The organism is Massilia sp. Dwa41.01b (genome assembly GCF_014171775.1).
Taxonomy (GTDB): Bacteria; Pseudomonadota; Gammaproteobacteria; order Burkholderiales; family Burkholderiaceae_D; genus Telluria.
The window spans coordinates 2,445,664-2,901,853 of record NZ_CP050454.1; the positions used below are offsets into that span (position 1 = coordinate 2,445,664).

The 456,190-nt window shown below is 67.0% G+C and carries 390 protein-coding genes, 4 tRNA genes, 69 pseudogenes and 1 riboswitch (1 of these 464 cut by a window edge); of the genes and pseudogenes, 228 read left to right on the plus strand and 235 right to left on the minus strand.

The window, feature by feature from the left end; translation table 11 throughout:
• The 8 genes from G4G28_RS11215 to G4G28_RS11245 form a co-directional block, all read right to left on the minus strand.
• Positions 1-223: the 5' end (the start) of a PEP-CTERM sorting domain-containing protein gene (locus G4G28_RS11215; RefSeq protein WP_182988327.1), read on the minus strand. It extends 539 nt beyond the left edge of the window; the window shows 223 of its 762 coding nt (coding positions 1-223); it begins with the start codon at positions 221-223; the stop codon falls past the left edge of the window.
• Between the two features lie 382 nt (positions 224-605).
• Complete coding sequence (locus tag G4G28_RS11220; RefSeq protein ID WP_182988328.1) at positions 606-2,399, minus strand: S8 family serine peptidase; 1,794 nt, start codon at positions 2,397-2,399, stop codon at positions 606-608.
• Between the two features lie 85 nt (positions 2,400-2,484).
• Positions 2,485-2,573, minus strand: a riboswitch (cyclic di-GMP riboswitch).
• A gap of 315 nt (positions 2,574-2,888) precedes the next feature.
• Entirely contained in the window at positions 2,889-3,755 is an 867-nt protein-coding gene (gene pepA / locus G4G28_RS11225) for a flocculation-associated PEP-CTERM protein PepA (protein ID WP_182988329.1), read from the minus strand.
• Between the two features lie 309 nt (positions 3,756-4,064).
• A complete protein-coding gene (gene pepA, locus G4G28_RS11230) occupies positions 4,065-4,919 on the minus strand; it encodes a flocculation-associated PEP-CTERM protein PepA (RefSeq protein ID WP_182988330.1) in 855 nt (284 codons plus the stop codon).
• A 358-nt stretch (positions 4,920-5,277) separates the two neighbouring features.
• Positions 5,278-6,126 carry a phosphoserine phosphatase SerB gene (serB, locus tag G4G28_RS11235; protein ID WP_229508029.1) on the minus strand — a complete coding sequence of 283 codons (849 nt, stop codon included), beginning with the start codon at positions 6,124-6,126 and terminating at the stop codon, positions 5,278-5,280.
• Positions 6,127-6,129: 3 nt separating this feature from the next.
• Positions 6,130-9,576, minus strand: coding sequence for a transcription-repair coupling factor (gene mfd, locus G4G28_RS11240; protein WP_182988331.1), 3,447 nt, complete (start codon positions 9,574-9,576; stop codon positions 6,130-6,132).
• A gap of 92 nt (positions 9,577-9,668) precedes the next feature.
• On the minus strand, positions 9,669-9,875 hold the full coding sequence (locus G4G28_RS25930) for an EamA family transporter (RefSeq protein WP_308602263.1): 207 nt from the start codon (positions 9,873-9,875) through the stop codon (positions 9,669-9,671).
• On the minus strand, positions 9,791-10,603 hold the full coding sequence (locus G4G28_RS11245; protein ID WP_229508031.1) for a DMT family transporter: 813 nt from the start codon (positions 10,601-10,603) through the stop codon (positions 9,791-9,793). Before G4G28_RS11245 ends, G4G28_RS25930 begins: the two co-directional genes overlap by 85 nt.
• 231 nt (positions 10,604-10,834) lie before the next feature.
• On the opposite strand from G4G28_RS11245, the gene G4G28_RS11250 reads away from it, so the two are divergent.
• Positions 10,835-11,302: an Lrp/AsnC family transcriptional regulator gene (locus tag G4G28_RS11250; RefSeq protein WP_182988332.1), complete on the plus strand. Its 468-nt coding sequence runs from the start codon at positions 10,835-10,837 to the stop codon at positions 11,300-11,302.
• A 15-nt stretch (positions 11,303-11,317) separates the two neighbouring features.
• Here G4G28_RS11250 and G4G28_RS11255 read toward each other — a convergent pair whose 3' ends face one another.
• Entirely contained in the window at positions 11,318-11,899 is a 582-nt protein-coding gene (locus G4G28_RS11255; protein ID WP_183108377.1) for a DUF4124 domain-containing protein, read from the minus strand.
• Between the two features lie 325 nt (positions 11,900-12,224).
• Between G4G28_RS11255 and G4G28_RS25935 the strand changes: the two are divergent.
• Together G4G28_RS25935 and G4G28_RS11260 are read left to right on the plus strand one after the other, a co-directional pair.
• A pseudogene (locus tag G4G28_RS25935) lies at positions 12,225-12,332 on the plus strand (patatin-like phospholipase family protein); the annotation flags it as partial.
• A 140-nt stretch (positions 12,333-12,472) separates the two neighbouring features.
• A complete protein-coding gene (locus G4G28_RS11260; protein ID WP_229508141.1) occupies positions 12,473-13,258 on the plus strand; it encodes a patatin-like phospholipase family protein in 786 nt (261 codons plus the stop codon).
• Here G4G28_RS11260 and G4G28_RS11265 read toward each other — a convergent pair.
• The 9 genes from G4G28_RS11265 to G4G28_RS11295 form a co-directional block, all read right to left on the minus strand.
• Entirely contained in the window at positions 13,255-14,220 is a 966-nt protein-coding gene (locus G4G28_RS11265) for a 5'-nucleotidase (RefSeq protein WP_182988334.1), read from the minus strand. The genes G4G28_RS11260 and G4G28_RS11265 overlap by 4 nt on opposite strands.
• A gap of 204 nt (positions 14,221-14,424) precedes the next feature.
• Positions 14,425-14,760 carry a hypothetical protein gene (locus G4G28_RS11270; RefSeq protein ID WP_183108378.1) on the minus strand — a complete coding sequence of 112 codons (336 nt, stop codon included), beginning with the start codon at positions 14,758-14,760 and terminating at the stop codon, positions 14,425-14,427.
• Positions 14,761-14,893: 133 nt separating this feature from the next.
• Positions 14,894-15,094, minus strand: a complete 201-nt coding sequence (locus G4G28_RS11275) for a hypothetical protein (protein ID WP_183108379.1) — start codon at positions 15,092-15,094, stop codon at positions 14,894-14,896.
• Positions 15,091-15,240 carry a hypothetical protein gene (locus tag G4G28_RS11280; protein WP_183108380.1) on the minus strand — a complete coding sequence of 50 codons (150 nt, stop codon included), beginning with the start codon at positions 15,238-15,240 and terminating at the stop codon, positions 15,091-15,093. Before G4G28_RS11280 ends, G4G28_RS11275 begins: the two co-directional genes overlap by 4 nt.
• 57 nt (positions 15,241-15,297) lie before the next feature.
• Positions 15,298-17,121 carry a bifunctional diguanylate cyclase/phosphodiesterase gene (locus tag G4G28_RS11285; protein WP_229508032.1) on the minus strand — a complete coding sequence of 608 codons (1,824 nt, stop codon included), beginning with the start codon at positions 17,119-17,121 and terminating at the stop codon, positions 15,298-15,300.
• Complete coding sequence (locus G4G28_RS25940; RefSeq protein ID WP_229508033.1) at positions 17,084-17,635, minus strand: GGDEF domain-containing protein; 552 nt, start codon at positions 17,633-17,635, stop codon at positions 17,084-17,086. Before G4G28_RS25940 ends, G4G28_RS11285 begins: the two co-directional genes overlap by 38 nt.
• A gap of 68 nt (positions 17,636-17,703) precedes the next feature.
• A complete protein-coding gene (locus G4G28_RS25945; protein WP_229508034.1) occupies positions 17,704-18,234 on the minus strand; it encodes a PAS domain S-box protein in 531 nt (176 codons plus the stop codon).
• On the minus strand, positions 18,120-18,482 hold the full coding sequence (locus G4G28_RS25950) for a hypothetical protein (protein WP_229508035.1): 363 nt from the start codon (positions 18,480-18,482) through the stop codon (positions 18,120-18,122). The genes G4G28_RS25945 and G4G28_RS25950 overlap by 115 nt, the downstream gene beginning before the upstream one ends.
• A gap of 5 nt (positions 18,483-18,487) precedes the next feature.
• A complete protein-coding gene (locus tag G4G28_RS11295; RefSeq protein WP_182988337.1) occupies positions 18,488-18,868 on the minus strand; it encodes a phosphonate transporter in 381 nt (126 codons plus the stop codon).
• Between the two features lie 414 nt (positions 18,869-19,282).
• On the opposite strand from G4G28_RS11295, the gene G4G28_RS11300 reads away from it, so the two are divergent.
• Together G4G28_RS11300 and G4G28_RS24745 are read left to right on the plus strand one after the other, a co-directional pair.
• Positions 19,283-20,095: an AMP-binding protein gene (locus G4G28_RS11300; protein WP_202033886.1), complete on the plus strand. Its 813-nt coding sequence runs from the start codon at positions 19,283-19,285 to the stop codon at positions 20,093-20,095.
• Positions 20,068-20,274 (plus strand): hypothetical protein, encoded by a 207-nt coding sequence (locus G4G28_RS24745; RefSeq protein WP_229508036.1) that lies wholly within the window; start codon positions 20,068-20,070, stop codon positions 20,272-20,274. The genes G4G28_RS11300 and G4G28_RS24745 overlap by 28 nt, the downstream gene beginning before the upstream one ends.
• A 2-nt stretch (positions 20,275-20,276) precedes the next feature.
• On the opposite strand, the gene G4G28_RS11305 is transcribed toward G4G28_RS24745, so the two are convergent.
• Positions 20,277-22,652, minus strand: a complete 2,376-nt coding sequence (locus tag G4G28_RS11305; RefSeq protein ID WP_183108381.1) for a penicillin-binding protein 1A — start codon at positions 22,650-22,652, stop codon at positions 20,277-20,279.
• A 209-nt stretch (positions 22,653-22,861) separates the two neighbouring features.
• Here G4G28_RS11305 and G4G28_RS11310 point away from each other — a divergent pair, with 209 nt between their 5' ends.
• Positions 22,862-25,135 carry an OPT family oligopeptide transporter gene (locus tag G4G28_RS11310; RefSeq protein ID WP_182988339.1) on the plus strand — a complete coding sequence of 758 codons (2,274 nt, stop codon included), beginning with the start codon at positions 22,862-22,864 and terminating at the stop codon, positions 25,133-25,135.
• 176 nt (positions 25,136-25,311) lie between these two features.
• Here G4G28_RS11310 and G4G28_RS25955 read toward each other — a convergent pair whose 3' ends face one another.
• On the minus strand, positions 25,312-25,587 hold the full coding sequence (locus G4G28_RS25955; RefSeq protein WP_229508037.1) for a hypothetical protein: 276 nt from the start codon (positions 25,585-25,587) through the stop codon (positions 25,312-25,314).
• Positions 25,557-26,234 (minus strand): NAD-dependent epimerase/dehydratase family protein, encoded by a 678-nt coding sequence (locus tag G4G28_RS11315; protein ID WP_229508038.1) that lies wholly within the window; start codon positions 26,232-26,234, stop codon positions 25,557-25,559. The genes G4G28_RS25955 and G4G28_RS11315 overlap by 31 nt, the downstream gene beginning before the upstream one ends.
• Positions 26,235-26,339: 105 nt before the next feature.
• On the opposite strand from G4G28_RS11315, the gene G4G28_RS11320 reads away from it, so the two are divergent.
• Positions 26,340-27,269, plus strand: a complete 930-nt coding sequence (locus tag G4G28_RS11320) for a LysR substrate-binding domain-containing protein (protein ID WP_182988340.1) — start codon at positions 26,340-26,342, stop codon at positions 27,267-27,269.
• Positions 27,270-27,312: 43 nt separating this feature from the next.
• Here G4G28_RS11320 and G4G28_RS11325 read toward each other — a convergent pair whose 3' ends face one another.
• Both G4G28_RS11325 and G4G28_RS11330 read right to left on the minus strand, forming a co-directional pair.
• Positions 27,313-27,711, minus strand: a complete 399-nt coding sequence (locus tag G4G28_RS11325) for a VOC family protein (protein WP_182988341.1) — start codon at positions 27,709-27,711, stop codon at positions 27,313-27,315.
• A 129-nt stretch (positions 27,712-27,840) separates the two neighbouring features.
• Entirely contained in the window at positions 27,841-29,343 is a 1,503-nt protein-coding gene (locus tag G4G28_RS11330; protein WP_182988342.1) for a peptide MFS transporter, read from the minus strand.
• 268 nt (positions 29,344-29,611) lie between these two features.
• Between G4G28_RS11330 and ppnN the strand changes: the two genes are divergently transcribed.
• A complete protein-coding gene (gene ppnN, locus G4G28_RS11335) occupies positions 29,612-30,982 on the plus strand; it encodes a nucleotide 5'-monophosphate nucleosidase PpnN (RefSeq protein ID WP_182988343.1) in 1,371 nt (456 codons plus the stop codon).
• Between the two features lie 367 nt (positions 30,983-31,349).
• Here ppnN and lysS read toward each other — a convergent pair whose 3' ends face one another.
• From lysS to prfB, 3 genes are all read right to left on the minus strand, one after another.
• Positions 31,350-32,897: a lysine--tRNA ligase gene (lysS, locus tag G4G28_RS11340; RefSeq protein WP_182988344.1), complete on the minus strand. Its 1,548-nt coding sequence runs from the start codon at positions 32,895-32,897 to the stop codon at positions 31,350-31,352.
• A gap of 41 nt (positions 32,898-32,938) precedes the next feature.
• Positions 32,939-33,601, minus strand: a complete 663-nt coding sequence (locus G4G28_RS11345) for an HAD family phosphatase (RefSeq protein ID WP_182988345.1) — start codon at positions 33,599-33,601, stop codon at positions 32,939-32,941.
• Positions 33,601-34,705, minus strand: a protein-coding gene (gene prfB / locus G4G28_RS11350) for a peptide chain release factor 2 (RefSeq protein ID WP_182988346.1) whose coding sequence is annotated in 2 segments (ribosomal slippage) — positions 33,601-34,623 and positions 34,625-34,705 — 1,104 coding nt in all. Because the reading frame shifts where the segments join, the coding sequence is not laid out codon by codon here. Before prfB ends, G4G28_RS11345 begins: the two co-directional genes overlap by 1 nt.
• 163 nt (positions 34,706-34,868) lie before the next feature.
• On the opposite strand from prfB, the gene G4G28_RS11355 reads away from it, so the two are divergent.
• Both G4G28_RS11355 and G4G28_RS11360 read left to right on the plus strand, forming a co-directional pair.
• The gene (locus tag G4G28_RS11355; RefSeq protein WP_182988347.1) at positions 34,869-36,884 is read left to right on the plus strand and encodes a bifunctional 2',3'-cyclic-nucleotide 2'-phosphodiesterase/3'-nucleotidase; all 2,016 of its coding nucleotides are present in this window, start codon (positions 34,869-34,871) and stop codon (positions 36,882-36,884) included.
• Positions 36,881-37,417 (plus strand): tetratricopeptide repeat protein, encoded by a 537-nt coding sequence (locus G4G28_RS11360; protein WP_183108382.1) that lies wholly within the window; start codon positions 36,881-36,883, stop codon positions 37,415-37,417. Before G4G28_RS11355 ends, G4G28_RS11360 begins: the two co-directional genes overlap by 4 nt.
• Before the next feature lie 237 nt (positions 37,418-37,654).
• Here the strand turns inward: G4G28_RS11360 and G4G28_RS11365 are convergent, their stop codons facing one another.
• Positions 37,655-38,401 carry a GAF domain-containing protein gene (locus G4G28_RS11365; RefSeq protein ID WP_182988350.1) on the minus strand — a complete coding sequence of 249 codons (747 nt, stop codon included), beginning with the start codon at positions 38,399-38,401 and terminating at the stop codon, positions 37,655-37,657.
• A 195-nt stretch (positions 38,402-38,596) separates the two neighbouring features.
• Between G4G28_RS11365 and G4G28_RS11370 the strand changes: the two genes are divergently transcribed.
• Entirely contained in the window at positions 38,597-39,724 is a 1,128-nt protein-coding gene (locus G4G28_RS11370) for a hypothetical protein (protein ID WP_308602603.1), read from the plus strand.
• Positions 39,694-40,203, plus strand: a complete 510-nt coding sequence (locus G4G28_RS28230; RefSeq protein ID WP_308602479.1) for a methyl-accepting chemotaxis protein — start codon at positions 39,694-39,696, stop codon at positions 40,201-40,203. The genes G4G28_RS11370 and G4G28_RS28230 overlap by 31 nt, the downstream gene beginning before the upstream one ends.
• A gap of 65 nt (positions 40,204-40,268) precedes the next feature.
• On the opposite strand, the gene G4G28_RS11375 is transcribed toward G4G28_RS28230, so the two are convergent.
• The 3 genes from G4G28_RS11375 to G4G28_RS11385 are packed head-to-tail and all read right to left on the minus strand — an operon-like array spanning position 40,269 to position 41,742.
• A complete protein-coding gene (locus tag G4G28_RS11375; protein WP_182988351.1) occupies positions 40,269-40,589 on the minus strand; it encodes a DUF2288 domain-containing protein in 321 nt (106 codons plus the stop codon).
• Between the two features lie 23 nt (positions 40,590-40,612).
• Complete coding sequence (locus tag G4G28_RS11380) at positions 40,613-41,296, minus strand: RES family NAD+ phosphorylase (RefSeq protein ID WP_374011241.1); 684 nt, start codon at positions 41,294-41,296, stop codon at positions 40,613-40,615.
• A gap of 2 nt (positions 41,297-41,298) precedes the next feature.
• Entirely contained in the window at positions 41,299-41,742 is a 444-nt protein-coding gene (locus G4G28_RS11385) for an antitoxin Xre-like helix-turn-helix domain-containing protein (RefSeq protein ID WP_182988352.1), read from the minus strand.
• A 119-nt stretch (positions 41,743-41,861) separates the two neighbouring features.
• On the opposite strand from G4G28_RS11385, the gene G4G28_RS11390 reads away from it, so the two are divergent.
• On the plus strand, positions 41,862-42,320 hold the full coding sequence (locus G4G28_RS11390; protein WP_183108383.1) for a DUF4440 domain-containing protein: 459 nt from the start codon (positions 41,862-41,864) through the stop codon (positions 42,318-42,320).
• 121 nt (positions 42,321-42,441) lie between these two features.
• On the opposite strand, the pseudogene recJ reads toward G4G28_RS11390, so the two are convergent.
• Positions 42,442-44,091: pseudogene (gene recJ, locus G4G28_RS11395) on the minus strand (single-stranded-DNA-specific exonuclease RecJ).
• An 87-nt stretch (positions 44,092-44,178) separates the two neighbouring features.
• On the opposite strand from recJ, the gene G4G28_RS11400 reads away from it, so the two are divergent.
• The 16 genes and pseudogenes from G4G28_RS11400 (at position 44,179) to G4G28_RS11465 (ending at position 62,218) form a co-directional block, all read left to right on the plus strand.
• On the plus strand, positions 44,179-45,225 hold the full coding sequence (locus G4G28_RS11400; protein ID WP_183108523.1) for a hypothetical protein: 1,047 nt from the start codon (positions 44,179-44,181) through the stop codon (positions 45,223-45,225).
• A gap of 161 nt (positions 45,226-45,386) precedes the next feature.
• Positions 45,387-46,661: a lipoprotein-releasing ABC transporter permease subunit gene (locus G4G28_RS11405; RefSeq protein WP_182988353.1), complete on the plus strand. Its 1,275-nt coding sequence runs from the start codon at positions 45,387-45,389 to the stop codon at positions 46,659-46,661.
• A 37-nt stretch (positions 46,662-46,698) separates the two neighbouring features.
• Positions 46,699-47,979: a lipoprotein-releasing ABC transporter permease subunit gene (locus G4G28_RS11410; protein WP_183108384.1), complete on the plus strand. Its 1,281-nt coding sequence runs from the start codon at positions 46,699-46,701 to the stop codon at positions 47,977-47,979.
• Positions 47,972-48,670: a lipoprotein-releasing ABC transporter ATP-binding protein LolD gene (lolD, locus tag G4G28_RS11415; protein WP_182988354.1), complete on the plus strand. Its 699-nt coding sequence runs from the start codon at positions 47,972-47,974 to the stop codon at positions 48,668-48,670. The genes G4G28_RS11410 and lolD overlap by 8 nt, the downstream gene beginning before the upstream one ends.
• Before the next feature lie 8 nt (positions 48,671-48,678).
• A pseudogene (locus G4G28_RS11420) lies at positions 48,679-49,490 on the plus strand (TatD family hydrolase).
• Between the two features lie 187 nt (positions 49,491-49,677).
• Positions 49,678-51,606 (plus strand): annotated as a pseudogene (locus G4G28_RS11425) (type VI secretion system Vgr family protein); the annotation flags it as partial.
• A 51-nt stretch (positions 51,607-51,657) separates the two neighbouring features.
• Positions 51,658-52,452, plus strand: coding sequence for a DUF2345 domain-containing protein (locus G4G28_RS25960; RefSeq protein ID WP_229508078.1), 795 nt, complete (start codon positions 51,658-51,660; stop codon positions 52,450-52,452).
• Between the two features lie 106 nt (positions 52,453-52,558).
• On the plus strand, positions 52,559-53,593 hold the full coding sequence (locus G4G28_RS11430) for a T6SS immunity protein Tli4 family protein (RefSeq protein WP_182988355.1): 1,035 nt from the start codon (positions 52,559-52,561) through the stop codon (positions 53,591-53,593).
• Positions 53,586-55,385: a triacylglycerol lipase gene (locus G4G28_RS11435; protein ID WP_182988356.1), complete on the plus strand. Its 1,800-nt coding sequence runs from the start codon at positions 53,586-53,588 to the stop codon at positions 55,383-55,385. The genes G4G28_RS11430 and G4G28_RS11435 overlap by 8 nt, the downstream gene beginning before the upstream one ends.
• A complete protein-coding gene (locus G4G28_RS11440; protein WP_183108385.1) occupies positions 55,382-57,130 on the plus strand; it encodes a T6SS immunity protein Tli4 family protein in 1,749 nt (582 codons plus the stop codon). The genes G4G28_RS11435 and G4G28_RS11440 overlap by 4 nt, the downstream gene beginning before the upstream one ends.
• Before the next feature lie 108 nt (positions 57,131-57,238).
• Positions 57,239-58,066: pseudogene (locus G4G28_RS28235) on the plus strand (ComEC/Rec2 family competence protein); the annotation flags it as partial.
• A 61-nt stretch (positions 58,067-58,127) separates the two neighbouring features.
• The gene (locus tag G4G28_RS28240) at positions 58,128-59,468 is read left to right on the plus strand and encodes a ComEC/Rec2 family competence protein (RefSeq protein WP_308602284.1); all 1,341 of its coding nucleotides are present in this window, start codon (positions 58,128-58,130) and stop codon (positions 59,466-59,468) included.
• Positions 59,469-59,619: 151 nt separating this feature from the next.
• Positions 59,620-60,453, plus strand: coding sequence for an alpha/beta fold hydrolase (locus G4G28_RS11450; RefSeq protein ID WP_182988358.1), 834 nt, complete (start codon positions 59,620-59,622; stop codon positions 60,451-60,453).
• Positions 60,454-60,532: 79 nt separating this feature from the next.
• A complete protein-coding gene (gene dcd, locus G4G28_RS11455; protein ID WP_182988359.1) occupies positions 60,533-61,099 on the plus strand; it encodes a dCTP deaminase in 567 nt (188 codons plus the stop codon).
• Positions 61,100-61,153: 54 nt separating this feature from the next.
• Positions 61,154-61,813 (plus strand): cation transporter, encoded by a 660-nt coding sequence (locus tag G4G28_RS11460; protein ID WP_182988360.1) that lies wholly within the window; start codon positions 61,154-61,156, stop codon positions 61,811-61,813.
• 132 nt (positions 61,814-61,945) lie between these two features.
• Positions 61,946-62,218: a hypothetical protein gene (locus G4G28_RS11465; RefSeq protein WP_182988361.1), complete on the plus strand. Its 273-nt coding sequence runs from the start codon at positions 61,946-61,948 to the stop codon at positions 62,216-62,218.
• 75 nt (positions 62,219-62,293) lie between these two features.
• Here G4G28_RS11465 and G4G28_RS11470 read toward each other — a convergent pair whose 3' ends face one another.
• Together G4G28_RS11470 and G4G28_RS11475 are read right to left on the minus strand one after the other, a co-directional pair.
• Positions 62,294-64,549, minus strand: a complete 2,256-nt coding sequence (locus G4G28_RS11470) for an arginine/lysine/ornithine decarboxylase (protein WP_182988362.1) — start codon at positions 64,547-64,549, stop codon at positions 62,294-62,296.
• Between the two features lie 223 nt (positions 64,550-64,772).
• Positions 64,773-65,258, minus strand: coding sequence for a dihydrofolate reductase (locus G4G28_RS11475; RefSeq protein WP_182988363.1), 486 nt, complete (start codon positions 65,256-65,258; stop codon positions 64,773-64,775).
• 228 nt (positions 65,259-65,486) lie between these two features.
• Here G4G28_RS11475 and G4G28_RS11480 point away from each other — a divergent pair, with 228 nt between their 5' ends.
• Positions 65,487-66,143 (plus strand): hypothetical protein, encoded by a 657-nt coding sequence (locus G4G28_RS11480; RefSeq protein WP_182988364.1) that lies wholly within the window; start codon positions 65,487-65,489, stop codon positions 66,141-66,143.
• On the opposite strand, the gene G4G28_RS11485 is transcribed toward G4G28_RS11480, so the two are convergent.
• The 11 genes and pseudogenes from G4G28_RS11485 to wrbA (G4G28_RS11535) form a co-directional block, all read right to left on the minus strand.
• Entirely contained in the window at positions 66,140-66,805 is a 666-nt protein-coding gene (locus tag G4G28_RS11485; RefSeq protein WP_229425015.1) for an MOSC domain-containing protein, read from the minus strand. The genes G4G28_RS11480 and G4G28_RS11485 overlap by 4 nt on opposite strands.
• 14 nt (positions 66,806-66,819) lie before the next feature.
• A complete protein-coding gene (locus G4G28_RS11490) occupies positions 66,820-67,323 on the minus strand; it encodes a DUF695 domain-containing protein (RefSeq protein WP_182988365.1) in 504 nt (167 codons plus the stop codon).
• Positions 67,320-68,114 carry a thymidylate synthase gene (gene thyA / locus G4G28_RS11495; protein ID WP_182988366.1) on the minus strand — a complete coding sequence of 265 codons (795 nt, stop codon included), beginning with the start codon at positions 68,112-68,114 and terminating at the stop codon, positions 67,320-67,322. The genes G4G28_RS11490 and thyA overlap by 4 nt, the downstream gene beginning before the upstream one ends.
• Before the next feature lie 10 nt (positions 68,115-68,124).
• Positions 68,125-69,231, minus strand: a complete 1,107-nt coding sequence (locus G4G28_RS11500; protein ID WP_182988367.1) for a low specificity L-threonine aldolase — start codon at positions 69,229-69,231, stop codon at positions 68,125-68,127.
• A gap of 319 nt (positions 69,232-69,550) precedes the next feature.
• A pseudogene (locus G4G28_RS11505) lies at positions 69,551-71,313 on the minus strand (ABC transporter transmembrane domain-containing protein).
• Positions 71,314-71,505: 192 nt separating this feature from the next.
• On the minus strand, positions 71,506-72,570 hold the full coding sequence (locus G4G28_RS11510) for a lipocalin-like domain-containing protein (RefSeq protein ID WP_183108386.1): 1,065 nt from the start codon (positions 72,568-72,570) through the stop codon (positions 71,506-71,508).
• Positions 72,570-75,123 (minus strand): annotated as a pseudogene (locus tag G4G28_RS29070) (FtsX-like permease family protein). The gene G4G28_RS11510 and the pseudogene G4G28_RS29070 overlap by 1 nt, the downstream one beginning before the upstream one ends.
• A 303-nt stretch (positions 75,124-75,426) precedes the next feature.
• Positions 75,427-75,546: pseudogene (locus G4G28_RS29075) on the minus strand (DUF4124 domain-containing protein); the annotation flags it as partial.
• A gap of 16 nt (positions 75,547-75,562) precedes the next feature.
• On the minus strand, positions 75,563-76,972 hold the full coding sequence (locus G4G28_RS11525; RefSeq protein WP_183108387.1) for an FAD-binding oxidoreductase: 1,410 nt from the start codon (positions 76,970-76,972) through the stop codon (positions 75,563-75,565).
• A 6-nt stretch (positions 76,973-76,978) separates the two neighbouring features.
• The gene (locus tag G4G28_RS11530) at positions 76,979-77,377 is read right to left on the minus strand and encodes a DUF2069 domain-containing protein (protein WP_182988371.1); all 399 of its coding nucleotides are present in this window, start codon (positions 77,375-77,377) and stop codon (positions 76,979-76,981) included.
• Positions 77,377-78,011 (minus strand): annotated as a pseudogene (gene wrbA / locus G4G28_RS11535) (NAD(P)H:quinone oxidoreductase). The gene G4G28_RS11530 and the pseudogene wrbA (G4G28_RS11535) overlap by 1 nt, the downstream one beginning before the upstream one ends.
• Positions 78,012-78,224: 213 nt before the next feature.
• Here wrbA (G4G28_RS11535) and G4G28_RS11540 point away from each other — a divergent pair.
• On the plus strand, positions 78,225-79,694 hold the full coding sequence (locus G4G28_RS11540) for a YihY family inner membrane protein (RefSeq protein ID WP_229508041.1): 1,470 nt from the start codon (positions 78,225-78,227) through the stop codon (positions 79,692-79,694).
• 128 nt (positions 79,695-79,822) lie between these two features.
• Here the strand turns inward: G4G28_RS11540 and G4G28_RS11545 are convergent, their stop codons facing one another.
• The 3 genes from G4G28_RS11545 to G4G28_RS11555 are packed head-to-tail and all read right to left on the minus strand — an operon-like array spanning position 79,823 to position 82,247.
• Complete coding sequence (locus G4G28_RS11545; RefSeq protein WP_182988374.1) at positions 79,823-80,113, minus strand: DUF962 domain-containing protein; 291 nt, start codon at positions 80,111-80,113, stop codon at positions 79,823-79,825.
• Positions 80,110-80,934, minus strand: coding sequence for an alpha/beta fold hydrolase (locus G4G28_RS11550; RefSeq protein WP_182988375.1), 825 nt, complete (start codon positions 80,932-80,934; stop codon positions 80,110-80,112). The genes G4G28_RS11545 and G4G28_RS11550 overlap by 4 nt, the downstream gene beginning before the upstream one ends.
• A 2-nt stretch (positions 80,935-80,936) precedes the next feature.
• Positions 80,937-82,247, minus strand: a complete 1,311-nt coding sequence (locus G4G28_RS11555; protein ID WP_182988376.1) for an O-acetylhomoserine aminocarboxypropyltransferase — start codon at positions 82,245-82,247, stop codon at positions 80,937-80,939.
• Positions 82,248-82,463: 216 nt separating this feature from the next.
• On the opposite strand from G4G28_RS11555, the gene G4G28_RS11560 reads away from it, so the two are divergent.
• Positions 82,464-82,916 carry a CBS domain-containing protein gene (locus G4G28_RS11560; RefSeq protein ID WP_182988377.1) on the plus strand — a complete coding sequence of 151 codons (453 nt, stop codon included), beginning with the start codon at positions 82,464-82,466 and terminating at the stop codon, positions 82,914-82,916.
• Between the two features lie 113 nt (positions 82,917-83,029).
• Here G4G28_RS11560 and G4G28_RS27475 read toward each other — a convergent pair whose 3' ends face one another.
• Positions 83,030-84,469 (minus strand): EAL domain-containing protein, encoded by a 1,440-nt coding sequence (locus G4G28_RS27475; protein ID WP_267875278.1) that lies wholly within the window; start codon positions 84,467-84,469, stop codon positions 83,030-83,032.
• Positions 84,470-84,596: 127 nt separating this feature from the next.
• A pseudogene (locus tag G4G28_RS28250) lies at positions 84,597-85,529 on the minus strand (DUF3369 domain-containing protein); the annotation flags it as partial.
• Between G4G28_RS28250 and aroC the strand changes: the two are divergent.
• Positions 85,473-86,578, plus strand: a pseudogene (gene aroC, locus G4G28_RS11570) (chorismate synthase). The pseudogenes G4G28_RS28250 and aroC overlap by 57 nt on opposite strands.
• Positions 86,579-86,605: 27 nt before the next feature.
• Here aroC and G4G28_RS28255 read toward each other — a convergent pair.
• The 3 genes from G4G28_RS28255 to G4G28_RS11580 are packed head-to-tail and all read right to left on the minus strand — an operon-like array spanning position 86,606 to position 89,757.
• On the minus strand, positions 86,606-87,166 hold the full coding sequence (locus G4G28_RS28255) for a hypothetical protein (RefSeq protein WP_308602296.1): 561 nt from the start codon (positions 87,164-87,166) through the stop codon (positions 86,606-86,608).
• Positions 87,167-87,214: 48 nt separating this feature from the next.
• Positions 87,215-88,093 (minus strand): HDOD domain-containing protein, encoded by an 879-nt coding sequence (locus G4G28_RS28260; protein ID WP_308602298.1) that lies wholly within the window; start codon positions 88,091-88,093, stop codon positions 87,215-87,217.
• Positions 88,090-89,757: a bifunctional diguanylate cyclase/phosphodiesterase gene (locus tag G4G28_RS11580; RefSeq protein ID WP_183108464.1), complete on the minus strand. Its 1,668-nt coding sequence runs from the start codon at positions 89,755-89,757 to the stop codon at positions 88,090-88,092. Before G4G28_RS11580 ends, G4G28_RS28260 begins: the two co-directional genes overlap by 4 nt.
• Before the next feature lie 411 nt (positions 89,758-90,168).
• Here G4G28_RS11580 and G4G28_RS11585 point away from each other — a divergent pair.
• From G4G28_RS11585 to G4G28_RS11600, 4 genes and pseudogenes are all read left to right on the plus strand, one after another.
• Positions 90,169-91,860 (plus strand): annotated as a pseudogene (locus G4G28_RS11585) (isovaleryl-CoA dehydrogenase).
• A gap of 195 nt (positions 91,861-92,055) precedes the next feature.
• Complete coding sequence (gene upp, locus G4G28_RS11590; protein WP_182988378.1) at positions 92,056-92,706, plus strand: uracil phosphoribosyltransferase; 651 nt, start codon at positions 92,056-92,058, stop codon at positions 92,704-92,706.
• A 15-nt stretch (positions 92,707-92,721) separates the two neighbouring features.
• Positions 92,722-93,060: an Hpt domain-containing protein gene (locus G4G28_RS11595; protein ID WP_183108388.1), complete on the plus strand. Its 339-nt coding sequence runs from the start codon at positions 92,722-92,724 to the stop codon at positions 93,058-93,060.
• 389 nt (positions 93,061-93,449) lie between these two features.
• On the plus strand, positions 93,450-93,653 hold the full coding sequence (locus G4G28_RS11600) for a cold-shock protein (protein WP_182988379.1): 204 nt from the start codon (positions 93,450-93,452) through the stop codon (positions 93,651-93,653).
• A gap of 83 nt (positions 93,654-93,736) precedes the next feature.
• Here G4G28_RS11600 and G4G28_RS11605 read toward each other — a convergent pair whose 3' ends face one another.
• Positions 93,737-94,669 carry a LysR family transcriptional regulator gene (locus G4G28_RS11605; RefSeq protein ID WP_182988380.1) on the minus strand — a complete coding sequence of 311 codons (933 nt, stop codon included), beginning with the start codon at positions 94,667-94,669 and terminating at the stop codon, positions 93,737-93,739.
• A gap of 159 nt (positions 94,670-94,828) precedes the next feature.
• Between G4G28_RS11605 and aceB the strand changes: the two genes are divergently transcribed.
• Positions 94,829-96,418, plus strand: a complete 1,590-nt coding sequence (gene aceB, locus G4G28_RS11610; RefSeq protein WP_182988381.1) for a malate synthase A — start codon at positions 94,829-94,831, stop codon at positions 96,416-96,418.
• A gap of 232 nt (positions 96,419-96,650) precedes the next feature.
• Here aceB and gloB read toward each other — a convergent pair whose 3' ends face one another.
• Complete coding sequence (gene gloB / locus G4G28_RS11615) at positions 96,651-97,490, minus strand: hydroxyacylglutathione hydrolase (protein WP_182988382.1); 840 nt, start codon at positions 97,488-97,490, stop codon at positions 96,651-96,653.
• 23 nt (positions 97,491-97,513) lie between these two features.
• On the opposite strand from gloB, the gene G4G28_RS11620 reads away from it, so the two are divergent.
• From G4G28_RS11620 to G4G28_RS11635, 4 genes are all read left to right on the plus strand, one after another.
• Positions 97,514-98,296: a class I SAM-dependent methyltransferase gene (locus G4G28_RS11620; RefSeq protein ID WP_182988383.1), complete on the plus strand. Its 783-nt coding sequence runs from the start codon at positions 97,514-97,516 to the stop codon at positions 98,294-98,296.
• 24 nt (positions 98,297-98,320) lie between these two features.
• Positions 98,321-98,758 (plus strand): ribonuclease HI, encoded by a 438-nt coding sequence (gene rnhA / locus G4G28_RS11625; RefSeq protein WP_056336018.1) that lies wholly within the window; start codon positions 98,321-98,323, stop codon positions 98,756-98,758.
• 76 nt (positions 98,759-98,834) lie between these two features.
• Positions 98,835-99,542 (plus strand): DNA polymerase III subunit epsilon, encoded by a 708-nt coding sequence (gene dnaQ, locus G4G28_RS11630; protein WP_182988384.1) that lies wholly within the window; start codon positions 98,835-98,837, stop codon positions 99,540-99,542.
• 39 nt (positions 99,543-99,581) lie between these two features.
• Positions 99,582-99,656, plus strand: a tRNA-Val gene (locus G4G28_RS11635).
• Between the two features lie 446 nt (positions 99,657-100,102).
• On the opposite strand, the gene G4G28_RS11640 is transcribed toward G4G28_RS11635, so the two are convergent.
• The 4 genes from G4G28_RS11640 to G4G28_RS11655 form a co-directional block, all read right to left on the minus strand.
• Positions 100,103-100,678 carry a TadE/TadG family type IV pilus assembly protein gene (locus tag G4G28_RS11640; protein WP_183108389.1) on the minus strand — a complete coding sequence of 192 codons (576 nt, stop codon included), beginning with the start codon at positions 100,676-100,678 and terminating at the stop codon, positions 100,103-100,105.
• 16 nt (positions 100,679-100,694) lie between these two features.
• Entirely contained in the window at positions 100,695-101,183 is a 489-nt protein-coding gene (locus G4G28_RS11645) for a TadE family protein (protein WP_182988386.1), read from the minus strand.
• Positions 101,180-102,586 (minus strand): pilus assembly protein TadE, encoded by a 1,407-nt coding sequence (locus G4G28_RS11650; protein ID WP_182988387.1) that lies wholly within the window; start codon positions 102,584-102,586, stop codon positions 101,180-101,182. The genes G4G28_RS11645 and G4G28_RS11650 overlap by 4 nt, the downstream gene beginning before the upstream one ends.
• 379 nt (positions 102,587-102,965) lie before the next feature.
• Positions 102,966-103,280 (minus strand): EthD family reductase, encoded by a 315-nt coding sequence (locus G4G28_RS11655; protein ID WP_182988388.1) that lies wholly within the window; start codon positions 103,278-103,280, stop codon positions 102,966-102,968.
• Positions 103,281-103,516: 236 nt separating this feature from the next.
• Here G4G28_RS11655 and wrbA (G4G28_RS11660) point away from each other — a divergent pair, with 236 nt between their 5' ends.
• Positions 103,517-104,116, plus strand: a complete 600-nt coding sequence (wrbA, locus tag G4G28_RS11660) for an NAD(P)H:quinone oxidoreductase (RefSeq protein ID WP_182988389.1) — start codon at positions 103,517-103,519, stop codon at positions 104,114-104,116.
• A gap of 134 nt (positions 104,117-104,250) precedes the next feature.
• On the opposite strand, the gene G4G28_RS11665 is transcribed toward wrbA (G4G28_RS11660), so the two are convergent.
• Complete coding sequence (locus G4G28_RS11665; RefSeq protein WP_182988390.1) at positions 104,251-104,436, minus strand: hypothetical protein; 186 nt, start codon at positions 104,434-104,436, stop codon at positions 104,251-104,253.
• Positions 104,437-104,509: 73 nt separating this feature from the next.
• Here G4G28_RS11665 and paoA point away from each other — a divergent pair.
• The 4 pseudogenes from paoA (at position 104,510) to G4G28_RS11685 (ending at position 110,003) form a co-directional block, all read left to right on the plus strand.
• A pseudogene (gene paoA, locus G4G28_RS11670) lies at positions 104,510-105,171 on the plus strand (aldehyde dehydrogenase iron-sulfur subunit PaoA).
• A pseudogene (locus G4G28_RS11675) lies at positions 105,168-106,109 on the plus strand (xanthine dehydrogenase family protein subunit M); the annotation flags it as partial. The pseudogenes paoA and G4G28_RS11675, both read left to right, overlap by 4 nt.
• A 15-nt stretch (positions 106,110-106,124) precedes the next feature.
• Positions 106,125-108,326: pseudogene (gene paoC, locus G4G28_RS11680) on the plus strand (aldehyde oxidoreductase molybdenum-binding subunit PaoC).
• A gap of 117 nt (positions 108,327-108,443) precedes the next feature.
• Positions 108,444-110,003 (plus strand): annotated as a pseudogene (locus G4G28_RS11685) (TerC family protein).
• A gap of 74 nt (positions 110,004-110,077) precedes the next feature.
• Here the strand turns inward: G4G28_RS11685 and G4G28_RS11690 are convergent.
• Positions 110,078-110,356 carry a hypothetical protein gene (locus tag G4G28_RS11690; protein WP_182988393.1) on the minus strand — a complete coding sequence of 93 codons (279 nt, stop codon included), beginning with the start codon at positions 110,354-110,356 and terminating at the stop codon, positions 110,078-110,080.
• A 344-nt stretch (positions 110,357-110,700) separates the two neighbouring features.
• Here G4G28_RS11690 and G4G28_RS11695 point away from each other — a divergent pair, with 344 nt between their 5' ends.
• Positions 110,701-110,859 carry a hypothetical protein gene (locus G4G28_RS11695; RefSeq protein ID WP_182988394.1) on the plus strand — a complete coding sequence of 53 codons (159 nt, stop codon included), beginning with the start codon at positions 110,701-110,703 and terminating at the stop codon, positions 110,857-110,859.
• A gap of 24 nt (positions 110,860-110,883) precedes the next feature.
• Here G4G28_RS11695 and G4G28_RS11700 read toward each other — a convergent pair whose 3' ends face one another.
• The 3 genes and pseudogenes from G4G28_RS11700 to G4G28_RS27490 all read right to left on the minus strand — a co-directional run bounded on the left by G4G28_RS11700 (position 110,884) and on the right by G4G28_RS27490 (position 112,548).
• Positions 110,884-111,300, minus strand: coding sequence for a hypothetical protein (locus tag G4G28_RS11700; RefSeq protein WP_182988395.1), 417 nt, complete (start codon positions 111,298-111,300; stop codon positions 110,884-110,886).
• On the minus strand, positions 111,207-111,656 hold the full coding sequence (locus G4G28_RS27485) for an FAD-dependent monooxygenase (protein WP_202033888.1): 450 nt from the start codon (positions 111,654-111,656) through the stop codon (positions 111,207-111,209). The genes G4G28_RS11700 and G4G28_RS27485 overlap by 94 nt, the downstream gene beginning before the upstream one ends.
• A pseudogene (locus G4G28_RS27490) lies at positions 111,653-112,548 on the minus strand (FAD-dependent monooxygenase). The gene G4G28_RS27485 and the pseudogene G4G28_RS27490 overlap by 4 nt, the downstream one beginning before the upstream one ends.
• Positions 112,549-112,737: 189 nt before the next feature.
• On the opposite strand from G4G28_RS27490, the gene G4G28_RS11710 reads away from it, so the two are divergent.
• The 5 genes and pseudogenes from G4G28_RS11710 to G4G28_RS26000 all read left to right on the plus strand — a co-directional run bounded on the left by G4G28_RS11710 (position 112,738) and on the right by G4G28_RS26000 (position 118,519).
• A complete protein-coding gene (locus G4G28_RS11710; protein WP_183108390.1) occupies positions 112,738-113,868 on the plus strand; it encodes a 6-phosphofructokinase in 1,131 nt (376 codons plus the stop codon).
• Positions 113,869-114,202: 334 nt separating this feature from the next.
• Positions 114,203-115,228 carry an iron-containing redox enzyme family protein gene (locus G4G28_RS11715; RefSeq protein ID WP_308602313.1) on the plus strand — a complete coding sequence of 342 codons (1,026 nt, stop codon included), beginning with the start codon at positions 114,203-114,205 and terminating at the stop codon, positions 115,226-115,228.
• On the plus strand, positions 115,158-115,499 hold the full coding sequence (locus G4G28_RS28265; RefSeq protein WP_183108392.1) for a hypothetical protein: 342 nt from the start codon (positions 115,158-115,160) through the stop codon (positions 115,497-115,499). Before G4G28_RS11715 ends, G4G28_RS28265 begins: the two co-directional genes overlap by 71 nt.
• 174 nt (positions 115,500-115,673) lie before the next feature.
• Positions 115,674-116,493 (plus strand): annotated as a pseudogene (locus tag G4G28_RS25995) (cyanophycin synthetase); the annotation flags it as partial.
• Between the two features lie 340 nt (positions 116,494-116,833).
• Positions 116,834-118,519 carry a Mur ligase family protein gene (locus G4G28_RS26000; protein ID WP_229508042.1) on the plus strand — a complete coding sequence of 562 codons (1,686 nt, stop codon included), beginning with the start codon at positions 116,834-116,836 and terminating at the stop codon, positions 118,517-118,519.
• Between the two features lie 169 nt (positions 118,520-118,688).
• Here G4G28_RS26000 and G4G28_RS27495 read toward each other — a convergent pair whose 3' ends face one another.
• The 6 genes from G4G28_RS27495 to G4G28_RS11745 form a co-directional block, all read right to left on the minus strand.
• Positions 118,689-119,678, minus strand: coding sequence for a glutamate ligase domain-containing protein (locus tag G4G28_RS27495; protein WP_267875279.1), 990 nt, complete (start codon positions 119,676-119,678; stop codon positions 118,689-118,691).
• 150 nt (positions 119,679-119,828) lie between these two features.
• The gene (locus tag G4G28_RS26015) at positions 119,829-120,932 is read right to left on the minus strand and encodes an ATP-grasp domain-containing protein (protein ID WP_229508043.1); all 1,104 of its coding nucleotides are present in this window, start codon (positions 120,930-120,932) and stop codon (positions 119,829-119,831) included.
• A complete protein-coding gene (locus tag G4G28_RS26020) occupies positions 120,929-121,129 on the minus strand; it encodes a hypothetical protein (protein WP_229508044.1) in 201 nt (66 codons plus the stop codon). The genes G4G28_RS26015 and G4G28_RS26020 overlap by 4 nt, the downstream gene beginning before the upstream one ends.
• Positions 121,130-121,274: 145 nt before the next feature.
• Positions 121,275-122,159, minus strand: coding sequence for a cyanophycinase (locus G4G28_RS11735; RefSeq protein ID WP_183108393.1), 885 nt, complete (start codon positions 122,157-122,159; stop codon positions 121,275-121,277).
• Positions 122,156-123,067 (minus strand): isoaspartyl peptidase/L-asparaginase, encoded by a 912-nt coding sequence (locus tag G4G28_RS11740; RefSeq protein ID WP_183108394.1) that lies wholly within the window; start codon positions 123,065-123,067, stop codon positions 122,156-122,158. The genes G4G28_RS11735 and G4G28_RS11740 overlap by 4 nt, the downstream gene beginning before the upstream one ends.
• A gap of 146 nt (positions 123,068-123,213) precedes the next feature.
• Complete coding sequence (locus G4G28_RS11745; RefSeq protein WP_182988399.1) at positions 123,214-123,672, minus strand: DUF2244 domain-containing protein; 459 nt, start codon at positions 123,670-123,672, stop codon at positions 123,214-123,216.
• A 187-nt stretch (positions 123,673-123,859) separates the two neighbouring features.
• On the opposite strand from G4G28_RS11745, the gene G4G28_RS11750 reads away from it, so the two are divergent.
• The 9 genes and pseudogenes from G4G28_RS11750 (at position 123,860) to G4G28_RS11785 (ending at position 133,265) form a co-directional block, all read left to right on the plus strand.
• Complete coding sequence (locus tag G4G28_RS11750; RefSeq protein ID WP_183108395.1) at positions 123,860-125,128, plus strand: Hsp70 family protein; 1,269 nt, start codon at positions 123,860-123,862, stop codon at positions 125,126-125,128.
• 38 nt (positions 125,129-125,166) lie between these two features.
• Positions 125,167-125,819, plus strand: a pseudogene (locus tag G4G28_RS11755) (PolC-type DNA polymerase III).
• Positions 125,820-125,841: 22 nt separating this feature from the next.
• Entirely contained in the window at positions 125,842-126,189 is a 348-nt protein-coding gene (locus G4G28_RS11760) for a hypothetical protein (RefSeq protein ID WP_182988401.1), read from the plus strand.
• A gap of 76 nt (positions 126,190-126,265) precedes the next feature.
• Positions 126,266-127,699, plus strand: coding sequence for a hypothetical protein (locus G4G28_RS11765; RefSeq protein WP_182988402.1), 1,434 nt, complete (start codon positions 126,266-126,268; stop codon positions 127,697-127,699).
• Between the two features lie 10 nt (positions 127,700-127,709).
• On the plus strand, positions 127,710-128,138 hold the full coding sequence (locus G4G28_RS27500; RefSeq protein WP_374039784.1) for a metal ABC transporter substrate-binding protein: 429 nt from the start codon (positions 127,710-127,712) through the stop codon (positions 128,136-128,138).
• A complete protein-coding gene (locus G4G28_RS11775; protein WP_374039785.1) occupies positions 128,135-129,388 on the plus strand; it encodes a metal ABC transporter solute-binding protein, Zn/Mn family in 1,254 nt (417 codons plus the stop codon). The genes G4G28_RS27500 and G4G28_RS11775 overlap by 4 nt, the downstream gene beginning before the upstream one ends.
• A 238-nt stretch (positions 129,389-129,626) precedes the next feature.
• A pseudogene (locus tag G4G28_RS26025) lies at positions 129,627-130,085 on the plus strand (tetratricopeptide repeat protein); the annotation flags it as partial.
• A 76-nt stretch (positions 130,086-130,161) separates the two neighbouring features.
• Entirely contained in the window at positions 130,162-131,016 is an 855-nt protein-coding gene (locus G4G28_RS26030; RefSeq protein WP_229508083.1) for a tetratricopeptide repeat protein, read from the plus strand.
• Positions 131,017-131,129: 113 nt separating this feature from the next.
• Positions 131,130-133,265, plus strand: a complete 2,136-nt coding sequence (locus tag G4G28_RS11785; protein ID WP_182988405.1) for a prolyl oligopeptidase family protein — start codon at positions 131,130-131,132, stop codon at positions 133,263-133,265.
• Positions 133,266-133,607: 342 nt separating this feature from the next.
• On the opposite strand, the gene G4G28_RS11790 is transcribed toward G4G28_RS11785, so the two are convergent.
• Complete coding sequence (locus tag G4G28_RS11790; RefSeq protein WP_182988406.1) at positions 133,608-134,186, minus strand: helix-turn-helix domain-containing protein; 579 nt, start codon at positions 134,184-134,186, stop codon at positions 133,608-133,610.
• Between the two features lie 214 nt (positions 134,187-134,400).
• Between G4G28_RS11790 and kbl the strand changes: the two genes are divergently transcribed.
• The 6 genes and pseudogenes from kbl (at position 134,401) to moaD (ending at position 141,229) form a co-directional block, all read left to right on the plus strand.
• A complete protein-coding gene (gene kbl / locus G4G28_RS11795) occupies positions 134,401-135,615 on the plus strand; it encodes a glycine C-acetyltransferase (protein ID WP_182988407.1) in 1,215 nt (404 codons plus the stop codon).
• A gap of 28 nt (positions 135,616-135,643) precedes the next feature.
• On the plus strand, positions 135,644-136,600 hold the full coding sequence (locus G4G28_RS11800; RefSeq protein WP_182988408.1) for an NAD-dependent epimerase/dehydratase family protein: 957 nt from the start codon (positions 135,644-135,646) through the stop codon (positions 136,598-136,600).
• Positions 136,601-136,652: 52 nt separating this feature from the next.
• Positions 136,653-138,050, plus strand: coding sequence for an L-serine ammonia-lyase (locus G4G28_RS11805; RefSeq protein ID WP_182988409.1), 1,398 nt, complete (start codon positions 136,653-136,655; stop codon positions 138,048-138,050).
• A gap of 165 nt (positions 138,051-138,215) precedes the next feature.
• Positions 138,216-139,691 (plus strand): threonine synthase, encoded by a 1,476-nt coding sequence (gene thrC / locus G4G28_RS11810; RefSeq protein WP_182988410.1) that lies wholly within the window; start codon positions 138,216-138,218, stop codon positions 139,689-139,691.
• 46 nt (positions 139,692-139,737) lie between these two features.
• A pseudogene (glp, locus tag G4G28_RS11815) lies at positions 139,738-140,963 on the plus strand (gephyrin-like molybdotransferase Glp).
• A 10-nt stretch (positions 140,964-140,973) separates the two neighbouring features.
• Positions 140,974-141,229, plus strand: a pseudogene (moaD, locus tag G4G28_RS11820) (molybdopterin converting factor subunit 1).
• Positions 141,230-141,398: 169 nt separating this feature from the next.
• Here moaD and dctP read toward each other — a convergent pair.
• The 5 genes and pseudogenes from dctP to G4G28_RS11845 all read right to left on the minus strand — a co-directional run bounded on the left by dctP (position 141,399) and on the right by G4G28_RS11845 (position 144,457).
• A pseudogene (dctP, locus tag G4G28_RS11825) lies at positions 141,399-142,440 on the minus strand (TRAP transporter substrate-binding protein DctP).
• Positions 142,441-142,682: 242 nt separating this feature from the next.
• Positions 142,683-142,907, minus strand: coding sequence for a hypothetical protein (locus G4G28_RS11830; protein ID WP_182988412.1), 225 nt, complete (start codon positions 142,905-142,907; stop codon positions 142,683-142,685).
• 11 nt (positions 142,908-142,918) lie between these two features.
• Entirely contained in the window at positions 142,919-143,560 is a 642-nt protein-coding gene (locus G4G28_RS11835) for an alpha/beta fold hydrolase (protein WP_229508045.1), read from the minus strand.
• A 310-nt stretch (positions 143,561-143,870) separates the two neighbouring features.
• A complete protein-coding gene (locus tag G4G28_RS11840; protein ID WP_183108397.1) occupies positions 143,871-144,074 on the minus strand; it encodes a helix-turn-helix transcriptional regulator in 204 nt (67 codons plus the stop codon).
• A complete protein-coding gene (locus G4G28_RS11845) occupies positions 144,071-144,457 on the minus strand; it encodes a hypothetical protein (protein ID WP_182988413.1) in 387 nt (128 codons plus the stop codon). Before G4G28_RS11845 ends, G4G28_RS11840 begins: the two co-directional genes overlap by 4 nt.
• A gap of 133 nt (positions 144,458-144,590) precedes the next feature.
• Between G4G28_RS11845 and G4G28_RS11850 the strand changes: the two are divergent.
• Positions 144,591-145,828 (plus strand): annotated as a pseudogene (locus G4G28_RS11850) (TIGR03862 family flavoprotein).
• A gap of 16 nt (positions 145,829-145,844) precedes the next feature.
• Here the strand turns inward: G4G28_RS11850 and G4G28_RS11855 are convergent.
• The 7 genes and pseudogenes from G4G28_RS11855 to hpnC form a co-directional block, all read right to left on the minus strand.
• The gene (locus G4G28_RS11855) at positions 145,845-146,648 is read right to left on the minus strand and encodes a head GIN domain-containing protein (RefSeq protein ID WP_183108398.1); all 804 of its coding nucleotides are present in this window, start codon (positions 146,646-146,648) and stop codon (positions 145,845-145,847) included.
• A 9-nt stretch (positions 146,649-146,657) separates the two neighbouring features.
• Positions 146,658-146,942 (minus strand): hypothetical protein, encoded by a 285-nt coding sequence (locus G4G28_RS26035; protein ID WP_229425024.1) that lies wholly within the window; start codon positions 146,940-146,942, stop codon positions 146,658-146,660.
• Positions 146,939-147,403 carry a DUF1700 domain-containing protein gene (locus G4G28_RS26040; protein WP_229425025.1) on the minus strand — a complete coding sequence of 155 codons (465 nt, stop codon included), beginning with the start codon at positions 147,401-147,403 and terminating at the stop codon, positions 146,939-146,941. Before G4G28_RS26040 ends, G4G28_RS26035 begins: the two co-directional genes overlap by 4 nt.
• A 16-nt stretch (positions 147,404-147,419) precedes the next feature.
• Complete coding sequence (locus G4G28_RS11865) at positions 147,420-147,581, minus strand: hypothetical protein (RefSeq protein WP_183108399.1); 162 nt, start codon at positions 147,579-147,581, stop codon at positions 147,420-147,422.
• Positions 147,582-147,637: 56 nt separating this feature from the next.
• A pseudogene (gene hpnE, locus G4G28_RS11870) lies at positions 147,638-149,058 on the minus strand (hydroxysqualene dehydroxylase HpnE).
• Entirely contained in the window at positions 149,045-149,878 is an 834-nt protein-coding gene (gene hpnD / locus G4G28_RS11875; RefSeq protein ID WP_182988414.1) for a presqualene diphosphate synthase HpnD, read from the minus strand. The pseudogene hpnE and the gene hpnD overlap by 14 nt, the downstream one beginning before the upstream one ends.
• Positions 149,879-149,968: 90 nt before the next feature.
• Positions 149,969-150,781, minus strand: a complete 813-nt coding sequence (gene hpnC, locus G4G28_RS11880; RefSeq protein ID WP_183108400.1) for a squalene synthase HpnC — start codon at positions 150,779-150,781, stop codon at positions 149,969-149,971.
• 249 nt (positions 150,782-151,030) lie between these two features.
• On the opposite strand from hpnC, the gene G4G28_RS11885 reads away from it, so the two are divergent.
• The 12 genes from G4G28_RS11885 (at position 151,031) to G4G28_RS11935 (ending at position 165,013) form a co-directional block, all read left to right on the plus strand.
• On the plus strand, positions 151,031-151,864 hold the full coding sequence (locus tag G4G28_RS11885) for an efflux RND transporter periplasmic adaptor subunit (RefSeq protein ID WP_229508046.1): 834 nt from the start codon (positions 151,031-151,033) through the stop codon (positions 151,862-151,864).
• Between the two features lie 38 nt (positions 151,865-151,902).
• Positions 151,903-152,145: a hypothetical protein gene (locus G4G28_RS26045; RefSeq protein ID WP_229508047.1), complete on the plus strand. Its 243-nt coding sequence runs from the start codon at positions 151,903-151,905 to the stop codon at positions 152,143-152,145.
• Positions 152,142-155,228: an efflux RND transporter permease subunit gene (locus tag G4G28_RS11890; RefSeq protein WP_183108401.1), complete on the plus strand. Its 3,087-nt coding sequence runs from the start codon at positions 152,142-152,144 to the stop codon at positions 155,226-155,228. Before G4G28_RS26045 ends, G4G28_RS11890 begins: the two co-directional genes overlap by 4 nt.
• A 409-nt stretch (positions 155,229-155,637) precedes the next feature.
• Positions 155,638-155,724: transfer RNA gene (locus G4G28_RS11895), tRNA-Leu, on the plus strand.
• 31 nt (positions 155,725-155,755) lie between these two features.
• Complete coding sequence (tig, locus tag G4G28_RS11900) at positions 155,756-157,096, plus strand: trigger factor (RefSeq protein WP_182988416.1); 1,341 nt, start codon at positions 155,756-155,758, stop codon at positions 157,094-157,096.
• A gap of 87 nt (positions 157,097-157,183) precedes the next feature.
• Positions 157,184-157,801 carry an ATP-dependent Clp endopeptidase proteolytic subunit ClpP gene (gene clpP / locus G4G28_RS11905; RefSeq protein ID WP_182988417.1) on the plus strand — a complete coding sequence of 206 codons (618 nt, stop codon included), beginning with the start codon at positions 157,184-157,186 and terminating at the stop codon, positions 157,799-157,801.
• A 179-nt stretch (positions 157,802-157,980) separates the two neighbouring features.
• Positions 157,981-159,249 carry an ATP-dependent Clp protease ATP-binding subunit ClpX gene (clpX, locus tag G4G28_RS11910; protein WP_182988418.1) on the plus strand — a complete coding sequence of 423 codons (1,269 nt, stop codon included), beginning with the start codon at positions 157,981-157,983 and terminating at the stop codon, positions 159,247-159,249.
• A 269-nt stretch (positions 159,250-159,518) separates the two neighbouring features.
• Positions 159,519-161,924: an endopeptidase La gene (lon, locus tag G4G28_RS11915; protein ID WP_182988419.1), complete on the plus strand. Its 2,406-nt coding sequence runs from the start codon at positions 159,519-159,521 to the stop codon at positions 161,922-161,924.
• Between the two features lie 421 nt (positions 161,925-162,345).
• Positions 162,346-162,618: an HU family DNA-binding protein gene (locus G4G28_RS11920; protein WP_182988420.1), complete on the plus strand. Its 273-nt coding sequence runs from the start codon at positions 162,346-162,348 to the stop codon at positions 162,616-162,618.
• 78 nt (positions 162,619-162,696) lie between these two features.
• Positions 162,697-162,773 (plus strand) — tRNA-Asp (locus tag G4G28_RS11925).
• Between the two features lie 69 nt (positions 162,774-162,842).
• Positions 162,843-162,919 (plus strand) — tRNA-Asp (locus G4G28_RS11930).
• 201 nt (positions 162,920-163,120) lie between these two features.
• Positions 163,121-165,013: a SurA N-terminal domain-containing protein gene (locus G4G28_RS11935; RefSeq protein ID WP_308602328.1), complete on the plus strand. Its 1,893-nt coding sequence runs from the start codon at positions 163,121-163,123 to the stop codon at positions 165,011-165,013.
• A gap of 334 nt (positions 165,014-165,347) precedes the next feature.
• On the opposite strand, the gene mnmH is transcribed toward G4G28_RS11935, so the two are convergent.
• A complete protein-coding gene (gene mnmH / locus G4G28_RS11940) occupies positions 165,348-166,403 on the minus strand; it encodes a tRNA 2-selenouridine(34) synthase MnmH (RefSeq protein WP_183108402.1) in 1,056 nt (351 codons plus the stop codon).
• The gene (locus G4G28_RS11945; protein WP_182988423.1) at positions 166,400-167,026 is read right to left on the minus strand and encodes an arylesterase; all 627 of its coding nucleotides are present in this window, start codon (positions 167,024-167,026) and stop codon (positions 166,400-166,402) included. Before G4G28_RS11945 ends, mnmH begins: the two co-directional genes overlap by 4 nt.
• Here G4G28_RS11945 and G4G28_RS11950 point away from each other — a divergent pair.
• Positions 167,025-167,741, plus strand: coding sequence for an ABC transporter ATP-binding protein (locus G4G28_RS11950; protein ID WP_183108403.1), 717 nt, complete (start codon positions 167,025-167,027; stop codon positions 167,739-167,741). The genes G4G28_RS11945 and G4G28_RS11950 overlap by 2 nt on opposite strands.
• 122 nt (positions 167,742-167,863) lie before the next feature.
• On the opposite strand, the gene G4G28_RS28270 is transcribed toward G4G28_RS11950, so the two are convergent.
• Together G4G28_RS28270 and G4G28_RS28275 are read right to left on the minus strand one after the other, a co-directional pair.
• A complete protein-coding gene (locus tag G4G28_RS28270) occupies positions 167,864-168,625 on the minus strand; it encodes an NAD(P)H-hydrate dehydratase (protein ID WP_308602331.1) in 762 nt (253 codons plus the stop codon).
• A gap of 190 nt (positions 168,626-168,815) precedes the next feature.
• Positions 168,816-169,382 (minus strand): annotated as a pseudogene (locus G4G28_RS28275) (NAD(P)H-hydrate epimerase); the annotation flags it as partial.
• Positions 169,383-169,542: 160 nt separating this feature from the next.
• Here G4G28_RS28275 and G4G28_RS11960 point away from each other — a divergent pair.
• Positions 169,543-173,146 (plus strand): annotated as a pseudogene (locus tag G4G28_RS11960) (hydantoinase B/oxoprolinase family protein).
• Between the two features lie 85 nt (positions 173,147-173,231).
• Here G4G28_RS11960 and G4G28_RS11965 read toward each other — a convergent pair.
• The 7 genes from G4G28_RS11965 to G4G28_RS29085 all read right to left on the minus strand — a co-directional run bounded on the left by G4G28_RS11965 (position 173,232) and on the right by G4G28_RS29085 (position 179,260).
• Complete coding sequence (locus G4G28_RS11965; protein ID WP_183108404.1) at positions 173,232-174,110, minus strand: glycoside hydrolase family 9 protein; 879 nt, start codon at positions 174,108-174,110, stop codon at positions 173,232-173,234.
• Positions 174,111-174,213: 103 nt separating this feature from the next.
• Entirely contained in the window at positions 174,214-174,453 is a 240-nt protein-coding gene (locus G4G28_RS11970) for a hypothetical protein (RefSeq protein WP_183108405.1), read from the minus strand.
• A 163-nt stretch (positions 174,454-174,616) separates the two neighbouring features.
• Positions 174,617-175,318, minus strand: coding sequence for a hypothetical protein (locus G4G28_RS11975; RefSeq protein ID WP_183108406.1), 702 nt, complete (start codon positions 175,316-175,318; stop codon positions 174,617-174,619).
• On the minus strand, positions 175,291-175,464 hold the full coding sequence (locus tag G4G28_RS11980; protein ID WP_183108407.1) for a hypothetical protein: 174 nt from the start codon (positions 175,462-175,464) through the stop codon (positions 175,291-175,293). Before G4G28_RS11980 ends, G4G28_RS11975 begins: the two co-directional genes overlap by 28 nt.
• Positions 175,465-176,094: 630 nt before the next feature.
• On the minus strand, positions 176,095-176,616 hold the full coding sequence (locus G4G28_RS11985; RefSeq protein WP_183108408.1) for a response regulator: 522 nt from the start codon (positions 176,614-176,616) through the stop codon (positions 176,095-176,097).
• Entirely contained in the window at positions 176,570-178,456 is a 1,887-nt protein-coding gene (locus G4G28_RS29080) for a hypothetical protein (RefSeq protein WP_374039786.1), read from the minus strand. The genes G4G28_RS11985 and G4G28_RS29080 overlap by 47 nt, the downstream gene beginning before the upstream one ends.
• A gap of 177 nt (positions 178,457-178,633) precedes the next feature.
• Positions 178,634-179,260, minus strand: coding sequence for a hypothetical protein (locus G4G28_RS29085; protein WP_374039787.1), 627 nt, complete (start codon positions 179,258-179,260; stop codon positions 178,634-178,636).
• Positions 179,261-179,556: 296 nt separating this feature from the next.
• Here G4G28_RS29085 and G4G28_RS29090 point away from each other — a divergent pair, with 296 nt between their 5' ends.
• Positions 179,557-179,967: a BTAD domain-containing putative transcriptional regulator gene (locus tag G4G28_RS29090; protein WP_374039788.1), complete on the plus strand. Its 411-nt coding sequence runs from the start codon at positions 179,557-179,559 to the stop codon at positions 179,965-179,967.
• Positions 179,968-179,989: 22 nt separating this feature from the next.
• Here the strand turns inward: G4G28_RS29090 and G4G28_RS26050 are convergent, their stop codons facing one another.
• Both G4G28_RS26050 and G4G28_RS11995 read right to left on the minus strand, forming a co-directional pair.
• Positions 179,990-180,292, minus strand: a complete 303-nt coding sequence (locus G4G28_RS26050; RefSeq protein WP_182988432.1) for a putative quinol monooxygenase — start codon at positions 180,290-180,292, stop codon at positions 179,990-179,992.
• Positions 180,293-180,461: 169 nt separating this feature from the next.
• A complete protein-coding gene (locus G4G28_RS11995; protein WP_182988433.1) occupies positions 180,462-181,862 on the minus strand; it encodes a hypothetical protein in 1,401 nt (466 codons plus the stop codon).
• A gap of 263 nt (positions 181,863-182,125) precedes the next feature.
• Between G4G28_RS11995 and G4G28_RS12000 the strand changes: the two genes are divergently transcribed.
• From G4G28_RS12000 to G4G28_RS29110, 6 genes and pseudogenes are all read left to right on the plus strand, one after another.
• Positions 182,126-183,046, plus strand: a complete 921-nt coding sequence (locus tag G4G28_RS12000; protein WP_183108409.1) for a two-component regulator propeller domain-containing protein — start codon at positions 182,126-182,128, stop codon at positions 183,044-183,046.
• Positions 182,992-183,438 (plus strand): annotated as a pseudogene (locus tag G4G28_RS29095) (two-component regulator propeller domain-containing protein); the annotation flags it as partial. The gene G4G28_RS12000 and the pseudogene G4G28_RS29095, both read left to right, overlap by 55 nt.
• A gap of 257 nt (positions 183,439-183,695) precedes the next feature.
• Positions 183,696-183,848: pseudogene (locus tag G4G28_RS29100) on the plus strand (two-component regulator propeller domain-containing protein); the annotation flags it as partial.
• Between the two features lie 66 nt (positions 183,849-183,914).
• Entirely contained in the window at positions 183,915-184,220 is a 306-nt protein-coding gene (locus G4G28_RS26060) for a two-component regulator propeller domain-containing protein (protein ID WP_229508048.1), read from the plus strand.
• An 8-nt stretch (positions 184,221-184,228) separates the two neighbouring features.
• A pseudogene (locus G4G28_RS29105) lies at positions 184,229-184,495 on the plus strand (triple tyrosine motif-containing protein); the annotation flags it as partial.
• 656 nt (positions 184,496-185,151) lie between these two features.
• Complete coding sequence (locus tag G4G28_RS29110) at positions 185,152-185,550, plus strand: sensor histidine kinase (protein ID WP_374011317.1); 399 nt, start codon at positions 185,152-185,154, stop codon at positions 185,548-185,550.
• Positions 185,551-185,565: 15 nt separating this feature from the next.
• Here G4G28_RS29110 and G4G28_RS12020 read toward each other — a convergent pair whose 3' ends face one another.
• The 3 genes from G4G28_RS12020 to G4G28_RS28280 all read right to left on the minus strand — a co-directional run bounded on the left by G4G28_RS12020 (position 185,566) and on the right by G4G28_RS28280 (position 188,793).
• Positions 185,566-186,780, minus strand: coding sequence for a DUF3103 family protein (locus G4G28_RS12020; RefSeq protein ID WP_182988436.1), 1,215 nt, complete (start codon positions 186,778-186,780; stop codon positions 185,566-185,568).
• A gap of 469 nt (positions 186,781-187,249) precedes the next feature.
• Positions 187,250-188,380 carry a hypothetical protein gene (locus G4G28_RS12025; protein ID WP_308602339.1) on the minus strand — a complete coding sequence of 377 codons (1,131 nt, stop codon included), beginning with the start codon at positions 188,378-188,380 and terminating at the stop codon, positions 187,250-187,252.
• The gene (locus G4G28_RS28280; RefSeq protein WP_308602342.1) at positions 188,353-188,793 is read right to left on the minus strand and encodes a response regulator; all 441 of its coding nucleotides are present in this window, start codon (positions 188,791-188,793) and stop codon (positions 188,353-188,355) included. The genes G4G28_RS12025 and G4G28_RS28280 overlap by 28 nt, the downstream gene beginning before the upstream one ends.
• A gap of 171 nt (positions 188,794-188,964) precedes the next feature.
• Between G4G28_RS28280 and purL the strand changes: the two are divergent.
• A pseudogene (gene purL / locus G4G28_RS12030) lies at positions 188,965-192,990 on the plus strand (phosphoribosylformylglycinamidine synthase).
• A 396-nt stretch (positions 192,991-193,386) separates the two neighbouring features.
• Here the strand turns inward: purL and G4G28_RS12035 are convergent.
• From G4G28_RS12035 to G4G28_RS12060, 6 genes are all read right to left on the minus strand, one after another.
• Complete coding sequence (locus tag G4G28_RS12035; protein ID WP_182988438.1) at positions 193,387-194,181, minus strand: peptidyl-prolyl cis-trans isomerase; 795 nt, start codon at positions 194,179-194,181, stop codon at positions 193,387-193,389.
• 79 nt (positions 194,182-194,260) lie between these two features.
• Positions 194,261-195,043 (minus strand): peptidyl-prolyl cis-trans isomerase, encoded by a 783-nt coding sequence (locus G4G28_RS12040; RefSeq protein WP_182988439.1) that lies wholly within the window; start codon positions 195,041-195,043, stop codon positions 194,261-194,263.
• A 175-nt stretch (positions 195,044-195,218) separates the two neighbouring features.
• The gene (locus tag G4G28_RS12045) at positions 195,219-195,509 is read right to left on the minus strand and encodes a BolA family transcriptional regulator (protein WP_182988440.1); all 291 of its coding nucleotides are present in this window, start codon (positions 195,507-195,509) and stop codon (positions 195,219-195,221) included.
• Positions 195,506-196,138: a septation protein A gene (locus G4G28_RS12050; RefSeq protein ID WP_182988441.1), complete on the minus strand. Its 633-nt coding sequence runs from the start codon at positions 196,136-196,138 to the stop codon at positions 195,506-195,508. Before G4G28_RS12050 ends, G4G28_RS12045 begins: the two co-directional genes overlap by 4 nt.
• A gap of 33 nt (positions 196,139-196,171) precedes the next feature.
• Positions 196,172-196,567 carry a peptide-methionine (R)-S-oxide reductase MsrB gene (msrB, locus tag G4G28_RS12055; RefSeq protein ID WP_182988442.1) on the minus strand — a complete coding sequence of 132 codons (396 nt, stop codon included), beginning with the start codon at positions 196,565-196,567 and terminating at the stop codon, positions 196,172-196,174.
• A 54-nt stretch (positions 196,568-196,621) separates the two neighbouring features.
• Positions 196,622-198,028 carry a YdiU family protein gene (locus G4G28_RS12060; protein WP_374011246.1) on the minus strand — a complete coding sequence of 469 codons (1,407 nt, stop codon included), beginning with the start codon at positions 198,026-198,028 and terminating at the stop codon, positions 196,622-196,624.
• A gap of 284 nt (positions 198,029-198,312) precedes the next feature.
• On the opposite strand from G4G28_RS12060, the gene G4G28_RS12065 reads away from it, so the two are divergent.
• Entirely contained in the window at positions 198,313-199,965 is a 1,653-nt protein-coding gene (locus G4G28_RS12065) for a 3-(methylthio)propionyl-CoA ligase (protein WP_182988444.1), read from the plus strand.
• 56 nt (positions 199,966-200,021) lie between these two features.
• Here G4G28_RS12065 and G4G28_RS12070 read toward each other — a convergent pair whose 3' ends face one another.
• Entirely contained in the window at positions 200,022-200,807 is a 786-nt protein-coding gene (locus tag G4G28_RS12070; RefSeq protein ID WP_229508049.1) for a hypothetical protein, read from the minus strand.
• Between the two features lie 220 nt (positions 200,808-201,027).
• Here G4G28_RS12070 and G4G28_RS12075 point away from each other — a divergent pair, with 220 nt between their 5' ends.
• The 5 genes from G4G28_RS12075 (at position 201,028) to G4G28_RS12095 (ending at position 206,575) form a co-directional block, all read left to right on the plus strand.
• Positions 201,028-203,115: a 3-hydroxyacyl-CoA dehydrogenase NAD-binding domain-containing protein gene (locus tag G4G28_RS12075; protein WP_183108412.1), complete on the plus strand. Its 2,088-nt coding sequence runs from the start codon at positions 201,028-201,030 to the stop codon at positions 203,113-203,115.
• Positions 203,116-203,398: 283 nt separating this feature from the next.
• Entirely contained in the window at positions 203,399-203,890 is a 492-nt protein-coding gene (locus G4G28_RS28285) for a hypothetical protein (RefSeq protein WP_308602351.1), read from the plus strand.
• 2 nt (positions 203,891-203,892) lie between these two features.
• Positions 203,893-204,636, plus strand: a complete 744-nt coding sequence (locus G4G28_RS28290) for an MFS transporter (protein WP_308602353.1) — start codon at positions 203,893-203,895, stop codon at positions 204,634-204,636.
• Positions 204,633-205,970 (plus strand): PAS domain-containing protein, encoded by a 1,338-nt coding sequence (locus G4G28_RS28295; RefSeq protein ID WP_308602357.1) that lies wholly within the window; start codon positions 204,633-204,635, stop codon positions 205,968-205,970. Before G4G28_RS28290 ends, G4G28_RS28295 begins: the two co-directional genes overlap by 4 nt.
• Entirely contained in the window at positions 205,883-206,575 is a 693-nt protein-coding gene (locus tag G4G28_RS12095; protein WP_183108414.1) for a sensor histidine kinase KdpD, read from the plus strand. Before G4G28_RS28295 ends, G4G28_RS12095 begins: the two co-directional genes overlap by 88 nt.
• Here the strand turns inward: G4G28_RS12095 and G4G28_RS12100 are convergent.
• On the minus strand, positions 206,560-208,260 hold the full coding sequence (locus G4G28_RS12100; protein WP_229425033.1) for an MFS transporter: 1,701 nt from the start codon (positions 208,258-208,260) through the stop codon (positions 206,560-206,562). The two genes, G4G28_RS12095 and G4G28_RS12100, sit on opposite strands and share 16 nt — an antisense overlap.
• Positions 208,261-208,573: 313 nt before the next feature.
• Here G4G28_RS12100 and G4G28_RS12105 point away from each other — a divergent pair.
• The 4 genes and pseudogenes from G4G28_RS12105 (at position 208,574) to G4G28_RS12120 (ending at position 211,832) form a co-directional block, all read left to right on the plus strand.
• Positions 208,574-209,755 (plus strand): annotated as a pseudogene (locus G4G28_RS12105) (acetyl-CoA C-acyltransferase).
• A gap of 43 nt (positions 209,756-209,798) precedes the next feature.
• Positions 209,799-210,101 (plus strand): Dabb family protein, encoded by a 303-nt coding sequence (locus tag G4G28_RS12110; RefSeq protein WP_182988448.1) that lies wholly within the window; start codon positions 209,799-209,801, stop codon positions 210,099-210,101.
• A 38-nt stretch (positions 210,102-210,139) separates the two neighbouring features.
• Positions 210,140-210,922 (plus strand): SDR family oxidoreductase, encoded by a 783-nt coding sequence (locus G4G28_RS12115; RefSeq protein WP_182988449.1) that lies wholly within the window; start codon positions 210,140-210,142, stop codon positions 210,920-210,922.
• Between the two features lie 13 nt (positions 210,923-210,935).
• Positions 210,936-211,832, plus strand: coding sequence for an SDR family oxidoreductase (locus tag G4G28_RS12120; protein ID WP_182988450.1), 897 nt, complete (start codon positions 210,936-210,938; stop codon positions 211,830-211,832).
• A 5-nt stretch (positions 211,833-211,837) separates the two neighbouring features.
• Here the strand turns inward: G4G28_RS12120 and G4G28_RS12125 are convergent, their stop codons facing one another.
• The 4 genes and pseudogenes from G4G28_RS12125 to G4G28_RS12140 all read right to left on the minus strand — a co-directional run bounded on the left by G4G28_RS12125 (position 211,838) and on the right by G4G28_RS12140 (position 214,363).
• Positions 211,838-211,981: a hypothetical protein gene (locus tag G4G28_RS12125; RefSeq protein WP_183108415.1), complete on the minus strand. Its 144-nt coding sequence runs from the start codon at positions 211,979-211,981 to the stop codon at positions 211,838-211,840.
• Positions 211,982-212,284: 303 nt separating this feature from the next.
• Positions 212,285-213,026: pseudogene (locus tag G4G28_RS12130) on the minus strand (NRDE family protein).
• Complete coding sequence (locus tag G4G28_RS12135) at positions 213,017-213,304, minus strand: DUF4936 family protein (protein ID WP_183108416.1); 288 nt, start codon at positions 213,302-213,304, stop codon at positions 213,017-213,019. The pseudogene G4G28_RS12130 and the gene G4G28_RS12135 overlap by 10 nt, the downstream one beginning before the upstream one ends.
• Positions 213,304-214,363, minus strand: a pseudogene (locus G4G28_RS12140) (folate-binding protein YgfZ). The gene G4G28_RS12135 and the pseudogene G4G28_RS12140 overlap by 1 nt, the downstream one beginning before the upstream one ends.
• A 157-nt stretch (positions 214,364-214,520) precedes the next feature.
• Between G4G28_RS12140 and mltG the strand changes: the two are divergent.
• The 11 genes from mltG to lpxO all read left to right on the plus strand — a co-directional run bounded on the left by mltG (position 214,521) and on the right by lpxO (position 222,635).
• Positions 214,521-215,534, plus strand: a complete 1,014-nt coding sequence (gene mltG, locus G4G28_RS12145; RefSeq protein WP_182988453.1) for an endolytic transglycosylase MltG — start codon at positions 214,521-214,523, stop codon at positions 215,532-215,534.
• The gene (tmk, locus tag G4G28_RS12150; RefSeq protein ID WP_182988454.1) at positions 215,531-216,145 is read left to right on the plus strand and encodes a dTMP kinase; all 615 of its coding nucleotides are present in this window, start codon (positions 215,531-215,533) and stop codon (positions 216,143-216,145) included. The genes mltG and tmk overlap by 4 nt, the downstream gene beginning before the upstream one ends.
• Before the next feature lie 44 nt (positions 216,146-216,189).
• Positions 216,190-217,164 carry a DNA polymerase III subunit delta' gene (gene holB / locus G4G28_RS12155; RefSeq protein ID WP_229508085.1) on the plus strand — a complete coding sequence of 325 codons (975 nt, stop codon included), beginning with the start codon at positions 216,190-216,192 and terminating at the stop codon, positions 217,162-217,164.
• A gap of 10 nt (positions 217,165-217,174) precedes the next feature.
• On the plus strand, positions 217,175-217,552 hold the full coding sequence (locus tag G4G28_RS12160; RefSeq protein WP_182988456.1) for a PilZ domain-containing protein: 378 nt from the start codon (positions 217,175-217,177) through the stop codon (positions 217,550-217,552).
• A gap of 25 nt (positions 217,553-217,577) precedes the next feature.
• Positions 217,578-218,099: a GNAT family N-acetyltransferase gene (locus tag G4G28_RS12165; protein WP_182988457.1), complete on the plus strand. Its 522-nt coding sequence runs from the start codon at positions 217,578-217,580 to the stop codon at positions 218,097-218,099.
• A 176-nt stretch (positions 218,100-218,275) separates the two neighbouring features.
• Positions 218,276-219,058, plus strand: coding sequence for a TatD family hydrolase (locus G4G28_RS12170; RefSeq protein WP_182988458.1), 783 nt, complete (start codon positions 218,276-218,278; stop codon positions 219,056-219,058).
• A 1-nt stretch (position 219,059) separates the two neighbouring features.
• A complete protein-coding gene (locus G4G28_RS12175; RefSeq protein ID WP_182988459.1) occupies positions 219,060-219,749 on the plus strand; it encodes an ankyrin repeat domain-containing protein in 690 nt (229 codons plus the stop codon).
• Between the two features lie 183 nt (positions 219,750-219,932).
• On the plus strand, positions 219,933-220,874 hold the full coding sequence (locus tag G4G28_RS12180; RefSeq protein WP_182988460.1) for a methyltransferase domain-containing protein: 942 nt from the start codon (positions 219,933-219,935) through the stop codon (positions 220,872-220,874).
• Between the two features lie 163 nt (positions 220,875-221,037).
• On the plus strand, positions 221,038-221,205 hold the full coding sequence (locus tag G4G28_RS12185; protein ID WP_229425034.1) for a hypothetical protein: 168 nt from the start codon (positions 221,038-221,040) through the stop codon (positions 221,203-221,205).
• 124 nt (positions 221,206-221,329) lie between these two features.
• Complete coding sequence (locus tag G4G28_RS12190; protein ID WP_182988461.1) at positions 221,330-221,554, plus strand: DUF6139 family protein; 225 nt, start codon at positions 221,330-221,332, stop codon at positions 221,552-221,554.
• A gap of 181 nt (positions 221,555-221,735) precedes the next feature.
• Entirely contained in the window at positions 221,736-222,635 is a 900-nt protein-coding gene (lpxO, locus tag G4G28_RS12195) for a lipid A hydroxylase LpxO (RefSeq protein ID WP_182988462.1), read from the plus strand.
• Here lpxO and G4G28_RS12200 read toward each other — a convergent pair.
• Positions 222,619-223,668, minus strand: coding sequence for a site-specific integrase (locus G4G28_RS12200; RefSeq protein WP_183108418.1), 1,050 nt, complete (start codon positions 223,666-223,668; stop codon positions 222,619-222,621). The two genes, lpxO and G4G28_RS12200, sit on opposite strands and share 17 nt — an antisense overlap.
• A gap of 422 nt (positions 223,669-224,090) precedes the next feature.
• Positions 224,091-224,528, minus strand: a complete 438-nt coding sequence (locus tag G4G28_RS12205; protein WP_182988464.1) for a universal stress protein — start codon at positions 224,526-224,528, stop codon at positions 224,091-224,093.
• Between the two features lie 219 nt (positions 224,529-224,747).
• Here G4G28_RS12205 and G4G28_RS12210 point away from each other — a divergent pair, with 219 nt between their 5' ends.
• The gene (locus G4G28_RS12210; protein WP_182988465.1) at positions 224,748-225,905 is read left to right on the plus strand and encodes a hypothetical protein; all 1,158 of its coding nucleotides are present in this window, start codon (positions 224,748-224,750) and stop codon (positions 225,903-225,905) included.
• Between the two features lie 1,356 nt (positions 225,906-227,261).
• Here the strand turns inward: G4G28_RS12210 and G4G28_RS12215 are convergent.
• On the minus strand, positions 227,262-228,272 hold the full coding sequence (locus tag G4G28_RS12215; RefSeq protein WP_182988466.1) for a LacI family DNA-binding transcriptional regulator: 1,011 nt from the start codon (positions 228,270-228,272) through the stop codon (positions 227,262-227,264).
• Positions 228,273-228,579: 307 nt separating this feature from the next.
• Between G4G28_RS12215 and G4G28_RS12220 the strand changes: the two genes are divergently transcribed.
• The 7 genes and pseudogenes from G4G28_RS12220 to G4G28_RS12245 all read left to right on the plus strand — a co-directional run bounded on the left by G4G28_RS12220 (position 228,580) and on the right by G4G28_RS12245 (position 237,930).
• The gene (locus tag G4G28_RS12220) at positions 228,580-231,018 is read left to right on the plus strand and encodes a TonB-dependent receptor (RefSeq protein ID WP_182988467.1); all 2,439 of its coding nucleotides are present in this window, start codon (positions 228,580-228,582) and stop codon (positions 231,016-231,018) included.
• Between the two features lie 93 nt (positions 231,019-231,111).
• The gene (locus G4G28_RS12225; protein ID WP_182988468.1) at positions 231,112-232,455 is read left to right on the plus strand and encodes a GH1 family beta-glucosidase; all 1,344 of its coding nucleotides are present in this window, start codon (positions 231,112-231,114) and stop codon (positions 232,453-232,455) included.
• A gap of 25 nt (positions 232,456-232,480) precedes the next feature.
• Positions 232,481-233,500 (plus strand): annotated as a pseudogene (locus G4G28_RS12230) (glucokinase).
• The gene (locus G4G28_RS12235; RefSeq protein WP_182988469.1) at positions 233,490-234,824 is read left to right on the plus strand and encodes an MFS transporter; all 1,335 of its coding nucleotides are present in this window, start codon (positions 233,490-233,492) and stop codon (positions 234,822-234,824) included. Before G4G28_RS12230 ends, G4G28_RS12235 begins: the two are co-directional and overlap by 11 nt.
• Positions 234,821-235,258 carry a cellulase N-terminal Ig-like domain-containing protein gene (locus tag G4G28_RS26065; RefSeq protein ID WP_229507595.1) on the plus strand — a complete coding sequence of 146 codons (438 nt, stop codon included), beginning with the start codon at positions 234,821-234,823 and terminating at the stop codon, positions 235,256-235,258. Before G4G28_RS12235 ends, G4G28_RS26065 begins: the two co-directional genes overlap by 4 nt.
• Complete coding sequence (locus tag G4G28_RS12240; RefSeq protein WP_229507596.1) at positions 235,224-237,008, plus strand: heme-degrading domain-containing protein; 1,785 nt, start codon at positions 235,224-235,226, stop codon at positions 237,006-237,008. The genes G4G28_RS26065 and G4G28_RS12240 overlap by 35 nt, the downstream gene beginning before the upstream one ends.
• Positions 237,009-237,018: 10 nt before the next feature.
• Positions 237,019-237,930 carry a Gfo/Idh/MocA family oxidoreductase gene (locus G4G28_RS12245; RefSeq protein WP_308600478.1) on the plus strand — a complete coding sequence of 304 codons (912 nt, stop codon included), beginning with the start codon at positions 237,019-237,021 and terminating at the stop codon, positions 237,928-237,930.
• A 189-nt stretch (positions 237,931-238,119) separates the two neighbouring features.
• Here the strand turns inward: G4G28_RS12245 and G4G28_RS12250 are convergent, their stop codons facing one another.
• Positions 238,120-238,614: a hypothetical protein gene (locus G4G28_RS12250; protein WP_182988470.1), complete on the minus strand. Its 495-nt coding sequence runs from the start codon at positions 238,612-238,614 to the stop codon at positions 238,120-238,122.
• Between the two features lie 356 nt (positions 238,615-238,970).
• Here G4G28_RS12250 and G4G28_RS12255 point away from each other — a divergent pair, with 356 nt between their 5' ends.
• Positions 238,971-239,276: a hypothetical protein gene (locus tag G4G28_RS12255; RefSeq protein WP_182988471.1), complete on the plus strand. Its 306-nt coding sequence runs from the start codon at positions 238,971-238,973 to the stop codon at positions 239,274-239,276.
• 141 nt (positions 239,277-239,417) lie between these two features.
• Positions 239,418-240,441, plus strand: a pseudogene (locus G4G28_RS12260) (IS110 family transposase).
• A 341-nt stretch (positions 240,442-240,782) separates the two neighbouring features.
• Here the strand turns inward: G4G28_RS12260 and G4G28_RS26070 are convergent.
• Both G4G28_RS26070 and G4G28_RS12265 read right to left on the minus strand, forming a co-directional pair.
• Positions 240,783-241,019, minus strand: a complete 237-nt coding sequence (locus tag G4G28_RS26070) for a tyrosine-type recombinase/integrase (RefSeq protein ID WP_229507597.1) — start codon at positions 241,017-241,019, stop codon at positions 240,783-240,785.
• A gap of 54 nt (positions 241,020-241,073) precedes the next feature.
• Positions 241,074-241,949 carry a hypothetical protein gene (locus tag G4G28_RS12265; protein WP_229507598.1) on the minus strand — a complete coding sequence of 292 codons (876 nt, stop codon included), beginning with the start codon at positions 241,947-241,949 and terminating at the stop codon, positions 241,074-241,076.
• Between the two features lie 119 nt (positions 241,950-242,068).
• Here G4G28_RS12265 and G4G28_RS12270 point away from each other — a divergent pair, with 119 nt between their 5' ends.
• The gene (locus tag G4G28_RS12270; RefSeq protein ID WP_182988474.1) at positions 242,069-242,671 is read left to right on the plus strand and encodes a nicotinamidase; all 603 of its coding nucleotides are present in this window, start codon (positions 242,069-242,071) and stop codon (positions 242,669-242,671) included.
• A 99-nt stretch (positions 242,672-242,770) separates the two neighbouring features.
• Here G4G28_RS12270 and G4G28_RS12275 read toward each other — a convergent pair whose 3' ends face one another.
• From G4G28_RS12275 to G4G28_RS12285, 4 genes and pseudogenes are all read right to left on the minus strand, one after another.
• Complete coding sequence (locus tag G4G28_RS12275) at positions 242,771-244,171, minus strand: amino acid permease (protein ID WP_275944325.1); 1,401 nt, start codon at positions 244,169-244,171, stop codon at positions 242,771-242,773.
• A gap of 430 nt (positions 244,172-244,601) precedes the next feature.
• Positions 244,602-244,841: a DUF2784 domain-containing protein gene (locus tag G4G28_RS28300; RefSeq protein ID WP_308600480.1), complete on the minus strand. Its 240-nt coding sequence runs from the start codon at positions 244,839-244,841 to the stop codon at positions 244,602-244,604.
• The gene (locus G4G28_RS28305; protein ID WP_308600481.1) at positions 244,795-244,974 is read right to left on the minus strand and encodes a hypothetical protein; all 180 of its coding nucleotides are present in this window, start codon (positions 244,972-244,974) and stop codon (positions 244,795-244,797) included. The genes G4G28_RS28300 and G4G28_RS28305 overlap by 47 nt, the downstream gene beginning before the upstream one ends.
• A pseudogene (locus tag G4G28_RS12285) lies at positions 244,971-247,474 on the minus strand (alpha/beta hydrolase fold domain-containing protein). Before G4G28_RS12285 ends, G4G28_RS28305 begins: the two are co-directional and overlap by 4 nt.
• Before the next feature lie 235 nt (positions 247,475-247,709).
• Here G4G28_RS12285 and G4G28_RS12290 point away from each other — a divergent pair.
• Together G4G28_RS12290 and G4G28_RS12295 are read left to right on the plus strand one after the other, a co-directional pair.
• The gene (locus tag G4G28_RS12290) at positions 247,710-248,147 is read left to right on the plus strand and encodes a DUF411 domain-containing protein (RefSeq protein WP_182988476.1); all 438 of its coding nucleotides are present in this window, start codon (positions 247,710-247,712) and stop codon (positions 248,145-248,147) included.
• Between the two features lie 114 nt (positions 248,148-248,261).
• Complete coding sequence (locus G4G28_RS12295; protein ID WP_182988477.1) at positions 248,262-248,621, plus strand: hypothetical protein; 360 nt, start codon at positions 248,262-248,264, stop codon at positions 248,619-248,621.
• A gap of 22 nt (positions 248,622-248,643) precedes the next feature.
• On the opposite strand, the gene G4G28_RS12300 is transcribed toward G4G28_RS12295, so the two are convergent.
• The 5 genes from G4G28_RS12300 to G4G28_RS12320 all read right to left on the minus strand — a co-directional run bounded on the left by G4G28_RS12300 (position 248,644) and on the right by G4G28_RS12320 (position 251,688).
• Complete coding sequence (locus tag G4G28_RS12300; protein ID WP_182988478.1) at positions 248,644-249,174, minus strand: pyridoxamine 5'-phosphate oxidase family protein; 531 nt, start codon at positions 249,172-249,174, stop codon at positions 248,644-248,646.
• Between the two features lie 98 nt (positions 249,175-249,272).
• Positions 249,273-249,737 carry a hypothetical protein gene (locus tag G4G28_RS12305; protein ID WP_183107378.1) on the minus strand — a complete coding sequence of 155 codons (465 nt, stop codon included), beginning with the start codon at positions 249,735-249,737 and terminating at the stop codon, positions 249,273-249,275.
• Positions 249,738-249,770: 33 nt separating this feature from the next.
• Positions 249,771-250,916 (minus strand): FAD-binding oxidoreductase, encoded by a 1,146-nt coding sequence (locus tag G4G28_RS12310; RefSeq protein WP_183107379.1) that lies wholly within the window; start codon positions 250,914-250,916, stop codon positions 249,771-249,773.
• Positions 250,913-251,392 carry a hypothetical protein gene (locus tag G4G28_RS12315; RefSeq protein ID WP_183107380.1) on the minus strand — a complete coding sequence of 160 codons (480 nt, stop codon included), beginning with the start codon at positions 251,390-251,392 and terminating at the stop codon, positions 250,913-250,915. The genes G4G28_RS12310 and G4G28_RS12315 overlap by 4 nt, the downstream gene beginning before the upstream one ends.
• On the minus strand, positions 251,389-251,688 hold the full coding sequence (locus G4G28_RS12320) for a hypothetical protein (RefSeq protein ID WP_210283257.1): 300 nt from the start codon (positions 251,686-251,688) through the stop codon (positions 251,389-251,391). Before G4G28_RS12320 ends, G4G28_RS12315 begins: the two co-directional genes overlap by 4 nt.
• Positions 251,689-252,431: 743 nt before the next feature.
• On the opposite strand from G4G28_RS12320, the gene G4G28_RS12325 reads away from it, so the two are divergent.
• Entirely contained in the window at positions 252,432-253,406 is a 975-nt protein-coding gene (locus G4G28_RS12325) for a glycosyltransferase (RefSeq protein ID WP_183107382.1), read from the plus strand.
• A 150-nt stretch (positions 253,407-253,556) separates the two neighbouring features.
• Here G4G28_RS12325 and G4G28_RS29115 read toward each other — a convergent pair.
• The 4 genes and pseudogenes from G4G28_RS29115 to G4G28_RS12350 all read right to left on the minus strand — a co-directional run.
• Positions 253,557-254,762: pseudogene (locus G4G28_RS29115) on the minus strand (asparagine synthase-related protein); the annotation flags it as partial.
• A 182-nt stretch (positions 254,763-254,944) separates the two neighbouring features.
• Positions 254,945-255,148 (minus strand): annotated as a pseudogene (locus tag G4G28_RS29120) (hypothetical protein); the annotation flags it as partial.
• Positions 255,078-256,112, minus strand: coding sequence for an AMP-binding protein (locus G4G28_RS12345; RefSeq protein WP_183107383.1), 1,035 nt, complete (start codon positions 256,110-256,112; stop codon positions 255,078-255,080). The gene G4G28_RS12345 and the pseudogene G4G28_RS29120, both read right to left, overlap by 71 nt.
• Positions 256,113-256,302: 190 nt before the next feature.
• Positions 256,303-256,842 (minus strand): AMP-binding protein, encoded by a 540-nt coding sequence (locus G4G28_RS12350; protein ID WP_183107384.1) that lies wholly within the window; start codon positions 256,840-256,842, stop codon positions 256,303-256,305.
• Positions 256,843-257,189: 347 nt separating this feature from the next.
• Between G4G28_RS12350 and G4G28_RS12355 the strand changes: the two genes are divergently transcribed.
• The 9 genes and pseudogenes from G4G28_RS12355 to G4G28_RS12390 all read left to right on the plus strand — a co-directional run bounded on the left by G4G28_RS12355 (position 257,190) and on the right by G4G28_RS12390 (position 265,541).
• Complete coding sequence (locus tag G4G28_RS12355) at positions 257,190-258,077, plus strand: hydrolase 2, exosortase A system-associated (protein WP_183107385.1); 888 nt, start codon at positions 257,190-257,192, stop codon at positions 258,075-258,077.
• 14 nt (positions 258,078-258,091) lie between these two features.
• Positions 258,092-258,304: a hypothetical protein gene (locus tag G4G28_RS12360; RefSeq protein ID WP_183107386.1), complete on the plus strand. Its 213-nt coding sequence runs from the start codon at positions 258,092-258,094 to the stop codon at positions 258,302-258,304.
• A gap of 26 nt (positions 258,305-258,330) precedes the next feature.
• A complete protein-coding gene (locus G4G28_RS12365) occupies positions 258,331-258,768 on the plus strand; it encodes a hypothetical protein (RefSeq protein WP_183107387.1) in 438 nt (145 codons plus the stop codon).
• 207 nt (positions 258,769-258,975) lie between these two features.
• Positions 258,976-260,605 (plus strand): annotated as a pseudogene (gene nadB, locus G4G28_RS12370) (L-aspartate oxidase).
• Between the two features lie 91 nt (positions 260,606-260,696).
• Positions 260,697-261,593 carry a DMT family transporter gene (locus G4G28_RS12375; RefSeq protein WP_183107388.1) on the plus strand — a complete coding sequence of 299 codons (897 nt, stop codon included), beginning with the start codon at positions 260,697-260,699 and terminating at the stop codon, positions 261,591-261,593.
• 225 nt (positions 261,594-261,818) lie between these two features.
• On the plus strand, positions 261,819-263,414 hold the full coding sequence (locus G4G28_RS12380) for a hypothetical protein (protein WP_183107389.1): 1,596 nt from the start codon (positions 261,819-261,821) through the stop codon (positions 263,412-263,414).
• Between the two features lie 180 nt (positions 263,415-263,594).
• Positions 263,595-264,486: pseudogene (locus G4G28_RS12385) on the plus strand (NAD-dependent protein deacetylase).
• A 33-nt stretch (positions 264,487-264,519) separates the two neighbouring features.
• Positions 264,520-264,765 carry a hypothetical protein gene (locus tag G4G28_RS26080; protein WP_229507600.1) on the plus strand — a complete coding sequence of 82 codons (246 nt, stop codon included), beginning with the start codon at positions 264,520-264,522 and terminating at the stop codon, positions 264,763-264,765.
• A complete protein-coding gene (locus G4G28_RS12390) occupies positions 264,699-265,541 on the plus strand; it encodes an alpha/beta fold hydrolase (RefSeq protein WP_229507601.1) in 843 nt (280 codons plus the stop codon). The genes G4G28_RS26080 and G4G28_RS12390 overlap by 67 nt, the downstream gene beginning before the upstream one ends.
• Positions 265,542-265,658: 117 nt before the next feature.
• Here G4G28_RS12390 and nadC read toward each other — a convergent pair whose 3' ends face one another.
• The 3 genes from nadC to G4G28_RS12405 all read right to left on the minus strand — a co-directional run bounded on the left by nadC (position 265,659) and on the right by G4G28_RS12405 (position 269,408).
• Entirely contained in the window at positions 265,659-266,537 is an 879-nt protein-coding gene (nadC, locus tag G4G28_RS12395) for a carboxylating nicotinate-nucleotide diphosphorylase (protein WP_182988487.1), read from the minus strand.
• The gene (gene nadA, locus G4G28_RS12400; RefSeq protein ID WP_182988488.1) at positions 266,534-267,667 is read right to left on the minus strand and encodes a quinolinate synthase NadA; all 1,134 of its coding nucleotides are present in this window, start codon (positions 267,665-267,667) and stop codon (positions 266,534-266,536) included. The genes nadC and nadA overlap by 4 nt, the downstream gene beginning before the upstream one ends.
• Positions 267,668-267,806: 139 nt before the next feature.
• A complete protein-coding gene (locus G4G28_RS12405; RefSeq protein WP_182988489.1) occupies positions 267,807-269,408 on the minus strand; it encodes an ABC-F family ATPase in 1,602 nt (533 codons plus the stop codon).
• Positions 269,409-269,626: 218 nt separating this feature from the next.
• On the opposite strand from G4G28_RS12405, the gene G4G28_RS12410 reads away from it, so the two are divergent.
• Positions 269,627-270,607, plus strand: coding sequence for an acyltransferase (locus G4G28_RS12410; protein ID WP_183107390.1), 981 nt, complete (start codon positions 269,627-269,629; stop codon positions 270,605-270,607).
• Positions 270,608-270,737: 130 nt separating this feature from the next.
• Here the strand turns inward: G4G28_RS12410 and G4G28_RS28310 are convergent, their stop codons facing one another.
• The 7 genes and pseudogenes from G4G28_RS28310 to G4G28_RS12440 form a co-directional block, all read right to left on the minus strand.
• Entirely contained in the window at positions 270,738-271,163 is a 426-nt protein-coding gene (locus G4G28_RS28310; RefSeq protein ID WP_308600494.1) for a hypothetical protein, read from the minus strand.
• Positions 271,164-271,341: 178 nt separating this feature from the next.
• Positions 271,342-271,656: pseudogene (locus G4G28_RS28315) on the minus strand (LD-carboxypeptidase); the annotation flags it as partial.
• Positions 271,657-271,695: 39 nt separating this feature from the next.
• Positions 271,696-272,577 (minus strand): alpha/beta fold hydrolase, encoded by an 882-nt coding sequence (locus G4G28_RS12420; RefSeq protein ID WP_229507602.1) that lies wholly within the window; start codon positions 272,575-272,577, stop codon positions 271,696-271,698.
• 128 nt (positions 272,578-272,705) lie between these two features.
• Positions 272,706-273,211, minus strand: a pseudogene (gene tadA / locus G4G28_RS12425) (tRNA adenosine(34) deaminase TadA).
• A 46-nt stretch (positions 273,212-273,257) separates the two neighbouring features.
• A complete protein-coding gene (queD, locus tag G4G28_RS12430) occupies positions 273,258-273,704 on the minus strand; it encodes a 6-carboxytetrahydropterin synthase QueD (RefSeq protein WP_182988492.1) in 447 nt (148 codons plus the stop codon).
• Positions 273,705-273,726: 22 nt separating this feature from the next.
• Positions 273,727-274,362: a 7-carboxy-7-deazaguanine synthase gene (gene queE / locus G4G28_RS12435; RefSeq protein WP_182988493.1), complete on the minus strand. Its 636-nt coding sequence runs from the start codon at positions 274,360-274,362 to the stop codon at positions 273,727-273,729.
• 360 nt (positions 274,363-274,722) lie between these two features.
• Positions 274,723-274,902, minus strand: coding sequence for a hypothetical protein (locus G4G28_RS12440; protein ID WP_183107391.1), 180 nt, complete (start codon positions 274,900-274,902; stop codon positions 274,723-274,725).
• A 7-nt stretch (positions 274,903-274,909) separates the two neighbouring features.
• Here G4G28_RS12440 and G4G28_RS12445 point away from each other — a divergent pair, with 7 nt between their 5' ends.
• The 3 genes from G4G28_RS12445 (at position 274,910) to G4G28_RS12455 (ending at position 279,658) form a co-directional block, all read left to right on the plus strand.
• Complete coding sequence (locus tag G4G28_RS12445; protein ID WP_183107392.1) at positions 274,910-275,503, plus strand: sensor histidine kinase; 594 nt, start codon at positions 274,910-274,912, stop codon at positions 275,501-275,503.
• 263 nt (positions 275,504-275,766) lie between these two features.
• On the plus strand, positions 275,767-276,681 hold the full coding sequence (locus G4G28_RS12450) for a sensor domain-containing diguanylate cyclase (RefSeq protein WP_182991809.1): 915 nt from the start codon (positions 275,767-275,769) through the stop codon (positions 276,679-276,681).
• A 115-nt stretch (positions 276,682-276,796) separates the two neighbouring features.
• A complete protein-coding gene (locus G4G28_RS12455) occupies positions 276,797-279,658 on the plus strand; it encodes a pitrilysin family protein (RefSeq protein WP_183107393.1) in 2,862 nt (953 codons plus the stop codon).
• A 145-nt stretch (positions 279,659-279,803) separates the two neighbouring features.
• Here the strand turns inward: G4G28_RS12455 and G4G28_RS12460 are convergent, their stop codons facing one another.
• The 4 genes from G4G28_RS12460 to G4G28_RS12475 form a co-directional block, all read right to left on the minus strand.
• The gene (locus tag G4G28_RS12460) at positions 279,804-281,258 is read right to left on the minus strand and encodes a YsnF/AvaK domain-containing protein (protein WP_182988496.1); all 1,455 of its coding nucleotides are present in this window, start codon (positions 281,256-281,258) and stop codon (positions 279,804-279,806) included.
• Between the two features lie 23 nt (positions 281,259-281,281).
• Positions 281,282-281,719: a YsnF/AvaK domain-containing protein gene (locus tag G4G28_RS12465; RefSeq protein ID WP_229425041.1), complete on the minus strand. Its 438-nt coding sequence runs from the start codon at positions 281,717-281,719 to the stop codon at positions 281,282-281,284.
• A 201-nt stretch (positions 281,720-281,920) separates the two neighbouring features.
• Positions 281,921-282,181, minus strand: coding sequence for a hypothetical protein (locus G4G28_RS12470; RefSeq protein WP_182988497.1), 261 nt, complete (start codon positions 282,179-282,181; stop codon positions 281,921-281,923).
• 33 nt (positions 282,182-282,214) lie between these two features.
• Positions 282,215-282,997 (minus strand): DNA/RNA non-specific endonuclease, encoded by a 783-nt coding sequence (locus G4G28_RS12475; protein WP_182988498.1) that lies wholly within the window; start codon positions 282,995-282,997, stop codon positions 282,215-282,217.
• Between the two features lie 180 nt (positions 282,998-283,177).
• Here G4G28_RS12475 and G4G28_RS12480 point away from each other — a divergent pair, with 180 nt between their 5' ends.
• From G4G28_RS12480 to G4G28_RS12495, 4 genes are all read left to right on the plus strand, one after another.
• Positions 283,178-283,570, plus strand: coding sequence for a hypothetical protein (locus G4G28_RS12480; RefSeq protein WP_182988499.1), 393 nt, complete (start codon positions 283,178-283,180; stop codon positions 283,568-283,570).
• Positions 283,571-283,828, plus strand: a complete 258-nt coding sequence (locus G4G28_RS12485; RefSeq protein ID WP_182988500.1) for a DUF5985 family protein — start codon at positions 283,571-283,573, stop codon at positions 283,826-283,828. It abuts the gene before it with no gap.
• Between the two features lie 2 nt (positions 283,829-283,830).
• Positions 283,831-284,100, plus strand: a complete 270-nt coding sequence (locus tag G4G28_RS12490) for a DUF5985 family protein (RefSeq protein ID WP_182988501.1) — start codon at positions 283,831-283,833, stop codon at positions 284,098-284,100.
• A gap of 66 nt (positions 284,101-284,166) precedes the next feature.
• A complete protein-coding gene (locus tag G4G28_RS12495) occupies positions 284,167-284,430 on the plus strand; it encodes a hypothetical protein (RefSeq protein WP_182988502.1) in 264 nt (87 codons plus the stop codon).
• Between the two features lie 96 nt (positions 284,431-284,526).
• Here the strand turns inward: G4G28_RS12495 and G4G28_RS12500 are convergent, their stop codons facing one another.
• The 8 genes and pseudogenes from G4G28_RS12500 to G4G28_RS12525 all read right to left on the minus strand — a co-directional run bounded on the left by G4G28_RS12500 (position 284,527) and on the right by G4G28_RS12525 (position 290,056).
• Entirely contained in the window at positions 284,527-285,363 is an 837-nt protein-coding gene (locus G4G28_RS12500) for a phytanoyl-CoA dioxygenase family protein (protein WP_182988503.1), read from the minus strand.
• Between the two features lie 137 nt (positions 285,364-285,500).
• Positions 285,501-285,926 carry an NUDIX hydrolase gene (locus G4G28_RS12505; protein WP_182988504.1) on the minus strand — a complete coding sequence of 142 codons (426 nt, stop codon included), beginning with the start codon at positions 285,924-285,926 and terminating at the stop codon, positions 285,501-285,503.
• A 48-nt stretch (positions 285,927-285,974) separates the two neighbouring features.
• Positions 285,975-286,430: a response regulator gene (locus G4G28_RS29125; RefSeq protein ID WP_182988505.1), complete on the minus strand. Its 456-nt coding sequence runs from the start codon at positions 286,428-286,430 to the stop codon at positions 285,975-285,977.
• A 148-nt stretch (positions 286,431-286,578) separates the two neighbouring features.
• Positions 286,579-287,574, minus strand: a pseudogene (locus tag G4G28_RS29130) (ATP-binding protein); the annotation flags it as partial.
• The gene (locus tag G4G28_RS26085; RefSeq protein ID WP_229507603.1) at positions 287,493-287,987 is read right to left on the minus strand and encodes a PAS domain S-box protein; all 495 of its coding nucleotides are present in this window, start codon (positions 287,985-287,987) and stop codon (positions 287,493-287,495) included. The gene G4G28_RS26085 and the pseudogene G4G28_RS29130, both read right to left, overlap by 82 nt.
• Positions 287,954-288,580, minus strand: a complete 627-nt coding sequence (locus tag G4G28_RS26090; RefSeq protein WP_229507604.1) for a hypothetical protein — start codon at positions 288,578-288,580, stop codon at positions 287,954-287,956. The genes G4G28_RS26085 and G4G28_RS26090 overlap by 34 nt, the downstream gene beginning before the upstream one ends.
• Before the next feature lie 322 nt (positions 288,581-288,902).
• Positions 288,903-289,211: pseudogene (locus tag G4G28_RS29135) on the minus strand (PAS domain S-box protein); the annotation flags it as partial.
• Entirely contained in the window at positions 289,118-290,056 is a 939-nt protein-coding gene (locus G4G28_RS12525) for a response regulator (RefSeq protein ID WP_210283258.1), read from the minus strand. The gene G4G28_RS12525 and the pseudogene G4G28_RS29135, both read right to left, overlap by 94 nt.
• Before the next feature lie 152 nt (positions 290,057-290,208).
• On the opposite strand from G4G28_RS12525, the gene G4G28_RS12530 reads away from it, so the two are divergent.
• Entirely contained in the window at positions 290,209-291,303 is a 1,095-nt protein-coding gene (locus G4G28_RS12530; protein WP_182988509.1) for a mechanosensitive ion channel family protein, read from the plus strand.
• Positions 291,304-291,511: 208 nt separating this feature from the next.
• Here G4G28_RS12530 and G4G28_RS12535 read toward each other — a convergent pair whose 3' ends face one another.
• The 5 genes from G4G28_RS12535 to G4G28_RS12555 all read right to left on the minus strand — a co-directional run bounded on the left by G4G28_RS12535 (position 291,512) and on the right by G4G28_RS12555 (position 296,757).
• Positions 291,512-292,705: a glycosyltransferase family 1 protein gene (locus tag G4G28_RS12535; protein WP_182988510.1), complete on the minus strand. Its 1,194-nt coding sequence runs from the start codon at positions 292,703-292,705 to the stop codon at positions 291,512-291,514.
• A gap of 481 nt (positions 292,706-293,186) precedes the next feature.
• Entirely contained in the window at positions 293,187-294,392 is a 1,206-nt protein-coding gene (locus G4G28_RS12540; RefSeq protein WP_183107396.1) for a hypothetical protein, read from the minus strand.
• Positions 294,393-294,488: 96 nt separating this feature from the next.
• Entirely contained in the window at positions 294,489-294,887 is a 399-nt protein-coding gene (locus G4G28_RS12545; RefSeq protein WP_183107397.1) for a response regulator, read from the minus strand.
• Complete coding sequence (locus G4G28_RS12550) at positions 294,866-295,600, minus strand: sensor histidine kinase KdpD (RefSeq protein ID WP_183107398.1); 735 nt, start codon at positions 295,598-295,600, stop codon at positions 294,866-294,868. The genes G4G28_RS12545 and G4G28_RS12550 overlap by 22 nt, the downstream gene beginning before the upstream one ends.
• Positions 295,540-296,757, minus strand: coding sequence for a cache domain-containing protein (locus tag G4G28_RS12555; RefSeq protein ID WP_183107399.1), 1,218 nt, complete (start codon positions 296,755-296,757; stop codon positions 295,540-295,542). The genes G4G28_RS12550 and G4G28_RS12555 overlap by 61 nt, the downstream gene beginning before the upstream one ends.
• Before the next feature lie 254 nt (positions 296,758-297,011).
• On the opposite strand from G4G28_RS12555, the gene G4G28_RS12560 reads away from it, so the two are divergent.
• From G4G28_RS12560 to G4G28_RS12570, 3 genes are all read left to right on the plus strand, one after another.
• On the plus strand, positions 297,012-298,304 hold the full coding sequence (locus G4G28_RS12560) for an NCS2 family permease (RefSeq protein ID WP_183107400.1): 1,293 nt from the start codon (positions 297,012-297,014) through the stop codon (positions 298,302-298,304).
• A gap of 260 nt (positions 298,305-298,564) precedes the next feature.
• Positions 298,565-299,380 (plus strand): YdiY family protein, encoded by an 816-nt coding sequence (locus G4G28_RS12565; protein WP_182988515.1) that lies wholly within the window; start codon positions 298,565-298,567, stop codon positions 299,378-299,380.
• Between the two features lie 56 nt (positions 299,381-299,436).
• Positions 299,437-299,613 carry a hypothetical protein gene (locus tag G4G28_RS12570; RefSeq protein ID WP_183107401.1) on the plus strand — a complete coding sequence of 59 codons (177 nt, stop codon included), beginning with the start codon at positions 299,437-299,439 and terminating at the stop codon, positions 299,611-299,613.
• A gap of 117 nt (positions 299,614-299,730) precedes the next feature.
• Here G4G28_RS12570 and G4G28_RS12575 read toward each other — a convergent pair whose 3' ends face one another.
• Together G4G28_RS12575 and G4G28_RS12580 are read right to left on the minus strand one after the other, a co-directional pair.
• On the minus strand, positions 299,731-299,946 hold the full coding sequence (locus G4G28_RS12575) for a hypothetical protein (protein WP_182988516.1): 216 nt from the start codon (positions 299,944-299,946) through the stop codon (positions 299,731-299,733).
• Positions 299,947-300,137: 191 nt separating this feature from the next.
• Entirely contained in the window at positions 300,138-301,235 is a 1,098-nt protein-coding gene (locus G4G28_RS12580; protein WP_229507605.1) for an endonuclease/exonuclease/phosphatase family protein, read from the minus strand.
• 292 nt (positions 301,236-301,527) lie between these two features.
• Between G4G28_RS12580 and G4G28_RS12585 the strand changes: the two genes are divergently transcribed.
• The gene (locus tag G4G28_RS12585; protein WP_183107402.1) at positions 301,528-302,961 is read left to right on the plus strand and encodes an App1 family protein; all 1,434 of its coding nucleotides are present in this window, start codon (positions 301,528-301,530) and stop codon (positions 302,959-302,961) included.
• Positions 302,962-302,979: 18 nt separating this feature from the next.
• Here the strand turns inward: G4G28_RS12585 and G4G28_RS12590 are convergent, their stop codons facing one another.
• The 7 genes from G4G28_RS12590 to G4G28_RS26095 form a co-directional block, all read right to left on the minus strand.
• On the minus strand, positions 302,980-304,281 hold the full coding sequence (locus G4G28_RS12590) for an MFS transporter (RefSeq protein ID WP_182988520.1): 1,302 nt from the start codon (positions 304,279-304,281) through the stop codon (positions 302,980-302,982).
• Positions 304,278-304,610, minus strand: a complete 333-nt coding sequence (locus G4G28_RS12595; protein ID WP_182988521.1) for a thioredoxin family protein — start codon at positions 304,608-304,610, stop codon at positions 304,278-304,280. Before G4G28_RS12595 ends, G4G28_RS12590 begins: the two co-directional genes overlap by 4 nt.
• Positions 304,611-304,682: 72 nt before the next feature.
• On the minus strand, positions 304,683-305,249 hold the full coding sequence (locus tag G4G28_RS12600; protein ID WP_183107403.1) for an amidohydrolase family protein: 567 nt from the start codon (positions 305,247-305,249) through the stop codon (positions 304,683-304,685).
• 50 nt (positions 305,250-305,299) lie between these two features.
• A complete protein-coding gene (locus tag G4G28_RS12605; protein WP_183107404.1) occupies positions 305,300-306,223 on the minus strand; it encodes a hypothetical protein in 924 nt (307 codons plus the stop codon).
• The gene (locus tag G4G28_RS12610) at positions 306,202-306,840 is read right to left on the minus strand and encodes an LpqB family beta-propeller domain-containing protein (protein ID WP_183107405.1); all 639 of its coding nucleotides are present in this window, start codon (positions 306,838-306,840) and stop codon (positions 306,202-306,204) included. Before G4G28_RS12610 ends, G4G28_RS12605 begins: the two co-directional genes overlap by 22 nt.
• Complete coding sequence (locus G4G28_RS12615) at positions 306,777-307,334, minus strand: hypothetical protein (RefSeq protein ID WP_229507606.1); 558 nt, start codon at positions 307,332-307,334, stop codon at positions 306,777-306,779. The genes G4G28_RS12610 and G4G28_RS12615 overlap by 64 nt, the downstream gene beginning before the upstream one ends.
• Complete coding sequence (locus tag G4G28_RS26095; protein WP_229507607.1) at positions 307,256-307,798, minus strand: hypothetical protein; 543 nt, start codon at positions 307,796-307,798, stop codon at positions 307,256-307,258. Before G4G28_RS26095 ends, G4G28_RS12615 begins: the two co-directional genes overlap by 79 nt.
• Positions 307,799-308,082: 284 nt before the next feature.
• Between G4G28_RS26095 and G4G28_RS12625 the strand changes: the two genes are divergently transcribed.
• From G4G28_RS12625 to G4G28_RS12635, 3 genes and pseudogenes are all read left to right on the plus strand, one after another.
• Positions 308,083-308,262 (plus strand): DUF3606 domain-containing protein, encoded by a 180-nt coding sequence (locus G4G28_RS12625; RefSeq protein WP_182988524.1) that lies wholly within the window; start codon positions 308,083-308,085, stop codon positions 308,260-308,262.
• Between the two features lie 296 nt (positions 308,263-308,558).
• Entirely contained in the window at positions 308,559-309,707 is a 1,149-nt protein-coding gene (locus G4G28_RS12630; protein WP_182988525.1) for a mechanosensitive ion channel family protein, read from the plus strand.
• Positions 309,708-309,759: 52 nt separating this feature from the next.
• Positions 309,760-310,598 (plus strand): annotated as a pseudogene (locus G4G28_RS12635) (glucose 1-dehydrogenase).
• Between the two features lie 274 nt (positions 310,599-310,872).
• On the opposite strand, the gene G4G28_RS26100 reads toward G4G28_RS12635, so the two are convergent.
• The 4 genes from G4G28_RS26100 to G4G28_RS29145 all read right to left on the minus strand — a co-directional run bounded on the left by G4G28_RS26100 (position 310,873) and on the right by G4G28_RS29145 (position 314,465).
• Positions 310,873-311,439 (minus strand): diguanylate cyclase, encoded by a 567-nt coding sequence (locus tag G4G28_RS26100; RefSeq protein WP_229425043.1) that lies wholly within the window; start codon positions 311,437-311,439, stop codon positions 310,873-310,875.
• Positions 311,373-311,840, minus strand: a complete 468-nt coding sequence (locus G4G28_RS26105; RefSeq protein ID WP_229507608.1) for a PAS domain-containing protein — start codon at positions 311,838-311,840, stop codon at positions 311,373-311,375. The genes G4G28_RS26100 and G4G28_RS26105 overlap by 67 nt, the downstream gene beginning before the upstream one ends.
• Positions 311,841-312,039: 199 nt before the next feature.
• Positions 312,040-313,101: a penicillin-binding transpeptidase domain-containing protein gene (locus G4G28_RS29140; RefSeq protein ID WP_374039797.1), complete on the minus strand. Its 1,062-nt coding sequence runs from the start codon at positions 313,099-313,101 to the stop codon at positions 312,040-312,042.
• Positions 313,098-314,465: a transglycosylase domain-containing protein gene (locus G4G28_RS29145; RefSeq protein ID WP_374039727.1), complete on the minus strand. Its 1,368-nt coding sequence runs from the start codon at positions 314,463-314,465 to the stop codon at positions 313,098-313,100. The genes G4G28_RS29140 and G4G28_RS29145 overlap by 4 nt, the downstream gene beginning before the upstream one ends.
• 199 nt (positions 314,466-314,664) lie before the next feature.
• On the opposite strand from G4G28_RS29145, the gene G4G28_RS12650 reads away from it, so the two are divergent.
• A complete protein-coding gene (locus G4G28_RS12650; RefSeq protein ID WP_229507609.1) occupies positions 314,665-315,105 on the plus strand; it encodes a MarR family winged helix-turn-helix transcriptional regulator in 441 nt (146 codons plus the stop codon).
• Positions 315,106-315,118: 13 nt separating this feature from the next.
• Here the strand turns inward: G4G28_RS12650 and G4G28_RS12655 are convergent, their stop codons facing one another.
• The 4 genes from G4G28_RS12655 to G4G28_RS12665 form a co-directional block, all read right to left on the minus strand.
• Positions 315,119-316,246, minus strand: coding sequence for a YbdK family carboxylate-amine ligase (locus G4G28_RS12655; RefSeq protein ID WP_182988527.1), 1,128 nt, complete (start codon positions 316,244-316,246; stop codon positions 315,119-315,121).
• A gap of 2 nt (positions 316,247-316,248) precedes the next feature.
• Entirely contained in the window at positions 316,249-316,746 is a 498-nt protein-coding gene (locus tag G4G28_RS28320) for a hypothetical protein (protein WP_308600515.1), read from the minus strand.
• A 44-nt stretch (positions 316,747-316,790) separates the two neighbouring features.
• The gene (locus G4G28_RS28325; protein WP_308600517.1) at positions 316,791-317,432 is read right to left on the minus strand and encodes a cation:proton antiporter; all 642 of its coding nucleotides are present in this window, start codon (positions 317,430-317,432) and stop codon (positions 316,791-316,793) included.
• Between the two features lie 424 nt (positions 317,433-317,856).
• Positions 317,857-318,786: a metallophosphoesterase gene (locus tag G4G28_RS12665; protein ID WP_229508086.1), complete on the minus strand. Its 930-nt coding sequence runs from the start codon at positions 318,784-318,786 to the stop codon at positions 317,857-317,859.
• Positions 318,787-319,266: 480 nt separating this feature from the next.
• On the opposite strand from G4G28_RS12665, the gene G4G28_RS12670 reads away from it, so the two are divergent.
• Complete coding sequence (locus G4G28_RS12670; protein ID WP_183107408.1) at positions 319,267-320,025, plus strand: ZIP family metal transporter; 759 nt, start codon at positions 319,267-319,269, stop codon at positions 320,023-320,025.
• Between the two features lie 20 nt (positions 320,026-320,045).
• Here G4G28_RS12670 and G4G28_RS12675 read toward each other — a convergent pair whose 3' ends face one another.
• On the minus strand, positions 320,046-320,600 hold the full coding sequence (locus tag G4G28_RS12675) for a hypothetical protein (protein ID WP_182988530.1): 555 nt from the start codon (positions 320,598-320,600) through the stop codon (positions 320,046-320,048).
• Positions 320,601-320,773: 173 nt separating this feature from the next.
• Entirely contained in the window at positions 320,774-321,241 is a 468-nt protein-coding gene (locus G4G28_RS24765) for a hypothetical protein (RefSeq protein WP_202033842.1), read from the minus strand.
• 19 nt (positions 321,242-321,260) lie between these two features.
• Between G4G28_RS24765 and G4G28_RS26115 the strand changes: the two are divergent.
• Positions 321,261-321,416, plus strand: a pseudogene (locus G4G28_RS26115) (Gfo/Idh/MocA family oxidoreductase); the annotation flags it as partial.
• 108 nt (positions 321,417-321,524) lie between these two features.
• The gene (locus tag G4G28_RS12680; RefSeq protein WP_229508087.1) at positions 321,525-322,436 is read left to right on the plus strand and encodes a Gfo/Idh/MocA family oxidoreductase; all 912 of its coding nucleotides are present in this window, start codon (positions 321,525-321,527) and stop codon (positions 322,434-322,436) included.
• Here the strand turns inward: G4G28_RS12680 and G4G28_RS12685 are convergent.
• The gene (locus G4G28_RS12685; protein WP_182988532.1) at positions 322,423-323,283 is read right to left on the minus strand and encodes an HNH endonuclease; all 861 of its coding nucleotides are present in this window, start codon (positions 323,281-323,283) and stop codon (positions 322,423-322,425) included. The genes G4G28_RS12680 and G4G28_RS12685 overlap by 14 nt on opposite strands.
• Positions 323,284-323,393: 110 nt before the next feature.
• On the opposite strand from G4G28_RS12685, the gene G4G28_RS12690 reads away from it, so the two are divergent.
• Complete coding sequence (locus G4G28_RS12690; RefSeq protein WP_182988533.1) at positions 323,394-323,729, plus strand: DUF5710 domain-containing protein; 336 nt, start codon at positions 323,394-323,396, stop codon at positions 323,727-323,729.
• Between the two features lie 17 nt (positions 323,730-323,746).
• On the opposite strand, the gene G4G28_RS12695 is transcribed toward G4G28_RS12690, so the two are convergent.
• The 8 genes and pseudogenes from G4G28_RS12695 to cyoA all read right to left on the minus strand — a co-directional run bounded on the left by G4G28_RS12695 (position 323,747) and on the right by cyoA (position 330,529).
• Positions 323,747-324,322: a response regulator transcription factor gene (locus G4G28_RS12695; protein ID WP_182988534.1), complete on the minus strand. Its 576-nt coding sequence runs from the start codon at positions 324,320-324,322 to the stop codon at positions 323,747-323,749.
• Positions 324,315-325,656: pseudogene (locus G4G28_RS12700) on the minus strand (ATP-binding protein). Before G4G28_RS12700 ends, G4G28_RS12695 begins: the two are co-directional and overlap by 8 nt.
• On the minus strand, positions 325,640-325,783 hold the full coding sequence (locus G4G28_RS29150; protein ID WP_374039728.1) for a hypothetical protein: 144 nt from the start codon (positions 325,781-325,783) through the stop codon (positions 325,640-325,642). Before G4G28_RS29150 ends, G4G28_RS12700 begins: the two are co-directional and overlap by 17 nt.
• A 2-nt stretch (positions 325,784-325,785) precedes the next feature.
• On the minus strand, positions 325,786-326,454 hold the full coding sequence (locus tag G4G28_RS12705; protein WP_229507610.1) for an SURF1 family protein: 669 nt from the start codon (positions 326,452-326,454) through the stop codon (positions 325,786-325,788).
• Positions 326,451-326,876, minus strand: a complete 426-nt coding sequence (cyoD, locus tag G4G28_RS12710; RefSeq protein WP_182988537.1) for a cytochrome o ubiquinol oxidase subunit IV — start codon at positions 326,874-326,876, stop codon at positions 326,451-326,453. The genes G4G28_RS12705 and cyoD overlap by 4 nt, the downstream gene beginning before the upstream one ends.
• Entirely contained in the window at positions 326,873-327,508 is a 636-nt protein-coding gene (gene cyoC / locus G4G28_RS12715; protein ID WP_182988538.1) for a cytochrome o ubiquinol oxidase subunit III, read from the minus strand. The genes cyoD and cyoC overlap by 4 nt, the downstream gene beginning before the upstream one ends.
• Positions 327,509-327,512: 4 nt before the next feature.
• Positions 327,513-329,516, minus strand: a complete 2,004-nt coding sequence (gene cyoB, locus G4G28_RS12720; protein ID WP_182988539.1) for a cytochrome o ubiquinol oxidase subunit I — start codon at positions 329,514-329,516, stop codon at positions 327,513-327,515.
• A gap of 2 nt (positions 329,517-329,518) precedes the next feature.
• On the minus strand, positions 329,519-330,529 hold the full coding sequence (gene cyoA, locus G4G28_RS12725) for a ubiquinol oxidase subunit II (RefSeq protein ID WP_182988540.1): 1,011 nt from the start codon (positions 330,527-330,529) through the stop codon (positions 329,519-329,521).
• A 144-nt stretch (positions 330,530-330,673) separates the two neighbouring features.
• Here cyoA and G4G28_RS12730 point away from each other — a divergent pair, with 144 nt between their 5' ends.
• Both G4G28_RS12730 and G4G28_RS12735 read left to right on the plus strand, forming a co-directional pair.
• On the plus strand, positions 330,674-332,017 hold the full coding sequence (locus G4G28_RS12730) for an MFS transporter (protein WP_182988541.1): 1,344 nt from the start codon (positions 330,674-330,676) through the stop codon (positions 332,015-332,017).
• Between the two features lie 207 nt (positions 332,018-332,224).
• Positions 332,225-332,856 (plus strand): annotated as a pseudogene (locus G4G28_RS12735) (dienelactone hydrolase family protein).
• Between the two features lie 160 nt (positions 332,857-333,016).
• Here the strand turns inward: G4G28_RS12735 and G4G28_RS12740 are convergent.
• Together G4G28_RS12740 and G4G28_RS12745 are read right to left on the minus strand one after the other, a co-directional pair.
• On the minus strand, positions 333,017-333,925 hold the full coding sequence (locus tag G4G28_RS12740) for a ZIP family metal transporter (protein WP_183107409.1): 909 nt from the start codon (positions 333,923-333,925) through the stop codon (positions 333,017-333,019).
• Between the two features lie 149 nt (positions 333,926-334,074).
• Entirely contained in the window at positions 334,075-334,983 is a 909-nt protein-coding gene (locus G4G28_RS12745; RefSeq protein ID WP_182988543.1) for a manganese catalase family protein, read from the minus strand.
• 412 nt (positions 334,984-335,395) lie between these two features.
• Between G4G28_RS12745 and G4G28_RS12750 the strand changes: the two genes are divergently transcribed.
• The gene (locus G4G28_RS12750) at positions 335,396-336,031 is read left to right on the plus strand and encodes a hemerythrin domain-containing protein (protein WP_182988544.1); all 636 of its coding nucleotides are present in this window, start codon (positions 335,396-335,398) and stop codon (positions 336,029-336,031) included.
• A 116-nt stretch (positions 336,032-336,147) separates the two neighbouring features.
• Here G4G28_RS12750 and G4G28_RS12755 read toward each other — a convergent pair whose 3' ends face one another.
• The 7 genes from G4G28_RS12755 to G4G28_RS12785 form a co-directional block, all read right to left on the minus strand.
• Positions 336,148-336,885 carry an LrgB family protein gene (locus tag G4G28_RS12755; protein ID WP_183107410.1) on the minus strand — a complete coding sequence of 246 codons (738 nt, stop codon included), beginning with the start codon at positions 336,883-336,885 and terminating at the stop codon, positions 336,148-336,150.
• Entirely contained in the window at positions 336,878-337,240 is a 363-nt protein-coding gene (locus tag G4G28_RS12760) for a CidA/LrgA family protein (RefSeq protein ID WP_182988545.1), read from the minus strand. The genes G4G28_RS12755 and G4G28_RS12760 overlap by 8 nt, the downstream gene beginning before the upstream one ends.
• A gap of 358 nt (positions 337,241-337,598) precedes the next feature.
• Positions 337,599-338,687 carry a 4-hydroxyphenylpyruvate dioxygenase gene (gene hppD, locus G4G28_RS12765; protein WP_182988546.1) on the minus strand — a complete coding sequence of 363 codons (1,089 nt, stop codon included), beginning with the start codon at positions 338,685-338,687 and terminating at the stop codon, positions 337,599-337,601.
• Between the two features lie 287 nt (positions 338,688-338,974).
• Positions 338,975-339,715: an SCO family protein gene (locus G4G28_RS12770; protein ID WP_229507611.1), complete on the minus strand. Its 741-nt coding sequence runs from the start codon at positions 339,713-339,715 to the stop codon at positions 338,975-338,977.
• Positions 339,712-341,049, minus strand: a complete 1,338-nt coding sequence (locus G4G28_RS12775) for a selenium-binding protein SBP56-related protein (RefSeq protein ID WP_182988548.1) — start codon at positions 341,047-341,049, stop codon at positions 339,712-339,714. The genes G4G28_RS12770 and G4G28_RS12775 overlap by 4 nt, the downstream gene beginning before the upstream one ends.
• Before the next feature lie 286 nt (positions 341,050-341,335).
• A complete protein-coding gene (locus G4G28_RS12780) occupies positions 341,336-341,629 on the minus strand; it encodes a hypothetical protein (protein WP_182988549.1) in 294 nt (97 codons plus the stop codon).
• Positions 341,630-341,742: 113 nt separating this feature from the next.
• A complete protein-coding gene (locus G4G28_RS12785) occupies positions 341,743-342,648 on the minus strand; it encodes a LysR family transcriptional regulator (protein WP_182988550.1) in 906 nt (301 codons plus the stop codon).
• 123 nt (positions 342,649-342,771) lie between these two features.
• Here G4G28_RS12785 and hmgA point away from each other — a divergent pair, with 123 nt between their 5' ends.
• Together hmgA and G4G28_RS12795 are read left to right on the plus strand one after the other, a co-directional pair.
• On the plus strand, positions 342,772-344,058 hold the full coding sequence (hmgA, locus tag G4G28_RS12790) for a homogentisate 1,2-dioxygenase (RefSeq protein WP_229425051.1): 1,287 nt from the start codon (positions 342,772-342,774) through the stop codon (positions 344,056-344,058).
• 7 nt (positions 344,059-344,065) lie between these two features.
• A complete protein-coding gene (locus tag G4G28_RS12795; RefSeq protein WP_182988551.1) occupies positions 344,066-344,479 on the plus strand; it encodes a secondary thiamine-phosphate synthase enzyme YjbQ in 414 nt (137 codons plus the stop codon).
• Positions 344,480-344,506: 27 nt separating this feature from the next.
• Here G4G28_RS12795 and G4G28_RS12800 read toward each other — a convergent pair whose 3' ends face one another.
• Both G4G28_RS12800 and G4G28_RS12805 read right to left on the minus strand, forming a co-directional pair.
• Positions 344,507-345,508 carry an amidohydrolase family protein gene (locus G4G28_RS12800; protein ID WP_182988552.1) on the minus strand — a complete coding sequence of 334 codons (1,002 nt, stop codon included), beginning with the start codon at positions 345,506-345,508 and terminating at the stop codon, positions 344,507-344,509.
• 72 nt (positions 345,509-345,580) lie between these two features.
• On the minus strand, positions 345,581-345,817 hold the full coding sequence (locus tag G4G28_RS12805; RefSeq protein ID WP_183107411.1) for a hypothetical protein: 237 nt from the start codon (positions 345,815-345,817) through the stop codon (positions 345,581-345,583).
• 839 nt (positions 345,818-346,656) lie between these two features.
• Between G4G28_RS12805 and G4G28_RS26120 the strand changes: the two are divergent.
• A pseudogene (locus tag G4G28_RS26120) lies at positions 346,657-347,175 on the plus strand (alpha/beta hydrolase fold domain-containing protein); the annotation flags it as partial.
• A gap of 200 nt (positions 347,176-347,375) precedes the next feature.
• On the opposite strand, the gene G4G28_RS12815 reads toward G4G28_RS26120, so the two are convergent.
• Positions 347,376-348,113: a DNA-binding protein gene (locus G4G28_RS12815; protein ID WP_308602487.1), complete on the minus strand. Its 738-nt coding sequence runs from the start codon at positions 348,111-348,113 to the stop codon at positions 347,376-347,378.
• Between the two features lie 113 nt (positions 348,114-348,226).
• Here G4G28_RS12815 and G4G28_RS12820 point away from each other — a divergent pair, with 113 nt between their 5' ends.
• Positions 348,227-348,619, plus strand: a complete 393-nt coding sequence (locus tag G4G28_RS12820; RefSeq protein ID WP_183107412.1) for a VOC family protein — start codon at positions 348,227-348,229, stop codon at positions 348,617-348,619.
• 20 nt (positions 348,620-348,639) lie between these two features.
• Here G4G28_RS12820 and G4G28_RS12825 read toward each other — a convergent pair whose 3' ends face one another.
• The 3 genes from G4G28_RS12825 to G4G28_RS12835 form a co-directional block, all read right to left on the minus strand.
• The gene (locus G4G28_RS12825) at positions 348,640-348,888 is read right to left on the minus strand and encodes a hypothetical protein (RefSeq protein WP_182988556.1); all 249 of its coding nucleotides are present in this window, start codon (positions 348,886-348,888) and stop codon (positions 348,640-348,642) included.
• 130 nt (positions 348,889-349,018) lie between these two features.
• On the minus strand, positions 349,019-350,743 hold the full coding sequence (locus G4G28_RS12830) for a glycoside hydrolase family 16 protein (protein ID WP_229425053.1): 1,725 nt from the start codon (positions 350,741-350,743) through the stop codon (positions 349,019-349,021).
• A gap of 71 nt (positions 350,744-350,814) precedes the next feature.
• Positions 350,815-352,035, minus strand: coding sequence for an HDOD domain-containing protein (locus G4G28_RS12835; RefSeq protein ID WP_183107413.1), 1,221 nt, complete (start codon positions 352,033-352,035; stop codon positions 350,815-350,817).
• Between the two features lie 394 nt (positions 352,036-352,429).
• On the opposite strand from G4G28_RS12835, the gene G4G28_RS12840 reads away from it, so the two are divergent.
• The 19 genes and pseudogenes from G4G28_RS12840 (at position 352,430) to kefC (ending at position 373,910) form a co-directional block, all read left to right on the plus strand.
• Complete coding sequence (locus G4G28_RS12840) at positions 352,430-353,779, plus strand: hemolysin family protein (RefSeq protein ID WP_182988559.1); 1,350 nt, start codon at positions 352,430-352,432, stop codon at positions 353,777-353,779.
• A 244-nt stretch (positions 353,780-354,023) separates the two neighbouring features.
• The gene (locus tag G4G28_RS12845) at positions 354,024-354,656 is read left to right on the plus strand and encodes a hypothetical protein (protein ID WP_182988560.1); all 633 of its coding nucleotides are present in this window, start codon (positions 354,024-354,026) and stop codon (positions 354,654-354,656) included.
• Positions 354,653-355,576 (plus strand): hypothetical protein, encoded by a 924-nt coding sequence (locus G4G28_RS12850; protein ID WP_183107414.1) that lies wholly within the window; start codon positions 354,653-354,655, stop codon positions 355,574-355,576. Before G4G28_RS12845 ends, G4G28_RS12850 begins: the two co-directional genes overlap by 4 nt.
• Positions 355,573-356,334 (plus strand): serine protease, encoded by a 762-nt coding sequence (locus tag G4G28_RS12855; RefSeq protein ID WP_183107415.1) that lies wholly within the window; start codon positions 355,573-355,575, stop codon positions 356,332-356,334. Before G4G28_RS12850 ends, G4G28_RS12855 begins: the two co-directional genes overlap by 4 nt.
• A gap of 126 nt (positions 356,335-356,460) precedes the next feature.
• The gene (locus G4G28_RS12860) at positions 356,461-357,858 is read left to right on the plus strand and encodes an amino acid permease (protein WP_182988562.1); all 1,398 of its coding nucleotides are present in this window, start codon (positions 356,461-356,463) and stop codon (positions 357,856-357,858) included.
• 482 nt (positions 357,859-358,340) lie between these two features.
• Positions 358,341-358,883 carry a TetR/AcrR family transcriptional regulator gene (locus tag G4G28_RS12865; RefSeq protein WP_183107416.1) on the plus strand — a complete coding sequence of 181 codons (543 nt, stop codon included), beginning with the start codon at positions 358,341-358,343 and terminating at the stop codon, positions 358,881-358,883.
• A 73-nt stretch (positions 358,884-358,956) separates the two neighbouring features.
• On the plus strand, positions 358,957-360,561 hold the full coding sequence (locus tag G4G28_RS12870; protein ID WP_202033843.1) for an MFS transporter: 1,605 nt from the start codon (positions 358,957-358,959) through the stop codon (positions 360,559-360,561).
• A gap of 123 nt (positions 360,562-360,684) precedes the next feature.
• Positions 360,685-361,850: pseudogene (locus G4G28_RS12875) on the plus strand (HlyD family secretion protein).
• Positions 361,847-362,530, plus strand: a pseudogene (locus tag G4G28_RS26125) (TolC family protein); the annotation flags it as partial. The pseudogenes G4G28_RS12875 and G4G28_RS26125, both read left to right, overlap by 4 nt.
• Positions 362,531-362,649: 119 nt before the next feature.
• Entirely contained in the window at positions 362,650-363,228 is a 579-nt protein-coding gene (locus G4G28_RS26130) for a TolC family protein (protein ID WP_229507612.1), read from the plus strand.
• 384 nt (positions 363,229-363,612) lie between these two features.
• The gene (locus G4G28_RS12885) at positions 363,613-364,845 is read left to right on the plus strand and encodes a 3-methyl-2-oxobutanoate dehydrogenase (2-methylpropanoyl-transferring) subunit alpha (protein WP_182988566.1); all 1,233 of its coding nucleotides are present in this window, start codon (positions 363,613-363,615) and stop codon (positions 364,843-364,845) included.
• A 2-nt stretch (positions 364,846-364,847) separates the two neighbouring features.
• Positions 364,848-365,888 (plus strand): alpha-ketoacid dehydrogenase subunit beta, encoded by a 1,041-nt coding sequence (locus G4G28_RS12890; protein WP_202033627.1) that lies wholly within the window; start codon positions 364,848-364,850, stop codon positions 365,886-365,888.
• Positions 365,889-367,296 (plus strand): annotated as a pseudogene (locus G4G28_RS26135) (dihydrolipoamide acetyltransferase family protein).
• Positions 367,297-367,300: 4 nt separating this feature from the next.
• The gene (gene lpdA, locus G4G28_RS12910; protein ID WP_183107420.1) at positions 367,301-368,698 is read left to right on the plus strand and encodes a dihydrolipoyl dehydrogenase; all 1,398 of its coding nucleotides are present in this window, start codon (positions 367,301-367,303) and stop codon (positions 368,696-368,698) included.
• Between the two features lie 340 nt (positions 368,699-369,038).
• Positions 369,039-369,584: an outer membrane beta-barrel protein gene (locus tag G4G28_RS12915; RefSeq protein WP_182988568.1), complete on the plus strand. Its 546-nt coding sequence runs from the start codon at positions 369,039-369,041 to the stop codon at positions 369,582-369,584.
• 425 nt (positions 369,585-370,009) lie between these two features.
• Entirely contained in the window at positions 370,010-370,561 is a 552-nt protein-coding gene (locus tag G4G28_RS12920; RefSeq protein WP_182988569.1) for an outer membrane beta-barrel protein, read from the plus strand.
• A gap of 302 nt (positions 370,562-370,863) precedes the next feature.
• A complete protein-coding gene (locus G4G28_RS12925; RefSeq protein WP_182988570.1) occupies positions 370,864-371,412 on the plus strand; it encodes an outer membrane beta-barrel protein in 549 nt (182 codons plus the stop codon).
• 144 nt (positions 371,413-371,556) lie between these two features.
• Positions 371,557-372,126, plus strand: coding sequence for an NAD(P)H-dependent oxidoreductase (locus G4G28_RS12930; RefSeq protein WP_182988571.1), 570 nt, complete (start codon positions 371,557-371,559; stop codon positions 372,124-372,126).
• Positions 372,116-373,910: pseudogene (gene kefC, locus G4G28_RS12935) on the plus strand (glutathione-regulated potassium-efflux system protein KefC). The gene G4G28_RS12930 and the pseudogene kefC overlap by 11 nt, the downstream one beginning before the upstream one ends.
• 169 nt (positions 373,911-374,079) lie before the next feature.
• Here kefC and G4G28_RS12940 read toward each other — a convergent pair.
• On the minus strand, positions 374,080-374,568 hold the full coding sequence (locus G4G28_RS12940; RefSeq protein WP_182988572.1) for a hypothetical protein: 489 nt from the start codon (positions 374,566-374,568) through the stop codon (positions 374,080-374,082).
• Between the two features lie 593 nt (positions 374,569-375,161).
• On the opposite strand from G4G28_RS12940, the pseudogene G4G28_RS29155 reads away from it, so the two are divergent.
• The 8 genes and pseudogenes from G4G28_RS29155 to G4G28_RS29170 form a co-directional block, all read left to right on the plus strand.
• Positions 375,162-375,350: pseudogene (locus G4G28_RS29155) on the plus strand (hybrid sensor histidine kinase/response regulator); the annotation flags it as partial.
• A 562-nt stretch (positions 375,351-375,912) separates the two neighbouring features.
• Positions 375,913-376,809, plus strand: a pseudogene (locus G4G28_RS26140) (PAS domain S-box protein); the annotation flags it as partial.
• Between the two features lie 365 nt (positions 376,810-377,174).
• Positions 377,175-377,852, plus strand: coding sequence for a response regulator (locus G4G28_RS12960; RefSeq protein WP_183107421.1), 678 nt, complete (start codon positions 377,175-377,177; stop codon positions 377,850-377,852).
• The gene (locus G4G28_RS26145; protein WP_229507613.1) at positions 377,839-378,168 is read left to right on the plus strand and encodes a helix-turn-helix domain-containing protein; all 330 of its coding nucleotides are present in this window, start codon (positions 377,839-377,841) and stop codon (positions 378,166-378,168) included. The genes G4G28_RS12960 and G4G28_RS26145 overlap by 14 nt, the downstream gene beginning before the upstream one ends.
• Positions 378,120-378,467 carry a response regulator gene (locus G4G28_RS26150; RefSeq protein WP_229507614.1) on the plus strand — a complete coding sequence of 116 codons (348 nt, stop codon included), beginning with the start codon at positions 378,120-378,122 and terminating at the stop codon, positions 378,465-378,467. Before G4G28_RS26145 ends, G4G28_RS26150 begins: the two co-directional genes overlap by 49 nt.
• 20 nt (positions 378,468-378,487) lie before the next feature.
• A pseudogene (locus G4G28_RS29160) lies at positions 378,488-379,342 on the plus strand (histidine kinase dimerization/phospho-acceptor domain-containing protein); the annotation flags it as partial.
• Positions 379,343-379,437: 95 nt separating this feature from the next.
• The gene (locus G4G28_RS29165; RefSeq protein ID WP_183108469.1) at positions 379,438-379,560 is read left to right on the plus strand and encodes an ATP-binding protein; all 123 of its coding nucleotides are present in this window, start codon (positions 379,438-379,440) and stop codon (positions 379,558-379,560) included.
• Between the two features lie 64 nt (positions 379,561-379,624).
• Positions 379,625-380,074 (plus strand): annotated as a pseudogene (locus G4G28_RS29170) (PleD family two-component system response regulator); the annotation flags it as partial.
• Here the strand turns inward: G4G28_RS29170 and G4G28_RS12990 are convergent.
• From G4G28_RS12990 to G4G28_RS28335, 5 genes and pseudogenes are all read right to left on the minus strand, one after another.
• Positions 380,071-380,410 (minus strand): annotated as a pseudogene (locus G4G28_RS12990) (sensor histidine kinase). The pseudogenes G4G28_RS29170 and G4G28_RS12990 sit on opposite strands and share 4 nt — an antisense overlap.
• Positions 380,411-380,460: 50 nt before the next feature.
• A complete protein-coding gene (locus G4G28_RS12995; RefSeq protein ID WP_183107423.1) occupies positions 380,461-381,324 on the minus strand; it encodes a cell wall metabolism sensor histidine kinase WalK in 864 nt (287 codons plus the stop codon).
• Entirely contained in the window at positions 381,321-382,331 is a 1,011-nt protein-coding gene (locus tag G4G28_RS13000; RefSeq protein WP_183107424.1) for a cache domain-containing protein, read from the minus strand. Before G4G28_RS13000 ends, G4G28_RS12995 begins: the two co-directional genes overlap by 4 nt.
• Positions 382,332-382,518: 187 nt before the next feature.
• Positions 382,519-382,647 carry a hypothetical protein gene (locus G4G28_RS28330; protein ID WP_308600540.1) on the minus strand — a complete coding sequence of 43 codons (129 nt, stop codon included), beginning with the start codon at positions 382,645-382,647 and terminating at the stop codon, positions 382,519-382,521.
• 156 nt (positions 382,648-382,803) lie between these two features.
• Complete coding sequence (locus tag G4G28_RS28335; RefSeq protein WP_308600541.1) at positions 382,804-383,088, minus strand: TetR family transcriptional regulator; 285 nt, start codon at positions 383,086-383,088, stop codon at positions 382,804-382,806.
• A gap of 181 nt (positions 383,089-383,269) precedes the next feature.
• Between G4G28_RS28335 and G4G28_RS13010 the strand changes: the two are divergent.
• From G4G28_RS13010 to G4G28_RS26170, 7 genes and pseudogenes are all read left to right on the plus strand, one after another.
• Positions 383,270-384,780 (plus strand): annotated as a pseudogene (locus tag G4G28_RS13010) (flavin-containing monooxygenase).
• Entirely contained in the window at positions 384,777-385,586 is an 810-nt protein-coding gene (locus G4G28_RS13015) for an SDR family oxidoreductase (protein ID WP_229507616.1), read from the plus strand. Before G4G28_RS13010 ends, G4G28_RS13015 begins: the two are co-directional and overlap by 4 nt.
• Entirely contained in the window at positions 385,583-386,551 is a 969-nt protein-coding gene (locus tag G4G28_RS13020) for an alpha/beta fold hydrolase (RefSeq protein WP_183107425.1), read from the plus strand. The genes G4G28_RS13015 and G4G28_RS13020 overlap by 4 nt, the downstream gene beginning before the upstream one ends.
• 110 nt (positions 386,552-386,661) lie before the next feature.
• Positions 386,662-387,639, plus strand: a complete 978-nt coding sequence (locus G4G28_RS13025) for an MYG1 family protein (RefSeq protein ID WP_183107426.1) — start codon at positions 386,662-386,664, stop codon at positions 387,637-387,639.
• A 194-nt stretch (positions 387,640-387,833) separates the two neighbouring features.
• Positions 387,834-388,040 carry a hypothetical protein gene (locus tag G4G28_RS26160; protein WP_229425056.1) on the plus strand — a complete coding sequence of 69 codons (207 nt, stop codon included), beginning with the start codon at positions 387,834-387,836 and terminating at the stop codon, positions 388,038-388,040.
• A gap of 23 nt (positions 388,041-388,063) precedes the next feature.
• Complete coding sequence (locus G4G28_RS26165) at positions 388,064-388,465, plus strand: hypothetical protein (protein WP_229507617.1); 402 nt, start codon at positions 388,064-388,066, stop codon at positions 388,463-388,465.
• Positions 388,363-388,965, plus strand: a complete 603-nt coding sequence (locus tag G4G28_RS26170; protein WP_229508088.1) for a metallophosphoesterase — start codon at positions 388,363-388,365, stop codon at positions 388,963-388,965. The genes G4G28_RS26165 and G4G28_RS26170 overlap by 103 nt, the downstream gene beginning before the upstream one ends.
• 80 nt (positions 388,966-389,045) lie before the next feature.
• On the opposite strand, the gene G4G28_RS13035 is transcribed toward G4G28_RS26170, so the two are convergent.
• On the minus strand, positions 389,046-389,432 hold the full coding sequence (locus G4G28_RS13035; RefSeq protein ID WP_182988582.1) for a hypothetical protein: 387 nt from the start codon (positions 389,430-389,432) through the stop codon (positions 389,046-389,048).
• A gap of 158 nt (positions 389,433-389,590) precedes the next feature.
• On the minus strand, positions 389,591-390,103 hold the full coding sequence (locus G4G28_RS13040) for a hypothetical protein (protein ID WP_182988583.1): 513 nt from the start codon (positions 390,101-390,103) through the stop codon (positions 389,591-389,593).
• Positions 390,104-390,313: 210 nt separating this feature from the next.
• Between G4G28_RS13040 and xth the strand changes: the two genes are divergently transcribed.
• Positions 390,314-391,087: an exodeoxyribonuclease III gene (gene xth / locus G4G28_RS13045; protein WP_183107427.1), complete on the plus strand. Its 774-nt coding sequence runs from the start codon at positions 390,314-390,316 to the stop codon at positions 391,085-391,087.
• Positions 391,088-391,293: 206 nt separating this feature from the next.
• On the opposite strand, the pseudogene G4G28_RS13050 reads toward xth, so the two are convergent.
• The 4 genes and pseudogenes from G4G28_RS13050 to G4G28_RS13065 form a co-directional block, all read right to left on the minus strand.
• Positions 391,294-391,848, minus strand: a pseudogene (locus tag G4G28_RS13050) (ATP-binding cassette domain-containing protein).
• 2 nt (positions 391,849-391,850) lie between these two features.
• Positions 391,851-392,546, minus strand: a complete 696-nt coding sequence (locus tag G4G28_RS13055) for an amino acid ABC transporter permease (RefSeq protein ID WP_182988586.1) — start codon at positions 392,544-392,546, stop codon at positions 391,851-391,853.
• 2 nt (positions 392,547-392,548) lie between these two features.
• Positions 392,549-393,244: an amino acid ABC transporter permease gene (locus G4G28_RS13060; RefSeq protein ID WP_183107428.1), complete on the minus strand. Its 696-nt coding sequence runs from the start codon at positions 393,242-393,244 to the stop codon at positions 392,549-392,551.
• Positions 393,245-393,274: 30 nt separating this feature from the next.
• A complete protein-coding gene (locus G4G28_RS13065; RefSeq protein ID WP_182988587.1) occupies positions 393,275-394,108 on the minus strand; it encodes an ABC transporter substrate-binding protein in 834 nt (277 codons plus the stop codon).
• Between the two features lie 252 nt (positions 394,109-394,360).
• Here G4G28_RS13065 and zwf point away from each other — a divergent pair, with 252 nt between their 5' ends.
• A complete protein-coding gene (zwf, locus tag G4G28_RS13070; protein ID WP_182991814.1) occupies positions 394,361-395,809 on the plus strand; it encodes a glucose-6-phosphate dehydrogenase in 1,449 nt (482 codons plus the stop codon).
• A 121-nt stretch (positions 395,810-395,930) separates the two neighbouring features.
• On the opposite strand, the gene G4G28_RS27510 is transcribed toward zwf, so the two are convergent.
• Entirely contained in the window at positions 395,931-397,079 is a 1,149-nt protein-coding gene (locus G4G28_RS27510) for a hypothetical protein (RefSeq protein ID WP_182988588.1), read from the minus strand.
• A 77-nt stretch (positions 397,080-397,156) separates the two neighbouring features.
• Positions 397,157-398,344, minus strand: coding sequence for a S8 family serine peptidase (locus tag G4G28_RS13080; RefSeq protein WP_229507618.1), 1,188 nt, complete (start codon positions 398,342-398,344; stop codon positions 397,157-397,159).
• Between the two features lie 273 nt (positions 398,345-398,617).
• On the opposite strand from G4G28_RS13080, the gene G4G28_RS13085 reads away from it, so the two are divergent.
• Both G4G28_RS13085 and G4G28_RS13090 read left to right on the plus strand, forming a co-directional pair.
• Positions 398,618-399,106, plus strand: coding sequence for an RNA polymerase sigma factor (locus G4G28_RS13085; protein WP_182988590.1), 489 nt, complete (start codon positions 398,618-398,620; stop codon positions 399,104-399,106).
• Positions 399,103-399,909, plus strand: coding sequence for a hypothetical protein (locus G4G28_RS13090; RefSeq protein WP_183107429.1), 807 nt, complete (start codon positions 399,103-399,105; stop codon positions 399,907-399,909). Before G4G28_RS13085 ends, G4G28_RS13090 begins: the two co-directional genes overlap by 4 nt.
• Positions 399,910-400,028: 119 nt before the next feature.
• On the opposite strand, the gene G4G28_RS13095 is transcribed toward G4G28_RS13090, so the two are convergent.
• From G4G28_RS13095 to G4G28_RS13115, 5 genes and pseudogenes are all read right to left on the minus strand, one after another.
• The gene (locus G4G28_RS13095; RefSeq protein WP_182988592.1) at positions 400,029-400,418 is read right to left on the minus strand and encodes a hypothetical protein; all 390 of its coding nucleotides are present in this window, start codon (positions 400,416-400,418) and stop codon (positions 400,029-400,031) included.
• 251 nt (positions 400,419-400,669) lie between these two features.
• Positions 400,670-401,969 (minus strand): annotated as a pseudogene (locus G4G28_RS13100) (RNA polymerase sigma factor).
• A gap of 51 nt (positions 401,970-402,020) precedes the next feature.
• Positions 402,021-402,392: pseudogene (locus G4G28_RS13105) on the minus strand (VOC family protein); the annotation flags it as partial.
• Positions 402,393-402,396: 4 nt separating this feature from the next.
• On the minus strand, positions 402,397-402,819 hold the full coding sequence (locus G4G28_RS13110) for a YciI family protein (RefSeq protein ID WP_182988594.1): 423 nt from the start codon (positions 402,817-402,819) through the stop codon (positions 402,397-402,399).
• Between the two features lie 136 nt (positions 402,820-402,955).
• A pseudogene (locus G4G28_RS13115) lies at positions 402,956-403,313 on the minus strand (YciI family protein).
• Between the two features lie 218 nt (positions 403,314-403,531).
• On the opposite strand from G4G28_RS13115, the gene G4G28_RS13120 reads away from it, so the two are divergent.
• From G4G28_RS13120 to G4G28_RS13130, 3 genes and pseudogenes are all read left to right on the plus strand, one after another.
• Positions 403,532-403,876 carry a hypothetical protein gene (locus G4G28_RS13120; RefSeq protein ID WP_183107430.1) on the plus strand — a complete coding sequence of 115 codons (345 nt, stop codon included), beginning with the start codon at positions 403,532-403,534 and terminating at the stop codon, positions 403,874-403,876.
• A gap of 283 nt (positions 403,877-404,159) precedes the next feature.
• Positions 404,160-404,486 (plus strand): annotated as a pseudogene (locus G4G28_RS13125) (M23 family metallopeptidase); the annotation flags it as partial.
• A gap of 321 nt (positions 404,487-404,807) precedes the next feature.
• Entirely contained in the window at positions 404,808-405,362 is a 555-nt protein-coding gene (locus tag G4G28_RS13130) for an ankyrin repeat domain-containing protein (RefSeq protein ID WP_202033628.1), read from the plus strand.
• 20 nt (positions 405,363-405,382) lie between these two features.
• Here the strand turns inward: G4G28_RS13130 and G4G28_RS13135 are convergent, their stop codons facing one another.
• Entirely contained in the window at positions 405,383-407,368 is a 1,986-nt protein-coding gene (locus tag G4G28_RS13135; RefSeq protein ID WP_183107431.1) for a bifunctional diguanylate cyclase/phosphodiesterase, read from the minus strand.
• Between the two features lie 297 nt (positions 407,369-407,665).
• A complete protein-coding gene (locus tag G4G28_RS13140; RefSeq protein ID WP_182988599.1) occupies positions 407,666-408,814 on the minus strand; it encodes a branched-chain amino acid ABC transporter substrate-binding protein in 1,149 nt (382 codons plus the stop codon).
• 338 nt (positions 408,815-409,152) lie between these two features.
• Between G4G28_RS13140 and G4G28_RS13145 the strand changes: the two genes are divergently transcribed.
• The 3 genes from G4G28_RS13145 (at position 409,153) to G4G28_RS13155 (ending at position 412,136) form a co-directional block, all read left to right on the plus strand.
• Complete coding sequence (locus tag G4G28_RS13145; protein WP_182988600.1) at positions 409,153-409,494, plus strand: hypothetical protein; 342 nt, start codon at positions 409,153-409,155, stop codon at positions 409,492-409,494.
• Positions 409,495-409,938: 444 nt separating this feature from the next.
• On the plus strand, positions 409,939-411,642 hold the full coding sequence (gene leuA, locus G4G28_RS13150) for a 2-isopropylmalate synthase (protein ID WP_183108470.1): 1,704 nt from the start codon (positions 409,939-409,941) through the stop codon (positions 411,640-411,642).
• An 83-nt stretch (positions 411,643-411,725) separates the two neighbouring features.
• On the plus strand, positions 411,726-412,136 hold the full coding sequence (locus G4G28_RS13155) for a cytochrome c family protein (RefSeq protein ID WP_183107432.1): 411 nt from the start codon (positions 411,726-411,728) through the stop codon (positions 412,134-412,136).
• 45 nt (positions 412,137-412,181) lie between these two features.
• Here G4G28_RS13155 and G4G28_RS13160 read toward each other — a convergent pair whose 3' ends face one another.
• From G4G28_RS13160 to G4G28_RS13170, 3 genes are all read right to left on the minus strand, one after another.
• Positions 412,182-412,328, minus strand: coding sequence for a LiaI-LiaF-like domain-containing protein (locus G4G28_RS13160; protein ID WP_183107433.1), 147 nt, complete (start codon positions 412,326-412,328; stop codon positions 412,182-412,184).
• A gap of 224 nt (positions 412,329-412,552) precedes the next feature.
• Complete coding sequence (locus tag G4G28_RS13165) at positions 412,553-413,029, minus strand: acyl-CoA thioesterase (protein WP_182988602.1); 477 nt, start codon at positions 413,027-413,029, stop codon at positions 412,553-412,555.
• Between the two features lie 64 nt (positions 413,030-413,093).
• The gene (locus tag G4G28_RS13170; RefSeq protein ID WP_183107434.1) at positions 413,094-413,828 is read right to left on the minus strand and encodes a MaoC/PaaZ C-terminal domain-containing protein; all 735 of its coding nucleotides are present in this window, start codon (positions 413,826-413,828) and stop codon (positions 413,094-413,096) included.
• Positions 413,829-414,084: 256 nt separating this feature from the next.
• Here G4G28_RS13170 and G4G28_RS13175 point away from each other — a divergent pair, with 256 nt between their 5' ends.
• From G4G28_RS13175 to G4G28_RS13185, 3 genes are all read left to right on the plus strand, one after another.
• A complete protein-coding gene (locus tag G4G28_RS13175) occupies positions 414,085-415,182 on the plus strand; it encodes a branched-chain amino acid aminotransferase (protein ID WP_183107435.1) in 1,098 nt (365 codons plus the stop codon).
• A 577-nt stretch (positions 415,183-415,759) separates the two neighbouring features.
• Complete coding sequence (locus G4G28_RS13180) at positions 415,760-416,353, plus strand: outer membrane beta-barrel protein (protein WP_182988604.1); 594 nt, start codon at positions 415,760-415,762, stop codon at positions 416,351-416,353.
• Positions 416,354-416,490: 137 nt separating this feature from the next.
• On the plus strand, positions 416,491-417,414 hold the full coding sequence (locus G4G28_RS13185; RefSeq protein ID WP_229507619.1) for a LysR family transcriptional regulator: 924 nt from the start codon (positions 416,491-416,493) through the stop codon (positions 417,412-417,414).
• A gap of 59 nt (positions 417,415-417,473) precedes the next feature.
• Here the strand turns inward: G4G28_RS13185 and G4G28_RS13190 are convergent, their stop codons facing one another.
• The 3 genes and pseudogenes from G4G28_RS13190 to G4G28_RS13200 form a co-directional block, all read right to left on the minus strand.
• A complete protein-coding gene (locus G4G28_RS13190) occupies positions 417,474-418,175 on the minus strand; it encodes a pirin family protein (RefSeq protein WP_182988605.1) in 702 nt (233 codons plus the stop codon).
• 193 nt (positions 418,176-418,368) lie between these two features.
• Positions 418,369-418,951: pseudogene (locus G4G28_RS13195) on the minus strand (flavin reductase family protein).
• Between the two features lie 106 nt (positions 418,952-419,057).
• Positions 419,058-419,861 (minus strand): ferritin-like domain-containing protein, encoded by an 804-nt coding sequence (locus G4G28_RS13200; protein WP_182988607.1) that lies wholly within the window; start codon positions 419,859-419,861, stop codon positions 419,058-419,060.
• 710 nt (positions 419,862-420,571) lie between these two features.
• Between G4G28_RS13200 and G4G28_RS13205 the strand changes: the two are divergent.
• The 3 genes and pseudogenes from G4G28_RS13205 (at position 420,572) to G4G28_RS13215 (ending at position 426,615) form a co-directional block, all read left to right on the plus strand.
• Positions 420,572-424,898 (plus strand): annotated as a pseudogene (locus G4G28_RS13205) (DEAD/DEAH box helicase).
• 114 nt (positions 424,899-425,012) lie between these two features.
• Positions 425,013-425,768, plus strand: coding sequence for a FadR/GntR family transcriptional regulator (locus G4G28_RS13210; protein WP_202033845.1), 756 nt, complete (start codon positions 425,013-425,015; stop codon positions 425,766-425,768).
• Between the two features lie 148 nt (positions 425,769-425,916).
• The gene (locus tag G4G28_RS13215; RefSeq protein ID WP_182988609.1) at positions 425,917-426,615 is read left to right on the plus strand and encodes a FadR/GntR family transcriptional regulator; all 699 of its coding nucleotides are present in this window, start codon (positions 425,917-425,919) and stop codon (positions 426,613-426,615) included.
• A 108-nt stretch (positions 426,616-426,723) separates the two neighbouring features.
• Here G4G28_RS13215 and G4G28_RS13220 read toward each other — a convergent pair whose 3' ends face one another.
• The gene (locus tag G4G28_RS13220; RefSeq protein ID WP_182988610.1) at positions 426,724-427,578 is read right to left on the minus strand and encodes a hypothetical protein; all 855 of its coding nucleotides are present in this window, start codon (positions 427,576-427,578) and stop codon (positions 426,724-426,726) included.
• A gap of 479 nt (positions 427,579-428,057) precedes the next feature.
• Between G4G28_RS13220 and G4G28_RS13225 the strand changes: the two genes are divergently transcribed.
• From G4G28_RS13225 to G4G28_RS29175, 4 genes are all read left to right on the plus strand, one after another.
• Complete coding sequence (locus tag G4G28_RS13225) at positions 428,058-430,892, plus strand: TonB-dependent receptor (RefSeq protein ID WP_182988611.1); 2,835 nt, start codon at positions 428,058-428,060, stop codon at positions 430,890-430,892.
• Between the two features lie 60 nt (positions 430,893-430,952).
• Positions 430,953-431,756 carry a rhamnogalacturonan acetylesterase gene (locus G4G28_RS13230; protein ID WP_183107436.1) on the plus strand — a complete coding sequence of 268 codons (804 nt, stop codon included), beginning with the start codon at positions 430,953-430,955 and terminating at the stop codon, positions 431,754-431,756.
• Positions 431,757-431,933: 177 nt separating this feature from the next.
• On the plus strand, positions 431,934-432,938 hold the full coding sequence (locus G4G28_RS26180; protein WP_229507620.1) for a polysaccharide lyase family 1 protein: 1,005 nt from the start codon (positions 431,934-431,936) through the stop codon (positions 432,936-432,938).
• Between the two features lie 1,379 nt (positions 432,939-434,317).
• The gene (locus G4G28_RS29175) at positions 434,318-435,277 is read left to right on the plus strand and encodes a pectinesterase family protein (protein ID WP_374039798.1); all 960 of its coding nucleotides are present in this window, start codon (positions 434,318-434,320) and stop codon (positions 435,275-435,277) included.
• Positions 435,278-435,491: 214 nt separating this feature from the next.
• On the opposite strand, the gene G4G28_RS13240 is transcribed toward G4G28_RS29175, so the two are convergent.
• Genes G4G28_RS13240 through G4G28_RS13250 form a run of 3 tightly spaced genes read right to left on the minus strand, consistent with a single transcriptional unit; the run spans position 435,492 to position 438,213 of the window.
• Positions 435,492-436,478, minus strand: a complete 987-nt coding sequence (locus G4G28_RS13240; RefSeq protein WP_183107438.1) for an alpha/beta hydrolase — start codon at positions 436,476-436,478, stop codon at positions 435,492-435,494.
• A complete protein-coding gene (locus G4G28_RS13245; protein WP_182988614.1) occupies positions 436,475-437,392 on the minus strand; it encodes an aldose 1-epimerase in 918 nt (305 codons plus the stop codon). Before G4G28_RS13245 ends, G4G28_RS13240 begins: the two co-directional genes overlap by 4 nt.
• Entirely contained in the window at positions 437,392-438,213 is an 822-nt protein-coding gene (locus tag G4G28_RS13250) for an NAD(P)-dependent oxidoreductase (protein WP_182988615.1), read from the minus strand. Before G4G28_RS13250 ends, G4G28_RS13245 begins: the two co-directional genes overlap by 1 nt.
• 189 nt (positions 438,214-438,402) lie before the next feature.
• On the opposite strand from G4G28_RS13250, the gene G4G28_RS13255 reads away from it, so the two are divergent.
• The 3 genes from G4G28_RS13255 (at position 438,403) to G4G28_RS13265 (ending at position 441,946) form a co-directional block, all read left to right on the plus strand.
• Positions 438,403-439,803 (plus strand): glycoside hydrolase family 105 protein, encoded by a 1,401-nt coding sequence (locus tag G4G28_RS13255; protein WP_182988616.1) that lies wholly within the window; start codon positions 438,403-438,405, stop codon positions 439,801-439,803.
• A gap of 16 nt (positions 439,804-439,819) precedes the next feature.
• Positions 439,820-441,043, plus strand: coding sequence for a DUF4861 family protein (locus G4G28_RS13260; RefSeq protein ID WP_229425059.1), 1,224 nt, complete (start codon positions 439,820-439,822; stop codon positions 441,041-441,043).
• Between the two features lie 126 nt (positions 441,044-441,169).
• On the plus strand, positions 441,170-441,946 hold the full coding sequence (locus G4G28_RS13265) for a tetratricopeptide repeat protein (protein ID WP_182988617.1): 777 nt from the start codon (positions 441,170-441,172) through the stop codon (positions 441,944-441,946).
• Positions 441,947-442,050: 104 nt separating this feature from the next.
• Here the strand turns inward: G4G28_RS13265 and G4G28_RS13270 are convergent, their stop codons facing one another.
• Positions 442,051-442,479, minus strand: a complete 429-nt coding sequence (locus G4G28_RS13270) for a hypothetical protein (RefSeq protein WP_183107439.1) — start codon at positions 442,477-442,479, stop codon at positions 442,051-442,053.
• A 298-nt stretch (positions 442,480-442,777) separates the two neighbouring features.
• On the opposite strand from G4G28_RS13270, the gene G4G28_RS13275 reads away from it, so the two are divergent.
• Both G4G28_RS13275 and G4G28_RS29180 read left to right on the plus strand, forming a co-directional pair.
• Positions 442,778-443,263: a hypothetical protein gene (locus G4G28_RS13275; protein WP_182988619.1), complete on the plus strand. Its 486-nt coding sequence runs from the start codon at positions 442,778-442,780 to the stop codon at positions 443,261-443,263.
• 93 nt (positions 443,264-443,356) lie between these two features.
• Entirely contained in the window at positions 443,357-443,755 is a 399-nt protein-coding gene (locus G4G28_RS29180; protein ID WP_182988620.1) for an energy transducer TonB, read from the plus strand.
• Between the two features lie 145 nt (positions 443,756-443,900).
• Here the strand turns inward: G4G28_RS29180 and G4G28_RS13285 are convergent, their stop codons facing one another.
• Complete coding sequence (locus tag G4G28_RS13285) at positions 443,901-444,797, minus strand: LysR family transcriptional regulator ArgP (protein ID WP_183107440.1); 897 nt, start codon at positions 444,795-444,797, stop codon at positions 443,901-443,903.
• A 74-nt stretch (positions 444,798-444,871) separates the two neighbouring features.
• On the opposite strand from G4G28_RS13285, the gene G4G28_RS13290 reads away from it, so the two are divergent.
• Both G4G28_RS13290 and G4G28_RS13295 read left to right on the plus strand, forming a co-directional pair.
• Positions 444,872-445,519 (plus strand): LysE/ArgO family amino acid transporter, encoded by a 648-nt coding sequence (locus G4G28_RS13290; RefSeq protein ID WP_182988621.1) that lies wholly within the window; start codon positions 444,872-444,874, stop codon positions 445,517-445,519.
• A gap of 8 nt (positions 445,520-445,527) precedes the next feature.
• Positions 445,528-446,172: an FMN-binding negative transcriptional regulator gene (locus G4G28_RS13295; RefSeq protein WP_183107441.1), complete on the plus strand. Its 645-nt coding sequence runs from the start codon at positions 445,528-445,530 to the stop codon at positions 446,170-446,172.
• 114 nt (positions 446,173-446,286) lie between these two features.
• On the opposite strand, the gene G4G28_RS13300 is transcribed toward G4G28_RS13295, so the two are convergent.
• From G4G28_RS13300 to garD, 3 genes and pseudogenes are all read right to left on the minus strand, one after another.
• Positions 446,287-447,171 (minus strand): SMP-30/gluconolactonase/LRE family protein, encoded by an 885-nt coding sequence (locus tag G4G28_RS13300; protein ID WP_182988622.1) that lies wholly within the window; start codon positions 447,169-447,171, stop codon positions 446,287-446,289.
• Complete coding sequence (locus tag G4G28_RS13305) at positions 447,168-448,619, minus strand: MFS transporter (protein ID WP_183107442.1); 1,452 nt, start codon at positions 448,617-448,619, stop codon at positions 447,168-447,170. The genes G4G28_RS13300 and G4G28_RS13305 overlap by 4 nt, the downstream gene beginning before the upstream one ends.
• 177 nt (positions 448,620-448,796) lie before the next feature.
• A pseudogene (garD, locus tag G4G28_RS13310) lies at positions 448,797-450,317 on the minus strand (galactarate dehydratase).
• 294 nt (positions 450,318-450,611) lie between these two features.
• Here garD and G4G28_RS27515 point away from each other — a divergent pair.
• The 4 genes and pseudogenes from G4G28_RS27515 to G4G28_RS13325 form a co-directional block, all read left to right on the plus strand.
• A pseudogene (locus G4G28_RS27515) lies at positions 450,612-451,094 on the plus strand (FadR/GntR family transcriptional regulator); the annotation flags it as partial.
• A gap of 20 nt (positions 451,095-451,114) precedes the next feature.
• Complete coding sequence (locus tag G4G28_RS27520) at positions 451,115-451,300, plus strand: FCD domain-containing protein (RefSeq protein ID WP_267875285.1); 186 nt, start codon at positions 451,115-451,117, stop codon at positions 451,298-451,300.
• Between the two features lie 238 nt (positions 451,301-451,538).
• Positions 451,539-454,241 carry a TonB-dependent siderophore receptor gene (locus G4G28_RS13320; protein WP_183107443.1) on the plus strand — a complete coding sequence of 901 codons (2,703 nt, stop codon included), beginning with the start codon at positions 451,539-451,541 and terminating at the stop codon, positions 454,239-454,241.
• 65 nt (positions 454,242-454,306) lie between these two features.
• Positions 454,307-456,145 carry a glycoside hydrolase family 28 protein gene (locus tag G4G28_RS13325; RefSeq protein WP_183107444.1) on the plus strand — a complete coding sequence of 613 codons (1,839 nt, stop codon included), beginning with the start codon at positions 454,307-454,309 and terminating at the stop codon, positions 456,143-456,145.
• The last annotated feature ends 45 nt before the right edge of the window (positions 456,146-456,190 follow it).

Sequence of the window (456,190 nt, forward strand, 5' to 3'; positions counted from 1 at the left end):
GCGTTGCAGGATTGCCGCCGAAGGTATGGGTGACGCAACCGGACTCGGTGCCGTTCCGTCGGCGGCCGTTGCCGTTGTCCTGGACGGTGACGACCGTCGAGACATTGCCCAGGCCGGTACCCGTGTTCTGGGTTCCATTGACGTAGACGAGATTGGCGAATGCAGGTGAAGCACCAGTCAGGACTGCCGCGCCGAGCGCGAGTTTCAGGATGGTTCGTTTCATCGCTAGCTCCCTTGTTGAACTTTCGTTCTTATGCGCCTTGGGTTAAGGCGTGACCGAGTTCAAGCAAGTAACAAGCCAGTGTCAATACATTGAGGGATATCAGCTACTTATGGTAAACAAGCAGGCGCCCTCGGCTGGAGGTGTAAAGTTTCTCGACTGCGTGGAAGATGCCAGAAGATAGCGTATGGATGAGCGCATGTTCTCATCAGTTAGGTGCGGATCTCGGCAGTCCTTGCCATCCGCCAGCGCCCGGCACGGAAGACGCGTGACGGCAGCCGCATCCAGGATGACCAATAGTGGCTGCCCATGAAAAGGCGCCAGCTGCTCAAGGCAAGCTGGCGCCCAGGCCGGCCGCGCAGGCGGTCGGCAGCCCGATACGGGATCAGCGCACGCTTACGCTGACGCTACGCGTGCTGGTGTTGCCGGCCGCGTCGCGCGCGGTGGCGCTGATCGTATGCGTCCCTTTGGCGATCTTGCGCGTGTTCCAGCTGTACGACAGCGCGCTGCCGCTACCGCTGGCAACGACGGCGCCGTCGATCGCCAGGCTGTGGCGAATGCCGGCTGCGCCGCTGTTGTCCGATGCGCTGACGGACACCGAGACCGTTCCCGCGACCGTGCCGGTGGTGGGGTTGTCCACGCTCAGCGCAGGTGCCGTCGTATCCTGGGCGACAACGGTCGTGCCGTTGGCAACGTTGACGGACACCGCCGCCGAGCTCCCGGCATTACCGGCGGCGTCGTAGGCGACGGCAACGAGCGAGGCCATGCCATTGGCGACCCCGGCCGAATTCCAGCTGAAGCTGTACGGGGCGGCGGAGTCGGTAGCGACGACGGTACCGTTCACTTTCAGGTCGACCCGGGCCACGCCGACATTGTCGGAAGCATTGACGCTGACGGGAACCAGACCGCTGACCGAACTGCTGTCAAGCGGTGCGCTGATCGCGGCCACTGGAAGCGTCGCGTCGACGGCGCTGGCATAGGCGCGTGCGGCGCTGACGGCGGCGGCTGCATTGACACGGCCATGGCCGAACACGGGATCGCGGCCGGCCGCCCCCAGGTCGACAGCTGTCTTGAACAGCAGGGCTTCGATCTGCTCGCCGCTCAGGTCGGGGCGGGCAGCCATCATCAGCGCGGCAACGCCTGCGCTCACCGGGCTGGAAAAGGAAGTGCCGTTCCACGACGAGTAGCCGAGAGAATTGTTTGTGGTCCAGATGCCGCTGCCGGGCGCTGCCAGGGACACGAAGCTGCCCCAGCTCGAGAAGCTGGACTTGGTATCGCTGCTCGTCGTCGAGGAGACGATGATGTAGGCCGTGTCGGGCGTCACGTTCTCGTTGACGTTGGCGTTGCCGGCGGAAATGAATACCAGGCCGCCCTTGCTCTTCATGTAACGGGCCGCGCTTTTTACGGACGAGCTGGCTGCAATACCCGTATAGCTGACGTTCGCCACGCGTGCGCCGTGGTCGGCAGCGTAGGTGATGCCGTTGGCGATCGTGCTGAAGTAGGCCGGGCAGCCGGTACCGTCCTTGTAGGCAATCCTCACCGGCATGATTCTGGCGGAGCCGGCGACGCCCGCGACGCCAATGGCGTTGTTGGTGCTTGCTGCCGCCGTACCCGCGACGGCGGTGCCGTGGCCGCACAGGTCGCTCGTATCGGTGTTGTTGTTGTACACGTTATAGCCCGGAACGAGGCGCTCCTTCAGGTCCGGGTGCGAGGCGTTGACGCCGGTATCGAGCACGGCGATCGTGACGCCGCCGCCCTGGGTGCTGTCCCATGCCGTCGGCGCGCCGATCTTGTTGATGTGCCAGGCGCTGCCGATATACGGGTCGTTCACCGCCATCGCGAGCTCGACCTTGCGATCCAGTTCCGCGAACTTCAGCTCCGGACGGCGCGACAGCCTGGCGACCGCTTCCTCTTCGGACAGGCCGGGCGGCAGGTCGACGATGTGCATGCGGCTCTGGCCGAGCTTGCGACGCTTGCCGCCATGGGCCTTGATGAGCTGATCGAGGTCGGCGTCGGACAGGCCGGCGCGGGCTTCGATCAGGATGCGGCCGCGAGCGAACTCGCCGGCCGGTTCGGCACTGGCGGCGGCACTGAACGACAGGCTCAGTGCGGCAGCGGCCAATGCGGCGGAGGTTTTACGGAAGGTAAGAGCGGAGAATGCATGCGAAGCGATGTTCATGAGAGCGAGTCCTGCGTAGGGGTAGAGAGCACAGGACTGCCGGCGAGCAGGGACACGCGAAGGCGTGCTCGCAGCTCAGTGGATGTTTGGCAGTCCTGCCGTCATCGAGCCGGGTGGCTCATTAGACCGTTGACTTTGCGTCCTCCGCTTTCGCGAAGTTTGCCCTGTTCAATATCTGAGCCCAGTGTAGAACGTGAATTTCCCCATGGCAACCAAAGCCCGCCAAAAAAACAGGCATTTGTCTCGTTTACGGGAAACTTTGACACAAAGCAAAGACTCGTTTGTTTAGCGTCCGGCAACGCGGCAGGGCTCGAACCGGGGGTGGCGCGTCAATGCGCCGACGGGCGGATCAGGCGGGAAAGCCGACGCAGCGGCGTCGGATTCGCGGTCTGGAGCGGGAAGAATGGGGCGGGAGGAAGAGCTGGTGAAGCGCAAAGGACAAACAAAAAAGGCGGGCAAGCCCGCCTTTGTCGATTTCTGCCGAACCGATCAGCGGCCGTTGCGGCGGCGGGCGGCGAAGCCTGCGCCCAGCATGGCGATTCCGAAGAGCGCCAGCGAACCCGGCTCGGGCACTTCGCTATCAACGGTGCCCAGCTTGATCTGGCCGTTGCCGGAAATGAAGAAGTACTCGCCGGGGGCGTTGGCGTAAGCAGTGCCGTTGCAGCCCGCACCCGTGAAGCCGGCGTACTGGCAGGCGACTTCATCGACGAGCGTCGCGCTTGGGCGGCCCACGGTATTCGCGTTGGTAAAGGCGAAGCCCATGATGGACTCCATCGACAGGTCGTTGCCCTCGCTGTCGAAGAAGTAGCCCGAGGCCAATGCGCCGGCATCGGCGCGGGCGAACACGCTCACTTCGCCATTCCTGATCGGGCTGCCATTCGAGTCGACCTGTCCGCCGCCGCCCGCCAGCACGTCGAACGAAGCGATCAGGTTGCCCAGGTTGGCGCCATAGATGCCGTCCGTGGAGCCGTATTGGCCGTTCGTCGGATTCTGGTACATCCGGATCGTGCCGCCTGCAAAGGTGAACTCACCGCCGAAAGTACCGGTGCCGTTCGCCTCGAACACGGCGGTGATATTGCCCCCAGGGTATTTCACCGGGAAGAGCTGCCCATTCGAGTCCGCCTGGGTGATGTTGAACACCGCGTTCTCGGTAAACGTGAAGCTGCCGTCGCCCGTCGGATTGAGCTTGATGAAGGCGTTCCCGTTCACATCCAGGTATTCGCCGATGGTCTGGCCACCCTCGAAGCCGCCACCTGTCGGGTTGAATACCCAGTCATTCAGGATCGGCTCGGCTTGGGCAAGGCCCATGGCCATGGCAACAGCGCTGGCAACAGCAAATTTCTTCAAAACATTCATGATCATTTTCCTTATTGGCGGTTGATCGGATTGGATACGACCTCCGCATAGTGAGCAAGGTGCGTGCCAGTGCCGCCGATCCTCGTAAAATCAAGGACTTGCATTTTTTTGTTAACTCAGCAGTAAGGAAAATGTAAAGATTGGCGACGCGCGGATCGCTCGGGCGCCTACTTGAAGTTGCAGGGAATCATGCTGCGGACGAGCAAAAGGCCGGCCGGACGGCCCGGAGTCCGGCGGCACGACTGCCGTCGCGCGCCGGATTAGGCAGGCAACAGAGCGGGCAAGCCCGCTCTGTTCCTGACGCGGCGATCAGCGTCCGTTGCGGCGACGGGTCACGAGTCCGGCACCGAGCATCGCGATGCCAAACAGCGCCAGGGACCCGGGCTCGGGCACTTCGCCCAGCTTCAGCTGCCCGTTGTTGGACACGAAGAAGTACTGGCCCGGTTGATTGGTATAGGCGCTGCCGTTGCAGCCTGGACCGGTGAACCCGGCGTATTCGCAGGCCACTTCGTCGACCAGCGTGCTGCCCGGCCTGCCGACGGTATTGGCATTCGTGAAGGCAAAGGCCAGGATCGACTCCATCGACAGGTCATCGCCATTGCCTCGATAGAAATAGCCCGGTGCCAGGTCGCCTTCGCCGGCGCGCGCGAAGACGCTGATCTCGCCGTTTCTCAGCGGGCTACCGTTGGCATCGACCTCGCCGCCGCCGCCGGCGAGCACGTCGAAGGTGGCGATCAGGTTACCCAGGTTGGCGCCATACACCCCGTTAGTGCCGCCGTACTGGCCGTCGGTCGGGTTCTGGTACATCCGGATCGTCCCGCCGCTGAAGGTGAAGTTGCCGCTGAACTGGCCTGTGCCGCTGGCCTCGAAGACGGCCGTGATATTACCGCCGTTGTAATTTATCGGGAACAATTTCCCATTCGAGTCCGCTTGCGAGATGTTAAATACCGCGTGCTCGACGAACGAGAAGCTATTGCCACCCGTCGGCGTCAGCTGAATGAAGGAATTCCCATTCACATCCAGATATTCACCGATCTCCTGACCCGCTTCAAAGCCTCCTCCATTAGGATTGAACACCCAGTCATTCAGGATCGCAGCAGCTTGGACACTGCCCACGGACATTGCGACAGCCGCAGCACAGGCTAGTTTCTTGACTAGTTTCATGATTCTCATCCCCTCGTGTGGTGGTGAATCGATAGGTACAGCGCTGCAAAGCTAAGCAAACTGCATACCAGCGTATTTACACGACTGGTAAACAAGCACTTGTGACTTATCGTTTCCTCAGCAGTCGTGCGAAGTGTAAGTAATCCCGACAGCGAAAACCGTGACTGGAGAGTGAGCGGGAGCGAACTGGCGTGCTGCCGGGGCAGCCCGAGTGTTGCATGTCCTTGAAATTGCTGGGGTTTAGCGTTGCAGGGCGCCGACATGCGCGCCCTTCGGGTGAATACTGCTGAGCGGAAGATTTCTCGACAAACGTCTTGCACTGGCGGCGCGGGCAGGCGGGTACGACCGTCGAGCTGCCTTATGCCAATACCGACAAGATGCCATCCAAGCCACTGAAATTGAGCGCCACATCGGCCCTGGCCTGTACCACCGGCTTGGCACGGAAGGCCACCGACAGTCCGGCGATGCTCATCATCTTCAGGTCGTTGGCGCCGTCGCCCATGACGATCGCCTGGGCGGGATCGCAACCCAGATCCTGGCATACGCGCGCGACCGTACGCATCTTTTCCTCGGCGTCGACGATGCCCCCGACGACGCGTCCGGTCAGCCGGCCTTCCACGACTTCGAGCACGTTGGCGTGGGCGACGTCCAGCCCCAGGCGCGCCTGCAGGCGCTCGGTGAAGAAGGTGAAGCCGCCCGACACCAGCAGCGTCCTCAGCCCGGCGGCCTTGACCGCGGCCAGCATCGCCTCGGCACCCGGCGACAGGCGCAGCCGTTCCTCGTACACGCGCGCGAGCGCCGCCGCATCCAGCCCGGCCAGCAGCGCCACGCGGCGCGTGAGGCTTTCGGAAAATTCCAGCTCGCCGCGCATGGCCGCTTCGGTGATCTCCGCCACCTGGGGTTTCAGGCCCTGCATGTCGGCGATTTCGTCGATGCACTCGATGGTGATCAGGGTCGAGTCCATGTCCATCGCCACCAGGCGGAAGTCGGCCAGACTGCGGCCTGCCGCGATGAAGGTCGCGTCGACGCCGGCCTCGAACGCGGCAGCGGCGACGGCCGCGCGCACGTCCGCCGTGGCGCCGACGTCCTCGCAGCGCAGCGCATGCGCGGACAGCCGGTGCACGCGCGCGGGCTTGGCCAGCGCGCCGATTGCGCCGAGTCGTTCGGGCGAGGCGCCGGGCCCCTGCAGTACCAGGTTCATCGTCATCGTTCAGGCCAGCAGTTGTTTGATGGTTTGCTTCACCTGCAGCACGCGGCTGGCGAGGTCCGGCATGCTGGCCGTAAGGCGCAGCTTGTCCTGGCCGGCCAGCTTCACGTGGCGGTTCTTCTGGATCAGCGTGATGATCCTGATCGGGTCGATCGGCGGTTTTTCCATGAACTGCAGGCTGGCCGCTTCGCTGTGGGCGTCGATCTTGACGATGCCGACCTGTTTCGCCGCGATGCGCAGGCGGTGCGTCTCGACCAGGGCCTTCACCTGCTCGGGCAGCTTGCCGAAGCGGTCGATCAGTTCTTCCTGCATGTCGTCGATCTTGTCCTGGCTTTCGCAATTGGCCAGGCGCTTGTAGATCGACAGGCGCTCGTTGACGTCGCCGCAGAAGTCGACCGGCAGCAGTGCCGGAACGTGCAGGTTGATTTCGGTGGTGCTCGACAGCGGGGCCGCCAGGTCCGGCTCCTTGCCGGCCTTGAGCGAGCGGACCGCTTCGCTCAGCATGTCCGAATACAGCTGGAAGCCGATTTCGAGCATCTCGCCGGACTGGTTCTCGCCCAGCACTTCGCCGGCGCCGCGGATTTCCAGGTCGTGCATGGCGAGATAGAAGCCGCTGCCCAGTTCTTCCATCGCCTGGATCGCGTCCAGCCGGCGCTGCGCCTGCTTGGTCAGGTTCTGCACGTCGGAGACCAGCAGGTAGGCATAGGCCTGGTGGTGCGAGCGGCCGACCCGCCCGCGCAGCTGGTGCAGCTGGGCCAGGCCGAATTTGTCCGCCCGGTGCATGATGATCGTGTTCGCGGTCGGCACGTCGATGCCGGTCTCGATGATGGTCGTGCAGAGCAGGATGTTGAAGCGCTGCGCGACGAAATCGCGCATCACCTTTTCCAGGTCGCGCTCGTGCATCTGGCCGTGGGCGACGCCAATGCGCGCCTCGGGTAGCAGCTCCCGCAGCATGGCCAGGCGGTTCTCGATGGTGTCGACCTCGTTGTGCAGGAAGTAGATCTGGCCGCCGCGTTTCAGTTCGCGCAGGCAGGCTTCGCGGATAATCGAGCCGTCTTCGCTGCGGACAAAGGTCTTGATCGCCAGGCGCTTCTGCGGCGCGGTGGCGATGATCGAAAAGTCGCGCAGGCCTTCGAGCGCCATGCCCAGCGTGCGCGGGATCGGCGTGGCGGTGAGCGTGAGCACGTCGACTTCGGCGCGCAGGGCTTTGAGCGCTTCCTTCTGGCGCACGCCGAAACGGTGTTCCTCGTCGATGATGACGAGCCCCAGGCGCGTGAACTTCACGTCCGGCGAGAGCAGTTTATGGGTGCCGATCACGATGTCGAGCGTGCCGTCGGCCATGCCCTTGATCGCGTTGTTGATCTCCTTGCCGGTACGGAAACGCGAGAGCTCGGCGATTTTCACCGGCCAGTCGGCGAAGCGGTCGGCGAAGGTTTGCGCGTGCTGTTCGGCCAGCAGCGTGGTGGGCGCGAGGATCGCCACCTGCTTGCCGCCCATGACGGCGATGAAAGCCGCGCGCAGGGCCACTTCGGTCTTGCCGAAGCCGACGTCGCCGCAGACCAGGCGGTCCATCGGCCGGCCCGAGGTCATGTCCTTGATGACGTTATGGATTGCCTCGGCCTGGTCGGGCGTCTCGTCGAAGCCGAAGCTCTGGGCGAAGTTCTCGTAGTCGATGCTGGAGTATTCGAAGGCGTGGCCCTGGCGCGCGGCGCGGCGCGCGTACAGGTTCAGGAGTTCGGCGGCGGTGTCGCGCACCTGTTCGGCGGCTTTTCGCTTGGCCTTGTCCCACTGGCCGGAGCCAAGCGAGTGCAGCGGCGCATCCTCGGGCGAGGTGCCGGAATAACGCGAAATGACATGTAACTGGGATACGGGAACGTAGAGTTTGGTGTCCTTGGCGTACTCGAGGTGCAGGAACTCGGTCTCGCCTTCGCCCAGGTCCATCGAGATCAAGCCCATGTAGCGGCCGATGCCGTGGTTGATGTGCACCACCGGGTCGCCGATCTTCAGCTCCGACAGGTCGCGCACCATCGATTCGACCTGGCTGGTCGCTTCCTGCTTTTTCTTGCCCGCGCGCCTGCCGGAACCGGCATACAGCTCGGTTTCAGTGATAAAGGCAATGCAGCCGCTGGCTTCCTCGTAGAGCTCGAAGCCCGCCTGCAGCGGCGCCACGCCCAGCGCAAGCCTGGCGCTGCTCGTGCGCATGCCCTCGAAGCCTTCGACCGGCGTCACCGCAAGCCCGTATTCGTTGAAGTACTGCTGCAGGGTTTCGCGGCGGCCGTTCGAGTCGGCGCAGATCATCACGCGGCAAGCGGTCTTCGCGATGAAGGCGCGCAGGTGGGCCAGCGGGTCTTCCAGGCGGCGGTTGACGGCAACGTCGGGGATCGGGCCGGAGAGTTCCGAGGTCGGTGCCTGGGCGTCGCGCGCGATGTTCCAGCGTCCGTGCGGCTTGGCGCAGGTGAAGAATTGTTCGCTCGAGAGGAAGAGTTCGCGCGGCTCCAGCAAGGGGCGCTCGCGGTCGCTCTTGAGGAAGCGGTAGCGCGATTCGGTGTCCATCCAGAAGCGCTGCACGGCCGCCTCGATGTCGCCCACCAGGGCCAGCGGGCCCTCTTTCGGCAGGTAGTCGAACAGCGTCGCCGTCTCGTCGAAAAAGAGCGGCAGGTAGTATTCGATGCCGGCCGAGGCGATGCCGTTGCCGATGTCTTTATACACTGGAGACCTCGACGGGTCACCTTCGAATCTTTCGCGCCAGCGGCGGCGAAAACTCGTCCGGGCCGCCTCGTCCATCGGGAATTCGCGTCCCGGCAGCAGGCGCACTTCCCGGACCGGATACAGCGAGCGCTGGGTGTCGGCGTCGAAGGTGCGGATGGTGTCGATCTCGTCGCCGAACAAGTCCAGGCGGTAGGGCAGTGCGGAACCCATCGGGAACAAATCGATCAGGCCGCCGCGCACCGAGTATTCGCCAGGGGACATCACCTGCGAGACGTGGGTATAACCCGCGAGGGTCAGCTGGGCCTTGAGTTTGGCTTCGTCGAGCTTTTCGCCCTGGCGGAAGAAGAAGGTGTAGGCCGCCAGGAAAGAGGGCGGCGCCAGGCGCACCAGGGCCGTGGTCGCGGGCACCACCAGCACGTCGCACTGGCCATTCTGGATTTCATGCAGGGTCGCCAGGCGTTCGGACACCAGGTCCTGGTGCGGCGAAAACGCGTCGTAGGGCAGGGTTTCCCAGTCGGGCAGCAGGTGGCAGGACAAGGTGCCGCCGGCGAACCAGGCGATTTCGTCGAGCAGGCGCTGGCCATCGCTGGCATTGGCAACGACGACGGTGAGCATTTGCTTGCCGGCCTTGAAGGCAAGGCCGGCAACGGCCAGCGCATAGGCGTCGGAAGAGCCGGCAAGCGCAGGCAGGACGAAGCGTTGGCCGGGTTTGGGGAGGTGCTTGTTGAGATCGAAAGGCATGCAGGCGTGCGTTCGGTGTCTGGCCAAAAGGGTTGTTCATTATAGACGAACGGTCCCTTCCACGCCCCGACGCCACGCGCCCGCGGCCGCTCTCAGCGCCGGCGCATCGAAGAGACGGCCACGCCGGCCAGGATGACGCCGAAGCCGGCCGCATGGTACAGGTGCGGCGCTTCGCCAAGCAGCGGCCAGGCGGCCAGCGTGGCGAACAGCGGAATCAGGTACAGCGACATGCTGGCGCGCGAGGGACCGGCCAGGGCCACCAGGCGGTCGAAGCAGAAGTAGGCGCCCAGGCTGGGCACGACTGCCAGAAACCGAGGGCCAGGTAGAGCCGGCCGTCGGCGAAATTGGCCACGCTGCCGCCCACCGCTTCCAGGGCGGCGAAGGGCGCCAGCACCAGCGCGCCGCCGCCGCACAGCGCGGCCAGCTTGACCGTGCCGGGCAGTGGCGGCAAGGGCAGGCGCCGTCCCGCCACCGTGTAGAGCACCCAGCCGCAGGCGGCCAGCAGTACCCACAGGTCACCGGTGCCGAAATGCAGCTGGCCCAGTGCCGTGACCTCGCCTTTCGACAGCACGACCAGCACGCCGAGGATGGCCAGCAGCATGCCGCCGGCCTGGCGGCGCGACAGCGGCACTTTCCAGACGACGGTCTCGAGCAGCGTGACCAGTGCCGGGCAGGCGGCGAAGATGATGGCGATGTTGGCCGCGCCCGTTTCGCGCGCGCCGATGTATTGCGGTCCGACGGCCAGGCCCATGCCCAGGCCGGCGAGCAGCAGGATGCGCGGCCAGGCGGCAAGCAGGACCTGGCGCCGTACCCACAGGCGCGGGCCGACGGCGGGCAGCAGCAGGAGGAAGGCCAGCAGCCAGCGTCCAAAAGCAAGGAAGAGCGGGGGAATGGCTGCGCTCTCGGCCCAGCGCGCCACGACCAGGTTGGCGGCGAACAGCAGGGGGGCGATGACCATGAGGGGCAGTTCGGCTTCCAGCGGCGCTGCGCGGTAGCCAAGTCCTGCCCGTGAAACTGCTTCTGACACGGGAACTCCGGATAAGACAATGAAAGATTGCGGATGAAACGGGGTGCGGTTCAGTGAACGCTGCACCGCGCCGCTGTGCTGGGAGGCGCCCAAAGATTTTAATGCGCTGCACAAAAAATATTCTTTCGTTATCGCGAGCGCATAACTGATATTCACGAAGGAATCTCTGTATTTCGATTAAAATGAAGAAGAAATATCTACGCGCACCAATTATGGGAGGAGAAGCACCAAATGAGGGATGGCGAACTGGACGAGATCGATCGCAGGATCCTGCGCACGCTCAGCCGCGACGGCAGGATCAGCAACCAGAAACTGGCCGAGACGGTGAACCTGTCGCCCACGCCATGCTGGAACCGGGTGCGCGCGCTGGAGGAATCGGGCCACATCAGCGGCTACGCGGCCGTGCTCGACCAGCGCACGCTCGGCGTGCCCGACACCGTGATCATCGAGGTGACGGTCGACCGTCACGACGACGATATTTTCCAGCGTTTTTCGGATGCCCTGGCGGAGTTGCCCGAGGTGATGGAGGCCTACCTGCTGTCGGGGGAATACGACTACCTGATCAAGGTGGCGGTGGCCGGCACCGAAGGGTACGAGCGTTTCCTGCGCCAGAAGTTGTACCGGCTGCCCGGCGTGCGCCATACGCGCTCGACCTTCACGCTGCGCTGCCTGAAGCGCATGCCCTCGGTCAGCCTGTAGCGCGGGCGAAGGGGATCAGTTGGACTGGAGCAGGCGGCCGACGCCGGGCTGCTTCGCCAGGTCCATGCCGCCGCCGCCGATCTCGCCGGCCGTGGCCTCGCACCAGGCGCTCTGGCGCGCCGGCGTGGCCGTGCGTACCTGCTGCAGCAGCTGGCGCGCATCGTTGATGGCGCCGTTCCTGATCTGGGCGCGCGCATCGTGGGTCACGCTCGCGGCCAGCACCTGCTCGGCGCGCTCGGTCACTTCGCGGTTGCGCGACTTCCAGCCGTCGAGCGTGTCGCCATAGCGCCGCATCGAGGCCGGCAGGACCTGCATGCACAGGTGCAGCCCCTCGAGCGCGAGCGCATTGTTGTTGAGTACATTGCGCACGGTCGGCAACAGTGGCGCGTTGGCCCGCCGTGCGGCGTCGGCACCCCCGTCGCCGGCCGCCGGCCTGCCGCGGCCGTGCTTGAACAGCTGGACATTGGGCGTGGTGACGCTGGGCGGCTGGTCGGTATAGCTGACCCTGCCACCAGGGCCGATGACCTTGTAGATCTCGGCGCTGGCGGCATGGGCTAGCAATAACAACAGCAGGGCGGCAATCGAACGCGGGTGCATTTCAGGTATTTCTGGTTAGAAATTATCATCATCTTAGCGCAATATATTGACGGGGTCACGTGCCTTTTGCGACCGGCTGTCGCTAAAAGTGCGCGGCTGTGGTAGTCGGGTGATCCGTCCTCACCCCGGGCAAGCGGCTGGGCAGGCGCCGCCAGCGGGCGCTTTGCAGAAGATTCTGCGCCGCGTCACTACAGCGGGCAGGCCCGCAGCGTGTTGCCGGGATTCTATGCTGCGCCGCACCATATCCGATCCCGCTAGACTGCCATTTTGGCGTGCCGACCATGGCGCGCAGTCAATGGAGGTTCAATTGGATATCAGGACGATCATGACACCGAAACCTGTCAGCCTCGGGCTGCAAGGTGGCGGCACCTATGGCGCCTTCACCTGGGGCGTACTCGACCGCTTGCTCGACGAGGAAGCCTTCCGCTTCGACAGCCTCTCCGGCAGCAGCTCGGGCGCCGTCAATGCGGTGGTACTGGCCGACGGCTATGCCGAGGGCGGTGACGGCGCGGCGCCCAGGCCGCGCTGCGGCGCTTCTGGACCACGCTCGGCACCCTGGCCAGCGTCAGCCCGATGCAGCGCACGCCGCTCGACCGGCTGGCCGGCAACTGGACGATGGAACACTCGCCCGCCTACCAGATGCTCGAGATGCTCGGCGCCCTGGCTGGTCCCGTCATGGAAACGGCGCTTTCCCTTAACCCGCTGCGCAATCTGCTCTCCAGCCTGGTCAACTTCGAACGGGTGCGCCATTGCGAGGAGCTGGAACTGTTCGTCGCCGCCACCAATGTGCGCACCGGCACCGGCAGGATCTTCCGCCGCGCCGAACTCGACGTGCAGAAAGTGCTGGCGTCGGCCTGCCTGCCGACCGTCTTCGCCGCCGTCGAGGTCGAGGGCGAGAGCTACTGGGACGGCAGCTATGTCGCCAACCCGCCGCTCGCGCCACTGGTGGAACGGCCGCCGCGCGACCTGATCGTGGTACAGAACAACCCGGTCGCACGCGCCCGCATGCCCCGCAGCATGGCCGACATCAGCAACCGCTCCAACGAGATCGCCTTCAACATCAGCTTCGTGCGCGAGATCAGCACCCTGCAGTATGTGAACGGCTTGCCGGACGAAAGCCGTGGCGCGCAGATGGCCTTCGCGCCGATGCGCCTGCACCTGATCAGCGGCACGGACACGCTGGGGAGCTACGACATCTCCAGCAAGTTCAACCCCGAACTGGCCTTCCTGAACCACCTGCACGACTGCGGCGTCGCCGCCGCGGAAAGCTGGCTGCGCGAACACGGCAGCAGCGTCGGCGTGCGGTCCACGATGGACACGACGCCCGTCTTTTTCGCCGACCAGGCGCTGCGCGCCTAGGCGGCCGCGCTGTCAGGTGCCGGCGCGGGCACCCTGCGGTTAGCCACCCCGAAGGGCACATGCACCATCGGAATCGTTCCGCCGGGTGTGCTGCGCAGGTGCGACATCTGGTCGTCGAAGAAGATGTGCGGCTTGAACACGGACAGCACGCGCGACTTCTCCATGCCGCCCAGGAAGAAGGTTTCGTCGGCCGAGACGCCCCAGCTTTTCAGGGTGGTCACCACGCGCTCGTGCGACGGCGCGCTGCGGGCGGTGATGATGGCGATGCGCACGATGCGGCGATACTGGGGATCGCGCCGCTGGGCGGCTTCCTCCAGGCGCTGCATCATCGCCAGTTGCTGGAACAGCTTCGCCAGCGGGCCCGGGCTGTGTGGCCGGTCCATGTGCAGGGTCTCGTGGGCGTGGAATTCGTCCAGGTCGTTATTGCGCTTGAAGACGGTTTCCGACTCGTCGTCGGCCAGCACGCCGTCGAAGTCGAAGGCCACGCGCAGCTCGAGGTCGTCGTCCTCGTCGGAGATCCGCGAGGGCAGCACCAGGCCGGCGGGGTAATCGATGGCAATCGCGCTGCTGACGTCTTCCGCGTTGGCGCTCAGGAACAGCGACGCGTTGAAGGCCGGCAGATACGGGTAGGGCGGCTTGCCGGCCATGAAGGCGGCGCGCGAGATATCCAGGCCATAGTGGGCGATCGAGCGCAGCACGCGCAGTCCCGTTTCCGGCGAATTGCGTGAAAACAGCACCACTTCGACCGGCGACTGCTCGGGGAAGCACTTGTTGATGTTGAGGAAGCGCCGGATGAAGGGGAAGGCGACGCCCTTGCCGAGCAGGGTATCGAGGTGCTGCTCCTGGTAGGCGCGGTATTCTTCCGGGCCGCGCTCGAGATAGACCTGGTGCGATTCGGACAGGTCGAACAGGGCGCTCGACGCGACGCCGATTACCAGCTTTTGTTCAATCGGAAATGGCATGGGTCTCCTGGCGATGCGTTGGCGCCACGAGCCCGGTGGGCGCGCGTGGCTGTTCGGTTCAATTCTACCGGACAACAATGCAGGAGAGGAAGCAGGGCGGGGGAGCGCGGCTCGGGCGGGAACAGCAGATGCAGGAAAAGGAAGGCCGGGAAAAATCCCGGCCCCTGCGGCACGCCGGGGCGTGCCGCGCAATGGGTGGCTGGCTTAGCGGCCGGTACCGCCGGTGGTGCCGGTGGTGGTGCCGGTTGCGGTGCCCGAGGTGCCGGTCGTGCCGGTCGTGCCCGTGGTGCCGGTCGTGCCCGTCGTACCGGTGGTGCCGGTGGTGCCGGTCGCGCCCGAGGTGCCCGAGGTGCCCGTGCCCCAGCTGCCCGAGGTGCCGCCGGTGGTGCCCGAGGTACCCGAAGCGGCGCCGCTGGTGCCCGTGGAGCCCGATGCGCTCGAACCGGTCGACGAGTCGGTGCTGGTGCCGGTCGAGCTGCATGCTGCCAGGCCCAAGCCCATCACGCCGGCCAGGATAATGCTCAGAGTGGTGCGTTTCATGTTTTTCCTCCTTGGTTTGTAAAGGCCTTCATGATGCGAGCGCTCTCTTCAGTCCACCATAGGAAGGACGCGATAGCGCGTGTAGGACTAACCGGACAGTTAATGAAGAGTTAAGCCGGCGCGGCCGTGAAAATCAGCGCTGGTCGCCACGGGTCGCGGTGCTTGCGCCCTCGGCCGGGCCGCTCGCGCTATCGACCGCACCGGTGGTGCCGGAGGTGGCGGTGGCGCCGGCCGATCCGGTGCTGCCGCTCGTCATCGAGCCGCTGCGCGCGCCGGAAACGCTGGCATCGACGGGGGTGCTGGTGCCGGTATTGTCGCCCGCGTTGCCGCTCATGCCGGCGCAGGCAGCCAGGCCCGGGCGGCGGTGGCGCCGACCAGCAGGTTCGAAAGAGTGCGCTTCATGGTCAACCTCGCAAAGTGATGGGAGGTTTCCATGATGTGGCGGCGGCGGGCGCCGCGCCATAGGAAGGCCACCAGCATGGCTGTAGGACATGCCGGACAGCGGCCGTGCGCCGCTTGCAGGCCGCGCCTGGCAGCTCAGCCCGCGCGCACCTGCTCGAGCCAGTCGACCAGCGCGCTCGACACCAGCGGCCGGCTGTAGAAATACCCCTGCCCCTTGGCGCAGCGCAGCGCGCGCACGGCCTCGGCCTGGCCCGCCGTCTCGATGCCTTCGGCCACGGTGTTCATCCCGAGGCTCTGCGCCACCTTGACCGTCGCTTCGATCAGCACGCGGTGGTGGTGGCTGGTGTCGGCCTGGCAGACGAAGGAGCGGTCGATCTTGACCGTGTCCACCGGCAGCAGGTGCAGGCTCGACAGCGACGAGTAACCGGTGCCGAAGTCGTCGAGGGCGAGCTTGATGCCCAGCGCCTTCAGTTCGTGCAGGCGCGTCTGGATCTGTTCGTCCTGGGCCGCCAGGCTTTCCGTCACTTCCAGCTGCAGGCTGGCCGCCGGCATGCCGGTGCGCTCGAGGATGGCGGCCACCTTCGCCGTCCAGTCGGCCTGGGCCAGCTGGGCGCGCGACAGGTTCACCGCGATCAGGCGCGGGGCTGACACTCCCAGCTGGCCGCGCCAGGCCATGAAGTCGCGGCAGGCGCGTTCGAGCACGAAGTCGCCGATCTGGTCGATCAGGCCGCATTCCTCGGCCACGCCGATGAAGTCGAATGGCGGCACCAGGCCGCGCGTCGGATGCTGCCAGCGCACCAGTGCCTCGACACCGGCCGCGTGGTCAGTCGTGCCGGCCGGATCCAGGCCCACGACCGGCTGGTACATCACGAACAGCTGCTCTTCGCGCAGCGCCAGGCGCAACTGCGCTTCGATGTCGGCACGCCGCGCGGCCCGTTCGCGCATCGCCGCCTCGAACAGCACATGGCGGGCGCCGCCGGCGCGCTTGGCTTCGAGCATGGCGATACCGGCGTCGCGGATGGCTTCGTCGGCGTCGACGGCCGCTGCACTGCCGGCCGTGGCGCCGCTCCAGAACACCCCGATACTGGCGCGGCAGGCGAGCTGGTGGCCGTCGACATCGTGCGGCCGCGCGAGCGCGTCGAGCAGGCGCAGCGCCAGGCGTTCGGCTTCTTCGGGGTGGCGCAGGCCGCCCAGCAGGACGATGAATTCGTCGCCGCCGACGCGTGCCACCAGGCCGGCGCCGCCCACACCCGGATCGACCCGGCCGCCCACGGGCAGGCCGCCGGCGCGCATGCGGTCGGCGAGCGCCTCCAGCAGGCGCTCGCCGACCGAAGTAAGCAGACGGTCGCCGGCCGCCTGGCCGAGCGTGTCGTTCACCTGGCGGAAGCGGTCGCAGTTCAGGAACAGCAGGGCGAGACCATGTCCGCGCGCGCTGTCCTGGGCGGCACGGTCGAGCAGCAGTTGCACCTGCTCGCGCGCGGCGCCGCGGTTCGGCAGGCGCGTGAGGGCGTCGGTGCGGGCCGCGCTGCGCAGGCGGCGGCGCAGGGTTTCCTGCTCGCGCTCGATTTCGAGGGTGGCGTCGGTAATGGCTACCATCAAGCGCTGCTGGTCGAGCTTCAGGAGGCTGATCGACAGCACTTGCGGCGCACCCGGCGCCCGGGTGCTGCCTACCGGGACGCGCAGCGCCTCGCAGACCACGCCGGAGGGCGCATCGAAGCCGGCGGCCAGCTGGCGTAACTGGGGCGCGTTCGGCTCGAGCAGGGCGAACAGGTTGTCGAGGTCGCCGTTCGGCGCGAGCGGCATCAGCAGGTTCGAGGCCATCGGGTTGAGCATTTCCACCACCCCGTCCAGGCCCGTCTGGACGAGCCCGATCGGCGCCCGGTACAGGAACTGGACGAGCGTTTCGTAGGCATCGATATGGTCAACCTGCATGGCGGCTTCGCTGTGGCGTGTTTTCATGGAAGGTCAGGTCGGCGTGCCAGGCGGCGACGCGGTTGCGTCCGCCGGACTTGGCGTGATACAGGGCCTGGTCGGCCCGCTTGAGGAGGGCGTCGATGCTGCGGGCATCGCTGGCCGCGGCGCCGACAGGGACGGCGTCGAGGACGGCCACGCCGGCGCTGACCGTGTAGGCGATCTCGACGCCGTCGGCCAGTACCAGGCGCGTCGCCACGGCCGCGCGCAGACGCTCGGCAATCGCCAGCGCCTGGGCCAGGCCGGTCGAGGGCAGCAGCACCGCGAACTCTTCGCCGCCCAGGCGCGCCACGGTGTCGACCGCGCGGAAGGTCTCGCGCAGGGCACCCGCCAGGTCGCACAGGACGCGGTCGCCGGCCGGGTGGCCGTAGCGGTCGTTGATCTGCTTGAAGTGGTCGGCATCGAAGACCACCGGGGCCAGCGAACGCGGAGTGTGCGTCGCCCGTTCCACTTCGAGCTCGGCGGCTTCGAAGAAGGCACGGCGGTTCGCCAGGCTGGTCAAGTGGTCGCAATAGGCGGCCTGGCGCCGCTTCTCGCTGGCCGCGCGCTTGTCGCTGATGTCGCGCAGGATCAGGCAGTAGGCGGGCGCGGATGGCAGGCCCGCGCCTCGGCGTCTTCACCGCCGGCGAAGTCCTCGCGCTCCGGCAGCGGCGCAATCAGGGCGCTGCACCAGAACTGGCTGCCGTCGGCGCGCAGGCGCAGGCCTTCGTCCATGCTCCAGCCATTGGCGTCGGCTTCGCGCAGGCGGTCGCGCAGGTGTTCGGCGGTCATGGCGTCGGGCGGATAGAAAATCGAGTAGGGCGCGCCGACCACGTGCTCGCCGAAGCCGGTGACGCGGGCGATGCTGTCGTTCCAGTCGCACAGGCGGCCGTCGCGGTCGAGGGCGGCCAGCGCGTAGTCGCTGATGCGGGAGAGGATGGCATTCAGCCAGGCGTCGCTCTGGCGCAGCTGGCGTTCGCGCCGCACTTCGGCGGTCACGTCCCGGATCACGGCCATGAAGCGCGCGGCGTCGAGCTTGAGCAGGGTGAAGGCGAGGATCTGGGGCGCGCCGCGCTTGCCCCGGGCCGCACGCAGGTGGATGTGCAGGCCCTCGAAGACCATGCCCGGCGCTCGGGGAAGGCCGCGCACTGGGCGCGCAGGCCGGGCGCCACGCCGTCCAGGACGTCGAACAGGTTGGCCAGGTCACCGTCGGGCGACAGCGGCATCAGGAGCTGGGCCGCGATCGGGTTGATGATGGCGATCTCGCCCTCGGTCCCGGCCTGTACCAGCCCCACCGGGGCCAGGTACAGGAACTGCATCAGGGCCTCGTGTTCGGCACGCAGCTCGTCCACGCCCAAGCCATCCGCCATTGCCGTCACCGCCGCTGCACCAGCACGTAGCGGGTGGCGCTGGCGGTGCTGGCCAGCAGGCGCAGCTTGACTTTCACGGGGCGCATGCGCAGGGTCAGGACGTAGTCGATCGTGTCGTCCAGTTCGCTGGCGTCGTCCGCGGCATCCTCGAAGCGCTGGGCCACCATGAAGTTGTTCAGGCAGGGTGCGACATTGGTGAACAGCGGCTCGCCCAGCACCCGCTGAGGGGACAGTCCGGCGGCCTGCGACTCGAAGGCGTTGTAGCGCTGGACGATGGCGTCGGCATCGAAGCCGATCACGCCGAAGTCGAGCGCATCGAGCTGCTCCTGGCTGCTCGCTTCGAGGGTGGAGGCCAGATCGCGGTCGTCAAAGGATGGGGTGGTCATAAGGGAAAGCCTCCAAACGAAGGACTTGCAATAAAAATTTACACAAAGAAACAAATGGTGGCAGGTGCTGGCGCCGAAGTCAATTGTGAGCAGGGTTTTGCCGGCCATTACGTTACAAATTCTACCGTCTGGTTGACAATCGTGGCCCACGGCTGGCACCATCGCCCGCCTCGATTGCCAAAACTGAAATAATGGACCCAGTTGCGCCTTCTCCGTGGTGGCAGGACGCGCCGGCGCTGGCCCGCGTGGTGCGCGACCTGCTCGCGGCCGAGCTGTCGCTGGCCCGACCCGGGCGGGTGCTGCCGCCCGCGCCCTGGCCGGGCTCGATCGACCTCGGCGCCGATCTCGGCGCCGATTCGCTCGACCTGATGGCGGCTGCCACGGCGCTGGGCGATTTGTTCGGGATGACGAACGATGCCGGCGGAGGGTCTGCTGGCCGCGCGCACGCTCGACGGCTGGATCGCCGCCGCGCGCGCCGCCCTGTCCGGGGACGATACCCGGCTGACCTTCCGTACCTCGGGCAGCAGCGGCACGCCCAAGCGCTGCACGCACCGTCTGGCCGCACTATGGGAAGAGGTGAACGAACTGGCGCTGCTCGTCCCGGGGCGGCGGCGCGTCCTGTCCGCGGTCCCGGCACACCATGTCTACGGCTTCCTGTTCACGGTGCTGCTGCCCCGGGCGGGTGCCGCCCTGCCCGTGACCGACCTGCGCGCCGCGGCGCCCGGTGCGGTCGTGGCGCAACTGCTGCCGGGCGACCTGATGGTGGCGCACCCCGACTTCTGGGACCTGGCGGCGTCAAGCGAACCGCGCTTCCCCGCGGACGTCGTCGGCATCAGTTCGACCGCGCCGCTGCGCGATGCGAGCGCACGCGCGCTGGCATCGGGCGGCCTGCGGCTGCTGCAGGTGTATGGCAGTTCGGAGACGGCCGGCGTTGGGTGGCGCGACACGGCCGACGCTCCCTATCGCCTGTTCTCGTACTGGCGCCGTGGGGAGGAAGAGGGAACGATCGAGCGCGAGACCGGTGGCGAAGGCGAGCGCTTTGCCTTGCAGGACCGGCTGTCCCGAGCGGGCCTGACACCTTCCTCCCGGAGGGCCGCATCGACGCGGCGGTACAGGTGGGCGGCACGAATGTGTTCCCGGCTTATGTGGCCGAGGTACTGGCACTGCACCCGCAGGTGGCGCAGTGCGCGGTGCGGCCGATGCGGCTCGACGAGGGCAGGCGCCTGAAGGCTTTCGTGGTGCCGCACCCCGGGAACGATCCGGCAGCGCTGCGGGCCGGCCTGTCGACGTGGATCGGCGCGCGCCTGACGCCTGCCGAATGCCCGGCCGCGTATTCCTTCGGCCCCGACCTGCCGCGCCAGCCGAACGGCAAGCCGGCGGACTGGATCATCGACGCCCGGGATTGAGCCTACTGCTTCGGCACGAACACCGGCGCACCCTCGGGCGTGACCACCGTGTCGGCGCGCGGATGCGCGTCGCCCTCGGGTTCGTCGTCGGTGATCGGCTCGGCGTCGAGCGTCGGCTCGGCACCCGTGCCGCCCAGCGTGGCCGGATCGATGTCGATCGCGCGCAGCTGCGGCATTTCCGCGAACTCCGTGTAGACCCAGTCGTCGTTCTCGCGCAGGATGCCTTCCGGTTCGGGGCGCTCCACCACCGGGCGCCTGGCCAGGGCCACGTCCATGTAGTCGAGCCAGATCGGCAGCGCCAGGGTGGCGCCGAATTCCTTGCCGCCGAGCGAGCGCGGATCATCATAGCCCATCCAGGCCACCGCCACCAGGCCGCCGCCATAGCCGGCGAACCAGCCATCGAAGGCATCGCTGGTGGTGCCGGTCTTGCCGGCGATGTCGGCCCGGCCGAGGCGCTTCGATGCGGCGGCGCCGGTGCCGTAGCGGGTCACGTCGCGCAGCATGCTGTCGCTGACCCAGGCGTTGCGGGCGTCGAGCACGCGGGCGCTTTCCTGGTTGGCCGCCGGCGCTTTTTCCTCGAACAGGGCGCTGCCGTTGCCGTCTTCGATCTTTGAAATCAAATAGGGCTTGACCGCATAGCCGCCGTTGGCGAACACGGCATAGGCGCCGGCCATCTGCAGGGGCGTGACGGCACCGGTGCCGAGGGCCAGCGTCAGGTTCTGCGGGTGGCGCGCCAGGTCGAAACCGAACTTGCCGAGGTAGTCGCGGGTATAGCCCACTTCCAGCGCGCGCAGCAGGCGCACGGTCGGCACGTTCTTCGAGTGCGCCAGCGAATAGCGCATGGTGATGGGGCCGTCGAATTTGCCGTCGTCGTTCTGCGGCGACCAGGTCGCGCCCGCGTTCTCGCCCGGCATGTCGAGGGGCTCGTCGAGGATCAGGGTGCCCGGCGAATAGCCCCTGGCCAGCGCGGCCGAGTACACGAAGGGCTTGATCGCCGAGCCGGGCTGGCGCCAGGCTTGCGTGACGTGGTTGAACTTCTGCAGGTTGTAGTCGAAGCCGCCGACCAGGGCCTGGTAGGCGCCGGTGTTGGCGTCCAGCGCGACAAAGGCGGCAGCCACCTGCGGCACCTGGCTGATGCTCCATGTATCCTTGCCCAGCCTGGTGATGCGGACGACTGCGCCCGGGCGGATGCGCTGCGTCTCTTTCGCCTTGTCCGACAGTCCCGCCGCGGCGAACTTCAGGCCGGCGCCGCTGATGGTGATGGTGTCGCCGTCGATGGTCTCGACCTTCACCGATTTGCCGGAGGCGGACAGCACGACCGCCGGCTCGAGGCCGTCGCTCGACGGCCGCTTCTGCAGGGCTTCGACGATGGCTTCCTCGCGTTCCTCGTCGTTCTCGGGCAGCTCGATGCGCGCTTCCGGGCCGCGGTAGCCGTGACGGCTGTCGTAGGCCAGCACGTTGCGGCGCACCGAGGCATAGGCCGCTTCCTGGGCCTTCGAATCGATGGTGGTGTAGACGCGGATGCCGCGCGTGTACGACTCCTCGGCGTACTGGGCGAACACGACCTGGCGGGCCAGTTCGGCCACGTACTGGGCATGGGCGCCGAATTCCTGTGGGCGCGCATGCACGCGCATCGGTTCGGCAACGGCCTGTGCGTACTGGGCTTCGCTGATGTGGCCCAGGTCGCGCAGGCGCCGCAGCACCTGTTCCTGGCGCAGCTTGGCGCGTTTCGGGTTCACCGCCGGGTTGTGGCGCGCGGGGTTTTGCGGCAGGCCGGCCAGCATCGCCGTCTCGGCAATCGTCAGCTGGTCGAGCTTCTTGCCGAAGTAGCTGCGCGCGGCGCTGGCAAAGCCGTAGGAGCGCTGGCCCAGATAGATCTGGTTCATGTACAGCTCGAGGATCTGGTCCTTGGTCAATGCGTCCTCGATTTTCTTGGCAAGCATGACTTCGTTGAGCTTCCTCGACAGGACCTTCTCGCGCGACAGGAAGAAGTTGCGCGCCACCTGCATCGTGATGGTGGACGCGCCGCCCGAGCCGAAGCCGCCGCGCACGTTCGACAGGAGTGCGCGCGCCGCGCCCGTCCAGTCGATGCCCTTGTGTTCGTAAAAGCGCGCGTCCTCGATGGCCAGCACCGCCTGTTTCATCATCGGCGGAATCTGGGCAATCGGCACGAAGTCGCGGTGTTCCTCGCCGAATTCGCCGATCAGGACTTTATCGGCCGTGTAGATCCGCAGCGGGATCTTCGGCTTGTAGTCGGTAACGGCGTCGATCGAAGGCACCTTGGGCACGATCGCCATCAGGAACCATGCGGCCACGCCGGCGATGACGAGGACGATGGCGGCGAGGATGAAGAAGATGAAACCTTGCTGCTTCTTCATGAGACGGCGGGGCGGCGGCGAGGCGTGGCAGGACGTGTTCAACGGGTGTTCTCCAGCTGGGGGCCGCGCAAAAGGCAGGCCCGGGCGGGGCATTATAATCCTCTTTCATTCCCTGAAAGCATGTGCGATAGTCACGCTTTCAGCCCCTCTTGAGTGAGTATCGCCACCTTGCCCTGCCAAGGGCGCCAGGCAGTACCGAAAGAATCCCTATGCCTTACGATCCGCATCCAGCCGGCGTCAAGCCGTATATCCCGGCGTCGAGCCAGCTCCCAGAAATGACCATCCGCGCCCTCGTCATGGGCGTGGTGCTCGGCATGATCTTCGGCGCCTCCTCGCTCTACCTCGTGCTCAAGGTCGGCCTGACGGTGAGCGCCTCGATTCCGGTGGCGGTGATCGCCATCACCCTGTTCGGCATGTTCAAGAAGATGGGCGGGCGCGAATCGACCATCCTCGAAAACAGCATCACCCAAACGGCCGGTTCGGCGGGCGAGTCGCTCGCCTTCGGCCTGGGCGTGACGATGCCGGCCATCATGATCCTCGGCTTCGACCTGGAGATCTCGCGCTTGATGCTGGTGGGCGTGCTCGGCGGCCTGCTCGGCATCCTGATGATGATCCCGATGCGCCGCACCATGATCGTCGACGCCCACCGCGAACTGAAGTACCCGGAAGGCACGGCCTGCGCCGAGGTACTGAAAGCGGCCGCCACCGAAACCTCGCGCGAAGCGGCCGGCGAGGAGCGCATGCCCGGTTCGGATGCGGCGCGGGATGCCAAGCGCCGCGCGGCCATCATCTTCGGCGGCTTCGGCCTGGGCCTCCTGTACAAGGTGGCGAACGTGTCGCTCAAGGGCTGGAAGGACGTGGCCAACTTCGAATTCGGCGCGCCGTTAAAGGCGGGTTCCGCCGGTGCCGAGATTTCGCCGGAACTGGTCGGCGTCGGCTACATCATCGGCCCGCGCATCGCCTTCACGATGGCGGCCGGCGGCGTGCTGTCCTATCTGCTCCTGATCCCGATGATCAAGTTCTTCGGCGAGCTGCTAACGGTTCCGGTGTCCCCGGGCACGATGCTGATCAAGGATATGTCCCCCGACGACATCCGCGACGCCTATGTGCTCTACATCGGCGCCGGCGCCGTCGCCGCGGGCGGCCTGATTTCGCTGGTGCGCTCGCTGCCGTCGATCTGGCGTGGCCTGAAGGGCGGCCTGGCCGGCATGGGCGCGGCACGTGCTGCCAAAGGTGGCGCGCCAGGCGCGGCGCCGTTGCGCACCGACCAGGACATCCCCTTCAAATGGGTGGCGATCGGCTGCCTGGCCATCATCGCCATCATCACCTTCGCCACGCCCCTGCACATGAACCTGCTGGGTGCGCTGCTGATCCTGGTCTTTGGCTTCCTGTTCGCCACCGTGTCGTCGCGCCTGACGGGCGAAGTGGGTTCCTCGTCGAACCCGATCTCGGGCATGGCGGTGGCCACGCTGCTCTTCACCTGCCTGATCTTCCTCGTGATGGGCTGGACCGGCGGGCGCTACTACGTCACCGCGCTGTCGGTCGGGGCGATTGTCTGCATCGCGGCCAGCAATGCAGGCACCACCTCGCAGGATTTGAAGACGGGCTTCCTGGTCGGTTCGACCCCGCGCCTGCAGCAGTACGCCATCCTGTGCGGCGCCTTTGCCTCGGCGCTCATCCTCGGGCCGATTTTGCTGAAACTGAACGACGCCGGCACCGTGTACGTGCCTGCCGCCCAGGTCGCGCCCGGCATCACGGTCGATGCCGCGACATTGACGGAGACCGCCCAGCTGCAGGGCCCGCAAGCGGCGGGCGACAGCAAGACCTATAAAGTCTGGCGCAAGGTCGGTACCGCCGGCGGCCCGGAAGGCAAGTACCTGGTGGGCGAGGACGGCAAGCTGGCCTACCTGGTCGACCCGGGCATCAACGGCCACTACCACCAGCGTCCGGACGGCACCGAGGTCAAGAAATACGACGCGCCGAAGGCCGTGCTGATGTCCTACATCATCAAGGGCATCCTCGACCAGCAACTGCCGTGGACACTGGTGCTGTTCGGCGTGATGATTTCGGTGGTGCTGGAAATGGCCGGCATCCAGGCGCTGGCCTTCTCGGTGGGCGTCTACCTGCCGCTGGTGTCGACGCTGCCGATCGCGGTGGGCGGCGCGGTGCGCTGGCTGGTCGACCGCCGCAACAACAAGCTGCCGCAGTATGCCTCGCTTAACGAGGAAGAGAAGGTGGCCGCGGGCGACCGCAGCTCGGGCACCTTGCTGGCTTCGGGCTATATCGCCGGCGGCGCGCTGGCCGGCATCGTGATCGCCATCACGGCGGGCGTGATGACCAATTTCGACAGCATGATGGCGAAGTGGGCAGAGACGTCGAATCCGTTCTTTGCGGGGCCGGATGCGGATCTGCTGTCCTTGATACCGTATGCGGCGATCATCCTGCTGCTGTATTGGGTGGCGCGCGAAAAAGCGCAGCAGTAGAAGGAACGGGCGCATTGGGCGCCCGTTTTTTTGCACGCGGCGCATGCTCATCGACTGTGATACAGCGTGGGCTCGAGAGCCCACCCTACGTGTGCGGACGTTCGTAGGGTGGGCACTTGTGCCCACGCGGTTTCACCGTTTGCACGGACGCGGCGGCAAAATCCAGCCGGTTGCCCTCACACAAACGCCAGATCATGCTGGCGTATCACATCGTCGAGCCACTCGTCCGAATGGCTGAACCGATACCCCAGCCCCGCCGCGCGTCCCGTGTCCAGCACCATCGGCTCCGCAAAATCGAAAGGCGACAATACCCCCGGCGCGGCCTGTTCGGTCACGCGGCGGGTCGGCGCAGGCGCGCCCAGTACGCCCGCCACCCGCTGATACAGCCCATGCGCCGACAGCGCACCGCCTGACGCCGCATTCACCGGCCCGGTAAAGTCCTGCGCGCCCACCCAGTCGAGAAAGGCCGCGGCCTCCTGCGTGCCGATGAACGACAGCTTCGCCGCGGCATCGGTATAGGGCAGCGCGCGGCCCTGGCGCAGCAGCTCGACATACCAGGCCAGGCGCCCGGTGAATTCCTCAGGGCCGCCCAGCACGTGCGCCAGGCGCACCGCGACCAGGGGCAGGGAGCCGTCGCGGCCGAAATAGGCTTCCGCCTGCAGCTTGCCGGCGACATAGCTCTCGACCGCGCGCGCCGGGTCATGCCGGGGTAGCCGGTGTCGATGCGCTGGGCCAGCACCGGCAGGTCGGTTTCGCGCACCGCGGGGCCGCTGGCATGGATCCCGCGGTAGACGTCGATCGTCGAAGTCAGCACATAGCGCGCCACCTTGCCGGCGAAGGTGCGCACGGCGATCGCCGCATCAAGCGGGCTGTAGCACATCTGGTCGAAGACGAGGTCGTAGCGCGCGCCAAGGAAGGCCGCGCGCATCGCCGTCTCGTTGCGGCGGTCGACGCGGATGCGTTCGATGCGCGGCCCGAAGGGATCGGGCGCGTAGCCGCGGGTGGCGATCGTCACGCGGTGTCCCGCGCGCACCAGGCGCTGCACCAGCAGCTTGCCGAAATAACGGGTACCGCCTATCACCAAAATATTCTTGTGCATGGCTTCTCCTTGACGAATCGCGTATATTTTCTGCTCAGCTGTGCAAACGCACAAACGAGAAAAAACAGGCACTATGAACAAGAAAAACTTAAGCATGGTGAGGCCATGAAACCCCTGCGCAGCCTGTCCGGGCTGATCGACTTCGACTGCGCCGCGCGCTGGGGCAGCTTCAAGCTGGCCGCGCGCGAACTGCACAAGACGCCGGCGGCGGTGAGCCTGCAGGTCAAGCAGCTCGAGGAAACGATCGGCTTTCCGCTGTTCGTGCGCCACCCGCGCCATATCGCGCTCACCGAAAAGGGTGAGGAACTCGCCATTGCCATCGGCCGCATGCTGGGCGACCTGCGCGCGAAAGTGGCGGCGCTGCAGCGCGGCGACGAGGAATCGGTGCTGCGCATCTCGACGACCCATTCGTTTGCCATCAAGTGGCTGGTGCCGCGCATGCACCGGTTTACGAAGCTGTACCCGGAACTGGATATCCGCATCGATTCGAACGACGCGCCGGTCGACCTGGAAGCGGACAGCACGGACGTGGCCATCCGCTACGGCCCGGTGCGCGAGGGCGACCCGTCGACCCTGCTGCGCGAGCGCCTGGTGCCGGTCTACAGTCCCGAGCTGCTGGCCCCCGGCCAGGCCGAGCTGACCCTGGCCGACCTGGCCAGCCAGCCGCTCCTGTGCGAGAAGTCGCCCGAGAGCTGGCTGCAGCTGCTCAACGAGAACCGCGCCCTCAAGGGCAGGCATGCCCACCCCTACGATTTCTCGCGCGGCTACAGCCACTGGGGCGTGCTGGTCCAGGCGGCGGTAGCAGGGCAGGGCGTGGCCCTGGTGCCCTACGGGATTGCCTGCCAGGACATCGCCTCCGGGTCCTTGCTCCGCATTCCCTGCCGCAGCGCCCGGTTCGACAACGGCTACCGCTTCCTCGCCAACCCGCACAAGGAACACATGGGCAAGATACAGCGTTTCCGCGCCTGGATGGACGCCGAGATGGAGGCAATGCGGCGCGAGATCGACGACATCGCCGAACCCGACGCCGCGTGAGTCCGCAGGCCGGGGATGGACATAGCCACCGCCGCCGCGACGATCACGCCTGCGGTGCCATCCAGACCAGGTTCCACAGGTGCCCGTCCAGGTCCTCGAAACCCTGGTCGGCCATGAAACCGTGGTCCTCCAGGGGATGCGGGGTGCGTCCGCCGGCGGCGACGGCTTTCTCGATCAGCCCAAGCAGCTCTTCGCGGCTGTCGCAGTTCAGGCAAACGATGACTTCGTTGGCCTCGCGGGCGCGCACGACGGGCTTGTCGATCAGCGAGGCGAAGAAGGGCTCGCTCGTCAGCATGACGCGGACCGTGCCGTCGGCGATCAGCATGCAGGCGGCGTGCTCGTTGCCGAAAGCGGAATCGAAGCGCATGCCGAGCGCGGAAAAGAAGCCGCGCGAGCGCTCCAGGTCCTTGACCGGCAGGTTGATGAAGATCTCGTTTTTCATGTTGTCCTCGTAGATGCATGGAGAGGTGGATCGGGTCCTGCCTCCCACGACGAAGGGCGCGCCGGAAATTCGACAGCAGGGCGAAAAAAAACGGCAGCCGCGGCTGCCGTTTTCATGAGCGTGTGCGAATTACTTCACGCCGTGCATCAGTTTCTGGATGAGCGGTGCCAGCAGGAACAGGATGCCGCCGCCGATGACCAGGATCCAGAAGCCCGAGGTGTAGCCGGACAGGGCCGAACCGACCGACATGCCGGTGTCGCCCGAGACGTGCGAGGCGAAGATGCCCGACAGGTTGTTGCCGATACCGGTGGACAGGAACCAGCCGCCCATGCCCAGGCCGACCAGGCGGGTCGGTGCCAGCTTGGTCACCATCGACAGGCCGATCGGCGACAGGCACAGCTCGCCGATCGACTGGATCGTGTACACGGCCAGCAGGGTCCAGGCCGGGATGTGGTTCTGGTCGTCCAGCAGCTGCGACAGCGCGTACATCAGGAGGCCGAATGCCAGGCCGTTGAAGATGATGCCCAGGCCAAACTTGCGCGGGATTGACGGGTTGACGTTGCGCTTGCCCATGGCCACCCAGACGGCGGCGATGATCGGTGCGAAGACGATGATGGCCACCGAGTTCACCGACTGGAAGTAGGCCACCGGCATGTCCCAGCCGCCGATGTTGCGGTTCACGATCTCGGACGCGAGGAAGGTGAAGGAGCTGCCGGCCTGCTCGAAGAAGCACCAGAACAGGATGTTGAATGCGAAGATGATCATCATGGCGATGGTCTTGTCGCGCGAGACTTTACCTTCGCGCACGCCTTCGACGATCAGCATCAGCGCCAGGATCACGAACAGGATCGACAGCACGATCTGCAGGTTGCCGGCGCCGGCGGCGAGCAGCAGGTAGAAGACCGGAATCACGACCAGCGAGCCGACGATCACGCCGAGGAGGCGCTTCGGGCTGGCCAGCTCGCCGATAGGCGCGCCGATGCCCTTCAACTGCTTGCGGCCGATGAAGAACCAGACCAGGGCGACCAGCATGCCGATGGCGGCGGCGATGAACACCACCTTGTAGGCCGGGGTGCTGCCGTCGCCGTAAAGCTGGGCGAGCCAGGTCGTCACGATCGGCGCGAAGAAGGCGCCGGCGTTGATGCCCATGTAGAAGATGGTGAAGCCGGAATCGCGGCGGGTGTCATGGATGCTGTACAGCTGGCCGACCATGGCCGAGATGTTCGGCTTGAACATGCCGTTGCCGACGATGATGGTTGCCAGGCCGAGCTTGAAGATGTCCGGGTCGGGCAGGGTGATCATGAACAGGCCTGCCGCCATGAAGACGGCCCCGACAAGGATCGAGCGCTGGTAGCCGATGACGCGGTCGGCCACGTAGCCGCCGAAGACCGCGGCGGCATACACCAGCGCGAGATAGGAGCCATAGGTCAGGTTGGCATCGGCCTGGCCGGCGGCGTTACCCTCGTGGAACTGGGCAACGATGTAGAGCACGAGGGCCCAACGAATGCCGTAGAAAGCGAAACGTTCCCAGAATTCGGTCATGAACAGCATCCACAGCGGTGCTGGGTGGCCCATGATCTGTTTGAATTCCGGTGGTGTCCCCTTGTCGGTTGTAGTAGCTGCACCGCTCATGCGGTTCCTCCCGAAGTATTTTAGAAAAAAGCTGTTTTGTTGGAAGCTTGGGTCGTGCCCGAATTTCCAGTTGCGACGCATTTTAGTGGAAATTGCTGAGCGCAAGAAATTTATTTGCCAATGTGGTAAATAGCCGCGCCGGTCGCACTTGCAGCCGTGCCGGCGCTTCCGGGCACGCATGTCCTCGCCAGTTGTCGTATATTGGCGAAACAGCCAGTCATATTACCGGGAGGTTCCATCCCGGCGTACTTAGAAAAGGACATCCTGCATGAACTACGAAGTCGTCGATACGCTCATTTCTCCAGAAGGCCGGCTGGAAGTCCTGTCCAAGGCCGAGGTGGCCAAGCTGCTCGACACCAGCCAGGGCGGCCTCTACAACATATTCCGCAAGTGCGCGCTCGCGGTCCTGAACTGCGGCAGCTCCATCGACGATGGCAAGGAACTGCTCGAGCGCTACAGCAGCTTCGACATCAAGGTGATCCAGCGCGAACGCGGGATCAAGCTTGACATCCGCGGCGCACCGGCCATCGCCTTTGTCGACGGCAAGATGATCAAGGGCATCCACGAGCACCTGTTTGCCGTGCTGCGCGACATCGTCTACGTCCACTTCGAAGTCACCGACAACCCGCGTTTCGACCTGTTGCGCCCGGAAGGCATCACCGACGCGGTGTTCCACATCCTGCGCAATGCCAACGTGCTGCAGCCTCAGCGCAACCCGAACCTGGTGGTCTGCTGGGGCGGCCACTCGATCAACCGCGTCGAGTACAACTACTCGAAAGAGGTCGGCTACGCGCTCGGCCTGCGCGAACTCGACATCTGCACCGGCTGCGGCCCGGGCGCGATGAAGGGCCCGATGAAGGGCGCGGCCATCGGTCACTCGAAGCAGCGCCTGCACGGCGGGCGCTACCTCGGCATTTCCGAACCCGGCATCATCGCCGCCGAGTCGCCCAATCCGATCGTCAACGACCTGGTCATCATGCCGGACATCGAAAAGCGCCTGGAAGCGTTCGTGCGTACCGGTCACGGCATCTGCGTGTTCCCGGGCGGTGCCGGTACCGCCGAGGAGATCCTGTACATCCTCGGCATCCTGCTGCACCCGGACAATGCCGAGATGCCGTTCCCGCTCGTGTTCACGGGGCCGGCGACGGCGCGCGAATACTTCGAGCAGATCGACGGCTTCATCGCCCAGACGCTCGGGCCGCAGGCGCAGGCGCGCTACAAGATCATCATCGACGACCCGGACGCGGTGGCACGCGAGATGCAGGAAGGGATCAGGAAGGTGCGCGAGTTCCGCAAGGCCAGGAGCGACGCCTATTACTTCAACTGGCTGCTCAAGATCGACCAGGAATTCCAGAAGCCCTTCAAGCCGACCCACGAGAACGTGCGCAACCTGAAGCTGCACAAGAACCAGGAAACCCACCTGCTGGCGGCCAATTTGCGCCGCGCCTTCTCGGCGGTGGTGGCCGGGAACGTCAAGGAAGAGGGTATCCGCGCGATCGAGGAGCACGGCAAGTACGAGATCCATGGCGAGAGCACGATCATGGAGCCGATGGACGCTTTGCTCGCCTCGTTCGTCGAGCAGAGCCGCATGAAGTTGCCGGGCAAGGCGTACACGCCGTGCTATACGGTGGTGCTGTAGGGTAGGCGGGTTCCCCGCCTACGCGTCCAACCGGCGTTGGCACAGGACCTAGGGTGGGCTCCTGAGCCCACGCGGTAGGGCGCCTGCGTGTCGAAACGCTGATGCGGCCGTGCTGCATGACGGTTCCGAACGCTGTCAGGCGGCCTGGGTACGCCGCGGCCGTACCGCGTGGGCACGAGTGCCCACCCTACGCCTGCATGACGGTTCCGGACGCCGTCTGGCGGCCTGGGCGCGCCCCGGCCGTACTACGCGGTATGCGAAGGCAGGACCGCGTGGAGTCGGGACTCCACCCTACGCCACTTCCGAAGCCAACAACGAAAAACGGGGCGCATCGAGCGCCCCGTTTTCCATTCGACCAAGCGAAGGATCAATCTTCCTTGCGCAGGTGCGGGAACAGCAGCACGTCGCGGATGTTCGGCGAGTCGGTCAGGATCATGATCAGGCGGTCGATGCCGATCCCGCAGCCGCCGGCCGGCGGCATGCCGTATTCGAGCGCGCGGATGTAGTCGGCGTCGTAGTACATCGCCTCTTCGTCACCCGCATCCTTGGCTTCCACCTGCGCCAGGAAACGCGCTGCCTGGTCTTCCGGATCGTTCAGCTCCGAAAAACCGTTGGCGATCTCGCGGCCGACCATGAACAGCTCGAAACGCTCGGTGATGCCCGGACGGGTGTCCGAGGCACGTGCCAGCGGCGACACTTCGACCGGATAGTCGATGATGTAGGTCGGCTCCCAGAGCTGGGCTTCGGCCGTTTCTTCGAACAGGGCCAGCTGCAGCGCGCCCAGGCCCGCGTTGGCGAAGGGCTTGACGCCGAACTTCTTCAACTCAAGCTTGATGAATTCCGCGTCCGCCAGCTGCTCGGCAGTGTACTCGGGCGCGAACTTGTTGATGGCCTGGACGATGGTCAGGCGGTGGAAGGGCTTCGACAGGTCCAGCTCGCGCCCGCCGTAGGACAGCACGGCCGTGCCTTGCGCGTCGATCGCAGCCTGGCGGATGACGGCTTCGGTGAAGTCCATCAGCCAGGTGTAGTCGGTATAGGCCGCGTAGAACTCCATCATCGTGAACTCGGGGTTGTGACGGATCGACACGCCCTCGTTACGGAAGTTGCGGTTCACTTCGAACACGCGGTCGAAGCCGCCCACGACCAAACGCTTCAAATACAGCTCGGGCGCGATACGCAGGAACATCTGCATGTCGAGCGCGTTGTGGTGGGTGATGAAGGGTTTCGCCGCCGCGCCGCCCGGGATCGGGTGCAGCATCGGCGTCTCGACTTCCATGAAGCCGTTCTTTTCCATGAAGCGGCGCATCGACGACAGCGCGGCGGTACGCGCCTTGAAGGTGCGGCGCGTCTCTTCGTTCATGATCAGGTCGACGTAGCGCTGGCGGTACCTGGTTTCCTGGTCCGCCAGGCCATGGAACTTGTCCGGCAGCGGGCGCAGCGACTTGGTCACCAGGCGCAGTTTGCTCACCTTGATGGTCAGCTCGTCGACCTTGGTCTTGAAGAGCGTGCCCTCGACACCCAGGATGTCGCCCAGGTCATAGGTACGGAAGGCTTCCATTGCCGCTTCGCCGGTCGCGTCCAGGGTCACGTAGATCTGGATGCGGCCGTCGGCGCGTGGGCCCGAGGCATCCTGCAGGGTCGCGAACGCAGCCTTCTTGCCGGCTTCGCGCTTGAGCATCATGCGGCCGGCCAGCACCACGGGAATCGCTTTCTCTTCCAGCTCTTCACGGGTCAGGCTGCCGTATTGCTCGATGAGCTCGGCAGCCTTGTGCTCCGGCTTGAAATCGTTCGGGAAGGCGACGCCCCCTTCGCGGATCGCAGCCAGCTTGGCGCGGCGCTCGGTCATGATCTTGTTCTCGTCGGCGGCGGGCGCTCCCTGTGCCGGGGCGTTGTTCTCTTGGTTTTCCGTAGTCATGGTTGGTACTCGTTTGATTATTCAGTAGGGCTGCGCAGCGTTCAGGCGAACAGTTCGTCGACCGTCAGTTCGGAGAAATCGGACACGATCTTGACGACGTTGTCGAATTCGGCAAACGCGTCGGCCGGCAGGGTAGTGGTGATCACCACGCAGCGCATGCCGGCGCGGCGGGCCGCTTCCACGCCCAGCGGCGCATCTTCGAAGACGATGCAGTTCGACGGCTCGGCGCCGCAGCGCCTGGCCGCTTCCAGGAAGACGTCCGGATGCGGCTTGCCACGGGCAACATCGGTGGCACCGACGACGGTGTCGAAATGGCGGCGCAGGTCCAGGCCGTCCAGGGTGAACTCGACGTTCGCCGGCGGCGCGGCGGTGCCGACGGCCAGCGCGATGTCCTGCGATTGCGCGTCCGCGATCAGGTCTTCGAAGCCTGCCACCGCTTTCAGGTGCGGCGCATACAGTTCGCGGTAGACCGATTCCTTTTCGCGGTTGAGCGTGGCGACTTCCTCGTCGGCCAGGTGCTCGCCCATATGGGAACGGATGATCTCCTTGCCCTGGCGGCCCGCCGTCGTGCGGAAGAACTCGTCCGCATCGATGTCGCGCCCGCGGCGGGCGAAGAAGGTGATCCACGACCGGGTATGGAAGCCCATGTTGTCGACGATGGTGCCGTCCATGTCGAAGATGAAAGCGCGTTTCGGCAAGCCCATTACACGCCCTGTTTCAGCGAAGCGGAGATGAATTCGTCCAGGTCGCCGTCCAGCACGTTCTTGGTGTTGCCGGTCTCGAAACCGGTACGCAGGTCCTTGATGCGCGACTGGTCGAGCACGTAGGAACGGATCTGGTGGCCCCAGCCGACATCGGTCTTCGAGTCTTCCAGCTTCTGCTGCTCGGCCATGCGTTTGCGCATCTCGAGCTCGAACAGCTTCGCGCGCAGCATGTCGAAGGCCTCGGCCTTGTTGCGGTGCTGGGAACGGTCGTTCTGGCACTGCACGACGATGCCCGACGGGCCGTGCGTCAGGCGCACCGCGGAGTCGGTCTTGTTGATGTGCTGCCCGCCCGCGCCCGATGCGCGATAGGTATCGATGCGCACGTCGGCCGGGTTGATCTCGATTTCGAAGGATTCGTCCACTTCCGGGTACACGAACAGCGAGGTGAACGAGGTGTGGCGGCCATTGGCCGAGTCGAACGGCGACTTGCGCACCAGGCGGTGCACGCCCGTTTCAGTCCGGAGGTGGCCATAGGCGTACTCGCCCTCGACCTTGATGGTCGCGGTCTTGATGCCGGCGACCTCGCCGTCGGACTGTTCCAGGATCTCGGCCTTGAAACCCTTGCGTTCGCAATAGCGCAGGTACTGGCGCAGCAGCATCGAGGCCCAGTCCTGGGCTTCGGTGCCGCCGGCGCCGGCCTGGATGTCGATGAAGCAGCTCGCATGGTCCATCGGGTTGCTGAACATGCGGCGAAATTCCATGCCCTCGATGACGGTCTTGATGCCATCGAGGTCGGCACTGACCGCCTCGATGGTGTCGTCGTCGCCTTCTTCGCGGCCCATCTCGAACAGATCGGCGCAGTCGGCGAGATCCGCTTTCGCTTTCTCGAGCGTCAGCACGACGCCTTCGAGCGCTTTTTTCTCTTTACCGAGGTCGAGCGCCCGCTTCTGGTCGTTCCAGACGGTCGGGTCTTCCAGTTCTTCGTTGACCTGCTCTAGTTTCTCTGCCTTCCGATCGAAGTCAAAGATACCTCCGAAGTTCGGCTTCACGGCTGGTCAGGTCGTTCAGCAGGGCGGAGATGGCGTTGATGCGTTCAGCTTCCATGGTCGTGGCGTCGTGTTTGAGTTGAATCGAACCTTCGATTATACCCCAGTCAGCCTTCCAGGCGGCGCCGATCGCGTACCCGCGGGGGGCGCTCGGCGGTGCGTGGTTGCGGTGCGTCGCGCCACTGCCGTATTATCCCCCGGTTCCCATCCGAAGACTTCCCATGCGCCATTCGATCCCTTGCCAAATCGGCATCGTCCTTCTTCCCGCCGTGCTGGCCGCGCCCGCGCTTGCCGCCAGGCCTGCCGCCCCGAAGGGCGCCAGCACCACCCTTGCCGTGCTCGAGACCACCGACCTGCATTCGAACGTGGTCGGCTACGACTATTTCAAGCTGGCGCCCGAGCCTTCGATTGGCCTGGACCGTACCGCCACCCTGATCGCCCAGGCGCGCGCCGAGTTTCCCAATACCGTCCTGCTCGACAACGGCGACACCATCCAGGGCAACGCGCTGGCCGATTACCAGGCGCTGGTGAACCCCGTGCGCTGCGACCAGACCCTGAGCATCTACAAGGTCATGAACGCACTGAAGGTGGACGGCGCGGCAATCGGCAACCATGAATTCAACTATGGCCTGGGCTTCCTTGGCCAGGTCACCGGCCAGCGCTTCAAGGTGGCGGGCGTCGACCAGCCGAAGCGCTGCGCCGGCCCGGCCTTCCCGCAGGTGCTGGCCAATGTCTACAGCGTCCGGACGAAACAGCCCCTGTTCGCGCCCTGGCGCATCATCGAGAAGCGCGTGCAGGCGCAGGACGCGCGCGGCCGCGCCATCACGGCCGTCGTCAAGGTCGGCATCATCGGCTTCACGCCCCCGGCCATCATGTCCTGGGACAAGCGCTGGCTCGAGGGCAAGGTCTACACGACAGGCGTGGTGGAAGCCGCCGAAAAGTACATCCCCGAGATGCGCCGCAAGGGGGCCGATATCGTGGTGGCCATTTCGCACGGCGGCCTGGACGACAGCCCGTATTCGCCGGCGATGGAAAACGCCAACTGGTACCTGGCGCGTGTGCCGGGTGTGGACGCGATGCTGCTCGGGCACTCGCACCAGCTCTTCCCGAACGCGGCCAGCACGGCGCCCCAGTTCAACCTGGCGGGCGTGGACAAGGCCAGGGGCACGGTGCATGGCGTGCCGACGGTAATGGCCAACCTGTGGGGCAAGCACCTGGGCGTGGTCCAGCTGCACCTGCGTGCCGACGGCAAGCGCTGGACGGTCGAGAAGGACAAGACCGTGGTCGAGGCGCGCGCGGCGCAGGCGGCCGACAAATCGTTTGTGGCAGCCGACCTGCAGGTCCTGGCGCTGATCCGCGCCGAGCACGAGGCGACGATTGCCTATGTGAAGACGCCGGTCGGCAGCACCGAATTTCGCATGGCGACCTATTTTGCCGATGTCGGCGACACCTCGGCGATCGCGGTGGTCAACGCGGCGCAGACGGCCTATGTGAAGAAGTATGTCGCAGCCAACCTGCCGCAGTATGCGAAGCTGCCGGTGCTGTCGATGTCGGCCCCCTTCAAGAGCGGCAACGCCGGCGCCTTCGACTACACCGACGTGGCCGCCGGTGCGCTGGCGCTGAACAACGCGGCGGACCTGTATCTCTACCCGAACGCGCTGTATGCGGTGAAGGTGGACGGCGCCGGGCTGAAGGCCTGGCTGGAGACGGCGGCGCGCCGCTTCAACACGATCGACCCGAAGCAGACGGCCCCGCAGGAACTGGTCGACGCGAGCTTCCCCAGCTATAACTTCGATACGCCGACCTCGCTTGACATCAGCTACGAGATCGACCTGACCCGCGCGCCGGGCGAGCGCATCGTCAACCTGCGCCTGCGCGGCGAGCCGGTGAATGCGCAGCAGGAGTTCATCGTGGCGACGAACAACTACCGCGCCAGCGGCGGCGGCAATTTCCCTGGCCTCGACGGCAGCAAGACCGTGCTGGCTTCGCCCGACACCAGCCGCGACGTGCTGATCGCCCACATCCGCGCGACGAAACAGCTCACGCGCGCCGAACATGGCAGCGTGCGCAGCTGGCGCTTCGCGCGCGTGGCAACGGCGGGACCGGTGGTCTTCCATTCCGCGCCCGGCATGCTGAAGCTGGCGCGCGAGGCGGGGCTGGACAATGTCAGCCTGCTGCGCGAGGACGACGGGGCGGGCAAGGGCTTCGCGCTGTACGCGCTGGACCTGGCGAAATGAAGACCATCGCGCTCGCACTGGCGTGGCTGCTCGGTGCGGGCAGCCACCTGGCGCATGCGCAGGCCGGGATGCCGACGCAGGCGACCGACCAGTCACGGATGGACAACGCGCGTGCGGCCTGGCGCCTGGGGCTTGCCCTCAGGAATGGCGAAGGGATGGCGCGCGATCCGGCGCGTGCGGCGGCCTTGATCAGGCAGGCGGCCGAGGGCGGCGTGCCGGCGGCGATGTTCGTGCTGGCGAACATGCTGGCGGCGGGCGAGGGCACATCGCGCGACGAGGCCGCATCGCGGCGCTGGCTGGAAGCGGCCGCGGCGCGCGATTATCCGGAGGCGCTGCAGGGCTTGGCCATGCTGGAACCGGATCCGCGCAAGGCGGAGCTCCTGATGCGGCAGGCGGCGCATGCGATGACACATCGGGGGCGGATTGACCGTCTTGAGGCGCGTGGTTGCCGGCGTGGTTTGAACGCGTGGGCGGCGCCGGAGCCGCGTTGGTACAGACGGTCGGGTGGAGCCGCTCACCCTACGTTACTGTGACGCTGTGGCTGGGCCGGGCGTGGTTTGAACGCGTGCGCGGCGACGGTGCGGGCGGTCGGGTGAAGCCGACCACCCCGCATCCGTCATCCTTAGGGTGGACGGCTCCACCCGAAACGGTGCGTCATCGAGGCGTGTGCGCCGCTGAGCGTTCGCCGGGCATTCAGCCCGGCTCACTCCACGCGTCCAGGCGCAGAGTGCGCGTCCGGCGGCGGGCCGGAGACGCGCTGGCGCTCCGCTTCAGCCTTCGTTCTTCGCGATCTCTTCCGCCGCAATCGCCGCCAGGTCGGTCAAGGCCTGCAGTTCCGACGAGCGCAGCTTGCGCGGCTCGCGGTCGATCACGCACAGCGTGCCCATTGCCTGGCCGGCGCGGTCGCGCAGCGGTACGCCGGCATAGAAACGGATGTGCGGGTCGGCCAGCACCAGCGGGTTGTTGGCGAAGCGCTCGTCGCTCATCGCATCTTCCACGACAAAAGGACCGTCCTGGAGGATCGCGTGGCTGCAGAATGCCCATTCGCGCGGCGTCTGCTGCGGCTGCAGGCCGACGCGGGCCTTGAACCACTGGCGCTTGGCAGTCAGGATCGAGATCAGGGCGATCGGCGACTCGGTCACTTTCGAGGCCAGGCGCACGATGCGGTCATAGCGCTCTTCGGCAGGCGTGTCGACCAGGTGCGCCGCTGCGACCGCCGCCAGGCGCTGGCCTTCGTCGGCCGGCACCGGGAAACGCGCATCGGGATCGGGCAGGTATTCGGGATCGGTCGGCGTCGGCGGAACGCGGCGCTCTTCGAAGCCGGCCTGGCCGGAGACCTTGTTCATCAGGGCCCGGATATGGCTCTCGCGCGTGCGGCGGTGGCCTCCGGGCGTTTTCCACGATTCGATCGCGCCACTTTCCATCCAGAGCTGGACGGTGCTAGTGGCGACGCCGAGCAGCCGGGCGGCCGCGCTCGTGGTCAGGATTGGATCCTCTTCCATCAGATTGCTGTTCATCAATATTCCTACTGTTTAACGAAGTATAGCCGATTTGATGAATCTAGCTAAGCACTGGACTTTCGAAACAAGGAGTTACAGCAAACCGACAGTTCAGGCAAATTGTATTGCCTGTCAGAAAGTTTTAGTGCACAATGCCGTCGATTTCATCAATATGTCACCTTTTGTGTAACTATCTCTTCGATCAGGACCGTCATGCCGCTTTCATCAGTCAGTCTCGCAGCCCGTCTGGGCGCCGCCTTTGCGCTCGTTCTCCTCGTGACCCTGACCCTGGCCATGTTCGCAGTGACGCGTGTCGACAGCATCGAGGCCAGCTTACGTAATGCCGAGCAATTTCGCTCCGGCCAGCTCGAGCCTCTGTACGCGGCACGCGAGGCGCTGGCCCAGACCGGTATCGCAGCGCGCAATGCCTACATTTTCCAGGACGCCACCGCGGCGAGCCGCGAGCTCGACCTGGTCGACGCACGCAAGGCCGAGTACCTGGCGGCACTCGGCCGCCTCGATCCGCTGCTGCGCGGCGACCCCCATTACGACCGCGTCCGCGCGGGAATGGACAGCATGGCGACCGAACTCGAACGCCCGCGGCGTTTTCGCGCGGCGGGCGAAATGGACGCCTTCGGTCGCTTCCTGGTCGAGGAGTGCAGCCCCCTGCGACGCCGTATCGTTGCCGACATCGACGTGCTGTTGACGGAGCTGCAGGCGCGCAGTACCCGCGCGGGCGCTGCAGCCGCCGCCGAGGCAACCGGCGCGCGCTGGTGGATCAGCGGCCTCGCCGCGCTGTCCGCCCTGCTGTGCGCCGTCATCGGCCTGGCGATCGTGCGCAGCCTGACTGGCCAGCTCGGCGGCGAACCGGCCTATGCCACCGCCGTCGCCCAAGCGATCGCCAGGGGCGAACTGCAGCACCGGGTCGAGATCGGCCGCGCCCGCCCGGCCAGCCTGTTGCATGCGATGAGCACGATGCGCGACAGCCTCGGCGGCATCGTCGCCCGCGTGCGCGGCGGCACCGACGCGATCGCCGCAGCGTCGGCCGAGATCGCTACCGGCAATCTCGATCTTTCGCGGCGCACGGAGACCCAGGCGGCTGCGCTGGCGCAGGTCGCCGGCTCGATGAAGGACCTGATCGGCTCGGTACGCGAAAACGCCGGCTACGCCGCCCAGGCCAGCACGCTGGCCGAGGATGCTGCGCGGATTTCGGTGCAGGGTGGCGCCGCCGTCGACGGCGTGGTCGCGACCATGAACCTGATCCAGATTCCTCGCGCCGCATCGAGGAAATCATCGGCGTCATCGACGGCATCGCCTTCCAGACCAATATCCTGGCCCTGAATGCCGCCGTCGAGGCGGCGCGCGCCGGCGAGCAGGGGCGCGGTTTCGCGGTCGTGGCCAGCGAAGTGCGCAACCTGGCGCACCGCTCGGCTGCGGCGGCGAAAGAAATCAAGCTGCTGATCGAGGACTCGGTCGGGAAAGTGGACGCTGGCACCGCGCTCGTCGGTGAAGCCGGCGACACGATGCGCCGCGTCGTCGACGGCGTCGGCCGGGTGTCGGCAATCATGGGCAGCATTTCCGCCGCCACCCGCGGCCAGGGCGAAGGCATCGAGCGGGTCGATGCGGCGATCGTGCGCCTGGACGAGATGACCCTGCAGAATGCCGCCCTGGTCGAGGAAGCCTCGGCCGCGGCGCAGTCGCTGCGCCTGCAGGCGGACGAGCTGGCGGCCGTCGTTGGCACCTTCCAGCTGGAAGAAACGGGTGGCGCACGCCGGCCGGCTGCACGGCCCGTCGCGTCGGCGCAGCGCCTGGCCGCCTGATCCGGCACGAAGGGAGGCCAGGTCCGTGGCTGGAGTGGATTGCCGGCCAGGGCCGGCGCGAACCCTCAGTGCAGGGCTTTTTTCTCCGGCTGCACCAGGATGAAGGGGTGCACCACCGAGGCCCAGAGGGCGGCGTCGGCGGCGGTCCAGGTACTTGCCTGCAGGTCCGACACCTTGGCCACCTTGCCCTCGGCCATCCAGCGCGAAATGCTGTCCTTGTCGTCGTGCGAGACGCGCAGGGCGACCTCGATCAGGTCGAGTTCTTCGCTGACGTAGATCACGTTGCCCTGGGCGAAATGGCGCTCCAGCTCGCTCCACTGGATGCGGCCGGTCTCGCGGTTGATCTTGTCATGCAGTTCGGTATCGTTCTCGGGCTTGGTTTTCATGTGTGGCTCGTGTGCTGCAATGTTCAGATGATCTCGACCGTGGGAAGCGGCGAACCCGCCCATGTTAACCGATAGGCCTGCGCCTTGCGTACATTGCCGACCAGCGCGGGCCGGAAGCAGGCGAGGTTGGTGCCGCTGGATGCGCGCACGCTCGGGTAGATGATGCCCATGGAGCCGGCCTCCAGCAGCTCGGCCGCCAGCGCCTGGGAAGCCACGTAGCTTTGCGGGTCGAGGCAGGCGGCCAGGCTGCGTACGCCGCGAATGTCGTGGAAGCTGCCGGAAAAATCGGCCAGCATCGCCTGGTAGGTGACGCTGTCGTCGAAGCGCTTGATTTCCTGGTATTCGACGGCCTTGTGGAAGCTGACCTCGGCCAGGGCCGTCTCTGCCTCGAAGGCGCAGTACCACGCGCCGCGGCTGCCATCGTTGAAACGGCTGCCTTCCGGGCGCGCGTAGGTATAGGCGGCGTTGATGATGCGGAACTGCGGCACGCCGAACACCAGCTCGTCGACGCCGATACCTGGCAGCAGGCCGCTCTCGCCGCGCAGGCGCTCGTTGGTGGCGTTGTCGAGATCGAAGAGGTCGCGCAGGGTGGCGTCGTCGTCGGCCAGCGGCGCCAGCACCGAATCCTCGACGTCGGCAAAGCGCGACGGGATCAGGCGGCAGGTGTCGAACTGGCGCAGGCTCGTCAGTTTGGGAACGACGGCCAAGGTCAGAGGCCTCCGCGGCGCGCGTCGAGTAGCTGGCGCACCGTCTGCATGGCCAGCAGGCCGCCGCCCAGCATGTGGGCCAGCGGGGTGCGACCGCCGAAAATCATGTTGCTGTTCGGGAGCATTACCCACTCGTCGGCGAGCTTGTCGCCATACAGGATGTGCAGGGCCTTGTAGATGCCGAGCAGGTAGGAGATGCGCGTGATGCGGTCGACCTCCAGCACGCGGTCGCTGTTCTTCTTCCAGTCGTAGAAGCTTGATCCGGACAAGCCGCCGAGGAGTTCGCGCGCATCGTCGTCGCGCAGCTGCCAGGCGGCGGCCAGCTTGAAGAAGCCCGTCAGGGCGGATTTCGACAGGCGCTCGCGCTCGGCGCGGGAATTCAGGTCGATCAGCACCGCCGGTTCGAAGCGGCTCCTGGGATAAGAGTAGGCGTGGGCGGGTTTCATCAGGTTCCTCCGATAATGGAGTCGTTATACTCCGTTTTCGTACCTGATGCAACTGATAGTTGTCAAGCCGGCAGCGCCGTGACAGAATCGCTGTCGACTTGTCAATAGGAAATTATTCTATGCGTTGGCGTTCGGCGGGGCTTCTTCTGGTGGCAGCGGTCGTGATAGCGGTGGCCGCGGCGGGCTTGGCACGTGGTTCGCGGGTGCCCGCGGACGCGCTCAGGCAGCAGGTCTTCCAGGCCGAGCGCGGCTTTGCCGCAACGATGAAGGCGCGCGATTTCGACGCCTTCACCGGCTACCTGTCGCGCGAGGCCGTGTTCATGAGCCCCGCGGGGCCGCAGCGCGGCAAGGAAGCCGTCGCCGTCGCCTGGCGGCCGTATTTCGACAAGCCGGATGCGCCGTTCTCGTGGGAGCCGGACCAGGTCGAGGTGCTCGATTCGGGCACGCTCGCTTTCAGCAGCGGTCCGGTGCGCGATCCGTCGGGCAAGCAGGTCGGGCGCTTCAATTCCGTCTGGCGGCTGGAAGGGCCGGGAACCTGGCGGGTGGTGTTCGATCGCGGGTGCGATTGCGGGCGCTAGCGGGGGCAGCGAAACGAGGCGCACGGCGAGCAGACGCGTGGTTTCCGCTGCCGGTTGGACGCGTGGGCGGCGCGAGCGTCGCGTGGACGTCGCGGTCGCGGTGGAGCCGACCACCCTACGGTTATGCCGGTTCGGCGTGCTCCACCAGCAGCTGCACTTTAGTGACCCCGTTGTACTCGTTGGCGTCCAGCCTGAACGCCACGCGCGCACGGTCTCCCAGCCCCTCGGTGCGGCCGAACCAGATGGCGTCGTAGCGGCGGCCATTCTTCTCCAGCAGCAGTTTCAGGTGCTTTTCCTTCAGGATGCGCTGGCTCAGCACGCGGAATTCGTCGCAGAACACGGGCGGCGCAAAGCCCTGGCCCCAGACCTGGCCATCGCACAGCTCGATGAAGGCGGTGGAGTAGAACTCGTCCTCGAGCGGGCCGTCGGTCTCGACCACGCGCTCGAGCTGGGCTTCGGTCAGCCAGGCGCGGCCCACGGCCTCGAAGGCCTGGCAGAAGGTGTCGAAGGATTCGTGGCGGATGGTGAGGCCGGCCGCCATCGCGTGGCCGCCGAACTTGTCGATCAGGCCTGGCACGCGTTTGGATACCAGGTCGAGCGCGTCGCGCATGTGAAAGCCGGGGATCGAGCGGCCCGAACCCTTGATGAGGCCCGCGCCGCCCGGCGCGAAGGTGATCGTCGGCCGGAAGAACTTTTCCTTCAGGCGCGAGGCGACGATGCCGATCACGCCCTGGTGCCAGCCTTCGTCGAACACGGCAATCGTGCTGCTGTCCTGGGGCGCGAAGCTGTCCAGGTGCAGCAGGGCGGTATCCTGCATCTCGGCTTCGATTTCGCGGCGCTTGAGGTTGATTTCGTTGAGCTGCTGGGCGATCGCCCAGGCGCGGCCCTCGTCGTCGGTGGTGAGGCACTCGATCCCGAGCGACATGTCTTCCAGCCTTCCGGCGGCGTTCAGGCGCGGACCGAGCGCAAAACCCAGGTCGAACGGCGAGGCGCAGCGCGCTTCGCGGCCTGCGACCCGGAACAGCGCCGCGACGCCCGCATGCATGCGCCCGGCGCGCATGCGTTTGATGCCCGGGCGACCAGGATGCGGTTGTTGGCGTCCAGGCGCACCACGTCGGCCACCGTGCCCAGCGCGACCAGGTCGAGCAGGTTGTCCAGCTTCGGCTGGTTCTGCGCATCGAACACGCCGCGCCGGCGCAGTTCCGCGCGCAGGGCCAGCAGCACGTAGAAGACGACGCCGACGCCGGCCAGGTGCTTGCTCGGAAAGCCGCACTCGGGCTGGTTCGGGTTGACGATCACGCGCGCCGGCGGCAAGGCGTCGCCCGGCAGGTGGTGGTCGGTGACGACGACTTCGATGCCGCGCCGGTTCGCCTCCAGCACGCCCTCGATGCTGGCGATGCCGTTGTCGACCGTGATGATGATGTCCGGGGACTTTTCGCGCGCGGTCAGTTCGACGATCTCGGGCGTGAGGCCATAGCCGTACTCGAAGCGGTTCGGCACGATGTAGTCGACCTGCGCGCCCATCGCGCGCAGCCCGCGCAGGGCCACGGCGCAGGCGGTGGCGCCGTCGCAGTCGTAGTCGGCGACGATGGTCATCTTCTTGCCGGCGCCAATCGAGTCGGCCAGGAACACGGCCGCGGCATCGATATGGCGCAGCGCGTTCGGCGGCACCAGGGGCCGCCAGTTCGCTCGCCAGTTCGCGCGGGTCGGTCAGGCCGCGCGCGGCGTAGATGCGCGCCAGCACGGGGTGCACGCCGCCCTGGCGCAGCATTTCGGAATGGCGCACGGGGCAGGGGCGGGTGGAGAGTCGGGTTTTCACAGCAGTCGGTCCAGGGGTGGGGCGGCGCCAGAACTTGCGTTGCGCCAGGGCGTTGGTGGTGAATTCGGCCAGGGCCTCGCGGTGCCCGAGCACGAGCGACACGCCGCGCAGGCGTCCCTTCATCAAGGCTGCCAGGATGGGTGCGAACAGCCCGGCTTCAAGCATCTGCATCTGCGCGACCCAGCCGCCCCAGTCGGCGGCGCGGGCATAGGGCGCCACGCTGCCGCACACAAGCACGGTGTCGGTTGCGAAGCCGGTCGACAGCGCGGCGATGAGCGCGGCGGGATCGTCGATGCGGACGTCGCTGAGTGCGGCCAGCCATGGCGGCGTGTCGAGCGCTGCCAGGCGCAGGCCAGGTGCGCGCTGGCGCGTGGCCTCGGCGCCGCCCCAGAGCCAGAAGCCGTTCACGGCCGGCAGCCGGCGCGCTTCGCGGGCAGCGTTGACCGGGTGCGCATGCCATTCGATCTGCACCTCGTTCTGCAGGCGCCTGAAGGCGGCAGCCTGGGCGCCTATCGGCATCCAGTCGGTCAGGTCCATGCCCGGGGCCGCGTCGACGGTCGCCGTGTCGAGTTCGCCCCAGCCGTCGGCACGCATGAACCAGGTGGCCGCGTCGCCATACACCAGCGCATGGCCGCGCTCCTCGAACAGGGGGCGTGCGGCGTCGAACAGGGCGCGGCTCTCAGGCTCGGCCAGGCCAAGGGCGCCGGGGTCGCCCATCATCAGGTGGGTGCGGGCAATCTCGATGTGCACCGGCTGCACGACGAACCAGGTGCCTGCTGCCTGCTCCACCCCGTAGGCGCGCATCGCCGCTGCCGCGACCGCCGGGCGTCCAGCATCCTGCAGGCCGAGGAAGCGCGCCAGCCATGTTTCGTGCGGCAGGGCGCGTACCGCGTCGTCGCCCGGCAGGCGCGCATGGTGCGCGGTCTTCGAGGTCAAGGCGGCGAGGGCGGGAGCCTGCAGGGCACGCACCAGGTCGGGCGCGAATTCGGTGACGGGGAGGGCGTACGGAAGGACGATCGTGAGCTGGGACATCCCATGATTGTAAGTCAAAAGCGCGGCTGGAGCCCGGGCAATGGGCGGTGTTGACGCGTTGGCAAGCGGCCGGGCGTGCGTTCGCTTGCGCGTTTCGCAAGGGCGGCAAACGGTCGCCACGAGTCTGGCTTCCCGGCACGAATGGCGGCGCGCCCTGTCATGGATGAGCTTTGTGTGGCAAACTGCGGGGTCAAAGTTGTCAAACACTAAAATACATGAGCATCATCCACAAGCTGCCGTACGAATGGCTGGTCGGCCTGCGCTACACGCGCGCCGGCAAGCGCAGCGGCCGTAACCGGTTCATTTCCTTCATTTCGCTCATTTCCGTGGCCGGCATCGCCCTCGGCGTGGCCGCGCTGATCGTGGTGCTGTCGGTCATGAACGGCTTCCAGAAGGAAGTCACCGACCGCATGCTGTCGGTGCTGGCCCATGTCGAGATCTACGACCTGCGCGGCGCCATGCCGAACTGGCAGCAAGTCGAGCGTGACGCCCGCCGCAATCCGCAGGTGGCCGCGGCCGCACCCTTTGTCGAGCTCCAGGGCATGCTGCTGCGCGACGGCGTGATGAAGCCGGTGCTGATGCGTGGGGTGCTGCCTTCGGCCGAAGTCACCGTCTCCGACGTCGCGAAGCAGATGCGCCAGGGTAGCCTGGCCAGCCTGCGGCCCGGTTCCATGAATGTTGTGCTGGGCAGTGCGCTGGCGAAGAACCTGGGCGTGCAGCCGGGCGAGCGCATCACGATGCTGCTCGCGAGCGGTTCCGGCAGCGGCGGAGGGACGCAGAACGCGCTGCCGCGTACCCGGACCTTCGTCGTTTCCGGCATCTTCGAGGCCGGCCACTACGAATTCGATTCCGCGCTCGCGTTTGCCCACCTCGACGACGCCGCCATGGCCGCCCAGGTGAATGGCCCGTCCGGCCTGCGCCTGCGCCTGCACGACATGCACCAGGCGCCCCGCGTGGCGGCCGAGCTGCGCCGCAGCATGGGGGGCGAACTGGTGATGCGCGACTGGTCGCAGGTAAACAGCATCTGGTTTGCCGCGGTCGGCTCGCAAAAGCGCATGATGTTCATCATCCTGGCGATGATCATCGCCGTGGCCGCCTTCAACCTCGTGTCGACGCTGGTGATGACAGTAAAGGACAAGCAGGCCGACATCGCCATCCTGCGCACGCTGGGCGCCTCGCCGCGCTCGATCATGAAGATCTTTGTCGTGCAGGGGACGCTGGTGGGCATCCTTGGCGCCGCTCTCGGCGTGGCGATGGGCGTGCTGGTGGCGCTGAACGTCGACGTCATCGTTCCCCTCATCGAACGCGTGCTCGGGGTGCAGTTCCTGTCGAAAGAGATCTACCTGATCAGCGAAATTCCTTCCGATCTGCGCTGGCCCGACGTGCTCGCCATCGGCGGCTTCGCGGTACTGCTGGCCTTCCTGGCGACGCTCTACCCCAGCTGGGCTGCCGCACGCGTCAAGCCGGCCGAAGCGCTGCGCTACGAATGAGCCGCGATCACGAACCTGTTGCAAGAATCGACGAACCATGAGCTTCATCCAGAAACTTCCCTCGCATTTGCCCTATGAGTGGCTGGTCGGCCTGCGCTACACGCGTGCCGGCAGGGGCGCCGCCAACAACGGCTTCATCTCCTTCATCTCGCTGATCTCGGTGGCCGGCATCGCGCTCGGCGTGGCGGCCCTCATCATCGTGCTGTCGGTGATGAACGGCTTCCAGAAGCAGGTGACCGACCGCATGCTGCAGGTGCTGGCCCATATCGAGGTGTTCGACCCGCGCGGCGACATGCCGCAGTGGCGCGAGGCCGAAACCCAGGCACTGCGCCATCCTTCCGTGCGCGCCGCCGCGCCCTTCGTCGAGTCGCAAGGCCTGCTGCAGCAGGGCAGCGTAATGCGCCCGGCCAGCATTCGCGGGGTACTGCCCGAGGCCGAGCGCAAGGTGTCGGATGTGGCAAACACCATGCGCCAGGGCCGTTTCGAGTCGCTCACGCCCGGCAGCTTCCACATCGTGCTCGGCTACGCGCTGGCGGGCGGGCTGGGTGTGCAGACGGGCGACAAGGTCACCATGCTGCTGGCCCAGGCGCAGCAGACGACGCCCGCCGGCATGCTGCCGCGCATGCGCACCTTCACCGTCTCGGGCATTTTCGAATCCGGCCACGCCGAGTTCGACGCCAGCCTGGCCTTCATCAACATCGAGGATGCCGAGCGCATGGAGCGCCTGTCGGCACCGGCCGGCCTGCGCCTGCGCATCGCCGACATGCGCCAGGCGCCGCAGGTGGCGGCTGAACTGGAAAAATCGATGCCGGGCGACCTGGTCATGCGCGACTGGTCGGCGCTCAACGCGGTCTGGTTCGGCGCCGTACAGACCGAAAAAAAGATGATGTTCATTATCCTCACCCTGATCATCACGGTGGCTGTCTTCAACCTGGTCTCGACCCTGGTGATGACGGTCACCGACAAGCAGGCCGACATCGCCATCCTGCGCACGCTCGGTGCGTCGCCAGGCTCGATCATGAAGATCTTCATGGTGCAGGGGGCGCTGGTCGGCCTGCTCGGCACCGCGCTGGGCGTGGGCGGCGGCGTGCTCGTCGCCCTGAACATCGATGTCATCGTTCCATTCATTGAACATTTGTTGGGAGTGCAGTTCTTGTCGAAGGATATCTATCAATACAGCGCCGTCCCCTCGGACATGCAGTGGCCGGACGTCGTCACCATCGGCCTGGTCGCCGTCGTGCTGGCCTTCCTGGCCACGCTCTACCCGAGCTGGTCGGCCTCGCGCGTGAAACCCGCGGAGGCGCTGCGCTATGAGTGACGCAATGAATACCCCGGTGCTGGCCTGCCGCGGCCTGGGCAAGACCTTCAGGCAGGGCGACTACGAAGTGCAGGTGCTCGATGCGATCGACTTCGCGGTCCACCGCGGCGAGCGCGTGGCCATCGTCGGCGCCTCCGGCTCGGGCAAGTCGACGCTGCTGCACCTGCTGGGCGGCCTGGACACCCCGACCACGGGCTCGGTCACGCTGATGGGCGAGGACTTCGCCACCCTGTCCGAAGCGCGCCGGGGCGACCTGCGCAACTCGCGCCTCGGCTTCGTCTACCAGTTCCATCACCTGCTGCCCGAGTTCTCGGCGCTCGACAACGTGGCCATGCCGCTGATGATCCGGCGCGAGAAGCGCGCGGTAGCGAAGCAAAAGGCGCAGGCCATCCTCGAACGCGTGGGGCTGGGCAAGCGCGTCGTGCACCGTCCGGGCGAACTGTCGGGCGGCGAGCGCCAGCGCGTGGCGCTGGCGCGTGCACTCGTCACCGGCCCCGCCTGCGTACTGGCCGACGAGCCGACCGGTAACCTCGACCAGAGCACGGCCCACAATGTGTTCGACCTGATGCTGGAACTGTCGCGCACCCTCGGCACCGCGTTCGTGATCGTCACGCACGACATGGAACTGGCACGCCGCTGCGACCGCGCGCTGCGCATGACGGAACACGGGCTGCAGCCGCTGGAGGCTTGAGGGCCCCCATGTGGATCGACACCCACTGCCACCTGGACGCACGCGAATTCGGCACCGAGGCCCCCGCGGTGGCCGCGCGTGCGGCGGCGGGCGGTGGCGATGATCGTGCTGCCCGCTGTCGAACGCGGCAACTTCGCCGCGGTGGCGCAGCTGGCCCACACCCAGCCGAACGCCTGCTATGCGCTGGGCATCCACCCGATCTGCGTGCCCCAGGCGCTTGACGAAGACCTGGATGCCTTGCGCGCGGCGGTACAGGGGGCGATGGGCGATCCGCGCTTCGTGGCGATCGGCGAGATCGGTCTCGATTTCTTCATCCCGCACCTGTGCGAGCCGGCCATGCGCGAGAAGCAGGAGCGCTTCCTGCGCGCCCAGCTGCGTATCGCGCGCGACTTCGGCCTGCCGGTGCTGACCCACGTGCGCCGCTCGCAGGACCAGGTGCTGAAACACCTGCGCCAGATCACGCCGCCGTCCGGCATCGCCCATGCATTCAACGGCTCCTTCCAGCAGGCCGGGAGCTTCATCAAACTGGGCATGCACCTCGGCTTTGGCGGCGCCATGACCTTTACGCGCGCTGCAGATCCGGCGCCTGGCGGCCGAGCTGCCGCTCGCTTCCATCGTGCTCGAGACCGACGCGCCCGACATTGCCCCGACCTGGGTGCACCCGGGCCGCAACAGTCCGGAACAGCTGCCGGCCATCGGTGCCGCACTGGCTGCCATTCGCGGCATCCCGGTCGACGAGTTGCGGCCGGCGGCATGGGAGGCCTCGCTGACCGCGATCCCGCGCCTGGCGCCACTGCTGGCGGCTGCGGCGGCTTCCTGAATCGAGGGCAGGCGGGTAGCCGGGCTCTACTGGTCATACATACAGTCGACGCGGTCCTGCGTGCGAAGTTCGCGACAAGCGGCCTGAGCCCGATGACACGGCGCAACTGTGTAATGTCGGGTTCGTGCGACCATGGCGTTTTGGGGTCGGGGAGACGGCATTGGACAGCGCGAGCGCATTCCTGCGGGTGCTACAGCACGAGAAATCGCTCACTACCGCGCACCGCGTCCTGCGCCTGCGCCTGGCCCGGGGCGAAGCCGCCAGCGACGCCGCGGCCGACCGGCTCGACGACATCCTGCTACCGCAGCGCATCGCCGGCAGCGAGTCGATTTGCGGCGGCATCGAGTATCGCGTCTCCTGCGTCGCCAGCGACGCGTCGCTGCCGCTGAAGGAACTGATCGCGCTGCCGGCCGAAATCCAGGTCGTCACCGATCGCGGCGGCCTGCGCAGCATCTGTGGCATCGTCACCGAAGCCCGTTCGGGCGACAGCGACGGCAGCCTGGCCACCTATCAGCTGGTGCTGCGCGACGCGCTCGCCGTGATGGAAAAGCGCGTCAACAGCCGCATCTTCCGCAACCTGAACGAACTGCAGATCGTCCAAGTGCTGTTCGACGAGTGGCGCCATGCCAACGCGGTGCTGGCGGGCGCTTTTGAATACGAGTTTGACGCGCTGCTCGACCTGCGCCAGTATCCCGCGCGCGAGCAGACCATGCAGTACAACGAATCGGACGCCGCTTTCGTGCGTCGCCTGCTGCGCCGGCGCGGCATCTGCTGGTGCGTGCGTCCTGGCCGCGCACGCACCAGCAGCGTGGAGCCGGATCGCGACGCGGTGCCGGCGCACACCGGTGCTGTTTGCCGATGCCAGCCACCTGCCGCAGAGCGCGGCCGGCAGCCTGCGCTATCACCGCGATGACGCGACCGGCGAGCGCGATGTCGTCACCACCGGGGCGGCGCGCGCCGCCTGAGCGCGGGCAGCGCCGGCCGCCATAGCTGGGATTACAAGGGCGCCGGTGGCGGCGCCTTCATGGCCAGCACCGCCCGCAGCGCAGTCGACCAGGGCAATCACGGCAATGCCCTGGCCGCCACGCTCGACGACTACCAGGTCGAGGCACCGCACACCGGCAACGACAGCGACGACCACTGGCGGCTTGGCGAACTGCGCATGCGGCGCCACGAGTTCGAATCGAAGTGCTTCCATGGCGAGGGCACGGTGCGCGACCTGCGCGCCGGCGAATACTTCGCGCTGGAAGACCATCCCGAGATCGACACCCATGCGCCCAGCGAACGCGAGTTCGTCGTCACCGAACTGCGGGCGCAGGTGCGCAACAACCTGCCGGGCGAGCTGTCGGCGCGCGTCGAGCGACTGCTGGCGCGGAGCAGCTGGGCCGAGGCCGGCGACGACGATGCCAATGTCCGTATCGGCTTCACCGCGGTGCGCCGCGGCGTGCCGGTGGTGCCGGCTTTCGACGCGCGCACCGACCTGCCGCATCCGCCGCTGCAAAGCGCACTCGTGGTCGGCCCCGAGCACGAAGAGGTGCATTGCGATGCGCTCGGTCGCGTCAAGATCCGCTTTCCCGGCATGCGCAGCGGCGACCACGAACACGCGGGCGGCGCTGGTGCCTCGGATTCCGCGCGCGATTCGGCCTGGGTGCGCGTCGCCTCGAACTGGGCCGGCAACGGTCCCGGCGCCCAGCAGTGCGGCGCACTGTCGCTGCCGCGCGTCGGCAGCGAGGTCCTGGTGGCCTTCCTCGGGGGCGATCCCGACAAGCCGGTCGTGCTCTCGCAGCTGTTCAACGGCCGCGCGGTGCCGCCTGCGCTCAGCGCGAACGGCGCGCTGCCGGGCAACCGCTACCTGTCCGGCCTGCGCAGCCGCGAGATCGGCGGACGGCGCGGCAGCCAGCTGCGTTTCGACGACACCCGCGGCCAGATCAGCGCCCAGCTGGCGAGCGACCACGCCGGCACCGAGCTCAATCTCGGCTGGCTGACGCGCGCGCGCCGACGGCGAGGGCGAGCCCGGGGGCGAGGGCGCCGAGCTGCGCACCGACAAGGCCGTCGCCGTGCGCGGGGGCAGGGCGTGCTGATCAGCGCAGAAGCGGGCGAGGGCGGCCAGCTGGAACGCGAGGCCCTGGTTGGCCTGGCCGAGGTCATGCAGGGCGTGCTCGACGAAATGGCGCGCCAGGCGATCGACCACAACGAGGACGAGGAAGCGAAACCGCGCCTGGCCGAACTGGTTGAAAAACTGAAGCGCTGGCATGAAGGCTCGAACCTCGCCGAAGGCAAGGGCGGCGCGCCCATCGTCGCCGCCAGCGGCCCGGCCGGGGTACTCGTCGCCAGCGAAGACAATGTCGCCATCGGCGCCCAGTCGAAGATCGACCTGGTGTCGGCGGCCGACACCGAGCTCTCTGCCGGCCGCAATATTTTTGTGCGCGCCGCCCGCAGCCTCAGCCTGTTCGCCTATTCGCTCGGCATGAAGCTCGTCGCCGGCCGCGGCAACCTGGTCCTGCAGACGCATGAAGGACATATCGAGATCAAATCGTCCGGCCGCATCAGCCTGATCGCCGCCGAAGGCATCGACCTGCAGGCGCCGCATGTGAAGGTGGTGTCCGAGGGTGCGCAGACGGAGTGGCGCGGCGGTGTGATTACCCAGCAAAGCAGCGGCGAGCAGGTGGTCAAGGCAACGCGAGTCGTGCACGGCGGCCCGGGCGGCGCCACGCCGACAGGCCTCGACCTGGCCAATGGCGACCTCGTCGCCGACGAGCGCTTCCTCGTGATCGACCGCCAGACCGGCAAGCCCGCCAAGGGCCAGCGCTACGTCGCCCGGCACCAGGACGGCACCACCATCGAAGGCGTGACGGACGATGAAGGCTTTACGGCGGTGTTGCAGACCTACGCCCTGGGGGATGCGGAGATCCGGTTGCTGGCCGATGAGGATGAGGCGTCGGCTAGCGCGGGCGCGGCATGAGGGCGGCCCGCGTGACAACGGACCTCGGTTATGGTGGCGGCAAACCGCGCGATGCAGTTCGTGTAATCATTTTTTGCGCAGGTGAACATTGATGCTTCGAGTTCGCATGATCGCACCGTGGCTGCTTGCACTTGTTGTGACCGCAAGTGTACTTACGGTAGCCGCCAGGACGTCCCGGACCGCCGAAGACGTGGCGGAGGTATCGGCGCTGACCCGACAGACCAAAACAGTCTGCGTTGGCCGGTTCCTGATCGACGTGCCGGAGCAGGCGCAGGTACGCATCGAACCGGCGATGGTGAGTGGTTTCGACATCACTCGCTCGAATGAAGTAGCGCGGAGTTTCGCTGCCAATCTAGCTGACAGAGAGCAGGTGTTGGCGGCAAAACCCAATATGCTGGGCAAACGGAACATCGAATCCGTGACCGATGTACGTGGCGGCGAATTCACTGGCAAGGTATTTGTTCACAGCCGCTACCGCAGCTACAGTATCGAGAGCGAAAAGCGTGTCTACAGCGACAGCGTTTCTGTGGAAGGGCATGTCCACAAGGACGGCGTGACGCTCAGCTTTGCAGCTGACACTTTCGATCCGGCGCAGACAGACCTCTTACCCCAACTGCTTGCCCGGCTTGTCAGCCGCGGCGACGAGGAAAACCCGGACGCTCGCGGATTTTGTATCAGCGGTGCATTTATCCAGGACAGTAATAAAGAAAGCCGTTCCGAAAGCATATCGATGTCTGCAAGGCTGTCTGGCCATCCCGATGTCGACATGGTTTTGTGGACGAATGCAGCCAGCATAAAAGGACCGATGCTGCTTGCGCGAAATGCTGCGGCAATGGACTTGCTAACGCGGGCACGCTCGCGCACTTTGCGTGAGGGTAGCCGCGTGATCCATCGCATGGCCGGTGAGGAGGTCGCGCTGAAAGTGGCTGAAATGAACCTCGCCACGGTGTACGGCTTCGCGTGGGAGACCCGAGGGACAGATGACAACGTCGCCGTTCCGCATCTGTCATTTGAAATGGATTCTGGTGTCAATCCGCGCGCGGGCGGCAAACCGGTGTCGTCCAGCTTGAGCGAAGATGCCATGCTCATGCTTTGGGGCGCGATTTCATCCAGCATCCGCCCGCGAGCGCAACATGACTGAGCCGACGCGACCGATTCGCCAACCGACAGTCGACGCCGACGGGAGCCTGGTTGCCCGTAGTGTCGTCACGCCCAAGGCCTTTAAGGTTCGCGCGAAGGTGACGGTAGGCTCGCGCAGGGTCATCCCGGTCATCTTCGTTCCCGGAATCATGGGTAGCAATCTACGCGTGCGCGTGGACGCTGATGCAAAGCGCGACGATTCCCGCACGGAGCTGCCGTCAACCGGCCGACCGGGCAAAGGAGCTGCAGACCGAGCGAACAACGACTACGCAAAGGATAAGACGGATCTAACCCAGCCAGGCGCGCCTGCCTGGCGTCCCCCTAACGGTTACATCGACGGTTTATTCGAAGCGTTCGCGTGGAAGCAGCGCAAACCCGACCTGCGTCAGAAGATTCTCCATCCGTCGTCACTCGAGGTCGATGACGATGGCGAGCTCGGCGACGCGCCGCCCGGATTGAGCCAGGAAGAGATGCGCGCGCGCGGCTGGGGTGAAGTGCACCAGGATTCATACGGCGCGGTCCTGATCGAACTGCAGAAGTATTTGGATACTACCTTTCGCCTGAATGTGCGCCGGGAGCGCGAAATCCGGGACCATTGGAAGCGGGTAATGCAATGCGACCCGGCACGCTGGGGCGTGCGCAAGATAGCGCGCATTACCGAGTCCGAACTCGAACACTACGCCGCTTTCCAGTATCCCGTCTACGCCGTCGGCTACAACTGGCTCGAATCATGTGCGGCCTCGGCACAACGCTTAAGCCAACGGATTGACGAGATCAAGCATTTCTGGAATTCACGCAAACATGAGTGCGAACGAGTCATTATTGTTACGCATTCCATGGGTGGCCTGGTCGCACGTGCTTGTGCGCGCAGTCGCGCAAAAGATCGGGATGACCCAGCGGATATCGCCGGCATAATCCACGGCGTGATGCCGGCCTTGGGCGCTCCGGTCGCTTATCGGCGAATTGCAGGCGGCACTGAAGGCGAACGCTACAGCAATGGCTTTATCGATAACCTCAAAGCCAACAGGTTCGTTGATATTGCCGGTACAACGCCAGAGCAGACGACTGCGGTCATGGCGACGTCGCCCGGCGTGCTCGAATTGCTTCCGAACCACCTCTACCCGAGGCCCTGGCTGCTGGTGAAAACCCTCAGTCGTGTAAATAACGAAGATAAAGAGCAACAAGTTTTGGCTTTACCAGCCGGCGACCCGTATGAGATGTATCGCGATACCGAATCTTGGTACCGCGTGATCAATCCCCATTTGGCTGATCCCGCAGGACTTTTCAAGAACCAGCCGGGCGGGGTAGCGGGTGTCATTCGTAAGGCAATCGATGCTGCAGAGCACATGCATCGTGAAATCCTGACCGTCGCCGAAAGTGAAGAGAAAGGCACGGCCGGGTCGCCCTATTACCACCCTAATACCTATGCGTTTTATGGCTCCGATGCCGATCGGCGCGCATACGGCACGGTGTCATGGGCGGCTCGGGTGCCCCCGGCAAACGGAACGGCACTGACGTCTGCCAACACCGCCAACGCGCGCCCGGCCGGATACACACCCAAGGGGGGGCGCGAGGTCGTGATCGAAGGACGGACAAAACTGCGATTCCACATGTGGGGGCAGGATGCGCCCGGTGACGATACAGTGCCACGGCAGTCCGCTTCCGGCGTCGACCAGCACGTGCGCGCCACATTTGCCGCGACTGGATTCGGTCACCAGGAGTGTTTCACAAATGGCGCAATGCTACTGCTTACGCGCCACTTGATCGTCAAGATTGTTCAAGGCATCAAATGATGCGGATCGTCCGGCGTTGTACGAAATGGCTGCTCGCGCTGGCGGTCGTGGCTATTGGCGGGTTAGCCGGCATTCGGGCAGTACACAGCGGTGAAGACATGAAGAAGGTGGCAACCATGACAGAGCGCATGAAAACCGTGTGCGTAGGGCGATTTCTCGTCGATGTTCCGGAGGATGCGCAGGTATCGCTAAAGCCCGCGCGAGTGGGTGGGTTCGACATCACGCGTAACGAAGAGTCAGTGGATCAGTTCACAAACTGGCTGTCCACCCGTGAGGCAAAACTTGTCTCAGCTGCGAATATGCTTGGCCGGAAAAATGTCGAGTCCAGTAAGGAAATCCGCGGCGAGGGCTTCGTCGGAAAAATTCTGGTTCATAGCCGGTACCGCAGCTACAGTGTGGAAAAAGCTGAGCGCAAATATTATGAAACCGTTTCAATAGAGGGCCATGTAAACAAGGGCGGGGCGACATTTAGTTTCAACAGCGAGGGCGACGATCCTTCGCGTGTTCCAGTCGTCGCTGCGCTGATGACCCAGTTGCTCAGTCGAGCCAATGATGAAATTCCAGCCACGCCGGGATTTTGCATTAACCGAGCAGTGCTTGCCGACCCCTCTCAAAAAGAGTTAATTGAAAGCGTACCGATGTTTGCGAGCTTTCCTGGGCATCCTGACCTAGTAATGGCGTTCTGGTCGAATTCAGGTGCGAGTCCCGGCCCGGGTCTATTGGAACGTAGTGCCGCCGCACTCGACGACACGCCGTTCATGCGTGCGCGTTCACGGATATTGCGTGAAAAGGGGCGGATCATTAACGGGCTAGCGGGCGAAGAATTTGCCGTCAAAGGGACGGAATTGAATTTTGCAACGGGCTACAGCTTTAACTGGGAAATGGCTGGAAAAGAAGGTGATCCATACCTGCCGTCCCTGTCGCTTGAATTACGTGCCGGCGTAAACCCCCGCGCCGGCGGCAAACCCGTCCAGTCCAGCCTGAGCGAAGACGCCATGCTCAAGCTCTGGGACAAGATCTCCTCCAGTATCCGCCTGCGCCCGACCAGCGTCGAAAAAGTCGCGAAGGCCGAAGCGCCAGCGATGCCGCTGGGTGCCTATGCCGAAGCAGGGGAACGCTGCCCGCAAAGCGGGTGGTGGTTGTGCACCGATGCCGGCAGGGACGTCGGGGTACTGGGCGGCCAGCGCCAGTACCTGCGCGCCGGCCAGAAGATGCCGCAGGCGCTGTTGCTGCCGCCGCAGACCCTGTGGCAGAAGGTGCGCGGGCTGCAGCCGAGTTACGAAAGCCGCACCCGCACCGCCTGGAAGCTGGTCGACAAGCGCGAGCGCGCACGGGTCGATCCCGTGGTGCCGCTGGCGCAGGCGACGCTGGCGGCGCAGGTCGATGCAGGCAATGCCATCGGCAGCCCGTTTTCGCTGGCGCAGCCGGGTGCGCCCATTGGCTGCTGCGCCAAGACCGGCATGCAGTGCCCGGCGAGCGGCTGGTGGCGCTGCGAGGAATCGAGTGCGCTCGACGGCACGCGCTGGTTCGCCGCCGGCAGCCTGCTGCCTGCGGCAACCTTCACGCTGCCGTCCAGTGGCTTCGGACGCGGGTTCGGCAAGCCCGAGTCGATCCAGCGCCGCAGCCTCTGGCAGCTGGTGCGGCACGCCACGCAGCCGGGGTACGACACCGGCGATCCCGAGCCGGACAGCGAATTCCCGGACAGCGGGTTGCCCGACGCCGGCGACGCGCCCGGCAACGCCTGACGCCAGCAGCGGACAGGCTGACAGCGCGCGATGCGTTCGGCGATCCTCGGCTTCGTCGCCGGCGTGGCGGTCCTGCAAACGCGCGCAAACCTGCCCGAGCTTCCGACGATGCTCGGCTGTGCCGCCGCAGCGCTCCTTCTGCTGTTCGCCGCCCGTGGACGCCTGCGCATCGCCGGCGCGGCCTGCGCAGGCGCGCTGTTCGGCTTTTGCTGGGCGGCGCTGCTTGCCCACCATGCGCTACGACCCAGCCTCGACCGGGCTGACGAAGGTCGCGACATCGCACTGGTCGGCACGGTCGAAGCGCTGCCCCACGATTTCGGCCAGGGCGTGCGCTTCCATTTCGCCGTCGAGAAGCTGTTGACCACCACCGCCCGGGTGCCGCCGCTGCTGGCCCTGTCCTGGTACCGCGCGGAAGGAAGCGAGGTGGCACTGCGCCCCGGCGAGCGCTGGCGGCTCAACGTACGGCTGCAGCGCCCGCATGGCAACGCCAATCCGCACGGCTTCGACTACGAAGCCTGGCTGCTGGGGCAGGGCGTGCGCGCCACCGGTTACGTACGCGCAGGCGGCAATCGCCGCCTCGACGACTTCGTCGCCACCCCAGGCCATATCGTCGAGCGCTGCCGCGACGCGCTGCGCAGCCGCATCCTCGCCAGCCTGGACGGGGCGCCCTATGCCGGCGTCATCGTCGCCCCGGTGGTGGGCGACCAGCGCGGCATCGGCCAGCCCGAATGGGATGTGTTCAACCGCACGGGCGTAAGCCACCTGGTGGCCATCTCGGGCCTGCACATTACGATGATCGCCGGCCTGGCGGCGCTTGGCGCCTCCTTCCTGTGGCGCCGCTCCTTCTTCAGCCGGGCGCAGTTGCCGCTGCTGCTGGCCGCGCCCAAGGTGGCGGCACTAAGCGGTGCGGGCGCGGCGCTGCTGTACGTGGTACTGGCCGGCTTCGGCGTACCGGCGCAGCGCACCCTCTACATGCTGGCCGTCGTCGCCTGGGTCCATGTGGACGGGGCGGCTGGCAAGCGTCTTCACCGTGCTGTGCCTGGCCCTCGGCCTGGTGGTGCTGCTCGACCCCTGGGCCGTGCTGTGGCCGGGCTTCTGGCTGTCCTTCGTGGCGGTGGCATCCATCCTGTATGCCGGTGTCGGCCGGGCCGGACGCGAGCCGCATGGCTGGCGCGGCGCCTTGCGCACGGCGGCGCGCACCCAATATGCGGTGACGCTGGCGCTCGTGCCCTTCACGCTGCTGCTGTTCGCCCAGGTATCGCTCGCCAGCCCCCTGGCCAACGCCATCGCCATACCCGTGGTGAGCTTCATCGTGACGCCGCTTGCGCTCGCCGGCAGCCTGCTGCCGGCGCCACTCTGCACGCCGGTGCTGGAACTGGCCCACCTGGCGCTGGCCACGCTGGCGCGCGGGCTCGACTGGCTGGCGGCCACGCCGATCGCCGTCTGGAGCGTGCCGATGCCGCCGCCCGCGCTGTTCCTGCTTGCTTGCCCGGGAACGGCCTGGATGCTCGCACCGCGCGGCTGGCCGCATCGCTGGGCGGGCGCGGCGCCCTGGCTGCCCCTGTTCACGCTGCTGCCCACCCATCCCGAGCAGGGAGACCTGCGCGTCACCGCCTTCGACGTCGGCCAGGGCATGGCGCTGCTGGTGGAAACGGCCAACCACCGGCTGCTGTACGACACCGGCCCGCAATATGCGCCGGGCCAGGATGCCGGCAGCCGCGTCCTGCTGCCGTACTTCCGCGCGCGCGGGATCAAAACCCTGGACGGCCTGGTCGTCAGCCACAGCGACCTCGATCACGTCGGCGGCGCGCAAACCCTGATGCGCTCGCTGCAGGTCGGCTGGGTCGCCAGTTCGCTCGGCCTCGGCCATCCGGTGGTGCGCGCCGCCAAACGCCACACGCGCTGCAGCGCCGGCCAGGCCTGGGACTGGGACGGCGTGCACTTCGAGATGCTGCAGCCGGCGCCGGCCAGCTATGCCGACATGGGCATGAAGTCCAACGCACGCAGCTGCACGCTGCGCATTTCCGCGCGCGCCATGCGATCCTGCTCGCTGCCGACATCGAAGCGGTCCAGGAAGCGCAGCTGGTGCTGGCCGATGCCGGCAAGCTGCGCGCCGATGTGCTGCTGGCGCCCCACCACGGCAGCGGCACCTCGTCCACGCCGGCTTTTCTCGCCGCGGTGGCGCCCTCGATCGGCGTCTTCCAGGTCGGTTATCGCAACCGCTATCGCCACCCCAAGCGCGAGGTCTTCGAGCGCTACGGCGCGCTCGGCATCGCGCGCCTGCGCACCGACGAATCGGGCGCGATCGAGTTTGCGTTCGGCAGCACGATCGGGGTGAGCGAATACCGGCGCACGCATATGCGCTACTGGTACGACCGGTAGCGGGCGTACCGCGCGGCCCGCGGCAATAGGGGTTTCCCTCTAAAGAAGGAACGGACGCGGGCATGTGACATTACAATCGGAGTCCCTTGTCGATGCCCGCGCGCCGTATGACCAAGCCACTCCTGCACTTCTGCCACGGTAACAGTTTCCCGTCCGGTACCTATCGCCAGCTGCTCGACGCCCTCGGCGCGCACTACGAGGTGCGCAGTACCGACATGGTGGGGCATGACCCGCGCTTCCCGGTAGGCGACGGCTGGAGCGGCCTGGTCGACGAGTTGATCAGCGAGCTCGAAGGCTACGGGCGGCCCGTGATCCTGGTCGGCCACTCGCTCGGCGGCATGCTCAGCACGATGGCGGCCGAGCGCCGTCCCGAGCTGGCGCGCTGCGTGGTGATGCTCGATTCACCGGTAGTGGCCGGCTGGCGTGCCCTGGCGTGGCGCCTGATCAAATTGCTGGGCAAGGGCTCGCGCTTTTCGCCGGCGCGCTTTTCCGAGCGCCGCCGCAACGTCTGGCCCGACCGCGAGACCGCCTATCGTCACTTCATGTCGAAGGACATCTTCGCCGCCTGGGCGCCGGGCGTGCTCGACGACTACCTCGACGTCGGCCTGAAGCCGCATCCGAACGGCGTCCAGCTGCGCTTCGACCGCGCGGTCGAGACCACCATCTACAACTCGTTGCCGCACCACATGGGCGAGGTGATCCGGCGCGACTTTCCGGTGCCCGTCGGCTTCATCGGGGCGACGAATTCCGAAGAGCTGCGCCAGGCTGGCCTGGCATCGACGAGAAAGCTCGTCGGCGAGAACTTCGTGATGACGGAAGGCGGCCATTTGTACCCAATGGAGGACCCGGCCCGGGCCGCGCAACTGACCCACGCGATGATCCAGCGTTTGCTCGGCAGCACTGTCAATAGCGGCGAAACGCTGACGGAAGGACAAGTTTGACGGCGACCGGCGCCGCCTTTTCGCGTAAAATCGCGGGAATTTGCAGACTCCCTGACAGCATTCCCTGAAAGAACTCAGCATGGCAATCAAAAGCGATAAATGGATCCGCCGCATGGCGCAGGAAACCGGCATGATCGAACCCTTCGCGCCGGGACAGGTCCGCGAGGCCGACGGCCGCCGCATCATTTCCTACGGCACTTCTTCGTACGGCTACGACATCCGCTGCGCCGACGAGTTCAAGGTGTTCACCAACATCAACAGCACGATCGTCGACCCGAAGAACTTCGACGAGAAGTCCTTTGTCGATATCAAGAGCGATGTCTGCATCATTCCGCCGAATTCCTTCGCGCTGGCACGCACCCTCGAATACTTCCGCATTCCGCGCAATGTGCTCACCGTCTGCCTGGGCAAGTCGACCTATGCACGCTGCGGCATCATCGTCAACGTCACGCCCTTCGAGCCCGAGTGGGAAGGCTATGTGACGCTGGAATTTTCGAACACGACGCCGCTGCCGGCCAAGATCTACGCGGGCGAGGGTTGCGCACAGGTGCTCTTCTTCGAATCCGACGAGGTCTGCGAAACGTCCTACAAGGACCGCGGCGGCAAATACCAGGGCCAGCATGGCGTGACGTTGCCGAAGACCTGATACGGTTTTCGGCACCTGCCCCTGTAATTCGTATCATGTTAGGCGAGGCCAGGCATGGCAGATTGTTGCAGCGGCGGCTGTTCCGCCAATAAGCCACCCGTCGATCCCGCCTACCGCCGGGTGCTCTGGATTGCGCTCGTCGTCAACGCCGCCATGTTCGGCGTCGAACTCGCCGGCGGCTGGGCGGCGGGCTCGGTCTCGCTGCTGGCCGACGCGGTCGACTTCTTCGGCGACGCCGCCAACTACGGCATCTCGCTGTTCGTGCTGGGCCTGGCGCCCCTGTGGCGCTCGCGTACCGCGCTGGTGAAAGGCGCGACCATGGGCGCCTATGGCGTCTTCGTGATCGCATCCGCCCTGTGGCACCTGGCCGCCGGCGTCGTGCCGGTGGCGCAGACCATGGGCACGATCGGTTTCGCGGCGCTTGCCGCCAACCTGCTGGTGGCCGCGCTGCTGTTCGCATTCCGCAACGGCGACGCCAACATGCGCTCGGTCTGGCTGTGCACGCGCAACGACGCAATCGGCAATGTCGCCGTGCTGCTGGCCGCCTTCGGGGTCTGGCAGTCCGGCAGCGGCTTGCCCGACCTGTTCGTGGCTGGCGTGATGGGCCTGCTGGGCCTGAGTGCCGCGCGCAGCGTCATCCTGCAGGCGCGCGCCGAAATGAACGCCGCTCCGCCCACCGTCCCGGCGCCCACCATCGAGTTGAAGCGCAGGTGAAACCCCGCGCGGCGCTCCTCCTCTTCGCGCTGCTCGCAGGCGCCCCGATGCTTCTCGCTGCCGAGCGCGAACGGACGCAGACCGGAGCGCGGCCTGGCACGTCCATCTCGGGTTCGGCGCGCCTGCGGGCCCATGACGAAGACGCGGGCTTATCGCGAGGCGCATGGCGTCGTGTCCGGCGCGGTGAACGAGCTCCGGCTGGGCGGCGTGCTGTTTCGCTTTCCGCCCGACTCCACCCCGGAACCGTACAGCGCCGGCCCCATCGTCCGTGGCGAGGCCGACAGCGTGCACACCCACCTGGACCTGAGCGGGTGGATCGCACCGCGGCCGCGGATCAGGTCCGAGGCGAACGGCATGGCGGCGGGTGGATGCGTTGATCGTGAAATAAGCCGTAGCGCATCCTGAACTGGATGCAACCGATCGGTCAGCACAAAAAAAGAGGAGCCGGCGGCTCCTCTCTTCACATTGGCGCGGCGCCGATCAGTCCTGGCGCACGCAGTCCACGAAGTAATCGCGCCGGCCATTGACTTCGCGCTTGACCAGGCCGTGCACGTCCGTCTCGAAGCCGGGGAAGCGCTCGTTGAAGTCGCGTGCAAAGCGCAGGTAGTCGACGATGGTCTTGTTGAAGCGCTCGCCCGGGATCAGGAGCGGAATGCCCGGCGGGTAAGGCGTCAGCAGGATCGCCGTGGTGCGGCCTTCCAGGTCCTCGATGGCCACGCGCTCGATGGCGCGGCGCGCCATCTTGGCAAAGGCGTCAGACGGCTTCATCGCAGGCACCATGTCCGACAGGTACATCTCGGTCGTCAGGCGCGCCACGTCGTACTGCTTGTAGAAGTCGTGGATCGAGTTGCACAGGTCGCGCAGGCCGCGGTTTTCGTAGCGCGGATTGGCCGCGGCGAACTGCGGCATCACCTGCCACATCTGCTTGTTGCGGTCGTAGTCGTCCTTGAACTGCTGCAGCGCCGTCACCAGCGTATTCCAGCGGCCCTTGGTGATACCGATGGTGAACATGATGAAGAAGGAGTACAGGCCGCACTTCTCGATGATGACGCCGTGTTCGGCCAGGTACTTGGTGACGATCGAGGCCGGGATGCCGGTTTCGCCGAACTTGCCGTCCAGGGACAGGCCCGGCGTGACGATGGTCGACTTGATCGGGTCGAGCATGTTGAAGCCTTCGGCCAGGTTGCCGAAGCCGTGCCAGTCGTCCTCGGCGCGGATCATCCAGTCCTTCTGCTCGCCGATGCCTTCCTCGCCTTCGACGTCCGGGCCCCAGACCTTGAACCACCAGTCTTCGCCGAACTCGAGGTCCACCTTCTTCATGGCGCGGCGGAAGTCCAGCGCTTCCAGGATCGATTCTTCCACCAGGGCGGTGCCGCCCGGCGCTTCCATCATGGCCGCGGCCACGTCGCAGGAGGCGATGATCGAGTATTGCGGCGAGGTCGAGGTATGCATCAGGAAGGCTTCGTTGAAGGCGTCCTGGTCGAGCTGCACCGATTCCGATTCGCGTACCAGCACCTGCGAGGCCTGCGACAGGCCGGCCAGCAGCTTGTGGGTCGACTGGGTCGAGAAGATCATCGACTGCTTGGCGCGCGGGCGGTCGCGGCCGATCGCGTGCATGTTCTTGTAGAAATCGTGGAAGGTGGCGTGCGGCAGCCAGGCTTCGTCGAAGTGCAGGGTGTCGATCTTCCCGTCCAGCATTTCGCGCAGGACTTCCACGTTATAGACGACGCCGTCGTAGGTCGACTGGGTGATCGTCAGGATGCGCGGCTTCTTGTCCTTGGCTTCACGGGCGAAGGGGTTGGCTTCGATCTTGCGCGCGATCGATTCTTCCGTGAATTCCTCGAGCGGGATCGGACCGATGATGCCGAGGTTGTTCCGGGTCGGCATCAGGAACACGGGGATCGCGCCGCACATGATGATCGAGTGCAGGATGGACTTGTGGCAGTTGCGGTCGACGACGACGATATCGCCCGGCGCGACCGTGCTGTGCCAGACCATCTTGTTCGAGGTCGAGGTGCCGTTGGTGACGAAATAGCAGTGGTCGGCGCCGTAGATGCGCGCGGCGTTGCGCTCGGACTTGGCGACCGGACCGGTGTGATCTAACAGCTGGCCGAGTTCCTCGACCGCGTTGCAGACGTCGGCGCGCAGCATGTTCTCGCCGAAGAACTGGTGGAACATCTGGCCGACGGGGCTCTTCAGGAAGGCGACGCCGCCCGAGTGGCCCGGGCAGTGCCAGGAATAGGAGCCATCGTAGGCATAGTTCACCAGCGCGCGGAAGAAGGGTGGCGCCAGCGAATCGAGGTAGGCCTTGGCTTCACGGATGATGTGGCGCGCGACGAATTCCGGCGTGTCCTCGAACATGTGAATGAAGCCGTGCAGCTCCTTGAGGATATCGTTCGGGATATGGCGGCTGGTGCGCGTCTCGCCGTAAATATAGATCGGTATGTTCGAATTCTTGTGGCGGATCTCCTGCACGAAGGCGCGCAGGCGGGTCAGCGCATGGTCGGTCTCTTCGATCGAGCCGCCGCCGAATTCCTCATCGTCGATCGACAGCACGAAGGCCGAAGCGCGCGACTGCTGCTGCGCGAACTGCGACAGGTCGCCATAGCTGGTCAGGCCCAGCACCTCCATGCCTTCCTTTTCCATTGCGGCGGCCAGGGCGCGGATACCGAGGCCCGAGGTGTTCTCGGAACGGAAGTCCTCGTCAATAATGATGATGGGGAAACGAAATTTCATTGACAGCTCCAATGCGAAGCGCCGTGGGGGCCAGCCGCATCCTGTTGGGGAAGGGCTGGCCTCGCACGGCACCGAAAAATAAGAAGCGGATTTTCGCAGAAATTCCGCTGCCCGGTGAACATTTTTTTATTAGGGTAACGAGTTGGGCACGGGAGCGGCGCGCCGTAGGGTAGGCGGCAGGGCCCGGGCGGCAGAGCGACCCGCGGCAGGCGCGCCGTCCACCCTACGGTTTGCGCAGGTAGGTCACGTAGGCGTAATCGAAGCCATTCGTCTCCGAACGATGCTGCTCGCGCGCCAATTCCGTCCACACGGCCGGGTCGATCGCCGGGAAGAAGGTATCGCAGGCGAAGGTGTGCGCGATCTCGGTAACGATCATGCGGTCGGCCAGGCTTATTGCCGCCTCGAAGATCTGCGCGCCGCCGATGATGCTGGCCGGCTCTTCGCCCACGAGCCCGATCGCCGCTTCCAGCGAGCTCACGGCATCCACACCATCATGGCGCCAGTCGCCGTTGCGGGTGACGACGATATTGCGCCGTCCCGGCAAGGGCCGCCCGATCGACTCGAAGGTCTTGCGGCCCATGATGATCGGCTGGCCCATCGTCACGCGTTTGAAGTGCGCCAGGTCTTCCGGCAGGTGCCAGGGAAGCTGGTTGTCGATGCCGATGCCGCGTTGCGCGTCGATGGCGACCACGAGCGTCAGCCGGGTCATGGCGTCACCACGCGCAAGAGAAGGGTAGAGCAGGGAAGAGCGCGCATGTCGTGGTCCTTGTCACTTGGATAATCGTAAGCCGCGATGGTGTCGCCAGTGAATCTTCCTGTCAAGCCTGCGGGATGAGCAGCCTTCGCTCCTGTGTTATCTCAGCACGCCCGATGGGGCTCCGTGGAAAGCTTACTGCCGGGCTGGCGGCGGTGCCGGCTGGCGCAAAACGGAGGCATGATGGAATCGACGGAAAAGGCGCTGAGCTTTACGAGTGTGCATGAAGAGCACGCGCTATTGCTCGCGGCGGGTGGTCAGCTGCTCTTCGCTGTTCTGGTGGACTGGGAATGGATATCGCTCGAGTCAGCGTTCGCTCCGGTGCTGCCGGCGATTTTTGCGACGCTGATCGTGCGCGAGCTGGTGAAGACCTTGCAGCGGGTGCAGTTCAATGGCAGCACGGTGCGGGTACTCGACGTGACGAGCTGGTATCGCTGGCGCGGTTTCGATCTGGCCGAGGTACAAAGGATCGAGTATTGCCAGGCTCCGTCGGATAAGGGCGGCGCCTACCTGAAGCTGTGCTTGAAGCCGAGCAGCCACCGCCGCTGGGATACGGTCCGTCTTGTCCGCGTCGGCTTGAGCGGCGATGGCCGGCTGCTCGCCGCCCTCAGGGCGCGCCTCCAGGCGCTGCGGCCGGATCTGGAGGTGCACAAGCTGCCGTCGCACTATCGCGACGGGCCCGGGCCGGCGAGTAAACCTGCGAAAGCGGCGAGGAAATCCGCCAGGCGTCGCAAGCCTCCGAAAGCGGGCCGGGCGACGAGGCCCGAGGCTGCTGCAACGACCTGCAACGAGGCGGAGATTGAGTCCTTCTTTGACAGCAGATCGGATGATGACGATTAGGCCTGGTCGAATAATCCACGGCCATCCCATCTTTCCATGACGCTGGCTGACTGCGCGGTGACTGCCTTGCCCGCATACGCTGGCCCCAGTTTCTCCAGCAGCCGCGGGAACGCGCGGCAGTAGCTGGACTGGATACCGGCCAGGCGCGCCAGCTGCGCATACCCGACGACGGCATCGGGCGGCACCGCGCCCAGCACGCGCCGCACCCGCTCACGCCAGTCGTCCGGCCACGTTGGCTGCAGTATGCCGAGGTCCTGTACGGCGTCGCCGCGGCGCAGGAGTCCACCCGACAGTACGCGCGCCAGCACACCACGCCGGGCCCCGATCCTGCGCGCAAGGCCCGGCTGCATGAGGTCGAGCTGGCCGCAGGCTTCGCACTGGAACATCAGGCGCAGGCGCACGTCCGCGCCGACCTGCAGCACGGTGCCGGACGCGAGCGACGCGATGTCGACCAGCAGGTTTTCGCGCAGCGCGTGCGGCGGCAGGGCATAGTCTGCGTAGACGGCGGCATCGGCCAGCAGCAGCTGGCGCGGAGAGTGGACATCCGCGTGGACGTCGCCCTCCAGCCCGAACCCGGCGATCGCATGTGCGCTGTCAGCCTGCTGGGGCGCGCGCTTGCGCGTCGGCCGCAGCGAAATCGCCTGGAGGGTGCCGATGCGCATCCGGACAGGCGGAATCAGGACGCCAGGCCGTCGATGGCGGGAAAGACCTGGAATACATGGCCGGCCTTCTCCCAGGCCGCGTCGCCTTCCATGCGGAAGCTCCACTCGCGCTCCCAGGCGCGGCTGTCGATCAGCGACTGCAGCGCGGCGTGGGCCAGCTCCGGATCGTGCACATAGTAGATCAGTTCACGCTGGCCATTCCAGGTGCTGCGTGCCAGGAACAGCACGTTGGGCGCGTCGTTGTTGGTGCGCGCCGCATGCAGGGCCGCATCGATCTCGTCGCCAATCTCGAACAGCAGCGCGCTGTCGGCCGGACTGGGCATGCCACTGTCGATCAGGTCGACAGCATCCAGCGTCACCACAAGGTGCCAGCAGAATACCTCGGTATGGGGGAAGGCGAGCAGCGCCTTGTTGATCACGATGATCTCCGGCAGGCCACTCCTGGTTGCGTGCACCAGGACCTCCCGCGGCTCGGGGATATCGATCGTGATATCGGCGCCGGCTTCTGGCGCGGTCATACCGCCACCGGCGCCTTGATCCCTGCATGCGACACGTAGTCGACGACCTCGAAATCCTCGAAACGGTAGTCGAACAGCGAATCGGGCTTGCGCCGGATAGCGAGTTTCGGCAGCGGGTGCGGTTCGCGCGACAGCTGCAGCTCCGCCTGTTCGAGATGGTTCGAATACAGGTGGCAGTCGCCCCCGGTCCAGACGAAGTCGCCCACCTCCAGGCCTGCCTGCTGCGCCATCATGTGGGTCAGCAGCGCATACGACGCGATGTTGAAGGGCACGCCGAGGAAGATGTCGGCGCTGCGCTGGTAGAGCTGGCAGGACAGCTTGCCGTCGGCCACATAGAACTGGAAGAAGGCGTGGCAGGGCGGCAGCTTCATCTGCGGGATGTCGGCCACGTTCCAGCTTGACACAATCATGCGGCGCGAGTCCGGGGTGCCGCGGATCTGTTCGAGCACCTGGCTGATCTGGTCGATGTGGCCACCGTCCGGGGTCGGCCAGTTGCGCCACTGGTAGCCGTAGATCGGGCCGAGGTCGCCGTTGGCGTCGGCCCATTCGTCCCAGATCGAAACGCCGTTTTCCTTCAGGTAGGCGATGTTGGTCGAGCCTTGCAGGAACCAGATCAGTTCATGGATGATGGACTTCAGGTGCACCTTCTTGGTGGTCACCAGCGGAAAGCCCTGCTGCAGGTCGAAGCGCATCTGGTGCCCGAACACGGACAGCGTGCCGGTGCCGGTGCGGTCGGTCTTGAGTGTGCCGTGCTCTTTCACATGGCGCATGAAGTCGAGGTATTGGCGCATCGCGAGCCCTTCAGGATAAACGCGCCATTGTAGCCGATGTCAGGGCACCGGCGAATGTCGCGAGGGCCTCGACCAGCCGCGCCTCGGGCATGTCCAGCAGGTTGTCGCCGACGTACAGCTCGAAGTAACTCGTGTCCGGCAGCACGCCGTGACTGACGCGGTTGAACATCCAGATGCCGTGGCGTTCGGCGAGTTCCGCACGGATCGCCAGCGCGCGCTCGCGCGAGACAGGCAGGTGCAGGTGGAGCATGTTGGCGGCAGGCAGAGCCGGGTTGACGCGGATGACCGGATGCGCGCGCAGCGCCTCGTACAGGAACTGGGTGCGGCGGAAGTAGTCGGGCATTGCCGCCAGGCGCGCGTCGAACTGCATCGCGGCGGCAACGACGTAGGGCGAGCGGTGGATCACGTTGCCACCCTGGCGCCGGAACCACTCGGCCGATCGATCGACGAACTCGCGGCTGCCGGCGAGCATGGCGCCACCCAAGCCGCCAATGCCCTTGTAGAGCGACACATACACCGAGTCGAAACCGGCGGCGATCTCCTGCACGCTCTTGCCATAGCCGGCGGCTGCTTCCCAGAGGCGCGCACCGTCCATGTGCAGGTGGGCGCCGCGTGCCCTGACATGGGCCTTGATCGCTTCCAGTTCAATCCAGGGCGTCACCTGGCCGCCGATTTCCCGCATCGGAATCTCGATGCCCACGGCCCCCAGCCGGTCCGGCACGGCTGCGAGGTCGGCGACCATCCATGGCCGCGTGCGCTCGCCCACCTGCAGCGCGTCGAAGTGGCCGAGCAGCTGGTAGTTGGAACGTTCGTGGACGAAGATGTGCGAGGTCGGATGCAGCGCCGCCGGGGCGTTTGCGCGGTCCTGGCAGGCCAGGCGCAGGGCCGTCACCTGCGCCATGGTGCCGCTGACGCAGAACACGGCCGCCTCCATGCCGAGCAGCGCGGCGACCTTGTCCTCGAAGGACTCGATCAGCGCGCCGCTGCCGTAGACGTCGTGCTCGACGCCGTGGCGTTCGCACCAGTCGGCCATGGCGGCGAAGGTCTCGGCGGGGGTGCGGGCGCGATGGCCGGGGAAGACGGTGTGGCAGCGGCGGATCAGTTCAGCATCAAGCAAGATGGGCTCCTCGTGAGGGCTGCAACTCTACACCGAACGCATCGTCTTTGGAATGGTGTGGCATGTGGCATTCGTATGGCCCGGCACGGTTGCATCCGAACGGCCCGCGGCGTGGCGTAGGGTGGGCACCCGTGCCCACGCGGTATCACCGGCCGATCTGCCAATGCCATCGTTGCGGGCCTTGCACCAGGCATGCGCACGACCGCGTGGGCACGAGTGCCGCCGCGGGTTGTGCGAGCAAGGCGGGCGCCGGCCCGGATGTGCGAGGCGCAGCACGCGTGGAGTCAGGACTCCACCCTTCGGTGCGCGATCGATTCTCCTAGTGCTCCACGTGCACGTTATGGAACTGCAGCGCCGCCAGGTTGGCATAGATGCCGCCCTGCGCCACCAGCGATGCATGCGTACCCGTCTCGACCACGCGGCCGTCTTCCATGACGACGATGCGGTCGGCGCGCTGCACGGTCGCCAGGCGGTGCGCGATGATGACGGTGGTGCGCCCCAGCATGGCCGCTTCCAGCGCGCCCTGCACCAGGCGTTCGGACTCGGCATCGAGCGCGCTGGTCGCTTCGTCCAGCAGCAGCAGCGGCGGGTTCTTCAGCAGCGCCCGCGCGATCGCGATGCGCTGGCGCTGGCCGCCCGACAGGCGCACGCCGCGCTCGCCCAGGAAGGAGCGGTAGCCCTGGGGCAGGCGTTCGATGAATTCGTGGGCGGCGGCCATGCGTGCCGCCGCAATCACTTCCTCGTCGCTCGCTTCCGGCCGGCCGTAGCGGATGTTTTCCATCGCGTCGTTTGAAAAGATCACCGTGTCCCGGGGACGATGCCGATCGCGCCGCGCAGCGTGTGCAGGTCGAGGTCGCGCACGTCGACGCCATCGAGCAGGATGGCGCCCGCCTGCGGGTCGTAGTAGCGCAGCAGCAGCTGGAACAGGGTCGTCTTGCCGGCGCCGGACGGGCCGACGACGGCCACGGTCTCGCCTGGGCTGATATCGAGCGACACGTGCGACAGCGCGGCCGTGTCCTGGCGCGAGGGGTAAGCGAAGGTGACGTCGTTCAGCGCGAGTGCCGCGCCGTTCGACGAACGTGCCGGCAGCGGGCGCGGGTGCGCAGGGTTGCGAATGTCGGAGCGTGCGGCCAGCAGTTCCAGCAGGCGCTCGGTGGCGCCGGCGGCGCGTTGCGCTTCGCCCAGCACCTCGGAGAGGGCGCCGATCGAACCGGTCACGATCGAGGCATACAGGATGAACTGGCCCAGGTCGCCGGTGGTCATGCTGCCGCGCAGGACCGCGTGCGCGCCCAGCCACAGCACGAAGACGATGCTGCCGAAGACCAGCACGATGGCGATCATGGTCAGCAGCGAGCGCGCGCGGATGCGCTGCATGGCGGCGCTGAACGCGCGCTTCGACGGAATGGCCGAAGCGTTGCGCCTCGATGCCCTCGTGGGTATAGGCCTGCACGGTCGGCATGGCGTTCAGGATTTCGCCGGCGAGCGCCGAGGCGTCGGCGATGCGGTCCTGCGAATCGCGCGAGAGTTTGCGTACGCGGCGGCCGAACAGCACGATCGGCACGATCACGCCGACCAGGAGGCCCAGGATGATGGCGGTCAGCTTGGCGCTGGTCACGAACAGCATCGCCAGGCCGCCGACGAACAGCAGCGTATTGCGCAGGGCCAGCGAGATGCTGGTGCCGACCACGGTCTGGATCAGCGTCGTGTCGGTGGTCAGGCGCGAGAGCACTTCGCCCGTTTGCGTGGTCTCGAAAAAGGCGGGGCTCTGGTGCACCACGTGGCGGTAGACGGCGCTGCGGATGTCGGCGGTGACGCGCTCGCCCAGCCACGACACCATGTAGAAGCGCGCGGCCGTGGCCACGCCCAGCACCGCGGCCACGGCGAACAGGCCCGGAAGGCGGCGTCGATATGGTGGATGCCGCTACCGGTGGCGGCCCCGCCGAAGCCGAGGTCGATCATGCGCTTGAAGGCGGCCGGAATGGCGAGGGTGGCGCCGGCCGCGAACAGCAGGGCGATCCCGGCCAGGATGAATTGGCGGCGGTAGGGAAGCAGGAAGGGCAGGAGCCCCTTGAAGGCAGCCAGGCTGCCCTTTTCCGGGCGGTTCTGGCGGGAGCCTTGCTGCCGCCGGCGGCATGTGCCGCTGTGCTGGCAGCCGGGCTTGCTGGAATGGTGGTGCTGTCGGAACGCTTGTTCATCGTGTCGCTGGTTGTCGCGCGCTTGTCGTGTTGCAGTGATATTCGCGTCGCTTGCTTGTTAGTGTTTCAGTCGCTCGGTTCAAAGTTTCATCGGCCGCACATAGCCCGTCATCTCGAGGTAGCCGCGGCCGGCCGGTACGCCCTCGCGCCGCACCGCCACGGCGCCTTCCCAGTAGACGGCGCCGGTCGAGCGGCGCGAGTCGAGTTCCTGGTCCGGCTGCAGCGGGTCGATCTGCCAGCGCGTGCCGCCGAGGGTAATCGTCGTCGCCACCGGATACTCGGCATTGGTGCGCGGGGAGCGCCAGAGTGTGCGTGGCGCGAAGCGCACCGCCTCCGGCGCGTAGCGCGTCACCTTGCCGCCCTTCGTGCGCAGCATGCCCCGGGCCCATAGTTTAGCACCGTCCCTGGCGCGGACCTGGAAAGCCATCAGCGCCGAGCCGTCGTCCAGGTTCGCCCCGATCCAGTCCCAGCCGCTGGCTTCGGGCTGCAGCGCTTCGCTCGACCATTCGTGGTCGAACCAGGCGCTGCCCGTCACGTCCTGTACCTTGCCCGCGCGCCCGGCCTTGCCGCTGACACGCAGCTGCGGCAGGCTGTAATAGTAACTGGCATGCTGCGCGGCCGGCCCCTTGCGCGAGTAGCCGCCTTCGCCCTGTGCCAGCGGCGGCTGGGTCGGCGCCAGCGTGAGTTCCAGCGTCAGTTCCGCCGAGCCCACGCTGACGCGGTAGTTGCCGTCGGCGCCGCGCAGCATGCGCCAGTCGTCCAGCTTCACATCGAGGTCGCCCGGTTTGGCCCAGGCGAGGTTGAAGCCGGCGCGGGCGCTGCGCTGGTCGTGCACGAGGTGCCCCAGCGCGGGGTCGGAAATGGCCGCGTGGCCGATCACCAGCTGGTGCGGCGCAAACGCACTCGGATTGGCCGGGTCGTGTTCGGTGCGGCTGCGGAAGAAGGTCACCTGGAAGCCGAGTGGCTTGCCGCTGGCGGTGGTGAGCCAGCCGGTGACGTACCACCACTCGGTACGAAAGTCCGGATGGGCGCCGAAGTCGCGCGGATAGGCCAGCGCGACACCCGGCTTGACCGGAGCGAAGACCGGCGGCGCGGCCAGGCAGGCTTGCGCCAGCAGGAGCAGCAAAACGAGAACGAAGCGCATCACCAATCCTCCCTGACGGCGCGCACCGGCCCGCCGGACAATGCATAGCGCCCGGAGACGAGCGCAGTCGCCACCGAGGCCCCGACCAATATCGCCGCCACGGTGCCGAGCAGGCCCCGGGGCAGGTGCAGGCTCATGGTCCAGTGGAAGGACTGCGGGTTGACGACGAAGACGAGGATCAGGCTGATGACCAGGCCCAGCGCGAAGCCGCAGGCCACGCCCAGGCTGGTGAGCAGGCCGCCCTCGCAGGCAAGGATGCCCAGCACCTGGCCGCGGGTGACGCCCACGTGGCGCAGCATGCCGAATTCGCGTGCGCGGGCCAGCGTTTGCGCCGAGAAGGTCGCGGCCACGCCCGACAGGCCGATGACGATGGCGATCGCTTCCAGCAGGTAAGTGACGGCAAAGCTGCGGTCGAAGATCTGCAGGCTGGCGGCGCGGATTTCGCCGGGGCGCGCCAGCTGCAGCGCCGGGCCGAACGGCAGGCGGCGCAGCTCGCGCTCGATGCGCGCCAGCGCCGCGTCATTCTCCGCATGGATGGCGGCGTCCGTGACTTCCTGGGCGCCGGTGACGGCGCGGTAGTCCGACAGGCGCACCACGATCGATCCGGTCTGGTTGGCGTAGTCGCGCCAGACGCCGGCGACAAGGAAGGGCGTGGGCTTCCCGCCCAGCGGCACCGTCAGCGGCTGGCCGACGCGCACGCCATACAGGTCGAGCATCGCCTCCGAGACCCAGGCCGGGCGCGCCCCAGGCGGCACCGGCTGCGATTCGCCGACCAGGTAGAGCAGCTTGCCGGGGTCCGTCGCATCGATGTCGCGAGCGATCAGGACCACGTCGGGCCGGTCCGCCGCCAGCGAGACCGGCCGCGTGCGCAGGAACTGCACCGCGCCGCCCCCGGCCACGCGCCGGATCGCTTCCTGTTCGGCGCTGCCGAGGAAACCGGAGCTGCCCGCGGCGGCCGTGCGCACATACAGGTCGGCCGGCAGGATGTGGCGGATCCAATCGTCCACCGACACGCGGAAGCTGGCGACCATGATCCCCATCGCGACCATCAGGCTGAAGCTGGCCAGCACGCCGCCGAGCGCGATCGAGGCCTGGCCAGGAGCATTCGCCAGGCGCGCCAGCGTCAGGGCCAGCACCGGCGAGATGCGCCGGCCCGGTCGCAGGAACAGGCGCTCGAGCAGGCGGAAGCTGCTGCCGGCCAGGCGCGGCATGAGGCCGATGCCACCGATCAGGAGCAGGCCGATGGCGAAGTAGCCAAACAGGGGCAGCTCGAATACCGGCGGCGCGAAGGCGCAGGCGGCAGCGGCCAGCAGGCACACCACCGAGGGCCAGGCCCGCGCCAGGCGCGCCAGCGCCACCTCGTCGTTGCCCGACTTGAGGGCGACGGCGGGGCGGGCGCGGGCAGCCTCCAGGGCCGGCACCAGGCAGCCCAGCAGCGCGACACCCAGTCCCAGGCCGAAGAACACGCAGGCGGCCAGCGGCGTGAACACCACCTGCGGCTTGATGCCCGGGAAGTAGCCGGCCCCGAGGTCGCCGCCGAAAAAGCGCAGGGCCAGCGCGCCGCCAGCGCATAGCCGCCCGCGACGCCGAGGAGTGCGCCGATGATGCCCAGGCTGGCGCCTTCCAGCAGCACCTGGCGCAGCAGGCCGCCGCGTTCGACGCCGAGCACGCGCAGGAGCGCGAACTGGCTGCGGCGGCGCATCACCGACAGCGCCTGGGTCGAAAACACGAGGAAGGCGCCGGTGAACAGGGCCACCGGGGCCAGCACGGTGAGGTTGACGCGGTAGGCGCGGCTCAGGTTGTTGTTGCGGCTTTGCTGTTCGCTGTCGTTCGGCTGGCCGACGCGGAAGCGCCCGGGAAAATCCCGCTCCAGGTCGGCGGCCAGGCGGGCCTGGAACTGCCCGCGGTTCACGCCCGGTCGTAGTTTGAGGTCCACGCGCGAGAGCTTGCCCAGCTGGCCGAAGCGCCATTGGAGGCGCCGATGTCCATCACGCCGAAACGCTGCCCTGGCCGGGCGCGCTGCACGGGGCCGGCCACGCGCAGGGCGAAGTCGCGGTGCCGGCACGCAGCACCAGCTCGCCCCGGAGCGGGTGCCGAGCCAGGCCTGGGCGGCCGGCGACAGGAAGACGCTGCGGTCGTCCAGCAAATCGCCGGCGCGCCCGTCGCTCGGTACGCCCAGCAGGTCCGGCGCAATGTAGGGGGTGCGCGCAGGGCGTCGATGCCGACCAGGCGCAGCGCACCCCGGGCTTTCGGCACCGCCGCCTGCAGTTCGAGCACGGGCGAGGCGATCGCCACGCCCTCGTATCGGGCCAGGCGCGGATAGACGGTTTCGTCGAACAGGGCTTCGCGTCCATGCACCTGGACGTCGGCCTGGCCCGACAGGCTCTTGATCGCGCTGGAGAATTCGTTGAAGGCGGCGGCATTGATCAGGTGGATGGCAAAGCCCATCGCCACGCCGACGGCGATGGCGACCACGGCCAGCAGCGCGCGCACCGGATGCGCACGCCACTCGCCGAGCAGCAGCCAGCGTGAGAGCGGATTCAGCCCGGACATTCCACCGCCAGTGCTTCGGCCTGCCGCCGTGCTTTCAGGCTGAGGACCTGGCCGGCCTGGCCGCCCGTCCGGGCCTGGTCTTCGCGGGCCCAGCGCTGCTTCAGGCGCAGGTGTTCGCACTTCTTGCGCCGCCGCATCGGCACGCTGCATCTTCAGGCGCTCGCGCATCTCCTTCTCGAGGCGCACCAGCCGCACCTGTTCCTGCTTGTCGACCTCTTCCAGTACGGCCTTCTGGCGTGCAAGGCGTGCCGCCGCCGCGGCCGGGTCGCCGGGCGTTGGCGACGGCACGACTGCCGTCGTGCCGGCGGCGCAGGGCCGTTCGCCGTAGCTGACCTTGCCGTCAGAGGTGCACTTGTACACCGTCTGCGCCGCCGCGCCGCTACCGAACGCGCACAAAACCAATACCGTCATGAAATTCTTCATCAATGTTCTCCCGGGTTCAAAGGATTTTGCCGGGGTTCATGATGCCGAGCGGGTCGAGCGCGGCTTTGATGGCACGCATCATCTCCAGTTCGACCGGGTCCTTGTAGCGCTTCAGGTCTTCGCGCTTGAGCGCGCCGATCCCGTGCTCGGCCGAAATCGAGCCGCCGAAGGCAACCACGCTGTCGTGGACGATGCGGTTGATATCTGACTGATGGGCAAGAAAAGCGTCGTGCGCCACGCCCTCGCCCGGGGCGACGTTGTAATGCAGGTTGCCGTCGCCGAGGTGGCCGAAGCAGACCACCTGGCAACCGGGAAAGGCGTCCGCGAGTTTTGCATCGGTGGTCGCGATGAATTCGGCGATGCGCGAGATCGGCAGCGACACGTCGTGCTTGATGTTCTTGCCGGCACTGGCCTGGGCCAGCGGAATGTGTTCGCGCAGCTGCCAGAGGCCGCCCGACTGCGCCATCGAGGTGGCCACCACCGCGTCGCCGGCAATCGCGGTCTCGAGCGCCGCTTCGATCGCGTTTTCCAGCATTCCGACCGCATGGCTTTCCGATTCGCTGCTCGACACTTCCAGCAGGGCGTATTGCGGATGGCGCCCGTCGAAGGGGCGCGGCAGGTGGGGAAAGTGGGTGGCGACCAGGTGCAGGCAGAAGTCCGACATCAGTTCGAAACCCGTCAGGCTGGAAGCGCAGCGCTCCTGCATCAGCGACAGCAGGGCCAGCGCATCCTCGGCCGATTCCAGTGCCACCAGGGCGACGGTCGAGGCCTTCGGTTGCGGATGCAGCTTCAGGACGGCGCCGGTGATGATGCCGAGCGTGCCTTCGGCGCCGATGAAGAGTTCGCGCAGCGCGTAGCCGGTATTGTCCTTGCGCAGGCCGCGCAGGCCGTCCCAGACCTCGCCTTTCGGCGTGACGACTTCCAGGCCCAGGCAGAGTTCGCGCGTATTGCCGTAGCGGAGCACCGCGGTGCCGCCGGCATTCGTCGACAGATTGCCGCCGATGGTGCAGCTGCCTTCGGCCGCCAGCGACAGCGGGAACAGCATGCCGGCGGCGGCCGCGGCGTCCCGGATGCTTTGCAGGATGGCGCCGGCTTCGACGGTGATGGTGCGGTTGGTGGCGTCCACGGCCCGCACCCGGTTCAAGCGCCGCAGCGACAGCACCACGGCCGCGCCGCTGGCATCTGGCACGCTGCCCAGCACCAGGCCGGTGCGCCCGCCCCGGGGCACGATGGGCACGCGATGTTCCGCGCAGGCGCGCACCAGTTGCGCGACCTCGGCGGTGTTCGATGGCAGCAGGACGGCCCGCGCGCGGCCGGTGAAGCGGCCGCGCCAGTCGGTGAGGTAGGGCGCCATCGCCGCCTCGTCGGCCAGCACCCAGGACGCGCCGACGATGTCGCGGCAGCGCTTGAGCAATTCATCCGTCATGCGTCCTCAGTCATGCGGTACTTTCACCTTGTCGAGCAACTCCTTGGCCAGCTTTTGCGCCGCCTTCTTGTAGGGGCGCAGGTAGAGCAGGGCGCAGGCGAAATAGATGCAGACCAGCGCCACCTCGCCCATCGCCATCATGCGCGAGAGCTCGGTCCTGTCGCTCCAGGCGCGGACGGCGCCTTCCGCGAAATACAGGAGGATGACCATCGACGACCATTGCAGCGTGTAGAGGTCGCGCTTGAAGACACCGCGCAGGGGAACGAGCAGCGGCAAGGCCTTCAGTGCCAGCAGCGAGCCGCCCGGATGCAGCGGGGCGACCCACATTTCCCAGGCCACCAGCCAGCCGATCAGCCAGAGCAGGCTGGCAATGGCACCACCAAGGAAGATCTTCGGGGTTTGCATCAGCGTGGTCCGTGGGGTTGTGGTTGCGATGCGCCTTGCAGGCGCGCGGCGGCGTCGGCCAGGCGGCGTCCAAGCGCGATCGCCAGGCGCTTCTCGTCTTCCGTGACCGGCTTGTCGCCATCGATGCCGGCCCAGTGGGTGGCGCCGTAGGGACTGCCGCCGCTGGAAGTATTCATCAGTTCCGGATGGGTGTAGGGCAGGCCCATCACCATCATGCCGTGGTGTAGCAGCGGAATCATCATCGACAGCAGGGTGGCTTCCTGGCCGCCGTGCAGGCTGCCCGTGGAGGCGAACACGACCGCCGGTTTGCCCGACAGGGTGCCGGCCAGCCATTCGGCCGCGGTACCGTCGAGGAAGTATTTCATGGCCGCCGCCATGTTGCCGAAGCGCGTGGGCGAACCCAGGGCCAGTCCGGCGCATTCGGCCAGGTCGGACAGTTCGACATAGGGGCGCCGCCGTCGGGAATGCTCGGGGCGGTCGCCTCGGTCACGGTCGAGACCGCGGGCACGGTGCGCAGGCGCGCTTCCGCGCCGGGCACGCTTTCGATGCCCTGCGCGACCAGTTCGGCCAGCTTGCGGGTAGCGCCGTGGCGCGAGTAGTACAACACGAGGATGGTCAGGGTAGTCGGGTTCATCGTTGATATTATAGAATGCTTTGCTTGATGAATCAGGGTGCGCGCCTTGGGTCCAGCGTCGGGGCACGATCAGGCCATCGACGGATCGAACGCGCGGCACTCGCCAAGCTGTATCCGTAAGCCGCATGCACAAGCGGCACGCATAAGCGACCCTGCCGAGGCACATGCTGGAGCACCCCCCGGACACGGGCCCGCACGAATCCTGAAAACGACATGCTTTCCAAAACCGTCAACGCGATATCCCGTTCCACAGCCGGCCTCTTCAAGGGCGTGGATGCCAGCAGCGTCGAGCGCGTACGCGGCCTGAGCGCTCACGAGGCACTCGACCTGGTCCGCTTCGCCCGGCGCCGCCTGCGCGAAGAAATGCTGCCGCAAGTGGCTGGCAGCCTGACCTTTACCACCACCCTTGCGCTGGTCCCGCTGCTGACGATCGTACTGGCCATTTTTACCACGTTTCCGATTTTCGGTCAGCTCCGCACGGCCCTGGAGACGTATTTCGCCCAGGCCCTGATTCCGAAGGCGATCTCGAGCACGATCATCTCGAATTTGACCCAGTTCGCCAGCAAGGCCAAGGGCCTCTCGCTGCTCGGCGCCATCGTCCTGCTGTTCACCACGACGACGATGATGGGCATGATCGAACGGGTGTTCAACCGCATCTGGCGCGTGCGCCGCCCCCGTCCGCTGACCCAGCGCGTGCTGGTGTACTGGGCCCTGATCACGCTGGGGCCGCTGCTGTTCGGCCTGTCGATCACCCTTACCGCCCAGCTGTTCACGGCCACCGACGGCATCACGCGCGCCGCGCCGATGGTTGGCGCCTTCTTCTCGATGCTCGCTTCGGTGGCGCTCACCACGGGCGCCTACACGCTGCTGTACGTGACGGTGCCGAACCGACGCGTGGGTTGGCGCGACGCGCTGTGCGGCGCGCTGGCTGCGGCACTTGCGTTTGAACTGGCCAAGCGCCTCTTCGCGCTCTTCATCCGCCAGTTCCCCACCTACGCCATCATCTACGGCGCGCTGGCGGCGCTGCCGCTGTTCCTGGTGTGGATGTACCTCTCCTGGCTGATCACGCTGGTGGGCGCCGTGCTGGCGGCGGCCCTGCCGATCGTCAAGTACGAGCGCTGGTGGCACGTGCCGGCGCCGGGCGGCGAATTCATCGACGCAATGGCGGTGCTCAAGGTGCTGCATGGCGGCGCGCATGCGACCGGCTCCGCGCTGGTCACGAGCAGCGCCTTGCGCGCGCATACGCGGATCGGCTACGACGAGCTGAGCCTGCTGCTGGAGCAGATGGTTGGTGCAGGCTGGGTCGGCCGGGTGCAGGTCGAGGCGTCCAGCCAGGGCATCTGGCGCGCGACCGCCCGCAGCGGGCAGGATGCCTGGGTGCTGCTGGCCGATCCGGAAAAATTGCGTGTGGCCGAGGTGTCGCCTGTTCGTGTTCGGTGGGGCGGAAGCAGCGCTGTCGCCGGCGGCCCGGCCGGTGGCGGGTTCGAACCTGTCGCTCGATACGGCGGCGCTGGCACGCCAGGTGGAAACCGCAGTGGAGGAGGGGCTGGAGGAGCCGATTGCCGCCTATTTCGCCCGTGCTTGATGCATGGCCCGGATGATTGTTCGAAACGCCTGATGGTAAGCGCAGGGCCCGACGTTCGTAGGGTGGGCACTTGTGCCCACGCGGGATGGCACGGGTGAGCAATCGAACGGCCCGATCCCGGTCGCGATGCACCCCGACGTCGCTCGCGGCCCGAATTCTCATCGGTACCATGCCGCGTGGGCACGAGTGCCCACCCTACGGTGAACCAGATCGCCGCAAGCCACCCCTACCAGCTCAACTTCCCCGTCAGCATCTCCCAATACATCACCCAATCCGCCTTGAACGACAACCACGGCTGCGCAAACGTCGCGGGCCGGTTGTGCTCGTAGAAGAAATGGCCGACCCAGGCGCCGCCATAGCCGAAGACGAGCGCAGCCAGGATCCACCAGGCGTTGCCGCTCACAGCGGCCGTGACCAGCGCCACCAAGGCGCTGGTGGTGCCGATGAAGTGGGCGCGGCGGCAGCGGCGGTCGGCATGCTGGGTCAGGTAGTAGGGATAGAACTCGGCGAAATTCATGCTGTCGTCTCCTGGGGGCGTGTCGTCGCAAATGCGGCCAGTGCGTCGAGCACGGCATCGGGCTGCTCGCTCATCAACGAGTGGCCGGCGTCGACCTGCACGATGGTGCCACGGGCGACGGCACCCGTGAGCAGCCTGGTCGAGCGGGCCGGGGTCATCATGTCCTTGCGTCCGAAGATGAACAGGACCGGGCAGGCCAGGGCGCGCGCCGCCGCTTCGCCGTTGGCATAGCTGTTGCAGGCGGCAAAGTCGGTATGGAACAGGCCCTCGGGATTGAGCGCCGACATGCGCTGCATCAGCCGGCGCGCGCCGCCCAGCACTGAAAAGCCCGGAGCCGGGCTCGACGGCTTGTGCGCGATGCTCGAGTGCGACCAGATGTTGACCATGTCGATCGCCGCCGGCTCGTCGTCGCGGGCGGTGGCGAGCAGGGCGTCGGACACCTTCATCGGGTAGGTCGTGCCGAGCATGGCCAGGGCCGATGCGCGCGCCGGCTGGCGATGCGCGGCCTCCAGCGCGATGAGCGAGCCCATGCTGTGGCCGACGAGGAGGGCACGCGCCACGCCCGCCGCGTCGAGAAGCGCCAGCAGCCAGTCCGCCATCTCCTCGACGCTGCCAAGTGCCGGCCCGGCACTGCGTCCGTGCCCCGGCAGGTCGACGGCCAGCACGCCATGGCCGTGGTGTGCGAACCAGCGCGATTGCAGGCCCCAGACCGAGTGGTCGTTCTGGGCGCCGTGGATGAAGACGACGGTCGGCAGCGCCGCGTCGAAGGCCCTGCCGCCCGTGTAGCAATAGGCGGCCTTGCCATGGATGTCGAGGATCATGCTCAAGCTCCTTTCTGCGCCGCCTTGAGCGCGCGTGCCAGGTCGTCGATCAGGTCGTCCGCATCTTCCAGTCCGACCGAGAGGCGCATCGTGCCCTCCGTGACGCCGCTCGCGGCCAGCTGGTCAGAGGGGACGCGGAAGTGGGTCGTCGAGGCAGGGTGGATCACGAGCGACTTGGCATCGCCCACGTTGGCCAGGTGCGAGAACACCTGGAGGCTGTCGACGAAACGGCGGCCCGCGGCGCGGTCGCCCTTCAGGTTGAAGGTAAAGACGGCGCCGCAACCCTTGGGCAGCAGTGTCTTTGCCAGCGCGTGGTCCGGGTGGCTGCCTAGCTCCGGGTAGGAGACCGAGTCGACCATCGGGTGGCTCAGCAGGAACTCGACGATGCGGCGCGTGTTGGCGACGTGGCGCTCCATACGCAGGCCCAGCGTCTCGATGCCCTGCAGGATGGCAAACGCATTATGCGGGCTCATGGTTGCGCCGAAGTCGCGCAGGCCCTCGCGGCGCGCGCGCAGGGCGAAGGCGCCGACCGTGGATTCTTCCGTGAACACCATGCCGTGGAAGCCCTCGTAGGGCGCGCACAGTTCGGCGAAGCGCCCGCTGCGTTCGAACGCGCGTTGCCAGTCGAAGGTGCCGCCGTCGACCAGCAGGCCGCCGATCGCGGTACCGTGCCCGCACAGGAACTTGGTAGCCGAGTGGAAGACCAGGTCGGCGCCGAGATCGAAGGGCTTCATCAGCCAGGGCGTGGTGAAGGTGGCGTCGACCATCAGCGGCAGGTCGTGTTCATGGGCGAGCGCGCCGATGCGCGGGATGTCGAGCACGTCCAGGCCGGGGTTGCCGAGCGTTTCGCCAAACAGGACTTTCGTCTCCGGCCGGATCGCCGCGCGCCAGGCATCGATGTCGCGCGGGTCGACAAAGGTCGTTTCGATGCCGAAGCGTTTCAGGGTATAGGCCAGCAGGTTGTGCGAGCCGCCGTACAGGGCTTTCGAGGCGACGATGTGCGAGCCGGCTCCGGCGATCGTGCACAAGCCCAGGTGCATCGCCGCCTGGCCGCTGGCCGTGGCGATGCCGGCGACACCGCCTTCGAGCGCGGCGATGCGTTCCTCGAGCACGGCATTGGTCGGGTTCGAGATGCGCGAGTAGACGTGGCCGCTGCGTTCCATGTTGAACAGGGAAGCGGCATGGTCGGAATCGCGGAAAGCGAACGAGGAGGTGAAGTGGATCGGGGTGGCGCGCGCGCCGGTTGCCGGATCGGGCGAGGCGCCTGCGTGCAGCGACAGCGTATCGAAGCCGGGATATCGTGGACCGCTCATGGATGGCTCATCTAGGCAATAATGATGGCCGGCATCGTAGCATTCTTTCATCTGGCGGCGACAGCTCGCGCTATCCCGGCGCAGGCTGTTCCCTCGCAAACCTGGATTTTCTGCTAGGCTTAGGCTACATTCGTGTTATGCCTTAGACAAAAGTAGATAGAACAACTTACAGTGAATATTCCAACAGAAATGCCAACTGACGCCGGGGTGGCCAATATGAAAGTTTCAGAGATCCTGCAGGTGAAGGGCAACATCCTTTACACGGTGACGCCCGAGACGCTCCTGGCCGATGCCGTGAACACGATGTCCGAGAAGGACATCGGTTCCCTGGTGGTGATGGAGTATGGCGACCTGGTCGGGATGCTGACCTTCCGCGAAGTCATCAAGGTGCTGCACGCGAATGGCGGCGCCCTCGGTGCCGGCACGGTGCGCAAGCACATGGACGACAGCCCGATCACCGTCACGCCCGACACCGAAGTGAACGAAGTGCGGCGCATGATGCTGGAAAAGCATGCGCGCTACCTGCCGGTAATGAATGCCAAGACCCTGCTGGGCGTGATCTCGTTCTACGACGTCGCACGTGCGGTGCTGGAAGCGCAAAGCTTCGAGAACCGCATGCTCAAGGCCTATATCCGCGACTGGCCGGCCGAGCAGGCTGCCGAAGACTGAGGCAAGCCAGGGTGGGCTGCTCGTCAATCAGGCCCGCGCCTGGTTGACTCGACGCGGTCGAACGCCGTTTGCCTCGCCGCGGCTCGCATGCGCGCCGCGGCCACCCGTCCCCATCAAGCCGCGCGCTCCACAGGCTGCTGTCCCAGCCACGCCAGCAAGTCCTGCGGCGCCAGCGGCCGCGCGAACAGGTAGCCCTGCGCCAGCGGGCAGCCCAGCGCATGCAGGATCTGCGCCTGGCGCTCGTCCTCGACCCCTTCGGCAACGATCGACAAGCCCAGGTTGCGGCCCAGCTGGATCACCATCTCGGCAATGCTGCTGCCGCGTGCCGAGCCCGTGATTTCGGTGACAAAAGCGCGGTCGATCTTCAGGCGGTCGACCTGCAGGCGCTGCAGGTGCGACAGCGACGAGAAGCCCGTGCCGAAATCGTCGATCGCGATCGACACGCCGGTGCGCTTGACCTGGGCGAGCAGGTCGGCGAGCTGCTGCGGCTCTTCCATCGCCATCGATTCCGTGATCTCGAGCTCGACGTATTCCGGCGGCGCGCCGGTCTCGTCGAGGGCGCGGCGCAGCACCTCGACGAAGTGCGGATGGCGGAACTGCACCTGCGAGACGTTGATCGACATCGTGAACGCCTCATGGCCTGCCTGGTGCAGGCGCACCAGTTCGGCGCAGGCTTCGCGCAGCACCCAGGCGCCGATCTCGACGATCATGCCGGAGTACTCGGCAATCGGAATGAAACGGTCGGGCGGAATCATCCGGCCGTCGGCCGTGCGCCAGCGCAGCAGCGCCTCGGCGCCGAAAGGACGATGGGTGGCCAGGTCCACCTGGGGCTGGTAAGCCAGGTAGAGCTCGCCGCCCTTGAAGCCGCTGCGCAGCGCATGCATCAGGCGCACGCGTTCGCGGATCTCCACGCCCATGCCGCGCGAAAAATAGAAGTGGCCGCCGCGCTGCTGGGTCTTGGCACGCTTGAGCGCAATATCGGCGTCCTTCAGGGCGTCGGCGCCGCTGCCGTCATGTTCAGCCAGGCGCACCAGGCCGAAGGTGCCCGAGACCTGGACGTCCTGGCCGTCGATCGAGAAGGGGACAGCGAACAGGGCGTCCAGCGCTTCCGGGGTGTTGAGGGCGCTGTCGCCGAGCACGGCGAAGATGTCGCCGCCGATGCGCGCCACCGTCAGGCGAGGGTCGAGCTGCTGCTGCAGGCGCTGGGCCACCGCCACCAGCAGCAGGTCGCCGAAGCCATGGCCGAGGGCGTCGTTGGTTTCGGCGAAATGGTCGAGGTCGACCAGGTCCAGCGTGGCGTCGTGTTCGCCCGCGGCGGCGACGGCGGCGTCGAGCGCCTCGACCAGGCGCGTGCGGTTCGGCAGGCGCGTCAAAGGGTCGGTAAAGGCGGCCGCGTTCAGGCGGCCCACCAGTTCGACGTTGTCCAGGCCCACCGAGACGACGCTGGCAAACACGTTCAGGAGGCGCCTGGCGCCTTCGCTTGCCGGTGCGGCGAGGTCGACGGCGGCAACGAACTCGCGTCCCGACTTGCCGGCGAAGTAGAGTGCCAGCAATCCGGCGCGAAGCGAGCCTTGCGCGCCGCCAGCGCTTGCTGCGCAAGCGCGGCCAGGCGGGGTGGGCGTGGGCCGCGAGCGTCGTTCCTTCCAGCGAACGGGCCTCGCCCGCCGCGCCGATCACGCGCAGCTGGCCGGCGTCGTCGAAGCACAGCACGCCACCGGGCTCCTGGCCGAGCAGGGCCGCGGCCTGGGCCAGCACCGAGCGCGCCACGTCGCGGGCGCCGTGCAGCGTCATCAGCTCGGCCCCGGCATGGACGATGCGTTCGAGCCCGGCACGGCCATAGCCGAGCGCCTGCAGTTGCTGGTAGCAGCGCACGGCCGCGGCCACGGTCGTATAGAGCTTGGTGCGGGTGAGTTCGGACTTGGTGCGGTAGTCGTTGATGTCGAGGTCGCGGATCGCGTCCATCTCCGGCGCGTACCCGGGTTGCCCGGTGCGCAGGATGATGCGCACGTCGGCGAGGCCCGTGGCTTGGCGCACGTGACGGACCAGGTGCAGGCCGGCGTCGGGCTGTTCCATCACGACGTCGAGCAGGATCACCGCGATGTCGGACTCGCGTTCGAGCAGGGAGCGCGCCGCGCGGGCCGAATAGGCGTGCAGGAATTCGAGCGTGCGGCCCTGTACCTCCAGGCCCGCGAGGGCGAAGGTGGTGGTCGAGTGCACGTCGGCGTCGTCGTCGACGATCAGGATGCGCCATGCCGGCCGTTTGCCGGCCACGGGCATGCCTTCTTGTGGCTCGTCCAGGAATACCAGGTGGTCGTGCGCGGCGGCGTCACCCGGCGGTATCGATGCGGGCATTGTTCTTGCGTCTCCAGGATGGGCTCGACATACTTTACTGATCCAGTATAGCCGGAATTGCCGAGTTGATAGGTCGAATATTGCGCTACGGCAAAAATATGCCGGATTTCGGCAACAGCCCCGCTTGCCAGCCCGGCGAGCGGCCCCCATACCAAGCCCCGCGCCGGCTGGTAAAATGGATTTTTTCACCCTACTGCGCCTACCATGTCCGGCAATACTTTCGGCAAGCTGTTTTCCGTTACCACCTTCGGCGAATCGCATGGTCCCGCGATCGGCTGCGTCATCGACGGCTGCCCGCCGGGCCTGGCCCTGTCCGAGGCGGACATCCAGCCGGAGCTCGACCGCCGCAAGCCCGGTACCTCGCGCCACGTGACCCAGCGCCGGGAAGCGGACCGGGTGCAGATCCTGTCGGGTGTCTACGAAGGCGTCACCACGGGCACCCCGATCGCGCTCCTGATTGCCAACGAAGACCAGCGCAGCAAGGACTACGGCAACATCGTCGAGACCTTCCGTCCCGGCCACGCCGACTACACCTACTGGCACAAGTACGGCGTGCGTGACCCGCGCGGCGGCGGCCGTTCGTCGGCGCGCCTGACGGCACCGGTCGTCGGCGCCGGCGCGGTGGCCAGGAAATGGCTGCGCGAGCGCCATGGCGTCGCCTTCATGGGCTGCATGCGCCAGCTCGGCGAGATCGAGGTGCCCTTTCGCGGGTGGGAGCACGTGGCCCATAACCCGTTCTTCGCCGCGACGGACGACGCGGCGCTGCTGGCGCGGATGGAAGCCTATATGGATGACCTGCGCCGCGCCGGCGACTCGATCGGCGCGCGCATCGACGTCGTGGCATCGAACCTGCCGGTGGGCTGGGGTCAGCCGATCTACGACAAGCTCGATGCCGACATCGCCTACGCGATGATGGGGATCAATGCGGTCAAGGGCGTCGAGATCGGCGCCGGCTTCGCCTCGGTCGCGCAAAAGGGTTCCGAGCATGGCGACGAACTCACGCCCGAAGGCTTTGTCGGCAACCATGCCGGCGGCGTGCTGGGCGGGATCTCGACCGGCCAGGACATCACGGTCTCGCTGGCGATCAAGCCGACCTCCTCGATCCGGGTGCCGCGCCGCTCGATCGACAAGGCCGGCGTGCCAGGCCTGGTGGAAACCTTCGGCCGCCACGACCCTTGCGTGGGCATTCGCGCCACGCCGATTGCCGAGGCCATGCTGGCCCGGTGCTGATCGACCACGCGCTGATGCATCGCGCCCAGTGCGGGGACGTGGTGGTGGACACGCCGCGCATCGGGCCGCACGGCGCCTGATCCGACAAGGAAGCGGCGCGGGTCCTGTCAGGGCTTGAGCGCCGCGACCTCGACCTGGGTACGGCGCTCGACCGCGCGCACCACCAGTGCACGCAGGTCGTTCAGCAGCGAGAACTCGGCCTGGCTCAGGCTGACCGACGGGAAGCTGTCGTCCCAGTCGCCATAGATGAAGCCGACCGGCTGGCCACCCATGCACAAGGGGATGACGACGAAGCAGCGCGCGCCCGTCAGACCGGTCTTCCACCACGCCGGCAGCTTGGCGGCGAATGTGGGATCGCGCGCGTTCTCGATGAAGATCACGCGGTCGCTGGCAAGGGCCGCGTGGAAGACGTCGGCCGCATAGCCGTCCGCGAAACCGAGTTGCGGCATCAATGCCCGTGCGCCTTCGCCGAAACCCATCTTGGCCAGATACTTGCCCTCGCGGCGGTTGCGCAGGAAGGCAAAGGCACGCGTGAACGACAGGCCCCGGTAGATCGTCTCCAGCGCCATCGATGTCATCTGGCCGGGCGTGACGTCGATGCCGGCGTCGCGCATGTCGGCCACGCCGCTCATCAGGATGCGGTTGCCCGCTTCGCGCTTGCGCGTCACGGCCTCGGCCTGCGCGCTTCACGGAAGGCCTGGCCAGCGGCGCGATCGTCAGGTCGGCGGCCGCCTCGGTCTTGGCCTGGTTGACCGCGTCGAGGATGGCGTCAAGCTCCACGCCCAGCATCGGCGCGAATGCGCTTGCCAGGTCGCGCACGCGCGCGGCGCCAGGCGCGTCGTCGTGCCACAGCGAGTCGGCGCAGCGCGTGGACATCGTTCCCAGCGCCGCCAGCCAGTCGTCGTGGCGGAATGCGGCATTGCGCTCGCCGGGTTCGAGCGTGCGCATGCTCGCGACCAGGTTGCGCGGCAGCCCCAGTGTTCGGCGGCGGCCCGTCCCAGCTCCTCCAGGCTCAGGCCCAGCACGCTGCGTTCGCCGCCCCCAGCGCCGGGCGCCTGCAGGCGCGCCCACGCTTCCGGCAGGTAGAAGGTCACCATCATGCGTCCCAGGGAATGCAGGATGGAGCAGACCACGGCTTCCTCGGGGTCGCGGGTGGCCGCGCGCGCCGCCACCTGGTGTGCCACCATTCCGGCCAGCACGGCTTTTTCCATCTCGACGTGGGCCGGCGCGGAGTCCGGCCTGTTCCTGGACAGTTCCTCGATCAGCTTCAGGCCCAGCGCGAGGTGGCCGATGGCCTCGGTACCCAGCACCAGCACCGCCTTCGAGACGGTATTGACCCGCTGGCCGAAGGCCGAGTACATGCCGCTGTTGGCAAGGCGCAGCACCTTCTGGGTGAGCACCGGGTCCGACAGCACGGTCTGGGCCATCGAGAATTCCTGCTCGTCCTCGCCGCGCATCGACGCCAGGATGGCATTGATCGCACGCGCAAAGCCCGGCATGTCGCCCTGGCGGCGGGTGCGCTCCCACAGCAGGGCGAGGGTGGCGTCGGCCGTGGCCGGACGGTCGGTGGAGGGCGAGATGCCTGGTTGCGTCATGGTGTGCTTGCCCGTGGTTCGGACGGCGGCAATGCCGTGTAATGCTTGTCTTCGAGGGCCGCGAGCGCGACATCCGCCGGCATCGGCTTCCCGGTGAGGTAGCCCTGCACGTAGCGGCAGTCGCGGCCCTGCAACCAGGCCAGCTGCTCCTCGGTCTCCACGCCTTCCGCGACGACCGCGAGGTCGAGGTGGCGCGCCATGTCGAGCACGGCGCTGCAGATGGCCGCTTCCTTGTGCGCGCCCGGCAGGTCCTTGACGAAAGCGCGGTCCACTTTCAGCACCGAGATCGGGAAGCGCTTGAGGTAGGCCAGCGAAGAATAGCCGGTGCCGAAATCGTCGATCGCGATGCGCGCGCCGCGCGCGGCCATGCGTTCGAGGATGGTCTCGGCATGCACCGGGTCGACCATCAGGGTGCCCTCGGTGATCTCGAGCACGAGGCGGTCACCCGGCAACTCCGAGAAGGCCAGCGCCTCGTCGAGCACGTCGAGGAATTTGTCGTTGCGGAACTGGCGCGGGCTGATGTTGACCGAGATGTAGAGCGGCCGCCCCGCCGCTTCCTCGAACTGGCGGATCTGGGTGCAGGCCGCCTTCAGGGCCCAGGCTCCCAGCAGGGTGATCAGGCCGTTGGTCTCGGCGATCGGGATGAAGCGCACCGGCGGCACCATGCCCAGGGTCGGGTGCTTCCAGCGCATCAGCGTCTCGAAGCCCTCGATCAGGCGTGTGCGCGCGTCGACGATGGGCTGGTAGTAAAGCAGGAATTCCCCTTCGCGCACGGCGCTGAACATGGCCGCCTCGAGCGAGATGTCGTGCTGGGGCGCGCCGCCTTCGCGCGCGCTGTAGACGAGGGCGCGGCCCTTGCCGGTTTCCTTGGCGCGGGCCAGCGCCGCACCGGTCAGGGCCAGCAGGGTGTTGTCGTCCTCGGCATGCCCGGGACAGAGCGCGATGCCGATCGAGGCGCCCAGATGGATCGTATGGCCGTCGACCTCGAAGGGCGTTTGCAGGGCCGCGAGCAGGCGTCCGGTCACGAGCTTGATCTGCGCCTGGCTGACCGTGCCGGGCAGGATGGCGACGAACTCGTCGCCGCCCAGGCGCCCCAGGGTATCGCTGTCGCGCAGGGTCTTGCGCAGGCGCGCCGCGGCCTGGCGCAGCACGGCGTCGCCCACCGGATGGCCGGCGCCGTCGTTGACTTTCCTGAAGCCGTCCAGGCCGACGGTGGCGAGCGCGAAACCCTGGCCGGAACGGCGCGCGTTGGCAACGACCACGCGGATGCGGTCGCCCAGCAGCAGCCTGTTCGGCAAATCGGTGAGCGCGTCGTGGGTCGCCATGTGGCGCAGGCGCTCTTCGGTGGCGAACTGCGCACTCATGTCGCGCCCGACGACGAGCAGGCTGGCGTCAAGCTCGCCGGTCGCCGCGATGCGCAGCTCGAAAGGTAATTCGCGCCCCGGGCAGCGCAGGCGTACGCGCAGCTGCACCGGTTCAGAAGTGGCGCAGGCGTCGACGATGGCGGTGCGCAGCGCCGCGCTGTCGGTCTCGGCGACCAGGCTGGCAAGCGGCAGGTCTTGGAGCCTGCCTTCCAGCCCCAAGAGGCGGGCAGCGCGGCGGCTGGCCGTGCGGATCTGGCCCGAGGGCGCGAGACGAAAGACGGCGTCGCCCGCCGCTTCCATCAGGCCGTCCAGGCAGGTGGCGCCGTGCGCCTGGGCTGGCAGAGCGGACGGCAGGGCGGTAGGGGAACGCATTGTCGAATATCTGCCTTCTTGCTGGCTTGGGAGCGAAAACCGCGCGACTTGTGCAAGCGCAGGGAACTGTATCACCGAAAAATTCTGAAGGGCATTGCAACGCGCCCCGCGTGGACATCGTTTGCGCTAGCGCAGGGTTGCCTTGCTTGACGCCGCGCTTTGCGCTAGCCTGTTGCCGAAACGAGTTGTCGATCGATCAACTGCGCTGCGTCTGGTTGCCCATCAGCATTGTCGCCGATGGAAGCGAGTGGAACCAGCCGCTTGGCTCGTTTTCGATGCTTTTGCGCAACATAATCACGAAATATCACATCTGGAGCGCCGCGTGCGCGAGGAACCGCGATGAATCCCTTCGACACCCATGAAGTCCTGAACCAGGCGCCGCCCTTTGGCGACATCAACCTGTTCCGCTGCGACCCGGCCCTGCAGGAAGCCCTGGCGCGCGAGGGTGCAGGCTGGGCGCTCGACGCCCTGGCTTCGCTGGGCGAGCGGCTCGGACGCGCCGAGGTGCTCGACCTGGTCCGGCTGGCCAATGCGAACGGCCCGCGCCTGGTCAGTTTCGACCGCAGCGGACGCCGTGTCGACGAGGTGGAGTTCCATCCGGCCTGGCACAACCTGATGAGCCTGATGATCGGGGCCGGCGCGCACTCGGCGCCCTGGCGCGACCCACGTCCCGGTGCCCAGGTCGCGCGCGCCGGCGCCTACCTGCTGTTCGGCCAGGTCGAGAACGGAGCGCAGTGTCCGGTGACGATGACCTATGCCTCGGTGCCCGCCCTGCGCCGCGCCGGCCGCCTGGGCGAGCGCTGGCTGCCGAAGATCCTGTCGAACGAATACGACCCGCGCTCGCTGCCGGTCGAGCAGAAGCGCGGGGCCCTGATCGGCATGGGCATGACCGAAAAGCAGGGCGGCACCGACGTGCGCGCCAACACGACGCGGGCGCGGGAGATCGCCCCGGTGACGCGCGGGCGCGCTTCGGCGAAGAAGGCGAGGGCGCCTGGCAGATCGTCGGCCACAAGTGGTTCTTTCGGCGCCGCAGTCGGACGCCCACCTGATCCTGGCGCAAACCGGCGAGGGCGGCAGCGCCGACGGGTCGCCGCCCGGACTCTCATGCTTCTTCGTGCCGCGCTACCTGCCGGACGGCAGCCGCAACGCCATCCGCGTGCAGCGTTTGAAGGACAAGCTCGGCAACCGTTCGAACGCCTCCTCGGAAGTCGAGTTCTGCGACGCGGTCGGCTGGCTGGTGGGGCCCGTCGGGCGCGGCATCCCGACCATTCTCGAGATGGGCGGCTACACGCGCCTGGACTGCGTGGTCGGCACGGCCGGCATCATGCGCGCGGCGCTCTGCCACGCGCTGCACCACGCGCGCGGGCGCAGCGCCTTCGGCAGGCCGCTGGCGCAGCAGCCCCTCATGCAGAACGTGCTGGCCGACCTTGCCCTCGAATCGGAGGCGGCCACCGCTTTCGCGCTGCGCCTGGCGCGCTGCTTCGACAGCCTGGACGATCCGATGGAAGCGGCGCTGGCCCGCATCCTGACTCCGGCCGGCAAGTACTGGCTGTGCAAGCGCGGCCCGGCTTTTGGGGCCGAGGCGATGGAGGTCATGGGCGGCAACGGCTATGTCGAGGACGGGCCGCTGGCGCGCCTGTACCGCGAGTTCCCCGTCAACTCGATCTGGGAAGGCTCGGGCAACGTGATGTGCCCGGATGTGCTGCGCGCGCTGGCCAAGTCGCCGGAGAGTGCGCGCGCCGCGCTGGAGGCGGAACTGGCCCCGGCCGCCGCGCTCGACCCGCGTTTTGGCGCCTACGTGGCGCGCGCCTCGGCCAGGACATGGCCCGGGCTGGCGAACTCGACGGTCGGCGCCTCGCCGAGCGCCTGGTCATCGCGGTCCAGGGCGCCTGCCTGCTACGCCATGCGCCGGCGTTTGTCGCCGAGGCCTTCGTCGCATCGCGCATCGCGCAAGACGTCGGCGGCGCCTTTGGCCGGCTGCCGGCAGGGCTCGACCTGGACGCCATCCTGGGGCGGGCTTTGGCGGTTTAGGGTGAAATTTCTACAGCGGGGCGCGACAAACCTGCGCGCTACTGGGATAATGGCGGGTTACGATCCACAGGCAGCCTGGCAACAGTCCATCGTAGCGGTGCATGCGCCGTCCCGTACCCGCGTACGGCACGGCGAGGCACCGGCGATGCGGCCGCAGTCCGGCGCTCCACACACCAGAACAATTCCATGTCGATAATGAAACAAGACCCGCGCTTTCCCAGCCTCTTCATCCTGAATCACCCGCTGATCCAGCACAAGCTGTCGCACATGCGCGAGCACGACACCTCGACCCGCACCTTCCGCGAACTGCTCAAGGAAATCACGCTGCTGATGGGCTACGAGATCACGCGCGACCTGCCGCTGACGACGCGCCCGGTCCAGACCCCGCTGGTCACGATCGACGCACCCGTCATCGCCGGCAAGAAGCTGGCGATCGTGCCGATCCTGCGCGCCGGCATCGGCATGAGCGACGGCCTGCTGGAACTGGTGCCCTCGGCACGTGTGGGCCACATCGGCGTATTCCGCGACCCCGAGACCCACGAGCCGGTCGAGTACCTGGTGCGCCTGCCCGACACCACCGACCGTACCTTCATCCTCTGCGATCCGATGGTCGCTACCGGCAACTCGGCGGTGCACGCGATCGACGTGCTGAAAAAGCGCGGCGTGCCGGACGAGCAGATCCTGTTCCTGGCCCTGGTTGCCGCGCCCGAGGGCGTGAAGGTCTTCCATGACGCCCACCCGAACGTGAAGCTGTATGTGGCCTCGCTCGATTCGCACCTGGACGCGCACGCCTACATCGTCCCTGGCCTGGGCGACGCCGGCGACCGCATCTTCGGCACCAAGTAAGCGGTGGCGGGAGCGATGCAAGCGGGCTTCTTTGCCCGCCTGATGCAGGCGAACGAGACGTTCCGCGCCGGCCTGCCGGGCACGTTGCGCAGGCTGCAGGACGTGCGGGCCGGTCTCGATCCGGCGGCGCCCGCGGCCGACCTGGTGGCCGAGCTGGGTGCGCTGCTGCACACGCTTGCCGGCGCGGCCGCGACCTTCGGTTTTCGCGAGATGGGGCAGGGTGCGCGCAGCCTGGAGCAGCGCCTGCGCGTGCTCACCGCATTCGATCACGTCGGTGCAGGCGACTGGTCGGCCTGGCTGGCGGGCGTGGAGCAATTCGCACAGGCGGGCCTGGCAGGCTCGCGCTCTGCGTAGCACGGCCCGCCTCCGGGCGTGTTGCCTTGAGCAAAAAATCTTGCATGAAGCCGTTTGATCCACCGCAAACTTGCCACCCTTCGATCGCCTATATTCTCCTTACTGCCGACGTAAAACCGTTAGCGTGAAAGTTGGCTAGCAGAAGCACCTTATACCGGGTCAATACTGCCTTCAAGCAATGTTATTCGACATCCTCAGGTACTGCTTTCCAGCAATGTAACGCGCCTTGTTTTTTTATTTTGCGAAAATTGGGTGCACGCGGTTTTATTCGGTATAATACGGGATCGTTGGGTTCGAGCTAGTAGTGCAGTCTGTCTGTCATTTCTTTCTTGCTACTTCAAACGATCATAAACGGGCGTAAGCCCACTTAACTGAAATAGGAAATTGTAATGGCAACTGGCATCGTTAAATGGTTCAATGACTCCAAGGGTTTCGGCTTCATCACCCCTGATGAAGGCGGCGAAGATCTGTTCGCGCACTTCTCGGCTATCCAGAGCCAAGGCTTCAAGTCCCTGCAAGAGAACCAGCGCGTCTCGTTCGACGTGACCTCGGGTCCTAAGGGCAAACAAGCATCGAACATTCAGCCGATCTAATCGTCGCTGAGTTACGATGAAAAATCCTCGGCACTGCCGGGGATTTTTTTCGTCTGTTGGTTTCAAAAGATTGTTGACGGAAGTTAATAAGCTGGGCCGCCCTGCTGTTTAATTTCCGTTCGCCAATAATCAGGCTGGGCATAGGCCCGCCGGAGAAAGTCGACGAAGGCGCGGATACGCAGCGGCAGGTGGCGCCGCTGGGCAAATACGGCATGGATGTCGTTGCCTGGCGCCGCGTATCCGTCGAGCACCGTCACCAGTTCGCCCGACTCGATTTGCGCGGCGACTTCCCACATCGAACGCCATGCCAGGCCGCGGCCCCTCAAAGCCCATTCGTGCAGCACGGCGCCGTCGTTGCACACCATATTGCCGGCCACCCGCAGCGTCACCGTCTTGTTATTCTCGCGAAAGGTCCAGCCGCGCTGGCTGCCTTCGCTGCTGATCGCCAGGCAATTGTGGCGCGCCAGGTCGGCCAGCGTGACGGGCGTGCCATGACGCTTCAGGTAGCCCGGCGCTGCCACCACCACCCGCGCATTGTCGGCGAGCTTGACGCCGACCAGGTTCGAGTCGCCCAGGCTGGCGATGCGAATCGCCACATCGATGCCTTCACCGACGACGTCGACGACGCGGTCGTTCAGGTTGAGGTTGACGGTCACGTCGCGATGTTCGGCAAGGAAGGAGGGCAGCAGGGGTGCCACATGCTGGCGCCCGAACCCGGCCGGAGCCGATACGAGCAGGTGGCCACGTGCATGGGCGCTGCGTTCCGACACTGCGGTTTCGGCGTCTTCCAGTTCGCCCAGGATGCGCTGGCAATCCTCGAGAAAGGCCGCGCCTTCATCGGTCAGTACCAGGCGCCGGGTCGTTCGCTGCAGCAGCTTGACGCCGAGCCTGCTCTCGAGGGAGTCGAGGCGCCGGCCGATCATTGCCGGGGCGATGCCTTCAGCCCGTGCCGCGGCCGACAAGCTGCCGCGCGCCGCCACCTCGACGAAGGTGGAGATCTCCTTGAACTTGCCCATGGTCTTGCCTCATCTGTGACAAATACGCACAGATGATGTGCATAAATGTATCGTTTAGCTACTTTCTGTTGACTATACTTGATGATATGACAAACGCCAAGCTTGCCTCTGCCCGGCGTTCGCGACACGATTTTTGACATCACAGCAAGGAGTTTCACCATGACCATCGCTCTCCCACCAGGACTCGACATCCGCGCCGAGATCAAGCCAGGCTACGAACAGATCCTCACGCCCGAAGCGCTCGCGCTTGTCGCCAGCCTGACGCGCCAGTTCGAGCCTCGCCGCCAGGAACTGCTCGCCGCCCGCGTCGAACGCGCGCGCCGGCTCGATGCCGGTGAGCGTCCGGATTTTCTGCCGGAAACCGCGCACATCCGCGCCGGCGACTGGACCATCGCGCCCATCCCGCAGGCACTGGAATGCCGCCGCGTCGAGATTACCGGACCGGTCGAGCGCAAGATGGTCATCAATGCGCTGAACTCCGGTGCCGACAGCTACATGACGGACTTCGAGGATTCGAATTCGCCCAACTGGGACAACCAGATCACGGGCCAGATCAACATGGTCGATGCCGTGCGCCGCACGATTTCGCTCGAGCAGAACGGCAAGACCTACAAGCTGGGCGACAAGGTCGCGACACTGGTCGTGCGTCCGCGCGGCTGGCACCTGGACGAAAAGCACGTGCTGGTCGACGGCAAGCGCGTCTCGGGCGGCATCTTCGACTTCGCGCTGTTCATGTTCCATAACGCAAAGGAACAGCTGGCGCGGGGCGCCGGGCCATACTTCTACCTGCCGAAGATGGAATCGCACCTGGAAGCGCGCCTGTGGAACGACATCTTCATCGCCACCCAGGAAGCGCTCGGCCTGCCGCGCGGAACGATCAAGGCAACGGTGCTGATCGAAACCATCCTGGCCGCCTTCGAGATGGACGAGATCCTGTACGAGCTGCGTGAACACAGCGCTGGCCTGAACGCGGGCCGCTGGGATTACATCTTCTCGTGCATCAAGAAGTTCAAGCTGGACAAGGACTTCTGCCTGGCCGACCGCCCGAAGGTGACGATGACCTCGCCCTTCATGCGCGCCTACGCCCTGTTGCTGCTCAAGACATGCCACAAGCGCGGTGCGCCGGCCATCGGCGGCATGTCGGCCCTGATTCCGATCAAGAACGATCCGGAGAAAAATGAGGTCGCGATGGGTGGCGTGCGTAACGACAAGGCGCGTGACGCCAGCGACGGTTACGACGGCGGCTGGGTTGCGCATCCCGGCCTGGTCGAACTGGCGATGACGGAATTCAAGAAGGTGCTGGGCGACAAGCCGAACCAGATCGAGAAACAGCGTCCGGACGTGGAGGTGACTGCCGAGCAGCTGCTCGACTTCAAGCCGGAGACGCCGATCACCGAAGCGGGACTGCGCTACAACATTAACGTCGGCATCCATTACCTTGGCGCCTGGCTGGCAGGCAATGGCTGCGTGCCGATCCACAACCTGATGGAAGACGCGGCGACCGCGGAGATCAGCCGCTCCCAGGTCTGGCAATGGATCCGCTCGCCGAAGGGCGTGCTCGAGGACGGCCGCAAGGTCACGGCCGAGATGGTGCGGGCGATGATCGGGGAAGAGCTGGTCAAGGTGAAGGGGGACGCGCCGAACGGCGACAACCCGAGCTACGCGCGCGCGGCCGTCATCTTCGAGGAAATGTCGACGTCCGAGCAGTTTGCCGAGTTCCTGACGCTGCCGCTGTACGAAGAAATCTGAGTCGCCCCCTTGGCGCGAAATGACGCCGTCCTCCGGGCGGCGTTTTTTTTGCTGCGCCATTGGGCTCGACCAGCCTGCTGCGCCCGGGCGCCAGGATACCCGGCAGTTCCGTAAAAACGTAACTAACCAACGGGAAGCGCACTGCGACAAGCAATGCGCGGCTGCGCACGCGCCAGGGCGAGGCCAGCAAAATGGGGGGGCAGGGTATTCGCGCGAGCCTGGCGCTGCTGGTTCAGAACACGTTTTTCCACTCGCGCAGGACGGCAAACGCCTCTACCGGCGCGGCGCCTTCGCCTAGCTTGCCGGCCGCCACCAGCGATGCCACGATCGCAGGATCGCGGTAGCGCAGGAAGGGATTCGTGCTGCGTTCCAGGCCGATGCTCGAGGGCACCGTCGGCAGGCCTGCCGCACGTTTCGCGCTCTCGTCGCGCATGCGTAGCGCCAGCGCCGCGTTGTCCGGATCCACGGCCTGGGCAAATCGCAGGTTGGACAAGGTGTATTCGTGTGCGCAGTAGACTTCAGTATCGCCGGGCAGGCGTGCGAGCTTGTCCAGCGACGCCGCCATCTGCGCCGGCGTGCCTTCGAACAGGCGGCCGCAGCCGCCGGCGAACAGCGTATCCCCGCAGAACAGCCAATGCAGCCCTGGCGTGCGCCGCACATAGGCGATATGGCCCAGGGTATGTCCAGGCACCTCGAGCACTTCCAGTTCCAGGTCCAGCCCCGGCACGACCACGCGGTCGCCTTCGCCCAGCGGGTGCTTCACTTCGTCGATGCCATCGTTGCGGGGGCCGTACACCGGAACCGGAAAGCGCGCCAGCAGATCGCGCACGCCCCCGATATGGTCAGCATGATGATGGGTGAGTAGAATGGCGGTGAGGCGCAGGCCGTGGTCGGCGAGGCTGGCAAGGATGGGGCCGCTGTCGCCGGGGTCGACCGCCGCGGCATGCACGCCGTCGTGGATCAGCCAAAGGTAATTATCCTTGAACGCAGGTACGGTCAGGACAGTCAAATCGTTACGACTGCCGGCAGGGAGGGCGTCGCGTCCAGCTGCGTTGCCTGGGGGAGGGGTCATGGGTTCCACGCAAAAGGAGTGTGATGGATAGCGCTGCATCGGAAAAATCCATTATAGCGCTCGACGAATGGCTGCTTTCGCCGGCGGGTGCCTACGTGCGCGCTTTCGAACAAGCCTGCCTCGACGAGCTGACGGCCGACATCTTCGGCTTCAATGCCGTGCAAATCGGCGTGCCGCAAATCGATGCGCTTGCCGCCAACCGCATGCCCAACAAATGGCAGGCGGCCACGCGCACGTCCACCTTCGACGAACTCGAATTTGCCGCCAGCGGCAAGCAGATCGCGGTCGCACTGGATTTCTCGGAATTGCCATTTGCCTCGCAAAGCCTGGATTTGGTGGTGCTGCCGCACGTCCTGGAATTTGCGGCCGAGCCCCACCAGGTACTGCGCGAGGTCGAACGCGTGCTCATCCCCGAAGGGCAAGTCATCATTTGCGGCTTCAATCCGGCCAGCCTGTGGGGCATGCGCCAGGGGCTGGGCAAGGTAACGCGCAGCGGCTACCTGCCGTCGGCGGGCGAATTCATCTCTATGCCGCGCATGAAAGACTGGTTAAAATTGTTGAATCTTGGCGTAACGCGCAGCCATTTCGGCTGCTACGCGCCACCGTTTCGCACGGCACAGTGGCTCAACCGTTTCACCATGATGGAAGGGGCGGGTCAACGCTGGTGGCCCTATCTCGGTGCCGTCTACATCGTGCACGCGATCAAGCGCGTGAAAGGCATGCACCTGATCGGGCCGGCGTGGAACAAGAAAACAAGCCGGGCGCCGCAGGCGGTGCCGGCGACGAATCGGCATCATCGAAAATAATTGGAACAGGAAAGACCAGGCGGCATGACGAAAGTGGAAATTTTTACCGATGGCGCTTGCAAGGGCAATCCCGGCGCCGGCGGTTGGGGCGCGCTGCTGGTCGCTGATGGACACGAGAAAGAAATTTTTGGTGGGGAACCGAACACCACCAATAACCGCATGGAACTGAAGGCCGTGATCGAGGCTCTTGGCGTGCTGAACCGTCCGTGCGAAGTCGTACTGCACACCGACAGCCAGTATGTGCAGAAGGGGATCTCGGAATGGATCCACGGCTGGAAGGCGCGCGGCTGGAAGACGGCCGCCAAGGAACCGGTCAAGAACGACGACCTGTGGAAGGCGCTCGACCTGGCCCAGCAGCAGCACGCGGTCGAATGGCGCTGGGTGCGCGGCCACAACGGCCACCCCGGCAACGAGCGCGCCGACGTCCTGGCGAACCGGGGTGTGGCGACCTTGCGTCGTTGATTGTCGCATGCATGCGCTATACTGCTGACTTGCCGCGATTCAATAATTTCGCTCAACTCAGACCACAGTAGACCCCATGCGCCAGATTGTCCTCGATACCGAAACCACCGGCCTGAACCCACGAACCGGCGACCGCGTCATCGAAATCGGCTGCGTCGAGCTGGTCAATCGCACGCTGACCGGCAATAATTTTCACCGCTACATCAATCCCGAGCGCGACTCTGACGAGGCCGCGCTCGCGGTCCACGGCCTGACCACAGAATTCCTGAGCGACAAGCCGAAGTTCCACGAAATCGTCGAGGAACTACGCGAGTACATTCAGGGCGCAGAAGTCATCATCCACAACGCGCCCTTCGACCTGGGCTTCCTGAACCACGAGTTCCAGCGCCTCGGCCTGCCGCCTTTTGTCGAGCATTGCAGCGGTGTGATCGACACCCTGGTCAACGCCAAGGAAATGCACCCAGGTAAGCGTAACTCGCTGGACGCGCTGTGCGACCGTTACGGCGTCTCGAACGCCCACCGCAAGCTGCACGGCGCGCTGCTCGACTCCGAGCTGCTGGCGGATGTGTACCTCGCGATGACGCGCGGCCAGAACTCGCTGTCGATGGATGTCGAAGTGGAAGTCAGCGATGGCGGTGTGCTGCTCGATGCCGTGCCGCTGGGTGATATCCTTGTCCTGCCTGCCGGCCCTGATGAACTGGCGGCGCACGACGAGGTGCTGGCTGGGCTCGACAAGGGTGTCAAAGGACAGTGTGTTTGGAGAAATTATTCTCTTCAGGGGTGACGGTAGAGAAATCTTGTGGCATAATACGCCTCGTTGTCAGGGAGGTTAGCTCAGGGGTAGAGCACTGCATTCACACTGCAGGGGTCGCAAGTTCGAAACTTGCACTTCCCACCAGAATTGAGTTTTTCTACACAAGCGCATGCGCGCACCAGATCACCGCGGCAAAAAGCTCGCAGGGATGGGGAAAGAAAAGCGAACACAAGAGGCCAGCTGGCAAAGCTGGCCTTTTTTGTTTTCGTCGCCATAAAAAATGGAACCGGTCGCTCGAGCCCCATGTCCACGCTTGCGAATCGTCAATGGCCCGCCGCGTCACGACCAGCTCCGCCACTACTGTTCGCAGCAAGGCTCTGGCGTCACATAAACCTCATCCAGACGTGGTCGAGAGACCTTCCAGAGCCCGGAGACACCGCCACAGAGGAGGGCAGCTGCGGCGAGATGCCCGACGGCAGGGACGAGGGCACTGGCCATTGCCGAGCAGACGCGGGGGGAATCGCGATTGTCCGACAGGGCGAGATGCCCTGTCGTTGACGATTAGCCGGCCAAATCTTTCAGGACACCGGTTACGGCGCTTCTCCAGGCATATATCCGAGCGACTCTGCGGTCGTCGTGGTTCTTGCGCGCGGCAGGGGCAGCTTGACGCTGATCAGTGGGAACATCATCTGGTACTCAACCGGTTCGCACGCGATCGCGGTTCCCGGATTGCAAACCTGTGCCCGGACCAGTCTGATACACGTCGACGCATTCGGGTTTGCATCGCAGGTATGGCGGTTTGCCGCGGGATCCGCCGGCAGGAGGCCGGGTTCGATTCTCGTCTCCGTCAGGCTTCCGTCGGCATTGCGTACGAGCGCGAGGTAATCGATCCGTACATGCAGGTCGGTAATCGGCGCACCCAGCGGCAGCTCGCCAGGCGCATTACGAAGTACCGAAAAGTAGCGTAGGCGATCGAGCTCTGCCGGGTCGCGGAAGTTTGTCGATGCTGCCGCGGTCGCCGCCCGCCGTGTTACCTCCTGGAGCGTGTTGTAGAGATACATGATGCGGGCGAGCTCGATAATGCCGAACACGAAGGCAAGGAACACGATGACGAGAAGCGCGAATTCAACGGCGGCGACACCGCGCTGGCGCTTCGGCGACGGCATTGTGCCGAAAGAGCGCTTAGTTACTGACATAGGGCACCGTGGCGACTGCAGAAACAGACCAGCCATATCGGCCGGTGTCGACAAATCCGAACAGCTGGTCTTTCAGGCGGAATTGAATGCCGACATCGACGGACTCGGGCAGCGGACCGTCTTCGACGCCGGTGCAGAGGTTGATCATGCCGGTCCCTGAGGTACCACAATGCAAAATCACCGTGATGCTGCCTTGATCGGGAATGAGTTCGACGAGCTCCCCCCTGATGATTTCCCGGGCGGTGTTTGCGGCCGCTAGCGCCAGGGCTGGGTCACGCATTTCCTGTTCGGACACGGTCGACAGGTAGCGTGCGCCGTCCTGTGCGGCTTTCTGGACCACCGTGTAGTGCCAAAAAAAGATGGCAAAGAATAGCGGGGCCGTAAAAAAGACGACCAGGATCGGCAGCACAAGGGCAAGCTCGACCGCAGCGGCACCATGTTGCCGGTGCGATGGCTTGTTGAGGTATCCGCTCATAGGAAGAGCTCCACTTTGCCGACCAGTGCCGACTCGGGAACCACGCCCGCGAATTCCGCACTGATCTTCGTATTGGTGGCCGGTACGGTCATGAAGAAACGCCCTATGCCCAGGACCGTGGCGGTCACATCGGTTCCCGCCGGAACAGGACAGGCGAGCAAGGGGATGTTCAGGACGCGGCGTCCCGTTTGCGATATCGCCAGGTGGGCGGAAGACGGAGCGCTGTAGTTGCTGCCGCCCGTTGCCTGGTAAGGGGTCGCCGATCCGCCCGGATAGCTGGAAACACCCGGCTTTGGCTTGTACAAGCTTGCCCAGTCGCCGGTGCCGAATGTGGCGTAGCCCTCCTTCGGTTCCCTGGCGCCGGGCGCGTAAGCGTCATACCTCGCGGCCTTGGCGTACGACCACAACACGCCGTAATTGTCGGCGGTCGTGCCGCTAGGCGCCGTGAGCGGATCGGCCACCGTTTCCGCGCGCCCTGCGTCGGTATAGGGCTTGGCCGTCTGTTCGCCGGTATGGCCCATCCAGGCAACGGTGGCCCGGGCGAAGGACTTGACGTTGTAGTCAGGGGGTGCCCCGTTTGCGTTGCAGTTGCCTGTTGTGTAGTCATCGAAACGCGAGTTCAGATGATTGAAGAGGGACGCAAGCGGGAATGGCCGGGAAACATGGATCGGCGCGCCCATGACGCCCGGCGCCCAGATTTTTCCTGCGCACACTGAAGGGCCCACTTTCGAGACGGTCGTGTTCGCGCTCGAGTAGGGCTTTCCAGGCAAGGTGAAGGGGTCGACAACAAAGGTTTCGCCAGCTGTGCCGTTCGGGTTCAGTGCCATCAGGTCATAGCTGACACCGCGGCGGAATCCGAATTCGACCAGTTCGGCTACCGCGGGGGGACCTGGATTCGTCCGCAGCGCGCCGGCCGCCGGCGACATCGCGCAAATGGCCAGCGGCGTAAGCTTCAGATTTGCGCGTCCTGCTATTGCACGGTCGGCGATGGTGAAGGACGCAAGCGCAGGGGAAATCACCCCGGCCATGAAGGTGGTACCGCTCCCTGAGCCGTCCTCGAGGCGGGTCGTGTCGACTTCGACGTAGTAAACACCTGCGGGCTGGGCTTTTGCGCCTTCGGCGCTGGTCCAGTCGCTGGCGAGAGCCGGCGATTTGCTGAACCGAATCGCCGAGTTCGACCATGTGTACGAACGGCCGTAGGTGTGACGATAGGTATTTGCGATTGCGGCAGCCTTCGCCATCGCATTGGTCACCCCCGCAGCGGTCCCATCAAGTTGGCCAGCGGCCGCCAGCGCCACCGCTTTCGCCATGCCATGCAGTTCGGCCTTTCGGTTATACATTTGCCCAAGGTCGATGGCGACAGCGCACATACCGAGCATCACGACCAGGGCACCGCCACACATGATGGCGAAGGCGCCATCCTGCCGGCGTGGGGGCAGCCGAAGTGAACCCGGGTGCCACCGCCCGGCGCTGTCGATATGACTAGGTCTTGCCCTTGCCTGCCCACGCGTGAACATATGCCTGCCTCTCGGTCGCACAACTGGAGCGTCGTCTTGACCGATTTTAGGGGCATCAACTGCTGTGGGATTGATCATGAGCAACGACATCGCGTAAGGCGGGCGTTGGCCGATTCAAATTGGCGGGAATTGCTACCGCCAGGATGAACGAGCAACCGCAGCCTCGCCGGAGCGGTGGCCGCCACCGCAATGGTGTCGTCATTGACGCCGTGTTGTTGCATACTGAAATGCATACGACACGGCGCCGAGCCGATGCCTCCAGTGCTTACCCGACCATCACCTCGCTGATCTGCATGACCGGCGTCTGGTTCGTGTAGTTGGGGATGTCGGCCATGATGGCCTTCGAGTGCGGACCAAAGCCAGCCTGGAACGCATCGAGCGAATCGCAGTACAGGTGGCCCATGGCTATGTAGGGCGTGTTCGCGCCCGGCGCGCCGCCCGGGAGCGCCCTGTCAACCGTGTAGAACTTGCAAGAGTCGCCCATCAATTCCTTCACCATCGGCATGTGCCGGTCCCGGTAATAGGTGTCGTCGAAGCGGGCGTCCGGGCCGTTCGGGTACATCACGCTTACTTTGATCATCGATTGTCTCCCTGTCCTGGTTGGCGCGAGAATGCAGCCTCATCCTGCGCCGGGGGACGGCGCTTTGCAAGTCGGCGTGGGTAAGTCGAAGATGCCTGCGCATGCGCCGGCTGAGCCGTGGCGCGAGCCGCGCGAGCACCGATGGGCGATCGGCGTAGCATGGGCGCGACCCGCCGCGCAGCAGGCGCGGCGGCGCATCCCCTACCGCTTCCACCCCATTGTCAAAGGAGAATCGCATGGCGAAAGTACTGGTTCTGTATTACTCCACCTACGGTCACATCGAACAGATGGCGAACGCCATTGCAGAAGGCGCCCGGAGCGGCGGTGCCGAGGTGGTGATCAAGCGCGTGCCGGAGACGGTGCCCGAGGAGGTGGCACGCAACGCCCACTTCAAGCTGGACCAGGGGGCGCCCATCGCCACCGTCGACGAACTGCCCGGCTACGACGCCATCGTCATCGGTGCGCCCACCCGCTACGGCCGCATGCCTTCGCAGATGGCGGCCTTTCTCGACCAGACGGGCGGCCTCTGGGCGCGCGGCGCCCTGCACGGCAAGGTCGGCGCGGCGTTCACCTCGACGGCGACCCAGCATGGCGGCCAGGAGACGACGCTGTTCTCGATCATCACCAACCTGTTGCACTTCGGCATGGTCGTGGTCGGCCTGCCGTACAGCTTCGCGGGGCAGATGACGCTCGATGAGATCACCGGCGCCAGCCCCTACGGCGCCAGCACCATCGCCGGTGGCCAGGGGCAACGCCAGCCCAGCCAGAACGAACTGGAGGGCGCGCGCCACCAGGGCGAGCTGGTGGCAAGGACAGCGGCCAAGCTGTTCGGCTGAGTTGTCCGGGTCCCAGGCCCCGAACCCCGACCCGTCCACCATGGGAGCCGTCAGGAGCTTGACGGGATTGAGGATGGTCCAGTAACTGCTGCCGACGCCGCGGGTCGAAGGCTTGTCGGTGACGTGGAAGCCCGTCATTCCAGATGCTGCACCCACGCGTCCATACGGTAGCAGTACCCGGCAATACCGGCCACGCGCTTGCGGAACTGTTGCGGGAGTGTCGCGGCAACCATGGCGGGCGTCTTCGCATCCGGCGAACGGCTTCCCGGCAGGCAGCGCCGGTCAACCGTGCCACCCTCGGCCGGGAATATCTCTATCATCGAGCGGACCCCGGCCCGGCCGGACTCTTCCCTGGGCCGCCGATGCGGCCGGTTTTGCAGAAGGCTTGACGATATGGACGACCTGAGCGACCTGAAACTATCGCGGCGCGACCTGTTGAAGAGCGGTGCCGCCGCCGCGACCAGCGTCGCGCTCCCCGGCACGGCCGCCGGGACTGCGGCCGACGCCGCGGACGCAGTCCCGGCGGCCAGCACGCCGCCGCCCCAGCATGCCAGTGCACGCTGCGGGTCAACGGCCGCACCCACGCGCTGACCCTCGACACCCGCACCACGCTGCTCGACGCACTGCGCGAACACCTGCAGATGACCGGCACCAAGAAGGGCTGCGACCAGGGGCAGTGCGGGGCCTGCACCGTGATCGTGGCGGGGCGGCGCATCAATTCCTGCCTGAGCCTGGCGGTCATGCACGACGGGGACGAGATCACCACCATCGAAGGCCTCGGCAGGCCGGGCAAGCTGCACCCGATGCAGGCCGCTTTCGTCAAGCACGACGGCTACCAGTGCGGCTACTGCACCCCGGGCCAGGTCTGCTCGGCCGTGTCGGTGCTCGAGGAAATACGCCAGGGCATCCCCAGCCACGTCAGCGCCGACCTGAACGTGCGCCCGCTGCTCAGTGCCGAGGAGATCCGCGAACGCATGAGCGGCAACCTCTGCCGCTGCGGCGCCTACTCGAACATCCTCGACGCCATCGTCGAGGTCGCCGGAGGCAAGGCATGAAGGCATTCACCTACCAGCGCGCCCGTACGCCCGCCGAAGCGGCCGCAGCGGCAGTCAGCCACCCGGGCGCACGCTTCGTTGCCGGCGGCACCAACCTGCTCGACCTGATGAAGCTGGAGATCGAAACGCCGCCGCACCTGATCGACATCAACCACCTTGGCCTGGACCGCATCGAGGCCGCGCCAGGCGGCGGCCTGCGCATCGGCGCCCTCGTGCGCAATGTCGACCTCGCGGCGAACATGGCAGTGCGGCGCGACTATCCGGTGCTGGCCAGGGCATTGCTCGCGGGCGCCTCGGCCCAACTGCGCAACAAGGCCACCACCGCCGGCAACCTGCTGCAGCGCACCCGCTGCCCCTATTTCTATGACCCCGACCAGCCCTGCAACAAGCGGGTGCCAGGCAGCGGCTGTTCGGCCATCGGCGGCTACAACCGCAACCACGCCATCGTCGGCACAAGCGAGGCCTGCATCGCCACCCACCCGAGCGACATGGCCGTGGCGATGCAATTGCTCGACGCCGGCGTTGAAACCGTGCGCGCAGACGGTGCCACCCGCGTCATCCCGATCGCCGACTTCTACCGCCTGCCGGGCAAGACGCCCCACATCGAGCATGCGCTGCACAGCGGTGAACTGATCACGGCGGTAACGCTGCCGCCGCCGCTGGGCGGCTACCAGACCTACCGCAAGGTGCGCGACCGCGCCTCCTATGCGTTCGCCCTGGTGTCCGTGGCGGCGGTGGTGCAGCGCGACGGCAGCGGCCGCGTGGCCCTCGGCGGGGTCGCCCACAAGCCCTGGCGCACGGCTGCGGCCGACGCCGCCTTGCCGCGCGGCGCACGCGCTGCAGTCGACAGCCTGCTGGCGGGCGCCACGCCGACGCAGCAGAACGCTTTCAAGATTCCGCTGGTCCAGCGTACGTTGGAAGCGGTACTGGCCGACGCCGAGGAAAGGCCAGGCATGAAATTCACTACACCCGCCACCACCAACCCGATCGACCAGGGCAAAATCGTCGGACGGCCGCACGACCGCATCGACGGCCCGTTCAAGACGACCGGCACCGCCACCTATGCCTACGAGCAGCACGCGGCCGCGCCGAACGCGGCCTACGGCTATGTCGTCGGAGCGGCAATTGCCAAGGGACGCATCGCCGCCATCGACCTGGCCGCTGCCAAGCGCGCCCCGGCGTGATCGCCATCGTCACCGCCGATAACGCCGGCAAGCTCACCAAGGGCAAGTTCAACACGGCACGCCTGCTGGCCGGTCCCGAGGTGCAGCACTACCACCAGGCCGTGGCAGTGGTCGTGGCCGAGACCTTCGAGCAGGCGCGCGCCGCGGCGCGCCTGGTGCGCGTCGACTATGTCAAGGCGCAGGGCCAGTACGACCTGATGCAGGCCAAGAACACGGCCCAGGTGCCGAAGAAGGAAGAAAAGCCGGAAACGCGCGCGGGCGACTTCGACAAGGCTTTCGCCGGGGCGCCGGTCAAGCTGGACGCCACCTACACCACGCCCGACCAGTCGCACGCGATGATGGAACCGCATGCCTCGGTGGCGGCCTGGGAAGGCGGCAAGCTGACGCTCTGGACCTCGAACCAGATGATCAACTGGGGCCGCGAGGACATGGCGCGCACCCTCGGCATCCCGAAGGAAAACGTGCGCCTGGTGTCGCCCTACATCGGCGGCGGCTTCGGCGGCAAGCTGTTCCTGCGTTCGGAGGCATTGCTGGCGGCGCTGGGCGCACGCGCGGCCGGACGTCCTGTGAAGGTGGCGCTGCAGCGGGCCCTGATGTTCAACAACACCACGCACCGCCCGGCCACGATCCAGCACATCCGCATCGGCGCCACGCGCGAAGGGCGCATCACGGCCATTTCCCACGTCAGCACATCCGGCGACCTGCCGGGCGGCCAGCCGGAGACGGCGGTACAGCAGACCCGTCTGCTGTACGCGGGAGCGAACCGCTTCACCCAGCTGCGCCTGGCCACCCTCGACCTGCCCGAGGCGAACGCGATGCGCGCGCCCGGCGAGGCGCCCGGCATGATGGCGCTCGAGATCGCGATCGACGAGCTGGCGGAAAAAGCTGAAGATGGACCCGGTCACCTTCCGCATCGTCAACGACACGACAGTCGACCCGGAGAACCGCACGCGGCCGTTCTCGCAGCGGCGCTTCGTGGAATGCATGCGCCAGGGCGCCGAGCGCTTCGGCTGGAAGGGTCGCAAGGCCCAGCCGGGAAGCGTGCGCGAGGGGCGCTGGCTGGTCGGCATGGGTGTGGCCTCGGCCTTCCGCAACAACATGCTGATGAAGTCGGCGGCGCGCGCGCGCCTGGAAACCGATGGCACGGTGACGATCGAAACGGACATGACCGACATCGGCACCGGCAGCTATACCATCATCGCCCAGACCGCGGCTGAGATGATGGGCTTGCCGATCGAACGGATCGCCGTGCGCCTGGGCGACTCCCGCTTCCCCGCCTCGAGCGGATCCGGTGGGCAGTGGGGCGGCAACAGTTCCACGGCCGGCGTGTATGCCGCCTGCGTCAAGCTGCGCGAGAGCGTCGCGACCAGGCTCGGGCTGGACGCGGCCAGCGCCGAGTTCAGCGACGGCCAGGTGCGTGCAGGCGGACGGGCGCTGCCGCTGGTCCAGGTCGCGGCGGGCGGCGCGATCGAGGTCGAGGACATCATGGAATACGGCGACCTGGAAAAGAAATACCAGCAGTCGACCTTCGGCGCGCATTTCGTGGAAGTGGGCGTCGACGCCGCCACCGGCGAGACCCGCGTGCGGCGCATGCTGGCCGTGTGCGCGGCAGGGCGCATCCTCAACCCGAAAACGGCGCGCAGCCAGGTGATCGGGGCGATGACGATGGGGGTGGGCGCGGCGCTGATGGAAGACCTGGTGGTCGACAAGCGGCGCGGTTTCTTCGTGAACCACGACCTGGCCGGCTACGAGGTGCCGACCCATGCCGACATCCCGCACCAGGAAGTGGTGTTCCTCGACGAACTCGACCCGATGTCGTCGCCGATGAAGGCCAAGGGTGTGGGCGAGCTGGGCATTTGCGGGGTGGCGGCCGCGGTGGCCAATGCCATCTACAACGCGACGGGCGTGCGCGTGCGCGACTATCCGGTCACGCTCGACAAGCTGTTGCCGGGCATGCCGCCCCTCGTTTGACCCGGACAGGCGTGCCGGGAGCCCGGCGCGCCACCGCGCCGGCTGGCACCCGTGCGCCGCGCAAGTGCGCGCGGCCTTATCTTGTCGATAACAATTAGCTCTACTCGAGGCACGACAATGGAATGGTTATCCGATCCGGGCATCTGGATAGGCTTCTTCACGCTGGTCGTGCTGGAGATCGTTCTCGGCATCGATAACCTGATCTTCATCGCCATCCTGGCCGAAAAGCTGCCGCCCGAGCAGCGCGACCGCGCGCGCCTGCTCGGCCTGTCGCTGGCGATGCTGATGCGCATCGGCCTCTTGACGATGATCGCCTGGATCGTCTCCCTGACCGAGCCCCTGTTTTCGATCGGCAGCCTGTCCCTGTCCGGGCGCGACCTGATCCTGCTGCTGGGCGGCCTGTTCCTGCTCTTCAAGGCGACGATGGAACTGCACGAGCGGGTCGAAGGCGCCACCCACACGGGGGGCGGGCAGGTGGCCTACGCGGGTTTCGGCGTCGTCGTGGCCCAGATCATCGCGCTTGACGCCGTGTTTTCGCTCGATTCCGTCATCACGGCGGTCGGCATGGTCGACGAACTGGGCGTCATGATGGCGGCCGTGGTCGTCTCGATGGGCGTGATGCTGTTCGCTTCGAAGTCGCTCACCCGCTTCGTGAACGCCCACCCGACCGTGGTGGTGCTGTGCCTGGGCTTCCTCCTGATGATCGGCCTGTCGCTGATTGCCGAGGCCTTCGGCTTTCATATTCCGAAGAGCTACCTGTACGCGGCGATCGGCTTCTCGGTGATCATCGAAGCCCTGAACCAGCTGGCCAGGCGCAACCTGGCGCGCGAGGAGGCGCTGGTGCCCCTGCGCGAACGCACTGCCGACGCGGTGCTGCGCATGCTCGGCGCCAAGGGGCGAGCGAGGGCGCGGTGCTTGCGCCCAGTTCGTCGCGCCAGCCTCCCGAGCCGGCCTTCGATCCGGCCGAGCGCAATATGGTCAGCGGCGTACTGAGCCTGTCGCAGCGCTCGATCCGCTCGATCATGACCAACCGCTCGGACATTTCATGGATCGACATCGACGCCGACGCCGACACCATCCGCGGCCAGATCATGGAAACCCCGCACAGCTTCTTCCCCGTGTGCAAAGGGCAGCTTGACGAAATCCTCGGCGTGGTGCGGGCGCGCGACCTGATGGCCGACCTGGCCCTGGGCGGGCGCATCGACCCGGCCCACCTGCGCAGTCCCATCATCCTGCCCGAGTCGGGCGACGTATTGAAGGTCATGGAAACGCTGAAGCGCTCGCATGGCCAGCTGGTGATGATCGCCGACGAATACGGCACCCTGCAGGCCTGGTCACGCCGATCGACATCCCTGGAAGCCATTGCCGGCGACTTCCCCGACGAGGACGAGCAGCCGGCCGTGGTGCAGGAAGGCCCGGGCCGCTGGCGCATCGACGGCGGCGCCGACCTGCATTACCTCGAGCAGGTGCTGGAAACGGATGCCCGTGAGCGAAAGCGACGACTACACCTCGCTGGCCGGCTTCATGCTCGAGCGCTTCGGCACGCTGCCGGCCGCCGGGCAGGCTGTCGAGCTCGACGGCCTGCGCTTCGAGGTGCTGCGGGTGGCGGACCGGCGCATCGCCGAGGTGCTGGTGACGCGCGCCGCATCCGGCAGCGCGCGCGCCCGCAGCGCCTGAATGTCGCCCGCGGCAAATGCGCCAGGCCGCGACCCTGCGCCAGCGTGCCGCCCGGTGCCGCTGGCGGCCGCTTCTCAGACCGGGATCGACGAATTGCCGCCCGCGGAGGAACCGTAGTTCTGCAGCTCGCCGAAGGGCAGGCGGCGGTCGTTCAGGGCCGCGAGGATGGCCTGCAACTGCGCTTCGTCCGGATGGATGTAGACCATGACCTGTTCCACCTGGTTCTCGAAGTAGGGGGTGTAGGGCACGTCGGTCTCGGGCATGACCTTGGCCGCGAAGCTGCCGTCCTGCAGTTCGCCGAAGAGGGTGACGATGGTGGCTGGTGGTGCGCTGTTCTTGACTGTCAGTTCCATGATGCTCCGATGGTGAGATGGATGAGCGCGCGCCCGGTGCGCGCGGTTCGGGAACATGATCGCGCGAAATCGGCTGAGGCGGCGCAGCCTTGCGGTGCGCGAGTGCGCGAGTACGCGGCAAGGACTGCGCGATCCGTGCGGGGCGCCTCGCGCGCCCGCCGGCATGCTTGCGCACTAGCGCGCGCCGCCCTCCGGCACTGCAATGTTAGCTTGATCGCCACGCGAGCCCGTCGTTGGGCTCCGGCGCGCCGCGCTCCAAGGCCGCGCTGTTCGAGCAGGGCTCACGCCCCGCATGCCCGTCCACGCGGGCCGGGGCTGCACATTCCACCACACAGGAGGTCATCATGCCGCAGGGAGACAAGTCGTCGTATACCGACAAGCAGAAGCGCCAGGCCAAGCATATCGAGCAAAGCTACGAGAAGCGCGGCACGCCGCCGGCGGAAGCGAAACGGCGCGCCTGGGCCACCGAGAACAAGGTGTCCGGCGGGGGCAAGAAGCATTGAACGGCCCGCTAGCGGCGCGCCGTCTCAAGGCTGGAGCGTCAGCCCGTTGAGCCGCAGGTAGTCGTCGAGCAGGGCCGCGCTCGGCGTGCCTGCCGCCAGGCCGACATAGGTGTCCGGTCGCAGCAGGTAGAGGGCGTCGCGCGCCAGGCCGGCACCCAGGCAGGCTTCGCTCCAGTCGAAGCGGCGCAGCGGCACGCCGTGCAGCGCGCACCAGGTGGCCAGTTCCGCGCCGGGCGTGCCATACACGTGCGCCTGCCAGCCCGGCCTGGGCAGCGGTGCGTAGTTGTCCGCGCCCCGTCCGTTGCCCGTGTCCGCCGTGGCCGCTGACCCGCTGGCAATCACGCTGGCTACCGCATCGTCGGCGGCGCGGACCGCCGCCTCCTCGTGTCGCTCGCTGCGCTTGCCGGCGCGCCGCCCGGGAACCTCGACACCGCTACCCATGGCCACCCAGGGTAGCCGGTCTCCCCATGCACCTTGCCCGCGCTGCCCATGTTGAGGGGTGCATGGCGGTAGCGCAGCGCCGTCTGCGACACGACGCGGAAAAATCCCCGGCGCGCACGCGGAAAGCGTGCCAGCAGCGGCAGCACGCGCGGCACCAGGCCGGTGCGCACGACCTCGGCCAAGGGGCCATCGGCCGTGATCACGCTGAAGGCGCGGTCGGTGGTATCGACCAGGCGCCGGGCGAAGGGCAGGCGCTCGGCCTCGTAGCTGTCGAGCAAGGCCTCGCCCGCCTGCCGCCGCAGCACGGCCGCCAGCTTCCAGGCCAGGTTGAAGGCGTCGCCGATGCCGGTGTTCATGCCCGGCCGCCGGCCGGGCTGTGGATATGCCCGGCGTCGCCGACGAGGAAGGCGCGCCCGCGGCGGAAACGGCTGGCTACCCGGTGGTGCACGTGGTAGGTCGAGAACCAGTTGAGGCGGCGCACGTTGATCAGGAGGTTGTCGATGGCGCGCTGGCTCACGTCCGCGAAACCCAGCGTGTCGGCGCGCCCGGCCCGTTCGTCGCGCACGGTGCCCACCAGGCGCGCGGCGCCGCTCGGCCCCAGCGCGAACACGGCCAGGATGTCGGACTCGTCGAGGTCGATGTGCAGCTCGCCGTTCAGGGCCGGGCTGTCGCCCTCGATGTCGGCCACGTAGAACACCTGGCGATAGGTCCCGCCCGGAAAGCCGGCGTCGATCAGGTGGCGCACCACGGAGCGCGCGCCGTCGCAGCCGGCCAGCCAGAGCGCGCCGCAGGTTTCGGTTTCGCCCGATGCCCGGCGCAGGCGGGCCAGCACCTCGCCGCCGTGCTCCTCGAAGCCGAGCAGGGTGCAGTTGCGTTCTACCTCGATGCCGGCTTCGCGCAGGCGCTCGACCAGCATCGCTTCATGGCGGTCCTGGGGGTAGACGTGGACGAAGGGGTAGGGCGTGAGGCCGCCTCCGAGCGCGCCAAGTTCCACGCGGGCCCGGTGTTCGCCCTCGGCCCAGAGATTCAGGGCCAGGATGGGATGGCCGGCGTCCAGCACCTGCCGGTCCAGCCCAAGGGTGCGGTAGAGTTCGAGCGTGCGGGCCTGCACCACCAGCGCGCGCGGGTGGTACCGGGCCCGCTTGCCGCGTCGACGATGCGCACGGCCACGCCCAGCCGGTGCAGGCACAGGGCCAGCACCAGGCCACTGGGGCCAGCGCCGACGATCAGTACCTCGGTTTGCGCCATCGGTCACTCCGGCTCGTCATGCGTCAGCCCCCATCCTACGCCAGTCTGGCGCCCGACCGCCAGCGGTCAATCGTGTCGCCGCCAGCGGCGCGCCCAGGCCGCGAGAAGCTGTGGCGGCGCCGACATTCGTGCGCCGTGCACGCCCCCGCGCTTGCATCATGAGAGAACAGGCGAACAGGGAGGACGGCCATGGAGACTAGCGGCACGGACGCGCCAATCCGGCGCATCGGCATCCTGACCGGCGGGGGCGACGCGCCCGGCCTGAACGCGGTCATCCGCTCCTGCGTCCTCGCGGCGAATGGCCTCGGCTGGGAGTGCCACGGTATCCGCGACGGTTTCGATGGCCTGCTTGCGCCTGAACGCTGCGCCGGCGAGCCGGTCTGGCGCCTGGAGAGCGAGGACGTTCAGTCCATCGGCCACCTGGGCGGCACCATTCTCGGCAGCACCAACCGCGGCAATCCGCTGCATTACCCGGTGCGCCTGGCCGATGGCAGCATCGGCGAACGCGACCGGATCGGCGAGGTGGTCAGCCTGTGCCGGGAGCGCGGGTTCGACGCCCTCGTCATCGTCGGCGGCGACGGCTCGATGGGCATTGCCCAGGCCCTGCATCTGGCGGGGCTGCGCGTGGTCGGGGTGCCGAAGACCATCGACAACGACCTGGCGCATACCTTTTCCACCTTCGGTTTCGATAGCGCCGTCGGCTTTGCGACCGAGTGCATCGACCGCCTGCACACGACGGCGCACAGCCAGCACCGGGTGATGGTGGTCGAGGTGATGGGGCGCTACGCCGGCTGGATCGCGCTCCATGCCGGTATCGCGGGCGGCGCCCACGCGATCCTGCTGCCGGAAATCCCATACCGGCTGGAAGCGGTGGCGGCAGCGATCGCCCGGCGCGACGCCGCCGGCCACCACCATTCGGTGCTGGTCGCGACCGAAGGCGCGGCGCCGCTGGCGGGCAGCTTGGCGTTGCGCGCAGGGGCCGAGCCGGGCCGCGCCGAACGCCTGGGCGGCATCGGCGCGCGCCTGGAGCACGAACTGGCGGCGCTCACGGGCAAGGAATGCCGCGCGGTGGTCCTGGGCCACCTGCTGCGCGGCGGCAGCCCGTCGGCCTTCGACCGTGTCTGCGCCTCGCGCTTCGGCGCGGCCGCCGCGGTGCGCGCCCTGGCCGGCGGACGCGCCGGCGTGATGGTTGCGCTCGGCTGGCAGGCGATCGAACTCGTGCCGCTGGACCAGATCGCCGGTCGCACCAGGAGCGTGCCCGTCGATGGCGACACGGTGGCGACGGCGCGCGAACTGGGCATCTGCCTCGGCGACAGCTGAGCATGGGCATCGCGTCCCCGATGCGCCCGTCAATAACAGTGCATTTTTGTAATCCCTGTCCGACATGCTGTGAGGGTGCGTGCCGATGGGCGCGGCTGTGCCCAGGTTGGATAATTCTGGTAATCAATCAACAATAAACCGACACGTTCATGACGCCACCGCTCGTTACCGCTGTTCCCGCAGTCGCCCAGGCAGAAGTTGCCGGGGTGCCGCGGCCACACGCCCTTCCGCCCCGCCTCCCGCGCCCGCCCGCAACCTGTACTTCGCGCTGTACGCCGACCCGCTGGGCAATGCCAGAGCCGGCGAGGAATTCCTGCGCCAGCAAATCGCCGCCGTGCAGGGCATCCCGGCCGACCTGCCGCCCACGCTTGCGCAGCTGGAGGACTGGATGGAAGCGCGCACCGACGCGGTCGGCGCCGAGTACCGCGATTACCTGGCCGCGCGCAAGAGCGGTGCGCCGCGCCGCTATTTCCAGAACCAGGCGCATGCGCTGTATTTCCTCAAGGCCGCCGCGCCCACCAAGCTGGTCGACGGCGCCTGGCTCTACGGCATGCTCAAGCACTGGGACAGCCCGGATTTCCACCCGCTGATCAAGACCTACCTCGAAGAGCTGGGTGGGGGCGCACCAAGCAAGAACCACGTGACGATCTACCGCAAGCTGCTTGCCACCCATGGCGTCGAGGGCTGGGAGAGCCTGAGCGACGACCATTACCTGCAGGGCGCGATCCAGCTGGCGCTTGGCCACAATGCCGAACGCTTCCTGCCGGAGATCATCGGCTACAACCTTGGCTACGAGCAGCTGCCTCTGCACCTCCTGATCACGTCGTATGAACTGAACGAGTTCGGCATCGATCCGTATTATTTCACGCTGCACGTCACGGTCGACAACGCCGCCAGCGGCCATGCGCGCAAGGCCGTGCAGGCCCTGCGCGACCTGATGCCGCGCGTGGGCGACCGCGCCGCCTTCTACCGCCGCGTGCTCGACGGCTACAAGCTGAACGAACTGGGCGCGAGCACCAATTCCGTGATCGCCGAATTCGACCTCGAGACCGAACTGGTCGACATCCTTGCCCGGAAGAGCGGCGTCGGCAAGAACATGCACTCGGATTACTGCCGCGTGGCGGGGCGCTCCGTCAACGACTGGCTGGGCGACCCGGCGCAGATTCCGGGCTTCCTCGGCGCGCTGGAAAGCGCGGGCTGGATCAAACGCGGCGAAGATGTCGAGCACAGCCGTTTTTGGCGCCTGATCCACGGAGAGCGTGCCGAGATGTTCGGCGTCTTCTCGGCCTATGAGCAGCAGGTGCTGCGCGACTGGATCCTGCACCCGCCGGGGCACCCGCGCGCCAGGAACGGGTGCTGACCCACCGCGCGCGCGCCAGCGCACGCTCGACAACCCGGGCCAGCATGCGGACCGCAGCAGCAGCTTCCCGGAGCGGGGCCTGATTCGCCGCCGCGCCGCCCGCGACACCGAGAACGACAACGAACTTGGCCTGCTGGAGCGCCGTGTCGCAGCGGCGGCCGGCAAGCCGGACGCGATGGCGCTGCTGGCCGAACTGATGGGACCCGGCGGCCACCACAGCGCGACAGGCCTGATGGCCACCCGCATGTACACGCAACTACTGGATATCTGAACGCGTTGGAATCAGGGCAAGCTTCGGCGGCGCCTGCCGCTGTCGCCGTTTGCCGTTCCGAGCACGACCAGCCAGACCATACCAATTCCAACGATAGGGACTTCTGTGTATATCCTCGAACAACGTTTTTTGCGCGGCCCGAACATCCACGCCGACACGCCCTGCATCCTGAGCGTGATCGACCTGGAAGACCTCTACGGCATCTCCTCGAAAGACTTGCCCGGCTTTAACGACGCCCTGCTGGCGGCGCTGCCATCCCTGCAACAGCAACTGCTGCCGACCGGGCAGCCCGGCGGCTTCGCCCAGCGCCTGCGCGCCGGCACCTATCTCGCGCGTGGTCGAACACGTGACGCTGGCGCTGCAGTCGCTAGCCGGTCCCACCGTCGGCTATGGCCGCACCCGCCCGGCCACGGGCCGGCCCGGGGAGTACCGCATCGTCTGCCAGTACGCCATCGAAAAGCTGGCCGAACCGGCATTCCGGATGGCGGTGGACCTGGTCACCGCGCTTGCCCATGGCGAAGAATTCGACGTCGACGCGCGCCTGGAGGAACTCCGTTCGCTGGGGCACCGCTATGCCATCGGCACCAGCACCGCCGCCGTGCTGGCCGCCGCCCACGAGCGCGGCATCCCGAGCATGCGCATCACCGAAGAAGCGAACCTGTTCCAGCTGGGCTGGGGCTCGAAGCAGAAGCGCCTGCAGGCCACGACCACGGGCGACACCAGCTATGTCGCGGTGAAGATCGCCAGCGACAAGCAGCTGACCAAGGCGCTGCTGCAGGAAGCGGGCGTGCCCGTGCCCGAAGGCGGCACCGTCACGACAAGCGAGGAAGCCCAGCGCGTCGCGCGGCGCCTGCGCGTGCCCGTCACCGTCAAGCCGCTCGACGGCAACCAGGGCAAGGGTGTCACCACCCGCTGCAGCACGCCCGAGGAAGTCGCGCGCGCCTTCGAGTTCGCGCGCGAGTACGGTCGCCGCATCATCGTCGAGCGTTTCGTGGAAGGGCGCGACTACCGCGTGCTGGTGGCCGGCGGCCGCGTGGCGGCGGCCTCGTTCCGCCGTCCCGCGCACGTGATCGGCGACGGCGTCAGCACGATTGCCGAACTGGTCGAACGCGAAAACGGCAACCCGGCGCGCGGCAGCGGCCACACCAACATCCTGACGCGCATCGCGCTCGACGCCCATGCCGAAGACATGCTGCGCCGCCAGGGCTACATGCCCGACTCGGTCCCCGCCGCCGGCGTCGCCATCGAGTTGCGCAGCAATGCCAACCTGTCCACCGGCGGCACCGCCGAGGACGTGACGGACCTGCCTGCCCGAGACCACGCGCGCCCTGTGCGTGCGCGCGGTCAGCAAGATCGGCCTGGACGTGGCGGGCATCGACATCGTCTGCCAGGACATTGCGGTGCCGCTGATCGAGCAGGGCGGTGCCGTCATCGAAGTCAACGCCGCGCCGGGCATCCGCATGCACCAGCATCCAAGCAAGGGCGAAGCGCGCGACGCGGGCGAAGCCATCATCGACGGCCTGATGGGGTCTTCGAACGGCCGCATTCCGGTCGTTGCCGTTACCGGCACCAACGGCAAGACCACCACCACCCTGATGATCGGGCATACGGCGCGCGTCGCCGGACTGGGCACTGGCGTCACCACCACCGAGGGCGTCTTCGTCGACGGCCGCCGCCTGGTGCAGGGCGACTGCACCGGCTACTGGTCGGCGCGCACGGTGCTCACCGCGCCGGACGTCGACTTCGCGGTGCTGGAAACGGCGCGCGGCGGCATCCTGAAGCGCGGCCTCGCCTTCGACTACTGCGACGTCGGCGTCGTGCTGAACGTCTCGCCCGACCACCTGGGCCTCGATGGCATCGACACCATCGAGGACCTCGCCCAGGTCAAGGCCGTGGTGGCCCAGTCGGCCGCCCGTGCGGTGGTCCTGAACGCCGAGGATGCGCTGTGCGTCTCGATGGTGCGCCGTGCCAAGCCGGGCGCGGAAGTCATCTTCTTCTCGATGAACCCGGACAACCCGATCCTGCTCAAGCACCTGGAGGACGGCGGCCGCGGCACCTATGTGCAGGACAACGCGATCGTGATCGCCGACGGCACGCGCCAGCAGGAACTGATGCGGGTCGAAGCCATGCCGGCTTCGTACAACGGGCTGGCGCGCTACAACATCGCCAACGCCCTGGCCGCGGCGGCCGCGCTGATGGCTGCGGGTTTTTCGAATGTCCAGATCGCGGACGGGCTGTCGACCTTTGTCTCCGACAGCAAGACCAATCCGCTGCGCACGAATGTTTTCGACGTGCGCGGCGTGACCGTCATCGTCGACTACGCCCACAACCCGGCGGCCTATGCGGCCCTGGCGGAGATGGCGCGCGCTGCTGCCGGGTCAACTGGTCGGCATCGTCACCGCGCCTGGCGACCGCCGCGACAGCGATTTGATCCAGGTGGGCGAAATCTGCGGCGAGCGCTTCGACGAGCTGGTGGTCTACGAGTCGCAGAGCCGTGGCCGGCCGACGGGCGGCGCGGTCGACCTGATCCTGGAAGGGGCGGAGAACGTCGTCGGACCGTCGGATACGCTGCACCGCGAGATCGAGGTCGACAAGGCAATCCGCCTCGGCCTGTCGCTGTGCAGCCCGGGCGACGTGCTGGTATTTGCATGCGGTACCTCGCTGCAAACCTTCATCGACGCGCTGCGCGTGGACGATCCGGAGAGCGCGGCGAAGATCGAGGCGCAGACGGCGTAAGCCAATCGCACTTCGAGATACAGCCCCGCCAGGTGCGGGGCTTTTTGTTTCTGGTAGGGTGGGCGCCCCGTGCCCACGCGGTGACAGGTTCCGCACCGCCTCATGGCTCGGTCCCGCGTCGCACGGGCGCCCACCCTACGGTTGCCCGCGCCGATGCGCACACCGCGGGACCGCGTGGAGTCGGGACTCCACCCTACCGTTGCGGTGCGGATGCTCACATGGTGATCCCGCGTGGGGTCAAGACCCCACCCTGCGGTGCGCCGCCGCTGCTGGCCCGTGCATGAGGATCGGCCAGCTGCCCCAACCGGCCGCATGGCCTCGGCGGCCCCGATGTATCGCAGGGTGGGCACCTGTGCCCACGCGGACTCGCCATTGGTTCATATGCACCGCTATCGCAAGCCCGAAAAGCAAAGCGGCCCCGCAGGGCCGCTCGCGAACACACGACGCGAAAACTTACGCCGCTTCCATCTCGATCCGCTGCGCGATCTCCGGCTTGGTCGGACGCAGCGCCTCGGTCAGTTCCGAAATCGACGAACCGCAGCCGAACACCAGCACGTCGCCGGGCTGGCAGAGCGCGAGGCCGGCGCGGATCGCGCTGTGCACGTCCAGCTCGGTCTGCAGGTGCTCGCCCGGGAAGCGGCCCAGGCGCGCGCCTTGCACCAGCAGGGCGGCGACGCTGCCGGACACGCGGCCGCGGTTCTCGGTCTCGTAGACCACCAGGTCGTCGAAACCGGCGGCGCAGGTGCGGCCGATGTCGACCAGGTCGGCGTCGCGGCGGTCGCCCGGCGCGGCCACCACGCCGACCACGCGTCCCGGCGTCATCGCGCGCGCCGTTTCTGCCAGGGCCGCATAGGCGGCGCAGTTGTGGGCATAGTCGACGATCACCGTCACGCCTTCGACGTCGAACACGTTCGAGCGCAGCGGGTTGTGCTTGCTGTCGGAAACGAAGCTGCGCAGGCCGGCGCCGATCTCGTCGTTGCCGAAGCCGCTCGCGGCCAGGGCCGCGGCCGCCGCCAGCGCGTTGGCGATGTTGTAGCGCGCGCAGCCGCCGAGCGACACCGGCATCTGGCGCACGTCCAGCAGCGCTTCATGGCGGGCGCCCGTGGCCAGCACCAGGGTGTTGTCCTGCAGGTAGGCACCTCGCCCGCCCCGTTCCAGGTGGCGCAGCAGGACGGGGTTGTCGGCATCGAGGGCGAAGTACAGCACTTCGACGGTGTCCTGCAAATCCTTCGCCATCGCCACGCAGTAGTCGTCCTCGGCGTTGAGCACCACGGCGCGCGAGGCACGCTGGGCCACCACCGCCTTGACCTTCGCCAGTTCCTCGACGGTTTCGATGCCGTCCAGGCCCAGGTGGTCGGAGGACACGTTCAGCACCACCGACACGTCGCAGCGGTCGTAGGCCAGGCCGCGCTTGAGGATGCCGCCGCGGGCCGTTTCCAGCACGGCGAAGTCGACTTCCGGCGAGGTGAGGAGGGGTGCGCGCCGAGCGGTAGCCGGTGCAGTCGCCTTCCATCACGCGCTGCCCGTTCATGTAGACGCCCTCGGTGGTGGTCACGCCCGTGCGCAGGCCGGTCTGGCGGACCGCGTGCTCGATCAGCAGCGAAGTCGTGGTCTTGCCGTTCGTTCCCGTGATCGCCACCGTCGGGATGCGGCCATCGTCCTGGCCGAACAAGGCCTCGACAATGGCGGCGCCGGCGTCGCGCGGGTGCCGCGGCTTGGATACTGGTGCATGCGGATGCCCGGCGCGGCATTGACCTCGATGATGCCGCCGCCCTGTTCGCGCAATGGCTGCGCGATGTCCTCGCAGATCACGTCGATGCCGGCCACGTCCAGGCCGATCGTGCGCGCGGCGCGGATGCAGATGGCGCGGGTTTCCTCGGGCAGCAGGTCAGTGACGTCTTCCGCGGTGCCGCCGGTGGACAGGTTGGCGTTGCCGCGCAGGTCGACACTGACGCCGGCCGGCAGCACGGAGTCGAAGCCGTAGCCCTGTTTCGCCAGGACGTCTTCGGCGATCGCATCCATCGGGATCCTGGTCAGGATATTGGTGTGGCCGTCGCCGCGCGCCGGGTTGCGGTTCTCGATCTCGACCAGCTCGCGCACGGTCGACCTGCCATCGCCCGTGACGCAGGGCGGACGTCGCCAGGAGGCGGCGGCGATCTTGCTGCCGGTGACGAGCACGCGGTAGTCGCGCCCGCGCAGGTATTCCTCGACGATCACGTGGCGGCCGTACTTGCGCGCGTGGTTGAACGCGGCTTCGACTTCCTCCGGCGTGGTGCAGACCGTGGTCACGCCCTTGCCCTGGTTGGCGTCGAGCGGCTTGATGGTCGCCGGGCCTTTCAGGCGGCGTGCCACGCGCTGCGCGTCTTCGAGCTTGCTGACGGTGGCGCCGCCCGGCACCGGCACGCCGGCCTGCTCGAGCAGGGTCTTGGTCAGCTGCTTGTCGCTGGCGATGCCCACCGCGATCGAATTGGTCGCGCCGGTAATGGTCGCCTGCAGGCGTTTCTGGCGGCTGCCCCAGCCCAGCTGGAACAGGTTCGCCTCGTCGGTGATGCGCAGCGCCGGGATGCCGCGGCGCAGGGCCGCGTTCACCACGGCGCCGGTGCTGGTGCCGATCGCATAGTCTTCCGCCGTCTCGTGCAGGGCCGCCACCGCGGCATCGAGGTCGAAGGCGTCGCCGCGGCCGAGCGCGGCGATCATCTCGAGGGCGACGTCCAGGCCTGTCCCGCCACCTGTTCGGTGCGGTAGCCGCACACGGCACGGCGCGCGTGTGGCTTGCGCGGAATGTCGATCGTCGTGCTGAAGTCGCCGGCGGCACCCGCCAGGCGCTGCAGCTCCATCACGACCGGTTCGACGGCGTCAACGGCGCAGGCCAGGTTGGCCAGCCGCGCGGACACCTGCGGCGCCAGGCCGGGCAGCAGGGCGACCAGGCGCGAGCCCAGTGCGGCGCCACGGCCACGCCTTCGGTATCGATGACTGCCATCAGGCAGGGGGCTGCGCTGTAGAGGTTGGGGCCGCGCAGGAAGCGTTTTTCGATGGTTCTCATGAGATCGGGTTCCGTTTCGTTACATTTTCCAAAAATTCGCGCAGCGAGGAAGACATCGCTTTTGCATTCGGGTCCTCGTCGGTCGGCAGGTACCAGCGGCTGCCGGCCGGCAGCAGGTGCAGGCGCACGTCGATCAGTTCGGGAGTGGCGCGCTCGCGGATGTCGGCCATGTTGGTGTCCATCGTGCGGCCATCGACCACGGTGACCGAGCCTTCGCCCAGCACCTCGATGCCGCGCCCGCGCTCCACCACCGGGGCCGTGTCCTCGTCGATGCCGATGCCCATCAGGTAGGGGTTCTGCGCCACCACCGAGAGCAGCCGCGCCAGGCGCTGGCGCTCGGAGAAGTGCTGGTCGATCACGACCTTGTGCAGGAAGCCGAGGCCCGCGCCCAGGCTGACCGCGCCCTTTTTCGGCAGCAGGTCGGTCTTGCCACAGGCCAGCATGTGCCCCGACATGGCCGAGGCGCCGGCGCTGGTGCCGCCGATGCAGGCGCCGCGCACCTTGAGCGCCGTGTGCATCTCGGCGTCGAGCGCCGTACCGCCGATGATGGCCAGCAGGCGCTTCTGGTCGCCGCCGGTCATGAAGATGCCGTCGGCCTCGGACACCATGCGCAGCTTTTCTTCGTCGTTGGCGTCCTGGCGGCTCTCCAGGCGCAGGTGGGCGCGCTGTTTCACACCCAGGTCCCCGAAGGCCTTGTCGTAGACTTCCCACATTTCGTCGGCGATCTGGCTGGCGGCCGTGATGACGACGATGCGGGCATGCGCGCCGCCGGCAAGTTCCACGAAACGGGTCAGGATGGCCTTGTCGTGCTTGCGGTCTTCGCCTCCGCCGATGATGACGAGGTGGCCGTGCGATGCGGTCCGGTGCGGTTCGGTTTTCATTTTTCTTCGATGGTTGCAGTTGGCATCTGGGTATTGCTGCACGAGGCAGCTTCGGTTTTGGTGACGGCAATGAGGCCCGTGTCCACGTCCTTGTCGATCAGGTCGATGCCGCGCTGCAGCGCGGCCGAGAGCGGCATGCCCTGTTCGAGATAGCCATAGACGGTGCGCGCCAGCATGGTGCGCACGATGTGCTCGCCGACGCCGGTAGCGGCGATCGCGCCCAGCGGTCCGGCATAGAAGCCGCTGCCCATGACGGCGGTGTCGCCCACGCGCCCCAGCAGCGAGGGTGCCGAGCCGCCGGTGGAGCCAGCCACGGCAAAGTGGCCGTCCGGGCCGCGCACGACGGCGCCGACGGTGTCGTGGGCGGCGTTCGGCGGCAGTTGCAAGGGCGTCTTGTAGTTCCAGAAGCGTTCGAACATGCGGTTGTCGATACCGGGCATGGCGGGCACCGAGCCGGCCAGCTGCTTGAGCAGCTTCTCGTGCTTCTCGCGCTGGCTGGGCAGGATGGGTTTTGCCGGTTCCAGGCCGAGGGCGCGCGCCAGGCGGTCGGCGCCTTCGCCGGCGATGAACACGTGCGGGGTGTCGGCAATGGCGCGTGCCAGCAGGATCGGGTTGCGCACGTCGCGTACGCCCGCAACGGCGCCGAGGCGTCCGCGCGTATCCATGACCGAGGCGTCCATTTCGATCGTGGCGCCGTCCAGGCACAGGACCGAGCCGGTGCCGGCGTTGAAGCGTTCGTCTTCTTCGAACACCATGACGGCGGCGATGGCGGCATCGAGGGCGTCGCCTGTTTCGAGCATGTGCTCGCGGCCGCGGCGGGCGGCGGCTTCGCAACCGTCGGTGTAGTCCAGCGGTTCGCCGGCACCACCATGGGTGACAATCGCAAAACCTTTTAACGTGTTACTCAAAGCAATTCCCCTCGAAATGTTCTTGCCATCGCGCTCGTGACGTGTGGCATATCTGATAGAGGATTATGCAAAATGAGATAGAGAACACCTATCGGTACAGCCGCTGTGCCAATGTAAGAAGAAACTTACATCGGAGACAACTTTTCTTAAGGCAGCAGTTTGGCTGGATGATGGCGAATGGCGCGCAGCAGTTCCTGCGCTACCTGCAGGCGGATGGGTTCCGAGACATAGCTGCCGATGTCGACCGTGCGGTCCGGCGCTTCCAGCCGGATCAGCTTGCGTTCGCGCGGGCGCGGCGGCAGCACGCGCGTGCGTACCGGGTCGAGCCGGATCTGTTCGCGCCGCCCGCAATCGATGCGCTCGACCAGCAGCCAGCGTTCGGTCAGCGCGATGTGTTCCACGTCGAGCGCATGGCGGGCGTAGTGCAGCAGCGCCCAGCCCACAGCGGTCATTTCGAGCAGGGCGAATGCGAGCACGATCCAGATACCCTGCAGCAGGAAGACAAGGGCGATGCCGAAGGAGCCGCAGCACAGCAGCGCATAGACGAGCAGCGACTGGCGCGGCGTCAGCGAGCAGTTGCGCTTCAGTGTCCAGGTGCGTGGCATCGTGCGGCCGTGGGGGAAAGGGCAGAACCCGATGGATGCATTATAGATAAGAGCACGCCCAGGGCCCGCGCGGGTTCGCGCACTCCTGTCGGGCAGCGGACGTGACTGCCATGCAACGCTGCGGCGGCAGGGATCGCCTGCCTGAGGGGATTCTGGTACTATTTCGCCCCTTCAACGAAAGGCTCACATGACGAAGGCTTGCGGCGTCGACTTCGGTACGTCAAATTCAACGGTCGGCTGGCTGGGACAATCCGCCGGCGGGGGCGGGGCGGCGCACAGCCTGCTGGCCCTGGAGGATGGCAAGGCAACGCTGCCTTCGGTCGTCTTCTTCAATGCCGACGACGACGAGGTGCGCTATGGCCGCGCCGCGCTGGCCGACTACCTGGCCGGCTACGAGGGCCGCCTGATGCGCTCCCTCAAAAGCCTGCTCGGCACCAGCCTGATGGACGGCCAGACGGAAGTCGCGGGGCGGTCATTGCCGTTCCGGCTGCTGCTGGCCCAGTTCATCGGCGAACTCAAGCGTCGCGCCGAAAGCCAGGCAGGGCGCCGCTTCGAGCACGCTGTCTTCGGCCGTCCGGTCTTCTTCATCGACGACAACCCCCAGGCCGACCGCCTGGCCGAGGATACCCTCGCCGAAGTGGCGCGCAGCGTGGGTTTCCGCGAAGTCGCCTTCCAGTACGAACCGATCGCCGCCGCCTTCGATTATGAATCGACCATCGCCCGCGAGGAACTGGTCCTCATCGTCGACATCGGCGGCGGTACCTCGGACTTCTCGCTGGTGCGCCTCGGTCCCGAGCGCGCCGGCAAGCCCGAGCGCCGCGATGACATCCTGGCAACCGGTGGCGTGCACATCGGCGGTACCGACTTCGACAAATACCTGAGCCTGGCCGCAGCCATGCCGCTGCTCGGCTACCGCGGCCTGTTGCGCTCCGGTGCCGAGATCCCGTCGAGCTATTACTTCAACCTGGCGACCTGGCATACCATCAACCAGGCCTATACCCGCAAGAGCATCGCCCAGCTGGAAGACCTGGTGCGCGACGCCAGCGAGCCGGGGCCGCTGAGGCGCCTGCAGGGCCTGATCGACGAACGCGCCGGCCACTGGCTGGCAATGCAGGTCGAGGGCGCGAAGATCGGGCTCTCGTCGGAGGAAACGGTGGTGCTCGACCTCGACCGCCTGCGCCCGCCCGAGAAGCTCGTCGTGACGCGCCCGCGCTTCGAGGAAGCGATCGGGCCGCTCCCGGACAGCATCGACGCCACCGTGCTACGGTTGCTGGCGGACGCCGGCGTGACGGCGAGCGCTGTCGATACCGTCTTCTTCACCGGCGGCTCGAGCGGCGTGGGCCTGCTGCGGGCACGCGTCGGCGCCCTGGTGCCGGATGCGCGCAAGGTCGAGGGCGACCTCTTCGGCAGCATCGGCGCCGGCCTGGCGCTCGACGCCCGGCGCAAATTCGGCTGACCCGGTCGGCACACCCCAGTTTCCACACCAGGACCGCCATGTTCGAACGCCCCATCGTGATGCTCGACTTCGAGACCACCGGCCTGTCGCCCGACATGGGCGACCGCATTACCGAAGTCGCCGCCCTGCGCATCGAGGACGGGCGCGTGACCGAGCGCTATGTCTCGCTGGTCAACTGCGGCGCCCGCATCCCGGCCTTCATCACCGGCCTGACCGGCATCACCCGGACATGGTCGACAGCGCGCCGCCGGCCCGTCAGGTGGTGCCGGAGCTGCTCGACTTCATCGGCGCCGATACCCTGTCGGCCCACAACGCCAGCTTCGACGAGAAATTCCTGGCGGCCGAGAGTGCGCGCCTGGGGCAGCAATGCCGCCACGTGGGCCTGGTCTGTTCGCTCAAGCTGTCGCGCCGCGTGTTTCCCGGCATGGCCAGCTACAAGCTCGGGCAGCTCTCGCGCCAGCTCGGCATTGCCTTTCGCAGCGCCGCGCACCGCGCCGAGGCCGACGCCGAAGTGGCCGCCGAGGTGCTGATCCACATCGGCCGCCACCTGGGACGCTCCTACGACCTCAAGTTCATGACGCCCGAACTGCTGGTGGCGATCAACAAGCTGGCCGCGGCCAAGGTACCGGGCTGGTTAAGCAAGAACGCCAACCAATTCTCAACGGAAAAAGGTGCGACAGCCCTGCCTTGAAAAGCATTACAATGCCGCCATCATGATGCGTCGTTGTATTGTCCACGTCCTGCTGTCGCTGCTTCTGCTGGTCTCCCAGCAGATGGCGCTCGTGCATGCGATGTCGCACTGGACCGGCAAGCTGGGCGCAGGCAACCCGGCGGCGCAGCAACTGGAACGCGACGCCGACCTGTCGAGTGCCGTCGCCCAGGACCAGAGCTGCAGCCAGTGCCTGGCGTTCGCCCAGATGGCCGGCGCCATCGGCAGCAGCACCCGCAGTTTCGTCCCCCTCGACCTGCGCACCGAGCGCGTCACCGCGTTCGCCTTCGTCGAAGCTTCCCCCAGCACTGTTCCCGTCTTCCATTCGCGCGCACCGCCGCGCTTCGTCTAGGTCCACGTCGTCCGCCATGGCCTGCCGTCCCCGACGGCAGCTGCCCTGTATTCCCTATTCGAACTGGAAGAACACGATGTCGAAACACACCGTCCTGGCCGCGGCGATTGCCGCCGCCTTTGCTTTGCCCCTGTCCGCCCACGCGGCCACCAACACCGCGACTCCGGCCGAACTGGATGCCATCCGCGCCCAGATCGCCGAGATGAAGCAGTCCTACGAAGCGCGCCTGCAGGCGCTCGAACAACGCCTGCAGGATGCCCAGGCCGCCGTGGCCGAGGCCCAGAACGCGGCGGCCGCCGCCCAGCAGGCCTCGAGCCAGCCGGCACCAGGCCCGGCCGCCGTCCCGGCGCCGGATGCCCAGGCTGCACCAGGCGCCCGCGCCGCAGGCGACAACAGCTTCAACCCGAGCATCTCGCTGGTCCTCGGCGGCACTTTCAGCAAGCTGTCGCAGGATCCCGAGACTTACCGCTTCGGTGGCTTCATGCCGCCAGGCGGCGAAGTCGGCCCCGGCAGCCGCAGCTTCAACCTGGGCGAGTCGGAACTGACGATGTCGGCCAATATCGACCCCCTGTTTGCCGGCCAGCTGACCTTTGCCCTCAGCGGCGAGAACGAAGCCGAGGTCGAGGAAGCTTTCGTGCGTACCCGCGAACTGGGCGGCGGCTGGAACCTCAAGGCAGGGCGCTTCCTCTCAAGCGTCGGTTACCTGAATGGCCAGCACAGCCACACCTGGGACTTCGTCGACGCGCCGCTGGCCTATGGCGCCTTCCTCGGCGGCCAATACAAGCCGGACGGCGTCCAGGCGCGCTGGCTGGCGCCGCTCAACACCTTCCTGGAAGTGGGCGCGGAACTGGGCAGCGGGCGCAGCTTCCCGGGCAGCGACCGCAACAAGAACGGCTTCAACGCCACCAGCGTGTTCGCCCACCTGGGCGACGACATCGGCGATTCGGGCAGCTGGCGTGCCGGCCTGTCCTGGCTGCGTACGGGTGCGGCCGGCCGCGCGTACGAGGACATGGAAAGCGGCATCCCGACCGCGTTTGGCGGCCGTTCGACGCTGTGGATCGCGGACGCCGTCTACAAATGGGCGCCGAACGGCAATCCGACGCGGCAGAATGTCAAGCTGCAGGGCGAGTACTTCCGCCGCAAGGAGAGCGGCAGCCTGTCGGTCGAGGACCTGTCCGACCGCTATGCGAGTTCGCAGTCGGGCTGGTACCTGCAGGGCGTCTACCAGTTCATGCCGAACTGGCGCGCGGGCCTGCGCTACGATCGCCTGGCGTCGGGCACGCCATCCATCGGCCTGGTCGACGACGGCGCTTTCGGATCGGACGCGTTCCCGGCCCTGGCACGCTACAACCCGAAGCGCGCGAGCGTGATGCTCGACTGGAGCCCGTCCGAATTCTCGCGCCTGCGCCTGCAGTTCGCGCGCGACGAGGCCCGTCCCGGCGCGCTTGATAACCAGCTCTTCCTGCAATACATCATGAGCCTCGGCGCCCACGCCGGCCACACGTTCTAAGGAGTACGACATGACACCCATCTCTACCAGACTGCTCGCCCTCTGCACGCTGGCCCTCGGCATGCTCGCCCTGCCTGCGCAGGCTGCGCTGAACGTGCTCGCCTGCGAGCCCGAATGGGCCGCGCTCACACAGGAAATCGGCGGCGACAAGGTCAGCGTCTCGAGCGCGACGAATGCGCTGCAGGACCCGCACCGCGTCGAAGCCCGCCCCGACCTGATCGCCCGCACCCGCAATGCCGACCTGCTGGTCTGCACGGGCCTGGACCTGGAAGCGGGCTGGCTGCCGCTGCTGGTCCAGCAATCGGGCAATGCGAAGATTGCCAAGGGCCAGCCGGGCTATTTCGAAGCGGGCAGTTTCGTGCCGCGCCTGGAGGTGCCGGCGAAACTCGACCGCGCCGAGGGGACGTGCATGCCTTCGGCAATCCGCACGTGCACTTGAACCCGCACAACATCGCCCTGGTCGGCAGCCAGCTGGCCAGGCGCCTGGCCAGCATCGACCCGGCGAACGCCGCGCTGTACGCATCGCGCCAGGCTGACTTCAGCGCGCGCTGGGCCCAGGCCATGCGCAAGTGGGAAGCCCAGGCGGCGCCCCTGCGTGGCCTGACGGTGGTCGAGCATCATCGCAACATGGAATACCTGCTGGCCTGGCTGGGCATGCGCCAGGTCGGCACGCTGGAACCGAAGCCGGGGATCGAACCCTCCGCCGCCCAGCTGGGGCAATTGCTGGCAGGGCTCGAGCGCCAGCCGGCGAAGATGGTGCTGCGCGCGGCCTACCAGGGACGAACGCGCCTCGCAGTGGCTGTCGCAGCGCGCACGCATCCCCGCGGTGGTGATTCCCTTCACCGTGGGAGCGGACGCCCGGAGCGGCAACCTGTTCGCCCTGTTCGACACGACCGTGCAACGCCTGGCGGAAGCGGCCAAGTGAACACCGAGACCTTCGACTTCCTGATCGTCCTCCCGGCCTTCGTTGCCGGCCTGCTGGTACTGGCGACCCACATTCCCCTCGGCGCCCAGGTACTGCGCCGCGGGATCGTCTTCATCGACCTGGCGATCGCCCAGATCGCCGCGCTGGGGGTGATCCTGGCCAGCACCGTCGACCTCGACCCGCATGGCTGGACCATCCAGCTGGCGGCCGGCGGCGCCGCGGTGCTGGGCGCCTTGCTGCTGACCTGGACCGAGAAGCGCTGGCCGGACGTGCAGGAAGCGCAGATCGGCGTGCTGTTCGTGCTGGCTGCCACCGCCGGCCTGCTGCTGGTTGCCCACAACCCGCACGGCGGCGAGCACCTGCAGGACCTGCTGGCCGGCCAGATTCTCTGGGTCAGCTACGACCAGCTGGTCATCCCCGCGCTGGGCACGGTGCTGATCCTGGGGCTGTTGGCAGCCTTCCGCAACCGCTTGCGGCGCCTGGGCTTCTACCTGGTGTTCGCGCTGGCGGTGACGGCCTCGGTGCAGCTGGTCGGCGTCTACCTGGTCTTTGCCAGCCTGATCGTGCCGAGCCTGGCGGTGCGCCATTATCCCGAGTCGCGCAAGCTGCCGGTGGCCTACCTGGTCGGCGTGGCCGGCTACGCGGTCGGCCTGGTGCTGTCGGTGGTGCTCGACCTGCCGTCCGGCGCGCTCATCGTCTGGTGCCTCGCGCTGCTGGCGATGCTGGTGTACGCGCTCGGACCGAAACGGGCCATGCAGGCCTGAACCGCCGAACAGCACGCGCGGTCCGGCCGCACCAACCACCCGCCCGGCAGCGCCGCGGCGGGTTTTTTCATGCCCGCGCCACCGGCACGATTGTGCCCAGTCAAACGGATGCAGACTCAATTCATTAAAATTTTGTTAATACTTATGAGGCCGCTTGTCCGCCTTATTCATGATCGCCGGCGCTGCGGAGCTGCGGCCCATCCTTGAGAGCATCCGCGCGCCTACACGGGGGAACAGCATGAACCGGCAGAAGCTCGGGCAGGAAAACCAGCAAACCTACCTGTGGTTCCGCGAAGCCGCTGAACGCGGCAATGCCTACGCCCAGTTCAACCTCGCATTGCTCTACAAAAAGGGTGAAGGCGTCCCCCGCGACGACACGCGTGCCGTGGCCTGGCTGCGCCTGGCCGCCATGCAGGGCCTGGCTTTTGCCCAGAACCACCTGGGCGCGATGTATTACCACGGGCGCGGCGTGGCACGCTGCGATACCGAAGCCGCGCGCTGGTTTCGCCGCGCCGCCGAGCAGGGCGATGCGTCGGCCCAGCAGAACCTCGGCCACATGTGCCGCCAGGGCCGCGGCGTCGCCCACGATCCCGAACGGGCCCTGTCCTGGTATTACCGGGCGGCCGAGCAGGGCATGCCGGGCGCCCAGAACCAGCTCGGCGAATGCTACCTGGAAGGCATCGGCACCGCCGTCAACCATCCGCTGGCAATGGCCTGGTTCCGCAAGGCGGCACTGCAGGGCGATGCCCCCGCGCAGCTGAACCTGGGGCCTGATGTACCAGCGCGGCCAGGGCGTGGACGCGAACGACAAGCAGGCCCTGTACTGGTTCCGCAAAGCCGCAGCCGCCGGCGAGCGCGGCGCCCAGCGCCAGCTCGGCATCGCCTACGCGGAGGGGCGCGGCGTGCGCGCCGACCCGCGCCGCGCCTGCGCCTGGTTGACGCGCGCGGCCGACCATGGCGACCGCGAAGCCCAGTTCCTGCTCGGGAACATGTACGCCAGCGGCGCGGGCATCGAAACCGACGAGCGGCGTGCGCTCGACTTGTACACCAGGGCGGCGCGCCTGGGCCACGTGGCGGCCCAGTACAACCTGGCCAACATGCATGCCCACGACCGCGGCACCGAGCGCGACCCGAAGCAGGCCTTCGAGTGGTACCGGCGCGCCGCCGAGCAGGGCGCGGCGAATGCGCAGTTCAACCTGGGCGTGAGCTTTGCCAACGGCCAGGGCGTCGAACGCGACGAGGCGCGCGCCGCGCACTGGTACCGGCTGGCGGCCGAGCAGGGCGATGCCAGCGCCCAGAACAACCTGGGCGTCATGTACGCCAGCGGCCAGGGCCTGCCGCACGACGACCGCCTGGCCGTGTACTGGTACGAGCAGGCGGCCGAGCAGGGCCATGCGCTGGCCCAGTACAACCTGGGCGGCATGATCGGCAGCGGGCTGGGAGTTGCGCGCGATCCGGTGCGTGCCTACATGTGGATGCTGCTGGCGGCCGAGGGCGGAGACGCCACCGCCAACGTCAACAAGTCCATCGTCGCGCGGCGCCTGTCTCCCTCCGAGATCGGGCGCGCGCTCGACCTGTCGCACAAGTGGCAGCTGAGCCACCGCGAAGGGCGCAACCGGCAGGAGTGACCGGTGTATTGCCCCGTATTGACGCGCGCACCGATGTCGCTTACGGCCGGGTTTCGCGTTATGATGCCTTTCGGCACATTTCGCCTACCACGACTTTTCGTCCCGAGAACAATATGCACATGAGACACGCAACACTGGTCGCCGTCCTGGCGACGCTGTTCGGCGCCGCCCACGCCGCCCCACCGGCAAGCTGCCCGGCCGGCACCCCGACCTATCCGCTCACCCAGAAGGTCGACCAGGTCGACAATTACCACGGCACCACGGTCGCCGACCCCTACCGCTGGCTGGAAGACGCCAACAGCGCCGACACCAAAGCCTGGGTCGATGCCCAGAATGTCGTCACGCAAGCTTACCTGGGCCAGATCCCCCAGCGCGAGGCGATCCGCCAGCGCCTGACGAAACTCTGGAACTACGAGCGCTACTCGGTGCCTTCAAAAGACGGCGGCCGCTACTTCTACACCCGTAACGACGGCTTGCAGAACCAGTCGGTGCTGTTCACGATGAAACAGCTCGGCGACGCGCCGCGCATGCTGCTCGACCCGAACACCCTGGCCGCCGACGGTACCGTCGCCCTGGCAGGCGCGGAGGTCAGCCCGGACGGCAAGCTGTTGGCCTACAGCACGGCCGCGTCCGGTTCGGACTGGAACGAGATCCGCGTGCGCGACATCGACACCGGCAAGGACCTCGACGACCACGTCAAGTTCGTCAAGTTCTCGAACACGTCCTGGACGAAGGATGGCAAGGGCTTCTTCTACAGCCGCTACGACGAGCCCAAGGAAGCGACCAGGCTGGCCGACGTCAACTACTTCCAGAAGCTGTACTACCACCGCATCGGCACCCCGCAAAGTGCGGACACCCTGGTCTACGACCGTCCCGACCAGAAGGAATGGGGCTTCGGTGGCCAGACCACCGACGACGGCCGCTACCTGGTCATCACGACGACCAAGGGCACGGCGCCCAAGTACCGCGTGTCGTACAAGGACCTGTCGACACCCGATTCCAAGGTCGTCGACCTGATCGACAACTTCGACGCCGGCTACACCTTCATCGACAATGTCGGCAGCGTCTTCTACTTCAGCACCGACCGCAACGCGCCGAAGAAACGCATCGTCGCCATCGACGTCAGTAAACCAGGCGAGTCGAACTGGAAGGAAATCGTCGCCGAGGGCGCCGACACCCTGGCCGGCGCCGACATCATCAACAACCAGCTGGTGCTGGAATACCTGAAGGATGCGAAGAGCGTCGTGCGCGTGCATGACCTGAAGGGCAAACCCGTGCGCGAGATCGCCTTGCCGGGCATCGGCACCGTGGGCGGCCTGTCGGGCAAGCGCGGCGAAACCGAGACCTTCTATTCGTTCACCGGCTTCACCACGCCGACCACGATCTACCGCCTCGACATGAAGACGGGCAAGAGCAGCGTGTTCCGCCAGCCGAAGGTCGATTTCGACCCGAACGCCTATGAAACGCGCCAGCAGTTCTTCACCAGCCGCGACGGTACCAAGGTGCCGATGTTCATCGTCTCGAAAAAGGGCCTGAAACTGGACGGCAGCAACCCGACCTACCTGTACGGCTACGGCGGCTTCAACATCTCGATGACCCCGGGCTTCTCGCCGGCCAACCTGGCCTGGATGGAGATGGGCGGCGTGTATGTGGTGGCCAACCTGCGCGGCGGTGGCGAGTACGGCGAAGCCTGGCACCAGGCCGGCACCAAGCTGCAGAAGCAGAACGTGTTCGACGACTTCATCGGCGCCGCCGAATGGCTGGTCGCGAACAAGGTGACCTCCCCAAGCAAGCTGGCGATCGGCGGCGGCAGCAACGGCGGCCTGCTGGTGGGCGCGGCGATGACCCAGCGTCCGGACCTGTTCGGCGCCGCCATCCCGATGGTCGGCGTGCTCGACATGCTGCGCTTCCACAAGTTCACCATCGGCTGGGCATGGACCTCGGACTACGGTTCGGCCGACAACGCGGACGAGTTCAAGGCGCTGGTGAAGTATTCGCCGCTGCATAACCTGAAAGCGGGCACGCAGTATCCGGCGACGATGGTCACCACCGCCGACCACGATGACCGCGTGGTGCCGGCGCACAGCTTCAAGTTCGCCGCCGCGGCGCAGGTCGCGCAGGCGGGCTGCGCACCCGTCATCATCCGCATCGACACCAAGGCCGGCCACGGTGCCGGCAAGCCGACCGCGAAGCAGATCGAGGAGGTGGCGGATCGCTGGGGCTTCCTGGCGAAGGCGCTGAAGATGTAAGGGAAGGGCGGGCGGACTCCGCCCGCGTTGCACGGACGTCGGGCCAGCGAATCAATCGATTCGGCTGGCCCGATTTGTTTTCAATGCCAGTTGTTCGGCGCCGCGCATGAGTTCCACGCCGCCGCTGCACATGTTCTCTACCGCGTGGAGTCAGGACTCCACCCTACGAACCGCGGCTCACGTAGGGTGGAGTCCTGACTCCACGCGGTACGGCGCCTCCATGCCGAGGCGTAGCGTGGGCACCCCATGCCCACGCGGAAGTCAGCGCCGTGTTTGCAGATCAGATCGTGACCCGTTTGCTCATCGTTCCGCGCGGGCGCGGGGTGCCTCGGCGGCCCGCCCCTACCGATGCACGACAACGAGCAAGGCCTTCGCCTCGGTCTTGCCCAGATTGCGAATCACGTGATCCTGGTCCGCCGGATACCGCGCCGTCCCGCCCGCCTTCACCTTGCGCTTTTCCAGCCCGACCTCCACTTCCAGCGTCCCATTAATCACCGTCATGTGCTCCTTGGTGCCCGGATCATGCGCCTGCGAAGCGAGCGCGCCGCCCGGCGCGAGCGTCAGCTCATACCATTCATACTGCCCGGCCAGCTCCATCGGGCCCAGGATGCGCAGGATATAGCCGGCATGGTTGCCCGGCAGGGTAGGCGTCTCGTGGGCGTCGACGACGCGGATCGCTTCGACATCCCGGGTTTCGGAAGCCAGCAGTTCGCCGATCTGCACGCCGAGCGCGTTGGCGAGGCGCCAGGTGATGGCGATGGTAGGATTGGCCTTTTCGCGCTCGATCTGCGACAGCATCGATTTCGAGACCCCCGCGATACGCGACAGGTCCTCCAGCGTCAGGCCGCGCGCCAGGCGCAGGCGCTGCAGGGTGGCGCCGACTTCGGGCGGGGCATTGTTGGTCATGACCGGGGTTTTCATCTCGATAAAGGCAGCACTGGTGTTGGAGTCGGCCGCAGCTTGCCAAGTTCGACAGGTGGGCGTAATATTCATTATATTGAATTTTAGTTCGAGATAGCGAAAAAGCAGCAGGGCACTGAAATCGAACGGGTTCGGAACAACGGTACAGCATAGTCCGGCGGACGGTCAAGCCGCCGCCAGTCATTCGCACAGACAGCACAGACAGGGAAATCACATGAGCGATCAAGGGAAAAACGCGTTTTACACGGGGCTGCAGCAGAATTTGTCGACGCTGCGCGAACAGGGCCTGTTCAAGCCCGAGCGCGTACTGGCCTCGCGCCAGGGCGCGCAAGTGCAGTCCGATGACGGCCGCACCCTGATCAACATGTGCGCGAACAACTACCTGGGCCTGTCGGGCGACCCCGAGACGCAAAAAGCGGCGGAAAGCGCGCTGGCGAAATATGGCTACGGGCTGTCCTCGGTGCGCTTCATCTGCGGCACCCAAACCGTGCACAAGGAGCTCGAACAAGCCCTGTCGACCTTCCTCGGTACCGAAGACACCATCCTGTATGCCGCGGCGTTCGACGCCAACGGCGGCGTGTTCGAGCCGCTGTTCGACGAGAACGACGCCATCATCTCGGACGCCCTGAACCACGCGTCGATCATCGACGGCATTCGCCTGTGCAAGGCGGCGCGCTACCGTTATGCCAATAACGACATGGCGGACCTGGAAAAGCAGCTGATCGCCGCCACTGAAGCCGGCAAGCGCCACAAGGTCATCGTCACCGACGGCGTGTTCTCGATGGACGGCACGATCGCCCAGCTCGATAAAATCGTCGCGCTGGCCGAAAAGTACGGCGCGCTCACGCTCATCGACGAATCGCATGCCTCGGGTTTCATGGGCGCGACCGGCCGCGGCACCCACGAGCACTGTGGTGTCATCGGCAAGATCGACATCATCACCGGCACCCTGGGCAAGGCCCTGGGCGGCGCGATGGGCGGCTTCACTTCCGGCCGCAAGGAAGTCATCGAGACCCTGCGCCAGAAGTCGCGTCCTTACCTGTTCTCGAACACCCTGGCGCCGATGATCGCCGGCGCGTCGCTGTCGGTGCTGGAACGGATCAGCAAATCGACCGAACTGCGCGACCGCCTGCATGAAAATACCGCCTACTTCCGCAAGGAGATCGAGCGCATCGGCTTCACCATCAAGCCGGGCACCCACCCGGTGGTGCCGGTGATGCTGTTCGACGCCCCGGTGGCGCAGAAATTCGCCGCGCGCATGTTCGAACTGGGCGTGCTGCTGTCGGGCTTCTTCTATCCGGTCGTGCCGATGGGGCAGGCGCGCGTGCGCGTCCAGATATCGAGCGCGCACACCCGCGAGCAGCTCGACACCGTGCTGAAGGCCTTCGAGCAGGCCGGGCGCGAGCTGGGCATCATCAAGAATAACTAATCAGGCATTACGACAGGAATACAAGAATATGGAACGCATCCTCATCATCGGCGCCAACGGCCAGATCGGCAGTGAACTGGTCTCCGCACTGGCGCAGCAGCACGGCGCGGACAACGTGCTCGCCACCGACATCGGCGCCACCAACGTGTACGGCGCGGCGCGCTACGCCCAGCTCGACGTGCTCGACAAGGCGCGCCTGGCGGCCGTGATTGCCGACGAGGGTGTGACCCAGGTCTACCAGCTGGCCGCGCTGCTGTCGGCCACGGGCGAAAAGGCGCCACTGAAGGCCTGGACGCTGAACATGGATGGTTTGCTCAACATCCTGGAAGTCGCCCGCGAACGCCTGGAAGCGGGCAAACCGCTGAAGGTGTTCTGGCCTTCGTCGATCGCCGCATTCGGCCCGAACACGCCGAGCGAGAACACGCCCCAGTACACGGTCATGGACCCGACCACGATCTACGGCATCAGCAAACTGGCCGGCGAGCGCCTGTGCGAGTACTACCACAGCAAGTACGGCGTGGACGTGCGCTCGATCCGCTACCCGGGCATCATCAGCTTCAAGTCGCCTCCGGGCGGCGGCACGACCGATTACGCGATCGCCATCTTCCACGCGGCGCTCAAGGGCGAGACCTACGAGTGCTTCCTCGGCCCGGAAACGACGCTGCCGATGATCTACATGCCCGATGCCATTCGCGCAACGATCGAATTAATGGACGCGCCGAGCGAGAAAGTGGCGATCCGTTCGTCGTACAATGTGGCGGGCGTCTCGTTCAACCCGCGCGAACTGGCCAGCGCCATCAAGCGCGCCGTGCCGCATTTCGAGATCGCCTACAAGCCCGACAGCCGCCAGGCGATTGCGGACAGCTGGCCGAAGAGCCTGGACGACAGCCGCGCCAGCGCCGACTGGGGCTGGAAAGCCAGCATCGGCATCGAGGAAATGGTGGCGAGCATGCTCGAGAATATCGACATCAAGGCCGCTGCCTGATCCGACCCTTTTATCACCATAATAATAAAAACGCGCAGAGAGACAAATCCAGATGGACATGAGTGTTTTCGATCTGTTCAAGATCGGTATCGGGCCATCGAGCTCGCATACGGTGGGCCCGATGGTGGCGGCACGCCGCTTCCTGCTCGAATGCGGTTCGCTCGAGGAAGCGGTCGGCGTCGAAGCCCACCTGTACGGGTCGCTGGCCCTGACCGGCGTCGGCCACGCGACCGACAAGGCCGTCATTCTCGGCCTGATGGGCGAGACCCCGCAGGACATCGCTCCTGATACGGTCGAGGACAAGCTCGCGGAAGCGGAACTGGACGGCGTGCTGCGCCTGCTGGGGACAAAAGAAGTGCCGTTTTCCGCCAAGACGGGCCTGGCCTGGCACATGGCCTCCACGCTGCCGGAACACCCGAACGGCATGCGCTTCGTGTTGAAACTGCGTGACGGCAGCCATATCGAACGCATCTATTATTCGGTCGGCGGCGGCTTCATCACCGCGGCCGGCGAAGCCCAGGTGCGCGCGTCCGAGCCTCCTGGCACCCAGGCCGTGTCCGTGCCGTTCCCCTTCGACACCATGGTGCAGTTGCTCGAGCAGGGCAAGCGCCACGGCCTGTCGATCCCGCACATGCTGCGCGCGAACGAACTGGTGCGCATGACCGAGGCCGAGCTGGACGCTGGCCTGGACCGGATCTGGAACGTGATGCACGACTGTATCGCGCACGGCCTGGTCACCGAAGGCCAGCTGCCCGGCGGCCTGAACGTCAAGCGGCGCGCGGCCAAGCTGTGGAAGCAGGCGCATTGCGTCGAAGGCAAGCGCGTCAACGAATTGCCCCACGATTCGACCCACCACGTCACCTTGTACGCGATGGCCGTGAACGAGGAAAACGCGGCCGGCGGACGCGTCGTCACGGCGCCGACGAATGGCGCGGCCGGTATCATCCCGGCGGTGCTGCGCTACTACGCCGAGGACTGCCGCCCGAGCAACGCCGCGCGCGGCATCCGCGATTTCCTGCTGACCTCCAGCGCGATCGGCATGCTGTGCAAGAAGAATGCCTCGATTTCCGGTGCCGAAGTCGGCTGCCGGGGCGAGGTCGGCGTCGCTTGCGCGATGGCGGCGGCCGGCCTGGTGGCGGCGCTCGGCGGCAGCAACGAACAGATCGAGAACGCCGCCGAAATCGGCATCGAGCACCACCTCGGCATGACCTGCGACCCGATCGGCGGGCTGGTGCAGATCCCCTGTATCGAGCGCAACGGCATGGGCGCGATCAAGGCCATCACTGCCGCTTCGCTGGCACTCAAGGGCGACGGTACCCACTTCGTCAGCCTCGACAACGTCATCGAGACGATGCGCCAGACCGGGGCGGACATGCAGGCGAAGTACAAGGAGACCTCGCTTGGCGGGCTGGCGGTGCACGTGGTAACGGTGAATCACGCGGCTTGCTGAGCTAAATATCGTCGCTTTCAGGGTGGGCGGGGCCGCCGAGGCGCCCCGTGCCACGCGGTGGGGACATGCCATCCCCGCTGCACCAATCTCGACCGCATCCGCAGGATTCCCCGGCCCGCACTATAATAAAAGAATCAACGCGAGCCCAACCGGATCATCCTACGTATGCACTATGTCTCCACCCGCGCGACGAGCGCGTCCGCTTCCCGCAATCCGGAAACCTTCTCGACCATCCTGCTGGGCGGCCTGGCCCCTGACGGCGGCCTGTACATGCCGGCCGAGTACCCGCGTGTGACAAGCGAGGAGCTCGACGCCTGGCGCCGCCTTTCCTACGCCGAGCTGGCCTTCGAGGTGCTGCGCAAATTCGCCACCGACATCCCTGACGACGACCTGCGCGCGCTCACCCGCAAAACCTATACGCCCGAGGTTTACCGCAACGCTAGAAACGACGAGTCCGCGGAAGACATCACGCCCCTGCGCACGCTGGAGGACGAGGGCGGGCGCAAGCTGATGTTGCAATCGCTGTCGAACGGCCCGACCCTGGCCTTCAAGGACATGGCGATGCAGTTGCTGGGCAACCTGTTCGAGTATGCACTGGCGAAGAATGGCGATGAGCTCAACATCTTCGGGGCCACCTCGGGCGACACCGGCAGCGCCGCCGAATACGCGATGCGCGGCAAGCGCGGCGTCAAGGTGTTCATGCTCTCGCCGAGCGGGAAGATGAGCGCCTTCCAGACCGCGCAGATGTTCAGCCTGCAGGACCCGAACATCTTCAACATCGCCGTCGACGGCGTGTTCGACGACTGCCAGGACCTCGTGAAAGCCGTGTCGAACGACCTGGCCTTCAAGGCGCGCCACAAGATCGGCACCGTCAATTCGATCAACTGGGCGCGCGTGGTGGCCCAGGTTGTCTACTACTTCCGCGGCTATCTCGCGGCCACGGCGAACAACGAGCAGAAGGTCTCGTTCACGGTCCCCTCGGGGAACTTCGGGAATGTCTGCGCCGGCCATATCGCGCGCATGATGGGCCTGCCCATCGACCGACTGGTGGTGGCCACCAACGAGAACGACGTGCTCGACGAGTTCTTCCGCACCGGCGTCTACCGCGTGCGCAAAAGCGCGGAGACTCTCCACACCAGCAGCCCGTCGATGGACATCTCCAAGGCGTCGAACTTCGAGCGCTTTGTCTACGACCTGGTCGGGCGCGACAGCGAGCGTACCCACGCCCTGTTCCGCAAGGTCGACACCCACGGCGGCTTCGACCTGTCGGGCAGGCCCGGCGCGGACGGCGACGAGTTCGCGCGCGTGGGCGAGTACGGCTTCGCTTCCGGCAAGTCGACCCATGCCGACCGCCTGGAGACGATCCGCATGGCTTTTGATGACTACGGCATCGTGGTCGACACCCACACCGCCGACGGCATCAAGGTCGCGCGCGAGCACCTCGAACCGGGCGTGCCGATGATCGTGCTGGAAACCGCGCTCGCGGCCAAGTTCAACGAGACCATCCTCGACGCATTGGGCGAGGACGCCCCGCGTCCCGCCGGCTTCGAGGACATCGAGTCGCTGCCGCAGAAGTTCGTGCTGATGCGCCCGAACGTCGACGAGATGAAGACCTTCATCGCCGCGCATACCGGACTATGAGGGGACTGTGAACATGGGTCCGAACGACAAAGCCGCAGCGCGGCCGATGCTGAGCGTGCGCGAAGCCCTCGATACGCTGCTGGCCGCGGCGCGTCCGGTAGCGGAGGTGGAACAGGTGCCGACATTGGCGGCGAACGGCCGCGTGCTGGCGCAGGACGCCGCATCGACCATCGCGGTGCCGTCCGCCGATAACACCCAGATGGATGGCTACGCCGTGCGCGCGGCCGACTGCATCGATGGCGCCGCCACCCTGAAGGTAAGCCAGCGCATCCCCGCCGGCACCGTCGGCGAGCCGCTCGAACCCGGTACGGCAGCGCGCATCTTCACCGGCGCCCTGATTCCGCCGGGTGCCGATGCGGTAGTGATGCAGGAGCAGTGCGAAGCCGCCGGCGACATGGTGACGATCCGCCATGCGCCAAAGGCCGGCGAATGGATCCGCCGCGCCGGCGAAGACATCCGCGCCGGTGCGACCATCCTGTCGGCGGGCACGCGCCTGCGCAGCCGTGGAGCTGGGCCTGGCCGCATCGGTTGGACTGGCGACGCTGCCCGTGCACAGGCGCCTGCGCGTGGCGGTCTTCTTCACTGGCGACGAACTGACCATGCCGGGCGAAGCACCCGGCGGGCAGCTGCCGCCGGGCGCGATCTACAACTCGAACCGCTTCACCCTGCGCGGCCCTGCTGGAGAACTTCGGTTGCGAGATCGCGGACCTCGGCATCGTGCCCGACACGCTGGACGCCACCCGCGCGGCGCTGCGCGAAGCGGCGCGCACGAACGACCTGATCATCACCTCGGGCGGCGTGTCCGTCGGCGAGGAAGACCACATCAAGCCTGCAGTGGAAGCGGAAGGGTCGCTGAACATGTGGCAGATCGCCGTCAAGCCGGGCAAGCCGCTCGCGTTCGGCGAGGTGCGCAAGGAAGGCGGCGATACCGCGTTCTTCCTCGGCCTGCCGGGCAATCCCGTCTCGAGCTTCGTCACCTTCCTGCTGTTCGTGCGTCCCTTCCTGCTGCGCCTGCAGGGCGTGAGCGGGCCGGTCGAGCCGCGCGCCTGGATGGTGCGCGCAGACTTCAACCTGCCCAGGGCCGATCGCCGCAACGAATTCCTGCGCGCGCGCATCAATGCCGGAGGAGGCCTGGACCTGTTCCCGAATCAGGGCTCGGGGGTACTGAGCTCGACCGTCTGGGGCGATGGCCTGGTCGACAATCCGGCCGGACGCACTATTCAAGAGGGCGACATGGTGCGCTTCATTCCCTTCAGCGAACTGCAGCACTAAGAGCGAGAGCATGGACATCGAATTGCGGTTTTTCGCCTCCGTGCGCGAGGCGCTCGGCACCAGCAACGAAAAGGTGGCGCTGCCGGAAGGCGTGGAGACGGTGGGCGCCGTGCGCGCACCTGGTCGAGCGTGGCGGCGCCTGGGCGGCGGCGCTCGGGCCGGAGCGCGCACTGCGCATGGCCTTCAATCATGTGATGTGCGGGCCGGAGACGGTAATCGAGGAGGGCGGGGAAGTGGCCTTCTTCCCGCCTGTGACCGGGGGGTAGACCCGACGCCGCTTGCGGACAGGGTTTGATCCCGCAGGGTGGACGGCTCGCCATTCAGGCCCACGGCCTGAATGGCTCCACGCGGTCAACGCACGGGTGCAGGCCGACATCCGAGGGGAAGCGCGATGCGTACGCGTGGACGGGAAACCCGTCCACGCTACGGCCATGCCTACAGCGCTGCGATCGACTTTTCGGCCAGCGCCAGCAGTTTGGCGCAATTGTCGCTGCGCGCACCGAAGTCGCGCCAGGCCGTCGTGCGCGCCATCTCCTGCCACTTCTTCAGCGTTTCAAGGTCCATGTCGACCACGCGCGCCCCGACGCGCGAGTAGACGCTGGCGACCGCCGCATCGTCGGCCTGCGCCATGCGCAGCGCGAACTTTTCCAGGTCCGCACCCACCTTCAGGATGGCCGCCTGCTGGTCCTTGTGGAGGCGGTCGAACACCGTCTTCGACATCAGGAGCGGCTCGAGCATGAACCAGTAGCCGCCGCCGCGCGGCGTGGTCAGCGCGCCCGACACGTCCTGCAGGCGGAACGAGATCAGCGAGGTCGAGGACGTGAAGGCGGCGTCGAGCGCGCCGCTTTTCATGGCGTTGTGGATTTCGTTGGACGGCACGTTGACCACCACGCCGCCGGCTTCCTGCAGGACCAGGTCCATCTCGCGCGAGCCGCCGCGCACCTTCAGGCCGCGCACGTCTTCCGGTGCCGGGATGGGCGCGCCGCGACGACGCGACGCCGCCGGTCTGCCAGATCCAGCTGACGATGACGAGGCCCTGGTCGGCCAGGATGCGGGTCAGCTCGCGCCCGACCTCGGCGTTCTTCCAGCCATAGCCCTGGGAGTACGAGGTGACCAGGCCCGGCATCAGGCCGATGTTCGCTTCCGGCGCCTCGGCGGCGGCATATGACAGCGGCACCAGGGCCAGGTCGAGGCCGCCCTTGCGCAGTGCGCTGAACTGGCTGTTGGCCGGCATCAGGGCAGAATTCGGATAAATGGAAAACTTCAGGCCGCCGCGGGTGTGCTTCTCGACCTCGGTGGCGAACATGCGGCAGAGGCGGTCGCGGAAGTCGCCTTCCGTGATGCTACCGCCGGGGAACTGGTGCGAGATCTTCATCGATTGCGAAGCAGCCCAGGCGCTTTGCAACCAAAAGGGGCTGGACGCGATCGCGCCCAGCACGGTCCTGCGGGCCAGGAGCGGCCCTGTCTTCAACGACATATTCATCCTCCAAGATGAGCAAACGAACTACCGGGCGAATCGTGGGCACATCGGGGTGCCCATCGTTCACATGTGTGCAGAGTACAGACTGATCTTATGCACTTTGGTGCATATAAGAATATTCTTTCGAGAATGCTTGTCAAGCAGAATATTGTTGTCTTAACAAATGCACCGTGAATAACTCGGCAGTATCGGGCCTGTCGCACCCGCCACGCTTAAGACCCGTCAAGGAGGAGGGCTTCCTACTTCTTGTCGAGGCGATCGCACACACCGCAGGCGATGCCGCGCCTCATGTTGCGGTAGCGCGTGCCGACAAACAGGGCCGAGGCGACGAGGGCCCAGGCCAATGCATAGGGCCAGGCGCGCGCGAAGAGCTCGCCGCGCGCCATGTCGACGCCGAGCAACAGGCCGAACATCGAGCAGGCAGCGGCACAGTACTGGACGATCCAGTGCGAGAGTGGGGGCATGGCGGACTCCTTCACAGTTTGTCCAGGAAGCGGCGCAGGACGGCGTTCGTCGCCTGCGGCTGGTCGATCATGGCGAAGTGGCGGGCGTTGTCGACGGGCTCGACCTGGAGCCGCTGCGTGCCCGTCATCAGCTCCCGATAGTAGGCCAGCTTGTCGGCAGCAAGCATGCCGCCCGCCGTGGCGGCGTCGGGGCCGTACCGGGGCGCCAGCACCAGCACCGGCGCCGTGATCCGCGGCAGGCCTGGACGCAGGTCGCGCGCCAGCACGGCACCGACCCAGCTTGCCACGGCCGCCGGGTCGCTGCGCGCGGTGAGCTGGGCCAGGTCGTCGGCCTTGCCCATGTCGACCGCGCCGATGCTGCGCATGTACTGGCGTTGCTGGGCCGCGAAGGCGGGCGGCGGCGTGGCAGCCATGCGCTGGCGCATGTTCTCCGCCATGGCCGCGCGTTGTTCGGGCGGCGTATCTTCGCTGCGCGGCATCACCGGCAAGCCATCGATGCTGACCACGCCACCAATGCGCGCGCCCATGTCCTCGGCCAGCGCAATGGCCAGGGTGCCGCCCAGGCTGTGGCCGACAAGTACCGGCCTGGACAGCTTGCGCGAATCGATCAGTTCCGCGAGCGCGGCCCTGGCCGCATCGAACGGTCGCGCCATTGACGCCCGGGCGGCCGTCGAAGCCCGGCAGCGTCACGACGTAGAGGGCGCGGGTGGGTGCGAATTCGCGCACCACTTCCTGCCACACCCATCCGCCGGTCGCCAGGCCGGGAATCAGGATCATGGCCGGTCCGTTGGCGCGGCCGTGGCGCTCGACCAGCATGCCCGAGCTCGAACTGTTCGGCGGGTGCGGGGGCTGCTGCAAAGCGGTTCGGCGCGACCGCGGAAGCTGCGGGAGCGAGGGCTGAGGCAACCGGGGCGGCGGATGCGCTTGCAAGGCCGAGGACAACTGCGAACGACAAGACTGCTTTCATGCTGGCTCCTGGTCGGGGTGGAAGATGGTTTCGATCGGTTGCTGGAACAATGTGGAAATCGCGAAGGCAAGGGGCAGGCTGGGGTCGTAGCGCCCGGTCTCGATGGCGATCACGGTCTGGCGCGACACGTCGAGCAGCTCGGCCAGGTGGGCCTGGCTCCAGCCCCGTTCGGCGCGCAGGTCGCGGATCAGGTTCTTCATCGGCCTGCCAGCTTGCGTACGATGCCGACGACGCCGGTGCCTCCGCAGAGCACGCACCAGACGCTGAACATCGAGAGTTTCGGATAGCCGGCGATTTCGAGAAAGCCGTAGCTGAAGGTGAGCCCGGCCGTCAGCGCCGCGCTGAGGGCCACGTTCTCCAGCAGGCGCATGCGCACGAATTCGTCCACGCGTCCCACCTGGCGCACGATGGCCCAGATGGCGGCGGCGAAGCCGATCATGGGGCTGAGGAGGATGAGCGTGCGCAGGGCGCCGGGCGCCATCGGGCGGCCGACGTGGATGGCCACTCCCAGGATCAGCGCATACAGCGCAATGGCGCCGAACAGTTCGCGATGATAGATCCGGGCAACGCGTTTTTCGTGCATGTCGAACTCCGTGGTGTAAAGGATGCTTTACATCGTAGGCGCACCGGCGCCCGATGTCAAGCGACCTTTACATCTGTCTCGCACACCGCAAACTCGTCTACAATGCGCCTCCGATTCCCGCGCACCAGCCAGCATGCCAGCTTCCTCGCCACCTCCACCCCGCGTCGCCATCGTCGGCGCCGGTCCGCCGGCCTGATGGCGGCCGAAGTCCTTGCCGCGGGCGGCGCCACGGTCGACGTCTACGATGCGATGGCCTCGAGCGCGCGCAAGTTCCTCCTGGCCGGGAAGGGCGGCATGAACATCACCCATTCCGAACCGCTGCCCGATTTCCTGGGGGCGCTACGGGTCGCGCACGGGCGAAGTGGCGCGCTGGCTGGAGGGCTTTGGCCCGGCCGAGGTGCGCGCCTGGATCCATGCGCTCGGCATCGATACCTTCGTCGGCAGCTCCGGCCGCGTCTTCCCGGCCGACATGAAGGCGGCGCCGCTGCTGCGCGCCTGGCTGCACCGCCTGCGCGAAGCGGGCGTGCGCTTCCATACGCGCCACCGCTGGCAGGGCTGGCGCGAGGGCCAGCTCGTCTTCGCAACGCCCGAGGGCGAACGGCTCGAGAAGGCCGACGCGACGGTTCTTGCGCTTGGCGGCGCCAGCTGGGCGCGCCTCGGTTCGGACGGGGCCTGGGTCCCGCTGCTGGCCGAACGCGGCGTGGAAGTTGCGCCGCTCGTGCCCAGCAACTGCGGCTTCGACACCGACTGGAGCGCGCATTTCAGCGAGAAGCACGCCGGCAGCCCGCTCACGACGGTGGCGATCGCCCATGAGGATGCGCATGGCGCACGGGCGCGCCGCCAGGGCCAGTTCGTGGTGACGGCGACCGGCATCGAGGGCAGCCTGGTGTATGCCTTATCGGCGCCGCTACGCGAGCAGATCGCCGCACGCGGCAGTGCCACGATCTGGCTCGACCTGCTGCCGGACCTGGCGGCCGCACGCGTGATGGATGAGGTGACGCGCCCGCGCGGCTCTCGCTCGATGGCGAGCCACCTGCAAAGCCGCCTCGGCATCAAGGGCGTGAAAGCGGGCCTGCTGCACGAATGCCTGACGCGCGAGCAATACGCCGACCCGACCGGCTGGCGCAGGCGCTCAAGGCGCTGCCGCTGGTATTGAAACGCACGCGCCCGATCGACGAAGCCATCAGCAGTGCGGGCGGCGTGCGTTTCGAGGCGCTCGACCCCAACGGCATGCTGCGCGCGCTGCCTGGCGTATTCGTGGCCGGCGAAATGCTCGACTGGGAGGCACCGACCGGCGGCTACCTGCTGACCGCCTGTTTCGCCAGCGGCCGCGCGGCCGGCAGGGGTGTGTTGGAATGGATGGGCGCCTGAGCGGCATCAAGCCGGCTCACTGCTCGAAGCGCACGTCCCCGCTGCCGGTGCGGCTGACGCTGCGCTGGGACGGCTCGCCATACACTTCCACATCGCCGCTGCCGCTGACCGAGGCGGCCAGGGTTTCGCGCGCGGTGACACTGGTGTTGCCCGATCCCGTCTGGCGCACCTTCACGCGTTCGGCGCGCAGGCGCTGGGCATCGAGGGTGCCGGAACCGTCCGATTCGACCGAGACGCTGCGTGCGGCGCCGGCCAGCGTGAGCGAGCCTGAACCGGAGAGCCTCGCCTCGATCTCGTCGCCGTTGCCGGCGTCGAGTGTCAGGTCGCCGCTGCCCTGCACCGCGGCGTGGGCCTGGCGGTAGCGGCCATTGAAGACGATGCTGCCCGAGCCATTGAGCTCGACCTCTATGCGTTCTCCAGAGAAGCCGTTGACGACAGTGTCGCTGCTGCCGTCGACGGCCACGCGGTCCAGCGCCGGCAGCGTCAGTTCCACCGCCAAGGGCCCGCGATGGCGCAGCACGATGCCGCGCGTGCCGATATGCAGCACCCGGCCGTCCTGCACCGTCTCGATATTGGCCAGCAGGCGTTCTTCGCCGCGCACGACCAGCTGCGGCTGGGCGCCATAGCGCAGGGTCAGGTCGATCGGGCCGGACAGCTCGACCGCGCGCACGTCGTGCCCGACCGTGCGGGTCTGTTCGTCCATCATGCGGCCTTCGAGGCGTGCCGGGCCGCCGTGCGTGCGCAGGGCGCCGAAGGCGAGGCCGATCAGCACGAAAGCCAGCAGTAGCAGGCCCAGGCCCACCCGTAACAAGGCGCGCATCGATTTTCCTTATCCGCCCCGCAGCAGGGCCATGTTCATTTGCAGGTAGCGTTTCGCGCCCAGCCCCGCGTAGCGGGTGATCACGATCGACAGCAGGAACAGCAGGATGCCGCCGACGACCATGGCCAGCCCGAGCGCGGCCTGGGTCATGCGCGACTCTTCGTCCATGTCGGTCGAAATCTCGATGGCGCTGCCGGCCACGCGCTCCGCGCCACGCACCACGCGCGAGGGCGACACGGCGCCGTCTTCGGCCTTCTCGTCGACCACCTCGATGCCGTGCTCGCCGATCGTCACCCGGGTGCGCGCGCTCGGTGCCGACTCGACGGCGACCCGCGCAGCGGGCCGTCCAGCACGAGTTCGTTGGCACCGGCCAGGCCGCTGGCCGTGAGGGCGATGCCGCCGATATAGAAACCGAAAGCGCCCACGTACAGCGCGGCCAGGAGCGCACCGAACACCGCGGCGGGAATGACCATGAACAGATTGAAGATCAGGAGTCCGACGACCGACACGAGCATGCGCAGCAGGTTGGCCGGGTTCTTCTGCTCGGCGAAGGCGTTCATGTGGGTGTTGGCGCGCAGCGTCAGCGCGACCTTCTTCGGGTCGTCGAGTTCGCGGCCAATCTCGTCTTCGCGGCGGCCGCTATTGACGCCGTCGACGAAACGCTGCTCGTACCAGGCCAGGGTCTTGGCCTGCAGCTCGGGCGGCAGGCCGAGCATGGCGCGCTTGAGCTGGTCGAGGTATTCCAGTTTGCCCATGGGTGCTGTGGTCTCGTCAGGCGTGGCCGAGGGCGAACATCGAGAGCAGGGCGGGCGTATGCGCGCCAGCGCGGCCGCCGAACAGTTCCGGCAGCACGAGCGCCGCCGTACTGGCCGCAACCAGGGCGAGGACGGCGATGGCCGAGAGGCCCAATCTGTAGTGCAGGTTCCAGCGCATGTGTGTGTCTCGCGTGTGCCGCGTGCGGCGAAGTGGGGTAGTGCTATCGGATGCTGCTACTGTACGGATCCGGCCGGCCCCTGGCCAGGGGCGTGCGACAAACTGTCGTTTTGAGGGGCCGGGCTGCGCCCTTCGATGATGACCGCGGCGGCGTCCTGGCCGCTGCGCACCGCCGACTCGAGGGTGGCGGGGTAGTCGCCGGCCGTGTAATCGCCCGCCAGGGCGAGCCCCGGGAAGTGGCGTGGCGTTCGGCGGACGCACCAGGCCAGGCGTGCAGGCGAAGGTCGCGCGCTTTTCGGTGATCACGCGGGTCCACAGCGGCTCGGCCAGCGCCGGGTTGCCGAAGGCCTCGGCCAGCTGGGCGGCGACCAGGCGTGCCAGCGCTTCCTGCGGCAGCGCGGCGGCAGCTGCCGCGGCGCTGATCACGACGGCGACCAGGCCGGCCTGGCTGGCATCGAGCTGGCCGCGGTCGAACGCGAACTGGCCATGGCGGCCTTGCGCGGCATCGTCGAGCAGGGCGCAGAAGGGCAGCGGCAGGCGCAGCGCCGTATCGTATTGCAGGTAGCAGGTGGCGATCGGCTGGTAGTCGAAAGCCTGCAGCTGGCCAGTCAGCGTGGCGGCTTCGGGGAAGGGGACCAGCAGCGCCGCGGCCCCCGTGGGCGGCAAGGCCAGCACGACGGCATCGAACACAGCGGCGCCCTGGCGCTCGACCCGCAGCTCCCAGCCGGCGGCCAGCCGTGCCAGCCCCGCGACCTTGGCGCCATGGTGCACGACGCCGCCCCGGGCCGCCAGGTGGCGCGCCGCCGCCTGCGGGAACAGGGCGCCCAGTTCCACGCGCGGGATCAGCATGTCGGACGCGGCGCGGCGCGCGCCCAGGCTGTCGCGCAGCACCGCCGCCGAACACGTTGGCCGAGGCCTCCTCGAGCGGGGTATTGAGTGCGGCCAGGCACAGCGGGCGCCACATCAGCGCAACCAGGCGCGGCGTCTGCTCGAAGCGCTCCAGCAGCTCGGCGACGGGAACATCCGTGTTCAGGCGCCAGCCCATCCAGCGTGCGCTGGTGGAAAAGCGGCCCAGTGCCAGCTTGTCTTCGCGGCCCAGGCCTTTGGCGCGCAGCAGCCCGACGATCATGTGCCAGGGCGCCGGCAGGCGGGGGGCGACCAGGTCCATGCCGCCGCTGCCCTGTGGGTAGCGCATCTGCAGCGGCAGGCGCAGCAGGGCCCGGTCCCGGTCGACCTCGAGGCGCTTCAGGAGGCGCAGGGTCTGGTCGTAGGCGCCGAGCAGGATGTGCTGGCCGTTGTCCAGCATGCGGCCTTGCAGTTCGACGCCGCGCGCGCGTCCGCCCAGGGTGCGGCTGGCTTCGAACAGCGTGACGCGCTGGCCCTCGCGCGCGAGCGCCAAAGCCGCCGCGCAGCCAGCCCAGCCGCCGCCGACGACGGCGACCGAGCGGGCGCCAGCCGTCTTTCTAGTTGCGAACATAGGTCTTCCACGCCAGCCAGAGTTTCCTCAGCGGGGTGAGCGAGATGCGCTGGTTCAGCACGTGGAAACCGTCGCGCGCGATCTCGTCGAGCAGCGTGCGGTAGATGGCCGACATCATCAGCCCCGGACGCTGGGCGCGCCGGTCTTCCTTCGGCAGCAGCGCCAGCGCCTCGTCATACATCTTCTGCGCGCGCTCGGTCTGGAAACGCATCAGCGCCTCGAATTTGTCGCTGTGGCGCGCGTTCAGCAAATCGGCCGCCGTCACGCCGAACTGCTGCAGCTCGTTCACCGGCAGGTAGATGCGGCCCTTGCGCGCATCTTCGCCGACGTCGCGGATGATATTGGTCAGCTGGAAGGCCAGGCCCAGCTTCTCGGCGTACTGCAGGGTTTGGGGATTGGTGACCCCGAAAATGCTGGCCGAGAGGATGCCGACCACGCCGGCCACGTGCCAGCAGTACTTGCGCAGGCCCGCATAGTCCAGGTAGCGGCTCTGGTCGAGGTCCATCTCCATGCCGTCGATGATCGCCTGCAGGTGCTGCTCTTCCAGGTGATAGACCTCCAGGTGGGGCTTGAGGGCCTGGGTCACCGGATGCGTCGGCGTGCCTTTGACCATGCTCGACACTTCCGTGCGCCACCAGGCCAGCTTGATGCGTGCCAGCGACGCGTCGGTCGCCTCGTCGACCGTGTCGTCGACCTCGCGGCAAAAGGCGTACAGGGCCGTGATGGCGCGCCGGCGCTCCGGGGCGAGGAACAGGAAACTGTAATAGAAGCTGGAGCCGCTCTGGACCGTCTTTTGCTGGCAGTATTCGTCAGGAGACATGTAAAAATGACAATGTTAGGCGTTGCGAATGCGCTATCTTAGCCGATGGCGGGCTCCGCGCGGGCGGCGCGCCGGCTTTTTCGCGGGTGTTCAGCGCATGCGCAGGGCGCGCCACAGCATGACGAGGTAGTCCGCCTTGCCCAGTACGGGGCGCTGGCGGTAGACGTCGAAGCCGGCGCGCTCGATGCGTTCGAGGATACGCAGGCCGCCCTGCACGACCAGGCGCAGCTCCCAGCCGATGCGCCCGGGCAGGCGCGCGGCGAGCGGGGCGCCCCCCAGCATCAGGGCGCGGGCGCGCTCGACCTCGAAGGCCATCAGGGCGCGAAAGGCCGGCGTGTCGGCCTGCGCCAGGATATCCGCCTCGTCTACCCTGAAGCGCGCCAGGTCTTCCCGCGGCAGGTAGATGCGCCCCTTGGCGATGTCGACGCCGACGTCCTGCCAGAAGTTGATCAGCTGGAGGGCGCTGCAGATGGCATCCGAGTCCTGCAAGTCGCGCTCGTCCTGGATGCCATACAGGGCCAGCATCAGGCGCCCGACCGGGTTGGCCGAGCGCCGGCAATAGTCGAGGAGCAGCGGATAGTCGGCGTAGCGCGTGGTGACCACGTCCTGGCGGAAGGCCGACAGCAGGTCGCGCAGCGGCTGCAGCGGCAGCCTGAATGCGGCGACGGCAGCGGCCAGGCGCGCGAATACCGGATCGGAAGGGACCGCGCCGGCAGCGATCTCGTCGAGCCCGGCCTCGTAACGGGTCAGGCCGGCCAGCCGTTCGGCGGGCGTTGCGTCGCCTTCGTCGGCGACGTCGTCGGCGCCGCGCGCGAACGCATAGATGGCCTCGACGGCAGGCACGAGGCGGCGCGGCAGCAGGATGGAAGCGACAGGGAAGTTTTCGTAGTGGTCGACGGGCATGGGGTGGCGCGACGCATTTGCGAGCGTCGCGTCATATGAAATGCGGGTTTGCATGAATATCATGATTATAATTGTCGGCTTGGCAGTATGCGGACCCGGCTTGCAGCTTTGCTGCTGATCATCCTTATGCAAGCTGCTGCCAGCGAACGTTTCAAGACCGAACAATAAAGGATACGCCCCGTGAGCATGCCGACCCACTCTTCCGCCCGCCTTCCGGTTCGTGGGCCTCGCCCGATCACCGTCCTGGCCATGGCGCTGAGCCTGCTGCTGGCCGCCTGCTCGAAGGACGAGCCGCCGCCACCGCTGCGCCCGGTACGCGCCGCCGTGCTGACGCCCGCTGCGGGTGGTGCCAGCACCGAGTTTTCCGGCGAGGTGCGCCCACGCATCGAGTCGCGCCTGGGCTTTCGGGTCGCCGGCAAGATCACCGCGCGCAAGGTGGATGTCGGCGCCCCGGTGAAAAAGGGGGACGTGCTGATGCAGCTCGATCCGCAAGACCTGCGGCTGGCGGCGGCGGGCGCCCAGGCCAGCCTGCGCGCGGCCGAGACCAACCGCGACCTGGCCAGCGCCGACTTCAAGCGCTACCAGGAATTGCGTGCCAAGAACTTCGTCAGCCAGTCCGTGCTCGACTCGAAGCGGGCCGCCCTGCGCGCCGCCCAGGCCGAAGCCGACGCCGCCCGCGCCGCCTACCGCGGCCAGTCGAACCAGGCGGGATATGCCAGCCTGGTGGCCGACATCGACGGCGTGGTCACCGGCATCGACGCCGAGGTCGGCCAGGTGGTGAACGCCGGCACGCCGGTGGTGCGCGTGGCCCGGACCGACGAGATGGAGGTCGTGATCGGGATCCCCGAGGACCAGGTCGGCGGGCTGCGCAATGTGACGGCCGTGCTGGTGCGCCTGTGGGCGAACCAGGGGCCAGGCGATTCCTGGCCGGGTGCGCGAGGTGTCGCCGGTGGCCGACCCCGCTACCCGCACCTATGCGGCGCGCATCGCGATCCCGCCGCGTGCGGACGTACGCCCGGGAATGACAGCCACGGTGCAGTTTGCTTCCAGCAGCGGGGGCAGCGGCCTGCGCGCGCCCCCTGACCGCGCTGTACCACGAAAAGGGTGCGACGAGCGTCTGGGTGGTGGAGAACGGCGCCGTGCGCCTGGTTCCGGTACAGGTCAATGCCCTGGTCGGCAACGACGTGCTGCTCGGCGGCGGCGTCAAGGCCGGCCAGACCGTGGTCACGGCCGGCGTCAACATGCTGCGCAATGGCCAGAAGGTGCGCATCCTCAGCGCCGATGTCGCCCGCCGCGGCGACACCGAGGCGGCCGCCACGGGTGGCGCGGCCGCGGGCGGGGCCGCAAGCGGGGGACGCAAATGAGGGGCTTCAACCTGTCGCGCTGGGCGCTCGAGAACATCCCGCTGACGCGCTACCTGATCGCGGCGCTGCTCATCGGCGGTATCCTCAGCTACGGCCAGCTCGGCCAGGACGAGGATCCCCCCTTCACCTTCCGCGCCATGGTCGTGCGTGCCGTCTGGCCGGGCGCGACCGCGGTGCAGATGGCCGAGCAGGTGACCGACAAGCTCGAGAGGAAGCTGCAGGAAACGCCCTATATCGACCGCATCCGCAGTTTTTCGAAACCCGGCGAGACGACCATCATCCTCGAGCTGCGCGAGTCGACGCCGCCGAAGGACGTGCCCGACTCCTGGTACCAGGTACGCAAGAAAATCGGCGATATCCAGGGGACGCTGCCGGCCGGCGTCATCGGTCCCTTCTTCAACGACGAGTTCGGCGACACCTACGGCTCCATCTTCGCGCTTTCGGGCGACGGCTTCACCTATGCCGAAATGAAGGATTACGCCGATTTCGTGCGCCAGCAGCTGCTTGGCGTGCCGCTGGTGGCCAAGGTCGAACAGTTCGGCGTGCAGAACGAAAAGGTCAACATCCTGTTCTCGAACAAGAAATTCGCCCAGCTCGGCGTGCCCTTCGAGCAGATCGTCAACCAGCTGGCGACGCAGAACGGGATCGAACCGGCGGGCGTGCTGGTCACGCCCACCGACAACCTGCAGGTACGCGTGACCGGCGCGATCCGCAGCGTGCGCGAGCTGGAAGACCTGCAGCTGCGCGCCGGCTCGACCACATTCCGCCTGGGCGATTTTGCGGTCGTCAAGCGCGCCTACCAGGATCCTCCCGTCGAGAAGATGCGCTATAACGGCAAGGAGGTGATCGGCCTGGGTGTGTCGATGGAGAAGGGCGGCAATATCATCAAGCTGGGCAAGTCGCTCGACGAAACGGCGGAGCGCATCCGCGAGCAGCTGCCGGTAGGTATCGAGCTGGAACGGGTGTCGAACCAGCCGCTGGCGGTGACGAGTTCGGTGAACGAATTCATCCGCACCCTGATCGAGGCGGTGTTCATCGTGCTGGCCGTCAGTTTCGTGGCGCTGGGCCTGCATACCAGGCCCAAGCTGTCGATCGATGTGCGCCCAGGGCTGGTGGTGGCGCTGACCATCCCCCTGGTGCTGGCGATCACCTTCCTCTTCATGCGCATGCTCGACATCTCGCTGCACAAGGTGTCGCTGGGCGCGCTGATCATCGCGCTCGGCTTGCTGGTGGACGACGCGATCATCGCCGTCGAGATGATGGTGCGCAAGATGGAGGAGGGCTTGTCGCGCTTCGAGGCGGCCACCTATGCCTACACCTCGACCGCGATGCCGATGCTGACCGGCACCCTGATCACGGCCGCCGGTTTCCTGCCGATCGGGTTGGCCAAGTCGGCCGCAGGCGAATACACCTTCTCGATGTTCTCGGTGAATGCCATTGCCCTGCTGGTGTCGTGGATTGTTGCCGTCACGTTCACGCCCTACATCGGCTTCATCCTGCTGAAAGTGAAGCCACACGCGCCCGGCCACTCGCACCACGACGTGTTCGATACGCCGATGTTCCAGCGCTTCCGCCGCCTGGTTACCTGGTGCGTGGAATTTCGCATGATGACGATTGCCTTGAGCCTGGCCGTGTTCGCGCTGGGCGTGTTCGGCTTCAAGTTCATCGAGAAGCAGTTCTTCCCGGACTCGAGCCGGCCGGAACTGATGGTCGAGATGTGGCTGCCGGAGGGCACGAGCTTCGCCGCCAACGAAGTGCTGGTGAAGAAGTTCGAGGCTTTCGTGCGCAAGCAGGAGGGCGTGGAGAGCATCACGAGCTATGTCGGCACCGGCAGCCCGCGCTTCTACCTGCCGCTCGACCAGATCTTCCCGCAGTCGAACGTGTCGCAGTTCGTCGTGCTGCCGGTTGACGCCGCCGCGCGCGACCGACTGAAGGCCAGAATCGAAGACGTGTTCCGCAACGACTTCCCGGAAGCACGTGGGCGCGTCAAACTGCTGCCGAACGGGCCCCCGGTGCCGTATCCGGTGCAGTTCCAGGTGGCCGGTCCCGATATCGGCGTCGTGCGCGGCCTGGCCGACCAGGTGAAGGACGTCCTGCGCGCCAATCCGAATGCGGTGGGCGTGAACGACAACTGGAACGAATCGGTCAAGGTGTTGCGCCTCGACCTGGACCAGGACAAGTTGCGCGCGCTCGGCGTTACCTCGCAATCGGTGCGGCGGGCGATTGCCACCGTGCTGTCGGGCACGACCATCGGCCAGTTCCGCGAGACTAACGAGCTGATCGACATCGTCGTGCGCCAGCCGGTCGAGGAGCGTTCGACGATCTCGGTGTTGCAGGAAACGAATATCCCGACTGCTTCGGGGCGCTCGGTGACGCTCGGCCAGGTGGCACGCGTCGAATTCGTCTGGGAGCCGGGCGTGATCTGGCGCGAAGGGCGCGAGTGGGCGATCATGGTGCAGTCGGATGTGGTGGCCGGTATCCAGGGGCCGACCGTTTCCGGGCAAGTGAGCGACAAGCTGGCCGGCATCCGCGAGAAACTGCCGGCGGGTTACCGCGTGACGCTGGAGGGCGCGGCGGCCGACAGCTCGGAAGCGGAAGCATCGATTTCCGCCAACGTGCCGCTGGTATTGTTCATCGTCTTCACGCTGCTGATGCTGCAACTGCACAGCTTCTCGCGCGCGCTGCTGGTGTTCCTGACCGGGCCGCTGGGCGTGGCGGGGGCGGCGATGGCGCTCCTGATCCTGAACCGTCCTTTCGGCTTCGTCGCCAACCTGGGCGTGATCGCCCTGTTCGGCATGATCATCCGCAACTCCGTCATTCTGGTCGACCAGATCGAGCAGGACATCAAGGCCGGCGCCGAGCCCTGGGACGCGATCGTCGAGGCCGCGGTGCGCCGCTGCAGGCCGATCCTGCTGACGGCCGCCGCCGCCGCGCTGGCCATGATCCCGCTGTCGCGCTCGGTGTTCTGGGGGCCGATGGCGGTGGCGATCATGGGGGGCTTGCTGGTGGCGACGGCCTTGACGCTGCTGTTCCTGCCTGCGCTGTATGCGGCGTGGTTCAGGGTGAAGAAGCCGGTGCGTTGACGGCGGGTGCATGAATGCGCGTTAGTGGCCGGCGTCGGTGCCAATTCGCGTGGGCTCGAGAGCCCACCCTACGAAACCAGCGATACGTAGGGTGGAGTCCTGACTCCACGCGGTCCACCGGTCGAGTTGACGCGCCATCGTTGGCAACGTGATTTCGTAGGGTGGGCTTTCAAGCCCACGCGGTCTCACCGCCGGATTCCGCGCGGCGACTGACGGCAACCGGGCCGTCCGCACGCCCCGCCATATATGCACACCACCTACGCCCCGCACTCCATCAAATTTCATACTGTAGTGTCAGAAAATCCAGTAAAATACCGGGTTGAAGTTGTAGCCCCTAAACAATGGAGTGCAAGGGCGGCCGGTTTGACTCTCGGGCGCCCTTTGTTTTTGTGGCAATATGCAATCCTGCGCGAGGATGGCGAAATTGGTAGACGCACCAGGTTTAGGTCCTGACGCCAGCAATGGTGTGGGGGTTCGAGTCCCCCTCCTCGCACCACGAATAATTATTTTTTTGGACGATTTTTACGATGGCAACTGCAGTCGAAACCCTGGGTAAACTCGAGCGTCGCTTGACGATCACTTTTCCGCTGAGCGACGTCCGTACGGAAGTTGAGAAACGCCTCAAGAAGCAGGCCAAGACCGCCAAGGCACCTGGTTTCCGTCCAGGCAAAGTGCCGCTGAAGATGGTCGCTGCCCAGTACGGCTACCAGATCGAATCCGACGTGCTCAACGACCGCGTCGGCCGCGCCTTCAACGACGCCGCCAACGAGAACGGCCTGCGCGTTGCCGGTTTCCCGAAAATCGAGCCGAAGCAGGACGCACCGGAAGGCATGCTGGCCTTCGACGCGACCTTCGAAGTTTTCCCTGAAGTCAAAATCGGCGACCTCGCCGGCGTCGACATCGAAACCGTGTCGGCCGAAGTCACCGACGTCGAGATCGACAAGACCATCGACATCCTGCGCAAGCAGCGCGTGCACTACCACACCAAGGGCGAGGCAGGCGAGCACGGCGACGGCGGCGAAGCCGTGGCTGCCAATGGCGACCGCGTGACGGTCGACTTCGTCGGCGTCATCGATGGCGTGGAATTCCCAGGCGGCAAGGCTGACGACTACGCCTTCGTGCTCGGCGAAGGCCGCATGCTGCCGGAATTCGAAGCCGCGACCGTCGGCCTGAAAGTGGGCGAGAGCCGCACCTTCCCGCTGGCTTTCCCTGAGGATTACCATGGCAAGGACGTGGCCGGCAAGACCGCTGAGTTCACCATCACTTTGACCAAGCTGGAATGGGCGCACATGCCCGAAGTCGACGCCGAATTCGCACGTTCGCTGGGCATCGAAGACGGCTCGATCGAAAAAATGCGCGCCGACATCAAGACCAACCTGGAGCGTGAAGTCAACGCCCGCGTCAAGGCCCGCAACAAGGAAGCCGTGATGGACGCGCTGGTGAAGGTCACCGAGATGGACGTTCCGACCGTCATGATCCAGCAGGATTCCGAGCGCCTGGCCGAGCAGACCCGCCAGGACATGGCCCAGCGCGGCATGGACGTCAAGAACATGCCGTTCCCGACCGAACTGTTCGCCGAGAAGGCCGAGCGCCGCGTGCGCCTGGGCCTGATCCTGTCGCAGCTGGTGAGCGAAAACAGCCTGGAAGCAACGCAAGAGCAGGTGAAGGCGCAGATCGAAGACTTCGCACAGAGCTACGAAGATCCGAAGGAAGTGCTGAAGTACTACTACAGCGACCGTCGTCGCCTGGGTGAAGTCGAAGCCCTTGTATTGGAAGAAAACGTCGTTAACTATGTACTTGGCAAGGCGAAGGTCAGTAGCAAGGCCGTCGCTTTCGATGAATTGATGGGCAGCAACCCACAAGCTTGAGCGAAGTCGTAAGCTCGGCGACTGGACCCTCAGGGGACGGTCGCCCGGCCGCTTCACCAGGCACCACTTACAAGGAACGAGACAGGTATGAACCGTAATCCGGCATTGGACACCCAAGCACTCGGCCTCGTGCCGATGGTAGTTGAGCAAAGCGGGCGCGGCGAGCGCGCGTACGACATCTACTCGCGCCTGCTGAAGGAACGCGTGATTTTCCTCGTCGGTCCTGTCAACGACCAGATGGCGAACCTGATCGTGGCCCAGATGCTCTTCCTGGAAAGCGAGAATCCGGACAAGGATATTTCGCTGTACATCAACTCGCCGGGCGGTTCGGTGTCTGCGGGTCTGGCGATCTTCGACACGATGAACTTCATCAAGCCGGACGTCTCGACCCTGTGCACGGGCCTGGCCGCGTCGATGGGCGCCTTCCTGCTGGCCGCTGGCGCCAAGGGCAAGCGTTTCTCGCTGCCGAACTCGCGCGTCATGATCCACCAGCCTTCGGGCGGCTCGCAGGGCATGGCGTCCGACATCGAGATCCAGGCCAAGGAAATCCTGTACCTGCGCGAGCGCCTTGCGCGCATCATGGCCGACAACACCGGCCAGACGATCGAACAGATCCACAAGGATACCGACCGCGACCGCTTCATGTCGGCCGAGGAATCGGTCGATTATGGCCTGATCGACAAGGTGTTGACCAACCGAGCTTGATGCAACCCACAAGGTGTTGCTGAAAAACGCCCGGGCGCCAACACGTTCGGGCGTTTGTTTTTTATTTCGGGTAGCATGGCGGTGTACGTGAGCTCTTGTTGCGTGCTCCGTGATCGCACTATATTGGGGAAGTTCGAGGCGAGCTTCCCATCCATAGCAATTCATTAGAAACCTGCCCCATGTCTGACAAAAAATCTTCCAGCGGCGAAAAGCTTCTGTACTGCTCGTTCTGCGGCAAGAGCCAGCACGAGGTCAAGAAACTGATTGCGGGACCCTCGGTCTTCATCTGCGACGAGTGCATCGACCTGTGCAACGACATCATCCGCGACGAGACCTCGAACGTGGAATCGGTGAGCGGCGCCAAGTCCGACCTGCCGACGCCGCACGAGATCGCCGAGCTGCTCGACCAGTACGTCATCGGCCAGCAGACCGCCAAGCGCATCCTGTCGGTGGCTGTCTACAACCACTACAAGCGCCTCAAGCACCTGGGCAAGAAAGACGACGTCGAGCTGGCCAAGAGCAACATCCTGCTTGTCGGCCCGACCGGCTCGGGCAAGACGCTGCTGGCGCAGACGCTGGCGCGCATGCTCAACGTGCCTTTCGTGATTGCCGACGCGACCACGCTGACCGAAGCCGGTTATGTGGGCGAAGACGTCGAGAACATCATCCAGAAGCTGCTGCAGAGCTGCAACTACGAGGTCGAGAAGGCCCAGCGCGGCATCGTCTACATCGATGAGATCGACAAGATTTCGCGCAAGTCCGACAACCCGTCGATCACCCGCGACGTGTCCGGCGAAGGCGTGCAGCAGGCGTTGCTGAAACTCATCGAAGGCACGATGGCCTCGGTGCCGCCACAAGGCGGGCGCAAGCACCCGAACCAGGATTTCGTCCAGATCGACACGACCAACATCATGTTCATCTGCGGTGGCGCTTTCGATGGCCTGGCGAAGATCGTGCAGAACCGTTCGGAAAAGGGCGGCATCGGTTTCGCAGCCAGCGTGAAAAGCAGCACCCAGCGTTCGAACAGCGAAATCATGATGGAAGCCGAGCCGGAAGACCTGATCAAGTTCGGTCTGATTCCGGAACTCGTTGGCCGTCTGCCTGTCGTTGCTACGCTGAATGAATTGACGGAAGAAGCACTGATCCAGATTCTGATCGAGCCGAAGAATGCGCTGATCAAGCAGTATTCGAAACTGCTGGAAATGGAAGGCGCGGAACTCGAAATTCGCCCAGCCGCATTGCACGCGATTGCCAAGAAAGCATTGGCACGCAAGACCGGCGCACGCGGTCTGCGTTCCATTCTGGAACACGCGCTGCTCGACGTGATGTACGAATTGCCTAATCAGCAAAACGTCGTCAAGGTCGTGATCGATGAAAATACGATCACAAATGGTGCCAAACCTTTGCTGATTTACAGCGAAACCGCAAAAGCCTCCGGAGAAAATTAAAAAATTCCGCGCGGAAACCACAAAAAGGCTTGTGCGCGGGATGCTTGGCGGTACAATTTACCTCAATAAAAGCATCCGGCTTCAACCGAAAAGCCACTCGTGACGCCGCGTCACGCAGTGGCTTTTTTATTTCAGAACGGGGCTTTTATTGGAACGACCAGATTGCATTTGCGACTTAAGTTTTTTACTCGCAGAAAATATCTTTGGCCGGTCTTGAGATTTAACCGTGTACGCCCAACATCCGTTACACGATTTTTATAAGGTATGCCATGACAACTTCGAAATTAACCGAGCAAACGACGCTGCCCCTCCTGCCGTTGCGCGACGTGGTCGTGTTTCCCCATATGGTGATACCGCTGTTCGTTGGCCGCCCGAAATCGATCAAGGCGCTTGAAGCTGCGATGGAGCAGGGCAAGAGCATTATGCTGGCCGCCCAAAAAGCTGCCGCCAAGGACGAACCTTCCGCCGCGGATATTTACGAAATCGGCTGTGTCGCGAACATCCTGCAAATGCTGAAGCTGCCCGACGGCACCGTGAAGGTGCTCGTGGAAGGCGCCCAGCGTGCCCGAATTGACAGCATCAGCGATGGTGCCACGCACTTCGTCGCCGAGCTGACCCCGCTGCATTCGGAAATCGGTGACGATTCCGAAGTCGAGGCGATGCGCCGTGCGATCGTCCAGCAGTTCGACCAATACGTCAAACTGAACAAGAAGATCCCGCCCGAGATCCTCGCTTCGCTCGCTGGCATCGACGACGCCGGCCGCCTGGCCGATACCGTTGCGGCGCACCTGCCTCTGAAGCTCGAGCAAAAACAGGTCATCCTGGAAATCTTCAACGTCGCCAAGCGCCTCGAGCACCTGCTCGGCCAGCTGGAAGGCGAACTCGACATCCTGCAAGTGGAAAAGCGCATCCGTGGCCGCGTCAAGCGCCAGATGGAGAAGTCGCAGCGCGAGTATTACCTGAACGAACAGGTCAAGGCGATCCAGAAGGAACTGGGCGAAGGCGAAGACGGTGCCGATATCGACGAGCTCGAGAAGAAGGTCATCGCCGCCAAGATGCCGAAGGAAGCCCTTGACAAGGCCACCGCCGAAATCAAGAAGCTGAAACTGATGTCGCCGATGTCGGCGGAAGCCACCGTCGTGCGCAACTACATCGACACCCTGGTGTCGCTGCCATGGAAGAAGAAGTCGAAGGTCGTCAACGACCTGTCGAACGCCGAAAAAGTGCTCGAAGCCGAGCACTATGGCCTGGACAAGATCAAGGAACGCATCCTCGAGTATCTCGCGGTGCAACAGCGCGTCGACAAGCTCAAGGCCCCGATCCTGTGCTTCGTCGGCCCTCCGGGCGTGGGTAAGACCTCGCTCGGCCAGTCCATCGCCCGCGCGACGAACCGCAAGTTCGTGCGCATGGCGCTGGGCGGCGTACGCGACGAAGCCGAGATCCGCGGCCACCGTCGTACCTACATCGGCTCGATGCCGGGCAAGGTGCTGCAGTCCCTGGCCAAGGTAGGCGTGCGCAATCCGCTGTTCCTGCTGGATGAAATCGACAAGATGGGTGCGGACTTCCGCGGCGACCCGTCGTCGGCCCTGCTCGAGGTGCTGGACCCGGAACAGAACCACACGTTCTCGGACCACTACTTGGAAGTGGACTTCGACCTGTCGGACGTGATGTTCGTGGCCACCTCGAACTCGTTCAACATCCCGCCGGCACTGCTGGACCGGATGGAAGTCATTCGCCTGTCGGGTTACACCGAAGACGAGAAGACCAACATCGCCCAGCGCTACCTGCTGCCGAAGCAGGTCAAGGCGAACGGCCTGAAGGAAGGCGAGATCAAGGTGGAAGAGTCGGCCATCCGCGACATCATCCGCTACTACACCCGCGAAGCCGGCGTTCGTTCGCTCGAGCGTGAAATCTCGAAGATCTGCCGCAAGGTCGTCAAGATGCTGCTCCTGAAGAAGAGCGAAAAGGCGGTGGTCGTCAACGGCAAGAACCTGGACAAGTTCCTGGGCGTGCGCCGCTACGACTTCGGCGTGGCCGAGAAGGATAACCAGGTCGGCCAGGTGGTCGGTCTGGCGTGGACGGAAGTCGGCGGCGACCTGCTGACGATCGAAGCCGTGAACGTGCCTGGCAAGGGCGCCATCATCCGCACCGGTACCCTGGGCGACGTGATGAAGGAGTCGATCGAAGCGGCACGCACCGTGGTTCGCAGCCGCGCCCAGCGTTTCGGCATCAAGGCGGAAGCCTTCGAGAAGAGCGATATCCACATCCACGTGCCGGAAGGCGCGACGCCGAAGGACGGTCCGTCCGCCGGTATCGGCATGACGACGGCGCTGGTCTCGGCCTTCACCGGTATCCCGGTGCGCGCCGACGTGGCGATGACGGGGGAGATCACGCTGCGCGGTGAAGTGCTGCCGATCGGCGGCCTGAAGGAGAAACTGCTGGCGGCGCATCGCGGCGGCATCAAGACGGTCTTGATCCCCGAGCAGAACGTGAAGGACCTGGCCGAGATTCCGGACAACGTCAAGAACAAGCTCGAGATCGTGCCGGTGCGCTGGATCGAGAAGGTGCTGGAAGTGGCTCTGGAACGGCAGCCGCAAGCGCTGGTCGAGGTACCGGCCGTATCCGTTGCCCCAGCGCCTTCGAGCGAAGGGCAGGGCGACGTCGTCAAGCACTAATCGACGTTGGTACCAGGAATGGAAAGGCGCCTTCGGGCGCCTTTTTTTGTCTCTCCCGTTTGGAAAACCTGGGGTCAGGTCTGACATTCGGACACAGACTCGACATTAGGGGCATGACAACGGATCACGACAGTGCGTGACGGCTCGCGTGCCGTTCGCAAGACGCTTTGATAACTGGTCGCCAGGCATCGACGAAAGCGTGCAATAGCAGAGTTCGTGTCCAAATGTCAGACCTGACCCCAGCTTTTCTTGCATGCCAATTGCCAATTATTTGGCCTGCATGGAGTACCAGAGCCGCAACGTGTAAGCAGATCGGTAACAATGTTGCTTGACAGAAGCAAATCGCCCTTGTTTAATACGCCGTTGCAGTTTTTTGCAGGAAGGCGCAGCGCCGCCGCGCCAGAACGACAAGAGGATACGAGTGAACAAGACAGAACTGATCGAAGAAATCGCGAAGTCCGCGGACATTACCAAGGCGTCGGCGACGCGCGCCCTGGACGCGATGATCGAAGCGGTGACGAACACCCTGAAGAACAATGACAGCGTGACCCTGGTCGGTTTCGGCACGTTCACTGTTGGCGAACGCGCTGCCCGTACCGGCCGCGATCCGCGCACCAAGGAACCAATCAAGATCAAGGCAGCAAAGGTTCCAAAATTTAAGGCTGGTAAAGCGTTAAAAGATGCTGTAAACTAATGCCTTCTCTGCGATGACACGCAGAGGAAACATCCTGGAAGCGTATGCCGCCAGGATGAGGTAATACCAAGTATTTGTGGAGCGGTAGTTCAGTTGGTTAGAATACCGGCCTGTCACGCCGGGGGTCGCGGGTTCGAGCCCCGTCCGCTCCGCCACCGATTTGGAAAGACATGTGTTCCCGTGCAGGGTGCTTTGTCCGCTCCGTCGAAAAATACACAGAATTTGGAGCGGTAGTTCAGTTGGTTAGAATACCGGCCTGTCACGCCGGGGGTCGCGGGTTCGAGCCCCGTCCGCTCCGCCAGATTCAAAGTGATAAGCATGTTGTCCCGGCGGAAGGTCGGCGAGTCCATCTTATCGCTTCCGGAATAGTAGTGTGTGGCGCCAGTGTGGCGCCTCAGAGAAGAGGCGAACGCGAGTTCGCCTTTTTTTTTAACTTGTGCTTTGTAGCCATTGCCAAAGTGATTGGTTGACCATGTTTGATTTCGTACGTAATAACAAGCGCGTGTTGCAGCTCCTGCTTCTGCTGCTGATCATTCCCTCGTTCGTGCTGGTCGGCGTCGAGAGCTACCAGAACCGCGGCGACAGCGCTGCCGGCGTCGCCACCGTGGAAGGCCGCAATATCACCCAGCAGGAGTGGGACGAGGCCCAGCGCGCGCAGATCGACCAGGCGCGCGCCCAGATGGGCGCGCAGTTCGACCAGAAGAAGTTCGACACCCCGCAAGCCAAGCGCGACGTACTCGAAAACCTGGTGGCCGAGCGTGCCGTCGGCGCCGAGCTGGCCCGTAGTCACCTGACCGTGACGGACCAGGCCCTGGCGAAGCGCATCATGGACTTGACCGGATTCCGCAAGCCTGACGGCAGCTTCGACACCGACCAGTACAAGGCGGCACTGGCCGCCCAGAACATGAATCCGGTCGTGTTCGAAGAGCGCATGCGCCGCGACATGGCGATCCAGCAGCTTGCCGGCTCCGTTCAGTCCACGGCCTTCGCGCCACGCTCGGTTGCCGCGCGCGTCTCGAGTATCAACGACCAGGAACGGGAAGTCCAGGAACTGATGTTCCCGATCGCGCAGTTCCTGCCGCAGGTGAAAGTCACCGACGCCATGGTCAAGGCCTTCTACGACAAGAACGCCAACCTGTTCGCCATTCCCGAGCAGGTGAAGGCCGAATACGTCGTGCTCGACGCGGCCGCCGTCGAAAGCCAGGTCGCCGTCACCGACGCCGAAGTGGCCCAGTTCTACAAGGCCAACCAGAAGCGTTTCACGACGCCTGAAGAGCGTACCGCCAGCCACATCCTGATTACCAAGGCACAGGGTGCCAAGCCCGCCGAAGAAGCCGCTGCCCGTGCACGCGCCGAAACCGTGCTGGCCGAGGTGCGCAAGAACCCGGCCGACTTCGCCGCCATCGCCGCGAAACAGTCGCAGGATCCCGAGTCGGCAGCCCAGGGCGGCAACATCGGCGTCGTGAAACCTGGCGAAGGCGTCTTCGGCAAGGCCGTCGAAGAAGCGATCTATGGCCTGAAAGAAGGCGAAGTCAGCGGCATCGTCGCTTCCGAATTCGGTTTCCACATCCTGAAGGTCACCGCCATCAAGCCGGCCGCGCAGAAGCCCCTCGAGGCGGCACGCGAAGAAATCGCCGGCGAACTCAAGAAAGCCAGGCTGTCGAAGAAATATGGCGAACTGGCCGAGCAGTTGAACGACATCGTCTACGAGCAGTCCGATAGCCTCAAGCCGGCGGCGGACAAGCTGGGCCTGAAGATCCAGACCGTCGAGAACCTGACCCGCAAGCCGAATCCGGCCCTGGGCGAGGCGCCGTACAACAACGAGAAGTTCCTGAACGCGCTGTACTCGGCCGATTCGATCAAGAACAAGCGCAATACCGAAGCCGTCGAAGTGGCGCCGGCTGTGCTGATCGCCGGCCGCGTGGCCGAATTCAAGCCGGCGACGAAGCGTCCGCTCGCCGAAGTCGAGCCTGCAATCCGCCAGCGCGTGACCATGGAAGAAGCGCTGCGCCTGGCCCGCCAGGCAGGCGAAGCGAAAATGGCTGCCGCCAAGGCGTCCGGCGACGCAGCCGGCTTCGGCGAGGTCAAGGTCGTGTCGCGCACCAAGGAGCCGACGATCAACCCGGCAGGCGCCATGGCCGTCTTCAAGGCCGACGTGACGAAGCTGCCGGCCTATGTCGGTGTCGACGTGCCGGGTAGCGGCTACGCCGTCTACCGCATCGGCAAGGTGTCGCAGCCGGCCCAGCCAGACCAGGCCCGCCGCGCCCAGGAAGCCGAGCAGATCGGCCGCCTGATCGGCGAAGCCGAGCTGTACAACTTCGTGGAAGCGATCAAGGCCAAGTCCAAGGCGAAGATCAATGTCGCTGCCGGCCAGGAAGCGGCGAAGACCGAGTAAGCCCAGGCCCGCTCGAAGAAAAACCCGGTTGCGCGAGCTGCCGGGTTTTTTTACGTTCTACAGCGCCATGATGGACAGCGACCTGCCGCAGGGTGGACGGCGAAACCGCCATCAGCTGCGTAGAGCAGACGCTTGCGCCGTCCACGCGTTCAATCGGGCCCGATGGGCTGCGCGGCGCGCGACGGGGATTGCCGGAGAGGGAGAGCAGGGAGGAAGGCCGCTATTGCGGCCCGGCTTGCCTACGCGGCATCCTTGACGCCGATGGTTTCAATCAGGACCGGTTATCCAGGGCGAGCGCGCAGGGACGGCGCCGGCGGCCTGCGCCGACGCCGTTTTAACCGGCGTGCAGCGTTCTTGCAGCCGCAAGAAAATCCGCGGGCGCGATGTCCGCCAGCGCGAGCACCTGCGCGCGCCCAACCTGCACGAAATTGCGGTCGATCGAGCGCAGGTAGGCCGGATCGTAGTGCTCCACCAGCAGCTGGTCCACCAGTTCCGGCATGGCGCCGCTGTTGGCGAGCGCATGCCAGGCGTCGATGCGGGCGCGACCATGCAGCTGCACCAGGTGATCGAGCTGGCCATTGAGCGCCCGGGCGTCGCCCGCGAAGTGGCTGTAGTCTTCCATCAGCAGCCGCACGCGGTTCGGGCGTGACAGCTGCAGGGCGATGCAGGGAGAGGCGCGCATGCGTTCCATCACGGCGTCGGGCACGCGCAGGTTGCCGACCTTCTTGCTCTCGGACTCCACGAACACGGGCTTTGCCGGATCGAAGTGGCGCAGCTTGTCCCAGATGCGCGTTTCGAACATCTTCTGGCCAGGTTGCGGCTCGTTCGGCAGGTGTCCCAGCACCGAGCCGCGGTGGGCCGCCAGCCGCTCGAGGTCGAGCACCTGGGCGCCGATGCCGTCCAGGGTCTCGAGCAGCCGGCTCTTGCCGCTGCCGGTGGTACCGCAGATGACGCGGTAATGCAGCGCCGGCGGGTTCTCCAGGGCGCCGCTGACGTGGGCCCGGTAGGCCTTGTAGCCGCCATCGAGCTGCACCACCGGCCAGCCGATTTTCGCGAGGATATGCGCCAGCGAGCCGCTGCGGTTGCCCCCGCGCCAGCAATACACCAGTGGCTTCCAGTCGCGCGGCTTGTCGGCGAACTCGGTCTCGAGGTGGCGCGCGATGTTGCGTGCCACCAGTGCCGCGCCGAGCTTTTTCGCCTCGAAGGATCCAACCTGCTTGTAGAGGGTGCCGACGCGAATGCGCTCCTCGTTGTCGAGGACCGGGCAATTGATCGCGCCGGGCAGGTGGTCGAGGGCGAACTCGCCTTCGCTGCGGGCATCGATGATGGTATCGAACGTGCCCAGGTCGGGCAGGATGTCGGCGAAGCTCAGTACGGCAGGGTATTTCATCGTGATTTGATCAGGTTCGAGAAGGTCGGCCAGATGTTATTGAGGATAATCGGGTGCGCCTGCGCGGTCGGGTGCAGGCGGTCGGCCTGGAACAGCGCCGGCTTGTCGGCCACGCCTTCGAGCATGAAGGGCACCAGCGGCGCCTTGTATTCGGTGGCCAGCACCTTGTACATGCCGAAGAAGCGTTCGGTGTATGCGCGGCCATAGTTCGGCGGCATGCGCATGCCAACCAACATGACTTTCGCCTCCTTCTTCTGCGACAGATTGATCATCTGGCGCAGGTTGTTTTCTGCCGCCGCCACGGCCAGGCCGCGCAGGCCATCGTTCGCCCCGAGTTCGATGACGACGATCTGTGGCTTGTGCTGATCGAGCAGGGCCGGCAGGCGTGCGCGTCCGCCGCTGGTGGTTTCGCCGCTGATGCTGGCGTTGACGATGCGCGCGTCGATCTTCTCGCGCTGCAGCTTCTGTTCGAGCAGGGCGACCCAGCCCGCGCCCCGTGCAAGGCCATATTCGGCCGAGAGGCTATCGCCCAACACCAATACGGTTTTTGGTGCAGAATAAGCGCTCGCCGACGCGGCCAACATGAGCGCACCGACAGACAATTTCTTGAAAATGGCAAGCATGCGTGATAATCCCGAGGGCTATAAAAATACGACCACCGCCGCGGCGGGCCAACCGGCCGCGATCGAGGTGGCGGGGCTGTCGAAGCGGGTGGCGGACGCCAGCGGCGAACTCACCATCCTGCACAGTGTCGATTTTACCGTGCAACCGGCCGAGACGCTTGCCATCGTGGGCGCGTCCGGTTCCGGCAAGTCGACGCTGCTCGGTTTGCTGGCCGGGCTCGACACGCCCAGCAGCGGCCGTGTGCTGCTCGATGGCACCGACATCTTCGCGCTCGACGAAGACGGTCGCGCCGCCTTCCGCATGGCCAAGCTCGGCTTCGTGTTCCAGTCCTTCCAGCTGCTGCCGCACCTGACCGCGGTTGAGAACGTGATGCTGCCGCTTGAACTGCGTGGCGACGGCGAGGCGCGCGCCAAGGCCGAAGCGATGCTCGGCCGGGTGGGGCTTGCCAGCCGCCTGCGCCACTATCCGAAATACCTGTCCGGCGGCGAGCAGCAGCGCGTGGCCCTGGCGCGTGCTTTTGTTACCGAGCCACCCTTGCTGTTTGCGGACGAGCCGACGGGCAGCCTGGATGCCACCACCGGCGAAGCGGTCATCGGGCTGATGTTCGAGCTCAATCGCGAGCGTGGGTCGACCCTTGTGCTGGTGACGCACGATCCGGCGATGGCGGCACGCTGCGGGCGGACGATTACGATTGCGGCGGGGCGCCTCGTCTGAAGATGGTGGTGCCGGGTTGTTCCACCCGGCGTCGTGACAGGGCGCCGTAGCGCGGGCCGTATTGAACGCGTGAGCGGCGCGTACGGTGCGTAGATGCGGACGGCCGGGTGGAGCCGCGCACCCTACGCCACCGGCAAGCGGCCTGCCACGAGGTCGTTCAGGGTCTGCCTGACGGCGGCGGGCAATTCGCCGGCCGTCATCCCGATCGGGCCGACGCCGGCGTCCACCAGGCGGTCAGCCGCCGCGCCATGCATCCAGACCGCACCCATTGCCGCCTCCCAGGCGGGCCACCCCTGCGCCAGCAGGGCGCCGCAGACGCCTGCCAGTACGTCGCCGCTGCCGCCGGTCGCCAGGCCGGGGTTGCCGGTCGGGTTGATCACGACTTCGCCATCCGGCCGCGCCAGCACCGTTCCCGCACCCTTGAGCACGACGACGGCCTGCATGCGCCGCGCCAGGTCGCGCGCCGCGGCCAGGCGGTCGGCCTGCACCTCGGCGGCGCTGCTGCCGAGCAGGCGCGCCGCTTCCAGCGGATGGGGCGTGAGGATGGTCTCGGCGCGGCGGCGCGACACGCGCGTTCCCAGCTCGGCGCTGGCGGCGATCAGGTTCAGGCCATCGGCGTCGACGACGATCGGCTGCGCGGCATCGATGCCGTGGCCCAGCACGCGCATCGCTTCGTTCGAATCTCCCATGCCCGGCCCGAGTACCAGCACGCGGCCGCCGATGTCGAAGGAGCCCGAGGGACGGAACATCAGTTCGGGCTGGCTGCTGTCCCAGAGCGGCATTGGCACCGGGTCTGCAGCATCGATCGTCACCGCGAACACGCGGCCGGCGCCGCCGTACAGCGCGCCGCGCGCGCGCCAGCACCGCCGCGCCGACCATGCCATGCGCGCCGCCAAGCACGGCGACGTCGCCATACTCGCCCTTGTGCGCGTTGCTCCGGCGCGGCACCAGCTGCGCTGCAAAGAGGCCAGGGCTGGCCAGGCGCGCGCGCGGCAGCTCGAACGCTTCCGGGTCCGTCCCCAGTGCATCGACCACGACCGCGCCCGCGTGCTCGCGTCCTTCAGCCGTGTGCAGGCCAGGCTTGTCGGCGATGAAGGTGATGGTGTGGGTCGCGCGCACGGCCACGCCTGCGGGGCCGACCACGGCGCCGGTATCGGCATCGAGCCCGCTCGGCACGTCCAGCGCCAGCACCGGGCAGCGCAGGAAGGCGACCGCGAGCACCAGCTCGCGGTAGCGGCCTTCCAGCGGACGCGCCAGGCCGATGCCGAACAGGCCGTCGACCACCAGCGCCCAGTCGCGCACGTCGGGCGCCACGTCGGCGAAGTTGGAATTGCTGGCGCGGGCGCGCGTCAAGGCCTGCGCCGCTTCGGGAGTCGGCGTGCCGCTGCCGGCCAGGTGCAGCACCACGACGTCGACCCCGGCTTCGCTCAGGTTGGCCGCCAGCTCGAGGGCGTCGCCGCCGTTGTTGCCGGGACCGGCCAGCACCAGCACCGGTTTGCTCTTCACGTCCCCGAAGCGTTCCAGCACGAGGCTTGCTGCGGCGCGCCCGGCCTGGCGCATCAGGCTCCCCTGTTCGACCTGGGGCGCGAGGCCCGCTTCGATTGCGCGCACCTGGGCCACGCTGTATAGACTACTTCCCATCCTCACTCCGATTCACATGGCTAGGCATGCATTCTCGCCAATTTTGGGCCTCAGCGTGAATACAATTGGCAAAAACTTCAGGCCCGGGCAACGAATGCGGAAGCGGACGCATACAATAAGCGCACGCAATTTCTACTTTCCACCAGCACGAGGATACACAATGGATTGGCAGTTCTGGATCGACCGCGGCGGCACCTTTACCGACATCGTGGGCCGGCGCCCCGACGGGCAGCTCGTGACGCACAAGTTGCTGTCGGAAAATCCGGAACAGTACCGCGACGCGGCCGTCGCCGGCATCCGCCACCTGCTGGGGGTGTCCGAGCAAGAGCCCGTGCCTGTGGCCCGCATCGAGGCCGTCAAGATGGGGACCACCGTGGCGACGAATGCGCTCCTCGAGCGCAAGGGCGAGCGCACGGCGCTGGCGATCACGCGCGGCTTTCGCGACGCGCTGCGCATCGCCTACCAGAACCGCCCGCGCCTGTTCGACCGCCACATCGTGCTGCCCGAATTGCTTTACGGCGAGGTAGTGGAAGTCGACGAGCGCGTCGGCGCCCATGGCGAGGTCGTGCAGGCACTCGATGCCGCCGCCGCGCGCCCGCGCTGCAGGCGGTGTACGACGGCGGCACGCGCAGCCTGGCCATCGTGCTGATGCACGGCTACCGCTACACCGCCCACGAAAGGGCGCTGGCGCAGATCGCGCGCACGATCGGCTTTACGCAGGTCTCGACTTCGCACGAGGCGAGTCCCCTGATGAAGCTGGTCGCCCGCGGCGACACCACCGTGGTGGACGCCTACCTGTCGCCCATCCTGCGCCGCTACGTCGACCAGGTGGCGCTTGAACTGCCCGGGGTGCGCCTGCAGTTCATGCAGTCGAACGGCGGCCTGACCGACGCGCGCCTTCCAGGGCAAGGACAGCATCCTGTCCGGCCCCGCCGGCGGTATCGTCGGCATGGTGCGCACGGCGCGCCTGGCGGGCTTCGAGCGCGTGATCGGCTTCGACATGGGCGGTACCTCGACCGACGTCTCGCATTTTGCGGGTGCGCATTTGTCAGACTATGAACGGGTGTTCGAGACCCAGGTGGCGGGCGTGCGCATGCGCGCGCCGATGATGAGCATCCACACGGTAGCGGCCGGCGGCGGCTCGATCCTCCACTTCGACGGCAGCCGTTATCGGGTCGGCCCCGACAGCGCCGGCGCCAACCCGGGGCCGGCCTGCTACCGCCGCGGCGGCCCGCTGACCGTCACCGACTGCAATGTCATGTTGGGCAAGATCCAGCCGCGGCACTTCCCGCACCTGTTCGGACCGAACGGGGACGAACCCCTTGATGTCGCCGTGGTGCGCGAGCGTTTCGCCGCCCTGGCGCGCGAAATCGAAGCGGCCACCGGCGACGTACGCTCGCCCGAGCAGGTGGCCGAGGGCTACATCCAGATCGCCGTCGGCAACATGGCCAACGCCATCAAGCAGATTTCGGTCCAGCGCGGCCACGACGTCACCGACTATGCGCTCACCAGCTTCGGCGGCGCCGGCGGCCAGCATGCCTGCCTGGTGGCCGACGCCCTCGGCATGAAGACCGTGTTCGTCCACAGCCTGGCCGGCGTGCTGTCGGCCTACGGCATGGGCTGGCCGACCAGGGCGCGATGCGCGAACAGGCGGTGGAGGAGACGCTGGGCGAGGACACCGTCGCGTCGCTGGCACGCCGCCTCGATGCGCTTGCCGCGGGCGCGCGAGGAACTCCTCCAGCAGGGGTGGACGCCGCCCGCATCGAGGTCCTGAGGCGCGCGCACCTGCGCTACCGGGCACCGACTCGGCGCTCATCGTGGACTTCGGCAGCGCGGCTGCGATGGCGGCGCAATTCGAAGAGGCTTACCGGCGCCGCTTCTCTTTCCTGATGCCGGGACGGGCATTGATCGTGGAGGCGGTATCGGTGGAAGCCACGGGCCGCTCGGATGCGCCACCGGAGGGCGTCGCCCCGGCGTCCCGACGCAGCGCCGCGCCGCAGGCAGCCGAGCGGGTGCCGATGTTCGGCGCCGGCGCCTGGCAGGGCACCGCCATCTACCGCCGTGCCGACCTGCGGCCGGGCGATTGTGTCAAGGGACCGGCCATCGTCGCCGAGAAGAACGCCACCACCGTGGTGGAGGCGGGTTGGCAGGCGCAAGTCACGCCCTACGACCACCTCGTGCTCACGCGCGTGGAAGCGCTGCCGGCAAGGCAGGCCATGGGCACTACGGCCGATCCGGTCATGCTGGAGATCTTCAACAACCTGTTCATGTCGATTGCCGAGCAGATGGGCCTGCGCCTGCAGAACACGGCCTACTCGGTCAACATCAAGGAGCGCCTGGACTTCAGCTGCGCGATCTTCGATGCGGCCGGCAGCCTGGTCGCGAATGCCCCGCACATGCCGGTGCACCTGGGCTCGATGGGCGAGAGCATCAAATCCGTGATGCGGGCGAATGCCGGCCGTATGCGCGCCGGCGACGTCTATGTGCTCAACGACCCCTACAACGGCGGCACCCACCTGCCCGACGTGACGGTAATCTCGCCCGTGTTCGACGAGGCCGGACAGGAAATCCTGTTCTACGTCGGCTCGCGCGGCCACCACGCCGATATCGGCGGCACCACCCCCGGTTCGATGCCGCCCGATTCCACCCACATCGAGGAAGAGGGCGTTTTGCTGGACAACGTCAAGCTGGTCGATGGTGTCGACGGCGTGCTGAAGGAAGACGAGATGCGCGCGCTGTTGACGGGCGCGCGCTACCCGGCGCGCAACCCGGACCAGAACCTGGCGGACCTGCGCGCCCAGGCGGCGGCCAACCAGAAGGGCGTCGAAGAGCTGCGGCGCATGGTCGCGCATTTCGGCCTGGACGTGGTGCGCGCCTACATGGGCCACGTGCAGGACAATGCCGAGGAGGCGGTGCGGCGCGTGATCACGGCACTGCAGGACGGCGCCTATACGGTGGAACTCGACAACGGCGCGCGCATTGTGGTCGCCATCACGGTAGACCGGGAAGCGCGCAGCGCCCGCATCGATTTCACGGGCACGTCAAGCCAGCTGCCGAACAACTTCAACGCGCCCTCGAGCGTGTGCATGGCGGCGGTCCTGTACGTGTTCCGCACGCTCGTCGACGACGAGATCCCGCTCAACGCCGGCTGCCTGAAACCCCTGGAAGTGATCATCCCGCCCGGCTCGATGCTCAACCCCCATTATCCGGCCTCGGTGGTGTCGGGCAACGTGGAGACCTCGACCTGCATCACCAACGCCCTGTACGGCGCGCTCGGCGTGCTGGCCGCGTCCCAGGGCACGATGAACAACTTCACCTTCGGGAACGCGCGCTATCAGTACTACGAGACCATCTCCGGCGGCAGCGGTGCGGGACCAGGCTTTCACGGCACCGACGTCGTGCAGACCAACATGACCAATTCGCGCCTGACCGACCCGGAAATCCTCGAGTTCCGCTTCCCCGTGCGCCTGGAGAGCTACGCGATTCGCGAAGGCTCGGGCGGCGCCGGGCGCTGGCATGGGGGCAATGGCGGCGTGCGCGCATTGCGCTTCCTGGAACCGATGACGGCGGCCATCCTGTCGAACAACCGCATTCACGCGCCCTTCGGCATGGCCGGCGGCGCGCCGGGTGCGCGTGGCGTGAACAGGGTCGAGCGCGCGGATGGCCGGGTCGAGCAGGTGGGTCACATTGGCAAGGTCGAGATGGCGGCGGGCGATGTGTTCGTCATCGAGACGCCGGGCGGGGGAGGATACGGAGAGCCCTGAGGGCGCCGCAGGGGGAGCCCGCCCCTGCCCCAACGGGGATGGGCGCCCCGTGCCCGCGCCGTGCCGGCGTCGCCGCCAACGCCGTTCAGCGCTTCGCCGCCGCGCAGCTCATCTGCGTCACCTTGTCGACGCAGGCGCCGTACTGGTTGATCCCGCTGAAACCATACACCGTCACCCCGGGCGCGGCGGGCGGGGCGGCGAACGCAGCCTTGCCCTCGGCCACGCGCTGCTGCGCCCCGGTATCGACCCGCTGCACGCACACGAGCTTCGCCGGCAGCCTGGCCAGGAGGATGCTGCCATTGCTGCCGACCGTGCATTGTGCGGACGCGGGCGGCGCACTGCAGCTGTCGGCGACGGTCTGCCAGCTGCCCACGATCCAGCCGCTGCCGACGCAGCTGGCACGCCGTTCCCGGGCGATGCCGCCGGCCTGTCCCGCCGGGCAGGCCAGCTGGCGCGTCTGCGCCGCCGGCGCGCTGCCCGTGCATTCGCCCGGCAGCAGGCGGGCATTCGGGTCCTTGCCGGCGTCGTACAGGAAGCCGTGCATCGCCACGTTCCAGACCATCGTTTCCCAGGTGCTGAACTCGTTGCCGTTGATGAGGGACCAGCCATCGGCCCAGCGTCGCAGCCCGGGCAGCGATTCCCAGCGCGGATAGACCTTGTTGCTCACCGCCGTCTGGTAGGCGGCGCCGCTGCGCCCTTCGGTCGGGCCGAACACGACGATGCCCGGCACGTTGCCGATCGGTTTGCCCACATGCTCGGACGAGACGCCATCGGACAGGCCGGCCTTCGTGAAATAAGAGTCGAGGTGGGTCGGGCTTTGCACGACGTCGGCGCCCAGGCCGGTGACAAAGGAGCGGCCCAGGGGATTGAGGCCCAGCGCGAAGTCGGCGTACTGGCTGACCGCGTCGAGGTAAGCCTGGCGCTTCGCCGCGTCGTTCGTCAACAGCGAGGCGAACGCATACACGTCGGCATACTTGCCCTGCGTCGTCGCCGCGCCCCAGGCGATGAAGCGGGTCGCGCCCTGCGGATAGGCCTGGGTCTCCGGTGCCGGCCCCGCGTAGCTGCCGCTATCGGCGAAGTGGAGGACGCGCCCCTGAGCGCTGCCGCCAGGGACGCGTCGACCGGCCTGCCTGCTGCAGGAGGTAGCTGCTGAAGTGCGCGGTCTGCGCGCTGGCCGAGCTGTTGCCGGGCAGGTACTGCTCGGGCCATGCCCCGGTGCCGGCGACGATGGCTTGCGCTGAGGCCTTGAACAGCGTGTGGTAGCCGGTCTCTCCCGTGGCCAGGTAGAGCTGCAGCGCCGGGTACATGAAGCGCGTGCGCGCCGCCTTGACGTCGGCCGTCCTTGCCAGGTAAGTCCAGGCGCGCGGGCGCGCCAGCCAGGCAGGGCATCGGCACGCGCGGGGTCATACGGGCGCAGCATGCGTGAGGCGTGCGCGAAGATCCCCGCCGACAGTGCCGTCACTTCCTCGGTCACGGCCCGGTGCCGTAGCGGCCCGGGTCGTTCGCGGCGCTGTGCAGGCCATAGGCCGGATGCCCGTTGGTCTCGGTGCCGGCGCGTACGCCGCCGTATTGCGGATCGCGCGGGTCCGACACCTGCAGGTTTTCCCAGCCCAGCACGGCCCACAGGGCTTCGTCGAGGAAGTCGGGGATGCCGTTGCCCGATTCCGGGATGTTGTACTGGCGGTCGATGAAGTGGCCAGGCACCGCTTCGAAATACGACAGCATCAGGATGGGGATGATGGTGTGCATTGGCCGCCGGTCGAAGTCGCCGGCGTCGTGGTGTCCGCCCTTTATCGGCGCCATCGCCATCGCCGGCGGCACCGAAATCGACGGCGTCGCCACCCACGGCGTGCGGGTATCGGCCACCTGCGCATGGCAGAGCGCGCGCGTGAACCGGGTGTAGGGCGCGGTCAGCGCCATACCGCAGCGCTGGTGGTACATCCCGCGCGCCATCACATAGGCGATCTTGCGGCTGGCCTCGTCGCCGACGGCGAAGGGGCGCGAACGTCCGCAGCCCGGCACCGCGACGAAATAGGGGCCGCCCTCCGGCACGGCGTCCAGGCGCAGGCGATACACGTGCTCGCCCGAGCTGGCCGGCGTCACGGCGGTGTCGTCCTTCATGTAGACGCCCTGCGCGCCGAGGATCACCCGTCCGCTGCCCTCGTCGACCACCTCGTAGCCGGGTGCGCTCGGCAGGCGCAGCCACCGGCGTCGCCCAGCCAGGCGCCGAAGTTGGCGAAGCGCGAAGTGGCCAGCCGGCTGTAGCCGACCTGGTTGACCTTGATCGATTCGCAGAAGGTGCTGCGCTTGCCGAACACGAAGCCGGTGCTGCCGTAGGGCGTGAGGATGCTGGCCTGCTGGCCTTCCGGAGGGCCTTGGCGATCCGCAGGTAGACCTTGTGGCGCACCGTCACCGGATACAGGTTCGGGCTGGACTTGGCGAGCGCCGCCGCCTCGTCGTGGGGCGCGGAGCCGTGGCTGATGGCGAGCGGCGCCTCGGCGTTCACGCGCCAGTGCGCCGGCGCCAGGTCCAGGCTGTCGGGCCCGGTCGCGGCGCCGCCGGCCTCGTTGGCGGGACCGGTCTGCAGTTCGACCACGAGCACGCCGGGGGCGGCCATGTGCGCGCCGACGATGGCGGGGGCGGCCTGTACGGCTGCGGCGAACAGGAACGCCACGCCCGCTGCGGCGAGGCGCCTGGCGGAAGGGAAGGTCATCGGTATCCTTTGCTTGTGAGACCGCGGGCAGCGGGGCCGCGGCGCGCCGGGACGCAGGGCGGGAGCCCGCTCCATACGCTCGGCCCGCACTCTACCGGGGCCTGGCTTACAAAAGGATTACGGATCGGGAAACGGGGTTTCTCCGGCGTTCACTGCCGCCGCGGCAGGCCATCCGTGGGGAGCAGGGCCTCGGCCTCGAGCGCAGCCAGTCGTTGCCGGGCCGCTTCGGCCTGCGTCAGCAGGGGGTAGCGATCGCCTCGGGCAGCGTCGCAATGGCGGCGCGCAGCGCTGCCTGGTAGGCCGCCCGGCAGCGCTCTTCCTCGAAGGCGGCCACCGCGCAGCGCACTGCCAGCAGGAAGTCGCCGGCATCGAAAGGCTTGGCGATGAAGCGGTAGATGGCACCCCTGTTGATCGCGTCGACGATGGCGTCGACATCCATATAGGCGGTCACCAGCACGCGCCGGGTGGCCGGCTGCAGCGCGAGCGTGCGCTCGAACAGCTGCACGCCCGACATGCGCGGCATGCGGTGGTCGCTGACGATGCAGGCGAGCTGCTCCCCGGCCGGCAGCTGCTGCACCAGGCGCAGCGCTTCTTCGCCATCGCCGGCTTCGACGACGTGGAACCAGGGACGCAGGATCGCCGTCATGACCGAGACGTTGGCCCCCATGTCGTCCACCACCATGACGGTGTGCCGCTCGTCCTGGGCGTGGTCATCCTTGCCCGCGCGGGCCAGGTTCTCTTTCTTGAAAATTGCCATAGGTTCCGTCAATACAATGGTGCGAGGGTGGCCCTGCATCGTGTATTGTATACACAACTTTCGCAAGACTATCCCACGCAGGTACGCATACCTCCCAGTATGCATGACCCGATCCGACGGAGCGACAGAGGCAAACATGGACAGGCGCGCGACCCTCACGACAGCCAGGCCGCGGCATCAGGACACGAGGCAGGACACGCGGCAGCAGCGCCTGCCGGCCTACGCCAAGCTGACGCCGCCGCGCCTGCACGCGGCGCTGCCGCGCCCACGCCTGTTCGCCCTCCTCGACGACTTGCGCCGCGACCATCCGGTGATCTGGCTGGCCGCGCCGCCCGGCGCCGGCAAGACCACGCTCGCCGCCAGCTACCTGGCGCGCATCGCGGCACCTGCGATCTGGCTCCAGGTCGACGCCGGCGACGCCGATCCCGCCACGCTGTTCTTCTTCCTCGACGAAGCAGCGCGCGGCCTGGCGCTGGCGGGACCGGTCCGGACGTACGGCCATCGTGCGGACAAGGGCGGGAGCCTCGCACGCGCGTACTTCCGCACTTTCTATGCGCGCCTGCCGCCCGGCACCGTGCTGGTGCTCGACAATCTGCACGAGGCGGACTGGGACCGCGCCGGCGAACTGCTCGCATCCGCCCTCGCCGAAGTGCCGGCGCAGGTGACGGTGCTCGCGCTCGGGCGCGAGGCGCCGCCGGCACGCCTGGCGCGCATGGAACTCGAAGGACGTCTTGCGCGGCTGGGCTGGGACGCCTTGCGCCTGGACGAGGACGAAGCGCGTGCGCTGGCGGGGCTGGGCGCGCACGAATCGGCCCCCGCACAGGAATGGCTGCGGCTCGCCGACGGCTGGGCGGTCGGCATCGCCATGCTGCGCAGCCTGGGCGCCAGCGGCTGCGAGCCGGGCCTGCCGCTTGATGGACGCGATGCGCTGTTTCGCTACTTTGCCGGCGAAATCGTCGATCGCCTGCCGGCCCGATCCCAGCACCTGCTGCTGCAGCTGTCCTGCCTGCCCAACTGCCCGGGAAGCGATGCCGCGCAGTTGACCGGCGACCCCGCCGCCGCGCGCTTGCTGGAAGACCTGTACCGCCGCAACCTGTTCGTCGAGCGGCGCGGCGCCGATGGAGGCTATGTGTTCCACCCCTTGTTCGGCGAATTCCTCCAGCACCGGGCACGGGCGCTGCTGGGCGAGGCCGAACGCCGCGCGCTGATCGAACGCGCCGCCGGCATCGCCGAGGGGCACGGCCGGTACGACGAGGCCGCCGCGCTGTACCGCGATGCCGATGCCCATGCGCCGCTCGCCCGGCTGCTGCTGCGCAGCGCTCCCGCCATGATGCGGTGCGGGCGCGCGCAAGCCTGGCGCCTCTGGATGAGCTGGCTGCCCACCGGCCTGGTCGACGCCGAGCCCTGGCTCTGGTACTGGCATGGCATATCGCTGCGCGAGGTGCGGCCCCTGCATGCGCGCAGGATGCTGGCGCGGGCCGAACGTGTCTTCGAGGAGGCCGGCGCCCGCGAGGCCTGCCTGCTGGCGCTGGCGGCAATCCTCGACAGCTACGAGGACGAATGGTCGGACTGCAGCGCGTTGCCGCACTGGGTGGCCCGCATGGTGGACAGCCTGGAGCGGATCGACCTCGGCTGCCTCGACCCGGGCATCGATCTGACCCTCCATTCGCGCCTGCTGGCGGCGCTCCTGCACGCGGACCCCGCCTCGGCGCTGCTGCCCCCTTGCGCGCGCCGTGTCGAAGCGACCCTGCCGCTGGTCGAGGATGCGTCCACGCGGCTGGCGGCAGCGGCCTGCCTGCTGCGCTATTTCGATGCCGAAGGCGGCAGCGCGCGCGCGCATGCGCTGGTTGCCGCGATGAGCGGGCCGGCGGAGGACGCGGGCGTCAGTCCGCTGGAGCAGGCGCGCTGGTACGCGCGGGTGGCGCGCTGGTACGGCCGGGCGGGCGACATTGACCAGGCCCGGCAGGCGGCCGGCAGCGCGCGGCGCATCGTAACCGAGGGCAGCGTCGACCCGCTGCTATGCCAGGCGCTCGAGATGCACCACCTGCTGGGCACAGGCGAACTGGCGGCCGCGCGCCCCGGGTGGACGCGCCTGCGGCCCGCGCTGGCAGCGGCGCACCTTTCCGATCGCGTGGAGTGGAGCGCGCTCGACGCCCGGTGGCATGCGCTCTCCGGCGACCTCGCGGGTGCGCAGCACAGCGCGCGCGATACCTTGCGCCTGAGCGTGGACGCGGGCTTGCCGGCCGCGCAGCGTGCACGCTTCGAGTCCTTCCCGGGGGCTGCCATGCCGCCGCCGGGGGAGTTCGCCGAAGCGGCGCAATGCTACGAGCGCGCCCTGGGCGCCGCCATCGGCCTGCACGGCCTGCTGCTGCGCGAGGAGCGCGGGTTCATCGACGCCTGCGCCGCCGACGCGCAGGAGCAGGCCGACCAAGCGCGCGCGCACATGGCCGCGGCCATGCGCCAGCACCGCACGCGTGCGGCGACGGCGCTGTTTCCGATGTTTGCGGGCCTGGCTGCCCGGGTGGCAGCGCTGGCACTGGAACACGGCATCGAGCCTGCACACGTGCGCGCCATCGTCACGCCAGCGCCTGGCCGCGCCGCGGCGCGCGCCGGCAAGCTGGCCCTGGCCTGTCACGGTACGCACGCTCGGCCCCTTCGAACTGGCGCTGCACGGGACACCCGTGGCGTCCGGAGGCAAGGCCCAGCAGCGGCCGCTGGCACTGCTGAAGAACCTGGTGGCGGCCGGCGAGGGCGGCAAGGCCCGGGCGCGCTGGTAGCGCAGTTGTGGGGCAATGCCGACATCGCCAGGTCGGCACTGAACGTCACCGTGCACCGGCTGCGCAGGCTGCTGCAAAGCGACGAGGCGGTCGTGGTGTCGGGCGGGCGCATCGTGCTGGCGCAAACGCAGGTGTGGTCCGACCTGGCGGCGCTGGCCCGCCTGTGCGAGGAGCTTCCCGCGCTCGGGGCCGCGACCCCGCCCGCCGACCTGCGGCAGCGTGCCCGCGCACTGCTCGACCTGTACCGCGGCCCCTTCTGCGAAGGAATCGACGACGCCTGGACCCTGGTGCCGCGCGAGCGGGCGCGCAGCCTGTTCCCGGTGCCGTCGCCAGGCTCGGGCAGCAGCTGGAAGGGGCGCGCGAATGGGAGCTGGCACAGGACCTGTACGCGCGCGCTGGCGGCGGAGCCCCCCTGGCCGAAGCGAATTATCGGGGCGCGATGCGCTGCGCCCATGCCTGCGACGGCGCCGCCGCCGCGTTCGGCGTCTACCGGCGCTGCCGGGAAACGCTGTCGATCGTGCTGGGACTGGCGCCGGCGGCGGAGACGGAACAGCTTGCCGTCTCCCGGGACTGAAGGGGGCGCGCGCCGGCTAGCTTCAGGCCGCGTTCTTCAGGCCCAGCACCTCGAGTGCCTCGATCTGCGGCAGGCGCATGAACAGCGTCTCGGCCTGTGCCATCAAGGCCTGGGCGATCGGGCCGTTCAGGTGGGCCTGGCGCGCGCCTTCCGTTTCGAATGCGTCGAATACGCCGAAGGCGCTGTCCGACATTCGGAGGGCGAACCAGACCGGCGTGCCGGCCTCGGCGTTGGCCATCTCCAGCGCCTTGCGGAGGAAGGCGGCCACCTCCGCTTCCTTGCCGGGACGTGCTTCGAGGCGGGCGAACAGTGCGTGCTTGATCATGCTTGTTTCCTTTCTTGTAGGCTCATCGCGAAGTGCGATGTGTGCACTGTACTGGCCCAGCGCTCCCCGCGATATTGGCATGATTGACATCTTCGGTAGCGATCCGGCCACGGCCCTCTGGAGTGGCGGCGCGGCGCGCCAGTCATCGTGCGCGCCGCAAGGCAGCCGCTTACCAGGAAGCCCGGTAGGAGTTCACGTTGAAGTTCGGATTGCCCGTGATGGTGCGCGTGTCGACGAACTCGAAGGACGCCATCTGGATGCGTTGCAACTGCGCGATCGTGTCCTGGCTCCAGTTTGCACTCGGCTCGCCCGTCAGGTAGGCATTGCTGCCGATGTCGGCCACGTACACGCCATAGCGCTTCATCGCCGTGGCGATGGCGCGCGCCTGGGCGGTCCAGGTGGCGGGAATGGCGAAGTCGCTGCGCAGGCGCATGACGGCGCCGAAGGGAATGCCGCCCGCGGTCGGCCCACCGGCGGCGTGGGTGGCCGGCCATACGAAGGATTTGTCGAGCACGCTGTCGCGGAAAGTCACGCGCAAGGCATGGCGGATTTCGCCGGTACTGGCTTCGTCGGCGCGCATCAGGAGCGGCAGGATCGGCAGGCCGGCGGCGTCGGCCGAGGTCCAGGTCTTCGGACGCATGGCGTTCGAGCGAAGGTCCCAGGCGGCGGTGGAGTAGGCATGCCACTGGCCGTTCACCTTGTAGGTGAAATAGCTTTCCCACAGGCGGCAGGCGTTCTTCTCCACGACCAGCACGTGGCGGTCGCCGCACTGGCTCGGGTCATTGCAGCTGCCGTATTCGGCCTTGACGATGCTGTCGTTGGGGTAGGGGAAGCGCCTGTCGGCGGCGGCCAGCTTGCCGCACGAACGCGTGATCGCATGGCTGGCGTCGGGCGTTGCGCAATCGCTTTCGGCTGGTACGCCGGCGCCATTGCCGGAATTCGGGTCGACGATGGCGAACGACACGGCCGGCCAGCGCGTTGTCGTGCTTGTGCCGTCGACGACATTGTAGGGAATCCCGTAGTAGGTCGTGTAGTCGGCCTGGTTGACGTTGCGGCCGAAGTCCATGTGCAGGGCGCGCGTGCCGCCGATGCTGGCAATCCAGGTGCTGCTGCGCGGGTGCGCCGGGAAGCGGTTCAGGTCGTCAATGCGGGTATTGAAGACTGCGTTCGAAGGAAAGACCGGGCAGGCGGCGATTTCCGGGCTCGTGCCAGGCGGCGGCGGGGTGGTGCTGGCAGCGACGAACGGCACGGTGACGCTGCCGGATTGCGGCGGGTCGCCCGCCCAGGTGGCGCTGATCGTCACGGCATTACCTGCCGGCATGGTCGTGGGCGCGTGGTATTCGCCGTTTTGCGAGTTGATCGTGCCCACGGTCTCGTTCCCGCCCGGGATGCCGTTGACCGAGAACTTCATCGACTTGCCGACGCCGTCGAGTTTGCCGACGAAATAGATCCTGCTGCCAAGTAGAAAGGGCGCGCGGCCGCTGTATTCGACCGTGACGGTGGCGAACGCGGGCGCGGCCACTACCGTCGTACAGAGCGCTGCCAGGATGATGGTGTGCGAAAGACGCATGGATTCTCCGTTCATTTGTTGTGGTTGAGGGGCATGCCGGGTGCGCGAAAGCGCAGCCCGGCAGGCCGTGCCCGGGCACCGCTGGCCGGGGCGGGCGCCACGATAAGCCAGCCGCGCTTACGGATCGGTTACGGATACGGGTGCCGTGCGCGCCTGCGCCAGCTGCGCCCGCGCCCGGCTGCAGACCCGGCGCGGGCGGCGGTGTACTATCCGGGGTTGTCGTCGAACCCTGCTGTTTCCGCAGCGCCCGCGAAGGACCGTTCATGGATTTGCCCACGCTTTCCCGTGCACCGGCACCGCGGATTGCCACTTTGTGCCAGCTGCTGGCCTGCCTGTTCCTGCTGCTTTCCAGCCTCGTGCATGCGGCGGCGCCCGGGCAGCTGCGCTTCGAGCAGCTCGGTGTCGAACGCGGCCTGCCCCATCCATCGGTGAGCGCGATTCTCCAGGACCGTGCCGGCTTCATGTGGTTTGCCGGGCAGGGCGGCCTCTCCCGCTACGATGGCTACCGCTTCGTCACCTACAAGCACGATCCGCTCGACCCGCGCAGCCTGGCCGACGATTCGGTGCAGGCGCTCATCGAGGACCGTACCGGCCAGCTGTGGGTCGGCACCCGCAACGGCCTGCAGCGCTTCGACCGCCAGCGCGAGGATTTCACGCCCTACCTGGGCGCCGCGCCCGGACTGCAGCCGGGCGACTACCTCGACGTGCGCGCCATCGCAGCCGACCGTTCAGGACAGCTATGGCTGGCCACGCGCACCGGACTGGTGCGTTTCGACCCGGCCAGCAAGCGCGTCGAGCTCCTGCGCCACCGGGAAACGGACCCAAGCTCGCTGGCGTCCGACGAGGTATATGCGCTCGCCTTCGACGCGGCGGGGGACTCTGGGCCGGTACCGCCGCCGGCGTCGACTACCTGGCGCCCGGCAGCCGCCGCCTCGCCCACTTTCCGGTGGAGGCATCGGCGCAGGCCGATCCCCAGCGCAAGCAGGTGCGCGCGCTGGCCTTCGACGCCGCGACGCTCTGGGTCGGCACCGCGCGCGGGCTGGAAGCATGGAAGGCCGGCGGCGGCCAGCCGCGTGCGCGCCGTCATTTCGGCGCGAAAGAGGGCATCGGCCAGGGCGCGGTCACCACGCTGTACCGCGACGGGCAAGGCAGGCTCTGGGCAGGCACCCAGAACGAAGGCCTGAAACGCTGGGACGAGGCCACCGGCCGCTTCGACGGCTTCGCGCACGCGGCCGGCAATCCGGCCACGCTGGCCGACGACCATGTCTCCAGCCTGTACCAGGACCGGTCCGGCAGCCTGTGGGTCGGCACCTGGTTTGCCGGCATCAGCCGCGTCGACCTGCGGGGCAGCGGCTTTGCGCACGTGGCCGCGGCGCAGCCGGGCGCGCCGGGTAGCCTCAGCAGCAACAAGATCACGGGCATCCTCGGCGACGGCGTCGACGGCCTGTGGCTGTCCACCTACGGCGGCGGCCTGAACCGCCTGGACCTGCGCGACGGCAGCGTGCGCGTGGTGAGGCACCGGGCCGGCGTGCCGTCCAGCCTGAACGACGACCTGGTCAGCTGCCTGGCGCGCGACCGCACCGGGCAGCTCTGGGTGGGCACGCGCAGCGGCGGCTTCGGCCGTTTCGATCCGGCCAGCGGGCGCTTTACCGCGCGCCCTCGGCGGCGGTGGTGCCGATTTCGTCCAGGCCATCGTGCCGGACCGCGAGAACATCCTGTGGATCGCCACCCGCGGCGGTTCTGTACCGCTTCGACCCGGCGACAGGCGCGCTGCGCAGCTACCGTCACGATCCGTCCGACCCGGCCAGCCTGGCAGACGACTTCGTCTGGAGCGTGCTGGAAGACCGCGCAGGCAGGCTCTGGGTCGGCACCTCGAACGGCCTGGACCTGCTGGATCGGGCCAGCGGCCGCTTCAGTCACGCGCGCCACGATCCGCGCGATCCCGCAAGCCTCAGCCACAACCGGATCTCCTACCTGCTGGAAGCGCGCGTCGGCACGCTGTGGGTGGGCACCGGCGCCGGGCTGAACCGGTTGACGCTGGACGCCTCCGGCATGCCGAGCTTCCGGGTGGTCGGCGCACGCGAGGGCCTGGACAACCCCACCGTCAACGCCATGCTGGAAGACGGGGCGGGGCACCTGTGGATCAGCACCGGTGCCGGCATCAGCGACTTCGACCCGGGCAGCGGGCGCTTTCGCCACTACACGGCGCGCGACGGCATGGCCGAGGGCGACTATTTTGTCGGCTCTGCCTATCAGTCGCCGGATGGCAGCATGTATTTCGGCAGCTTCAACAGCGGCCTGACGATGTTCCATCCGGCGACGGTACGCGGCGACCCCCACCCGCCCCGGTGGCGCTGACCGGCCTCATGGTCGACAACGTCCCGGTGCGGGCCGGCAGGCTGCCGGCGGGCGTCGGCCTGGACGGGCCCATCTCGCAAGCGCGTGAGCTGATTCTGCCCTGGCGGCACGCGGTGTTTTCGCTCGAGTTCGCGGCCCTGCATTTCGCCGATCCGGCCCGTAACCGCTATGCCTACCGCCTCGAGGGTTTCGACCGCGGCTGGGTCGAGACCGGCGCGGACAAGCGCTTCGCCACGTACACGAACCTCGACCCGGGCCGCTACACCTTCCGCGTCAAGGCCAGCAACAAGGACGGCGTCTGGAACGGGGAAGGCGTGGCGCTGGCGATCACGATCACGCCGCCGTACTGGAAGACATGGTGGTTCCGGGTGACGGCGGCGGCGCTCCTGCTGGCCATGGGCGCGGCGGCCTACCGCCTGCGTGTTCGCAGCCTGGTGCGGCGCCAGGTCCTGCTCGAGCGCGAAGTGGTCCAGCGCACGGCCGAGGTGGTGCGCCAGAAGGAGCAACTGGCCGAAGCGCTGGGTGAATTGCGCCGGGCGCAGGACCAGCTGGTGCTGAACGAAAAGATGGCCTCGCTCGGCACGCTCAGCGCCGGCGTTGCCCACGAGATCAACAACCCGACCAATTTCGCCCACGCCGGCGCCCGGGTGCTCGAGATCGAGCTCGAAGCCTTCCGTGCCTACCTGACCGCGCTGGCGGGCCCGGATGCCGACGGCGACGTGATGGGCGGCCTGCACGCGCAGATCGACGCGCTGCGCGAGCGTGCCGCCACCATCCTCGAGGGTACGACGCGTATCCGCACGCTGGTGGCCGACCTGCGCACGTTTTCGCGTCCCGATGCAGCGCAACGCAGGACCATGCCGGTCGGCGCGATCCTGCGTTCCACCGTGCAGCTGGTACGCACCCGCTATGCGCAGGCCGCCGTCATCGAATGCGACCTGACGGCCGACCCGCCGCTTGCCTGCTGGCCGGCGCAGCTGGGCCAGGTCTTCATGAACCTGGTCGTCAACGCCTGCCAGGCGATCGAGGCACGCCGGGCGGGTGGCGACGACCCGGGCCCGGGCCTGCTGGCGATCCGCAGCCGCGCCGACGCGCAGTTCCTGTACCGGAATTCGAGGACAGCGGCTGTGGCATCCCCGAGGCTGCCGTCGGCAGGATCTACGACCCCTTCTTCAGCACCAAGCCGCCCGGCGAAGGCACCGGGCTCGGACTGTCGATTTCGTTCGGGATCGTCGAGCGCCACGGCGGCAGCCTGCGCGTGCGCTCGACGGTGGGCGCGGGTACCTGCTTCACGGTGCAGCTGCCGCTGGCGGCGCCTGGAGGGGCCTGACGCCGCGCCCTGTGCCTATTGCAGCGTGTAGGGCGACAGGCTGATCACGGCGTTGCCGGCGGCGCCGCCGTAGTTCGTGTAGGTGCGGCCTTTTTCCAGCGTGTAGAACGAGTCGACGTAGTCGTCGTCGTTCGAAAACCAGCCGGCCGGCATGACCTTCAGGATGGCCGTGGCCACCTGGCCGATCACCGCGTACTGGGGCGCGAAGGCACCGAGCAGCGTCGTCACGCCCTGTGACAGGGCCACGGCAAGTTCCTGGTAATTGGTGCTGTCGTCATGCTCGAACAGCTGGATGTTGGCCGCGCCATAGCGGTAGCTGCTCCAGAAAATCATGATCTGGTTGGGCGCATAGGTGGTGCCGTCGTTGTCGAGGTAAGGCATGTCGACCACCGTCAGCTCGGCCTTGGCCTGGTCGGGCTGGACGCCGGAGACGACGGCGAAGATTTCCGCGCCGCCGGACACCCAGGGCTCCTGGTCGTTCTTCAGGGAGACGTGGGTCAGCTTGCTGGTCTCGATACCGCCGGCCATGGCCTGGACGCCACCGGCCAGGCTGTGTCCTGCGATCGCCGGTGCCGACTGCATGCCGGCCGCGCGCAGGCGGCGGTTCAGGTAGGCGATGCCGGCGCGCATGTCTTCACGGCCGTTGATGCCGGCGATGAGCACCGGATACGCGGGGGCGACGCGGGCGTCGAGGCGATGGCTGCGGCCCAGCTTGTCGAAGGCTTCCACCTCCATCCATTCGCGGCGCTTGCCGGCGGGCGCATACGCGACGAGCAGCTTGTCCCAGTCGACGTGTCCGCTGTAGCCTGCCGGTGTGTAGAGGCGTAGCTGCATCAGGCTCCTGCTGTCGGCGCCGATGCCCTTGTGCTCGCGCAGGCGCTGGTCCACGACGCGCAGCTGCTCGGCATCCGCGCGCACGCTGGCGGACATGCCAGCGACGCTGCCGCCGGCAGCGTTGGCCGCACCAGCGCGACGGGTCAGGTCGCTGACGATGGTGTCGAGCATGACCGGCTTGCCATCCAGGCTCACGCGCCGGGCCAGCACGCTTGTGGCCTGCGGGTCGGCAAGGAGGCGCGCCACACTCCAGGCGCCCAGGCGCTTGGCCTGGTCGACCACGGCGGCCTGCTGGCCGGGCACTTGCCGGGTGCCGGGCCCGCCGGCGCCGTGGGCGGTGGCCATCATCGCGCCGCCGATCGCCAGTGCCAGCACCAGCTTGTTCAGTACTTTCATGTTTTTCTCCGTTCTTGTTGTGGGCACGGTCCGGCCGCGCCGCGGGCGCGATGGACGTATTCCGGGGACGGAAACGGTCCACCCGCGCCGTACTGGCGGTCGCGCCAGTGGACACTGGTGCCCGGGCGCGGCCAGAGCGTGGTTCTCGGTGATGGAAAGAATGCGCCGGCGGCGGCCGCGTCTTGCGGCCACTACCGACGAGTTCAACGGTAGCACCCGGAGCAGGGTGGGCTGTACTAGTATTTCTGATATGTATGCGATGTGTAAGCACACGCGATGCGCCCGCCGGGCAGGGGACGGGCGGTCAGCGAAACGACAGTTGCGGCACTGCCGCGGGCTATCCCTGGCAGAGCCGCCAGGGATAGCCGCCGCGCAGGCGCTAGGTGGAAATACCGTACTTGCGGCGCAGGCCCGGTATTCGTCCGTCAGCGGCCCCAGCCGCGGGTGCTGCGGGTCGAGCGCGCGGATTTTATCGAGCTGGGCAACGCACACTTCGCCCAGCGGGTGATCCCAGCCGAGCTCGCCGATCTGGCGCAGCACGCCGCCGGCCGCGGCGATCATCACCTGCAGGTCGTTCGGCGCCAGGTGCAGCGCCTCCAACAGGCTCTGCACGGCGCCGCGCACGTCGCCCATGTTGCGCTTCTCGTCGGCCACGCCCAGCAGGATGCGCGCCTGTTCCCTGAGCTGCTTGTGGACGCCGTCGGCCAGTTCGCGCCGGCCGGCCTCGGCGAAGACGCGCTCGGCGTCCTCCGGGGTGACGCCGCTGCCGGCATCGTTCATCACCGCCAGCATCACTTCCTGGCCCTGCGTCGAGCCGGTGGGCCAGGCAGGAGCGCACCAGGCCCAGTTTCAGCCCGGTCGACAGCGTCGTGGCACTGCGCACGGCGGCGACGGCCGCCTGCAGGCCGGCGAGTGCCGCGCCCTTGTTGCCGGCGGCCTCGTGCAGGGCCGCGTTGGCGATGTTCAGGCAGGCGTCGAGCTCGGGCCCGGCGCGCAGCGAGCGCTCCAGGTCGCGCACGACGCCGGACGCCTGCACCGCGTCGCCGCGCCGGACGAGGGCCTGCACCAGGCGCAGGTGGTCTTCCGGATCGCGAAATTCCGAATAGCGCGCGCGAGCGACGACCTGCTTGAAGGATTTTTCGGCGCTTGCCGCGTCGCCCGCCGCCAGCGCCACTTCACCGAGTTTGCGCAGGCGCCGTACCAGGTGGGGCGAAATTGCCACCGCTTCCTCGAGCACCTTCTGGGCGCCGGCGGCGTCGCCCGCGGCCTCGTGGCAGCGCGCCAGCAGGTCGTAGGCAGCCATCAGGCGCGGATTGGCGCCGATCAGCGCCCCCAGCGTCGCGCGGGCCGCATCGAGACGGCCCCGGGCGAACTCGGCGCGTGCCAGGCCCAGCCCCGCCCAGCCGAGGCTGCGGTGGGCCAGCACCTTGCGATAGGTTTCCTCGGCCTGGGCGTGCTCGTCCAGGCTGGCGTGCAGCTCGGCGCGCAGGCGTGCCAGGTCGAGCGCATGGCGCGGATGCGCGATCTCGGCCGCGGTGGCCGAGCGGATCGCCTCGCGCAGCTTGCCACCTGCTACCAGCTGGTAGGTGGGCAGCAGCACCGCGCGCCGCTCGAGCGCGCGCGCCCGATGCGGGCGCCGAGGGTGTCGGCCGTGAAGGGTTTCAGGACATAGTCGGTCGGCGCCAGCTCGGCCGCGCCGATCACCTTGCCGTAGACGGCTTCGGAGGTCAGCATGATGAAGATCGTCCAGGGGCTCAGCAGCCGATGGTGGCGCAGGTCTTCGAGCAGCTGCTGGCCGTCCTGGCCGTCGCTGCCGCCGACACCGCCGCCGAGGTCGTATTCGCACAGCACGATGTCGTAGGCGCGCCGCGCCAGCTGGCGGATCGCGGTGCCGGCATTCACGGCGAACTCGATCTTGTGAATGCCGGACAGGTTCAGCATGTTCTGCAGGTTGCTGCGCATGCCGGGATTCGGGTCGATCACCAGTACCGACAGCTTGCCATGTTCTTCCATCGTTTCTCTCGTCTGCCCGAGGCCAGCCGGCCCTCTCGTCACGCTACGATACCGCCAAGCGTGGCGCTGGGCAACAACTGCCCGCCTCCGGCGAGGGCAATATTGTCAACCCTGTATAATAGCGGGCTATCTTCCACCCGCAGCCACGCTGCATCAACCGACTTCAAAGCCATGTTGATTCTGCCGGGTTCCAACGCCCTGTCCGTATTTCGTAGCCAACGCCTCCTGAGCCAGCTGCAAGCCGCCGCGCCGGCCATTGCCGGGGTCCAGGCCCGCTTCTACCACTTCATCGATACCAGCGCACCGCTGTCGACGAGCGACACCGAGCGCCTCGGCGCGATGCTGACCTACGGCGAACCGGTGCCGGAAACGCTGTACGAAGGGGCGACGGAGGAATTCTTCGTCATCCCGCGCCTGGGCACGATCTCCCCCTGGGCATCGAAGGCGACCGACATCGCCCACAACTGCGGCATGACGCATGTGCACCGCATCGAGCGCGGCGTGGCCTACAAGGTGGTCCTCAAGAGCGGCATCCTGGGCAGCAGCATTGGCGCACCGAAGAAGCTGTCGAACGAGGAAACCGAGGCGGTAGCGGCCTTGCTGCACGACCGCATGACGGAAACGGTGCTGCGCAGCGCCGAAGGAGCGGGCGCGCTCTTCGACGAGCTCGCGGGCAAGGGGCTGGAATCGGTCGACGTGCTGGGGCAGGGCCGCGAAGCGCTGCTGCGCGCGAACAAGGAACTCGGCCTGGCGATGTCGATCGACGAGATCGATTACCTGTTCGAGGCCTTCACCAGGGCGGGACGCAACCCGACCGACGTCGAGCTGATGATGTTCGCCCAGGCGAACTCGGAACACTGCCGCCACAAGATCTTCAACGCCGACTGGATCATCGATGGCGTGAAGCAGGAGCGCTCGCTGTTCCAGATGATCAAGAACACCCACCAGCTGCAGCCCAAGGGCACGATCGTCGCCTACAGCGACAATTCCTCGATCATGGAAGGGGCGCTTGTTACCCGCTTCTATCCGCAAGGCGCGAACCAGGAATATGCGCCAAGTACGCAGCTGACCCACACCCTGATGAAGGTCGAGACCCATAACCACCCGACCGCGATTTCCCCGTTCCCGGGCGCCTCCACCGGCGCCGGCGGCGAGATCCGCGACGAGGGCGCGACCGGCCGCGGCGCCAAGCCGAAGGCGGGCCTGACCGGTTTCACGGTGTCGAACCTCATGCTGCCGGGCGCGCAGCAGCCCGGGAGAACGCGGCCGACGTCACCGCCACGGGCGACAAGGGCACGGCCGCCGTCTACGGCAAGCCGGAGCGCATCGCTTCGCCCCTGCAGATCATGATCGATGGCCCGCTCGGCGGCGCCGCCTTCAGCAACGAATTCGGCCGTCCCGTGCTGGGCGGCTACTTCCGCACCTATGAACAGAACGCGGGCGCCGCGGGCGGCGTCTACGGCTACCACAAGCCGATCATGATCGCCGGCGGCATCGGCAACATCGCGGACGAACACACCTTCAAGAACGATATCCCGCCAGGCAGCCTCCTGATCCAGCTGGGCGGACCGGGCATGCGCATCGGCATGGGCGGCTCGGCCGCGTCCTCGATGGCAACCGGCACCAACACGGCCGACCTCGATTTTGACTCGGTCCAGCGCGGCAACCCGGAGATGGAACGCCGCGCCCAGGAAGTCATCAACGGCTGCTGGCAGCTGGGAGCTAGCAACCCCATCATCTCGATCCACGACGTCGGCGCCGGCGGCCTGTCGAACGCCTTCCCCGAGATCGTCAACGATTCCAGGCGCGGTGCGATCTTCGACCTGCGCAAGATCCAGCTCGAGGAAAGCGGCATGGCGCCGAAAGAAATCTGGTCGAACGAATCGCAGGAACGCTATGTTCTCGCGATCGCGCCGGAAAGCCTGGACGTGTTCAAGGCCCTGTGCGAGCGCGAGCGGTCGCCCTTTGCCGTGATCGGCGTGGCGACCGAGGAACGCCAGCTGAAGCTGGTCGACCCACAGAACGGCAACAACCCGGTCGACATGCCGATGGACGTCCTGCTCGGCAAACCGCCGAAGATGCTGCGCGACGTAGCGCACGTCGAGCGTACGCTGCCGGCCGTCGACCTCACCGGCATCGAACTGGCGGAAGCGGCGCGCCGCGTGCTGCTGCTACCGACCGTGGCCGACAAATCCTTCCTGATCACCATCGGCGACCGCTCGGTCGGCGCCATGACTGCGCGCGACCAGATGGTCGGCCCCTGCAGGTGCCGGTGGCCGATTGCGCCGTCACCACCATGAGCCATGAAGGCTACCAGGGCGAAGCGATGGCGATGGGCGAGCGCACCCGCTGGCCACCATCGACGCCGCCGCTTCGGGCCGCATGGCCGTCGGCGAGGCGATCACCAACATCGCAGCCGCGTCCATCGCCAGTATCGAAGACATCAAGCTGTCGGCGAACTGGATGGCCGCCTGCGGCCAGCCTGGCCAGGACGCCGCCCTGTTCGATACCGTCCGGGCCGTCGGCATGGAACTGTGCCCGGCGCTGGGCATCAGCATCCCGGTCGGCAAGGATTCGCTGTCGATGCGCACGACCTGGCGCGACGAGGGCCAGGACAAGTCGGTGATCTCGCCGGTGTCCCTGATCGTCTCGGCTTTCGCGCCGGTCCCGGACGCGCGCCGCGTGCTCACGCCGCAGCTGCGCCTGGACAAGGGCGAGACCGTGCTGGTGCTGATCGACCTGGGCCGCGGCAAGAACCGCATGGGTGCATCGGCGCTCGCACAGGTCACCCAGCAGCTCGGCGACAGCGTGCCCGACGTCGATTCGCCCGATGACCTGAAGGCCTTCTTCGCCGCCATCGGGCGCCTGAACCTGGACGGCAAGCTGCTGGCCTACCACGATCGCTCGGACGGCGGCCTGTTCGCCACCCTGTGCGAGATGGCTTTTGCCGGCCGCGCCGGCGTATCGGTCAACCTCGACATCCTGGCGATGGAAGGCGAGCATGCCTCCGACTGGGGCGATGCCAAGAACTGGGCCAGCCAGGTGGGCGAGCGCCGCAATGAGCTGACCCTGCGCGCACTGTTCAACGAGGAACTGGGCGCTGTCGTGCAGGTGCGCCAGGAAGACAAGAGCCTGGTGATGAACGTGCTGCGCGAGCTGAACCTCGGCGCCTGCAGCCACATCATCGGCAAGGTCAACGACCGTGGCACGATCGAGTTCACGCGCGACGCGAAGGTCATCTACAGCGAGCGCCGCAGCAGCCTGCACCGCCTCTGGTCCGAGACCAGCTGGCGCATTGCGCGCCTGCGCGACAACCCGGACTGCGCCGACCAGGAATACGAGCGCCTGCTCGACGAAAGCGATCCGGGCCTGTCGCCCAAGCTCAGCTTTGATCCGGAAATCGACGTGGCCGCGCCCTTCATCGCGCTTGGGGTGCGTCCGCGCGTGGCCATCCTGCGCGAACAGGGCGTCAACTCGCACGTCGAGACGGCCTGGGCGATGCACCGCGCCGGCTTTGCGGCGGTGGACGTGCACATGAGCGACCTGATCGCCGGCCGCGCCACATTGGCCGACTTCCACGGCGTGATCGCGGTGGGCGGCTTCTCCTACGGCGACGTGCTGGGCGCCGGCGAGGGCTGGGCCAAGACCATCCTGTTCAACAATCAGCTGGCCGACCAGTTCGCGGCCTTCTTCGCGCGCCAGGATACGTTCGGGCTTGGCGTATGCAACGGCTGCCAGATGCTCGCCAACCTGAAGCCCATCATCCCGGGCGCCCATGCCTGGCCGAAGTTCACGCGCAACAAGTCCGAGCAATTCGAAGCGCGCTTCGGCATGGTCGAAGTGCTGGACTCGCCGTCGATTTTCTTCGAGGGGATGGCCGGGACCCAGGCACCGCTGGCGATCGCGCACGGCGAGGGCTACGCCGACTTCTCGCTCACCGGCGACCTCAACCAGGTGGTGCAGTCGCTGCGCTACGTCGACAACCGCGGGCAAGCCACCGAGACCTATCCGTTCAACCCGAATGGTTCGCCTGGCGGACTCACCGCGGTGACCACGCCGGACGGGCGCTTCACCGCCATGATGCCGCACGCCGAGCGCGTGCTGCGCACCGTCGTCCATTCCTGGGCGCCGGAAGGCTGGGGCGAAGACGGTCCGTGGATGCGCATGTTCCGCAACGCGCGCAAGTGGGTAGGCTGAGGCCGCCCGCGACCAGGTAGTTTCCCGGCAAAAAAGCGCTTCGTCCCGAAGCGCTTTTTTTTGTTCAAAAATTTCCTGGCTCAGATTCAGCGGCTTACGCGGCTGAACTCGCACAAGCGGGCGCCGCGCGTCACCGACACGATCGGGCTTTTACCACGGGAGACGCATCGTGAAGACCGGCACCTGGCCCCTCCAGGCACCGCCACGGGCAAGACTCGCAGGCACCCTGGCGCGCCTGGACATTGCAAGCAAGGGAAGGGTGCCGCTGCCCGGTACGATGCGCAGTGCCGGGCGAGGGCCCGCTGCGGACGTAAAAAAGGCGCTTCCGGGGAAGCGCCTTCGTTCCGGTGGCACGGTGCGGAAGATCCGCGCGTCGCCGCCGCCGGGCCCGCGTGATTACTGAATCTTGGCCTTCTTCATCAGCGACTGCTGGAATTCTGCCACTTTACGCTGCGCCACCTGTTCGCCGAGCTGACGCTTGACCTGTTCGAGCGGCGGCAGGGTCGGCACGCGGCTGTCTTCCAGCTTGATCACGTGGTAGCCGTGTTCGGTCTTCACCGGCGTGTCGGTGATCGCGCCTTTTTGCAGCGCAAACAGCGCCTTGTTGAATTCCGCCGCGAAAGGACGCACGTCGACCCAGCCACCGCTCTGCGGCGAACCCAGGTCGCCGCCCTGGGCTGCGGAGCCCTTGTCCTTGCTCTGCTTGGCCAGTTCCTCGAAACGGGCGCCGCCCTTGAGCTTCGCGATGATGGCCTTGGCATCGGCTTCGTTTTCGACCAGGATATGGCGCACGCGATATTCCTTCTCAGGCGCACCGGCCTTGATCCGGTCGTACGCGGCCTTGATCTCGGCGTCCTTGACCGGATTCTTCTTCAGGAAGTCGCTCACCATTGCGTCGAACATGATCTTCAGGCGCATGTTCTCCAGGGCAGACTTCACATCAGGGCGGGTAGCCAGTTTCTGCTTCTCGGCTTCCTGTATCAGTACTTCGGCGCTGATCAGGTCCTGCTTGATCGCCTGGCGCACTTGCGGCGAGTCTTCGGCACCCGAAGCGACTGCGCGCTTGACTTCCTGATCCAGCCGCGATGCCGGGATCGGCTTGCCATTGACGGTCGCGACATTTTGCGCGAATACGGGCGCAGCCAGCATGACGGTCATGGCGAGCAGGAGGCGGGTTGGCTTCAACATCATCGTTCAGATCCTATAAAAACTCAAAAGTTGCCCGAGGGCGAGGCTCCCGGCACCGCGAAGATGCCGGCAGACATTAATTTTACTGCACCTTTGCCTTCTTGATCAGCTCGCCGTAGTAGGCAGCGACTTTCTGCTGCACCAGCTGGTTGCCAAGTTCCTGCTGCTTTTCCTCGAACTTGCGCACCACGGTCGGGCGCGAGTCGTCGACCTTGAACACATGGAAGCCATAGGGGCCGCGTACGGGCGTATCGAGGAAGCCGCCTTTTGGCAGCTTGGCCATCGCGGCAGCGGTTTCAGGTGGAAGGAAGCTGCTTTCCTGCCAGTCGAGATCGCCGCCTTTGCCGGCAGTGCCGGTATCCTTGCTTTGCTTGACGAGGTCCTCGAATTTCGCGCCGCCCTTGAGCTTGGCGATGACGGCCTTGGCTTCGTCTTCGGTGGCGAGCAGGATATGACGGAGGTGGAAATCCTTCGATGCCGCCGTTTCTTTCGCGTAACGGTCGTAGGCTGCCTTGACATCGGCCTCGGAGACCGGATTCTTCGTCAGGTAGTCGCGTCCGAGCGCCTGGATGAGAATCGCGCGGCGCGCGTCGTCGACTGCGGCCTTGACCTGGGGCTTCTTGTCGTAGCCGCCCTTGAGCGCTTCCTGCATGACCACTTCGCGGAAGATCAGCTGTTGCTTGATGTCTTCGCGCAGTTCCGGGCTGTCCGGGGCGCGGCCGCCGGCCACGATCTGCTTGACGGCTTCCTCGACGCGGGCGCTCGGGATGGCCTTGCCGTTGACAACGGCAGCGTTCTGGGCAAATGCGGGTGCTGCGACCACAGCGGTCAGGGCTAACAGCAGGCTGGCTGGCTTCAAAGTCATTATGTGTTCCTGTGGAGGAGTTGCTAAGTTACGTGTTAATTATTGTGTAGAGCAATTCGATTGTGCGACAGAATTCTTAAGCGAGCCTGATAGAGGCGCACCGGCGGCAAGGCAGCCGTGCCGCTTGCCGCCGACTGCGCGCCTCGATCATCCCGCCTGCGCTTTCGAACCGGCCTCAGTCCAGTTCCGAAGGCGCCAGCGCCGTGATCGCAAGCGCATGGATCTCGGCTGCCATCATATCGGCCACGGCATCATACACCAGACGATGTCGCATGACGAGCCTCTGGCCGGCGAAGCGGTCGGACACGATCTTGACGCTGTAATGGCCCCCGCCCGAGGCAGCGCCGGCATGGCCCGCGTGCAGGTGGGAATCGTCGCCGACCTCGAGCAGGGTGGGCGCGAGCGCCGCCTGCAGGCGTTCGCGGATGCGTGCGGGACGAGAGTCGACAGAAATGTCCGGGTTCATGCTTCCTCCTGCGGAACGTGTTTGACGAGCAGCAGCGAGAGTGCCACCGTGAAGATGAAGAAGATCGCGGTCATGCCGTACATCTTGAAGTTGACCCAGGCATTGGTGTCGTCCTTCAGGACCACGAAGGCCATCAGGAGGTTGAGCGCGCCCAGCAGGATGAAGAAGCCGATCCAGATGAAGCCGACGCGCGGCCACAGCGCGTCCGGCAGGGGCAGGGCTTCTTCCATGGCCTTGCGCATCAGGTTCTTGCCGAAGAAAACCTGGCTGACGAACAGGATCACGGCCGAGGCCCAGTACAGGATGGTGGGCTTCCACAGCATGAAGGTCTTGTCGTGGAAATAGATGGTGGCACCGCCGAAGACGACGATGACGACGAAGGAGACCCAGAGCATGCCATCGACCTTGCGCCGGCGCGCCACCAGGTAGCCGATCTGCAGGACGGTGGCGAGGATGCCGACGGCGGTGGCCAGCATGATGGCGGCCTGGTCGGCGGCGACGGTACCCCCCGATACCAGGCCGCCCAGGTATTGCTGCACGAGCGCGGCGGCGGCCGCCTCGTTTCCGTTCCCCCATTTATAGGCGATGAAGAAGAGAATCAGGGGAAAAAGGTCGAACAGGAATTTCATGTCGCTCCAGGTGCGGGCAAATAAAGTGGGAAATCAGATTGCCTCGAACCGCAGCGCGGCCGAGTTGATGCAGTAGCGCAGCCCGGTCGGCGGCGGGCCGTCGGGGAACACGTGGCCGAGATGGGCGTCGCAGACGGCGCAGATGATCTCGGTGCGCACCATGCCGTGGGTACGGTCGGTCTTTTCGATCACGTTCTCGGGGTCGAGCGCCTTGAAATAGCTGGGCCAGCCGCAGCCGGACTCGAACTTGGCGTCCGACTCGAACAGGGGCGTATCGCAGCAGACGCAGCGATAAATGCCGTGCTCGTGGTGGTCCCAGAACTTGCCGGTGAAGGCGCGTTCGGTGGCCGCATGGCGCGTTACCTGGTATTCCATCGGGTCGAGCTGGGCACGCCACTCGGCGTCGGTCTTGGTCAGTTTTTCGGTCATGATGGTTTTTCCTGAATGATTCAATCGAGCGGCTCACGGCGCACGAAGCAGGGCTCACGAAGAGCAGCTTACCTCGAGGTGCGTAGCCCAGTCCGGCGGCAGCGCGGCGTAGGCCTCGCGCCCCGGCTGCTCGTCGAACGGTTGTTCCAGCACGGCGAGCAAGTCGCGCACGCCGGTATAGTCGCCGTTCTGCGCCTGTTCGATGGCTTGCTGGGCCAGATAGTTTCGCAGAACGTACTTGGGATTGACGCGGTTCATGGCCTCGCGCCGGCTTGCATCCTGGCTGTTTTCCTGGCGCAGGCGTTCGCGGTAGCGCAGCGCCCATTCGTCGAAGGCGGGGCGGTCGATGAACAGGTCGCGCAGGGGCGCGTCGCTCTGGGCAAGGTCACCGTCGGGCGCGATGCGCAGGTCTCCCAGGCGCCGGAACAGCTGCGTGAAGTCGACGTGGCTCGCCTGCATGATGGTGAACAGGCTGTCGAAGAGAAGCCGGTCGCCTTCCTGATGCGTTGCCAGGCCCAGCTTGGCATGCAGGCGCTCGTCCAGGGCACGCTCGAATTCCGGCATGTAGACGTCGAGCGCGTCCTGGGCAGCGTCGACGCTGTCGATCAGCGGCAGCAGGGCATTGCCCAGCGCATAGCAGTTCCAGTGGCCCACCGGCACCTGGTTGGCATACGAATAGCGCCCGCCCTGGTCGGTGTGGTTGCAGATGTGGTTGACATCGAAAGCTTCCATGAAGCCGAAGGGGCCATAGTCGAGCGTCAGGCCGAGGATGGACATATTGTCGGTGTTCATCACGCCATGCATGAAGCCGACCGACTGCCAGCCGGCGATCATGCGCGCCGTGCGGCGGGTGACTTCCTTCAACAGCGCGGCATAGGGATTGGCATCAAGACGCAGCGCCGGATAGAAGGTCGCGATGACGTAGTCGGCCAGCTGGCGCAATTGCTCAGGCTGGTCGCGGTAGTGCCAGTGCTCGAAGGAGCCGAAGCGCACAAAACTGGGCGCCATGCGCGTGACCACGGCAGCCGATTCGACCGACTCGCGCATCACGCGCTGGTTCGATCCCGTCACCACCAGCGCACGCGTCGTCGGGATGCCGAGCGCGGCCATCGCTTCGGAACAGAGGAATTCGCGGATCGAGGAACGCAGCACGGCGCGGCCATCTCCCATGCGCGAATACGGGGTCTTGCCGGCGCCTTTCAGCTGCAGTTCCATGCGCCCCTCGGGGCCGTCGAGGTCGCCGATCAGGATGGCGCGGCCGTCGCCGAGCTGGCCAGCCCAGACGCCGAACTGGTGGCCCGAATACACGGCCGACAGCGGCAGCGATCCGCTCGGCACCCGGTTGCCGGTAAAGGCGGCCACGTAATCCTCGCGCTCGAGCAGCTGCGGATCGATGCCCACGAGCGCGGCCGCGCGGCTGCTGGCGGCCACGAAATAGGGCGCGGACAGCGGCGTCGGCATCAGGCGCGTGTAGAACGCGGGCGGCAGCTCGGCAAACGCGTTGCCGAATGGGAGTTCGTCGGGCGTAATGGCAGCTCCAGTCAGGGTAGATATGGCTTGGACAGCGATTCTACCGTACCGGGCCAATTCTATCGGCGCACGCCTGCAGCGCAACCGCGCTTGCACCCGGTAAGCGAAGGCCTGGGCGATCATGCTGCACTGCGACATCGAAACATGTTGACGCGCTGCATTACGGCGTTTCACACTCGTTGCGACAGTTGACAATTCGATTACAGGAGACCTCCATGACGCCGTATCCGCAGAGCCCCGTGATGGGCCAGATGATGGACCAGCCCCTGCTCATTTCCAGCATCATCAGCTTCGCCGCGCGCCACTACGGCAACGGCGAGATCGTGTCGCGCCGCGTCGAAGGCGACATGCACCGCTACACCTACCGCGACTGCGAAGCGCGTGCGCGCCGCATGGCGAATTGCCTGCAAGGCCTGGGCGTGGCCATGGGCGACCGCGTCGCCACGCTGGCCTGGAACGGCTACCGCCACATGGAGCTGTATTACGCCGTCTCGGGTTCGGGCGCCGTGCTCCACACGATCAACCCACGCCTGCACCCGGAGCAGATCGCCTACATCGTCAACCATGCCGAGGACCAGTACCTGTTCTTCGACCTGACTTTCCTGCCGCTGATCGAAGCGGTGGCGCCGCACTGCAGGAGCGTGAAGAGTTTCGTCCTGATGAGCGACCGTGCCCACATGCCGGCGGAAACAAAAATCCCGAGCCTGCTGTGCTACGAAGACCTGGTCGCCTCGAGCAGCGACGATTACGCCTGGCCGCAGTTCGACGAGAACTCGGCCGCCTCGCTCTGCTACACCTCGGGCACGACCGGCAACCCGAAGGGTGCGCTGTATTCGCACCGCTCGACCATCCTGCATGCCTATGCCTCCTCGATGCCGGGTGCGCTGAACGTGTCCTCGCGCGACGTCGTCGTGCCGGTGGTGCCGATGTTCCATGTGAATGCCTGGGGCCTGCCGTATTCGGTGCCGCTGTCCGGCGCCAAGATGGTGTTCCCGGGCGCGGCCCTGGACGGCAAGTCGCTCTACGAGCTGTTCGAGGAGGAAAAAGTGACCTTCTCGGCCGGTGTGCCGACGGTCTGGCTGGGCCTGATCAACCACGCGCTGCAGAACAATCTGCGGTTCTCGACCTTCCGCCGCACGGTGATTGGCGGCTCGGCCTGCCCGCCGGCCATGATGGATACGCTGATCGACAAGCTCGACGTGCACGTCATCCACGGCTGGGGCATGACGGAAATGTCGCCGCTCGGCACCACTGGTGGCCTGCAATCCAAGCACCTGGCCATGTCGAAGGAAGCGCAGCGCAAGATCCTGCAGAAGCAGGGCCACGCCATTTTCGGTGTCGACATGAAGATCGTGGACGACGACGGCAAGGAGCTTCCCTGGGACGGCCAGACCTATGGACACCTGTATGTAAAAGGGCCGTGGATCGTCTCGGGCTACTTCCGCGGCGAGGGCGGCGATGTGCTGCAGGACGGCTGGTTCCCGACAGGCGACGTCGCCACCATCGACGCCGACGGCTACATGCAGATCACCGACCGCAGCAAGGACGTCATCAAATCCGGCGGCGAGTGGATCGGCAGCATCGACATCGAGAATATCGCGATGGCGCACCCGGCCGTGCTGCAGGCGGCCTGCATTGGCGTGGCGCACCCGAAATGGGACGAGCGGCCGATGCTGGTGGTGGTGCGCCGTCCGGGCCAGGAAGTCACGCGCGAGGAGCTGCTCGCCTTCTTCGAAGGGAAGATCGCGAAATGGTGGCTGCCGGACGACGTCGTGTTCACCGAGGCGCTGCCGATGGGCGCGACCGGCAAGATCCAGAAGAACCGGCTGCGCGAGCAGTATCGCGAGCACAGGCTGCCGACGGCGTGACCGCGGGCTGATAGCGCGACCTGGCGCCGCCGGCTGTGGCGGCCAGGCGTGGGGCGTCAATGCCGAACGGACTCGAGCGGCAACAGGTGGCGGAAGGTCGGCTCGATCCCGCGTGCATGCAAGTGGCGCACGATATCTTCCAGGGTGGCGTCGCGCAGCAGCAGGCTGTCGTTCGGGCTTGCCCCCAGGAGCGGCCTGCGTCGGGAAGGACGCGGCCTTCGGCTCCGGCGCGCTCGTCGCCGCGATGGCCGGCCCCGGGCGCGCAGCGCACCCTCGAACTGCGCGGGGGCGATGCATTCGAGGCCCTCCGGAAAGCGGCCTGCGCGCTTGGGGGCGGCGCCATCTCCAGTCCCGTGTCGTCGATGAAGGAAGCGCCCATGCCGGGATGGATAAAGGCGGCCCAGCGCCCGTTCGCCGTGTTCAGGCAGGGCGGCAGTTCGACCGGCGCGGCGGCGGCGCCGGGCGCGACGACGATCCGGAAGCACGCTGTCGCGCAGTCCTTCGAGGAAGGCCTGCGCAGCCTCGAGCGTGACCGGTGCGGCCAGCGATAGCCACAGGCGAAATCCTCCGTTGGCGGAAATGCTGACCGCCGGCGCGGGGAAATCGTACCGCGCTTGCAGCAGGTTGGCCGCTTCGCACAAACGGCGCCAGTGCGCACCGGCGTCGCCGGCGCGGTCGTCGGCCCTGTTGCGCGCGAACGGCAGGACGATGGCACGCGTGCGGTCGGCCTCGTGCAGGGCCAGGGGCTCGCCATGGGCTCCGGCAATGCGTGGACCGAGCAGCGCGGCCGACAGGCCGGCCGGGAAGTACAAGCGCATCAGTTCGTGAATCAGTTTTTCCATCATGGTCCTCGTTGGCACTTCGCAGCCGTTCCGCCGGCCAGGCAGGAGCGCGCCGTCGTGTGACGGGCGGCGCCTGCACGCTAACCCGGTATTCTGGCACAGCGCCTGCCTATCGTGTGGGGTACCCGGTCAGCCGCCGCCTCGGGTGAAGGAAATAAGACGATCGTACTTTTTTCGGTTATAGTTGAAAGAGCCAACCCAACTACTACAAGGAAGAGACATGAGCGCAGACTACGTCGTGCATGGCAGCGTTGCCGTCGTCACCCTGAACAATCCGCCGGTCAACGGCCTGGGTCTCGTGACCCGTACGGCGGCGGTCGAGGCCCTGCGCCGCGCCGAGAGCGACGAGGCCGTGAAAGCCATCGTCATCACGGGCGCCGGCAAGGTGTTTTCGGGCGGCGCGGACATCCGCGAATTCAATTCGCCCAAGGCACTGACCGAGCCGACCCTGCACACCCTGATCGCCACCGCCGAGAATTGCAGCAAACCGGTGGTGGCCGCCATCCACGGCGTCTGCATGGGCGGCGGCCTGGAACTCTCGCTCGGCTGCCACTACCGCGTCGCGCTGCCGGGCGCGCAGATCGGCCTGCCGGAAGTCAAAATTGGGCTGGTGCCGGGCGCCGGCGGTACCCAGCGCCTGCCGCGCGTGGTCGGGCTGGAGCAGGGCCTGAACATGATCGTCTCGGGCAACCCGGTGCTGTCCGAGCAGCTGGCGCAGACTGCGCTGTTCGACAAGGTGTTCGACGCCGGCGCCGACCTGGTGGCATCGAGCGTCTCCTTCGCCGAAGGCATCGCCGACGCCCGTCCGCTCCCCAAAGTGCGCGAGCGCAAAATCGACTACCCGAACCACGAGGCCTTCCTGCAATTCTCGCGCAACACCGTGAAAGCCGCTGCCGGCGCTTTCCCGGCGCCGCTGGCCTGCGTCGAATGCGTGGCCGCCGCCGTCACCGAGAAGTTCGAGGATGGCCTGAAGTTCGAACGCGAGCGCTTCCTGGCGCTGGCCCAGACGACCGAATCGAAAGCCCTGCGCCACGCCTTCTTTGCCGAGCGCGCCGCCAGCAAGGTACCGGACGTGCCGGCCGACACGCCGACGCGCAGCATCGCTTCGGCGGCAGTGATCGGCGCCGGCACCATGGGCGGCGGCATCGCGATGAACTTCGCCAACGCCGGCATTCCTGTCACCATCCTGGAAACGAAGCAGGAAGCGCTCGACAAGGGCCTGGCGACGATCCAGAAGAACTACGAAAACACGGTCAAGAAGGGCAAGCTGAGCCCCGAAAAGGCCGGCCAGCGTATCGGACTGATCAAAGGCACGCTGTCCTATGAGGAGATCGCGCAGGCGGACATCGTCATCGAGGCCGTGTTCGAGGACATCAGCGTGAAGGAAACCGTGTTCCGCCAGCTGGACGCGGTGATGAAGCCGGGCGCGATCCTGGCCTCGAACACCTCGACGCTGGACCTGGACAAGATCGCCGCCTTCACGCAGCGCCCGCAGGACGTCATCGGCCTGCACTTCTTCAGCCCGGCGAACGTGATGAAGCTGCTCGAGATCGTGCGCGGCAAGGAAACCGGCAAGGACGTGCTGGCCACCGCGCTGGCGCTGTCGAAAAAGATCAAGAAGACCGGCGTGGTCTCGGGCGTGTGCGACGGCTTCATCGGCAACCGCATGCTGGAACAATACCTGCGCCAGGCCTTCTTCCTGCTGGAAGAGGGCGTGCTGCCCGAGCAGGTCGACAAGGCGATCGAAAGCTTCGGCTTTGCGATGGGCCCGTTCCGCATGAGCGACCTGGCCGGCAACGACATCGGCTGGTACATCCGCAAGCGCCGCTATGTCGAGTCGCCGGAGATCGAATACTCGAAAGTGCCGGACCTGCTGTGCGAACAGGGCCGCTTCGGCCAGAAGACGGGCGCCGGCTGGTACGACTACAAGCCGGGCGACCGCACCGCCTACCCGGCACCGAGCGTGCACGAACTGATCGCGCAGAACCTGGCCGCTACCGGTGTGGAGCGCCGTACCGTGCCGGAACAGGAGATCGTCGAGCGCCTGGTGTACGCGCTGGTGAACGAGGGCGCGCGCATCCTGGAAGAGGGCATCGCCCTGCGCGCGTCCGACATCGACATGGTCTACCTGACCGGCTACGGCTTCCCGCTGCACCGCGGCGGCCCGATGCTGTATGCGGACACGGTGGGACTGGCGAACGTGCTCGAGCGCATCCGCGGCTTCGCGCGCGGCCGCCATGGCGACGCCTGGCAAGCGGCGCCGCTGCTGGAGCGCCTGGCGGGCGAGGGCAAGGGTTTCAACGGCTGAAGTAGCGGCCGGGGGATGGTGCGGGGCCTCGCTCGCCGCACGGGAAGGCCTGTCGGTGGTGCCGGGCTCCGCCCGCCAGGTCGCCCGCTGTCCGTCGCCCCGCCAGGATAGCCTTGCAAGACGACACGACGCCGCTGGTTTCAGCGGCGTTTTTTTTCGTGGCTCAGGCTGAAGGAAGGGGTTTCAAGGCTGTCCGCCGGGGCGTGTGGAATAAATAAACATTTTGGTTTACTTATTGTCGAGCCGCTTTTAGGATGCTGGTAGTGCTTCCTTCGGACTCGCCATGAAACACGCCTTGCTGATCGCCAGTGCCTGCCTGCTCGCCTTGTTGTCGACCGTCGGTGCTTCGCTGCCGTATCCGATTCTCGCGCCCCTGTTCGGTGCCGGGGGCGCGAACGGCTTGACGGGCTTTCTCGGCCTGCCGCCGGAACTGCTGCTGGGCCTGGCCCTGATGGTCAATCCGCTGGGACTGCTGCTCGGCAGCGCCGTGCTGGGGCCGGTGTCGGACCGCCTCGGGCGCCGCCGGGTGCTGCTGGCAACGGCCATTGGCGGCGCAATCGGCCACGCCCTGACCGCGGCGGCGCTGGCACTCGAGTCCTATCCGCTGTTCCCCGGCGGCGCGCTTCGTCACGGGTTTGCTCGAAGGGAACGGCGCGATCATGCGGGCGATGCTCGCCGAGCGCATCGAGGGGCCCTTGCGCAACCATGCGCTGTCCTGGCTGAACGGCGCCTTCAACCTGGGGCTGGCTGGTCGGGCCACTGCTGGCGGGCCTGACGGTGGATGCCGGCATCACGCTGCCGTTCTACATCGCCGCCGGTGCGCTGGTGCTGGGTGCGGCGCTGGCGGCCCGGGCACTCGAACGCGAGCCCGTGCGGGGCGGGGGCGGCAGCTGGTGGGCGCATGCACGCGAACGCCACGCGCTCACGCTCTTGCGCCAGGCCCCGCTGCGCATGCTGTTCGGCGTGCATTTCGCGTATGCCTGCGGGGTTGCCGCCTTCTACGAATTCTTCCCGCTGTGGCTGGTGGACGTGGGCCGCTACGGCACCCGCGACATCGCTTTCGTGAACATGGGCATGTGCGCACTGATGACCTGCGCCGCGCTGTTTGCCGGCCGGGCCAGCCGCCACGAGCCGCGCCGTAGAGCCGCCGCCCAGGCCGCGCTGGCGGCGCTGGCGATCCTGGCGGTCGGTTTCGGCAGCCTGGGAATCGGCCTGGTCGCGATCGTGCTGTTCGGCCTGCCGCATGCCTACTACAACGCCACCATCCGGGGCTGGGCAGCCGACCAGTTTGCCGCCTACGGGCAGGGCGCAGTCATGGGCTTGCTCTCGACCACCTTTTGCCTGGCCAATATCGTGATGGCGCTCGCGGGCGGGGCGCTCTCGGTGATCGACACGCGCATCGTGCTGGTCGTCGGCGGCTTGCTGGCAATCACGGCGGCGCTGGCGCTGCGGCGCTGGAGCGGCCAGGCGGTCACGGCGCCCGCCAATGCGGCATCCGCCGCCGCTGAGGAGAGACGATGAATACCCATGACCAGGTGCTGATGTTGCTCAAGACCCGCGGGCCGCAGACGGCGCAGGTCCTGGCCAGCCTGCTGGGCCTGACCGCGATGGGCGTACGGCGCCAGCTGGAAGCGGCCGTCGACGCGGGCCTGGTGAGCTACCAGGACAGTCCGGGCAAGGTCGGGCGGCCGGTGCGGCGCTGGCTGCTGACGGAAGCCGGCAATGCGCGCTTCCCCGACCGGCACGCGGAGCTCACGCTGGACCTGATTGCCGGCGTGCGCACGCTGTTCGGCGAATCGGGCCTGGAAAAACTGATTGCCGCGCGCGAGGAAAGCAGCGAGCGCGCCTACCGCGAACGCATCGGCCCCCATGCGACGCTCGACGACAAGGTGGCGGCCCTGGCCGCGGCACGCTCGCTGGAAGGCTATATGGTCCGAGACCGAGCCGCGCATCGACGGCAGTGTGCTCCTGCTCGAGAACCATTGTCCGATTTGCACGGCGGCGCGGGCCTGCCAGCAATTCTGCCGCTCGGAGCTGGAAGTATTCCGCCGCGTTCTCGGCACCGGCGTGAGCGTCGTGCGCATCGAGCACCAGCTCGAGGGCGCGCGCCGCTGCGCCTACCTGGTCAGCGAGCCGCCTGCCTCGCTCCCCTAGGCCAGGCGCAGGCGCCTTGGCTCGCCGCCGGCGGCCATGCCAGATCAGTCACCATGTCAGAGCGACCCCAGATCACTGCGCCGTCGATGCCCGGAGCCCTGCTGCCGGCCCATCTGCCGGCTCGGCTGGACGCGCGCTTTGCCTCCCAGTTCGGCGCCCAGTACGCCGGGCCGTTCGCGGCGGAGGGCGCCGGCACCGATGGCGGGCTGGCACTCTACCGGGCGATTGCCGAACAGTTGCCGCATGGCGCGCTGTTCGCGGTCGACCGCGACCTGCGCTACCTGCTCGCGCGCGGCGCCAGCCTGCGCGAAGCTGGCCACGAGCCGGCCGACTTCGAGGGCCGGCTGCTGCACGAAGCGCTGCCGCCGGAGCTGGTCGCGCACTACGAACCTGACTACCGCAGCCTCCTCGCGGGCATGCCCCTGGAGCGCGAGCATGGCGTCAACGGCCGCGCATTCGCCTCGCAGGGCATCCCGATCGCCGCCAGCGACGGCACGGTGCATGCGGCGCTCGTGGTGTCCTACGATGTTACCGAGCGCCGCCTCGTCGAGAAGCGCCTGGCCCTCCTCGATGCATTCGCCGACGCCCGGGCGTGGCACACGAGGCGGTGGACGTGGAACGCGCCGCCACGGCCATGCTGGAGGAATACCTCGGCGCGGTCTGCTGCCGCATCGCCCACGACCCGTCCCGGCCTTTCGTGATCGGCAAGGCCACGCTGACCCTCGACGATGTCGGTGCGGACAGCCTGACCCGCCTGGCCCAGGCCATCGGCAACATCCCGGCAAATGCGGTCAAGTACACGCCGCCGGCGGGCACCATCCGCGTGCGCGTGGCGCGCGAAGATGGCCACGCGCTGGTGCACGTCGACGACGACGGCCCCGGGATGTCGGCCGGGACGCTGGCGCAGCTGTTCGCGCTGTTCGTGCGCGGCAGCGAGCGTGCCGCGGATGCGCCGGGCCGGCTCGGCGTGGGCATGTGGATCACGCGCCAGCTCGTCGAGGCGCATGGCGGCTCCGTGCGCGCGGCCATGGGCGGCCCCGGCCGGGGAAGCGCGTTCACCATCGTCTTGCCGCTGGCGCCCGGCGCCCGGCGCCTGGGCCGTGCCGGGACGGCGCCTGGACGGCGCCTGGTGAGGTCCGTCCGCGCCGCTGCCCTGTTCAACAGCGACCCGCTTTGCTTCCAGCGTCCGGTACGCATGGCCTGCAAAAGAACATGCCGCCCTCTCGGGCGGCATCGTCATGCGGACGGAGAACGCCGCGCAGCAGCGCCTCCGGGGTGGGGCAGGCCGTCTCAGTCGGCGGCGTAGATGTTGTTGTCTTTCGTTTCGCGGACGAACAGTCCACCGATGACCACCGTAATCAGCGCGATGATGATCGGGTACCACAGGCCATAGTAGATGTTGCCGTTTGCCGCCACCAGCGCGAAGGAAATCGTCGGCAGCAGGCCGCCGAACCAGCCGTTACCGATGTGGTAGGGCAGGGACATCGAGCTGTAGCGGATGCGGGTCGGGAACATCTCGACCAGCATCGCGGCGACCGGACCATAGACCATGGTCACATACAGCACCAGGATGAACAGCAGCAGTACCACCATTGGCTTGTTGATGCGCGCCGGGTCGGCTTTTTCCGGGTAGCCGGCCGTCTTCAGGGCGCCGACGACTTCCTTGTTGAGGGCAGTCTGGCGTGCCTTGTCGGCGGCGACGAAGTCCAGGCCGTCAGGCGTCATGGTCGCGTTGAACGAGCTGATCACCTTGTCGCCCACCTTCACCTGGGCTACCGATCCGGCCGGGGCGTCCACGGTGGTGTAGTTCACCGAGGCGGTGGTCAGCATGCGGGTGGCGATGTCGCAGGACGAGGGAAACTTCTTGGTGCCGGTCGGGTCGACCTGGAAATTGCAGGTGGCCGGGTCGGCGACGACGACGACAGGCGAGTTGTTGATGGCGGCCTCGAGCGCCGGGTTGCCGTAGTGGGTGATCGCCTTGAAGATCGGGAAGTAGGTCGCGGCGGCGATCACGCAGCCGCCGAGGATGATCCACTTGCGGCCGATTCTGTCGGACAGCGAGCCGAAGATCAGGAAGAAGGGCGTGGCCAAGGCCAGCGCGATGGCGATCAGGATGTTGGCGGTAGGGCCGTCGATCTTCAGGATCTTCTCGAGGAAGAACAGGGCATAGAACTGGCCCGTGTACCAGACCACGGCCTGGCCCATCGTCAGGCCGAACAGGGCCAGGATGACGATTTTCGCGTTCTTCCAGTTGAGGAAGGCTTCCGACAGCGGCGCCTTCGAGGTCTTGCCCTCGGCTTTCATCTTGGCGAACGCGGGCGACTCGGCCATCGACATCCGGATCCAGACGGAGACGCCCAGCAGGATCACCGACAGCAGGAAGGGAATGCGCCAGCCCCAGGCCGTGAAGGCTTCTTCGCCGACGGCGGTGCGGGTGCCCAGGATGACGAGCAGCGACAGGAACAGGCCCATGGTGGCGGTGGTCTGGATCCAGGCGGTGAAGGCGCCGCGCTTGCCCTCGGGAGCGTGCTCGGCCACATAGGTGGCTGCGCCGCCGTATTCGCCGCCCAGCGCCAGGCCCTGGAGGATGCGCAGGGTGACGAGGATGATCGGCGCCGCGATGCCGATCGAGGCATGGCCCGGCAGCAGGCCGACGATGAAGGTCGAGCCGCCCATGATGAGGATGGTGACCAGGAAGGTGTACTTGCGGCCGATCATGTCGCCGAGGCGGCCGAACACGAGCGCGCCGAAGGGGCGCACGATGAAGCCGGCGGCAAAGGTGAGCAGGGCGAAGATGAAGGAGGTCGTGGGGTCGCCGAGGAAGAACTGCTTGCCGATGATGGCGGCGAGCGAACCGTAGAGGTAGAAGTCGTACCATTCGAAAACGGTGCCGAGGGAAGAGGCGAAGATGACCTTGCGTTCCTCTTTCGTCATTCCCGAGGAGGCAGGCGCCGCCTTGCCCCCCGCGGCCATGCCGGGTGTGATAGCCATGTGTGTGTCTCCGTATAGTCTAGTTTATGTCGTCGGATAGCCGCTCCACGCCCATGCAGGGCGAGTAGTTGGCTCGGACGCAGTGTGGACCGTTAAACTTACGTCATGCTTGCTCCAAACTTACCCGAAACTTACTGACCCTTGCCACGACGGGTTGCGCGCGCACGCCGTCTTTCACGCTACAGGTTTCGACAGCGTCCTCCACCGGAAAATCCCGGACGCATATGAGCGGGCGCAAGCGCCAGGTTTTGCGAACGACCGTTCTTATCTTGTGCTATTCTCGATCGATACCAATGAAAAAGGGGGAGACACCATGCAGGATGCCGTCATCGTATCCACCGCCCGTACGGGCCTGGCCAAGTCGTGGAAGGGTGCCTTCAACATGACCCATGGCGCCACGCTCGGCGGTCATGTGCTCGCGGCCGCCATTAGCCGTGCCGGCATCGAGCCGGGCGAGGTCGAGGATGTCGTCATCGGCTGCGCCAATCCGGAAGGCGCCACCGGTGCGAACATCGCGCGCCAGATCGCGCTGCGCGCCGGCTGCCCCGTCACCGTCCCTGGCATGACCGTCAACCGTTTCTGTTCGTCGGGGCTGCAGACCATTGCGACCGCGGCCCAGCGCGTGCTGGCCGGCGAAGGCGAGATTTTCGCCGCCGGCGGCGTCGAGTCGATCTCCTGCGTGCAGCAGGAAATGAACACCCACATGCTGCGCGACCCCTGGCTGCGCGCGCACAAGCCGGAAATCTACTGGTCGATGCTGCAGACGGCCGAAATGGTGGCCAAGCGCTACGGCATCGGCCGCGATCGCCAGGATGCCTACGGCGCCGCGAGCCAGCAGCGCGCGTTTGCTGCCCGCGAAGCCGGCCGCTTCGACGCCGAGATCGTGCCGATGACGACCGTCATGGGCGTGGCCGACAAGGCGTCGGGGCGCCTGCTGACGCGCGAAGTGACGATTGCCGCCGACGAGGGCATCCGCGCCGATACGACCCTGGAGGGGGCGTGGCGAAGATCCGCAGCGCGCTGCCGGGCGGCGTGATCACGGCCGGTAACGCCAGCCAGTTCTCGGACGGCGCCTCGGTGGCGGTCGTGATGAGCGCGCGCATGGCGCAGGCGAAGAACCTGGCCCCGCTGGGCGTGTTCCGCGGCTTTGCCGTGGCCGGCTGCGAGCCCGACGAGATGGGCATCGGCCCGGTATTTGCGGTGCCGAAACTGCTGCGGAAGGCCGGCCTCACGGTCGACGACATCGGCCTGTGGGAACTGAACGAAGCCTTTGCCGTGCAGGTGCTGTACTGCGCCGACCGGCTCGGCATCCCGATGGAACGCCTGAACGTGAACGGCGGCGCGATTGCCGTCGGCCATCCGTATGGCGTGTCCGGCGCGCGCCCTGGTGGGCCACGCGCTCATCGAGGGCAAGCGCCGCGGCGTCAGGTATGTCGTGGTGACGATGTGCATCGGCGGCGGCCAGGGCGCGGCCGGGCTGTTCGAAGTGCTGTGATTCGCAAACGCACTCACAGCCATCCCTGTCATTCGAGAACCATATGATCAAGCACATCGTGATGTGGAAGTTGAAGGAACACGCCGAGGGCGCCGACCGCCTGAGCAATGCCCGCGAGATGAAGCGCCGCCTCGACGAGTGTGCCGACATCGTCCCCGGCATCCGCACTTTCGAGGTCACCCTGGCCCAGCCCGGCCTGGAGGCGACCTGCGACCTCATCCTGTATTCGGAGTTCGACAGCCGCGAAGCGCTCGCCGCCTACGCCAGCCACCCGACGCACAAGGCACTGGTGCCCTTCATCGGCGCCATCCGCGAAGGGCGCCAGTGCATGGACTACGAAGTCTGAACCCACGCCAACCACCCATCAATAACAACGGAGACAGCATGCGTACGACCCAGGAACTCTTTTCATTGCAGGGCAAGACCGCACTCGTGACGGGCGGCTCGCGCGGCCTCGGGCTGCAGATGGCCGAGGCGCTCGGCGAACAGGGCGCGCGCCTCGTCATTTCCTCGCGCAAGCAGGAAGAACTCGACGCGGCGGTCGCCCACCTGGCGGCGCGGGGCATCGAGGCCAGCAGCATCGCCGTCGACCTGTCGATCGAGGCGAACGTGCAGCCTTTCGTCGAGGAAGCGCTGCGCCGCCTCGGGCAGATCGACATCCTGGTCAACAATGCCGGCGCCAGCTGGGGCGCCCCGGCCGAGGACCATCCGCTGGAAGCCTGGGACAAGGTCATGAACCTGAACGTGCGCAGCATTTTCCTGGTGTCGCAGGCCGTCGGCAAGCTGTCGATGATTCCGCGCCGCTATGGGCGCATCGTCAACATTTCCTCGATCGCGGGCCTGGCCGGCAACCCGCCCGGCACCATGAGCACCATCGCCTACAACACTTCGAAGGGTGCGCTGGTCAATTTCACGCGCGCACTGGCTGGCGAATGGGGCCGCCACGGCATCACCGTCAATTCCATCGCGCCGGGCTTCTTTCCGTCTAAAATGACCAAGGGCGTGCTGGCGACGATCGGCGCCGAGAACCTGGCCAAGGATGCGCCGCTCGCGCGCCTGGGCGACGACGAGGACCTGAAGGGTGCCGTCGTGCTGTTCGCCTCGGACGCCGGCAAGCACATCACTGGCCAGATCCTGGCCGTCGACGGCGGCGTGTCCGCGGTCTGAAGGGGAGAAGCGCATGAAGGATTTCAGCGGCAAGGTGGCCGTCATCACCGGCGCGGCCAGTGGCCTGGGGCGCGAATTCGCCGACATCGCGGCCGGCCTGGGCATGAAGCTGGTGCTGGCCGACGTGCAGGCCGACGCGCTCGAGCGCACCACCGACGACATGCTGGCCAAGGGCTGCGAAGTGCTGGCCATGGTCTGCGACGTCAGCAAGGGTGCGCATGTGCAGGAATTGGCGGACGCGGCGATGGCGCGCTTTCACGCCATCCACCTGGTATTCAACAATGCCGGCGTCGGTTCGGGCGGCCTGATCTGGGAAAACAGCGAGGCCGACTGGGAATGGGTGCTGGGCGTGAACCTCTGGGGCGTGATCCACGGCGTGCGCGTGTTCACCCGCGCGATGCTCGACTGCGCCAGGCGCGACCCGGCCTACCAAGGACATATCGTGAACACCGCCTCGATGGCGGGGCTGCTCAATGCCCCGGCGATGGGCGTCTACAACGTCTCCAAGCACGCCGTGGTGTCGCTCTCGGAAACCCTGTACCACGACCTGCAGCTGGTCGATGCGCCGATCGGCACCTCGGTACTGTGCCCTTACTTCGTTCCGACCGGCATCAGCCAGTCGCACCGCAACCGTCCTGACGAACTGAAACCCGACGGCGGCCCGACCCCGAGCCAGATGGCGGCCCAGGTGCTGACCCACAAGGCGGTAGAGTCCGGCAAGGTGTCGGCGGCGGACGTCGCACGCATCACATTCGACGCGATCCGCAACAAGCAGTTCTACATCTTCTCGCACCCGCATGCGCTGGGCGGCGTGGCCGAGCAGATGGACGCTATCCTGCACGGCAAGAACCCGCCGGATCCGTACGCGGCGACGCCGCACATCCGCGAGATGCTGCGCTCGCGGCTGTAAGACCGCTACTTGCCGTCGACCAGGCCGGTGCTGGCCGCCGTCGGATCGTTGCGGGGCAGCTCATCGGTCGAGCTGCCGCGGTTCGGGGTCTCGCAGCCGAGCAGGGCGCCGGCAAGTCCGGCGGCGAGCAAAAGTCGGGAGAAGCGCATGGGAGCCTCCGTGCGGTGATCGAGTCGCGATGGTGGCGCTGTGGTGCGGGGCAGGTTTGATCTCGCTCAAACCGTTCGATGGAACGCAAACCGTAGCGTGGGCACCCCGTGCCCACGCGCTAGAACGGTCGCTTTCGTAGGGTGGGCTCTCGAGCCCACGCGGTCACCCGGTAGCGAGCCGCTGCGCTCGATCTCGCCTGGGGCGAGCTCCACACTGGACTTCCAAAGGCCGTTTCGACCATCATGCGCTCTACAGCGTGGGCTCGAGAGCCCACCCTACGAAGAGCCACGGCCAGCACAACCTCAGGGCTGCACCGTCCGCTCCTGCAACTCCGGCGGCGCATGCTCATACAGCTTCACCACCGTCGACGTGCGCGTGCCGTACCCGGGCGTCTCGATGCACACGGCCGACAGCACCCGCTCGAGGTCAATTGGCACACCGGTTTCCGGCAAACGCGTATCGGGCGCGCGGGTAGTGTCGGCCAGCATCTCGAAATAGGCGTCGTCCGGCGCGCCCTGGCACAGCAGGCTGGCGAACTGGGCCTTGGTGCGGGTCACCTTTGGCCAGGGCGCGTCCAGCAGCCCGTTCGAGACACCATAGATGCGGCCCGGTTCCAGAGGCTTGCCGTTGCGCTCGTCGCCCCCGGCGCGGTTCGAATACCAGTACAGGGCGCTGGCGTCGCCCAGCACCAGGTTGTAGCCATTGTAGACATCGCCGCGCGCGGCCACCAGATCCAGGTAGTCGGCTGCCGACAGCGAACCCTTCAGGAAGTCCGCCACCAGTTCTCCCCGCGACGGCGCATTCGCCCGGCCTTCGCCGGGCGCGCGGATATTGGTCAGGGCGGCGAAACGGGGCCGTTCGGCCCCTCGCGCGTGATGCCCATCCAGCTGCCGCCGTGCTCGAGGTCGCGCCCGGCGATGACGTTCGGCTGATCAAGCCGGGTGCGGCGGGCGCGCTGGGACGGTCATAGAATTCGTCGCGGTTGGCGCAGGCGACCACGGGCACGCCGGGGATGACCCGCCAGGCAAAAACGATCAGGCACATGTGGTCAGCTCCATGAAGACTTCGGCGCGGCGCGGACCGGCGATCAGGCCGCCGAACCCGTCGGCCACGGCGGCCGCTTCCAGGCGGGCGGCGAAGGATTGGAGCACGCCGGGATAGACTTCCATCCAGGTCTGGAGGCCATCCTTGCTGCCAGGACGGCGCATGAGCTGCCTGCCGGCGACGTCCGCCGCGGCGGCCGCCTGGAAAGCGCGCACCAGCGGCGCCAGACGCGCGGCATCCTCGTCGCGCACCTTGTAGTACACGTAAAGATCGATCATCAGAGATCGAGCGCGTCGAGGGAATACGGCAGCGGCGCGAACCGCAGCACCGCGCCGGCGGCCGAACCCAGGCGCACGTCTTCCTCGAGCGCGCCCAGCTTGACCTCGACCAGGGCGTCGGCCCCGCCCAGGCCATTCGGCGCGGCGTTCACGACCATGCCGCAGGGCTGGTCCGGGTCGTTTGTCGAAAACACCTCGTCGCCGGCGCGGGCAGCGGCGTTCTCGATGCTTGCCAGCGCGGTGCGGCGCTTGAGCTTGCCCAGATACTGGCTACGCGCGACGATTTCCTGGCCCGGATAGCAGCCTTTTTGAAATTCACGCCGCCCAGCAACTCCAGGTTGACCATTTGCGGCACGAACTGTTCCTGGGTGGCAGGGAGGATCTGCGGCACGCCGGCGTGGATGGCCGCCAGCTGCCAGGCGGCATTCCCGCCCAGTGCCAGGTTCGCCCCCAGGCCCGGCAGGGCGGCGATCGCCCGCTCGCTTGACGTCAGCCAGAGGTAGCGCGGCGCGCCAAAGGCGTCGTGCAGGCGGACCAGGGTGCCGTCCGCGCCGCTTGTCATGCCCAGCGTCGCGCCCGGCAAGGCCAGCCCGGCCGCGCGCAGGGCCGCTTCGCCGGCCGCGCCGCCGACACCGAGCACCGCGGTGACTGGCGCCTCGTCGGTGGCGTCGCGCAGCTTGGCCCGGCACGCAGCACGAACATCGACAGGCGCTTTTGCAGGGGCGCCTGCAGCGCGCGCGGCAGCTGCAGCCAGACCGTGCCTTCGCTATCGCGCCAGATCAGGAAGGTGGCCTGCAGCCGGCCCTTCGGGGTGCAGAAGCCGGCGAGGCGCGCTTCACCCGTGCCCAGGTGCTCGACGTCGTTGGTGAGCTGCTTGTGCAGGAAGGAGGCCGCGTCCTCGCCGGCGACGGCGATCAGGCCAAGATCGGTGACGGGTGCGACGAATCCGGCCGAAAGGTCGGCAGTGGTGAGCGTGCGGCCGAAATCCTCGACCTGGCTCGCTTCGTCGATATGGAAACGGGCGCCGTGCGACGCCAGATATTCTGTCCAGTTGCTCATAAATGGAATATGCTTTGCGGTTTAGGCTTTAGAATGACGGCCTCATTATAGAGTTGTCGAGCATTTCGCGCCGGAGACGGCGCGGACGCGGCGAAAACCCGCGCGCGCCCTCGGGGCGATCAGGGTCGCCACCGCGTCCATAACCAGAAAAAAGAGAATGGCACTGATTAAAAAAACCATCGTTGTCGGCGTGATCGTGTCAATCGCGGCCGTCGGCGGCTTTTCCTGGTGGTCCAGGCTGCCGCTGACCACGACCGAGCCGCCCATCGACTTCACCATCGCCCCAGGCAGCGGCGTGAATGCCGCGGCCCAGCAGATGGCCAAGGCAGGCGTACCCATCAATCCCTTCCTGTTCCAGGTGCTGGCGCGCCTGACCGGCGACAGCGCACGCATCAAGGCCGGCAGCTACGAGTTGAAACCCAACACCTCGCCGCGCGGCCTGCTGCGGCAACTGGTGCGCGGGGAATTCGCCCAGGAAGCGCTCACCATCATCGAAGGCTGGACCTTCCGCCAGATGCGCGAAGCCATCGCCGGGGCCAAGACCCTGCGCCACGACACCGACAAGCTGTCCGATGCCGAGCTGATGGCGAAGGTGTCGCCTGACTTCAAGCAGCCGGAAGGACTGTTCTTCCCGGATACCTATCTGTTCGCCAAGGGCGCCAGCGACCTGCAGATTTATAAACAGGCGCACCAGATGATGCTGGCGCGCCTGAACGCGGCCTGGGAAAAGCGCGCGGCCGACCTGCCTTACAAGACCCCCTACGAAGCCCTGATCATGGCCTCGATCGTCGAAAAGGAAACCGGCCAGAAGAGCGAACGGGGAATGATCGCCGGCGTGTTCGTGAACCGCCTGCGCACCGGCATGATGCTGCAGACCGACCCAAGCGTGATCTATGGCATGGGTGCGCGCTACGAGGGCAAGATCGCCAAGAAGGATTTGCTCACCGACACCCCGTACAATACCTACACCCGCTACGGCCTGCCGCCGACGCCGATTTCGCTGCCGGGCCTGCAGTCGCTGAGCGCGGCCCTGGCGCCGGCAAAGACCGAGGCCCTGTATTTCGTCTCGCGCAACGACGGCACCAGCCAGTTTTCGGATAACCTGAACGACCACAACCGCGCCGTGAACCAGTTCCAGCGCGGCATGGCCGGTAATGCCAGCAAACCATGACCGAGCGCGGTAAATTCATCACCTTCGAGGGCATCGACGGGGCCGGCAAGTCGACCCATATCGGTTTCGTCGGCGAGTTTCTGTCCTCGAAGGGCAAGACCATCGTTTCCTCGCGCGAGCCGGGCGGCACGCCGCTGGGCGAAAAGCTGCGCGACCTGCTGCTGCACGAAAAGATGCACCTGGAAACGGAAGCGCTGCTGATGTTCGCCAGCCGGCGCGAGCACATCGCCCAGGTCATCGAACCCGGCCTGGCCGCGGGCAACTGGGTGCTGTCCGACCGTTTCAGCGACGCCAGCTTCGCCTACCAGAGCGGCGGACGCGGCATGGACCGGGTCAAGATGGAAGCCCTGGAAGCCTGGGTGCACCCGGCGCTGCAGCCGGACCTGACCCTGCTCTTCGACGTGCCCCTGGAAGTGGCGCGCGAGCGCCTGGACGCGACGCGCACGCTCGACAAGTTCGAACGCGAACAGGAAAGCTTTTTCGAACGCTGCCGCGCCGAATACCTGCGCCGCGCCGCCCAGCATCCCGGCCGCTTCGCCGTCATCGACTCGACGCGCTCGATCGAGGAAACCCGGCATACGATCGCCGCCGCCCTGGAGACCCTGTTGTGACGATTTACCCCTGGCAACAATCGGCATGGGAGCAATTGCAGCAGATGCGCGCGCGCCTGCCCCATGCGATCCTGTTCCATGGCCCGGCCGGCATCGGCAAGGCCGATTTCATCGAATCCTTTGCCCAGGCGCTGCTGTGCGAGCGCGTCCAGCCCGACGGCCGCGCCTGCAGCAGCTGCGCCTCCTGCGGCTGGTTCCTCCAGCACAATCATCCGGATTACCGCCGCGTGCGGCCGGAAGCGCTCGAAGACGAGGCGCCAGATGAAGAGGGCGAGGGCGAGAAGAAGGCCAAGGCCAGCAAGACGCCTTCGAAAGAGATCAAGATCGAGCAGATCCGGTCGCTGGCCGACTTCATGAACATCTCGACCCACCGCCAGGGCCTGCGCGTGGTGGTGCTGTACCCGGCCGAGGCGCTGAACATGCCGGCCTCGAACGCCCTGCTGAAAACCCTGGAAGAGCCGCCGCCGGGCACCGTGTTCCTGCTGGCCTCGAACGGCCTGGACCGGCTGCTGCCGACGATCCTGTCGCGCTGCCGCAAGTTCGCGCTACCCATGCCCGACCATGCCGCGGCGCTCGCCTGGCTTGCCGGGCAGGGCGTGCAGGATGCGGACAGCTGGCTGCGCGAGGAGGGCGGCGCACCGCTCGCCGCGCTGGCCCAGTCGCAAGGCGGCAGCCGCGAGGAACTCGACACGCTGCTGCAATTCCTGGCACGGCCCAGCGTCGAGGGCGCCCTGCGCCAGGCCGAAAAACTGGCCAAGGGTGCGCTGGCGCCGCTGGTGGCCTGGCAGCAGCGCTGGCTCTACGACCTGCTGGCGATGAAGCTGGCCGGCAGCCTGCGCTACTATCCACGTTACCAGAAGGAACTTGCAGCCTTGGCCGCCAAGGTGCACACTGCGAATCTGTTACGTGCAATCAAGTCGACCAACGAACGGCGCGCTGTCGCGGACCATCCGCTGTCAAGCAAGCTGTTCATCGAGGACATGCTGCTCGACTATACGGCTTGTTGCAGCCCCGCTTGAAAGGATTACGATGTCCGGCAATATTCCCGACCCCAACTCCGTGCTCGTTCCCAGGCCGTCGGTCCTGTCGCTCGCCATCAAGGAAAAGGCCGCTCTGTACGCGGCCTACATGCCCTTCCTGAAGAACGGCGGCATGTTCGTGCCGAGCACCAGGCAGTACAAGATCGGCGACGATATCTACCTGATCCTGTCGCTGATGGACGACCCGAACAAGTATCCGATCGCCGGCAAGGTGGCCTGGATCACCCCGGCGGGCGCCAACAACAGCAAGGCGCAGGGCATCGGCGTGCATTTCCCGTCCGACGAAACCGGCCAGCGCGCGCGCGCCCGCATCGAGGAAATCCTGGGTGCGGCGCTGCGTTCCTCGCGTGCCACCCATACCCTGTAATCCGCCTATCTCCCGCTTGCGTTCCATGCCGTCCTACGTCCACCGTCTTGCCCGCCGCGTCGACTTGCCCGTCATCGTCGACATCTACAATTCGACCGTCGCCTCGCGCGAAGTCACCGCCGACACCGAGCCGGTCTCGGTCGCCTCGCGCGAAGCCTGGTTCGACGAGCACACGCCCGAGCGCCGTCCGCTGTGGGTCATTCATGATGCCGAGGATCGCTCGGACAATCCGGCAGTCATTGGCTGGATGTCGTACTCGAATTTCTATGGCCGCCCGGCCTATTCTGGCACGGCCGAGCTGTCGATCTATATTGCGGAGAACTGGCGCGGCCGCGGGATCGGGAAGTATTGCCTGGAGCAGGCGATCGCGTTTGCGCCGGAAATCCGTGTCCACACCCTGCTCGGCTTCATCTTTGGCCACAATGGGGCAAGCCTGGCACTGTTCCGCAAGTTCGGCTTCGATACCTGGGCGCATTTCCCGCGCGTGGCGAACCTGGACGGGGTCGAGCGCGATCTGATTATCCTGGGCAAGCGCGTCGTCGATTGACGTGGCTGTGAACAGTCGAGCGTCCGCTGCGTTCACAATTGCCTCCGTGATACCTCGCATGTGTGCCCGCACGGATTGAACGCGTGGGCGGCGTACCCGCAGCGTCTGCTCATCCCGTAGGGTCCAGCCGCACACCCTACGTGACGCATCGAGGCGCATGCCCGTACAATATCGGCATGTACATCGATTCCCATTGCCACATCAACTTCCCCGAGCTGGCCGCACGCATGCCCGAGGTGCTCGCCAAAATGGCCGAGAACCGCGTCACCCACGCGCTCTGCGTCTCGGTCGACCTGCCGGACTTTCCTTCGGTGCTCGCGCTGGCCGAGCAGTATCCGCACATTTACGCCTCGGTCGGGGTCCACCCGGACTACGAGGACACACCCGAGCCGACGGTCCAGCAGCTGGTCGACCTGGCCCGGCACCCGAAGATCGTCGCCATCGGCGAGACCGGGCTGGACTACTACCGGCTGCAGGGCGACCTGGAATGGCAGCGCGAGCGCTTCCGCACGCACATCCGCGCCTCGCGCGAGAGCCGCAAGCCCCTGATCATCCACACCCGCGCCGCCAGCGAAGACACCATCCGCATCATGCGCGAAGAGGGCGCGGGAACGGGCGACGGCGGCGTCGCCGGCGTCATGCACTGCTTCACCGAGTCGCTGGCGGTGGCCGAGGCCGCCATCGAAATGGGCTTCTATATCTCGTTTTCCGGCATCGTCACCTTCAAGAGCGCAAAGGAGCTGCAGGCGGTGGCGCGCGCCGTGCCGCTCGAGCGCATCCTGATCGAGACCGATTCGCCCTACCTGGCGCCGGTGCCTTACCGCGGCAAGATGAACGAGCCGGGCTACGTGGCCCACGTGGCCGAGTTCATCGCGACCCTGAAGGACCTGCCGCTGCGCGAAGTGGCCGACCGTACGACGGAAAACTTCTTCAACCTGTTCCAGCACGCGCGCGCCTAGCATGGATCCACGCCGCCGCATCGTCCTGCTTCGTCTCCTGCAAGGCTCCCTGCTGGTCCTCGGCGCCCGCGCCGGGCTGCTGCAGGCGGCGCCCGCTGCGCCGACCGCCGAACAACTCACCACCTTCTTCCGCGCAGTGCAGCTGGACGACGCCAGGACCGTGCAGGCCATGATCGGCAAGGTGGTCAACGCCAACCAGCGTAACCCCCTCGGCGGCGAGCCGGGCCTGGTGCTGGCCCTGCGCGAGGACGCGATGCGGGTGTTCCAGGTCTTTCTCGACCATCCCGGCACCGACCTGGAAACCCGTGCGGCCAACGGCAATACCGCCCTGATGATGGCGGCGTTCAAGCGCCAGCGTGCGGCCGTGGATGCGCTGCTGGCCAGGGGGGCGAAGGTCAACGGCGCCGGCTGGACCGCCCTGCATTATGCCGCTGCCGCCGGCGACGACGGGATCGTCGAACTGCTGCTGGCCAGAGGGGCAAAGATCGACGCCGTTTCGTCCCTCAAGAGCGGTGCCTACACGCCGTTGATGATGGCCGCGCGCGAAGGCCAGGACGGCACGGCGCTGCTGCTGCTGAAAAAGGGTGCCAACGCAGGCCTGAAGAACAGCGAAGGCTTGAGCGCGGTGCAGATCGCGGAACGGGCCGGCAAGTCGCGCGTGGCCGAGGCGATCGCCCGCGCCCTGCGCTGATTCTCCGATCGCCGCATGGGCAGTCCCGCGGCCGCGTCGTCGGGCGAACTGACAGGTGTTCCCCGCCTTGCTCTTCATTTCGTTTGAGCAACTCGCACAGCATAATCTCCTTACCGTATCGCTGACTCTATCGATTTGCGGCCGGGCGTCGATCGCCAACCGGCCGCCTACCAAGGACATCCCATGCTGAACGAACGCGAAATCGAAAGCTGCTACCTCGGGCAATTCATCCCGGTCCACTATCACCACAACATGCTGATGGACCCGAAGCGCATGGATGCCTTCCAGGCAGCCATCGCCCACGCCGTGCGTCCCGGCATGAAAGTGCTGGAACTGGGCGGCGGCACCGGGGTGCTCTCGTACTTCGCGGCCCAGCAGGCCGACAAGGTGTATTGCGTCGAGTTCAACCCCGACCTGGTCGTCGAGGCGCGCCGTTTCCTGGCGAAGAACCCGAACGGGCACAAGGTCGAGGTCATCCACGCCGACGCCTTCGACTACCTGCCGCCGGAGCCGGTCGACATCGTCATCTGCGAAATGATCCACGTCGCCATGCTGCGCGAAAAGCAGGTGGCCGTGATCGAAGCCTTCAAACAGCGCTACCTCGCACGTTTCGGCGGCCCGCTGCCGGTCTTCATGCCCGAAGCCGTGGTGATGGCGGTGCAGCCCATGCAGCAGGACTACAGTTTCCACGGTTACTACGCGCCGATCGTGCAGTTCCACGACACCGAGACCGCCTATCCGGGCACGGTCGGGCTGGCCCAGCCGGCCGTCTACAGCGTGCTCGACTTCGCCGGGCCGGTCGACAGCCTGATCGCCTGGCGCGGCAGCTTCACGGTCGAGCAGGACGGCGTGCTCAATGCGCTGCGCTTCGTTACCAAGAACGTACTGTCCATCGTGCAGGAGCAGGGCGGCACGATCGACTGGCTGAACCATTACATGAGCCTGCCTTTGGTGCGCGAGCTCGAGGTGGTGGCCGGCGACGTCGTCGAGGTGGCGTTCCAGTACCGTGCCGGAGCCTCGATCCCCAGCCTGCAGGCCTCGCTGCGCGCGACGCTTGCCTGCGAGGACGATTTCGCGGCCGAGGCCGTGGCCACCGCGCCGGCGCGCACGCTCGCCTTCGCCTGAAGGGCGAGGCGCAATCCCTCATCGGCACATTGCGCATCCTGGCCCCGCCAGGATGCCATTCGTCGCATCCGGCTGGAAACGGGGCAGGGAGACGCCCTAGACTGGCGCTTCATCTTCAACGTGGAGCGCATCATGTTCGGTTTTCCTGCTCTGGCTGCTGCTATTGTTCCTGTGCTGGCCCATCGCGCTGCTGGCCCTGGTGCTGTACCCGCTGGTCTGGCTCTTGCTGCTGCCGCTGCGGCTGCTGGGCATCGCCGTCGACGGGGTGTTCGAGCTGCTGCGCGCCGTCCTGATGCTGCCGGCCCGGGTACTGGGAAGGAATCCGCGCTAGCGATGCCCTGGCCAGCTCTGCCCGGCAGAGTGTGGGGCAATTAACAGACGCGGGGCGCATGATCCCCTACTGTGGAGTCGAACGCTTTCACCCGAAAGCGCGCTTTGACTGTAAGGAAAAGATTATGCGCCTGGACATTTACCGCAGAGCCGAAAGCGACGGCAAGTTCTCCTACTTGGTCGTTCCGGAAACCCGCAATATCCCCGAAGAAGCGACGAATACCGACTGGGAAGTGGAGGCCCGCGCCTTCGAGATCGACGACAATGCCGACCAGCTCCCCGACTACGACATCGCCAACCTGAGCGGACAGCTGGCCGAAAAGGGCTATGCGATGACGGCATTGCACTGATGCGGCGCTGACACCGCATTACCACCGCGCCGGCGCCATGCTGCCGGCGGCGAACTTCGGCATGCGCGCGACATCCTGCCGGGTTTTCGCCGGGGGCACCGACGAGTCCCTGGCGGATATGCTATTCTTGCGCCCTATGTAAATCGACGACGGCCTGCGGGCGCGTTCGGGGGAGGGCGACATGAAGTGGACAGTGGTGGGTTTCTATTTCCTGACGGTTCTCCACATTCACTTCCGCGGCAAGGTGCGCCTGCCATTCGGCCGCCAGTTGTTCGACCACTCGTCGTTCATGGCCCCCATCAATTTTTTCATGCACCTGTTTTCGCGGGTGCCGAGCACGCCCTACATTCCCGTACAGGATTTCGCCGAGCTCGCGCCACTGCAGCAGAACTGGCAGATCATCCGCGCCGAGGCCGAGCAATTGTTGGCCATGAAGAAGATCAAGGCCGCCGAAAAGAACGACGACGCCGGCTTCAATTCCTTCTTCAAGACAGGCTGGAAACGGTTTTACCTGAAATGGTATGACGCCAGCCATCCTTCGGCCGAGCGCCTCTGCCCCCAGACCTACCGCCTGCTGCAGTCGATTCCCTCGGTGAAGGCCGCCATGTTCGCCGAGCTGCCCCCGGGCGCCAGGCTCAACCCGCACCGCGATCCCTTCGCCGGATCGATGCGCTACCACCTGGGCCTGGCCACGCCGAACGACGACCGCTGCTTCATCGAGGTCGACGGCGAGCGCCACAGCTGGCGCGATGGCCAGGGCGTCATCTTCGATGAAACCTTCATCCACTGGGCCGTGAACGGCAGCGAAACCGACCGCATCATCCTGTTCTGCGACGTCGAACGTCCGCTGCGCTTCCGCTGGATGGGGGCGATCAACCGCTGGCTGGGTCGCACCATGATGACGGCGGCGAGCTCGCCCAACGAAACCGGCGACCAGACTGGCCTGGTGAGCAAACTGTTCCGCATCTCACACGTGATGGGCGGCTACCGCCGGCGCTACAAGGCCTGGAACAAGACGGCCTATAAGGTGACGAAGGTCGCGCTGATCGCCGGCCTGGCGGCGCTCATCTACTGGATCTGAGCGGCGGATTGTCGTCATCGGCACCCGGACTTTCGGGATCCGCGCTGTCGGGATCCGGTATGACGCGGGTGAGCTTGTAGTCCTCGACGGAGCGGGCCAAAGCCAGGCCGAGCACGTCCTTTAACTCCTCGGGCTGGGTGCCCTTGTCGAGCTGCTGCCTCGCGAAGGTGTTGCGCAAGGTCCGGCCCCCGGAGCGCGCCAGGTCCATGCCCGCGCGTTCGAAGGTCGCACGCATCTGCATGTAGACGGTCTTGCGCGTCATCCGGCCGCCGCTCAGGTTGGCCGGGAACACGAACTGCCCAGGAATCGCCATCGCTTCGCGCTCGGCAAGCCAGGCGCGAAGCTCCTCGGCCCCACGACGGGGGAGATTCACCTCGTGTTCATGGCTGGTATCGTGCTTTTCCTCTGGGGTGATCGCCAGCATGATCGACCCGTCGAGCGCGGCCTGCCTGCCCACTTCGGGTACGAGCAGGCCGACCGCTTCCGACACCCGCAAGCCCGCCAGCGCGATGACGACCTGCATGGCCCGGTCGCGCCGGCGCTTCCAGCCAGCGAACGCGCTGGTGCGTCCCGGGTGGGGAGCCTGCGCCGTCAGGGCGGCGAAAAAGCGCTCCAGTTGTTCGTCGGACAGGGTACGCCCGGCCTCGTCCTTCGTCATGTGGGCGCGGTCGATGGCGAGGATCGCCTGCTGTGCCGGGTTGGGCGTCACTTCCAGATGTTCATAACACCGTTCCAGCAGGCGAAGGTAGCGATAGGCGATCTTGCTGTTGAGGACACGCTTGCCCTTGACGGTACGGTTCACGAAGCGTTCCAGGTCAGCCTGGGTGAGGGTGGAGAAGCTGAGCCTTTGTTCGGCCATCCAGTCCGCGAAACTGCCGAACATGAAGACATAGATCTTCGCCGACGCGGCCGAGAGCAAGCGCAGGGTGCCGTCGGCGCGCGTACGGCGGCCAGTCTCGGCAAAGGCCTCGGAGGTAAGGAACTGCTTGAATGACCGGATCGGGTCGGCATTCCACGACGTCAGGGTGCGCATGGCGAAATGTGTCGGATGGGGATGGCATACCTTAACATAAAATGGTAACTAACCCACGAGACGCCCGATACACACCTATATCCTGACGGATGCGGACTACCGGATAAACTGACTCTACACAAGGCAGGCCAGCAAAAGCGGGGGCGGCCATTCGTCGACCCGAACCAGGAGCGGAAACGCAAGGAACGCAACCTTCGCAGACGTGTAACACTGGCGTCTCTGCAGCGGCAAGGCTTGACGGGAGACGGGCAGGGCTGTGCAAATCGAGGAGGGTGGTCGACCGGCGCAATGCGGCTCGGTCAGTCTGCACGGCCCGTCTCCTGGCAGGCATGTTCGCCGAAACGCCTCCGATCCCAGCCGCAACCGGCGCCGCGCCGCCACGGCCGGACTGCCTGAAGTTGAGAGGAAGGGTACAGCGCCTGTCAGCGGTACACCAGCACCGGAATGGCGCTGTGCACCAGAACCTTCTGCGTCTCGCTGCCGAGCAGCATGGCGCCAACCCCGTGACGCCCGTGCGAGGCCATGATGATCAGGTCGCAGGCGCGTTCGCGCGCAACGCGCAGGATTTCCTCGTAAGGCCGGTCCGACCGGGCGAGCAGCGTGCTGCACGGCACATCAACGGCGCGCGCCGCGTCGGCCAGGACCGCCAGGTAGCCGGCACCGCGCCGTTCGCTGTTTGCGAGGTAATCCGTTTCGGTCATCTCGATCGATTCGGCGTCGAAAGTGAAGGTGCGAAATGCCGGCAGCACTGTGATGCCGGTGAGCTCGGCACCGACCTCCTTCGCAAAACTCACGCCCGCGAGCAGGGCGCGCTGGGACAGTTCCGACCCGTCCGTCGGTAGCAGGATGTGCTTGAACATGGCCGCTCCTCAGTGGCTGCGGCGGCGGGCGCCGCGTCGTCGCCAGTCTCGCGCCGGTCGGTGCTCCCGGTTTGATCGCGCTCAATCGAGTGCGCATGGGGGCGTCAGCTTGTGTTGACGAAACATCAAGGATATCCTGTAGCGCTGCCTGCTGTGATGCGTCGGACTTGCCTGCGCCGCGCGCGCAAGTCCACAGTCACCGCCATTTCACAGGGTCCCATGTTCATCCTGAACCGCTCTCATGCCGACGACATCGACCAGGTGCTCTTCGAACTCCACCGGAACCCCGCGGCGACGACCGAGCTGGAGCGGCTCGGCAACCTGTTCGCCCAGCGTGCTTTCCTGCGCAAACTGGCAGCCATCCTGCGCGCCGCCTCGCAAGCGCACCGCACGCCCGGGACGAGGGTCACGGTCCAGCTTGACTGGATCGACAAGCGTCCTTACCTGGCTTCCATATCGACGCCAAAGGTCTGGCACAACAAGGTGGAAGTAGGGGACGCGGCGGTATTTTTCATCGATGAAATCCGCGCAAGGCCATCGTCGCCCGTGCCCCGTACCGCAGTGGCGGCGTCCGGCCTGATCCTGCAGGCCAAGCGGACGACAGCCTTCAGTGCGCAGCTCCCGACTGTGCACGTCCACAATAACGCGTCCTCGCGCAAGGAATACGCGCTGCTGTCGGCCTGGCCGCCGGCGGATTTGTACCTGTCGACGCATCAGTCGAGTCTGCTGCTGTCGGGCCTCGACTTCCAGACAGGTTATCCTGCGCTGGACCAGGCCAACACCCGTGCCCGGGGCTGGTACGTCGTCACACCGAATTCGCAGCCTGCGCAGATCGTCGGGACCGCCGGCAGCTACGGGTTTGTCCCTCCGTATGACCGCGACTGGCGTTCGCCATGGATGGGGGCACCGTCCGTGTTCGGCCGGCGCTGCGGCCTGACGCTGGGAAGGATGCTCGTCGGATTCTTCACGCGCGCGGCAGCCCATGCACGGCCCCAGCCTGGCGCCATGTTATTTCCGCGCATTGGGCAGGCGTTCGATCTCGTGCGTGGTTGGACGCCGGCCCAGGCCACCGGTTCGGGTTGGGACGACCTGTGCAACGCCTTGCTGTCCTTGAAGAACAAGCGGATCGGAGGACACGGCGGCCCCGGCGCGCGCAGCCATCGCAGCCAGCGCATCCTGGCGTTCTGTTACGAACCGTCCAGGCACGAGGGCTTCGTTGGCGGCATTGCGAAGGCGGCGGACATGGACGAGGAATCAGGCGGCGAGCACGCATATCCGATCCTGACTGTCAGGCGCACGGGATTCTCGGACTGGACGCCCAATGCCCGTGATCGTGACAGGTTTGCGGATGCACGCCATGCCGACGGCGATGGTTGAGGGAAAAGCCGGGAGTATCTCCAGCCTGCCATAACAGCGCATAATCTATATTATGTTAAATGCGCTATGCGGGCGTGGGACTGGTTATGCCCTGTTCGCCAAGACGGGACGCTTGCCGCGAGTGGCGCCTTGCAGGGATGGACGCCGGGCCGCTTCCAGGCCTGGTCTCGACCTGGCAGTCGGCCGATCCCTCGGGTGTTCCCGTCCGCCGCCGTGGACGTGCCCCGCCTTCCCGATTTCGCCTGGCGTTCGCCTGCGGATGAACTCCCCGGGACGATCCACCAGCGCGTGTCGCACCTGTCTTCTGCGCGGACTCGCGAGCGCAACGGGCTGCACACGGGTCGATGCTCGCGTTCGCCACCAGAGGTGGTCGTTACCGCGACAGCCCGGCGTGCATCACAAGACACGGTCCCTGGCGACGCGATCGACGACGCAAGTCGTGCTCGCGTTGCGTGCCGACCGTCCCGTGGGCACGCCGTGGTGGCCAGGTTTCGCGGCGTTCGCGCCGGCGCACGCGGCCGAAGCGATCGGCCGCCGAGGCGCTGCGCCGCCCGACAAGGGAACCACAATGCGCCCGCCGCGTAGCATGGGCCCGGCTGCAAGGACATGATCGCTTGCGCGCACCAGGGAGCACTGACATCCGCCACCAGCCTGGACCGCACGGCTCCCTCGACGACCGAACCGGAGCGCTAGTGACTCATCGGGCCCCGCCCGATGCGCGGCAAGGCGTTTCCGCCAGCCTGACTTGCAGCCATTCCGAGAGGACGATAAGCGTTGTCGTCGCGGCCCGGAGGACCGAACACCGGGCAAAGCGGGTGCCAAGGAGTTGCCGCAGGCTGGATCGACCCGCCAGATCAGGGTGACGGCAGCGCCTGCATGGCGGATCGACGCACACACCCAGTTCTGAACGCGGCTGCTTCACGTCCGGCCCAGGCAAGCGGGAAGGTCGAGCGAACCTCGCCTTCCTGGCACCATTCCGGGCGCCGCTACAAAACTCGACAATATATTTGCTAATGTCGAGTTGGAGAAACCGGTTTCACAAGCGCGGTGGCTGGAACGGTCGCCCGGTGTTCAACGAGCACGAATGTCAGCGCTATTTGCGAAGCGGATGTCCGGACCTCAAGCAGTGCCGACGCGACGCACGCAATGCAGCCGCGATTCCATGCCGCGTACCCGGATCTTCCGGGCACTTCCGTCCGCTCCTGCGGCGATGGGATGGGGTATCCGCAGGGAGCCGCACACCGGCAGACGCCCTGCTGCGCGCATAGGTTCCTCGTCCAGGGACGCTAGCAAACCAGGCCGGTCCGCGCGTGCGCAGCCGGGACATCGATGCAATCGCGCCGCCCTGCCCGCCGCTCACGCAATCCTGCGCACCGACTCCCGCACCACCAGGCTCAGCGACGGCAATTCCACTTCTCCGCCCTTCTGCCCCACCATCCCCAGCATCATCCTGCCGATCCCCATTCCTACGTCGTAGAGGGGCTGGCGCACGGTCGTCAGTGGCGGCGTCGTGTACATCGAGCTGTGCAGATCGTCGAAGCCGACGATGGAAATGTCTTCCGGCACGCGGATGTTGCGGCGGTACAGGGCCAGGCGCGCGCCATAGGCACTCAGGTCGTTGCTGGCGAAGATGGCGGTGAAGCGCTGCTGCGAGGCCAGCAGGCCATTCACGGCCAGCAGCCCGCCGGACTCGTGGAAGTCGCCCGGCACGATCAGGTTCGGATCGATATCGATCTTGTGGCGCGCCAGCGTGTCGCGGTAGCCGGCCAGGCGTGCACGCGCGTCCTCGTGGTCTTCCGGACCGGCAATGAAGGCGATGCGGCGGTGGCCCTGCTCCACCAGGTGTTCGACGGCGTCGCAGGCGCCGCGGTAGTTATCGAGGGAAAAGCCCATCAGGCGCTCGCCCGCAAGCTTGCGGCCGAAAGCGACAATCGGCACGCGCTGCGAATAGCTGCGGATCTGCTCGTCGCTGAGTTTGCCGGTGAGGATGACCACGCCATCGACGCGGCGGCCGATCAGCAATTCGACCCGCTCGGCCTCCTCGTCCGCATGCCAGTGGCCGCTCATGATCAGGAGCGCGTAGCCGGAGCCCTTGACGGCATCCTCGATGCCGATCATCGCCTGGTTGAAGTAGCCACTCTCGAGCGACTGCGTCAGCACGCCAATGGTGCGGGTACTGCCCATCTTCAGGCTCTGGGCCAGGCGGTTCGGCTTGTAGTTCAGTTCCTCGATGACGCGTTCGATGGTACGGCGCTTGTCGTCCGAGACCTTGGCCGTGCCATTGAGGAAGCGCGATACGGTGGCGGGCGACACGCCGGCAATGCTGGCGACTTCGTACAGGGTGGTGGTGCTGTCGTCGGTTTTCATGGGGCTGTAAGCGGCGCCTTCAGGGGTAGGTCGAGTATAGCACGCAGGGTTTTATCACTTTGCCATCACGGCGACGGCTGCGGTCGACACCGGAGCAGCCGACACGCCGGGCCGCATCTCGGCACAAGCAACATGAAAGCGTTTCATAACGGGGTCGGGATAACCTGCCGAAAATTCGTTGTAAAAATTGTTTGACTTCCAAACGAGACGAAATGTACCATGAAATCGTTTTCACGGCCAATGAAACCGATTTCTTAGAAAAGTGGCCGGTCAACCAGTCATTCAATAATTCCAATCGGAGACACGCATGGAAACCTCTGCACCGCAACGCGGGCGGCACGCCAACGCCCAGATCCAGTTCGCCATCCTCACTCTGCTGGCCGGTATCGGCAGCGCCCAGGCACAAAACGCCGACACGCAAGCCGCTGCCCAGTCCCCGGCGGCAGGCAACGCCCAGCCAGCGGTGGCCAGCTCCGATTCGAAGGTCATTCCCGAAGTACGCGTTACCGCGACCAAGCGCAGCACCCCGCTGCAGAAAACGCCGATCGCCATCACGGCGCTTTCCGCCGCTAACCTGGCCGACAACCACGTCCAGACCATGCTCGACGTCGTCGCGCTGGTGCCGGGTTTCCAGGCCACGGCCCAGGGCGACCATGGCGTCACCACCATGACGCTGCGCGGCATCGGCAACGACAGTGCCAAGACCCAGTACGCCGATCCGGAAGTGGCCTCCTTTGTCGACAACGTCTATTCGCCGCGTGCGGAAGGCGCCACCGCGCTGATGTTCGACGTCGCGGGCATCGAGGTGCTGCGCGGCCCGCAGGGCACGCTCTGGGGCCGCAACTCCACGGTCGGCGCGGTCAACATCCAGACGGTCAAGCCGGAACTGAACAGCCGCAGCGGCTACGTCGAGGGCGGCATCGGCGACTACCACCGCTTCGGCGCGCGCGGCGCCGTCAACGTGCCGCTGTCCGATACCGCCGCGCTGCGCTTCGCGATCGTCCACGAGCAGCACGACGGCTATGTCGATTACCAGAACTTCCCGGGCGTGCCGATCGAGAGCCAGCGCGCCGCTTTCGTGGCCGCCGGCGGCGACCCGGCCGCCTTCCGCCCCATCAACGGGAACAACTACGTCATCGGCGGCGACAAGTACAACGCCCAGAACCAGACCGCTGCGCGCGTCAGCCTTCTGTGGAACATCACGCCCAGCGTGCACTGGAACGTCGCCTACGAAAACTTCGCCGACCGCGGCACGCCGAGCGCGAACCTGATGCAGCAGCCGCGTCCCGGCCAGGACCACTGGTCGATGCTCTCCGATAGCGCGCCCTGGATCAAGCGCGACAGCCATAACATCCGCAGCCGCCTGAGCTATGACCTGAGCCCGGACCTGGCGCTGCATTATATTGCCGGCGTCTCGGCCTACCGCGGCTCGATGCGCTTCGACCAGGATGGCGGCTCCGTGCTGCCGACTTCCATCCGCTCGGGCGGGGTCTGGCAGGAGCACACCACGACCGACTCGCATTACCGCAGCCACAGCCACGAACTGGAACTGCAGTCGCTGGGCGCGCGCACCGTCGACTGGCAGGCGGGCCTGTACTACGCCGCGGAAAAGAACGACATCCGCTTCGACATCCCGATCATGAACGGCACCGAGGACGGCACCGTCGTCTGGCAGGGTTCCTTCATCCAGCCGAAGGAGACCGTGGCATCACGCGCTGCCTTCGGCCAGGCCACCTGGAACGTGAGCGATGCCCTGCACCTGACGGGCGGCCTGCGCTACACCCACGACCGCCGCGAAAACGTCGGCGGGCGTGCCTATACCTGGGCCTACGATGCGACGGCGCCGCAGCTGCCGCTCAACCCGTCGATGGACCCGCGCCTGCCGGGCCAGGGTTTCAAGGAAGACGTCCCCGGCAACGATGGCGTGTTCAAGGGCAGCAAGGTGACCGGCCTGGTGCGCGTGAACTACGACCTGGACCGCAACAACATGGTCTATGCCAGCGTCGCCACCGGCTACAAGTCGGGCGGCACCCAGGACCGCGGCCTGACCTACCAGCCCGAGACCCTGACCAACTACGAGATCGGCTCGAAGAGCACCTTCATGGGCGGCGCCGTGCGGGTCAATAACGCCCTCTTCTACTCGAACTTCAAGGACTTCCAGTTCAACTCGCCCGTCAACTTCTCCGACGGCAGCCGCGGCCTGGCGATCGAGAATGCCGAAGGCGCCAAGGTCTACGGACTGGAATCGGAAATCGCGGCGCGCCTGTCCCCAAGCGACCGCCTCTCCATCACGCTCGCCTTCCTCAAGGCGGAGCTGGGCCGCCTGGTCGCCGGCTCGAACGACTACGCACTGCCGCCCTGCACGGTCGACACCCGCATCGCCACCTGCCTGGACGTCAGCGGCAACAAGATGCCGCATGCGCCGCGCTTTTCCACCACCATCCAGTACCAGCACACCTTCCGCCTGGCCGACGGCGCCAACCTGGTCCCGCGCATCACGGCGCACTACGAGACCGATGCGGAACTGTCGGTGTTCAACCTGGGGCCGGAAGACCGCCAGGAAGCCTATGCGACGGGCGACATCGGCCTGCGCTACCAGAACGGCAAGGGATGGTGGATCGATGCCTGGGTGCGCAACGTCAACGACAAGAAGATCAAGACCAGCGCCTTCAACGGCTTCGGTCCCTGGCTGGCGCAGTACAAGCCGCCGCGCACGATCGGCCTGAACACCGGCTTCGATTTCTGACGCCGCGGGCCAGTCACCTGCACCACGCTTGCCCCGTCCATGCCTCGCGCCATGGACGCGGGCCGGCACCCGCCTTCACCAACCAGAGCATTCATGAATACCATATCTGCCTCAAGCCGCGCCGTCGCGGCCAGCGCTTTTCCGCCGGGTTTCACATGGGGCGTGGCCACGAGCGCCTTCCAGATCGAGGGGGCGGCAAGGAGCGACGGCAAGGGCCCGTCGATCTGGGACACCTTCTGCGCCAACCCCGCGAATATCCTCGACCGCAGCGACGGCAGCGTCGCCTGCGACCACTATCACCGCTACCGCGAAGACGTGGGGCTGCTGGCCGGCCTTGGCGTGGATGCCTACCGCTTCTCGATGGCCTGGCCGCGCGTGCAGCCGGCCGGCAAAGGCGCGTGGAATCCGGCCGGCTTCGGTTTCTACGACCGCCTGCTCGACGAACTGGCGCGCCACGAGATCCAGGCCCACCTCACCCTGTACCACTGGGACCTTCCCCAGGGCCTGCAGGATGAAGGCGGCTGGCTCAATCGCGATACCTGCGCACGTTTTGCCGACTATGCCCAGGAGGTGATGCGCCGCTTCGGCGACCGTATCGCGACGATCGCGACCCACAACGAACCCTGGTGCACGGCCAACCTCGGCTACGGCAATGCCCAGTTCGCGCCGGGCGTGGCGGACCTCAAGCAGAGCGTGCAGGTGTCGCACCACCTGCTGCTCTCGCACGGCCTGGCGATGCAGGCGATGCGGGCCGCCGGCGGCAAGGCGAAGCTGGGCATCGTGCTGAACCAGTGGACCGCCGACCCGGCCACCGATTCCGCAGCCGACCGCGCGCTGGCCGAATGGGAGTATGCCCGCTCGGTGCAGTGGTTCATGGATCCGATCTTCAAGGGCCGCTATCCGGAACTGGCCCTGCGCGGCCACGGCGCCAACGCCCCCGTCGTGCACGCGGGCGACTTCGAGACCATTGCCCAGCCGCTCGATTTCCTGGGCTGTAACTACTACTTCCGCAGCTGGTGCAGCGCCGAGGGGCTGCCCCCGCCGGCGCCGCACGGCACCACCGACATGGGTTGGGAAGTCTACCCGCAGGGCCTGACCGAGCTGCTGCTCAAGCTGCGGGGCGAATACGACCTGCCGCCCATGTACATCACCGAGAACGGCATGGCCAGCGCCGATAGCGTGGTCGGCGGCAGCGTCGATGACGCGGCGCGCATCGCCTTCCTGGAAGCACACCTGGACGCGCTGCGCGCAGCCATCGATGCCGGCGTCGACGTGCGTGGCTACTTCCTCTGGAGCCTGCTCGACAATTTCGAATGGAATTCCGGTTACAGCAAGCGTTTCGGCATCGTCCACGTCGACTATGCCACCCAGCAGCGCACGCTGAAGGCGAGTGCCCACTGGTACCGCGATTTCCTGGCCGCGCGCAGCCGCGCCTAGACATGGAGGAAGCATGGATACGCTGATGGACTCTATCTACACGGACGGACCGCGCCTGGTGGCCGACATCGGCGGCACCAACGCCCGGTTCGCGCTGGAGCGCGCGCCGGGCAAGCTGTCGCTGGCGCGCACGCTGGCCTGCGCCAATTATCCGCGCTTCGAAGACGCCGCCGCGGCCTACCTGGCCGGCGCCGGCGCCGGCTTGCAGCGCGTGCGCCACGCGGTGGTGGCCATTGCCAACCCGGTCGATGGCGACGCGGTCCGCATGACCAATCACGACTGGGCGTTTTCCACCCGGCTCGCGGCGCGCGAACTGGGCCTGGACACGCTGCTGGTGGTGAACGACTTCACGGCCCTGGCGATGAGCCTGCCGCGCCTGTCCGGCGCCGAGCTGGCCCGGTGGGCGGCGGCGTGGCCCGTCCCGGCTGCGCAATCGGGCTGGTCGGCGCCGGCACAGGGCTCGGTGTCTCGGGCCTGGTCCCGGCGACGGACGGCTCGTGGACGCCGCTGCACAGCGAGGGCGGGCACGTCTCCTTCGCGCCGGCCGACGAGCGCGAAGTGGCGGTGCTGCGCCATTGCTGGGAGCGTTACGAGCACGTGTCGGCCGAGCGCCTCGTGTCGGGGCCGGGCATTGCCCTGATCCACGAGAGCCGCGCGGCGGCCGGCCGCCCCGGCAAGCCCGCACTCCCGCTCGACACGCCGACGATCGTCGCCCATGCACTCGACGGGCGCGACCCGCTCTGCCTCGAGACCCTCGAATGCTTTGCCGGCATGCTCGGCACGGTGGCGGCCAACCTGGCGGTGACCACTGGGGGCACGCGGCGGCATCTATATCGGCGGCGGCGTGGTGCCGCGCCTGGGTACCTGGTTCGCGCGTTCCCCTTTTCGCGCGCGCTTCGAGCACAAGGGGCGTTTCACCGGCTTCACCGCCGCCATCCCTACCTGGGTGGTGACGGCGCCCTACCCTGCACTGACTGGCGCGGCCGCCCTGCTGGCGGCCACACTGGAAACCAGCGCCACGCGGGAGATCGCACATGCAGGCTAAGCCCATGCGCTCGCCCTTGCTGTGGGTACCGAGCGGCTACTTCACGATGGCGCTCGGCTATGTGATGCTCACCAGCGTGACCGCCATCATGTTCAAGAACCTGGGCATGGACAACGGCCGCGCAGCAGGGTATTCGAGCCTGCTGATCCTGGCCTACACGATCAAGCCGCTGTTCGCGCCTTTCGTGGAGATGTACCGCACCAAGAAGTTTTTCGTGCTGTGGGCCCAGGTGCTGATCGGGGCCGGTTTCGCCGGCGTCGCCCTGGCCTTCAGCCTGCCGGGATACATGACTGTGCTGATGGCGGCCTTCTTCGCGCTGTCCTTCGTCGGCGCCACCCAGGACGTCGCCAGCGACGGCGTGTATGTCACCTCGCTCGATGCCCGCGCCCAGTCGCTGTACTGCGGCATCCAGAGCCTGTCCTGGAACATCGGTCCGATCGTCGCTTCCGGCGGCATGGTCTACCTGAGCGGCTACCTGCACAGCCATGTCTACGGCCACGACGCCAGGGTGTTCGGACCGGACTGGATCGATGCCTGGCGCGTGATCTTCCTGCTGGTGGCGGGCGTCACGCTGCTGATGGCGGCCTGGCATGCGCGCACCATGCCCGATGGCGCGCGTGCTGCCGACACGCCATCTTCCGTGCGCGACGCCGGGCGCATCCTGCTCGACGCTTTCGTCACGCTGTTCAGGAAGCGCGGGATCTGGCGCATGCTGGCCTTCGCCTTCCTGTTCCGCCTCAGTATCGGGCTGCTGGAAAAGATCGGGCCCTTCTTCATGGTCGACCCGGCTTCGAAAGGCGGACTCGGCATGTCGAACGAGTTGCTTGGCCTCGTCTATGGCACCTACGGGCTGGCCGCCGTGCTGGTCGGCTCGCTGCTGGGTGGCTGGTACGTGGCCCGGCGCGGCCTGAAAGCCACGCTCTTCGTGCTCTGCTGCGCAGTGAACATTCCGAACGTGACTTTCCTCCTGATGAGCATTTACCTGCCATCGAGCCTGTTCGTCATCGCGGCCGGCGTCGTCATCGAGAAGTTCTTCTTCGGCTTCGGTGCGGTCGGCTTCATGATCTACCTGATGCAGCAGCTCGCGCCGGGCAAATACACGACCACGCACTATGCCTTCGGTACCGGGGTGATGGGCCTGTGCGGCATGGTCACGGGCGTCGTCAGCGGCCACCTGCAGGAGATGCTGGGCTATGTCAGCTACTTCGCTTTCGTCATGGTGGCGACCATTCCCTCGTTTATCGCCACCTGGTGTGCGCCTTTCCATCAGGCCGATCCGGGCGCGGTCGCGATCGACGCCGACGGCAAAGCGGTGGCGGCATGAGGCGCTTCCTCTGCCTGCTGTCGCTGGTGGCCGGACCAGCTGCCGCCGCGCCGACGGTCGCGCCGATCAAGGTGAACGGGCTGGGCTTCCTGCCTGGCGCGCAGAAGCTGGCGGTGCTGCCGGCCGGCGCGGGCGACCGGTTCGAGGTCGTCGGCGAAGACGGCAAGCGCGTGTTTGCGGCCGCCTTGTCCGCGCCGGTGTCGTGGGCGCCCTCCGCCGAGCGGGTACGCGTGGCCGACTTCAGCGGGCTCGCGGCGTCGGGCAGTTACCGGCTGCGCGTGCCCGGGCTGCCGCTGTCGGACCGGTTCGTCGTCGCCCCCGATGCCTATCGTTCGCTTGGCGCGGCGGCCCTGAAAGCCTTCTACTTCAACCGCAGCGGCATCGCGCTGGACGTCCGGCATGCCGGGGCATACGCGCGCGGCCGGGCACCCTGACGACACCGTGCTGGTGCACGCCTCGGCGGCCTCGCCAGGCCGCCCGGCCGGCACCGTCATTGCCGCGCCGCGCGGCTGGTACGATGCAGGCGACTACAACAAGTACGTCCCGAGCGCCGCCATCTCGACCTGGACGCTGCTGGCCTTGCTCGAGCATTTCCCGGACGCCTACCGCGGCGAGGACGTCAACATCCCTGAATCCGGCGACGCCGTGCCCGACCTGCTGGATGAGGCCATGTGGAACCTCGACTGGATGCTGGCGATGCAGGATCCGCAGGATGGCGGCGTCTACCACAAGCTCACCAACCTGCGCTTCGACGCCATGGTGCTGCCGCACGAAGCGATGCGCGAACCGCGCCATGTGGTGGCCAAGAGCACGGCGGCGGCGCTCGACTTTGCCGCGACGATGGCGGTGGCCAGCCGTGTCGTGGCCGCTTACGAGGGGCGCTGGCCGGGGCTGTCGCAGCGCATGCTGGCCGCTGCCGAAGCGGCATGGCGCTGGGCGCAGGCGCATCCCGCCGTCCATTTCAAGAATCCTCCCGACGTGCTGACCGGCGAGTACGGCGACACGCAGCTGGCCGATGAACGCGCATGGGCGGCGGCCGAGCTCTACATCACGACCGGGAAGGACAGCTATGGCGCGGCGATGCAGCTGGACCTCCCTCCCACCACCGTGCCGGCCTGGGACGACGTGCGCGCGCTAGCGTGGATGTCGCTCGCCCACCACCGCGCGCGCCTGGGCCGTGCGGAGGACCGCGCCCTGGTCGCCCGCGGCGTCGATGCGCTGGCGGCGCGCCTGGCACGGCAGTCCAAGGCTGCCGGCTACCGGGTCTGGATGGAAGGACCGGACTTTGTCTGGGGCAGCAATGCCGTGATGCTTAACGGAGCGATGCTGCTGTTGCAGGGCTACCGCCTGAATCCGAAGCCGGAATACTTGGCGGCGGCCCAGTCCGGCCTCGACTGGGTCCTGGGACGCAATCCGACGGCCCGTTCCTTCGTCACCGGCTTCGGTGCGCGCCCCTCGCTGCATCCGCATCACCGGCCCTCGATCGGCTACAAGCTGGCGGCGCCCGTGCCCGGCTTCGTCACCGGCGGACCCAATCCCCTCCAGCAGGACAAGGCGGAGTGCCCGCCCTATCCATCGCGCCTGCCGGCACTGTCCTATCTCGACCACGCCTGCAGCTATGCCAGCAACGAGGTCGCCATCAACTGGAACGCGCCGCTCGTCTACGTGACGGCGGCCCTGCGGGCCCTGACGCCGAAGGAAACCACGATGAAGCCACCCCTCGCGAACCTCGACGACCTGCTGCGCGAAGAAGAACAGCTGCGCTTCGAACGCTTCAGCAATGCCGACGCGCTCGACATCGGCATGCGCCTGGTGGCCCTGGCGCGAGAGGCGGGCAAACCGGTCACGATCGAAATCCGCCGCAACGGCGCGCTGCTGTTCGCGCACGCGACGGACGGCGCGCCGCCCGACCACGCCGAGTGGATCCGCCGCAAGGCCAACCTGGCGAACCGGCTCGGACACAGTTCGTATTACGTGCATACGGAGGTGCTGGCGCGCGGCGGCGACATCGATGCGATGCCGGGGTTCGATGCGCGCGACTATGCCGCCCACGGCGGGGCGTTCCCGATCGTCGTGGAGGGCAGCGGGCAGATCGGCACGATCACGGTCTCCGGTCTGCCGGGGCCGCAGGACCATGCACTGGTCGTGTGCGCCCTGCGTGCCTGGTTCAAGCGCGGCGCCTGAGGAGATGCACATGGACACACTGGTACATTGGGGCATCCTCGGCACGGGCGGCATCGCCCGCGCCTTCGCGCTGGCCCTGCGCGATACGCCGGGTGCGTGCCTGGCGGCGGTGGGTTCGCGCACACTCGCCTCGAGCACGGCATTCGTCGCCGAACTGGGCGCCCCGGCTGGCGCGCGTGCCTGCGGCTCGTATGAGGAGCTGGTCGCCACACCTGATGTGGACATCGTCTACATCGCGACCCCGCATCCGCTGCACGCCGTGAATGCCTTGATGGCCCTGGACGCAGGCAAGCCGGTGCTGGTCGAAAAACCGTTCGCGATGAGCCTGCGCGAGGCCGAGGCGGTGGTTGCCAAGGCGCGGGACAAGAAGCTCTTTCTAATGGAAGCAATGTGGACGCGGTTCATGCCGGCCTTGGAGGCGCTCAAACGCGTCGTCGACGCTGGCGAAATCGGCACGCCGACCCTGCTGCAAGCGGACTTCGGCTTCTCTGCCCCGCTCGACCCCGAGCACCGCGTCAACAAGCGCGCACTGGGCGGCGGCGCCTTGCTCGACCTCGGCATCTATCCGCTGTCGATCGCCAGCGCCATCCTGGTCCAGCCCGCGGATATCACGGCGCAGGCGACATTCGGTCCGACCGGCGTCGACCTCACCACGGTATTCAGCCTGCGCCACCCGGGCGGCGCGCTCTCGAGCTGCAGCTGTTCGCTGCGCGCGCAGCCCGTCCGAGCTGACGGTGTCCGGCTCGCTGGGGAGCGTGCGCCTGGAATCGATGTTCCACATGGCGCAGGCGGTCGTCGTGCCCTTGAACGGCGCCGATCCCGCCCCTTCCGCATACAGCTTCACATCGCCATGGCTACGTGCACGAGGCGCTGGCGGCGGGCGAAGCGCTGCGTGCGGGTCTGCTCGAACATCCTGTCATGACCCACGCCGATACCCTGGCTACCATGCGCGGGCTCGACACGATCCGCGCGCGCATCGGGCTGCGCTATCCGGGCGACTGAGAGCGCCTGACCAAACCTCCGGGCGTATCCCTGGCAGTGCAACCGGAGACCTTCGTTGAGACCCCGAGGACTATCTGATGAACGTCCGCAGTCGACCCGAAGCGGACGGTCACCTTCTAGCTTCGAAGCTTAGTTCTCCGTCAAGGTCAACGCCATAGTGGCCAAGCGGAGTTCCAAAGGAATAGCAATCTTCGTAGTCCCTTCCAATCGCGCTACAGTGGATGACGAGTGAGTGCTTGTTTTCGAAGTCGAGGCGCAGATCAAACGCCGGAATGGAACAGTTCACTGCCGTGATCCGTTGTCCACAAACGGTTTGGCTGCCGTTGACCATCGGGCCATCATTGGCGTTTGACATATGGCTTCCTGCAATGACTTCTGATTCAGCGTCGATTCGCCATGGGCACCAGATCAGCATTGAAAAGGCACCGTCATATAGCCGGACTAGCTCACTCAAACAAGGATTGTTCGTAGGCTTTCGTTTGAGCGTCCGAACGCCAATGCTTAGGCCGAGGACAGACCCTGAACCTTCACCGCAAACGGCGCCCCAACATTCTTCGCCGACCAATGCTGACAGATCGCGCAGGAGCGCATCGCGTAAGGACATGCTGACTTCCTAGTTAATTGTTGAGGTGTCTGTTGTCACAGTCCGCTCTTGGCCGAAAGCGGCCGGTCGTCAGGCGGTCAGTGTACCGGATCAGTTGTCAGTCAGGAATTTTTTTGAGGTCCGGCTTGCGTTTGGCGAGCGTCCGCTGCCGCCTCTCAGCGCACGGTCGAGTGCCGACTGCGTGCTTCTCAAAGAATTGATCCTAGCTAGTTATTCGCGTCGGATATGCTCGTCATCAGAAGATACATTTGGACTTATATTTGGGTAGCGACTAGAGTACAACGGAATTCGGGCAATATTGCTGCGACTCGGCTTGTAAGAATTTCCTCAGCTTGTTCTATCGAAGAGCGGCAAATATGCGCACTCCACTCCCAGATAACACTAGTCGTAGAGTGATCTCATCCTATGAAAACAATGGGCTGTTGTATGGCACTCTGCTCGGTGTTCTTGTAGGCGTTCTGATAGCGGGACCGCACTTCAACGACTGGGCGATTGAAAAAATCCTGGCAGCTATCGCTGTGTCATCGGCTGTGATCGGGAGTGTAGGCCATTTTGTGATTTGGATTGTCTACGTCGCTATGAGTGAAGGACCAGGTTCCGATGATGATAGTGAGGTGCAGGATGGTTCCTCGACGAATGGCACTTACCAAATCGAAGACTGACAAACGGCGCCGCGTCAGAGAAGGTAGGGTGAAGGACTGCTCCTGGCCGATTGCAATGGGATGGACTCCTCCTCCCCCTGAGGGCACGTTAGTGCCAAACTGGAGTTTCCACACAACCGGTTTGGAAAGAAGGAGTCCGCCATGAAGATTATGCGCGTTGGGGTCGATTTGGCAAAGAATGTCTTTCAGTTGCACGGTGTAGACCGCTCGGAAAAGCTGGTCTGGCGGTGCAAGCTGGCCCGGGGTGACTGGATCAAGGTACTGCTCGCGAGGATTGAGCCGGGCTGCGAGATCGGTATGGAAGCGTGTAGCGGCGCGCACCACTGGGCTCGACTATTGCAGGCAGAAGGTTTTACGGTGAAGCTAATTGCTCCGCAGTTCGTAAAACCCTATGTCAAGAGCAACAAGAACGACGCCAACGACGCCGAGGCAATATGCGAGGCGATGAGCCGGCCGAGCATGCGTTTCGTAGCCGTCAAAACCGTCGAGCAGCAGGATATCCAAGCTACACACCGGGTGCGCTCGGGTTTGATGGATCAGCGCAAAGCGAAAGCCAACCAGCTGCGAGGTCTGGCGTCTGAATATGGGTTGGTAGCGCCGAAAGAACTGGTGCACTTGAGGTCGGCAATCCCGCGCTGGCTTGAGGATCAGGAAAACGGGCTAAGCGAACGCTTTCGTCGGCTGTTGCGTGGCCTGTGGCGAGATCTGCTCACTTTCGACGAGCGTATCGAAGAACTCGACCGGGAGATAGAACAGCTTGCTCGGCAAGACCCAGCAGCTGTACGTTTGCAGCAAGTGCGTGGCATCGGGCCGCTTACCGCGACGGCATTGCTGGCAACGGTTGGAGACGCGAGTCAGTTTTCCAACGGTCGAGAGATGGCTGCTTCGTTTGGGCTGACGCCCAAACAAAACAGCTCTGGAGGAAAGGAGAGATTGCTCGGCATTAGCAAGCGAGGCGACGCTTATCTGCGCAGTTTGCTCGTGCATGGCGCCCGAGCGGTTATCCGAACGGCTCAAGCGAAAACGGATCGTTTGAGCACTGGTAATGCGCATCGCGACGACGCGACACCCGAATATTGCCGCGGTAGCGTTGGCGAACAAGATGGCTCGCATAGCCTGGGCAATGCTCACTAAAGGAACCGATTATCAACCTCAAACCGCGTAAGCACAGCACTAGAAGTACCTGAAGAAGTCTCTGAACCACGATTGCATGACAAGCCGCGTGATGGCCAACAGGTCGAACCGGCGCTGGCGAAACCCGATAACGTCTGAGGCCTTCGAGCCCGTGATAGCAATAGGGAGTCAGCGCGCGAATAGCCCATCAGGGTCTAGCACCTGTGACAGGTGCAGCGTTACGAGACCGGATATACGTGAGCAGTCGTACCTCACGGCCTGAAGACGGATTGTTTGCAAACGAGGAGGAGTCCATATACAGACGTTCAGAATGACCCAGTGTATGGCGTTGTCTTAAGGACAAGCAAGGGTTTTTACTAGGATTCCAAGTCCCTATTCGGTCAACTTGCGATTCCCCGCCGACGAGACGATCTCGTCGTGCCGCTCGTTGTCGGTCTTGTGCAGGTAGGCCGCCGTGGTGGCGATGTTGGCGTGGCCAGCCGTGTCCTGCAGGGTTTTCAGCTGCACGCCATTGTTGGCGTGGTTGGTCAGCATACTGTGGCGCAGCCAGTGGGCCGAGGCGTGGCGCAGCACGGCGGCCGTGTCGCCGTCGCCCGCTGCTGCGGCCACGGCGGGCCGCCTCGGCGAAGATGCCTTTCAGCGCTTCCGAGGCGGCTTCGTCGGTCAGGCGGGTGATCGCCCGGCTGCGGCTCGACAGCACCAGCGGCGTGCGGTCGGCGCGCGCAACCTCCGGCGGAAACCCGAAGGCGACGCGGTAGCTGCGAAAGGCGTCGAGCATCTCCCCGGCACCGGCAGGCGGCGCGGCTTGTTGCCCTTGCCGACCACGTCGAGCCACCAGCGCTCGTTGCCTTCCGTGTAGATCGAGCCCATGCTGGCGCCGACGATCTCGTTCAGGCGGGCACCCGTGTGGGCGAAAGCGATCAGGAGGAAGCGGTCGCGCTCGCGCCGGCGCAGTGCGGCAGGCGTGTCGGCGGGCCGGCGCGTGGCGGTGGCAATGGCCAGCGCGATCGCGTCCAGCGTCAGGTAGCGCGTGATGCGGCTGGCGGCCGGGGTACGCACATTGCGCACCAGCGCGCCGGGATTGCGGCGCAGGTAGCCGGTCTGCTCGGCAAAGGCCATCAGCCCCTTGACCGCGATCATCGCCTGGCGCCGGCTCGGATCGGACAAGGGCCCGGTGAAGGGCCGGTAGCGCGGGTCGTTGCGCGGCCATTTGGTCGTCGAGATCCAGTCCGCCGGGGGATTCCTGAGGAACTCCTTGTAGGCATTCAGGTCGGCCACGTTCAGGCTCGCCAGGGACTTCTTCGCCTCTTCCCGGCACCAGGTGAGGAAGCGGTAGAGTTCCTTCTGGGTGTTGGCGACGGACTTGGGACTCAATTCGCCGTTGGCGATGAATTCCCTGGCGATCTCGGCATCGGTCTGGGCCTCGGTGATGGGATCGTCGGCCACGCGGAACATCTTGACGCCGAGGCGGCCGCTGGGCGCGGCTGCGCCGGCGTCTGCCGGGGTAGGACCGAGGTCGATGGGAATGAACTTCGTCATGCTGCATGGATTGATACTGTATGGGCATACAGTATATCATGGCAATCGGTCCGGGTTGCAGCATTCGCAACTGCCCCATGCTAAGCTGTTCGCATTCGATCCAGATCAACAGGAAGACCATGAATGCGATTCAACTCGACACCGGCGACGCCCTCATCGTCGTGGACCTGCAAGTCGATTTCCTCCCTGGCGGCGCGCTTGGCGTGCCGCGCGGCGACGAGGTGATCGAACCAATCACGCGCTTGATCAACCTGTTTCGCCAGCAAGGCTTGCCCATCTACGCCTCGCGCGACTGGCACCCCGAGAACCATGTCTCCTTTGCCGAGCGCGGCGGGCCGTGGCCGCCCCACTGCGTGGCCGGCACCGCAGGCGCGGCCTTTTCCGACCGGCTCGACTTTCCGCCGGAGACCGTGATCGTGTCCAAGGCCGATACGGCCGACGCCGATGCCTATTCCGCCTTCAACGGTACCGGGCTCGCTGCGAAGCTGCGCGAGCGCGGCGTGGAACGCGTCGTGGTCTGCGGGCTGGCGACTGACTATTGCGTGCTGAACACGGCGAACGACGCGCTGGAAAACGGCTTCGCCGTGCTGGTCGTGCCGGAGGCCGTGCGCGCGGTGGATGTGCAACCGGGCGACGGCGAGCGGGCGCTTGCCGCGATGGTGGCGCGTGGCGCGCAGCAAGTAGGCCTGGACGCACTGGCAACGGCCGCCACGCCGGCTTGAGTTCAGCCGGCCGCGCGGCCGCCAGCAATGAAAAACCCGGTCACGGCATCCGCCGGACCGGGTTTTTTCATGGGCGCCCGCCGGCGCCCTGCCGTGCAATCAGGATTGCACGCCGTTCAGTTTCGAACGCGAACGGGCGTAGCCGAAGTAGACAACCAGGCCGAGCACGAGCCAGACCAGGAAGGCGACCCAGGTGGTGAGGCTGAGGAAGGACATCAGCGCGAAGCAGAAGATGATCGCCAGTGCCGGGATGACCGGCACGCCCGGGCAGCGGAAGGCGCGGTGCAGGTCCGGGCGCTTCTTGCGCAGGATGATGACGGCCAGCGACACCAGCGAGAAGGCTGCCAGCGTGCCGATGTTGACCAGCTCGGCCAGCACGTCCAGCGGCACGACCGCGGCGATCAGGCCGAAGATGATGCCGACCATCCAGGTGGCGAAGAACGGGGTGCCGTATTTCGGATGCACGGTCGACAGGCGTGCCGGCAGCAGGCCGTCGCGCGACATCGCGTACAGGATGCGGGTCTGGCCGTAGGCCATCACCAGGATCACCGTGCTCATGCCCAGGATCGCCGCCAGGTCGACGAAGCCGGCGACCCAGTCTTGTCCGGCGAACTGCAGGGCCAGCGACACGGGGTGATCGACGCCCTTGAACTGCATGAAGGGCACGATGCCGGTCATGATGGCCGCAACGACCACGTACAGCACGGTGCAGATGCCGAGCGAGCCGATGATGCCGATCGGCAGGTCCTTCGCTGGATTCTTGACTTCCTCGGCGGCCGAGGTGACGGCATCGAAACCGATGAACGCGAAGAACACCAGGGCGGCCGCGCTCATCACGCTACCCATGCCAAACGGCATGAACGGCTGCCAGTTGTCCGGTTTGACATACTGCACGCCGACGAAAATGAACAGCAGCACGACGCCAGTCTTGATCAGCACCATGATGTTGTTGATGCGGGCCGACTCGCGCACGCCCAGCGAGAGCATGAAGGTCAGCACCATCATGATCAGGAAGGCCGGCAGATTGAACACCGTCTGCACGCCCGGAATGGCACCGGGCGCGGCGCGCAGGGCTTCCGGCAGGACGACCCCGATGCCCTTGAGCAGCGACTGGAAATAGCCCGACCAGCCGACAGCAACGGTCGACGTCGCCAGGCCGTATTCGAGCAGCAGGTCCCAGCCGATCATCCAGGCGACGATTTCGCCCAGGGTGGCGTAGGAATAGGTATAGATGGAACCGGCGACCGGCACGGTCGAGGCAAATTCGGCATAGCACAAGGCGGCGAAACCGCAGGCGATGGCAGCGATGACGAAGGACAGGGTCAGCGCCGGGCCCGCGGTGACGGCGCCGGTGCCGGTCAACACGAAGATACCCGTGCCGACGATTGCTCCGATACCCATCAGGATCAGGTCCATTGGACCGAGCACCTTTTTAAGGCCGCCAGGCTTGTTGCTGGCCGCGACCATGGTATCGAGATTTTTCGTTCTAAAAAGACTCACTGCGTGTTCTCCTGTTTTTCATTATCTTTCTCCTCCAGGAACGGCGCCGTTGCCGGCTCCCCTCCCCGCTTTCCCGCTTTGCTACTTGCTGCCGGCCCTGCCGCTGGCTTGCATGCGACCGCGAGGCGGCAACATCGTTCAACGCCGACGGAATCGGGTAGGAGCTGCACGAAGGTATGCACTACCAGGGGAAACACGCCCGTGTTCGCAGACAGGAACGCGCTCGACCGCGCTGACAGCGCCGGGCAGCGATACGCCTGCGCTGCCCGCCGTAAATACGCGATAACAAAAAGCCAGCACGGTATTATTGCTCCGGCAACCCCTGTTGAGCAAGCGCCCGTCATCGCGCGCCGCCCCACCGGAGCGCTTTTTTCCGTTCCGCGTCGTATTTTTCGCTCTCCGGCGGGAAGCGGAGACGGCCGCGGCGCCCTTACGCCCGCTGCCGACGCCTTCGCTGCGACCACAGGCGCCAGTACAGCGCGCCGTTCACGGCCAGCACCAGCGCCGCCAGGACCAGCTGGTGCGTGCGCGTCAAGCCGCCCGGGTACAGCAGGGACAGCAGGTAATGTTCGACAAAGCCGCCACCGTAGCCGTCCAGGCCCGCACGCAGGCGCAAGTCGTTTTCAATCGTGGTCAGCGGACAGATCCACCCGTTCAACTCGATCAGCACGCCCCACGCCGCTGCCGGCAGGTGCAGCCGGGCCAGGTGCGGGCGGCGCAAGACCGAAGGCGCCGAGGGCCACGAACAGCACGAAGGCGGCGTGCAGCACCAGGACCAGCGCGGCGCCCGGGGCGGCCATCATGGCGCCGGCACCTCGGCCGGGGATGTCGCCGCCGCCGCCGCCGGGGCAGGCGCTGCGCCATCGACGCACTCGCGCGCGAAACTGCCCAGCATCGCGATCGCCGTGGCCGCCGTGCGCAGGTAGAAGGCCTGCAGGTGGAACACGTGCCAGCGGCGCCGGTGCACCTCCAGGCGCGCGTTCACCCCGCAGGCGCGGGCGTGCGCTGCCAGCCGGGTGGCGTCGGCCAGCATGATTTCCTCGTCACCGACCTGCACCAGGAACGGCGGCAGCCCGGCCAGGCTGGTCTGTAGCGGCCGATGGGCGTCGATGCCCGGCGGGCAGGCATACCAGTCGATGCCCTGGCGCACCCAGCCGGCGCGCACCATCGGGTCGCGCGCGGCATTCCCCACACGCAGGGTCGCCCAGCGTGGGGTCGGTCACCGGGGAGATCAGTGCCAGGCCCGCGGGAAGCGGCGATCCGCCGTCGCGCAGGCGGATCGCCACGGCCAGCGCCAGGGGCCGCGCCGGCCGAGTCGCCGGCCAGGACGATCTGGTGCGCCGCCAGGCCACGCGCGCGCATGGCGCCGTAGCAGGCCAGCGCGTCTTCCGGGCTGCGGGATAGGGGTGCTCGGGCGCGAGGCGGTAATCCGGCACCCAGACCGGCAGGCCGGCGCTTCTCGCCAGCCGCGTGGTGATGCTGCTGTGGGTCGCCGGGTTGCCCAGGCAGAAGGCACCGCCGTGCAGGTAGAGGATGGCGCCGGCGCCAGGCTGCGCGCCTGGGGTGACGATCTCGGTCGGCACCCCGCCTGTCCGCGCACGGCGGCGCATGACGCCGCCCACGCCCGGCATCAGCGGCGCCAGCAGGTTCACAGCGAAGCGCTGGGCGCGCGCGCCGAACGGCGGCCCGATCAGCGGCTTGAAGCAGGCGCGCAGGAAGCCGCGCTGGAATGCGGCGGCGAAGCGTTCGCGCCGGGACGGGTGGTCGGCCACGGCGAGCGCACCCGGGCTGCCCGGGCAGCGGCAGGGTAAAACGGTAGGCGAGCAGGCTCGCATGGCGGGTCAGCCAGCGGTAGCTGAAGGTAAACCCTGGCCAGTTGGCGCTGTTGTGGCCGTTGCGGTCGAGATACCAGCTGCGGCAGCCGTTCCAGACGCTGCGGCCCAGGCGCCGGCGCAGGCCGGCGTTGAAGCGGAAATGCACGCTCGGGTCGACCTCGATCGCGCTGGCACCGGCACGGCGCAGCGCATTCATGCAGCGCACCACGTGTTCGGCCTGGCTCTCGAGCATGTAGACGATGGAGTTGTGGCCGAGGTTCGTGTTCGGGCCATACAGCATGAAGAAGTTCGGAAAACCCGGCACCGTCATGCCCGGGTAGGCGCTCGCGCCGTCCCGCCAGGCGGCGTTCAGGTCGCGCCCGCCCCGCCCGCGAATCGTCATGGGCGCGAGGAATTCGGTGGCGGCAAAGCCGGTGCCGTAGATGATGGCGTCGACTTCGACGTGGTGCCCGGCCGCGGTCTCGATGCCGGACGGCGTAATGCGGACGATCGGGTCGGTGACCAGTTCCACGTTGGGGCGCGCGAAGCAGCCGAGGTAGTCGTCCGACAGCAGGATGCGCTTGCAGCCGACCGGGTAGTCGGGCTGCAGCTGCGCCCGCAGCGCCCCCGATTCCACCTGCCGTTCCAGCATGCGCCGGAATGGCAGGCCGACCGCGAACCACATCAGGCGTTGCAGGCGCGTGAAGGCCAGCGCGCGCGCCTCGTATTTCGCGTAGATCAGGCCTCGGTGCAGGCGCATCAGCACAGGCAGGCGGCGAAACAGCGTACGCCGCCAGGCCGGATAGGGCCGGTCGGCGCGCGCTTTCAGCCAGGAGGCCGAACGCTGGAACACGGCCAGCCGGGCGACTTGCCCGGCAATTGCCGGGATGAACTGGGTGGCCGAGGCGCCGGTCCCGATGACGGCGACGCGCTTGCCCGCGAGCGCGTAGCCATGGTCCCACTCGGCCGAGTGGAAGGCGCGGCCGCGGAAACTGCCGGCACCGGGGATGTGCGGCAGCGCCGGACGGGAAAGGAGCCCCGTGGCGCTGACCAGGATGCGCGTGCGGAGTTGCCCGCCGCCGGCCAGGGTGATGCTCCACAGGTCATGTTCGTCGTCGAAGGAGGCGTTTTCGACCGCGGCGGCGTAGCGGATGTGTCGTTCGACATCGAAGCGCCGGGCGCAGTCGCGCAGGTAGGCGTGGATCTCGGCCTGGCCTGCGAAGTGGTGCGACCAGTCGGGATTGGGCGCGAACGAAAAGGAATACAGGTGCGAGGGCACGTCGCAGGCGGCGCCGGGGTAGGCATTGTCGCGCCAGACGCCGCCCAGGTCCGCTTTCTTTTCCAGCAGCAGCAGGCGTTCGATGCCGGCGCGTTTCAGCGCGACCGCCATGGCGATGCCGCCGAAACCCGCGCCGATCACGACCGCTTCCAGCGGTGGGTCGGCCTCGCTGGTTTCGCGGGCGGCGGGTCGATCGGGCGCGCTGGTCATCTGGGCTTCCTCCGGGAGACGGGTAAGCGAATGATTCTCGCATGCAACAATCACGGCGACAATGCGCTGGGCATGGATTCGTGGATCGGGCCCGGCACTGCATCGTCCCCTTGCCCGCTGTTCGCCGCTGTGGCGTGTCGATGCCGCGTGCATGACGCCGGTCCATGCGGCGCTGGTGTAGCATGCGCGGACGCACGCGGCTCGGCAAGCGCGGCACACGTACAGGGAGAAGCACATGGCGGGACCATCGAAGTGGCTGGCTGCGGGACTGTTCGCGTTCCCGCTGCTGGCGGGCGCGGCGCAGCCGATCGTCGAGGTATACAAGAGCGCCAGCTGCGGCTGCTGCAAGGGCTGGATCAGGCATCTGGAGGAAAACGGCTTGAGCGTGCGCGCGCATGACGTGCCCGACACAAGCGAATACCGGGCGAAGTTCGGCATCCCGCAGGCGCTCGGCTCCTGCCACAGTGCGCGCGTCGGTGCCTATGCCATCGAAGGACACGTGCCTGCGAGCGAGATCAAGCGCCTCCTGGCGACAAAACCGAAGGCGGCCGGGCTGGCGGTGCCGGCGATGCCGCTCGGCTCGCCCGGCATGGAGGGACCGCGCAACGATCCCTACGACGTGCTGCTCGTGGCGAAAGACGGCAAGACGAGCGTGTACAGACACTACGACTAGGGTCGCAGGCCAGGCGTGCTCCTACAAGGTCTTGCCAGTGCTGCCGATGGCGCGTCCGGCGCGGCCAGGCGACAATCGCGCCATCGATATCGACAACGCAGACAGGAGAGCACCATGGGGACGGAAGCATCGAGTACCTCCGGCAACGCGCCGGGACCATCGGCGACGCTTGGCGTCGGCGGCGCGACGAGCGGCCAGGAAGGAGCGACGCCCACGCACGAAACGCAAGCCGAGACCGGCGGCAGCGGCGGCGCGCAACTGACCCAAAGCCAGGGCGAAGGCATCGGCGCGCCTGCCGGCCAGGCCGGCGTCACGGCAGGGAACCCAGCCCCTTCAAAGGACAGCGCGATGCAGAGCGGCGCGACGGGCGCGCAGGATACGCGCGCGCGGCAAGCCGGCGGCACCGGCACCGGGCTCGGCTCGCCCGAATCCGGTGCCAACCAGTCGGAAGACGATTTGCCGCCGACGCCGTAACGGGTGCCGCGGGCGGATCGGTTCAGCCCACCCGCCCGCTGCTGCCGCCATCGAGCGTGATCGTGCCGTGCTCGCCGGGGTCGACGTCCGGCGTGGTGCCGGTCATGGCCGCTTTTGCCATCTGGAACAGGCGCACCATCTTGCTGTCGTTCGAGTCCCAGTACTCGGCGCTGTGCGGCGCCACGCGCACCAGCACGACGTGCTCGTCGTCCGGGCCGTGCGGGAACCAGGCCTGCACCATCGGGTTCCACAGGGCGCGGATGCGCTCGCGGTCGACCACGCGCTCGGCGGTGCCGCTGATCGATACATACAGGCTGTCGTCCGGCTGGGCAAAGCTGACGTTCACCTCCGGCTGCATCGCGATGTTCTGCCACAACGGTGTGTGGATCGAGGTGTAGAACCACAGGCCGCCCTCGGTGTCGGTTTCCTGGTTGGTCATCGGGTGGCTGATCAGGTGGCCGTGCTCGTCGACGGTGGTAAACATCGCGAAGCGCATCGAGCGGATCTTGTCGGCCAGCGCGGCCGCCTGGGCGGTAGCGTTCGTCGTGGACATGTTGAATCCTTCTTCGTACGTTGATCGAAGCGCCAGCCTAGCGCGAACTGTCGCGCGGCTCGGTGCGGCGCCGAACCGAGTCCGCGCCGAACTCGGAATCAGCCGCCGGCGCGCGCCGGCTCGTAGCGACCAGGCGCGAGCGTGCCCAGCGGATCGAGCGCCCCCTTGCGCGCGACCGTGCGCCAGTAGCTGTCGCTGCCGGGGTCCAGCCTGCCCATGGCGTGGTTGCCGACACGGTAGGGAATGTAGCCGGCGTCGAACATCCGGCCGAAGACCTCGTCGTGGCAGGCGCGTGCACGCGCCGCTTCGTGCGGGTCGTGCTTGTCGTAGGCGACCGTGAGCACACCGCCCAGCGTACGCTCGTTGATCATGCTGAAGGTGGCGAACAGGTCGAAGCCGTGGCGCTCGAAAGCTGGGGCGCGCCAGTTCGTGCACGGCCAGCATGTCGGCGCCGCGCAGCGGCAGCACCGGCGACACCCACAGCAGGCCGCAGCCGTCGCGTGCGGGGTCGGCGGCCTCGGGAAAGGCGGCCGGCAGCCCGGCCAGGCGGCGCCAGTAGGCACCTGCCAGGAAGCGCCCGTCGGGCACGCCCCGGTTCATGGCGAACAGCGATTCGCCGAGCGCCACGCGGGCACGCAGGCGGCGCCCGGCGCGGCTTTCGCCCAGGCAGCGGCCGACCAGGGCGCCAAGGCGCAGGCTGCGCTCGCTGACGAAACGCAGCCGTCCCGGCAGGCCGCGTAGCGCGCGCCGCAGCGCCGCACGCGCGGCCGCCACCTGGGCATCCGATCCATAGAGCGCGCCGGACACGGTCCAGGGGCGATGTCGCCGCCGGCGCAGAGCGCGGCGCGCGCGGCCTCCGGCAGGCGCGATCCCTGCGGCACCTGTGCGCGCGGGAATACCATGCCGCCCGAGATCACCCGCATGTCGTTGCCAATGTGGACGATGCTGCGCAGGGTACCGTCCAGGCGCAGCGGGCGCAGCGCGTCGACGACGGCGGCAATGTCGGCGTGCTCAGGCACGCTGTAGAGGAAATGGTTGACGCACGCCGCCTTCGGCATCAGCCAGATGCCCAGGCGCGTGACCACGCCCAGATTCGACTGGGTGAACAGGCCGTCGAGGAAAGGCCCGACGCCGTAGGGGAACAGATGGGTGGTTTTCGCTCCGTGATAGTGGCCGAAACCGGTTTCCAGCAGCTCGCCGTCGGCCATCACGATCTGCATGCCGGCCACGTGCTGCAGGCGATTCCCATGGGGGGAATGGCCGAAGCCGCGCTCCATGATGTTGCCGATGTAGCTGGTGTCGGGGCCGGCGCCGGTGCAATCGGCCCACAGCAGGTCGCCATGCTCGCGCAGGTAGCTTGAAAGCTGGCGCTGGGTGACGCCGGGCTCGATGACGGCATAGGCCAGCTCGGTGTCGACGTGGTGGATGCGGTTCATCCGCGACAGGTCGAGCAGCACCTGGCCGGCGCCGACGGCGCAGGCGTCGCCATAGCCCCAGTTCTTGCCGGTGCTGATCGGATAGACAGCCAGGCCGTGCTGCGCGGCGAGGCGCACGACCCCGGCCACCTGGCCGGCATCGGCAGGGCGCACCACGGCCAGGGGCCGCATCGGACGCCCAGCGGTGCTGCGCGCATAGCGCTCGCGCGTGGCATCGTCGCGCAGCACGTGCTCGTGGCCGACCAGGTCTGCCATCGCCGCGAGGGCCAGGTCGGCGCCGGCGCGCAGGTCGGAAAGGTTGGTCATGCCGCCTCCTCCATGCCGCACACAGGCGCGCCAGGCGGCGCGCGATGCCGGGCTCGTCCTCCCGGGCGAAGAAATAGGGATAGAAGGAACGTTCGGCGCCGTCGGCGAGAACACCGCCGCCCCAGCGCGATCTGCGTCGCCATGTGGTCGAGCGGCAGGCGCAGCAGGACGGCCGGCGCGCCGACCCGGCTGCAGGGCCGTTCGCCGCCGAAATCGGCGAAGCCGAGCATGCGCTGGTAGAAGGCGACATGGCGCGGATTGACCTCGATGACGTAGTCGGTATAGCCGTGCAGCCGGTTCGCGTACAGGTAGGAGATATGGATCAGGGCGGCGAACACGCGCCTGGACATGCCTGGGTCGATCGCCAGCCGCGAAGGCTCGCACAGGCGCCGTCCCTGGCGCCGCAGGAGCACAAGGCGGTCGCCAAAGTTCTCGTCCGCCGGCAAGCGGCCGCGCATGTCCAGGCACAGGCTCATGGTGCCGACCAGTTCGCCGGCGGTTTCGGCGTACAGCGTGATCCTGTCGCCCGTATCGGGATCGAGGCCGTCGCCCCCTCGCTGGCATAGCCGCGCCAGGCGTACATGCGATCGAGCAGGACGCGCGCCTGGCCGCGGTCGCGCGGCGAGTCGGCCAGGCGGACGTTGAAGACCTGGTCGTCGGCGGGAATGCCGCCAGGGCGTGGGGCGGTAGCCGCGCTGGCACGGGCGCGGGCTGCCGCATGGAAGCTTGCGATGGGCATGTCGTCTGCTACAGGTGTTTCATCTACCAGCATGCTTGTTCTCCAGTGATATCGTCCCGCCCCCGGCGGAAACGTGGCGAAAATGTGGCAAAGCGTGCGGCTCAGCCACGGGACTGCCAATGAGACAAGGTCAGCAGTAGGCAGGTTCCCGGCTTTGCGGCAACTTCTTTGCGGTATGAACATGCATCAAGCTTCGGAGCAATTTGCCACAAGCATGCGCTGGATGGTTTCGTGGCCTCGCTGGGGGATGCCGCGACGCATTTTTGAGCGGCATCAAGGGCAAAAAGGGGTGGCGAAACGGGCGTCGTACGCGGCCATATAATCGCTGGGCGGCCTGCCGGTCCGTGCCGTCCGCCAGTTCACATCGAGGACTCCCGAATGCCGCTCGCTCACCGCCGCCTGTCGCCCCGGCCGCATGCTCCCCTGCCCTGTCGCGCGTCGCCATGAGGGCGCATCCTGTATGCGTTTCCGGTGCTCGCCCGCTGCCGCCCGGCGAACGCGAACCTGCGCCGTGCGGCCCTTCGTGTGCGCTCTGGCCTGCAACACTCGGCACCGCGCAGCGGTGCAAGCGCCATGGGTAGCCGGCCCTGCCCAGGCGGGCCGCCTTCGGGTGCCGCACCGCGGCTGGTCGCCCATGTGGTCAGCCGGCTCGATTCTGGGGGAGCGGCCTGCTCGACCTGATCGCCCACCTGCCGGGCGACCGTTATCGCCACGCCGTACTGTGCCTGCGCGACCACGGGGTCCTGCACGCCCAGCTGCGCGAGCGCGGCGTCAACGTGATCGACCTGAACCGCAGCGAAGGCGCCTATCCCGGCCATTTCCTGCGCCTGGTGCGCGCCCTGCGCGGCCTGCGTCCGCACCTCGTGCATACGCGCAACCTGGGCGGCCTGGAAGGCCAGCTGGCAGCGTTTCTCGCCGGCGTGCGCCTCCGGGTGCATGGCGAGTACGGCCGCGAACCGGCCGAGCCCTGCCGTTCGCGCCCGCCCAGCCTCGTGCGGCGGCGCCATGCGCCCGCTGGTCGGCCACTACGTTGCGAGCAGCATCGAACAGGAGCGCTGGCTGATCGAGCAGGTCGGGGCCGAGCCCGCGCGCGTCTCGCACATCTCGAACGGGGTCGACAGCCTCGAATTCCATCCGCGCCTGGGCCGCACGCCGCCATCGGTCCCGAGGGTTTCATGTGCCATGACGCGTTTGTCATCGGCAGCGTCGGGCGCATGGACGATGTCCAGAACGATACGACCCTGGTCGAGGCATTCCTGCGCCTGATCGCTTCGCCCCACCCGGCGCATGCGCGCCTGCGCCTGCTGATCGTGGGCGACGGTCCGACGCGCGCCGAATGCCAGTCCATGCTCGACCGCGCAGGCGCCGCCGGACGCGCCTGGCTGCCGGGCGAGCGCGCCGACCGCGCGCGCCTGATGCGGGCGATGGACCTGATGGTCTTGCCGGCGCTGGCCGAAAGCAGCGGCAACGTGCTGCTCGAAGCCATGGCCAGCGGCCTGCCCGTCGTCGCCACCGCCGTCGGTGCGCACAAGGAACTGGTGCAGCCGGGGCTGACCGGCATCCTGGTGCCGCCGATGTCGCCCGACGTGATGGCCGCCGCGATTGCCGATTACTGCCGCATCCCCGACATGGTGGCGCGCCATGGCGCCCGCGCCCGCGGCAACGTCATCGCCCACCACAGCCTGCCGGCGATGGCGCGCGGCTACCTGGCGGTGTACGACGCGCTGGCCGGCGCGGGCGCCGGCTCCTGAGACGCCCTGGCTTGCCCCGTGTTCAGGCGGGCAGGACGAGCGCCTCGTGCGGCGGTTCGATCCGCGCCCGGTGTCCCCGGAGCGTTGCGCCAGCCACCGTTCCAGCATCATGAGCTGCCAGACGGTCTCGCCGTGCAGGCGCGGATCCTCGGGCACGCGGCGTGCGAGCAGCAGGTCGAGGAAGTCGCGGCGCAGGATGCGGCGCCGCGCCAGGTCCGACAGGCTGTCGCCGGCCAGTGCGCGCAGGCGCGGTTCTTCCTGCAGCCAGCGGCCGAACGGCAAGACCGGTGCGCTCTCGTGGGCAGTGCCACGTCCTGCCTTGAGCGCACGCAAGGCCTGGTCGAAGAGACGCCGCGCGCCCGCCTCGCCTTTGTGTCGCGGGCCCAGCCGCGCCGCCATCGACAGCAACGCGTCATCGAGATAGGGCAGCACCGGCCGCAGTCCAGCCGCGGCGCATGCCGCGCTGAACGCGGGCAGTACCCGCAGCGGCAGATCGCCCTGCAGTTCCAGCTCGATCGCGCGGTTGACCGGGCTGCGTGCCTGGGCCGACCACCATGCCTGGTCCAGCGCGGCGGCCGGCGCTTCCGGGTCGACCAGTTCCGGGAAAGGCCGGGTCGACGACGCCCGCCGCGCCCTGCCGGAGCAGGCGGTTGCGGCGGCGCAGGCGTACCGGCGCCGGCGCCAGCGAAGCCTCGATGCGCTCGCGCATCCGTGCAAAGGCGCCCGGCAGCCGGCCGCCAAGGCCGAACAGCACCGGCTCGACCAGCAACTGGCGCAACGCGCCTGGCAGGCGCTCGTAACGGCTGACTTGCGCCAGGGCGCCGTAGCGGCGCCCGCGTCCAAAGAGCGCGGCGGCACCCATGGCGCCATGCAGGCTGCGCAGGCCATCCTCGCGCGCCATCTGCGCGCCCAGCAGCATGGTGATCGCACGGGGTCGGCACAGGGCCCGTCGCCCGTGCGCGCAAGGGCGACGACGCCTGCTTCGATGTCGTCCGGGCCGACCTCGCGTTCGCGGTGGTGGCTGCCCAGCCGGCGCGAGGCGGCGCGGACCTGGGCAAGGATATCGCGGTCATGTGCGCCGAAGCCGAGTGCGTAGGTGCGCACGGGTGCCGCGCCGACCCGCGCCAGCATGGCCGCCAGCAGCGCACTGGCCGGACCGCCGGCGCAGAGCAGGCCTGCGCCATCGTCCCCGGAGGTTGCCAGCGCGCTGGACAGGCCGTCGATGAGCCGCTCGTGCGGATCGCTCGCGCTTGCGTGTTCGGCGAAGCGCATGCGCCAGTAGCGCACCCGCTCCACGCGTCCGCCGCGCAGGTGCAGGCATTCGCCCGGTGCCAGCCGGCGCTGGCCGGAAAACATGGGGCGGGCGCCACAGCCGCCCAGGTAGAGGTAGTCGAAGATGGCTTGCGGATCGATTGCGCCGGCCGCTGCGGGATGGCGGGCCAGCGCCGCGCTGCTGCTGGCAAAGAGCAGCGCGCGCCCCGCGCCCGGTAGAACAGGGGCCGGCTGGCGCACCGGTCGACCGCCAGCAAGGCTTCGCCACGGACCGCGTCGAACAGCGCGAAGGCAAATTGCCCGGCGAGCGCGGCGCAGGCCTGCGCCCCCTGGCTGTGCCACAGGCGCGCGAGTCCGTCGGGACGGGGACCCCAGCAGGCGATCAGGAGCCCGTCCTCCTCATGGAGACTGCCTTCGTCGGCCGCGGCAACCAGGGCGACCGCGCCGAGCGCGTGCGCCGTGCTGCGCATCGGCCCCCTTCCCGAGGGCCCCGGCCATGGCGGCAATCGGCCAGCCGTTCGGTTCGTGCGAGAACCAGCCGCACAGGCCGCTCACGGCGCCACCTCGGCAAACACGGGTGCCAGCTCGCCTGCCAGGCGGGCGCGGTCGATCTGGCCGTCGCCGGCACGCGGCAGCGGCGCGGCGCACGTCGATCATGGCCGGTAGCATGTGCCGGGGCAAACGGGCGCGGCAGGCGCCGAACAGGATGTTCGAATCGAGCCGGGCACCCGGGCGCGATGTGGCGAGGAGCGCGATCACCTGGCCCAGCACTGGATGGGCGATACCGACGGCAGCCGCCTCGAGGACCAGGCCGGTGCCGACGACGATCTTTTCGACCTCGCGCGGGCTGACGCGATAGCCGCCCGTCAGGATGGTGTCGCCCCGCACATCGGCCGGATACAGGTAGCCGTCGGCATCCCTGCGCGCGCTTGCGCCCGGAAAATGCCCGGTCTCGCGGTTCGACAGTCCCGCCATCGACGGCAGCAGGCGCAGCTGGCGGGCGCTGGCGCGGGCATCGTTCCAGTAGCCGAGCGGCACGAGGTCGCCGCGCCGCACCAGCTCGCCGGTTTCGCCCGGCGCACATTCGCGTCCGTCCGGGCGCACGACGCGCAGGTCGGCATACGGCAGCGCGCGGCCGATGGAGCCGGGGTGCGCGTCGAGCTGGGACGGCATCAGGCTGGTCGCGCGGCAGGCGTCACCGATATCATGGAGCAGGTGGATGCGCGTGCGCGGCAGTGCGGCCCGCAGCAAGTCCAGGCTGGGACGATCGAGTCCGCCGCCGGCGCAGGCGAGAAAGCGCAGGCGGTCCGATGCACCGCGCGGCATCGCACCCGAGAGCGTGCGCAGGGTGTCGGCGGCGGCCAGCAGGCCGGTTGCCTCGCCCCGCTCGAGCAGCCGGGTCAGCGCGGCCGGGCCGGATCCGCTGTCGAGCACCGCGGTGGCGCCGGCGGCCAGGGGTGGCCAGGAGCGCGTTCAGGCCGTAATCGCGGTGCAGGCCGATGGTGCAATGGATTCGGTCGCCGGGCGCCATGCCGAGGCAGCGCGCGCTGGAAGCGGCGCCCGCGACGAGGTTGCGGTGCGAGAGCGCCACGCCGCGCGGTTCGCCGGCGTCGCCGGCACCGGCCTACGAGCGCGCGGCCAGCGAGGAACTGCCGGGAAGCGCCGCCGGGGCGGCCGACAGCCCGGCAAAGGCGTCCCAGGACAGCACCCGCAGCGCGCCCGCGGCCGGTGTCGCGGGAACGGTATGCTCGACGTCCGCGCCGCCGAGCACGACCACGGTGCGCAAGGAGGGGCAGCCGCGTACGATCTGCTCGAAACGGGCGGAGTCGGCCTGGTCGCTGCTGGCAGTGACGAGGATGCGCGCGCCGCAGTCGCGCAGCAGCGCGGCGCATTGTGGCGGCGCCATGGCGGGGTCGACGAGCACGAAAGCGCAGCCGGCCGCGCCGGCACCGAACAGCGCCGTCACCGCCTCGATGCTCGCCGGCAGGCGCACCGCGACGCGCTCGTCCGGTCCGCAGCCGCAGGCGCGAAGGGCCGCACCGAAGCCGGCGACGGCCGCAGCCAGCGCCGCGTAGCTGAGCCGGTCGGCCCCGTGGCGCAGTGCGGTTGCGGTCGGCAGGCGGGCCGCGGCCTCTTCTACCAGTTCATGGGCCAGTTGGGCCATCGTGTTCTCCGATCATGCTCAAGAGCGCCGGACAAGGTGTCGATAGCCGGGTTTGCGGCTCTTCCTCGTACCGGCGTACTGCCTTCGTCGCCGCGCCTTGTGCTGAAACGCCGACAGGCGCGCTGAGGTAAAGAGCCATGATTGAGAAAAACTGACAGCGGGTTATTGATAACGATCAATAGTTCCGGAGAGCTTCACCCTGTGGGCGCGCAAGACGGGCCCAGCGGACGCGGGTCTAATTGACATAAATACATGATCGTGCCAACGATTAACCGGGTTCGACACGCCAGCAACGCGGGGCGAGCCCTCGGGCCCTCGAGCCCGATTACGCAGGAGATGCCCGCGCCATGAATGCTCCGCTGCTGACCACGCCCCGCGTGGAGCCCTTCTTCTTCGATGCCGCGCCGGGCACGCGCTTCAGCCTGTATCACGCCCCCAACCCCCAGGTGGCGCCACGCGGTGCCATCCTCTATGTCCATCCCTTCGCGGAAGAACTCAACCGTACCCGGCGCATGGCGGCATTGCAGTCGCGCGCTTTCGCCGAACTCGGCTACGCGGTCCTGCAGATCGACCTCTTTGCCTGCGGCGACAGCTGTGGCGAATTCAACGCGGGCCGCTGGGAAATCTGGCACGAGGACCTGGCCCTGGCCGCCAACTGGCTGGCGGAGCGCGATACGGGCCCCCTGACCCTGTGGGGCCTGCGCCTCGGCGGCCTGCTCGCGCTCGACGCCGCGGCGCGACTGCGTCCGCGCCGGGTGCTGCTGTGGGAGCCGTTCATGAGCGGACGCGCCTGCATGAACGGTTTCCTGCGCCTGTCCGAACAGCTGCGCGACCCGGCCCCCGGCGCCCCGCGCAGCACCGCGGCGCTGCGCGCGCAGCTGGCCGTGCATGGCGCCATCGAGGTCGGCGGCTACGAGGTGGCGGTGCCGCTCGTCAAAGCGGTGGATGCCTGCGACGCCGCCCACGTCCAGCTGCCGCCCTGCGCGGTGCACTGGTTCGCCCTCGGCGGGCAACCCCGGCAAGGTGGCCGCCAGCGCGGCGCGCCTGGCGCAGCGCTGGGCCGGCGACGGCGTGGCGCTGCACTTCCATCCGGTCGACGGCGCCCTGGCCTGGAATGGGCAAGGGCCGCTCGATTGTCCCGTCTTGCGCGAAGCGACCTGCGATGTGTTTTCTGGAGACCCGGCATGAAACTCGAACAGCGCGCACTGCGCTTTCCTCCGGCGGCAACGCCCTGATCGGCATCGTCGACGTGCCGGAACGCCCGCTGGCGCGCGGGATGCTGCTGCTCCACGACAGCCTGCAGTACCGGGCTGGCAGCCATCGCCAGTTCACCCTGCTGTCGCGGCTGCTGGCCGCACGCGGCGTAGCCGTGATGCGCTTCGATCGCGGCGCCAGCGGCGACAGCGCCGGGGAGCCGATGCCGGCGCACTGGAAGAGCGCGCCGACGTGTCGGCGGCAATGAAAGAATTTTTCACGCATGTGCCGGAGATGAAAGAATCTGTCATCCTGGCGACGGGCGACGCGGCTGCCTGCGCGCTCGGCTACGCCGCGAGCGATGCCCGGATCACCGGCCTGGCCCTGCTCGAGCCGGAATGGGATGCCGCATCGCCCGGTGCGGCGCCTGCGTCCAAGCCGCCCTATTCCGCCGCCGACCGCCTGTTTCGCCGCGCCGCCGCCTTTCGCCATGCCGCCACCCGCGCCCGTGCGCCGGCAGAGCCCGCGCCGCCCGCTGCTTCCGTGCTCGACGGGGCGCTGCGCGACTACGAAGGCCAGGTGCTCGTCGTCGGCAGCTCCGCGCCGGCCGGCGAGCCGGCGCGTGCCCGCACCCGCCATGTCGAACTGACGGGCAGCGAGCTGCGCCTGCGCCGCAGCGCCTGGCGCGACGCCGTCGCCTTTGCCTGCGCAAGCTGGCTGACGTCCTGGTAGCGCGCCATCCCGCCCACGCGGGATAAAGCCGGCAGCAAGCCCGGCGGCAGCGGACGCATCGGGCCCAAATCGTCTATAGTGATGCCTCTTTGAAAATTTTAGGGCGCCCAACAAGCGCTCCATGCAGTCGCAGCGTGCGAACCGGTCCATTCCGGCTCCAGGCTGCAAGCGGCCATGGAGCGCCTGGCTGGCGCCCGTAGACTTGCCATGAAATTTGACGTCGCAATCGTCGGCAGCGGTCTGGCCGGCCTCTCGGTGGCCCTGCATCTTGCCCAGACGCGCAAGGTCGCCATCATCTCGAAACGCGCGCTGCAGGATGGCGCCAGCAACTGGGCGCAGGGCGGCATCGCCGCCGTCCTCGATTCCGGCGACAGCCACGACCAGCACATCGCCGACACCCTCGTCGCCGGCGCCGGCCTGTGCGACGAGGCGGCCACCCGCTACATCGTCGAACACGGCCGCGCCGCCATCGAATGGCTGATCGAGCAGGGCGTGCCCTTCACGCGCGACGCCTCGGCCGAACTGGGCTTCCACCTGACGCGCGAGGGGCGGCCACAGCCAGCGGCGCATCATCCACGCGGCCGACGCCACCGGCCACGCGGTGCAGGTCACGCTCGAACAAAAGGTACGCGCCCATCCGAACATCTCGCTGTTCGAACACCACTGCGCCATCGACGTCATCACTTCCGACAAGCTGACCGGCAAGGGCGTGCACAGTGGCGCTCCCCACCTCGTCGGCCAGCCGCGCTGCCACGGCCTCTACGTGCAGGACGAAGCGAGCGGCAAGGTACTCACCTTCGAAGCCGAGCACACCGTGCTGGCCACCGGCGGCGCCGGCAAGGTCTACCTGTACACCACCAATCCCGACACCGCCACCGGCGACGGCATCGCCATGGCCTGGCGCGCCGGCTGCCGCGTGTCGAACATGGAATTCATCCAGTTCCACCCGACCTGCCTCTACCACCCGTACGCGAAATCGTTTCTCATCACCGAGGCGATCCGCGGCGAAGGCGGCTTGCTGAAGCTCCCTCCGGAAGCGGGCGTGGCCGCCGGCACGCGCTTCATGCCGGCCCATGACGAGCGCGGCGAACTGGCCCCGCGCGACGTGGTGGCGCGGGCGATCGACTTCGAGATGAAAAAGCGTGGCCTCGATTACGTCCACCTCGACATCAGCCACCAGAGCCCGGAATTCCTGAAGGAGCACTTCCCGACCATCTACGCGCGTTGCACGGAACTGGGCATCGACATCACGAAGGAACCAATTCCCGTCGTGCCGGCCGTGCACTTCACCTGCGGCGGCGTGGTCACGGACCTCGCCGGCCGCACCGACATTCCGGGCCTGTACGCCGTGGGCGAAACCACCTGCACCGGCCTGCACGGCGCGAACCGCCTGGCCAGCAACTCGCTGCTCGAATGCGTGGTCGTCGGCCGTGCCTGCGCCAGCCAGATCGCCGCCGCGCCGCGCATCGAGAACCCGCCGCTGCCGCCCTGGGACGAAAGCCGCGTCACCAACGCCGACGAGGAAGTGGTCATCGCCCACAACTGGGACGAACTGCGCCGCTTCATGTGGAACTACGTCGGCATCGTGCGCACCACCAAGCGCCTGGAGCGCGCGCAGCACCGCATCGCGCTCTTGAAGGAAGAGATCGACGAGTACTACCGCAACTTCCGCATCACGCACGACCTGCTGGAGCTGCGCAACCTGGTCGACGTGGCCTCGCTCATCGTCAACAGCGCGTTGTCGCGCCACGAGAGCCGGGGGCTGCATTACTCGCGCGATTATCCGGACACGCTGCCCAAGGCCCTGCCGAGCGTGCTGACACCGGCGCGCCGCTAGGCCCAGGCGCGCGGGACACGCTCCCGATTGCGCTATCCTGTGACCGTCATCGCAGCCCGCCCGTCCGGCGGGCTGCTGTTCATTCCAGCCCATGAAAACGAAGCTGTCCTTTTCCACCGCCCTGCTGCTGACCGTACCGCCCGTGCTCTGGGCGGGGAACGCCATCGTCGGGCGCATGGTGCGCGATGCCGTCCCGCCCATGACCCTGAACCTGCTGCGCTGGGCCATCGCGCTGCTGATCCTGCTGCCGCTCGGGCGCGCGGCCCTGCGCCCCGGCTCCGGAGTGCTCGCCAACTGGCGCCGCTACAGCCTGCTCGGGCTGTTCGGCATCGGCCTGTACAACTCGCTGCAATACCTGGCCCTGCAAAGCTCCACGCCGATCAACGTGACCCTGGTGGCCGCGGGCATGCCGGTCTGGATGCTGCTGGTGGGCCGGCTGTTCTTCGGGGCCAGGGTCAGGCGCAAGCAAATCGCCGGCGCGCTGCTGTCGATCGCCGGCGTGCTGGTGGTGCTGTGCCGGGGCGACCTCGGGCAGCTGGCGGCGCTGCGCCTGGTGGCGGGCGACCTCTATATGATCCTGGCGACAATTGCCTGGTCCTTCTATAGCTGGCTGCTGATGCAGCAGCGGGATGTGCCCGGCTTGCGCGCGGACTGGGCCGCTTTCCTGCTGGCCCAGGTCGGCTACGGCGTATTGTGGTGCGCCGCGCTGAGCGGCGCCGAAGCGGCCAGCGCCGGTATCGACGTCGCCTGGAGCTGGCCGCTCGCCGCGGCCCTCCTCTACGTGGCGATTGGGCCGGTCCATCGTCGCCATGCGCTGCTGGGGCGCCGGGTCATGCGCGCCGGCCCCACGCTGGGTTCCTTCTTCATCAACCTGACGCCCCTGTTCACCGCACTGCTATCCTCGAGCTTCCTGGGCGAGCCGCCCCACCTGTATCACGCGCTCGCCTTCCTGCTGATCGTGGGCGGCATCGCCGTCTCGGCGCGCTGAGTCGGCCACACACCAACGAAAGGCCACAACAAAGCGCTGTGCCACGCCGTCGCGGTCGGTCGGCGGTGCTCGCCCTGTTTTTTCGCCGAGGCGCGGCAAGACGCGCGGGATGCTCCCGTCCCGCTGTACAATCAGTATTTCCTTTTGGTAAGTTGTACACGTGCCCGGCGCCGCCTCCACGACGCGCTTGCCGGCGTCGCCCTCCTGACATCCGCTCACAACATCATGAAAAAAACGATCACGAGACTTGCCCTCACCCTCAGCATCGCCGCCGCCATGTCGGCATGCGGCACCACCGCGCCGGTGCAGCAGTCCGCCGCGCAGATGCGACAAACCCACGGCTACGTCGCCGTTGCGCTGCCGCGCCTGCTCGGCGTCGGCGCACCCGAGATCACGCTGCGTCCCGTCGGCGGAGGCGCCGAGTACGTCCTTGCGCCAACGGCAACGGACAGCGAAGTGCTCGGGCTGTGGGTGCCGCCGGGCCAGTACGAGATCGTGCAAATGCGCGGGTCAAACAAGGACAGCTACACACCGGTCGAGGTCAAGGCCGGCCACGTGACGGACATGGGCGGTATCGCATGGGCAGGCATTGGCGACAATGAACAGGTGCTCCTGCCGCTGCGGCACAAGGACTTGAGCGCCGCGGTCGATGCGGCAACCCGCTCCTTCGACGGCTTGGGCCTGGGCGAGCGGATCGAATGGAAGCCGACGGCGCCACCGCCGGTCCAGCACGTACCGACGGCGAACAACCTGCCGGCTGGCGGCATGCTGGTCCAGGCGATCGCGGCCTACGTCGACTACGCGAACAGGACGCCTCTACGCACGCAACTGCGCAGCGCGAAGAGCCTCGAGGAATTCACGAAGCTGTATCTGCCGTCGGCGGCGCCCGTCATGGGCGGTTCCAGCGCCGACGCCGCGGGGGCAGTCTACCCGGGCGGCAACTTCGGCCAGCTTCGGCGCCGCGACGCCGCCGGCAGCTGGCGCGTGATCGACACGGGCACCATCTCGCCGCTGACCGCCGTCGAAGCGGCCGGGCCGAGGGTGCTGGCCGGTACCCACGACGGCGTGCTGCTCGCCAGCGCCGACAAGGGACAGACCTGGTCCCGGGTGCATGGCTTCGATAAAAAAGAAAACGTCATCAACATTCACTTTGCGGGCAATGGGTACTTCGTCCTCACCGGCAAGTTTGCCGGAGCGGCGACGGGACGCACGGCCGAGATCGAAAGCCTGCAGGTGTATGTCCTCGACCCGTCGACCATGGCACCGACACTGTTGCGCAAGATCGATTTGCCGAAAAAGCTGAACTGGTTCCAGATGGGTTCGCTTGGAGCCAGCGTGGCCGGCAATTACTATCTGGTCAATACGCTGGCGAGCATCGAACGTTACGACCTGGGCGCGCGCACCTGGAAAACCGTGTCGGCACCGCATGACGTGACCCATCTGCGCAGTGCGAAGAACGGCGCGATCCTGACCGCCTTCAAGGCGCAGGGCGGTTTCTCGAAGCTGAGCGTGTCCCTTGATGCCGGCAACTCGTGGAAAGCCATGGAAACCCCGCCCTATCCGGTCAACGACATCCAGATGGAAAGCCTGGAGGCCGGCCACGCCTCGCGCTGGGATACCGGCGCCTTCACCTCCGCCATGCAGTTGACGCAGTACGACCCTTCCTCCAAATCATGGAAGGCGACCTGGACCGCACCGCCGGCGACCTGCACGAGGACGGTGCGCGATGCCAGCGGCAAGGAACAGCTGTGCGTGACGGGCGGCGGCAGCATCTTCCGCATCGGCGCGGGCAAGATGGTGCCGGAGTTGCTGGCGGAGTGATGCGCCGCTGATCGCTGCTCGCCTCCCCCGAAAAGCCCGCTCCCGAGCGGGCTTTTTTACGCCCATGCCCGACAGCCGGGCCAGCCCCGGTAGCGCCGACGCCGCATGACCGCCCGGAATCGTGTGTTGGCCGCCCCGGCAAGAATGCTACGATCCCATCCGAATGGAGGATGGAACACGATGGCTGAAGGATTCACGCAACACGACGGGGCGGTGCAACTTGCCGATTTCCTCGAACGCCATCCGAAAACGCTCGTGCTGACCGGCGCGGGTTTGTCGACGGCATCTGGCATTCCCGACTACCGCGATCGCGATGGCGTACGGCGCGGCAAGCTCCCGATCCAGGGACCCGAATTCCGGCGCTCGCAAGCGGTCCAGCGGCGCTACTGGGCCCGCAGCATGGTCGGCTGGCCGACCCTGGCCAAGGCTTGCCCGAATGCCGGGCACGCAGCGCTGGCTGCGCTGGAAGCGGCGGGACGCATCGGTTCGCTCCTGACGCAGAACGTCGACGGCTTGCACCAGCAGGCCGGCAGCCACGCCGTGCTCGAGCTGCATGGCAACATCCACTCGGTCATCTGTCTCGACTGCGGGGCCCGCATGCCGCGCGCCTTCGTACAGACCCAGCTGGTGGAGACGAACCCGGCGCTTGCCGGCGCGATGGCGAGGCCCTTGCCCGACGGCGACGCCCAGCTGGAACCCGGCGCGCTCGAAGGTTTCCAGCTGCCCGGTGCGATCACTGTGGCGGCACCCTGATGCCGGACGTCGTCTTTTTGGTGACAACGTTCCGGCGGCACGCACAGCGCTCGCCGTGGCGCAAATGGAGGCGGCCGATGCGCTGCTGGTGGTGGGTTCGTCGCTGATGGTGTTTTCCGGTTTCCGCTTCTGCCGCATGGCACGCGCCGCCGGCAAGCCCATCGCCGCCGTGAACCTCGGCATCACCCGTGCCGACGAACTGCTGAGCCTGAAAATCGAGGAATCGGCCGAAAGGCTGCTGCCCGCGGCGGCAACCCTGCTGGGCGCCGACGCGGCGCCGGTTCCCATCGACCTCATCAAGGAAAGGGGAATACTTTGACGATACAACGCGATTCATTCGGCCGCACCTCCAGTGGCGCCGGCTCCGGCTTGCCCCGCGCCGCTGCTGGCAGGCATCGGCCTGGCCGCTTCCCGGCTCTACGTGCGCAGCAAGACCAAACAGGCCGAGACCGACAATCCGCCACACGGCAAGTTCGTCGACGTCGACGGCGTACGCCTGCATTACCGGAACGGGGCAGCGGCCCGGCGCTGGTGCTCCTGCACGGCAACGGCGTGTATGCGAGCGACTTCGAATACAGCGGGCTGGTCGGCCAGCTGAGCGAGCGCTACCGGGTGATCGCCTTCGACCGCCCCGGCTACGGCTACAGCGCGCGTCCGCGCTCCACGGTCTGGACACCCGACGCCCAGGCACGCCTGCTGCACCATGCGCTGCAGGAAATCGGCGTCGATTCCGCGATCGTGGTTGGCCACTCCTGGGGCACGATGGTCGCGCTGGCGATGGGCTTGCAGGTGCCCGACGTGGTCCGCGGCCTGGTGCTGCTGTCGGGCTATTACTATCCGACGCTGCGGTTGGACGTGACGGTCCAGGCGCAGCCGGCGATTCCGCTTATTGGCGACCTGATGCGCTACACGGTGTCGCCGCTCATCGGGCGTCTGCTGTGGCCGCTGCTAGCGAAGCGGGTGTTCTCGCCGCAGCCGGTGTCCGAGCGCTTCCGCCGCCTCGACCCGTGGATGGCACTGCGGCCCGGCCAGCTGCGCGCCGCCGCGGCCGAAGCGGTTCCTGATGGTGCCCGCGGCCGCCTCGCTATCGAAGCGCATCGGGCGCCTGCGGGTGCCGGTGCAGATCGTCACGGGGACCCAGGACAAGATCGTCTGGCCGGGCAACGAGTCCGAGCGCTTGCACGAAACGCTGCGGGAAGGCGAGCAGTCGAGCGAGCTGCACCTGATGCCCGGTGTGGGGCACATGGTGCATTACGCGCATCCCGAGCAGGTGGTGACGGCGGTCGACGCGATCGCCGCCCAGTGGGCGAGCCGCCGGCGCTGCGCAGCCCACGGGCGGAAGCCCCGGCACGGGCCAGCGAAAGCGGCGTGTAACAGCAAGGTGGAATGGACGGGCCGCCGAGGCGTCGACGTTGACGGCGTGGGCACGGGGCGCCCACCCTACGACACAACGGTAGGGTGGGTGCTCCGTGCCCACGCGGGAAAACCGCGTTACCCGACAATCCGCAACGAATAATCCGTCGCCCGCACGTCCTTCGTCAGGCTGCCGATCGAGATCCGGTCGACACCCGTCTCGGCAATCGCCCGCACGGTACCCATGTTGATGCCGCCGGACGCTTCCAGCAGCGCACGCCCGGCATTCACCCGGACTGCCTCGCGCATCATGTCCAGATTGAAGTTGTCGAGCAAGACCGACTTGACCCCGGCCGCCAGCGCTTCCTCCAGCTGGGCGATCGTTTCGACCTCGATCTGCACCGGGACGCTGGCAGCCCGGCTCGCATTGAGCGCCGTCGCATTCGCCAACGCCTGGGTCACGCCGCCAGCCGCCGCGATATGGTTTTCCTTGATCAGGATCCCGTCATACAAGGCCATGCGCTGGTTCTTGCCGCCGCCAACGCGCACCGCGTACTTCTGCGCCAGGCGCAGGCCCGGCAGCGTCTTGCGGGTATCGAGAATCGCGGCCTGCGTGCCCGCGATCACGTCGACGTACTTGCGCGTCGCGCTGGCCACGCCCGAGAGCAGCTGCATGAAGTTCAGCGCGGCGCGCTCGGCGGTGAGCAGGGAGCGTGGCGAACCTTCGATCGTGCAGACCACGGAATCGGCGCTCATCAGGTCGCCCTCGGCATATTGCCAGTCGATCTCGATGTCCTGGTCCACCGCCAGCATCACGCCCTCGAACCAGGGCGCGCCGCAAAGCACGGCTTCTTCGCGCACGATCACGCGTGCCCTGGCGCGCGGCGCTTCCGGTACCAGCTTGCCGGTCAGGTCGCCGCTGCCGACGTCTTCCAGCAGCGCAGCCAGGATGTTCTGCTCGAAAGCGGCTTGCAGCTTGTCGTCGAAAGCGGCGTGAGGGTTCTTCGGAGTCGTCATGCGGGTCCCACGTTCGAATACAGGTTGGCGTTCTGCTCGAGCGCGCCGCTCGGCAGCGCTTTTGCCTTCTTGGCGGCGGCGAAATCGAGCATGCGGTCGATCGCGCGCACGGCTTCGCGGCCGATGGCGGGGTCGACAAACACTTCGTTGGCGCCAGACTCGAGCACCTCGGCCAGATTGCGCAGGCCGTTCATCGCCATCCACGGGCAATGCGCGCAGCTCTTGCAGGTGGCGCTGTTGCCGGCGGTCGGCGCTTCGATGAAGTGCTTGCCCGGGGCAGCCGCGCGCATCTTGTGCAGGATGCCGTTGTCGGTCGCGACGATGAAGTGGGTGGCGTCGAGCGTGACGGCGGCGTTGATCAGCTGGGTGGTCGAGCCGACCACGTCGGCCTGGGCCACGACGTTGGCCGGGGACTCGGGGTGCACCAGCACCTTGGCATGCGGGTACTCGGCCTTGAGCAGGTCGAGTTCGATGCCCTTGAACTCGTCGTGCACGAGGCAGGAGCCCTGCCACAGCAGCATGTCGGCACCGGTCTGCTTCTGGATCCAGGAACCGAGGTGACGGTCCGGCGCCCACAGGATCTTCTTGCCCTCTTCGTGCAGGTGCTTGACGATATCGAGGCCAATCGAGGAGGTCACCATCCAGTCGGCGCGTGCCTTGACGGCGGCGCTGGTGTTGGCGTAGACGACGACGGTGCGGTCCGGGTGCTGGTCGCAGAAGGCCGCGAATTCGTCGGCCGGGCAGCCCAGGTCGAGCGAACAGGTCGCTTCCAGGTCCGGCATCAGGATGGTTTTCTCGGGGCTGAGGATTTTCGCCGTCTCGCCCATGAAGCGCACGCCGGCCACCACCAGGGTCCTGGCCGGATGGTCGCGACCGAAACGGGCCATCTCCAGCGAGTCGGAGACGCAGCCGCCGGTTTCCTCGGCCAGGTCCTGCAGTTCGGGATCGACGTAGTAGTGGGCGACCAGGACCGCTTCCTTTTCCTTCAGCAGGCGGCGGATGCGCTCTTTCAGGACGAGCTTTTCGTCGGGCGACGGTTGCTCGGGGATGCGGGCCCAGGCGCGCGCGGTGCAGGCGGCGCCGTCTTGCGGGTGGTCGTATTCGTAGGTCTGGATGGGCAGGATGTTCATGCGCTGTCGATTCACGTTAATGGCGGAATACCGGCGCGCTTGTGCCGCAGCCGGTTGAACGCGTGGGCGGGAGACCCGCCCACCCTACGGGGTCATGCCGGCGAACTGTCCGCGCGATGCCCCGTACAATCAGACGACATCAGGCGATGCCCTGGCTCGTCAGGTACTCTTCGTAGGTGCCGCGGAAGTCGACGACTTCGTTCGGCTTCACTTCGAGCACGCGCGTGGCCAGCGAGGACACGAACTCGCGGTCGTGCGAGACGAAGATCAGGGTGCCTTCGTATTTGTCGAGCGCGATGTTGAGCGACTCGATCGATTCCATGTCCATGTGGTTGGTCGGTTCGTCCAGCAGCAGCACGTTGTGGCGGCCCAGCATCAGCTTGCCGTACATCATGCGACCCTTTTCACCACCGGAGAGCACCTTCACCGACTTCTTGACCTCGTCGCCGCCGAACAGCAGGCGGCCCAGGATCGAGCGCACCGCCAGGTCGTCGTCGCCCTCTTTGGTCCAGCGTCCCATCCAGTCGGTCAGCACGTCGTCCTTCTGGAATTCTTCGGTTGGATCCTGCGGCATGTAGCCGACATTGGCGTTCTCGGCCCACTTCACGCGGCCCTGGTCGGCCGACAGGCCGGTGATGTCTTCGCCGCCGATGCAGCGCAGCAGCGTGGTCTTGCCGGCACCGTTGGCACCGATGATCGCGATGCGCTCGCCCGCCTCGACCATGATCGAGAAGTTGCGGAACAGCGTACGGTCGTAGGATTTCGTCAGGCCCTCGGTCTCGACTGCCAGGCGGTGCAGCTTCTTCTCGCCTTCGAAGCGCACGAACGGGTAGGCGCGCGAGGACGGCTTGAATTCCTCGATCTTGATCTTCTCGATCTGCTTGGCACGCGACGTCGCCTGGCGTGCCTTGGACTTGTTGGCCGAGAAGCGGCGCACGAAGTCCTGGAGTTCGGCGACCTTTTCCTTGGCCTTGGCATTATTTGCCAGCTGCTGGTTGCGCGCCTGGGTGGAGGCGAGCATGTAGTCGTCGTAGGAACCCGGGTACACCTTCAGGGTGCCGTAGTCCATGTCCGCGATGTGGGTGCAGACCTGGTTCAGGAAGTGGCGATCGTGCGAGATGATGATCATCGTCGAGTTGCGCTGGTTCAGGACGTCTTCCAGCCAGCGGATCGTGTTGATGTCGAGGTTGTTGGTCGGTTCGTCGAGCAGCAGGATGTCCGGATTCGAGAACAGGGCCTGGGCCAGCAGCACGCGCAGCTTCCAGCCTGGCGCCACGGCGCTCATCGGGCCCTGGTGCAGGTCGCTGGCAATGTCCAGGCCCAGCAGCAGTTCGCCGGCGCGCGCTTCGGCCGAGTAGCCGTCGTATTCCGCGACCTTGCCTTCCAACTCGGCGGCGCGCATGTAGTCGTCGTCGGTCGCTTCCGGATTGGCGTAGATGGCGTCGCGCTGGGCGATCGCCTCCCACAGCTCGGTGTGGCCCATCATGACGACGTCGAGCACGCGCACGTCTTCATACGCGAACTGGTCCTGGCGCAGCTTACCCAGGCGCTCGCCCGGGTCGAGGCTGACGTTGCCTGCCGATGGTTCGAGGTCGCCACCGAGGATCTTCATGAAGGTCGACTTGCCGCAGCCATTCGCGCCGATCAGGCCGTAACGATTTCCTTCGCCGAACTTGACGGAAATGTTTTCGAACAGCGGCTTGGCGCCGAATTGCATCGTGATATTTGCTGTAGATAGCATGCTGGAATGGCTGTTTAGGCCAGGAAATCAGAGGTTTATCGAATGGCGGGCATTATACAGCACGCCTTGGCGGCGGGAGGCGAATCGCCCTCTGCCCGGGGCCCGCCCTAGCCGGCGCCGCCGCGCAACCGGCGGGGTCGCCTCCGCTTAACAAATTCGTAACAAATTGCAATTTCGAATAGAAACTCAAACAAGCCCTGCCTACACTGGCGGTGTTCGTGACTCCTGTCCCTGCCGCCTTGACGCCATCCACACCGCCCCCTTCGCCGCCCCCTTCGCCGCCCGCCCCGCATGCGCCGCGCCACGTTCCCGCCCTCGACGGCTGGCGTGGCCTGGCCATCGTCTGCCTGCTGCTCGGGCACTTCTTCCCTGTGCCGGGCATCAACCTCGGCCTGGTCGGCGTGCATCTGTTCTTCGTGCTGTCGGGCCTCCTGATGACGCGCATCCTGTTCCTGCAAAAGGCGCCGCTGCCGCTGTTCTACCGGCGCCGCATCGCCCGCATTTTCCCATCGGTCTATTTCTACCTGCCCGTCGTGACCGCTGTGTACCTTGCCTGCGGGCGTCCCGTCGACCTCTTCGAGCTGGCCACCGCCGCCAGTTTCACCAACAATTACCTGACAAACGGCACGCCCTGGACCATGCCCTTCGGCCATATCTGGTCGCTCAGCGTGGAAGAGCACGCCTACGTGCTGCTGTCGATCGTCGCCATCGCCAGCCGCGCCACGCTGGCGGGCGGCATCCGCGCCGTCGGCATCGCGACCGCCGCCATCGTCCTGGTCGCCTGCGTGTACGCCACCGTGTTCGCCGGGCGCTGGACTGGCCTGTGGGACAACTCGGAAGTGGCTGCCTTCGGCATCTTCGCTTCAGGACTGCTGCTGTTGCTGGGTGCCCGCGGCCGCCCCGGTCCATCGTCCCGGGTGCTGCCCGCCATGCTTGTCCCGGGCCTGATGCTGCTCGGCCTGGCGGCACACTGGTGGTCGCTGCCGCGCGTGGTGCACCTGCTCGCCGGCTGCGGCGCGTTCGCGCTGGCCGTCAATGCACTCGATCGCGCCCCTTCCTTCCTGCGCAGCGTCCTCGAATGGCCGCCCTTGCGCCAGCTCGGCACCTGGTCGTTCTCGCTCTACCTGTGGCAGCAACCTTTCTACCAGCTGGTGCGCCACGAAGGCCTGCATCCTGCCCCGGGCCTGGGTCTTTCCTAATCGTTGGCGTGGCCGCCTTCCACCTGGTCGAGCAGCCTGCCCGCGACTACCTCAACCGGCGCTGGTCCGCCTCGGCGCGCCGCAGCGATGACGCGCAAGCCAGCCCGCTGGCCTGAGCTGGGCGCGCGGCTCAAGGAAAACGCAAGGTGGGGTAATCGCTCAACAGGAGCGTGAAGCCCTCTTCGTTGCTGCGCAGGCGCGCCTGCGCGCCGAACGGAATCGTCACCCGGCGCGGCACGTGGCCGAAGCGCAAGCCGGTCAGCACGGGAACGGGGAGCACTTCCCGCAGATAGGCGAGCATGGTGTCGAAATCGTAGCCATTGTCCAGGTGCCCCAGCCTGTATCCGGAAAAGTCGCCCAGGATCACGGCCTGCTGGCGCGCCAGGACGCCGGCCTGGTGCAGCTGCAACAGCATGCGCTCGACCCGGTAGGGGTGCTCGCTGATGTCCTCGACAAACAGGATGCCACCGTCGACGCGCGGGAACCAGGGCGTGCCGATGAGCGAGGCCAGCATCGCCAGGTTGCCGCCCCAGATCGGGCCGCTGGCATCGAGCACCGGGTTGCCCAGGGGCCTGCTCGGTGATCAGGTGGGTGGGCCCGGCCAGGCAGCGCCAGAAACTCTCGATGGTGAAGGCGTCTGGCTCCGGCGCGCCGAAGTCGCCCGCGAGCAGCGGCCCGGCGTAGCTCGGCGCGCCCGCCTTCGCCATCAAGCCCATGTGCAGCGCCGTGATGTCGGAATAGCCGACGAAAATCTTGCCGCTGGCCGCCAGGCGCTCGAAGTCGAGCGCGGGCAGCAGGCGGGTCAGGCCGTAGCCGCCGCGTACCGCCAGCACGAGCTGGACGTCCGGATTGTCGCTGGCGGCATAGAGCTGCTCCAGGCGCGCGGCGTCGGTGCCGCCGAAGCGCTCGTGCACCGCATCGGGATCGTAATAATTGAAGACGCGGCAGCCGCGTGCGGCGAGACGGGAAATGCCGCGCTCGACGGCAAGCCGGTCCGGCGTATAACCGGCGGGGGCGACGATGGCGACGCCAAGGGGGGAAGTGCTCACTGTCTGACGAAAAGGCGCGGTGTTGAGTCCGGCGCCATCTTACCCCGCGCATGGAAGTCGATCAAGGTAAGCAAGCGTTCGTTCAGCTGGGCTGGCAGGTCGTGCCCCATGCCTTCGATGACCTCGAGACGCGCTCCCGGCACCCGGGCCGCGACGTCCTCGCCGCAGGCCAGCGGCACCGGGGGTCGCTGGCGCCGTGGATGACCAGGGTCGGCACCGTAATCGACTGCAGCAAGGCGCTGCGGTCGCTTGCCGCGGCCACCGCCAGCATCTGGCGCATGGTCCCGGCCGGACAATGGCTGCGCCGCAGGGCCGTGCCGCGCGCCGTCGCAGGTGCTTTTCCGGAGTCGGATAGGCCGGGCTGCCGATGGCCTGCTGCAGGGCGACCGCCTGGTCGATGAGCGACTCGATATCGTTCGGGCTGGCGGGACGCCGCAGCAGCGCCTGGCGCGCGGCATGGCTCGGGCCCGGCAGGCCCCGGCGGCCGCTGCTGGACATGATGGAAGTGAGGCTGAGCACGCGCTGCGGGTGCTGCGCGGCCAGGATCTGGGCGACCATGCCGCCCATCGAGACGCCGACCACGTGGGCCTTGGCCACGCCGAGCGCGGAAAGCACGCCGAGCGCGTCCTCGGCCAGGTCTTCGAGGCGGTAGGCCGGGCGCAGCGGGAGCTTCAGGCGCGATTTGAGCCAGCTCCACCACAGGTTGGGCTTGCCGGCACGGTCGAACTTGGTCGACAGGCCGCAGTCGCGGTGATCGAAGCGGATGACATAGAAACCGAGCTCCACCAGTCCTTCGACGAATTCGTCGGGCCAGCTGGTCAATTGCATGCCGAGGCCGTGCAGCAGCAACACCGGCGTCGACTTGGCGTCTCCGGCGGTGTCGAAGGCGATGCGGAGTCCGTTGGCGGTCAGGGTCGGCATGGCGACTGGACCGGCTGCGCGGGGCGGCATCGATGTGTGGATGGGTACGGCAAGAGAGGCCTCCTGTACGGTGAAGGCCAGCATAGCATTTTCGCAGCGTCTGCGGCGCCGCCCCGGCGTGCGTGCGGCTAGCCGGCCACGCTTCGGCGGGCAGCCTGCCGGCGCTCGGCAAAAAGCCCTTGAGCATGCTGCTGGCTTCCTCGGCCAGTACGCCGCCGCTCACTTCGGCATGGTGGTTCAGCACGGTGTGCGCGAACAGGTCGAGCACCGAGCCGCAGACACCGGTCTTCGGGTCGCGCGCCGCGAACACGACGCGCTGCAATCGTGCATGCATCATCGCGCCCGAGCACATCGCGCAGGGTTCCAGCGTCACGTACAGGGCGCAGCCCGGCAGGCGGTAGTTGCCGAGCTTTTCGGCGGCGGCGCGCAGGGCGACGATTTCGGCATGCGCCGTCGGGTCGTGGCGGCCGATCGGCTGGTTGAAGCCGGTGGCGATGACTTCGCCGTCCTTGACGACGACCGCTCCCACCGGCACTTCGCCGGCCGCCCGCGCCAGTTCGGCCTGGGCCAGCGCCAGGCGCATGAAGTGTTCGTCCTCTGGCGTGGCGGCCGTGGCGCCAGCCGCCGTGCCCATGTCGTCCGCCACGGGCGCCAGCTCGGGGAACTGACCCGGCATCGTCTCAGTCATCCGTGATTTCGGCCCAGCAGTTCGGCGTTTCGTGCAGCACCAGCTTGTGCAGGTGCAGGCCGGTGCCGAAGCGGTCGGTGTAGGCCGCTTTCAGGATGCCGAAAGCGACGCGCGCCAGGTTCTCCACCGTCGGGATGCGGTCGATGACGACGGTCTTGTGGCCGGGCAGGCTGGCGAGGAATTCGCGCACCTTGTCGTCCTTCTCGTAGACGAGGAAGGCGTGATCCCAGACGTCGACCAGGTGCTCCTTGGCGAGCGCCTTGATATCGGAAAAGTCCATGATCATGCCGTTGTCCGAGTTGCCCTCGGCTTCGATGACGGCGCCGACCAGGGTGATCTCCAGGGTGTAGCGGTGCCCGTGCAGGTTGCGGCACTGGCTTTTGTGGTCGGGAATCCGGTGGCCGGCATCGAATTCGAGTTTGCGGGTAATGGTCAACATCTGCGTAATTGGAAATTGCTGCTCAGGGAATCTGGAGCAGTTTGTGGGTCTGGAGGCTGAGCTTCCATTTCGGGTTGTTGCGGCAGGTTTCGATCGCCAGGCGCGTGTTGTGCGCGGCCAGCGGACCATCCATCGGCTGCACGAAAAAGTTCTCGAAGTCGAGGTGCTCGTAATGGGACAGGTCCTGCAGCGCCTGCGGAATCACGACCTTGATTTCGTTGCCCTTCTCGACCACCAGCTTCGAGCCCATCTTCGGGCTGACGCAGATCCAGTCGACGCCGGCCGGCACCGGCAGGGTGCCGTTGGTTTCGATGGCGATCGTGAAGCCGTGCGCATGCATGGCCTCGATCAGGGCGGCGTCGAGCTGCAGCAGTGGCTCGCCGCCGGTGAAGACGACGTACTTGCTCGCGGCGTAGCTTGCCGGCCACAGGCCATTGATCTCCGCCGCCAGGCTGGCCGCGTCGCGGAACTTGCCGCCACGCTCGCCGTCGGTGCCGACGAAATCGGTGTCGCAGAACTGGCAGACCGAGGTGGCGCGGTCGGCCTCGCGTCCGCTCCACAGGTTGCAGCCGGAAAAGCGGCAAAACACCGCCGGCCGTCCGGCATGGGCGCCTTCGCCCTGCAAGGTGTAGAAGATCTCTTTGATGCTATAGGTCACGGTAAGCCTCTCGTCAACCTTCCATTATAACCGCCCTGCACCACCTTGCCGACCCGTGGCTGGTCGCGGGCCGCCATTCCTAGCAATTGCCACGCGGCATAGTTGTTGACTCCCAACAAGAACCCCCCCTTGGTCCTGGGCTAACTTTACTGGAGGAAATTTCTTATATCCGTAAGAAGGAGCGACATGACGACCGCACTGGCCCGCACTACCGGCAGCATCCTGGCGCTCGCGATCCTGCTTGCCTGCATGCTCGGCGCTCTCGGCGCGATGGCTCCCGAAGGCGGTGCCGGCGCCCCCGGCCTGGGCATGCTGGCGACGATCCTGTCGCTGCTCGGCGCCGGCGGCGCAGTCTGCCTGTTACTGCGCCGGGTGATCGACGCCGACGACTGCGCACGCGAGATCGGCACGCGCCTCGCGCGCGAAAGCACGGCGCGCCAGCAGCTCGAAAACATGCTCGCCGAAACCCAGGCCGTACTCTCGCGGGTGGTGCGCCAGCAGGAAAACGCGCGCGACGGCGAGCGCGGCCGCATTGCGCACGAGATCCGTGGACGAACTCGGCCAGATGCTGCTGTCCCTGCGCATCGAACTGTCGCTGCTGCAGGTCTCGAGCAACGGCATCCATCCTGCCGTGCACCAGAAGAGCACGGCGATGATCGTCACCCTCGACCTGGCACTGCGCTCCCTGCGCGCGGTCGTCAGCCAATTGCGCCCCCTGCCCCCGGGCGAAGGCCTGGACGCGGCGCTGGCACGGCTGCTGGCCGAGTTCACCGACAACAGCGGTATCGCCCATTATTTCGACGCGGCGCCCCTGCCCGTCGGTGCGCCGGGCACGGGGCCCGATGAAGACGCCCTGCTCTACCGCGTACTGCAGGAAGCGCTCGCCGACGTCGCCCGCCAGGCCAGTGCCACCGAAGTGCACGTTTGCCTCGACCGCGGCGGCGAGCGCCTCAGCCTGCGACTGGACGACAACGGCGTCGTGGCGCCCGACGGCCGCAGCATGGCTTGCGGTTGCGGAATCGAGAGCCTGCGCGAGCGGATCGACGCGCTGGGCGGACAGCTGCGTATGAGCAACACTCCGGGTGCGGGAAATGCCCTGCTGCTCAGCCTTCCAGCGCCCCGTGGGCTGGTAGCCGGCTGAGAAGTCAATCCTGTGACGTTTGCTGCAAATCAATAGCGAGCACCCCTCGCGGTTGCAGAATCGGGCCTTGTCAGCAATCAATAGATTGCTCCACGGATAGTAAAGGCCCCTCGATGACCAGCACAAGCACGCAGTGTTCCTCCCATCCGGTGCCGGATGCCCCTGCCGCCAGCACGGGCGCGGCCGGGATGCGCGAACTCGCCGCCTCGGTCACGGCGCCGCTGGCCGGCATGGGTGCCAGCCTCGGCTTTGCCCACCAGCTGATGGAAATGCTCGCCATTCCCGTCTTCGTGCTCGACAGCCAGGGCCAGGTCCTGATCTGGAACCGCGCCTGCGCGCGCCTGACGGGTGTGCCGGCGGGCGAAATCATCGGGACCGACAACCACTGGCACAGTTTCTACGAGGAGCCGCGCCCGACGCTGGCCGACCTGGTCATCCAGAACCGCACCGACGAGATCCGCCACATGTATCCGCGCCATGGCAAGCCGCAGCCGGCCTGCGGCCACTTGTCGGTAGAGACCTGGTGCGACATGCCGCGCGTCGGCAAGCGCCGCTATCTCGGCGTCGACGCCAGCCCCATCTTCGACGAGCACGGCCACCTGAAGGCCGTCATCGAGAGCCTGCGCGACCTCACCGACGAAAAGATGGCGCAGATCGCCCTCGAAAAGCTGGCCACCCGCGATGGCCTGACCGGCCTGGCGAACCGGCGCTGCTTCGACGACACGCTTGCCGCCGAGTGGACGCGCGCGCTGCGCCAGTGCCAGCCGCTGTCGCTGCTGATGGTCGACGTCGACAACTTCAAGGCCTATAACGACGCCAACGGCCACCTCGGCGGCGACGAATGCCTGAAACGCATCGCCACCGCCGTGGCCAGCGAAATGCGTGCCAACGACCTCGTGGCCCGCTACGGCGGCGAGGAATTCGCCGTGATCCTGCCGAACCAGTCGCTCAAGGGCGCCGCCATCGTCGCCGAACGCATCCGCCGTCGCGTGGAAAGCCTGGAGCTGCCGAATGGCCTGGCGCCGGCGAAGCGGGTGACGGTGTCGATCGGCGCCGCCACCGCCATTGCCGGCCCGGACAACAACGCGAGCGAACTCGTCGCCATTGCCGATGCCGCCCTGTACCGGGCCAAGCATCTCGGCCGCAACCGCATCAGCCTGCCGTCCGCGGAGGGCTGACGGCCGGCCTGCCGTCAGCCGGGCCGCTGCGTCCGAAAGTACCTACATTTCCGCGCTGTTCATTCCCTGGGGAATATCTTATGCTTCGCGCTAGAATTTTTCCCAAGGAGACAGTGTGTCCAAACTCATCCCGACGGCGCTCCTCGCGCTGTCCGCGCCGATCCTGGCCCTCCCGGCGACCGCCGCCCCGCGCCAGGCTGCGTCCGCCGCGTCCGCTTCCAGCAGCGACGTGTTGCCATTCAAGGCGACCGAGAAAACCCTGGCAAACGGACTGAAGGTCATCGTCGTTCCGACCGGCTTTCCCAATCTGGTGTCGGTGACGATTCCGGTGCAGACCGGTTCGCGCAACGAAGTCGAGCCCGGCAAGTCGGGCTTTGCCCACTTCTTCGAGCACATGATGTTCCGCGGGACGAAAGCCTACCCGCCCGAGAAATACCAGGAAATCATCACGAAGTCGGGCGCGCGACAGAACGCCTACACCAGCGACGACCTCACCAATTACTACACCACCTTCGCCAAGGAAGACCTGGAGACGGTGCTCAAGGTCGAGGCCGACCGCTTCCAGCACCTGGACTATCCGGTCGAGGCCTTCAAGACCGAGTCGCGCGCCGTCCTCGGCGAGTACAACAAGAACAGCGCGAACCCGATGCAGAAGCTGTTCGAGGTCCAGCGCGACGCGGCGTTTACGACCCACACCTACAAGCACACGACGATGGGCTTCCTGAAGGACATCGAGGACATGCCCAACCAGTACGAGTACTCGAAGGTGTTCTTCGACCGCTGGTACCGGCCGGAGCGCACCACGGTCATCGTGGCCGGCGACGTCGACCCGAAACGCGCCATCGCGCTGGTCGAAAAGTACTGGGCCGGCTGGCAAAAGGGCAGTTACAAGGCGCCGGTGCCGCTTGAACCTGCCGCGCGCGGCGCCCAGTACCGCCACGTGCCATGGCCGACGCCGACCCTGCCGCTGGTGACAGTGGGCTTCCGTGCCCCCGCCTTCTCCGACAGGCAGAAGGACCAGGCGGCGCTGTCGATGGCGCTGTCGCTGGCCTTCGGCCATACTTCGCCCCTGTACAAGCGCCTGGTGCAGGACGAACAGAAAGTCGACCAGCTGTTCAACTACGCGCCGACCCGGGTCGATCCGAACCTGGCGACCATCGGTGCGCGTGTGAAGAACCCGGCGGACGCGCTCTACGTGCGCGATGCCATCCTGCAGGCGGTCGCCAGGCTGCGCGACACGCCGGTCTCGAAACAGCAACTGGCTGACGCCAAGTCGGCCAACAAGTATGGCCTGATCCGCTCGCTCGACAACACCGAACAGATCGCCTCGACCCTGGCCTCCTACGTCCATTTCGAGCGTTCCTACGGCACCCTGAACCGCTACTACCGCCTGGTCGACAGCCTGACCCCAGCCGACCTGCAGGCGGCCGCGCGCAAGTACCTGGTCGACGACAGCATGATCGTCACGACGCTGGCAAATGGCGCGCTCCCTAGCGGGATCGAGACCCTGCCGAAGGTCGCCAGCCTGGCGCCGCAGGCAGCCAGCGCGAACATCGACATGCTGGTGCAGAAGTCGGCGCTGCCGCTGGTGCGCTTCAAGCTGCTCTTTGCCGCTGGTTCCGCGCACGACCCGAAAGGCAAGGAAGGCCTGGCCGCGCTGACGGCGTCGATGGTTTCCGAAGGAGGCTCGCGCGAGCGCAAGCTCGACGAGATCGACAAGGTCCTGTTCCCGCTTGCGGGCGGCTTCAGCGACCAGGTCGACAAGGAAATGACGACCTTCACCGGCTCGATCCACAAGGACAAATGGGATGAATTCCTGGACATCGCGCTGCCAATGCTGCTCGAGCCGGGCTTTCGGGAAGAGGACTTCCGCCGCGTGAAAGACGGGCAGAAGAACGCCCTGCTGCTCGACCTCAAGGACAACAACGAGGAAGAGTTCGCCAAGGAGCGCCTGCAGGCGAATGTGTTCGTCGGTACCGGCTATGCGCATCCCGTCCTCGGCACCGTCAAGGGCATCGAATCGATCACGCTCGACGACGTCAAGGCCTTCTACCGCCAGGCCTACACCACGGGCGCGCTCAAGGTCGGTATCTCGGGCGACGTCAGCGACGCGATGACCGCTTCCTTGAAAGCGGCGCTCGCGCGCCTGCCGGTCGGGCCGGGCCTGGCGGCGACGGGCGTGCCGCAAGCGCGCAAGCCGAACGGACTGGAAGTGGAAATCATCGAGAAGAACACGCGTGCGACCGCGATCTCGTTCGGCCTGCCGATCGAGGTGACCCGTTCCCATCCCGACTTCCCGGCCCTGTGGCTGGCCAAGACCTGGCTGGGCGAGCACCGTGCGTCGAGTGCGCGCCTGTACCAGCGCATCCGCGAACTGCGCGGCCTGAACTACGGCGACTATGCTTACATCGAGGCCTTCCCGCGCGGGATGAACGGCTTCTTCCCGAGCCCGAACCTGGGCCGCAAGGCGCAGCTGTTCGAAGTCTGGATCCGTCCGGTGGCACCGCAGAACGCCCATTTCGCCCTGCGTCTCGCGCTGTCTGAACTGGGCAAGATGGTCGACGGCGGCATCAGCGAGCAGGACTTCGAGACGACCCGCGGCTACCTGATGAAGAACGTCTTCGTGATGACCGCGACCCAGGACCAGCGCCTCGGCTACGCCCTCGATTCGCAGTGGTACGGCACGCCGGAATTCACGAAAATGATGCGCGACGGGCTGTCGAAGCTGACCGCGGCCGATGTCAATGCCGCGATCAGGAAGCACCTGTCGGCGCGCAAGCTGTCGGTCGTGATGATCACCAGGGATGCGGCGGCTTTGCGGGAAGCGCTGGTAACGGATGCCTTCTCGCCGATCAAGTACGACGCGGCCAAGCCGCAGGCCGTACTCGACGAGGACGCTATGATCGGCAACATGAAGCTGGGTATCAAGGCGGAGAACATCAGGATCACGCCGGCGGCGCAAGCCTTCGCCGAGTGAGGGACGCGAACGCCGCAAGCGCGGCACCCGCGAAGCACGCAGCGTCCGGATTTCCCGGCGTTGCGGCTTGACAGTAGAACGGGCGCCCGAGGGCGCCCGTTGTCATTGCGCGGCCGGCAAACATCGCCGGCTCATGCAAGTGCGCTTACTTGGTCATCTTGTCCCAGCCGTGACGCACGGCGGCCTTCATGCTGTCCCAGGTACCGCCGACGCCGCCGGTGCTGCCAGTGCTGCCGGCATTGCGCGATTCCCAGCTGCTGCGCAGTTCGGGCTCGACGTCGTCCCAGGGGCGGTTACGGTACAGTTCGCTCTGGCGCATCTGCGTGCCATAGCTGTAGGCCGGGGCGTAGTCGTCGTACTTGCCGCCGGTGCTGCCGTAGGTGCTGGTGAAGTGGTTGCGGTAGTACTCGTCGTCGCCCATCATGCTCGACTGCGCGCCGCCGAGCTGCTCGACTTCCACTTCGGTGTGGCGCACCGTGTCGTGGATCTGCTGTTCGCGCTGGGTGACTTCCTTGTTGATCGTCACTTCCTCGACCACGCGCGCCGATTTCTGCACGACGGCTTCCTCGGCCGTTTCGCGCATCTCGATCGACTGCTCCTTGAAGGCGGTGGCATCCAGGCCGCTGATCGGTTCGTTGACCGGACGGCGCTCGACGTTCACGTGCTCTTCGCGCAGGCCGATGCTTTCGTTGACCGGGGTTTCGACGATGCGCGAGTAGATGCGCACGCCGCCGCGCTGGACTTCACGCTTGCCCACTTTCAGCTGCTCTTCCACTACCGGAATGGCGGCGGTATCGCGCATCGTGGCGGTGTCGCGCTGCTGCGAACCGAGGGTCGACGAGCCCTGCAGGCTGCCGGACGAGGATGCCGAGCCTTCCAGCGAGGAACCGGTCAGCGAAGAGCTCGACAGCGACGATGCGGCCTCGGTACGTCCGCCCATGCCGGCCGAGGTGCCCGTGGTGTTCTGCTGCAGGTTGCCGCTGCCCGAGCCGTAGCTGCCCACGCTCAGTTCGTCGCGCGATCCGAGCGGCTCCTGGTAGGTGGTGCCCATCGGATTCGGATCGTTGAGCGACTGCTGGTTCAGCGGCAGGCGGTCGGTGTCGGACTGCAGCGACATCGACTGGCCACCCATGCTCGAGCCTGCGCCGCCCATCATGGCGCCCGAACTCATGCCGGTGCCCATGCCTGCGCCGCTTGCCCATTTTTCCGACTGCTCGTCGATGTCGATCGGGCCGTAGCGCTCGACGATGTCGGCGGCGCGCTCGACTTCCGGCTCGCTGTCGGTGTTCACGGTCAGCACGTGGTTGCCGCGCTCGACGGCGGTCGAGTACTTGGTGCTGTGTTCGCTGTTATCGGTACCGAAGATATCGCTGAAGAAGTTCTTGATGCTGGCGCCGATGCCCGGCTCGGTGCCGGCGGCGTCGGTCGAGGACCCCAGGCTGGAATCGGTGCCCGAACCGGTGAGCGAAGGTGCATTCGTGCTCTCGTTCCCATGCGAGAGGCGCACATCGGCGCTCGAGAAGCCCGAGGACAGCAATTCGTTCTGGGCGTTGGTGGCGTCGTTGTGGTTATCGAAGACAGCTATCAGAGTATGTTGCATGATCATTCCTCCAGATACATTGGTTACTTCGTTGGCGGGGGCCCGGAATCGTCGAAACGTTCGACATTGACCTGCTCTGCCTTGAGGACGACTTCCTGCTGGTGCCGTTCCTCGCGGCGTGTCCGGGTGATGTGGAGCTCTTCCTTGATGCGCACGCGGCGCTCCACCACCAGCACTTCCTCGAGGATCGGCACGACCAGCGTGTCCCCCTCCTGGCGGGTGGTGGGTACCTCGTCGGGCGCGACGATCCGATCGACCGCGACATGCCGGACTTCCACCTCGTCGTGCCCGAGGGCTTCGTCGATGGTGACCGGCTGTTCGACCACGGTTTTGTGGATCCGCACGCCGCGCCCCGTGTCCACCGTACGGGTGCCGATGGCAAGCTCCTCCGCGGCGACGGGGATCCGCAAGGGGTCCGGTGCTGTGGGTTCCAGGGGCCTGCCTGTCATGTTATCTGCCATGAATACGACTCCGTTCGGTTGCTGGCGCGAGACGAAATCAGGTTACCCCAAACCGTTGGGGCATGCCGCACCATTGACCCCTGTAAATGTTGAGGTCAGTCGGCAGTGCGTGCTTGCGGGAGAAAGGGGTGGCGCGCAAGGGCGCCCGTGAGTAAGGGCGCGCTGGCAAAGGCGGGTCGCGACGCAGGGGCGCCGCGGGGTTCAGTTGAACGGGTTGTCGACGGTCTTGATATCGGGCGGAGGAAGCCGTGCCGGCAGGTCCTGTCCCTCGAGTTTTTCCACGACCGCCGACAGGATCGCGTGCAAGCGGCGCGCATGCGCGAGACCGGCCTGGTCGAGCGTGATGTCGACGTCGCCGGAGATGGTGATGCGGTCGAGGCGGTTCTCGAGCATCAGGTCGCCGACGTGCAGCACGTCGGCTTCGTTAGCGAAGGGCACGAAGCCGGCCTTCTTGGTGGGCATGGGTTTCCTCTCGGCGTCAGGGTTGAATCGGGGTCAGGAAAAACGGAAGGACTTCTTCTGGCGGATCCTCGGCAGGTTCAGCATGCGCTCCTTCTGCGCACGCGTCAGCGAAGGCAGGAACTCGATGCCGACGATGCGTTCGAGCTCGGCCACCGGAATCACCTGGATGTCGGCGTTGGCGCGGTTCTCGGTAAACCAGGCGGCCGCCGCCCTCTGGCGCGGGCTGTACACGACCTTGTACAGATGGGTCGGCACCAGCACCTTGCCGACCTTGCGCAGGTTCGTGCCGAGGAAGGCCGGCCCGGTGATGACGTACAGCTGTCCTTCCTTCTTGGCCATCTTGCGCACCGCGCCCTCGATCGGCGCCCAGATGTGGCGGTTATGGTCGCCGTCCTGGGGCACCATGTTGGCCAGCGTGAAGCTTTCGCGCTGGGTCTGGCGGTCGGGCATGTCGCCGTTCGGGGTCATGTGGCCGCGGTCGAAGCCGCTGCGCGCGTAATCGTCGAGCTCGGCGCGTTGCGAACGCGGCAAGCGCGGTTCCGGATGGAAGGCGTTGTCGCGCTTGAGGCCCTGGGCCGAGGCGACGTTTTCGGCGCGCAGATTTTCGGCCGACCACAAGGGCGTACGCGTCACGCCCGAATGCATCACGCTGAATACGCCGTAGCACAGCTCGCGCGTGGCCGCGGCCAGTTTCGGGTTGCGGATTTCCGGCGCGCGGCCGTCGGCATAGTGGTCGGGGCAGCCGCTGGCCAGGGCCAGTGCGGGTGCCAGCAGCGTACCGGCGAAGGCAAGCCCGGCAAGTAGTTTCTGGAACATGTATCGATCGAATGTGTGTGACAAACGCGCATTGTAGCCGACACACATTAGCGACGCGAGAAAGGCAGCCGCCCCTGTCAATACCCGCGCACGGCTGAGAGCGACGGGTGCATTGACCGAAAGAATCGTCTAGAATTGCCGCTCTTTCGATAACATTCCATCCGGAAATAGATACCGTCAATGGAAAAGGCTCCGTTCCCGGAGGACCTGCGGCGTTTCGTGCTCACCAGCATCCCGTCCGTACCCTTCCTTGAAGCCCTGCTGCTGCTGCGCGCCAATCCGGCCCAGCAATGGCATGGCGACAACCTGGCCCAGCGCCTCTACGTAGGCGAGCGCAGCGCGCAGGCATTGCTGCAGGACCTGTGCCGTGCCGGCATGGTCGCGCCCTGTCCCGAGCCTGCGCAGCGGTGCTACCAGTACCAGCCCGCTACCAGCGACCTGCGCGAGCGCATCGACGCGCTGGCCGACTTCTACGCGCGCCACCTCGTCGAAGTCACCATCCTCATCCACTCTTCCCTCGACCGCAAGGCGCAGCAATTCGCCGATGCCTTTAAATTGCGTAAGGATTCCTAAGTGGCGCAAACCATCTATATTCTTTGCATCCTTACCTCGCTGGCCTGCGCCTGGCTGCTTTTTGCCAGTTACCGCCGCACCGGGTACCGCCTGCTGTTCTGGAGCGGCTCGTGCTTTGCCGTGATGACCTTGAATAATTTGTTCCTGCTGCTCGACAAGATCGTTTTCCCGAACGTCGACTTCCTGCCCGCGCGGCTGGTGAGTGCGCTGGTGGCAATCTCGCTGCTGCTGTATGGCCTGATCTACGAAAAGGAATGAGCATGACCGACCTGTTCACCGGCGCGATTTGCATGGGCTCGCTCGTCATCGCCCTGTTTTTCCTGCGCTTCTGGCGCAATTCCGGCGACCGCTTCTTCCTGTACTTCGCCCTGTCCTTCTTCATCGAAGGCATGCACCGGCTGTACTCGGCCGTGCACGATGCCGGTGGCGAGGATTCGCCCCTGCACTACCTGATCCGCCTGCTCGCCTATGGCTTGATCCTGTGGGCCATTTTCGAGAAGAACCTGCCGCGCGAGAAGAACGGGCGGTAGCGTGCGCCCGCCCCCGCCGCCAGGGCCGATAATGGTGTCATGACATTATCTTGAACGGAGGACAGCATGGCGACAAACGACCCGCGCGACCAGCCACAGGCACCGCAGACCCAGACCGACGAATTCAACCGTTCGGAAAACCTGCTGCCAGGCGAAGAAGGCGCCGAGGATGGCCGCTTCGAGGTGGCCGAGGAAGTCAACCTGGACATGCAGGCCGACGACACCCGCCGGGTAGGCCAGCTGCCCGAAGACCTGCCCGGCAGCGTGACCGAATCGATGCCGGACACCGTCAAGACGGAGCCCGAGGACGAGAACAAGGGCACGCCCTGAAACTCACCGGACCGGGCAGCGCAATGGAAAAGGGCACCGCTGGTGCCCTTTTTTACGCCTGCGCGCCCCGTCTGGTTCGCTCGGAGCCCTGCCTGGCTACATCGTCAAGCCCATGCGCAGTCCCTCGATAGTATGGGCCTGCACGATCGGCTCGAGGCGCTCGACAAGGCGGCAGGTGATGTGGCGGCGCAGTTCGGGCGCCAGCGTCTCGTAGTAGGCGTGGGTCAGCTGCAGGTCGTGCTTGGCGGCGTTCCCCGCGTCCGGCGCGTCGACGCCGAGCACGAACACCGGGCGCGACTTGTTCGAGCGGTTGGCCGTGCCGCGGTGGATGGTGAGGGCCGAGCGCGCGGAAATGTCGCCCATGCGCGGCAGCTTGCGCTGGCGGCGCTCGTCGTAGCGCGCCCACTTGTCCTGGGCCGGGAACATCGGGTCGTCCCCAAGCAGGTCGTCCCATTGGGTGCCCGGCGCGATCTCGAACGGCCCCATGTCCTCCTCGACGTCGACGGTGGTGATGTTGAAGGCGAGGGAGTTCAGGCGGCGGCCGACCAGGGTCGCTTCCGGTGCGGGGAAATCGCGGTGCCGGGGCTGGTGCAGCGCGCCCGGGCCGGGCACGTCGAAGCCGGCTTCGACCACGCGGTAATCGGGGCCGAGCACGGCGCGGCACACCGCCACCACCCAGGGATGGGCGATGATGTCGGCAAAGCCCGAGATGCGCTCGGGGTGCACTTCCACGTAGTAGCGGCTGGGTCCGCGTTCCAGGACGCCGCCCGGCTGACGCTTCGCTTCGTCGAACAGCGTGGCGATATCGGCCCCCAGGCGCTCGACCCAGGCGCGCTCGAATGCGCCCTTGCAGGCAATGATGCCGTCGCCGTACAGGCCGCCCATGATGGCGGACACGTCGTACTGGTCGGCAGCGGGTGTTGCAATGCTCATCCTCGTTCTCCTTCGCGTATTTCCTGTGGCATGGCGCCGCGGCGCACAGCCATGTTACTGCGAAAAACCGGGGGCGGCGCGAAAACGCCGCCGCAAATCCTGACTTGTTGAAACAATCCGACAGGGATCGCGCGGCCTCACCAGTCCAGCGTGAGCAGCAAGGCGCCCATGCGCGGCCAGCACAACTGGCTCAGTTCATCGCGCGCGGCCCAGCGGAATGCGTCCATCTCCGGGGTCGGCAAGCCGGTGGCGTGGTGCGGGAAAAAGCTGGTACAGACGAGCTGCGACAGGTCGCCCAGCTCCTCGCCGGCTTCGACCCGGAACAGGTGCAGCCGCTTGTCGCGGCGGTAGTCGAACTCGCCGAGGTCCTGGAAGCGGTTCGCATCGAAGACGACGCCGGTCTCCTCGCGCAATTCGCGCATGGCCGACGCCAACGGTGTCTCGCCGGGGTCCTGCATCCCCTTCGGGATGTCCCAGGCGGCGGTACCCGTCACGTGGCAGAGCAACAGGCGGCCGCGGGTATCGCACACCAGGGTGCCGCAGGAAATGGTGTGCTTGCTCATGCGGCCCCGCCCCCGCATCCGGCGCCGGCTACGCCCCGGCCGGCTGCGTCATTCGATCTTGTCGTTGGTGTCCGCATTCATGTCCTTTGTCGGTGTTGGTTTGGCGTGACCGCCCATGCGCGGCGCGCGCGCCCTCCCCTCGATCGCCGTAGCCAGCGCCTGTTCCAGTGCCTCCATGCTCACCGGCTTGGTCAGGTGCTGGTCGAATCCCGCTTGCTGCGACAGGTTCATGTCGCTTGCCGCACCCCAGCCGGTCAGGGCGACGAGCACGGTGCCTTTGAAGTCGTCGCTGGCGCGGATCGCGCGCGCCAGTTCGTGGCCGTTCATCCCGGGCAGGCCGATGTCGAGCAGGGCGAGGTCGGGCTTGACGTCGCGCGCCGCCGCCAGTCCCGCCACCCCGTCGTTGGCCATCCGCGTCTGGTGCCCCAGCGCGCCGAGCAAGGCGACCAGGCTCTCGGCAGCGTCGAGGTTGTCGTCCACGACCAGCACCCGCAAAGGGCGCATCAGTGCCGCCGCCTGGGGTACCGCCTCGCCCGAGCTGCCCGGTGCGCCGCCTTCGCGCCGCAGCGGCAGGCGCACCGTGAAAGCTGCCGCGCCCGCGTCCGGCACTATAGGCCTGCACCCGCCCGCCGTGCAGCTCCACCAGCCGGCGCACCAGCGAGAGCCCGATCCCGAGCCCGCCACGGGCCCGGTCCAGGCTGCTGCGCACCTGGGTGAACATGTCGAACACCGAGCCGATGGCGTCCGGCGCGATGCCGATCCCGCTGTCGGTCACGGCCACCACTGCCGCTTCATCCTCGCGCCAGGCCGCCAGCCGGATGCGCCCGCCGCCGGGCGTGTACTTGGCCGCGTTGTTGAGCAGGTTCGACAGGATCTGCACCAGCCGGGTCAGGTCGGCGTCGAGCGGCAGCGGTTCGCTCGGCAGTTCCACCGCCAGCACATGGCCGCCTGCCTGGATCAGCGCCGTGCTCGTCTCGACCGCCATGTGCACGGCCTGGCGCAGGTCGACCGGCTCCTTTTTCAGCTCGATGCGCCCGCGCGTGATGCGGGCGATGTCGAGCAAATCATCCACCAGGTGGATCAGGTGGCCCAACTGGCGGTCCATCATCTCGTGCACGCGCGCCGCCGTGGCCGGGTCGCCCGGCGCCATGCGCATCAGGTCGAGACCCGTGCGGATCGGCGCCAGCGGGTTGCGCAATTCGTGCGCCAGCGTCGCCAGAAACTCGCTCTTGCGGTGGTCGGCCTCGGACAGGTCGGAGGCGATGCGGCGCAGTTCGTCCTCGGCGCGCTTCTGTTCGGTGATGTCGCGCGTGATCGTCGCCAGGCCCAGATGGCTGCCATCGGCGCCGTGGACGGCGAAGCCCTTGAAGTAGACGGGCCTGCCGTCGCCGCTGCCACGCGCTGCGAACTGCAGCTCGCCCTCCCACTTGCCCTGCGGGCCGGACAGTGAAGGCAAGACTTCGGCCCGGACGAAAGCGCGGCAGCTTTCGGCGACGAAGTCGAGCAGGCGCGCGCCGCGGATGTCGGCCCCGGGGCCGAGGCCGGCCATGGCGCGCCCCGCCAGGTTCAGGTAGACGCCGCTGCCGTCGCCGGCGAAGATGCCGATGAAGTCCGAAGACTGCTCGGCCACGGCGGCCAGGCGCCGCACTTCCTCCTCGGCCTGGCGCCGCTCGCTCTGGTCGCGCAGGTAAATGGCGATGCCGCCGCCGGGGTGGCAAAGCAGTTGATCTCGTACCAGCGCCCCCAGGCCGACAGCCAGGCCTCGAGCCGGGCCGGCACGCGCTCGCTGCGGCAGCGGCGGCAGGCGCGCTCATGCTCGCTGCCTATCCATTCCGGGAACAGGTCCCAGAACACGGCGCCGAGCAGTTCGGCGCGGGCATAGCCGCTCACGCGCTCGGCCGCGCCGTTGGCATAGGCGATGCGCCAGCCCGCGTCGAGCGCGAGAAAGCCGTCGCTCATGCTCTCGAGGATCGCATGCGAGTGCTCCTCGGCCGCCTGGCGTCCGGCCGCCTCGTGGCGCTGGCCGATCACGAGGGACGCCGTGTTCGCCAGCAGCGCCATGGCCGCGTCGTCGCGCGCGTCCCTGGCGGCACCCTCGCGGTAGTACCGGAAAAGGCGCCCAGCACGGCACCTGCGGGTGACAGTATGGGCAGCGCGCGGCTGGCGCGGACGCCGGCTTCCAGCGCGGCGGCGCGGCAGCGCGCCCACAGCGGATCGGTGGCGATCGCGGCCGACTCGACCGCTTCGGCGCGCCAGGCCGCGGTGCCGCCGGCCGCGCCCAGCGGCGCCATGCCAAGCGCGTCGAGCTCCTCGCGCAGCCCCTGAGGCAGGCTGGGAGCGGCGGCGTGGCGCAAGCTGTCGCCGGCGCCGGCAGACTGGATCCCGGCCAGCACGGTGCCGCCAGCGTACTCCTCGGCGGTGCGCGCCAGCACGTCGAGCACGTCTTCCAGCGGCGCGTTCGCGACCGCCAGTTCCAGCGCGCCGCGCTGGCCCAGCGCCAGCAGGTTGGCGCGCGTGCGCTCGGTGACGTCGACGCCGTGCACCAGCACTCCCGACACGCTGCCGTCGGCCTCGCGCAGTGCCATGTAGACGAAGTCCACGTAGTAGGTCTGCAATGCGCCCGCGCCCGGGCCGGACAAGAGCAGCAGGCGCACATTGCTGCCCTCGTGCGCTTCGCCGCTGCGGTAGACCCTCTTCGAGCAACTCGACAAAGCCCTGGCCGGCCATTTCCGGCAGCGCCGTGCGCAGCGCCCGTCCCAGCAGCGGCCGGCGTCCGACCAGGGTGGCGAAACGGTCGTTGGCGATGTCGAACACCAGTTCCGGGCCGCGCATCACGGCCATGAAGGCGGGCGCACGATAGAAGATGTCGCGCATGCGCTCGTGCGCCGCGCGCAGTTCGGCATACAGGCGTTCGCGTTCCTCGCCGGCCTGGCGGCGCGCGCTGTCGTCGGCGAAGGTCAGTACGGCGCCGGGAGGGCCCGCGCCGTCGGCCATCGGATGCAGCGAAAACCTCACCGCCAGCGCGCTGCCGTCGCGCCGCAGGAAGCGTGCCTCGTCTTCGCGCAGCGCGGCGCCGGTGCGCACCGCCTGCGCCAGCCTGTCGCCCTCGCCGGAAGCGCACAGCTGCGCCGCAATGTCGCGCCCGACCATCTCGGCCGGCGCATGGCCGAGCAATGCCGCACCTGACGCGTTCATGAAGGTGCAGCGCGCCTGCGCATCGAGCCCGATGATGCCTTCGCCCGAGGACTCGAGCAGCAGCGCGAAGCGTTCGGTACTGGCGCCCAGCGCCTCTTCGCTGACGGCGAGGCGGTCGGTGGCCACGCGCTCGGCGGCGTGGCGTCGCGCACGATTTTTGCATAGCCGCGCAGCGTGTCGCCGTCGCGCAGCGGGATCGTCACCCCGTCGGCGAAAAAGCGGCGGCCGTCGCGGCGCAGGTGCCAGCGCCGGTCCTCCGCGCGGCCGGTCTCTCGCGCGCGCGCCATCTCGCTGCGCGGCACGCCGGCGGCGCGGTCTTCAGGCAGGAAAATCATGTCGGACGGCTGGCCGATGGCCTCATTCGCGCTCCAGCCGAGGATGCTCTGCGCGCCCGCTTCCCAATCGGTGATGCGGCCTTCGGCATCGGTGCCGATGAAGGCGTAGTCGCGCAGGTTGTCGAGGATCAGGTGCAGGCGCTCGTCGCGCGGCGCCGGCAGTCTTCCCGGATCCGCCAAGCCCTGCCTGGCGGCGGCCAGTTCGGCGTCCTTGCGGTAGAGATCGACGAAAACCCCTACCTTGGCGCGCAGCGCCGCCGCATGCAGGGGCTTGGCCAGGTAGTCGGCGGCACCCAGCGCATAGGCGCGCTCGAGCGTGGCGTCATCGGGGTCGCCGGCACTCAGGAAGATGATCGGCACGGCTTGCGAACGCGGATGCTGGCGCATCAGTTCGGCCGTCTGGAAGCCGTCCAGTGTCGGCATCTGCACGTCCAGCAGGACCAGGGCGAACGCATGCTCGAGCAGCTCCCGCAGCGCCGCCTCGCCCGACCGCACCGCGACGAGCACCGCGCCGACGCCGGCCAGTATCGCTTCCAGCACCGCCAGGTTGGCGCTCTGGTCATCCACGAGCAGGATGCGGGGTTGGACGGTGCAATTCATCTAGGGATGGTCGCTCGGGCGCCGCACCGGCGCGGGGTGGTTGCAAAGAAGGCAATGTATGCCTACCCCTTATGAATGTCAATTGTGCGCGCTCGCCAGGCCGGGCACCGCACACTAGCGGATCGCGTGACCATAGCCTGGACGGAGCCGTAATGGATTTTGACATCAGTTTCATGAACAACGACCTCGAGCACTGGGCGATCGCCATCGCGATCACGCTCGCTTCCACCGTCGCGATGCACTGGACGCGGCAATTCATCCTGCACCGCATGGAGCAGCGGGCCGCGCGTACCGCGACCATGGCGGACGACCTGGTCGCCAAGATGCTGCGCAAGACCTATATCGTCATCATGCTGGCGCTGTCGGCGCACCTGGGCGGCATGGCGCTCGACCTGACGGCCAGGCAGCGCACGGTCAGCTCGCACGCCGCCATTGTCGCGCTGATCCTGCAGCTGGCCATCTGGGGCGATACCCTGCTGCGCGCCTGGCGCGACCATACCCGGGTCGGCGACGGGCGCAAGGCCTCGCGCACCATCGTCTGCTTCCTGCTGCGCCTGACCCTGTGGGTCGTCGCCTTCCTGATGGTCCTGGATAATTTCGGTTTCAATATCACCGCGCTGGTGGCCAGCCTCGGCATCGGCGGCATCGCGGTGGCACTGGCCGTGCAGAATATCCTCGGCGACCTCTTCGCCTCGCTGTCGATCATGCTCGACAAGCCCTTCGAGATCGGCGACTTCATCATCGTCGGCGACGTGCTCGGCTCGGTCGAGCACATCGGCCTGAAGACCACGCGCCTGCGCGGCCTGGGCGGCGAACAGGTGATCTTCTCGAACGGCGACCTGCTGAAAAGCCGCATCCACAACCATAAACGCATGGAATCGCGCCGCGTCGCCTTCATCCTGCGCGTCGCCTATGGTGCCAGCGAGAGCCAGCTGGCGCGCGTGCCGGTCATGATCCGCGAGGTGGTCGAGTCCCAGGGCAGCGTCGCCTTCGAGCGCGCGCACTTCTTCAACTACGGCGAATGGTCGCTCGACTTCGAGGTGGTGTACCACTTCCAGAGCCCGGACTACATCGCCCACATGGACACCCAGCAGGCCATCCTGCTCGAGATCTACCGCCGCTTCGAACGCGAGCGCATCCGCTTCGCGCACCCGCTGTCGATCGTGCGCCTGGCCGATACCGAGGGCGATGCCGCCATGCCGGCGCGGACGTATGCGCCCTCGCCGGCCGCTTCCTACCGGGGGTAATCCGGACGGCTTTGCCGCTCGCCGCCATGGACTGGGCGGTTCCGCCAGCCATGTGTCGACCGCCAGGGCCGGTGCTGGCACGGGCGAGGATCGTGCCACCGACCATCTATCGACGGCACACGCCCGCAAAAAAGCCCGCCGGGCGCAAGCCGGGCGGGCTGGATTCGGGGCGCAGGAAGCGCCCTGGCGGGCTTGTTGCCGCGTGTGATCAGGCAGCCTGGACCGGCAGCACCTGCGCGCGGGCGGCGGCGCCGACGGCGGCGTCGATCTCGGTGTCGACGGTCGTCGTCGCTGGACGCGCCTTGTTCGACGGCGGCGTGGTGCTGATCAGTTCGTGCATGCGGCCCGCGGTCTTGTCCCACGAGGTGTTGGCGACGACGTCGCGCATGCGCTCGACCAGGGCTGCCTTTTCCGATTCGCTGGCGGCCAGCATCTTCTCGCAGGCGGCGATGAACTCTTCCGGCGTCGAAGCGATGGCCACCACGTCGCCGTAAGGCACCTTGACGTCGGTGATGGGCGTGGAGACGCTGAGCTTCTCGGCAGCCATGTATTCCAGCACCTTGGTCGGGCTGATGAACTTGGTCGAGTCGTTCATGGCGAACGGCAGCAGGCAGACATCCCAGCCGGCCAGGAATTTCGGCAGCTCGTCGTAGTTGCGCTGGCCCATGTAGTGGACATTCGATGCGCGCGGCAGCTCGGCCGGGTCGATCTTCACGACCGGGCCGACCAGCACGATCTGCCACTCGGGATGGGCTTCGGCCATGCGGCGCACCAGTTCGGTGTCGAAGCGCTCGTCGATGACGCCGTAGAAGCCCAGGCGCGGACCGGCGATGTTCTGCTGCTCAGGGTGCGAAATGGCGCTGTCGAGGGCCTGGCGGAAGTGTTTGGCGTCGACGCTGCTCGAGAAGCAATGGGCGTTGGCGTGGCGGTCTTTCTTCGCTTCGTACAGGCTCGGGCCGCCGGTGAAGACCAGGTCGGCGATACCGAGCAGGGCCGATTCGCGCTGCAGCAGCTGCTTCGGCGGATTCTTGAAGGCGGCCAGTTCGTCCATGCAGTCATAGACGACGAGTGCCGGGTCGAGGCCTTGCAGCAGCGGCAGGGCCATCGGGGTGTAGAACCAGACCACGGGGCGCTCGCCCTCGGGCACCAGGTCGGCCAGCAGCGCTTGCAGGGCCGGCAGCTGGTCGTCATGGAAGCCAGGTGCATGGATCGCGGTATGCGGACGGCACACCGTGATGTTCGGCGCGACGGCCGTTTTCTTCAGGTGTGCCTGACCTTCTTCGTAGACGGGTTCCTCGACGAAGAGAATATTGTAGTGTTCCGCCAGGCGCGTCATCAGGTGCTGGGGACGCTGAAATACGAAATCCCAGCGCAGATGGCAAAACACGATCAGGGTCGGCATGTTGATTTCCTTTCGCCTTTGTGGCGCTTTAGTTGATCTTGGGTCCCGGGTCTGGCGACTGTCGCGCTTGTCTCTTCACGCAGCCTTCTTCCAGCCGGACCCCGCAATCGTAACATGCAATTTTTATATTATTTTCATTTATGCAAGGCAAGATTAATGTCGAGAACGGATTTTTCCGCTGAGCGCCGCCAGCCTCCATAGGAGAGCTTGGTGCTGCACCGCCACTCTCGTCAGTTCAGTCCTACATCGAGACAGGAAAATCCACTACGAAAACTGATCTATACAGGAGGCATGCCCAAGCGTGCGCGCGCGTGCGAGGCACTGCCGGCGCGGCTTCCGAGGGTTTTTGCCCGCCGTGGGGGAGCTGCCCGGTGTTACCAGGACCGTGGGCCTGGAACCAGCTTTGCGCAGTGCGCATGGCGGACGAGCGCGCCGCCGCCAGGGATGGCGGCAGCATTTTTGCTGCACTGCGGTAGCAGGCTCAGCCTGGCGGATAGGGCTGGGCGCCCTCCGCGTGGCCGTGCTCGTCGAAGCCGTCGGCCGTGTAGACGTCGTCAATGCCGAGGGTGCCGAGGGCGTCGCAGAGTTCGTCCACTTCGGCGCCAAGGTCGGCCGCCAGGTCGGTCGCCTTGACGACGCCGCCCCAGGGCGGTCCGCCGTCGAGCGCATACAGGTTCACACGCAGCGCGATATGGTCGCCGGCATCCTGGGGCGCCACCACGGCGCGCACGCGGTCGGCGGCGAGCTCCTTGGCGTTCAGCAAGGTGTTGATTTCGGATAGAGTGCCCAGCATCGTCAGCTCGGACACCCCCTGCTCCTTGGCACCAAAGAACAGGTCCTGGTAGAGGAAGTCCACGCCCAGCCGCTCGGGATCGGCCGCCAGCGAGCGCCTGACCAGGGGCGCGACGCGTTCGGTCCAGGCGCGGTAGCGGCGCATGCGGTCGGCAAAGTAGACGTCGGCGCCGATCTCGTCCTTCGGCACCGCATAAAATGGATCGCCGCCCTTCTTGAGCGAAAAGCCCAGCAGGAAGCGCAGCTCCATCGCCGTTTCGTCGGGCGCGACCGGTTCGCCGGTCCAGCCACGAATGCTCGCTTCCAGCAGCGGCGCGGCGAGCGGCTTCCTGCTCGACAGGCCCGCGGCCGCCTCGCGCAGCAGTTCCTGCAGGCCGCTGTAGCTGACATGGTCGATTTCGGCCAGGTCGTAGGCATGGCGCACCAGCGCGACCTTCGCCTGCGGGCTGTCGAGCTCATGCGCCTTGAAGCTGGCTGCGAGGGCCTCGTAGGCCTCGTCGTCGACGAAGTTTTCCTGGGCCACCAGCCCGCCCGTGCTCTGCACGAACAGAGGGATCAGGAAGGCGTCGATTTCCAGTTCGGGCTCGCCTTCGCGGCGGATGTGCAGCGTGGCCGCCTGTTCGCCCACGTGAGCGCGCAGCAGGCGGCAGGCCTGCGGGTCGGTAAAGCGGGCCAGCTCGATGGCGCCATACAGCACTTCGTCGCGCTTCTTGCGCAGCGCCTTGCGCACCGCGACGAGCAGCTCTTCCTCGCGCGCGGCGGCGGTTTCGGGATCGCCCTCCTCGCCTTCGGCAACCTCGAGTGCCAGGTCGGCCAGTGCCTGGGCCAGCGCGTCGCTGTCGGGTTCGTTATCTGGCGTCGGCTTGCGCGGCACGGGCTTCTTGTTTTTCGGCATGACAGGCTTCGTTGAATGGTGGAGCCGCCATGGTAGCAAATTGCCCGCCGGGCGCGTCGCGGGCAGGCCGCCGGCACCCCGGGTGCTTGCCTGCGTCTAGCTCGCGCGCTCGGCTTCGGCGACCACCCGCACCGACGCCAGGGCGTTGAGGATCTCTTCCGGTTCGGCCGGCTTGGCGATGTGGATGTCGAAACCGGCCTCGCGCGCACGCACCTTGTCGGCCAGCTGGCCATAGCCCGTGAGCGCGATCAGCAGCGTGGCGGCGAACTGCGGCATCGCGCGCAGGCGCCGCGCCAGTTCGTAGCCGTTCATGTCGGGCAGGCCGATGTCGAGGATGAAGACGTCGGGCCGCTCGAAGGCCGCCCATTCGAGCGCGCTGGTGGCGTCGTAGTAGGTCGACACCAGATGGTCGCCGGCGGCTTCGAGCAGCAGCGACAGGCTGACGGCGGCGTCGATGTTGTCGTCCACCAGCATCACGCGCAGCGCCGTCGGCATCTTGCCACTGGGCGCGGCCGGCCGGGGCGCCCGGCGTGACCAGCGCCGCCAGCTCGTGCTTGAGCGGCAGCTTGACGGTGAAGATGCTGCCGGCGCCGCGCCCCGGGCTGCTGGCCTCGACGCTGCCGCCGTGCAGCTGGATCAGGCTGCGCACCGGGGGCCAGCCCGAGGCCGAGCCCGCCCCGGGCGCGGTCGGCCTTGCGTTCGCCCTGCGAGAACAGGTCGAACACGCGCGGCAGCAGTTCGGCGGTAATGCCTTCGCCGTCGTCGGCCACGGTCAGCGTCGCTTCCATGCCGGCGCTGATCAGGTCGAGCTGGATGTCCCCGTGCGGCGGCGTGTACTTGGCCGAATTGGTCAGGAGGTTGGCCACGACCTGGGTGAGGCGGGTCTGGTCGCCCCGCACCATCACCGGATTGGGCGGCAGGCGCAGCTCGAGCCGGTGCTGGCGTTCTTCCAGCAGCGGGCGGGTCTGCTCGACCGCGCGCTCCACCACATCGCGCAGGTCGACGTCCTCCAGGCTGAGCGTCACCAGCCCGCGCGTGACGCGCGAGACGTCCAGCATGTCCGACAGCAGCCGGTTCATGTGCTCGACCTGGCGGCCGATGACGTCGCCGGCATAGCGCGCCCGGTGGCCGTCGACGTCGGGCATCTTCAGCAGCTGGGCGGCGGTGCCGATGGGCGCGAGCGGGTTGCGCAGTTCGTGCCCGAGCATGGCCAGAACTGGTCCTTGGCGCGGTTTTCCTCCTCGGCCATGTGGCGCGCATGCTGTTCGCGCTCGAGCAGGGACTGGCGCTCGTTGCCCGCGCTCTCGCGCGAGGTCTGGGCGCGGCGCAGTTCGCCGCCCGCCTGGCGCAGCGCGGCCAGCAGGCGGTCGATCTCGACGATGCGCGAGGCCCGCACGGGCACGGCCTCGCCGCGGCCCAGCGCGCCGACGGCTTCGCGTACCGTGGCGATGGCGGCAGCGTAGTTGTGCACGAACCAGGCGGCAACGATGGCGGCGCAGGCCAGCGCGGCCACGAAGGCCAGGGCCGCATCGCGCCGTGCCGGTGGCACATCGGTAGCCAGCGCCGCAGGCGGCGCGCTGACGGCCACCAGCCAGCCCGAGCGCGGTGCCCGGCTGAAGCCCGCGAGGGCGCGCGCGCCGCTGCGCATAGGCAGGCCAAGCGCGCCGGAACGCAGGGCACCCGCGCCGGCGGTGGCCGCGGCAGCGGCGGCCAGCAGCGCCGGCGGGGCATCCTGGCCGATGGTCTCAGCGCTGCCCGTGCTCGACGCGATCAGCTTGCCGCCGCGGTCGACCAGGTCGATCTGCCAGTCGCGCGGCAGGCCGGCCTCCGCCAGCATGCGGCGGAAATGGTCGCTGCCGAAGCCGGCCGCGACGACGTAGCGTTGCGCGCCGGATGCGGCAGGCAGGGCGACGGCCGTGATCAGGCGCCCGGCCACGCGGCCCGGGACCACGTCGATGACGGTCGGGCGCGTACTTGCCAGGACGTCCTGCAGGTAGGTGGGAGCCGGCGCTTGCGCCAGGGGCGTGCCCAGCGGGGCCAGCGTGTTGACGATTTCCTCGCCATCGAGGCCGATCAGCATGGCCCAGCTCGAGGCGCCGCCAACGGCAAGCCCCGCTTCGCGGTGGAAGGCGGCCAGGTCGCCGCGCGCCAGCGAAGGCGACGCGGCCAGCACGCGCAGCGCCGCGCCGGCGTCGGACAGCTCGTCGTCCACCAGCAGCGCGATGCGCTCGGCCTTGCGCGCCAGGCCGTCGCGGGCACGGGCGCTGTCGCCGTCGTCGAGCAGGCGCAGTGTGAAGCCGGCGAAGAGGATCACCGGGACGAGGATTGCTGCGGCCATCAAGTACAGGTAGGCACGGATTTGCATCGCGGGCTCACAGGTAGACGGCCGTCGACATGACAGCCAGCAAAATCGATGATACCAATCTGCCATCGTAAAGCAAGAAGAGACTGAGAATTCCGGCGCCAGCGTTCAAAATCGGCGCCGGCCCCTGTTCCCTGCCCCAGCGGCGCTACGATGCGCGGCGCGCGATGTTATGCTTCGGTCATCCCAGCCGGTCGCGCAGCCGGCCCCGTGCCCTGCGCCACCGCCCAACCTGCCCATTGCCGAAAGTCCGTCCGATGCTCGACAACTATTTCAAACTCAGCGCCAGCGGCACCACCGTCCGGACCGAACTCCTGGCCGGCCTGACGACCTTCCTGACGATGGCCTACATCATCTTCGTGAACCCATCGATCCTGGGCGACGCCGGCATGCCCAAGGAGTCCGTGTTCGTCGCCACCTGCCTGGTCGCCGCGCTCGGCAGCGCGGTCATGGGCCTGTACGCCAATTACCCGATCGGGATGGCGCCGGGCATGGGGCTGAACGCCTACTTCGCCTATGCCGTCGTGCTCGGGATGGGCGTGGCCTGGCCGGCGGCGCTGGGGGCCGTGTTCATCTCGGGTTGCCTCTTCATCCTGGTGTCGGTGCTGGGCCTGCGCGGCATGATTGTCAACGGCATCCCGCATTCGCTGCGCACGGCGATTACCGTCGGCCTGGGCATGTTCCTGGCCCTCATCGCCCTGAAGAACGCCGGCATCGTGGTCGGCAGCGAGCCGACCCTGGTCAAGGCGGGCGACCTGCACAAGCCCGAAGCGATCATGGCGATTGCCGGTTTCCTGCTGATCGTCACGCTCGACCGCCTGCGCGTGCGCGGCGCCATCCTGATCGGCATCGTCGCCGTCACCGTGCTCTCCTTCTTCTTCGGCGGGAACACCTTCCATGGCGTGTTTTCCGCGCCCCCGTCGATCGCGCCGACGCTGTTCAAACTGGACATTCCGGGCGCGCTGTCGGTCGGCATCCTCAACGTGGTGCTGGTATTCTTCCTCGTCGAACTGTTCGACGCCACCGGCACCCTCATGGGCGTGGCCAGCCGCGCCGGGCTGCTGGTGGAGGGCAAGATGGAGCGCCTGAACCGCGCCCTGCTGGCCGACTCCGGCGCCATCGTCGCCGGTGCCGCGCTCGGTACCTCGAGCACCACCGCCTACATCGAAAGCGCAGCCGGGGTGCAGGCCGGCGGGCGCACGGGCCTGACTGCCCTTGCCGTGGCCGTGCTGTTCCTGGCATGCCTCTTCATCGCCCCGCTGGCGGGCGTGGTGCCGGCCTACGCCACCGCGCCGGCGCTGCTATTCGTCGCCTGCCTGATGCTGCGCGACCTGGGCGACATCGAATGGGGCGACACCACCGAGAGCATCCCGGCCGCGATCACGGCCCTGGTCATCCCCTTCACCTACTCGATCGCCGAAGGCATCGCCTTCGGCTTCATCACCTACGCCGCACTGAAGCTCACCACCGGCCGCGCGCGCGAGGTCAAGCCGGTGGTGTGGGTGATCGCCGCCCTGTTTGTTTTCAAGATCGTCCACATCGGTACCTGAGAGCGAAGTCGCTCTGGCAAGAACACGGCCGGCTTGCTGAACGGCTGAGTCGTTTCCACGCCGCACTTGGGAGAAATTGCGGGGTGAACGCCCCGTGCGCCGATTTATCCCGGCGCCAGAGGCGCACCCGTGCTGCTTCTGGGATACAATCTGGCCCGAGCCCCACTGCCGCCGAACGCGTGCACCGGCGCTCCTTCCTCGAACGACAGGCCAGCCGGCGGCAGCATCAGCCGGCGCGGCCGCAGCCGCACAGATTGCTTATGAAATCATTCTCTTCCCTCGCGCTGGCCCTGTTCGGCCTCGCGCACGGCACCGCTTTCGCTTCCGGCGGCGCCGCCGACGAATTGCCGCAGATCGGTACCATCCACAGCGCCCTGGTCGTGACCCGGCCCGACACGATCCCCGAAGGCAGCTGGTTCACCTCGGCCGAACTGGGCGCGATCAGCACCTCCGGCAATACCACCGGCACCTCGGTCAGCGGCAAGATCGATGCCCGCCACGAGACCGCCGACTGGAGCAACGAGTACATCGTCTCGGGCTTTTTCAAGGAAGACGAGATCACCGACGACGAGGGCGAGCGCGAGCGACAGCGCTCGGCCCAGCGCTGGGCCCTGTCGGCCAAGGCCGCCTACAAGCTGATGAACGAAGGCAGCCGCGCCTTCGTCCTCGGCTCGCACGTGAACGACCGCTTCGGCGCCTATACCCGCTACACCTCGTTTGCCGTCGGACATGGTTCCCAGCTCTACAATACCGACACCAAGGCGCTCGACGTCGAGATCGGTCCGGGCTATTTCAGCGGCGAGCGCGAAAACGGCGAGATCGAGAACGGCATGACCGTGCGTGGCGCCGCGCGTTTCCGCTGGCAGGTGAGCGAGGCGGCCGCCTTCGTGCAGACGGTGAGCGTCGAGCGCGGTACCTCGAACGTGCACTCGATCGCGGAATCGGCCCTCTCGACCAAGATCAACGACACCATGCAGATGAAGGCCGCCTTCAGCGCCCGCAATGACACGAACGTGCCGGCGGAAAAGAAGAACACCGATACCCAGACCTCGCTCACGCTGGTGTATTCGTTCTGAGTGGTATGGCGCCAGGCGCGTGCCGGGCCCGTGGCCCCGCATGCGAGAATGGCGCCATGGAGCGACGAAACGACTACAAGACGGCCCTGCTGATCGACGCCGTCATCCACCGGCCGGAGCCGGCGCGTGCGCTGGCGGGCATGGGCGTCCCCTTCGACGTGGCGCGGCGCGTGCTGACCAAACCCGATGAACGGCGCCATCCGACGCCACCGCCGACCTACCGGCGCGGCTGAAGGCGGCCTGGCGTCCGGGCCGACACCATCCTGGCGAACATTCGGGGGCAATCCGGGCTGGACCGCTGGCCGTCGCGCGTGCCGGCAAAGGACACGCGCGGCATGGCAGCCCGGGCGTCAGTGGGGCGGACGGGCGGACTTGCGCCGCTCGCGCTGGCGATACAGCTCGGGCGAGCACAACACCCGCAGCGCCACCCGGCGCGGCACACCTACCTGTTCCAGAAATTGCAGGGCGGGATGGAGTCCGTGCTCGGAACAGATGTGCAACCCGGCGTCGACACGGGCCGCCATCACGCGGTCCCTGCGCACATCGTTCTTGTCGAATTCCGTCATCTCCGTCCTCCGTCTTGACATTGTAATATGGTAACACCAGCCGTTACCAACTTAAAGTAGTTTCTCAAGAGTCTGACGTAAGCGCTTGAAGAGCTGGTTGTTTCACAACGATAGATTTTTTCTTCTTGCCAATAAACTGTCTTTACAGTTAGGCGCACGAATCCGCCGATTCCGCGGATTCCGTTAACGCGTCAGGCCTGCGGTTCGTGCACATCGTCCACCTCGACCGGCTCGGCCGCGATCTTCTGCTCGGCCAGCGCCAGGTCGTCCTCGTCCGCCGCCAGTCCTTCCTGCGCAGCGCCGCGCACCCGGTCGTAGGCCAGTTCCACCAGCACCGGGAAGTGATCGGAACCGAAGTGCGGGAGGCGGCGAATGAAGGAGAGCGTGAAATGCCGGCTGTGGAACAGGTGGTCGAGCGGCCAGCGCAGGAACCAGTGGTCGGCGTGGAAGGTATTGAACATGCCGCGGCCGATGCGCGGGTCGAGCAGGCCGCTGATCTTGCGGAACAGCCGCGTCGTGGTCGACCAGGCCACGTCGTTCAGGTCGCCGGCGACGATCACCGGCGTGTCGACCTCGGCCACGCTCTTGGCCACCACCAGCAGTTCGGCATCGCGCTCGGTCGACTCGTCGTGCTCGGTCGGGCTGGGCGGTGCCGGATGCAGGAAATGCATGCGCACCTTGCGTCCGCTCGGCAGGATCGCCAGCGCATGCATCGAGGGAATGTCGTCCTCGACCAGGAACTGGATCGCCGCGTCCTCGAGCGGCAGACGCGAATACACGTGCATGCCATACAGGTTGTCGAGCGGGCATTTCAGCGCATGCGGGTAATCGGTTTCCAGCACGTCGAGCCGCTCCTGCCACCAGGCGTCGGTCTCGAGGGTGACGAACACGTCCGGCTGGTGTTCGCGGATGAGGGCGATCAGGCCGTCGGTATTGCGGTTGGGGGTGAGCACGTTGGCCGTCAGGATGCGGATCCGTTCGGCTTCGCTCACGCCCAGCGCCGCCTTCACTTCGCGCGGGTAGATGCGCGTGTAGGGAATGATCCACCAGGCCTGGTAGCCCAGGCAGAGCGCATTCACCGCGATCAGGCCTTGCGAGACTGGGTCGGCGAGGTCGTCGACCAGCAGCTGCGCCGCCAGCACGACCAGCGCGACGATCGTGATCTGCAGGCGCGGGAAATCGAGGTCGCGGATCCACCACTGGGTGGCGCGCGAAAAGGGCACCAGGGTGGCGATCAGGATCAGGGCTACCAGGGTCGCAAACAGGGCCAGGTGCATGGTCGGGTACATCCTCTGAGGCAGTTTCGTGTTGGAAATTTGACAAGGAATGCCGACAGTATGCCCGTTTTTGACGGAACGGCCTGTGCGCTAGCGTCCAGAGTGTGCGCACCCGGCGGCCCGGCCCTCCCCGCGCTGGCGTGCGTTGACGATTTGGCCGCTGGGCGATACTGGTCACCCCGACAACTCCCGATGCTCCGCTCATGGCCCACCGCCCGCCTTTCGTGATCCTGACCCGCCAGGGATTCGACGACCTGCTGTCCCGTCTCGCGCCAGCCGGGTCCGTGCTCTACCTGAACCCGGGGTGGCCAGCCTCGATGAGATCGCCGCGCTGCAGGCGGCCGGGGCGCGCGTCGAGCAACTCGACGCGGACCTGGCGCCGCCGCCCCTGCCGCCGCTGGCGGCATTGGACGAGCCGGCAGCGTGGATCGAACACGCGGCATCTTCCGATACGGCGTCCGATACGGCGTCCGGTACGGCGCCCGGTACGGCGTCCCGTACGGCGCCCACCACGGGATCGGCCCGGCCGTCCGCTGCGGCATCCACCGCGCTGCCTGATGCGCCCCCTTCCCCGGCTGCGGCAGCGTCACCGTCCACCTCATCCACGGCGCGCAGCACCCCTCCCCGCTACCTGCGCCTGGCGCGCTCGGCGCGCATGTTCGCCGGCCAGGCCCTGCGCCGCCTGCGCGATGCCAGCGGCCGCAACCTGATGGTGCTGCCCTACCTCGGCTTCGGCAACGGCCGGCGGGTGTGGATCAAGGGACGGGTGCTGGACGAGCACAGCTTCCGCGAACAGACGGACAGCGACAGCGGCTGGAGCAACCTGGTCGCCCTCTACCGGCGCCTGGAGGCCGACGAGGTGGCGAACGCACGGGTGCTGGTCCATCTCGGCGGGCAGACCCGGGAAACCGTGACGGACGCCGGCGGCTATTTTTCCTTCGACCTGCGTTTGCCGGCGCCGCTCGCGGGCGGCATCCACACGGTGGAACTGGACCTGCCGGACGAGCGCCACCCGGACGGCAGTCCGGTGGCCGCCAGCGCCGAGGTGATGGTGCCGCAGGCCGGCGCGCGCTACGGCATCATCAGCGACATCGACGACACCGTGCTCTGGACCAATGTCACCAACAAGCTGAACATGGCACTGATGCTGGCGCGTTCGAATGCGCACACGCGCAAACCCTTCAAAGGGGTGGCCGCCTTCTATCGGGCCTTGCACGGCGGCGTGTCGGGAAGCGATGGCAATCCACTGTTCTACGTCTCGAGCAGCCCCTGGCACCTGTACGGTCCGCTACTCGACTTCCTGCGCCTGCAGGGCATCCCGGTGGGCCCGCTGCTGCTGCGCGAGCTGAACGTGCGCGACGTCCTGAAGCTCACCCAGCACGGCAGCCACAAGCTCGACAAGATCGAGCTGATCCTGAGCTTCTATCCGGACATGCAGTTCGTGCTGATCGGCGACAGCGGCGAGCAGGACCCCGAGATCTACGCCGAAGTCGTGCGCCGCCACCCGGAATCGGTGCGGATGATCTACATCCGCAACGTCAACCCGGATCCGGCGCGCATCGAGGCACTCGACCGCCTCATCGACGAAGTCAGCACGACCGGCACCCAGCTGGTACTGGCGCCCGACAGCGTGTTTGCCGCCTCGCACGCCGCCGCCGAGGGCCTGATCAAGGTCGACCGCCTGCCTGCGGTGCGGTCGAGCAAGAAGGACGACGACGGCGTCCTTCCCGATCTCTGAGCGCCTGGCCGTACCAGCTCAGGCCGAGGCGCGCGCCGCCTCCGGGCGTGACGGCGCGCGGCGCATCAGCATCAGGGCGATCAGGCTCAGCAGACAAGCCGCCGACAGGTAGTAGCCCACGTAGTTCAGGCCATACTTCGTCGCCAGCGAGGTCGCGACATACGGCGCCAGCGAGGCGCCGAGGATGCCGGCGAGGTTGAAGGTGAGCGACGAACCCGTGTAGCGCACTTCCGGTGGGAACAGTTCGGCCAGCAGCGTGCCGAGCGGGCCGTAGGTGAGCCCGGTCAGGCTCAGGCCGAGCACCATGAACAGCCCCACCAGCACGATGCTGCCGGAACCGAACAGCGGGCCATAGGCGAGGCCGAACAGGATGATCGCCACCGTCACCCCGATCATCGCCGCGCGGCGGCCGTAGCGGTCGGCGATCAGCGCCGAAGGCGGGATCAGGAGGCCGAAGAAGATCACGGAACCCAGCTGCATCAGCAGGAACTGCGTACGCGAGTAGCCGAGCGCGGTCGTGCCCCAGCTGAGCGCGAACACCGTCATCAGGTAGAACACGACAAAGGTGGAGGTCGCCATGAGGGTGCCGAGGACCAGCGCGCGGCCATGCTGGCGCAGCACCGCCACCACCGGCACGCGCACGCGCTCGTTGCGCGCGATGACGGCCTGGAAGTCCGGCGTCTCGGTGATTTTCAAGCGTACGTACAGACCCACGCCCACCAGCAACGCGCTGGCCAGGAAAGGCACGCGCCAGCCCCGGGCGAAGAACTGATCGTCCGACAGCGTCTGCGTCAGCAGCAGGAACACGCCGCCCGAGAGGAAGAAGCCGATCGGCGCGCCCAGCTGCGGGAACATGCCGTACCAGGCGCGCTTGCCCGGCGGTGCGTTCTCGGTGGCCAGCAGCACGGCGCCGCCCCACTCGCCGCCCAGGCCCAGGCCCTGGCCGAAGCGGCACAGCGCCAGCAACAATGCCGCCATCGTACCCAGGGTTTCATAGGTCGGCAGCAGGCCGATGACGATGGTCGAGATCCCCATGGTCAGGAGTGCGGCGACGAGCGTCGCCTTGCGGCCGATGCGGTCGCCGAAGTGGCCGAACAGGGCCGAGCCGATCGGACGGGCAAAGAAGGCAATCGCAAAGGTGGCGAAGGACTGCAGGGTGGCGGCGGCCGGGTCGGCGGCCGGGAAGAACAGCTTCGGAAACACCAGCACGGCAGCCGTGGCGTAGATGTAGAAGTCGAAGAATTCGATGGTGGTGCCGATCAGGCTCGCGAAGAGGACGGTGCGGGCGCTGTTCGGATTGCTGCCTTTGGAAACCGTCATGCTCCAGTCCCTTCATCGTTGGCGGCCTGCGCCAGGGCCGCGCGCACTTCCTCGGCATCGTCTGGGCGGGTGACGCGCGCCACCTCGACGCCGTCCTTGAGCACCACCACCGTGGGCCAGAGCTTGATGCGGAACGAGCGTCCCAGCGGGCGGCCAGGGCCGTCCTCCACCTTCAGGTGCCGGGCGGCGGGAAAGTCCTTCAGCGCACGCGCGATCAGCGGCTCGCCGGCGCGGCAATAGCCGCACCAGTTGGTACCGAAGTCGAGGGCGACGAGGCCCGGCAGCGCGTCGACGGCGCTGCGTTCGGGCTGGGCGGTTTCGTAGGTCATTGCTAGCTCCTCAATAGTGCCAATAGGTCAAGCCTACCTGAAACACCGTCGAGGAGCCAGCACCTTATTGCGCTATCTCAATGCGCACCAGCGCCGCCATTCAATGCGCATGGCCGCCCTCCTCCGCGCAATGCGCCGGCTGCTCGCGGCACAGCCTTTCCGGGCCTCCAGTGCCAGGCGCCGCGCGGCCATCTGCGCCGGGGTGCGCGCCGGCGCCAGGATCTCGTCCTGGGTGAAGACGCGCCCGTTCTTGATCACCAGGCGCACATCGGCGGCGGCGCGCAAGTCCGTCAAGGGGTCGCCGCGCACGGCGATCAGGTCGGCCAGCTTGCCCTTCTCGACCGTGCCGAGGTCCTTGTCGACGAAGGCCATGCGCGCCGCGTCGCGCGTCACCGAATACAGCGCCGCCAGGTTGCCCTGCACCGGGGCCGCGCCGCGCATGTTCAGGTGCAGCGAAATGCCCGGCACCACCAGCGGCGAATCGGTGCCGTTGGCCACCAGCGCGCCCGCCGCCTTGACCTTTGCCTGCTGGGTGGCGTCGTTGACGATGGCGGCCAGTTGGGTGGCGGTCGGCGGCTGCGCCGTTTGCAGTCCGGTGACGAAATTCGGCGGCACCGGGATGAAGCGCGGGTCCGTCACGATGCCGGGGTCGAGCCCTGCCAGGGCGCTGGCGGAGAACAGCGTATCGATCAGGTGGAAGTTGCCCTTGCCGTAGACATCGGCCGCATCCTGTAGGTGATCGCACGCGCGAACGACTTCGACCAGCCATAGCCCATGCGCTGGGTGGCCGACAGGTGGGTGGTGCCGGCAAGGCCGGTGGCCGCGCCCGGCTGCACCATGTGGGTCCCGCTCGGCACGCCGAGGTCGAGCGCGCCCTGGGCGATGCGTTCCATGATCGGAATCGGCGCGCGCACATAGCTCTTCAGGAAGTCCGCGTCCATGCGCTTGGCCTTGTCGATCTCGATCTGGGCGATCTGGGGCGTGCGCAGGGTGCGGGCAAAGCTGTAGAACAGGCGGTTGCCTTCCCACAGCGGCGGCGAGATGAAGAGGCGCGGCCCGATCAGGTTGCCCGCTTCCAGGGCCTCGCGCATTTCCACGCTCTGGTGCAGCGGGCCGGCCACCGACTGCGCGGTCGTGATGCCGTAGGACAGCATCAGCTGGGCGATCTGGCCGAACTGGCCGCCCTGGTACAGGGTCAGCGGGTGCAGGTGGGTTTCGACCAGGCCCGGCATGACGGTCAGGCCGCCCGCGTCGACGACGCGCGTCGCGCTGCCGTGGTCCGCATGCGGTGCCACCGAAACGATCCGGTTGCCCTCGACCACGATATCCACGTCGCGCCGCAGCGCCGTGCCGACGCCGTCCCACAGCGCGCCGGCATGGATCAGGGTGCGGCCTTCGGGCACGGCCTGGCGCCAGCTCAGCTCGACCGGTACATCGCGCGTGCCGCTGCCGTCGGCGCGCACGGTGCGCACGCGCTCGGCCGACTTGTAGAGGATGGTCTGGGAGTCGCCGCCCCAGGCCGGCAGGTCGGCCGGGTCGTCCGTGACCTGCCGCGCCGGGCCGGTGGGGGCGCCGTCCGGACCGAGGGGCATCACGTGCAGGCGCGAATCCATGATGAAGGCGACCTTGCTGCCGTCCGGCGCAAGCGCCGCCGCGCGCCTTCGTCGCGCTCGGAGATCTGGCGCGGTGCCGCGGCGACCGGGTAGAAGACCGCCGTGCGGGTGGCCAGGTCGATCACGCGCAGCTTGTTATAGCCCTCGCGGAAGCGGTTGTTGATGCGCTCGTTGTCGACCAGGAGGATGCGCTGGCCGTCGGGCGTCCATTGCGGCGTGCTGACCTGGGTGCTGTTCGAGGCGATGATGACTTCCGATGTGCCCGTCGCGCGGTTCCAGATCTCGAGCTGGCCCGACAGGCTGGTGTAGGCGATGCGCGTGCCGTCCGGCGACAGCTTGGGTGTGACCAGCGAACGCCCGGGAATCGCCGCCAGCCGGGTGCGCGCGCCAGTCGCGAGCGTCACCTGGTCGATGGCCAGCTGCCCCGCATTGCCGCGCTCGGAGGAAAAGTACACGGCGCTGCCGTCACTCGTCCATTGCGGGTTGGCGTCGCGGTCCGGGTCGTTCGTGAGCCGCACGGGATCCTCGCCGATGCGCATGGTCCAGACGTCGTTCAGGGCGACGAAGGCGATGCTGCGCCCATCCGGCGACAGGACCGGGGCGCTGATCCCGCGCACCGGCCGCGTCCTGAAGTTGTCGAACTGGCGGTCTTTCTTCCTGGCAAGGTCGGGCGGCGTAGCTTCAGCTCGGCCGTGAAGCCGATGTCGCGCAGGTCCCCGCCCGCGGTCGCGCGGGTGCGGATCTTGCCGTCGGCCGTGTAGAGGAAGCGCCCGTCGGCCTGGAAGCGCACCGGGAAGGGAAAGATGTCCTCGTCGTTCGTTACCTGCGTGGTACCGACGACCAGCTGGCGCGCCGCGTTCTGGTAGACCAGTGCGCTGCCGTCGGGCAGCCAGGCCGGCGCCGTGCCGGGTGCCACGACGGCCGGCGCGCCGCCTGCGAGCGGCGCCGTCATGACGTTCGTACCGTCGACATAGGCCAGGGTCGTGCCGTCGGGCGACACGACCGGGTTGCTCTCGGCCCCGGGTCCGGTCGTCACCTGGGTCGGCGCCCCGCCCAGGTCCAGGCGCCAGATCTTGTACTGGCCATCCATGCCGCGGTCGGACGAAAACACCAGGCCGCTGCCGTCGGGCAGCCAGGCCGGTTCGCGGTCGTCAAAGGGTCCGCTCGTCGTTCGCGCGCGCCGCTGCCATCGGGGCGGATCGTCCAGATATGGAAGTTTCCTTCCGGCGCATAGTTCTGGAAGGCGATGCTGCGTCCGTCGGGCGACCACACCGGCGCTGTCGGCTCGAGGCGGTAGTCGGTAATGCGCACGGCGCGCCCGCCGGCGGACGGCATGATCCACAAGGCCCCCTGGGCGGAGAACACGATGCGTTTGCCGTCGGGCGAGGGAGCGGCGGCCATGTTGGTGCCTTCGCGCAGCTCGACGGTGAAGACGCGCGTCGGGCCACGCAGGTCGTTGAGCTGGTCGACGCCGCCCTGCCACTGGCAGGCGCCGAGCAGGGCCGCGCCGATGGCGGCAGCCAGGATGCTGCGGACGAGCGGTCGGGTGGGCTGGATGTACTTGCAGGTCTTCATGTCGTGCCTCCGGATGGATTGCCGAAATGCACCGAAACGGTGCGTGTTGACCTGCCCATCATGGAAGCCGTGCCTGACGAATTGCTGACTGTTGAGTCCGCTTAGAAACAGCCGGGCCGGGTTCGAACGATTTCCTGCGCTGTCTCAAGCTCAGCCGCTGATCCGTGGGAACTTTCTTGCTGTCCGGCTGCAAAAAAAGAAATGCCGAGCAAGGTGAAATGCTTAACGGACGCATCCTTCTCCGGATGGCATATTTGTTTCAAACTCGTCAATAGGAGGACACCATGTCTGACAATCTGCAAAAAGCCGGCGCCCAGGACCGCAGCCGCATCAACGTGCACGAGGAATGGGAAGTGCGCCACTGGACCGAAGCGCTGGGCGTGTCGCGCGAAGAACTCGAGCGCGCCGTCGCCGCCGTCGGACCGGCCGTGAGCGCCGTGCGCGAACACCTCAAGCGTCGCTGATCCGCCTTCCTTGTCGTCGTACCCCCGGCCGGATACCGCGTGTCCAGCCCGGGCGCCGATCTTGCGGCCGGGCCTCCGGCACCGCCTGGCAGCCCGCTTCGCCCGTCGCCCTCACCGGCGTCGTGACCCGGCCCTTCGGCCAGCCCGTCAGGCAGCCCTGGCGATCACCTCCGGCCCCACCGGGGACATCCGTGCGCCCTTGCGCGCCTTCGTGCGCCCGCCCCGCGCCTTCGTGCGCGCCCCGCACGCCTTCGTGCGTGCCCCGCACGCACTCATCCCTATACAAGGAGCCCAATGTGGATATCCGCGGCTATATTGCATCCCTGAACATTACCCTGCCGAACGCGCTGTTCGCCCTTGCGCTTGCCGTCGTCAGCTTCCTCGTCATCCACGGCGCCCTGGCCCTGTTCCGGCGCCGGCTCGACCAGCTCAGCGACGAGTGGGCGCACCGTCCTGTCGCCGAAATTCTGCGCAGAACCCTGGCGCGCACCAGCAACCTGGTGGTGTTCGCCACCAGCATCCTGATCGGCCTGTCGGCGCTCGACCTTCCCCCACCCTGGAACGCGCGCGTCAGCCACCTGTGGTTCGTTACCGTCGGCCTGCAGCTGGCCATCTACCTGCACAGTGCCATCAAGGTCACGGCCAAGCGCTATTTCCTGACCCACGACCGCGGCCACGGCGGCGTCGACGCCCAGGTGACGGTCGCGCACACCCTGATCATCTGGGTGCTGCAGACGAGCGTGTGGGTCATCTTCGCGCTGGCGCTGCTGGCGAACCTGGGCGTGAACATCACGACCTTTGTCGCCAGCCTCGGCATTGGCGGTATCGCCATCGCACTGGCCGTGCAGAACGTGCTGGGCGACCTGTTCGCCTCGCTCTCGATCGCGCTCGACAAGCCCTTCGAGGTGGGCGACTTCATCGCCATGGGCGACATCTCGGGTACCGTGGAAAAGGTGGGGCTGAAGACGACGCGCATCCGCGCCCAGAGCGGCGAGCAGATCGTGATCTCGAACGCCGAACTGTTGAAGAACACGGTGGCGAACTACAAGCGCATGGTCACCCGGCGCATCGTCTACAACCTGCGCGCCCACCCGGACACGCCGCCGGCGGCAGCCTCGCGCGTCCCGACGGCGATCGCGGGTATCATCGGCAAGCACGAAAAGGTGCGCTTCGACCGCGCCCACCTGTCCAAGTACACCCAGGACTATATCGAGTACGAAATCGTCTACACGATGCTCGACGCCGACTACGACCTGTTCATGAATACCCAGCAGGCGATCATCCTGGCGTCGATGCAGATGTTTGCCGACCTCGGCATCTCGACCGCGCCGCGTGCCCAGCAGCTCCTGCTGCAGGAAGCGGCCGAGCCGGGTGCGGCGGAGTTGCCGAACGACCCGCGGGCGCGCCACCCCGCGGCCTTGCGCAGCCTGCCGAAAGGCGCCTGAGGCGCCAGGCGGCGGCTGCTTTTCCAGACACGCTATCGACAGGAGAATCTGCATGAACCAGCCACCGCAACAGCAACAGCCACCCGGTACCGAGTCCCAGCTCACACCCGCCGCCGACCACGGCGAAACCAGCTACGAAGGCTCGGGCAAGCTCACCGGCAAGGCCACCGTCATCACCGGCGGCGACAGCGGCATCGGCCGCGCCGTCGCACTGGCATTCGCGCGGGAGGGGCCGATGTCCTGATCGCCTACCTGAACGAGCATGAGGACGCGCAGGAGACGGCGCGCCTGGTGGAAGCGGCCGGCCGCCGGGCCGTGCTGATGCCGGGCGACCTGGCCGAGCCGGCACACTGCCGCGCGATCGTCCAGCGCGCCGTGCAGGAATTCGGGCGCATCGACGTGCTGGTGAACAATGCCGCCTTCCAGATGACCCACGATTCGATCGAGGAGATTCCCGATGAGGAATGGGACTACACCTTCAAGGTGAACATCACCGCCATGTTCCACATCTGCAAGGCCGCGGTGAAGCACATGCCGGCGGGCTCCTCGATCATCAACACCACCTCGATCAATTCCGACAACCCGAAGCCGACGCTGCTGGCCTACGCTGCTACCAAGGGCGCGATCGCCAACTTCACGGCCGGGTTGGCGCAGCTGCTGGCCGAAAAAGGCATCCGGGTGAACTCGGTGGCGCCTGGGCCGATCTGGACGCCGCTGATCCCGGCAACGATGCCACCCGACCAGGTGGAAAGTTTCGGCCAGCAGGTGCCGATGAAGCGCCCTGGCCAGCCGGCGGAAGTCGCGCCCGTGTACGTGCTGCTGGCGTCGAACCAGGCCAGCTATATTTCCGGTGCGCGCATCGCGGTGACCGGGGGCACGCCGATTCTGTAGCGCGGGTTCGTCGTGCGCAGCAGCGCGTTCGCCGGCGCCGCGCGCGCCGTAGGGTGGCGTCCTGACTCCACGCGGTAGTACGCATCCGATGCGCACCGCGAAACTGACCCGGGTGCTCGCGATTCGAGGGCGTGAACAGCTTTGCGGCGCCTGGCGGTACGACCGCGTGGGCTCGAGCCCACCCTACGCCCCCTGCGATTGGTAGGGTGGGCTCTCGAGCCCACGCGGTCCAGCCATCGCGCATGGCGCACTCACGCTCGGGCACCCATGGCGCTCAGGCGTTTTCCGGATCGCCCTGCGCCACCACCCGATCACGCCCACCGCGCTTGGCCGCATACAGCGCCCGGTCGGCCGCTTCCACCAGGCCGGCGGCGTCCAGTTGTCGCCCGGGCGCGCTGCTCGCCACCCCGATGCTCAGGGTCACCTGCGGATGCAGCGCAGCGGGCGCGTGCGCCATCTTCAAGCCGGCCACGTGCTCGCGCAGGCCGTTCGCCAGCATGCGCGCCTGCTCGAGCGTGGTGTCGGGCAGGATGGCCGCGAACTCCTCGCCGCCGTAGCGCGCCGCCACGTCCGCCGGGCGCTTGAGCATGCTTGAGAACGCCTGGGCGACGGTGACGAGGCAGGCGTCGCCGGCCTGGTGGCCGTAATAGTCGTTGTAGGCCTTGAACGAATCGATATCGAGGAGCAGCAGCGACAGTGCACTGCCGCCACGCTGTGCGCGCCGCAGTTCGCGGTCCAGCGCCAGGTTGAAGTAGCCGCGGTTGTGGATGCCGGTCAGCGCGTCGACATGCGAACGGGCCCGCATCGCCTCGGCATGATCGAGCAGCTGGCGCTCACGCACGTTGACGCCGCTGACGTCGCGGATCTCGACCAGGCAGTAGCTGTCCTTGCCCTGCCTGAAAGGCGTGACCGCGATCGCCTGGTCGATGCGCGCGCCGTCGAAGCTGCCGGCCTCGCGCAGCGGGAACGGCGCGCGGCCCTGCGACGGGGAACGTTCGCGGCCGTGCCGTGCTCGAGCGCGGCCAGCACGGCCTCCTCGACGCGCGAACTGCGCAGCTCGGGGAAGACGTCGAACAGGATGTCGCCCTCCACGCGCGCGGCCGAGCGGCCGGAACGCGCCACCATCCAGCGGTTCCAGTGGACGATGACGGAGCGGGAGTCGAGGACGACGAGGCCGCAGTTGACGAGGTTGAGGGCGGCGGAGGCGAGATCGCCGGTCTGGTCGGGGAAAGCGTTCAGCATGGATGGGCTTGGAGCAGGGATGGGGGATGATACTGCATGCGTGGGGGCATGCCAGGGAGGAGTCCGGGCATTAAATCCCATCGCGCGAGGCAACAATGCGCAAGTTTTCGCGTGGGCACGGGGTGCCCACGCTACGGTTGCGGTGCCACGACGGCGTCCGCCAACATGCTGCCGCATCCGCAGCCGTCACGGTCTTCTATCAATATAGTGGGGTCGGCACCGGCGTCGGTGGCGGGGGCGGCGGCTCGGTCTCCGGCGCCGGCTCGATCACCTCGACGGCCTCGTCCTCCGGCGCAGGTTCGGCCGGCTGGGCCTCGTCGGACGGCACGCCCTCGACCAGGTCGCCCGGCTCGATGAATTCCTCCTCGGGCTCGGACTGCTCGATGCGCGGTGCGGCCGCGGGGCGCCCGCCGGGGAAGATGGCCTCGCGATCGAGCTTGCCCGCGTCAAAGGCGCTCTTGAAGAAATCGCCAACGAGCAGGATGGCATTGTGGCCGCCCTGCCCCCAATAGCTGCTGCGCATCGTCACGCGGTTGTCGTTGAAACCGACCCAGGAGCCGGCCACCAGGTTCGGGTGCATCAGGATGAACCAGCCGTCGGCATTGTTCTGGGTGGTGCCGGTCTTGCCGGCGACATCGCCGTAGATGCCGAAGCGCGAGCGCACGGCGGTGCCGGTGCCGCGGTTGACCACCCCGCGCAGCATGTCGATCAGGGTCGTGCTGGCCGCCTGCGACATCGCCCGCTCGGGCGCGATGTTGGCGAAGTCCGCAACCACCTTGCCGTCGCGGTCGAGGATGCGGCGCACGAACACGGGTTTGCGGTATTCGCCCTGCGCCGCGATGGTGGCATAGCTGCTCACCATTTCCAGCAGGGTCACGGGGCTGGTGCCGAGCGCCAGCGAAGGCACCTGGGCGAGTTTACTCTGGCGAATACCGAGGTTGCGCGCCAGCTTGACGATCGGCGGCAGGCCGACGTCCTGCATCACCTGCGCCGTGATCGTGTTCTTCGAATACACCAGGCCGTCGCGCATCGTCATGCGGCGCCCGCTGGTACCGGACATGTCGGTCGGACGCCAGACGGTGCCGTCCGCGGCGCGGATGTCCATCACGGCATCCACGTAAGGGTGTTCGGGTGCCAGGCCGCTTTCCAGCGCGGCGCCATACACGAAGGGCTTGAAGGTGGAACCGGGCTGGCGCGCGGCCTGGGCCACGTGGTCGAACTGGTCGCGCGCAAAATCGCGGCTTCCCACCCAGGCCTTCACCTCGCCCGTGGTCGGGTCGATGGCGACGAAGCCGGCCTCCAGGCGCGTCTTGGCATCTTTGAGCGTGCGCAGCCGGTCGCGGTCGGCCTTGACGCGCTTGAGCGCGGCCGTCGGCGCCTCGCCGCCCTCCACCGCGCGGCGGTAGGCGCTGCTTTCGCGGATGAAGGCATCATCGGGCTGGATGGATGGGTTTGCCAGTAGTATTCGAAGGGCGTGACGTCCTCGCGCATCGACGTGAAAGTGGAGGTCGAGGTCGACCCCGGCACCCAGGAATGGGCCCACTCGACGTCGGCCACCGCCTGCAGGGCAGCTGCCTGGCGCTCGACCGCGCGCGTGGCGGCGGCCTGCAAATCGGGGTCGAGCGTCGTCTCCACCTTCAGGCCGTCCAGGGCCAGGTCGTAGTCGTTCCCGTCGGCCCACTCCAGCAGCCACTTGCGCACATAGGCCGTGAAGTGGTTGTCGCGCCCGCTGCGCTCGACCTGGCGCTCGAAGTGCAGCTTCATCGGCCGTTTTTTCAGCGCTTCGAAGCGCGCGCTGTTGAAGGCCCCGTGCTTGAACATCTGGCCCAGTACCACGTTGCGGCGCGCCAGCGAGCGCTCGGGATTGGTCACGGGGTTGTAGTAATAGGTGCCCTTCAACATGCCGACCAGGGTCGCCGCCTCGAGCACGTCGAGCTTCGCTGCCGGTTTGTCGAAATAGGTGCGGGCTGCCATCTCGATGCCGCGCGCGTTGTACAGGAAAGGCACCGTGTTCAGGTAGGCTTCCAGGATCTCGGTCTTGCTATAGGTGTTCTCGATCTTGACCGCGGTGATCAGTTCCTTCAGCTTGCGGTTGATGCTGCGCGCGCGCCCGATCTCCTCGGGGAACATGTTGCGCGCCAGCTGCTGGGTGATGGTCGAGCCGCCCTGGGCATCGCCCTTCAGGCTGGCCACCAGGGCCCCGGCGATGCGGGTGAAGTCGACGCCATGGTGGTCGTAGAAGCGGTGGTCCTCGGTGGCGATCAGGGCGCTGACCACGTGCGGCGACACCTGCGAGAGCTTGACGCGCTCCTGCAGGCCCTGCTCGAAGGTGCCGAGCTCCTTGCCGTCGCTCGAGAGGATCACGCTCGGGCGTGCGCTGCTGACCTGCTTGAGGTCGGCGATGCCGGGCGTGAGCGGGATCAGGATCAGGAGGTAGGCCAGCAGGAGGAGCAACAGGCCCGCCATGCTCCCCAGGCCGACCAGCAGCACCTGTTCCCAGCGGGGACGCCCGGCCAGGAAACCGTGGGCCTGGCCGACACCTTGCCGCGCCCGGTTGCTGGCGCTGCCGAACAATTCCTTTGCCTGCTGGCGGATGCCGTTCTCGGTCTTTTCGTCCTGGTCCACTGGTTTCCTTGCTTGCGAATCAATCTCCAGGACGCAGTATAGCCGACGGCGGGTCGCGTCACGGTTGGGCGCCGGCGGACGGAGGGCGCCCGCGGCCGGCGCAGGGGGCCCTGCCGGCGCGCCTGCTTTCGGCTATCATGTCAGGATGTCTTTACGAAATCCTATTGCCGGGGCCGCTGATCTGCCGCCGGCGACGCGCGTGCTGCGCCAGTTCCGCGTCGTCTTCAATTCGGTCAAAACCCATTTTCGCCAGGTCGAACGCGAAGCCGGACTCGGCGGCGCGCAGGTCTGGGCCCTGTCCGTCATCGCCGAAACGCCCGGGATCGGCGTCACCGAACTGGCGCGCGCGCTCGATATCCACCAGTCCACCGCCAGCAACCTGGTGCGCACGCTCGCGACGCGCGGCCTGGTCGCGACCAGCCGCGAGGGCAGCGACCGCCGCGGCGTGGCGCTGCGCGCCCTTCCCGCCGCCGAGGCCCTGCTGGCGCGCGCCCCGGCGCCTTTGCCGGCGTGCTGCCCGACGCCCTCGCCAGCCTCGACCGCGAAACACTCGAGCGCCTGGGAACAGGACCTGGCATGCCTGATCGCGCGCCTGGCCGTCGATGGCGACGGTGCGCAGGTGCCGCTGTCGCAGATTTGAGCGGCGCGCCGGGCTAGCCCGGGTCACCTGCCCGCAGCCGGCCCAGCGCGGCGTCGACGATGCCTTCGACGCTGCCCGCCCCGGCGCGTGCATTGCGCAGGAAATGGGCGTCGCTGCCGGTATGCGTCACCTGGTACAGATGTTCGAGCGCAGCTTCGCTGCCCAGCGCCTGCGCGTGCGGCTGCAGCAGGCGCAGCGTGGTCAGGATGTCCTCGCGCAGCGAGATCGATTCGTGCCGCTGTGGATGGACCAGGGTGCCGTCCAGGCCGAAGCGGCAGGCCTGGAAGCGGTTGTAGTTGTAGACCAGGTAGTCGTCCTCGCAGGGCGCCGGCTCGCTGCCCTCCAGCAGATAACGGCACAGCGCCTGCAGGTAGCAGGCCAGGGCGGCGGCCCGTTCGACCGTCAGCGGCGTGTCGCAGACGCGCAATTCGATGGTGCCGTACTCCGGTTTCGGGCGCAGGTCCCAGTAGAAGTCCTTCATGCTGCGCACGATGCCGGTATGTTCCATGCGCCTGAAATAGTCGCGCTCGAAGGCCTCCCACTCGAGGATGAAGGGCGCCCTGCCCGACAGCGGGAAGGCGAACACGGAATTGAGGCGCGCCGACTGGAACTGGGTGTCGCTCCCCTGCAGGAAGGGTGACGAGGCCGACATTGCGATAAAGTGCGGCACATAGCGGTTCAGGGCGTGCAGCAGGAACAGCGCCTCGTCGCCCGAACCGCAGCCGATGTGCACGTGCTGGCCGAACACGGTGAACTGCTTGGCCAGGTACCCGTACAGGCTCGATACCTCGCGAAAGCGCGGCCTGGCGAAAATCTTGCGCTGGGACCACTGCTGGAAAGGGTGGGTGCCACCGCCGCAGACGCCCACATTCAGGCGGTCGCCCGCGCGCAGCAGGGTGTCGCGGATCTGGCGCAGCTCGCCCAGCAATTCGCCATGGTGGGTGTGCACGCTCGAGTTAATCTCGATCATGCTCTCGGTGATCTCCGGCGTCACATTCCCGGGGAACGGCGCGCGCCCCAGCAGTTCGAGCATATCGGGCGAAGCCGGTACCAGGTCGAAGTCCGACAGGCTGACGAGCTGCAGTTCCAGTTCGACGCCCATGGTCAGCGACTGCGATTGGCTGAATGGGGGTAGCGCCATGATCAAGCCTCCTTGGCAATACGGTGTTCATTCGCCCAGACCACGGCGCGCTGGGTCAGCACCGGTCCAAGCACGTCGAGCAGCAGCATGACCACCGCCAGCGGCGCCAGGCTGTCGAACAGGTCGACGCCGATCCAGCGCGTCTGCTCCATCAACAGGATCGCGAATACCGCCATCGGCGTGAGCGCCATGCCCGACAGCGCCCCTTTCCGTGCCGTGATGCCGGACACGCGGGCGAAGGCCGTGCATACGCCGATCTTGACGACCGCCCGCACCAGCACCAGCAGCAGGCCCAGGGCCAGGCCGCCGCCGAGGTGCTCGAGCTCGACCCTGGTGGCGACAAAGAAGAACATCAGCACGGCCAGCAGATCGCCGAGCACGCCGAAGTTGCGTTGCGCGGGACTGAGCGCGATGCGCCGGTGGCGCGCCACCAGGCCGAAGGTCAGCGCCGCCAGCACCGGCGAGAACTGCAGCACGTGGGTGACGGCCACCAGCAGCACGACCGCCAGCGCAAAGGCCAGCGTGGCGCCTTCGGCGGCCCCGATCAGGCGCAGCCATAGCGGGACCAGGCGCCGAACAGCGCGCCGAGTCCGCTCGACACGGCCAGCACCAGCAGGCTCCTGGCGGCGGCGTGGGCCAGGTCGCCCGAGGTCTGGAACAGACCGATGCCGACGACGACGTTAAAGGTGAAGACCGCCATCACGCAGTTCAGCGCCGTCAGGTGCAGGGCACGCTCGGTGACCTGGCCGGCGGCACCCTGTTCGTTGAGCACGCGCAGCAGGCCAGCGGGCGAACTCGACATCGCAAGCGCGGCCGTCAGCGCGGCCGGCAGCCGCTCCATGCCGCACTGCCCCGCGACCAGGAACACGGCGGCGAAAGTACAGGCTGCCTCGAGCACCGAGGTGACGACGATCCAGGGGTTGTTGCGCAGCCAGCGCAGGTTGATGCGGTAGCCCAGTTCGAACAGGATCAGGCCGAAGCCCAGGTTCGCCAGCAGCATGAAGTTCCTGGACTCGGACGGCGGCAGGTAGCCGGCGGCCAGGTTACCGAAGACGAAGCCCGCCAGGCCATACACGGCGATGCGCGGCAGCGCGGTCCAGCGGTAGATCAGTTCGCCAGCCATCCAGGCCAGCGTCATGGCCAGTGGCCAGGCAAGTTGCAATCCAAGATCGGCATAGTCAGGCATGGGCTCTCCTTGACGCGCGGAAGCGGGAGCATCTGGACGGGGCCGGGCCGGCTCGCGTCGACGATGGCGACGGGCGTGCGCCGCCGGCCGGGTACGATGCTCAGGATGTGCGCCACCGGGCGGTGGGCCTCCCGCAAAAAACCGCCCCCGGTGGCCCGGGGGCATCGAAAAAGAAGCGCACGCAGCCTGTGCACACGCCTCCTCGCTGATCGACAGCAGCGCCGTAGCGGCGACCCTGTGACTCAGCCATATTGCCTGACTTTTAGTTCGATAGCAACTACATTTGTCCGAATGTATGGACGCTAGCGCACCTGGCTGATCGCGCAAACGGAGTTGCGACCCTCCACCCGGCAGCTGTTACGCTCGCGCCCGTCACGGTCCCATACCTTCACCAGCCAGGCCTCGGTCCCGGTGCGTTCCATCGTCATGTAGCCGAAGCCGTCGATCCAGAACTCATGTGGGCGACGACCGCGCCCGGGGCCGGCGACTGGCCCGGTGGCGGCATCGCCGGCAGCGGCACGATGTCTTCCGCCGTCCCCGAAAAGCCCGACACGAACTGGGTCGGATGGCGGCTGGCGAAGCTGACCTGCTCCCACAGGTGCACGTGGCCCGACAGCAGCATCTGCACCGACTCCGGCAGATAGCCCGGCTCGACGTCGCCGAACGCGTCCAGCAAGCCCCGGTCGCCGCCGAACAGCGTGACCGCGCCGCTCTTCGGGTCGCGGTTGGCACCGAAGGCGAACAGGGGATGGTGGTCGACCGCGATGTTGTAGCGCGCGGCGCCGGCCAGCTGCGCCACCTTGCGGGCGGTGTCGGCATAGCGGGCGCGGCGCGGGTCGGATGGCGGCAAGCCCTTGTAGCTGGTGTTCGCGCTGTCGAACACGATCAGCTGGGCGCCGGCGCCAAGGGGCACCGCATACGGGTCGCTGTGGTCGCCGAGGGCATCGTTGGCCGGCAGGTCGCAGTCGCGTCCGGTCTCGAAGGGACGGGGGTCGAGGTAGCGCCACCAGCCCTGCCCGGCGCGGGCACAGCTTTCGTGGTTGCCGCGCGCGAGCACCCAGGGCGCGGCGGCGAGGAGCTTGCCCGCCGGGGTAAAGAAGTCGGCGGCCCAGGCGTCGAAACCGTAGCCGTAGGGGCTGCCGGCGCAGCCCGCCCGGCCGGCGGGGCACGGGTCTTCGCGGTAGTGGTAGTCGCCCACGTGGACCACCAGGTCGGGCTCGAAAGCGGCTGCACTGGCCGCCACGCGCGCGAACGGATAAGCCCTCGGGTCGTTGCAATCCTGGGCCTCGCGCCCTTTCAGGCGGCAGCCGGTGTCGCCAATGACGACGATGCGTTCTGGTGCCGCTTTTGGCACCGGCAAGGCCTTTGCCGAAGACGGACGCGGTGGCGGCGCCAGCCGCGATGGGCGCTTCGCAGGTCAGCACGGCCTTCGTCGCCGGCGCGTGGGGCTGGCCAGGGCGAACCGGAATGCCCGCATGCGGCACGCGCACACGCATCGGCAGCAGGTGGCCGTCCACGCTCAGCGGCGGACAGGCGGGCGCATCGAGGATGACGCGCGCGGTGGCGGCGCCGTGCGGGCCGATGACGACAAAGGCTGCCGCCTCTTGCCTGGGGTCGGGGGCAGGCTGGCGCAGGCGGCCAGCGCCGGGTCGGCAACAGGCAGGCGGCTCGCCGTGGCAGGAAGGATGGCATTCGGGACCTCCGGCAAAAAAGTGCAAATGTATCACGGCAATATCGTGGGCGAGCGATGCCGCCGGTGGCCGCAGCCGGGCGCGGCCGCCGTCAAGCTTGCGTTAGCATATTGGCAAAAGGAGTACGGAGAAAAGGACGCACAATGGAGATTGCGCCGTGGCTGCAGGCGGGTTTTTGGGGCACCGTTGCCGGTGCGGCGCTGCTGCTGGGCGCCGCGGCCGGCTACTGGTTCCGGGTGCCGCCGCGCCTGGTCGCCGCCATCATGGCGTTCGGCAGCGGCGTGCTGATTTCGGCGCTCTCGTTCGAACTGATGGACGAGGCCTTCCGCACCGGCGGCTTCGGCGCGACCGCGCTGGGTTTCCTGGCCGGCGCCCGGGTCTACACCCTGGCCAACTGGTGGCTGGCGCACGGCGGCGCCAGACACCGAAAACGTTCATGCAAGCAGCCGAGCGAAGCCGAGCACGGCGGCAGCGGGGTGGCGATCGCGGTCGGCGCCCTGCTCGACGGGATTCCCGAGTCGATCGTGATCGGCCTGTCGATGCTTGGCGGCGGCAAGGTCAGCCTGGTCGCGGTGTCGGCCATTTTCCTGTCGAACGTGCCCGAGGGCTTGTCGAGCGCGGCCGGCATGAAGAAGGCGGGCCGCCCAGCCCTGTACATCTTCGGCATCTGGGGCGGCATCGCCCTTGCCTCGGGCCTGGCGGCGCTGGCCGGGTTCACCCTGTTCGAAGGCGTCGCCCCCGCCACGGTGGCCGCGACCACGGCGGTAGCGGCCGGCGCCATCCTTGCCATGCTGGTCGACACCATGATTCCGGAAGCGTTCGAGGAAGCACACGACTTTGCCGGGCTCATCACGGTGGCCGGCTTCCTCGCAGCCTTCGCACTGAGCAAGCTGGGCGGGTGAACGGACGACTGCGCCCCTGGCTACCTTGCCGCCGTCGCCGGACGTATCGCAGCACGGATCTTGCGCCCCAGCTCCGCGTCGTCGATCGGCGGGTACATCTCGATTTTCCCGACGTTGTTGGCGATGATGCCGGCGACCAGTGCGCCGCCAATCACGGTGCCCACGATGTTCGGCCCCGCTCCCGGCGCCAGCGCGACCTGGTCGGCACGCTGCTGCACCACCTTGTCGAGGCTGTCGACCACGTGCGCTTCCTGCTCGAAGATATAGAAGAAGCGCGGCGGCTTCGCGCCGTTTTTCGGGACGTAGATCCCGCCCATCTGTAACCGTGGTTTTGGCTGGACCATGGCATTGGTCATCCAGATCGTCCGGTCTTTTCCGAAGTAATAGACGCCCTCGGCATCCTCCCTGGCGGCGACGTACACGCCGGGCAGCGCGCCCTCTTCGCAGCGGACATTCAAGCCCCGATAGGACACCGTCGAGATCTTCTCCTGCAAGGCGATCTCTTCGTGGCGATCGGAGACCGCGAAGTCTTCCGGGCGCGTACTTGCACAGCCTGCAATGACGAGCGACAGCATGGCGGCACCGACTAGTTTGACTGGATTCATTGGACTTTCTTTTTCCTTAATTGAAGACACCGGTGGGCGCACCGGAGCGTACAAGCTTCCCTGTCCGAACGGCCGCTTGCCGGCAAGCTTGCCGCAGGGTGAAGAAACCGAGGTGGGCAGAGTAGCAACTATTGCACCGCCTGTCACCCGGCAGCGCGCCGCCCTGCGACATGGTCGCCCAACCAGCTAACCTGCCAGACCGCGCAACATAAGTGGTCTTGCCAATTCCGCTTCTCGGCGATACCATGGACTTCGGCAAAGCCAGCGCTGAGCAGCCGGCAGGAGAGCTTGCGACCGATATCCGGCGGGCGCCCATCCACCATAAAAGACACGGAGACAAATCGATGAACGACGAAAACGGCCGCCTCGCGGGCCGCCGCAGCATATTGAAAGCGGCCGGCGCGACCGGCCTGTTGCTGGCAAGCGGCGGCGCTGCGCACGCCGCCCTCTCGAGCGCGCGCAAGCGCTATGCCGTAGTCGGCGTCGGCTCGCGCGCACGCATGTTCACGAATGCGATGACGGGCCCATTTCGCGACACGAGCGAAATCGTCGCCGTCTGCGACACCAACAAGGGCCGCCTGGCGCGCGCCGTCAAAACGATTTCGGGACACGAAGGCCAGCGCGCCGGCCGCCTACCTCGCCGCCGACTTCGACCGCATGCTGCGCGAAACGAAGCCGGAATTCGTGATCGTCACCACGCCCGACGCGCGCCACGACGACTACATCGTGCGCGCGCTCGACGCCGGCTGCGACGTCATCACCGAAAAGCCGATGGCGACGACCGCCGAGAAGACCCAGCGCATCCTCGATGCCGTCAAGCGCAGCGGCCGCCACATCCGCGTCACTTTCAACTACCGCTATTCGCCGCCGCGCAGCCAGGTGAAGGACATCCTGATGTCAGGCGAGATCGGCGACATCATCTCCGTCGACTTCACCTGGCTGCTCAACACCGTGCACGGCGCCGACTACTTCCGCCGCTGGCACAGCAACAAGGCCAATTCGGGCGGACTGATGGTGCACAAGTCCACCCACCACTTCGACCTGGTCAACTGGTGGCTGGGCGCCCAGCCGGAGACCGTGCATGCCTTCGGCTCGCGCCAGTTCTACACGCCCGAGACGGCGCGCCGCATGGGCCTGGCGAGCCACCACGAGCGCTGCCTGACCTGCCCGGAAAAGCAGAAGTGCAGCTTCTATTTCGACCTGGCGGCCGACCCGGGCCTGAAGTCGCTTTACCTCGACAACGAGCAGTACGATGGCTACTTCCGCGACCAGTGCGTGTGGCGTCCGGAAATCAACATCGAGGACACCATGAACGTGATGGTCCGCTACGACAATGGCACGCACCTGAATTATGCGCTGCAGGCCTATGATGCCTGGGAGGGCTACCACGTCGCCTTCAACGGCACCAAGGGCCGCCTGGAACACCGCATCGTCGAGTCCGGCGGCGCGGCGGGCGCGGCCAAGGTGCAGAGCGGCAGCGAGAACGTCTCGATCCGGGTGATCCCAATTCGCGGCCAGGCCCGCGACATCACGCCTTGGACCGGGGTGGGCAGCCACGGCGGCGGCGACAACGTCATGCTCACCGAGATCTTCGGCAACTCCCCTCCGGACAAGTACAGGCGCGCCTCCGACGAGCGCGCCGGCGCCTGGTCGGCGCTGGTCGGGATCGCGACGAACAAGTGCTTCGAGACGGGGCAGACGGTGCGTGTGGCCGACCTGGTCACGGGCTTGACGCCGCCGGACCGCGCGCCGATGCCGACGCGCGCGACCCCGGTGCCGATGCCGATCCGGATCAAGATTCCTTGAACAGTCGGGTGGCCGCGCGCGCTTCGAAGCGTGCATAGTGCCCACGCATGTAGCCGTCGAACCTGGCCGCGTGCTGGCCAAGGTGCGATGCGTCAAGCAGTGCTCCGTTGGTCACGCCGAGCTTTGCGGCCTGCTCGCGCACGTCGGGGTGCAGCTGCACAGTGTAGGTGTAGTTCGGGCCAGGCTTGAAACCGAGCAGGCAGCGATCAAACAACTTGTCGACGTGGCTGGCAAGCAGCAGGCCATTTGCCCCGTCGAGACGCTCATCGTCGCTGTCGCAGTCGCTCCATGGTTTGATGTGAGAAGCCACCAGAAGCTCGGGAATCGTCGTTTTGGTCAGGGCGCACGTTTCTCCCTGTTGCCAAGCCCTGATGACACGCGACCTGAATTTGCCTTGGCCAATGCGCGCCGCAACGAGCACCTCGCGCGTAGTCGGGCCAGACGGAGCCTCGAGCGCAAGCAGGTCGCCCAGCAAACCGGCCGGAGGCAGTTCGGTCACTTCGACCTCGGAGGTCCCGTCGTAGGCAGGGTTTGGCGGGCTGTTTGCCCATTCGGCTACGGCCCTGAGTCGCTTCTTGCCGGGTCTGAGCGTGATCGTGGATGTCCCCCAGGGATAGTCAACGCCCGCCAATGCCGGATTCAGTTCTTTTGTATAGCGGAGTACGATGTCCGTCCGGCCAGCGCCTGCTGTCACTCGAACCACCTCGACGTAGTACTTGACCGGATCATGCCCTTCCCACCTTTCCCACGTCGTCATCAGGTCTCCGGCTTCGGGCAAGTCGGCGTCATCGATCGTGACTGTTTCGACCGAATGCATCCAAGCAATGCTGAGCGAGTATTTCGCCATTCAACTCTCCTTTCGATACGGCAGCCGGGAACGGACGGCGTGCGCCGCAGGCTTTACAATAGCAGCAGGCCCGGCAAGCGGGCATACGGATGACGCCACACAAGGTAAAAATGATAGTTCTTAAAGTTCCATACGCCGAAAAGGACGAAGCCAAAGCACTGGGCGCGCGCTGGAATCCCACGCGCAAATGCTGGTACATCCCCGATGGCAAGGACGCCGCCCCATTCGCAAAGTGGGTCACGGCAGGTGCCGAGGCGGCGGCCGGGCCGGCCTCGCCATCCTCGCGCGATGCGTTCGGGGCCAAGCCGGTCGTCGGATCGAAATACGTCGAACTGGCCCATGCCTGCAACCCCTTCGAGGAATGCCCGGAGTGCAAACCGCGCCTGATCGAGAGCGGCTGGCTGGAAGCGCACCAGGCGGTGCGCAGGCTGCTGGCCGGGCTTTGAGCCCGAGCGGGCGCTCCCTACTTGACCCGCTGCTTCTCCAGCTTCCTCGCCAGCGTGCGCCGGTGCAGCCCCAGGCGGCGCGCCGCCTCCGAGATATTGAAGTCCGTCTCCGCCAGCACCGCGTGGATGCGCTCCCACTCCAGCGTCTTGATCGAGGTCGAGCGGTTCGTCAGCTCGATGTCGGTCGTGCCGGCCACGTGGCCGAAGGCGGCCTCGATATCGTCGGTGTTCGAGGGTTTCGCCAGGTACTGGCAGGCGCCGAGCTTGATCGCCTCGACCGCGGTGCCGATGCTGGCGAATCCGGTCAGCACGACAATCAGCATGGTCGGGTCGTGCGCATGCAGCAGCTGTACGCAGGACAAGCCGGATGAATTGCCCTTGAGCTTGAGGTCGACCACGGCGTAGCCGGGGTCGTGTTCCTTCAGGATCTCGGCCGCCTCGTCATGGCCAGGGGCGTGCAGCACGCGGTAGCCGCGCCGCTCGAAGGAGCGGCCGAGCGTACGGGCAAAGGCTTCGTCGTCCTCGACGATGAGGAGCAAAGGCGTAGCGGCATCGATACCAGTCTCGACGCTGTTGTCCACGATCTCAGACATGCTCGCCCTCCCCCTGCAAGGCGATCGCAGCCAGCGGAATGCTGAGCACAAGCTGCGCCCCGCCCTCGTCGCGGTTGCGCGCCGTGACACCGCCGCCCGGGTGCGGGCGACGTTCACCACCAGAACAGGCCGACCCCGGCGCCGGCCCGGCTCTTGGTCGACTGGTAGGGTTTGCCGAACTGGGTCAGCATGGCGGGCGCAAAGCCCGGGCCGCGGTCCGTCACCACCAGGGTCAGGATGCCGTCCTCCACCGCCGCTTCCAGCCCCACCCAGTGCGGCGAAGCCTCCAGCGCGTTGTCGAGCAGGTTGTCGATGGTCTGCTTCAGGGCCGAATCGAAAGCGACCGGGACATCGTCGACGATGCGGTTGTCGTAGGCGAAGACGGCGGGCTTGCGGCTGTCTTCCCACTCCTCGGCCAGGCCGTCGAGGAAGGTCTGGATGGTGGTGCGCACGGCCGACTCGCCACGGGCGCTGCCGGCCGACAGCAGGATGCCGCTGACGATGGCCTTGCAGCGCGCCAGCTGGGTCTGCATCTCGCCGATTTCTTCCTTCAAATCCGGATTGTCGCGGAAGGCCGGCATGCGCTTCCAGTCGCCCAGGATGACCGACAGGGTGGCCAGGGGCGTACCGAGTTCGTGGGCGGCGCCGGAAGCGAGCAGGCCCATGCGAACGATATGGTCTTCCTCGGCGGCGCGCTGGCGCAGGTCGGCCAGTTGCGCAGCCTTGGCGCGCAGGGTGCCGCTGATGCGCGAAACGAAGATCACCAGCAGCGCGGCGTTCAGGGCGAAGCAGATCAGCATGCCCTGCACGTACAGGCTGGCGATGCCGCGCGCATGGTCGAAGGGCAAGGCCAGCGGCTGGGCATATACGGCCAGCAGACCCAGGCAGACCAGGGTGACCCCGACGATGGTCCAGGTCGACCAGGCTTCCAGCAGGACGGCCGAGATGATGATCTGCAGCAGGAAGAGGAAGGCGAAGGGGTTGGTAGTGCCACCGGACAGGTAGAGCTGCACCGTGAGCGTGGCCACGTCCACCAGCAGTGCCATGAACAGCTCGGCGTTGGCGACCGGACGGCGCTCGTGCCAGCGCAGGTGGCTGGCAATGTTGAAGGCGATCAGGCAGGCCAGTACCTGCAGCATGTGCACCAGCGGCAGGTTGATGTCGAAAACCAGGATGGCGGCGGCGATCGTCGTGATCTGGCCGATGACCGCGATCCAGCGCAGCTCGATGAGCTGCAGCATGTTCTTGTGCCCGGCGGCGTATTCGACGTTCGCCTCGGCGGCCGAGGCACTCGAGGGAGCGATTCTTGTTAGTAGATCAAGCTTTACTGCCATTGTTCCTTGCCTTCGCGGCTTCCTTGTGCGCGGAGCGCGCGACCAACCACCACGCCCCGGCCACCATCAAAGCCAGAGCATACCAAGTGATGGCATACACGAGGTGATTGTTTTGAAAGGAAATCACGGTCAGCCCGCCGACCGGCTGCCCGGCGCGCCCGCCGGATCCTGGCCGCGGGCGGCGTCGACAAAGTACGGCGCCAGCGCCGCCGGTGGCAGTCCGCGCGCGGCGCCGATCGCGGCGACGTCGCGCGAGAACCAGCGGTTCTTCACGGGGTCGTTTTCGCGCAGGAAGCCGCCGCCCGGCTCGCTGATGCGCAGCAGGGCGGTGAACGTGTGCATCCCTTGCTCCCTGTTGCAGGGATTGCCCGCGGCACGCCGTGCCGGGTAGCGCGCGCCGATGTTGGGGACGATGGGAATGAAGCCGCGGTTGACGAGGACGATCGTCCCGTCAGCCGTGCACAGCGGCGTGAGCAGCCAGAAGCCCGCGCCCAGGTCGGATACGGCCTGGACGGGCGTCGTGTATTCGTAGAGGAAGTGTCCGACGAGACGTACATGCCGGTATTCGTCGGATTCCTTGCCGACCTGCCCCCAGCGAGCCCGAGGCGGTGGCGCGGCGGGATCGGCCTTGACGCGCGATTCCACCCGTTCGATCAGGGCCAGTTTCCATTGCAGGCGCATTACCTGCCAGGTTCCCAGCCCTGCGAACAGCACGATCAGGAGCAGCCCGAGGATCGCGATGATCGCCCGGCCAGATGCTGGCCGGGCAGCTGCCGCCTGACCGTGCGGCGACATCATTTCATGTCGTGCATGCCATGGCCGGTGACGCTTGCGGCGTCGCCCATGCCGGGCATCATGTTGGCGTTCATGTGGTACATGACCCAGATCGACCCCGAGAGCACGATGCCCAGCAGGACCAGGGTCAGGATCAGCGCCATCATGTTCCAGCCGCCTTCCGACTTCGAGTTCATGTGCAGGAAGTACACCATGTGCACGACCAGCTGGACAGCGGCAAAGCCCATGATGACGAACTTCGTCATCGCCGGGTCGAGCACGTTGTTCATGACCAGCCAGAACGGAATCGCGGTCAGGATCACGGCCAGCACGAAGCCGATCGTGTAGTCCTTCAGGCTGTAGTGCACGCCCGGCTCGTCGCCATGGGTATGGCCGTGCAGGGCGTCGTGGGCGCCGTGGGCGTGGTGATTGTGATGTTCGCTCATGGCAGCGTTCCCATCAGGTAGACAAAGGTGAAGACGAAGATCCAGACGACGTCCAGGAAGTGCCAGAACAGCGACAGGCAGGACAGGCGGCGGAAGTTTTCCGGGGTCAAGCCGTGCTTGCCCAGCTGGACCATCAGCGTGACCAGCCAGACGATACCGAACAGCACGTGCAGGCCGTGGGTGCCGACCAGCGAGAAGAAGGCGGTCAGGAAGCCGCTGCGCGACGGGCCGGCGCCTTCATGGATCAGTTCGACGAACTCATAGATTTCCAGGCCCAGGAAGCAGGCGCCGAGCAGGCCGGTGATGGCCAGCCATACCTGGGCACGCTTCAAGTTCTTCGCCTGCGCCGCGATCATCGCGAAGCCGAAGGTGATCGACGACACCAGCAGGAAGGCCGTGTTGACGCCGACGATCTTCAGGTTGAACAGCTCGGCGCCCGACGGGCCGCCCGCATAGTTGCGGCCCAGGACTGCATAGGTCGCGAACAGGCTGGCGAAGATGAGGCAGTCGCTCATCAGGTAAATCCAGAAACCCAGCATCGTGCCGTGTTCCGGGTGGTGCTCGCGCACGTGGAATTCGCGCGCGGCGGCGCCGCCAGCGGCGCCGTTCAAGGTTGCATTGACGTTAGACATGGTGTTAGACATGGGCTTCCAGCAGTTTCGTACGTGCATTCTCGGTACGGGTCACTTCGTCCGCCGGAATGTAGTAGTCACGCTTGTAGTTGAAGGTATGGACGATGGTCGCGACGATCGTTGCCACGAAGGCCAGGCCCGTCAGCAGCCACATGTGCCAGATGATCGCGAAACCCACCACCGCCGACAGCGCCGAAATCACGAAGCCGGCCCAGGTGTTCTTCGGCATGTGGATCGCGACATAGTCGTTCAGCGGACGCTTCCAGCCGTTCTTCTTCATGTCGGCGAAGGTGTCGTTGTCGTGCACCATCGGCGTGAAGGCGAAGTTGTAGTCAGGCGGTGGCGACGAGGTCGACCATTCCAGCGTACGGCCATCCCATGGGTCGCCCGTCACGTCCGCATTGATCTTGCGATCGCGCCAGCTGACGAAGATCTGCATCAAGAGCGCCGCGATACCACCAGCAATCATCAGGGTACCGATGAACGAGATCACGAACAGCCATTGCAGCTCGGGGTCTTCGAAGTGGCTCGAACGACGGGTAACGCCCATGAAGCCGAGGATATAGCCCGGGGTAAAGGCAACCCAGAAGCCGATCGACCACAGCCAGAACGAGACCACGCCCCAGAAGCGGTTCAGCTTGAAGCCGAACATTTTCGGGAACCAGTAGTTGAAGCCCGCGAACAGGCCGAACAGCACGCCGCCGATGATCACGTTGTGGAAGTGCGAGGTCAGGAACAGCGAGTTGTGCAGCACGAAGTCGGCCGCCGGCACCGCCAGCATCACGCCGGTCATGCCGCCGATAACAAACGTCAGCATGAACGACACGGTCCACATCATCGGCAGCTCGAAGCGGATACGGCCGCGGTACATCGTGAAGAGCCAGTTGAAGATCTTCGCGCCCGTCGGGATCGAGATGATCATCGTCGTGATGCCGAAGAACGAGTTCACGCTCGCACCCGAACCCATGGTGAAGAAGTGGTGCAGCCACACGAGGTAGGACAGGACCATGATGACGCAGGTCGCGTACACCATCGAGGTGTAGCCGAACAGGCGCTTGCTCGAGAAGGTCGAGACGACTTCCGAGAAGATACCGAAGGCCGGCAGGATCAGGATGTAGACCTCGGGGTGGCCCCAGATCCAGATCAGGTTCACGTACATCATGGCATTGCCGCCACGGTCGTTCGTGAAGAAGGCGGTATCGAACAGGCGGTCCATGCCCAGCATGGCCAGCGTCGCGGTCAGGATCGGGAACGAGACGACGATCAGGATGTTGGTGCACAGCGAAGTCCAGGTGAAGACTGGCATCTTCATCAGGTCCATGCCCGGCGCGCGCATCTTGACGATGGTGACAATGAGATTAACCCCCGATAACAGCGTACCGACACCCGCAATTTGCAGAGACCATATGTAATAGTCGACGCCGACACCCGGACTGGCCAGGATGCCCGACAGCGGCGGGAAGGCCAGCCAGCCGGTACGTGCGAATTCACCGACGAAGAGCGAGGCCATGACCAGCACGGCGCCCATGGTCGTCATCCAGAACGAGAAGTTGTTCAGGAACGGGAAGGCCACGTCGCGCGCGCCGATCTGCAGCGGCACGACATAGTTCATCAGGCCCGTCACGAAGGGCATCGCCACGAAGAAGATCATGATCACGCCGTGGGCGGTGAAGACCTGGTCGTAGTGGTGCGGCGGCAGGAAGCCGGCATTCTCGCCGAAGGAGATGGCCTGCTGGGCGCGCATCATGAGCGCATCGGCAAAGCCGCGCAGGAACATCACCAGGCCCAGCACCATGTACATGATGCCGATTTTCTTGTGGTCGATGCTGGTGAACCAGTCGTGCCACAGGGTGCCCCACAGGCGGAAGTAGGAGATCAGCGCGATCAGCGCCGCACCGCCCACCAGCACGCCTGCGAAGGTAGCGATCAGGATCGGCTCATGGAAGGGAATCGCATCCCAGGTGAGCCGTCCGAAGATTAGCTTCGTCAAGTCAAAAGAGTCTTGCATGGTTACTTCTTCACAGAATTGGTTGGGGTTTCGCAGACCTCGCCATCGGCCTTGGCAACCTGGCGCTTCGCATCCTTCGGCAGCTGCTTCAGTGCGATGTCGTTACGCACGCGCTGCATGTCGAGCGCCATCTGGTGGTTGGCGCAAGTCGTGCCTTCGGCCACGCAGCGGTTCACGACGGCATTGAACAGCGCCGACTGCACCGTGCCGTAGTAGCGCACGGGCTCCTTTTCCGACGGCTTTTCCAGCGCCAGGTAGTCGGCGCGGCCCAGCGTGTTGCCGCTGGCCTTGACCTTCTGTACCCAGGCGTCGAAATCGGCGGCGGTGGTGCCGCGGTAGGCGAACTTCATGTGCGAGAAACCGTCGCCGCTGAAGTTCGAGGACATGCCCTTGTAGTCGCCCGGCTTGTTGACGACGGCGTTGAGCGTCGTCTCCATGCCCGGCATCGTGTAGATCATGCCGGCCAGGGTCGGGATGTAGAACGCGTTCATCACGGTCGACGAGGTCAGCTTGAAGCGGATCGGGGTATCGACCGGGGTGACCAGTTCGTTGACCGTCGCGATGCCCTGCTCCGGATAAATGAACAGCCACTTCCAGTCGAGCGACACCACCTGCACTTCGAGCACCTTGGCGCCGGCCGGCATCGGACGGGTTTCGTCGATGCGGTCGAGCGGACGGTAAGGGTCGAGCTTGTGGGTGCTGATCCAGGTGATCAGGCCGAGCGCGATGATGATCAGGAGCGGCGCGCCCCAGATCACGAGTTCGAGCTTGGTGGAGTGGTCCCAATCGGGCTCGTACCTGGCGTTGGCGCCCTGGCGGTATTTCCAGGCAAAGACAACGGTCAGGATCATCACCGGAATGATGATGATTAACATCAGCCAGACCGACACCTTGATCAGGTCGGCCTGCTGCCTCGCGATATCACCGGCGGCATTCATCGTCACCGTATTGCAGCCGGACAGCAGCGCAAGCAGGAGGATCGACAGCCCGGGACGGACAATTTTAGGAATCATGCTAGGTATCTAACGTTACATGGGAATGAGAACATGCTACTGTACTGCCATCGGCCTTAGCTGCACATTGGACGTTTTGTCCCACCCTTGCCCAGGCCAGGGGACCAAAAAGCGGGGCCGGAATCAAACCTGGAGACCGAGATTATGCAAAGCACGAATACGTACGGCGGCGCAGGTGCCGCTCCCGTAACCGCTCCCTGCAGTGGAGCACGCAATATCAATGCCCGGGACGGCCATATCTCCCCGAGCGAAATCGCTGTCGGCGTGGTCATCGGCCGCGCTTCCGAGTATTTCGACTTCTTCGTCTACGCGATCGCCTCCGTGCTCGTCTTTCCACAGGTATTTTTCCCGTTTGCGGACCGGCTTGAAGGCACACTATACGCATTTACCATTTTTGCGTTCGCATTCATCGCGCGCCCCTTCGGCACCGTGATCTCGATGATCATCCAGCAGCGTTTTAGCAGGGAAATCAAGCTGACCATCGCCCTCTTCCTGCTGGGCACCTCCACCGTCGTGATTTCCTTCCTGCCCACCTATGCGCAGATCGGCACCACTTCCATCATCCTGCTGTCCCTGATGCGCATCGCCCAGGGCCTGGCCCAGGGCGGCTCCTGGGACGGCCTGCCCTCGCTCCTGGCCCTGAACGCGCCCGAGCACAAGCGCGGCTGGTACGCGATGCTCGGCCAGCTGTCGGCCCCGCTCGGCTTCCTGATCGCCGCCGGCATGTTCGCTTACCTGCTCGATAACCTGCAGAGCGACGACTTCCTGATCTGGGGCTGGCGTTTCCCCTTCTTCGTCGCCTTCGCGATCAACGTCGTCGCCCTGTTCGCGCGCCTGCGCCTGGTCTCCACCTCGGAATACTCGCGCCTGCTCGACGCCCATGAACTCGATCCGGCACCGGTCGGCGAACTGGTGCGCAACCAGGGCAGCAACATCGTCATCGGCGCCCTCGCCGCGCTGGCCAGCTATGCGCTCTTCCACCTGGTCACCGTGTTCCCGCTGTCGTGGATGCAGCTCTACGACACCCGTCCGATCAGCGGCTTCCTCTACATCCAGATGTGGGGCGCGGCCGTCGCCGCCGTCGGCATCCTGATTTCCGGCCTGGTTGCCGACAAGGTCGGGCGCCGCACGACGCTCGGCACCCTCGCCGCCCTGATCGCCATCTTCTCGGCCTTCGTGCCGATGCTGATCGACGGCGGCGAATCGGGCCAGAATGCCTTCATCCTGATCGGCTTCGGCCTGCTCGGCCTGTCCTACGGCCAGGCTGCCGGCGCGGTCACCTCGAACTTCGAACAGCGTTTCCGCTACACCGGCGCGGCCCTGACCAGCGACCTGGCCTGGCTGGTCGGCGCGGCATTCGCTCCGCTGGTTGCGCTTGGCCTGTCGGCCAACTTCGGCCTCGGTTATGTCAGCCTGTATCTGCTCTCGGGTGCGGTCGGCTCGCTGGCGGCGCTGTCGCTGAACCGCAAGCTGGAGATTCGCGACTAAGCTGCGTTCCCTGCATGTGAAGACGGCCGGACTGCGTGTCCGGCCGTTTTTGTTTGGCGCTTCCCTGCAGCCGGGCGAGCGTCGGTGCTGCTTGCGGAACCCCTCTGCCAGGCCAACGCCGTATTCCTGCGCACCGAATCGTCGCCTGTGCGCGACGGATTTTTTCGTTGGCGCGAGCGTCCAGGCAGTGTTGAGGGAGCGTGCACCATGCGCAAGGTACTGGCCAACATCCCGGCGGGCACGGCAGTGCTCGAAGGCGTGCTCGAGCTGCCTGCCAGGCCGGCCGGGGTTGTCCTGTTCGCCCACGGCAATGGCAGCAGCCGTTTCAGTCCGCGCAACAACATGGTGGCGGCGGCCTTGCGCGCCGCAGGCATTGCCACCCTGCTGCCCGATTTGCTGACGCGCGAGGAAGACGCGCATCGCTCCAGCCGTTTCGACATCGACCTGCTCACCGCCCGCCTGCACGCGGCCGCGGCCTGGCTGTCTACCGAGCCCTTGAGCGCACCGCTGCCCCCGGGCGTCTTTGGCGCGAGCACCGGGGCCGCCGCTGCCCTGCGGCTGGCGGCCGATAGCGGAAGCAGCGTGGCGGCCGTCGTCTCGCGGCGCGGCCGGCCCGACCTGGGGGCGCCGCGCTGGAACAGGTGCTGGCGCCGACGCTGCTGGTCGTGGGCGGCGCAGATACCGCGGTGATCGAACTGAACCGACTGGCCCTTGCTGCCTTGCAGTGCGAGAAGGCGCTGGAAATCGTGCCGGGGGCGACGCATTTGTTCGAGGAAGAAGGCGCGCTCGAGCGTGTGGCCGAGCTGGCGTGCGCGTGGTTCATACGGCACTTCCCGTAAGGTTGGCGCAGCCGGCGACCCGGCATGGCCGCCGACGCGGCGGTAAGGGCAGCTAGCGCTCCACCAAGCGCAGCTTGGGCGTGTCACGCTTGTCCACGGTCCGGAGCGCGTCCAGAAACGGGAGATGTCGCGATCCCCGCGCCGGCAGCTCCGCCGCCCCCTAAGCCAACGCCGTATCGAGCACGGTCATCAGCACGAAGCCGAAGATGACCGCAATGGTCGCGGTGGTGCCGTTGCCGTTCTCGCGCATCTCGGGGATCACGTCGTGGACAATCACGAACAGCATCGCCCCGCCGGCCGCGGCCAGCGCCACCGGCAGCATGCCGGCCGAAATGCCGATCAGGGCGACGCCCGGGGCCGCCGCGACCGGTTCGATCAGCCCCGACAGCACACCGAAGCCGACGGCCGCCAATCGGCCGTAACCGACCGTGCGCAGGGCCAGGGCCACGACCAGGCCTTCCGGCACGTCCCGGATCGACACGCCGGTCATGAGGGAGTTCGCCTTTTCCATGTCGATGCCGGCGTAGGCGACGCCGATGGCCAGGCCCTCGGGCAGGTTGTGCAGGGCCACGGCCGTGACGAACAGCCAGGCGCGGCGCAGCGAACTGGCACCGGCGCTCCCGTTGAGCACTTCGGCCGGTTCGATCGCGTGGCTCATGAGGAGGATGGCACCGGCGCCACCCATCAGGCCGACGCCGGCCAGCAGGCTCGCTTCCCACGGGCCGGCGCCCGACGAGCGAGCCGCCGCCAGCGCGGGAATGACGAGCGAAAAAGCAGTCGCACCGAGCATCACCCCGGCGCCGAAGCCAAGAAAACTGTCGTAGGTGCGTTTCGAAAAATTCTGGGAAAACAGGACAGGCAAGGTGCCCAGTGCGGTGGCCGCGGCAGCGATCCCGCCGCCGAGCAGGGCCGCATGCATTTTCGCGTTCGCGTGCATGACCTGGTCGACGAGGCTGCCGAGCAGCAGCAGGCAGCCGACCGCGCAGATCAACAGGCCGATCACGCGCCGCACGGTCAGCGTGCGCGCCAGGGCGCCGCCCAGGCGCAGCTTATGGATATTCGTATTCATCCGGATTCCTTTCCGTTCGCCTTGCGTTACCATCCTGCCATCTCAGGGGAAAAAGCGGCGCAAGATGAAGGTACAGCCGCGGCGCGCGAGGGCGCGCCGCAGCTGCGGTCATGCCTGTTTGCCTGCCGATCTACTCAATCGTCCGCCGTTCAAGGCTTGCTGACAGCCGACGCGCCTTTCGGCGTGGCCGGGTCGAGGCCGAGCTCGGCGCCCGTGACCGGATCCTTGGACGGATCGGACATGGTGCGCATCTGCATCTGCTTGAGCGTCTCGATGTCCTTGGCCGGCAGTTTGACCTCGGCTTCGCCGGAGCCGCCGTCGACCGCCATCTGCTTTTCGCGGTCGGTGACGAAGTCCCACTTCTCGCCCTGGTTCCACGGGCCGCGCATCTCGCCGGGACCCTGCGACATGTTGAAGTAGACGCTGGAGAAGCGCGGATCGACCGGCATTTTGCCTGGAGGGAAATTCGACTCCATCGAATACAGGGCTTTTTCGAAGGATTTCTGGTGCGCGACTTCGCGCGTCATGAGGAAGCCCAGCGCTTCCTTCACACCCGGGTCGTCGGTCAGCGCGATCAGGCGCTCGTAGACGATCTTGGCGCGCGCTTCGGCGGCGATGTTCGAGCGCAGGTCGGCGGTCGGCTCGGTAATCGAGTCGATGTAGGCCGCGGTCCAGGGCACGCCAGCGGAATTGACCAGCGGCGTGCCGGCGCCGTACAGCACCTGGGTCACGTGGCTGTCGTTGCCGGCGCCGGTGATCTTGCGATACATCTCGGCTTCGGTGTCGACCGCTTCGGCCAGTTCACCCTTGGCACCCTTGTTCAGCATGGCGACGATGTGGCCGATCACCTCCAGGTGGCTCAGCTCTTCGGTCGCGATGTCCATCAGCATGTCCTTGCGGCCTGGATCGTCTTCCGATACGGCCTGCGTGAAGTAACGCATCGCTGCGGCAAGCTCGCCCTGCGGGCCGCCGAACTGCTCCAGCATCAAATTGGCCAGGCCCGGATTGGGACCACTGACCCGGACGGTGTACTGGAGGCGCTTGTTATGTGCAAACATATTCACTCCTTCGATAGATTAAGACTAAGCGTTCACGCGAATGCGTGCAACGCTATCGCTACACGGCTGAACGCGCTTTCAGCGCCAGCCGGACGTGAGGCTCATCATCGCAGCGTTCGCTGCATGCGTAATCAGCAGCGCCGCCGTGTCGATGTAGGACAAGGGTGACAAACTGTTAAAGCCGATAAAGCGCGGAAAGCAAGGTTTCCCTATGGCGAGAGGGACCGACAGTTACAGCTGAGCTGAACACCCGGGCTGCCCCTGCTCCAGCCGGCCGGGGCCGTCGTTGCTAATGAAATACCCCGGCGGATGACGCGGCATATGCCGACAAGGGCTTGCGTCGGGCTCCTACGCCGTGCGCCCAACGGCAGCGCTAGCATGTTGGTTATTCGTCAATCCGGAGGGATGCCAAATGTTTTCACTGAACAAATTGAGCCCGACCATCACCGACATGATCCGCTTCGATCACTCGCACGTGATGGTAACGTTCCACCAGTACACGAAGGACAAGGCGCCAAGCGTCAAGAAGGCGCTGGCCGAAACGATCTGCACCGCCCTGGAAATCCACGCGACGCTGGAAGAAGAAGTGTTCTATCCAGTCATGCGCCAGCTCGACAAGGGCGAACCCTTCGTCCACAAGGCCGAGCCCGAGCACAACGACATGCGCCGCATCATTTCGGAACTGCGCCGCACGAGCGGTTCCGATCCGCGCCACGACAAGCTGCTGCTGGAACTCATGCGCGACGTGATCCACCACGTGGCAGACGAGGAAACGACGCTGCTGCCGCAGGCTGAAATGCTGATGAGCAAAGCCCGCCTGTCGGACCTGGGTGCGCAAATGACCAAGCGCCGCATGGAACTCATCGCGCCGAAAGCCGGGCAGCTGGCGAAGAACCACGCCGTTGGCTTCTCGGGCAGCACCGCCGCCGTGGTCGTCGGCGTTGCCAGCGCCCTGTTCGCGATGCGCACCCTGGTCAAGAAACCAGGCGGGGGCGAGAGCAACAACCGCACCTGGGCCAACGCCAACTCGATGCCGCACGGGAGCTGATATCGGGCAGGTCCGGACGCAGGCCGGGCCCTGCCCGGCGAATTTCCAGGCGGTGCGCACTGCATCCCCGGCTTGGGCACGCGACGGACACTGTCCGTCGTGTGCCTTTGTCCTTTTCACCCCAGCCAACGCACCATCCACGGCACCAGCACCGGCGCCAATACCGCCGTCAGGATGCCATTGAGTCCCATCCCCAGTCCCGCGAACGCGCCCATCTCGGCGCTGACCTGGAAGGCGCGCGCCGTGCCGATGCCATGCGCCGCCACGCCGAGCGCAAAGCCGCGCGCCGCATGCGACTCGATTTTCAAGGCATTGAACAGGAAGCGCGCGGTGATGGCGCCAAAAATCCCGGTGCCGATCACCAGCACGGCAGTGAGCGCAGGCACCCCGGCCAGACGTTCCGACACGGCCATCGCAATCGGCGTGGTCGCCGACTTCGGTCCCACGGTGCGCGCCAGGAGCGGCGAGCCGCCCAGCAGCAAGACCACCGCGACGCTGCTGACGATGGCCGTCACGCAGCCGGCGACAAGGGCGCCAAGGAGGGGCAGGAAGGCGCGGCGCATGCGCGGCAACTGGCGTGCGAGCGGCACCGCCAGCGCCACCGTTGCCGGACCCAGCAGGAAGTGCACGAACTGGGCGCCGGCGAAATAGCGTTCGTAGGACATGTTCGACAGCAGCAGCGCCAGGCTGACCAGGCCGATCGCGATCGCCACCGGATTGGCCAGCGGCGAAAACCGGCAGCGCGCATGGATGGCCTGGGCGAGGATGTAGGCGCAGAGCGTGATCGTCAGTCCCAGTAGCGGCGAGGCCGACAGGTAGACCCAGAAGTGGCTGAGGTTGGCGAAGCTAGGCATCGTCGGACGCCTTCGTTTGCGGGTCCGGTGTCATGCTCTTCAGCACGAGGGCGGTGACAGCCAGGGTGGCCAGCGTGCTCACAGCCAGCGAAGCGACGATCGCAATCCAGTGCCCGCTGCCGCTGCCGGCCGCGGCGACGATGCCTACGCCGGCGGGGACGAACAGCAGCGACAGGTGGCGCAGCAGCTCGTTGGCGGCGGCTTCGATACGGGTTTGCAGGGACGGCCAGATGAGCAAGGCGGCAAACAGCAGCACCATGCCGGCGACCGGGCCCGGCACGGGAAGCTTGAACAGGAAGACGATGCCTTCGCCGAGGCATTGGAACAGAAGGAGGATGGCGAAGGCGGGGAGCAAGCGGGACTCCGGTCGGGGTGAGGTGGATATGAAGATTCCGATACGTCGATGAGGCGACGCCTTCGCATTGTGCCATCAGCCGGGGTGGCGCTACGCGCGCTAGCGTGGCGCGGACGAGGCGCCTGCGTCGTCATGGGGCGCGTGCGTTCGGAGTGGCTCACGCAATGGTTGCAGGCGGGATCGCGTGGTATGGGCGGGTAAGACGGCGTGGACAGGGGAGTCCACCTCAGGTTCATTCGCGGCAGTCTCCGCGGGGGGATGCGGCGGGCGTCACGGGGTGGACAGCGTGGGCACGAGTGCCCACCCTACGCACGACAGGGGCTGCGCGCGGCCGACGTGCGCGCAGCGTCCTGTCGCTTTATGCCATCTCGGCGGCTTGTCCGATCGCGCCGCGCTTGATCTGGTCGCGCTCGATCGATTCGAACAGGGCCTTGAAGTTGCCTTCGCCGAAACCGTCGTCGCCCTTGCGCTGGATGAACTCGAAGAACACCGGGCCCAGCTGCGGCTCGCCGAAGATCTGCAGCAGGAGGCGCGGCTTGCCGTCCTGGACCGCGCCATCGAGCAGCAGGCCGCGTGCCTGCAGTTCGGCGGCGTTCTCGCCGTGGCCCGGGATGCGGCCGTCGAGCATCTCGTAATAGGTGGCAGGCGGCGCGCTCATCAGGGGCACACCGGCCGCGCGCAGGGCGTCGACGGTCGTGATCAGGTCATCGGTCAGCAGCGCGATGTGCTGGATGCCCTCGCCGTTGAACTGCATCAGGAATTCCTCGATCTGGCCCCCGCCCGCCTTGCCTTCTTCATTGAGCGGAATGCGGATCTTGCCGTCCGGCGCCGTCATCGCCTTCGAGGTCAGGCCGGTGTACTCGCCCTTGATGTCGAAGTAGCGGATTTCGCGGAAGTTGAACAGCTTCTCGTAGAAGCCGGCCCAGAAGGCCATGCGGCCGCGGTAGACGTTGTGGGTCAGGTGGTCGATGATCTTCAGGCCATGTCCGGCCGGGCGGCGGTCGACGCCCTCGATGAATTCGAAATCGATGTCATAGATCGACTTGCCGTCTTCGAAGCGGTCGATCAGGTACAGCGGCGCGCCGCCGATGCCCTTGATGGCCGGCAGGCGCAGCTCCATCGGTCCGGTCGGGATCTCGATGGCCTGGGCACCGAGTTCCAGCGCGCGCTTGTAGGCCTTGTGCGAATCCTTGACGCGGAAAGCCATGCCGCAGGCCGATGGGCCATGCTCGGCGGCGAAATAGGCGGCGTAGCTCTTCGGCTCGTTGTTGACGATGAAGTTGATGTCGCCCTGGCGGTAAAGGACAACGTTCTTCGAGCGGTGCACCGCGACCTTCGTAAAGCCCAGCGTCTCGAAGATCGGCTCGAGCAGGCCCGGCGTTGGCGAAGCGAACTCGACGAACTCGAAGCCCATCAGCCCCATTGGATTCTCAAACAGGTCAGCCATCTTGTTTTCCTTTTGATGCAAAATAGTCTCCTCCAGACGGCGAGCAGGCCGGGTAGGCCCTCCCGCGCCGGGCGGAATATCCAGGCCGGTGCTCATGGCGCCGGCCACCCCTTCGTATGTACGAGGCGCCGCGCTGGCATGGCCGGGCGGCGTCAACGACCGGAATGATACGCTAGTTGGGCCTTGCCTTCCTGCCCCATGATGTCGAAAACTTACGCCCGCGCCACGCGCACGCGGTCAAACGTCCCAGGCTGCGGGCAGTTTTTCTGCGGCCATGTCGATCTGGTTCAGCGGCGCCCCTGCTCCATCAGCAGGGTACGGATGTCGCCGAGCAGCACGGCCGGATGCAGGTAGGACGTCGAATAGATTTCGCGCACCTCGCCGCGCGGATCGAGCAGGTAGACCTTCAGCATGTGACTCAGCACCGGGATACGCGTGCCCGGCGCCTTGGGCGCGGCCACCGAGACGTCCTGGCCGAAACCGCCCAGCAGCGGCGCCAGTTCCCTGCCATTGCGGGTGGTGAGGAAATGCCAGTCCAGGCCGCGCCGGTCACGCGCCTCCTGCCCGCCGTAGCTGCGCATCGCCACCGGCGTGTCGTATTCCGGATCGAAACTCATACTCACGAAGCGCACCTTGCCGCGCAGGGCGGGGGTGCGCTCGATCGTGTTTTTCAGCTCATGCAGGGTGGCATACGCCAGCGGGCATCCCTTGGGATCGCTGCAATAGGTGTAGATGAAGGAGAACAGCGTGACCTTCCCCGTCGTGAACTCCGACAGGCGGTGCACGCTGGCGTCGCTATCGAGCACGACACCGTCGGGTGCCTTCATGATGCGTTCCAGGCGGTAGCTGCCGGGCGCGGGCGGGGTAAAGCCGAGCGGCGGGACGCTTGACGTGGCGCTTGCTGCCGCCATACCGGGCGGGCCGGCGGCCAGTACGAGCGCCAGCAGGACGCCCCGCCCGGCCGCTACGCCCCGCCGCGCCAGGCTGCGGCCCCGGACGCAACCAGCTCGCGCGCTCGCGCCGCTCACCGCGCCGCAAGCCCGGCGGCGCTGCCGGCGTCGCCGCCGTAGGCCGTTTGCATCCCGGTCTGGGCGCCGAATTTCATGTGGTGCGGGCGGCCGAGTTTCAGCTTGTAGAAGTCGACCGTCCACTTTTCGTTGAGCTCCTTGCCGTCCCAGGCGAACAGCTTGACGAACTGCTCGTCATCGAGACCGCCCTTGTCCCACTTGGCCAGGAGCGACGAGCTGACGTACACGCGCTTGCCATCCCAGCTTTGCGAAATCATGTTCACCTGCGAGCCGGTTTTCTTCGCATAGGTCTGGCGCGGCGCTTCCGGGTTGCTGATGTCGAAGTAGCGGGTGGTGCCGTCCATGAAGGTGTTCACCCACAGCCCCTTGCCGTCGGCCCGCATTGAGATATCGACCGGCAGCGGCGTCTTCGCCGGGTCGCCGATGGCGGCCACGTCCTTCGCCTGCCACTGGCCCTTGGCATCCTTTTTCACCAGCCAGAGTTTGGAGGTAAGTGCCGTGGCCGTGATCGCCCAGTCCTCGCCGCCGGCGAGCGACCAGCGGATTTCCAGCGGCGCGCCCGGCACGTTCAGTACCTGCTCGGGCTGCATGGATTTCAGGTTCCACACCACCATCGTGTTGCCGAACTGCTTCATTGCGCCCCCGTCCTTGACCAGGGTACCCAGCGGCGTCATGTAATTCTTCTTGCCGGTGAAGCTGGAACTGAGCATCACGTTTTTCGCCGGGTTGATGGCCAGGTCGTAGCCATAGCCGTCGCCGCCCTTCAGCGCCTGCGCGGCCGGGATGTCGTACTTGCGGATGAACTCGCCCTTGTTGTTGTACAGGGCCATGCCGGTGGCGCCGCCGCCGTCCTTCGTGTTCGACAGCGCGCCGATCAGCATCCGGCCGGGCAGCGCATAGAAGGTATGCGGGCCGACCAGGCCGGATTTCTGGGCGAAGTCGGCGATGGTGTTGACCAGGCGTGGCTTGGCGGGGTCGGTATGCACGTCGAAGACATGGATCTTGCTGTCGTCCAGGCCGCCGGCCCAGAGGAAGCGGCGGTCGTCGGTGAAGCCGGCATGGTGGGCCTCGCCGCGCCCGCCCACCGAGATCTGGGTGATTACCTGGCCAAAGCGGGGCGACTTCGGATTGACGTCGAGGGTCACGAGCTTGTCGGAGCCGTCGCCCATGCCGGGCACGCCCAGCGTCCACACGTAGAGGTAGTCCTCCTGCCCCTTGATGAGGTTCGACAGGTAGGGCGAGTTGCAGGTTTCGTCGGCAAACACGGGAGTGCTGCCGAGGCCGAGCATGAGGGCGGCAAACAATGCCGCGCGCGTGAAACGAGTGGTTCGCATCTTGATCTCCTGTGGGTGGCTATCCGGTTCGACGCGCGGGCGGCATTGCGCCATTCCCGGCCGCTGTATGTACAGCAGGATCAGCATACTCTTGCCGAACGCAAAGATGGTAATGTTTTAGCATCGCTCGCCCGCGGTGTTGGGGTTTGCGCCACATCAAAGTCGATGGGGAACGGGAACCAGCGCGCGGGACCGCAAGAGACCCTTGCACCTGAAAGAGCCTGACGAAACCTCGGCGGTGTGCGTCGCTAGCGAACCTGTGGCTGCGTCCGCTTGACTGCGCGACCTAAGCGGGCTTCAGCGTTTTTGTCCGGGCATCAGAAAAGTACCCGACCTTGTCTCCCTGAAGTTCCTGGGCAAGACGCTCGCATAACGCCAGCCCGATAGCATCAAGGGCTTCCACCTCTCGTGGATCGTTAAACTGCCGGTAGTGTGCTGTTTCGTAGCGGGCTAGCCAGCTAGCGATCGCCTCTACGACATCTGGCGAAAGGCCTAACTCGCCAAGTTCGACATACTCGCCCCTCATAGGGTCACGGACACCGGTCCCAGAGAACATTCCATCGACAATCAGGTAGCGCATCTCACTGCCTTCTCAGCTGTTTCGTCCGCTTTTGGCCGTTTGCGGACGTTCAGAATTGATCAGTGTACGGTGTTGTTGCTATCACGACAAGCAGGAGGTTTAGTCCGGCGCTCTTACTCTCCGAACGCCGCGACAACCAGTTCACGCAGCCACGCATTGCCCGGGTCCTGGTTGTAGCGCCGGTGCCAGAACACCTTGGTCTGCAGGGTCGGCAAGCTTAAGGGCGGAGTAATCGCCACCAGCCCAAAAGGCGCGGCAGCCTGCTCGGCGAGCTTCTGCGGCACCGTCACCACCAGTTCGCTGGCGCTGACGATATACGGCACCGCCGTGAAGTGCGGCACGCGAAAGCGCGTCGACGGGCCGATGCCCGCTTTCTCCAGCAGCGCGTTGACCCGTTCGTAGGGGCTGTCGGCCGAATCGACCAGCAGGTGTTCGCAGGCGAGGAAGCGCGCAAGCGTCACCTCGCCACTCGCCAGCGGATGGGCGTGGCGGACCATGCTGACGTACGGCTGGCGAAACAGCAGGCGTCCGTACAAGGCTTCCGACACGTCGTCGAAGGCGCCGACGGCCAGGTCGACGCGGCCGCTTTCCATTTCTTCCTTCAGGGCGATCGCGCCGGCGCGCACCGAGCTGATGCGCACCCCGGGGGCCAGGCTGCGGCAGCGTTCGATCAGCGCGGGCATGAAATAGACTTCGCCGACATCGCTCATCGCCACGGTGAAGCCGCGCGTGCTCGTCGCGGGATCAAACCCGCTGCGCTGGTTGAGCGCCAGTTCCACCTGCGCCAGCGCCGCACCCACGGGTTCGGCCAGCTGCTCGGCATAGGGCGTCGGCTGCATGCCTTGCGCGGTGCGCACGAAGAGTTCGTCGCCAAACGTGCGGCGCAGCCGGGCCAGCGCATTGCTCACGGCGGACTGCGTCAGGCCCAGCCTCCTGGCCGCGCTGGAGATATTGCGCGCGCGGTAGACCTCCTGGAACACCAGCAGCAAGTTCAGGTCGATACTGTTCGGCTCGATCACCGGATGCCCCCGCTATTTACGATGTGAATAGTCTACATTTTTCTATTGATATCGTAAAACTCCTTGGCATCTTGTACAGTGACCGTTCGAAGCGGCGCCTTCACCGCCGCCATGGAGACCGCCATGTCCTACCAATCCGGATTCGGCAACGAATTTGCCACCGAGGCCCTGCCGGGCGCCCTGCCCCAGCACCGCAATTCGCCGCAGCGCGTCGCCTACGGCCTGTATGCCGAGCAGATTTCCGGCACCGCCTTCACGGCGCCGCGCAGCCATAACCGCCGCTCCTGGCTCTACCGCATCCGCCCGGCCGCGATGCACGGCAGCTTTAGCCAGATCGATGGCGCCCGCATCGTCGGCGACTTCACGCGTGTACCACCGCCGCCGAACCAGATGCGCTGGAGCCCGCTGCCGATGCCCGATGCGCCCACCGACTTCATCGACGGCTGGGTGACCATGGCCGGCAACGGCTCGGCAGAGAGCATGACGGGCTGCGCGATCCACCTGTACGCGGCCAACCGCTCGATGACGGAGCGCTTTTTCTATTCCGCCGACGGCGAACTGCTGATCGTGCCGCAGGAAGGCCGCCTGGAAATCGCCACCGAACTGGGCACCATCGAGCTCGAACCGCAGGAAATTGCCGTGGTCCCGCGTGGGATCCGCTTCCAGGTAAGGCTGCCCGACGGCCAGGCGCGCGGCTACATCTGCGAGAACTTCGGCGCCCTGCTGCGCCTGCCGGACCTGGGTCCGATCGGTTCGAACGGCCTGGCCAACCCGCGCGACTTCCTGACGCCAGTCGCCCGTTTCGAGGACCGCGAGGGCGAGTTCGAGCTGGTGGCGAAATTCTGCGGTAACCTGTGGCGCGCGAAGATCGGGCACTCGCCACTGGACGTGGTCGCCTGGCACGGCAACTACGCGCCGTATAAATACGACCTGCGCCACTTCAATACCATCGGCTCGATCAGCTACGACCATCCCGATCCGTCGATCTTCCTGGTCCTGCAGGCGCCCTCGGATACCCCGGGCGTGGACACGCTCGATTTCGTGATCTTCCCGCCACGCTGGCTCGCCGGCGAAAACACCTTCCGCCCGCCCTGGTTCCACCGCAACGTGGCCAGCGAGTTCATGGGCCTGGTGCACGGCGCCTACGATGCGAAGGCCGAGGGCTTCCATCCCGGCGGCGCCAGCCTGCACAACTGCATGAGCGGGCACGGCCCGGACGCCGCGACCTTCGACAAGGCCAGCAATGCCGACACCAGCCGGCCCGTCAAGGTGGCCGACACGATGGCCTTCATGTTCGAGACCCGTAACGTGCTGTGCCCGACGGTCCATGCGCTGGAATCGCCCCAGTTGCAGGCGAACTACCAGGACTGCTGGGCCGGCATCCAGAAGCATTTCCGGGCCACGCCGTAAGCGCGCCATGGCACACCAGGCCATCCTGCACTTCACCACCCGTGGGCGCGGCACGCTCGACATCACGCGCGAGGTCGAACAGGCGGTTGCAGCCGCGAACGTCGCCTGCGGCCTGGCCCACGTGTTCGTCCAGCACACCAGCTGTTCGCTGACCATCACCGAGAACGCCGACCCGGACGTGCGGCGCGACCTGGAGACGGTACTGGCGCGCCTCGCGCCGGATGGCGATCCGGCTTACCGCCATCGCGACGAAGGGCTGGACGACATGTCGGCGCATGTGCGCACCGTGCTCACCGATACGGCGGTCACGGTGCCGGTCGGCGACGGCCGGCTGCTGCTGGGCACCTGGCAGGGCATTTACCTGTGGGAGCACCGCACCGGCGGGCACCGGCGCACGGTGGTCGTGACGGTGATCGGCTGAAGCCGGCAGGCACGCCACCGGCCTGGACTAGTTTGCCGGGGTCCCCGCTGCCGGTTCTTCCGGCCTGAAGTAAGGCGCCACATTCCCGGCGACCTGGGCAAATTCCTTCCCGCTCAGCGGCAGGCGCTGGAAGGCAGCCCAGGCTGCGCGCGGCCGCAGGTTCTCGCCCCGGGCGGAATCGGTCCCGTACAGCACCCGGTCCAGCCCGATCTGGCGCAGGCGCCGCGCCAGCAGCGCGGCCTCCTCCGGCTTGATATCCGGCTGCACCATCGAGGCGACATCGAACCACAGCCCGCGCGTGGCCGGATGGCGCTGCTGCACCGCCTCGGCCAGCGTTGCCAGCACTTCCTGCGCGGGCGGATCGTCGAAGCCGGGCCCGGTGCCGCCCAGGTGCGCCACCTGCACCGGTACGTCCGGCGCGGACGGCAGCACCTTGTCGAGGAAGGCGCGTGCCTCGTTGGCACCGTAGGGACGCTTGTTGCGGATGCTGGCGCGCATGTGCACGACAATCGCCATCCCTTCCCGGTTGGCTGCCGCGAACACCTGCGCCAGGCGCGCCACATGCTCGGGCTGGTCCAGTTGCACATCCGAATTGCCGAGATGGAGCTTGATGCCATGCTTCAGGCCAGGCTGGCCCGCGCAGCGGCGGATTTCCTCGAGCGCATACGCCTTCAGCGGTGCGATGCCGCAGAAGGCAATCAGGCGGCCGGGAAACTGCGCCGCCTGGGCCGCCGTCCAGTCGTTCTCGCGCCTGACCTGCGCGTACTCGTCGGCCACCCGGTGCCGCGGGCTGCCGTACATGTAAGCGGTGGAGAGCAGCACCGCGCGGCGGATGCCGGCCGCGTCGAGAAGCGGCACCAGTTCCTTTGCCGGCAGCGGCTTGATGCCCGCCTCCGGCCCGAGCAGCTTGACGATACCGTCGCTGAAGACATGCTGGTGATGGTCGACGTCGGGCGCCGGGGCAGCCATGGCGGCCGGCGTGCAGAACGCCGCGATGGCGGCCATCAGTAAGTACTGGACACGGCGCATTCTGCTCTCCCGGCAATGGTGGACGGCACAGTGTAGCGCGTGCGCCCGGCGCGTCAATACGGGGGCGGCCTCTTATTTGAGGGCGTCGGCGCGGCACATCATCGCGTACTTCCCCTTCAGCTTGAGATTCATGTAGCCGTGGCGGCCGGGTTCAAGGCGCGCCGCGATGAGCGGATAATACGCCGCCAGGTGCGCGCGGGCGCGCTCGAGGTCATCGGGCGTAGTCACGACCATGCCGCCGCGCGGATCGCGCATGCGCACGTCGCCGACGTAGACCACCTTGCCGCGGGCGGCTTCGAAGGTGACCACCGGGTCGCCATCGCAGGGAAGGAAAATATAGGGTTGCCGGCCGAAGCGCGCGACCAGCCCCGCGATGCCGTAGCGCCGCGCGCCCCTCGGTCGCGTCGACCCTGGCGACGATATACCCGCCCCGCGGCGTGGTGATGAGCGAGGCGGCCCAGGCGTCGCGCACCCATTGTTCGGGCGTGACATCGCCCTTGAAGATCTGCAGCTCGACTTGCGGGCTCACGCCCATCACGATGATCGCGTCGTCGCCGAAGTCGGCGTAGTTGGAACGCGGGTCGAGCCCGGGCGACACGGCGCAGCCGCCGAGCAGGGTTGCACCAAGTAGCATGACAAGGAAGATCGCGCGCATGGGAAGCCTTATTGTTCAGAGAGAAACAATTGTAGCGCAGTCTGCTGATCGATACGTCGTCAACGGGGAAGGCGCCATGTGCGGCGCCGAACGAACTGGCGCGCTTGTCCTAGAATGGAGGCGAACCGGGCAGCTGCCCGACCGCGGGAACCACGCATTGACCACGACCACCACGACCGTCGCCCCCATCGCGCTCGACGCTGCCACCCTGGACGCCGCGCGCAGCTTCAACCGCAAGCTGGCACGCGCGCCGCGTTTCAAGGCGCGCTCCCGCCTCATGCCAATCCTGGCGCAGGCCCTGCTGCGCCTGTCCCAGGTCGGCGCCGACCGCAGGCTGGCACGGCGCGGCATCGGGGTCGAGACCCGCGTCGCCACGCACGCGGGCCTGCGCGTGCCGGTACGCGTGCTCCGTCCGGCAGCGCATTCAGCCAGCCCGCCGCGTGGCGTCGTGCTCGACATCCACGGCGGCGGCTGGGTCATCGGTAACGCGCGCATGAACGACAAGCACAATGCGGCGCTGGTCGAACGCTGCGGCGTGGCGGTGGTCTCGGTCGACTACCGGCTCGCGACCTTCACGCCGATGGCGGGTTTGATGGACGACTGCCTCGCTGCCAGCCGCTGGCTGCTGGAGGGCGGCATGCCGGAACTGGCCGGGTTACCGCTGATCGTGCGCGGCGAATCGGCCGGCGCCCACCTGGCCGCGGCCACCCTGCTGCGGCTGCAAGCCTGGCCCCGCCTGCTGGAACGCATCGATGGCGCCCTGCTCTACTACGGCGTGTATGACATGGCGGGAACGCCGAGCGTGCGCGCGGCCGGAGCGGAGACCCTGGTGCTGGACGGGCCCGGGATGACGGACGCGCTGCGCCTGCTCACGCCAGGCCTGGACGATACGGCACGGCGCGCGCCGCCGCTCTCGCCGCTGTACGGCAGCCTCGAAGGCATGCCGCCGGCACTGATGTTCGCAGGTAGTATCGATCCGCTGCGCGACGATTCGATCCTGCTGGCCGGGCGCTGGCGCGCGGTCAACGCGGTCGATCTGCAGCTGCTGCCGGAGGCGCCGCACGGCTTCCTCCATTTTCCGACGCCGCTGGCGGACATCGCGCTGGAATACAGCCATGCCGGGTGCGCGCGCGGCTGGACGACTGGCACCGGCACCATGGAGACAAAGCGGTGGCCGCCAGCCTGGCCGCCGGCCGCGCCCTCGAATAAGACCTACTTCTTGCGCAGCGCCGCGATCTGGGCACGCAGGTCCCTGACCTCGTTGGCGAGGCTGTCGCGCGCGGTGGCGGCGCCGACCAGTTCCATCTCGGCCGCCAGGCGCGCATCCGATTGGGTGGCGGTAGCGGCAAGGTTGCGCTCGAGCTGCTGGCGCAGGTCGGCCAGCTGCGCGTCCTTGCCTTCGATCGCCAGCTGGTCCTTCGCCTTGCCGACCAGGGCATCCATTGCCACCTGGCGCGCGTTGCGCAGCTCGGCGTTCAGGCGCTCGATTTCCTCCTCGCGCTCGGCAATCGTCGCCAGCGCCTCGTCGCGCGCGCGGCCCGCATCGTCCAGGTCCCGCTGCAAGTCGTCGCGCTCGGCCTCGAGTGCTTCGCCGGCTTCGCGCAGTGCCGCCATGTCGCTTTCGTGCCGGGCCAGGGCCTCGCGCGCCGGCGAGCCGGCCTCCTCGGCGAACTGCTGCGCCCAGCGCGCCAGGTCGGCCAGCAAGGCCTCGGGCAGCTGCGCCTGCGGCGGGGCTGGTGGCGCCGCGTGTTCGGCGCGCCACGCCGCCAGGTGGCGGTGAATCGCGGTCGGCGTCCCGCTGCCCAGCGCATCGCGTACGGTGTCGATAGTGACCTGCCGGCCCTCCCCCTGCAGGCGGCTTGCCGCCGCCGCCACTTCCTCGTATGTCAATTCCTGGCGCGCCATGTCCATGATCGTGTAGTGAGATTGGATGCTGTCCGGGTCGATCATACGTTACCGGCCCACATTACCGGCGCCGCCGACGTCCCCGTGGCGTTGCATGTCAGTCAAGCCGATCCTATACTCGTGCGGTCGCGCCGCCGGCGCATCACCAGGACCCCGTCATGAAACTCGGCTATACCATCATCTATGTACCCGACGTCGCGGCCGCGCTCGCGTTTTTCGAGACCGCCTTCGGGCTGACGCGCCGATTCCTGCACGAAAGCGGCGCCTATGGCGAGCTCGAGACGGGTGCCACCACGCTGAGCTTCGCCGCGCACGAACTGGGCGAAATGAATTTCCCGGGCGGCCACGTGGCTGCGCACAGCTCGCCCCAGCCGCTGGGCTTCGAGATCGCCCTCGTGACCGGCGACGTGCCGGCCGCATGCATGCGGGGCCCTGCGGCCGGAGCGCGCGAAATGGCGCCGCCGACCCACAAGCCCTGGGGCCAGACGGTGTCCTGGGTACGCACGCCGGACGGCGTGCTGGTGGAGCTGTGCACGCCGGTCACCGGCTGAGAGGGCGCGCCTGCGGCCCCTCAGTCGCCGGGCCCTTCGCCAGGCATCGTATCGGCCATCAGGCGGAGTTCCTCCGGCGTGAGTTCTTCCGGCTTCTTGTCGGCCAGGCCGTCGGTAGCGTCGTGGCTTTGTGGGGCGGACTGCTGGCTGCCTTGCTGACTTCCTTGCTGGTTGCCCTGCTGCTGGTTTTGCAGCTGCGTTTGCTGTTGATTCGCTGCGTCGCCTGATTGCTGCTGGCTGCCAGATCCATTCTGCGATTCGTTCGTCATCATGCCCTCCCTGCGATTCGGTTCGAGATGACGCCAGTGTGACATGTCCTTGGCGGCGCTGGCGTCCGCATGAATCGCAGCTGCCGGCGCCCCGGTGTAGCGCCCGGAGTGCCGGCAGACCCGGACAGCCTTACTTCATCGTATAACTCTGCTGCGCCGTATCGACCGCGAAGTTACGCGTCGTGTCCCAGTAGGTGAAACTGTAGCGCACCACGTCGCCGATCTTCAGGCCGCCCGCCACATAGGTGTTCACGCTGCCATCGAGGCGCATGCGCACGTTCTGCTGGGCACCGTTGTTGACCGTGTAGTGCACGTCGGCCCAACTGCCGGTGGTGGTATTGAACTGCAGCATGGTGCTCGAGGTCTGCGTCACCGAGGTCGGGCCGCTCGGCGTGGTCGGCGGCGGGGTAACCGTGCTGCCGGAATCCCAGACGATGTCGTCGATCGCGAACTGGAAGGTCGAGGCAGGCAAGCGGTTGGCGTCGCTCGAGATCATGAACACGTCCAGCAGCGACTGCGCCGCCACCTTCGGCCCCAGCAGGGTCGATACCGGCACCGTGGCCTGCGCCCAGTCGCCATTGCGCACCAGGCCGTAAGCCGTGGTGTTGGCCGGGAAGTTGACCCAATTCTGGTTCGTGTAGGTGTCGCCCACGCCGATGTTGAACGAGACATTCGCCGGAATCTTGATGCGGAACTTCACTGTGCCATTGCGGAAGTTCGACAGGTCGCGCGCCTGGCGGGCCTGGACGCCGCCGCCGAACCACTGGCCGGGCGCCGTGTAGTTCCAGGCGATGACGTTGCTGCCCTCGAAGGGTGCCGTGTTCCCTGCGCCGGATGACGCGCCGTTCCACAGGAAGATGTCGGAACTGGTCCCCGCAACGAGTTTGCTGTTCACGGCCGTGGTGTCGGTGAACACGCCAAACTTGCCCACCTCCGGCACGGTCTGGTTGCCCAGCTTGACGCTGCCCTTGCCATCGAGCTGGTAGACGCGGACATAGTCCACATACATCGTGCCCGGCAGCGGCGCCGTCACCTGGCCGGGGCTGGCCGCGTCAGTGAAGTTGCCGCCGACGGCCAGGTTCAGCAGCAGGTAGAACGGCGCCTGCAGCGCGGTGGAATTGACCGGCAGCGGCGCATCGTACATGTTGCGCTCGACGCCGTTGTCGACGACCGTAAAGCGCATCTGGTTATCAAGCCAGTACATCCGGTAGGTGACGAAGCGGTTCGCCAGCGAGGTCGCGGGAACGTACCAGTTCTTGGTCTGCCAGGCGGTCGAGGCCGCGCAACTCTCGTTGCCGGGCACGCAGGCGGCCTGCTGCCAGGTGATGACGTTCGAGCCGGTGAAACGGTCGGTCGAGGGCGATCCGGCGGCGGCGCGCACGGAGGCCCTGTGGCCCATTTCCATGATGTCGATCTCGCCGTTGCGCGGCCAGGTCTGCGGGCTCACGCCCAGCATCCAGGCGGCCGGCCACAGGCCAGTGCCCAGGGGCGGGGTGCTGAGGCGGATCTCGATCATGCCGTACTGCACCTGCACCTTGCCCTTGCTGTCCACCTTGCCCGAGGTGAAGACGTTGCTGCCGACGGTCTGGCTGCGTGCCTGGATGGCCAGTGCGCGCGTGCCCGACTCGAAGGGCACGTTGGTGATCGACAGGTTGTTCGGGCTGTAGTATTCCAGCTCGGCATTGCCGTAGCCGCACAGGTTGATCTGGCAGCCATTGCCGTCATAGGTGTTCCAGACGGAGGTGTTCAGGCTGGTGCCGTTGAATTCCTCGGACCACAGCAGCTGGCCGATCTGGGGGTTGTCGACGCTGGCCGTGGCATGCGCGCCGCAGGCCAGCAGCAGCGACGCCGCCAACGTTCGGGAAAGCGCGTGGAAAGGTTTCCAATTCCGTGTGTGTTCTGGGTGACGGTGTTCGTTCTGGTTATTCACTTCGACTCCTCGGTTAACTCCAAAAGAAAGCGGGCCGGATGTGCCGGCGCCGCGGCCTGCCAACTTGCTTGCGTTGGTCTCGAATTGAATGGGGTCGGGAGAGATCCCGGTAGCGCGAATGGAAACGTTTCCAAAGGATGGAGGAGAATATATGCCGAATTCGAACGAGCGTCAAACGGCACGCATGATGCGTGCGGGCTTACCCGGCGGGCATGGCGACATGCTGGTGTAGTCGGGAGTTGCCCGTCAATGGCCTCGAGCATGGCAAGGCGGACCAGGCAGCGGCGCGCAACGCAGTCCACCACCATGGTGCGGCAGCGCCCGCACCGCCCGTCCCCGTGTCGGGCCGCGGCGCCTGCCCTATTCGTCCTCGTCCTGCAGCTGCGCGAAACAGGCCAGCGCCGCCTTGCCGAGGCCGTCGACAACGAAGGGTTCGTCGGCGGCGAAGCGGGCGCCGTCCACCAGCAGGCGCAGCTTGCCGAGGCGGTCGGCCAGCGCCAGCAGACGCGGGCGAGCGGCGGCGCGTCCGTGCTGCCCGGGTCGAGCGGGTCGAGCCCCGCCGACGCGTTGATCGCCGCGCTGACGGACTCGGGAAAATCCCACAGCGTCGCGATCTGCGCCGACAACAGGCGCGACCGCATCAGGAGCGCCTCGACGAACGCGGGCGACTGCGGCACCGTGCCCTCCTCCGCCAGGCCGTCGATCAGGCGAAAGGCCACCACGAGCCCGATGTTGGCCATCAGCCCCGCCAGATAGGCTTCGAAAGCGTGGGCGCGCATGGCGGGCGCGAGCCGGGCGGCGGCCTGGGCGCACTTTTCCGACTGGCGCCAGATGAGCGGGGCCACCCGCCGCGCCAGGCGCCCGCTCTGCATGCTCATGACCGGGCGGAAGGCCACGCGCGCGAGCAGCATGCGCATGCCGTTCTGGCCCAGCAGCATGACGGCGGCGTCGATGCTGCTGACCGGCGGCCCGGCGTGGTAGCGCGGCCGGTAGCATGGCCGGTTCGCTTCGCGGTAGACCTCCGCCACCAGCACCAGGTCCTGCGACAGGTGGCGCGACAGCGCGGACACGTTCATGTCCTCGTCGCGCAGCAGGCGCATCAGTTCAGGGATGATTTCGGGAACGCGCGGCACCAGCGCGGCGCCGCTCTCGGGCGCGGCCGTCAGCGCGGCCAGGCGCGCGAGCACCTCGCCTTCCAGGGTCGCGGCCGCGGGCAAGGCGCCGCCCGCGGCCAGCCAGCGGTACCAGGCGGCGTCGACCTCGGCGGCGCTTGCCGCCGGCGCGGTGTCCTCCTCGCGCTCGTCCTCGTGCGCCGCCGGCGCGCGTGCAGCATCCCCGCCGCCTTGCCCGTGCCCTCGCCGCCGCCCAACAACTTGCCTATCCAGCCCATGTGCGTCCTGCCCGCCAAAGAATCGTTCCGCCCCGATTCTAACCCGTGGGCGCGGCGCGCACGGGCACGGGCACGGCCCTACCGTTGACGACCTGACAATTCACCGGTGCGCGCCCGCATCCGGCTCGCATGCGATGATTGCGCCAGGGCGCCCATGACAAAGGCGTCCCGCATCCGGCCCCGGCGCCGGCTGGAACTTCGCCGGAGCACATCGTCGTACCATGACAGACATCCTGATCATCCTCTTTCTGATCCTCCTGAATGGCGTCTTCGCCATGTCGGAACTGGCGCTGGTGTCGGCCAAGCGCATGCGGCTCGAAAAACAGGCCCAGGAAGGCAGCCGCGGCGCCCGTACCGCGCTCGACCTGGCGGACGAGCCGAGCAACTTCCTTTCCACCGTCCAGGTCGGCATCACCGTGATCAGCATCTTCAACGGTGCCTTCGGCGAAGCCTCGCTGGTCGCGCGCCTGACCCCATGGTTCAAGGAGATGCCCCTCACCGCGCCCTACGCCTACCAGCTGGCCCTGGGGCTGGTGGTCATCTGCATCACCTTTGTCTCGATCATCCTTGGCGAGCTGGTGCCGAAACGCATCGCCATGCAGTACCCGGAGGCGATGGCGACCTGGATCGCCCCGCCCCTGCGCACCCTGTCGATCGTGATGAAGCCCTTCGTGAAAATCCTGTCGCTCACGACCGAGGCCATCGTGCGCCTGCTCGGCATCGGCCGCCACAAGGAGGAGGCGCCGACCGAGGAAGACATCACCGGCATGATCAAGGAGAGCACCGATGCCGGCGTGTTCGAGAAGACCGAATTCGACATCGTCTCGCGCGCCCTGCGCCTGGACGACCAGCACCTGAAAGCCCTCATGACGCCGCGCGTGGACGTCAGCTTCGTCGACCTGGAAGCCACGCGCGAGGACAACCTCGAACGCATCGCCAACAGCCGCTACAGCCGCATGCCGGTCTGCCGCGGCGACCGTTCGCAGATCGCCGGTTTCGTCCATACGCGCGACCTGCTGGCCCAGGCGGTGCGGGCCGGCACCCTGGACGCCATCGACATCGCCGGCGCGGTGCAGGAAATCCTGTATGTGCCCGAGACCGTGAGCGGCATGGCCCTGCTGGAACTGTTCAAGAAGAATAATGCGGAACTCGCGCTGATCGTCGACGAGTACGGCGACATCCAGGGCATGGTCACGCTGACCGACGTGATGAGCGCCCTGGTCGGCGACGTCACCGTCATCGGCGAGGAGCACGATCCCGACGCGGTCCAGCGCGAGGACGGCAGCTGGCTGCTCGACGGCGGCATGGCGCTCGACCGCTTCCGCGACCTGATGGCAACGAACGAACGTTTCCCCGGCGAGGACGCCAGTGCCTACCACACCCTGGCCGGCTTCGTCCTCTACCAGCTCGGCTACATCCCCCAGGCCTCGGAAACCGTGCAGTGGGGCGACTACCGCTTCGAGGTCGTCGACATGGACGGCAACCGCATCGACCGCCTGCTGGTCGTGCACGCGCCGGCGCCACCCGAACCCGTCGAGGGCGAGGCAGTGCCGGAAGACCGCGTCGGCTGAGCATGCCCGGCCGTCCTGCGGCCGCTATTAACGTCGCCTGTTCCTGTCCACGATACCGCTCCTGGGCGGCACCCTCAGCGGCTGCCTGCAGCAAGCGACACGCGCACCCGCGCATGCCCGTGCCAGCATCGCCGACTTCGACGCCGCGCTCGCGCAAGCCCTGCGCGATGCCGAGCTCGATTCCGCACGGGCCTGGCGGGAGCTCGAGTTCCGCGACGACGCCCTGACCGAAACCCAGACCAGCATGGCAGGGCGCCGCTCCGAACGCCGCATCCACCCGCGTGCCATCGAGCTCATCGTCAGCGCCGAAATCTCGAATCGCGCCAGGTACGAGAAATCCTATCGGCAGCCGACCTGGCCGGGCGGCAGGTCGGGCGTGACCATCGGCTTCGGCTACGACCTCGGCTTCGTCAAGCCGAAGGCCTTCGCCGATCACTGGAAGGACCTGTTGACGCCTGCCCAGATCGCCGACCTCAGCCCGGTATGCAGGGTGCAGGGCGCCGCCGCGGCGCCACGGGTGGCTTCGGTCGGGCACGTACACGTGGAATGGGATGTCGCGCAGCAGCAGTTCCAGCGCTTCCTGCCCTTCGTGGTCGCGGAAACCGAGGACGCCTTCCCGCATTGTGCCGAGCTGTCCGACATGAGCCTGGGCGCGCTCGTGTCCCTCGTCTACAACCGCGGCAGCGACACCGATCCGGACAACCCGCGCCGCATTCACATGCACCAGTGCCGGGTCGCCATGCAGAACCGCGAGTTCGACACGATTCCGCGCTACCTGCGCGACATGAAGGTCATCTGGGCTAACGAAAGGAATGCGCGCGGCCTGCTGGTGCGGCGCGAACTGGAAGCAAAACTGTTCGAAGCGGGCTTGTCGTGAACCCGCGCGCGCATTGCGCCGTCCTCGGCGCCCTCCTCGGCGCGGCCCTGGCGCTCCTTCCCTGCGGGGTGGCGCTGGGCCAGGCCGGCGCGTCGGTCGGCGCCGGCATGGCCGCGGCCGAACGGATCGGCCAGGAGCAGTCCATCCTCAAGGACAAGTCCGCGGCCGGGTCGCTGGGCCGGCTCGGCAAGTTGCCGGAACTGGAACAGGGCAGCGGCCTCGATACGACCGACAAATGGATACTTGAGGGCAGCCGCGGCTACCCCGCCTGGAACGGGAAGATCGATCCCGCACTCCTGAACGGAATGAAGGGCAAATTGCCACCAGGCTGGCGGCAGGGACGCGCGTTCCCGGACAAATTCGATTCGTCCACCGAGGACCCGAGGGTCTCGGCCATCATCAAGGCCGGGAAGATGCAGAAATACACCTTCGACGACCTCGTGCGCGACTCGAAGGAACTGGACGTCCCGCGCGAATGGGGTCTCGCGCCCGGCACCATCAAGCGTCCCCGCGGGTCCTGCCCCCAATGCCAGGAAGTGGACCCGGGGCCGGCGGGCGTGGTGCTGACCCAGGTGCACAAGCTGCCCCTGCCTTCCAGTACGGCGGAAATCGCCGCGCTGGGGCTGGCGAAGCAGGACAGCGCCGCGTGCAGCAGCGCAGTGAAAGAGATGCGCCTGCAGGACGCCTCGGGTTACAGCCTGGTCGACGACGAACGCTTCCGGGTGCAATGCCTGGCTGCGGGCGGCGATGGGCGCCCTGGCGCCCTGGGTGCGGACAGGAAGCCGGAGGTGGCGGCCTGCTTCGCCCTGTATGCGCAGTTCGACGAGACGAGTGCCTGGAGACGGCGGCCAGCAAGCGCGACGAGGCCCTGCTCCAGCAGGCCGGCATCCTGGTGCGGGTGGTGCCTGGCCTGCCGATGAAGATCCTGTGTTCGGCCTGGAGGGCGAGCCCGGCAAGCGTGCTCACCGCCCGTCACTGCCTGGCGCGCGAACAGCTGCTCGCCCCCGCCCAGGACGCGGTCGCTCCCGGGGCGCTGACCTTCGTCCCCTACGCCCAGGCCACGTCGGTGCGCTTCGATCCGAAACAGCGCCGCTTCGGCTACGTCGTCAGCGGCGAGATCGCCAGGGACGGCGCCGTACTGCCCCTGTCCTACCCCACCTCGCGGCCCAGGATCGACGAGGACCTGGTGCTGCTGTCGGTCGAGGCGGCGGACGCCACGCGTGCCGTTCCGGACGATACGGCCAGGCCGGCGGTGGCGGTGCCGCCGCAGAGCCGCCAGGGCAGCTACATGACCGTCATCGGATTTCAGGAATTCGTCTACCGCGCCTATCTGCTGAGCGCGCGCCTGAAGGAGGAAACGCTGCCCACCGACGAAGCCACGGTGGCCAGCGGCGAGTGGCGCAAGTTCGTGCGGGTGCATCGCAGCCCCATCTGCCGCAGCCTCGTCAGCGACCGCGGCAGCCTGCGTCACTTCTGCCAGACCTTCGGGCGCACCAGCGGCGCCCCGCTTTTCACCTTCGACAGTACGCCGGGAACGCGTCCGGCCACCTATCTCGTCGGGGTGCAGTCGCGCGGCCTGTCGGGCGTCGAGGGAACGCGGGCCAACAACGAGGCGGTCGCGGTGCGCCAGGGAGTCCACCCCTACCTCGACAAGCTGCTGGGCGGCGCCACCCCATGAGCGGGAAGCCGGCGCCCCCCTGCATGCGGGATTTGCCGCATGCAGGGGGGCGGTGGAATATTGCATGTTTGCATGTCGGAACTGCATTAGAATCCTATTCCTTTGCACTTACCGGCGCAGGCAGCAATGGCAGAACCCACCCAGCATGACCTTTCCCAGCGGCAGCTTCCCAAACAAAAGGAAGCGGCCCAGCAGTTGCGGCGCGGCCTGAAGAGCCGCCATATCCAGCTGATCGCCCTCGGCGGCGCCATCGGCACCGGCCTCTTCCTCGGCATCGGCCAGACCATCCCGATGGCCGGGCCGGCCGCCCTGCTCGGCTACGGCATCGCCGGCATCATCGCCTTCCTCATCATGCGCCAGCTGGCCGAACTGGTGGTCGATGAGCCGGTCGCGGGGTCGGTCAGCCATTTTGCCGACAAGTACGGCGGCCACATGGCCGGTTTCGTGGCCGGCTGGAACTACTGGGTCATGTACGTGCTCGTCAGCATGGCCGAACTGTCGGCCGTCGGTATCTACGTCCAGTACTGGTTCCCGCAGGTCCCCGCCTGGGAATCCGCGCTGATCTTCTTCGTGCTCGTCAATTCGCTGAGCCTCCTCAACGTGCGCGCGTTCGGCGAACTGGAGTTCTGGTTCGCCGTCATCAAGGTGGTGGCGGTGGTCGGCATGATCCTGTTCGGCATCTACCTGCTGGCCTCCGGCACGGGCGGACCGCAGGCCGGCGTAGCCAACCTGTGGCGCAACGGCGGCTTCTTCCCGAATGGCGCGGCCGGGCTGGCGATGTCGATGGCGGTCATCATGTTCTCCTTCGGCGGACTGGAACTGATCGGCATCACCGCGGCCGAGGCGGACGATCCGGCGCGCTCGATCCCGCGCGCTACCAACCAGGCCCTCTACCGCGTGCTGATCTTCTATATCGGCGCCCTGTTCGTGCTGCTCTCCCTCTATCCCTGGCAGCGGGTCGGCGCCGAAGGCAGTCCTTTCGTCCTGATCTTCGATGCCCTCGACAGCAAGTTCGTCGCCCATGCGCTGAACTTCGTCGTGCTCACCGCCGCACTGTCGGTCTACAACAGCGCGGTCTACGCCAACACGCGCATGCTCTACGGCCTGGCGGTCCAGGGCAATGCGCCGCGCGCGCTTTTGAAACTGAGCCGTAACGGCGCGCCGGTCGTCGCGCTGGCTGTCTCCGCCTTTGCCACGCTGGTCTGCATCAGCGTGAACTACTTCATGCCGCGCGAGGCCTTCGGCCTGATGATGGGCCTGGCGGTGGCGGGACTGATCATCAACTGGGCCACGATTTCCATCGTACACATGCGTTTTCGCACGCTGCGCGCCGGCAAGCCGACGGGCTTTCCGAGTCCCCTGCATCCGTTCTCGAACTGGCTGTGCCTGGCTTTCCTGGCCGGCATCCTGGCGGTCATGTACCTGACGCCCGGCCTGCGCGTATCGGTGTACCTGATTCCGGCCTGGCTGCTGCTACTCTGCGCCGGCTACGCCCTGCGCCGGCGCGGCGCCCGCACGGCCTAGCCGCTCGCTCGTGCCGGGGCGGCGCCGGTTTCGTTAGACTGGGCGCTGGATTTATCTTCACGGCGCGCATGAAATCGTTCGAACAACCCCTGGCGCCGGGTGACGCGGCGCCGCAAGGTGGCGCGCAGCTGACTGGTACCGATGGCCAACCCGGCGCCGACACCCTCCTGGCCGGGGCCCGTGCGCCGGCACGCGGGGCCGGTGCCGATGAGCGAGTTCGAGGCGCGCTGGCGAGCGGTGGCGCCGCCGCCCGCCTCCTGATTGGTCCCTGGCGCAGGGGTTCACTGCGCCCCCTGCAGCCTGAGGCTGAGGAGCTAGCCGCAAACGGTAGGGTGGGCGCCCCGTGCCCACGCCGTCCGCACCTGCCCCGTCCCGTGCGCTCGCCGCCGCCGCAACCCAGTATTCTGGTAGCAAACCGACAACGCCGGCCTGGGCTGGCCTGTCGTCCACTGACCCAAGCGGACAAGCCTGTCCAGAACCGAATGACCACGCTCCGATCCGATGCCGCGCTGCGGCGCGAGCAGATCCTCGATGCGGCCGACGCGGTGTTCGCCGCCCACGGCATCACGGCGCCGCTCGACCTGGTGGTGGCGCAAGCCGGCGTCGGCCGCGCCACGCTGTACCGTAACTTCCCCGAGCGCGCCGCCCTGGTCGAGGCCCTGTTCGACCGCGCGCTCGCGCAACTCGAGCTTGAACATGGCGGCGCCGACTTCTTTGTCCTCCTCGAAGCGGTGGCGCTGCGCATCGTCGCCGCGCCCGCGCTGGCGGACTACTGGCGTGCCCTCGATGCGGTGTCGACCGCGCGCGGGCCCGGCGAGCGTATAGCGCGGCTGTTCCGCGCGCCGCTGGCCAAAGCCGTGCGCAGCGGGTCCTGCCGCGCCGACCTCAAGCCCGCCGATATGCCCCTGGTCTGCGGCATGCTGGGCGCGACCCTGCGCGGCAGCTCGCCGGCGCGGCGGCGCGCGCTCGTCAAGCGCACGCTCGACCTGCTGGCGGCCGGCGTCGCAGCGTGGCCGGAGCGCTAGATGGTCGTGCTGCTAAAGCCCACGCCGAACTGGGAAGAGCACGAAAAAGCCGGGGCTGCCCGGCTCCCCCGCGATGCCCTGGCACCCGCCGCTGGTGCGCCTGGCGTATGCGCTCGTCGCCCTCCTGGTGGGCCTCACCGGTGGCCTGGGCAATGCGCTCGTCTCGGCCAACCTGGCCACCATCCAGGGCCAGCTCGGCCTGACCCCGTCGGAAGGCACCTGGCTGCCGGCCGCCTACGTGATGGTCAACATCACGGTGAACCTGCTGGTCTTCAAGTTCCGCCAGCAGTACGGCATGCGCATCTTCACCGAGATCGGCCTTGGACTGTACGCGGCCGTCACGCTGCTGCACCTGCTGGTGGGCGGCTTCGCGATGGCCGTTGCCGTGCGCGCCGTCAGCGGCTTCGCCGGCGCGGCCGCCACCACGCTGTCGATGCTCTACATGCTGCAGGCCATGCCGCGCGCCTACACCGGCAAGATGGTCGTACTCGGGGTCGGCATCCCCAGCCTGGCCACGCCGCTGGCCTGGCTGCTCTCGCCCACGCTGCTGGTGTATGGCCAGTGGCACAACCTGTATCTGTTCGAAGCCGGCCTCGCACTGTGCTCGCTGGCGGCCGTGGTGATCCTCAAACTCCCGCCGGGCATGCACATCAAGGTCTTCGAAAAACTCGACTTCCTCACCTTTGCCCTCATGGCGCCGGGCGCGGCGATGCTGGTCGCCGCGCTGGCCCAGGGCTACAGCCAATGGTGGTTCGACGAGCCCTGGCTGGCCTACCTGCTCATTGGCGCGGTGGTCCTGATCAGCACTGCCTTCTACATCGAGCACCACCGCGCCAACCCGCTGATCCAGACCCGCTGGCTGATGACGCCCACCATGTTGCGCTTCATCGTCGGCGCCTTCCTGATCCGCTTCCTGACCTCGGAGCAGACTTTCGGCGCGGTCGGCCTGCTGCGCACCCTCGGCATGGGCCCGGATCAGATGCAGCCCCTGTTTGCCGTGATCCTGGCCGGCACCGTGCTCGGCATCGCCGCCAGCTCGCTCAGCTTCAGCCCGAAGACGCTGATCCCGCAGATCATCGTCGCCATCGTGCTGCTGGGGTCCGCGGCGGTGCTGGACTACGGCCGCACCAGCCTGGACCGCCCGCAGGACTTCTTCTTCAGCCAGTTCCTGATGGCGGTCGGCAGCGGCATGTTCCTCGGCCCCCTGGTCCTGCTGGGCATCACCCAGGCATTGAAGTTCGGCCCCAACTATGTCATCACCTTCACGGTGGTGCTGTCGATGACGCAGACCCTGGGTGCGATGACCGGCTCGGCTCTGCTCAGCACTTACCAGCTGCATCGCGAGCAGGTGTATTCGAGCGAACTGGTCGCGCAGATCAACCCGGCCGACCCGCAGGTGGCGCAGCGCCTGCAGCAGCAAACGGGCGTGTATCGCGCCACGGTCCTCGATCCGGTCCAGCGCGCGGCGCAGGGCACGGCGCTGCTGGCCCAGATCGCCCGGCGCGAAGCGAACGTGCGGGCCTTTAACGACGTGTTTGCCTTGAGCGGCGTACTGGCCCTGCTGTTCCTGTTCTGGTCCCTGTTCGTGGCGATCCGCGCCGCGATCCGCAACCGCAGGCTCGATGCGGCCGCCGCCGCTCCAGCCAACCCGGCGCCCGCGCGCGCCGTCAACACCTGAGATTCCATGAACCAGCCTTCCCGTCCCACCCGCGAAGAACTCGACGAAGCGGCCGCCAACCCGCCCGCCCCGACCGACTCCGACGACAGCGCCACCAACGGCGCTGCCGGCACCCCGGCAGCCATGCCAGCCGGCCGCAGGGCGACCGATCCGCCGGTGGTGCCGGTCACGCCCGCCGCGACATCGGCAGCGGCGCCCGCCGCGCCGCCAAAGATCATCAAGGCCAGTGCGCGCTCGATCGCGCTGATGGCGGTGGTGGCGGCAATCGGCATCGCCCTGATCATGTGGGCCTGGCACCTGGGTCCCTTCAACACGGCGCGGGTGAGCACCGACAACGCCTACGTGCGCGGCGCCATCACCGTGCTCTCGCCGCAGGTCAACGGCTATGTCACCGAGGTGCTGGTGAAGGACTACCAGTACGTCAAGGCCGGCCAGGAATTGCTGCGCATCGACGACCGCGTGTATGCCGAGCGGGTGCGCCAGGCCGAAGGCCAGCTGGCCAATGCCGTCGCCCAGTTGAACAACGCCGAGCAGACCCAGGCCCAGAACACGGCGTCGCGCGGCTCGGCGCGTGCCAACCTGGCCGCGGCCGAAGCGGAACTGGCGCGTGCGCGCGCAGAACAGGCCCGGGTCGACGAGCTGGCCGAGCGCGGATCCGTGTCGCTGAGCGAACGCGACCGCGTGCGCACCTCGGCGCGGGTGGCCGCGGCAAACGTCCTGAAAGCGCGGGCCGACATCGACATCGCCGGCCAGCGCATCAAGTCCACGACCGTTTCGCGTGGCGGCTTGCAGGCCCAGGTCAGCATGGCCGAGGCAGCCCTCGCGCTGGCGAAGATCGACCTGTCCAACACGGTGATCAAGGCGCCGCGCGACGGCCAGGTCAGCGAGGCGACCGTGCGCCGCGGCCAGTACGTGACGGCCGGCTCGCAGCTGCTGTTCCTGGTGCCCGACCAGCTGTGGGTGGTAGCCAACTTCAAGGAGGGCCAGACCTGGCGCATGCGCGTCGGCCAGCCGGCGCGCTTCACGGTCGACGCCTTCGAAGGCGCCTCCCTCACCGGCCACGTCGAGCAGATCGCGCCAGCGACGGGTTCGAGTTCTCGGTGCTGCGCCCCGACAACGCTTCGGGCAACTTCACCAAGGTCGTGCAGCGCCTGCCGGTGCGCATCGCCATCGACCCGAGCCAGGAGCTGGCGCGGCGGCTGCGGCCGGGCATGTCGGTGACGGCCGAAGTCGATACAGGCGCGGTGCCGCGCCAGGACGCTCGGGCCGGTGCGGCGGGTGGCCGATGAGGAGCCGGCGCGCGTTCACGGGTTTGCTGGCGGCGCTGGGCGCGGCCAGCCTGTCGGGCTGCCTGCCGGCCTGGCGTGCGGCGCCGGCGGGCTCGCAGGTAACGCCACCGGCCGCCTGGCGCGAGCCTGCCGAAGGCAACGCAAGCGTCGAGCCGCGCTGGTGGCGTGCCTTTGGCGACCCGAGGCTCGATGAGCTGGTAGCGGCGGCACTTGCCCGCAACAGCGATGTCCTGATCGCCGTGGCGCGGGTCGACGAAGCGCGCGCCCAGGCCGAGCTGGCGGAAGCGGCGCGCCTGCCAGCCGTGAACGGCGCACTGGGCGTACAGGCCGGCCGGGCGCTGCAGGCCACCGGCATCAGCGACAGCAAGACGATCCAGCCGGCGCTCCAGGCCAGCTGGGAGCCGGACCTGTTCGGGCGCATCCGCAACCAGGTGCGCGCGGCCACGCTGCAGTACCGCGCCAGCCAGGCCGAGCGCGATGCCGTGCTGCTGGCCGTGGCCTCGACCACCGCCCAGAATTACATCGCCCTGCTGGCGCTCGATGCCCAGCTCTTCATCACCCATGAAACCGTGGCCTCGCGCGCGGAAGCTTTGCGCCTGGCGACCGACCAGGCGCGGGTCGGCTATATCTCGCAGCTGCAGCTGACCCAGGCCCAGTCGGAATACCAGTCGGTGTTGCAGGCCATTCCGGAACTGGAACTGGCCGTGCGGCGCCAGGAAAACGCCGTGCGCCTGCTCGCGGGCGAGCTCCCCGGCCGCTCGAGCGCGGCAAGGCCTTCGATGCCCTGCTGCTGCCGCCCGTGCCCCAGGCCCTGCCCTCGCAGCTGCTCGCGCGCCGGCCCGACATTGCCCAGCGCGCGCTGCTGCTGGCGGCCAGCGACACGGCGCTCGCGCTGCGCCGCCAGGCCTTCCTGCCCCAGGTGTCGCTCAGCGCCCAGCTGGGCAGCCTGTTCGTCAATGCGCTGGATTACGATCCGGTCACGGTCTGGAGCATTGGTGGCAGCGTGCTGGCGCCGCTGTTCTCCGGCGGGCGCCTGCGCGCCGGATACGCGGCGGCTGCTTCCCAGCGCGACCAGGCAGCATTCGCCTACCGGCGCGCCGTGCTCACCGCCTTTTCGGAGGTGGAAAATGCGCTTGCGGGTGTGCCGCGGCTTTCGGCACAGGTAGGCCACGCGCAGCAAAGGCGCGAGATCCTGGCGCGCTCGCTCGGCTATGCGCGCGACCGCTACCAGGCCGGCTACGCCTCTTATCTCGAGCAACTCGACGCCCAGCGCAATTTATTCCAGGTAGAGCTGAACCTGGTGACGTTGCGGCGCACACAAATCGATAACCTGGTCGCGCTGTACCGGGCGCTGGGGGGTGGCTGGGCGGCGCTGTAGTATCCTCGAGGTGCACACCTTTGGCTGGGATCTCGTCGCACAATAGCGAACACGCTAGGTTTGTGCTGCTGCGGCCGAGCGCCAGCGTGTCGTCCATACCAGCGCTGTACCGCGTGGGCTCGAGAGCCCACCCTACCACGTCAACACCGTCAGCAGATCGTAGGGTGGGCTCTTGAGCCCACGCTGTCTTTCGTGTCAGTGCGCACCGTACGGCTTCATGCGACCCGGAGGGAAACCGCATCCCACGTGCATGAATCCCGCGCATTTTTCATCAGCCATGCTGCATCGCACCACGAAAATACTTCGCTGCAGAGTTCGCGCGGGGTCTTGCAGGATTTATCATTTCAGCTTGCCGCACATCACCTCACAAAGGAAACGCGCATTATGAGCCAGGGTAACCCTCTGTCGCTGCATGTCCCGGAGCCAACCGGCCGTCCGGGTTGCAAGACCGATTTTTCATATTTACAGTTGAGCAAGGCCGGCGAAGTCCGCCGGCCACCGGTGGATGCACAGTTCGGCGATACCGCCGACCTCGTCTCCTCCCTGATCCGCGTGCTGGACGAAGACGGCAATGCCGTCGGTCCCTGGGCGCCGGACCTCTCCCCCGAACAACTGCGCTTCGGCCTGCGCACGATGATGAAGACGCGTATCTTCGATGCGCGCATGGTCATCGGCCAGCGCCAGAAGAAAATGTCCTTCTACATGACCTCGCTCGGCGAGGAAGCCATCGGCACCGCGCATTCGCTGGCCCTGAAGGACGGCGACATGTGCTTCCCGACCTATCGCCAGCAAAGCCTCCTGATGGCGCGCGAATACCCGATGGTCGACATGATCTGCCAGCTGCTCTCGAACGAGCGCGACCCGATGAAGGGACGCCAGCTGCCGGTCATGTATTCGGTACGCGAAAAAGGCTTCTTCTCGATTTCCGGCAACCTGGCGACGCAGGTGCCGCAGGCGGTCGGCTGGGCCATGGCCTCGGCCATCAAGGGCGACACGAAAATCGCCTCGGCCTGGATCGGCGACGGCGCCACCGCGGAAAGCGACTTCCATACCGCGCTGACCTTCGCCCACGTCTACCGCGCCCCCTGCATCATCAACGTGGTGAACAACCAGTGGGCCATCTCGACCTTCCAGGCAATCGCCGGCGGCGAGAGCGTCACCTTTGCCGCCCGTGGCGTCGGGGCCGGCATCGCATCGCTGCGCGTGGACGGCAACGACTTCCTGGCCGTGTACGCGGCCTCGTGCTGGGCGGCGGAACGCGCCCGCAACAACCTCGGTCCCACCCTGATCGAATGGGTGACCTACCGGGCCGGCCCCCACTCCACCTCCGACGATCCGTCGCGCTACCGCCCGGCGGACGATTATTCCCGCTTCCCGCTCGGCGACCCGATCAATCGCCTGCGCCAGCACCTGACGAAAATCGGTGCCTGGTCCGACGACGAACACGAGCGCGTGCAGGCCGACCTCGAAGCCGAGGTCATCGCCGCGCAGAAGGAAGCGGAACAATTCGGTACGCTGGCCGATGGGCGCGTACCGAGCGCCGCGTCGATGTTCGAGGATGTCTACAAGGACATGCCCGAGCACCTGCGCCGCCAACGTCAACAACTGGGGGTATGAAAATGGCACGCGACAAAGATCCGGTCACCACGCAGATGACCATGATCCAGGCCCTGCGTTCGGCCATGGATGTCATGCTCGGCCGTGACGACAATGTAGTGATTTACGGCCAGGACGTCGGCTACTTCGGCGGCGTCTTCCGCGCCACCGACGGCCTGCAGGCCAAGTATGGCAAGAGCCGGGTGTTCGACGCGCCGATTTCCGAAGGCGGCATCGTCGGTACCGCCGTCGGCATGGGCGCCTACGGTTTGCGTCCGGTCGTGGAAATCCAGTTCGCCGATTATTTCTACCCGGCGTCCGACCAGATCGTCTCCGAGGCGGCGCGCCTGCGCTACCGCTCGGCCGGCGACTTCACCGCACCGATGACGATCCGCATGCCCTGCGGCGGCGGCATCTACGGCGGCCAGACCCATAGCCAGAGCCCGGAGGCCCTGTTCACCCACGTCTGCGGCCTGCGCACGGTGATGCCGTCCAATCCCTACGACGCCAAGGGTTTGCTCATCGCCTCGATCGAGAACGACGATCCGGTGATCTTCCTGGAACCGAAGCGACTGTATAACGGCCCCTTCGACGGCCACCACGACCGTCCGGTGGTGTCGTGGTCCAAGCACCCGCTGGGCGAAGTCCCGGAAGGCTATTACACCGTCCCGCTGGACAAGGCGGCGATTTTCAGGCCGGGCAACGACCTGACCGTGCTCACCTACGGCACCATGGTCTGGGTCTCGGAAGCTGCCGCCATGGAATCGGGCGTGGACGCCGAGATCATCGACCTGCGCACCCTGTGGCCGCTGGACCTGGACACCATCGTCGAGTCGGTGAAAAAGACCGGCCGCTGCGTGGTCGTGCACGAAGCGACGCGCACCAGCGGTTTTGGCGCGGAACTGGCTGCACTCGTGCAGGAGCACTGCTTCTATCACCTGGAAGCGCCGATCGAGCGCGTCACCGGATGGGATACTCCCTATCCGCACGCGCAGGAATGGGCGTATTTCCCGGGGCCCGACCGTGTCGGCGCCGCGTTCAAACGTGCGATGGAGGCGAAATAAATGGGTATTCACGTCATCAAGATGCCGGACCTGGGTGAAGGCATCGCCGAGGTCGAAGTCGTGGCATGGCATGTCAAGCCGGGCGACACGGTCAAGGAAGACCAGGTGCTGGCCGACGTCATGACCGATAAAGCCACCGTCGAGATTCCCTCGCCGGTGCACGGCGTCGTCACCTCGCTGGGCGGCAAGCTCGGCGAAGCCATGGCCGTCGGCGCCGAGCTGATCCGCCTCGAGGTCGAAGGCGCAGGCAACTTCAAGGGCGATGCGAAAACGCCGGCCGAAGCAGTCAAGCAGGCCTTTGTCGCCGCGGCGGAAAGCGCCGGCACCACCGCGGCGCGCGCCGGCGGTGGCGCCACCGTCGACGAATTCATCCCGATCACCGTGGCACAGCCGGAAACGGTCGTCACCAGCGTGACCAGCGCCGAGACCGCGGCGCCGGCCAGGGCCGCGCCACCGGCGAAACCGGCCCCGGCCTACACGCAAGCCGGCGGCGGCGCAGCGAGCCCGGTCCACCACGGCCGCGCTGCCGGCGAAAAGCCGCTGGCCGCTCCCCCGCCGTGCGCCAGCGCGCCTGGGACATGGGCATCGAGCTGCAGTTCGTCACCGGCAGCGGTCCCGCGGGCCGCATCCAGCATGCCGACCTCGACGCATTTGTCGCACGCGGCCAGAAGAAGGCCGCGGAAGGCGACCGCCGCTATGCCGTGCTCGAGGGCGAACAGGCCATGCCGGTCATCGGCATGCGCCGCAAGATCGCCGAGAAGATGCAGGAAGCGAAACGCCGCATCCCGCACTTCACCTATGTGGAAGAAATCGACGTCACCGAACTGGAAGCGCTGCGCGTGCAACTGAACGCACGCTATGCCGGCCAGCGTCCGAAGCTCACACTGCTGCCGCTGATCATGCGCGCCACCGTGCTCGCGATCCGCAAGTACCCGTCCGTCAACGCCCGCTTCGACGACGACGCCAATATCGTCACCACCTACAATCCGGTCCACCTGGGCATCGCTGCCCAGACCGACGCCGGCCTGATGGTACCGGTAGTGCGCAACGCCGAGGCACGCGACCCCTGGTCGGCCGCCGCCGAAGTGGCACGCCTGGCCGAGGCCGCGCGCGCAGCGGCAAGGCCCTGCGCGAAGAGCTCAGCGGTTCCACCATCACCATCACCAGCCTGGGCGCCCTGGGCGGCATCGTCACCACGCCGGTCATCAACCGGCCGGAAGTGGCGATCATCGGCGTGAACCGTATCATCGACAAGCCGGTGATCCTGAATGGCGCCATGGTCGCGCGCAAGACAATGAACCTGTCGTCCTCCTTCGACCATCGCGTGATCGACGGCATGGTGGCGGCCGAGTTCATCCAGACCATCCGCGGCTACCTCGAGTGCCCGGCAACCCTGTTCGTGGAGTGAAGCGATGAACCAGATTACGACGAAACTCCTCGTCATCGGCGGCGGCCCCGGCGGCTATGTCGCCGCCATCCGCGCCGGCCAGCTCGGCATCCCGACGATCCTGGTCGACGCCGGCCAGCTCGGCGGCACCTGCCTGAACATCGGCTGCATTCCCTCGAAGGCCCTGATCCACGCGGCAGAGGAATTCGAAAAGGCCGGCCACTATGCCAGCGGCTCGGCCATCGGCATCTCCGCCGCCGCGCCATCGATCGACATCGCCCGCACCGTGGCATGGAAGGACGGCATCGTCAAGCGCCTGACCGGCGGTGTCGGCACGCTGCTGAAGAAAAACGACGTCCAGGTGATCCAGGGCTTCGCCCGCATCCTCGACGGCAAGACGGTCGAGGTCAAGGGCGCCGACGGCGAAATCCAGCGCATCGGCTGCGAGCACCTGCTGCTGGCCGCCGGCTCGGAAGCGGTGGAACTGCCCTTCATGCCCTTCGGCGGCATGGTCGTCTCGTCCACCGAAGCGCTCTCGCCGTCCGGCATTCCGAAGCAGCTGGTGGTGGTCGGCGCCGGCTATATCGGCCTCGAACTCGGCACCGCCTACCGCAAGCTGGGTGCCGAAGTCACGGTTGTCGAAGCCGCGCCGCGCATCCTGCCCGCCTATGACGCAGAACTCACCAAGCCGGTCGGCGCTGCCTTGAAGCGCCTCGGCATCGACCTGCGCCTGGAAACGAAGGTGCTCGGCCTGAACGCGGCCGGCGACGGCGTGCGCGTGCAAACGGCCAACGGCGAGGAACTGACGCTGTCGGCCGATAACGTGCTGGTGGCCGTCGGTCGCCGTCCGCGCACGGGCGGCTGGGGCCTCGAGTCGCTTCAGCTCGACATGAACGGCCGGGCGGTGAAGATCGACGACCAGTGCCGCACCTCGATGCGCAACGTCTGGGCCATCGGCGACATCGCCGGCGAGCCGATGCTGGCGCACCGCGCAATGGCCCAGGGCGAAATGGCGGCCGAGATCATCTCGGGCAAGCGCCGCCACTTCACCCCGGCAGCGATGCCGGCCGTGTGCTTCACCGATCCGGAAGTGGTCGTGGTCGGCATGACGCCGCAGGAGGCCGACGCCGCCGGCGTCGAGGTCATCAGCGCGAACTTCCCGTTCGCCGCCAATGGCCGCGCGATGACGATCGAATCGACCGACGGGTTTGTGCGCGTGGTGGCCCGGCGCGACAACCACCTGATCCTCGGCTGGCAGGCGGTCGGGCGCGGCGTGTCCGAGCTGTCCACGGCCTTCAGCCATTCGATCGAGCTCGGCGCCCGCCTGGAAGACGTGGGTGGCACCATCCATGCCCATCCGACCCTGGGCGAAGCGGTGCAGGAAGCAGCCCTGCGGGCATTGGGGCATGCCTTGCATATCTGATTCCTGGCGCCTGCTCCTGCGGGCGGAAACATAATTACCAACGGGAATCAAGTGTTGGTGTAAAAGCGCGGAAACTCATTTCCGCGCTTTTTTTTAACCCGACCAGATTTCCGTTTCCCGCACTTCACAAGCTTATGTGTGAGCGCCAGATAATCAGCCTGAGATGAATACGAGCCAGTGAGAATGCGTGAGAATCCCAATCGGCAAGTTTCTGGGAATATCTATCAAGCCTGGCATATGCATTGATAAAATCTGCGAATGCGGATAAAACCTGCGATAATTGCGGCCGTGCGGCGATAGGGCCGCATGCACATAATAGTCAGAATAAGGTTCCTGGAAAATGTTCAAGAAAATCGCAGTTGCAGCAGCACTCGTTATCGCTTCCTCGTCGGCGCTGGCCCAGCAATCCCCGGAGTGGTATGTCGGCGCCGATGTCGGCTCGACCAAGATCGACGGCGCGGACCGTGAAACCGGCCTCGGCGGCTTCTTCGGCTACAAGATCAACAAGAACTTCGCAGTCGAAGCCGGCTACCACCGCCTGGCGAAGGCCGATGTGGCCTACTACGATCCGGAATTCGATGCCGACGTGCGCGCCAGCGCCAAATTCGACCAGATCGACTTCTCCGTCATCGGCACGCTGCCACTGAGCGAAGGCTTCAACCTGTACGGCCGCCTGGGCTACAACCGCCTGGAAATCAAGAGCACTGCGACGGCGACCATCGGTAGCGAGACCGGTAGCGCGCGGGAATCGCAACACGAGAACAAGGTCCTGTACGGCCTGGGCCTGTCGTATGACTTCGCTCCGAACGTCACCGGCCGCCTCGAAGTGCAAAAGCCGCACAGCGACATCACCAAGATCGCCGTCGGCGTCGCGCTGGGCTTCTGATCGTCATTCTCCACCGTGACCGGCTGCGCCGGCACCGTGCAGAATCCCGGAATGCGCAGGCATTCCGGGATTTTGTTTTTCATGCGGTTTAGCGGGCGATCGCCGCTCCGCACTGCCCGCTCCGTCAAACGATCGCGTAAATGGGAACAGGATGCCGCATAAGCGGCTCGGCAGCGAGTGACTCGCGACGGCTTCCATCGACATTTTATTCCAGCAGCATAGCCGAGTGGTGTTCTCGTCTGCCCTGGTGGTCATGCAAGGCCTGTCGAATATCTGCTTGATACCACGAAAATGTAAGGGCGGTATCCATGCCGATTGGGCTGACGTGTTTCCCCGATCGGTCGCGGGATGGAAAAGCGGTCGAAATTAGTTCAATGCAGAAATATTCTCGTAAGACAATAATAGGTTTTAATAAGGTCCTGAAAATGTACAAGCAACTTGCAGTTGCGGCGGCGTTCGCCATCGCTTCCTCATCGGTTCTTGCTCAGCAAGCACCGCAGTTCTACGCCGGAGCCGACTTCAGCTCCATCAAGTCCGACGACGTGCCGCATGAAAACGGTTACGGCGCGTTCGGCGGCTACAGGATCAACGAGCACTTCGCGGTGGAAGCGGGCTACCACCGCCTTGCCAAGACGACGACGTCGTACGACTATGAGTCTGACTCATTCAGTTTCCACAGCTCGGGCCACTCCAAGCTGTACCAGGCAGACGTCTCGCTCATCGGCACCCTCCCCTTGGGCAAGGGCATCAGCGCCTACGCTCGCCTTGGCGTCGATCATCTCAAATCCAAGGGCAGCGGCACCGTCACGATCAATGGAGTGACGACGGACATTACAGGCTCCGTCTCGGCCACGCGTGGCCTGTACGGTATCGGTCTGTCCTATGCCTTCAGCCCGACGATCGCAGCCCGCATCGAAGTGCAGAAACCGCACAGCGAGATCGTCAGGACTGCCGCCGGCGTCGCTTACAGCTTCTGATCCTGTCGTGCCATGGCCGTGGCCGACGATCGACCCGGAACTGCGGGCATGCAGCTCCGGTCTATTTTTTCCCGTATCGCTGCCGCCAGCGGACTGATTTAACAATTCAGCGGATTAATTGACCGATCGGTTAGAAAGCGTGAGATTCCAAGCGCCTGAATCGATGAGGATATTCTCCATTGAAGCGCTCACAGCGGGCGAATATGTGCGGCCGAATTGTAAAATTGGCCAAATTGAGCGATAATAATGAGCGACGGCAATAACTCCGTTCGCTAAAAATAATCGCATTAGGAAATTCAGAAATGTTCAAGCAAATCGCAGCTGCTGCGGCACTCGTCATCGCCTCCTCCTCGGCTTTCGCCCAACAGGCACCGAAATTCTACGTCGGCGCCGACGTCACCTCGACCAAAGCCAAAGATACCGACGGTAACGAGACCGGCTACGGCGCGTTCGCCGGCTACAAGTTCAACGAGAACTTCGCCATCGAAGGCGGCCTGCGCCGCCTGGCCGATATCAGCGACACGTACTACGACGACTACTATGACGTCGACATGAACGAGAAGGTCAAGCTCAACCAGACCAGCATTGCCGTCATCGGCACCCTGCCACTGAGCAGCGGCTTCGGCATCTACGGTCGCCTCGGCTACAACCATGTGAAAGCCAAGTACCGCGTCACCGCAAGTTCGGGCGGTTTCAGCGCATCGGAAGCGGATTCGTACTCGGAAAACAAGGTCGTCTACGGCGCCGGCCTGACCTATTCCTTCACCCCTGCCATCGTCGGCCGCCTGGAAGTGCAAAAGCCGGTCAGCGACCTGACCACCGTCGTTGCCGGCGTGTCGTTCGGCTTCTAAGCGCACGACCTTCCGGCAGCGCCGGATTGCCTGTCGAAACCCGGACCGCGCAGGCGGCCCGGGTTTTTCTTTTTCCGGAATATGGTGCGGGCCGTGCCGCGCGCCCCGCCTGTACAATTACACAACACTTTCGCACAGGCTCCCATGGCGACCGCCCCCCGCATCCTCGTGATCTACGCCCACCCGGCGCCACACCGCTCGCGCATCAACCGCCGGCTGGCCACGGCTGCCGCAGCGCTCGACGGTGTGCTGGTGCACGACCTGTACGAGACCTACCCCGATTTCTTCATCGACGTGGCGCGCGAACAGGCGCTCCTGGAAGCAGCCGAACTGGTCGTGTTCCTGCATCCGATCCGCTGGTACAGCATGCCCTCGCTGCTCAAGGAATGGGTCGACAGCGTGCTGCTGCCCGGCTGGGCCTACGGCCCCGGCGCCGCCGCACTGCGCGGCAAGGTCTACTGGCTGGCCGTCACCACCGGCAGCCCGGAAGCGAGCTACGGTCCAGGCGAACGCCACGGCCGGCCCTTCGCCGACTTCCTGCCGCCTTTCGAACAGACCGCCCTGCTGTGCGGGATGACATGGTGGCCGCCGCACATCCTGCACGGCACCAACAGCACGGACGACCAGGCGATCGATGCCCACGTTGCCGCCTTCCGCGACCGCCTCCAGGCGTTCCTGCGGACCCCACGGACGGGAGCCGCCCATGGAACATAGCCTGCTGACCAACGCCCTCGTCTACCTGGCCGCGGCCGTCCTCGCCGTGCCGCTCGCCAAGCGGCTGGGACTGGGGGCCGTGCTCGGCTACCTGCTGGCCGGGATGGCCATCGGTCCCTGGGGCCTGGGACTGATCCGCGAAGTGGAAGACATCCTGCACTTTTCCGAATTCGGCGTCGTGCTGCTGCTCTTCCTGATCGGCCTCGAGCTCGAGCCCGAGCGCCTGTGGACCATGCGCGGACCCATCTTCGGCTGGGGCAGCGCGCAGGTAGCGCTGGTGGCCGGGGCCCTGTTCGGCGCGGTCGTGCTGGCAGGCGTCGACTGGCGCGTGGCGCTCGTGGCCGCGCTCGGGCTGTCGCTGTCATCAACCGCCATTGCCCTGGCGACCCTGGGCGAACGCAACCTGATGGCCACGCCCGCCGGCCAGGCCGGGTTCGCCCTGCTGCTGTTCCAGACATCGCGGCCATTCCGATGATTGCGCTCGTGCCGGTCCTTGGCGTGGCCGCGCGCGACGCCGCCGGCGGCATCGATGCCCTGCGCCTCCTTGGCGTGGTCGTCGGGGTCGTGCTGGCGGGCCGCTACCTGGTGCGCCCGGCGCTACGCATCATCGCCAAGTCGGGCATGCGCGAGATCTTCACGGCCTTTGCGCTGTTACTGGTGATTGCCATTTCGCTGCTGATGCAGTGGGCCGGCATGTCGATGGCGCTGGGCGCCTTCATGGCAGGGGTGCTACTGGCCGACTCGGAATACCGCCATGCGCTGGAAACCGACCTGGAGCCCTTCAAGGGTCTGCTGCTGGGGCTGTTTTTCATTGCGGTCGGGATGTCGGTCGACTTCGGGGTGTTCCTGTCGCGCCCCTGGCTGGTCCTGGGCCTGGTCGTCGCTTTCCTGGCGATCAAGCTGGCGGTGCTGTTCGGGCTGTCCTTCGTTTGCCGGATCGCGCGCGGCCAGCGCTGGCTGTTCGCCTTCCTCCTCTCGCAAGGCGGCGAATTCGCCTTCGTCGTGTTCGGCGCGGCGGGCACGGCGGGCGTCTTCACGCCGGAGACGGGATCGGTCCTGGTCGCGGTGGTGGCACTGTCGATGGTGGCCACGCCGCTGCTGCTCCTGCTGCACGACAAGCTGCTGGAACCGCGCTACCGCGGCCAGAACCGGCGCGAGGCCGATGCCATCGAGGACAACGAGGGCCATGTGATCGTCGCCGGCTTTGGGCGTTTCGGCCAGATCGTCGGCCGCCTGCTGCGCGCGAACGGGATCAGGCTGACCGTGCTCGATCACGATCCCGACCAGATCGAACTGCTGCGCCGCTTCGGCTTCAAGGTCTTCTATGGCGACGCCACCCGGAGCGACCTGCTGCATGCCGCCGGCGCCGCCAAGGCGCGCGCACTGGTGCTGGCGATCGACGACATCGACGACAGCCTCGCCCTGGCCGACGCCGTGCGCGAACAGTTCCCGATTTGCCCATCCTCGCGCGCGCCCGCAACGTCACCCATTACTACCAGCTGATGGACCGCGGCGTGACCATCATCGAACGGGAAACCTTCGAATCGGCCCTGCAGCTGGGCCGCCGTACGCTGCGCCAGCTCGGCTACGGCGCCTACCGCGCGCGCCAGGCGACCCTCAAATTCCGCGAGCACAACCGCGCCAGCGTCGACGCCGTCTATCCGTATTACAAAGACCGCGAGCAGTACGTGTCGATGGCCAAACGCGCCAGGGATGAGCTCAACGAGATGTTCGCGCGCGATCTGAAGAATTACGAGAACGAGACCGATCGCGGCTGGGACTAGGCGAACCTGGAAAGCACCTTGCCCGGGGCTCCGGCCGCTCCACCGCACGGGCCAACCCCGCCTCGCGCTTTCGGCCGGAAGCGCATCGGCAGCGGGACCGCGGCACGCCTGGCGCGGTCCCGCGGGCGCTTCCACGCCCGGTTGCACCGCCCAGACCCGCCCGATCGTCTTAAGGCTGGGTTACCAGGGGATCGTCTCCCTTCCCGATTTCGCTTGGTGTAAACGCAAATTCAGGCGCTTTGACCATGCCATACGAGGTAAAGGACACCTCGTGCCCCAGTTTGCCACTGAAGGTGACTTCGTCGCCGCGCTTGAGCGAACTTGCAAGCTTCTTGCCTTCGTCCGTCACCATGACCATCTTGAATTTCACGTCGCCATGCTGGGCAACGACCAGGGTGCCGAAGGTATCGCCGATCTCTTTCACGGACGCCTTCCATTTGACGACATCCTGTCCGGCCGCATACATGGCGTTCTTGTATTTGTCGGCGACTTCCTTTTCAAGAATGGCGTTGTCCTTGGAATCGGCTTCGCTGTAATCGTCTTGCATCTGGTCAACCAGCTTCATGAACTCCTGCTGCGCAGGGGGCAGTTTCGACGAACACCCGGCAAGCTGCACTACGGCCGCCGCCGCAGCGACGAGAAAAATTGCTGACCTCATTACTTCTCCTGTTAAGAACCCACTCCACCCGATAACGCTACAGAATTTGTAGCGATAATCAGGATAACACTCATTGTTTCTTTTAATCAACTCGAATGATGTTGAGCCGGAAAAGGGAGGCGATTCAGTGCATTCCGTGTAGAAACACGGGCGTCAGTTCGCAATGTATCCTGACAGCAACAAAAACGGCGATAATGGCAGCGCAAGTCGGCAGTTGCCGCAGGCGCCATCTCATTAATCCGGAAAAAGTGATAGCCTGTGCGAGTGGCAAACTGCGCTTCGCCGGTGCATTGCCACTGGCGCCGCGGCGAGTCCGCCGCCGTGGCGATTTCGCTAATATGTGTAGAATACCAAGTTTTCCCACCGGATACTAAGTGAACAAACGAGATCCCAGCAGCGCATTCCTTGCCACCGGCGGGGCGGTCGGCGCGCGCATCGCGGCCATGGACTGGTCCGCGCACGCGCTCGGCCCGGTGTCGGGCTGGGATCCGGCCTTGCGCACGGGCCTGGGCATCGTGCTCAGTTCCTCGTTTCCGGCCTTCCTGGCCTGGGGCGAGGAAATGTCGCTGTTCCATAACGACCCCTACCGCCCCATGCTCGGCAAGAAAGACAATGTGCTCGGGCGTCCGTATTCCGAGGTCTGGCACGAAGTCTGGGATACGCTGGGCTCGTACGCACGGCGCGTGCTCGCGGGCGAGTCCTTCTTCTTCGAGGACTATGCCACCACGCTCGAGCGCAACGGCTTCCCGGAACCGGCCTGGTTCACGTTTTCCTACAGCCCCCTGCGCGATGAAGCGGGCGAGGTCCGCGGCCTGATCTGCACCGTGGTCGAGACGACCGGCAAGGTCACCGCACTCGCGCGCCACAGGGAAGCCGAGGAGCGGCTCGCGCTCTCGCTCGAGGCCTCGGGCAATATCGGCACCTGGTCGTATGGGCTGGACGACGGCCTGACGACGGTCGACGAACGCTTCGCACGTCTGTTCCAGGTCGATGCCGCGCTGGCGCGCAGTGGCACCGAGCTGACGCGCTTTACCGACGTGGTGCATCCTGACGACCGCGCGCGTCGTGGCGGCGATCGCGGCGGCCGTGCGCGACGGCACCCTCTACGATATCGAATACCGCATTCCGCAGAAGCGCGGAGTCGACACCGGGTCAACGCCCGCGGCAAGGTGTTCACCGACCCCGGCGGCGGCCAGCGCCGCTTCGCCGGCATCGCCGTCGACATCACCGCGCGCAAGGCCGCCGAACAGGCCCTGCGCGACACCGGAGCGCGCCGCCTTGCGCGCTACGGCCCGCGCCGACGAGAGCCGGCGCCGCCTCGACGCCCTGCTCGACGCCGCCCCTGTGGGCATTGTCTATGTCGACGCGGCCGGCGGCCTGCTGGCGGCAAACGCCACCAACCGCGTGATCTGGGGCGAACACCCGGCGCCGGCGGCGACCGACGAGTATGCCGCCTGGCGCGGCTGGTGGCCTACCGGCAGCGAGCGTGCCGGCCAGGTCGTCGGCGCCCACGAATGGCCGCTCGCCCTTGCCCTGGCCGGTGCCGACACCGCCGAGGCGACGGTCGAGATCGAACCCTTCGGCCGGCCGGGCGTGCGCAAGACCATCCTGGTGCGGGCGCAAGCCCTGCGCGACGAGCATGGCCTGGTGGCCGGCGCCGTCGCCGCCAACATGGACGTCACCGCCCAGGTCGCGGCCGAACGCGCGCTCCAGGCCAGCGAACAGAAATTCCGCAACATCACCAACCTGATGCCGCAAATGGTCTGGTCGTCGGGCGTCGACGGCCGCGACCAGTACGTGAACCGGCGCTGGCATGAATTTACCGGCCTCGAGCGACTGGGCGACGCGCGCAACGGCTGGCGCGCGCTGGTCCATCCCGACGACCTGCCTGAATTGCTCGGGCGCTGGCGCGAGAGCTTCACGCGACACCAGCCCTTTGAACTCGAGCACCGGCTGGCGCACCGCGATGGCGGCTACCGCTGGGTCATCAGCCACGCCCTGCCCTTTGCGCTCGATGGCGGCCCCGTCACCCACTGGATGGGCACGCTGACGGACATCCACGACCAGAGGGCGAGCGAAGAGGAACTGCGCGCCGCCGCGCGCCGCAAGGACGAGTTCCTGGCGATGCTGGCGCACGAGCTGCGCAATCCGCTCGCGCCGATCAGCAATGCCGCCCAGCTCCCGGCCATGGCCGGCCTGGATGCGGCGCGGGTACGCCAGTCGAGCGAGGTGATCACCCGCCAGGTACGCCACATGACGGCCCCGGTCGACGACCTGCTCGACGTTTCCCGGGTCACGCGCGGCCTGGTTGCGCTCGAACGCGTGCCCCTCGACCTGGGTACGGTGGTGCGCGGCGCAATCGAGCAGGCGCGCCCGCTGATCGACGCTCGCGGCCACCAGCTGTCCGTCGCCTTCGACGGCAGCGGCCTGATCGTGGACGGCGACCGCACGCGCCTGGTGCAGGTGCTGTCGAACCTGCTCAACAACGCCGCCAAGTACACGCCCCGGCGGGCGCATCGCGCTGGTCGTCACCGCCAACGGCGACGCCAGCGTCACCGTCGCCGTGCGACAGCGGCATCGGCATCGCGCCCGACATGCTGCCGCACGTGTTCGACCTGTTCACCCAGGCCGAGCGCACGCCCGACCGCTCGCAGGGCGGATTGGGACTGGGCCTGGCGCTGGTGCGCAGCCTGGTGCAACTGCACGGCGGCGCCGTCGAGGCCAGCAGCCCCGGCCTTGGCCAGGGCAGCACCTTCAGCCTGACCCTGGCCGGCACGTCGGCCTCCCCCGCGTCCGGCGCGCTGCCCGCTGGCGCGCCTGCCGCACGGGCAGCAGCCGTGGCACGCCGGGTACTGATCGTCGACGACAATGTCGACGCCGCCGCATCGCTGGCCGCGGTGCTCGGCGAACTTGGCCATGCCGTCGCCTGCGCCGGCAGTTCGCGCGAAGCGCTGCTGCTGGCCGACGGCGACTGGCCCGAGATATTCATCCTCGACATCGGCCTGCCCGACATCGACGGTTACGAACTGGTGCGCCGCCTGCGCACCGCCCAGGGCCAGCGCCCGGCGTGCTTCGTCGCGCTGACCGGCTATGGCCAGGCACGGGACAAGGTGCTGGCCCACGGCGCGGGTTTCGACCACCATTTCGTGAAACCGGTCGAACTGGCGGCGCTGCGGGCCGCCATCGATGCCGAGATCACGCTTTCCCCCCTCGCGGGCACAGCCGGCCATCACCGAAGCGTCCAGGCCGACGAACCAGAAGTTGAAGATTATGCGAAAAACTGACGACGACAAACAGGACCTGGCCTACAACGCCGCCGAGTTCTGCTCCACCAAAGACGCCGCGCGCCTGCTGGGCGTGTCGCACCGCACCGTCCAGCTGTGGGTCGAAAACGGCGCGCTGCAGGCATGGAAGACCGCGGGCGGGCACCGCCGCATCACGATCGCGTCGGTCAACCGCCTGGTCGAGGCGCGTCGCCAGGCCACGGTGGCCCCGCCGGTCGGCCCCGCCCGGGGCCGCGCAAGCTGCTGCTGGTCGACGACGACCGCACCATGCTGCGCCTCTACGAGCTCGAGATCGCCGGCTGGGGCCTGCCGGTGACGGTGCTGAAGGCGCACGACGGCTTCGAGGCGCTGCTGCGCATCGGCGAACAGCGCCCGGACATCCTGGTGAGCGACCTTTCCATGCCCGGCATGGACGGCTTTCGCATGATCCGCACGCTGCGCGCCGATCCCGCCTGCGCCGAGATGGCCATCATCGTCGTCAGCGGCCTGGACCGTCCGACGATCGAATCGATGGGCCTGCCCCGCGAAATCCCGGTCTTCCCCAAGCCCGTGCCCTTCACCCAGCTGCGCGCGGCGGTCGAGCATGCCCTCGCCGGCGCGCCCGTTGCGGCCTGACGCCGGGCCACGCTAGCGCCATGCCTGACCCGCTGCTGCCCACCGACGTAGCGCTGCTACCGCCGGCCCTGTTCGACGCGCTCTCCGACAGTCTGCTCGTCCTTGGGGCCGACGGACGGGTGCTGCTCGCGAACCGCGCCGCGGGCGCCCTGTTCGGGCTCGACCCGGCCGAGCTGGCCGGACGGCAGGCGCAGGAACTGGCCGTCGAGGCCCTGCCCGGCTCGGCCGAGGTGGCGGCCGCCGGCCCCCTGCTGCGGCGCCAGCTGAACGGGCGCCGCCCCGACGGCACCAGCTTTCCGCTGGAACTGGCGGCCAGCATGATGACGGTCGGGGGCGAACGGCGCCTGGCCCTGCTGCTGCGCGATGCCGCGCCGGCGATCGAAGCGGCCTGGCGCGACCGCGCCGCCGGCGAGCGCCGCCACAAGACCTTCCAGCTGGCCTCGCACGAGCTGCGCACGCCGCTGGCGAGCATCGTCGGCTTTTCCGAACTGCTCATCAAACGCGACTTCGACCAGGCCAGCGCGCGCGAACTGCTCGAGATCGTGCATGCCCGGGCAGGCCTGCTCTCGACCGTCGTCACCCGGGTGCTCGACCTGGCGCGCATCGAGGCCGGCGGGCGCCATCTGCTCCGCTGCGCGGCCGAACCGATCGAGGGCGTCCTGACCCGGGCACTGGGCAGCGTCGCGCCGCTCGGCCAGAACGGGCGCATCCGCCTCGAACTCGCACCGGGCCTGCCGCCCGTCGCCGCCGACGCGCACCGCCTGCAACAGGCGTTCGCCAACGTCCTCGCCAACAGCATCGCCTACTCGGACCCGCCCACGCCGATCACTGTCAGTGCCTGGCTCGACACCGGCGCGGTTGCCGTGCGGGTGGCGGACGCGGGACGCGGCATGAGCCTTGACGAGCGCGAGCGGCTGTTCGAAGCGTTCTACCGGGGCCCGCATGCGCACGGCCCGGCACCGGCCTGGGCATGGCGATCTTCAAGGAGATCATCGACCTGCATGGCGGAAGCATCGAGGTCGAGTCGAACCCGGGCCGCGGCACCGCCGTCACGGTGCGCCTGCCCCTTGCCGGAGCCTTGCACCATGGGTGATGCCATCCTGGTCGTGGACGACCAGCGCGAACTGCGCCTCCTGATCCGCCTGAGCCTCCTGGCACTGGGACGGGTCGAGACCGCCGGATCGGTGGGGGAAACGATGGACAAGGTGCGCAGCGACCGGCCGCGCCTGATCGTGCTCGACGTCTCGCTCGGCACCGAGAGCGGCCTGGAGCTATGCCGGGCGCTCAAGTCGGATCCGGCAACGCGGGAGATCCGCATCATGCTGCTGTCGGCCCACGGCCAGCAGGCCCGATATCGCGGCCGGCATGGCCGCCGGCGCCGACCGCTACATGCTCAAGCCGTTCAGCCCGCGCGACCTGCTGGCGGCCGCCGCCGAACTGATGACCTAAGTACTCGACCGGAAATAAATGTGAATTTTGGCAAACAGAACCGGATGCGGTGCAAGGCGGCGAGCGCGCCGCAGTGCGAGCACTGCAAGCACGAGCCAACGCAGCAACGCGCCGGTTATGGAAGCCAAAAACACATTTATTTTTGGTCGAGTACTTAGACCCCGCCAGGGGCGGCTACGCCTCCACGGGCAATGCGTGGCGCCAGCGCGGGCGCGGCCACCGCCTCGTTGTAGCGCCCCGGTGCCCGCGGCAGCGTGACGTGGAAGACGGCGCCGCCACCGGGCGCGTCGCCGATCGCGATGCCGCCGCCGTGCTCCTCGACGATGCGCTTGCAGATCGCCAGGCCCAGGCCGGTGCCGCCGCTGCGCCCGTCCTGCGGGCCCGATCTGGACAAAGGGTTTGAATACGCGCTCGCGCTGGTCCGGCGCGATGCCGGGGCCGCGGTCGGACACCGACAGGCGCGCACCACCCTCGAGCGGTGCCGGGAACAGCATCACCGCGCTGCCCGGCGGCGCCACCTTGATCGCGTTCGACAGCAGATTCGTCAGCACTGGGTCATGCGGTCGGCGTCGAAGGTGGCCGCCAGCCCGGGGTCGGCGCCGGCATCGAGCACCAGTTCGACCTGGCGCGCCGTGGCCATCGCGCGCATGGTGCGCATTGCTTCGCGTGCCAGCGGCAGCAGGAGCTGGGTGCGCGGCGCGAAAGACATCATGCCGGCCTCGATCTTCTGGATGTCGAGCATGTCGTCAACGAGGCGGTTCAGGCGCAGGCAGTTGGCGTTGCAGATCTCGATCACCTCCTGCACATCGAGCGGCAACTGGCCCAGCGCGCCCTCGGCGAGCAGCGCCAGCGAGGCGCGGATCGAGGTCAGCGGCGTGCGCAATTCGTGCGAGACGGTGCCGACGAACTCGTTCTTCATCTGGTCGATCCGTTTGCGTTCGGTGATATCGCGCAGGAAGATGCTGAAGACCGCCGCCGCGCCCGCCCCGGTCAGGCTGGTGCTCATTTCCACCGGAATTTCCAGGCCGTGGCGGTCGGTGACGACGCGCTCGATACGCTCGCCCAGCATGCCCTGCTGCCCGTTTTCCACGAACGCCAGCATGGGCGCCGATTCAGGCGGGCGGAAGCGTTCCGGCAGCATCAATTCCACCAGGTCATGCCCGATCGCCTCGTGGCGGCGCCAGCCCAGCAGGGCTTCGGCCTGGCTGTTCCATTCCTTGATGCGGCCCTCGAGGTCGGCGGCGATGAAGGCATCCTGCGAGGCGTCGACGATGGCGCGGATGCGCGCTTCGCTGGCCTGCACTTTCTCCGTGGCGCCGCGCAGTTCGTGGGTGCGCGCCTCGACCAGCACCTCGAGCGTGCCGTTCAGTTGCTGCAACTGGCTGCGGCGCGCCTCGAGGTCCGTCACCGGTGTTGAGCGACTCGCGCAGCGCGCGCACCTCGGCATAGCCGCCGGCCTGCGGCACCAGCGGCGCCGCCCCGTCCTTGAGCGCGCTGGCCGCGCTGGTCAGGCGCTCGAGCGGGCGCGTGATGCGGCGCGCCAGCGCCACGCCGGCCAGCGAAAACACCAGCGCCAGGGCGACCCCGCACCAGAGCATGTAGCGGCGCATGGCGCGCACCGGCGCATAGGCGCTGTCGACGTCCTGGCGCACCAGCACGGTCCAGCCCAGTCCGCGGTAATTGGCATAGCCATTGCCCGGTGGTAGCCGACCACGTAGTCGCGCCCGTCGCGCCAGCGCTCGAGCACGAACCCGCCCTGGCGCTCGGTGGCGGCGCGGTACAGGCTGCCCAGGTGAGGCGGCGATCGAGCAGGTTCGACGGTCCCAGCAGCACGCGCCCGGTGCGGTCGAGGATCAGGGTATCGACCGGGCTGCGGCGCGCGACCGAACCCACCACCGAACGCTCGACTTCGCGCGCCCAGTTCCACGACAGGTGGGTGCCGAGCACGCCGCGGATCTTGCCGCTCGCATCAGCGAAGGGAAAGGACAGGTCGACGAAGCGGCGCGGCTCGGCCTGGGTCGGCAGCAGCCTGGCCAGCAGCACCGCCTCGTGGACGTCGCCGACATAGCCGTCGAGCAAGCCTTCGCGGAACCACGGGCGTGCCGACACATCCGCGCCGACCAGCAGGCCGTTGCCGGTAGCGCGCACCTTGCCGTCGACGCCGACCACGCCGATCCATTCGTAGTAGCTGTAGCTCTGCTGCACGCGCGCCAGCGCGCGTGCCAGGGCGGCGCCGTCGGTGTTCGGGTCGGTGAGCGCGGGCTGCGCGGCCATCAGCGCCACTTCGCGGTAGCGCTCGAACATGCCGCGCTCGAGCTTGTCGGAGGTCTGGGCGGCCAGGTCGGCGAGACCCTGGCCGATCGCGTTCTCGGCGTCCAGGATCGCGCGCCGCTCGACGAGCGTGACCAGCGCCACCGTCAGGACGATCGACAGCAGCGAGAACGCCAGGGGCGAGCTGGGTGGCGAGGCCGCCTGGCAGGAATTTGTTCAGTTTGCTGTACAAGTCACCCTCATATTGCTTTTGACCAACAATTGCACCCTAGCACGGGAGCGCGCCACCGGCGCACCCGGGCGCATGTGGAATGAAGGCGTGCCCGGCCGCTCATGCCGGCGCCCTCCCCGCCGCCGGCGATGGCCGGGCAAGCACCATGCCCGGGCGCAGCGCGGTTTCGGTGACCTCGGCCAGCGGCGGCTGGTAGCCGTCGTCGATCCAGTGCAGGGCAATGTGCATGACACCGCCGACCACGCCGGCCTGCAGCAGGGAGTCGGCGGGGCTCGCCGGCGGGCCAGGCGCGTCCGTCCCCCTTGCCGGTGCGGCAAGCTCGCGCGCGACGGCGGCGCCGATCGCCCGCAGAGGCCGCGTCGAAGGCCCTGTCCACTTCCCGGCTCACGCCGCGGATCTCGACCAGGAAGACGCGCCCGAAGCCGGATCGCGCTGCAGCGCCGCGAAGTAGGCCGCGAGCATGGCGCGGGCGCGGGCCACGCGGCCGCGGCCCGCGGCCCGCGCTGCCGCGGTGATCTCGCCGAAGACGCCATAGGTGACGGTATTGAAGCAGGTGACCAGCAGCGCTTCGCTGTTGTCGAAAGACTCATAGAAATAGCGTTCGGTCAGCCCTGCCGCTTCGCACACGGCCTTGACGGTGGCCTGGCGATAGCCGCGTGCGCCATACACGGCCAGCGCGGCGGCGATCAGCCGGGCGCGGCGCTGGGCACGGCGCTCCTCGGGGAGACGCCGCGGTAGGCGCGCGCAACAGGTGTGTCAGGAGTCATGGCCCCATTTTGACACATTTGCTTGTCAGTCAGAAAGTGACAATGTACAGTGTCACTTCATTAAAAATACAATTCGAGACACCATGTTGACCCCGCAATCCTCCGGCACTGCGACCCAGGCCGGATTGCATCACGACGCGCCCCTCGACGTGCTGATCGTCGGCGCCGGGCTGTCGGGCATCGGCGCCGCGGCCATGCTGCAGGAACGCTGCCCCGGCAAGCGCTACGCCATCCTCGAGGCGCGCGGCGCCATCGGCGGCACCTGGGACCTGTTCCGCTACCCCGGCATCCGCTCCGACTCCGACATGTACACGCTCGGCTACGGCTTCAAGCCTGGCTGGACGCGAAAGCCATCGCCGACGGCCCGGCGATCCGCGCCTACATCCGCGAGACCGCCGCCAGCCACGGCATCGAGCCGCACATCCGCTTCCACCACAAGGTGGTGCGCGTGACCTGGTCGAGCGCAGATGCCTGCTGGACGGTCGACGCCGAGCATGGTCCGAGCGGCGAAACGCGCCGGCTGCGTACCCGTTTTCTCCACATGTGCAGCGGCTACTACGACTACGACCAGGCCTACCGGCCGCGTTTCGAGGGTGAAGAGGCTTACCGCGGACGCATCGTGCAGCCGCAGTTCTGGCCCGGGGACCTGGACTACGCCGGCAAGCGCGTGGTCGTGATCGGCAGCGGCGCCACCGCCGTCACGCTGGTGCCGGCGATGGCCGCACAGGGCGCACACGTGACGATGCTCCAGCGTACGCCCACCTATGTGGTGGCGCGCCCGTCGGAATACCGTTTTGCGCAGCGCCTGCAGCGGCACCTGCCGCCGAAACTGGCCTACTGGGCCACGCGCTGGCGCGTGATCCTGGAAAGCATGCTGCTGTACCGCCTCGCCCGCAGCAAACCGGAGCTGGCGAAGAAGAAGATCGTCGAGATGGCGCGCCACCAGCTGGGGCCCGACTTCGATGTCGCCACCCATTTCACCCCAAGCTACAAGCCCTGGGACCAGCGCGTCTGCGTGGTACCGGACGGCGACCTGTTCCGGGCGATTCGCCGCGGCCAGGCTGAAGTCGTGACCGACCACATCGCCCGCTTCAATGAAAGCGGCATCGTGCTCGCTTCGGGGCGCGTGCTCGAAGCCGACGTGGTGGTGCTGGCAACCGGCCTGTCGCTGAGAGTGCTGGGCGGCGCGACGATCACGGTCGACGGCCTGCCCTTCGACCCAAGTGCCGCCATGTCGTACAAGGGCATGATGCTGAGCGACATGCCCAACAGCGTCATGACCTTTGGCTACACGAACGCTTCCTGGACCCTGAAGGCCGACCTGACGGCCGGCTACGTCTGCCGCCTGCTGAAGTACATGGACAAGCATCGCGTGGACATCGCCGTGGTGCGGCGCGAAGCGGGCGTGCAGCCGGAACCCTTCCTCAGCTTCACCTCGGGCTACGTGCAGCGGGCGGCAAGCCTGCTGCCGAAGCAGGGTTCGCGCCGGCCCTGGCAGGTCTACCAGAACTACCTGCAAGACATGTTCACCATCCGCTTCGGGCGGATTGCCGACGGCGTCATGCGCTTCGGTGCGAAAGGAGGCATGCCGTGAACCTCACGAACCGTGTCGCCCTGGTCACCGGTGCCGGCAGCGGCATCGGCCGCGCCACCGCCGTCGCCCTCGCCCGCCGCGGCTGCCACCTGGCGCTATGCGACATCGACGCCGCCGGCCTGGAGGAGAGTGCCTGGATGCTCGGCACCCGGGGCGTGCGCGTGACCACCCATGTGCTGGACGTGGCCGACCGCGAGGCCGTGCGCGCCCTGCCGCCCGCCATCCACGCCGCCCACAAGCGCCTCGACGTCCTGGTCAACAATGCCGGCGTCGCCACGGGCGGCAGCTTCGAACAGGTGAGCGAGGCCGATTTCGACTGGCTCATGGAGATCAATTTCGGCGGCGTGGTGCGCATGACGCGCGCCTTCCTGCCGCTGCTGCGCGCCAGCGACGAGGCCCGCATCGTCAACGTGTCGAGCATCTATGGCATCGTCTCGCCGCCGGGCCAGGTGGCCTATTCGAGCAGCAAGTTCGCGGTGCGCGGCTTTTCCAACGCGCTGCGCCACGAGCTTGAAGGCAGCACCGTCGGCGTCAGCGTCGTCCATCCGGGCGGCGTGACCACGGCGATCGCGCGCAGCGCCCGGTGCCCGCTGGCACCCCGCTTGAAGATGTCGAACGCGGACGCCGCCTGGCCGAGCGACTGCTGCGGTTGCCACCCGAGGCCGCCGGAGAAATCATCGCCCGCGGCATCGAGGCGCGCGCCGCGCGCATCCTCGTCGGCACCGACGCCAAAATCGTCTCCCTCCTCGAAACGCCTGGCGCCCGTGCACTACTGGCGCCTACTCAAGAAAGCCGCTTCCCGATGAACGTACTCCTGTTTGCCCTCGGCCTGACCCTGTTGATCTTGCTGGGCCTGGCCTTCTTCAGCGCCCGCACCGCACGCCGCATCGAAGGCTTCCTGCCGCCGCGCGGGCGCTTCGTCGAGGTGCCGGGCGCGCGCCTGCACGTTCGCGAACTGGGCGAGACTGACGCCGACCGCCCGGCGATCCTGCTGGTGCACGGGCTGGGCGGCCAGGGTGCCCACTTCGACTACGGCGTGGCGCAGCAACTGGCCGCGCATTTCCGCGTGATCGTGGTCGACCGCCCGGGCTCGGGCCACTCGCTGCGGGGCCCCGGTGCCGGCGCCGACGTCTCGGCCCAGGCCGCGGCGCTGGCCGCCCTCATTGCCCAGCTGAAGCTGGTGCGTCCGGTCGTTGCCGGCCACTCGCTGGGCGGCGCGATCGCGCTGGCGCTGGCGCTCGAGCATCCGGCGTCGGTCGGCGCGCTGGCGCTGGTGGCGCCGCTGTCGCACGCGCCCGAAACGGCGCCGGCAGCGTTCCGCGCCCTGACGATCGAGACCGGATGGCTGCGCAGCCTGTTCGCCTGGACCCTGGCCACCCCAGCCTCGATTGCCGGCAGCAAGAAGGTGTTGGCCGCCGTGTTTTCCCCGGAAGCGGCGCCGCGCGACTTCGCCGTCAAGGGCGGCGGCCTGCTGGGCCTGCGTCCGCGCGCCTTTCTGGCAGCGTCGAGCGACATGCAAGCGATACCGCTGCGCCTGCCGCAGCTTGAGGCGCGCTATGGCGAACTGGCGCTGCCGGTGGCGGTGCTCTACGGCCGCCAGGACGCCATCCTCGACTGGCGCAAGAATGGCCAGGCGCTCGCCGAGAAGATTCCCGGTGCGCGGCTGGAACTGGTCGAAGGCGGCCATATGCTGCCGGTGACCCAGCCGGAGCACACGGCCGACTTCGTTGCCCGCGTCGCCGGTTCCGTCCCGGTCGCGGCTGGCCACTGAGCCACTTTCCCCGCCAGCCGGACTGGCGCGCGTCGCAAGCGCCGCGGATGCTATCGTAGGCGATGGGCACGGCACGGTGCCGCACCCGGCAATCTGATATTGGAGCACGTATGCTGGTAGTAACTCATGGAGGCAAGTTCCATGCGGATGATGCCTGGGCGGTCGCGGTACTGGCCATCCTGTTTCCCGACTGCGAGATCGTGCGCACACGCGACCCCGCCATCATCGGGTCGGCCGACTTCGCCATCGACGTCGGCGGCATCTGGGACCCGGCCACGGGCCGCTTCGACCATCACCAGAAGGGCTTTGCAGGCGCGCGCCCGAGCGGCGTGCCCTACGCCAGCGCCGGCCTGGTCTGGCGCGAGTACGGGGCGCGCTGCGTCGCTGCGCTCGCAAGCAGCCACGCGGGCACCACGCTGAGCCCGGAGACAGCCCAGCAGATTGCCTATGCCATCGACGCCGACATCGTCCAGTACCTCGATTTGTCCGACGTCGGCGCGGCCAAGAACGCTCCCGGCGGCTATGGACTCTCGGCCGTCGTTTCGGGCTTCAACCCGAACTGGCTCGACGAAGAACGCCTGGGCCATGGCGAGCCGACGGAAGCCTACCGCCTCGGCCAGTTCAGGAAGGCGATGACCCTGCTCACCGACATCATCGTCAATTCGGTGAAATACCGCGTCGGCGCCATCCTCGCGCTCGACCAGGTGCGCGGCGCCGAGCCCCTCGAAGGCGGCCGCGTCCTGTTCCTCAAGAACGCCGCCCTGCCCTGGACCGCCGTCGTGCGCAAGGAAATGCCGAAGGTGCTGTTCGTGATCAGCCACAGCATCGCCGAAAGCCGCTACCTGATCCACACGGTGCCGGTCAGCGCTGAAAGTTTCGAGGCGCGTGCCGACCTGCCCGAGCCCTGGGCCGGTTTGCGCGACGCCGACCTGGCCGCGGTCACCGGCGTGCCGGACGCGACCTTCTGCCACAACGGCCGCTTCATCGCGGCCGCCAAATCCTACGAAGGCATCCGCACCCTGGCGCGCCAGGCGCTCGATGCGGTCGACTCGGGCGCGACCACGCTGGCCGAGGCGCTGGCGCGCTGAGCGGGCGCGCCCGGGCGGCGTGGCCTGGCGCGCCAGCAGGATCCCGCATGGACGGGCCGCCCGGCAATGCCGCGCCGCCCGTCCATGCCGACACGGGAATCCCGGATGAGTTAAGATCGGTGCCGCAGCGGCCGCCGCACGCGTGCGCCGGCCACTTTCCGTCGACCTCCCCTTGCGCTGACCGCCCTGTTCCCATGTTCTCCATCGTCCTCAACATCGTCGGTACCCTGATGCATTTCTATGTGGCGCACCGGCTGCAGCGCATTGCGTTTGTGCGCGCCAACGTCGCGCCAGGGAGTTGGTGGCTGGCCGCCCTCGCCGTCTGGCTGGTCTACCTGGCGGGCATCCACCGGGCGCGGGCGCCATCGACTGGCGTTGGCTGCCGGGGCAGTTCGCGCTGACCTGGCTGGGCATCCTGTTCCTGATGACCCTGTGCCTGCTGGTGGTCGACCTGGCGACCGGCTTCGGCCTCTGGTGGCGCACGCGCGTTTCGCACCTGCTGGGCGGTGCGGCGCTGGCGGGCGTGGTGCTGAGCGGATTCGCCATCTACCAGGCCGTGCGCGCGCCTGCCGTGGTCGAATACGAGGTGGTGATGAAGGATTTGCCGCTCGGGCTCGACGGCACGGTGCTGGTGGCGCTGTCGGATCTGCACCGGGCGCGCAGCGCCGCTCAGGCTGGATGCAGGCGCGCGTGGCGCAGGTCAACGCGCTGCAGCCTTCGGCGGTGCTGCTGCTGGGCGACCAGGTCGACGATGCACCGCTGGGCGAAGCGCGCCTGGCCGAGGTGCTGCACGGGATCACCGCGCCACGGGGCGTCTGGGCCGTGACGGGCAACCACGAATACTACGGCGATGCCGCCACCACGATGGCCGAGTTCAAGGCCGGCGGCGTGCACTGGCTGCGCGACGAGGCGGTGACGCTGGTACCGGGGCTGCGCCTGGCCGGCATCGACGATATCGGCCGCACGATGCATGCCAGGGGCGACGTCACCGCCGGCCTCGTGCGCACGCTGGCGCAGCCGCTGCCCGACGTGGCCAGCGGCGCTGCCAGCGGCGCCACCATCCTGCTGTCGCATATTCCGGCCGACGCGGTGATACGGGAAGCTGCCGCGCACGGCGTCGGCCTGATGCTGTCCGGGCACACCCACGGCGGCCAGGTCTGGCCCTTCAACTATCTCGTGGCGCAGCGCTTCCCGCAAGTCGTGGGGCGGCACCTCGTGGGCGACATGACGCTCGTGATCAGCCGCGGCGCCGGCAGTTGGGGGCCGCGCATGCGCCTGTGGCGGCCGGGCGAGATCGTCAAGCTGACCTTGCGCGCGCCGCACTGAGGGATAGTCCCGGACTTCGTCGCCGCACCATGCCCTGAAGCCCGGGCCGGCGCTGCCTGGGCGCGCCAGCCCGGGTGTCGTCAGCGGTTGCCGTCCTCACGTGCCGAGTTGCCCTCGTCGCGATCGGTCTCGGTGCTGCGCATGCCGCCAGCGCCCTGCTGGTTCAGGCCGCCGGATTGCCCCGCGGACTGGCGGTTGCCGGCGCCCTTGCCGATGCCTTCCATGCCAGTCTGCACCTGGCCGCCCATCGTGCCGGCGTAACCCTGCTGGTCCCCTTCCTGCGCCGAGCCGTCGTCGAGCAGGTCGTCGGTACGGGTGGCGGACTGCTGGCTGGCGTCGCCCCGGTCCAGCTTGCCGCTGTCGCCGGTTCCGCCTACCCCCATGCTGCCGGCACTGCTGGTGCCGTTCTTCGTGATCTGGTCCCAGGATCGGCCGCTGACATCCTTCTTGTCGGTACTCGTGGACATGTTCATCTCCTCGTTCAATGGTGTGGGCGATGATAGCTTTCTGGCACGACGCCGCAATAGGCACACCGGCGACGCCGCTGTAGGACTCGGCGCACGGGCAAAAAAAGCGGCGCCTGATGGCACCGCTATCGCTCGGCCGGGCACACAGCCCGCGCCGATTACTTCTTGAAGTACAGGGCGCGGCCCGACAGCTTGATGGTGCCGGTGCCGGTGGCCATGTCTTCGCCGCCGGTCAGCAGGCCGCCGCCGGTCGATTTCGCGAACTTGCCGGTGCCGCCGGTGATCTGGAAGGTGGCGCCCGAGAACACATACTTGGTGCCTTCGCCGGTCGGCACCATCTGGCCGCTGTAGTTGGCGAAGATCTGGTCGCCGCTGGTGGTCATGACGATGAACTTGCCATTGCTGAAGTTAAACAGTGGCGGGATCGGCGTGATGCAGTCGGTCGCGATGAAGACAACCTTGCCGCCCATCAGCTTGCTCTCGCCATGGCCGCTGATGGTGCCGCCGAACTGCGACAGGCAGCGGCTGGCGGGTCCTACGGCTTCGACGAGCACGCCCTCGACATCGAGCGGCTCCAGTACCCATTCGCCTGCCGATGCGGTAGCCGAGGCGGCCAGCAACAGGGAAGCGATGGCTGGGGCGACGTACGCGCGCAGGGAAGATTTGAACATGTGTTTCTCCGGTATTGATGGTGGGTTTGATGAAGATCAAATAGTATCTATTTTGCAAAAATCCTCGCGCACAATCACTCAGCCGTGTCGCAACCAAGATACATTTATTCGCGGTAACAAAAGATGCTGCGCACGTGCATTTTCCTAGCCGTGCGCCGCCATCGGACAGGCTGCGTTACAAAACCTGCAAGCTCATCGATTGGAGAAACCATGCGTGTCGCCACTTTCAACGTGAATGGCATCGGCAGCCGGCTCGGCGCCCTGTTGCAATGGCTGGAAGAGACCCGGCCGGACGTGGCCTGCCTGCAGGAATTGAAGGCGCCGCAGGAGCGCTTCCCGCTGGCCGAGATCAATGCCGCCGGCTACGGGGCGATCTGGCAGGGGCAAAAAAGCTGGAACGGGGTGGCGATCCTGGCGCGCGGCACCGAACCGGTCGAGGTCACGCGTGGCCTGCCGGGCGACGACAGCGACGAGCAGAGCCGCTACCTGGAGGCCGTGGTCGGGGAAGTGGTCATTGCCTGCCTGTATCTACCGAACGGGAATCCGGCGCCGGGCCCGAAGTTCGACTACAAGCTGGCCTGGTTCGAGCGCTTCATTGCGCGCGCCGCCCAGCTGGTCGAGACCGGTGCGCCGGTCGTGCTGGCCGGCGACTACAACGTCATCCCGACCGAGCGCGATGCGTACAAACCCGAGCGCTGGGTGACGGATGCCCTGTTTCGGCCCGAGTCGCGCGCCGCCTTCGAGCGCCTGCTGGCCCGTGGCTGGACGGACGCGCTGCGCGCCACCCATCCGGACGAAGTGATCTACACCTTCTGGGATTACTTCCGCGATGCCTACGGCCGCAATGCCGGCCTGCGCATCGACCACCTGCTGCTCAGCCCTGCGCTGGCGCCGGCCCTGCGCAGCGCCGGCGTCGACCGCGACGTGCGCGGCCGCGAAAAGCCGAGCGACCACGCGCCGACCTGGGTGGAACTGGACCTGTAGGCAGACCCGGCTCAGCGCCCGCTGCGATCGGCCAGGAACTGCTGCGCGCGCGGGTGCGTCGGATTGCCGAAGAAAGCGTCGGGCGTGCCCGTCTCCGAGGATGCGCCCCTCGCTCATGAACCAGACGCGGTCGGCCACGTCGCGCGCAAAGCCCATCTCGTGGGTCACGCACACCATCGTCATGCCCCCGTGCGCCAGGCGGCGCATCACCTGCAGCACCTCGCCCACCATTTCCGGGTCGAGCGCGCTGGTGGCTCGTCGAACAGCATGACCGGCGGGCGCATCGCCAGCGCGCGCGCGATGGCCACGCGCTGTTGCTGCCCGCCCGACAGCTCGTGCGGATAGGCGCCCGCCTTGTGGGCCAGGCCCACCTGCTCCAGCAATTCCATGGCGTCGGCACGGGCTTGCCCCCTTGCCGGCGCGCTTCAGGCTCACGGGAGCAAGGGTGCAGTTCTCCAGCGCCGTCAGGTGCGGAAACAGGTTGAAGTGCTGGAACACGAAGCCGATGCCGGCGCGCAGCGTTTGACGTCGACCCCGCGGCCGTGGATGCCGCGCCCGTCGACCTCGATGCGCCCGTCGTCGATTTCCTCGAGGCGGTTCAGGGTACGGATCAGGGTCGACTTGCCCGAACCGGAGGGGCCGCACACGACCACCACCTCGTTCTTCGCAACGCGCCCGGTGACGTCCCTCAGCGCGTGGTAATCGCCGTACCACTTGTTCACGCCCGTGAGGGCAATCATCGTGTCAGTCTCTGGTGTCATAGTCAATGTAAAGCGGGTGCGGCGCGGCTGCCCAGGCGCCGCTCGAGCAGGAAGGCCAGGCGCGACAGGCCAAAGCACAGCACGAAGTAGGTCAGGGCCAGCACCAGGTAGACCTCCACCGCCTTGGTGAATACCAGCGTGTTGACCTGGGTGGCAATGAAGGAGACTTCCGACAAGCCGATGATATAGCCCAGCGAGGTGGCCTTGATCGTGGCCACCAGCTGGCTGACGAGCGACGGCAGCACGTGGCGCAGCGCCTGCGGCAGCACCACCAGGCGCAGTGCGGCGCCATAGCCCAGGCCCAGCGAACGCGCGCTTTCCATCTGTCCTTTCGGCAGCGAACGGATGCCGGCCGCGACGATTTCGGCGAGGTAGACGGCGTCGAACAGCACCAGCGTCATGAGCATGGTCGTGACCTGCCCGGTTTTCACACCCGTGACGGCCGGCAGGAAGAAGTAGGCCCAGAACACCACCAGCAGCAGCGGCAGCGCACGTACGACCTGCACCAGCGCCGCAACCGGCCAGCGCACGGCGCGCCATGGACTGACGCGCGCCACGCCCAGCAGGAGGCCGAGCGGCATGGCGAGGAGCAGCGCCGCGCCTGAGAGCAGCACGGTCAGCGTCAAGCCGCCGAGCGGCCCGTTCGGATACTGCCCGATGAGGAAATACAGCCAGTAATCCTGGATCAGTTCAATCATCTTCACACCGTCCTGACCGGGAAGCGGCGCGCATACAGCTGCGCGGCCAGCGAAATCAGCAGCGACACCGTCAGGTAAGCGAGCGTGGCAAACGTGAAAGCCTCGGCGCTGCGGAAGGTCGCCGTCTCCACGCGCGCGGCCTGGTACATCATCTCGGCCGCGCCAATGACGGTGGCGACGCTGGTGTCCTTCCACAAATTCACCGTTTGCGACAGCAGCGGCGGCACGGCGATGCGGATCGCCTGCGGCATCAGCACCAGGCGCACGCTGGCGAAGCGGCCCAGGCCCAGCGAGCGGGCCGCTTCCAGCTGCGCGGCGGGGACGGCGCGGATGCCACTGCGAATATCCTCGGCCATGTGCACCCCGCTGTAGAGCGCCAGGGCGATGGTGGCGCAGATGGCTTCGGGATTGCTGTCGTAGAGCGCCATCTTCACCGGCTCGGGCAGCAGCTCGGGAAAGGCGAAATACCAGAACAGCAGGTGTGCCAGCAGCGGCACGTTGCGGACGCCCTCCACCACCGACGCGCCGATGGCGCGCAGCGCGCGGCTCTGCGACGTGCGCATCAGCGCGAGCGCGGCGCCCAGCGGCAGCGCCAGCACGAAGCTGGCGGCAAGCAGTTGGAGGGATAGGAAGAAGCCTTGCAGCAGCCAGTCATGGTACTGGCCGGACTGCAGGATGGCGGGGTCGAAAAACGTCAACGGCTGTTACTCGGCAGGCTTGGCTGGGCGTCAGATCTTGTCGGTGCTGATCGCGAAGGCGCGCCTGGCGATGTTCGGGCGGGTACCCGGGCCATACCATTTGTTGAACAGGGTAGTGGCCGCACCCGAGCTTTCCAGTTCGCGCAGGGTGGCGTCAACCACCGCCTTCAGGCTTTTTTCGCCCTTGCGCAGGCCGAGCGCGATCGACTCGACACCGATGCTGTTCGGCAGGATGACGAAATTCTTCGCATTCGGGCCGAGCTTGCCGTAGTCGGCCAGCAGCGAGGACTCGTCGTTCACATAGGCGATGCCCTTGCCCTGCTGCAGGGCCTGGAAGGCCTGCTGGGTATTCTCGAAGGTGACGATGGTGGCCGTCGGCACGGCCGCGCGGATGTTCGATTCCTGGGTGCCGCCGCGCACGGTGACAACCTTCTTGCCGGCCAGCTGAGGCAGCGCGTTCACGCCGCTGGCGGCGCGCACCATGACTTTCGAGCCGGTGACGAAATGGGTCAGCGCGAAATCGACCTGGGACTCGCGCTCCTTGTTATGGGTCAGCGTGGCCGCCAGCACATCGACATGGCCCTGCTGCAGCTCGGGAATGCGCGCGGCTACCGACATCTGCTTGAAGACCGGCTTGACGCCGATCTTTTTCGCCACTGCTTTGGCGATATCGATCTCGTAGCCGACCAGTTCGCGCGTCTTCGGATCGATGAAGCTGTTCGGCTCATCGGTGCCGAGCACGCCGAAGACGATCTCGCCCTTCTTCCTGATATCGGCCAGCTGGTCGGCCCGGGCGGCGCCGGCAAAGGCAAACTGGACGGACAGCGCGAGGGCGCAGGCGAGAACGGTGCGGCGGGATGACATGTGCTTCTCCAACAGGGACGTATGCGAGCCGTGGAGTATATGGCATGTGCTTTCATGCAAGAACGACTGAATTCCCATATGAACATTCGCTGCGGGCATAAGCAATCCAGCCAGTCTGCCCTTTTCACCAAGCTTGCGATCTAGGCTATAGTAATTGACATGTCCAACATGTCCGCCCTCACCAGGCGGACGATTATGTGAGCCCAGACCGTGACCCAAACGACCGCGCCCGATACCGACCTCCCACTCGACATGACCATCTTCGGCGGCATGGGCGACCTGGCCATGCGCAAGCTGCTGCCGGCCTTGTACATGGCTTACCTGCATGGCAACCTGCCGCCCTCGACCCGCATCCTGTCGACCGGCCGCCAGCCGTTGGCGCGCGAGGCCTACCTCGCCCACGTCGAAGAAAATTCGCGCGACTTCATCGCGAAGGAAAACTTCAACGACAAGACCTGGGACGGCTTCCTGCAGCTGCTCGAGTATGTCGTGCTCGACGTGCAGGCCGCGCCCGACTTTTCCAGCCTGGCCGCCGCGTCGCGCCCCGGTGCCCAGCGCGTGTTCTACCTGGCCACCGCGCCTTCGCTGTTCACGCTCATCTGCGAGAAGCTCGCCGGCGCCGGCCTGGTCGACGCCCACGCGCGCGTGGTGCTGGAAAAGCCGCTCGGGCGCGACCTGGCCTCGGCCCGCGAGATCAACGAAGCCGTCGGCCGCCATTTCGCCGAGTCGCAGATCTACCGCATCGACCATTACCTGGGCAAGGAGACCGTGCAGAACCTGATGGTGCTGCGCTTCGGGAATTCGATCCTGGAACCGATCTGGCGCGCGCCGAATATCTCGAGCGTGCAGATCACGGTGGCCGAGGAAGTCGGCGTGGGCAGCCGCGCGGGCTTTTATGACAGCACCGGCGCGATGCGCGACATGGTGCAGAACCACCTGCTGCAGCTCTTGTGCATCGTCGCCATGGAGCCGCCGACTTCGCTCTCGCCGGACGCGGTGCGCGACGAGAAGCTGAAGGTGCTGCGCTCGCTGCGGCGCTTTCGCCTGGCCGACATCGCGCGCGACACCGTGCGCGGCCAGTACGGCCACGGCGTCTCCGGCAACCAGGAAGTGCCGGGTTACCTGGAAGAGCGCAACGTGCCGGCGGGTTCGAACACCGAGACTTTCGTCGCCCTGCGCGCCCACATCGACACCTGGCGCTGGTCGAAAGTGCCCTTCTACCTGCGCACCGGCAAGCGCATGGCGCGCCGCTCGTCGAAGATCGTCATCGAATTCGCCAACCCGCCCTTCCCGCTCTTCCCTGGCGCCTCGGGCAGCGCGCCTGGTTCGGCATCGGTTACCGTGGCCAACCGCCTCGTGATCGAGCTCCAGCCTGAGGAAGCGATCAAGCTGCAGATCATGGCCAAGGAGCCGGGCAGCGGCATGCAGATGCAGCAGGTGGCGCTCAACCTCGACCTGCAATCGGCCTTCCAGCAGCGCCGCGCCGAAGCCTACGAACGCCTGCTGATCGACGTCGTGCGCGGCCGCCTGACCCACTTCATGCGCCGCGACGAACTGGAGGCGGCCTGGGAATGGGCCGACCCGATCATCGACGGCTGGGCAACGCTGGCCGAGAAGCCGCATGCCTATGCGGCGGGGTCGTGGGGGCCGCCGGAGTCGTTCGCGCTGCTGGCGCGGGATGGGTTCAGCTGGGTGGAGTGAAGACCAGGGAAACACCAGATTCGATGCCTGGCTGCCGTCCTGCTGGCCAGCCTCTCGACAGCATGAAAAACACGCCCGGCCAACAAGCCGGGCGCGAGTTCAATGCCGGTTTGACGATACCTTAGTTCGAGCCGGAGCCGCTTGCATTGCCGCCTGCGGCCACGGAACCGCCCGCATCGACGCCCACCGGCAGCCTGGTCGACGCCGCACGGTTCGCCACACCCTTGGCTGCGCCGACAGCCGAGCCGGCAGCGGTACTGCCGGTGGCACGGGCGTTGGCAGCGGTGGCCGCGGCGTAGTGGCGGGTTGCGCCGGCCTGGCTACGGACGCCGTCCACGACCGGTGCCGCCGAGGCGCGTGCGCTGCCCACTGCCGAACCTGCCGCACTGCGCACCTGGCCTGCCGACACGCCCGGCTCGAGCGCGACCGAGGCGCTGCCGCTGCCGCTGCCGCCGCCCGTCACGCTACCGCTCGCACCGTTGCGGCTGCCCGTCACGGCGACGTCGCGGCTGCCGCTGGCCTGGCCGGCGGCGGCGCCCGAGCCGCTGGCTGCGCCATTGCCCGTTGCCGTGGCGCCGCCGAGGACAGAGCCGCCGCGGCCAAGACCACCGGCCAGGCTGGGCGTGCCCCCCTTCGCGCCCTCGGCTGAGGCACCGTTACCCGCTGCGGCACCATTGCCTGCTCCTCCGGCATTGCCCGCCAGGTCGGCACCTGCACGGCCGAGCTTGCCTGTCAGGCCGGCGTTGCCCGCGGCGTCGCCGCCTCCCGTGACGCTGCCGTTCACAAGCGATCCCGCACGGTCCAGGCTACCGGCCAGGCCCGTTGGCGCGCCGGCCGCGCCGGACGAGGAAGCGTTGGCCGAGCCATTGCCGCTACCCGTCGCCGAGCCGGCAAGTCCGCCGGCGGAGCGGTTGATGCCGCCGCCCACCACCGTCACGCCGTTCACCGAAGTGACTGCGTCGCCGGCGGCGTTGCCACCGACCAGGCCGCCTGCCTTGGCACCGCCATTCGCGCTGCCGTTGCCGCGTGCATCGGCGCCAGCCTGGCGCTGCGCTGCGCGCCCTTCCAGCAGCGAACCGGTGCCGCGGGTGACGGTCTCGACGCCGCCCATGCGGCCACCCATATTGCCCGCGCCGCCGAGCATGCCGCCGACCGAGCCGCCCAGGCCGCCGCCGAGGTCACCGCCACCCAGCAACTGGGCGTGGGCGGAAGCGGCGAAGCTCAAGGACAGGGCGAGGGCAAGGTGACGGACGATGTTCTTGGTTTGCATGATGGTTTCTCCTGAAAGTGGCGCGGACAATCCGGCGCCGATATCAGGAAAACGAACGGGCTCGGCGGTTTATTCCGTCACCGCGAAAATATTTGCACATATTTTTTCAGCGCAGGCGCGCCGGGTCGATGCGCAGCCCGGCACCGACGACGCCATGGCCGACAATATTGCTGACCGCAGCGTTGTCGGGGCGCGTTGCCGCCTTCGCCAGCGCCTCGACCGCGCGCGCCGCCTCCGGCCTGCCGGGCGTGGGCAGCGACGGCGCCAGCAGCCGCCACCAGCGGTGCGGCGAACGAGGTGCCGCGCACCTGCCGGTACGGCGGAGAGCCGATGGCGGCGCTCACCATCTGGCTGCCCGGGGCGGCAAACATCACTTGCGGGCCGCGTCCTGCTTCGGGCAAGGGCCGCCCGCGCGCATCGACGCCGGTGACGCCGACGACACCCGGGTAGCTTGCCGGGTACAGCGGCGGCGCGGCCGGGCCGTCGTTGCCAACGGCCGCCACCAGCAGGTGCCCGCGCCCGACCATGGCCGCGACGACACGCTCGAGGGTCGCGTTGGCAGGCCCGACCAGACTGATGTTGATGACCCCTATCTTTTGTTTGGCCATCCACCCGAGCGCATCGGCGATGGTCGCCGCCGAGCCGCCGGTCGGGCTGTCGCAATAGATATCGGCTGCGTACAGGCGCGCTCCCGGCGCGGCCCCGCGAAAGCGCCCAGATTCGCCCACCATCAGCGCCGCCACGGCGGTGCCGTGCGGTGCCGGATGACTGGCGCCGCCGCAGCCATGGCGCTCGATGGCGCTGCCGGCGAATACTTCGTGCGCCACGTCGACGCCGCTGTCGACCAGGCCGAGCGCCAGGCCGCGTTGGGCGCCCGGACGCGAAGCCGCTGCATCGACGCCGGCGCTGGCGCTGGCGCTGCCAGCGGGCGCCATGCCGGACGCGCTGCCCGTATAAATATGGTTGAAGTCATAGGAGCCGGCGGGGTCGAGTGCGCGCAGGCGCTCGAGTGCCGACGCCGTCGACACGCCGGCCGGCACCCGCAGCGTCACCAGCGTCTCGCCGAGCTCCTCGAAGCGCTCCTGGCGCGCCACGACCAGACCCATTCCCGCCGCGGCACGCAGGGCGGCATCGGAGGGGGAATTGGCGAGGATTTCGCCGCGCACGGCCGGCTCGCCGCGCGGGTCGGCTTCCAGCAAGTCGGGGTGGCGCTGCAGCAGGGTCTCTAGCTGACCCAGGCGCAGCGCGCGCAGGTCGCCCGGCACGACGCGGTCGAGCAGGCGCTCGGCCGGACGCGCCAGGCCGTTCAGGTCGCCCCTGGCCCAGCGGCTGCGGCAGGTTCAGCGACGGCAGGCGCAACTGGGCATGGGCCGCCGGCCAGCCGAGCAGGCAGGCGGCGAAGAGCGCGGGAGGGAGGAAATGGTTCGGTTTCATGGTAACGATCATAAAGTAGACAGCATGTCTTGAAGAAAAACGTTTGAGAGATGGAATAAAATCCCCCGCTTCCTCGTTTAATTCATGTGAGCCACACCAAACCCATGTTTGCCACCGAAATAGCCGCCCTCCTGCCTCGGCTGCGCCGTTTCGCGCGCTCGATCACCTTCCACCGGGAAGATGCCGACGACCTGGTCCAGATCGCCGTCGAACGCGCCCTCGGCCGCAGCGAGCAGTATGCCGAAGGCACGCGCCTGGACAGCTGGATGTTCAGGATCGTCAGGAATGCCTGGATCGACGAGGTGCGCAGCCGCACGCGGCGCGACCAGGTGTTCGCACCCGAGGAAGAAGGCGAGCATGTCGGCGACGATTTCGCCGAGGCCCACCAGCAGCGCCTGGCGATCCAGAAGGCGATGAGCCTGCTGCCCGAGGAGCACCGCGTCGTCATCGCGCTGGTGCTGGTCGACGGCCTGCCCTACAAGGAGGCGGCCGAGGTGCTGGACATCCCGATGGGCACGCTCACGAGCCGGCTGGCACGGGCGCGCGAGGCCTTGCAAAAACTGTTGTCCGATCAAACGAGGACCGTGAAATGAATTTTTCCGACGAAATCCTGATGGCCTATGCCGATGGCGAACTGGCCGAACCCGAGCGCAGCGCCGTCGAACGCGCCCTACGCGAAGACCCGGCCGTCGCCGCCGCCGTCGAACGCCACCGCGCCCTGCGCGCCGACGTGTTCGCCGCCTTTGCCGGGGTGCTCGATGAGCCGGTGCCCGAGCGCCTGGTGCCGCCGCGGCCGGCCCCCGTGCATTCGCTCGAGGAAGCCCGCGCCGCGCGGGCCAGCCAGGCGGCCCAGCCTGCGGCCAGGCAGGCAACCGTGTCCGCGCCACGCTCGAGCTGGGCGCAATGGGGCGGCATGGCCGCCGCACTGGTGATCGGCGTCCTCGCCGGCAGCATCATGCTGGGCGGCCGCTCCGACGGCCAGTTTGTTGCCGATGCCGGTGGCCGCCTCGTCGCCCAGGCCCCCGCTGGCGACGGCCTTGACGCAGCAACTGGCGAGCGAACAGGGCAGCGCGCAGGTGCGCATCGGCACCAGCTTCGCCAGCAAGGACGGCAGCTATTGCCGCAGCTTCCAGCTGCCCGGCAGCGCGGGCCTGGCCTGCCGCGAGGGCGACGCCTGGCGCATCCCGGTGCTGAAGGAAACCGGCGGCACCGGCAGCGGGAGAGTACCGCCAGGCCGCCAGCCAGACCCCGGCCGCCGTGCTGGAAGCGATCGACGAACGCATCGCGGGCGAGGCGCTGGACGCGCAGGCCGAACGCGCCGCGCGCGGGCGCGGCTGGCAGCGTTAATGCACGAGGCATGCAGGACGGGAACGGCCAACGCTTCCGTCTTGCGTGACATGGCAGCCATCCGGCAGCACCTGGGTCGCCCGCTTGTCGTTCGAACCTGCTCCCTGGCATGCAACGTCCGGCGCGCTGCAATCGAGCGGCTTGCCCGGACTGGCTGTGCGCCCGCGCCTAGTCGATCAGGCGGATCGCCGGCCTTCCATCATCACTCTTGCCGATCACCTCGTGGACCGAGGTTCCTCGCTCCACGTACCCGTCTTCACTTGTTGCGATCTGCCCATCAGGGAAACGCGCTTCGATCTCGTACCCGACTTCGCCTGCGACAACAAAGTAGAGCCTGGTGGACTGCCCCGCTTTCAGGGCCGGCAGGGTAACCGTGCTACTGTTGCTGCTCGACGCGTGCTTCAGTATCAGTCCGCTCAGATCGTTGCCGCTGTCATTCTCGATGGCCACGTGCACGAGCGGCTGATCCCAATGCTTGACCACCGCCGTGATCGCGCCCACAGCGAAACAGATTGCTGCCAGCAGGAGTATCCCAATACCTTTCGCGAAGCGCGCCATCCTTTGGCTTCCGATCAGTTTGTTCGTGAAAATGCTGGGGTCAGGTCTGACAAATGGACACGAACTCTGCTCTTGCATCGCCCACAAAAGCCCACAGCTGGGCCCGTGTCTGAATGTCACGTGAAAATGCTGGGGTCAGGTCTGACAAATGGACACGAACTCTGCTCTTGCATCGCTCACAAAAGCCCACAGCTGGGCCCGTGTCCAAATGTCAGACCTGACCCCAGCCTGGTAGGCACGGCAGCCGGGCTTCAGCGATCCGGCTCCCGGCCATCGGCACTTGCGCCGATCACGCGTGCGCGTTCTTCCAGCAGGGCCCGCTCGCGCGCATTCGCCGCCAACCCCGCGGCACGGGAAAACTCGGCGGCCGCTTCCCGCCGCCGTCCCAGCTTTTCCGTGAAATCCCCGCGCACGCTCGGCAGCCATTGATAATCGCGCAGTGCCCCGTCCCGCGCCAGCGCATCGACCAGCGCCAGCCCGGCCGCCGGCCCCCTGGCCATCCCGACGGCCACCGCCCGGTTCAGTTCCACCACCGGCGACGGCGCGGCCTCGGCCAGTTCGCCGTACAGCCGGGCAATCTCGTTCCAGTCGGTCTGGGCAGCGCTGCGTGCGCGCGCGTGGCAGGCGGCGATCGCCGCTTGCAGCGTGTACGGTCCGCGCCGTGTTACCGGCTGTTGCGCGCGCGCCAGCGCCGCCAGCCCGCGCCGGATCAGGATGCCGTCCCAGCGCGAGCGGTCCTGGTCGAGCAGCAGCACCGGCCGCCCGGCGCCGTCGACGCGCGCGTGCATGCGCGAGGCCTGCAATTCCATCAGCGCCACCAGTCCCCGGGCTTCGGATTCGTAGGGCGCCAGTTCCGCCAGCATGCGTCCCAGGCGCAGCGCTTCCTCGACCAGCGCCGGGCGCATCCATTCGGCGCCGCTGGTGGCGGTATAGCCTTCATTGAAGACGAGATACACCACTTCGAGCACCGCCTCGAGCCGCTCGTGCAGTTCGCCGGGCGGCGGCAACTCGAAGGGCACGCGCGCCTGGCCGAGCGTGCGCTTGGCCCGCACCAGGCGCTGGGCGACCGTCGCTTCCGGCACCAGGAAGGCGCGCGCGATCTCGGCCGTGGAGAGGCCGCCGAGCAGCCTGAGCGTGAGCGCCACCCGCGCGTCCAGGGACAGCACCGGGTGGCAGGCAGTGAACATCAGGCGCAGCAAGTCGTCGCCGATGATGTCGTTGCGGGCGGCATCGAGGCCGTCGACGAAATCGGGCACGATCAGGGCCTCCTGTGCTTCCAGGTCGAGGCCGATCTGCTGCAGCTTTTCCCGGAGAGATTTATCGCGGCGCAGGCGGTCGAGCGCGGCGTTCTTCGCGGTACGCATCAGCCACGCTCCCGGATTGTCCGGCACGCCCTGCCCCGGTCAGGTCTCCAGCGCGGCAACCAGGGGCGTCGCCGGCCAGTTCCTCGGCCAGGCCGATGTCGCGCACAAGGCTCGCGACGCCGGCGACGATTTTCGCCGACTCGATCCGCCAGACGGCGGCGATGGCCGTATCGACCTGCGCGGCCATCAGCCTTGTGACGCGATGTCGGCCGGCACCTGGCTCATGTCCATCCAGGGACAGCTCCCAGACATGGCCATCGAGGTCCTCGAAGCCGTGGCCGTACATGAAGCCGTGATCCTGTTTCGGGTTCGGCGCCCGGCCGCCGGCGGCGAGCGCCTTGGCCACGAGGGCATCGACTTCCTCCCGGCTCTCGCACGACAGGCAGGTGAGCACCTCGGTCGTCTCGCGCGCGTTCGCCACCGGCTTGTCCGTAAAGGTCTGGAAGAAGCGCTCGACCAGCAGCATCGCGTAGATGTTCTCGCCGATGATCATGCAGGCCGCGTCGTCGTTGCTGAACTGGGGGTTGAATTCGAAACCCAGGCTGGCGAAAAAGGCGCGGCTGCGCGCCAGGTCGCGCACGGGGAGGTTGACGAATATTTGCTTGTGCATGGTCTTATCCTTTCGTGGTGGTGGTGTCTTCAAGTTCGCGGAAACGCTCGAGCGCTTCGGTCTGGGCGAAATCGTCGAGTTCGAATACCTGGCGCACCTCGATTTCTGCGTCGAGGCCCTGGCCGCGCGGGTTCGGGAAGCGCCGTGCCCATTCGAGCGCTTCCTCGCGGCTGCGCACGCCGATCATGGTGTAGCCGGCGATCATTTCCTTCGATTCCGTGAACGGGCCGTCGATGACCCTGCGTTCCTTGCCCTGGTAGCGGATACGCCAGCCGCGGCTGCTCGGGTGCAGGCCGTTGGCGTCGAGCAGGACACCGGCACGCGCCAGCTCCTGGTGGTATTCGCCCATCGCATGAAGCAGGCTTTCCGCCGGCATGGCGCCGGCTTCGGATTCGGGGGTGGCCTTGACGATGATCATGAAGCGCATGTCGATTCTCCTGTGGTGTACGGTTCAGCCCGGTGTCAGCGGCAGCCGCGGTTTGCCGGGTTTCGATGACACGACGAAGGGCAGCACAGGAAATCGACATGCGCCACGAAAAACATGAAAAATATCTCTGCCCGCGTCAGGCCTCGTAGCACGGCGCCAGCGCGCGCACCTCGACGGTGGCCCACTCGGCAGCCGGGCAGCGCGCGGCCAGTGCCACCGCTTCCTCATGCGTGGCCACGTCGACATGGTAGAAGCCGCCGATCATTTCCTTGGCTTCCGCAAACGGTCCATCGAGCATGCGCGCCTTGCCGGCTTCTTTTTGTTACCCGGGTAGCGCGCGTCAAGGGCGCGAGCGACTGCGCCGCCACCAGCACGCCCTCGCGCTGCAGCGCGGCGCCGAAGTCGAGCATGCGCTGGTACAGGGCGCGCCCCTCGTCTTCCGTGCGCGTGGCACGCTGGCCCACCGGTTCGTGAATCAGCAACATGTAGGACATGGGTCTTTCTCCGCGAAGAGTGTCACAAAGGCAAGCAGTATGCGCTGGAGCGGGTCTTCAGTAAAGCATTCGTCCTGGTCCAGGCATGGACTCGTCTCAATCGTGCCAGACCTCGTACCGTCCGACGCCTCCTACACGGCCGCCACACCTGCTCCTATTGTCCCCGCGCAGGCTGGCGCTACTATGAAGGAACCAATTCATACAAGCAGGAGGCAAGCATGGGTGAAAACAAGGGCAAAGGCATGAAAGGCCGTAACTACGATGAAATCAGCGGCGTAGGTACCAGTGTCGCCGGCGTGACCGGGACCACCGGCAAGCTCAACGATGGCGTGCGCGATGGCGGCGTCGGCAAGCCTGCCGCGGCCGATAGCGGCAACCTGAACCGGCAATCGGCCGAACCGAATGACGGCGACACCACGCCGGCGCTGGGCACCGGCAATCGCTCTGGCGCCGGCGAGAGCCGCCAGGGCGCGCCGGGTGACCCGAATTCCCAGTCGGGTCAGGGCGGCAACCTGCAGGGAGGCAAGAGCCTCGACCAGGACGTGCTCGGCAAGGAAAACTGAGCATGCGCAGTTGATAATCTAGTTATACTCTCGCCTGAAGCGCAGCTGCAAGAAGGCTGCGTTAGCGTGGCCGGCCGGCGTCAACCCGCCGGCCGCCGCGCGTCCTGATATCCCCCTGCCGCCCGTGGCGGCAGTCCACCACGAACCACCCTCGACCGCCCTCCTCAATGAGCGCTTTTCGACCTTTCTTGCGCGCCCTCGTGCTGGTGCTGATCGCCACCGCCGCCTGGATCCTGCTCGGCCCCTGGCTGAAAACGCGCTGTACGCGGTACGCCTGGCTTCGATGCCCGCCCTCACGGCGCTGCCGGTTCCCGTGCGCGGCGTGGCGGCGCGCGACCTGCGCGACACCTGGGGCGGCGCCCGCGGCGGCGGCCGCAGGCACGAAGGCATCGACATTTTCGCGCGTCGCGGCACGGCCATTACGTCCAGTACCGAAGGGCTGGTCCTGCGTGTAGGCACCAACTCGCTCGGCGGAACGGTCGTGTGGGTGCTGGGACCTGGCGGCCAGCGCCACTACTACGCCCACCTGGACAGCTACGCCGACATCGAAACCGGCCAGCGCGTGCGGCCAGGCACCATCCTCGGCTATGTCGGCACTACCGGCAATGCGGCCGGCACGCCGCCGCACCTGCACTACGGCATCTATGAAACAGGCGGCGCGATCAACCCGTATCCGCTGCTGCGCCATGCGCCCGCCAAGGCGGAAGCCAAGGCCGAAGCCAAGGCGGAAGCCAAGGCGGAAGCCAAGGCGGAAGCCAAGGCGGAAGCCAAGGCGGAAGCGAGGGCGCAAGCCAAGGCCGAAGCCGGGGCGAAGGACAAGCTGGCCGCATCCAGGCGCAGGGGCGCACCGCGCACCAATTGCATTGAGCCATCCGCGCGAACGGCGCCTCTTCGCGCGCTGTGCTTCAATGACGCTTCCATCGAGACCATGATGAGCAAAGGAAGCATGCAGTCCAGCCCGCCCAAGGCCGCCAGCCCCGCCGAACTCGACGACGACACCCTCGCCTTCGTGCGCCGGGTGTTCGGCCATGCGCGCGCCGGCGACAGCGACGAGCTGGCCGCACTGCTGGCCCGTGGCCTGCCGCCCAAGCTGCGCAACGAGCGCGGCGACAGCCTGCTGATGCTGGCCTGTTACCACGGTCACCTCGATACCGCCCGCGTCCTGCTGGAACACGGTGCCGACCCCGAACTGCTCAACGATGCCGGCCAGACGCCGCTGGCGGCTGCCGCCTTCAAGGGCGATGTGGCGGTAGCGACCCTGCTGCTGGATCACGGCGCCGGTGTCGACAATGCCGGTCCGAACGGCAAGACCGCGCTCATGCTGGCCGCCATGTTCAACCGTGTCGACATCATGCGCCTCCTGCTGGCGCGCGGCGCCGATCCGCGCCTCGCGGACGCCGCCGGCGTATCGATCCGCGAGGCGGCCGCGAAGATGGGGGCGCAGGACAGCCTTGCCTTGTTGACCGAACTGCTCGAGGGCCGCTGAAGCGTCGCCGTTCGCCCCGCTCAGGCGTGGCGCGCACGCGCCGCCCGCAGGAACTCGGTGGCGCCGGCAACCGGCAGCGGATGGCTGAACAGGAAGCCCTGGAACAGGTCGCAGTCGCAGGCGGCCAGCGCCTGGTGCTGTTCGCGTGTCTCCACGCCTTCGGCCACCACGTGCATGTCGAGCTTGTGGGCCAGGGCCATGATGCCGGCACACAGGTCGGCATCCTTGGGATCGTCGGCCACGTTCTTCACGAACGAGCGGTCGAGCTTCAGGTAGTGCACCGGCAGCTGGCGCAGGTAGGACATCGACGAAAACCCCGTACCGAAGTCGTCGATCGACAATGCCACCCCGCCGCCGCGCAGGCGGTGCAGGATGGCGATCGCAAGATCCGGGTCGGACATCATCATCGATTCGGTCAGCTCCATTTCCAGGCAGCCGGGCCCGATGCCGTATTCGCGCATGACGTCGAACACGTAGTCCGGCAAGGCGGCGCTGGTGAGCTGGCTGGTGGATAAATTGACGGCTACCGGCACGGTACCGATCCCGGCCTCTCGCCAGCTCGCCGCCTGGCGGCAGGCTTCCTCGATCACCCAGCGTCCCAGGTGCAGCAGCAAGCCCAGCTGTTCGGCCAGCGGGATGAATTTATCGGGCGCAACCAGACCGACCCCTGGACGATTCCAGCGGATCAGCGCCTCGACGCCGGCGACGCTGCCGTCGCGCCGCACTTTCGGCTGGTAGACCGGGGCGAACTCGCTCGAGCCGACGGCGGCGCGCAGGTCGCGCTCGAGCTCGACACGTTGGGCCACGGTGGAGCCCAGCTGGGGCGAATAGAAGCGGTACTGGTCGCGCCCGCTGTCCTTGGCCGCGTACATGGCGGCCTCGGCGCGTCCCAGCAGCGCGACGGCGCTGTGGCGGCCGCCGCGCGACAGGCTGATCCCCGCGCTGAAGGTCAGGTGCAGCGGCTGGCGCAGCACGGCATAGGGTTGGGCCAGGAAGGCGCGGATCTGCTCGACCTGGTGCGCCACGTCCTCGATCGACTCGGCATGCGGCAGGATAAAGGCGAACTCGTCGCCGGACAGGCGCGCCAGGCTGGCCAGCGGCACGTTGCACTGCTGCAGGCGCTGGGCGCCCAGCTTGGACATCAACAATTGCTCCTCGAGCGCCGCCTCGAACATCGTGCGGTTGGCCAGCCCGGTGAGCGAATCGGTGATGCGTTCCTGCTCGATCCGGGTATGCAGGCCGCGCAGCTCGGTGATTTCCGTCGAGAAGCCGATCAGGCACATCGGCTGGCCGGGCAACTGCAGCGGGATCTTGCGCGAACGGAAAACGTGGCGGGCGCCATCGGCACCGACGATGACTTCCTCCCGCACCACGCGCTCGCCGCCGGCCAGTACCTCGCGGTCGATCTCGGCAATGCGCTGGGCCAGCTCGGGCGGCATCAGCTCGGCGTCCGTGCGTCCGACCAGGTCCTGCAGCGGCCGGTCGTACAGGGCCAGGACCGGCGCATTGGCGTAGAGGTAGCGGCCCTCCACGTCCTTCAGGTAGATCGCGGCGTCGACATTCGACAGGATGGCGTTGAGTAGGTCGTTTCGCTCGATCAATTCCCTGACGGCGCGGCGCTGTTCCGTGATATCGGTGGAGATGCCGCAAAGGCCGATCACGCGGCGTTCCTTGTCGAACAGCGGCAGCTTGACGGTACGGAAGGTGCGCCGCTCGCCGCTGCGCAGCTGGACGACTTCGTCGGCATCGACCTTGGCAGCGTCGGTCATGGTCGCGTGGTCGGTGCTGCCGATGTCGGAGGCCGCCATGTCGACGAAGCCGGTGTCGGGGTGGCCGATGATTTGCGCGGGGTCGGCGCCGAACACGGCGGCCAGTGCCTTGTTGGCGAACAGGTAGCGCCCGCTCGTGTCCTTCACGTAGAAGCAGGCGTCGAGATTATCGACGAGCGTCCACAAGCTCTCCAGCTGGGTACGGTCAACTCCGGGCTCACCGCGTGCTTCGTCCATGCTGCCCCCCCTCGCGACGCCTCGTCGGCGCATTTCCAGGCCATGGCATCCATCGCGCATCATGCGCTTCGCATGACGCATGGGTGCAGTGTAGCGCCCTTGGGGCTTGTTGCGGCAAATCAGTAAGCACCGCTGCGCAAAGCAGCCACAACAGCAAAAAAGAGACTGTTGCGTCTCTCCCGGCTCCGCGGGCGGCGGGCGAACGGTAGGGTGCACCCTCGTCCGCGAGGGCTCACGACCGTGCAAACAAGAAGGGCCGGCATGATGCCGGCCCTCGAGGAATGCGGTCGTGGCGGATTACTTCGTCACCGCCAGCATGCTGCGGCGCCCGCCCTTGAAGGTGTACAGGGTGATGGTGCCGTCGCGGATGTCCCCCCGCTCGTCGAAGGCGATCGGGCCGGTCACGCCCGCGTAGCGGGTCCTTGCCAGGGTCGGCAGGTAGGCCGCCGGTGCGGTCGAGCCGGCTTTGACCATGGCGTCGGCCATCGTCATCACCGCATCATAGGCGTAGGGCGCGTTGATCTGCACGTCGATGCCGAAGCGCTTGCGGTAGGCGGCGCGGAAATTGTCCATCGCCGCCTTGCCGGCCGCATCGACGCCGCCCGCCTCGGCGCAGAACACCTGGCCGTCGGTCATCGCGCCACCCGAGAGCTTGTGGATCTCGTCCGAGCAGATGCCGTCGCCGCCCATCATCCTGGCCGTGAAGCCGAGCTGTTTCATCTGGCGCAGCATCGGGCCGGCCACCGCACTCATGCCGCCGAAGAACACCAGGTCGGGCCTGGCGGCGCGGATCTTGGTGAGGATGGCGCTGAAATCGGCGGCCTTGTCGTGGGTGAACTCGCGCGCGACCACGGTTCCGCCCTGTTGCTGCAGGGCTTTCGCGAACTCCACCGCCAGGCCCTGGCCGTAGGCCGTGCGGTCGTCGATCACGGCAATGCGTTTCGCGCCCATTTCCCTGACGGCATAGTGGCCGAGTGCCCGGCCCAGCTGGACGTCGTTGGCGACGACGCGGAAGGCGGTATTGAAACCCTGCTGCGTGTATTTCGGGCTCGTGCTCGAGGGCGAAATCTGCGGGATACCGGCCTGGTGATAGATTTTCGAGGCCGGGATCGTGGTGCCCGAGGTTTCATGGCCCACCACGCCATTGACGCGGGCGTCGACCAGTTTCTGGGCGACATTGGTCGCCTGTTTCGGATCGCCGCCGTCGTCCTCGGCCACCAGTTCGAAACGGACCTTCTTGCCCTTGATCTGGACGCCACGGGCGTTGAGCGCCTCGATCGCCATGCGCGCGCCGTTCTCGGTATCCTTGCCGAAATAGGCGACCGGGCCGGTGACGGCGGCCGAATGGCCGATACGGACGACTTCCTGGGCGGCAGCCCCGCCAGGCGCCAGGATGGCGGCAGCCACGACGGCGGCGCCGACGGTGGCGAACAGATGCTTCTTCATTGATTCCTCGATTGATTCCGTGACAACGCGTGTAGACGCGAAAACGGAAACTATAGCAAGGATGGGCTGCGCGCGTGCGGCAGCGCCCCCGCCGGCCTGGTGCGTCGACGGGGGCCCAGCATGTACACCGCGCCTGGCGGACAGGTCGCCAGCGCCGGCGCCACGCACGCCACACCTCGAAGCCGAAGCGCGCCCTTGCCGACGCCGCGCACGATAGCGGGCACGAAGCAGACAGGGGTGCCGCTTGCGGCATACTGGACCTTCGTTCACACCGATCGGCCCAGGCGCGCCGCTAGGAGTTTCCCATGACGAAGCCGCGAGCAGAGGAAGACAGGAGCATGGAACCCGCCGCCAACGCTGCACCGCTCTCCCTGCGCACCCTGGTGTATCGCTTTCTCTTCTTCGACTGGCTGTTCGCCGACGTCGGCCGTGCCCGCACGCCCCTGGAACGCCATGCGGCGCTGCAGCACAACCGGCGCATGGGCCTCTACCTGCCGATCTATTTGCGCCGCTGGTCCTTCCTGACGGTCTTCGATTTTGCCCTCGGCTGCCTGGCCGAACGGGCGCTCCAGGCCACCCTGTTGTCGGCCTGGTTTTTCACCTGGACCTGCATCACCGCCACCGGCGCCGTCGTGATTACGGTCGCGTGGGTCTTTCTTACCCAGGTCCGCCAAAGCTAGCGGACTGGACAGCTGCCTCTCCTCCGCGCAACACTTTTCTTAAAAACATTCTTGACACCGAACTATATTCGGCCTACAGTCAAACGCATGTCCTTTCATCTGTCCATGCCAATTTCCCTATCGCTCGCCGCGCGACACGCGCCGGCGCTGCTACGACTACGCGCCTGAGCCCGTCGCGCCACGCCGCGCCGCTTCGCTTCCGGTCTCGCCGAGACCCCCGTAGTCAGAGGAATTTGCACGATGAACAGCACCTGTCAAACCATTCGCGGCACCATGTTGCACCACACCATGCACGCTGGCGCACGCATGTCGGTGGCCTCCGCTTTCGCCGCCGGTCCTGGCCTGCTGGCACTACCGATCGGTTGCCGGGCCTAGCGTCACCTGGCCCGCCCGGCAGCCAGCGCCACTCCCGCAGCAATCCCATTTCATTTACGCAGGAGTTTCATCATGCTGAGCAACCCGTCATCGAAATACCGCCCCTTCCCCGCCGTTCCGCTGGCCGACCGCCAGTGGCCAGGCAAGACCATCACGCGCCCGCCGATCTGGATGAGCACCGACCTGCGCGACGGCAACCAGGCACTCATCGAGCCGATGAGCGTCGAGAAGAAGCTGCGCTTTTTCGACAAGCTGGTGCAGATCGGCGTGAAGGAAATCGAAGTCGGTTTCCCCTCGGCCTCGCAGACGGACTTCGACTTCGTGCGCATGCTCGTCGACGGCAAGCGCATTCCCGACGACGTCACCATCATCGTCCTGACCCAGGCGCGCGAGGAACTGATCCGCCGCACGGTGGACTCGGCGGTCGGCGCGAAGCGGGCGATCGTCCACGTGTACAACTCGGTGGCGCCGGTATTTCGCCGCGTCGTGTTCGGCATGGAGCGCGACGAGATCGTGCAGATTGCGGTCAATGGCACGCGCCTCATCAAGGAGCTGGTGGCCCAGCACCCGCAAACCCAATGGGGCCTGGAATATTCGCCCGAGTCCTTCTCGACCACCGAACTCGATTTCTCCAAGCAGATCGTCGACGCCGTCAGCGCCGTCTGGGAGCCGACGCCAGCGCAGCCGATGATCGTCAACCTGCCCTCCACGGTGGAAGCGAGCACGCCCAACGTGTATGCCGACCAGATCGAGTGGATGAGCCGCCACCTCGAGCGGCGCGACAGCCTGGTCATCAGCGTCCACCCGCACAACGACCGCGGCACCGCCGCCGTGGCGGCGGCCGAACTGGCGGTGCTGACCGGCGCCGACCGCGTCGAGGGCTGCCTGTTCGGCAATGGCGAGCGCACCGGCAACGTCGACCTGGTCACGCTGGCACTGAACCTCTACACCCAGGGCGTCGACCCGGGACTGGACTTTTCCGACATCGATAGCGTGCGCCAGCTGGTCGAGGAGTGCAACCAGCTGCCGGTGCACCCGCGCCACCCGTATGCGGGCGACCTGGTGTTCACGGCCTTCTCCGGTTCGCACCAGGATGCGATCAAGAAGGGCTTCGCCGTGCAGAAGGCGGACGCGCTGTGGGAAGTGCCCTACCTGCCGATCGACCCGGCCGACCTCGGGCGCAGCTACGACGCCGTCATCCGCGTCAACAGCCAGTCGGGCAAGGGCGGCATGGCCTACCTGCTGGAACAGGAATATGGGCTGGAACTGCCGCGCCGCCTGCAGATCGAATTCTCGCGCGTGGTGCAGAAAGTGGCCGATACCAGCGGCCGCGAAATCGCCGCCAGCGACATCCACGCCCTGTTCGCACGCGAATACCTCGAGCGCGAGGCGCCTTACCGCTATGGCGCACACCGCATGACCGAAGACACCCGTGCGGGCGATGCCGGCAACAAGCAGGTCGAGATCGAGGTCACGGCCGAGCACGAGGGCCAGCCCTGCGTGCGCCGCGGCGCCGGCAACGGCCCGATCGACGCCTTCGTCAATGCCCTCGGCCTGGACATCCGCCTGATGGACTACCACGAGCATGCGATCGGTTCCGGCGCGAATGCGCGCGCGGCCTGCTACGTCGAACTGCGCGTGGGCGACGGTCCTACCCTGTTCGGTGCCGGCATCGACAGCAACATCGTCACCGCGTCCTTCAAGGCCGTGCTGTCGGCGGTGAACCGCCACACGCAGGCGCAACCCGCGCGCACGGTGGCGATGGCCGCTTGAGCGGGACGGGCGGCGGCAGGGCCGCTGCCTTGCCGTGCCCGGGCCCCTTGCCGCCGGCAGCCCGTTCCGACCGCCGCTCCGACATGAAACGACGACTGTTCCTGCTCCTCTGCGTGCCGCTCGCCGCGCGCGCCGCACCGCCAGCCGATCCTGCCGCCGGTGCGCGCCTGTTCGCCAGCCGCTGCGCCTCCTGCCATGGCGTCGGCCCTTCGGCAAGGGGCGGGTTCGGCCCGCAGCTCAACGCTTTGTTCGGCCGCACGGCCGGGGCCACACCGGGGTATGCCTATTCGGCGGCGATGAAAAAGTCGCGGATCGTCTGGGACGAGCGCACGCTGCGTGCGTTTCTCGCCGATCCGGATGAGGTAGTGCCCGATACGAGGATGCGCTTCTGGGGCATGGGCAACGAACGCCAGGTGGGCGATTTACTGGCCTACCTGCGCAGCTTCCAGCCGGCTGGCGGTATCGCGCCGGTGGCGCCGGCCACGAGACGCTAGCGGCGGCGGCGAACCGCCGCCTGTCCGGCATCGCGCAGCCCGGTGCTAGTCATGCACCACGCGCCCGAACAGCAGGATCACGCCCGCCATCACCAGCGCCAGCGGCCACCACTGCTGGACAGTGGCGGCATCGAACAGGCCGGTATCGCGTGCCAGCGCGACGCTGCCGACGACGATGGCCGCCAGCGCCACCAGCAGGCCCGGCGCGCCGCGCTCCCAGCGTCAATTCGCTCCATGTCTTCCTTTCCCAGCATTGCCAGCGCAGCGCTCGCCGCCGGTCGTGACGCCCATGCGTATGGGCACACCAGATTCGTTTCCAAAAGCATATGTTGGCGAACGTCAATTTGTTACTAGCAGATGTGCTAGTAGCTGGGCAATGCGGATCCGGCCCCGCCGGGCTGCCGGCGCGCGAAAAACTAGCGCGTCCTGCCGTGCAGCGCCTGGCGCGAGCGTTTGCGCTCCTCGGCTTTCTCGAAACGGCGCTTCTGCTCGTCGGTCTCCGGCAGCAGCGGCGGGACGGCCTGCGGCTTGCGGTCGGCGTCGACCGCCACCATCGTGAAATAGCAGCTGTTGGCGTGCCGTACCGTGCGCTGCTGGATGTTTTCCGTCACCACGCGGATGCCGACCTCCATCGAGCTGGTCCCAGTGTAGTTTACCGAGGCCAGGAAGGTGACCAGCTCGCCGACGTGGATCGGCTGCAGGAACATCACCTGGTCGACCGACAGCGTCACCACGTAGGCGCCCGAATAGCGGCTGGCACAGGCATAGGCGACGCTGTCGAGGAGTTTCAATATGGTGCCGCCGTGGACATTGCCGGAAAAGTTCGCCATGTCCGGCGTCATCAGGACCGTCATCGTCAATTCGTGGACGGGTCTGCCGTGGTGGTCGTTCATGTGGGTCCTGGTTGGGAGGGAAGAGGCGTTCGTTCTCGACGATTGTACGGCGCTTTGCCGGCGCTTACCGGCAAGCCCCAGGGTTGCCGGCGAAGGCGGCATGTCCCTCGGCCGCCAGTGCCCCGTCCGCCAGCACCATGAATTCGCCCGGCGCCGCACCTTCGGCCAACACGACGGCCGAGCCCAGCGCCACCGGCGCCCGGAAGCGCACCGACAGGGCCGTGACGGGGCGGCCCGCCCGTGCTTGCAGCAGCGCGCAGGCACGGCCGAGCGTGTGCATGCCGTGGATGATGGGTGCGCGCAGGCCCATCAGGCGCGCGCTCCAGCCGGCCAGGTGGATGGGATTCCAGTCGCCTGAGACGCGGGCGTAGTCGCGTCCTGCGGAAGCGGCGAGCTGCCAGCGTCCGATCTCCGCCCCGGGCTGGGGTAGCGCGGCCGCGCTGCGGCGCCCGCCCGTGCCGCGCTGCGCCAGATAGGTGCTGCTGCAGGTCAGCAACGGGGTGCCGTCTGCGCTGACGCTGGTTTCGAGCCGGCACAGCACCGCGCCGGATGCGCTCGGCGGCAGGATGTCGATGCGGGTCGACAGGCGCAATGGCCCGGCGGGCAGCGGCGCGTGCGCGACAAGCAGGTTCTCGACGTGGACCATGCCGGCGATCCGGTACGGAAAAGCGGGCGACAGCATCGTCGCCAGGTGGGCGCGCTGCACCGGCAGGTACCACCAGGTCAGCGCCACCGTGCCCGGCGCGAAGTCGAGTGCGGCGTTGTAGGCCTCGCACTCGACGCGCGTGGGCGCTTCCATCAGGAAAGTGGAAGTCAGCGGCGCAGCCGCACGGTCCCATGCCGCCCGGGCGCTTGAAGAGCGCGCGCAGCAGCAGTCTCGCGCCCATCGGCGGCAAATGCGCCGCCCCATTCGAACCGAACAAAATTTCCCTTTCTTCCGCCCGCTGGGGCAGCTGCTGCGCGAATTGTCAAAACTTCCATCGGTAAAAAACCGCTGATTGATCGATAATACCGCCTGACGACGCACTACCGCACTGTCGCTTTACGGAGACCGTATGAACAAAGTTGGCCCATCGACCCTGTCGATCCAGAAAAGTTTGATGCCCCTGCCCCCCGCCGACCGCTCGGCGCTGCTGCAAAACCCCGGTTTCGGACGCGCGTTCAGCGACCACATGGTCACGATCCGCTACACCGAAGGCCGCGGCTGGCACGACGGCAAGGTCGAGGCGCGCGGCGCCCTGCCGCTCGACCCGACGACCATGGTCCTGCACTATGCGCAGGAAATCTTCGAGGGCATGAAGGCCTATCCGCAACCGGACGGCGGCGCCGCCCTGTTCCGCCCGGAGGCGAATGCACGCCGCTTCCGCAAGTCGGCAGAACGCCTGGCGATGGCGCCGCTGCCGGAAGAGCTGTTCCTGGAATCGGTGCACGCCCTGGTTTCTGAAGATCGGGACTGGATCCCCCAATCGGAGGGGTCCGCTCTCTATCTGCGCCCCTTCATGATCGCCACCGAGGCGGCCCTGGGCGTGCGTCCGGCCAACGAATACCTGTACTGCGTATTCGCTTCCCCGGCCGGCAACTACTTCAAGGGCGGCGCCGCCGGCGTGACGCTGTGGGTCTCCGAGAACTATATCCGCGCCGCGCCCGGCGGCACCGGTGACGCCAAGTGCGGCGGCAACTACGCTGCCAGCCTGGCAGCGCAGGCCGAAGCCACGCGCGAAGGCTGCGACCAGGTCGTGTTCCTCGATGCCGTCGAGCGCAAATGGGTCGAGGAACTGGGCGGCATGAACATCTTCTTCGTCTTCGCCGACGGTTCGGTCCAGACGCCGCCGCTGACCGGCACCATCCTGCCAGGCATCACGCGCGATTCGCTGATCACGCTGGGCCGCGACCTGGGCCTCACCGTGCGCGAAGAGCCGTATTCGATCGACCAGTGGAAAGCCGATGCCGCCAGCGGCCGCCTGGTCGAAGCCTTCGCCTGCGGCACCGCGGCCGTCGTCACCCCGATCGGCAAGGTCAAGGGCCGCGGCTTCGAAGCGGCCATCGGCGACGGCGGCGCGGGCCCTGTCACCACGCGCCTGAAGTCGGCGCTGCTCGACATCCAGAACGGCCGCGCCGAAGACAAGCACGGCTGGATCCAGCGCGTGTTCTAAGCGCTTCCGCGACAGCGCCGCAGCGAGGGCAGCCCCGGGTTGGCGCTCAGTCAGTCAAGCTGAGGTCTTCCAGGAAGAACCGCGCAGACCTGTAGGGTGGGCGGCTGTACCCGGCCGCCTGCCCGCCCGCTGCTTGGATGCCGCCCACGCGTTCAAGCAGACGCTGAAAGCTTGCGACGGATCGCCTGCCGGTTGGACGCCGCCCGCGCGTCCGACCACACGCTGGAACCTTGCGACGAATCGCCTGCTGGTTGAACGCGTGGGCGGCACGGACGCTGCCGGTTCGCTAGCTGAGAGGGTGGAGCCGCCCACCCTACCGTCTGTGCATCGTTCCTGGAAGAATAGGCGCTGCCACCTTGGCGTCGGACCGGGATTGGAGCATGCCCGGGTTGTTGCTTTTCGCCTGCGGCGAGCAGGCCCGGCCCGCCTGCATGGCGCAGCCCCTTTCCTTTGCTGCACATATGTTTCATATGCGCAACAGTTGTCAATAAGGGTTTGCACGTAGGCAATTATCTCTTCTATCATGTCGCTTGGACTACGCAATTCGCGTCGTGCCACTACTACACATCGAAAAGACATGAAAAAACTCGCTATCGCATTGGCTCTCGGTCTCGCTTCGCTGGGCGCCCAGGCACAAACCACCACCGTCGAAACCGCACCGGCCAAGTCCCTGTACTTCGTCGTTGGCGCCGGCCTGACCTTCGGCGGCGACAAGCTTGCTACCGCCGAGTTCGAGAACGGCGGCGAAATCAATATCCACGCTGGCAGCATGATCGCCCTGCTGGCTGGCCTGGAATACCGCGTCAGCCCGGAATTCTCGGTGCAGGGCACCGTCGGCTACCACGTCGATAACGCCAGCGCCAGCAACGGCGACATCCGTTTCGAGCGCGTGCCTGTCGAACTGCTGGCCTACTACCACGTGAACGAGCAAGTGCGCGTCGGCGGCGGCCTGCGCTACGTCACCAACACCGCCCTGCGCAGCAGCGGCGCCGGCGACATCGGCGACTACGACTTCAAGAACACCACCAGCCCGGTCGCTGAAATCGAATACCTGGTTTCGCCGCAAGTGGGCATCAAGCTGCGCTACGTGAACGACAAGTTCGAAGAGAAGCAGTTCGGCGGCAAGGTCAAAGGCGACCACGTCGGCATCCTGGCCAACTTCTACTTCTGATGCCCGGGGGCGCATCCCTGCCCCCCCCGAGCAGCAAGGCAAAGACCACGAGGACTCGTGGTCTTTTTTCATCCCTCGTTTCTGCACAGCCGGCGCCGGGTTATGATGCGGCCTTTCCGGCCGCCCGATCGAAGCGCATGCTCAAACTCAGCCTGGACGCCCTGCTCACCGTCGACACCATCGCCCGCCGCGGCTCCTTTGCGGCCGCCGCCAGGGAACTGTTCCGGGTGCCCTCGACGATTTCCTATACGGTGGCCAAGCTGGAAGAAGACCTGGGCGTACAGCTGTTCGAACGCTTCGGACCGCGGGTGGAACTCACGGCCGCCGGCGCCGAACTGCTCAAGGAAGGCCGCTACCTGTTGAAAGCCGCGGGTGACCTCGAGCGCCGGGTGCGCCGCGTCGCCTCCGGCTGGGAGACCGAATTCACGCTTGCCATCGATTCGATGCTGTGCCCCGATCCCTTGATGACGGAAATCGACGTCTTCTGCGGCGTCGCCGACCAGACCCGCCTGCGCCTGCTGAAGGAAGCCCTGTCGGGGACCTGGGAAGCCCTGCTCGAGCGGCGCGCCGACCTGCTGGTGGGCGCCGCCGGCGCGGTCCGCGGGCGGCGGCTACGGCGCTGCCGCTGGCGACCGTCGGCTTCGTGTTCGTGGTGGCGCCCGGGCATCCGCTGGCCGGCGCACGCGAACCCCTCGGCGAAAGCCGACCTCGCGGCCTGGCGCGCCGTGTCGGTATCGGATTCCGCACGCCAGCTGCAGGCGCGCACGGTCGGCCTGCTGTTCGGGCAGAACACCCTGGCCGTGCCCGACATGCAGACCAAGCACGCCTTCCAGCGTGCCGGCCTCGGTTTCGGCTTCCTGCCCCAACCCCGGGTGCACGAGGACCTTGCCGCGGGGCGCCTGGTCGCCAAGGCGGTGGAGGAACCCAAGCCCGACGAAACCCTGTACCTTGCCTGGCGCACCGGCGAGGAAGGCGCGGCACTGGACTGGTGGAAGAAGCGTTTGCAGGACGGCGCCGTCGTGCGCCGGATGCTGCTGCCCGCAGGGTGCGGGCAGGTGTAAGGATGCTGCGGAGCTAGCTGGCCTTGGCGGCGGGGCCGCCGCCAAGGCCATGAGCGCATTTAGTGCGGCAGGTCGAACACCAGCACTTCAGCGTCCGCCGCGCCCGACAGCGTGATCGCCGCTTCCCCGTCGACCCGCACCGCGTCGCCGGCCGCGAGCAGCACGCCGTTCACGCTCAGGCTGCCCCGCGCCACGTGGACGTAGCCGATGCGGCCCGCGGGCAGCGGATGGGACAGGCTGTCGTCGCCATTCAGGATGGCGGCGTAGATCGACGCATCCTGGCGCAGGGTGACGGAACCGTCGCGGCCGCCCGGCGACGCCACCAGGCGCAGCTGGCCCTGTTTCGACGACGGGTCGAAGTGCTTCTCCTCATAGCCCGGCGCGCCGCCGATCTCGTTCGGCTGGATCCAGATCTGCAGGAAATGCACCGGCTCGGTGCGCGACCCGTTGAATTCGCTGTGGACCACGCCCTTGCCGGCACTCATGCGCTGCACGTCGCCGTAGCGCAGCACCGAGCCGTTGCCCATGCTGTCCTTGTGTTCCAGGGCGCCGTCGAGCACATACGAGATGATTTCCATGTCGCGGTGGCCGTGGGCATCGAAGCCGCGGCCGGCGGCCACCCGGTCTTCGTTGATGACGCGCAGTGGGCCGACGCCCATGTGGGCCGGATCCTGGTAGTGGCCGAACGAAAAGGTGTGCTTCGAATCGAGCCAACCGAAATTGGCGACGCCACGTTCTTCGCTTTTACGTACTGTCAGCATGATGCGCTCCTGTTGTTATGGGCCCATTCGAACCATTCGAATGTCGCTGCGGCGGCGATCCTGCTGTCTTTCTCGCCCGCCGCCGAGGCCGCGTTGTGCATGAAGGACATTATGCGCGCCCCAAGCCGGGGCAAAAAGCGAGTAGTTTGCCGGCCTATCGTCGAAATTTTCGAACGCGCGTTCCGCCATGCGTTCAGCCACTGTCGCGGGCACGCATCGCCTCGCCGATCGCATAAAACTGGCCGCCGGCCACGTGATGGATGCTGCGCCAGCCCGGTGCCGCGTGCTCGAACTGCCAGTGGCCGTCGCGAAAGGCGCGTTCGTCGGCCCAGGCGGCAACGACTTCGCCGATGAAGAGGTCGTAGACCGCCTGGTTGTGCGGCTCGGGAACCAGGCGGCATTCCAGCCAGGCCGCGCAGCCGGCGACAAAAAGGCAGCGCGTCGCCGGCCAGATGCATCAGCGCGACGCCGCTGGCGCCCAGCTTGCCGGGGTCCCGGGCCAGCGAGCGGTTGCCGACGTCGTGGGTCAGCTGCAGCTGGTCGACCGTGGGCACCTGGATCACGAAGCGCCCGCTCGCCTCGATAAGCAGGCGGGTGCGGGTCGCCTTGTCCAGCACCACGGTGAGCTTGGGCGGGGCGAAGTCGAGGGCGCAGGCCCAGGCCGCGGCCATGACATTGTCGACGCCCTCGTGGTGGGCCGAGACGAGCACGGTCGGGCCATGGGTCAGCAGGCGATAGGCTTTTTCGAGGGGAACACTGAGGATATGTGGAGGCATGGGTTTTTCGAGAAATGCACGTGTGACCCACGCATGGTACCGATTATCCCGGCGCGGGCGGGCACGGATGCGGATTGGCCGGGCGAATGGAGCGCTGCGCAGCGCTTCACGCCAGGCGTGCCAGTTCCTCTGCGCTGAAACCGGCACGGCGCCGCGCCTCGATGTTGAAGGGCCCCTTCAGCACCGGCGCCTTGTACTGCACCGTCAAGACCTCGTAGGTGGAGACCGGCTCGCGCCCCTGTTCGGCGCACAGGTGCAGGTACCAGCGGTTGCCGATCTCCACATGGCCGACCTCGTCGCGCAGGATGATGTCGAGGATGGCGGCGGCCACCGCGTCGCCGGCCTGGGCCAGCTTGGCACGCAGCGGTGGGATCGCGTCCAGCCCGCGTGCTTCCAGCGTCCTCGGCACCAGCGCCATGCGCGCCAGCACGTCGCCGCGGGTCTTCTCGACCATCTCCCACAGGCTGTCGTGGCCCGGAAAGTCGCCATAGGCGTAACCCAGCGCCTTCAGGTGGTCGGACAGCAGGGAAAAGTGGTAAGCCTCTTCCTTCGCCACGCGCAGCCAGTCGAGGTAATAAGCATTCGGCATGCCGGGAAAGCGCCACAGCGCGTCGAGCGCCAGGTTGATCGCGTTGAACTCGATGTGCGCGAGCGCATGCACCAGCATGGCGCGGCCCTCGACGCTTGCCATCGAGCGCCGCCCGACCAGGCGCGGCGGTACCAATTCAGGCTTGTCCGGACGCCCCGGGATGGCACTGGCCGGCTCCAGCACGGCGCGCGGCGCAAGCGTGACGAGGCCGTCGGCGTAGGCGCCTGCCAGCGCGGCGACACCGCCTACCTTGATGGCAGGGTCGGTCTGGAGCAGGCAGGCCAGCGCGCCGGCGCGCAACTCGGGCGGATGGGACGGCATTGAAGGATTCCTTGCGAACAAAGGCGACAGTCTAGCAAATTCGACGAACGCCCTGCCGCCGGCCCGCCCTCATTTCCTCCCTGTCCGGCTTCATCCGGAACGAGATTGTTTCGTGATGCCGGCGCCAGCCCGCTTGCGATCCAGGGATGCCGCCCTGGACCGCAATGACCCGCATTCCCTTTGATCGCGGCATTGCGGCAGTCCGGACGGGCCAGGACGCCGCCCTGTGCGGCGCCTGCCTGACGACGTTCGTGCTTCGTGCAGGAATCATCATGCGTCCATACTCTTTCCTGTTTCCCGCTTCCATGTCCGTCCTGGCCGCGGGCGCCACAGCCCAGAACCTGCCCTGCCCGCAACCCGATACCGGGCCGATGTCCACCGTCCGGGTGAAAGTACGCCCCGCCCCGCGCACATCGACGCCAGGATCGACAATGAACAGCCGATCCGCCTGTACGCGGTAGCGCCCTGCCAGTTCGCCTCGCGCGACGGCAAGGTGCGGATGGAATTCAAGCGCGGTCCGGCCGGCGAGGACATGTCGATGAGCTATCTGCCGGACCGCCGCCTGGCCTGGGTCGTGGTGTCGAGCGTGCCGATGGCAAGCCGCTCAATTGTCGAGCCGGGCGCACCTCGTCCGGGAGGCAAGCCTCCCGGGCATCTCCGCTGCGCATTTCCATCTTGCCAATCCGGCGATCGGCCCCATCTGGCGTTGCATGAACGATCGCTCCCTGCCAACCAGCCAGCGCCATGCCTTTCACCCGGCCGTGCAGGCCTGGTTCGCTGCCAGTTTCCCGGCCGCCACCGAGGCCCAGCTGCGCGCCTGGCCGCCGATCCAGGCGGGGCGCGCGACCCTCGTGGCCGCCCCCACCGGCTCGGGCAAGACCCTGACCGCCTTCCTGGCTGCGATCGACGCGCTGGTCAGGAAAGCGCGGAGCAGCCGCTGGCGGACGCCACCCGCGTGCTCTATGTCTCGCCCCTGAAAGCGCTGTCGAACGACATCCGCGTCAACCTCCAGGCGCCGCTCGCGGGCATCGACGAGCAACTGGCGGCGATGGGCCTGCCGCCGCACGGCATCCGCAGCGCCGTGCGCACCGGCGACACCACCACGGCCGAGCGCAACGCGATGCGCAAGCGCCCGCCGCACATCTTGGTGTCGACCCCCGAGTCCCTGTACGTGCTGCTCGGCTCCGACAGCGGCCGCGCCATGCTGTCGAACGTTCAAACCGTGATCGTCGACGAGATCCACGCGGTCGCCGGCAGCAAGCGCGGCAGCCACCTGTCACTCAGCCTGGCGCGGCTCGATGCCTTGTGCGGCCGCCCGCCCGCCCGTGCGCATTGGCCTGTCGGCGACGCAAAAGCCGCTCGCGCTCGTCGCGTCCTTCCTGGTCGGCGCGGGACAGGACTGCGCGCTGGTCGACGTCGGCCACGTGCGTGCGCGCGACCTCGGGCTGGAACTGCCGCCGGTGCCCCTCGAGCCGGTGATGCCGAACGAGGTCTGGGAGCGCGTCTACGACCGCATGATGGAGCTGGTGGTGCTGCACCGGACCACCCTCATTTTCGTGAACACCCGACGCATGGCCGAGCGCATCGCGCGTCACCTGGTGACCGCCTGGGCGCCGGGCACGTGGCGGCCCACCACGGCAGCCTGACCAAGGAGAGCCGCCTGGATGCCGAACAGCGCCTGAAACGCGGTGACCTGCGCGTGCTGGTGGCGACCGCCTCGCTGGAGCTGGGCATCGACATCGGCGACGTCGACCTGGTCTGCCAGGTGGGCTCGCCGCGCAGCATTTCCGCTTTCCTGCAGCGGGTCGGGCGTTCGGGCCACTTCGTGGGCGGCATGCCCAAGGGGAGATTGTTCCCGACCTCGCGCGACGACCTGGTCGAATGCGCTGCCCTGCTCGACTGCGTGCGCCGTGGCGAACTGGACCTGCTGCGCATTCCGCGCGCACCGCTCGACGTGCTGGCCCAGCAGATCGTGGCCGAAGTAGGCTCGCGCGAGTGGGAAGAGGACGCGCTGTTTGCGCTGGTGCGGCGCGCCCAGCCCTACGCGGACTTGCCGCGCGAGCGCTTCGACGCGCTGCTGCGCATGCTGGCCGAGGGTTACAGCACCAGGAACGGCATCCGCGGCGCCTACATCCACCGCGACGCCGCCACCCGCTCGCTGCGCCCGCGCCGCGGCGGCAAGCTGGCCGCCGTCACCTCCGGCGGGACGATTCCCGAGAACGCCGACTACACGGTGCTGCTCGAACCCCAAGGCCTGTCGGTCGGCACCGTCAACGAGGACTTCGCCGTCGAGAGCCTGGCCGGCGACGTCTTCCAGCTCGGGAACACATCGTATCGCATCATGAAGGTCGAGTCGGGCAAGGTACGGGTCGAGGATGCACATGGCGCGGCGCCGAACATCCCGTTCTGGCATGGCGAGGCGCCTGGGCGCAGCGACGAACTTTCGCACGGCGTGGCACGCCTGCGCGCCGAGGTCGAGCGCGAACTGGCCTCCTCCAGCGGCGAGGAAGCCCTCGACCGCGCGACCGGCTGGCTGACCGAGCACCTTGGCCTGAAGGAGGACGCGGCCGGCCAGATCGTCGACTACCTGGCGCGCGCACGGGCGGCCCCTCGGCGCCCTGCCGACCCTGGACACGCTGGTGATGGAGCGCTTTTTCGACGAGTCAGGCGGCATGCAGCTGGTGATCCACAGCCCTTTCGGCAGCCGCATCAACCGCGCCTGGGGCCTGGCCCTGCGCAAGCGCTTCTGCCGCAGCTTCAACTTCGAGCTGCAAGCCGCGGCGACGGAGGACGCCATCATCCTGTCGCTCTCGACGGCCCACAGCTTCCCGTTAGAGGAAGTATGGCGCTACCTGCGCGCCGGCAGCGCCGAGCCGGTGCTGGTGCAGGCGCTGCTGGACGCGCCGCTGTTCAACGTGCGCTGGCGCTGGAACGCCACGACGGCCCTGGCCCTGCCGCGTTTTGCCGGCGGGCGCAAGGTGGCGCCGCAGCTGCAGCGCATGAAGAGCGACGACCTGCTGGCGACCATCTTCCCGGACGGCGCCGCCTGCCTGGAAAACATCGCCGGCGACCGCGAACTGCCGAACCACCCGCTGATCGACCAGACCCTGGACGACTGCCTGCACGAGGCGATGGACAGCGAAGGCTGGCTGGCCCTGCTGCGCCGCATCGAACATGGCGACATCAAGCTCGTCGCGCGCGACCTGCCGGCGCCCTCGCTGCTGGCGGCCGAAATCCTCAACGCCCGCCCCTACGCTTTCCTCGACGACGCGCCGCTCGAGGAGCGCCGCACCCAGGCCGTGCTGAACCGGCGCTGGAGCGATCCGGCGTCCAGCGACGACCTGGGCGCGCTCGACGCCGATGCCATCGCCACGGTGGCCGGCGAGGCCTGGCCGCCCGCGCGCCATGCCGACGAAGTGCAGGAAGCGCTGGTGGCGCTCGGTTGCGTGACCCAGCGGGAAAGCCTGGATCGCCAAGGCTGGCCGGATTGGCTGGACGAGCTGGCGGCGGCCGGGCGCGCTACGCGCCTGCAAGGCGAGGGCTTGGACGCCTGGGTCGCGCTGGAGCGCCTCGACTGCGCGCAGGCGGCCTGGCCGGGGCGCGCGCCACGCCCGCCCTGCGGGTGCCTGCCAGCCACCGCGGCAATGGCGGCGCGCCGTGGACGCGCGACGATGCCCTGGTCGAGGTGCTGCGCGCGCGCCTGTCCGGCTTCGGCCCGCAGACGATCGCCGCCATCGCCGCGCCGCTGGCCCTGGGCGAAGGCGAGGCCGCGATCGCCCCGGTCCGGCTGGAAAGCGAAGGCTATGTCCTGCGCGGCCGCTTCACGCCGGGCGCGCAAGACGAACAATGGTGCGAACGCCACCTGCTGGCCCGCATCCACCGCGCCACCATCCGCGGCCTGCGCCGCGAGATCGAACCGGTCGAGGTGCGCGACTTCCTGCGCTTCCTGTTCGACTGGCAGCATCTCACCGTGGATACCGGCTGGCGCGGCCAGGACGCGCTGCCGCTGGCCGTCGCCCAGCTCGAGGGCTTCGAGGCCCCCGCCGGCGCCCGGGAAAGCGAACTGCTGGCGCTGCGCGTGCGCGATTATTTCGGCTACTGGCTGGACGAATTGTGCCGCTCCGGGAAAATCGTCTGGACCCGCATCGATGCGCCGCGCTCGGCCGCCGGCGGCCCCGTGCGCACGACCCCGATCGTGCTGCTGCCGCGGCGCCAGGCCGCGCTATGGCATGAAGTGCCCCTGCCCGCCGGTCCGCCCGAGATGTCGCCGCGCGCGCTAAAGGTGCTGGAGGTGCTGCGCCGCCATGGCGCCATGTTCCTCGACGAACTGCAGTTCGACACGCGCATGATGCCGGTCGAACTGGAGGCGGCGCTGGCGAACTCGTGGCCACCGGCCTGGTGAACGCCGACAGTTTTGCCGGCCTGCGCGCGATGCTGGCCCCGGTCGCCAGGCGCGCCAGCATGGACCGCAAGCGCCGGCGCGGCGCCGGCCCGTCGATGGAGGAAGCAGGCCGCTGGGCGCTGGTACGCCGCGTCGTGCCGGAGGAAGGCGCGGACACGCCGCCCGCCCGGCGCCGCCTCGCCCCCGAAACCCCGGAGCACGTCGCCATGACCCTGCTGCGGCGCTATGGCGTCATGTTCTGGCGCCTGCTGGAACGGGAAGCGGCCTGGCTGCCGTCCTGGCGCGAACTGCTGCCGGTCTACCATCGCCTGGAAGCGCGCGGCGAGATCCGCGGCGGGCGTTTCGTGGCCGGCTTCTCGGGCGAGCAGTTCGCGCTGCCGGAGGCGATTCCCGCCCTGCGCGAAGTACGGCGCCGGCCGCCGGAGGGCAGCCTGGTCTGCGTGTCCGGGGTCGACCCGCTCAACCTGTGCGGCACCCTGCTGCCCGGCGACAAGGTCCCGGCGCTGGCCGGCAACCGCATCCTGTTCCGCGACGGCGTGCCGGTGGCGGCCGTCGTCGCCGGGAAGATCGTGTGGCTGGCCGACCCCGGCGCGGAGCGCGAGCTGCAGCATGCGGCGCTGGTACGGCGCTATTGAGGGGCCGCCCTGCCGGGGGCGGCCGCGCAGCGATAGGCGGCAGCATGTGGTCTTGTCGTCTGTCATCAGACAAGGGCCCGGCGTATAATCCGGTCACCACGATCAATCCGCCCGATGTCCCCCATGACCGCAACGCCGCTCCCGCCCGTTCCCCTGAAACGCCACCGCAACCTGGCCCAGGGCGTCGTTGCCCACCTGAGCGACAGCATCCGCGCGGGAAGCCTGAAACCGGGCGACAAGCTGCCGACCGAGTCGGAAATCATGCGCCAGCTGGGCGTGAGCCGCACGGTGGTGCGCGAAGCCATTTCGCACCTGCAGGCCTCCAGCCTGGTTGAAACCCGCCACGGCATCGGCACCTTCGTGCTGGAACCTGCGCCTGCCCCGATGGGACTGGATCCGGCCACCGTGGTGACGATGCGCGACGTGCTGGCCCTGCTGGAACTGCGCATCAGCCTCGAGACCGAGGCCGCCGGCCTGGCCGCCAACCGCCGCAGCGAGGAGCAGCTGGCGCAACTGCGCAGCGCGCTCGACAGCTTCCACGAATGCGCGCGCGCCGGGCGCGAGACGGTCGGCCCCGACATGCAGTTCCACCTGCTGCTGGCGCAGGCGTCCGGCAACCGCTATTTCCACGACATCCTCGGCCACCTGGGCACCAACATCATCCCGCGCGCGCGCCTGAATTCGGCGCGCCTGGCCCATGACGACCCGGCGCACTACCCGGAACGCGTGATCCACGAGCACGAGGACATCTACAATGCGATCGCGCGGCGCGACCCGGACAGCGCACGCGCCGCCATGCGTACCCACCTGAGCAACAGCCGCGAACGCCTGCGCCGCGCCCAGGAAGACGCCGAAACGCGCGAGAAGTAAGGCGGCCATGAATCCGCAGCGAACGCGCGTGCGGAAAAAGCCCTTAATCCGCTTGCAAGCTTAACCGTAGCAAACTAAGATTCCGCAGATTGGCAGCGGCCCCTGCATCGCGGCGCCGGCCCATCATTCATCCAGGATTGAAGCACACATGAAGAAAACCGCCGCGCTGAACGAAGCCAGTGCCAATGAGCCGCGCCTGTACCGGGTAGTATCGGGCAAGATCGAGGAATTGATCCGCGCCGAGAACATCCGTCCCGGCGAGCGCCTGCCCTCCGAGCGCGACCTCGCGACCAAGCTGGGCGTGAGCCGCACCTCGCTGCGCGAAGCCCTGATCGCGCTGGAACTGGGCGGCACGGTGGAAGTGCGCGGCGGCTCGGGCGTGTATGTCAGCGAGCAGGCGACGCCCGTGGCGGAAGCCGTCACCGCCGGCCCCGGTCCCTTCGAGGTGCTGGCCGCGCGCCGCCTGATCGAAGTCGAGGTCGCGGCGCTGGCGGCCAAGCATGCCAGCGCTTCCGCCATCGACGCCATCCTGGTAGCGGTCATGGAGATGGAGCAACACCACGAGGAACGCAGCGGCAACGAATCGGCCGACCGCAACTTCCACCTGGCAATCGCCCGCGCCACCGGCAACAGCGCGATGGTCGGCGTCATCGAATACCTGTGGAGCCAGCGCGGCTCGCTCTGGCACAAGCTGAAGGAACACTTCCAGACCGAGGAATTGCGCCAGCAGACCCTGATCGACCACCGCAACATCTTCGCGGCGATTGCGGCACACGACGTCGCCGGCGCCAAGACCGCGATGCGCGCCCACCTCGACCGCGTGACGCGTACCTTCTCGCGCGGGTAAGGAGCCGCGCCCGCGCCCGCCCTCATTGAAGATCCGCTCAAGGAGGCGACGGCGGCCGTACGTGGCGCCGCGCCTGTGCGCTTGCACTCCAGCAGCGAGAACCGTGGCTTACAGCGGCAGCGCCGCTCCCGGCGGACCGAACAGGCGGCACGCCATCTTGCGCTCGGCGTCGCCAATCGAATGCTCCTTTACCGGCTCCAGGGCCGGCGTCCCGCACTTCGTGCACACGGTGCGCCCGGGCTTGTCTCCGCCATGGACGATCCGTTCGAGCTCCGCCGCGCGCGGCGCCTTGCAATCGACTTCCTTCAGCGTCATCCAGTATTCGCCGGTCGGAATGGCCGGGGCCGGCGTCTTGCCCTGCCTGCTCCCCTGGGTGTGGATGGTCGTGCGGAACCAGGCCCGTACGCGGTCGCCCTTGACCAGGACGGGTTTGGGCAGGATGCTGAAGACGAGCAGCTGGCCGTCGAATTCGTCGGTCTCGGTAATGGGCACCAGCATTCCCGCACGCGCCGGCCGCGCTTGCGCACAGATGCGCGGCAGCTGTTTCTTGATGAGCGGGCCAACCTCGTAGGGGTCCTGATCCTGCATCGAAAAATTGTGCGCGGCCTGGATCACGGCGGGCATCTGCGCGATGCTCTGGCGTTCGGCGGCTGCGAAGTCGGGTATCCCGGAAGTGGAAGCGACCGCAAGGTAGGCAAAATTATCGGTCATCCAGCTGCCGTCGCAGGCAAGCAGGAAGTGTTCGGTCGCGATTTCCTTGTCTGCGGGCCTGTGCCTCAATACCCGCACCATCACGGCCTTGCCGATTTTGATGGCCGGCGCGGCGCCCAGGACGGTATGGGTCCCGTAACGCTCGCTCAGGGTGAGGTAGTCCGCGCCCGCCGCGGCGGCGCCGGACGCCCACAGGACAGCGGCGCAGGCCGCCAGCATGGTGCATGCCCGCCTGCTTGCTCGGTGCATCATCGATGTCTCCTCCGGTAAAGGCCAGTGCGTTCGAAAAGACGCGTGCTTGTCCCTTGAATGTCGAGCTGGACTATAGGGGGCCGAACGGACCTTGTCCATACAGCATGCCCGGATAGGGTCCCGTGGCAAGCGATCACCTCGAAGCCAGGCTGCTCCGGTCGCGCAGTTGGGAACGCGGGTGGCACGGCCACTTTTGCCAGTTTGTTCAGGCCGAAAAATAACTGGCTCGTCCAGATTGCAGAACTGGCCCGACCAAAGTACAATTGTCCGCACACTAATAATTTGCCTGAGGAATTGACTGGGGAAACTCCTCAAGGCGGACTGGCAGCAGCGGCGCATGCCGCACCAGTACTGGCATCGACCGGCCGTGACCTCGGCGATTTGCTCTCGTCACGACGGCACGGGTACGCGAGGTACCCATTCGTGCGATTCGGGGAAACACCCGGACGCTACCCACGATCACACGCAGGAGACACGTAGTGAAACACCAGAGCAACATCATCGGCCCACGCACGGCCGAACAGCGCTTCATTCTCACCGCCGTCACCGTCGCGGTCCTGACCCTGGCGCATAGCGCGGCCGCCGCGGACGCCCCGATGCAGCGCGTCGAAGTCACGGGCTCCTCGATCAAGCGCCTCGCCGCCGAAAACGCCCTCCCCCTCACCACGATCAAGGCCGAAGAGCTGACCAACCGCGGCCTGACGACGATGTCGGAAGTGGCCACCGCCCTGACGGTTGCCTCGACCAACGAGCCGGTTGGCGGCGGTGGCGGCGGCACCATGATCAACATGCGCGGCCTCAATACCAACCGCACCCTGGTGCTCCTGAACGGCCGTCGTCTCGCCAACGAGGCGCTCGGCGACAGTTCCGTCAACGTCGACGTGATCCCGATGGCCGCCATCGAGCGCGTCGAAGTGCTGCGCGACGGAGCCTCCGCCCTGTACGGCACCGACGCCATCGCCGGCGTGGTGAACTTCATCACGAAGAAGTCGATCAAGGACGTGTCCGTGAGCGCGAGCGTCGTCGAGCCCGAGCACCAGGGCGGCGGCCAGCAGCGCCGCTTCGGTTTCGTTGCCGGCAAGGGCGACCTGGCCGAAGACGGCTGGAACATCTATACCGCCTTCGACACCCAGAAGCGCACTCGCCTGCTGCAGAAGGACCGCCCGGGCATCACCGACCCGGCCACCATCGTCAAGCTGGGCGGCACCGCCTTCGTGCCGAACTCCTCGAGCGTGGGTGCCGCCTCGCCGGCCAACTACACGGTCTACGCGAACGGCAAGCCGACCAGCACCACGGGCAACCCGTATTTCGCGGCCGGCTGCGCCAGCCCCTTCGCGACCCAGACCACGATCCCGTCGACGCGCGCCTCGGGCGCGGGCAGCCGCACCTGCGTCACCGATCCGACCCTGTACCCGGAACTGCTGCCGGAAGCGGCGCAGACCACCCTGTTCACCAAGGGCAGCCTGGCGCACGGCGACGGCAAGGTGTTCTCGGTCGAACTGCAACTGGCGCGCTCCTACATCGACGCGGGCGACGCGCCCCAGCCTTTCGGTGCGAACGTCGACTATGACCTCCTGAACGGCTCGTCCGGCCGCCGTCCGCTGATGATCACCAAGGCCAGCAAATGGTACCCGGGCGGCAGCGGCGGCGTGCCCGCCGTGGCCGGCGTCACCGGCCAGGACCTGGCGCTGAACTGGAGCCTGGACGAACTGGGCGGCGTCGTCAGCCACGACGTGCAGACGAACCACCGCCTGGTGGCCGCCGACGAAGGCGACTTCAAGGGCTGGGACTACCGCGTCGGCGCGTCCTACGCCTACAGCCACCGCGACGTCGGCCTGAAAAGCGGCTTCGTGAAGACGCCCGGCCTGTATGCGGGCGTGGCCAACGGCACGCTGAACCCCTTCGGCCCGCAGGACGAGGCCGGCCGCGCCTACCTGGAAAGCATCTCGGCCGACGGCCAGACCTACCGCGAAGCCGACGTGCGCTACTACGGCGCCGACTTCAACCTCTCGCGCACCTTCATGGAGTTGAAAGGCGGCTCGCTCGGGCTGGCCATCGGCGGCGACTGGCACCGCGAGACCTTCGAAGAAGACATGAACATGCTCGGCAACGAGGTGGTCTACAAGATTTCGGGCAGCCCTGGCCGCAACCCGAGCGGATCGCGCAAGGTGGCCGGCCTGTATGCCGAACTCGATGCGCCCGTCACCAAGCAGCTGAACCTGAATTTCGCCGTCCGCGGCGACCATTTCAGCGACTTCGGCTCGACCTTCAATCCGAAGGCCAGCTTCCGCTACCAGCCCTTGAAGGAAGTCATGATCCGCGGTACCGTCAGCACGGGCTTCCGCGCGCCGACGCTGCCGGAACTGTACGGCACGCCGCGCACGCTGACGGCGTCCTCGTTCAGCTGGGACGACCCGCTGCTGTGCCCAAGCGCCACGCCAGGCGCCGCCGGCACCGGCCAGGTGACCACGGATCCCCGCTACGCCGGTTTGAACCTCGATCCTTCGCGCGTCTGCAACACGCGCCTGACCACGCTGACAGGCGCGAACCCGGACCTGCAGCCGGAAAAATCGAAGACCTATACGATCGGTTTCGTGGTCGAGCCATTCAAGAACTTCATGGCCACCGTCGACTTCTGGAAGATCGACATGACCAGGACGATCGCGCAGATCGACGAGCCGACCATCTTCAACAACCTGGGCCAGTACCAGGACCTGTTCGTGCGTAACCCGGACGGCACGCTGCAGTACATCACCAAGACGCGCCTGAACATGGGCGGCCTGAGAACCCAGGGCATCGACATCGGCATGAGCTACCTGCTGCCGACCGCGAACTGGGGCCGCTTCGGCGCTTCGCTCGACGGCACCTTCACCGACAAGTACGAAGGCCAGAACGAAGTGGGCAGCGAGTGGATCGATGTCGTCGGCCGCGTGGGCGCACTGGCCACCGGCTCGACCTCGTCGAACACCTATGTCTTCAAATGGAAGCACACGGCGCGCGTGAACTGGACCTATGGCCCCTTGTTCACCCAGCTGACGCAGCAGTACTCGTCGAGCTACGAAGACACCAACGCCCTGCCGACCCAGAAGCCGGGCCAGCCGTTCTACAACGTGATCGAGCCCTACAGCGTCTACAACCTGACGGCCAGCTACAAGGTGTCGGACAAGTTCAAGATCGGTGGCGGCGTGAACAACCTGTTCGACACCGACCCGCCCCTGTCGAACCAGCGCCTGTCCTCGCGTGTCGTGTTTGCGCGTAACATCGCCAAGCCGATCGGCCGTACCTTCACGGTGCGTGCGGATTACACGTTCTAAGCTTGAACGCGTGGGGTGGACGGGTTCTCTGTCCACCCTGTTTTTCCCCGGAGGTCCCGCATGAAGTACCCCGCGACCCTGCTCGCCCTTTCCTTTCTCGCGGCACCCGCGACCGCCGCCGGTCCCGCCCCCGCCAAAGCCGTCCGCATCATCCTCGTCGGCGACTCCACCATGGCCACCAGATCCGGCTATGGCGACGCCCTGTGCGCGCGTTTCACGCTTGAAACCAGCTGCATCAACCTGGCACGCGGCGGGCGCAGTTCCGGGAGCTTCCGTGCCGAAGGGCGTTGGGACGAGGTCCAGGCGCTGCTGAAGGATGGTGCCTCGTTCGCAGCCACCTATGTGCTGGTCCAGTTCGGCCATAACGACCAGCCGGGCAAGCCGGGCCGCTCGACCGACCTGGTGACGCAGTTCCCCGCCAATATCGATCGCTATGTCACCGACACCGTCGCCGCCGGCGGCGTGCCGGTGCTGGTCACGCCGCTGACGCGCCGGTCTTTCAAGGGCAACTACCTGAAGGACGACCTGGCGCCCTGGGCGGCCGCCACCCGCCGCGTGGCAATCGAGCGCAAGGCAGCGCTGATCGACCTGAACGCGCTCAGCGCGGCCGCCGTCCAGAAGATGGGCCAGGACGAAGCCGATACCCTGGCACAGGCCCCGCGACCCGCCGACTATGGGGCGGCTTCGCCCGCGCCCGGCACCGAGCCGCAGGGCACGCCGAAAAGCGCCTTCGACCGCACGCACCTCGGTCCCAAGGGTGCCGGGCTGTTTTCAGGTATGGTCGCCGGCGAGCTGGTACGCCTGTTCCCCGCCATGGCGAGCAGCCTGAAGGCAGCGGCACCGCACACGGTCCCTCAACCATGATGGGGTCGAAGCGCCACATGAAGCACACTTCCCTCACCCTGCTCCTGCTGGCCTCCCTCGCCGGCAGCGCGTTGGCAGCGCCCTCCCTTCCCGGCGGCGCGCGAAGAAGCACCGCTGGACGGCTGGGCGGCGCAGGAAGGCGGCACCCGCGGCGGCCTCGAAGCCGTACCCGCCCGCGTGTTCACGGTCGCCACCCCGGCGCAGCTGCGCGCCGCCCTGGCCGACAGGAACGGTGCGCCACGCATCGTCGCCGTGCAGGGCATCCTCGACATGAGCGAAGGGCGCCCCTACACGAGTACCGCCGACCAGGCCGAGCGGGGCGAGGTGCGCCTGCGCAGTAACACGACCCTGATCGGCCTGGGACCGCGGGCCGGCTTCGTCAACGCCCACCTGATGGTCTCGAAGGTTTCGCAGGTCATCATCCGCAACCTGAACTTCCGTAATCCCTGCGACGTCGCTCCCGTCTGGGACCCGAAGGATGGCCGCGAGGGCAACTGGAACGCGGAGTTCGACAGTATCTCGATCGTTGGGGCCACCCACGTCTGGGTCGACCACAACAGCTTCACCGACGCGCCCTTCCTCGACGACCGCCAGCCGGTCGAGAACGGCAAGCACAAGCAATGCCACGACGGCACGCTCGACATCCGCGACGGTGCCGATTTCGTGACGGTGTCCTACAACCGCTTCGCCCTGCACCAGAAGAACATGCTGATCGGCGCCAGCGACAAGGCGGTCGGCGACAGCGGCCACCTGCGTGTCACCCTCAGCAACAACCTGTTCGAGCACATCGCCAGCCGCGCGCCGCGCGTGCGCTTCGGCCAGGTCCACCTTTTCAACAATTACCACGTGGGCGACCGCAAGCATCCGGTCTACAAGTACGAGTACGGCGTGGGTGTGGCCCGGCGCGCGCGCATCGTCTCGCAGGCGAATGCCTTCGATATCGCCGGCGCCCGTTCCTGCCTGGATGCGGTGCGCAGCTTCGAGGCCGAGGGGCGGACCCGCAGGAGGGCGGCGTGTTCACCGACAGCGGTTCGCTCCTCAATGGCGCGCCGCTTGGTGCCTGCGGCGCGTCCGGCTCGCCCGCCTGGACCGTTCCCTACCCGTTCTCGCCGCGCCCGGCCGAGGCGGTGCGCGCCCATGTGCTGGCCACCGCCGGCACCGGCAAGCTGGTCGAGCGGGTAGCCGTCGCCGGCTGCCCCACGGCGGATTTCCTGTTCTGCGACGGTTTCGAGCGCACCCGTGCTGGCGACTGGGAGCGCCAGGCCGGCAGCGATGCCGGCCTGGCCGCACAGCCGGACGGCGCGCGGAACCAGGTGCTGCGCATGACGGGCACCGGGCGCGTCATGGTCCTGGCAAGACAGCCGAAGCTGGCCACGCTCGTGCAGGACAACGCCTTCGTCGAGACGCGTGTGCGCTTGCAGCCAGCCCGCGCCACCCAGCAGTTCTACCTGATCGGACGCCATGTCGACGCGCGCAACTGGGTCGGCGCCGGCGTCGAGCAGCTGCCTGGGACCGACACCGTGCAGATCCAGCTGCTGCGCATGCAGGATGGCGTGTTGAAGACGCTCAAGCGCGCGCCGCGCGCGCGCCCTGCCGACGGCCGCTTCGCCATGCTGCGCCTGGAGATGACGCCCTCGCTGCTGGCGGTGTATCTCGATGGCGAAAAGATCACGACCGCGCCGCAGCCTGCGTTCAGCGCACCGAGCGCCCGCGTCGGGCTGCTGGCCCGTGGCGGCGGCATCGAGCTCGACGACCTGCGTGCAGGCGTCCCGGGCGTACAGCCCGCACGCATTGCGCCGTCACTGGCCAGCCAGGCATTCACCGCGCAGGCGGGAGACCCGGCGCAGCACCTGGCCGTCAGTGCCCTTGCCAGCGATGGCGTTTCGCGCCTGGCTTTCCGCGCCACGTCGAGCAACCCGGCGGTGGTGGAAGTCACGCCTGCGCCAGGCGGCATCACCATCACACCAAAAGCGCCCGGCAGTGCGGCCATCGTACTGGCAGGCGTGCATGACCCCGCGCTGCAAAGCACGCTGACGGCAACCGTGACGGCGGCCTTCTCCGCACCGGCCGGCGGGAGCACCGTCGCAATCGCCCAGGCCGTCCAGCCAGCCGTGGGCGCCACCGCGGTGCCGCCCGACACGCCGCTACGCATCCGCTTCGACCGCGCACCCCGGCTGGCCGCCGCGGGATCGGTGCGCATCTTCCGCGCGGGCGACGATGCCCTCGTCGATATCGTCCGCCTGGGCGAGGAAGTGCGCGCCATCGGCTACCCGGCCCAGCCGCGCTCGCGCTACCTGCGCATGACCCCGATCACGGTCGAGGGCGACACGGTGCTGGTCCGCCCGCACGCGGGCACGCTCGCCTATGGCACCGCCTATTACGTCATGGCCGAGGGCGGCGCCTTCCTCGACGCGGCGATTGGCGGCCAGCCTTTCGCCGGCATCGGCAAAGGCGGCTGGCACTTCCGCACCGCCGACGCGCCGCCTGCCGGCGCGGTCCTGCGCGTGGACGACGACGGCGCCGCGGACTTTCGCACCGTGCAGGGCGCGGTGAACCACGCCATGCGCGCCTTCCCGAAGGCGGCGCCGGTCACGGTCGACGTGCACAATGGCCGCTACGACGAACTGCTCTTCATCCTCGGCAAGGACAACGTGACGATCCGGGGCGAAAGCCGCGACGGCGTCGTCATCGAGGCCCTGAACAACGACGGCATCAACCCCGGTTCGGGCGCCAGCCAGGGCGCCGCTTCGCCATCGTTCACCGGCGGGCGCCCGCTGCTGTCCGTCGAGGAAGCGGACCTGCTGACCCTGGAAAACCTCACCCTTCGCAATACCACCCGGCGCGGGGACACGCGTTCGGGCCAGGCCGAGACGGTCTACTTCAATACCGACAGCGGCCGCCTGGTGGCGAAAAATGCCAGCTTCTACAGCGAGCAGGACACGATCCAGGTGAAGGGCTATGCCTGGTTCCATCGCACCCTCGTCGAGGGCAATGTCGACTTCATCTGGGGCGCGAACCGCGCGGCCCTGTTCGAGGCGAGCGAACTGCGTACGGTCGGCGACAGCGGCAACCCGCAATCGGGCGGCTACCTGGTACAGGCGCGCACGGTGACGGCAACCGACCCCGGCTTCGTGTTCCTGGACAGCGTGCTCACGCATGGGCCTGGTCCGAAGGGCAATGGCGTCCCAAGCGGCGCCACCTACCTGGCGCGCAGCCCGGGCACGGCATCGACCTGGGACAACGTGGCGTTCGTCAATTGCCGGATGGGAGAGCACATCGCGCCCGTCGGCTGGGCCGGCGCGGGCGTGAACCGCGAGCCGGCGCCGCATCCTGCGATGGCAAATGCAGCGCAGGGCTGGCGTGAGTATGGTTCGACCGATTTGGCGGGCAAGCCGCTGGACCTGTCGAAGCGCGTGGGCGGCTACCTCATGACGGCCGAGGAAGTGGAGGCGCGCTTTGGCAGCCGGGCGAGCATCTTCGCCGGATTTGGCGGCGGACAGGGGTGGGATCCGGCGCCGTGAGTAGTGGCGGTGGTACCGCGTGGGCTCGGGGAGCCCACCCTACGCCTGCACGCGCGGTTTCGTAGGGTGGGCACTTGTGCCCACGCCGTATGGGCATCCGAACGGTGTTACCACGTGGGCACAGGGCGCCCACCCTACAAACCCTGCGCGGGCAGCTTCTGTAGGGTGGGCGCTCCGAGCCCACGCGGTTCCGCACCGGCGGCTAAACCGTACGCTAGCGCTGCTTCGCACCCATGTGCTCATCCAGGAAGCGCACCGTCGCCTCCACCGTCGGCGCCAGCCAGGGGTCGAACAGCCAGAAGCTGTGCGGCGTCTCGGGCAGCACGACCACGCGGCTGGGCACGCCCGCGGCGGTCATCCTGGCGATCATCTCGTCGCGTCCCACCGAGAAACGCGGCTGGTCACTGCCGATGAACAGGATCGGCGGCGTCTGCCGGTTCACGTAGAACGTCGGCGAGGCTTCGCGCCACAGCGCTGCTTTTTCCGCATAGCGTCCGCCAAACCAGGCGCCCGCCGCCGACGGCTTCCTGGCCGGGTCGTCCTCGTACTTGCGCGCCGCCTCCGAAGTAAAGTCGGACAGCCCGTCGATATTCACGATCGCCTGCGCCGCACTCGAGACCGCGCCAGGCGCCGCCGCATCAAAACGCGCGATGCCGTCGGTAACGCCCACCAGGCTGGCAATCTGTCCGCCTGCCGAGCCGCCGCCCACGGCGATGCGCCCCGGATCGATGCCGTATTGCGCCGCGTTGGTGCGCACCCAGCGCAGCGCCGCCTTCACGTCGACGATGGCGGCCGGGTACGGGGCTTCGCCCGAGAGCCGGTAGCTGACCGTGGCCGCCGCATAGCCGCGTTCGGCCATGCGGATCGCCATCGGCGCGAAGTTCGTGCGTACGCCCGTGCGCCAGCCGCCGCCGTGCACCAGCACAATCGCAGGCAGGCGCACAGTGCCGCGCTTCGCCGGGAGATACAGGTCGAGCTGCAGCGCGCGCTCGCCATGGCGTACATAGGTGAGGTCGCGCAGCACCTCGACTGTTGCCGGCGCCTCGCGGCTGGCGACGGTGATGAAGGGGTAGCGCCCCACCAGCCTGGCGTACGTGGTTTCAGCGGTGTAGCTGTCGGCCGGCGCCGCCGGTTCTGCCGCCGCCGGCAGGCTCAGGGCTGCGATGGCCATGGCGGCGCTCGCGGTCAGGCGCAAGTTCATCGGGTTTCTCCGGATTGGTCGTGGACGCGGAAGGCCACGCGCCGGCGCAGTGTAAGTCCGGGCGCCAGTATCGTCAGGCCGTTATGCGCCGGGCCGCCCGGCAGGTTGTGGGCGTTGATCGCATGGTCCACCGGCTCGAAGCAGAAGACGTCCCTGCCGACCGGCGTGTAGAGGATGAAGTAATCCATGTCGGCCACGATCTCCAGCGCCAGCCGGCTGTCCGGCCAGGCGACGATGGCGCGCCCGTCCCAGCCGCGGAACACGTGGTCCACGGACTCGCCGGGCAGCGCGCGCGCCTGCGCGAAATCCCAGGCCGCGGGCAGGTCGATGCCATCCGCGGGCAAGCCGAGCGGCCCGCGATTCCAGGTGCCGCGCGCCCCTGCCTGCAGCGTGACGCCGGAACGGCGCGGCAGCCAGGGATGCAGGCCGAGCCCGAAGGGCAGCGCGGCCGTGCCGGTGTTGGTCGTTTCCAGCGTGACCTGCAGCGCGCTGTCGGTCAGCAGGTAGCGCAGCCGCGCCGCATAGGAAAATGGTGTCCCGTCGCGTCGGTCGAGGTGCAAGCTGACGCTGCTGCCGCAGTGCGCCTCCACCCGCCAGGGATGCTGCCAGCCGTCCCCATGGATGGGACAGGGTTCGCCGGGACGGTTCGCTTCCAGCGCGACCTTTCTATCCTCGAACACGAAACCGCTCGGGTCGATGCGGTTCGACCAGGGCACGAGCGGGAAGCAGGCCAGCTGCGAGGTCGTCGGCGGCGGTGCGCCCTCCACGTGCACATAAGGACGCAGCACCGGTTCCGCGCCGCCGGCGCCCAGCCAGTCGAGGCGGCCGAGGCCACCCGCGGCGCCAGGCAGCACTTCGGCCTGCAGCCGCTTGCTGCGCAGCGTGACGACCTGCAGTGCGGCTGGCGGCTGCATCAGCGGTACATCGGCCCGTCGAGCAGGAACTTGCCGCCCTGGTAGATCGTCGTCACGTCGTCCTTCTCGGGGAACTCCGAGGTATCGGCGAACTTGTGTGCGAACAGGTCCGAGCTGTCCTTGGCCTTGTAGCCGAGGTGGCGCGCGAAGCGGTTGTCCCACCAGACGCTGCGGTTGTCCGACATGCCGAAGACGATGGTGTGGCCGACCCGCGGAGCGAACAGCGAGCAGCGCAGCATTTCAAGCAGGTCGTCATAGCTGAACCAGGTGCTCATCATGCGCTTGTTGACCGGCTCCGGGAAGCTCGAACCGATGCGGATGCACACCGTCTCGACGCCGAAGCGGTCGTAGTAGTAGCGCGACATGGTCTCGCCGAAGCACTTGCTGATGCCGTACATGCTGTCGGCGCGCGCGGGCATGCTGGCGTCGAGCATGTCGGTGGTCTTGTAGTAGCCGACCGCGTGGTTCGAGCTGGCGAAGATCACGCGCTTCACGCCGTGCTTCTGGATGGCTTCATACAGGTTGGCCACGCCGAGGATATTGGCCTGCATGATGTCCTCGAACGGCGCCTCGGTGGAGATGCCGCCGAAGTGCAGCACCGCATCGACGCCTTCCATCAGCGACAATACAGCCGCCTTGTCGGCCAGGTCGCACTGCACGATTTCCTCGTTCGGGCCTGCCTCGCCCATCGGGGCCAGGTCGGACAGGCGCACGACGTCTGCCCAGGGCTGGATGCGTTCGCGCAGCACGCGACCGAGGCCGCCCGCGGCGCCCGTGAGCAGGATGCGCTTGAATGGTTTGGAGGGTGGAGTGTGCGTCATGCCGGTTCTTCCTGGTGGGGTTCGAAATGAATGCTGCGATGGCTGCGAGTATGCCATGAAAAATCATTAACCGGCTAGTCCGCCTTGCGCATGCGGTCAGACCACATTAGAATGGCCTGACCAAAAAGGCAATCCGACAGCAGAAGGCCGCGGCTTTTGGATTTCCACCACAATCCATACGAGACAACGATGAACCTGCCCACCAAGCTGCTTGCCACCCTTGTCGCGTTCGCCGCCCTGCACGGCGCCGCATCCGCCGAAGGCCCCTACCGCAATCCGGACAACAAGAACGCCAGGGACGCGGGCGAAGGCACTTACCCGGTACCCTACAAGAAGCCCGTCCCGGCGGAGATCACTGCCGCCCTGCACCGCATCCGCGGCTACATGGAAGCGCAGACACCCACGCGCGTCGTCACCAAGTCCGGGGCGCCCGTTACCGACTTCAGGACTCCGGTGAAGGATGCCGTCGTCGAGGAAGGCCCGGCCGACTTCGGCCTGCAGGTCTACGAAATGGGCGTGGTCCACGCCGGCATGCTCAAGGCCGCGGAGGTCACCGGCGACAAGCGTTTCACGGACCTGACCGCGCGCCACCTGAACTTCATCGCTGAAAAACTGCCCTACTTCCGCGCCCAGGAAGAACGCTTCCACCTCGAGCGCGCGAATGCCTTCTCGCGTTTCCTCGACCCGCGCTCGCTCGACGACGCCGGCTCGATGTGCGCGGCGATGATGCGTGCCCGCGCCGCCAGGGTCGGCCCGGAGCTGTCGCAACAGATCGCCGTCTGCGGCGACTGGGTCGCCAACAAGCAGTTCCGCCTGGCGGACGGCACGCTGGCGCGCCAGCGCCCGCAGGCGGCCTCGCTGTGGGCGGACGACATGTACATGGGCGTGCCCGCCCTGGCCGAACTCGGGCGCATGACCGGCAAGCGCGCCTACTATGACGACGCGGTGAAGAACGTGCTGCAGATGTCGGGTTACATGTTCAATCCGCAGCTGGGCCTGTACACCCACGGCTGGAACGCCAACAACCCGGACGCGCCGCAATTCTACTGGGGCCGCGCCAACGGCTGGGCGGTGCTGTCGATGTCGGACCTGCTCGACGTCCTGCCGAAGGACCATCCTGGCTACCCGAAAGTGCTCGAGCAGCTGAAGAAAAGCCTGCGCGGCATCGCGCAGTACCAGTCGGGCACGGGCCTCTGGCACCAGATGCTGGACCGGAACGACTCCTACCTCGAGACCTCGGCCAGCGCCATCTTCACCTATGTGTTCGCCCACGCGGTGAACCAGGGCTGGGTCAGCCCCACCACCTACGGATCGATCGCGATTGCCGGCTGGGCGGGCCTGTCGACCCGCATCAACGAGCGTGGCCAGGTCGAGGGCACCTGCGTCGGCACCACCTTCGCCAGCGACCAGGTGTACTACTACAATCGCCCGGCCAGCGTCGACGCCCTGCACGGCTACGGTCCGGCACTGCTGGCAGGCGCGGAAATCATCAAGCTGGTGAACAACCCGGCCTTCACCATCGAGCACCGGGTGCGCACTTATCACTTCGTGCCGAAGGGCTTTGATACCAACTACCGCGAACACCACTGATCGAACGGAGAGCCACATGTCCACCATGAATCTGCGTTGTACCCTCGCCGGCCTGGCCGCCCTGGCGGCGTTGGCACCCGCCCTGGCCGCCGAGCGCCTGGTCGTCACGGTCAGCCACGACCTCGCGCTGGCCCGCCCATCCGAGACCATCACCATCCCCTGGCTTGAAGTCAATCGCGCCCTGCCCGGCGCCCTGATCCAGCGCCTGGTGGTCAAGGATGCGAAGGGGCGCGTGCTGCCGCACCAGGTGACGAACGTGGCGCCGCTGGCGAAGGACCCGAAGAACGTCGGCGCCGCCTACGGCGAACTGATTTTCCAGCACGACTTCGCGGCTGGCGAAAAGTCGGCCAGCTTCACGATCGAAAAAACCGAGACCCTGGCGCCGGTCTTCCCCGCGAAAGCCTTCGCCCGCTACGTGCCGGAGCGCCTGGACGACTTCGCGTGGGAGAACGACCGCATCGGCCACCGCACCTATGGCCCGGCGCTCGCGGCCCCGGCGCCTGAGGGCAGCGGCAAGGAAGTGCTGGTGACGAGTGGCCTCGACCTGTGGTTCAAGCGCGTCGACTACCCCATCGTCGACCGCTGGTACAACAAGGGCCACGACCACTATCACAAGGACGAGGGCGAAGGGATGGACCAGTACAACGTCGGCAAGTCGCGCGGCTGCGGCGGCACCGGCGTCTGGAACGGCAGCGCGCTCTTCACCAGCACCAACTACAAGACCTGGAAGGTGCTGGCCAACGGCCCGGTGCGTGCCGTGTTTGAACTCAGCTACGATGCCTGGGACGCCGGCGGCATCCAGGTGACCGAGACCAAGCGCTTTACCGTCGACGCCGGCCACCAGCTCGACCAGATCGAGAGCACTTTCACCTTCAGCGGCCCGCAGCAGATCACGGTGGCCGTCGGCCTGAACAGGACGCCCTCGGACAAGAAGCAGGATCCGAAGATCGCGGTCGTCAAGAGCGAGTCGGATCCGTCGCTGCTGCAGTGGGTGCAGCAGGCCAGCAATGGCGCCATGGGGACGGCCGTCGTGCTGCCCGGCGCGACCGGTTTCGCCGAGGACGCGCTCAATCACCTGGTCCTGGCGAAGGTGGAATCGGGCAAGCCCTTGCGCTACCTGGCGGGGGCTGCGTGGGACCGCGCCGGGCGCGTCACCTCGCAGGAGGCCTGGACGAAGTATGTGGCCGAGGCGGCGGCGCGGGCGAAGAGTCCGGTCAAGGTGAGCCTGGCGCCACGCTGACCGCTTTTCCGCGTCAAGCGCGCTGTCGGGGCGCTGGGCGGCGCCTTCCGACCAGGGAAGCGTTTCCTTGTCACGAACCATCCGTTACACTGGTGACCGGCTCCCGCCGCCGCCATTGGAGAACAGATGCGCCCTTCCCGGATCGTGCTTTCGGCCCTGTTTTACGCAGTCCTGTCCGTGCTGCCCGCACAGGCGAAGGACGCCTGCTACAGCCGCTACGACAAAGAGGCGGATCCGGCCGCGGACGCCACGTTCGACAAGGGAACGTCCGCATTCAGTCAGGGCGACCACGCGGCGGCCGTGGCAGCGTGGGCAAGCCTTGCCGAGACCGGCGACTGCCGCGCCCAGTACAACGTCGGCACCGCCTATCTCGCCGGAAGCGGCCGGCCAAAGGACATTTCTGTGGCACTGGCCTGGTTCCGCAAGGCCGCCGAGCAGGGCAACGCAAAAGCGCAGTACAACCTGGCGGAGGGGTACCGTGCCGGCGAAGGCATCGAGAAGGACCTGGGCCAGGCCATTGCCTGGCACCTGAAAGCTGCCGACCAGGGCATGACCAGGTCCCACGCCATGCTGGGCCTGATTTACGACAAGTCACCGGACGTTCCGCGCGATATCGAGAAAGCGGTGCGGTTCTATCGCCAGGCGGCCGCCCAGGGCGAAGCCGGTTCCTGCCTGAACCTCGGTGTCATGCATGCGCTCGGCGAAGGCGTCGAGCGCGACAAGGTCCTTGCCCACTTCTTCGTCGGGATCGCGGCAGCGGCGCATTTCCCGGCGGCCGAGGTCACGCTGCCGAAAATCCGCGCCAAGATGAGTGTGCAGCAGATCGAGGAAGCCGAAGGGCTGGCCAGGAACTGGACACCGGCGACTGCGCTGCCCGACAGATCGAGGACAGGACGGTTCTGAGCGAAGCCGCCGCATGCTGCGCGCGTATCGTCCTTCGAATGGCGCGGGCGGGCGGCGGCTCCGTTATTCCGATCCTGATCGCAATCTCACCCGCTCGTGCCCGGTCACGCGCGTGCCGGCACTCCGCGCGCAACAAGGCATCCGGTCGCGAAGCAAGCCAGCGCGCTCATACCGACGATGGATTCGGTTCGAAATTCAGGCAGTGCGAGGGCGAGCTGGGCGAAATAGGCCATGCCGAACAGGCTGCCGCCAAGCGCCACCGCACCGCACCAGGAGCGCGAGCGGAACAGTCCATAGGCTGTCGCGTATGCCCATACGCTCAGTGCCACCGCCACGGCGAGATTCCCGAGTACCCAGAGCTTCGGGTTGATCCAGTCGCTGACACCGATGACGAAACAGTCGGGAACCCACGCACTGCGATCGTTCCAGCCCTCGAACAGCCGGCCGTCGAAGCAGAACATGCCCAGCCCGAGGAGCGTCAAGGCAAACCAGACCAGGGCAACTCCGCCACATGCCGCGGCAGCTGCAAGCACGATGCGTATGCCGGATTGTGTGTATCGGAACAAGGCGGACCACAGTCGAAAGAGGCGAATTGGCAGCGCTGATCGACGCGCATTAATGCAAGCGGTCGCACCGAATGGATCAGTGTAAGACCATCCTGGCTCCCCGGGCAAGTCACGCCCACATCGAAGCTGGGCTAGGCGACGCTAAGCTTGTCTACCCGGGCCCGGGAGCCGCGGTGCGAACGATTCCCGGTGGAGGGTTCGCATTTGGCTCGGCAACTTTCGGTTACCATGCCGTCGTATCTCTACTTCCAGAATGACTGCACACATGATTGTACGAACCTTGGTTTTTTTCGGTTGCCTGCTGGTCTCTCCGCTGGCGGCAGCGGCCGACTGGGAACCTCTGCAAGCAGCCGCACTCTCCTTCATGGACGTCGGCACGATGGCCGAGAAGACCATGGCGCTGTGCGATAAGGCGGAGCTCGGCAATGACGAGCGCGCGCGGTTGGCGGCAGCTTACCGGCATTTCAGGGAAATCCATTTGCCGCAAAAGGCGGCCGTCAATGCTTACGTGATCGAATCGGCCAGGCAGCTCGGCCCGGATGGCCCGCAGTTCCTCGCACGGTTCCAGGACCCGGCCGTGCGCAAGGAGTTGGCCGAGTGGTTTCCCACCAAGCGGGTCAGCAGGGACTATTGCGTCGTCTTGCTCACGAAAATGCTGGACGGGCAGTACCTGGCCTTGAACTTTAACGACTATGCCATCCGGATCCGTGAAGAAGGAATGCTCGGATCCAGTCCTGGCAAAGTGGATTAGAGCGTCTCACATCACTCCCTCCCGCTTGTCCTATCGGCACAGGTGCAGTTACTCCGGCATACTTCGTGCCTGCAACCGCGAGCTCATCCAATCATGCGTACCCACCGAATCGCCGCAACATGCTCCGCGCTGGCTATCGCCGTTGCCTGCAATGGATGCGCTGCTCCGCAAGGGCCCCGGGCCAGCCCGGCCATAGCGGGGAAGTCGGGCGAGCAGGTCCTTCCCAGTTATGTCGCCAGCGTCACCCACGCCATCCGAAGCAATACGCTCTATGGCGGTTCGATTCCTTCGGAGGGCAATCCGTCGGTCACGTATCGGCTTGAATTGCTCCCGGATGGGACAGTGACGGCCGTCACGCTTCAGGAGCCAAGCGGTCAACCCGCTTTCGACGAGGCCGTTCGGAGAGGGATCCTTCGGGCCTCGCCGCTGCCCAGACGCGCGAACGGCGTTTCGGAATTACGGATGATTATCCGCTTCCATATGAAGAGTTGAGCGTGCCCTCGCATCCATAATGCGGGGGAGCTGACATACCGCCGGCTGTCCTTCCGGTCGCTTGCACGCTCTCATCCGCTGCAGCTCGGTCAAGAGGTTTTGCCGGCGGCTTCCAAGGCCCTTTGCCCAAGCACCTGGGTTCGCGTCAAGGCGCAAGCAAAGCATCCCGCGCCGCCGCCGCAATCGCCCCGCTCAGCTCCTCCAGCAACTGCGACGCCGCCCGCGCGTGCTGCCAGTACAAGGGCACGTCCAGCGGCGTGCCGGGCACCAGCTCGACCAGCTTGCCCGTTGCCAGCTGCGGCGCAATCAGGACGTGCGGATGCATTCCCCACCCCATGCCGGCCAGCGCTGCCGCCACAAACGCTTCGGCCGAGGGCAGCGTATGGCGCGGCAGTTCGACGTGGCGATGACAGAGGCGCCGCGCCCAGCGTGCCTGCAGTTCGTCCTTCGTGTTGAACTGCAGGCTGGGCGCCAGCGCCAGGCTGGCCGCACCCACGCCGTCGGCGAAATGGCGCGCGATAAAAGCGGGACTGGCCGCCGCCAGGTAGCGCATCGCTCCCAGCGCGCGGCTGTTGCAGCCCGATGCAGGCCGCGCCATGCCCGTCACCGCAGCCACCACCGCCCCGCTGCGCAGCCACTCGCCCGTATGGTCCTGGTCGTCCACCGCCACCTCGATCAGCACCGGACGTTCGGCCGCAAATCCAGCGATGACCGGGGCCAGCCAGGTGGCCAGGCTGTCGGCATTCACGGCAATCGGCAGGGCGACACGCGCATTGCCGCCCAGGTCCTGCCCGGGCAGCGTGCCGCGCAGGTCCTGTTCGAGCAGGCGCACGCGGTCGACGTGCTGGCACAGGCGGCGGCCGGTCTCGGTCGGGCGGCAGGGCTGGTCGCGCACCACGAGGGCGCAACCGACCCGTTCCTCGAGCTGGCGGATGCGCTGCGAAATGGCCGAGGGAGTCACGTGCAGCGCCTGGGCGGCGCGCTCGAAGCTGCCTTCACGCACCACGGCGGCCAAGGCGGACAGGGCGGCATAATCGAGCATGGGATCAGTTTTGCTTATGTAAGTGAAGAAAAGATAGTTTGCCTTCATTGCACGAGGCTGACAAGATCGTCGCCATGAATCCACTCCCTACGCTGACGCTCGCCTTTCCCGTCTTCCTCCACGGCCTGCTGCTCGGCTTCGGCCTGATCGTCGCCATTGGCGCGCAGAACGCTTTCGTGCTGCGCCAGGGCCTGCGCCGTGAGCATGTCGGCAGCGTGGTGCTGTTCTGCGCGCTGGCCGACGCCGTGCTGATTACCGCCGGCGTGATGGGCCTGGGCCAGGCGCTCGGGCAAAGTCCCCTGCTGGCGCGCGCGCTGGCGTTGGCCGGGGCCCTGTTTCTGGCCGTCTACGGCTGGCGCGCCTTGCTGCGGGCACGCCAGGTGCAGCGTCTGGAGGCGGCGGCTGGCGCGCAGGGGCTCGGCCGCGGCGTTGTGCTGGCGCAGGCGGCCGCCATCACCCTGCTCAATCCCCACGTCTACCTCGACACCGTGCTGCTGGTCGGCAGCATCGGCGCACAGCAGGCCGCGCCATTGCGCCCGGTCTTCGTGCTGGGTGCAAGTGCGGCCAGCCTGATCTGGTTCACGCTGCTGGGCTTTGGCTCGCACAAGCTCGCGCCCCTGTTCGCGCGGCCACGTGCGTGGCAGGTTCTGGATGCTTTCATCGCCTTGACCATGTTCGCGTTGTCGGCCATGCTGGTGCGGCACGCTTTTTCAACGCTTTGAGGACCCGCATGTACATCAGGAAGGATCACCGTCTCGACAACCACGACGCCATGCTCGCGCTGGTGGAAGCGCATGCGCTGGGCGCCTGGGTCGTGCCGTGCGCGGAAGGCCTGGTCGCCAACCACGTGCCCTTCCTGCTGGATCGCTCGCGCGGGGCCCACGGCACGCTGATCGGGCATGTCGCGCGCGCCAATCCGGTGTGGCGCCAGCTGGAAGGCAGCAGTGCCTCCATCGTGATGTTCCGGGGGCCGCAGGCCTACATCACGCCGAACTGGTATCCGGGCAAGGCGGAACACGGCAAGGTGGTACCCACCTGGGATTATGCGGTGGTGCATGCGCACGGCCTGGCGCGCGCGGTCGAAGAGCGCGACTGGCTGCTCGACATGCTGGAGCGGCTGACGCATGCGCACGAGGCGGCGCAGCCCAGGCCGTGGCGCGTGTCGGATGCGCCGGCGGAGTATATCGAGAAGCTGCTGGGCGCGATCGTCGGCATCGAGATACCGATCGCGCGGCTCGAGGGCAAGCTCAAGGCAAGCCAGGACGAGGCGGTGCGCGATCGGATGGGAACGGTGCACGGCTTGCAGGCGCTTGCAGGGGCAGGTGACATGGCGCTTCTGGTTGCTGGTGCGCTGGACCGGAAGGAAGGCCTGTAGGGGGATCGACTCGCAGCCAGGTGGCATGCGTTGCTCGAACGCGTGGACGGGAGACCCGTCCATCCCACCGGTTGGCGCGGGCCGGCTCCGCGTGGCTCGGCCTTCGTGGCTATTCTAGCCGCCGAACGGCGTCTCGGCCACGCCCTGCACGCCGGGGCGCAGCATGATGGTCGCGCCGGCCCAGGGGTCGGCAGGATCCTGGCCGGCGCTGATCGAGGTGACCAGCAGGGTGTCCAGGTTCGTCCCGCCGAAGCTGCACATCGACGGCTTGGCCATCGGCACGGCAATCGTTCGATCCAGCTTGCCGTCCGGCGTGAAGCGCAGGATGACGCCGGCGTCGTTCCCGCAGGTCCAGTAACAGCCGTCGGCGTCGATCGCGGCGCCGTCAGGGCGGCCGGGATGCGTGCGCATGTCCACGAAAGGCCGGCGGTTCGACGGCAGCCCCGCATCGAGGTCGTAGTCGAAGGCCCATACCTGCTGGCTTTGCGGGTGCGAGTCCGACAGGTACATGGTGCGCCCGTCCGGCGAAAAGGCCAGGCCGTTCTGGGTCAGCAGGCCGGATACGACCGGTTCCGACAGCCCGTCCTCGTTCGAATAGCGATACAGCTGGCCGACCGCGCGCTCGGCCGCCATGTCCATGAACATGGTGCCGCTCCAGAAGCGGCCCTGGCGGTCGCAGCGGCCATCGTTGAAGCGCATGCCCTCACCCAGCGATGCAGGCACGGCCAGGCGTTCGCCGCCCGCCTTGCCGGCCTCGCCGAGCGCCAGGCGGAACAGGCCCGTCTCCATGCCCGCCACCAGAGTGCCGTCGCGGGACGGCGCAATGCAGGCCACCATCTCGTCGGCCGTCCAGCTGGCAAGCTGGCCCTCGCTACCGAGCCGCCAGACGGTTCTGGCGACGATGTCGACCCAGTACCAGCAGCCGTCCAGCGCACTCCACACGGGGCACTCGCCGACCAGCGCCCGTCCCTCGCCTATCCGTTCGATCGCGACGCTCATGCCTGCGGCTCGCGGATTTCGTCATAACGCGGTACCAGCGTCTTCATCACGCCCCAGGCGATCAGGTAAGCCACGGCGCAGAAGCCGAACATGATGCTGTAGCCGGTATGGATCTGGCCGATCGCGCCGTAATAGTCGAACAGCCAGCCGCCGATCTTCGTGATCAATACGCCGCCGATGCCGCCGGCCAGGCCGCCGATGCCGACCACGGAACCGACCGAGCGTTTCGGGAACATGTCCGAGACGGTGGTGAACAGGTTGGCCGACCAGGCCTGGTGGGCAGCGGCGCCGATGCCGACCATCAGGACCGGCACCCAGAAGCTGATATAGCCCAGCGGCTGGGCCAGCAGCACGGCCAGCGGGAACACGGCGATCATCAGCATCGCCTTCATGCGGCCGTCGTAGGGCGTGGCGCCCTTGTTGATGAAGAAGGTCGGGAACCAGCCGCCGCCGATACTGCCGATCATGGTCATGCTGTAGAGGATGGCGAGCGGCCACTGGATGTCGGTGCTGGCCATGCCGTATTGCGCGGCCAGGTATTTCGGTAGCCAGAACAGGAAGAACCACCAGACGCCGTCGGTCATGAATTTGCCGAAGGCGAAGGCCCAGGTCTGGCGGTAGCCGAGCAGTTCCCACCAGGAGAGGCAGCGGCCGGCCGGTTTGCCGTCCGCGGCGGGGGCCGCGTCGTCGCAGGTGATGTAGGCCAGTTCCGGGGCGCCGAGGCGCTTCTGCGAAGTCGGCTTTTCATAAAAAATCATCCACAGGCCCAGCCAGACGAAGCCGATCGCGCCGATGATGATGAAGGCCGCTTGCCAGCCCCAGGTGGCGGCAATGACGGGGACGCTGATCGGCGCCAGCACGGCGCCCACGTTCGCGCCCGAGTTGAAGATACCAGTGGCAAAAGCGCGGTCCTTCTTCGGGAAGTATTCGGCGGTGGCCTTGATCGCGGCCGGGAAGTTGCCCGATTCGCCCAGCGCCAGCACGGCGCGCGCCGCCATGAAGCCGATGACCGACACCGGCACGGCGGCCAGGTCGATGGCGCTCATCGCACCAGCGAGGCCCTCGCCCATCGGCACGGCCACCGCGTGCATGATGGCGCCAAAAGACCACACGACGATGGCCAGCGCGAACGCGCCCTTGGTGCCGAGCCGGTCGACGACGCGCCCGGCGAACAGCATCGAAATCGCATAGACGAACTGGAAGGCGGCGGTGATGTTGGCGTAGTCGGTGTTCGACCAGCCGAATTCGCGGGTGAGCTCGGGCGCCAGCAGCGACAGCACCTGGCGGTCGAGGTAATTGACGGTGGTGGCGAAGAACAGCAGTGCGCAGATGGTCCAGCGGTAGGTGCCGATCTTGCCGCCGGCGGCGGCATTCGCGTTGGAAGATGGGGAAGTGCTGGCGGAATTGCTCGCGGGCGCGGCCGGCTGCTTGATCGTCTCGGTTCGCATGGTGTCTCGTCGTTGTTTTGTCTAATCGGTCTCGCAACCCCCGCCACTCTGTGGTGGCTGGCAGGTCGTAAGTCATCGTACAACAGGGTTGGTGCGGGAGGCAATCCTCCGTTTGTATCGCTGCTGTATCAGCGCAGCCGATACGGCAAAGGCGGCGGACGTCACGCCGCCGCCCTTTCAGGTCACCGGCGCCGGATTGAACAGCGTCAGCGCGTTGTGCAGCTTCCAGTGCTCGGCCCAGGTCTTGCGCCCGCTGGCCACGTCCAGCATCAGGCGGAACAATTCCCAGCCCACGTCTTCGATGCTCGCCTCGCCGCTGGCGATGCGGCCCGCATTCACGTCCATCAGGTCGTGCCAGCGGCGCGCCAGATCGTTGCGCGTCGCCACTTTGATCACCGGGACCGGCGCCAGGCCGTAAGGCGTGCCGCGGCCGGTGGTGAAGATGTGCACGTTCATGCCGGCCGCCACCTGCAGCGCGTGCCGCAGATGAAATCGCTGGCCGGCGTGGCCGCGTAGATCAGGTCCTTCTTGCCGTTCAGGCGCTCGCCCGGCGAGAGCACGCCGGAAATCGCGGCGGAGCCGGACTTGACGATCGAGCCCATCGCTTTTTCGACGATGTTCGACAGGCCGCCCGCCTTGTTGCCTGGCGTCGTGTTGGCGCTGCGGTCGACGCCGCCCCGCTTGAGGTAATTGTCGTACCACGCCATCTCGCGCACCATCGCGGCTGCCACCTCAGGGTCGGTCGCGCGCGCCGTCAGCTGGTCGATGCCGTCGCGTACTTCCGTCACCTCCGAAAACATGACGGTGGCGCCGGCGCGCACCAGGAGGTCGGTGGCATAGCCCACCGCCGGGTTGGCCGTCACGCCCGAGAACGCATCGCTGCCGCCGCACTGCACGCCGACCACGAGATCGGATGCGGGGCAGGTTTCGCGGCGGCGCGCATTCAGCACTTTCAGCTGTTCCTCGGCCGTGGCGACGATCGAATCGATCATCGACATGAAGCCGACGTGGCCGGCGTCCTGCAGGCAGACCGTGGCCGGCTCGCGGCCATTCAGGATGGGAATGCTCCCTTTCGGGAACAGGCGCGCCGGCTGCAGCTTCTCGCAGCCGAGGCTGACGACCATGGCCTGGCCGCCGAAATTCGGGTTCTGGCTGATGTTGCGCAGCGTGCGGATCGGCACGTCGGCATTCGGCGCCTCGATGGCCACGCCGCAGCCATAGCTGTGTTCGAGGCCGACGACGTCGTCGACGTTCGGGTACAGGGGCAGCAGCTTGTCCTTGATGACTCTGACCGCGTGGTCAACCACGCCGGAGACGCATTGCACGGTGGTGGTGATGGCCAGGATGTTGCGCGTGCCGACGGACCCGTCGGCATTGCGGTAGCCCTCGAAGGTGTAGCCGTCCAAAGGCTCGAGCACCGGCGGCTTGACCGTGGCGACCGGCAGGCCGGCCAGCTCGACGGCATCCGGCATGCGCAGCGTCGCTTCCGAGACCCAGCTGCCGCGCGGCAACGCGCGGGGCGGCATAGCCGATGGTGACGTTATAGCGCGTCACCGGCTCGCCTTCGGCCAGGTCGCGCAGTGCCACCTTGTGGCCCTGGGGCACGGCGTCGAGCAGGCTCAAGCCGTCGGCAAAGACGGCACCGGGTGTCAATCCGCCGTCGTTGACGACGATGGCAACGTTGTCGTTGGCGTGCATGCGGATGTAGCGCGGCGTGTCTGGCGATGCGCCATCGCCGCTTGGCGTGCCCTGTCCGGCGCGGACGATTTGGATGCTTTGCATAGGAAACCTGCCAATCGGATGAGTGCGGCCGACAGGGCAGAAAGGCACCCGTCGACCATCGTTGAGTCGGGCCGAGTATGACAGCAAAAATTTGATCTGGCTAGTCCGCATTGCGCAATTGGTCAAACCAATTTAGAATGGCCTGACCAAATACACAATCGGACCGCCATGCTGAAACGAGTACCGAGTGGAGACAACCCTGCCGACCCGATGGCTACAAACCAGGGTCAGCATGCACACACTGCCGAGCCGCGCCTGTACCGGGTCGTGGCCGACCGCATCGAGGCCCTGATCCGCAGCGAAGGCATCGCCGCCGGCGCGCGCCTGCCGGCCGAACGTGAGCTCGCCGCGCGGCTGGGCGTCTCGCGCGCCTCGCTGCGCGAAGCCCTGATCGCCCTCGAACTGGGCGGACGCATCGACGTGCGCGGCGGCTCGGGCGTCTACGTCTGCGCCAGCGCACCAAGCGCCGAAGTCGAAGCCGGCCCCGGTCCTTTCGAAGTACTCGCCGCCCGCCGCCTGATCGAGGCCGAGGTCTGCGCCATCGCCGCGCGCGTGGCCACGCCGGGCGCCGTCGACGCCATCCTGCGCGCCCTCGAGGAGATGGAGCGCAACCACGACATCTATTCCAGCAACGAGACGGCCGACCGCGAATTCCACCTGGCGATCGCCCGCGCCACCGGCAACAGCGCCCTGGTCGGCACCATCGCCTACCTGTGGGAACAGCGCGGCCGCCTCTGGCACCGCCTGAAGGAGCACTTCCAGACCGAGCAGCTGCGCCAGAAACCCTGCTCGACCATCGCCGCATCTTTGCCGCGATCGCCGGGCGCGATCCGGCCGGCGCGCGCAGCGCCATGCGTGCTCACCTGGAACGCGTCACGCGGACCTTCTCGCGCGGCTAGGAGGCAGCAGAAGCACAAGGAAAGGCAGCACGCGAATACAGATCAAGCACCGCAGGTACAAAGCGAACACGCAGCAAAAGGCAATGTTGGTACCAGATGATGGCCCACGTGCGACCACGGCCGGAAGGTAGCGAACCGGTCCCGCCGCAGTGGCAGCGGACACGCGAGGTGTCCAAGGCGCCGCAGCCCCAGGCTGGGCACATTCATGTCGGTCAAAAAAACATACGGAGACAGCTTCATGAACCACGTACGCAAGTCCGCCCGCCGCACCCTCGCCCTCTCGTCCATCTCGCTCGCCGTCCTCGCGCTGACACAAGCCGCGTGGGCGCAGAATGCGGCGCCGATGCAGCGCGTCGAAGTCACCGGCTCGAGCATCAAGCGCCTGGCCGCCGAGGCCGCCCTCCCCGTCACCACCGTCAGCGCCCGGGAACTCACCGCGCGCGGCATGACGACCCTGGCCGACCTGATGATGTCGCTGCCCCAGTCCTCGTCGCTGGCGCCCTCGAACGCCGGTTCGGGCACCAACATCAACCTGCGCGGCCTGGGCGTGAACCGGACCCTCGTGCTGCTCAACGGCCGGCGCCTGGCCAACGAGGCCATCGCCGACGGCTATGCCAACCTGGACGTGATTCCGATGAGCGCGATTGCCCGCGTCGAGATCCTGCGCGACGGCGCCTCCTCGATCTACGGCTCGGACGCCATCGGCGGCGTCGTCAACTTCATCACCAGGAGCACTTTCGAGGGCGTGCAGGTCACCGGCCAGTATATTCAACCGGAAAAGCACGGCGGCGGCGACGAGCAGCGCCTGACGCTCACCGGCGGCACGGGCAACCTGTCCACGGATGGCTGGAACGTGTATGCCACGGTCGATGCCCACCGCCGCAGCGCCCTGTACGCGCGCGACCGCGCCGAGCTGTCGACCCCGGACATCCTGGCCAGCATCGGTCGCGCGCCGACCCTGAGCGCCGGCGGCTATGCCATGCCCGCCAACTACACCACCAGCGCCAACCGCACCGCCGCCAATCCCTACTACGCCACCGGCTGTACCGGCCCGTACTCGATCCAGGGCGCGCGCAATACCTGTATCCTGAACAACCAGGAATACGGGATGGCGCTGTACGAAAACCAGCAGGTCACCTTCTACGCGCGCGGCACGAAACAGTTCAGCGAAGAGCACAAGCTGACCGTGGACTACATGCGCGGCGAGGAATACATCATTGCCACCCGCAACCCGACCCAGAGCGTGGCGGTCGGCGGCGTGCCGGCTACCCTGCCTTCGACCAGCAAATGGTATCCGGGCGGCGCGGGCGGGGTGCCGGCCATGCCGGGCCTCACCGGCCAGCCGCTCTTCGTCACCTGGAGCGTGGCCGACCTGGGCCTGGCCGCAACGAAGGACGTGCAGGTCAACCAGCGGCTGGCGATTTCGGACGAAGGCCGCATCGGCAGCTGGGACTACCGCGCCGGCCTGGTACACGGGGTCAGCACGCGCAAGAACTACTACCGCGACGGTTACGTGACGGGCGCCGGCCTGAACGCCGGCTTGATGAACGGTTCGCTCAACCCCTTCGGCCTGCAGGACGCGGCCGGCATGGCTTACCTGGAAAGCATCTCGGTCGATGGCCAGATGAACCGCACGTCGAAAAGCACCTTCTCCGGCGTCGATGCCTCGCTCAGCCGCTCGCTGATGGAATTGAAAGGCGGTTCGCTCGCCTTCGCCGTCGGCCTCGACCTGCACCGCGACACCACCCAGGACGAGCGCCTCCCGATCGTCAACGCCGTCACCTACGCGAACGCCGCAGCCGCCCGCGGCGAAGGCGCGCGCAATGTCTCGGCGCTGTATGCGGAACTGGATATCCCGGTCACGAAACAGCTGACCTTCAACGTGGCCGCCCGCGACGACTATTTTTCCGACTTCGGCAATACCTTCAACCCGAAGGCGAGCTTCCGCTACGAGCCGAGCAAATCGCTGATGTTCCGCGGCTCGGCCAATACCGGTTTCCGCGCACCGACCCTGTTCGACCGCTACGGCTACCGCACCGCCGGCCCGAACGGCCTGACCGCCGGCCGCTGGGACGATCCGACCCTGTGCCCCGGCGGCAAGCCGGGCGTGGCCGGCTCCGGCACGGCGCTGCCGGGCCAGGTGGCGTCCGAAGTGTGTAACGCCCAGCTGCCGCGCCAGGTCGGCAGCAATCCGGAACTGCAGCCAGAGAAATCGAAAGGCTGGACGCTCGGCGTGGTGATGGAGCCGATGAAGAACGCCACCCTGTCGCTGGACTACTGGAACATCCGCATGGAAGACATGCTGGCGAATCTGCCGGAACAGGCGATCTTCCTCAATCCGGCCAAGTACGCCGACCTGTTCGTGCGCAATCCCGACGGCAGTCTGTACTACGTGAAGAACATCACGATGAACCTGGGCGGACAGAAAGCGGCGGGCGTGGACGTCTCGGCCAGCTACACCTTCCCGAAATCGGTGGCGGGCACCTTCAAGGCGGAGCTGGACGGCACCTGGCTGACCCAGTTCGACAACCAGCTCGAGCGCGACAGCGAATTCGTATCGAACATCGGCCGCTTTGGCCTGGCCAGCAACGGCACCACCAGCAGCTTCCCGATCATCACCTACCGCTGGAAGCACACGATGAAGCTGGCCTGGAACCGCGGCGACCTCGGTGCCCAGCTGACCCAGAACTACAATTCCTCGTACGAGGACCAGAACCTGGTGGCGGCGCAGTACCATCGCCGCATCGAACCCTACAGCGTCTGGAACCTGACCGCCAGCTACAACGGCATCCCGCACGTGGGCATCACCGCGGGCATCACCAACCTGCTCGATGAACGCCCGCCGATCACCAACCACAATGGCTACACCTATGGTTACCTGAGCAGTGCAGCGAGTCCGATCGGACGGGCCTACAACCTGCGACTGACCTACACTTTCTGAAGATGGACGCACGGTGGCCGGCGCTGGCAGCCGGCCAGTGCGAGCAACAACGTAACGGAGACAACATGCAAGTCAAGCACACCAATGCGCAGCGCCGTTCGCTGCTGCGCGCCGCCTCGGTGTCCGCCGCGGGCCTGTCCCCGGCGGCTGCGCGCTGGCCAGGGGCGGCGCGGCAAGCGCGGGTCCTGCCCCTGCGGGCGATCCCCGGGCGCGCGCAAACCATCGTCGACAGGTTCAGGAAGCCGCTCGCTTTTCGCCAGCAGGACTTCGACATCACGGCATTCGGCGCGAAGCCCTGCAAGACGCGGATGGTGGAAGGCTATGTGGCGCACCACGAGCCCGGCCAGGTCAGTACCCCGGTGCCCGATGCGCCCGACTGCTATGGCGCGATTGCCGCGGCGATCGCGGCCTGCAGCCAGGCCGGTGGCGGACGCGTGGTGATTCCGGCCGGCAACTGGCTGGTCAAGGGCCCGATCGTGCTCAAATCCCACGTCAACGTCCACCTGGCCAGGGGCGCGCATGTCTACTTCAGCACCGACCCCGACGACTTCGCCAGGTATGGCGAGTACGACTGCGGCGCCAACGGCAAGCTGACCATCTCGCGCTGGCAGAGCAACGATTGCCTGAACTATTCGCCGCTGGTCTATGCCTACGGCCAGACGAATATCGCCCTCACCGGCGAAGACTGGACCAGCATCCTCGACGGCCAGGGCGGCGTGCCGCAGGCGAACGGCGACTGCTGGTGGGACTGGAAGGGCAAGCGCAAGCCCGGCCCGCGCCAGCAGGAAGCGCAGAACGTCGTCAACCAACGCAACCCGGCTTCGGTAACGGCGATCGCACCAGGCCTCACCGCCGCCCAGATAGCGCTCATGGAGGGCAAGGACGACAAGTGGCGCACCGACGAAGCCTTCCTGCCGACGCTGTCGGAGGCGGGCGTGCCGGTCGCGAAGCGCGTGTTCGGCCGCGGCCACTACCTGCGCCCCTGCATGGTCGAATTCATCGGCTGTACGGATGTCCTGCTGCAGGGCTACCAGTTGAACGGGTCGCCGTTCTGGCAGCACCACCCGGTGCACTGCACCCGGCTGGCGATCCGCGGCGTGCACATGGACAGCATGGGACCGAACAGCGACGGCTTCGACCCGGAAGCCTGCGACACCGTGCTGGTGGAAGGCTGCACCTTCAACAGCGGCGACGACTGCATCGCCATCAAGGCCGGCAAGAACCGCGATACCCAGTTCGGACCGACCCGGAACGTGGTGATCCAGGGGTGCATCATGAACAGCGGCCACGGCGGCGTGACCCTGGGCAGCGAGATGTCGGGCGGGATCGAGCACGTGTACGCCCAGGACATCGAGTTCCGCAATGCGCATTGGGCCACCGACTCGCTCAACACCGCGATCCGCATGAAGACCAACATGAACCGCGGCGGTTTCCTGCGCCACTTCTACGTGCGCAACGTGACCATGCCGAATGGCGTCGCGCTCAAGCCCCAGGTCTACACGCCCCTGCCCGGCTCGCCGATTCCGAACCGCTCCGTGGGCTCGTCCGCCGGCGCCGTCGTCACCATCGACTGCGACTACGCGCCCACCGCCGACAACGTGCGCACGCGCCCGCCGATCGTCGAGAACGTCCATATCTCGGGCGTGAGGGTCGGTAACGTGAAGACGAAGGATGGCAGCTTCTCGTGCTACCAGGCCCTGCTGTTGCTGGGGCCGGTCGCCTACGACTACAACGGACCAGCCGGCGCCGAGATCCTGCCGATCCGCGACGTGACGATCACGGACTGCGATTTCGGCAATCCCGTGAACGTGGCCCAGCCATGGTTCGTGTACAACGTGCGCAATGTGAAGCTCACGAACGTGACGATCGGCGGCAAGGTCGTCAACACGACCCTGTCGGCGTAGATGCGCCTGCGGCGTGTGGGTTTCGCAAGGTGGGCACTCCGTGCC

Bases quoted from the DNA above. Each gene is read 5' to 3' on its own strand.
- G4G28_RS13165 (WP_182988602.1), bottom strand. From the start codon at position 413,029: ATGAACGACCACCACGGCAGACCCGTCCACGAATTGACGATGACGGTC.
- G4G28_RS12825 (WP_182988556.1), bottom strand. From the start codon at position 348,888: ATGACGAACGAATCGCAGAATGGATCTGGCAGCCAGCAGCAATCAGGC.
- G4G28_RS11330 (WP_182988342.1), bottom strand. From the start codon at position 29,343: ATGAGCGGTGCAGCTACTACAACCGACAAGGGGACACCACCGGAATTC.
- G4G28_RS12915 (WP_182988568.1), top strand. From the start codon at position 369,039: ATGTTCAAGAAAATCGCAGTTGCAGCAGCACTCGTTATCGCTTCCTCG.
- G4G28_RS11655 (WP_182988388.1), bottom strand. From the start codon at position 103,280: ATGATCAAAGTAAGCGTGATGTACCCGAACGGCCCGGACGCCCGCTTC.
- G4G28_RS13255 (WP_182988616.1), top strand. From the start codon at position 438,403: ATGAACCTGCCCACCAAGCTGCTTGCCACCCTTGTCGCGTTCGCCGCC.
- G4G28_RS12035 (WP_182988438.1), bottom strand. From the start codon at position 194,181: ATGATGTTGAAGCCAACCCGCCTCCTGCTCGCCATGACCGTCATGCTG.
- G4G28_RS12350 (WP_183107384.1), bottom strand. From the start codon at position 256,842: ATGGCCCAACTGGCCCATGAACTGGTAGAAGAGGCCGCGGCCCGCCTG.
- G4G28_RS12800 (WP_182988552.1), bottom strand. From the start codon at position 345,508: ATGCGCCGTGTCCAGTACTTACTGATGGCCGCCATCGCGGCGTTCTGC.
- G4G28_RS12190 (WP_182988461.1), top strand. From the start codon at position 221,330: ATGCGCCTGGACATTTACCGCAGAGCCGAAAGCGACGGCAAGTTCTCC.
- G4G28_RS11355 (WP_182988347.1), top strand. From the start codon at position 34,869: ATGCGCCATTCGATCCCTTGCCAAATCGGCATCGTCCTTCTTCCCGCC.
- G4G28_RS12205 (WP_182988464.1), bottom strand. From the start codon at position 224,528: ATGTTCAAGCACATCCTGCTACCGACGGACGGGTCGGAACTGTCCCAG.
- G4G28_RS13040 (WP_182988583.1), bottom strand. From the start codon at position 390,103: ATGTTCAAATCTTCCCTGCGCGCGTACGTCGCCCCAGCCATCGCTTCC.
- G4G28_RS12590 (WP_182988520.1), bottom strand. From the start codon at position 304,281: ATGACGGTTTCCAAAGGCAGCAATCCGAACAGCGCCCGCACCGTCCTC.
- G4G28_RS13215 (WP_182988609.1), top strand. From the start codon at position 425,917: ATGAAGAAAACCGCCGCGCTGAACGAAGCCAGTGCCAATGAGCCGCGC.
- G4G28_RS28305 (WP_308600481.1), bottom strand. From the start codon at position 244,974: ATGATGGCCGCCCCGGGCGCCGCGCTGGTCCTGGTGCTGCACGCCGCC.
- G4G28_RS13145 (WP_182988600.1), top strand. From the start codon at position 409,153: ATGGAACCCGCCGCCAACGCTGCACCGCTCTCCCTGCGCACCCTGGTG.
- G4G28_RS11485 (WP_229425015.1), bottom strand. From the start codon at position 66,805: ATGCGCATCGGCACCCTCCAGGCGATTTCGCTGCGGCCGACGCGCAAG.
- G4G28_RS12160 (WP_182988456.1), top strand. From the start codon at position 217,175: ATGTCCGGCAATATTCCCGACCCCAACTCCGTGCTCGTTCCCAGGCCG.
- mnmH (WP_183108402.1), bottom strand. From the start codon at position 166,403: ATGAAATACCCTGCCGTACTGAGCTTCGCCGACATCCTGCCCGACCTG.
- G4G28_RS11360 (WP_183108382.1), top strand. From the start codon at position 36,881: ATGAAGACCATCGCGCTCGCACTGGCGTGGCTGCTCGGTGCGGGCAGC.
- G4G28_RS12240 (WP_229507596.1), top strand. From the start codon at position 235,224: ATGCCGGGGCATACGCGCGCGGCCGGGCACCCTGACGACACCGTGCTG.
- thrC (WP_182988410.1), top strand. From the start codon at position 138,216: ATGCACTATGTCTCCACCCGCGCGACGAGCGCGTCCGCTTCCCGCAAT.
- G4G28_RS12705 (WP_229507610.1), bottom strand. From the start codon at position 326,454: ATGATGTCGCCGCACGGTCAGGCGGCAGCTGCCCGGCCAGCATCTGGC.
- G4G28_RS26150 (WP_229507614.1), top strand. From the start codon at position 378,120: ATGCTGCGCCTCTACGAGCTCGAGATCGCCGGCTGGGGCCTGCCGGTG.
- G4G28_RS11665 (WP_182988390.1), bottom strand. From the start codon at position 104,436: ATGATAGAGATATTCCCGGCCGAGGGTGGCACGGTTGACCGGCGCTGC.
- G4G28_RS11265 (WP_182988334.1), bottom strand. From the start codon at position 14,220: ATGCCATTTCCGATTGAACAAAAGCTGGTAATCGGCGTCGCGTCGAGC.
- G4G28_RS11785 (WP_182988405.1), top strand. From the start codon at position 131,130: ATGCACATGAGACACGCAACACTGGTCGCCGTCCTGGCGACGCTGTTC.
- G4G28_RS26060 (WP_229508048.1), top strand. From the start codon at position 183,915: ATGCCGAGCTTCCGGGTGGTCGGCGCACGCGAGGGCCTGGACAACCCC.
- hpnC (WP_183108400.1), bottom strand. From the start codon at position 150,781: ATGCCCGTCGACCACTACGAAAACTTCCCTGTCGCTTCCATCCTGCTG.
- G4G28_RS12780 (WP_182988549.1), bottom strand. From the start codon at position 341,629: ATGCGCTACCTGATTGTCGATGGAATGTTCTCTGGGACCGGTGTCCGT.
- G4G28_RS26085 (WP_229507603.1), bottom strand. From the start codon at position 287,987: ATGGCGCTGCTGGCGAACACGGCGTCCCTCGTGATCGGCCAGCGCCAC.
- G4G28_RS12295 (WP_182988477.1), top strand. From the start codon at position 248,262: ATGGGGACGGAAGCATCGAGTACCTCCGGCAACGCGCCGGGACCATCG.
- upp (WP_182988378.1), top strand. From the start codon at position 92,056: ATGAAACAAGACCCGCGCTTTCCCAGCCTCTTCATCCTGAATCACCCG.
- G4G28_RS13305 (WP_183107442.1), bottom strand. From the start codon at position 448,619: ATGCGAACCGAGACGATCAAGCAGCCGGCCGCGCCCGCGAGCAATTCC.
- lysS (WP_182988344.1), bottom strand. From the start codon at position 32,897: ATGACTACGGAAAACCAAGAGAACAACGCCCCGGCACAGGGAGCGCCC.
- G4G28_RS12270 (WP_182988474.1), top strand. From the start codon at position 242,069: ATGAATGCGATTCAACTCGACACCGGCGACGCCCTCATCGTCGTGGAC.
- G4G28_RS26050 (WP_182988432.1), bottom strand. From the start codon at position 180,292: ATGATCAAGCACGCACTGTTCGCCCGCCTCGAAGCACGTCCCGGCAAG.
- G4G28_RS13130 (WP_202033628.1), top strand. From the start codon at position 404,808: ATGAGCAAAGGAAGCATGCAGTCCAGCCCGCCCAAGGCCGCCAGCCCC.
- thyA (WP_182988366.1), bottom strand. From the start codon at position 68,114: ATGCGCCAATACCTCGACTTCATGCGCCATGTGAAAGAGCACGGCACA.
- G4G28_RS12545 (WP_183107397.1), bottom strand. From the start codon at position 294,887: ATGCCGACGGCGCTGCGCGTGATGCTGGTGGACGACAACATCGACGCC.
- G4G28_RS11480 (WP_182988364.1), top strand. From the start codon at position 65,487: ATGGAATCGACGGAAAAGGCGCTGAGCTTTACGAGTGTGCATGAAGAG.
- G4G28_RS12480 (WP_182988499.1), top strand. From the start codon at position 283,178: ATGGAAAAGGCTCCGTTCCCGGAGGACCTGCGGCGTTTCGTGCTCACC.
- G4G28_RS13210 (WP_202033845.1), top strand. From the start codon at position 425,013: ATGTCCCCCATGACCGCAACGCCGCTCCCGCCCGTTCCCCTGAAACGC.
- G4G28_RS12310 (WP_183107379.1), bottom strand. From the start codon at position 250,916: ATGACCAACCTTTCCGACCTGCGCGCCGGCGCCGACCTGGCCCTCGCG.
- hmgA (WP_229425051.1), top strand. From the start codon at position 342,772: ATGTCCTACCAATCCGGATTCGGCAACGAATTTGCCACCGAGGCCCTG.
- G4G28_RS11300 (WP_202033886.1), top strand. From the start codon at position 19,283: ATGCCGGCGGAGGGTCTGCTGGCCGCGCGCACGCTCGACGGCTGGATC.
- dcd (WP_182988359.1), top strand. From the start codon at position 60,533: ATGGCAATCAAAAGCGATAAATGGATCCGCCGCATGGCGCAGGAAACC.
- G4G28_RS11345 (WP_182988345.1), bottom strand. From the start codon at position 33,601: ATGGGCTTGCCGAAACGCGCTTTCATCTTCGACATGGACGGCACCATC.
- G4G28_RS12450 (WP_182991809.1), top strand. From the start codon at position 275,767: ATGGAAATGCTCGCCATTCCCGTCTTCGTGCTCGACAGCCAGGGCCAG.
- G4G28_RS29175 (WP_374039798.1), top strand. From the start codon at position 434,318: ATGCGCGCCTTCCCGAAGGCGGCGCCGGTCACGGTCGACGTGCACAAT.
- G4G28_RS13240 (WP_183107438.1), bottom strand. From the start codon at position 436,478: ATGAACTTGCGCCTGACCGCGAGCGCCGCCATGGCCATCGCAGCCCTG.
- G4G28_RS12200 (WP_183108418.1), bottom strand. From the start codon at position 223,668: ATGCGCACCCTGACGTCGTGGAATGCCGACCCGATCCGGTCATTCAAG.
- G4G28_RS11800 (WP_182988408.1), top strand. From the start codon at position 135,644: ATGGAACGCATCCTCATCATCGGCGCCAACGGCCAGATCGGCAGTGAA.
- G4G28_RS11855 (WP_183108398.1), bottom strand. From the start codon at position 146,648: ATGCGCGCCTTGTTACGGGTGGGCCTGGGCCTGCTACTGCTGGCTTTC.
- G4G28_RS26165 (WP_229507617.1), top strand. From the start codon at position 388,064: ATGACCCTGTGCCTGCTGGTGGTCGACCTGGCGACCGGCTTCGGCCTC.
- G4G28_RS11365 (WP_182988350.1), bottom strand. From the start codon at position 38,401: ATGAACAGCAATCTGATGGAAGAGGATCCAATCCTGACCACGAGCGCG.
- G4G28_RS12885 (WP_182988566.1), top strand. From the start codon at position 363,613: ATGAGCCAGGGTAACCCTCTGTCGCTGCATGTCCCGGAGCCAACCGGC.
- G4G28_RS11285 (WP_229508032.1), bottom strand. From the start codon at position 17,121: ATGAAAACACGCCACAGCGAAGCCGCCATGCAGGTTGACCATATCGAT.
- G4G28_RS13185 (WP_229507619.1), top strand. From the start codon at position 416,491: ATGCTCAAACTCAGCCTGGACGCCCTGCTCACCGTCGACACCATCGCC.
- G4G28_RS27500 (WP_374039784.1), top strand. From the start codon at position 127,710: ATGACACCCATCTCTACCAGACTGCTCGCCCTCTGCACGCTGGCCCTC.
- G4G28_RS12855 (WP_183107415.1), top strand. From the start codon at position 355,573: ATGAAGATCCTGTGTTCGGCCTGGAGGGCGAGCCCGGCAAGCGTGCTC.
- gloB (WP_182988382.1), bottom strand. From the start codon at position 97,490: ATGACCCCTCCCCCAGGCAACGCAGCTGGACGCGACGCCCTCCCTGCC.
- G4G28_RS12000 (WP_183108409.1), top strand. From the start codon at position 182,126: ATGGATTTGCCCACGCTTTCCCGTGCACCGGCACCGCGGATTGCCACT.
- G4G28_RS12070 (WP_229508049.1), bottom strand. From the start codon at position 200,807: ATGGAAAAACTGATTCACGAACTGATGCGCTTGTACTTCCCGGCCGGC.
- G4G28_RS13020 (WP_183107425.1), top strand. From the start codon at position 385,583: ATGAACGTACTCCTGTTTGCCCTCGGCCTGACCCTGTTGATCTTGCTG.
- G4G28_RS11260 (WP_229508141.1), top strand. From the start codon at position 12,473: ATGCAGCGCACGCCGCTCGACCGGCTGGCCGGCAACTGGACGATGGAA.
- G4G28_RS12210 (WP_182988465.1), top strand. From the start codon at position 224,748: ATGTTCATCCTGAACCGCTCTCATGCCGACGACATCGACCAGGTGCTC.
- G4G28_RS11620 (WP_182988383.1), top strand. From the start codon at position 97,514: ATGGATAGCGCTGCATCGGAAAAATCCATTATAGCGCTCGACGAATGG.
- G4G28_RS12605 (WP_183107404.1), bottom strand. From the start codon at position 306,223: ATGGATTCGCGCCTGCACGTGATGCCCCTCGGTCCGGACGGCGCCCCC.
- G4G28_RS11255 (WP_183108377.1), bottom strand. From the start codon at position 11,899: ATGCACCCGCGTTCGATTGCCGCCCTGCTGTTGTTATTGCTAGCCCAT.
- G4G28_RS11560 (WP_182988377.1), top strand. From the start codon at position 82,464: ATGAAAGTTTCAGAGATCCTGCAGGTGAAGGGCAACATCCTTTACACG.
- G4G28_RS11470 (WP_182988362.1), bottom strand. From the start codon at position 64,549: ATGAAATTTCGTTTCCCCATCATCATTATTGACGAGGACTTCCGTTCC.
- G4G28_RS12125 (WP_183108415.1), bottom strand. From the start codon at position 211,981: ATGCGCTTCTCCCGACTTTTGCTCGCCGCCGGACTTGCCGGCGCCCTG.
- lpdA (WP_183107420.1), top strand. From the start codon at position 367,301: ATGAACCAGATTACGACGAAACTCCTCGTCATCGGCGGCGGCCCCGGC.
- G4G28_RS12675 (WP_182988530.1), bottom strand. From the start codon at position 320,600: ATGCTGTCGCTCGTCATTGCAGGCTGTGCAAGTACGCGCCCGGAAGAC.
- G4G28_RS12220 (WP_182988467.1), top strand. From the start codon at position 228,580: ATGGAAACCTCTGCACCGCAACGCGGGCGGCACGCCAACGCCCAGATC.
- G4G28_RS28330 (WP_308600540.1), bottom strand. From the start codon at position 382,647: ATGCACATTGCCCTGCACTGGATCGACGACGGCTACCAGCCGCCGCTG.
- G4G28_RS12495 (WP_182988502.1), top strand. From the start codon at position 284,167: ATGGCGACAAACGACCCGCGCGACCAGCCACAGGCACCGCAGACCCAG.
- G4G28_RS12535 (WP_182988510.1), bottom strand. From the start codon at position 292,705: ATGCCGACCCTGATCGTGTTTTGCCATCTGCGCTGGGATTTCGTATTT.
- serB (WP_229508029.1), bottom strand. From the start codon at position 6,126: ATGACGATGAACCTGGTACTGCAGGGGCCCGGCGCCTCGCCCGAACGA.
- ppnN (WP_182988343.1), top strand. From the start codon at position 29,612: ATGAACTACGAAGTCGTCGATACGCTCATTTCTCCAGAAGGCCGGCTG.
- G4G28_RS13245 (WP_182988614.1), bottom strand. From the start codon at position 437,392: ATGCAGCCGCCAGCCGCACTGCAGGTCGTCACGCTGCGCAGCAAGCGG.
- G4G28_RS12565 (WP_182988515.1), top strand. From the start codon at position 298,565: ATGAAATCATTCTCTTCCCTCGCGCTGGCCCTGTTCGGCCTCGCGCAC.
- G4G28_RS11950 (WP_183108403.1), top strand. From the start codon at position 167,025: ATGCGTGATAATCCCGAGGGCTATAAAAATACGACCACCGCCGCGGCG.
- G4G28_RS12685 (WP_182988532.1), bottom strand. From the start codon at position 323,283: ATGGCGAAATACTCGCTCAGCATTGCTTGGATGCATTCGGTCGAAACA.
- pepA (WP_182988329.1), bottom strand. From the start codon at position 3,755: ATGAATGTTTTGAAGAAATTTGCTGTTGCCAGCGCTGTTGCCATGGCC.
- G4G28_RS12625 (WP_182988524.1), top strand. From the start codon at position 308,083: ATGTCTGACAATCTGCAAAAAGCCGGCGCCCAGGACCGCAGCCGCATC.
- G4G28_RS13275 (WP_182988619.1), top strand. From the start codon at position 442,778: ATGATTGTACGAACCTTGGTTTTTTTCGGTTGCCTGCTGGTCTCTCCG.
- G4G28_RS11845 (WP_182988413.1), bottom strand. From the start codon at position 144,457: ATGCACGAAAAACGCGTTGCCCGGATCTATCATCGCGAACTGTTCGGC.
- G4G28_RS13265 (WP_182988617.1), top strand. From the start codon at position 441,170: ATGCGCCCTTCCCGGATCGTGCTTTCGGCCCTGTTTTACGCAGTCCTG.
- G4G28_RS12250 (WP_182988470.1), bottom strand. From the start codon at position 238,614: ATGTCCTTACGCGATGCGCTCCTGCGCGATCTGTCAGCATTGGTCGGC.
- G4G28_RS11885 (WP_229508046.1), top strand. From the start codon at position 151,031: ATGGCGCTGAGCCTGCTGCTGGCCGCCTGCTCGAAGGACGAGCCGCCG.
- G4G28_RS11555 (WP_182988376.1), bottom strand. From the start codon at position 82,247: ATGAGCGGTCCACGATATCCCGGCTTCGATACGCTGTCGCTGCACGCA.
- G4G28_RS12930 (WP_182988571.1), top strand. From the start codon at position 371,557: ATGGCGACCGCCCCCCGCATCCTCGTGATCTACGCCCACCCGGCGCCA.
- G4G28_RS11645 (WP_182988386.1), bottom strand. From the start codon at position 101,183: ATGAGCGGATACCTCAACAAGCCATCGCACCGGCAACATGGTGCCGCT.
- G4G28_RS11250 (WP_182988332.1), top strand. From the start codon at position 10,835: ATGAGGGATGGCGAACTGGACGAGATCGATCGCAGGATCCTGCGCACG.
- G4G28_RS11650 (WP_182988387.1), bottom strand. From the start codon at position 102,586: ATGTGTGGCGGTGCCCTGGTCGTGATGCTCGGTATGTGCGCTGTCGCC.
- G4G28_RS11765 (WP_182988402.1), top strand. From the start codon at position 126,266: ATGTCGAAACACACCGTCCTGGCCGCGGCGATTGCCGCCGCCTTTGCT.
- G4G28_RS12120 (WP_182988450.1), top strand. From the start codon at position 210,936: ATGAAGGATTTCAGCGGCAAGGTGGCCGTCATCACCGGCGCGGCCAGT.
- G4G28_RS29110 (WP_374011317.1), top strand. From the start codon at position 185,152: ATGCGACCTGACGGCCGACCCGCCGCTTGCCTGCTGGCCGGCGCAGCT.
- G4G28_RS12680 (WP_229508087.1), top strand. From the start codon at position 321,525: ATGTCAGGCGAGATCGGCGACATCATCTCCGTCGACTTCACCTGGCTG.
- G4G28_RS11310 (WP_182988339.1), top strand. From the start codon at position 22,862: ATGCCTTACGATCCGCATCCAGCCGGCGTCAAGCCGTATATCCCGGCG.
- G4G28_RS26065 (WP_229507595.1), top strand. From the start codon at position 234,821: ATGAGGCGCTTCCTCTGCCTGCTGTCGCTGGTGGCCGGACCAGCTGCC.
- G4G28_RS29080 (WP_374039786.1), bottom strand. From the start codon at position 178,456: ATGCGCGCGCGCGCTGCCGCCTTCGGCATCGAAATAGCGCAGCAGGCA.
- queD (WP_182988492.1), bottom strand. From the start codon at position 273,704: ATGTTGACCATTACCCGCAAACTCGAATTCGATGCCGGCCACCGGATT.
- G4G28_RS13120 (WP_183107430.1), top strand. From the start codon at position 403,532: ATGGGTGAAAACAAGGGCAAAGGCATGAAAGGCCGTAACTACGATGAA.
- G4G28_RS11805 (WP_182988409.1), top strand. From the start codon at position 136,653: ATGGACATGAGTGTTTTCGATCTGTTCAAGATCGGTATCGGGCCATCG.
- G4G28_RS13190 (WP_182988605.1), bottom strand. From the start codon at position 418,175: ATGCTGACAGTACGTAAAAGCGAAGAACGTGGCGTCGCCAATTTCGGT.
- G4G28_RS12020 (WP_182988436.1), bottom strand. From the start codon at position 186,780: ATGAAAGTACTGAACAAGCTGGTGCTGGCACTGGCGATCGGCGGCGCG.
- G4G28_RS12075 (WP_183108412.1), top strand. From the start codon at position 201,028: ATGAGCGCAGACTACGTCGTGCATGGCAGCGTTGCCGTCGTCACCCTG.
- pepA (WP_182988330.1), bottom strand. From the start codon at position 4,919: ATGAAACTAGTCAAGAAACTAGCCTGTGCTGCGGCTGTCGCAATGTCC.
- G4G28_RS11305 (WP_183108381.1), bottom strand. From the start codon at position 22,652: ATGAAGAAGCAGCAAGGTTTCATCTTCTTCATCCTCGCCGCCATCGTC.
- G4G28_RS11735 (WP_183108393.1), bottom strand. From the start codon at position 122,159: ATGAAAACCGAACCGCACCGGACCGCATCGCACGGCCACCTCGTCATC.
- G4G28_RS12235 (WP_182988469.1), top strand. From the start codon at position 233,490: ATGCAGGCTAAGCCCATGCGCTCGCCCTTGCTGTGGGTACCGAGCGGC.
- nadA (WP_182988488.1), bottom strand. From the start codon at position 267,667: ATGAACATCCTGCCCATCCAGACCTACGAATACGACCACCCGCAAGAC.
- dnaQ (WP_182988384.1), top strand. From the start codon at position 98,835: ATGCGCCAGATTGTCCTCGATACCGAAACCACCGGCCTGAACCCACGA.
- G4G28_RS11710 (WP_183108390.1), top strand. From the start codon at position 112,738: ATGGAGACTAGCGGCACGGACGCGCCAATCCGGCGCATCGGCATCCTG.
- G4G28_RS12255 (WP_182988471.1), top strand. From the start codon at position 238,971: ATGCGCACTCCACTCCCAGATAACACTAGTCGTAGAGTGATCTCATCC.
- G4G28_RS12845 (WP_182988560.1), top strand. From the start codon at position 354,024: ATGGCAGGGCGCCGCTCCGAACGCCGCATCCACCCGCGTGCCATCGAG.
- G4G28_RS12380 (WP_183107389.1), top strand. From the start codon at position 261,819: ATGAAAAAAACGATCACGAGACTTGCCCTCACCCTCAGCATCGCCGCC.
- cyoD (WP_182988537.1), bottom strand. From the start codon at position 326,876: ATGAGCGAACATCACAATCACCACGCCCACGGCGCCCACGACGCCCTG.
- G4G28_RS12040 (WP_182988439.1), bottom strand. From the start codon at position 195,043: ATGACTTTGAAGCCAGCCAGCCTGCTGTTAGCCCTGACCGCTGTGGTC.
- G4G28_RS24745 (WP_229508036.1), top strand. From the start codon at position 20,068: ATGCGGCTCGACGAGGGCAGGCGCCTGAAGGCTTTCGTGGTGCCGCAC.
- G4G28_RS12860 (WP_182988562.1), top strand. From the start codon at position 356,461: ATGGCAGAACCCACCCAGCATGACCTTTCCCAGCGGCAGCTTCCCAAA.
- G4G28_RS11385 (WP_182988352.1), bottom strand. From the start codon at position 41,742: ATGAAACCCGCCCACGCCTACTCTTATCCCAGGAGCCGCTTCGAACCG.
- G4G28_RS25960 (WP_229508078.1), top strand. From the start codon at position 51,658: ATGGCGCGCCAGGCGATCGACCACAACGAGGACGAGGAAGCGAAACCG.
- G4G28_RS11475 (WP_182988363.1), bottom strand. From the start codon at position 65,258: ATGACCCGGCTGACGCTCGTGGTCGCCATCGACGCGCAACGCGGCATC.
- G4G28_RS27510 (WP_182988588.1), bottom strand. From the start codon at position 397,079: ATGCAAACCAAGAACATCGTCCGTCACCTTGCCCTCGCCCTGTCCTTG.
- G4G28_RS12670 (WP_183107408.1), top strand. From the start codon at position 319,267: ATGGAGATTGCGCCGTGGCTGCAGGCGGGTTTTTGGGGCACCGTTGCC.
- G4G28_RS26160 (WP_229425056.1), top strand. From the start codon at position 387,834: ATGTTCTCCATCGTCCTCAACATCGTCGGTACCCTGATGCATTTCTAT.
- G4G28_RS11315 (WP_229508038.1), bottom strand. From the start codon at position 26,234: ATGCACAAGAATATTTTGGTGATAGGCGGTACCCGTTATTTCGGCAAG.
- G4G28_RS12530 (WP_182988509.1), top strand. From the start codon at position 290,209: ATGGATTTTGACATCAGTTTCATGAACAACGACCTCGAGCACTGGGCG.
- G4G28_RS28260 (WP_308602298.1), bottom strand. From the start codon at position 88,093: ATGACGCAACCAGGCATCTCGCCCTCCACCGACCGTCCGGCCACGGCC.
- G4G28_RS13095 (WP_182988592.1), bottom strand. From the start codon at position 400,418: ATGGCGCGCTTCGCGAAAGGTATTGGGATACTCCTGCTGGCAGCAATC.
- G4G28_RS11320 (WP_182988340.1), top strand. From the start codon at position 26,340: ATGAAACCCCTGCGCAGCCTGTCCGGGCTGATCGACTTCGACTGCGCC.
- G4G28_RS13140 (WP_182988599.1), bottom strand. From the start codon at position 408,814: ATGAAGAAGCATCTGTTCGCCACCGTCGGCGCCGCCGTCGTGGCTGCC.
- G4G28_RS13230 (WP_183107436.1), top strand. From the start codon at position 430,953: ATGAAGTACCCCGCGACCCTGCTCGCCCTTTCCTTTCTCGCGGCACCC.
- G4G28_RS12465 (WP_229425041.1), bottom strand. From the start codon at position 281,719: ATGGCAGATAACATGACAGGCAGGCCCCTGGAACCCACAGCACCGGAC.
- G4G28_RS11530 (WP_182988371.1), bottom strand. From the start codon at position 77,377: ATGCAAACCCCGAAGATCTTCCTTGGTGGTGCCATTGCCAGCCTGCTC.
- G4G28_RS12820 (WP_183107412.1), top strand. From the start codon at position 348,227: ATGAAACTCGGCTATACCATCATCTATGTACCCGACGTCGCGGCCGCG.
- G4G28_RS28280 (WP_308602342.1), bottom strand. From the start codon at position 188,793: ATGGAAGAACATGGCAAGCTGTCGGTACTGGTGATCGACCCGAATCCC.
- G4G28_RS11640 (WP_183108389.1), bottom strand. From the start codon at position 100,678: ATGCCGTCGCCGAAGCGCCAGCGCGGTGTCGCCGCCGTTGAATTCGCG.
- G4G28_RS11545 (WP_182988374.1), bottom strand. From the start codon at position 80,113: ATGAATTTCGCCGAGTTCTATCCCTACTACCTGACCCAGCATGCCGAC.
- G4G28_RS11550 (WP_182988375.1), bottom strand. From the start codon at position 80,934: ATGATCCTCGACATCCATGGCAAGGCCGCCTATTGCTACACGGGCGGC.
- G4G28_RS11525 (WP_183108387.1), bottom strand. From the start codon at position 76,972: ATGACGGATGAATTGCTCAAGCGCTGCCGCGACATCGTCGGCGCGTCC.
- G4G28_RS12490 (WP_182988501.1), top strand. From the start codon at position 283,831: ATGACCGACCTGTTCACCGGCGCGATTTGCATGGGCTCGCTCGTCATC.
- G4G28_RS26145 (WP_229507613.1), top strand. From the start codon at position 377,839: ATGCGAAAAACTGACGACGACAAACAGGACCTGGCCTACAACGCCGCC.
- nadC (WP_182988487.1), bottom strand. From the start codon at position 266,537: ATGACGACTCCGAAGAACCCTCACGCCGCTTTCGACGACAAGCTGCAA.
- G4G28_RS26105 (WP_229507608.1), bottom strand. From the start codon at position 311,840: ATGCTGAACGCTTTCCCCGACCAGACCGGCGATCTCGCCTCCGCCGCC.
- G4G28_RS11790 (WP_182988406.1), bottom strand. From the start codon at position 134,186: ATGAAAACCCCGGTCATGACCAACAATGCCCCGCCCGAAGTCGGCGCC.
- aceB (WP_182988381.1), top strand. From the start codon at position 94,829: ATGACCATCGCTCTCCCACCAGGACTCGACATCCGCGCCGAGATCAAG.
- G4G28_RS12045 (WP_182988440.1), bottom strand. From the start codon at position 195,509: ATGAACCCGGACATTTCTGTCGACTCTCGTCCCGCACGCATCCGCGAA.
- tmk (WP_182988454.1), top strand. From the start codon at position 215,531: ATGACCGAGCGCGGTAAATTCATCACCTTCGAGGGCATCGACGGGGCC.
- G4G28_RS11840 (WP_183108397.1), bottom strand. From the start codon at position 144,074: ATGAAGAACCTGATCCGCGACCTGCGCGCCGAACGGGGCTGGAGCCAG.
- G4G28_RS11605 (WP_182988380.1), bottom strand. From the start codon at position 94,669: ATGGGCAAGTTCAAGGAGATCTCCACCTTCGTCGAGGTGGCGGCGCGC.
- G4G28_RS11220 (WP_182988328.1), bottom strand. From the start codon at position 2,399: ATGAACATCGCTTCGCATGCATTCTCCGCTCTTACCTTCCGTAAAACC.
- G4G28_RS29180 (WP_182988620.1), top strand. From the start codon at position 443,357: ATGCGTACCCACCGAATCGCCGCAACATGCTCCGCGCTGGCTATCGCC.
- G4G28_RS13320 (WP_183107443.1), top strand. From the start codon at position 451,539: ATGAACCACGTACGCAAGTCCGCCCGCCGCACCCTCGCCCTCTCGTCC.
- G4G28_RS13065 (WP_182988587.1), bottom strand. From the start codon at position 394,108: ATGTCATCCCGCCGCACCGTTCTCGCCTGCGCCCTCGCGCTGTCCGTC.
- G4G28_RS11270 (WP_183108378.1), bottom strand. From the start codon at position 14,760: ATGAAACGCACCACTCTGAGCATTATCCTGGCCGGCGTGATGGGCTTG.
- G4G28_RS11440 (WP_183108385.1), top strand. From the start codon at position 55,382: ATGATGCGGATCGTCCGGCGTTGTACGAAATGGCTGCTCGCGCTGGCG.
- msrB (WP_182988442.1), bottom strand. From the start codon at position 196,567: ATGACCGAAAAACTGACCAAGACCGACGCCGAGTGGCGTGCCCAGCTC.
- G4G28_RS12730 (WP_182988541.1), top strand. From the start codon at position 330,674: ATGCAAAGCACGAATACGTACGGCGGCGCAGGTGCCGCTCCCGTAACC.
- G4G28_RS12795 (WP_182988551.1), top strand. From the start codon at position 344,066: ATGGCACACCAGGCCATCCTGCACTTCACCACCCGTGGGCGCGGCACG.
- G4G28_RS13325 (WP_183107444.1), top strand. From the start codon at position 454,307: ATGCAAGTCAAGCACACCAATGCGCAGCGCCGTTCGCTGCTGCGCGCC.
- tig (WP_182988416.1), top strand. From the start codon at position 155,756: ATGGCAACTGCAGTCGAAACCCTGGGTAAACTCGAGCGTCGCTTGACG.
- G4G28_RS12170 (WP_182988458.1), top strand. From the start codon at position 218,276: ATGTACATCGATTCCCATTGCCACATCAACTTCCCCGAGCTGGCCGCA.
- G4G28_RS11760 (WP_182988401.1), top strand. From the start codon at position 125,842: ATGATGCGTCGTTGTATTGTCCACGTCCTGCTGTCGCTGCTTCTGCTG.
- G4G28_RS11435 (WP_182988356.1), top strand. From the start codon at position 53,586: ATGACTGAGCCGACGCGACCGATTCGCCAACCGACAGTCGACGCCGAC.
- G4G28_RS11490 (WP_182988365.1), bottom strand. From the start codon at position 67,323: ATGACCGCGCCAGAAGCCGGCGCCGATATCACGATCGATATCCCCGAG.
- G4G28_RS11580 (WP_183108464.1), bottom strand. From the start codon at position 89,757: ATGGAAGCGGCGGGCGACGCCGTCTTTCGTCTCGCGCCCTCGGGCCAG.
- G4G28_RS26095 (WP_229507607.1), bottom strand. From the start codon at position 307,798: ATGAAGACCTGCAAGTACATCCAGCCCACCCGACCGCTCGTCCGCAGC.
- cyoA (WP_182988540.1), bottom strand. From the start codon at position 330,529: ATGATTCCTAAAATTGTCCGTCCCGGGCTGTCGATCCTCCTGCTTGCG.
- cyoC (WP_182988538.1), bottom strand. From the start codon at position 327,508: ATGTCTAACGTCAATGCAACCTTGAACGGCGCCGCTGGCGGCGCCGCC.
- G4G28_RS13110 (WP_182988594.1), bottom strand. From the start codon at position 402,819: ATGCGCTTCATGATCATCGTCAAGGCCACCCCCGAATCCGAAGCCGGC.
- lolD (WP_182988354.1), top strand. From the start codon at position 47,972: ATGAGTGACGCAATGAATACCCCGGTGCTGGCCTGCCGCGGCCTGGGC.
- G4G28_RS13090 (WP_183107429.1), top strand. From the start codon at position 399,103: ATGAATTTTTCCGACGAAATCCTGATGGCCTATGCCGATGGCGAACTG.
- G4G28_RS13135 (WP_183107431.1), bottom strand. From the start codon at position 407,368: ATGGACGAAGCACGCGGTGAGCCCGGAGTTGACCGTACCCAGCTGGAG.
- G4G28_RS11865 (WP_183108399.1), bottom strand. From the start codon at position 147,581: ATGCGCTGGAACCTGCACTACAGATTGGGCCTCTCGGCCATCGCCGTC.
- G4G28_RS12525 (WP_210283258.1), bottom strand. From the start codon at position 290,056: ATGAATTGCACCGTCCAACCCCGCATCCTGCTCGTGGATGACCAGAGC.
- G4G28_RS12265 (WP_229507598.1), bottom strand. From the start codon at position 241,949: ATGACGAAGTTCATTCCCATCGACCTCGGTCCTACCCCGGCAGACGCC.
- G4G28_RS11595 (WP_183108388.1), top strand. From the start codon at position 92,722: ATGCAAGCGGGCTTCTTTGCCCGCCTGATGCAGGCGAACGAGACGTTC.
- G4G28_RS12740 (WP_183107409.1), bottom strand. From the start codon at position 333,925: ATGAATACGAATATCCATAAGCTGCGCCTGGGCGGCGCCCTGGCGCGC.
- G4G28_RS11275 (WP_183108379.1), bottom strand. From the start codon at position 15,094: ATGAGCGGCAACGCGGGCGACAATACCGGCACCAGCACCCCCGTCGAT.
- G4G28_RS12690 (WP_182988533.1), top strand. From the start codon at position 323,394: ATGATAGTTCTTAAAGTTCCATACGCCGAAAAGGACGAAGCCAAAGCA.
- G4G28_RS12050 (WP_182988441.1), bottom strand. From the start codon at position 196,138: ATGAAATTCCTGTTCGACCTTTTTCCCCTGATTCTCTTCTTCATCGCC.
- G4G28_RS12505 (WP_182988504.1), bottom strand. From the start codon at position 285,926: ATGAGCAAGCACACCATTTCCTGCGGCACCCTGGTGTGCGATACCCGC.
- G4G28_RS12940 (WP_182988572.1), bottom strand. From the start codon at position 374,568: ATGAGGTCAGCAATTTTTCTCGTCGCTGCGGCGGCGGCCGTAGTGCAG.
- G4G28_RS13170 (WP_183107434.1), bottom strand. From the start codon at position 413,828: ATGGAAGCGCCCACGCGCGTCGAGTGCGAGGCCTACAACGCCGCACTC.
- G4G28_RS11690 (WP_182988393.1), bottom strand. From the start codon at position 110,356: ATGGAACTGACAGTCAAGAACAGCGCACCACCAGCCACCATCGTCACC.
- G4G28_RS12840 (WP_182988559.1), top strand. From the start codon at position 352,430: ATGACAGACATCCTGATCATCCTCTTTCTGATCCTCCTGAATGGCGTC.
- G4G28_RS28265 (WP_183108392.1), top strand. From the start codon at position 115,158: ATGAGCAGCAGGTGCTGCGCGACTGGATCCTGCACCCGCCGGGGCACC.
- lon (WP_182988419.1), top strand. From the start codon at position 159,519: ATGACAACTTCGAAATTAACCGAGCAAACGACGCTGCCCCTCCTGCCG.
- cyoB (WP_182988539.1), bottom strand. From the start codon at position 329,516: ATGCAAGACTCTTTTGACTTGACGAAGCTAATCTTCGGACGGCTCACC.
- G4G28_RS11375 (WP_182988351.1), bottom strand. From the start codon at position 40,589: ATGAAAACCAAGCCCGAGAACGATACCGAACTGCATGACAAGATCAAC.
- G4G28_RS11540 (WP_229508041.1), top strand. From the start codon at position 78,225: ATGCTTTCCAAAACCGTCAACGCGATATCCCGTTCCACAGCCGGCCTC.
- hpnD (WP_182988414.1), bottom strand. From the start codon at position 149,878: ATGTCTCCTGACGAATACTGCCAGCAAAAGACGGTCCAGAGCGGCTCC.
- G4G28_RS11835 (WP_229508045.1), bottom strand. From the start codon at position 143,560: ATGGCGCGACCGTTCGATGCGGCCAGGGCCGCGCTCGCGGAACTGATC.
- G4G28_RS12750 (WP_182988544.1), top strand. From the start codon at position 335,396: ATGTTTTCACTGAACAAATTGAGCCCGACCATCACCGACATGATCCGC.
- G4G28_RS28240 (WP_308602284.1), top strand. From the start codon at position 58,128: ATGTGGACGGGGCGGCTGGCAAGCGTCTTCACCGTGCTGTGCCTGGCC.
- G4G28_RS12815 (WP_308602487.1), bottom strand. From the start codon at position 348,113: ATGATCGACCCGGACAGCATCCAATCTCACTACACGATCATGGACATG.
- G4G28_RS11390 (WP_183108383.1), top strand. From the start codon at position 41,862: ATGCGTTGGCGTTCGGCGGGGCTTCTTCTGGTGGCAGCGGTCGTGATA.
- G4G28_RS11985 (WP_183108408.1), bottom strand. From the start codon at position 176,616: ATGGCAATTTTCAAGAAAGAGAACCTGGCCCGCGCGGGCAAGGATGAC.
- G4G28_RS11325 (WP_182988341.1), bottom strand. From the start codon at position 27,711: ATGAAAAACGAGATCTTCATCAACCTGCCGGTCAAGGACCTGGAGCGC.
- G4G28_RS11465 (WP_182988361.1), top strand. From the start codon at position 61,946: ATGACGAAGACGCGGGCTTATCGCGAGGCGCATGGCGTCGTGTCCGGC.
- G4G28_RS12245 (WP_308600478.1), top strand. From the start codon at position 237,019: ATGGACACACTGGTACATTGGGGCATCCTCGGCACGGGCGGCATCGCC.
- G4G28_RS11460 (WP_182988360.1), top strand. From the start codon at position 61,154: ATGGCAGATTGTTGCAGCGGCGGCTGTTCCGCCAATAAGCCACCCGTC.
- G4G28_RS11750 (WP_183108395.1), top strand. From the start codon at position 123,860: ATGACGAAGGCTTGCGGCGTCGACTTCGGTACGTCAAATTCAACGGTC.
- G4G28_RS12555 (WP_183107399.1), bottom strand. From the start codon at position 296,757: ATGCAAATCCGTGCCTACCTGTACTTGATGGCCGCAGCAATCCTCGTC.
- G4G28_RS12065 (WP_182988444.1), top strand. From the start codon at position 198,313: ATGACGCCGTATCCGCAGAGCCCCGTGATGGGCCAGATGATGGACCAG.
- G4G28_RS25945 (WP_229508034.1), bottom strand. From the start codon at position 18,234: ATGGTCTTCGAGGGCCTGCACATCCACCTGCGTGCGGCCCGGGGCAAG.
- G4G28_RS13260 (WP_229425059.1), top strand. From the start codon at position 439,820: ATGTCCACCATGAATCTGCGTTGTACCCTCGCCGGCCTGGCCGCCCTG.
- G4G28_RS12420 (WP_229507602.1), bottom strand. From the start codon at position 272,577: ATGCCGACCCTGACCGCCAACGGACTCCGCATCGCCTTCGACACCGCC.
- G4G28_RS12755 (WP_183107410.1), bottom strand. From the start codon at position 336,885: ATGCCTAGCTTCGCCAACCTCAGCCACTTCTGGGTCTACCTGTCGGCC.
- G4G28_RS13025 (WP_183107426.1), top strand. From the start codon at position 386,662: ATGCTGGTAGTAACTCATGGAGGCAAGTTCCATGCGGATGATGCCTGG.
- G4G28_RS12925 (WP_182988570.1), top strand. From the start codon at position 370,864: ATGTTCAAGCAAATCGCAGCTGCTGCGGCACTCGTCATCGCCTCCTCC.
- G4G28_RS12100 (WP_229425033.1), bottom strand. From the start codon at position 208,260: ATGGCTATCACACCCGGCATGGCCGCGGGGGGCAAGGCGGCGCCTGCC.
- G4G28_RS11430 (WP_182988355.1), top strand. From the start codon at position 52,559: ATGATCGCACCGTGGCTGCTTGCACTTGTTGTGACCGCAAGTGTACTT.
- G4G28_RS12775 (WP_182988548.1), bottom strand. From the start codon at position 341,049: ATGCGAACCACTCGTTTCACGCGCGCGGCATTGTTTGCCGCCCTCATG.
- G4G28_RS13200 (WP_182988607.1), bottom strand. From the start codon at position 419,861: ATGCCGTCCCATCCGCCCGAGTTGCGCGCCGGCGCGCTGGCCTGCCTG.
- G4G28_RS12550 (WP_183107398.1), bottom strand. From the start codon at position 295,600: ATGCTCGGGCACGAACTGCGCAACCCGCTCGCGCCCATCGGCACCGCC.
- zwf (WP_182991814.1), top strand. From the start codon at position 394,361: ATGACCATCTTCGGCGGCATGGGCGACCTGGCCATGCGCAAGCTGCTG.
- G4G28_RS12115 (WP_182988449.1), top strand. From the start codon at position 210,140: ATGCGTACGACCCAGGAACTCTTTTCATTGCAGGGCAAGACCGCACTC.
- G4G28_RS12180 (WP_182988460.1), top strand. From the start codon at position 219,933: ATGCTGAACGAACGCGAAATCGAAAGCTGCTACCTCGGGCAATTCATC.
- G4G28_RS12355 (WP_183107385.1), top strand. From the start codon at position 257,190: ATGAATGCTCCGCTGCTGACCACGCCCCGCGTGGAGCCCTTCTTCTTC.
- G4G28_RS12315 (WP_183107380.1), bottom strand. From the start codon at position 251,392: ATGAGCCTGTGCCTGGACATGCGCGGCCGCTTGCCGGCGGACGAGAAC.
- G4G28_RS12560 (WP_183107400.1), top strand. From the start codon at position 297,012: ATGCTCGACAACTATTTCAAACTCAGCGCCAGCGGCACCACCGTCCGG.
- G4G28_RS12215 (WP_182988466.1), bottom strand. From the start codon at position 228,272: ATGAAAACCGACGACAGCACCACCACCCTGTACGAAGTCGCCAGCATT.
- clpP (WP_182988417.1), top strand. From the start codon at position 157,184: ATGAACCGTAATCCGGCATTGGACACCCAAGCACTCGGCCTCGTGCCG.
- lpxO (WP_182988462.1), top strand. From the start codon at position 221,736: ATGAAGTGGACAGTGGTGGGTTTCTATTTCCTGACGGTTCTCCACATT.
- G4G28_RS12405 (WP_182988489.1), bottom strand. From the start codon at position 269,408: ATGCTATCTACAGCAAATATCACGATGCAATTCGGCGCCAAGCCGCTG.
- G4G28_RS28285 (WP_308602351.1), top strand. From the start codon at position 203,399: ATGAAACACGCCTTGCTGATCGCCAGTGCCTGCCTGCTCGCCTTGTTG.
- G4G28_RS28270 (WP_308602331.1), bottom strand. From the start codon at position 168,625: ATGGCATGGTCGGCGCGGCGGTGCTGGCGCGCGCGCGGCGCGCTGTAC.
- G4G28_RS12890 (WP_202033627.1), top strand. From the start codon at position 364,848: ATGGCACGCGACAAAGATCCGGTCACCACGCAGATGACCATGATCCAG.
- G4G28_RS13285 (WP_183107440.1), bottom strand. From the start codon at position 444,797: ATGCTCGATTATGCCGCCCTGTCCGCCTTGGCCGCCGTGGTGCGTGAA.
- G4G28_RS11600 (WP_182988379.1), top strand. From the start codon at position 93,450: ATGGCAACTGGCATCGTTAAATGGTTCAATGACTCCAAGGGTTTCGGC.
- hppD (WP_182988546.1), bottom strand. From the start codon at position 338,687: ATGGCTGACCTGTTTGAGAATCCAATGGGGCTGATGGGCTTCGAGTTC.
- G4G28_RS13180 (WP_182988604.1), top strand. From the start codon at position 415,760: ATGAAAAAACTCGCTATCGCATTGGCTCTCGGTCTCGCTTCGCTGGGC.
- G4G28_RS12165 (WP_182988457.1), top strand. From the start codon at position 217,578: ATGCCGTCCTACGTCCACCGTCTTGCCCGCCGCGTCGACTTGCCCGTC.
- xth (WP_183107427.1), top strand. From the start codon at position 390,314: ATGCGTGTCGCCACTTTCAACGTGAATGGCATCGGCAGCCGGCTCGGC.
- G4G28_RS25950 (WP_229508035.1), bottom strand. From the start codon at position 18,482: ATGGCGGATGGCTTGGGCGTGGACGAGCTGCGTGCCGAACACGAGGCC.
- G4G28_RS11510 (WP_183108386.1), bottom strand. From the start codon at position 72,570: ATGCGCTTCGTTCTCGTTTTGCTGCTCCTGCTGGCGCAAGCCTGCCTG.
- G4G28_RS11745 (WP_182988399.1), bottom strand. From the start codon at position 123,672: ATGCCACGCACCTGGACACTGAAGCGCAACTGCTCGCTGACGCCGCGC.
- G4G28_RS27485 (WP_202033888.1), bottom strand. From the start codon at position 111,656: ATGAACACCGGCATCGGCGACGCCTTCAACCTGGCCTGGAAGCTGGCG.
- G4G28_RS11890 (WP_183108401.1), top strand. From the start codon at position 152,142: ATGAGGGGCTTCAACCTGTCGCGCTGGGCGCTCGAGAACATCCCGCTG.
- G4G28_RS12695 (WP_182988534.1), bottom strand. From the start codon at position 324,322: ATGTCTGAGATCGTGGACAACAGCGTCGAGACTGGTATCGATGCCGCT.
- G4G28_RS11370 (WP_308602603.1), top strand. From the start codon at position 38,597: ATGCCGCTTTCATCAGTCAGTCTCGCAGCCCGTCTGGGCGCCGCCTTT.
- G4G28_RS28295 (WP_308602357.1), top strand. From the start codon at position 204,633: ATGAATACCCATGACCAGGTGCTGATGTTGCTCAAGACCCGCGGGCCG.
- G4G28_RS12460 (WP_182988496.1), bottom strand. From the start codon at position 281,258: ATGCAACATACTCTGATAGCTGTCTTCGATAACCACAACGACGCCACC.
- G4G28_RS12475 (WP_182988498.1), bottom strand. From the start codon at position 282,997: ATGTTCCAGAAACTACTTGCCGGGCTTGCCTTCGCCGGTACGCTGCTG.
- mfd (WP_182988331.1), bottom strand. From the start codon at position 9,576: ATGCCTTTCGATCTCAACAAGCACCTCCCCAAACCCGGCCAACGCTTC.
- G4G28_RS26030 (WP_229508083.1), top strand. From the start codon at position 130,162: ATGTACCAGCGCGGCCAGGGCGTGGACGCGAACGACAAGCAGGCCCTG.
- G4G28_RS29165 (WP_183108469.1), top strand. From the start codon at position 379,438: ATGGCGATCTTCAAGGAGATCATCGACCTGCATGGCGGAAGCATCGAG.
- G4G28_RS12060 (WP_374011246.1), bottom strand. From the start codon at position 198,028: ATGCCGACGCCGCTGTCCGCGCCCTATTTCGTGGCCGCCAGCAGCCGC.
- G4G28_RS11830 (WP_182988412.1), bottom strand. From the start codon at position 142,907: ATGCCCCCACTCTCGCACTGGATCGTCCAGTACTGTGCCGCTGCCTGC.
- G4G28_RS12135 (WP_183108416.1), bottom strand. From the start codon at position 213,304: ATGATCGATCTTTACGTGTACTACAAGGTGCGCGACGAGGATGCCGCG.
- G4G28_RS12595 (WP_182988521.1), bottom strand. From the start codon at position 304,610: ATGACCTACGAAACCGCCCAGCCCGAACGCAGCGCCGTCGACGCGCTG.
- G4G28_RS29125 (WP_182988505.1), bottom strand. From the start codon at position 286,430: ATGCGCCCTTTGCGGGTGCTGGTCGTGGACGACAACCTCGACGCTGCC.
- wrbA (WP_182988389.1), top strand. From the start codon at position 103,517: ATGGCGAAAGTACTGGTTCTGTATTACTCCACCTACGGTCACATCGAA.
- G4G28_RS12375 (WP_183107388.1), top strand. From the start codon at position 260,697: ATGAAAACGAAGCTGTCCTTTTCCACCGCCCTGCTGCTGACCGTACCG.
- G4G28_RS12300 (WP_182988478.1), bottom strand. From the start codon at position 249,174: ATGTCCACGACGAACGCTACCGCCCAGGCGGCCGCGCTGGCCGACAAG.
- G4G28_RS13085 (WP_182988590.1), top strand. From the start codon at position 398,618: ATGTTTGCCACCGAAATAGCCGCCCTCCTGCCTCGGCTGCGCCGTTTC.
- G4G28_RS26040 (WP_229425025.1), bottom strand. From the start codon at position 147,403: ATGGGCAAACTGGAATACCTCGACCAGCTCAAGCGCGCCATGCTCGGC.
- G4G28_RS28325 (WP_308600517.1), bottom strand. From the start codon at position 317,432: ATGCCTGACTATGCCGATCTTGGATTGCAACTTGCCTGGCCACTGGCC.
- kbl (WP_182988407.1), top strand. From the start codon at position 134,401: ATGAGCGATCAAGGGAAAAACGCGTTTTACACGGGGCTGCAGCAGAAT.
- G4G28_RS11450 (WP_182988358.1), top strand. From the start codon at position 59,620: ATGACCAAGCCACTCCTGCACTTCTGCCACGGTAACAGTTTCCCGTCC.
- G4G28_RS12320 (WP_210283257.1), bottom strand. From the start codon at position 251,688: ATGCTGGTAGATGAAACACCTGTAGCAGACGACATGCCCATCGCAAGC.
- G4G28_RS12175 (WP_182988459.1), top strand. From the start codon at position 219,060: ATGGATCCACGCCGCCGCATCGTCCTGCTTCGTCTCCTGCAAGGCTCC.
- G4G28_RS12575 (WP_182988516.1), bottom strand. From the start codon at position 299,946: ATGACGGAATTCGACAAGAACGATGTGCGCAGGGACCGCGTGATGGCG.
- G4G28_RS13220 (WP_182988610.1), bottom strand. From the start codon at position 427,578: ATGATGCACCGAGCAAGCAGGCGGGCATGCACCATGCTGGCGGCCTGC.
- G4G28_RS12290 (WP_182988476.1), top strand. From the start codon at position 247,710: ATGGCGGGACCATCGAAGTGGCTGGCTGCGGGACTGTTCGCGTTCCCG.
- G4G28_RS11995 (WP_182988433.1), bottom strand. From the start codon at position 181,862: ATGCGTCTTTCGCACACCATCATCCTGGCAGCGCTCTGTACGACGGTA.
- G4G28_RS11405 (WP_182988353.1), top strand. From the start codon at position 45,387: ATGAGCATCATCCACAAGCTGCCGTACGAATGGCTGGTCGGCCTGCGC.
- rnhA (WP_056336018.1), top strand. From the start codon at position 98,321: ATGACGAAAGTGGAAATTTTTACCGATGGCGCTTGCAAGGGCAATCCC.
- G4G28_RS11970 (WP_183108405.1), bottom strand. From the start codon at position 174,453: ATGTACCCGGCGCTGCAGCTCTACCTGGCCACGGGAGAGACCGGCTAC.
- G4G28_RS11280 (WP_183108380.1), bottom strand. From the start codon at position 15,240: ATGCTGGTGGCCTTCCTATGGCGCGGCGCCCGCCGCCGCCACATCATG.
- G4G28_RS12500 (WP_182988503.1), bottom strand. From the start codon at position 285,363: ATGAGCATTGCAACACCCGCTGCCGACCAGTACGACGTGTCCGCCATC.
- G4G28_RS11295 (WP_182988337.1), bottom strand. From the start codon at position 18,868: ATGACCACCCCATCCTTTGACGACCGCGATCTGGCCTCCACCCTCGAA.
- G4G28_RS12870 (WP_202033843.1), top strand. From the start codon at position 358,957: ATGCCCTGGCACCCGCCGCTGGTGCGCCTGGCGTATGCGCTCGTCGCC.
- G4G28_RS11945 (WP_182988423.1), bottom strand. From the start codon at position 167,026: ATGCTTGCCATTTTCAAGAAATTGTCTGTCGGTGCGCTCATGTTGGCC.
- G4G28_RS11700 (WP_182988395.1), bottom strand. From the start codon at position 111,300: ATGGGTAGCGGTGTCGAGGTTCCCGGGCGGCGCGCCGGCAAGCGCAGC.
- G4G28_RS12110 (WP_182988448.1), top strand. From the start codon at position 209,799: ATGATCAAGCACATCGTGATGTGGAAGTTGAAGGAACACGCCGAGGGC.
- G4G28_RS13290 (WP_182988621.1), top strand. From the start codon at position 444,872: ATGAATCCACTCCCTACGCTGACGCTCGCCTTTCCCGTCTTCCTCCAC.
- G4G28_RS13175 (WP_183107435.1), top strand. From the start codon at position 414,085: ATGAACAAAGTTGGCCCATCGACCCTGTCGATCCAGAAAAGTTTGATG.
- G4G28_RS13055 (WP_182988586.1), bottom strand. From the start codon at position 392,546: ATGATTGAACTGATCCAGGATTACTGGCTGTATTTCCTCATCGGGCAG.
- G4G28_RS11695 (WP_182988394.1), top strand. From the start codon at position 110,701: ATGCCGCAGGGAGACAAGTCGTCGTATACCGACAAGCAGAAGCGCCAG.
- G4G28_RS12865 (WP_183107416.1), top strand. From the start codon at position 358,341: ATGACCACGCTCCGATCCGATGCCGCGCTGCGGCGCGAGCAGATCCTC.
- mltG (WP_182988453.1), top strand. From the start codon at position 214,521: ATGGCACTGATTAAAAAAACCATCGTTGTCGGCGTGATCGTGTCAATC.
- clpX (WP_182988418.1), top strand. From the start codon at position 157,981: ATGTCTGACAAAAAATCTTCCAGCGGCGAAAAGCTTCTGTACTGCTCG.
- G4G28_RS12225 (WP_182988468.1), top strand. From the start codon at position 231,112: ATGAATACCATATCTGCCTCAAGCCGCGCCGTCGCGGCCAGCGCTTTT.
- G4G28_RS12540 (WP_183107396.1), bottom strand. From the start codon at position 294,392: ATGCCGAAAAACAAGAAGCCCGTGCCGCGCAAGCCGACGCCAGATAAC.
- G4G28_RS12570 (WP_183107401.1), top strand. From the start codon at position 299,437: ATGGAGCGACGAAACGACTACAAGACGGCCCTGCTGATCGACGCCGTC.
- G4G28_RS12655 (WP_182988527.1), bottom strand. From the start codon at position 316,246: ATGGCGCTACCCCCATTCAGCCAATCGCAGTCGCTGACCATGGGCGTC.
- G4G28_RS11410 (WP_183108384.1), top strand. From the start codon at position 46,699: ATGAGCTTCATCCAGAAACTTCCCTCGCATTTGCCCTATGAGTGGCTG.
- G4G28_RS12470 (WP_182988497.1), bottom strand. From the start codon at position 282,181: ATGCCCACCAAGAAGGCCGGCTTCGTGCCCTTCGCTAACGAAGCCGAC.
- holB (WP_229508085.1), top strand. From the start codon at position 216,190: ATGCGCGCGCGCCTGCCCCATGCGATCCTGTTCCATGGCCCGGCCGGC.
- G4G28_RS12920 (WP_182988569.1), top strand. From the start codon at position 370,010: ATGTACAAGCAACTTGCAGTTGCGGCGGCGTTCGCCATCGCTTCCTCA.
- G4G28_RS13295 (WP_183107441.1), top strand. From the start codon at position 445,528: ATGTACATCAGGAAGGATCACCGTCTCGACAACCACGACGCCATGCTC.
- G4G28_RS13035 (WP_182988582.1), bottom strand. From the start codon at position 389,432: ATGTCCACGAGTACCGACAAGAAGGATGTCAGCGGCCGATCCTGGGAC.
- G4G28_RS12580 (WP_229507605.1), bottom strand. From the start codon at position 301,235: ATGTACCCGACCATGCACCTGGCCCTGTTTGCGACCCTGGTAGCCCTG.
- G4G28_RS13250 (WP_182988615.1), bottom strand. From the start codon at position 438,213: ATGACGCACACTCCACCCTCCAAACCATTCAAGCGCATCCTGCTCACG.
- G4G28_RS13300 (WP_182988622.1), bottom strand. From the start codon at position 447,171: ATGAGCGTCGCGATCGAACGGATAGGCGAGGGACGGGCGCTGGTCGGC.
- G4G28_RS13155 (WP_183107432.1), top strand. From the start codon at position 411,726: ATGAAACGACGACTGTTCCTGCTCCTCTGCGTGCCGCTCGCCGCGCGC.
- G4G28_RS12365 (WP_183107387.1), top strand. From the start codon at position 258,331: ATGAAAGAATCTGTCATCCTGGCGACGGGCGACGCGGCTGCCTGCGCG.
- G4G28_RS12745 (WP_182988543.1), bottom strand. From the start codon at position 334,983: ATGTTTGCACATAACAAGCGCCTCCAGTACACCGTCCGGGTCAGTGGT.
- G4G28_RS26015 (WP_229508043.1), bottom strand. From the start codon at position 120,932: ATGATCGCCGCGCTCGGCCGCGGCGACGCCTTCGACCTCGATGCCGCG.